420 protein-coding genes, 2 tRNA genes, 1 other RNA gene and 1 riboswitch (2 of these 424 cut by a window edge) are annotated in these 456968 nt (G+C 65.9%); of the genes, 154 read left to right on the forward strand and 269 right to left on the reverse strand.

Features of this window, described 5'->3' with window-relative positions:
• The 9 genes from ACNR9O_RS09340 to araD1 all read right to left on the reverse strand — a co-directional run.
• A protein-coding gene (locus tag ACNR9O_RS09340; protein ID WP_473700769.1) for an Ig-like domain-containing protein crosses the window boundary here: on the reverse strand, nt 1-4217 show its 5' portion. Its footprint begins 31 nt before the window's first position; 4217 of the gene's 4248 nt are visible here — the first part of the coding sequence; its start codon is at nt 4215-4217; its stop codon lies beyond the left edge, outside the window.
• A gap of 92 nt (nt 4218-4309) precedes the next feature.
• Nucleotides 4310-7081 carry a TonB-dependent receptor plug domain-containing protein gene (locus ACNR9O_RS09345; protein WP_473681244.1) on the reverse strand — a complete coding sequence of 924 codons (2772 nt, stop codon included), beginning with the start codon at nt 7079-7081 and terminating at the stop codon, nt 4310-4312.
• Between the two features lie 250 nt (nt 7082-7331).
• Nucleotides 7332-9296, reverse strand: a complete 1965-nt coding sequence (locus ACNR9O_RS09350) for a glycoside hydrolase family 127 protein (protein ID WP_473681242.1) — start codon at nt 9294-9296, stop codon at nt 7332-7334.
• On the reverse strand, nt 9293-10699 hold the full coding sequence (locus tag ACNR9O_RS09355; RefSeq protein WP_473681240.1) for an MFS transporter: 1407 nt from the start codon (nt 10697-10699) through the stop codon (nt 9293-9295). Before ACNR9O_RS09355 ends, ACNR9O_RS09350 begins: the two co-directional genes overlap by 4 nt.
• A gap of 49 nt (nt 10700-10748) precedes the next feature.
• Nucleotides 10749-11687 (reverse strand): galactofuranose ABC transporter, permease protein YjfF, encoded by a 939-nt coding sequence (yjfF, locus tag ACNR9O_RS09360; RefSeq protein ID WP_473681238.1) that lies wholly within the window; start codon nt 11685-11687, stop codon nt 10749-10751.
• Between the two features lie 68 nt (nt 11688-11755).
• Nucleotides 11756-12841, reverse strand: a complete 1086-nt coding sequence (locus ACNR9O_RS09365; protein WP_473681236.1) for an ABC transporter permease — start codon at nt 12839-12841, stop codon at nt 11756-11758.
• Between the two features lie 6 nt (nt 12842-12847).
• Complete coding sequence (locus tag ACNR9O_RS09370) at nt 12848-14353, reverse strand: sugar ABC transporter ATP-binding protein (RefSeq protein WP_473681234.1); 1506 nt, start codon at nt 14351-14353, stop codon at nt 12848-12850.
• Nucleotides 14353-15312, reverse strand: coding sequence for an ABC transporter substrate-binding protein (locus tag ACNR9O_RS09375; RefSeq protein WP_473681232.1), 960 nt, complete (start codon nt 15310-15312; stop codon nt 14353-14355). Before ACNR9O_RS09375 ends, ACNR9O_RS09370 begins: the two co-directional genes overlap by 1 nt.
• 38 nt (nt 15313-15350) lie before the next feature.
• Nucleotides 15351-16358 carry an AraD1 family protein gene (gene araD1, locus ACNR9O_RS09380; RefSeq protein ID WP_473681230.1) on the reverse strand — a complete coding sequence of 336 codons (1008 nt, stop codon included), beginning with the start codon at nt 16356-16358 and terminating at the stop codon, nt 15351-15353.
• A gap of 169 nt (nt 16359-16527) precedes the next feature.
• Between araD1 and ACNR9O_RS09385 the strand changes: the two genes are divergently transcribed.
• A complete protein-coding gene (locus tag ACNR9O_RS09385) occupies nt 16528-17466 on the forward strand; it encodes a LysR family transcriptional regulator (protein WP_473681228.1) in 939 nt (312 codons plus the stop codon).
• A 13-nt stretch (nt 17467-17479) separates the two neighbouring features.
• On the opposite strand, the gene ACNR9O_RS09390 is transcribed toward ACNR9O_RS09385, so the two are convergent.
• On the reverse strand, nt 17480-18244 hold the full coding sequence (locus ACNR9O_RS09390) for an SDR family NAD(P)-dependent oxidoreductase (protein WP_473700770.1): 765 nt from the start codon (nt 18242-18244) through the stop codon (nt 17480-17482).
• A 211-nt stretch (nt 18245-18455) separates the two neighbouring features.
• Here ACNR9O_RS09390 and ACNR9O_RS09395 point away from each other — a divergent pair, with 211 nt between their 5' ends.
• The 4 genes from ACNR9O_RS09395 (at nt 18456) to ACNR9O_RS09410 (ending at nt 23296) form a co-directional block, all read left to right on the forward strand.
• Complete coding sequence (locus tag ACNR9O_RS09395) at nt 18456-20180, forward strand: IlvD/Edd family dehydratase (RefSeq protein WP_473681224.1); 1725 nt, start codon at nt 18456-18458, stop codon at nt 20178-20180.
• 431 nt (nt 20181-20611) lie between these two features.
• Nucleotides 20612-21373, forward strand: coding sequence for a glucose 1-dehydrogenase (locus ACNR9O_RS09400; protein WP_473681222.1), 762 nt, complete (start codon nt 20612-20614; stop codon nt 21371-21373).
• Nucleotides 21374-21399: 26 nt separating this feature from the next.
• Complete coding sequence (locus ACNR9O_RS09405; RefSeq protein ID WP_473681220.1) at nt 21400-21837, forward strand: universal stress protein; 438 nt, start codon at nt 21400-21402, stop codon at nt 21835-21837.
• Nucleotides 21838-21892: 55 nt separating this feature from the next.
• Nucleotides 21893-23296, forward strand: coding sequence for an MBL fold metallo-hydrolase (locus ACNR9O_RS09410; protein ID WP_473681218.1), 1404 nt, complete (start codon nt 21893-21895; stop codon nt 23294-23296).
• A 4-nt stretch (nt 23297-23300) separates the two neighbouring features.
• Here the strand turns inward: ACNR9O_RS09410 and ACNR9O_RS09415 are convergent, their stop codons facing one another.
• Entirely contained in the window at nt 23301-24188 is an 888-nt protein-coding gene (locus ACNR9O_RS09415) for a universal stress protein (RefSeq protein WP_473681216.1), read from the reverse strand.
• A 12-nt stretch (nt 24189-24200) separates the two neighbouring features.
• Nucleotides 24201-24773 carry a GNAT family N-acetyltransferase gene (locus ACNR9O_RS09420; protein WP_473681214.1) on the reverse strand — a complete coding sequence of 191 codons (573 nt, stop codon included), beginning with the start codon at nt 24771-24773 and terminating at the stop codon, nt 24201-24203.
• A 239-nt stretch (nt 24774-25012) separates the two neighbouring features.
• On the opposite strand from ACNR9O_RS09420, the gene ACNR9O_RS09425 reads away from it, so the two are divergent.
• Both ACNR9O_RS09425 and ACNR9O_RS09430 read left to right on the forward strand, forming a co-directional pair.
• Complete coding sequence (locus tag ACNR9O_RS09425) at nt 25013-25444, forward strand: universal stress protein (protein ID WP_473681212.1); 432 nt, start codon at nt 25013-25015, stop codon at nt 25442-25444.
• A 6-nt stretch (nt 25445-25450) separates the two neighbouring features.
• Entirely contained in the window at nt 25451-26689 is a 1239-nt protein-coding gene (locus ACNR9O_RS09430) for an MgtC/SapB family protein (protein ID WP_473681210.1), read from the forward strand.
• Nucleotides 26690-26693: 4 nt separating this feature from the next.
• Here the strand turns inward: ACNR9O_RS09430 and ACNR9O_RS09435 are convergent, their stop codons facing one another.
• A complete protein-coding gene (locus ACNR9O_RS09435; RefSeq protein ID WP_473681208.1) occupies nt 26694-27980 on the reverse strand; it encodes an NRAMP family divalent metal transporter in 1287 nt (428 codons plus the stop codon).
• Nucleotides 27981-28151: 171 nt separating this feature from the next.
• Here ACNR9O_RS09435 and ACNR9O_RS09440 point away from each other — a divergent pair, with 171 nt between their 5' ends.
• Both ACNR9O_RS09440 and ACNR9O_RS09445 read left to right on the forward strand, forming a co-directional pair.
• The gene (locus ACNR9O_RS09440) at nt 28152-28898 is read left to right on the forward strand and encodes a response regulator (protein ID WP_473681205.1); all 747 of its coding nucleotides are present in this window, start codon (nt 28152-28154) and stop codon (nt 28896-28898) included.
• Nucleotides 28895-30931, forward strand: coding sequence for a PAS domain S-box protein (locus tag ACNR9O_RS09445; protein ID WP_473681203.1), 2037 nt, complete (start codon nt 28895-28897; stop codon nt 30929-30931). Before ACNR9O_RS09440 ends, ACNR9O_RS09445 begins: the two co-directional genes overlap by 4 nt.
• A 75-nt stretch (nt 30932-31006) precedes the next feature.
• Here the strand turns inward: ACNR9O_RS09445 and ACNR9O_RS09450 are convergent, their stop codons facing one another.
• The 29 genes from ACNR9O_RS09450 to ACNR9O_RS09590 all read right to left on the reverse strand — a co-directional run bounded on the left by ACNR9O_RS09450 (nt 31007) and on the right by ACNR9O_RS09590 (nt 69558).
• Entirely contained in the window at nt 31007-32596 is a 1590-nt protein-coding gene (locus ACNR9O_RS09450) for a DUF6519 domain-containing protein (RefSeq protein ID WP_473681201.1), read from the reverse strand.
• 10 nt (nt 32597-32606) lie between these two features.
• Nucleotides 32607-34841: a hypothetical protein gene (locus ACNR9O_RS09455; RefSeq protein WP_473681199.1), complete on the reverse strand. Its 2235-nt coding sequence runs from the start codon at nt 34839-34841 to the stop codon at nt 32607-32609.
• The gene (locus tag ACNR9O_RS09460; protein WP_473681197.1) at nt 34838-37990 is read right to left on the reverse strand and encodes a putative baseplate assembly protein; all 3153 of its coding nucleotides are present in this window, start codon (nt 37988-37990) and stop codon (nt 34838-34840) included. The genes ACNR9O_RS09455 and ACNR9O_RS09460 overlap by 4 nt, the downstream gene beginning before the upstream one ends.
• Nucleotides 37987-40749: a putative baseplate assembly protein gene (locus ACNR9O_RS09465; RefSeq protein WP_473681195.1), complete on the reverse strand. Its 2763-nt coding sequence runs from the start codon at nt 40747-40749 to the stop codon at nt 37987-37989. Before ACNR9O_RS09465 ends, ACNR9O_RS09460 begins: the two co-directional genes overlap by 4 nt.
• Nucleotides 40746-41117 carry a GPW/gp25 family protein gene (locus ACNR9O_RS09470; protein ID WP_473681193.1) on the reverse strand — a complete coding sequence of 124 codons (372 nt, stop codon included), beginning with the start codon at nt 41115-41117 and terminating at the stop codon, nt 40746-40748. The genes ACNR9O_RS09465 and ACNR9O_RS09470 overlap by 4 nt, the downstream gene beginning before the upstream one ends.
• A 7-nt stretch (nt 41118-41124) precedes the next feature.
• On the reverse strand, nt 41125-41448 hold the full coding sequence (locus ACNR9O_RS09475; RefSeq protein ID WP_473681191.1) for a hypothetical protein: 324 nt from the start codon (nt 41446-41448) through the stop codon (nt 41125-41127).
• 14 nt (nt 41449-41462) lie between these two features.
• Nucleotides 41463-41969, reverse strand: a complete 507-nt coding sequence (locus ACNR9O_RS09480; protein WP_473681189.1) for a phage baseplate assembly protein V — start codon at nt 41967-41969, stop codon at nt 41463-41465.
• On the reverse strand, nt 41966-43102 hold the full coding sequence (locus ACNR9O_RS09485) for a hypothetical protein (RefSeq protein WP_473681187.1): 1137 nt from the start codon (nt 43100-43102) through the stop codon (nt 41966-41968). The genes ACNR9O_RS09480 and ACNR9O_RS09485 overlap by 4 nt, the downstream gene beginning before the upstream one ends.
• Nucleotides 43095-43415, reverse strand: coding sequence for a LysM peptidoglycan-binding domain-containing protein (locus tag ACNR9O_RS09490; protein WP_473681185.1), 321 nt, complete (start codon nt 43413-43415; stop codon nt 43095-43097). The genes ACNR9O_RS09485 and ACNR9O_RS09490 overlap by 8 nt, the downstream gene beginning before the upstream one ends.
• The gene (locus ACNR9O_RS09495; RefSeq protein WP_473681184.1) at nt 43415-44074 is read right to left on the reverse strand and encodes a hypothetical protein; all 660 of its coding nucleotides are present in this window, start codon (nt 44072-44074) and stop codon (nt 43415-43417) included. Before ACNR9O_RS09495 ends, ACNR9O_RS09490 begins: the two co-directional genes overlap by 1 nt.
• Nucleotides 44071-44826, reverse strand: a complete 756-nt coding sequence (locus tag ACNR9O_RS09500; RefSeq protein ID WP_473681182.1) for a CHAP domain-containing protein — start codon at nt 44824-44826, stop codon at nt 44071-44073. Before ACNR9O_RS09500 ends, ACNR9O_RS09495 begins: the two co-directional genes overlap by 4 nt.
• An 84-nt stretch (nt 44827-44910) precedes the next feature.
• Nucleotides 44911-46719 (reverse strand): eCIS core domain-containing protein, encoded by a 1809-nt coding sequence (locus ACNR9O_RS09505; protein ID WP_473681180.1) that lies wholly within the window; start codon nt 46717-46719, stop codon nt 44911-44913.
• Nucleotides 46720-46721: 2 nt separating this feature from the next.
• Nucleotides 46722-48710, reverse strand: a complete 1989-nt coding sequence (locus ACNR9O_RS09510) for an eCIS core domain-containing protein (RefSeq protein WP_473681178.1) — start codon at nt 48708-48710, stop codon at nt 46722-46724.
• Between the two features lie 2 nt (nt 48711-48712).
• Nucleotides 48713-50530, reverse strand: a complete 1818-nt coding sequence (locus ACNR9O_RS09515) for an eCIS core domain-containing protein (RefSeq protein WP_473681176.1) — start codon at nt 50528-50530, stop codon at nt 48713-48715.
• Complete coding sequence (locus ACNR9O_RS09520; protein WP_473681174.1) at nt 50523-50804, reverse strand: hypothetical protein; 282 nt, start codon at nt 50802-50804, stop codon at nt 50523-50525. The genes ACNR9O_RS09515 and ACNR9O_RS09520 overlap by 8 nt, the downstream gene beginning before the upstream one ends.
• Nucleotides 50801-52960, reverse strand: coding sequence for an ATP-binding protein (locus ACNR9O_RS09525; protein ID WP_473681172.1), 2160 nt, complete (start codon nt 52958-52960; stop codon nt 50801-50803). Before ACNR9O_RS09525 ends, ACNR9O_RS09520 begins: the two co-directional genes overlap by 4 nt.
• Nucleotides 52957-54201: a Pvc16 family protein gene (locus ACNR9O_RS09530; RefSeq protein ID WP_473681170.1), complete on the reverse strand. Its 1245-nt coding sequence runs from the start codon at nt 54199-54201 to the stop codon at nt 52957-52959. Before ACNR9O_RS09530 ends, ACNR9O_RS09525 begins: the two co-directional genes overlap by 4 nt.
• The gene (locus ACNR9O_RS09535; protein WP_473681168.1) at nt 54198-54941 is read right to left on the reverse strand and encodes a hypothetical protein; all 744 of its coding nucleotides are present in this window, start codon (nt 54939-54941) and stop codon (nt 54198-54200) included. The genes ACNR9O_RS09530 and ACNR9O_RS09535 overlap by 4 nt, the downstream gene beginning before the upstream one ends.
• The gene (locus ACNR9O_RS09540) at nt 54938-55681 is read right to left on the reverse strand and encodes a T4 family baseplate hub assembly chaperone (RefSeq protein WP_473681166.1); all 744 of its coding nucleotides are present in this window, start codon (nt 55679-55681) and stop codon (nt 54938-54940) included. Before ACNR9O_RS09540 ends, ACNR9O_RS09535 begins: the two co-directional genes overlap by 4 nt.
• A 3-nt stretch (nt 55682-55684) precedes the next feature.
• Nucleotides 55685-56212, reverse strand: coding sequence for a phage tail protein (locus ACNR9O_RS09545; protein ID WP_473681164.1), 528 nt, complete (start codon nt 56210-56212; stop codon nt 55685-55687).
• A 10-nt stretch (nt 56213-56222) separates the two neighbouring features.
• On the reverse strand, nt 56223-57827 hold the full coding sequence (locus ACNR9O_RS09550; RefSeq protein WP_473681162.1) for a phage tail sheath family protein: 1605 nt from the start codon (nt 57825-57827) through the stop codon (nt 56223-56225).
• A gap of 33 nt (nt 57828-57860) precedes the next feature.
• The gene (locus ACNR9O_RS09555) at nt 57861-58130 is read right to left on the reverse strand and encodes a hypothetical protein (protein WP_473681160.1); all 270 of its coding nucleotides are present in this window, start codon (nt 58128-58130) and stop codon (nt 57861-57863) included.
• Nucleotides 58131-58880: 750 nt separating this feature from the next.
• A complete protein-coding gene (locus ACNR9O_RS09560; RefSeq protein ID WP_473681159.1) occupies nt 58881-59867 on the reverse strand; it encodes a sigma 54-interacting transcriptional regulator in 987 nt (328 codons plus the stop codon).
• A 417-nt stretch (nt 59868-60284) separates the two neighbouring features.
• Nucleotides 60285-61109 (reverse strand): uroporphyrinogen-III synthase, encoded by an 825-nt coding sequence (locus ACNR9O_RS09565; RefSeq protein ID WP_473681157.1) that lies wholly within the window; start codon nt 61107-61109, stop codon nt 60285-60287.
• Nucleotides 61109-62548, reverse strand: coding sequence for a siroheme synthase CysG (cysG, locus tag ACNR9O_RS09570; protein ID WP_473681155.1), 1440 nt, complete (start codon nt 62546-62548; stop codon nt 61109-61111). The genes ACNR9O_RS09565 and cysG (ACNR9O_RS09570) overlap by 1 nt, the downstream gene beginning before the upstream one ends.
• A 32-nt stretch (nt 62549-62580) precedes the next feature.
• Nucleotides 62581-65289 (reverse strand): molybdopterin-dependent oxidoreductase, encoded by a 2709-nt coding sequence (locus ACNR9O_RS09575; protein ID WP_473681153.1) that lies wholly within the window; start codon nt 65287-65289, stop codon nt 62581-62583.
• Complete coding sequence (nirD, locus tag ACNR9O_RS09580) at nt 65286-65630, reverse strand: nitrite reductase small subunit NirD (protein WP_473681151.1); 345 nt, start codon at nt 65628-65630, stop codon at nt 65286-65288. The genes ACNR9O_RS09575 and nirD overlap by 4 nt, the downstream gene beginning before the upstream one ends.
• A 4-nt stretch (nt 65631-65634) precedes the next feature.
• Complete coding sequence (gene nirB, locus ACNR9O_RS09585) at nt 65635-68205, reverse strand: nitrite reductase large subunit NirB (RefSeq protein WP_473681149.1); 2571 nt, start codon at nt 68203-68205, stop codon at nt 65635-65637.
• Between the two features lie 18 nt (nt 68206-68223).
• Nucleotides 68224-69558 carry an MFS transporter gene (locus tag ACNR9O_RS09590; protein ID WP_473681147.1) on the reverse strand — a complete coding sequence of 445 codons (1335 nt, stop codon included), beginning with the start codon at nt 69556-69558 and terminating at the stop codon, nt 68224-68226.
• Between the two features lie 558 nt (nt 69559-70116).
• Between ACNR9O_RS09590 and ACNR9O_RS09595 the strand changes: the two genes are divergently transcribed.
• Genes ACNR9O_RS09595 through fdhE form a run of 5 tightly spaced genes read left to right on the forward strand, consistent with a single transcriptional unit; the run spans nt 70117 to nt 75703 of the window.
• Nucleotides 70117-70710, forward strand: coding sequence for a hypothetical protein (locus tag ACNR9O_RS09595; RefSeq protein ID WP_473681145.1), 594 nt, complete (start codon nt 70117-70119; stop codon nt 70708-70710).
• 12 nt (nt 70711-70722) lie between these two features.
• Nucleotides 70723-73194, forward strand: coding sequence for a formate dehydrogenase-N subunit alpha (gene fdnG / locus ACNR9O_RS09600; protein ID WP_473681143.1), 2472 nt, complete (start codon nt 70723-70725; stop codon nt 73192-73194).
• A 12-nt stretch (nt 73195-73206) separates the two neighbouring features.
• Nucleotides 73207-74121 carry a formate dehydrogenase subunit beta gene (gene fdxH / locus ACNR9O_RS09605; RefSeq protein WP_473681141.1) on the forward strand — a complete coding sequence of 305 codons (915 nt, stop codon included), beginning with the start codon at nt 73207-73209 and terminating at the stop codon, nt 74119-74121.
• Nucleotides 74118-74777 carry a formate dehydrogenase subunit gamma gene (locus ACNR9O_RS09610; protein ID WP_473681139.1) on the forward strand — a complete coding sequence of 220 codons (660 nt, stop codon included), beginning with the start codon at nt 74118-74120 and terminating at the stop codon, nt 74775-74777. Before fdxH ends, ACNR9O_RS09610 begins: the two co-directional genes overlap by 4 nt.
• Nucleotides 74774-75703 (forward strand): formate dehydrogenase accessory protein FdhE, encoded by a 930-nt coding sequence (gene fdhE / locus ACNR9O_RS09615; protein WP_473681137.1) that lies wholly within the window; start codon nt 74774-74776, stop codon nt 75701-75703. The genes ACNR9O_RS09610 and fdhE overlap by 4 nt, the downstream gene beginning before the upstream one ends.
• A gap of 55 nt (nt 75704-75758) precedes the next feature.
• On the opposite strand, the gene ACNR9O_RS09620 is transcribed toward fdhE, so the two are convergent.
• Nucleotides 75759-76811: a permease gene (locus tag ACNR9O_RS09620; protein WP_473681135.1), complete on the reverse strand. Its 1053-nt coding sequence runs from the start codon at nt 76809-76811 to the stop codon at nt 75759-75761.
• 215 nt (nt 76812-77026) lie between these two features.
• Between ACNR9O_RS09620 and selA the strand changes: the two genes are divergently transcribed.
• The 3 genes from selA (at nt 77027) to ACNR9O_RS09635 (ending at nt 80491) form a co-directional block, all read left to right on the forward strand.
• Nucleotides 77027-78451, forward strand: a complete 1425-nt coding sequence (gene selA / locus ACNR9O_RS09625; protein ID WP_473681134.1) for an L-seryl-tRNA(Sec) selenium transferase — start codon at nt 77027-77029, stop codon at nt 78449-78451.
• A complete protein-coding gene (selB, locus tag ACNR9O_RS09630) occupies nt 78448-80442 on the forward strand; it encodes a selenocysteine-specific translation elongation factor (protein ID WP_473681132.1) in 1995 nt (664 codons plus the stop codon). Before selA ends, selB begins: the two co-directional genes overlap by 4 nt.
• Nucleotides 80395-80491, forward strand: a tRNA-Sec gene (locus ACNR9O_RS09635). The genes selB and ACNR9O_RS09635 overlap by 48 nt, the downstream gene beginning before the upstream one ends.
• 12 nt (nt 80492-80503) lie before the next feature.
• Here the strand turns inward: ACNR9O_RS09635 and selD are convergent.
• A complete protein-coding gene (selD, locus tag ACNR9O_RS09640) occupies nt 80504-81544 on the reverse strand; it encodes a selenide, water dikinase SelD (protein WP_473681130.1) in 1041 nt (346 codons plus the stop codon).
• Nucleotides 81545-81670: 126 nt separating this feature from the next.
• On the opposite strand from selD, the gene ACNR9O_RS09645 reads away from it, so the two are divergent.
• Nucleotides 81671-82501, forward strand: coding sequence for an endonuclease/exonuclease/phosphatase family protein (locus ACNR9O_RS09645; RefSeq protein ID WP_473681128.1), 831 nt, complete (start codon nt 81671-81673; stop codon nt 82499-82501).
• A gap of 42 nt (nt 82502-82543) precedes the next feature.
• Nucleotides 82544-83428, forward strand: a complete 885-nt coding sequence (locus ACNR9O_RS09650; RefSeq protein ID WP_473681126.1) for a class I SAM-dependent methyltransferase — start codon at nt 82544-82546, stop codon at nt 83426-83428.
• A 24-nt stretch (nt 83429-83452) separates the two neighbouring features.
• On the opposite strand, the gene ACNR9O_RS09655 is transcribed toward ACNR9O_RS09650, so the two are convergent.
• The gene (locus tag ACNR9O_RS09655) at nt 83453-83857 is read right to left on the reverse strand and encodes a DUF2628 domain-containing protein (protein WP_473681124.1); all 405 of its coding nucleotides are present in this window, start codon (nt 83855-83857) and stop codon (nt 83453-83455) included.
• Nucleotides 83858-84301: 444 nt separating this feature from the next.
• Here ACNR9O_RS09655 and ACNR9O_RS09660 point away from each other — a divergent pair, with 444 nt between their 5' ends.
• Both ACNR9O_RS09660 and ACNR9O_RS09665 read left to right on the forward strand, forming a co-directional pair.
• Nucleotides 84302-85498 carry an MFS transporter gene (locus ACNR9O_RS09660; RefSeq protein WP_473681122.1) on the forward strand — a complete coding sequence of 399 codons (1197 nt, stop codon included), beginning with the start codon at nt 84302-84304 and terminating at the stop codon, nt 85496-85498.
• Between the two features lie 11 nt (nt 85499-85509).
• Nucleotides 85510-86628, forward strand: coding sequence for an FAD binding domain-containing protein (locus ACNR9O_RS09665; protein WP_473681120.1), 1119 nt, complete (start codon nt 85510-85512; stop codon nt 86626-86628).
• Nucleotides 86629-86640: 12 nt separating this feature from the next.
• Here ACNR9O_RS09665 and ACNR9O_RS09670 read toward each other — a convergent pair whose 3' ends face one another.
• Nucleotides 86641-87555, reverse strand: a complete 915-nt coding sequence (locus ACNR9O_RS09670) for a LysR family transcriptional regulator (RefSeq protein WP_473681118.1) — start codon at nt 87553-87555, stop codon at nt 86641-86643.
• 243 nt (nt 87556-87798) lie between these two features.
• Between ACNR9O_RS09670 and ACNR9O_RS09675 the strand changes: the two genes are divergently transcribed.
• Nucleotides 87799-88248, forward strand: a complete 450-nt coding sequence (locus ACNR9O_RS09675; protein ID WP_473681116.1) for an H-NS histone family protein — start codon at nt 87799-87801, stop codon at nt 88246-88248.
• Nucleotides 88249-88503: 255 nt separating this feature from the next.
• Here ACNR9O_RS09675 and ACNR9O_RS09680 read toward each other — a convergent pair whose 3' ends face one another.
• Complete coding sequence (locus ACNR9O_RS09680) at nt 88504-88752, reverse strand: hypothetical protein (RefSeq protein WP_473681115.1); 249 nt, start codon at nt 88750-88752, stop codon at nt 88504-88506.
• A gap of 451 nt (nt 88753-89203) precedes the next feature.
• On the opposite strand from ACNR9O_RS09680, the gene ACNR9O_RS09685 reads away from it, so the two are divergent.
• Nucleotides 89204-90427 (forward strand): SGNH/GDSL hydrolase family protein, encoded by a 1224-nt coding sequence (locus tag ACNR9O_RS09685; protein ID WP_473681114.1) that lies wholly within the window; start codon nt 89204-89206, stop codon nt 90425-90427.
• A gap of 98 nt (nt 90428-90525) precedes the next feature.
• Here ACNR9O_RS09685 and ACNR9O_RS09690 read toward each other — a convergent pair whose 3' ends face one another.
• The 5 genes from ACNR9O_RS09690 to ACNR9O_RS09710 all read right to left on the reverse strand — a co-directional run bounded on the left by ACNR9O_RS09690 (nt 90526) and on the right by ACNR9O_RS09710 (nt 95549).
• On the reverse strand, nt 90526-92910 hold the full coding sequence (locus ACNR9O_RS09690) for an ATP-binding cassette domain-containing protein (protein ID WP_473681112.1): 2385 nt from the start codon (nt 92908-92910) through the stop codon (nt 90526-90528).
• Nucleotides 92911-92999: 89 nt separating this feature from the next.
• Nucleotides 93000-93410: a VOC family protein gene (locus ACNR9O_RS09695; RefSeq protein WP_473681110.1), complete on the reverse strand. Its 411-nt coding sequence runs from the start codon at nt 93408-93410 to the stop codon at nt 93000-93002.
• 40 nt (nt 93411-93450) lie between these two features.
• Nucleotides 93451-93903, reverse strand: a complete 453-nt coding sequence (locus tag ACNR9O_RS09700) for a helix-turn-helix transcriptional regulator (RefSeq protein ID WP_473681108.1) — start codon at nt 93901-93903, stop codon at nt 93451-93453.
• Nucleotides 93904-93915: 12 nt separating this feature from the next.
• A complete protein-coding gene (locus ACNR9O_RS09705) occupies nt 93916-94806 on the reverse strand; it encodes a hypothetical protein (protein ID WP_473681106.1) in 891 nt (296 codons plus the stop codon).
• Between the two features lie 68 nt (nt 94807-94874).
• Nucleotides 94875-95549, reverse strand: a complete 675-nt coding sequence (locus ACNR9O_RS09710) for a MarC family NAAT transporter (protein WP_473681104.1) — start codon at nt 95547-95549, stop codon at nt 94875-94877.
• Between the two features lie 113 nt (nt 95550-95662).
• Here ACNR9O_RS09710 and ACNR9O_RS09715 point away from each other — a divergent pair, with 113 nt between their 5' ends.
• Both ACNR9O_RS09715 and ACNR9O_RS09720 read left to right on the forward strand, forming a co-directional pair.
• Nucleotides 95663-96529 carry a hypothetical protein gene (locus ACNR9O_RS09715; RefSeq protein ID WP_473681102.1) on the forward strand — a complete coding sequence of 289 codons (867 nt, stop codon included), beginning with the start codon at nt 95663-95665 and terminating at the stop codon, nt 96527-96529.
• A gap of 8 nt (nt 96530-96537) precedes the next feature.
• Nucleotides 96538-96987: a GNAT family N-acetyltransferase gene (locus ACNR9O_RS09720; protein ID WP_473681100.1), complete on the forward strand. Its 450-nt coding sequence runs from the start codon at nt 96538-96540 to the stop codon at nt 96985-96987.
• Here ACNR9O_RS09720 and ampC read toward each other — a convergent pair.
• The 5 genes from ampC to ACNR9O_RS09745 form a co-directional block, all read right to left on the reverse strand.
• Entirely contained in the window at nt 96939-98114 is a 1176-nt protein-coding gene (ampC, locus tag ACNR9O_RS09725) for a class C beta-lactamase (RefSeq protein ID WP_473681098.1), read from the reverse strand. The genes ACNR9O_RS09720 and ampC overlap by 49 nt on opposite strands.
• Nucleotides 98115-98228: 114 nt before the next feature.
• Nucleotides 98229-99605, reverse strand: a complete 1377-nt coding sequence (locus ACNR9O_RS09730) for a serine hydrolase domain-containing protein (protein ID WP_473681096.1) — start codon at nt 99603-99605, stop codon at nt 98229-98231.
• Nucleotides 99606-99873: 268 nt separating this feature from the next.
• Complete coding sequence (locus ACNR9O_RS09735; RefSeq protein WP_473681094.1) at nt 99874-100629, reverse strand: LytR/AlgR family response regulator transcription factor; 756 nt, start codon at nt 100627-100629, stop codon at nt 99874-99876.
• Nucleotides 100626-101702: a sensor histidine kinase gene (locus ACNR9O_RS09740; protein ID WP_473681092.1), complete on the reverse strand. Its 1077-nt coding sequence runs from the start codon at nt 101700-101702 to the stop codon at nt 100626-100628. Before ACNR9O_RS09740 ends, ACNR9O_RS09735 begins: the two co-directional genes overlap by 4 nt.
• Nucleotides 101703-101708: 6 nt before the next feature.
• On the reverse strand, nt 101709-103691 hold the full coding sequence (locus tag ACNR9O_RS09745) for a CocE/NonD family hydrolase (RefSeq protein ID WP_473681090.1): 1983 nt from the start codon (nt 103689-103691) through the stop codon (nt 101709-101711).
• 256 nt (nt 103692-103947) lie between these two features.
• Between ACNR9O_RS09745 and ACNR9O_RS09750 the strand changes: the two genes are divergently transcribed.
• Nucleotides 103948-105270 carry a hypothetical protein gene (locus ACNR9O_RS09750; protein WP_473681088.1) on the forward strand — a complete coding sequence of 441 codons (1323 nt, stop codon included), beginning with the start codon at nt 103948-103950 and terminating at the stop codon, nt 105268-105270.
• A 70-nt stretch (nt 105271-105340) separates the two neighbouring features.
• Here ACNR9O_RS09750 and ACNR9O_RS09755 read toward each other — a convergent pair whose 3' ends face one another.
• From ACNR9O_RS09755 to ACNR9O_RS09835, 17 genes are all read right to left on the reverse strand, one after another.
• Nucleotides 105341-106237, reverse strand: coding sequence for a type II secretion system minor pseudopilin (locus ACNR9O_RS09755; protein ID WP_473681086.1), 897 nt, complete (start codon nt 106235-106237; stop codon nt 105341-105343).
• Nucleotides 106234-106926 carry a prepilin-type N-terminal cleavage/methylation domain-containing protein gene (locus tag ACNR9O_RS09760; RefSeq protein WP_473688387.1) on the reverse strand — a complete coding sequence of 231 codons (693 nt, stop codon included), beginning with the start codon at nt 106924-106926 and terminating at the stop codon, nt 106234-106236. The genes ACNR9O_RS09755 and ACNR9O_RS09760 overlap by 4 nt, the downstream gene beginning before the upstream one ends.
• Nucleotides 106926-107306, reverse strand: coding sequence for a prepilin-type N-terminal cleavage/methylation domain-containing protein (locus ACNR9O_RS09765; RefSeq protein WP_473681084.1), 381 nt, complete (start codon nt 107304-107306; stop codon nt 106926-106928). Before ACNR9O_RS09765 ends, ACNR9O_RS09760 begins: the two co-directional genes overlap by 1 nt.
• Before the next feature lie 156 nt (nt 107307-107462).
• On the reverse strand, nt 107463-108803 hold the full coding sequence (locus ACNR9O_RS09770; protein WP_473681082.1) for a substrate-binding domain-containing protein: 1341 nt from the start codon (nt 108801-108803) through the stop codon (nt 107463-107465).
• A 111-nt stretch (nt 108804-108914) separates the two neighbouring features.
• Nucleotides 108915-110192 carry a substrate-binding domain-containing protein gene (locus tag ACNR9O_RS09775; protein WP_473681081.1) on the reverse strand — a complete coding sequence of 426 codons (1278 nt, stop codon included), beginning with the start codon at nt 110190-110192 and terminating at the stop codon, nt 108915-108917.
• Nucleotides 110193-110418: 226 nt separating this feature from the next.
• On the reverse strand, nt 110419-110826 hold the full coding sequence (locus tag ACNR9O_RS09780; protein WP_473681079.1) for a hypothetical protein: 408 nt from the start codon (nt 110824-110826) through the stop codon (nt 110419-110421).
• Between the two features lie 102 nt (nt 110827-110928).
• Nucleotides 110929-124038: a filamentous haemagglutinin family protein gene (locus ACNR9O_RS09785; protein ID WP_473681077.1), complete on the reverse strand. Its 13110-nt coding sequence runs from the start codon at nt 124036-124038 to the stop codon at nt 110929-110931.
• Nucleotides 124039-124370: 332 nt separating this feature from the next.
• Nucleotides 124371-124727: a hypothetical protein gene (locus tag ACNR9O_RS09790; RefSeq protein ID WP_473681075.1), complete on the reverse strand. Its 357-nt coding sequence runs from the start codon at nt 124725-124727 to the stop codon at nt 124371-124373.
• Nucleotides 124724-125332: a hypothetical protein gene (locus ACNR9O_RS09795; RefSeq protein WP_473681073.1), complete on the reverse strand. Its 609-nt coding sequence runs from the start codon at nt 125330-125332 to the stop codon at nt 124724-124726. Before ACNR9O_RS09795 ends, ACNR9O_RS09790 begins: the two co-directional genes overlap by 4 nt.
• A gap of 11 nt (nt 125333-125343) precedes the next feature.
• Complete coding sequence (locus ACNR9O_RS09800; RefSeq protein WP_473681071.1) at nt 125344-127092, reverse strand: putative porin; 1749 nt, start codon at nt 127090-127092, stop codon at nt 125344-125346.
• A 29-nt stretch (nt 127093-127121) separates the two neighbouring features.
• Entirely contained in the window at nt 127122-127799 is a 678-nt protein-coding gene (locus tag ACNR9O_RS09805) for an energy transducer TonB family protein (RefSeq protein WP_473681069.1), read from the reverse strand.
• A gap of 10 nt (nt 127800-127809) precedes the next feature.
• Entirely contained in the window at nt 127810-128217 is a 408-nt protein-coding gene (locus ACNR9O_RS09810; RefSeq protein ID WP_473681067.1) for an ExbD/TolR family protein, read from the reverse strand.
• A 15-nt stretch (nt 128218-128232) separates the two neighbouring features.
• Entirely contained in the window at nt 128233-130023 is a 1791-nt protein-coding gene (locus ACNR9O_RS09815) for a DUF2341 domain-containing protein (RefSeq protein ID WP_473681065.1), read from the reverse strand.
• A 68-nt stretch (nt 130024-130091) separates the two neighbouring features.
• Entirely contained in the window at nt 130092-131684 is a 1593-nt protein-coding gene (locus tag ACNR9O_RS09820; protein ID WP_473681063.1) for a ShlB/FhaC/HecB family hemolysin secretion/activation protein, read from the reverse strand.
• A 1311-nt stretch (nt 131685-132995) separates the two neighbouring features.
• Entirely contained in the window at nt 132996-133967 is a 972-nt protein-coding gene (locus ACNR9O_RS09825) for a FecR family protein (protein ID WP_473681061.1), read from the reverse strand.
• 5 nt (nt 133968-133972) lie between these two features.
• Nucleotides 133973-134503, reverse strand: coding sequence for an RNA polymerase sigma factor (locus ACNR9O_RS09830; RefSeq protein WP_473681059.1), 531 nt, complete (start codon nt 134501-134503; stop codon nt 133973-133975).
• A 7-nt stretch (nt 134504-134510) separates the two neighbouring features.
• Nucleotides 134511-135140, reverse strand: a complete 630-nt coding sequence (locus ACNR9O_RS09835) for an STN domain-containing protein (protein WP_473681057.1) — start codon at nt 135138-135140, stop codon at nt 134511-134513.
• Nucleotides 135141-135571: 431 nt separating this feature from the next.
• Between ACNR9O_RS09835 and ACNR9O_RS09840 the strand changes: the two genes are divergently transcribed.
• The 3 genes from ACNR9O_RS09840 to ACNR9O_RS09850 all read left to right on the forward strand — a co-directional run bounded on the left by ACNR9O_RS09840 (nt 135572) and on the right by ACNR9O_RS09850 (nt 138503).
• Nucleotides 135572-137671 carry a TonB-dependent receptor gene (locus ACNR9O_RS09840; protein ID WP_473681056.1) on the forward strand — a complete coding sequence of 700 codons (2100 nt, stop codon included), beginning with the start codon at nt 135572-135574 and terminating at the stop codon, nt 137669-137671.
• 238 nt (nt 137672-137909) lie between these two features.
• Nucleotides 137910-138212, forward strand: coding sequence for a hypothetical protein (locus tag ACNR9O_RS09845; protein ID WP_473681054.1), 303 nt, complete (start codon nt 137910-137912; stop codon nt 138210-138212).
• A 96-nt stretch (nt 138213-138308) separates the two neighbouring features.
• Entirely contained in the window at nt 138309-138503 is a 195-nt protein-coding gene (locus tag ACNR9O_RS09850) for a hypothetical protein (RefSeq protein WP_473681052.1), read from the forward strand.
• 110 nt (nt 138504-138613) lie between these two features.
• Here the strand turns inward: ACNR9O_RS09850 and ACNR9O_RS09855 are convergent, their stop codons facing one another.
• Nucleotides 138614-139393 carry an SDR family NAD(P)-dependent oxidoreductase gene (locus ACNR9O_RS09855; protein ID WP_473681050.1) on the reverse strand — a complete coding sequence of 260 codons (780 nt, stop codon included), beginning with the start codon at nt 139391-139393 and terminating at the stop codon, nt 138614-138616.
• A gap of 142 nt (nt 139394-139535) precedes the next feature.
• Here ACNR9O_RS09855 and ACNR9O_RS09860 point away from each other — a divergent pair, with 142 nt between their 5' ends.
• Both ACNR9O_RS09860 and ACNR9O_RS09865 read left to right on the forward strand, forming a co-directional pair.
• Nucleotides 139536-140447 (forward strand): AraC family transcriptional regulator, encoded by a 912-nt coding sequence (locus tag ACNR9O_RS09860; RefSeq protein WP_473681048.1) that lies wholly within the window; start codon nt 139536-139538, stop codon nt 140445-140447.
• Nucleotides 140448-140669: 222 nt separating this feature from the next.
• Complete coding sequence (locus ACNR9O_RS09865) at nt 140670-141869, forward strand: hypothetical protein (RefSeq protein WP_473681046.1); 1200 nt, start codon at nt 140670-140672, stop codon at nt 141867-141869.
• 15 nt (nt 141870-141884) lie between these two features.
• Here ACNR9O_RS09865 and ACNR9O_RS09870 read toward each other — a convergent pair whose 3' ends face one another.
• Complete coding sequence (locus ACNR9O_RS09870; protein ID WP_473681044.1) at nt 141885-142469, reverse strand: hypothetical protein; 585 nt, start codon at nt 142467-142469, stop codon at nt 141885-141887.
• Nucleotides 142470-142586: 117 nt separating this feature from the next.
• On the opposite strand from ACNR9O_RS09870, the gene ACNR9O_RS09875 reads away from it, so the two are divergent.
• Nucleotides 142587-143018, forward strand: coding sequence for a GNAT family N-acetyltransferase (locus ACNR9O_RS09875; RefSeq protein WP_473681042.1), 432 nt, complete (start codon nt 142587-142589; stop codon nt 143016-143018).
• 11 nt (nt 143019-143029) lie between these two features.
• Here the strand turns inward: ACNR9O_RS09875 and ACNR9O_RS09880 are convergent, their stop codons facing one another.
• A complete protein-coding gene (locus tag ACNR9O_RS09880) occupies nt 143030-143230 on the reverse strand; it encodes a DUF1737 domain-containing protein (protein WP_473681040.1) in 201 nt (66 codons plus the stop codon).
• Between the two features lie 125 nt (nt 143231-143355).
• Between ACNR9O_RS09880 and ACNR9O_RS09885 the strand changes: the two genes are divergently transcribed.
• Both ACNR9O_RS09885 and ACNR9O_RS09890 read left to right on the forward strand, forming a co-directional pair.
• Nucleotides 143356-144024, forward strand: a complete 669-nt coding sequence (locus tag ACNR9O_RS09885; RefSeq protein WP_473681038.1) for a DoxX family protein — start codon at nt 143356-143358, stop codon at nt 144022-144024.
• 81 nt (nt 144025-144105) lie between these two features.
• Complete coding sequence (locus ACNR9O_RS09890) at nt 144106-144699, forward strand: GNAT family N-acetyltransferase (protein ID WP_473681036.1); 594 nt, start codon at nt 144106-144108, stop codon at nt 144697-144699.
• 97 nt (nt 144700-144796) lie between these two features.
• Here the strand turns inward: ACNR9O_RS09890 and ACNR9O_RS09895 are convergent, their stop codons facing one another.
• From ACNR9O_RS09895 to ACNR9O_RS09935, 9 genes are all read right to left on the reverse strand, one after another.
• A complete protein-coding gene (locus ACNR9O_RS09895) occupies nt 144797-145033 on the reverse strand; it encodes a putative hemolysin (protein WP_473681033.1) in 237 nt (78 codons plus the stop codon).
• The gene (locus ACNR9O_RS09900; protein ID WP_473681031.1) at nt 145030-146427 is read right to left on the reverse strand and encodes an amino acid permease; all 1398 of its coding nucleotides are present in this window, start codon (nt 146425-146427) and stop codon (nt 145030-145032) included. The genes ACNR9O_RS09895 and ACNR9O_RS09900 overlap by 4 nt, the downstream gene beginning before the upstream one ends.
• Nucleotides 146428-146601: 174 nt before the next feature.
• Nucleotides 146602-147981: an ATP-dependent RNA helicase DbpA gene (gene dbpA / locus ACNR9O_RS09905; RefSeq protein WP_473681029.1), complete on the reverse strand. Its 1380-nt coding sequence runs from the start codon at nt 147979-147981 to the stop codon at nt 146602-146604.
• A gap of 57 nt (nt 147982-148038) precedes the next feature.
• Entirely contained in the window at nt 148039-148389 is a 351-nt protein-coding gene (locus tag ACNR9O_RS09910; RefSeq protein ID WP_473681027.1) for a DUF2185 domain-containing protein, read from the reverse strand.
• Between the two features lie 47 nt (nt 148390-148436).
• Complete coding sequence (locus ACNR9O_RS09915) at nt 148437-150167, reverse strand: tetratricopeptide repeat protein (RefSeq protein WP_473681025.1); 1731 nt, start codon at nt 150165-150167, stop codon at nt 148437-148439.
• A gap of 90 nt (nt 150168-150257) precedes the next feature.
• Nucleotides 150258-150806: a DUF488 domain-containing protein gene (locus ACNR9O_RS09920; RefSeq protein ID WP_473681023.1), complete on the reverse strand. Its 549-nt coding sequence runs from the start codon at nt 150804-150806 to the stop codon at nt 150258-150260.
• Nucleotides 150803-151030 carry a hypervirulence associated TUDOR domain-containing protein gene (locus ACNR9O_RS09925; protein WP_473681021.1) on the reverse strand — a complete coding sequence of 76 codons (228 nt, stop codon included), beginning with the start codon at nt 151028-151030 and terminating at the stop codon, nt 150803-150805. Before ACNR9O_RS09925 ends, ACNR9O_RS09920 begins: the two co-directional genes overlap by 4 nt.
• Nucleotides 151031-151145: 115 nt before the next feature.
• Nucleotides 151146-151529 carry an immunity 22 family protein gene (locus ACNR9O_RS09930; protein WP_473681019.1) on the reverse strand — a complete coding sequence of 128 codons (384 nt, stop codon included), beginning with the start codon at nt 151527-151529 and terminating at the stop codon, nt 151146-151148.
• The gene (locus ACNR9O_RS09935; RefSeq protein WP_473681017.1) at nt 151516-151929 is read right to left on the reverse strand and encodes a hypothetical protein; all 414 of its coding nucleotides are present in this window, start codon (nt 151927-151929) and stop codon (nt 151516-151518) included. Before ACNR9O_RS09935 ends, ACNR9O_RS09930 begins: the two co-directional genes overlap by 14 nt.
• 688 nt (nt 151930-152617) lie before the next feature.
• Between ACNR9O_RS09935 and ACNR9O_RS09940 the strand changes: the two genes are divergently transcribed.
• On the forward strand, nt 152618-153778 hold the full coding sequence (locus ACNR9O_RS09940) for an IS30 family transposase (protein ID WP_473681015.1): 1161 nt from the start codon (nt 152618-152620) through the stop codon (nt 153776-153778).
• A 195-nt stretch (nt 153779-153973) separates the two neighbouring features.
• On the opposite strand, the gene ACNR9O_RS09945 is transcribed toward ACNR9O_RS09940, so the two are convergent.
• The 6 genes from ACNR9O_RS09945 to ACNR9O_RS09970 form a co-directional block, all read right to left on the reverse strand.
• Nucleotides 153974-154747, reverse strand: a complete 774-nt coding sequence (locus tag ACNR9O_RS09945) for a hypothetical protein (protein ID WP_473681013.1) — start codon at nt 154745-154747, stop codon at nt 153974-153976.
• 292 nt (nt 154748-155039) lie between these two features.
• Nucleotides 155040-155552 (reverse strand): hypothetical protein, encoded by a 513-nt coding sequence (locus ACNR9O_RS09950; RefSeq protein ID WP_473681011.1) that lies wholly within the window; start codon nt 155550-155552, stop codon nt 155040-155042.
• A gap of 324 nt (nt 155553-155876) precedes the next feature.
• Complete coding sequence (locus ACNR9O_RS09955; protein WP_473681009.1) at nt 155877-156143, reverse strand: hypothetical protein; 267 nt, start codon at nt 156141-156143, stop codon at nt 155877-155879.
• 48 nt (nt 156144-156191) lie between these two features.
• Nucleotides 156192-156479 (reverse strand): hypothetical protein, encoded by a 288-nt coding sequence (locus tag ACNR9O_RS09960; protein WP_473681007.1) that lies wholly within the window; start codon nt 156477-156479, stop codon nt 156192-156194.
• A gap of 95 nt (nt 156480-156574) precedes the next feature.
• Nucleotides 156575-156940, reverse strand: coding sequence for a DUF6966 domain-containing protein (locus tag ACNR9O_RS09965; RefSeq protein ID WP_473681005.1), 366 nt, complete (start codon nt 156938-156940; stop codon nt 156575-156577).
• A gap of 398 nt (nt 156941-157338) precedes the next feature.
• Entirely contained in the window at nt 157339-158502 is a 1164-nt protein-coding gene (locus ACNR9O_RS09970) for an AAA family ATPase (protein ID WP_473681003.1), read from the reverse strand.
• Between the two features lie 143 nt (nt 158503-158645).
• Between ACNR9O_RS09970 and ACNR9O_RS09975 the strand changes: the two genes are divergently transcribed.
• On the forward strand, nt 158646-158936 hold the full coding sequence (locus ACNR9O_RS09975; protein ID WP_473681001.1) for a hypothetical protein: 291 nt from the start codon (nt 158646-158648) through the stop codon (nt 158934-158936).
• A 1-nt stretch (nt 158937) separates the two neighbouring features.
• On the opposite strand, the gene ACNR9O_RS09980 is transcribed toward ACNR9O_RS09975, so the two are convergent.
• Complete coding sequence (locus ACNR9O_RS09980; protein ID WP_473680999.1) at nt 158938-159414, reverse strand: pepsin/retropepsin-like aspartic protease family protein; 477 nt, start codon at nt 159412-159414, stop codon at nt 158938-158940.
• A 283-nt stretch (nt 159415-159697) separates the two neighbouring features.
• Between ACNR9O_RS09980 and ACNR9O_RS09985 the strand changes: the two genes are divergently transcribed.
• Nucleotides 159698-161386 carry an FAD-dependent oxidoreductase gene (locus ACNR9O_RS09985; protein ID WP_473680997.1) on the forward strand — a complete coding sequence of 563 codons (1689 nt, stop codon included), beginning with the start codon at nt 159698-159700 and terminating at the stop codon, nt 161384-161386.
• A 244-nt stretch (nt 161387-161630) separates the two neighbouring features.
• Nucleotides 161631-162851, forward strand: a complete 1221-nt coding sequence (locus ACNR9O_RS09990; RefSeq protein ID WP_473680995.1) for a GGDEF domain-containing protein — start codon at nt 161631-161633, stop codon at nt 162849-162851.
• Here the strand turns inward: ACNR9O_RS09990 and ACNR9O_RS09995 are convergent.
• Complete coding sequence (locus ACNR9O_RS09995) at nt 162829-163554, reverse strand: TetR/AcrR family transcriptional regulator (protein WP_473680993.1); 726 nt, start codon at nt 163552-163554, stop codon at nt 162829-162831. The two genes, ACNR9O_RS09990 and ACNR9O_RS09995, sit on opposite strands and share 23 nt — an antisense overlap.
• Here ACNR9O_RS09995 and ACNR9O_RS10000 point away from each other — a divergent pair.
• The gene (locus ACNR9O_RS10000) at nt 163553-164209 is read left to right on the forward strand and encodes an O-methyltransferase (RefSeq protein ID WP_473680991.1); all 657 of its coding nucleotides are present in this window, start codon (nt 163553-163555) and stop codon (nt 164207-164209) included. The genes ACNR9O_RS09995 and ACNR9O_RS10000 overlap by 2 nt on opposite strands.
• Before the next feature lie 40 nt (nt 164210-164249).
• The gene (locus ACNR9O_RS10005) at nt 164250-164435 is read left to right on the forward strand and encodes a hypothetical protein (protein ID WP_473680989.1); all 186 of its coding nucleotides are present in this window, start codon (nt 164250-164252) and stop codon (nt 164433-164435) included.
• A gap of 74 nt (nt 164436-164509) precedes the next feature.
• On the opposite strand, the gene ACNR9O_RS10010 is transcribed toward ACNR9O_RS10005, so the two are convergent.
• Complete coding sequence (locus ACNR9O_RS10010) at nt 164510-165247, reverse strand: hypothetical protein (protein ID WP_473680987.1); 738 nt, start codon at nt 165245-165247, stop codon at nt 164510-164512.
• Between the two features lie 90 nt (nt 165248-165337).
• Here ACNR9O_RS10010 and ACNR9O_RS10015 point away from each other — a divergent pair, with 90 nt between their 5' ends.
• Together ACNR9O_RS10015 and ACNR9O_RS10020 are read left to right on the forward strand one after the other, a co-directional pair.
• The gene (locus ACNR9O_RS10015) at nt 165338-165676 is read left to right on the forward strand and encodes a hypothetical protein (RefSeq protein ID WP_473680985.1); all 339 of its coding nucleotides are present in this window, start codon (nt 165338-165340) and stop codon (nt 165674-165676) included.
• Nucleotides 165673-167139 (forward strand): FAD-dependent monooxygenase, encoded by a 1467-nt coding sequence (locus ACNR9O_RS10020; RefSeq protein WP_473680983.1) that lies wholly within the window; start codon nt 165673-165675, stop codon nt 167137-167139. Before ACNR9O_RS10015 ends, ACNR9O_RS10020 begins: the two co-directional genes overlap by 4 nt.
• Nucleotides 167140-167173: 34 nt before the next feature.
• On the opposite strand, the gene ACNR9O_RS10025 is transcribed toward ACNR9O_RS10020, so the two are convergent.
• Both ACNR9O_RS10025 and ACNR9O_RS10030 read right to left on the reverse strand, forming a co-directional pair.
• The gene (locus ACNR9O_RS10025; RefSeq protein ID WP_473680981.1) at nt 167174-169447 is read right to left on the reverse strand and encodes a CocE/NonD family hydrolase; all 2274 of its coding nucleotides are present in this window, start codon (nt 169445-169447) and stop codon (nt 167174-167176) included.
• Nucleotides 169448-169493: 46 nt separating this feature from the next.
• Nucleotides 169494-169979, reverse strand: coding sequence for a nuclear transport factor 2 family protein (locus ACNR9O_RS10030; protein ID WP_473680979.1), 486 nt, complete (start codon nt 169977-169979; stop codon nt 169494-169496).
• Nucleotides 169980-170206: 227 nt separating this feature from the next.
• Between ACNR9O_RS10030 and bla (ACNR9O_RS10035) the strand changes: the two genes are divergently transcribed.
• Nucleotides 170207-171112 carry a subclass B3 metallo-beta-lactamase gene (bla, locus tag ACNR9O_RS10035; RefSeq protein WP_473680977.1) on the forward strand — a complete coding sequence of 302 codons (906 nt, stop codon included), beginning with the start codon at nt 170207-170209 and terminating at the stop codon, nt 171110-171112.
• A gap of 22 nt (nt 171113-171134) precedes the next feature.
• Here the strand turns inward: bla (ACNR9O_RS10035) and ACNR9O_RS10040 are convergent, their stop codons facing one another.
• On the reverse strand, nt 171135-171998 hold the full coding sequence (locus ACNR9O_RS10040; RefSeq protein WP_473680975.1) for a ParB N-terminal domain-containing protein: 864 nt from the start codon (nt 171996-171998) through the stop codon (nt 171135-171137).
• Between the two features lie 210 nt (nt 171999-172208).
• On the opposite strand from ACNR9O_RS10040, the gene ACNR9O_RS10045 reads away from it, so the two are divergent.
• Nucleotides 172209-174176, forward strand: coding sequence for a ferritin-like domain-containing protein (locus ACNR9O_RS10045; protein WP_473680973.1), 1968 nt, complete (start codon nt 172209-172211; stop codon nt 174174-174176).
• 74 nt (nt 174177-174250) lie between these two features.
• Here the strand turns inward: ACNR9O_RS10045 and ACNR9O_RS10050 are convergent, their stop codons facing one another.
• On the reverse strand, nt 174251-175057 hold the full coding sequence (locus ACNR9O_RS10050; RefSeq protein ID WP_473680971.1) for an alpha/beta fold hydrolase: 807 nt from the start codon (nt 175055-175057) through the stop codon (nt 174251-174253).
• Between the two features lie 126 nt (nt 175058-175183).
• Nucleotides 175184-175366, reverse strand: coding sequence for a hypothetical protein (locus ACNR9O_RS10055; protein WP_473680969.1), 183 nt, complete (start codon nt 175364-175366; stop codon nt 175184-175186).
• 196 nt (nt 175367-175562) lie between these two features.
• Here ACNR9O_RS10055 and ACNR9O_RS10060 point away from each other — a divergent pair, with 196 nt between their 5' ends.
• On the forward strand, nt 175563-176495 hold the full coding sequence (locus ACNR9O_RS10060) for a DUF1266 domain-containing protein (protein ID WP_473680967.1): 933 nt from the start codon (nt 175563-175565) through the stop codon (nt 176493-176495).
• Between the two features lie 3 nt (nt 176496-176498).
• On the opposite strand, the gene ACNR9O_RS10065 is transcribed toward ACNR9O_RS10060, so the two are convergent.
• The 4 genes from ACNR9O_RS10065 to ACNR9O_RS10080 form a co-directional block, all read right to left on the reverse strand.
• Nucleotides 176499-177332, reverse strand: a complete 834-nt coding sequence (locus ACNR9O_RS10065) for a PhzF family phenazine biosynthesis protein (RefSeq protein WP_473680965.1) — start codon at nt 177330-177332, stop codon at nt 176499-176501.
• Between the two features lie 54 nt (nt 177333-177386).
• A complete protein-coding gene (locus tag ACNR9O_RS10070) occupies nt 177387-178568 on the reverse strand; it encodes a hypothetical protein (RefSeq protein ID WP_473680963.1) in 1182 nt (393 codons plus the stop codon).
• 543 nt (nt 178569-179111) lie between these two features.
• The gene (locus ACNR9O_RS10075) at nt 179112-181778 is read right to left on the reverse strand and encodes a TonB-dependent receptor (protein ID WP_473680961.1); all 2667 of its coding nucleotides are present in this window, start codon (nt 181776-181778) and stop codon (nt 179112-179114) included.
• 134 nt (nt 181779-181912) lie between these two features.
• Nucleotides 181913-183001, reverse strand: a complete 1089-nt coding sequence (locus ACNR9O_RS10080; protein ID WP_473680959.1) for a glucokinase — start codon at nt 182999-183001, stop codon at nt 181913-181915.
• 228 nt (nt 183002-183229) lie between these two features.
• Here ACNR9O_RS10080 and ACNR9O_RS10085 point away from each other — a divergent pair, with 228 nt between their 5' ends.
• Entirely contained in the window at nt 183230-184108 is an 879-nt protein-coding gene (locus ACNR9O_RS10085) for a class I SAM-dependent methyltransferase (protein ID WP_473680957.1), read from the forward strand.
• A gap of 16 nt (nt 184109-184124) precedes the next feature.
• On the opposite strand, the gene ACNR9O_RS10090 is transcribed toward ACNR9O_RS10085, so the two are convergent.
• The 8 genes from ACNR9O_RS10090 to ACNR9O_RS10125 form a co-directional block, all read right to left on the reverse strand.
• Nucleotides 184125-184703 (reverse strand): SCO family protein, encoded by a 579-nt coding sequence (locus tag ACNR9O_RS10090; RefSeq protein WP_473680955.1) that lies wholly within the window; start codon nt 184701-184703, stop codon nt 184125-184127.
• Nucleotides 184700-185167 carry a formylglycine-generating enzyme family protein gene (locus ACNR9O_RS10095; RefSeq protein ID WP_473680953.1) on the reverse strand — a complete coding sequence of 156 codons (468 nt, stop codon included), beginning with the start codon at nt 185165-185167 and terminating at the stop codon, nt 184700-184702. The genes ACNR9O_RS10090 and ACNR9O_RS10095 overlap by 4 nt, the downstream gene beginning before the upstream one ends.
• Nucleotides 185168-185179: 12 nt before the next feature.
• Nucleotides 185180-185485, reverse strand: coding sequence for a hypothetical protein (locus ACNR9O_RS10100; protein ID WP_473680951.1), 306 nt, complete (start codon nt 185483-185485; stop codon nt 185180-185182).
• A 1-nt stretch (nt 185486) separates the two neighbouring features.
• Complete coding sequence (nirK, locus tag ACNR9O_RS10105) at nt 185487-187007, reverse strand: copper-containing nitrite reductase (RefSeq protein ID WP_473680949.1); 1521 nt, start codon at nt 187005-187007, stop codon at nt 185487-185489.
• A gap of 72 nt (nt 187008-187079) precedes the next feature.
• On the reverse strand, nt 187080-190307 hold the full coding sequence (locus ACNR9O_RS10110; protein ID WP_473680947.1) for an efflux RND transporter permease subunit: 3228 nt from the start codon (nt 190305-190307) through the stop codon (nt 187080-187082).
• Nucleotides 190304-191365, reverse strand: a complete 1062-nt coding sequence (locus ACNR9O_RS10115; RefSeq protein WP_473680945.1) for an efflux RND transporter periplasmic adaptor subunit — start codon at nt 191363-191365, stop codon at nt 190304-190306. Before ACNR9O_RS10115 ends, ACNR9O_RS10110 begins: the two co-directional genes overlap by 4 nt.
• 7 nt (nt 191366-191372) lie before the next feature.
• Nucleotides 191373-191579 carry a YgaP family membrane protein gene (locus tag ACNR9O_RS10120; RefSeq protein ID WP_473680943.1) on the reverse strand — a complete coding sequence of 69 codons (207 nt, stop codon included), beginning with the start codon at nt 191577-191579 and terminating at the stop codon, nt 191373-191375.
• Between the two features lie 13 nt (nt 191580-191592).
• Complete coding sequence (locus tag ACNR9O_RS10125) at nt 191593-192885, reverse strand: NAD(P)/FAD-dependent oxidoreductase (RefSeq protein WP_473680941.1); 1293 nt, start codon at nt 192883-192885, stop codon at nt 191593-191595.
• A gap of 243 nt (nt 192886-193128) precedes the next feature.
• On the opposite strand from ACNR9O_RS10125, the gene ACNR9O_RS10130 reads away from it, so the two are divergent.
• The gene (locus tag ACNR9O_RS10130; protein WP_473680939.1) at nt 193129-193671 is read left to right on the forward strand and encodes a flavodoxin family protein; all 543 of its coding nucleotides are present in this window, start codon (nt 193129-193131) and stop codon (nt 193669-193671) included.
• 21 nt (nt 193672-193692) lie between these two features.
• Here the strand turns inward: ACNR9O_RS10130 and ACNR9O_RS10135 are convergent, their stop codons facing one another.
• On the reverse strand, nt 193693-194130 hold the full coding sequence (locus tag ACNR9O_RS10135; protein ID WP_473680937.1) for a hypothetical protein: 438 nt from the start codon (nt 194128-194130) through the stop codon (nt 193693-193695).
• A 124-nt stretch (nt 194131-194254) separates the two neighbouring features.
• On the opposite strand from ACNR9O_RS10135, the gene ftsH reads away from it, so the two are divergent.
• Nucleotides 194255-196129 (forward strand): ATP-dependent zinc metalloprotease FtsH, encoded by a 1875-nt coding sequence (gene ftsH / locus ACNR9O_RS10140; RefSeq protein WP_473680935.1) that lies wholly within the window; start codon nt 194255-194257, stop codon nt 196127-196129.
• Here the strand turns inward: ftsH and ACNR9O_RS10145 are convergent.
• Nucleotides 196126-196845: a CBS domain-containing protein gene (locus ACNR9O_RS10145; RefSeq protein ID WP_473680933.1), complete on the reverse strand. Its 720-nt coding sequence runs from the start codon at nt 196843-196845 to the stop codon at nt 196126-196128. The two genes, ftsH and ACNR9O_RS10145, sit on opposite strands and share 4 nt — an antisense overlap.
• A 121-nt stretch (nt 196846-196966) precedes the next feature.
• Here ACNR9O_RS10145 and ACNR9O_RS10150 point away from each other — a divergent pair, with 121 nt between their 5' ends.
• Both ACNR9O_RS10150 and ACNR9O_RS10155 read left to right on the forward strand, forming a co-directional pair.
• On the forward strand, nt 196967-197611 hold the full coding sequence (locus ACNR9O_RS10150) for a nitroreductase family protein (RefSeq protein WP_473680931.1): 645 nt from the start codon (nt 196967-196969) through the stop codon (nt 197609-197611).
• Between the two features lie 28 nt (nt 197612-197639).
• Entirely contained in the window at nt 197640-198104 is a 465-nt protein-coding gene (locus tag ACNR9O_RS10155) for a DUF3775 domain-containing protein (RefSeq protein ID WP_473680929.1), read from the forward strand.
• A gap of 15 nt (nt 198105-198119) precedes the next feature.
• Here ACNR9O_RS10155 and ACNR9O_RS10160 read toward each other — a convergent pair whose 3' ends face one another.
• Complete coding sequence (locus ACNR9O_RS10160) at nt 198120-198329, reverse strand: ChaB family protein (protein ID WP_473680927.1); 210 nt, start codon at nt 198327-198329, stop codon at nt 198120-198122.
• Between the two features lie 127 nt (nt 198330-198456).
• Between ACNR9O_RS10160 and ACNR9O_RS10165 the strand changes: the two genes are divergently transcribed.
• From ACNR9O_RS10165 to ACNR9O_RS10175, 3 genes are all read left to right on the forward strand, one after another.
• Nucleotides 198457-198783, forward strand: a complete 327-nt coding sequence (locus tag ACNR9O_RS10165; protein WP_473680925.1) for a hypothetical protein — start codon at nt 198457-198459, stop codon at nt 198781-198783.
• 190 nt (nt 198784-198973) lie between these two features.
• Complete coding sequence (locus ACNR9O_RS10170) at nt 198974-199180, forward strand: dodecin family protein (RefSeq protein ID WP_473680923.1); 207 nt, start codon at nt 198974-198976, stop codon at nt 199178-199180.
• 25 nt (nt 199181-199205) lie between these two features.
• Nucleotides 199206-200039 carry a universal stress protein gene (locus tag ACNR9O_RS10175; protein ID WP_473680921.1) on the forward strand — a complete coding sequence of 278 codons (834 nt, stop codon included), beginning with the start codon at nt 199206-199208 and terminating at the stop codon, nt 200037-200039.
• A gap of 57 nt (nt 200040-200096) precedes the next feature.
• On the opposite strand, the gene ACNR9O_RS10180 is transcribed toward ACNR9O_RS10175, so the two are convergent.
• From ACNR9O_RS10180 to ACNR9O_RS10190, 3 genes are all read right to left on the reverse strand, one after another.
• The gene (locus ACNR9O_RS10180; protein ID WP_473680919.1) at nt 200097-201374 is read right to left on the reverse strand and encodes an erythromycin esterase family protein; all 1278 of its coding nucleotides are present in this window, start codon (nt 201372-201374) and stop codon (nt 200097-200099) included.
• An 82-nt stretch (nt 201375-201456) separates the two neighbouring features.
• Nucleotides 201457-201903 carry an Hsp20/alpha crystallin family protein gene (locus ACNR9O_RS10185; RefSeq protein WP_473680917.1) on the reverse strand — a complete coding sequence of 149 codons (447 nt, stop codon included), beginning with the start codon at nt 201901-201903 and terminating at the stop codon, nt 201457-201459.
• Nucleotides 201904-202041: 138 nt separating this feature from the next.
• Nucleotides 202042-203337 carry an alpha/beta family hydrolase gene (locus tag ACNR9O_RS10190; protein WP_473680915.1) on the reverse strand — a complete coding sequence of 432 codons (1296 nt, stop codon included), beginning with the start codon at nt 203335-203337 and terminating at the stop codon, nt 202042-202044.
• A gap of 222 nt (nt 203338-203559) precedes the next feature.
• Between ACNR9O_RS10190 and phbB the strand changes: the two genes are divergently transcribed.
• On the forward strand, nt 203560-204282 hold the full coding sequence (gene phbB, locus ACNR9O_RS10195; RefSeq protein WP_473680913.1) for an acetoacetyl-CoA reductase: 723 nt from the start codon (nt 203560-203562) through the stop codon (nt 204280-204282).
• A gap of 4 nt (nt 204283-204286) precedes the next feature.
• Here the strand turns inward: phbB and ACNR9O_RS10200 are convergent, their stop codons facing one another.
• The 5 genes from ACNR9O_RS10200 to ACNR9O_RS10220 form a co-directional block, all read right to left on the reverse strand.
• Nucleotides 204287-205429 carry an ABC transporter permease gene (locus ACNR9O_RS10200; protein WP_473680911.1) on the reverse strand — a complete coding sequence of 381 codons (1143 nt, stop codon included), beginning with the start codon at nt 205427-205429 and terminating at the stop codon, nt 204287-204289.
• The gene (locus tag ACNR9O_RS10205) at nt 205426-206904 is read right to left on the reverse strand and encodes an efflux transporter outer membrane subunit (RefSeq protein WP_473680909.1); all 1479 of its coding nucleotides are present in this window, start codon (nt 206902-206904) and stop codon (nt 205426-205428) included. The genes ACNR9O_RS10200 and ACNR9O_RS10205 overlap by 4 nt, the downstream gene beginning before the upstream one ends.
• Nucleotides 206888-207976 carry an HlyD family secretion protein gene (locus ACNR9O_RS10210; protein ID WP_473680907.1) on the reverse strand — a complete coding sequence of 363 codons (1089 nt, stop codon included), beginning with the start codon at nt 207974-207976 and terminating at the stop codon, nt 206888-206890. The genes ACNR9O_RS10205 and ACNR9O_RS10210 overlap by 17 nt, the downstream gene beginning before the upstream one ends.
• A complete protein-coding gene (locus tag ACNR9O_RS10215; protein ID WP_473680905.1) occupies nt 207973-208668 on the reverse strand; it encodes an ABC transporter ATP-binding protein in 696 nt (231 codons plus the stop codon). Before ACNR9O_RS10215 ends, ACNR9O_RS10210 begins: the two co-directional genes overlap by 4 nt.
• Before the next feature lie 192 nt (nt 208669-208860).
• Nucleotides 208861-209577, reverse strand: a complete 717-nt coding sequence (locus ACNR9O_RS10220) for a Crp/Fnr family transcriptional regulator (RefSeq protein WP_473680903.1) — start codon at nt 209575-209577, stop codon at nt 208861-208863.
• A gap of 204 nt (nt 209578-209781) precedes the next feature.
• Between ACNR9O_RS10220 and ACNR9O_RS10225 the strand changes: the two genes are divergently transcribed.
• Nucleotides 209782-210813: a hypothetical protein gene (locus tag ACNR9O_RS10225; protein ID WP_473680901.1), complete on the forward strand. Its 1032-nt coding sequence runs from the start codon at nt 209782-209784 to the stop codon at nt 210811-210813.
• 16 nt (nt 210814-210829) lie between these two features.
• On the opposite strand, the gene ACNR9O_RS10230 is transcribed toward ACNR9O_RS10225, so the two are convergent.
• Nucleotides 210830-211117 (reverse strand): helix-hairpin-helix domain-containing protein, encoded by a 288-nt coding sequence (locus ACNR9O_RS10230; RefSeq protein WP_473680899.1) that lies wholly within the window; start codon nt 211115-211117, stop codon nt 210830-210832.
• A 564-nt stretch (nt 211118-211681) separates the two neighbouring features.
• Between ACNR9O_RS10230 and ACNR9O_RS10235 the strand changes: the two genes are divergently transcribed.
• The 4 genes from ACNR9O_RS10235 to polX all read left to right on the forward strand — a co-directional run bounded on the left by ACNR9O_RS10235 (nt 211682) and on the right by polX (nt 214999).
• Nucleotides 211682-212038 (forward strand): phasin family protein, encoded by a 357-nt coding sequence (locus tag ACNR9O_RS10235; RefSeq protein ID WP_473680897.1) that lies wholly within the window; start codon nt 211682-211684, stop codon nt 212036-212038.
• Between the two features lie 24 nt (nt 212039-212062).
• Nucleotides 212063-212611, forward strand: a complete 549-nt coding sequence (locus ACNR9O_RS10240; RefSeq protein WP_473680895.1) for a GNAT family N-acetyltransferase — start codon at nt 212063-212065, stop codon at nt 212609-212611.
• 38 nt (nt 212612-212649) lie between these two features.
• A complete protein-coding gene (locus tag ACNR9O_RS10245; RefSeq protein WP_473680893.1) occupies nt 212650-213114 on the forward strand; it encodes a host attachment protein in 465 nt (154 codons plus the stop codon).
• 157 nt (nt 213115-213271) lie between these two features.
• On the forward strand, nt 213272-214999 hold the full coding sequence (polX, locus tag ACNR9O_RS10250; RefSeq protein WP_473680891.1) for a DNA polymerase/3'-5' exonuclease PolX: 1728 nt from the start codon (nt 213272-213274) through the stop codon (nt 214997-214999).
• 6 nt (nt 215000-215005) lie between these two features.
• Here polX and ACNR9O_RS10255 read toward each other — a convergent pair whose 3' ends face one another.
• The 7 genes from ACNR9O_RS10255 to ACNR9O_RS10285 form a co-directional block, all read right to left on the reverse strand.
• Nucleotides 215006-215887 (reverse strand): ribose-phosphate diphosphokinase, encoded by an 882-nt coding sequence (locus ACNR9O_RS10255; RefSeq protein WP_473680889.1) that lies wholly within the window; start codon nt 215885-215887, stop codon nt 215006-215008.
• Nucleotides 215884-217476: a thymidine phosphorylase family protein gene (locus tag ACNR9O_RS10260; RefSeq protein ID WP_473680887.1), complete on the reverse strand. Its 1593-nt coding sequence runs from the start codon at nt 217474-217476 to the stop codon at nt 215884-215886. The genes ACNR9O_RS10255 and ACNR9O_RS10260 overlap by 4 nt, the downstream gene beginning before the upstream one ends.
• Complete coding sequence (locus tag ACNR9O_RS10265; RefSeq protein WP_473680884.1) at nt 217463-217909, reverse strand: CBS domain-containing protein; 447 nt, start codon at nt 217907-217909, stop codon at nt 217463-217465. Before ACNR9O_RS10265 ends, ACNR9O_RS10260 begins: the two co-directional genes overlap by 14 nt.
• A gap of 47 nt (nt 217910-217956) precedes the next feature.
• Entirely contained in the window at nt 217957-218607 is a 651-nt protein-coding gene (locus ACNR9O_RS10270) for a BON domain-containing protein (RefSeq protein ID WP_473680882.1), read from the reverse strand.
• A gap of 95 nt (nt 218608-218702) precedes the next feature.
• Nucleotides 218703-219809: a hypothetical protein gene (locus tag ACNR9O_RS10275; protein WP_473680880.1), complete on the reverse strand. Its 1107-nt coding sequence runs from the start codon at nt 219807-219809 to the stop codon at nt 218703-218705.
• Nucleotides 219806-220795 carry a zinc-binding alcohol dehydrogenase family protein gene (locus ACNR9O_RS10280; protein WP_473680878.1) on the reverse strand — a complete coding sequence of 330 codons (990 nt, stop codon included), beginning with the start codon at nt 220793-220795 and terminating at the stop codon, nt 219806-219808. The genes ACNR9O_RS10275 and ACNR9O_RS10280 overlap by 4 nt, the downstream gene beginning before the upstream one ends.
• A 16-nt stretch (nt 220796-220811) precedes the next feature.
• Entirely contained in the window at nt 220812-222032 is a 1221-nt protein-coding gene (locus ACNR9O_RS10285) for an MFS transporter (protein ID WP_473680876.1), read from the reverse strand.
• A 205-nt stretch (nt 222033-222237) separates the two neighbouring features.
• On the opposite strand from ACNR9O_RS10285, the gene ACNR9O_RS10290 reads away from it, so the two are divergent.
• The 7 genes from ACNR9O_RS10290 (at nt 222238) to ACNR9O_RS10320 (ending at nt 228408) form a co-directional block, all read left to right on the forward strand.
• Nucleotides 222238-222882: a cytochrome b/b6 domain-containing protein gene (locus ACNR9O_RS10290; RefSeq protein WP_473680874.1), complete on the forward strand. Its 645-nt coding sequence runs from the start codon at nt 222238-222240 to the stop codon at nt 222880-222882.
• A gap of 32 nt (nt 222883-222914) precedes the next feature.
• Nucleotides 222915-223721, forward strand: a complete 807-nt coding sequence (locus tag ACNR9O_RS10295; protein WP_473680872.1) for a universal stress protein — start codon at nt 222915-222917, stop codon at nt 223719-223721.
• Nucleotides 223718-226231 (forward strand): cation-translocating P-type ATPase, encoded by a 2514-nt coding sequence (locus ACNR9O_RS10300; RefSeq protein ID WP_473680870.1) that lies wholly within the window; start codon nt 223718-223720, stop codon nt 226229-226231. Before ACNR9O_RS10295 ends, ACNR9O_RS10300 begins: the two co-directional genes overlap by 4 nt.
• Before the next feature lie 87 nt (nt 226232-226318).
• Nucleotides 226319-226732 (forward strand): universal stress protein, encoded by a 414-nt coding sequence (locus ACNR9O_RS10305; RefSeq protein ID WP_473680868.1) that lies wholly within the window; start codon nt 226319-226321, stop codon nt 226730-226732.
• Between the two features lie 7 nt (nt 226733-226739).
• Entirely contained in the window at nt 226740-227177 is a 438-nt protein-coding gene (locus ACNR9O_RS10310) for a universal stress protein (RefSeq protein ID WP_473680866.1), read from the forward strand.
• Between the two features lie 4 nt (nt 227178-227181).
• The gene (locus ACNR9O_RS10315; RefSeq protein WP_473680864.1) at nt 227182-227835 is read left to right on the forward strand and encodes a DUF2238 domain-containing protein; all 654 of its coding nucleotides are present in this window, start codon (nt 227182-227184) and stop codon (nt 227833-227835) included.
• Nucleotides 227836-227898: 63 nt separating this feature from the next.
• Nucleotides 227899-228408 carry a DUF892 family protein gene (locus ACNR9O_RS10320; protein ID WP_473680862.1) on the forward strand — a complete coding sequence of 170 codons (510 nt, stop codon included), beginning with the start codon at nt 227899-227901 and terminating at the stop codon, nt 228406-228408.
• On the opposite strand, the gene ACNR9O_RS10325 is transcribed toward ACNR9O_RS10320, so the two are convergent.
• Nucleotides 228405-230144, reverse strand: a complete 1740-nt coding sequence (locus tag ACNR9O_RS10325; protein WP_473680860.1) for an ABC1 kinase family protein — start codon at nt 230142-230144, stop codon at nt 228405-228407. The genes ACNR9O_RS10320 and ACNR9O_RS10325 overlap by 4 nt on opposite strands.
• Before the next feature lie 202 nt (nt 230145-230346).
• Between ACNR9O_RS10325 and ACNR9O_RS10330 the strand changes: the two genes are divergently transcribed.
• From ACNR9O_RS10330 to ACNR9O_RS10345, 4 genes are all read left to right on the forward strand, one after another.
• Complete coding sequence (locus tag ACNR9O_RS10330; protein WP_473680858.1) at nt 230347-230844, forward strand: hemerythrin domain-containing protein; 498 nt, start codon at nt 230347-230349, stop codon at nt 230842-230844.
• Nucleotides 230845-230992: 148 nt separating this feature from the next.
• On the forward strand, nt 230993-231760 hold the full coding sequence (locus ACNR9O_RS10335) for an HAD family hydrolase (protein WP_473680856.1): 768 nt from the start codon (nt 230993-230995) through the stop codon (nt 231758-231760).
• A complete protein-coding gene (locus ACNR9O_RS10340) occupies nt 231757-232605 on the forward strand; it encodes an NAD-dependent protein deacetylase (protein WP_473680854.1) in 849 nt (282 codons plus the stop codon). Before ACNR9O_RS10335 ends, ACNR9O_RS10340 begins: the two co-directional genes overlap by 4 nt.
• 167 nt (nt 232606-232772) lie before the next feature.
• Nucleotides 232773-233684: a CHAD domain-containing protein gene (locus ACNR9O_RS10345; RefSeq protein WP_473680852.1), complete on the forward strand. Its 912-nt coding sequence runs from the start codon at nt 232773-232775 to the stop codon at nt 233682-233684.
• A 4-nt stretch (nt 233685-233688) separates the two neighbouring features.
• Here the strand turns inward: ACNR9O_RS10345 and tadA are convergent, their stop codons facing one another.
• The 4 genes from tadA to ACNR9O_RS10365 form a co-directional block, all read right to left on the reverse strand.
• Nucleotides 233689-234171, reverse strand: a complete 483-nt coding sequence (gene tadA, locus ACNR9O_RS10350) for a tRNA adenosine(34) deaminase TadA (protein WP_473680850.1) — start codon at nt 234169-234171, stop codon at nt 233689-233691.
• Between the two features lie 103 nt (nt 234172-234274).
• On the reverse strand, nt 234275-234733 hold the full coding sequence (locus tag ACNR9O_RS10355; protein ID WP_473680848.1) for a DUF4304 domain-containing protein: 459 nt from the start codon (nt 234731-234733) through the stop codon (nt 234275-234277).
• A 139-nt stretch (nt 234734-234872) separates the two neighbouring features.
• Complete coding sequence (locus ACNR9O_RS10360) at nt 234873-235490, reverse strand: FMN-dependent NADH-azoreductase (RefSeq protein WP_473680846.1); 618 nt, start codon at nt 235488-235490, stop codon at nt 234873-234875.
• Between the two features lie 29 nt (nt 235491-235519).
• Nucleotides 235520-236311, reverse strand: a complete 792-nt coding sequence (locus tag ACNR9O_RS10365) for a DODA-type extradiol aromatic ring-opening family dioxygenase (RefSeq protein ID WP_473680844.1) — start codon at nt 236309-236311, stop codon at nt 235520-235522.
• A 76-nt stretch (nt 236312-236387) separates the two neighbouring features.
• Between ACNR9O_RS10365 and ACNR9O_RS10370 the strand changes: the two genes are divergently transcribed.
• Entirely contained in the window at nt 236388-237287 is a 900-nt protein-coding gene (locus tag ACNR9O_RS10370; RefSeq protein WP_473680842.1) for a LysR family transcriptional regulator, read from the forward strand.
• A gap of 305 nt (nt 237288-237592) precedes the next feature.
• On the opposite strand, the gene ACNR9O_RS10375 is transcribed toward ACNR9O_RS10370, so the two are convergent.
• From ACNR9O_RS10375 to folD, 4 genes are all read right to left on the reverse strand, one after another.
• Nucleotides 237593-237709, reverse strand: a complete 117-nt coding sequence (locus ACNR9O_RS10375) for a DUF3363 domain-containing protein (RefSeq protein WP_473680840.1) — start codon at nt 237707-237709, stop codon at nt 237593-237595.
• 60 nt (nt 237710-237769) lie between these two features.
• Entirely contained in the window at nt 237770-239350 is a 1581-nt protein-coding gene (gene guaA / locus ACNR9O_RS10380) for a glutamine-hydrolyzing GMP synthase (protein WP_473680838.1), read from the reverse strand.
• A gap of 129 nt (nt 239351-239479) precedes the next feature.
• Nucleotides 239480-240937: an IMP dehydrogenase gene (gene guaB, locus ACNR9O_RS10385; RefSeq protein WP_473680836.1), complete on the reverse strand. Its 1458-nt coding sequence runs from the start codon at nt 240935-240937 to the stop codon at nt 239480-239482.
• A gap of 117 nt (nt 240938-241054) precedes the next feature.
• A complete protein-coding gene (gene folD, locus ACNR9O_RS10390) occupies nt 241055-241924 on the reverse strand; it encodes a bifunctional methylenetetrahydrofolate dehydrogenase/methenyltetrahydrofolate cyclohydrolase FolD (RefSeq protein WP_473680834.1) in 870 nt (289 codons plus the stop codon).
• Nucleotides 241925-241987: 63 nt separating this feature from the next.
• On the opposite strand from folD, the gene ACNR9O_RS10395 reads away from it, so the two are divergent.
• A complete protein-coding gene (locus ACNR9O_RS10395; RefSeq protein ID WP_473680832.1) occupies nt 241988-242557 on the forward strand; it encodes a GNAT family N-acetyltransferase in 570 nt (189 codons plus the stop codon).
• Here the strand turns inward: ACNR9O_RS10395 and moeB are convergent.
• From moeB to ndk, 8 genes are all read right to left on the reverse strand, one after another.
• On the reverse strand, nt 242554-243720 hold the full coding sequence (gene moeB / locus ACNR9O_RS10400) for a molybdopterin-synthase adenylyltransferase MoeB (protein WP_473680830.1): 1167 nt from the start codon (nt 243718-243720) through the stop codon (nt 242554-242556). The two genes, ACNR9O_RS10395 and moeB, sit on opposite strands and share 4 nt — an antisense overlap.
• Nucleotides 243721-243780: 60 nt before the next feature.
• Complete coding sequence (der, locus tag ACNR9O_RS10405) at nt 243781-245181, reverse strand: ribosome biogenesis GTPase Der (protein WP_473680828.1); 1401 nt, start codon at nt 245179-245181, stop codon at nt 243781-243783.
• Nucleotides 245182-245205: 24 nt separating this feature from the next.
• Nucleotides 245206-246417: an outer membrane protein assembly factor BamB gene (bamB, locus tag ACNR9O_RS10410; protein ID WP_473700724.1), complete on the reverse strand. Its 1212-nt coding sequence runs from the start codon at nt 246415-246417 to the stop codon at nt 245206-245208.
• Entirely contained in the window at nt 246414-247064 is a 651-nt protein-coding gene (locus ACNR9O_RS10415) for a YfgM family protein (RefSeq protein WP_473680824.1), read from the reverse strand. The genes bamB and ACNR9O_RS10415 overlap by 4 nt, the downstream gene beginning before the upstream one ends.
• Before the next feature lie 233 nt (nt 247065-247297).
• Nucleotides 247298-248284 carry a RodZ domain-containing protein gene (locus tag ACNR9O_RS10420; RefSeq protein WP_473680822.1) on the reverse strand — a complete coding sequence of 329 codons (987 nt, stop codon included), beginning with the start codon at nt 248282-248284 and terminating at the stop codon, nt 247298-247300.
• Nucleotides 248285-248289: 5 nt separating this feature from the next.
• Nucleotides 248290-249093: a type IV pilus biogenesis/stability protein PilW gene (gene pilW / locus ACNR9O_RS10425; protein WP_473680820.1), complete on the reverse strand. Its 804-nt coding sequence runs from the start codon at nt 249091-249093 to the stop codon at nt 248290-248292.
• Nucleotides 249083-250219 carry a dual-specificity RNA methyltransferase RlmN gene (gene rlmN / locus ACNR9O_RS10430; RefSeq protein WP_473680818.1) on the reverse strand — a complete coding sequence of 379 codons (1137 nt, stop codon included), beginning with the start codon at nt 250217-250219 and terminating at the stop codon, nt 249083-249085. The genes pilW and rlmN overlap by 11 nt, the downstream gene beginning before the upstream one ends.
• A 67-nt stretch (nt 250220-250286) precedes the next feature.
• Nucleotides 250287-250712 carry a nucleoside-diphosphate kinase gene (gene ndk, locus ACNR9O_RS10435; protein WP_473680816.1) on the reverse strand — a complete coding sequence of 142 codons (426 nt, stop codon included), beginning with the start codon at nt 250710-250712 and terminating at the stop codon, nt 250287-250289.
• 235 nt (nt 250713-250947) lie between these two features.
• On the opposite strand from ndk, the gene ACNR9O_RS10440 reads away from it, so the two are divergent.
• The 3 genes from ACNR9O_RS10440 (at nt 250948) to ACNR9O_RS10450 (ending at nt 255346) form a co-directional block, all read left to right on the forward strand.
• On the forward strand, nt 250948-251565 hold the full coding sequence (locus ACNR9O_RS10440; RefSeq protein ID WP_473680814.1) for a TetR/AcrR family transcriptional regulator: 618 nt from the start codon (nt 250948-250950) through the stop codon (nt 251563-251565).
• Nucleotides 251566-251673: 108 nt separating this feature from the next.
• On the forward strand, nt 251674-254061 hold the full coding sequence (locus tag ACNR9O_RS10445) for a 3-hydroxyacyl-CoA dehydrogenase/enoyl-CoA hydratase family protein (protein ID WP_473680813.1): 2388 nt from the start codon (nt 251674-251676) through the stop codon (nt 254059-254061).
• Nucleotides 254062-254140: 79 nt separating this feature from the next.
• Nucleotides 254141-255346, forward strand: a complete 1206-nt coding sequence (locus ACNR9O_RS10450; RefSeq protein ID WP_473680811.1) for an acetyl-CoA C-acyltransferase — start codon at nt 254141-254143, stop codon at nt 255344-255346.
• 67 nt (nt 255347-255413) lie between these two features.
• Here the strand turns inward: ACNR9O_RS10450 and ACNR9O_RS10455 are convergent, their stop codons facing one another.
• Both ACNR9O_RS10455 and ACNR9O_RS10460 read right to left on the reverse strand, forming a co-directional pair.
• Nucleotides 255414-256175 carry an ABC transporter permease gene (locus ACNR9O_RS10455; protein ID WP_473680809.1) on the reverse strand — a complete coding sequence of 254 codons (762 nt, stop codon included), beginning with the start codon at nt 256173-256175 and terminating at the stop codon, nt 255414-255416.
• Nucleotides 256172-257080: an ABC transporter ATP-binding protein gene (locus ACNR9O_RS10460; RefSeq protein WP_473680807.1), complete on the reverse strand. Its 909-nt coding sequence runs from the start codon at nt 257078-257080 to the stop codon at nt 256172-256174. Before ACNR9O_RS10460 ends, ACNR9O_RS10455 begins: the two co-directional genes overlap by 4 nt.
• Nucleotides 257081-257255: 175 nt before the next feature.
• Between ACNR9O_RS10460 and ACNR9O_RS10465 the strand changes: the two genes are divergently transcribed.
• Both ACNR9O_RS10465 and ACNR9O_RS10470 read left to right on the forward strand, forming a co-directional pair.
• Nucleotides 257256-258017, forward strand: a complete 762-nt coding sequence (locus tag ACNR9O_RS10465) for a methylated-DNA--[protein]-cysteine S-methyltransferase (RefSeq protein WP_473680805.1) — start codon at nt 257256-257258, stop codon at nt 258015-258017.
• Nucleotides 258014-258751: a 2OG-Fe(II) oxygenase gene (locus ACNR9O_RS10470; RefSeq protein WP_473680803.1), complete on the forward strand. Its 738-nt coding sequence runs from the start codon at nt 258014-258016 to the stop codon at nt 258749-258751. Before ACNR9O_RS10465 ends, ACNR9O_RS10470 begins: the two co-directional genes overlap by 4 nt.
• Nucleotides 258752-258757: 6 nt before the next feature.
• On the opposite strand, the gene ACNR9O_RS10475 is transcribed toward ACNR9O_RS10470, so the two are convergent.
• Nucleotides 258758-259387, reverse strand: a complete 630-nt coding sequence (locus ACNR9O_RS10475) for a trimeric intracellular cation channel family protein (protein ID WP_473680801.1) — start codon at nt 259385-259387, stop codon at nt 258758-258760.
• Nucleotides 259388-259496: 109 nt separating this feature from the next.
• On the opposite strand from ACNR9O_RS10475, the gene ACNR9O_RS10480 reads away from it, so the two are divergent.
• On the forward strand, nt 259497-260447 hold the full coding sequence (locus ACNR9O_RS10480) for an MBL fold metallo-hydrolase (RefSeq protein WP_473680799.1): 951 nt from the start codon (nt 259497-259499) through the stop codon (nt 260445-260447).
• Here the strand turns inward: ACNR9O_RS10480 and bla (ACNR9O_RS10485) are convergent.
• The 14 genes from bla (ACNR9O_RS10485) to cmk all read right to left on the reverse strand — a co-directional run bounded on the left by bla (ACNR9O_RS10485) (nt 260444) and on the right by cmk (nt 280598).
• Entirely contained in the window at nt 260444-261313 is an 870-nt protein-coding gene (gene bla / locus ACNR9O_RS10485; protein WP_473680797.1) for a subclass B3 metallo-beta-lactamase, read from the reverse strand. The two genes, ACNR9O_RS10480 and bla (ACNR9O_RS10485), sit on opposite strands and share 4 nt — an antisense overlap.
• Before the next feature lie 94 nt (nt 261314-261407).
• Nucleotides 261408-261845, reverse strand: a complete 438-nt coding sequence (locus tag ACNR9O_RS10490) for a GNAT family N-acetyltransferase (protein ID WP_473688385.1) — start codon at nt 261843-261845, stop codon at nt 261408-261410.
• A gap of 5 nt (nt 261846-261850) precedes the next feature.
• Entirely contained in the window at nt 261851-262201 is a 351-nt protein-coding gene (locus tag ACNR9O_RS10495) for a tRNA-binding protein (protein WP_473680795.1), read from the reverse strand.
• On the reverse strand, nt 262198-263487 hold the full coding sequence (locus ACNR9O_RS10500) for an NAD(P)/FAD-dependent oxidoreductase (RefSeq protein WP_473680793.1): 1290 nt from the start codon (nt 263485-263487) through the stop codon (nt 262198-262200). Before ACNR9O_RS10500 ends, ACNR9O_RS10495 begins: the two co-directional genes overlap by 4 nt.
• A gap of 97 nt (nt 263488-263584) precedes the next feature.
• Nucleotides 263585-265984 carry a penicillin-binding protein 1C gene (gene pbpC, locus ACNR9O_RS10505; RefSeq protein ID WP_473680791.1) on the reverse strand — a complete coding sequence of 800 codons (2400 nt, stop codon included), beginning with the start codon at nt 265982-265984 and terminating at the stop codon, nt 263585-263587.
• Between the two features lie 50 nt (nt 265985-266034).
• Nucleotides 266035-272043 (reverse strand): alpha-2-macroglobulin, encoded by a 6009-nt coding sequence (locus tag ACNR9O_RS10510; protein ID WP_473680789.1) that lies wholly within the window; start codon nt 272041-272043, stop codon nt 266035-266037.
• A gap of 272 nt (nt 272044-272315) precedes the next feature.
• Complete coding sequence (gene galU / locus ACNR9O_RS10515; RefSeq protein WP_473680787.1) at nt 272316-273191, reverse strand: UTP--glucose-1-phosphate uridylyltransferase GalU; 876 nt, start codon at nt 273189-273191, stop codon at nt 272316-272318.
• The gene (locus tag ACNR9O_RS10520; protein ID WP_473680785.1) at nt 273192-275087 is read right to left on the reverse strand and encodes a polysaccharide biosynthesis protein; all 1896 of its coding nucleotides are present in this window, start codon (nt 275085-275087) and stop codon (nt 273192-273194) included.
• Complete coding sequence (locus ACNR9O_RS10525) at nt 275074-276105, reverse strand: glycosyltransferase family 4 protein (RefSeq protein WP_473680783.1); 1032 nt, start codon at nt 276103-276105, stop codon at nt 275074-275076. The genes ACNR9O_RS10520 and ACNR9O_RS10525 overlap by 14 nt, the downstream gene beginning before the upstream one ends.
• A gap of 7 nt (nt 276106-276112) precedes the next feature.
• Nucleotides 276113-277285, reverse strand: a complete 1173-nt coding sequence (gene lapB / locus ACNR9O_RS10530) for a lipopolysaccharide assembly protein LapB (protein WP_473680781.1) — start codon at nt 277283-277285, stop codon at nt 276113-276115.
• Nucleotides 277282-277542 (reverse strand): lipopolysaccharide assembly protein LapA domain-containing protein, encoded by a 261-nt coding sequence (locus ACNR9O_RS10535; RefSeq protein WP_473680779.1) that lies wholly within the window; start codon nt 277540-277542, stop codon nt 277282-277284. The genes lapB and ACNR9O_RS10535 overlap by 4 nt, the downstream gene beginning before the upstream one ends.
• A 161-nt stretch (nt 277543-277703) precedes the next feature.
• Entirely contained in the window at nt 277704-278006 is a 303-nt protein-coding gene (locus ACNR9O_RS10540) for an integration host factor subunit beta (protein ID WP_473680777.1), read from the reverse strand.
• A 71-nt stretch (nt 278007-278077) separates the two neighbouring features.
• A complete protein-coding gene (gene rpsA, locus ACNR9O_RS10545) occupies nt 278078-279751 on the reverse strand; it encodes a 30S ribosomal protein S1 (RefSeq protein WP_473680775.1) in 1674 nt (557 codons plus the stop codon).
• A gap of 154 nt (nt 279752-279905) precedes the next feature.
• Nucleotides 279906-280598, reverse strand: coding sequence for a (d)CMP kinase (cmk, locus tag ACNR9O_RS10550; RefSeq protein WP_473680773.1), 693 nt, complete (start codon nt 280596-280598; stop codon nt 279906-279908).
• A 106-nt stretch (nt 280599-280704) separates the two neighbouring features.
• On the opposite strand from cmk, the gene ACNR9O_RS10555 reads away from it, so the two are divergent.
• The 4 genes from ACNR9O_RS10555 (at nt 280705) to ykgO (ending at nt 284401) form a co-directional block, all read left to right on the forward strand.
• Nucleotides 280705-280965 carry an acyl-CoA-binding protein gene (locus tag ACNR9O_RS10555; protein ID WP_473680771.1) on the forward strand — a complete coding sequence of 87 codons (261 nt, stop codon included), beginning with the start codon at nt 280705-280707 and terminating at the stop codon, nt 280963-280965.
• A gap of 63 nt (nt 280966-281028) precedes the next feature.
• Nucleotides 281029-283041 carry a 2,4-dienoyl-CoA reductase FMN-binding domain-containing protein gene (locus ACNR9O_RS10560; protein ID WP_473680769.1) on the forward strand — a complete coding sequence of 671 codons (2013 nt, stop codon included), beginning with the start codon at nt 281029-281031 and terminating at the stop codon, nt 283039-283041.
• 241 nt (nt 283042-283282) lie between these two features.
• The gene (locus ACNR9O_RS10565) at nt 283283-284197 is read left to right on the forward strand and encodes a LysR substrate-binding domain-containing protein (protein WP_473680767.1); all 915 of its coding nucleotides are present in this window, start codon (nt 283283-283285) and stop codon (nt 284195-284197) included.
• A gap of 78 nt (nt 284198-284275) precedes the next feature.
• Entirely contained in the window at nt 284276-284401 is a 126-nt protein-coding gene (gene ykgO / locus ACNR9O_RS10570; RefSeq protein ID WP_008215056.1) for a type B 50S ribosomal protein L36, read from the forward strand.
• Between the two features lie 108 nt (nt 284402-284509).
• On the opposite strand, the gene greA is transcribed toward ykgO, so the two are convergent.
• From greA to carA, 3 genes are read right to left on the reverse strand one after another with little or no spacing between them, the layout of a single operon-like run.
• Nucleotides 284510-284986 (reverse strand): transcription elongation factor GreA, encoded by a 477-nt coding sequence (gene greA / locus ACNR9O_RS10575; protein ID WP_473680765.1) that lies wholly within the window; start codon nt 284984-284986, stop codon nt 284510-284512.
• Nucleotides 284983-288210: a carbamoyl-phosphate synthase large subunit gene (gene carB, locus ACNR9O_RS10580; RefSeq protein ID WP_473680763.1), complete on the reverse strand. Its 3228-nt coding sequence runs from the start codon at nt 288208-288210 to the stop codon at nt 284983-284985. Before carB ends, greA begins: the two co-directional genes overlap by 4 nt.
• A gap of 1 nt (nt 288211) precedes the next feature.
• Entirely contained in the window at nt 288212-289342 is a 1131-nt protein-coding gene (carA, locus tag ACNR9O_RS10585; RefSeq protein WP_473680761.1) for a glutamine-hydrolyzing carbamoyl-phosphate synthase small subunit, read from the reverse strand.
• 212 nt (nt 289343-289554) lie between these two features.
• Here carA and ACNR9O_RS10590 point away from each other — a divergent pair, with 212 nt between their 5' ends.
• The 5 genes from ACNR9O_RS10590 (at nt 289555) to ACNR9O_RS10610 (ending at nt 293629) form a co-directional block, all read left to right on the forward strand.
• On the forward strand, nt 289555-290250 hold the full coding sequence (locus ACNR9O_RS10590) for a 2OG-Fe(II) oxygenase (RefSeq protein WP_473680759.1): 696 nt from the start codon (nt 289555-289557) through the stop codon (nt 290248-290250).
• Nucleotides 290251-290334: 84 nt separating this feature from the next.
• Nucleotides 290335-291087 (forward strand): tetratricopeptide repeat protein, encoded by a 753-nt coding sequence (locus tag ACNR9O_RS10595; RefSeq protein WP_473680757.1) that lies wholly within the window; start codon nt 290335-290337, stop codon nt 291085-291087.
• 18 nt (nt 291088-291105) lie between these two features.
• Nucleotides 291106-291858, forward strand: coding sequence for a prolipoprotein diacylglyceryl transferase (locus tag ACNR9O_RS10600; protein WP_473680755.1), 753 nt, complete (start codon nt 291106-291108; stop codon nt 291856-291858).
• The gene (locus ACNR9O_RS10605) at nt 291843-293279 is read left to right on the forward strand and encodes a radical SAM protein (protein WP_473680753.1); all 1437 of its coding nucleotides are present in this window, start codon (nt 291843-291845) and stop codon (nt 293277-293279) included. The genes ACNR9O_RS10600 and ACNR9O_RS10605 overlap by 16 nt, the downstream gene beginning before the upstream one ends.
• Nucleotides 293276-293629 carry a hypothetical protein gene (locus tag ACNR9O_RS10610; protein ID WP_473680751.1) on the forward strand — a complete coding sequence of 118 codons (354 nt, stop codon included), beginning with the start codon at nt 293276-293278 and terminating at the stop codon, nt 293627-293629. The genes ACNR9O_RS10605 and ACNR9O_RS10610 overlap by 4 nt, the downstream gene beginning before the upstream one ends.
• A gap of 13 nt (nt 293630-293642) precedes the next feature.
• Here the strand turns inward: ACNR9O_RS10610 and ACNR9O_RS10615 are convergent, their stop codons facing one another.
• From ACNR9O_RS10615 to hrcA, 6 genes are all read right to left on the reverse strand, one after another.
• Complete coding sequence (locus ACNR9O_RS10615) at nt 293643-294644, reverse strand: sodium:calcium antiporter (RefSeq protein ID WP_473680749.1); 1002 nt, start codon at nt 294642-294644, stop codon at nt 293643-293645.
• 67 nt (nt 294645-294711) lie between these two features.
• Nucleotides 294712-294878, reverse strand: a riboswitch (yybP-ykoY riboswitch).
• A 40-nt stretch (nt 294879-294918) separates the two neighbouring features.
• On the reverse strand, nt 294919-295716 hold the full coding sequence (gene dapB / locus ACNR9O_RS10620; protein ID WP_473680747.1) for a 4-hydroxy-tetrahydrodipicolinate reductase: 798 nt from the start codon (nt 295714-295716) through the stop codon (nt 294919-294921).
• A 64-nt stretch (nt 295717-295780) separates the two neighbouring features.
• Complete coding sequence (gene dnaJ / locus ACNR9O_RS10625; protein WP_473680745.1) at nt 295781-296908, reverse strand: molecular chaperone DnaJ; 1128 nt, start codon at nt 296906-296908, stop codon at nt 295781-295783.
• Between the two features lie 126 nt (nt 296909-297034).
• Nucleotides 297035-298966, reverse strand: a complete 1932-nt coding sequence (dnaK, locus tag ACNR9O_RS10630; RefSeq protein WP_473680743.1) for a molecular chaperone DnaK — start codon at nt 298964-298966, stop codon at nt 297035-297037.
• 156 nt (nt 298967-299122) lie between these two features.
• Nucleotides 299123-299656, reverse strand: coding sequence for a nucleotide exchange factor GrpE (gene grpE, locus ACNR9O_RS10635; RefSeq protein ID WP_473680741.1), 534 nt, complete (start codon nt 299654-299656; stop codon nt 299123-299125).
• Between the two features lie 81 nt (nt 299657-299737).
• On the reverse strand, nt 299738-300799 hold the full coding sequence (gene hrcA, locus ACNR9O_RS10640; protein ID WP_473680739.1) for a heat-inducible transcriptional repressor HrcA: 1062 nt from the start codon (nt 300797-300799) through the stop codon (nt 299738-299740).
• Between the two features lie 160 nt (nt 300800-300959).
• Here hrcA and recN point away from each other — a divergent pair, with 160 nt between their 5' ends.
• Complete coding sequence (gene recN, locus ACNR9O_RS10645) at nt 300960-302636, forward strand: DNA repair protein RecN (protein WP_473680737.1); 1677 nt, start codon at nt 300960-300962, stop codon at nt 302634-302636.
• Nucleotides 302637-302672: 36 nt separating this feature from the next.
• Here the strand turns inward: recN and ACNR9O_RS10650 are convergent, their stop codons facing one another.
• Nucleotides 302673-303314, reverse strand: a complete 642-nt coding sequence (locus ACNR9O_RS10650; protein ID WP_473680735.1) for a response regulator — start codon at nt 303312-303314, stop codon at nt 302673-302675.
• A gap of 86 nt (nt 303315-303400) precedes the next feature.
• Here ACNR9O_RS10650 and ACNR9O_RS10655 point away from each other — a divergent pair, with 86 nt between their 5' ends.
• Entirely contained in the window at nt 303401-304996 is a 1596-nt protein-coding gene (locus ACNR9O_RS10655) for an MASE1 domain-containing sensor histidine kinase (RefSeq protein WP_473680733.1), read from the forward strand.
• 426 nt (nt 304997-305422) lie between these two features.
• Here the strand turns inward: ACNR9O_RS10655 and fur are convergent, their stop codons facing one another.
• Entirely contained in the window at nt 305423-305839 is a 417-nt protein-coding gene (gene fur, locus ACNR9O_RS10660) for a ferric iron uptake transcriptional regulator (protein ID WP_473680731.1), read from the reverse strand.
• A 79-nt stretch (nt 305840-305918) separates the two neighbouring features.
• On the opposite strand from fur, the gene ACNR9O_RS10665 reads away from it, so the two are divergent.
• Entirely contained in the window at nt 305919-306356 is a 438-nt protein-coding gene (locus tag ACNR9O_RS10665; RefSeq protein WP_473680729.1) for an outer membrane protein assembly factor BamE, read from the forward strand.
• A 3-nt stretch (nt 306357-306359) separates the two neighbouring features.
• Here ACNR9O_RS10665 and ACNR9O_RS10670 read toward each other — a convergent pair whose 3' ends face one another.
• Nucleotides 306360-306641 carry an RnfH family protein gene (locus ACNR9O_RS10670; protein ID WP_473680727.1) on the reverse strand — a complete coding sequence of 94 codons (282 nt, stop codon included), beginning with the start codon at nt 306639-306641 and terminating at the stop codon, nt 306360-306362.
• Complete coding sequence (locus tag ACNR9O_RS10675; protein ID WP_473680725.1) at nt 306634-307065, reverse strand: type II toxin-antitoxin system RatA family toxin; 432 nt, start codon at nt 307063-307065, stop codon at nt 306634-306636. The genes ACNR9O_RS10670 and ACNR9O_RS10675 overlap by 8 nt, the downstream gene beginning before the upstream one ends.
• An 81-nt stretch (nt 307066-307146) precedes the next feature.
• Here ACNR9O_RS10675 and smpB point away from each other — a divergent pair, with 81 nt between their 5' ends.
• Nucleotides 307147-307635 (forward strand): SsrA-binding protein SmpB, encoded by a 489-nt coding sequence (smpB, locus tag ACNR9O_RS10680; protein ID WP_473680723.1) that lies wholly within the window; start codon nt 307147-307149, stop codon nt 307633-307635.
• A 9-nt stretch (nt 307636-307644) separates the two neighbouring features.
• Here smpB and ACNR9O_RS10685 read toward each other — a convergent pair whose 3' ends face one another.
• Nucleotides 307645-308097 (reverse strand): GNAT family N-acetyltransferase, encoded by a 453-nt coding sequence (locus tag ACNR9O_RS10685; RefSeq protein ID WP_473680721.1) that lies wholly within the window; start codon nt 308095-308097, stop codon nt 307645-307647.
• A gap of 150 nt (nt 308098-308247) precedes the next feature.
• On the opposite strand from ACNR9O_RS10685, the gene ssrA reads away from it, so the two are divergent.
• The 8 genes from ssrA to ACNR9O_RS10725 all read left to right on the forward strand — a co-directional run bounded on the left by ssrA (nt 308248) and on the right by ACNR9O_RS10725 (nt 313146).
• Nucleotides 308248-308599: a transfer-messenger RNA gene (gene ssrA / locus ACNR9O_RS10690) on the forward strand.
• Between the two features lie 355 nt (nt 308600-308954).
• Complete coding sequence (locus ACNR9O_RS10695; RefSeq protein WP_473680719.1) at nt 308955-309581, forward strand: hypothetical protein; 627 nt, start codon at nt 308955-308957, stop codon at nt 309579-309581.
• Nucleotides 309582-309690: 109 nt separating this feature from the next.
• Entirely contained in the window at nt 309691-309948 is a 258-nt protein-coding gene (locus tag ACNR9O_RS10700; protein ID WP_473680717.1) for a hypothetical protein, read from the forward strand.
• Between the two features lie 133 nt (nt 309949-310081).
• A complete protein-coding gene (locus ACNR9O_RS10705) occupies nt 310082-310660 on the forward strand; it encodes a hypothetical protein (RefSeq protein ID WP_473680715.1) in 579 nt (192 codons plus the stop codon).
• A gap of 791 nt (nt 310661-311451) precedes the next feature.
• Nucleotides 311452-311727 (forward strand): hypothetical protein, encoded by a 276-nt coding sequence (locus ACNR9O_RS10710; RefSeq protein WP_473680714.1) that lies wholly within the window; start codon nt 311452-311454, stop codon nt 311725-311727.
• 96 nt (nt 311728-311823) lie between these two features.
• Nucleotides 311824-312321 carry a hypothetical protein gene (locus ACNR9O_RS10715; protein WP_473680712.1) on the forward strand — a complete coding sequence of 166 codons (498 nt, stop codon included), beginning with the start codon at nt 311824-311826 and terminating at the stop codon, nt 312319-312321.
• Between the two features lie 77 nt (nt 312322-312398).
• Nucleotides 312399-312710 (forward strand): hypothetical protein, encoded by a 312-nt coding sequence (locus ACNR9O_RS10720; RefSeq protein ID WP_473680710.1) that lies wholly within the window; start codon nt 312399-312401, stop codon nt 312708-312710.
• Nucleotides 312711-312819: 109 nt separating this feature from the next.
• Nucleotides 312820-313146 carry a nucleotide pyrophosphohydrolase gene (locus tag ACNR9O_RS10725; RefSeq protein WP_473680708.1) on the forward strand — a complete coding sequence of 109 codons (327 nt, stop codon included), beginning with the start codon at nt 312820-312822 and terminating at the stop codon, nt 313144-313146.
• A 98-nt stretch (nt 313147-313244) separates the two neighbouring features.
• Here the strand turns inward: ACNR9O_RS10725 and ACNR9O_RS10730 are convergent, their stop codons facing one another.
• Complete coding sequence (locus tag ACNR9O_RS10730) at nt 313245-315122, reverse strand: sensor histidine kinase (protein ID WP_473680706.1); 1878 nt, start codon at nt 315120-315122, stop codon at nt 313245-313247.
• Nucleotides 315119-315811: a response regulator transcription factor gene (locus ACNR9O_RS10735; protein WP_473700725.1), complete on the reverse strand. Its 693-nt coding sequence runs from the start codon at nt 315809-315811 to the stop codon at nt 315119-315121. Before ACNR9O_RS10735 ends, ACNR9O_RS10730 begins: the two co-directional genes overlap by 4 nt.
• Before the next feature lie 253 nt (nt 315812-316064).
• On the opposite strand from ACNR9O_RS10735, the gene ACNR9O_RS10740 reads away from it, so the two are divergent.
• Nucleotides 316065-319679, forward strand: a complete 3615-nt coding sequence (locus ACNR9O_RS10740; protein WP_473680705.1) for an Ig-like domain-containing protein — start codon at nt 316065-316067, stop codon at nt 319677-319679.
• A 372-nt stretch (nt 319680-320051) separates the two neighbouring features.
• Entirely contained in the window at nt 320052-321176 is a 1125-nt protein-coding gene (locus ACNR9O_RS10745; RefSeq protein WP_473680702.1) for a glycoside hydrolase family 5 protein, read from the forward strand.
• 113 nt (nt 321177-321289) lie between these two features.
• Here ACNR9O_RS10745 and ACNR9O_RS10750 read toward each other — a convergent pair whose 3' ends face one another.
• A complete protein-coding gene (locus ACNR9O_RS10750) occupies nt 321290-321961 on the reverse strand; it encodes a methyltransferase family protein (protein WP_473680700.1) in 672 nt (223 codons plus the stop codon).
• A gap of 289 nt (nt 321962-322250) precedes the next feature.
• Here ACNR9O_RS10750 and ACNR9O_RS10755 point away from each other — a divergent pair, with 289 nt between their 5' ends.
• The 3 genes from ACNR9O_RS10755 to ACNR9O_RS10765 all read left to right on the forward strand — a co-directional run bounded on the left by ACNR9O_RS10755 (nt 322251) and on the right by ACNR9O_RS10765 (nt 324741).
• Complete coding sequence (locus ACNR9O_RS10755; protein WP_473680698.1) at nt 322251-322520, forward strand: acyl carrier protein; 270 nt, start codon at nt 322251-322253, stop codon at nt 322518-322520.
• Between the two features lie 99 nt (nt 322521-322619).
• Nucleotides 322620-323867, forward strand: a complete 1248-nt coding sequence (locus ACNR9O_RS10760) for a beta-ketoacyl [acyl carrier protein] synthase domain-containing protein (protein ID WP_473680696.1) — start codon at nt 322620-322622, stop codon at nt 323865-323867.
• 64 nt (nt 323868-323931) lie between these two features.
• A complete protein-coding gene (locus ACNR9O_RS10765; protein ID WP_473680694.1) occupies nt 323932-324741 on the forward strand; it encodes an alpha/beta fold hydrolase in 810 nt (269 codons plus the stop codon).
• 41 nt (nt 324742-324782) lie between these two features.
• Here ACNR9O_RS10765 and ACNR9O_RS10770 read toward each other — a convergent pair whose 3' ends face one another.
• Both ACNR9O_RS10770 and ACNR9O_RS10775 read right to left on the reverse strand, forming a co-directional pair.
• Complete coding sequence (locus tag ACNR9O_RS10770) at nt 324783-325589, reverse strand: hypothetical protein (RefSeq protein ID WP_473680692.1); 807 nt, start codon at nt 325587-325589, stop codon at nt 324783-324785.
• A gap of 189 nt (nt 325590-325778) precedes the next feature.
• Nucleotides 325779-327449 (reverse strand): S41 family peptidase, encoded by a 1671-nt coding sequence (locus ACNR9O_RS10775; RefSeq protein ID WP_473680690.1) that lies wholly within the window; start codon nt 327447-327449, stop codon nt 325779-325781.
• Nucleotides 327450-327709: 260 nt separating this feature from the next.
• Here ACNR9O_RS10775 and ACNR9O_RS10780 point away from each other — a divergent pair, with 260 nt between their 5' ends.
• Nucleotides 327710-328732, forward strand: a complete 1023-nt coding sequence (locus tag ACNR9O_RS10780) for an alpha/beta fold hydrolase (RefSeq protein ID WP_473688381.1) — start codon at nt 327710-327712, stop codon at nt 328730-328732.
• Between the two features lie 184 nt (nt 328733-328916).
• Here ACNR9O_RS10780 and ACNR9O_RS10785 read toward each other — a convergent pair whose 3' ends face one another.
• A complete protein-coding gene (locus tag ACNR9O_RS10785) occupies nt 328917-331634 on the reverse strand; it encodes a LysM peptidoglycan-binding domain-containing protein (RefSeq protein WP_473680688.1) in 2718 nt (905 codons plus the stop codon).
• Nucleotides 331635-331951: 317 nt separating this feature from the next.
• On the opposite strand from ACNR9O_RS10785, the gene ACNR9O_RS10790 reads away from it, so the two are divergent.
• From ACNR9O_RS10790 to ACNR9O_RS10825, 8 genes are all read left to right on the forward strand, one after another.
• Nucleotides 331952-332464 (forward strand): hypothetical protein, encoded by a 513-nt coding sequence (locus tag ACNR9O_RS10790; RefSeq protein ID WP_473680686.1) that lies wholly within the window; start codon nt 331952-331954, stop codon nt 332462-332464.
• Nucleotides 332465-332794: 330 nt separating this feature from the next.
• On the forward strand, nt 332795-333169 hold the full coding sequence (locus tag ACNR9O_RS10795; protein ID WP_473680684.1) for a hypothetical protein: 375 nt from the start codon (nt 332795-332797) through the stop codon (nt 333167-333169).
• A gap of 90 nt (nt 333170-333259) precedes the next feature.
• Nucleotides 333260-333574: a hypothetical protein gene (locus ACNR9O_RS10800; RefSeq protein ID WP_473680682.1), complete on the forward strand. Its 315-nt coding sequence runs from the start codon at nt 333260-333262 to the stop codon at nt 333572-333574.
• A 130-nt stretch (nt 333575-333704) separates the two neighbouring features.
• Nucleotides 333705-334001, forward strand: coding sequence for a hypothetical protein (locus tag ACNR9O_RS10805; RefSeq protein WP_473680680.1), 297 nt, complete (start codon nt 333705-333707; stop codon nt 333999-334001).
• An 84-nt stretch (nt 334002-334085) separates the two neighbouring features.
• Nucleotides 334086-334433 (forward strand): hypothetical protein, encoded by a 348-nt coding sequence (locus tag ACNR9O_RS10810; RefSeq protein WP_473680678.1) that lies wholly within the window; start codon nt 334086-334088, stop codon nt 334431-334433.
• A gap of 58 nt (nt 334434-334491) precedes the next feature.
• Complete coding sequence (locus tag ACNR9O_RS10815; protein ID WP_473680676.1) at nt 334492-334848, forward strand: hypothetical protein; 357 nt, start codon at nt 334492-334494, stop codon at nt 334846-334848.
• A 73-nt stretch (nt 334849-334921) separates the two neighbouring features.
• Nucleotides 334922-335419: a hypothetical protein gene (locus ACNR9O_RS10820; RefSeq protein WP_473680674.1), complete on the forward strand. Its 498-nt coding sequence runs from the start codon at nt 334922-334924 to the stop codon at nt 335417-335419.
• Between the two features lie 55 nt (nt 335420-335474).
• A complete protein-coding gene (locus ACNR9O_RS10825; RefSeq protein ID WP_473680672.1) occupies nt 335475-335741 on the forward strand; it encodes a hypothetical protein in 267 nt (88 codons plus the stop codon).
• A 178-nt stretch (nt 335742-335919) separates the two neighbouring features.
• Here the strand turns inward: ACNR9O_RS10825 and ACNR9O_RS10830 are convergent, their stop codons facing one another.
• The 3 genes from ACNR9O_RS10830 to ACNR9O_RS10840 form a co-directional block, all read right to left on the reverse strand.
• Nucleotides 335920-336186: a hypothetical protein gene (locus tag ACNR9O_RS10830; RefSeq protein ID WP_473680670.1), complete on the reverse strand. Its 267-nt coding sequence runs from the start codon at nt 336184-336186 to the stop codon at nt 335920-335922.
• A gap of 167 nt (nt 336187-336353) precedes the next feature.
• On the reverse strand, nt 336354-336923 hold the full coding sequence (locus tag ACNR9O_RS10835) for a YdeI/OmpD-associated family protein (RefSeq protein ID WP_473680668.1): 570 nt from the start codon (nt 336921-336923) through the stop codon (nt 336354-336356).
• Nucleotides 336924-337049: 126 nt separating this feature from the next.
• Nucleotides 337050-337703, reverse strand: a complete 654-nt coding sequence (locus ACNR9O_RS10840) for a class I SAM-dependent methyltransferase (protein ID WP_473680666.1) — start codon at nt 337701-337703, stop codon at nt 337050-337052.
• Nucleotides 337704-338243: 540 nt separating this feature from the next.
• Between ACNR9O_RS10840 and ACNR9O_RS10845 the strand changes: the two genes are divergently transcribed.
• The gene (locus tag ACNR9O_RS10845; RefSeq protein ID WP_473680664.1) at nt 338244-338729 is read left to right on the forward strand and encodes a hypothetical protein; all 486 of its coding nucleotides are present in this window, start codon (nt 338244-338246) and stop codon (nt 338727-338729) included.
• Between the two features lie 95 nt (nt 338730-338824).
• On the forward strand, nt 338825-340060 hold the full coding sequence (locus tag ACNR9O_RS10850) for a serine hydrolase domain-containing protein (RefSeq protein WP_473680662.1): 1236 nt from the start codon (nt 338825-338827) through the stop codon (nt 340058-340060).
• A gap of 96 nt (nt 340061-340156) precedes the next feature.
• Here ACNR9O_RS10850 and ACNR9O_RS10855 read toward each other — a convergent pair whose 3' ends face one another.
• Entirely contained in the window at nt 340157-340678 is a 522-nt protein-coding gene (locus ACNR9O_RS10855; protein ID WP_473680660.1) for an Lrp/AsnC family transcriptional regulator, read from the reverse strand.
• Nucleotides 340679-340720: 42 nt separating this feature from the next.
• On the opposite strand from ACNR9O_RS10855, the gene ACNR9O_RS10860 reads away from it, so the two are divergent.
• Nucleotides 340721-341665, forward strand: coding sequence for an EamA family transporter (locus ACNR9O_RS10860; RefSeq protein ID WP_473680658.1), 945 nt, complete (start codon nt 340721-340723; stop codon nt 341663-341665).
• Nucleotides 341632-342633, forward strand: a complete 1002-nt coding sequence (locus ACNR9O_RS10865; RefSeq protein WP_473680656.1) for an aldo/keto reductase — start codon at nt 341632-341634, stop codon at nt 342631-342633. Before ACNR9O_RS10860 ends, ACNR9O_RS10865 begins: the two co-directional genes overlap by 34 nt.
• A gap of 175 nt (nt 342634-342808) precedes the next feature.
• Here the strand turns inward: ACNR9O_RS10865 and ACNR9O_RS10870 are convergent, their stop codons facing one another.
• From ACNR9O_RS10870 to ACNR9O_RS10890, 5 genes are all read right to left on the reverse strand, one after another.
• On the reverse strand, nt 342809-343753 hold the full coding sequence (locus ACNR9O_RS10870; RefSeq protein WP_473680654.1) for a hypothetical protein: 945 nt from the start codon (nt 343751-343753) through the stop codon (nt 342809-342811).
• 160 nt (nt 343754-343913) lie between these two features.
• Complete coding sequence (locus tag ACNR9O_RS10875) at nt 343914-344471, reverse strand: hypothetical protein (RefSeq protein ID WP_473680652.1); 558 nt, start codon at nt 344469-344471, stop codon at nt 343914-343916.
• A 541-nt stretch (nt 344472-345012) separates the two neighbouring features.
• A complete protein-coding gene (locus ACNR9O_RS10880; RefSeq protein ID WP_473700726.1) occupies nt 345013-345354 on the reverse strand; it encodes a heavy metal-binding domain-containing protein in 342 nt (113 codons plus the stop codon).
• A 43-nt stretch (nt 345355-345397) separates the two neighbouring features.
• A complete protein-coding gene (locus ACNR9O_RS10885; protein WP_473680648.1) occupies nt 345398-345718 on the reverse strand; it encodes a high-potential iron-sulfur protein in 321 nt (106 codons plus the stop codon).
• 144 nt (nt 345719-345862) lie between these two features.
• Entirely contained in the window at nt 345863-346183 is a 321-nt protein-coding gene (locus tag ACNR9O_RS10890) for a DUF5676 family membrane protein (protein WP_473680646.1), read from the reverse strand.
• Here ACNR9O_RS10890 and ACNR9O_RS10895 point away from each other — a divergent pair.
• Nucleotides 346182-346589, forward strand: coding sequence for a hypothetical protein (locus ACNR9O_RS10895; protein WP_473680644.1), 408 nt, complete (start codon nt 346182-346184; stop codon nt 346587-346589). The two genes, ACNR9O_RS10890 and ACNR9O_RS10895, sit on opposite strands and share 2 nt — an antisense overlap.
• Before the next feature lie 171 nt (nt 346590-346760).
• Here ACNR9O_RS10895 and ACNR9O_RS10900 read toward each other — a convergent pair whose 3' ends face one another.
• Complete coding sequence (locus ACNR9O_RS10900; RefSeq protein ID WP_473680642.1) at nt 346761-347702, reverse strand: aromatic alcohol reductase; 942 nt, start codon at nt 347700-347702, stop codon at nt 346761-346763.
• 96 nt (nt 347703-347798) lie between these two features.
• On the opposite strand from ACNR9O_RS10900, the gene ACNR9O_RS10905 reads away from it, so the two are divergent.
• The gene (locus tag ACNR9O_RS10905) at nt 347799-348257 is read left to right on the forward strand and encodes a winged helix-turn-helix transcriptional regulator (protein WP_473680640.1); all 459 of its coding nucleotides are present in this window, start codon (nt 347799-347801) and stop codon (nt 348255-348257) included.
• 308 nt (nt 348258-348565) lie between these two features.
• On the opposite strand, the gene ACNR9O_RS10910 is transcribed toward ACNR9O_RS10905, so the two are convergent.
• Together ACNR9O_RS10910 and ACNR9O_RS10915 are read right to left on the reverse strand one after the other, a co-directional pair.
• The gene (locus tag ACNR9O_RS10910; protein WP_473680638.1) at nt 348566-348868 is read right to left on the reverse strand and encodes a hypothetical protein; all 303 of its coding nucleotides are present in this window, start codon (nt 348866-348868) and stop codon (nt 348566-348568) included.
• 603 nt (nt 348869-349471) lie between these two features.
• A complete protein-coding gene (locus ACNR9O_RS10915) occupies nt 349472-350554 on the reverse strand; it encodes a serine hydrolase domain-containing protein (RefSeq protein WP_473680636.1) in 1083 nt (360 codons plus the stop codon).
• 20 nt (nt 350555-350574) lie between these two features.
• Between ACNR9O_RS10915 and ACNR9O_RS10920 the strand changes: the two genes are divergently transcribed.
• Entirely contained in the window at nt 350575-351834 is a 1260-nt protein-coding gene (locus ACNR9O_RS10920) for a sensor histidine kinase (RefSeq protein ID WP_473680634.1), read from the forward strand.
• A complete protein-coding gene (locus tag ACNR9O_RS10925; RefSeq protein ID WP_473680632.1) occupies nt 351825-352475 on the forward strand; it encodes a response regulator in 651 nt (216 codons plus the stop codon). Before ACNR9O_RS10920 ends, ACNR9O_RS10925 begins: the two co-directional genes overlap by 10 nt.
• Nucleotides 352476-352501: 26 nt before the next feature.
• On the opposite strand, the gene ACNR9O_RS10930 is transcribed toward ACNR9O_RS10925, so the two are convergent.
• Entirely contained in the window at nt 352502-352897 is a 396-nt protein-coding gene (locus tag ACNR9O_RS10930) for a RidA family protein (protein ID WP_473700771.1), read from the reverse strand.
• Between the two features lie 112 nt (nt 352898-353009).
• Between ACNR9O_RS10930 and ACNR9O_RS10935 the strand changes: the two genes are divergently transcribed.
• Nucleotides 353010-353954 carry a LysR family transcriptional regulator gene (locus tag ACNR9O_RS10935; RefSeq protein ID WP_473700727.1) on the forward strand — a complete coding sequence of 315 codons (945 nt, stop codon included), beginning with the start codon at nt 353010-353012 and terminating at the stop codon, nt 353952-353954.
• Between the two features lie 25 nt (nt 353955-353979).
• Here ACNR9O_RS10935 and ACNR9O_RS10940 read toward each other — a convergent pair whose 3' ends face one another.
• Nucleotides 353980-354273: a hypothetical protein gene (locus ACNR9O_RS10940; protein WP_473680626.1), complete on the reverse strand. Its 294-nt coding sequence runs from the start codon at nt 354271-354273 to the stop codon at nt 353980-353982.
• Nucleotides 354274-354341: 68 nt separating this feature from the next.
• On the reverse strand, nt 354342-354986 hold the full coding sequence (maiA, locus tag ACNR9O_RS10945; RefSeq protein WP_473680624.1) for a maleylacetoacetate isomerase: 645 nt from the start codon (nt 354984-354986) through the stop codon (nt 354342-354344).
• 191 nt (nt 354987-355177) lie between these two features.
• On the opposite strand from maiA, the gene ACNR9O_RS10950 reads away from it, so the two are divergent.
• Nucleotides 355178-355624: a MarR family winged helix-turn-helix transcriptional regulator gene (locus tag ACNR9O_RS10950; protein WP_473680622.1), complete on the forward strand. Its 447-nt coding sequence runs from the start codon at nt 355178-355180 to the stop codon at nt 355622-355624.
• 116 nt (nt 355625-355740) lie between these two features.
• On the opposite strand, the gene ACNR9O_RS10955 is transcribed toward ACNR9O_RS10950, so the two are convergent.
• The 3 genes from ACNR9O_RS10955 to ACNR9O_RS10965 all read right to left on the reverse strand — a co-directional run bounded on the left by ACNR9O_RS10955 (nt 355741) and on the right by ACNR9O_RS10965 (nt 358323).
• Nucleotides 355741-356559 (reverse strand): tetratricopeptide repeat protein, encoded by an 819-nt coding sequence (locus tag ACNR9O_RS10955; RefSeq protein WP_473680620.1) that lies wholly within the window; start codon nt 356557-356559, stop codon nt 355741-355743.
• A gap of 98 nt (nt 356560-356657) precedes the next feature.
• Entirely contained in the window at nt 356658-357431 is a 774-nt protein-coding gene (locus tag ACNR9O_RS10960; protein WP_473680618.1) for a hypothetical protein, read from the reverse strand.
• Between the two features lie 10 nt (nt 357432-357441).
• Nucleotides 357442-358323, reverse strand: coding sequence for a LysR substrate-binding domain-containing protein (locus ACNR9O_RS10965; RefSeq protein WP_473680616.1), 882 nt, complete (start codon nt 358321-358323; stop codon nt 357442-357444).
• A gap of 161 nt (nt 358324-358484) precedes the next feature.
• Between ACNR9O_RS10965 and ACNR9O_RS10970 the strand changes: the two genes are divergently transcribed.
• Nucleotides 358485-358853 carry a nuclear transport factor 2 family protein gene (locus ACNR9O_RS10970; RefSeq protein WP_473680614.1) on the forward strand — a complete coding sequence of 123 codons (369 nt, stop codon included), beginning with the start codon at nt 358485-358487 and terminating at the stop codon, nt 358851-358853.
• Between the two features lie 44 nt (nt 358854-358897).
• Here ACNR9O_RS10970 and ACNR9O_RS10975 read toward each other — a convergent pair whose 3' ends face one another.
• The gene (locus tag ACNR9O_RS10975) at nt 358898-359836 is read right to left on the reverse strand and encodes an alpha/beta hydrolase (RefSeq protein ID WP_473680612.1); all 939 of its coding nucleotides are present in this window, start codon (nt 359834-359836) and stop codon (nt 358898-358900) included.
• Nucleotides 359837-360084: 248 nt separating this feature from the next.
• Between ACNR9O_RS10975 and ACNR9O_RS10980 the strand changes: the two genes are divergently transcribed.
• Nucleotides 360085-360792 (forward strand): SGNH/GDSL hydrolase family protein, encoded by a 708-nt coding sequence (locus ACNR9O_RS10980; protein WP_473680610.1) that lies wholly within the window; start codon nt 360085-360087, stop codon nt 360790-360792.
• A gap of 165 nt (nt 360793-360957) precedes the next feature.
• Here the strand turns inward: ACNR9O_RS10980 and ACNR9O_RS10985 are convergent, their stop codons facing one another.
• The 7 genes from ACNR9O_RS10985 to ACNR9O_RS11015 form a co-directional block, all read right to left on the reverse strand.
• The gene (locus ACNR9O_RS10985) at nt 360958-361683 is read right to left on the reverse strand and encodes a hypothetical protein (RefSeq protein WP_473680608.1); all 726 of its coding nucleotides are present in this window, start codon (nt 361681-361683) and stop codon (nt 360958-360960) included.
• 47 nt (nt 361684-361730) lie between these two features.
• The gene (locus tag ACNR9O_RS10990; protein WP_473680606.1) at nt 361731-362072 is read right to left on the reverse strand and encodes a hypothetical protein; all 342 of its coding nucleotides are present in this window, start codon (nt 362070-362072) and stop codon (nt 361731-361733) included.
• Nucleotides 362073-362082: 10 nt separating this feature from the next.
• Nucleotides 362083-362541: a hypothetical protein gene (locus tag ACNR9O_RS10995; RefSeq protein ID WP_473680604.1), complete on the reverse strand. Its 459-nt coding sequence runs from the start codon at nt 362539-362541 to the stop codon at nt 362083-362085.
• A gap of 33 nt (nt 362542-362574) precedes the next feature.
• Nucleotides 362575-363096, reverse strand: coding sequence for a hypothetical protein (locus tag ACNR9O_RS11000; protein WP_473680602.1), 522 nt, complete (start codon nt 363094-363096; stop codon nt 362575-362577).
• 355 nt (nt 363097-363451) lie between these two features.
• Nucleotides 363452-364060: a hypothetical protein gene (locus tag ACNR9O_RS11005; protein WP_473680600.1), complete on the reverse strand. Its 609-nt coding sequence runs from the start codon at nt 364058-364060 to the stop codon at nt 363452-363454.
• Nucleotides 364057-365175 carry a metallophosphoesterase gene (locus tag ACNR9O_RS11010; protein WP_473680598.1) on the reverse strand — a complete coding sequence of 373 codons (1119 nt, stop codon included), beginning with the start codon at nt 365173-365175 and terminating at the stop codon, nt 364057-364059. The genes ACNR9O_RS11005 and ACNR9O_RS11010 overlap by 4 nt, the downstream gene beginning before the upstream one ends.
• A 59-nt stretch (nt 365176-365234) precedes the next feature.
• Nucleotides 365235-366020, reverse strand: a complete 786-nt coding sequence (locus ACNR9O_RS11015) for an SDR family NAD(P)-dependent oxidoreductase (RefSeq protein WP_473680596.1) — start codon at nt 366018-366020, stop codon at nt 365235-365237.
• A gap of 311 nt (nt 366021-366331) precedes the next feature.
• On the opposite strand from ACNR9O_RS11015, the gene ACNR9O_RS11020 reads away from it, so the two are divergent.
• From ACNR9O_RS11020 to ACNR9O_RS11055, 8 genes are all read left to right on the forward strand, one after another.
• On the forward strand, nt 366332-366655 hold the full coding sequence (locus tag ACNR9O_RS11020; RefSeq protein WP_473680594.1) for a hypothetical protein: 324 nt from the start codon (nt 366332-366334) through the stop codon (nt 366653-366655).
• A gap of 4 nt (nt 366656-366659) precedes the next feature.
• Nucleotides 366660-367022, forward strand: a complete 363-nt coding sequence (locus tag ACNR9O_RS11025; protein WP_473680592.1) for a GntR family transcriptional regulator — start codon at nt 366660-366662, stop codon at nt 367020-367022.
• Complete coding sequence (locus tag ACNR9O_RS11030; RefSeq protein WP_473680590.1) at nt 367019-367876, forward strand: ABC transporter ATP-binding protein; 858 nt, start codon at nt 367019-367021, stop codon at nt 367874-367876. Before ACNR9O_RS11025 ends, ACNR9O_RS11030 begins: the two co-directional genes overlap by 4 nt.
• Nucleotides 367873-368841: a hypothetical protein gene (locus ACNR9O_RS11035; protein ID WP_473680588.1), complete on the forward strand. Its 969-nt coding sequence runs from the start codon at nt 367873-367875 to the stop codon at nt 368839-368841. Before ACNR9O_RS11030 ends, ACNR9O_RS11035 begins: the two co-directional genes overlap by 4 nt.
• 35 nt (nt 368842-368876) lie before the next feature.
• Nucleotides 368877-369845 carry a hypothetical protein gene (locus ACNR9O_RS11040; protein WP_473680586.1) on the forward strand — a complete coding sequence of 323 codons (969 nt, stop codon included), beginning with the start codon at nt 368877-368879 and terminating at the stop codon, nt 369843-369845.
• A 25-nt stretch (nt 369846-369870) separates the two neighbouring features.
• A complete protein-coding gene (locus ACNR9O_RS11045; protein WP_473680584.1) occupies nt 369871-370545 on the forward strand; it encodes a YggN family protein in 675 nt (224 codons plus the stop codon).
• 147 nt (nt 370546-370692) lie between these two features.
• Nucleotides 370693-371952, forward strand: coding sequence for a serine hydrolase domain-containing protein (locus ACNR9O_RS11050; RefSeq protein WP_473680582.1), 1260 nt, complete (start codon nt 370693-370695; stop codon nt 371950-371952).
• Nucleotides 371953-371982: 30 nt separating this feature from the next.
• A complete protein-coding gene (locus ACNR9O_RS11055) occupies nt 371983-372516 on the forward strand; it encodes a DUF2884 family protein (RefSeq protein WP_473680580.1) in 534 nt (177 codons plus the stop codon).
• 109 nt (nt 372517-372625) lie between these two features.
• Here the strand turns inward: ACNR9O_RS11055 and ACNR9O_RS11060 are convergent, their stop codons facing one another.
• Entirely contained in the window at nt 372626-374023 is a 1398-nt protein-coding gene (locus tag ACNR9O_RS11060; protein WP_473680578.1) for a class II fumarate hydratase, read from the reverse strand.
• Between the two features lie 136 nt (nt 374024-374159).
• Here ACNR9O_RS11060 and purB point away from each other — a divergent pair, with 136 nt between their 5' ends.
• Entirely contained in the window at nt 374160-375527 is a 1368-nt protein-coding gene (gene purB / locus ACNR9O_RS11065; protein WP_473680576.1) for an adenylosuccinate lyase, read from the forward strand.
• 55 nt (nt 375528-375582) lie between these two features.
• On the opposite strand, the gene gstA is transcribed toward purB, so the two are convergent.
• Nucleotides 375583-376203 (reverse strand): glutathione transferase GstA, encoded by a 621-nt coding sequence (gene gstA, locus ACNR9O_RS11070; RefSeq protein WP_473680574.1) that lies wholly within the window; start codon nt 376201-376203, stop codon nt 375583-375585.
• Nucleotides 376204-376356: 153 nt separating this feature from the next.
• Here gstA and ACNR9O_RS11075 point away from each other — a divergent pair, with 153 nt between their 5' ends.
• Nucleotides 376357-376725: a winged helix-turn-helix transcriptional regulator gene (locus ACNR9O_RS11075; protein WP_473680572.1), complete on the forward strand. Its 369-nt coding sequence runs from the start codon at nt 376357-376359 to the stop codon at nt 376723-376725.
• Between the two features lie 196 nt (nt 376726-376921).
• Here ACNR9O_RS11075 and cysK read toward each other — a convergent pair whose 3' ends face one another.
• Nucleotides 376922-377863, reverse strand: coding sequence for a cysteine synthase A (gene cysK / locus ACNR9O_RS11080; protein ID WP_473680570.1), 942 nt, complete (start codon nt 377861-377863; stop codon nt 376922-376924).
• 66 nt (nt 377864-377929) lie between these two features.
• Nucleotides 377930-379360 carry a siroheme synthase CysG gene (cysG, locus tag ACNR9O_RS11085; protein ID WP_473680568.1) on the reverse strand — a complete coding sequence of 477 codons (1431 nt, stop codon included), beginning with the start codon at nt 379358-379360 and terminating at the stop codon, nt 377930-377932.
• 343 nt (nt 379361-379703) lie between these two features.
• Here cysG (ACNR9O_RS11085) and ACNR9O_RS11090 point away from each other — a divergent pair, with 343 nt between their 5' ends.
• On the forward strand, nt 379704-380681 hold the full coding sequence (locus tag ACNR9O_RS11090) for a LysR substrate-binding domain-containing protein (protein WP_473680566.1): 978 nt from the start codon (nt 379704-379706) through the stop codon (nt 380679-380681).
• 180 nt (nt 380682-380861) lie between these two features.
• Here the strand turns inward: ACNR9O_RS11090 and ACNR9O_RS11095 are convergent, their stop codons facing one another.
• From ACNR9O_RS11095 to ACNR9O_RS11110, 4 genes are read right to left on the reverse strand one after another with little or no spacing between them, the layout of a single operon-like run.
• Entirely contained in the window at nt 380862-382619 is a 1758-nt protein-coding gene (locus ACNR9O_RS11095; protein ID WP_473680564.1) for a bifunctional sulfate adenylyltransferase/adenylylsulfate kinase, read from the reverse strand.
• 33 nt (nt 382620-382652) lie between these two features.
• Nucleotides 382653-383375 (reverse strand): phosphoadenylyl-sulfate reductase, encoded by a 723-nt coding sequence (locus tag ACNR9O_RS11100; protein ID WP_473680562.1) that lies wholly within the window; start codon nt 383373-383375, stop codon nt 382653-382655.
• Nucleotides 383372-385057, reverse strand: coding sequence for an assimilatory sulfite reductase (NADPH) hemoprotein subunit (cysI, locus tag ACNR9O_RS11105; RefSeq protein WP_473680560.1), 1686 nt, complete (start codon nt 385055-385057; stop codon nt 383372-383374). Before cysI ends, ACNR9O_RS11100 begins: the two co-directional genes overlap by 4 nt.
• Nucleotide 385058: 1 nt before the next feature.
• Entirely contained in the window at nt 385059-386855 is a 1797-nt protein-coding gene (locus ACNR9O_RS11110; protein ID WP_473680558.1) for an assimilatory sulfite reductase (NADPH) flavoprotein subunit, read from the reverse strand.
• Nucleotides 386856-387078: 223 nt separating this feature from the next.
• Here ACNR9O_RS11110 and ACNR9O_RS11115 point away from each other — a divergent pair, with 223 nt between their 5' ends.
• From ACNR9O_RS11115 to pilH, 8 genes are all read left to right on the forward strand, one after another.
• The gene (locus tag ACNR9O_RS11115) at nt 387079-388266 is read left to right on the forward strand and encodes a JmjC domain-containing protein (RefSeq protein WP_473680555.1); all 1188 of its coding nucleotides are present in this window, start codon (nt 387079-387081) and stop codon (nt 388264-388266) included.
• Nucleotides 388263-389210 carry a GNAT family N-acetyltransferase gene (locus ACNR9O_RS11120; RefSeq protein ID WP_473680553.1) on the forward strand — a complete coding sequence of 316 codons (948 nt, stop codon included), beginning with the start codon at nt 388263-388265 and terminating at the stop codon, nt 389208-389210. The genes ACNR9O_RS11115 and ACNR9O_RS11120 overlap by 4 nt, the downstream gene beginning before the upstream one ends.
• A 261-nt stretch (nt 389211-389471) precedes the next feature.
• A complete protein-coding gene (locus ACNR9O_RS11125; protein ID WP_473680551.1) occupies nt 389472-392306 on the forward strand; it encodes a 2-oxoglutarate dehydrogenase E1 component in 2835 nt (944 codons plus the stop codon).
• Between the two features lie 79 nt (nt 392307-392385).
• Nucleotides 392386-393591 carry a dihydrolipoyllysine-residue succinyltransferase gene (sucB, locus tag ACNR9O_RS11130; RefSeq protein WP_473680550.1) on the forward strand — a complete coding sequence of 402 codons (1206 nt, stop codon included), beginning with the start codon at nt 392386-392388 and terminating at the stop codon, nt 393589-393591.
• A gap of 136 nt (nt 393592-393727) precedes the next feature.
• The gene (gene lpdA / locus ACNR9O_RS11135; RefSeq protein ID WP_473680548.1) at nt 393728-395152 is read left to right on the forward strand and encodes a dihydrolipoyl dehydrogenase; all 1425 of its coding nucleotides are present in this window, start codon (nt 393728-393730) and stop codon (nt 395150-395152) included.
• Between the two features lie 142 nt (nt 395153-395294).
• Entirely contained in the window at nt 395295-395891 is a 597-nt protein-coding gene (locus ACNR9O_RS11140) for an LOG family protein (RefSeq protein WP_473680546.1), read from the forward strand.
• 32 nt (nt 395892-395923) lie between these two features.
• Nucleotides 395924-396922, forward strand: a complete 999-nt coding sequence (locus tag ACNR9O_RS11145; RefSeq protein ID WP_473680544.1) for an oxidoreductase — start codon at nt 395924-395926, stop codon at nt 396920-396922.
• 77 nt (nt 396923-396999) lie between these two features.
• Nucleotides 397000-397365, forward strand: a complete 366-nt coding sequence (pilH, locus tag ACNR9O_RS11150; protein WP_026634409.1) for a twitching motility response regulator PilH — start codon at nt 397000-397002, stop codon at nt 397363-397365.
• Between the two features lie 91 nt (nt 397366-397456).
• Here the strand turns inward: pilH and ACNR9O_RS11155 are convergent, their stop codons facing one another.
• Nucleotides 397457-398362: a DnaJ C-terminal domain-containing protein gene (locus ACNR9O_RS11155; protein ID WP_473680541.1), complete on the reverse strand. Its 906-nt coding sequence runs from the start codon at nt 398360-398362 to the stop codon at nt 397457-397459.
• 92 nt (nt 398363-398454) lie between these two features.
• Entirely contained in the window at nt 398455-398898 is a 444-nt protein-coding gene (locus ACNR9O_RS11160; RefSeq protein ID WP_473680539.1) for an Hsp20/alpha crystallin family protein, read from the reverse strand.
• Between the two features lie 137 nt (nt 398899-399035).
• Between ACNR9O_RS11160 and ACNR9O_RS11165 the strand changes: the two genes are divergently transcribed.
• The 4 genes from ACNR9O_RS11165 (at nt 399036) to ACNR9O_RS11180 (ending at nt 401713) form a co-directional block, all read left to right on the forward strand.
• Nucleotides 399036-399521, forward strand: a complete 486-nt coding sequence (locus tag ACNR9O_RS11165; protein ID WP_473680537.1) for a redoxin family protein — start codon at nt 399036-399038, stop codon at nt 399519-399521.
• A 109-nt stretch (nt 399522-399630) separates the two neighbouring features.
• Nucleotides 399631-400902: a M23 family metallopeptidase gene (locus tag ACNR9O_RS11170; RefSeq protein WP_473680535.1), complete on the forward strand. Its 1272-nt coding sequence runs from the start codon at nt 399631-399633 to the stop codon at nt 400900-400902.
• A 118-nt stretch (nt 400903-401020) separates the two neighbouring features.
• A complete protein-coding gene (locus ACNR9O_RS11175) occupies nt 401021-401329 on the forward strand; it encodes a hypothetical protein (protein WP_473680533.1) in 309 nt (102 codons plus the stop codon).
• Between the two features lie 93 nt (nt 401330-401422).
• Nucleotides 401423-401713: a hypothetical protein gene (locus ACNR9O_RS11180; protein ID WP_473680531.1), complete on the forward strand. Its 291-nt coding sequence runs from the start codon at nt 401423-401425 to the stop codon at nt 401711-401713.
• Nucleotides 401714-401808: 95 nt separating this feature from the next.
• On the opposite strand, the gene gyrA is transcribed toward ACNR9O_RS11180, so the two are convergent.
• The 44 genes from gyrA to ACNR9O_RS11400 form a co-directional block, all read right to left on the reverse strand.
• Nucleotides 401809-404445: a DNA gyrase subunit A gene (gene gyrA, locus ACNR9O_RS11185; protein WP_473680529.1), complete on the reverse strand. Its 2637-nt coding sequence runs from the start codon at nt 404443-404445 to the stop codon at nt 401809-401811.
• Between the two features lie 138 nt (nt 404446-404583).
• Nucleotides 404584-404994 (reverse strand): GtrA family protein, encoded by a 411-nt coding sequence (locus tag ACNR9O_RS11190; protein WP_473680527.1) that lies wholly within the window; start codon nt 404992-404994, stop codon nt 404584-404586.
• Complete coding sequence (gene mtnA, locus ACNR9O_RS11195; RefSeq protein ID WP_473680525.1) at nt 404991-406013, reverse strand: S-methyl-5-thioribose-1-phosphate isomerase; 1023 nt, start codon at nt 406011-406013, stop codon at nt 404991-404993. The genes ACNR9O_RS11190 and mtnA overlap by 4 nt, the downstream gene beginning before the upstream one ends.
• 72 nt (nt 406014-406085) lie before the next feature.
• Entirely contained in the window at nt 406086-406277 is a 192-nt protein-coding gene (locus tag ACNR9O_RS11200; RefSeq protein ID WP_473680523.1) for a PspC domain-containing protein, read from the reverse strand.
• A 20-nt stretch (nt 406278-406297) separates the two neighbouring features.
• Entirely contained in the window at nt 406298-407365 is a 1068-nt protein-coding gene (phaC, locus tag ACNR9O_RS11205) for a class III poly(R)-hydroxyalkanoic acid synthase subunit PhaC (protein WP_473680521.1), read from the reverse strand.
• Between the two features lie 9 nt (nt 407366-407374).
• Nucleotides 407375-408412, reverse strand: coding sequence for a class III poly(R)-hydroxyalkanoic acid synthase subunit PhaE (gene phaE, locus ACNR9O_RS11210; RefSeq protein WP_473680519.1), 1038 nt, complete (start codon nt 408410-408412; stop codon nt 407375-407377).
• A 136-nt stretch (nt 408413-408548) separates the two neighbouring features.
• Nucleotides 408549-410648 carry a polyribonucleotide nucleotidyltransferase gene (pnp, locus tag ACNR9O_RS11215; protein ID WP_473680517.1) on the reverse strand — a complete coding sequence of 700 codons (2100 nt, stop codon included), beginning with the start codon at nt 410646-410648 and terminating at the stop codon, nt 408549-408551.
• Nucleotides 410649-410666: 18 nt separating this feature from the next.
• Nucleotides 410667-410936: a 30S ribosomal protein S15 gene (gene rpsO, locus ACNR9O_RS11220; RefSeq protein WP_473680514.1), complete on the reverse strand. Its 270-nt coding sequence runs from the start codon at nt 410934-410936 to the stop codon at nt 410667-410669.
• Nucleotides 410937-411098: 162 nt separating this feature from the next.
• Nucleotides 411099-412028, reverse strand: a complete 930-nt coding sequence (gene truB, locus ACNR9O_RS11225; RefSeq protein ID WP_473680512.1) for a tRNA pseudouridine(55) synthase TruB — start codon at nt 412026-412028, stop codon at nt 411099-411101.
• Nucleotides 412028-412411 carry a 30S ribosome-binding factor RbfA gene (gene rbfA / locus ACNR9O_RS11230; protein ID WP_473680510.1) on the reverse strand — a complete coding sequence of 128 codons (384 nt, stop codon included), beginning with the start codon at nt 412409-412411 and terminating at the stop codon, nt 412028-412030. Before rbfA ends, truB begins: the two co-directional genes overlap by 1 nt.
• Nucleotides 412412-412553: 142 nt before the next feature.
• Nucleotides 412554-415370, reverse strand: coding sequence for a translation initiation factor IF-2 (infB, locus tag ACNR9O_RS11235; RefSeq protein ID WP_473680508.1), 2817 nt, complete (start codon nt 415368-415370; stop codon nt 412554-412556).
• A gap of 126 nt (nt 415371-415496) precedes the next feature.
• Complete coding sequence (gene nusA, locus ACNR9O_RS11240) at nt 415497-417002, reverse strand: transcription termination factor NusA (protein ID WP_473680506.1); 1506 nt, start codon at nt 417000-417002, stop codon at nt 415497-415499.
• A 50-nt stretch (nt 417003-417052) separates the two neighbouring features.
• On the reverse strand, nt 417053-417568 hold the full coding sequence (locus tag ACNR9O_RS11245) for a hypothetical protein (RefSeq protein WP_473680504.1): 516 nt from the start codon (nt 417566-417568) through the stop codon (nt 417053-417055).
• A gap of 616 nt (nt 417569-418184) precedes the next feature.
• A tRNA-Met gene (locus ACNR9O_RS11250) sits at nt 418185-418261 on the reverse strand.
• Between the two features lie 121 nt (nt 418262-418382).
• The gene (nuoN, locus tag ACNR9O_RS11255) at nt 418383-419822 is read right to left on the reverse strand and encodes an NADH-quinone oxidoreductase subunit NuoN (RefSeq protein ID WP_473700772.1); all 1440 of its coding nucleotides are present in this window, start codon (nt 419820-419822) and stop codon (nt 418383-418385) included.
• An 8-nt stretch (nt 419823-419830) separates the two neighbouring features.
• Nucleotides 419831-421339: an NADH-quinone oxidoreductase subunit M gene (locus ACNR9O_RS11260; protein ID WP_473680500.1), complete on the reverse strand. Its 1509-nt coding sequence runs from the start codon at nt 421337-421339 to the stop codon at nt 419831-419833.
• Nucleotides 421340-421353: 14 nt separating this feature from the next.
• Nucleotides 421354-423402, reverse strand: a complete 2049-nt coding sequence (gene nuoL, locus ACNR9O_RS11265) for an NADH-quinone oxidoreductase subunit L (protein ID WP_473680498.1) — start codon at nt 423400-423402, stop codon at nt 421354-421356.
• A 4-nt stretch (nt 423403-423406) separates the two neighbouring features.
• A complete protein-coding gene (gene nuoK / locus ACNR9O_RS11270; RefSeq protein ID WP_026634431.1) occupies nt 423407-423712 on the reverse strand; it encodes an NADH-quinone oxidoreductase subunit NuoK in 306 nt (101 codons plus the stop codon).
• Nucleotides 423709-424359, reverse strand: coding sequence for an NADH-quinone oxidoreductase subunit J (locus ACNR9O_RS11275; RefSeq protein WP_473700773.1), 651 nt, complete (start codon nt 424357-424359; stop codon nt 423709-423711). Before ACNR9O_RS11275 ends, nuoK begins: the two co-directional genes overlap by 4 nt.
• A 14-nt stretch (nt 424360-424373) precedes the next feature.
• Nucleotides 424374-424865, reverse strand: coding sequence for an NADH-quinone oxidoreductase subunit NuoI (nuoI, locus tag ACNR9O_RS11280; RefSeq protein WP_473680493.1), 492 nt, complete (start codon nt 424863-424865; stop codon nt 424374-424376).
• 8 nt (nt 424866-424873) lie between these two features.
• Nucleotides 424874-425902 (reverse strand): NADH-quinone oxidoreductase subunit NuoH, encoded by a 1029-nt coding sequence (gene nuoH / locus ACNR9O_RS11285; RefSeq protein ID WP_473680491.1) that lies wholly within the window; start codon nt 425900-425902, stop codon nt 424874-424876.
• A 5-nt stretch (nt 425903-425907) separates the two neighbouring features.
• On the reverse strand, nt 425908-428235 hold the full coding sequence (gene nuoG, locus ACNR9O_RS11290; RefSeq protein WP_473680489.1) for an NADH-quinone oxidoreductase subunit NuoG: 2328 nt from the start codon (nt 428233-428235) through the stop codon (nt 425908-425910).
• Nucleotides 428232-429542, reverse strand: a complete 1311-nt coding sequence (gene nuoF / locus ACNR9O_RS11295; RefSeq protein WP_473680487.1) for an NADH-quinone oxidoreductase subunit NuoF — start codon at nt 429540-429542, stop codon at nt 428232-428234. The genes nuoG and nuoF overlap by 4 nt, the downstream gene beginning before the upstream one ends.
• Before the next feature lie 13 nt (nt 429543-429555).
• On the reverse strand, nt 429556-430083 hold the full coding sequence (gene nuoE / locus ACNR9O_RS11300) for an NADH-quinone oxidoreductase subunit NuoE (protein WP_473680485.1): 528 nt from the start codon (nt 430081-430083) through the stop codon (nt 429556-429558).
• Between the two features lie 18 nt (nt 430084-430101).
• Nucleotides 430102-431355 (reverse strand): NADH-quinone oxidoreductase subunit D, encoded by a 1254-nt coding sequence (locus tag ACNR9O_RS11305; protein ID WP_473680483.1) that lies wholly within the window; start codon nt 431353-431355, stop codon nt 430102-430104.
• A 2-nt stretch (nt 431356-431357) separates the two neighbouring features.
• A complete protein-coding gene (locus ACNR9O_RS11310; RefSeq protein WP_473680481.1) occupies nt 431358-432086 on the reverse strand; it encodes an NADH-quinone oxidoreductase subunit C in 729 nt (242 codons plus the stop codon).
• 11 nt (nt 432087-432097) lie between these two features.
• Nucleotides 432098-432655 (reverse strand): NuoB/complex I 20 kDa subunit family protein, encoded by a 558-nt coding sequence (locus ACNR9O_RS11315; protein ID WP_473680479.1) that lies wholly within the window; start codon nt 432653-432655, stop codon nt 432098-432100.
• Complete coding sequence (locus ACNR9O_RS11320; RefSeq protein ID WP_311842376.1) at nt 432646-433002, reverse strand: NADH-quinone oxidoreductase subunit A; 357 nt, start codon at nt 433000-433002, stop codon at nt 432646-432648. The genes ACNR9O_RS11315 and ACNR9O_RS11320 overlap by 10 nt, the downstream gene beginning before the upstream one ends.
• Before the next feature lie 314 nt (nt 433003-433316).
• Nucleotides 433317-433673 carry a PilZ domain-containing protein gene (locus tag ACNR9O_RS11325; RefSeq protein WP_473680475.1) on the reverse strand — a complete coding sequence of 119 codons (357 nt, stop codon included), beginning with the start codon at nt 433671-433673 and terminating at the stop codon, nt 433317-433319.
• A 133-nt stretch (nt 433674-433806) separates the two neighbouring features.
• Nucleotides 433807-434721, reverse strand: coding sequence for a PIG-L deacetylase family protein (locus tag ACNR9O_RS11330; RefSeq protein ID WP_473680473.1), 915 nt, complete (start codon nt 434719-434721; stop codon nt 433807-433809).
• Nucleotides 434712-436364 carry an ArnT family glycosyltransferase gene (locus ACNR9O_RS11335; protein ID WP_473680471.1) on the reverse strand — a complete coding sequence of 551 codons (1653 nt, stop codon included), beginning with the start codon at nt 436362-436364 and terminating at the stop codon, nt 434712-434714. Before ACNR9O_RS11335 ends, ACNR9O_RS11330 begins: the two co-directional genes overlap by 10 nt.
• Nucleotides 436365-436417: 53 nt before the next feature.
• A complete protein-coding gene (gene holB / locus ACNR9O_RS11340; RefSeq protein WP_473680469.1) occupies nt 436418-437353 on the reverse strand; it encodes a DNA polymerase III subunit delta' in 936 nt (311 codons plus the stop codon).
• Nucleotides 437350-437988 carry a dTMP kinase gene (gene tmk, locus ACNR9O_RS11345; RefSeq protein ID WP_473680467.1) on the reverse strand — a complete coding sequence of 213 codons (639 nt, stop codon included), beginning with the start codon at nt 437986-437988 and terminating at the stop codon, nt 437350-437352. The genes holB and tmk overlap by 4 nt, the downstream gene beginning before the upstream one ends.
• A complete protein-coding gene (gene mltG / locus ACNR9O_RS11350) occupies nt 437985-439025 on the reverse strand; it encodes an endolytic transglycosylase MltG (RefSeq protein WP_473680465.1) in 1041 nt (346 codons plus the stop codon). Before mltG ends, tmk begins: the two co-directional genes overlap by 4 nt.
• A complete protein-coding gene (gene pabC, locus ACNR9O_RS11355; RefSeq protein WP_473680463.1) occupies nt 439022-439849 on the reverse strand; it encodes an aminodeoxychorismate lyase in 828 nt (275 codons plus the stop codon). Before pabC ends, mltG begins: the two co-directional genes overlap by 4 nt.
• Nucleotides 439849-441201: an aminodeoxychorismate synthase component I gene (locus tag ACNR9O_RS11360; protein ID WP_473680461.1), complete on the reverse strand. Its 1353-nt coding sequence runs from the start codon at nt 441199-441201 to the stop codon at nt 439849-439851. Before ACNR9O_RS11360 ends, pabC begins: the two co-directional genes overlap by 1 nt.
• Before the next feature lie 8 nt (nt 441202-441209).
• On the reverse strand, nt 441210-442448 hold the full coding sequence (gene fabF / locus ACNR9O_RS11365; protein WP_473680459.1) for a beta-ketoacyl-ACP synthase II: 1239 nt from the start codon (nt 442446-442448) through the stop codon (nt 441210-441212).
• Nucleotides 442449-442664: 216 nt separating this feature from the next.
• Nucleotides 442665-442901 carry an acyl carrier protein gene (gene acpP / locus ACNR9O_RS11370; protein WP_473680457.1) on the reverse strand — a complete coding sequence of 79 codons (237 nt, stop codon included), beginning with the start codon at nt 442899-442901 and terminating at the stop codon, nt 442665-442667.
• A gap of 163 nt (nt 442902-443064) precedes the next feature.
• Entirely contained in the window at nt 443065-444666 is a 1602-nt protein-coding gene (locus ACNR9O_RS11375) for an ArnT family glycosyltransferase (RefSeq protein WP_473680455.1), read from the reverse strand.
• Nucleotides 444667-444789: 123 nt separating this feature from the next.
• The gene (fabG, locus tag ACNR9O_RS11380; protein ID WP_473680453.1) at nt 444790-445533 is read right to left on the reverse strand and encodes a 3-oxoacyl-ACP reductase FabG; all 744 of its coding nucleotides are present in this window, start codon (nt 445531-445533) and stop codon (nt 444790-444792) included.
• A gap of 53 nt (nt 445534-445586) precedes the next feature.
• Nucleotides 445587-446534, reverse strand: coding sequence for an ACP S-malonyltransferase (gene fabD / locus ACNR9O_RS11385; RefSeq protein ID WP_473680451.1), 948 nt, complete (start codon nt 446532-446534; stop codon nt 445587-445589).
• A 140-nt stretch (nt 446535-446674) separates the two neighbouring features.
• On the reverse strand, nt 446675-447649 hold the full coding sequence (locus ACNR9O_RS11390) for a beta-ketoacyl-ACP synthase III (RefSeq protein ID WP_473680449.1): 975 nt from the start codon (nt 447647-447649) through the stop codon (nt 446675-446677).
• 155 nt (nt 447650-447804) lie between these two features.
• Nucleotides 447805-447999, reverse strand: a complete 195-nt coding sequence (gene rpmF / locus ACNR9O_RS11395) for a 50S ribosomal protein L32 (RefSeq protein WP_130620520.1) — start codon at nt 447997-447999, stop codon at nt 447805-447807.
• 21 nt (nt 448000-448020) lie between these two features.
• On the reverse strand, nt 448021-448536 hold the full coding sequence (locus ACNR9O_RS11400; RefSeq protein ID WP_473700728.1) for a YceD family protein: 516 nt from the start codon (nt 448534-448536) through the stop codon (nt 448021-448023).
• Between the two features lie 182 nt (nt 448537-448718).
• Here ACNR9O_RS11400 and ACNR9O_RS11405 point away from each other — a divergent pair, with 182 nt between their 5' ends.
• Nucleotides 448719-449174 (forward strand): hypothetical protein, encoded by a 456-nt coding sequence (locus ACNR9O_RS11405; protein ID WP_473680445.1) that lies wholly within the window; start codon nt 448719-448721, stop codon nt 449172-449174.
• A 5-nt stretch (nt 449175-449179) separates the two neighbouring features.
• Nucleotides 449180-449758 (forward strand): Maf family protein, encoded by a 579-nt coding sequence (locus ACNR9O_RS11410; protein WP_473680443.1) that lies wholly within the window; start codon nt 449180-449182, stop codon nt 449756-449758.
• 6 nt (nt 449759-449764) lie between these two features.
• Here the strand turns inward: ACNR9O_RS11410 and ACNR9O_RS11415 are convergent, their stop codons facing one another.
• Nucleotides 449765-451360 carry an ArnT family glycosyltransferase gene (locus ACNR9O_RS11415; protein ID WP_473680441.1) on the reverse strand — a complete coding sequence of 532 codons (1596 nt, stop codon included), beginning with the start codon at nt 451358-451360 and terminating at the stop codon, nt 449765-449767.
• Between the two features lie 40 nt (nt 451361-451400).
• Between ACNR9O_RS11415 and ACNR9O_RS11420 the strand changes: the two genes are divergently transcribed.
• From ACNR9O_RS11420 to ACNR9O_RS11435, 4 genes are read left to right on the forward strand one after another with little or no spacing between them, the layout of a single operon-like run.
• Nucleotides 451401-452342 (forward strand): AAA family ATPase, encoded by a 942-nt coding sequence (locus ACNR9O_RS11420; RefSeq protein WP_473680439.1) that lies wholly within the window; start codon nt 451401-451403, stop codon nt 452340-452342.
• Complete coding sequence (locus tag ACNR9O_RS11425; protein WP_473680437.1) at nt 452342-453310, forward strand: DUF58 domain-containing protein; 969 nt, start codon at nt 452342-452344, stop codon at nt 453308-453310. Before ACNR9O_RS11420 ends, ACNR9O_RS11425 begins: the two co-directional genes overlap by 1 nt.
• Entirely contained in the window at nt 453307-455280 is a 1974-nt protein-coding gene (locus ACNR9O_RS11430) for a transglutaminase TgpA family protein (RefSeq protein WP_473680435.1), read from the forward strand. The genes ACNR9O_RS11425 and ACNR9O_RS11430 overlap by 4 nt, the downstream gene beginning before the upstream one ends.
• Before the next feature lie 59 nt (nt 455281-455339).
• A complete protein-coding gene (locus tag ACNR9O_RS11435) occupies nt 455340-455924 on the forward strand; it encodes a Slp family lipoprotein (RefSeq protein ID WP_473680433.1) in 585 nt (194 codons plus the stop codon).
• A 61-nt stretch (nt 455925-455985) separates the two neighbouring features.
• Here the strand turns inward: ACNR9O_RS11435 and ACNR9O_RS11440 are convergent, their stop codons facing one another.
• The 3 genes in view from ACNR9O_RS11440 to recR are tightly spaced (at most 23 nt apart) and all read right to left on the reverse strand, a layout consistent with a single transcriptional unit that may run on beyond the window.
• Nucleotides 455986-456330 (reverse strand): histidine triad nucleotide-binding protein, encoded by a 345-nt coding sequence (locus ACNR9O_RS11440; protein ID WP_473680431.1) that lies wholly within the window; start codon nt 456328-456330, stop codon nt 455986-455988.
• 23 nt (nt 456331-456353) lie between these two features.
• Nucleotides 456354-456776, reverse strand: a complete 423-nt coding sequence (locus ACNR9O_RS11445; RefSeq protein WP_473680429.1) for a GNAT family N-acetyltransferase — start codon at nt 456774-456776, stop codon at nt 456354-456356.
• On the reverse strand, nt 456773-456968 hold the 3' end of the coding sequence (gene recR / locus ACNR9O_RS11450) for a recombination mediator RecR (RefSeq protein WP_473680428.1). Its footprint extends 398 nt past the window's final position; the window shows 196 of its 594 coding nt (coding positions 399-594); its start codon lies off the right edge, out of view; it ends in the stop codon at nt 456773-456775. The genes ACNR9O_RS11445 and recR overlap by 4 nt, the downstream gene beginning before the upstream one ends.

The following is a 456968-nucleotide window of genomic DNA, read 5'->3' on the forward strand; positions in this document are numbered from 1 at the left end:
ACCGGCAAGCGCCCGCTGCCACCGCGCCCGTTCACCTCGCCGCTCGCGACGAAGCGGCCGGCGTGCGCGTAGTCGGCTGGCGCGAATGGATGCCAATCGACCGGCCGGCGCTCGCGCGAGCCATCGTTGTATTGCACCGTAACGAACGCTGGCAGCACCGGCGTTTCGCCGGTCGCCACCACCACGTCCGCAAGCGCGTCGACCGTATTGACCTGACCCGGCTCGGTCGCCCTTACCCAGATCGTCGCCGCCACCGGCGCGCCGCCGTCGGTCATGCCGCGCAGGTCGACGCGACCTTCGCCGCTCAGGCGCGAAGGATCGACCGGCGGCCAGCGCACGCTGACCGGCATGCTGCGGCGATCCGCGTACCACGCAGTCACCGTCGCCGGCAGCGCCGGCGATTCGCCGACACCAGCGCGCACATCGACGGATGCCAACCGCTCGGGCACATCGGCGATGACCTGCCACTCATCCACGCCAAGCGCGGCGTGCCCATCGCCTTTCGCCGCCGTCGCCAGCACGGCGCGCAGCGCGTCCGTCGCCACCGGCGGGAAGCGCACCCGGCTCGCCTGCCCCTTGCCTGCCACCGGGTAGCCGGATGCCGGCTTGATATCCACCCACTGGCCGTTCCGGCGGTACTGCAATCGCCACGCCTGCGGCAGGGCCACGCCGCCCTCGGGCTGGTCGTCCCAGAAATACATCGCACTGGATGAAATCCGCACCGGCTGGCGCCAGGCGTACTGCAACCACACCGTCGCCGGCCGCTCGCGTCCCCAGCTGCCCCAACGGCGATCGGCGGCCGGCTCGCTGTCCGGCGCCGGCACGAAGCCGTCATTGAGCGCCTGCACGCGGTGGTGCCCGGCGGTCTGCTGGGCCGTGGCGATGGCATCGCCCTGCACCTCCATGCCGGCGCCGGCAACCTGCGCCGGCGCGGTCACGTGCACGTCGGCATGCCCTTGCAGCGCGCCATCGTCCGCCACCAGGCGAAGCGTGTAGTCGCCCGGCTCGGTGAAGCGAACGGTCGTATTCGCCGCCGCCGCATCCTCGAAGACGGCATCCCCGCCTTTCGGGCCGTTGAACATGGACCACCGCACATCCAGCTTGCCGCGCGGCAGCGCATCGTCGCCGACCCGCCCCGCCAGCCGGATCGCACCGGCACGCGTCGCGCCATCGTCCTGCCAGGCCTCGACCCGGGGCGCGAGATTGGGCGTGCCGCCGGAGACCTTCGCGCCGCTGGCAAAGACCTGTATTTCCTTGATGCCGGTTCGCTGCGTACCTGCGTGCGTCACCAGCACACGCAGCCGCTGTGCAGTGATCGCCGGGAAGCGCACGCGATTGTCGTTGCCTTGCGCGACGAGCGTATCGCGCCGCTGACCGGGCACATCTTTCCACTCGCGACCGTCGAAGTACTGCAACACGTACATCCACGGCGGCGCATAGCCGCCACGCGTACCCGAAGGAGCGCCGTGCTGCTCACCGGCCGGCGCGGAGCTTCGATAGAAATACACGCGCACATCGTCGAACGTCCGCGGCGCGCCGAAATCCAGGGCGATCCAGTCGCTGGCCGATGGCGAACCGGCCGTACCCCAGAACGGCTCGTTCGCCGTACTGCCATCGACCGCGGCCTCCGGCGCGAAACCGGTCGCCGAAAAGCTCGCCTCAGCCCTGGCGCCGAGCGCCAGATCCTTGGCACCGTCCGGCAACGACAGGTCGACGCCCGCCTTCACCAACACATCGGCCAGGCGCGCCTGCGGCGCGATCGCCACCTGCCCGGATGCCCCCAATACCGCACGACGGGCGATGACCACCCGCGCCGTCGCCGGATTGACCGCATCAGGCATCGCTTCGGCGCGACCGCTTGCCGGGTCGTACAGCACATGCGCCAGTCGATCGACGACCAGCACCCGCTTGCCGTCGATGAACACCGAATAGCCCTTGGGCACCTCGCCACCGTAATGCCCGCCATCCCTGTCCCAGAAGATCGACAGGTCGTGACCGTGGTAGCGGAGGTTGTCGGCGGCGAAATGGCTCCAGCCGATGTCGATCGGATACAGCTCGAGCTTGCCGTCCGCGCGCGGACGCAAGCCCATGGCGTCCTCGATCATGGTGAAGTTGGTCGCGCCCAGCTGGGTGTGGTGAATCCACGAGCGATAGCCGATGCTGCCGCCATCGGCGGCATCGCCCTTGGCCCAGAACTCGTTCTGATCCGGGTAGCGATTGTCGCCGTCGATATCGTGCGCCCAGGCGTTCCAGTACAGCAGCTTGCGGTACCACTGCGCATCCAGGTACGGGCTGGGATAGTCGCGCAGCGCCGAGGCCAGCAGGCGGAACATCACCGTGGCGTTGATCACCGAGAAGTTGTTGCTACCGCCCTCACCCCGCGCATGCTGATCGGCCTGGTTGGCCGTATAGAACGGAAACACCGGATACTGCGCCGCATCCGCGAACAGGCGCAACGCCTGGACGTATTTCGCGTCGTAGTCTGCATCGCCCGCCTTCGGCATCAGGCCGACGCTGAAGGGGTAGTAGTTATTGGTTTCCTTCCAGTCCACCGACAAGCCGGGCGCGGCGGATTGGCGATGCTTGAGCAGATTGCCCTTCAGGCCCATGCCGTCCGGCTGCTCGCTGGCATCCACCCACAAGGTATCGAGCACCGACCGGCGTATCCGGGCCGCCACAGCCTGCATCTTCCGCACGGTGACATCGTCGCCGGCGACCCGCGCCGCCTCCGCCGCGGCAAGCGCATTGGCGTAGACGTAAGCGCTCTCGGTGCGATCCATGCGCGGCTGGCCGTGGTGCCTGGCCCAATCGAACGACACCGCATCGGCGTCGTTGCCGGTCATCGCGGCCCAGTCGTATTCGATCAGGCCATTGCCGTTGCCGTCGTAAGCCTTGAGCAGCCCGAGCACATCGTCCCGGCCGTAGCGCGCAAGCTTGCCCGCCACGGCGGGCGGACCGCCGTGGACCTGGTAAGAACGCCACGCCGCCGCGGTGAGGTATTGCGCATACGAGCTGGACCAATGCTCCGGCGCGCCGGGGTTGTCGACATACTTGCCGCCGCCGGCCACCTCGCCCGCACCGATCCACGACCCGTACGCATAGACCGGATCGCGCAGGTATTTCAGGTCATCGATGAACATGCCGGTGGTCAGCACGATGGCGTTGTCGTAGCCGAGCACGCCCTCGATCGCTACCGGGAACTGGTAATCGTTGCCGGGCACGCCGGCATCCAGGAAGTTGAAGCGCAGCAGCCACCATCGATAGAACAGCGTCTTGTCGATGTTCTCCTCGGGCGTATTCAGATAGGGAATGTGGTCGGACCACCAGCGGTTGTACGTGGTGACATGGCGACGATACGCCTGCGCGGGCGATTCGCCGGCGACGCGTCGATACTCGGCCAGCGAGGACGGCAGTTCGCGCGTGATCAGGCCGAGCTGCAGCTTGACGGTCAGCGTCTCACCCGCGGCCGGCACCGGCAGGCGCCGCACCAGCGTGCCGCCATCGACGGCGAAGCCCTCGCCGGAGAAGCGCGGAAAGACGGTAGTGATGTCGTTGTGAAGCTGGAACGCGCCGACCAGCTCATCGCCCTCGGCATGCGAGGCCATCGGCGATATGGCCTTGAGCGTGACCGCATGCGCTTTCCCGTTGAGCGAGGACAGCGCCACCTCGGCTACCGCCACGTTCTCCTGGGTGATGAACTTCACCAGCCGCAGCCGCACGCCCGCCGCCGCGTCCTCGAATACCGTGCAGAAATAGCTCGGCGTCTGCCGCCGCGCGGCGCTCGTCTCTTTCAGCGAAAGCGGCTTGCCATCGAGTTCGACGCGCAGGCGGAACAACGCATCATGTCCGGTCTTGAAGCCATAGGCGGCATCGCCGACGAAACCGGGCTCGTCGGGCTTGTGCGTGTACATGTAGGCGGCGCGGCCGCGGGAGAACAGCCAGTTGTTGCTATCGCCGAAACCGCCGCCCGTGCCTTCGCGCGCCAGCATACGGTCGATCCAGAAATCCCTGCCAGGCTCGCTGCCGGCGCCTCGCGCCACATCGCCGGCAAAGATCTTCCCCAGATAGCCGCCCGGCGAGAACGCCACGCCTGTCGCCGGCATAGGATGCGGGTCGCCTTTGAAGCGCGGGTAGCCGATGTCGGCATTGCTGTGCGACACCGCATCTTCCGGGCGCGCCTGCGCCGTCGTGCCCGGCGGCACGACGACGCAGATCATGGCCAGCGACAGTGCCAGCACCCGCCGGCACCTCCCCGACGGGCGCTTCGGGTTCGAATCCCCACGGGGATTCGAACCCACGCGACCGCCCATCAGAACTCCCACCGTAGCCTCGCCCAGTAGTAACGCCCGACCGTGTCATAGGTAGAGGCGTCGGTATTGGAGGCGTTGGAGTAGTACCCGTAGTAGATCGGCGGCTTCTTGTCGAAGGCATTGTCCACGCCCATAGAGGCGGTCAGGTGCCAGGCCGGGAACTTGCGGTTCACCGAGATGTTGTGGATCACATAGTGCGGCACGTTGAAGTACACGCACTTGCCGTTGGCGTCGGTATTGAAGCAGTAGTTGTCATACGCGCTGCCGACCGTGCTGCCGCCGACATAGCGTGCGGTCCAGCCCGCATGCCAGTCGCGGTAATCCCAGCCGACATTGAGGTTCGCGCGCAGGCGCGGCAGGTTGCCCTGGCTCGACGTCTCGCCGACGTAGTTGTGGCTGGCGCCATCGACCAGGTAACGGGACATCAGCGTCGCATCCAGGCCGAACTGGAAGCGGCCCCAGCGCCCGGCATCGCGCTGATAGTTCAGCCCCATGTCGTAGCCGCGGATCTCGACCTTGTCGTAATTGATCGCGTAGGGAACGGTGACGCTGCGCAACTGGCCGTTGGTGTCGCGCGATACCAGCGAGCAGAAGGCTGCGCTGCCCTTGTAGCACTGGTCCAGCACGTAGGTGTAATCGGTGCCGGAGATCATATGGTTCATCTCGACCCGCCAGGCATCCACGCTGGCCGAGAAGCCAGGCAGCCAGTCCGGATCGTAGACCGCGCCGATGTCGTAGGAGTGGCCGGACTCCGGCTGCAAGTTGAAGTGCGCATTGGCGCTGCCGGTGACATAGACCGTCATCGCGCCCTTGTTGGTGAAACTGCCGTCGGTCGGCACGTTCTGGCAGCCGCCGGGCCCTGCCCCGCCGGTATAGCCCTCGCAGGGATCGCTATATGTACCCACATCGTTGATGCCCTGGTACGGCGAACCGTACAAGTCACCCAGCGCCGGCGCGCGGAACACCTGCGCAGCCGTGCCGCGCACGAGCAGGTCGGAGACCGGGCGCCACTCCAGCGCGAGCGAGCTGTTGGTGGTATTGCCCCACGCGCTGTACTTGGAATAGCGACTGCCGATGTTGAGGTTCAGCGAATGCGCCAGCGGCGCATCGCTCAGCAACGGCACCAGCAGCTCGCCATAGACCTCTTTGATGGACTCGCCATGCCCCTGCCGCAGGATGCAGCCGTCCATGTAGTCGCAGGCGCCGAAGGCATCGGCCGAAGCCACCGAACTGTGCGTACCCTGCTTGAAATCGTTGCGGCGGTAATCCAGGCCGAAGGCAGCTTTCACCTCGCCGGCAGGCAGCGTGAACAGCGTGCCGTTGGTGCCGAAGTTGACACTCTTGGTGGTGCTCTGGTCGGTCAGGTCGACGGGCAGCAGAGTCGAGCGCAGCGCGGCGATCGTCGCCGGATCGTTCGGATTGAACACATTGGCCGTCTCGAACACCTTGGCCAGCTGCGACGTCACCGCGAAGCCATAGCGCACCAGACTATCCTTGTAGCGCGCATAGCCGGCACTGACGTCCCAATGCCAGCTCGACTCGCCGAACGCGCCGCGCAGGCCGGCGACCGTATTGAGCTGCGTCATCGACGACACGTAGCGGCGGGTGAATACCGGCGAACGCAGGTAATAGTTGGACAGGTCCGCGCCGAACGGGTTGTACGGATTGACACTGATGTCAGCGCCGGTGCTGCCCGGGCTGATGCCGTACGGCTGCAGCTGCGAGGTGGTCTTGCTGCGCGTCCACAGCAAGTCCACATAGGCCTGCGTATCGGCAGTCACGTTGTACGTGCCGCGCAGCGAGAGGTTGCTGCGCTCGCCCGGCGTCATCATGTACTGGGTGGCGTAGTAGTTGTAGCGGTCGCCAGGGTTGCTGCCGAAAGCATGATAGTCGCCTGGTGTCAGCATGCCCGGACCCACGCCGCCGTTGGGCGCCACGACCGAACCGTTCGCCAGGATCGCCCGGGTGTTGCTGCCGGTCATGTAGCCGATCACGCCGTTGTTGTAGCTGAGCTGGTGCGCGGCGAAACTGCGGTCGCTGTTGTAGAAGGCGTTCTGGGAACTGCGTCCGGCCGCCACCATCAGGCTGCCCTTCTCCCAGGTCTTGCCCCATTCGGCGGCGTAGTTGCGGCGCATGTCATCGCCATGGCCACTGATGCCGTAGCCGGCTTCGAGCGCGCCGCCGTCATAGCCATCCTTGAGGATGATGTTGACCACGCCGGCGATGGCGTCCGAACCATAGATCGCCGAGGCGCCGGAGGTAAGGATCTCCACATGATCGACCATCGACGCCGGGATCGAGTTGATATCCACGCCCGGCGCGGCCGCGACACTGCTCGCCGGCCCGGTCATGCGATGGCCATTGAGCAATACCAGCGTGCGCTCCGGCCCCAGGCCGCGCATCGACACCAGCGCGCGCCCATGACTGAAACCGCTGTTGATCGACGTATTGGTCTGGAAGCCGGCCATCACCGGCATGTCCTGCAACAGGTCGCCGATGGTCGTCTTGCCGGTGTCCTCGATCCGCTGCCGGTCGATGGTGATCACCGGGCTCGCCGTTTCGATATCCACGCGCCGGATATGCGAACCGGTGACGACGACGCTCTCCAGCGTCTTGGCCTTCTTGTCCGCGCTCTTGTCGGTGTCCGGCGAGGCGTCCTGCGCCCACAAAGGGGCGGACGCCAGCACCAGGAGCACGGCCAGCGCCAGCGGACGCGGCCGGCCGGGCGGACATCGGGTGGAAACAGCGGCGCGAGCATGGCTCGGTGACATGGATGACTCCCCCTTTCGATTCGGCGACATGGATGACTCCCCTCTTGTGAATGGATGCAGCTCAACGCACCGCCGGAGCGATCTCGCCCCGGCCCGGCACGGCGAGGCCCCAACCCCTCGCCGCCCTGCCGCCACTTCGTGACGGCATGACCACCCCGGCGCCGTCCATGCTCGGCATGGACACGCTCCGTTTCGTTCGTTCAAATCCAGGCCTCACGATGCCTGTCGGCGCCGTCGCGGCCTCACTCGATCAACAGGTATCGACCCACACGCGCATTTCTCCTTCGCCACGGTTGGCCCAGCAGAAATACGGCACGAAGACCAACGGCTGGCGCTGCGGCACCGGCGCGCCGGCGTCGTAGCGATAAAGCGCATCGCCGCCGTCAGGCAGGCTGCGCATGCCCTCGGCATGAATCACCTGCTTGTCGCCGAGCACCCCCTCGCCTGGACGCACTTCGAACGTGGCGTTCGCAGGCAGGGCCAGCTGATGCAGATCGGCGCCGTTGTCGGCCTGCTCCAGGCAATACACCAGCGGCCCGCGTTGCAGCGCGACCTTGCCGGCAGCCTGTCGCAGCAACGGGTGCGCGCTCACGCGCCGCACCGGCATGGAAAGCTCCAGCACGATGCGATCGCCGGGATGCCACTGCCGCGCAAGATGCACGTAGCCTCGTTCGGCCACGACATCCATCGCCTCGCCATTGACATGCAGCTGCGCCTGCGCGGACCACTCCGGCAGACGCAACGCGAGCGTGGTGGCGAACGGCGCGCCGGCAAGAATTTCCAGCTCGACCCGCCCGCCCCACGGATAGTCGCCGCTCTGGCGCAAGGTGAAGCGCGCGCCATCGCGCTCGAACTCCGCCTCGCAGCCCAGGTAGAGGTTCACGTACAAGGCATCGTCGCGCTGCGTATAGATGTAGCTTCCGAGCGACGCCAGCAGCCGCGCGATGTTCGGCGGGCAGCAGGCGCAGGCGAACCAGCGCTGGCGTACGGGCTTGACGTGATCGTAGACATGGCTGCCCGGCATCGCCCGCGGCACCGTCTCCAGCGGATTGACGTAGAAGAAGCGCGTACCGTCCAGCGACATGCCCGCCAGCACGGTGTTGTACAGCGCGCGCTCCATCGCATCGGCGAAGCGCCCGTCGCCCTCCATCTCCAGCATGCGGCTGGCGAACATCATCAGGCCGATCGATGCGCAGCTCTCCGCATAGGCACTGTCGTTGGGCAGGTCGTAGGCGCTGGTGAACGATTCGCCCCAGCCCTGCGCACCGATGCCGCCGGTGACATACATCTGGCGCCGCGCCATGTCGTCCCACAAGCGCAGGCAGGCCTGGCGTTTCGCCTCGTCGCCGCTCAAGCGCGCCAGATGGGCCACGCCCGTCAGCAAATAGACGAAGCGAACCGCATGCCCGGTGGCGACCGTCTGCTCGACGATCGGCAGGTGCGCCTGGCTGTAGGCCTTGTCGCGCACCATCCAGTCGCGACCATGGTTATCCCAATACGAGGTGCGTCCGCGCTTTTCGTATTCGATGTCGTAGAAATGCGGGGAGGTGCCGCGCTGCTCGATGAAGTAGCGCGCCAGCGCCAGGTAGCGCGGCTCGCCGGTCGCCTCGTGCAGCCGGAGCAACGCCAGCTCCACTTCAGGATGTCCGGGGTAGCCATGCAATTGATCCGCGCCGGGGCCGAACACCGCATCGATGTGATCGGCGAAGCGGCAGCACACCTCCAGCAGCGCCCGCTTGCCGGTGGCCCGGAAGTACGCCACGCCCGCCTCGAACAGATGCCCGGCGCAATACAGTTCGTGGCATTCGGTCAGATTGGTCCAGCGCTCGCGCGGCGCCTTGGCGATGAAATAGGTATTGAGATAACCATCGGCCTGCTGCGCATCAGCGATCAGCGCGATCGCTTCGTCGGCGGTCTGTTCGAGCGCGGCGTCCGGCTGCCGGCTGAGCAGGTACGCGACCGCCTCCAGCCATTTGTAGAGATCGCTGTCCTGGAAGACCATGCCGCGAAATTCGCTCGCCGCCTGCCCCGCCGCGATGCGAAAGTTGGCGATCGCATGACTGGGCTCCGCGTCGTCGAGGCGATCGTTCAACGCCTCCCACTGGTAAGGCACCACCACCTCGCGCACCAGCGCCTGGTAGCGTGCCCAGAACGGCGAAGTCAGGCGGATGTGCTTCAGGTCGGGCGCCTGGGCGTGGGGTGTCGCAGTGGTCATGCAAGGGAGTCCGAGTGGCGTTGTTGCAGGTCGTGCCCGACGCGCCTCATCGTCGCGTCGTCCAGGCGGCAGAAGCCCAGGGTAAAAGCGAGCAGCAGGTGAATGGCCGCGGGAATCAGCGTCTGGATCGCGGTGATGCCGCTCAGCGCCGCGGCCGACTGCGCGGCACCGGCCTTGTATTGGACCAGGTACAGCACCAGCGCGATGATGCCGGCGCCGGAGGCCCAGGCCAGCTTGATGAAGACCAGGTTGAAGGCGAAATTCATGCCGGACGAGCGAACGCCGGTTTTCCACTGGCCGTAATCGTCGGCAAAAGCCATCACCGAGAAATGCAGCGGCAGGCAGAAACCCAGCACCACGCCGCTGACGAACATCGCCGCCAGCCAGGCCATCTGCCCGTCGGCACCGCCGGGGATGAACCACATCGACGCCGACACCACCGCCAGCACCAGGTTCACCCGGCGATAGAACCGCACCGTATCCATCCACCGCGACAACGGCCCGACCAGCAAGGCACCGGCGATCGCCGCCAGCGCCACGGCACCGAAGAACAGCGACGAATAACGTGCATCGCCCTTGAGCACGTAGGTGATGAAATACAGGTAGCCGCCGCCGCGCACATTGAGGATGGTGATCAGCAGGAACGACATCACCAGCATCAATTGCAGCTGGTCGTTGCGCCGCAGGGCATCGGCCAGCCGGCGCAGGGAGAACGGCTCGCTGCGCAGCGGCACCCGCTCGCGCACCCACAGAAAACAACACAGCAGCATGACGACGGCGAGCGCGCACATCGCCGCCGCGCCCAGCTGATAACCGCGCGCCGCGCCCTGCCCGCCACCCCATCGCTCCACCAGCCAGGGGAACGCGACCGAGACCAGCAGCGCCGCCGCGCCGCACAGCGCGAACCGCCAGGACTGGCACGACACCACTTCCTGCCGCGACACGGTGATCGCATTGATCATGGCGCAGTACGGCACATTGATCGCCGTGTAGCCGAGCGACAACAACAGATAGGTGACGCAGGCCCAGGCGATACGGGCCTGGCCTTGCAGCGGCGGCACGGTGAAGGCCAGCATCACCGCGATGCCCAGCGGCACGGCAACCCACAACTGCCACGGCCGGTAGCGCCCCCAGCGACTGCGAGTGCGATCCGCCAGCATGCCCATCACCGGGTCGGCGAACGCATCGAACACACGCACCGCCAGGAAGATCATCCCCACCGTCGCGGGGCTGATGCCGTAGACGTCGGTGTAAAAGAAATTCAGAAAATTCATGGTGAGCACGATAACGACGTTGCCGCCGGCATCGCCCAACCCGTAGCCCACCTTCTCGCGCAGGCTCAGCCGCGGCGCCGTGGCCGCCAGCGGCATCGACGACGCCTGTGCCGGCATGCTCACGGCCATGCCCGGACCTCCTTGCCGCGCACGACTGCAAAACACGAACGCCATGCCGTCATGGATTCACCCCCTTGGCCCGGAACACCCGCTGCAGCAGGCAGAACGCCAGCAGCAGCGCGCCGATGACGATGCGCGTCCACCAGGAACTGAGTTCGCCGTCGAACACGATCAGCGTCTGGATCAGGCCAAGCACCAGCACGCCCAGCAACGTACCCAGCACGTACCCGCTGCCGCCGGCCAGCAGCGTCCCGCCAATCACCACCGCGGCGATCGCGTCCAGCTCCAGGCCCAGCGCGTGCTGGCTGTAGCCCGACAGCATGTAGAGCATGTAAACCACGCCGGCCAGCGCCGCGCAGAAACCGCTCAGCGCATAGACACGCACCACGGTCGCATCCACCGGCAAGCCCATCAGGCGCGCCGACGACTCGCTGCCGCCGATCGCATATACCGCGCGACCGAACGGCGTGGCGCCCGCCACCAGCGCGCCCGCACTCACCACCCCCAGGGCCACCAGCGAACCGACCGACAGCATGCCGCCGGCCAGGGGAATGCGCAGGTTCGCGATCGAGGCCAGCCACGGATGCGTCACGTCGATCGAATCCACGCTGATCAGCGTCGCCGCGCCGCGCGCCAGGAACATGCCGGCCAGAGTCACCACGAACGGCTGCAGTCTGAAGCGCTGGATCAGGCACCCCATCGCCGCCCCGAACGCCGTGCCCGCGGCGAGCACCAGCCCGATGGCCGCCAGCGGATGCCAGCCGTGCCGCTGGATCAGGTCCGCCGCCAGCACGGTGCTGAAGGCCACCACCGCTCCCACCGAGAGATCGATGCCGCCAGCCAGGATCACGAAGGTCATGCCGACCGCGACGATGCACAGGAAGGCATTGTCGACCAGCAGATTGAGAAAGACCTGCGGCGTCAGAAAGCCGTGATAGAGCACGCCGCCGGCGCCCGCCATGGCCACGAACAAGGCCAGCGTCGCCAGCAGTGTCACTCGCGCCGGACGACGCCACCATGGACGACGGCTTGCAGCACCAGGCGCAACAGTGGATGCGACGGCATTCACGACGTCCGCCCCGCGCTCGTCCGCAGCAGTGCGCGCACCGAGGCGCGGCACACCGGCGATTGCAGCAGTATCACCGCGAAGACCAGTACGGCTTTGACGGCAAGATTGACCTGCGGCGGCACGCCGATCGCATAGATCGTGGTGGTGAGCGTCTGGATGATCAGCGCACCCAGCAGGCTGCCCGCCAGGCTGAAGCGACCGCCGCCCAGCAAGGTGCCGCCCAGCGCGACCGCGAGAATCGCATCCAGCTCCAGCAGCAAGCCGGCATTGTTGGCATCGGCGCTGTTGACGTTGGAACTGACCAGCAGCCCGGCCAGCGCCGCGGCGATGCCGCAGAACACATACGCGCCCAGCGTGATCGCCCGGGCCCGCACGCCGGCCACGTGCGCCGCCTGCGGGTTGTAACCGATGGCGCGCACGAACAAGCCCAGCGCCGTCCTGCCCAGGACAAGTTGCAGCAGCGCGAAGACCGCGGCGACCACGAACAGCGAGAACGGCAAGCCGAGCAGGAAGCCGTTGCCCAGGAAGGAGTACGGCGCGTAGTAAAGCGTGAGGATCTGCCCGCCGCTGATCGACTGGGCGATACCCCGCCCCGCCACCATCAGGATCAGGGTCGCCACGATCGGCTGCATGCCGGCCTTGACCACCAGCCAGCCGTTCCACAGGCCGCACAAAGCGCCTGTCGCCAACGCCGCAAGCACCGCCAGCACCAGCGGCAGCAGGCCTTCGGAGCCATTCGCGGTAGTCCGCCCCACGGTCCACGCGGCGACGGTCGCCGCGATCGCCAGCACCGCGCCGACGGAGATATCCACCCCGCGCAGCGCGACGACCAGGGTCATGCCCAGCGACACCAGCGCCAGCGGCGCGGCCCGATGGGCAATGTCGATCAGGTTGCCGTACAGATGCCCCTCCCGCCATTGCAGCGCGAGGAAACCCGGATTGAACACGCTGTTGCCGACCAGCAGCAGCGCCAGCGTCAGCACCGGCCACAGCAGCGGATGGGCCAGGCAAAGACGCAGGCCGCGACGCCAGCGCGACACTGGTTCCGGCCCATCGGTCACTGCCTGGGTCGCCTCGACCATGCCTGCTCAGCCCCCGGCGATCATCGCGAGCACCCGTGCCTCGGTGCTGCCGCCAGGCAGCTCGCCGGCCTTGCGTCGCTCGCGCATCACCGCGATGCGGTCGCACCAGCGGGTCAGCTCTTCCAGTTCGGCCGAGATGAACAGCACGGCCATGCCTTCGCGTGCGCGTCGCGCCACCTCGGCCATCAGCTCCTGCTTGGCGGCCACGTCGATGCCGCGCGTGGGCTCGTCCAGGATCAGCAGCCTCGGCTCGGTGACGAGCCAGCGCGCCAGCACCACTTTCTGCTGGTTGCCGCCGGACAACAGCCCCACCGGCGTCTCGATGTCGGCAGCCTTGATGCCCAGTGCCCGCACCAGGCGCTCGGCCAGTACTTCCTGCCGGGCGCGCGACATGCCGCGCCGCCATCCCTTGCGCGCCTGCAGCGCCAGCACGATGTTCTCGCGCACCGATAACTCGGCGACGATGCCTTCGCTCTTGCGCTCTTCCGGACACAAGCCCAGGCCACGACCCACCGCTTCGGCCGGATGACGCAGCTGCACGCTCTCCTCGCCGATGCGCAGCTCGCCCCGTTCGGCACGATCCAGGCCGAACAGCAGCCGCGCCAACTCCGTGCGCCCGGAGCCCAGCAGGCCACCCAGGCCAAGCACTTCGCCGCGCCGCACCTGCAGATCCACCGGATGCAGCTTGCCGCGACAGGCCAGCCCGTGCGCATCGATGGCCAGCGGGGCGTCGCCCGGGATGGCCCGATCCTCCGCACTACGTTCCGATACGGACAGCTCGCGCCCCACCATGGCGGTCACCAGGGCCGGCGCCGGCAGCTCGGCCACCGCGTATTCGCCGACACGTCGACCATCGCGCAGCACCGTGATGCGATCGCTCACGGCATAGACCTGATCGAGGAAGTGCGTGACGAACAGGATCGCCATGCCACGCTCGCGCAATTGCGCGATCACCCGGAACAGCTCTTTCACCTCGCCCTCGTCCAGGCTGGAGGTCGGCTCGTCGAGAATCAGCACGCGCGCCGACACACCCAGCGCGCGGGCGATGGCCACCATCTGGCGGATCGCCACCGGATAACTGCCCAGCGGCGCATCGACGTCGAGCTCCAGGTGCAGTTGGCGCAACAGCGCACGCGCGTCGGCACGCACCCGCGGCCAATCGATGGCGCGGAGCCAGCGCCGGCGCGGATAGCGCCCGGCGTACAGGTTCTCGGCCACCGACAGATTCGGGCACAGGTTCACTTCCTGATACACCGTGCCGATCCCTTCGCGTTGCGCCTGCGCCGGATCGGACAGTGCGATGACGCGACCATCGAGTTCGATGCTGCCGCGATCGGGGCATTCCACCCCGGTGAGCAGCTTGATCAAGGTCGACTTGCCGGCGCCGTTCTGCCCCATCAGGGCATGGACTTCGCCCGCGCGCAGGACCAGATCGACATCGTCCAGCGCCAGTGTCGCGCCGAAGCGCTTGCCCAGGCCGCGCGCCTGCAGCACGGGCGGCACCGCCGTCATCAGTATTTGCGTCCCGGCAATTCGGCTGCGGCCTGATCCTGGGTGAACACACCCTCCTCGACCACGATCCGGCGGGGCACCGGCTTGCCGGCGTGAACGTCGCCAATCAACTGCGCCAGCTGCGCACCGAACAGAGGATTGCACTCGACGGTGGCGTTGAGCTTGCCCGCCTTCATCGCCTCGAACGCCCCGCGCACGCCGTCGATAGAAACGATGCGGATGTCCTTGCCCGGTTTCAGCCCGGCCTCTTCGATCGCCTGGATCGCGCCGATCGCCATGTCGTCGTTGTGCGCGAACAGCACGTCGATATGACCACCCTCGGCCTTGAGAAAGGCCTCCATCACTTCCTTGCCCTTGGCGCGGGTGAAGTCGCCGCTCTGCGAACGCACCAGCTCGAAGCGCTTGTCGGTGTCGATGATCTCGTGGAAACCCTTCATGCGATCGATCGCCGGCGCCGATCCGACCGTGCCCTGGAGCTCGACCACGCGGATCGGACCGGGCTTGCCGTCGCTGTCCTTGAGCAGCCAGCGCCCGGCCTTGCGCCCTTCTTCGACGAAGTCCGAACCGATCAGCGTGGCGTACAGCGAGTCGTCAGACACTTTCACCGCGCGGTCGGTCAGCACCACCGGAATGCGGGCGGCCTTGGCTTCGCGCAGCACCGGCTCCCAGCCGGATTCGACCACCGGCGAGAAGGCGATCACGTCCACGCGCTGCGCGATGAACGAGCGCAACGCCTTGATCTGGTTTTCCTGCTTCTGCTGCGCATCGGAGAATTTCAGGTCGAAGCCCGGCGCAACCAGCGCCGCCTTCACCGATGCGGTATTGGCGGTGCGCCATTCGCTTTCGGCACCGACCTGGCTGAAGCCCACGGTGACCTGCCCGGCCTGCTTGCCCGCATCGCGCGAACAACCGGCGAGCGCGAGCAGCAGCGTGGCGCCGAGTACGCATGCGTTCTTCATCCATCCTCCCATCCGGTTGCCGCCACGGCCGACCGGCATCACAGCGGACGCACCCCGTGCAACGCGAAAGTGGTCGCCGCGCCGCGCAGCGGATTGCGCAGCGGCGCGCCGAGTTCGGGCAGCTCGATTTCGAAGACATCGCCAGGCTGCGCGCGCACGTCGTCGGCGAAGCTCAGCGTGGCGGTACCGAAGAAATGCAGATGGACATCGCCGGGCCGGCGATGCGCGGCGTACTTGAAGTGGTGGTATTCTAGGTTGGCCAGCGAGTGGCACATGTTGGCCTCGCCGGTCAGGAACGGCTTCTCCCACAGCACCGCATCGCCGCGGCGGATACGGCTGGAACCGCGCAGATCCGACGGCAGCTCGCCGGTGCGCAGCTCCGGCCCGACCGCGCAGGCGCGCAGCTTGGAATGCGCCAGGTACAGGTAGTTCTGGCGCTCGGTAACGTGATCGGAGAACTCATTGCCGATGGCGAAGCCCAGGCGATGCGGCGTGCCGTCCGGACCGATCAAGTACAGCCCGACCAGTTCCGGCTCCTCGCCGCCATCCAGGGCGAAGTCCGGCGACGACAGAGCGGCGCCCGGCGCCGCCACGATGCTGCCGTCGCCCTTGTAGAACCACTCGGGCTGCGCACCGGGCGCATCGCCCTTGGGTATGCCGCCTTCCACACCCCACTGGAACATCCGCATCGAGTCGGTCAGCGCGCCGGCCTCGGCCTTCTGCTTGAGGTTCTGATGCATGGCGTCGCGTGCCGCGGCGCTACCCAGGTGGGTCAGGCCGGTGCCGGTGACGCGGCAATGCGCCGGGTCCGGATGGTGCAGCGGCGTGAGCACACGGTCGCTCGCCAGCAGTGCTGCGTAGTCGAGTCGCGTCTCGCCGCCCTGCCGTTCGGCCTGCGCATCGAGGCTGCGCCCGCCCTGGATGGCGAGGGTCGCCAGGGCGTAGGTCGAATCCACGTCATCCAGCAGACGAACCTGCGAGCCCCACGTATCGACCACCCCCACTCGCGTGGCACCGGAATCGTCAAGCAGCTGGATCAAGCGCATCGTGTCGCATCCCCGCCGGCGGCAGCGCCAGCCCCAAAAAGTGAACCCCGGACCTGTGCGCACCCCAGCGCGGCAGGTCGGAAACATGTCGATCCTGCATGTGAAATCGATATACGACAAATAGATATTTCGTCGTAACCTATATGAAATCTATTATCGAAAGGCTGTCATGCGTCCCACGCCCTGGTTCGTCCGCGCGCGCCTGAAGACCCGCCAGCTGATGCTGCTGATCGCCATCGAGGAAGAGGGCAACATCCACCGCGCCGCCGAGGTGCTCAACATGTCCCAGCCGGCGGCGTCCAAGCTGCTCAAGGATCTGGAGGACATGCTCGGCGTATCACTGTTCGAACGGCTGCCGCGCGGCATGCGCCCGTCCTGGTACGGCGAAAGCATGATCCGCCACGCCAGGATCGCCCTCGCCGGCCTGAATGCCGCCGGCACCGAGATCGAATCACTGAAGGCCGGACGCGCCGGCGCGGTCGCCATCGGCGCCATCGCCGGCGCGGCAGTCAGCCTGCTGCCCACGGCGCTCGCGCGGATCTCCCAGGCCCACCCGGACCTGCGCGTGTCATTGCTGGTGGAAAGCAGCGACGTGCTGCTCGAGCGACTGGAGCAGAACCGCCTCGACCTGATGGTCGGGCGCCTGTTCGCCGGCCACGACAACCGCAACCTGCATTACCAGGCGCTGGCCGAAGAAGAGGTCTGCGCCATCGCGCGGCCGAAGCACCCCATCTTCGCCCTGCCCGCGCCCGACCTGGACGACCTGGCCGGCGCGGCCTGGATCGTGCCGCCGGAAGGCAGCGTGCTGCGCCACCGTTTCGAGCTGATGTTCCGCAGCGCCGGCCTGCAGGCACCGCAGCGCGTGATCGGCACCGCCGCACTGCTGTTCCTGACCAAGATGCTGCAGGAGAGCGACTACCTGGCCGTGGTGCCGCGGGACGTCGCCCTGCATTACGCCGAGCACGGCATGGTGCGGATCGTGCCGGTGGAGCTGTCCTGCCGGATGGATTCGTTCGGCATCATCACCCGCACCGACTGGCTGCTGTCGCCCGGCGCGAAGACCGTGCTGCAGGCGCTGAACGAGGTGGCGGCCGAGGTCTACGCCTGAGCGCGCGACGCGCTCACGACCACCCGGCATCGACCACGAACTCCTGCGCCGTGCATGCCCGCGCCTGATCCGACGCCAGGAACAGCACCATCGCCGCGATGTCCCGCGGGTACACCTTGTCGGGCAGGCACTGGCTGCGCTGAAGCTCGCGCTCGCCCGCGTCGTCCAGCCACAGCTGCACCTGGCGCTCGGTCATTACCCAGCCCGGCGTGACGATATTGATGCGGATGCGCCGGGCACCCAGCTCCCGCGCCAGCCCGCGGGTCAGGCCGTGCATGGCGGACTTGGCGGCGGCGTACACGGGATAGCCCGCCGTCTTGGTCTGCCACCCGGTGGAACCGAGATTGACGATGGCCCCGCCGCCCAGGCGCCGCATGCCCGGCACCACCGACTGGATGGCGAAGAACGCCGGCCGCTGGTTGATCGCGATCCGCCGATCCCAGTACGCGGGCGTGACCTCCTCCAGCGCATGCCGATCGTCGCTGCCGACGTTGTTGACCAGGACGTGGAAATCGCCAAGCTCCGCCGCCGCCTCGGCGATGGCCAGCTGCAAGGCTGCCACGTCGGCGACGTCGCAGCGCCGCCACCAGGGCCGGGCATGCCCCGCGGCGTCCACTCGCTCGGCCAGCGCGGCGGCCGGCGCCTCGGCCAGATCCACGAACGCGACCTGCGCCCCTTGCGCGGCAAAAGCTTCCACCAGCGCCGCGCCGATGCCGCTGCCGCCACCGGTAATAAAGACGCGCCGCCCCTGCAGATCGGGATAGCGGACCTCGGCCATGGACGAGGTGGTGATGGGTGTTGCCGTGACTTGTCGACCTTGCATGCCTGCCCTCCGTCGGGCGCTATCGATATACGTATGCATATCGAATTAGTGAAATTTGTTATTTTTACCGTATCACTATGCCCGCTAGGATTTTGGCCGTAAAGCCGTCCGGCCCGCGCCGAAGCGCGCCGTTTCCCGTCTACAGCCAAGGTCTTCCACGCCACCCATGGGTTCACCCAAGAAGCCGCTCAGGCGCAGTCAGGAATGGTTCGGCCGCGAAGGCAAACAGGGGTTCTATTACCGCAGCTGGCTCAAGGGCCTGGGCTTGCCCAACGACCTGTTCGACGGGCGCCCGGTGATCGGCATCTGCAATACCTGGTCGGAGCTGACGCCATGCAACAGCTCGTTCCGCGAGCTGGCCGAGCACGTCAAGCGCGGCGTCTACGAGGCCGGCGGCTTTCCGCTGGAATTCCCGGTGATGTCGCTGGGCGAGACCCAGATGCGCCCCACGGCCATGCTGTTCCGCAACCTGGCCAGCATGGACGTGGAAGAGTCCATCCGCGCCAATCCCATCGACGGCGTGGTGCTGCTGATGGGCTGCGACAAGACCACGCCCGCACTGATGATGGGCGCAGCCAGCGTGGACCTGCCGACCATCGGCCTGTCCGGCGGCCCCTCGCTGTCGGGCAACTGGCGCGGCCAGCCGATCGGCTCGGGCACCGGCGTGATCCGCATGTCGGAAATGGTGCGCGCCGGCGAGCTGGCGCAGGAGGAATTCGTCGAGGCCGAAGCCTGCATGCAGCGCTCCAAGGGCAGCTGCATGACCATGGGCACCGCCTCGACCATGGCCAGCATGGTCGAGGCCCTGGGACTGTCGCTGCCGGAAAACGCAGCGATCCCGGCCGTGGATTCGCGCCGCTTCCGCCTGGCACACCTGTCGGGCCGCCGCATCGTGGAAATGGTGCATGAGGATCTGCGCATGTCGAAGATCCTCACCCGCGCCGCCTTCGAGAACGCCATCCGCGCCAACGCCGCCATCGGCGGCTCGACCAATGCGGTGATCCATCTGCTGGCACTGGCCGGCCGCCTCGGCGTCGACCTGACGCTGGACGACTGGGACCGGCTCGGCTCCCACCTGCCCTGCCTGGTCAATCTCAAGCCATCGGGCGAATACCTGATGGAAGATTTCTACTACGCCGGCGGCCTGCCTGCGGTGCTGCGCGAAATCGCCTCGCACCTGGACCTCGGCGCCATGACCGCGAACGGCCGCACGGTGGGCGAGAACATCGCCAGCGCGCCGTGCTGGAACCGCGAAGTGATCCGCCCGATCGAAGCACCGCTCAAGCCCGAAGCCGGCATCGCCGTGCTGCGCGGCAACCTCGCGCCGCACGGCGCGGTGATCAAGCCCTCCGCAGCCTCCCCGCACCTGCTGCAACATCGCGGTCGCGCCGTGGTGTTCGAGAACATCGACGACTTCAAGGCGCGCATCGACGACGACGCACTGGATATCGACGAAACCTGCGTGATGGTGCTGAAGAACTGCGGCCCGCGCGGTTACCCAGGCATGGCCGAAGTCGGCAACATGCCGCTGCCGCCCAAGCTGCTGCGCCGCGGCATCACCGACATCGTGCGCATTTCCGATGCGCGCATGAGCGGCACCGCCTACGGCACCGTGGTACTGCACGTCTCGCCCGAAGCCGCCGCCGGCGGCAACCTGGCACTGGTGCGCGACGGCGACATCATCGAACTGGACGTGCCCGGCCGCCGCCTTCATCTGGACCTCGACGACGCCGAACTGGCACGCCGGCGCGCCGAATGGAAAGCACCGCCGGCGCCGGAACGCGGCTGGGCGAAGCTCTACGTCGACCACGTACAGCAGGCCCACCTCGGCGCCGACCTGGACATCCTGGTCGGCGGCAGCGGCTCGGATGTGGCGGGCGACTCGCACTGACGACGCGCCCGGTACAGGCCCGAGCGCGATGACCGGCTCGCGCCGATAACACCCACACCGCCGATCCCGCCCCGGCACTCCGCCCGAGCCATAGGCATGGCGTCGCCGCGCCACGCATGTCGATACGGCGCATCGAACGTTCATGCCGACCTCCCGGCGTCATGACCTTCACGACGCCCGGCCTGCGCACGCCAGCGTCGATTGACGCAAATCAACACGCTCCCGCGCCGCCTGCCTACAGTGCCTTGCAGACACGGATCACGTCTCTGCGGAGACCTGCCATGCGCGACATCCCGGCGCTCTCGAAACGCTTCTGAGGCCAGGACTGGCGACGCCATCGACCCGGCACGTCGATCGATCGCACGGATCGCGGGCCATGCCTGACCAGCATGGCGGCACAGACCGGCCGGGCAACTTTTGGGAGATCACCGATGAAAAGGCTCGAAGGCAAAGTCGCCCTGATTACTGGCGGCGCACTGGGCATCGGCGCCGCCTGCGTGCGGCGCATGGTCGAGGCCGGCGCGCGCGTGGCGATCGTTGACGTCCTGGACGAACCCGGACGCGCGCTCGCACAGGAACTCGGCGAGCGCACCTGCTACCTGCACGCCGACGTGGCGGTGGAAGACGATGTGCGCCGCGCCGTGGCCGATACCGTCGCGCACTTCGGACGCATGGACGTATTGATCAACAACGCCGGCATCTCCGGCGCCAATAAGCCCACGCACGAACTGACCGAGGCCGAATGGGACCGCGTGCAGGCGATCAACGTCAAAGGCGTGTTCTTCGGCACCAAGCACGCCATCGCGCCGATGCGCCAGGCCGGCGGCGGCAGCATCATCAATCTCTCATCGATCTATGGCCTGGTCGGCGCGCCGGACGTGCCGCCGTATCACGCCTCCAAGGGCGCGGTACGCCTGATGAGCAAGACCGATGCCCTGCTCTATGCGGCCGATCGCATCCGCGTGAACTCGATCCATCCGGGCTTCATCTGGACGCCCATGGTGGAACACCACCTCGCCACCCTCGACGGCGATGCGGCCACCAACCGGCAAGGCGTCGCCGCCCTGCATCCGCTGGGCCACATGGGAGAGGCCGACGACATCGCCTGGGGCGCGGTGTACCTGGCCTCGGACGAAGCGAAATTCATCACCGGCAGCGAACTGGTGATCGATGGCGGCTACAGCTGCCGCTGACCGCCGCGATGCGCAAGGAGACACCGATGTTCAAGCACATTCTCTTACCGACCGACGGCTCCGAAGTATCCCTGCGCGGCGTCAAGCTCGGCATCGAACTAGCCCGCTCGTGCGGGGCGCGCGTCCATGCCCTGCACGTGATTCCGCCATTCCACACTTTCACCTACGTGGCGGAGATGCTCGCGGCGACCGAAGCCACCTACATGCAAGGCGCCGTCGAACGCGCGGAAACCTATCTCGCCGAAGTGCGCAGCCTGGCCGAGAAAGCCGGCGTGCCTTACGACGGCGGCCACGTGGTCAGCGACCTGGCCGGCGACCGGATCGTGCAAGAGGCGCAGCGACTCCATTGCGACCTGATCGTGATGGCCTCGCACGGCTGGCGCGGCATCACCAAGCTGCTGTTGGGCAGCGAGACGCAGCGGGTGCTGCAGACCAGCGTGGTGCCGGTGCTGGTATGCCGCTGAGGCTCTCATCGAGTGCTGCTGGCGATATCTCGCCAGGATCGCGGAGGCGGCAGGCATGAGCGCAGGCATGAGCTACAGCGCCCACGGCGCGGCCAGGCAAGTCACCGGCTCCTGCCATCTGGTGCGCTGCGGAGAGCGGCGCATCCTGATCGATTGCGGCCTGTTTCAGGGCGGCAGCGACCAGCATGACCTGAACTACCAGCCATTCGGCTTCGACCCGGCGGATATCGATGCCCTGCTGCTCACCCACGCGCATCTCGATCACTGCGGCCGCATCCCGCGCCTGGTGCGGCAGGGCTTCCAGGGGCGAATCCTGACCACATCGGCGACGCGCGACCTCGCCCGCATCGTGTTGCTGGATGCCGCCGGCCTGCAGGAAGAAGATGCCGCCCGCGCCGAACGCAGCGGCCGGCGTCGCGGCGAGCACGCCGGGTTGCCTCTGTTCACGCTCGACGATGCGTTCCACAGCCTGGATTATTTCGATCAGCCGGTGGCTTACGACCACTCCATCACCGTGGCGCCCGGCATTACGGCGCGCTATCTGGATGCCGGCCACATTCTTGGCTCGGCCTCCATTCTGCTCACGCTGGAAGATCAGGGGCGCACGTGCACCGTGCTGTTCTCGGGCGACCTGGGCAATCCCGGGCGGCCGATCCTGCGCGATCCCACGCCCGCCCCGGCGGCCGATTACGTCGTGATGGAAACGACGTATGGCAATCGCCCGCATCGCGCCCTGCCCGACTCGGTGGAAGAGCTGTATCGCGCCATCAACGAAACCTTTGCGCGGGGCGGCAACGTGGTAATCCCGACCTTCGCACTGGAACGCGCCCAGGAAATCCTCTACTACCTGCACCTGGGCGCCGCCGGGGGCAAGCTGCCCGCGCGCATGCCAGTGTTCCTCGATTCGCCGATGGCGATCTCGGCCACCGAGATCTTCCGCCGCCACCCCGAATGCTTCGACCGGCCGTTTCTCGACCAGCTGCGCGACAGCGACCCCTTCGCCATGCCGGGGCTGCGCTTCATTCGCGACGTCGAACAGTCGATGGCGATCAACCGCATCGAGAACGGCGCAGTCATCCTGGCCGGCTCGGGCATGTGCACCGGCGGCCGGGTGCGGCATCACCTCAAGCACAATCTGTGGCGCGAGCGCAGCAGCGTGGTGTTCGTCGGCTATGCCGCGCAGGGCACGCTGGCGCGGCGCATCGTCGATGGCGCCAGGTCGGTGCGGCTGTTCGGCGAAGATATCCAGGTGCGCGCGCAGGTATGGACCATCAATGGTTTCTCCGCGCATGCCGACCAGGGCGCGCTGCTGGATTGGCTGGGCCACTCGGCGCGGCGCGAAGTCTTTCTGGTACATGGCGAATACGAGCGCGGCATGGCCGCGATGAGCGAGATGCTGCAGCAACGCGGCATCGCCAGCCGGATTCCCGACCTGCACGAGGTGATCGCGCTGGATTGAACGCTCAGTGCTGCATCAGCACCGGCAGGGACGCCTGTGCCAGCACCCGCCGCGTGGCGCCGCCGAGAATTCGCTCGCGCAGCCGCGAGCGCCCGTAAGCGCCCATCACCAGGAGATCCGCATTCATCCGTCCGGCCTCGTGCAGCAGCGCGTCGCCCGCCTCGTGCGCGGAGGTATGGATACGCCGCCGCGTGACGGCGATGCCATGGCGTGCCAGATGCTCGATCGGATGGAAGTACGGCATAACCTTGCCGTCGTCCTCCAGCACCGGGGCCGCGCCGTCGACCAGCACCACCTCGCGCGACAGCGCGAGGAACGGCAGCGAGGCATGAATCGCGCGCACCGCTTCGAGACTGCCATTCCACGCCAGGAGCACGCGCTCGAATGCCAGCTCCTTGTCCCAGCGCGGCGGCAATACCAGACAGGGCTTACGGCAGCCGAGCAAGGCCTCGCCGAGCAGCTCGAAGCCGCCATCGTCATTGCCGATATCGCGCTCCAGCACGATCAGGTCGTGCCAGGCGCCGAGCTGGTGCATCGAGCGCGCCAGCCCGGTTTGCGCACAGATCCAGGTCGCCCCCTCGACGCCGCAGCGGCGCGCCAGCGTCGCGAAGGCCTCGGCCTCGCCCTCCGTATCGCGCGGCAGCTCCAGCAGCAGCGACAGCACGCTGGGCTCGGCATCCACGCCATGCAAGGTGCGCAGCACCGGATCGACGAAGCATCCGGTGACGTGACTATCCCACGGCTTGGCCAGCGCGAAGGCCGCCATGACCGCGGGACTCCAGGGGCCGGCCGACGTCACCAAAGCGAGAATCTCCGTCGGGAAATGGCGAATCTCGCCGCGCGGGATGGCGGCGCGACTGGACGCGTCGAATCGATGCAGGCGCAAGGTCATGGGCGGCTCCGGTCACAGGTCCAGCGTGTGCATCACGCGAGCGGGATCGTCCGGCGACAACTCGCGGCGAAAACCGAGGAAGTCGGCCAGGCTGTGCATGCATTCGTTCGATGCCTCGTCGATCGAGAACATGCGCTTGAAACCATTGGCGCGCGCCACGTCGATCAGGTGGCGCATCAACAGCACGCCAAGCCCCCGGTTCTGCCAGTCATCGGCGACCGTCACCGCGCATTCGCACTGGTGCTCTTCGCTGGTGGCGGCGTAGCGACTCACGCCGATTTCGCGCAACTTGCCTTCGTCGTGCAGCAGCGCCACGAAGGCGACCTGGCGCGGAAAATCCACCTTCATCAGCTGGTCGACCAGCGCCTGGCTCGGCTGGCGGAAATCCCCCAGGAACCGATAGCGGCGCGCAGTGGGCGACAGTCGGCGGATGAAGTCCTCTTCGCGCTCGCGGTCTTCCGCGCGCAAAGGCCGGATGAGTACCGGCGTACCGTCGCGCAAATGCTCGATCCAGTGCGTGCCGGCGAGGAGGTGCGGGAAGTTTTCGAAGGAGCCCTTGGCGGGCTGCGGTGCGGTCGTGGTCATGGCATGGCCCTGGCTGTCGATGGATGGCGCCGTCCCCGGCGAGCGGAAATCGTCATGCCCTGTGTATGCCTCTCGCACCCGGCATGATTTGACGCCGATCAACTGCGCGCCACTGGCGGGCACGATCGGGACGGCCGGCCGCGCCCCGGCACCGGCGCTTGACCGGCATCAATAAGCCGCCGCCGCAGCCGCGCGAGGCTGATTCCATGCGCGGGCCACTGCCCGCGGAGGAGCCACTCATGTTCAAGCACATTCTCCTGGCGACCGACGATTCGCCGGCCGCGCGCCGCGCGGAGCGCGCCGGTGTCGAGCTGGCCGCGCGACTGGGTGCGCGGCTGCGCGTGCTGCGGGTGCTCGCGCCGGAACCGGCGGTGAGCCTGGTGGCCGACGTCATCCAGGGCGAGATGCCCGCATTGCGCGCGATCGTTCGCGCCAACGAGCATCTGGGCGGCGTACTGGCCGCCGCCACGGCCGCCGGCGTCACCTGCGAAACCGAACACGTGTTCGACAACCGCCCCTACGCCGCCATCGCCGGCGCAGCCACGAAATATGGCTGCGACCTGGTCGTGATGGGGGCGCATGCCGGCGGCGGGCTGAGCGAACTGCTGCAAGGCGACTCGACGCGCAAGGTGATACTCAACTGCGACGTGTCGGTGCTGGTCTGCCGGTAAGCGGCCGTGTCAGCGCCTGACCTGGCCGGCCTGACGGCGGCCCTGGGTATCGGGTTGCTGATCGGCTTGCAGCGCGAACGCGCCAAAGGCCGTTCGGACCGCCCGCGCGGCGAACCCGGCCTGCGCAGCTTCGTGCTGCTCACCCTGGCTGGCGCGGTGGCAGACCTGCTTGGCACGCCAGCCATCCTGGCGACCGGTTTCGCCGTGGCCGCACTGGTCGCCATGAGCCGCTGGCAACGCCGCGCCGATGGCGCCGGCCCGACCGCGGAAGTGGCCATGCTGGCTGCCTTCCTGCTGGGCATGCTGGCGCTGCACGAACGTGCCCTGGCCAGCGCCCTGGGCGTGATCGTCGCGGTCGTGCTGGCCAGCAAGGCCCGGTTGCATGCCCTGGCCAGGCATTGGCTGTCCGAGCGGGAGCTGCACGATCTGCTGATCCTGGTCGTAGCGGTGTTCGTGGTGCTGCCGCTGTTGCCTGACCGCGCCATCGACCCGTGGCAGGTGCTCAACCCGCGCAAGCTGTGGCGGCTGGCCGTGGCGATCATGGCGATCGCTTCGCTCGGCTACCTCGCACTGCGCGTGTTCGGCTCGCGCCTGGGGCTGGGACTGGCCGGCCTGGCCGGCGGTTTCGTATCCAGCACCGCCACCATCGCCGGCATGGGCGAGCGCGCCCGCCTGTCGCCGGCACTGGCCCCGGCGGCGGCCAGCGCAGGACTGATGTCCAACGTCGGCACAGTGGCGCAGCTGGCGGTCGTATTGGGAACGGTCTCGCCTTCGCTGCTGCGGCAACTGGCCGTGCCGCTCGTAGTCGCAGGCGCGACCGCGGTGCTCGCCGCGCTGATGTCCAGCCGCCACCTCCTGACCGACCGCGACCAGGTGCGCGCACTGGCCGGAACGCGTCCGTTCGAGCCGCTGGCGGCGGTCCGCTTCGTCGCCCTGCTCGCCGGCGTGATGGCGCTGGCCGCGATGGCGCGCGAGTGGCTCGGGCCTGGCAGCACGGCGGGCGTGATGGCGCTGTCCGGGCTGATCGACGTCCACGCCGCCGCGGCTTCGGCGGCGCAGCTGGACGCGATCGGCCGCATCGCCCGCGATGATGCGCTGCGCGGCATCTTCGCCGCGCTGGTGGCCAATTCGTCACTGAAGTGCGTGGTGGCCTTCGTCAAAGGCACGCGATCTTATGCATGGCGCATCGCGCCCGGCACATGCGCCGTGATGCTGGCGTTTGGCGCCGCCATGCTGGCCGGCTGACCCCTCAGAGCAGCATCCCCGCCACCACGACGGCCATCGCCAGCGTCGCCAGCCAGCCCAGCCAGCGCAGCGAGCCGGTGATGCGGAACGCGCCCATGACGGTTTCGCGCGTGGCGATCAGCATGATGCCGATCATCAACGGCACCGAGATCACGCCATTGATCACCGCCGCCCAGAACAGCATGCGGATCGGATCGATGCGCGACACACTGAGGATCGCGCCGAGCACGGTCGACCCGGCGATGATCAGATAGAACACGCGCGCATCCCCGGGCTTGTTGCCCAGCCCGGCCTTCACGTCGAACGCTTCGGCCACCGCATAGGCCGCCGAGCCCGCCAGCACCGGCACGGCCAGCAGGCCTGTACCGACAATACCCATGGCGAACAGCGTGGCGGCGAAGGGGCCGGCCAGCGGCTGCAACGCACCGGCCGCGTCGGCGGCGGTATCGATGTGGGTGACGCCATGCGCATGCAGCACGGCGCCGGCGGTGAGCATGATGAAGAACGCCACCACGTTGGAGTAGATCATGCCCACGTCGGTGTCGAAGCGGATACGCGCGAAGGCCTCATCGGCCTGCTCCGGCGCCGTCACCAGCGGCGACTGGGCGGCATCCGCCTCCTCCTCTTCCGCCTCTTCCGAGGCCTGCCAGAAGAACAGGTACGGGCTGATCGTGGTGCCGAACACCGCCACCACCGTCACCAGATAGTCGTGCCACGGCCAGCCGCGCGGCACCAGCGACCGCCACACCTCGCCCCACGGCACGTCGATCACGAAGACCGTCGCCACGTAGGCGAACAGGCTCAAGGTCATCAGCTTCAGCAGCGGCGCGTAGCGCGGGAAAGGAATCACCACCTCCAGCAGCAGCGACAGCGCTGCGAAGGCCAGTGCGTACAGCACCGGCGGCCCGCCCAGCAGCAGGCGCAGCGCCGCGCCCATGGCGCCGATGTCGGCGGCCAGGTTGACGATGTTCGCCGCCAGCAGCAGCGATACCAGCGCGATCAAGGCGGGCCGGGGGAAATGCCGCCGCATGTTCGCCGCCAGGCCACGGCCGGTGACGCGGCCGATGTGCGCGCTCACCGTCTGGATACCGATCATCAGCGGCAGCGTGAACAGCGTGGTCCATAGCGCGCCGTAGCCGAACTGGGCGCCGGCCTGCGAATAGGTGGCGATGCCGCTGGGGTCGTCGTCCGCGGCACCGGTAATCAGGCCGGCGCCGAGGCGGCGCAGCCAGTGGCGCGGCGGGGTGCGGGCCGTGGCGGTGTCGATGGGCGGATAGGTGTCGGATGGCATGGCATTGATCTACGCGAAGCCCGCATGGGCCATGTTGATGCCAATCAAGTGTGAATTCCTGCAGCCATGCGCGGGGTGGCGGCCGGGATTAACGCGCAAGTCCGGACAGATGTACTCTTTCGCCACGCCACGAGCCGTTCAGGCACGGAGCGCCCGTCCACCGAGGATCGCATGCGCACCAGTCCCTCCGCGGAGCCGCCGTCCGTTCGCCTGCTGGTCGTCGAGGACGACAGCGAGATCGCACTGCTGGTCAGCCGCTATTTTTCCAGCCAGGGCTTCCAGGTGGGTGTCGCCGCCAATGGCGCCATGCTCCGCCAGGCCCTGGCCGAAGGCCCGGTGGACCTGATCCTGCTGGACCTCGGCCTGCCCGGGGAAGATGGCTTCGCCCTCACCCGTTACCTGCACGAACACTGGCGCGGACCGGTCATCATCGTCTCGGGCCGCGGCGAGTCGGTCGATCGCGTGGTCGGCCTGGAGCTGGGCGCGGACGACTACATCACCAAGCCCTTCGACCTGCGCGAACTGCTGGCGCGCGTGCGCAGCGTGCTGCGGCGCTCGTCCGGAAAAGCAGCAGACGAACCACCCGCCGCACCGCCGTCCGGGATCCTGGAATTCGCCGGCTACCGGCTCGATCCGGCGGCCCGCGCGCTGTTCGACGCCGACGGCAGGGATGTCCCGCTGACCACCGGCGAGTACGACCTGCTGTGCCTGTTCCTCGACCACCCCAACCGGGTGCTGTCGCGCAACGACATCATGAGCCGCATCCATGGCCGCGACATCGGTCCGTTCGACCGCGCGATCGACGTGCAGCTGAGCCGGCTGCGCCGCAAGATCGATGCCTCTGCCGACCGCCCGCCTCTGTTCAAGGCGGTGCGGGGCGCCGGGTACATGTTCACCGGCCAGGTGCGCCGCCCATGAACGACTCGCGCGACAAGCCCGCCGGAGCGGATCTGTTCAAGGCACTGTTCGACACCGCGCCGGACGCCATGATCGTGGTCGGTCACGATGGCGTGATCGTGCTGGCCAACCCGCAGGCCGACCGCCTGTTCGGCTACGGCGAGGGCGAGCTGCGCGGCCTGCCGGTGGAAGCCCTGCTGCCCGAGCAGGTGCGCCAGATGCACACCCAGCACCGCGCCCGCTACATGTCCACCCCGCGCGTGCGGCCGATGGGCGCCGGTTATGAGCTGACCGGCGTTCGCCGCAACGGCCAGCCGTTCCCGGTGGAAATCGGCCTGAGCCCGATCCAGGACGGCCAGCACACGCTGTTCGCCGCCTCCATTCGCGACATCTCCGAAACGCAGCGCGCACGACAGGCGCTGGCGCGTGCGCGTTACGACGCCTTCCTCGCCCAGGCCAGCCGCCTCCTGCTCGAATCGCCGAACCTCGATGCGGCGGTGGATAGCATCGCGACGCTGGTCGCTACAGCGCTCCATACCGAGGCGGCACTGATTCTTTTCCGCGACGCGCACGACACGGACCTGCACGTGCGCGCAGCCATCGGCCTGCCCGACCGGCTGGCGCGCAGCCTGACCCGGCGCCTTTCCCGCGCCCCGTGGACGACGTCGCCGGCGCGCGCCGAGGAAGGCCCCACGGTGCTCTCGCGCTCCGCCGATGACGCCACCGCCCTGCTCAAGGGCACGGATTTCCGCGACGCCGCGATCGTCCCGCTGCCTGACCGCTACGGCCCGATGGGCCTGCTGGTCGTGCCCGCGCGCGAGGCGGACAGCTTCGGCCATGACCTGCTGCATTTCCTGCAGTCGGTCGCGAACATGCTGGCCGCGGCGGTCCAGCGCAGCCGCAGCGAAGAGCAGCTCTCGCATGCGCAGCGACTGGATGCGATCGGCCAGCTCACCGGCGGCATCGCGCACGATTTCAACAACATGCTGACGGTGATTTCCGGCAACCTGCAGCTGCTGACCATGTCGCTTCCACCCGCCTCGCCGGAGAGCGAAATCGTGGAAAGCGCGACGCGCGCAGCCGACCGCTGCGCCACCCTGACCAGCAAGCTGCTGTCTTTTGCCAGCCGTCGCCGCCTCTTGCCGCGCCCCGTGCATCCCGCGCAGGCGCTGGACGACCTGCGGGAGATGCTGGCGCGCACGCTCGGCGAGCGTATCCGCGTCATCACCGAATGCCCGCGCGATGCGCCATCGATCCACGTGGACCCGGCCGAATTCGACACCGCGCTGATCAATCTCGCGGTCAATGCGCGCGACGCCATGCCCCGCGGTGGCCAGCTGACGCTGTCGGTCCACCTGGATCACATCGACGAAGCCCAGGCCACCCCGAAGATGTCCGCCGGCACATATGTGGTCTTCCGCGTCGCGGACACCGGCATGGGCATGGCGCCCGAGGTTCAGGCGCGTGCGCTGGAGCCTTTCTTCACCACCAAGGAAGCCGGCAAGGGCAGCGGCCTGGGCCTGAGCATGGTGTATGGCTTCGTCAAGCAATCGGGCGGCCACCTGAGCATCGACAGCCAGCTCGGCTACGGCACGCGCGTAAGCCTGCATTTTCCGGCCTGGGAACACGCCGCCCCGCGCGAACCGTCCGCCGCCGCGACGCCGGTACGGCAAGGCCGGGAAACCATCCTGGTGGTGGAAGATGAACCGGAAGTGCGCGGCATCGCGCTCGCCTTCCTGCGCTCGCTGGGTTACGCCACGCGCGAATCCGGCAGCGCCGCGGAGGCACTCGCCCTGCTCGAAGCGCATCCGGATATCGACCTGCTGTTCTCGGATGTCGTCCTGGGCAACGGCATGACCGGCGCCGAACTGGCCAAGGCCGCGCGCGACATGCGCCCGGGCTTGCCGGTACTGCTGACCTCCGGCTACGAGCGCGGCTCGCTCGATGCGAGAGACCTCTCGTCGCAAGGCGTGGAACTGCTGCGCAAGCCGTACCGCATCGAACAACTGTCGGCCTCGCTGCGCCATGCCCTGAAGACGCCCGCGGACCCGTAAGCTCGTCGCGCAGCCCCGCATCGCCACCACGGGAGCAGCCGGAATGGCGCGCCACACCCAGCAACCGCCATCGACCTAGGGCTTCCCCTTGGCGGCTTGCGCGCCGCCCGCCTTCTTCGCCGCAGGCTTGAGCACCTTCGCCGGCTGAACGTCGAGATTATTGACGACTCCCCTGTCGGCATTTCTCATCAGCGAGCAGAGCGAATCGAAGCGACAGCAGCATTCGTTGTAATCACCCTGCGCACCGAAAACGCCAAGCGCCGTCTGGTGATGCATGCCGCTGGAGAGCACCGCCGCCGGCGTGCCGTCCGGAGCCTGCGGCCAGTCCAGCATGCCGTTGCCGGCCACGCGCGCAGGAATCACCCAGTAATCGCCATTGGCGTAGATGCCGCCCGGCTGGAAGGTGACCTGCACGCCGTCTTCCAGCTCGAAGGTCTGGCCTTCCACCAGCGGCACGCAACCCTGCGCATCGAGACTGCCGCTCTGATCCCAGCGACGCAGCAAGGGATGCCTGGCCGGATCGTTGCTGACCGCATAGGGCGTGACGTTCTTCGGCACGCTCAGCGTCACCACCCTCTGCGCCACGTCGATCGCCATCACTTGCAGCAATGACGCGGCGCGCTGCGCCAGGGTGTAGTCGTCGTCGACCAGCTCCACCCAGTCGTTCACCGCCAGCCCGAGGCGCTGGTCGTGTCCGAGTATGCCGACCGTTACCGCCAGCTGCGCACTGCCGTCGCTCTGCGGCGTGCTGTCGGCGCTGATGAGGGGGAAGATCACCGAGCCGTTCTCGCGCGACCATTTGAAGTTGGTCCCGGACGGCGCATCCAGCGCGCCCGCTGCGCCGCCCTGGTGGATCTCCACGCGATACAGCTGGTTTTCGCAGCCGCGATAGCGCGCGTCGGCGGCGATCACGCAAGGGTCGTTGTCGGACACCACCGGACCGAGCCGGGCCGTCAGCGCCGGCCATGCATAAGTTGCCCGGGAGCCAAGCACCTGGCGCAGCGTGGGACAGGGATTGCCATTGGCAGACAGATTGCCGGCGGCGATGCGGTCGTGCAGCTGAGCGACTTCGGCGATCTGCTGGTTGATGGCATCCTGATCGGCCTGTTTGACCGCCGCCTGCAGACGCAGCTTCAACGCGGCCGTCACCGCATCCAGCGTTGCCGTGAGCGTCGCGGGATCGAGATCCAGCAGGCGCACCTGCCACACGGTCTGCGCGCGCGACGCGGTGTCCACGCCATTCAAGGCCGGATCGGCGATCTCCGGCGCCTCGATCGCGGAAAGATGGCGCTCCCACACGTCCAGCCACAACGCAAAACTGGCCGGCGGATGCGTCCAGTCGCCGCCGGCATCCGCGGGCGCCGGCGCATAAGGCTGGCTTCCCAGCGTGCACACGTCCTCGTTCTGGCAAAGGATGCCATCCACGTAGAAGTGCCCGCGCGCCAGCTGCCAGTTGGCAACCTGTGACTGCGTGGTGATGGCGAAGCCCTGGCCTGGCGCCCAGCAAGGCCCCACCAGGTCCGCGATCATCGTGCGCAGCAGGAACAGCTGGATGCCGGCCTGCTCGTTCCAGTCCGCCTCCAGCGACACCCTTCCCTGCTGCTGCATCACCCGGCTGTAGTGTCGTGCCGGGTCGAAGGTGACCCGCGCAAAATCGCCTTTCATGGTCGATCTCCTAACTCGCGAAAAGAATGCCGGCATCGGTATCTGCGGGCGTGTATTCCTGCAGCCGCCATGCGAGGTTCGCCGCGCGCTGCGGTTCGTACAGATCGTGATACACGCCCATCGCCGACTGATCGGAAGCGCCCGTGCGGATCTCGACGCAGGCGTCGTCGTCCAGGCGGGCGTAGTCCGGCGTGCCATAGCGCAGGCTGAGGAACTGCGGTACCACGCGCAGCACTTCCTGCGGCCGCTGCGCCTCGAGCACGGCGGACAGCGCCAGATCGGGCTGGCAATGGAAGCGCTGCGGCGTGCGCGAGCCCGGCGGTACGTAGCAGAAGCGCACACAGCCGGACTGGCGGCGCAATACGCGCACCGCACTGGTGAAGATGCAATCCTCGGCCAGATGGATGCTGTGCGCCTGCACCTGGCCGATCACCGTGCAGCGCCTGAAGCTGGCCTCGACATAGGCCACCGCCTCGTCAGGTGCGCCGAGCGCCGTGCGCTCCGCACCGGTGGCATCGACGACGCTGTCGCAAATGTCCAGGGCCGGCGGCTCCCCGCGCCGCGCCGGACTGACCACTGAGATAGCACCGACGATGCTCTGTTCGATGCGCAGCGAGGCACGCGTGCCGTCCAGCGTCACGCTGGGTTCGCCGGGGCGCTTCGGATCGCAATCGCACTGCAGCGCCCAGCCGGGCACCAGCGTGCAATGCCGGATCACAAGTTCGCACAGGTCCGGCTGCGCTCCGCCATCCGTATCGTCCGCGCCGTGTATTTCCACGCCGCGCCCGACGATCATCAGCCCGTCGAGCAGCACGCGGCTGCCGGCACCGCCGCCGATGGTCAGCGCATCCGGCTGGCTGGCGCGCACGTCGAGCAGGCGCAGGATCGGCCGCGTCCGTTCGGCCGCACGGATCTGGATCGCCTCGCCCGCGTCCAGCTGCAGATCGACACTGCCTTCGTAGATACCGCTTTCCGCCAATTCGATGATCAGCGCGCGCAATGACGAATCGGCCGCCCTGGCTTGCGCCCATGCGCCGAGCGCATCGGCAATGCTGTTGAACTGCCCGGGCGGCAACGGTGCCGTGCCAGCTGACGGCAACGGCGCATGCACGATGTAGCGCGTGGCGTTTTCCAGCTCCGGCACCAGGCGTGCGTACTCGCCGCCACCCAGATTCGCCGCGAAGCCGTAGTTGTACGACACCCACACGCCACGCCTGGGCCGCTGGCTGGCAGGAAACAGCAGCCGCCCCGTCTCCGGATCGACCGCCACCCGGCCGCGCGGCACCTGGTAGCGCCAGGCCGACAGGTCGGCGGGAATCAGCGCATCGATCGGCACCGGCATGCCCTGCCCCTTGGCCGGCCAGTCGGGTGCGTAGATCAGCACGCTCTTGTCCTGCCCGTACAAAGCCGGCGACACCGTGGCGTAGTCGGCCTGTGGGCCGCGTTCGGCGAAGCGGTAGCGCCGCAGCGGCACTGGCAGGTTGTGCTCCTGCGCGATATGAGTCGGCCGCTGTTCCGCTTCCGGCCGCTGGAACAGCGGCGTGTCGTTGCCCAGCACGCTGAAGCTGAAGCACTGCGGGCCGCGCTCTTCCAGGCAATAGGCCGGTGTAACGGTGACCGGGTAGCTGCGCAGGCGAAAGCCGAACAGCCCCACATCCGGAATGCCGTAGCGCCCCGGCTGATGCCGGCTGCCGAGGCGGCGCACGTCGACGCTGTGCGCCAGCGGATCGAATGCGCCATCGGCCCAGGCGATGCGCTGCATCACCCCGGGATCGCGCAGATCGGCCGTGCCGCCGCGATGCGGGTGCTGGTGATCGAGATGCTGCGTCCAGCCCAGCCGGCGATAGAACTCCACGGCGCGCGCCGGCCAGCCGGCGGCATCGCGCGCCAGATCCTCCAGCAGCGACAGCGTGCCCTTGCGACGGCGGGCGTCGATGGTGTTCGCCACATCTGCGCGCGGCGCCAGCACGCGACCCAGGCGCGCGGCGCGCGCGCCCTCGTCACCCAGCGCCGCCGCCTCGGGCAACAGCGAATAGCCCAGCAGGTCGCCGATGTACGGCACCACCCAGTCGTCGCAGGTTTCGATGAACCAGTTGTCGTACAGGCGCGCGATATCCTGCTCCACCACGTCGACCTGGCGGGACAGCACGCGCAGAAAATCGCGCAGCGGATAGCCCTGGTCCGCATCCCGCATGCGGTACACCACGGGCATCAGTTCGTACAGGCGATCGGGACTGGCGCTCATGGCCTGGCCTCCTGCAGCAGCAGCGTGTCGGGCACGGTGGGCACGAAGCAGGCGATCTGCGCCGGCAGCGGCAGCCCGTCATCGTCATAGCGCGCCGGCAGCGCCTGCACGCGCTGGTTTACCGCCGTCTGTCCGCAGGCATGGCTCACCGTATTGATCCGCGCGACGCCAGCGAAAGACACGCTGCCATCACCCTTGTCGCCGTTTTCTTCGCCACCCATGCCGAAGCCAGCCAGGATGGTCGCCTCGTCCAGGTGACCGAACACGTCCGCATCCACCCAGGCCACGCCCCGCACCGACTGGATGCAGGCGACGATTTCGCTCAGATAGACGTTCTGCGCCAAGCCGCGTCGTTCGAAACCGAAACGCCCGAGCAGCGCCGCGCGCACCTGAGGCTCGACCGCCTCCCAGGTCACATCCGGCACCAGCCCGACCTTCGCGCTGAGCGTGAGCGCCAGCAGCTCGCGCACGTCCAGGCTTACCGGCAACGCCGGGTCGCCGTAGCGCTGCAACGCCTGCAACAGATTGCGGTACAGATCGGAGGTGGCGTCCACCGGGGCGTCCGCCGCGCCGGCGATGGTGACCCGCACCTGGTTGCCCAGCTTGATCGCCGCGGCCTTGCCCACGCCGCCGAAGGTGCGCGCGAAGTCGGCGTAGTCGGTGATCGATACCAGCCGATCCAGCGCCAGCACCGCCAGCGGCACATTGGCACGCGCCTGGTCGCGCGTCTCCGCGTCCGCGCCACCGGAAGCCCGCAGCGGATTGATCACGGTCTTCACGCCCAACGGCTTGGTCGTGAGCAGGCTGATCTGCCCGGCCTTTACATTGCCCGGCGTGCCGATGCCGTTGCGGTATACGGCCGCGACGTTCTCCACACCCGTGGGCAGACGCGCGCCATGCGTGCCGTCGCCGAAGGTCACGCTGGTCTTGCCGCTGTCGTCGGTGGCGGTGACGAAGCTGCGCTGATTGCCGTCGACGAAGGCGAGATTGCGCACCTCATGCCACTGCACGCCGTTGACCATCACGGCCAGCGTGCTCTGCACCCCATCGACGGTGGCGGCGGAAACATAGGTCAGCGGCGACTGTTTCAGCGAGAAGCGCTGCAACGGCGTGGCGCCGTTGCCGTAACCGAGCACCTCGTTGCGGGTCTCGCCGTTGGTCGCGCGAACCACGTTGGCGTAGACCTTCACGGTATCGCGCCGGTAGCTGTAGGCCAGGCCCTTGTTGGCGAACACCAGCGTACTGTGCACGGTGTCGCCGGACAGATTCGCGTCCGCGCCCTGCTCCACCGCGGCCAGCATCACCAGCTCGGCAGAGATCACCGGATTGTCCGCCGGCACGTCGGCGCGCTCGCCCTCCACGATCACCCATCGCCCCGGCTTGAGCCCGTCGACGGGCGCATCCAGGGTGAGCCGTGTCGGGCCATCGGTCGGGACGGCAGGGGCGACAACATCGCCGACATCATCGGTGATCGTTTGATCGGCCAGGGTCAGCGCATCGCTCTGCGCGAACACCTGCGTGTTGCGCAGCCTGCCGATATCCGTATCGCCGCTCACATCCCACAGCGGCTCGCTGCCCGGATTGACCAGGGCGACCTGCGTGGTCTTGCCACTGATGCCGTAGGCCGTGCGCGGATGGATTTTCACGCTCCGGGCCTGGGCGACGAACGGCAGCTGATCCTGACGCTGCGGCGCGATCATCAGATAACTCTCCGCGGCGATGCCGTCGTAGGCGTTGTCGAGCTGCACCACGTCGGGGGTCTCGCTCGGCGCCCAGTCGTTGCCGGGTACCGAGACATAAGGAATCGCGCCCTTGGTGGCGCTGTCCGTATTGACCGCCAGCCCCATCGGGATTACCGCGTTGTAGCCAAACATCGGCGCGGCCAGGCGCAGCGCGAACACCCCGCTGAGCTGCGGCGACGGCACGCCGTTGGGCACGCTGGTCCACGCACCGTAGAAGGTATCCCGCAGCCGCGCCTCGAAATTCAGCAGCAACTGCGGCCGCGCATCGCTGGCGATGCCCAGGGCCACCGCCGCATTGCGCGCGAGCAGGAAACTGTTCGCCGGCTGCACCGTCGGCGACAAGGTCAGGGCGTCGAACAAGGTGGAGAACGACGGCGGGAAACCGCCATTCCCATCCGACCCATTGCCGAAGGCCGCCTGTGCAGCCTTCGCGAAGGCATCGGCCGCCGGCGGCCCGGGCGACGGATCGTCGTTGCCGAAGGGCGGCTTCATCAAGGTGTCGTAGCTGTCGGTCTGATCGCCGCCGAACAGCAGCAGCTTGCGCACCCACGTCACCGCGCCGAGCCATTCGTCATGATTGGGCCCGACGCCGGAAGCATTCAGCGCATCGATCGCCACATTGGCGGCCTGCACCAGCGCCACGGCGATCGGATCCATGGGCCGCAGCACGATCCTGCTGCGATCCCCGGCCGCCTGCGGCTCCACCGACTGCACGATACGCATCGCCTGCACGCCAGTAGCCAAATCGCCGAACAGGAACAGCAGCCGGTCGCCCTGCTTGAGATTACTGCCGCTGCCGGCGATCCACAGTTCGCCCAGACCCGCGATGGTCTGCACCGTGATGTCCTGCGGGCGGCTCAGCCGCGGCTTCAATCCATTCCACGCACTGCGCGCTTCCAGCGGCTCGGCCGTCTCGAAGGTCTGCATCTGCTCGCCCGGCGCCGGCACCGACTGCGCCTTGGCACCAACCGGAATGGTCACCGTCGGCGAGTTGTCGTCGACGGTGTAGGCGAGGTAGACGCTGGCCGCCACGCCGGGACGCAGGCGGTAATCGACCAGGCGGCCGAGTTGCAGCACGGAGCAGCGCTCCGTGGCGGTGCGCAGGTAGCCCTCGTTGACGATGCGCTCCTGATAGAAGCTCAGCACATCTGCACCGATCGCCCAGGCATCCAGCAGAGCCATCGACGGATCGTCCAGCTCCCGCGTGCGCAGCCCCGCCAGCGCAGGCAGCGCCGCGTCGCTGAGATCGAGCTGCATGGTGGCGCGGAAGTCCGCATAGGTGCCGACGCGATAGATGAGGCTGTCCAGCCCGGGCCGGTTATAGAGAGAACGCGGCGTGCGCGTGCCCGCGCCGCATCCGCAGGCGCAGGCGCAGGCGTGCTTGCCGCAGGCGCTGCAGCAACTCATCGGCCACCTCCCATGCTGAAAGCGATACTGCCGCGATCGGGATGATCGGGGTCGTTGTCGACCTGGGCGACCTCGGTAGCCGCCAGGTGCAGCAGGCCGTCGTCCGGCACGCTGTCCACCGCGCTGCCGTCCAGGCGCACCAGCGCGCGCACCTCGACATGCGCCACGCCGGCTACCGACTGCGCCTGCGCCATCAAGGCACTAACACTGACAGGCGCGCCCAGGCGAAGCCGGTCGGGATGGAAGAAGCCCGGAGAACCATCGCCGCGCAGGCCGGCGCTGAATCGCTCGATCAAGGCCGCTTCCACGTGCGCCACCAGGAAATCCGGCAACACGCAAACGAACAGTTCGATGCGCAATGGCACGTAGCGCGCCGCCCGCACGGCGACGTCGTGCCCGATGCGCCGGTACCGCTGCAGATCACCCCGGATCCGCCGGGCAAGCGCCGGCGGCAAGGTATCGCGACCCAGCGGATCGACCACCACGTCGGCTTCGTACCAGCTGCCGTTCCACGCCATCGTGCAGGCAGCGCCCTGCACGCCGGGCTCGCCCGCGGCGAACATGGCGTAGTCGTCGCTGACGATGGCGCGCAGCGGATGGGCACGGAACGCGCCGGGCGCGAACAACTTCACTTCGGCCAGCGTCTCGGCCGCCTGCCCGCCGCCGGCCGGCATCGGATTGCGCGGCACTAGGCCATCGGGCGGCACGCCGTCGCGCAGCGCCAGCCATACAATGCTTTCGCGCCCCACATTGCCGGCGGTGCCATTGCCGATGCGCATGCGCGCCCGGAAGAAGTCGCCGGCCTGCGGCTGACGACCGAGCACGCCGTCGCCGAAGCGCAGATGCGCCGCGCCGTCATCGTCCATCTCGACCACGAAGTGGCGATCGTCCGGGCCGCTCTCCAGCAGATCCTGACGGGAGACCCAGCGCCACTGCGCACCCGGCATACCCGCAACGAGCACGTCGCCCAGCGCGCCACCATAGACATCGAGCTGCGGCAGCGCCGCGCGCGGATCGCGCGCCAGCAGTTCGCATACCGGCGCATTGGCGCGCCCGGGCAACGGCTCGGCCCAGGTCAGCGGCGTGCCCGGCAATACGTGACCGGTCGCCGCCGGCGGACGCAGCACATCCAGCACGGCACCTTCGCAACGGCAGCAGCCGTATTCGGTCGCGCCCGGCACCAGCCAGCAGTCTTCCGCGAGCGCCGCGCAGCGTTGGCAGGTGTCCGGCATCGCCGCCCTGGCGACCGCCAGCCCCGGGTAGTCGCCATCGCCCTGCCCCGGCGGCGCACACAGTGCCGAGCAGTCGCACTGCCCCGCCACATGATCGCCATGGTCGACCAGCAGGACATTGCCGCGCGCCAGGCTCACGTCGTGCAGCCAGGCGCAATCGGGCGACGGCTTGCGCACTGACAGGCAAAGGTCGAACGGCAATGCATCGCAGGGGTCCCAGCTCACTTGCAACAGCAGCGTGCCGTCGAGCGGATCGACGCCGGGCTGCACGGCGGTCAGCCGCACCGCATGGCGATGCTCCGGATTGGCATCCGCCGGATTGCCGGTCGCCGGCCCCAGCACCTCTTCGAAGATCAGCAGGTCGCCGACCTGCAGCTTGAGCGCTCGCTGCGCCGCGACGGCCGCACGCACCGCATCAACCGCGGGCGCCGTTCCGCCATCGCCCGTCGCGGGCGGCGCAGGCAGCGGCGCGTCGACCAGCACCGCCTGCGTACTGCCCCGCGGCAGGCAGCACAGCTCGTCGCCCCAGGTATGCAGGCGGATCGCGCTGTTGGCCGCGACGACCGTGATGGCAGCAGCGCCATCCAGCGCCATCGGCTCGAACACCAGTGCGCCCTGCGCGCGCGCCTTGGCCAGCTGATCGGCGTTCAACCCACCCGGCGTCACTTCGGACTCGCCCGCCGGCGGCACCAGCAACAGCAGCTGCCCGAGATCGAGCGTCACCTCGCCCGCCGGCAGCGACAGCGCCACCAGCGCGCGGGCATTGCAGCCCTCGTGCATGCGGTAGTCCACGAGCCGCGCATGGCGTCGCACCGATATGCGCCGGCGTGCAGTGGCGAGGTAAGCCTCGGTAGCGACGGCGTCCTGGTAATAGCTGAGGTAATCCGCGGTGTAGGCCAGCGTCTCCACCAGGGCGATGCCGATGTCCGGCACATGACGCTCCTGCCAGGCCGGGCAATCCAGCGCCATGCGGTCGAGGAACAGCTGGCGGAAGCTCGCGTAATCCTTCGCCAGATAATTGATTTCCGGCGGCGGCTCCGGCGCCTCCACGCAAGGCGCACCCGCCGCGCAGTCGATATCCTTGGGGCAGTCGAGGCGGAAGCGCAGCGCCACGCAGGCATAACGCGGATCGAAGCCGGGATAAGCGATCCATCCGGCCGGGTCGTTGCCGGAGGCGGCATCCACCAGGCACAGGCAATACGACGAGTGATCGCCCTCGCGATCCAGCACCACCCGCAGGCAGGCGTCGTCGTGCATCTCCGGCTCGACCTCCTGGCTGACCGCGATCACGCGCAGCCCGGTGATGCGATCGCCACCGCTCACGCGCACGTTGGCGATGCCGATGCCCTCCGGGATCGGCCCGAACAAGTGCACGCACAAGGTGACGCCATCGTCGCCGACTTCCACGAAGTCGATGCCATTGAGCTGGCCGCCCAGGCGCAGACGCTCGCGCCGTGCCGCCACGGCACAGGACGGCGGCAGGCCGCAGCCGATCGGCGCGACGACGGGCGTGGTCTCGATACTCATGTCGCGCTCCCGCTGATGCTGGCGGTGCGCACGTCGCCGGTGGCCAGCACCGTGTAGCTCAGGTCCACCTGCAAGGTCGAGTCGTTGCTGGTGACCTGTAGGGAGCCCACGTTGATCACATCGCCGAGATAGCGCTGCAGCGCCGCCTGCAAGGTGAAGTGCAGTGCCGCGGCGATCTCCGGGCTGTTCGGCGCGAACACCATCTGCAGCAGGCCGCTGCCGAAGTCCGGCCGGTTCACGCGCTCGCCGGGGCGCGTGAACAGCAATTGCTCGATCATGTCGCGCACGTGATCGTCCTCGCCGGCGAGCGCGGCGCGGCCGCGGCGGTCGAAAGCGAACGGGAAGTCGATATTGATCGCGGGGTCCATGACGTCCTCACATGGCGGTGACGCGCACTTGGCTGGCGACGATCAGCAGCGGCGTCCCCGTCGGCGCGCAGATGGCCTGACTGTCGAGACACAGCAGCGGCTGTCCGTTGGAAGTGACCCGCGTCGCGCTGCTGACGAACTGCGCGCTGACGCAAGGGCCGTTGGCCGCGGGCGGCGGCGGAAAGGCACAGCCGGCCACCACCCATGGCCCGGCCATGGCCACGGTCGGCTGCCCGCTGACCGTGACCCGCGGATTCGGCACGGTGGCTTGCGCCTGCCCGCCGTGCGAGCACAGGACCGTGGCGCCGACATGGATGAGGAAACCGGGCATCGCTCGCATCTCCCTCAGGTCACGACCAGCGCGCCGTTGTTGATGGTGACGGTGGGCCCGGCCAGCACGATGGTGGCGCCCTTGCCGTTGGAGATGGTGATGCCGATGTCGTTGACCATGATCATCGCGCCGGTGGTGCTCTTGAGCAGGATGCCGCCGGTCGGCCCGGGCAGATCGCTGATCGCGATGGTGTTCTGCAAGCCCGACTGCAACACCACGCTGGGGCTGGCCGGATTGCCCGCCAGCGCGAGCGCCGGCACCTCGGCCGCGATACCCCAGAAGCCGCCGGTCCAGATCGGATAATCCGGATCGCCCTGCTCGAACTCGACCCACACGCCGGCGCCGATCTGCGGCACCACGTATACGCCGCTCTGCTTGCCGGCAATCGGCACGCACGGCATCGCCCAGCTCGACGGCAGCAGGCCTGACACATCCGGCACCATCACCTGGATGCGCCCGAGCTGCTCCGGATCGACGTTCTGCAACACGGTGCCGCGGTACTTGCCGTAGTACTTGTTCATGACGGCACCCGCGGCACGGTGGAGATGAGGCCTTTGCGCGACAGGCTGAAGCTCTGCTTGTACTCGCCGCGCTTGATCGTGTGGCGCACCTCGCTCACGTAATGCAGGCCATCGAACGCCGGCCCCACGCCGCGCACGCCGACCAGCTGCCGCGCCTTCAGCACGCGGCCGTAGCGGGCCACGTCGAGGCTGCCCTTGCCGGTGACGGTGTCGGCGGACTTGGCCGCTTCGGCCATGCCCAGCAGCAAGGCACGCACCGGCGAATACTTGGCCGTCTCCGGCAGCGGATTGAGCTTCTGCGGCGGCGGATCGATCAGGCCCAGCGGCGGATTGAGCGGCCCGATATCGGGGATCGGGATAGGAATCGGAATCTTGGTCTGCGGATTCTGGATATAGACGATGGGCAGGCTGCGCGCGTTGCCGTTGTAGCTGAAGCTGAGGCTGTCGACATTGCTGGCCGCATCCATGTCCGCATTCAGCGCCGGCTGCGGCACGCCCACCTTGATCTTCGGCCCCCAGTACGCGGTGCTCATGCCCGGCGCGGGACCGGGCTCGATGTAGAACACGTAGCCCACGCGGCTGGCGAGCAGGCGGATGTACTCCAGGTCCGTGCCCTGCTGGGTGGGAATGCGATCGGTAGGAATCGGCACATCGATGGCGATGCTCGGGATCACCAGCGGCACCACGCCGAGAAAAGCGTACTTGGCCAGCAGCAGCGCCACGATCGCCTCGGCCGGCATCGCGGGGTACGGCAACCCGGGCAGCCCCGAGAACTCGAGCTTCTGCATCACCGTGGTCAGGTCGTCGCCGCTGACCTGCAAGGTCGTATGGCGCTGGTCAGCGCCCGGCGTGATGTCGGTCTTGGTCACCACGCCGTCGATCAGCACCTCCGGCGTGCCGTTCACCGTGGCGATCACGATCACCCGCAGCAACGGCACCACGCCGCCACCGCTCAACAGGAACAGGGTATGCAACGGCGATTGCACGCTCAGGGTGAATTGCAGCGTGAACGCGCCGGCCGCCTCGTCGGGCTGTACCACCTCGATCTGCGTCAGCGCATCGAGCACCGCTTGCGGCACCGGCACCGGCACCACGGGCCCGACCAGCAGCGTCAGGTGCACGCCCTTAAGCACGCGGCACCCCCGGTATCCCCTCGGGCAACGTAATGGCCAGCTTGCGGCCGATCGTCTCGGTGAGTTCTTCGGGACGCAACGCCCGGTTGGCATCGCACAGCCGCCAGAACTGCTCAGGGTCACCCAGATAATGCGCGGCGATGTTGTCCAGCCGCTCGCCCTGCACCACGCGATGCCATTGCAGCAGCGAGAAATTTTCCGGCGCAGGTACGAAGCGGCGCTTGAGATAGACCACCGGCGCACCGTCGGCGCGCACGAACGTGCCGGTCGGAGTCAACGCATAGCGACTGGTCGGCGGAAACACGACGCTCATCACGGCACCCCCGTTATGCCCAGCGCGGACAGCGGCATCGCCGGCGCCATGCCGGACAGCCGTTCCTTGTTCTGCAGGTAGCTCATGAACAGGCTCGCCGCCTTGTGCCCCGACGGCACGTCGTTCACCGACAGCACGCGCAGGCCGAGGCTGACCTTGGCGCGGATCGGATTGAGCGCGGTATCGAAAGCCTCTTCAGTGATGCTCAGCTCGGTGACGCGCACCGGCAGGATGCGTGTCTGGCTCCACACGAACAGCGCCAACGGCGTCTCCATCGGAATGATTTCCAGCGTGCCCGCCTGCGACATCGCATCGTTGGCGTTCAACTGCGCGCTGGTCGGATAGATCATCGTCTCCAGCGCGGCGAGCTGAGCGAACACGCCCGTCTGGGTGGCGACGCGATGCTGATCGGGAAACTCCAGCTGGTCGGTGGCGTCGATCTCCGCCTCCAGCTTGATGGTTTCCACCGGCGGGCCTTTCAGGCGCAGCACTTCCGAGCGATCGCCGCCGTCCGCGCTGATCGCCTGCACCTGGAGCGAGCGCGTGATGGAGTCCGGGTTGTATTGCAGCGCGATCACGCGCAGTACCGCCGAGGTGTCCGGGTCGATCAAGACCAGGCCACCCTTGAGGATGCGCGGAGAACCGGGGAAGCCGCTCATGGCACGTGTCCGTAGCCGAGCAGCTTGTCCATGCGGCTCAGCACATAGGAGAAGCCCTGCACCGAAGGACTGCGATTGCCTTCGATGGTGTAGAGCATGCCGTCCTGCACCGAGTGCACCAGGCCGACATGACCCAGCCAGCCGGCCAAGCTCACCCGCCACCACACCACGATGTCGCCCGGCTGCGGCGCGTAGCCGTCGCCCGGCATCGAGGCCCAGCCCTGCTGCTTGAACTCGGCCAGCATGGAGCGTGCGCTAGCCACGTAGGCGAACGGCATGGATGCCTGATCGCCGCCGGCGCCTTGCAGATAGCAGTAGCTCACGAAGGCCGCGCACCAGGGATTGCCCTCCGGCAGCCCGGCCGGCGCGAGGTACTTGCGCACGTAAGGACCGCGGTTATCGCCGCCTTGCTCGCCCGCGCCAGCCTTCAACTCGACGATGGCCGCCGCCAGCGCCGCCCTGCCGCGCGCGCTGCCGCCCGTGGCAGGCATCACGCGGTAATCGACGGCAGTCGGCGTGACGATCGACGGCTTCGGGTTCTGCAGGCTCCACCAGGTCAGCGGCCCGACGGTCCCGTCCACCACGAGCGGCTGGCCATGCTGATCCAGGTTCTGCGTCTGGAAGGCACGCACCGCCTGCCAGGTGCGCGTATCGAAGACGCCAGTCGTGGGCGCGGTATAGCCGCGCTGAGTCAGCAGCTGCTGCAGCTGGGTGACCTGCGCCCCCTGGTCGCCTTTACGCAGTGTGTCCATGCTCCGTGCTCCGCTGATGTGGTGCCACGCGCGAACCGCGCGCGACGGTACGGGATAGTCCTGCTGCTGCGAGCCGGTAGATGCTCATGGCGGCTTCCCATGACAGACGCCGTCATCCCACCAGATGTTGTTGACGCCCCAGGTGCGTCCGTAGCTGGGCACGGGCCCGTAGGTGCAGCCGGCCGGATGCCCGATGAGCGCCGCAATCTCGCGATAGAGGCGGCCCAGGTCGAAACACCGCGGATCGCAATGCCCCTGGATAAACGCGTCCTCGACGAAATGCGTCGTTACTGCGGGGAACCGCCCGGCAATGTGCGCGGCGCGCAGATAGAGACCGGCCACGCTGGCGTACTGGTTGTCGCTGTATGGCGGATTCGGCAGCGGCTTCAGGTTCGGATTCTTGGGATCGCAAGTGTTCTGGTTGCCCTTCTTGCTCTTCACGCCTTCCTGCACGATTTCCACACTGGCCGTGTAAGCGGTGCGCACTTCGCGCTGACCGAAGTAGGCGCGAAGACCATCGCAGGCGCCCTGCATCGCTTTTTCGGAGCCGGGCTGCGCCACACTCTTGCTGCCAGCGGAATCGTTCTTCTTGCACAACTCGCCGACGGACCAGCCGCCAGTGGTCATGATCTTGTCGGTGGAGCCGCTGTCGAGCTGCTCGGCCGCGCCCGGCACGTGCTTGGCTTTCTTGCCCTTGCCCTTCGTCGTGCCCTTCTCCTCGGCGGCGATTTCCGCCGGGGTGAGGTTCTTGCCGGCCAGCGCGCCGTCCATCGCGGCCTGCTGCGCCGCCGGCGTGGCGGCATTCCAGGCTTGCCGGAACAACAGGTCGCGGCGCTTGGTCCAGGCTTCGAGCTTCTCTTCCGGCTTCTTCAGTTTCGCGTCGGCGACGGGGTCGGCAAATACATCGAGCGCTTTCTCACGCTCCGTCGTGGTGGGACGCCTCGTCTCGAAGAAATCCGGCCGCGCAACGGTGGGTGCGCCGTCGCGCGGCGCATAGGCGCTCACGCCCTTGCCCAGCGGCCCGCGCCCTTCGGCCTGCTCCTTGGCGATGGACGCGGCACCGATCGGCGCGGAGGTATCGTGCAGCAGGAAGTTCGCGCCCTGGGCGTGCGCCAGCGGAGCGGCCGCCGGCAATTTGTCCTTGGCCAACAGCGCATCGATCGCCTTGTGTTCTTCCGGCGTCACCAACTTGCCGTCCATCGGCCCGACGATCTTCTTCGCGGCGGCGTCGGCGCGTGCATCGAGTTCAAGCTGGCGACCCTCCGCCTCGTGCACGTCGCCCATGCCCGCACGCTGCACGCCGCCCGCATCCGCACCGGCGGATGCCGCAGGCACGACATGCCCCGACAACGCCGCGTCCGCCGCCGCATCGGCCGCGCGCTCCAGCGGGCTGTCGGCCTGGCCGATGGTCAACCGCTGCAAGCCGGCGGACAAGCTCCTCTGCTGCGCCACGTGCGCCAACTCATGCGCCAGCAAGTGCCGGCCGGCACCGCTCTCGGGCGCATAGCGCCCCCGGCCGAAGACCACATCCTGACCCACGGTGTAGGCCTGGGCATCGATGGCATGCGCCGAGCGCTCCGCGACCGAGTCGGTGTGCACGCGCACCTGGCTGAAATCCTGTCCGAAACGCGACTCCATGAACGAACGCGTCGCGGGTGCCAACGGCTGTCCGGTCGACCGGATCGCCTCTCCGACGATGGGGGGCGCTTCGTGCGCCACTGCGCCATGCCCGCCCTTTCGCTGCACCAGTTCGCGCTTCTTGGCGCATTCGGTGCATTCGCCGCCGGTGCTGTGCGTACCGCAGCCGCATTTGCGCTGAACCAGGTTCGTCGCGCTTCGCCCCCGCGCGGGCTCCGTCGTCGTGCTGCGAATCGCCGGCCGTTGCGATGCCATGCTCAGATCTCCGCCACGCAACGGGTAAGACGCGCCCACGCCTGGGCATTGCTGGCGTTGCCGCATGCCTCGTCGCAGCCGGGCGTGGCGCATGCCGCATCCGTACCGGCGCTGCCGACGCCTGTGAGGTGAAACGCTTCGCGCAGCAGCGCATCCGCTTGCTGCTCTGGCCCGATCCGCAGAAACTCCGGACACAGGCGGATGCGCGGCCGCTCCTGCTGAGACACCGTCGGCGAACTGTCGCAGCCGTCGATCAGCGCGGACACCAGTTGCAGGTTCCACAGCGTCAGCTCCATCCGGGTCGCGCCGACCTGGTCTGCCAGCTTGCCGGTCGCCACCGGCGTGCCGAAGAGCTGTGTCGCCATGCTCGCCGCGCGGCGCCGGATCAGGTCCTCCATGGTCGGCTCGCCCTTCTTCTCCGAATGCGCCGGCTCCGGCGCCAACCCGGACAGGCGCTCGAAGGCCTTGAAGGCCCAGCGCGCGGCCATGCCCAGCGGCGGCCCGAGCACCTTGTTGCGCGCATCGGTGCGCTGCTTGACGCAGGCATCCAGATCCGTCTTCGACGACTTGCCCGCGACGCGGCACACATCGTCGTCCAGCGGCGAGTGCACGTTGTCGTTCATGATGGAATTGGGGTTGTTGTCGACCTTCTTGTGGAGCTCCATCAGGAACCAGTGGATACGGTCCTTGACGTGCATCTTCTCGTTGGTCGCGTGGGCCTCGATGTAGTTGTAGCGATCTTCTGAAAGACCCAGCCGGTGATGCAGCTCGTGGGCCATCGCCGCGTCGTCGCCGACCCAGTTGTTGGACACGGTCCACTGGCTGGTATCGACTTTTACGTCGAACACATCCGAACCGGACTTCTCGACGAAATCCAGATCCACGCTATAGCCCAGCGTGCTGGAGCGCTTCTCGATGGCATCCTGCATCGACTTGACGCGCTTCACGTCGTCATCCGTGCCCTTGCCGGCGCGGATCAGATGCACCTTCACCTTGACCGCGATGTCGGCGACGTCGCGCGCATCGATCAGGAAGGTCTCGCCGCCCGGCGCTTTCATCTTGCTGAAAACGCGGCCCGGCTGAGCGCTGACCGCCTCTTCGTCGCCTACGTGCGCCTGCCCCGTCGTGCTCGCGGCACGGGTCGTTTCGGCATCAGCAGCATCCTTGGTGTCCGCGGCGGTTTCCTTGGCCTGCTCTTCCTCGGACTGCTCTTTCGTTGCCAGCAGCTCTTCCATCTTGCCCGCGTAGTAAAGCGGATCGTCGCGCGTGCGCGCCTCGATGAGGATCTGATTCACTTCCTGCTGCGCCGTGAAGGGCTGTTTCAGCAGCACCTTGTCCTTCTTGATCTTGGCGGCGCGCTCGTCGAACTCTTTCAGCACCGCCGGATCGGGCGCCCGGCGCAGCACGCCCTCACCCTGCTGCAGCACATGGGTCAGCTCATGGGCCAGCAGATGGCGGCCAGCCTGCGTATGCGGCTGGAACTGCCCACGCCCGAACACCACGTGGTTGCCGACCGTGTAGGCGAGTGCGCCGACGGCCCGGGCGGACTCGCCAGCCTCGGTATCGGTATGTACTCGCACGCCACTGAAGTCCTGCCGGAAGCGCGGCTCCATGAAGGCGCGCGTGGCGGCATCCAGGGGATGACCGGCACCACTCAGCACCTGGCCGACCCGAGGCGGCGCGACACCTGCGCCCGAACCACCACCGTCCGGCGCACGCCGGATCGTCGCCACCTCATGCAATGCGCCCGCGGACCGGCTCGCCCCGCGCATGACGGCGTCGGCCACGCTGTCGGCCTGGCGCTCGTAGATGTCGTCCTGCGCACCCACGCGGAGCTTGGCCTGCGCCTCCTTGCGCTTCTTGCATTCGCCGCACTCGCCGGCACCACCGGGCGCGTGCGTGCCGCAGGCGCATTTGCGCTGCAACAGGCGACCGCCGATCGCGACGGGCGTGGCGACGGAATGCTGCTTGGCGTGCGTGGCGACAGTCATGGCTAGAAGACGTTGATGAACTCGATGCCCTGGGACTGGAGGTTCTTGGTCACGCCGCTCAGGATCGCGTCGTTCCTGGTGAGGTTGGCGTTGGTCACCACCTTCTTGAACCGGCCTGCCTCGATCGCGTCCACGGCGTGCTGGAGCACGCGGCGCTCGGATTCGGTGGGTGCCTTGCTCAAGGCCGCCTTGAGTTCGCTCAGGGCGGTCGCCTTGTTCTTGGAGAAGTTCGTCGTCAGCGCGGACACCGAGGAAACATTGCCGCCGCGCGTGAGCGCCTTGTTGTCGACGAAGTACACGAAGTCGCCCTTCATGGTCACCATGTCGATGCCGCCCTGATTGGTGCCCGCGATGCCCGGCTTGTAGTTCAGGATGGTGTGGCCATCGGCCGCGAGGGATTCGGTGGCGAGCTTCTCGCCGAGGTTGCCGCGCTTGAGCTGGTTGGTCGTTTCATGCGCGGCTTCGCCCTTGCCGCCCTTGAAGGTGTCGTCCAGGGCTTTGGCATCGGCCTTCTCCGAGGCTTCCAACGCCGACTTCTCCGCCGACTTGACCGCCTTGCCTTCGGCTTTGCTGGCGACCTTCAGGGCCTCGAGCTCCTTGGCCAGACCCTTCTCGCCGAGCTTGACGGCCGTCTTGGCCTCGACCTTGATGACGGTCTTGCCGGCCATCTTGGCGAGCAGAAGCCCGTCGCCCGCCACCGGCAGGGCCGCAGCGGCGGAAATCCCCGCGTTGACCCAATCGCCCTGGACCGCATAAATGCCCGCATTGATGCCGTCGGGAATCGCGCCCAGCGCGGGGATCAACCCCGCTATATCGAGCGCGCCATGCACGATATCCATCGTGGTCAATTCCTTGGCGCGCCGGCAGCCCTCGCCGTCGCCCTGCTGCGCTTCGTCGAACACCTCCAGATCGCCTTCCAGGCAACAGTTCGGGTTGTCGAACGTGCGCGAGAAGGTCAGGTAATAAGTGCCCGCGGGCAGCCCGGAGTACTGGAACGTACGGATGCCGCCGGTGCTCCCGGTACAGGTGCCGATCTCCTTGTCCGGCCACCAGTCGACCGATCGCGTCAGCGTGACGCTGAAGTCGAAGTTGTCGCAATCGGGTACCTCGGTATTCGGCCGCTGCGCGGCCAGCACGACGCGCAGGCCGCCGCTGCTGACCTCGAACTTGCGCGACTCGAGCACGCGATGACAGACCTGGACGGTACTCTCGAAACCCTTGCGCATGAGCGCAGGCGCTCCGCCGGACGAGGTCTGCTGCACGACATGCGCCAGCTCATGGGCGAGCAGCAAGCGACCGTCGTGGCTTCCCGGAGCGAACTTGCCCTCGCCGAACACCACGTCGTTCCCCACCGTATAGGCATGCGCGCTGACATCCCTGGCCGACTGCCCCGCCGCCCCATCGGCGTGCACCCGCACGCGCGAGAAGTCGTGACCGAAGCGCATCTCCATATCCTGCCGAAGCGCCGGCTCGAGCGGCCGCCCCGCATGACCGAGCACACTCGTCACGCTCGCGGGGGCGGACTCCAGGGACCCGTCCGCACGACTGGCCGCATGCAGGCCGTTTCGCACGACACCCTCACCCGTCGGCGAGGCCGCCCTGGAGGTGACTTGCTCGGCCACCCGGTCGGCCTCGCGTTCGAACGCATCGCTGGAATGGTCGGCATGCGACTTGCGCTGCATCCGCTTCTTCGCGCAGTTCGCGCACTCGCCGCCGCCGGGCGAATGCGCGCCGCAGGCGCACTTGCGTTGCAGCCGCACGCCCTGCGGCGGCGCGGACGCAGGCGGACTCAGCTGCAGGCTGGTGCTTCGCTCAGCCATGAGCCTTCGCTCCGCCACCGGCGTGGAAGTCCAGGCTTTGCTGCACGGCCGACGCGACACGCACGCCAAACGAGGCACGCGGCTGCGCGGGCGGCAGCACCGCTGAAGGCAACGCGGCAACCGAACCCATGCGGGACAGCGCCTCGGCGACGCCGGGCCGCCCCAGCTGCCGGCGCAGTTCGCGCTCGATCGCCTGGCGCAACGCGGCCGCACGCTCGCCGCCCAGCGCAGCCTCGTCGATCACCAGGCGCTCGATATGCAGCTCGATGCTCACGACTGCCCTCCTGCGCTTTCCAGCCAGCGGAAGTCCGCCTCGTTGACCGGCTTGTCGAGCTTGCGGAATTCGGCGCGCGCGGCATCGAGGATCAGCGGCATGTTGATCAGGCCACCGGCCTTGGCCGCCATGAAGGCCGCGTTCAAGGCGATGCCCTGGATACTGCCGCCGGTCAGCGCGAGCCGGGCCAGCCGCTCGATGTCGAGCGCCGCGGTGGCCGCCTTGAGCGGAAATACCGAGGACCAGATCGCCTTGCGCTCGGCCACGCCGGGGAACGGGAAGTTCACCACGAAGCGGATGCGGCGCAGGAAGGCGCTGTCCAGCGCGCTTTTCATGTTGGTGGCGAGAATCGCCAGGCCACGGAAGCTTTCCAGCCGTTGCAGCAGGTAATTCACTTCGATATTGGCATAGCGGTCGTGGCTGTCCTTCACCTCGCTGCGCTTGCCGAACAGGGCGTCCGCCTCGTCGAAGAACAGGATCGCGCCACCTTCCTCGGCCGCATCGAACAGCTTGCGCAGGTTCTTCTCGGTCTCGCCGATGTACTTGCTGACCACCGCCGACAAATCGATGCGGTACAGCGACAGCCCGAGCGCGTTGGCGATCACCTCGGCCGCCATGGTCTTGCCGGTGCCGCTCTCGCCCGCGAACAGCGCGCTGATCGACAGACCGCGATTCATTCGCTCGCGAAAGCCCCAGTCGTCGTAGACCACGCTGCGCTGCGCGACCTGGTCGGCGATCTGCCGCAACAGGTTCTTCTCGGTGTCGGGCAGCTTGAGGTCGTCCCAGGTCGCCTTCGGCTCGATGCGCTGCGCGAGCTGATCCAGCGCCGGGCGCGTGCGCGCCAGCGCACCTCGCCACAGCGCCTCGCCCAGCCCCTCGACCTCCTGCCCGGCGGCCGCCAGCGCGGTATGCGCGATGTCGCCGATCTTGCCGGGATTGAAATCGAAATGGCCGGCGAGCTGGCGCGAATGCGCGTCGGCATCTTCGCCCAGCAGGCGCTGCCACAGCGTGCGCTGCTCCAGCGCGGTGGGCTTGGTCACGTCCGCGCTCAGTGCATGCGTGGCGCCATCGTTCCACGGTTCGCGCGTATCCACGAACACCAGCCCGCCGACGCGTGCGAGGAAACGCCGCACCGGACCCGCCGCCGCATCCGCGCTATCGATGGCACTGGCGTCGACGTACAGCGCCACCGGCATCAGCTGGCTTTCGCGCCGCCACAGGCGAATCAGCATTTCCTGCTCGGCGATGCCCGGCGGCAGCAGCGGTGCCGGCAGGCGGAACGCCTGCGCGCCGAAAGCCGCCGCCACGGTCTGAGCGATGGCCTGCTTGCTCGTACCGTCGGCGCCGATCAGCTGCATGGTCGGCAAAGGCTCGCCAACCGGCAGGTGGCGCAGGCTGTCGAGCATGCGGTCGGCCACCGCCTGCTGCGACGGCGGCAGGCTGGCCGCGCGCAGCGGCGTCAGCAGCGGCATCAGCCGGTCGTCGACGTAATTGAGCCCTTTGGCGAAATTGACGATGCGCTCGTCCGCGCTCAGCGCGGCGCCGATCAACGGCTGCGGGCCCGGTTGATGGATATCCAGCAGGCGCCAGTAGCGCAGCGGACGCTCCGGCGACAGCGCATCCCAGCTGGGTTGATCCAGCACGGCGAACGCCAGCGCGAAGGTCGGCCACGGCTTGGCCGGGTCGTGCTGTGCCTGCGCGCACAGCGCCGGCATGCGCGTATCCAGCTCCATGCCGATGCACAGCAGCAGCACGTCGCGCTCGAAGTCGGACAAGCCCAGGCGCTGAGCCAGCAACTGCAGTGCCGGCACGAACGTCGCCTCGTCGCCCTGGGCCGGCGAGGCATCGAAGGCCATGGTCGTCTGTGGTGGTTCGTCCTCATGCGTCTGCGGCTCATCCGGCGCCGCGTCCTGCGCCGCTGATGGCGCGGGCGCCGCCGCATGCTCGCCGAACACGCGCGCGAGCCACGACTTGTGCCGCGCCTCGGCCGCCGCCACCGGCGCCACGGTCACCGGCACCAGCGGCATGCTGCGCGCGGCACTCGCCGACGCGGGGACATCCTGGCCTGCGGCACGCTGCAGACGCGCGCGCAGATCGGCCAGGGCGGCCGCCAGGTACTGATCGTTCGCGGCGAGCCACTGCGCGTAATCGCTCATGACACCACCACCTGCTGATTGCTGGCGAACACCGGCACCGGGCCGGTGAAATCGACCGGGATGCTGTCGGCGCCATCCACGCGCAGGCGCACCGTATACGTACCGACGCCCACGCCAGGCACGTCGAAGGTCAGCGCGGTAGGCTGCTGCGGATCTACCGGGTTGGTGATGCTGACGGGCGTCACCAGCTGGTCGCCGAACAGCAGGAAGACGCGCTGCCCGTCGCGAATACGCGGCAGGCAGGTCAGGCTCAGATGCTGCGTGCCGGGCGATCCGGTGAGCGGGCTGATGGTGATCGACGGCGCCAGCGCGAGCGGCAACTCGTTGCTGAGCAGCGCCGGCAGCCCCGGCGGCTGCGCCAGCAGCGACACCGTGTAGATGCCCGGCGCCCAGCGTGACGGCGCCTGCGCATCCTCGACGCTGTCGGCCAGATGCACCTTGAGCGTACCCGGCGCCGCGCCCTCCATCGGCGCGATATCGACCGGCGCATCGAGGCGCAGGCTGCTGAAGCGGGCCAGCATATTGGCGGCCGCCAGCTGATTGCCGCTGAGCACGAGATCGTCGCCCAGCCGGGCCGCCGCCTGTGCGTGCGGCAGCGCGACAGCGCTCAGCGATGGCGCCATCGAGGCCGAACTGATCACGCCGCGATCCTGCGCACCGCGCCGCAGTACGGGCAGGCTGGCACGCGACGGCGCCTGGCTGTCGATCAGCACCACCGTCGCCTCGTAGGCGGACGACACGCGGTAATTGGTCTGGAATGCCGTCCACAGCTTGGACAGCTCGTCCACGCTTTGCGGCAATGGCGTGAGGCGCACGCGCTCGATCTGATCGGCCAGATCATTGTCGGGCAACGCGTTGCGGATATCGTCGCCATCCAGCAGCGGGCGGTCGTGCAGCGTGCTCATCGCCGCCGCCAGCACCCGGTGGCTGACCGCGTCGTTGTCGCTGTCGCCACGCCCCCAGGCCGTGATCAGGTAATGCAGATTCAGCGCCAGCGCCGGTTGCGCCATTTCCCCGGGACGCACGCGCCCCGGCATGTCCATGTTGCGCCAGCCGGCGTTGTAGACGACCTGGTAGAGGAACAGATTGAGCTGCGCCTTGCTGATGCCCTTGCGCGCGATGTCCGGCGGCTGCAGCGTGACTTCCAGATCGCTCAGGTCGGCGTCCAGCAGCGGCATGCGATTCAGCAGCACATTGCGCAACGTGCGCGTGGCCGCGGCGATGGCGAGGACGTTGCTCATGAGGTGCCCCCGCCGCGCTGGCGCAGATAGTCGTCAAGCGCGCTCGGGCGCGGCGCTTCCTGGCGACGCGGCGCAGGTGCGCTCGCGGGCGCCGCGCGCACCTCGAGCCGGCCGATACTGACGTGCACCACGGGCTCCCGGGATTCCCGCGGCGCATCGGCCAGCGCACCTGCCTGCGTTTTTTGCGGAGCGGGATGCGTGGCGCGCGCCCCCGGCTCGTGCCGCGTGGCGAAGACCGGTTGCGCCGGAGGCAGCAGCGCACCGATGCGCTCGTCGCGCGGCTCGGCGGTCGCGAGTCGCTCGCGCAGGATGTGCGTTTCGCGCACCGGCTGCAGGTCCCCCGCCTGTATCCGATCGTTGCGTGGCTGAGCGCGTGACACCACTGGCTCGGCCGAAGGCTTGTGCGGAGACGGCGGAGGCGGAGCGGGCAGCCGCCCCTCGTCCACCACGACGACGCGTTCGCGCGGCGCGGCCTGGCCGGCGGTTTCTTTCGCCGGACGCAGCGCCAAGGCTGGCACCGGCACGTCGGCCCGCACCGTCTTGCGCTCCGACGGACGCGCGTCTGCCGGCTCCGGATCGAATGCGCGCTCCGCCGGCACGGCCGCCGGAACCTGGAGCGACTCTTCCACGACCGCCGGGCCACCACGCGCCGCAGGCTCGAACAACGACGGCAGGCGTGGCGACAGCATCGCTTCGCTGCCGATGGCGCGTGCAGCCACGCGGTCGAGAAAATCGCTCACGGCGCGCACTGCTCCAGGTAGGCCTGGCGGCGACGCGGCGTCATCGCGAGGATGTCCGCTTCGCTCCAGTGATAGTGACGGGCCAGGGTGTCCACGTCTCGCAGCAGGCGCAGCGCCCACGCGTGCAGCTCCTGCCACAGGAACCGCGCGATATCGAATGCAGGCTCCCAGTCGTGCTCGCAGTCGGGACAATGGAATGCCAGTTGCAGATCGGCCTGCGGATCGGCAGCGCCCATCGCCTGGGCCAGCTCGGCCTGCCAGGCGTCGGGCAGGTCCGCCGCTGGCTCACCGCTGCGGACATCGACCGCTTCGATCACGCAGCGCTCGATCAGCAGGCGCCGCGCATCCGCGGTGTCGACGCAATCCTGCAAGGCCAGCAGGTCGCTGCAATCCACCGCGCGGAAACGCGCACGCAGACCATATGCCGGCGAGTGCCATTCGAATTCCCCCGGCGTTGCCACCGCCCCCTCCTGCCCCAGCAGCAACGCATCGGCATCGAAGCCGGCCTCGACCATGCGCCCGCAAGCAGGGCACGCGGCGACGCCCTCGATACGACGCCCAAACAGGCGCGCGCGCAGCCGCAGCAGCAAGGCGTCGCGCTGTCCCAACGGCAGATGCAGCAGCGCGTCGTCGTCGAAGTCGTCACTGGCGCCGAGCAGGTACAGGCTGCGCGCCGCGGCGGAGGCGTCACCGCCGCGCTCCCAGGCCTGCAGCCACTCGGCGGCGGTCGGCGTACGCATGGCTCAGCCCGCCGGTATCGTGAAGCTGGGCTCGGTGGGCTCCTGCACGCCGACATCGCGCTCCCAGCCTTCGTTTTCCAGCTTCAGGTGCTGGATCGCCACGGCGTTGGCGTTGGCGTCCAGGTCCGGCAACGCCTGGTATTCCGACACCCAGCAGCGGTACAGCTTGTAGGACAACACCAGCTGACCGGCCTCGTTGTAGACCTCCAGGATCAGATCCTTGCGGAAGTCCTTGAGCGACACCTCGGCACCCAGACCGGCGCCGAAATGCCAGACCTTGTTCGCCCACTTCTCGAACTCCAGGTCATGGGTGACACCACGCTCGATGGTGATCGCCTCGTACTCGGTGCGCCCCGGCGACTTGCGGCTGCTGCTGGGATCGCCACCTTCGCGATGCTTGACCACCTCGGTGGTGCGCTTGAGACCGGAGACCTTGCTGACGCCGGCCACGTAGCGGCCGTCCCACTTCACGCGGAACTTGAAGTTCTTGTAGGGATCGAAGCGCTGGGCATTGACGCTGAATTGAGCCATGACATTGTCCTCAGGTCAGAATCTGGCCGGCCATCTGCTGCAGCTGGATGACCACGAATTCGGCGGGCTTGAGCGGCGCGAAGCCGACCACGATGTTGACGATGCCCAGGTTGATGTCGTTCTGCGTGGTGGTTTCACCGTCGCATTTGACGAAGTACGCGTCCGTCGGCGACTTGCCCTGGAAGGCGCCCTGGCGGAACAGGTTCTGCATGAAGGCGCCGACGTTGAGGCGGATCTGCGCCCACAGCGGCTCGTCGTTGGGTTCGAACACCACCCACTGCGTGCCTCGGAACAGGCTCTCTTCGATGTACAGCGCCAGGCGCCGCACCGGCACGTACTTGTAGTCGTCGGCGAGCAGGTCGGCGCCGCGCAAGGTGCGCGAACCCCACACCACCGGCCCGCTCAGCGGGAAGTTGCGCAGGCAGTTCACGCCCAGCGGATTGAGCATGCCGTTCTCGGCATCGGTGAGCACCGTGCTGAGCCCCTGCACGCCATTGAGCGCGGCATCCAGGCCCGCCGGGGCCTTCCATACGCCGCGCTGCGTATCGGTGCGCGCCATCACGCCCGCGACGATGCCGCAAGGCACGAAGGTATCGAGCTGGCCCTGTCGCGCCGGATCGGACTCGATCACCCGGGGGAAGAACAGCGCGGCATTGCGTGCCGCCGTTCCGGTCAGGCCCAGCGCGGTGAGCGCGGCGTTGTTCGACTGGGTGATCGCGCCCGCACTGGTCCACGCCGCCGGCGCATCCACGATCAGCAGCGCACGCCGTTCTACACAGAACGCCATGGCGGTCTGGTACACCGCGGCACTGGTGTCGCCGCCGCGCGTATCGGCCGGAATGCACAGCAGGTTGAACAGATCCACTTTCTTCAATGCATACATGCCGGTCTTGGCATTCGGATCGCCGTTATAAGTGGCGTCGTCCAATGCCGCGCTGTCCAGCGCCGAGGTGGACACGCCGCTGGAGGTGCCGTCCTGATCCCACACCGTCTTGCCCGCCGGCACCGTGTCCGACATCGCCGCAGGCGGTGTGGTCGCCGGCAGGCTGAGGCTGGCGGCGACGCGAATTAGCGCGGAGCTGGCCTTGAGCACGCGATCGACGCGGCGCGGGCTTTCCTTCACGCTGACATTGAGGAAGCTTTCCTGCGCGCCGCTGGTCATGTCGCGCACGGTCACGTTGAACAGGTCGGCGGCGGTCAAGCCGTACAAAGCTGCCACGTCAGCCGAAACATGATTGTCGATGCGCACCCGCAGCTGATTGCCCCAGGTGCCAGCCGATGCCGCCTGCAGCGGCAGATTGGTGATGGCCAGCTGCGCATAGGCCTTGCTGGCATCGCCCTTGTACAGCCGCACGATGATTGCCTGCGCGCCGCCGTTGAGGAAAAAATCGCGCACCGCGTAACCCATCGGATAGGCCGGATCCAGCGCGCCGAAGCTGCGCTCGTAATCGCCGTAGCTGTTGACGGTCACCGGGCCATCGGCGTCCGCATCGATCGGCCCTTTCGCAGCGCGGCCGACAAAGGCGGCGATCGACGTCGCCACGCCGGTGATGGTGCGGACGCCGCTGGGAATCTCCTCGATATAGACGCCTGGATAACTCAGGGTGGCTGGCATGACTGTTTCCTCAGTGATGGCGGAGTGCGTCGATCAGTGCAGCGGCGGAGGCTCGGCACGGCTCAGTGCGTACAGCACGGCGCCGCCAGGAAGGCGGTCGCAACGCAACTGCCCGCGCTCGACCAGATGACCCAGCGCCTTCTCGATGCGTCGGCGTTCGGTTTCGTAGCGCTGCTGCGGCAACCACCAGCTCACGATGCCGTCGAGCGTGTCAGCGGCATCCGGGTGCTGCGCCAGATAGGCCAGCACCGCACGCTCCACTTCACGCCAGTCGGTTTGCTCCGGGTTTTGCCGAGGGCCCATGCGTCACCTCCACGTCGACGGTGACTAAGGCAATCCGCGTGCCAGCGTCGGCGGCGCGCAAAACCGCTGAAAACAAGGCACTTCGCAAGGAGTCGCCGCAAAACCGGGTAAGACTTGACCCGCCTCGCGAGCGCAGGTGGGTCAACGAATACCCATAGACCACCCTTGAGCATCACGACCTTTTCACACCAATCACAAGGACACACGCAATTGCTCTTGGCGGCTGCTCTCAGCCTTTGATCTTGGCCTTTGATCTTGGCTTTTGATCTACCAGGGTCCCCTGTACGTCGGTGAGGGCTGGACGATCAGGCCACGAAGGGGGAGCCGGCATGGATGCCGGCTCCTTTTCGACACGACATGGATGTCGTGTCGAAAAGCCCGGCCAGCCCTCACGCACCCGGAGCAGCGCAGCTGCGCAGGGCGACGTGCCGGGGTGCCATTTCTCTTGGTTACTTCTCTCCAGGCCCCCTCGGGGGGTTGGGCAAACAAAGAGAAGTAACTCGGCCCGCGGCAGCGGGACGAAACCCTCGCCCGTGGGGCGAGACACGAATGCATCAAACGTATCGACGAGCGAGAAACAAGCGCCACCCGCCTACGCAGGAATAATGGCCAAAGGTAGGCATGCTCGTGGCGAGCACACGCCCCTCACCCCGCCCTCTCCCCGGAGGGAAGAGGGAGAAGTGTGGTGTCCTCGCAAAAAAAGCAGAGCGGCGCACAGAGCAACGCGCATGGCGAAAACCGCAAACCCCGCTACCGAAACTCCGCCGTCTCGATTCCATGTTTCTTGAGCAACTTCCCAAGCTGCCTGCGCTCCGTCCCCGAAAGGCGCGCCGCTGCCGTGATATTCCCTGCCGCCCGCTTCATCAGACTCAACAGGTACGAGCGCTCGAACGCACACACCGCATGCTGCTTGGCCGACACGTAATGCAACTGCGCATTGTCCTGAGGCTCATCCGTCGCCGCCAAAGACGAACCGCGAACCACGGGCGCGATCAGCCCATCGAGAATCGAAGCACCGATCACCGCAGTCTCCGTGCCAAGACATGCCCGCAGCACGACATTCTCCAGCTCGCGCACATTGCCCGGCCAACGGTGTGCCTCCAGCACCTGCAGCGCCTCGTGCGTCCAGCGCCGCGCCGGCCGATCCAGCCGCTGGGCGACTTGCCGCAGAAAATGTTCGGCCAGCATCGGAATATCGCCTTCGCGCTCGCGCAGCGGCGGCAGGCGTACATGCAGCGCATTGAGCCGGTATTGCAGGTCGCGCCGGAACCGGCCGGCCGCCACCTGCGCTTCCAGGCAGGCATTGGTCGCTGCAACCACGCGCGCATTCGACACGCGCGCCACACCGCCGCCGACAGGGCGGTACTCGTTGTTCTCAAGAAAACGCAGCAAGGTCACCTGCGCCTTGCTGGACAGCGAATCGACCTCGTCCAGAAACAACGTGCCGCCGCGCGCATGATCGATCAGACCCGGTTGCGCACTCTTGGCGTCGGTGTAGGCGCCGCGCTCGTGCCCGAAAAGTTCGTTTTCGATCAGGTTGTCCGGCAGCGCGCCGCAGTTCACCGGCACGAACGGCCGCTCGCTGCGTGCGCTGGCATAGTGGATTTCCCTGGCGGCGAGTTCTTTGCCGGTGCCGGTCTCGCCCTCGATCAACACCTGCACGTCGCATCCGGCATAGCGATGCAGCTGTGTGCGCATCTGCTCAAAAGCTTTGGATTGGCCCAGCATGGCCGGCATCGTCCCTTCTCCCTAGGAGCTCATCGAGCGCTCGACGCGTTCTGCCGCCCGATGACTTTTAGTCCCGAGATCAAAGGGTTGGGCGGCAACCTCGGCGAGTATGCGCGACGCTCCGCGCCAATCCCATCGGTAGAAAGTTATAGGAGTGTGCGCTGGTGTGCACTTGCTCCTAGGCCTTGTTTTCTAGTGCCTTGCGGCGATGTAACCCGTTTTGTGCACGTGGCGTCAAAACGACGCTGCGCTCGCGATCACACATGCGAAGAACGCAGTCGAGCGATCGAGTGCGTGCACGGTCACGATCGTGAAATGTTTGGCGCTTGATCGAGAAAAGCCTCTACCTGCGCCGTGCTGATGGGCGCGCACTTCGACATCAATGGCGTGGCGATCAGGCGCGCGAAGTAGCCGGATTCACGTTCATCACGAAAGCGCCTCCACCAGCGCCATCGCCAAGGGCTTCATGTAGTAGTTGCCGGCCGGCACCGCCTGAACGGCGATGCCGTGCCGCGCGAGCGCATCGACGACCAGAGGGCCGACGGCAGCCACCACCGTGCGCGACAGCACCTCCTTCAGCAGACCTGGCCGCCCGTGGGCCTCGGCCACGCGAACCAGCCGCTCCACTTGCTGCAGGCTGGTGAAAGCGATGGCGTCGACGCCGCCCTGCCCGATGTCCTCGAGCAAGGCCAGCACTTCGGCATCGTCGGCCGCATCCGTGTAGCGATAAGGCGCCACCGCGCGGGCCCGGGCACCCGCACTGGCGAGGAACGCAAACAGCGGAAGGTTGAGTTCGGTGCCATACAGCTGCACGCCGACACACCGTCCACGCAGGTCGAGCTGACTCAGGCAGGCGATCATGCCGGGCGTGGTGGCCGGCTCGGCGACCAGCGCCGGGCGCAGGCCAAGCTCGCGCAGCACCCGGCCTGGCTTGGGGCCACGCGCCACGATACGCACCTGCGCCAGCCGCTCGACGAAACGCTCGCGCTCGTCGGGCGCATGCCGGTCGAGCACACCCAGCAGGCGCCGCAAGCCTTCGCCAGTGAACAGCAACAGGTCGTCGCAACCGCCGGCGTGGAACATGCGCAGCCACTCCAGCACCGGCACCGGATCCGGCGCATCGCGGATATCCACCAGCGGGCAGCGCAACACCATCGCGCCGCGGCGCTCCAACAGCGCCGCGAAGAGGTCCAGCTCCCGCGATTCCGGCACCGCGATGCGGCGACCGGCCAGGGCCTTCCCTGCATCCATCAAGCGACCTCCATGACCATCGCCTCGCTTGCCGGCGTCGTGTCGCTTCCCGACACCAGCGTTCCGAACCAGGCATGTTCGCGCGCGAAAGCGGCGACCTCGCCGACGATCAGCAACGCGGGCGTGCGGACCGCGTGCTCCCGGGCGAGCGCCGGCAGGTCCCGCAAAATCCCGGCCACCACGCGCTGCTGCGGCAGCGTGCCGTTCTCGATGATCGCCACCGGCGTATGCGGGGCACGGCCGTGAGCCAGCAGGCGTGTGGTCAGCAAGCCAATCTTCTCCACGCCCATGTAGATCGCCAGCGTCTGGCGCGGATGGGCCAGACGCAGCCCGTCGAGCGTATCGCCTGCTTCCTTGCCGTGCGCCGTGACCAGACACAGCGACTGCGCATGATCGCGATGCGTCAGCGGAACGCCGGCGAAAGCCGCGCAGGCCACGGCAGCGGTGACGCCGGGCACGACCTCGCAATCGATGCCATGGCGGCGCAGGAACGCCAGCTCTTCGCCGCCGCGCCCGAACACGAACGGATCGCCGCCCTTCAGACGCACCACCCGGCGACCGGCTCGCGCATGCGCGAGCATGAGCTGATGGATCCGCTCCTGCGGCACGTGGCGGCCACCACAACGCTTGCCGACATCGATGTACTCGGCATCGCGCCGTGCCATCGCAAGAATGTCGGTACCGACGAGCTGGTCGTGCAGGATCACGTCGGCCCGACCGAGCGCACGCAGCGCGGACAATGTCAGCAGCCCGGGATGTCCGGGGCCGGCGCCGACCAGGGCGACGGAGCCGCGCACAGGCACGTCGCCCTCCGTCCGCAGTGCATCGAGCAAGGCCTGCTCCGCTGCCGCGGGCTTCGCTTGCCGAAGCAGCGACAGCACCGGACCTTCGTGCAGCCAGCCATAGAACCCGCGGCGGCGCGACAGATCGGGAAAGCGCCGCACGATGCGCGCGCGGTGACGCTGCGCGAGAGCGACCAGCGGACCGAGCGCGTGATCCAGTATCTGCTCAAGGCCCTCACGCAACCGACTCGCCAGCGCGGGCGCCGCGCCCGCCGTGGAAATGGCCACTTGCAACGGCGCGCGATCGATGACTGCCGGCACGTGGAAGCGCGACAGCGCGGCATCGTCCACGACGTTCGCCAGGATGCGGCGCTCGGCGGCATCGGCCGCGATCCGGGCATTGAGAGCTCGGTCCGCGGTGGCCGCGATCACCAGCCACACATCCTCTAGCCAGGCCGATGTGTACTCGCCGTCCAGCCAGGCCACCTGCCCGTCTTGCGCCCAAGCCGCCAGCTCGGCATCGAGCTGCGGTGCGCCGATGCGCACCCGCGCGCCGGCGTCGCGCAACGCGGCCGCCTTGCGCCTGGCAACGGCACCGCCGCCGACCACCAGCACCGGCAAGCCCGTCAGATCGGCGAACAACGGATACAGCTTCATCGTGTCTGGCCCTCCGGCCGCCTCCGTGCCGCTCATGCTTCGGATGTCGCGCGCGCTTCGGCGATCAGGCGCCGCAGCTCGGGAATGCAGGAACCGCAGTTGCCGCCCGCACGCAGCTCGGCGGTGATCTGCGCAGGCATGTCCAGGTCGTTCGCGCGGATGGCATCGCAGATGGTGTTGCGCCCCACGCCGAAGCAGGAGCACACCACCGGCCCGGGGTCGCTGCCAGCGCTCGGTGCCTCGCCCGACAACAGGCTGGCGCGATCGACCTCATCCAGCCGGTCGCGCGAAAACAGCGAAGCGAGCCAGTGGCGCGACGGCAGATGCGGTTGCGCGGCGAGGAACAGGCACGCTTCGATGCACCCATCGCGCACATGCGCGGCGCGATAGACACCGGTATCGCGATCTTCGAAAGCCAGCCAGCCGTCCGCGGCATCGCCCATGCCCAGCCAGGACTTCGCCCAGGCCTCGATATCACCCGGCCTCTCGCGATGCGCCAGTTCGTAGCGCAGGAAGCGATCGCCGCGGATCAGCGTCCAATAGCTCAGCGCCGATGCGGACAGCGGACGACGACTGAGCGCGAAACCGTACCAGCGCACGGCGAACGGCTCCACGCGCACGGGCGTGTGCTTGAACTCAGGCTCGCCGGAGACCGGATCCACCGCCGGATTGACCACGCCTCCGACCCGCGCATCGGAGGCGAATTGATCGCTCCAATGGATCGGCGCGAACGCGCTCCCCGCCAGGATTCCGCCACCGTGCCGCACGCGGGCGACCATGGCGCCCCAGCGCGAACTTACGCGCGCCAGCTCGCCTTCGCGCACGCCCGCGCGCAGCGCGTCGTGCGGATGCATATCGAGAAAGGGTTCGGCGATATGGCCGTTGAGACGCGGCGAGCGCGCGGTGCGCGTCATCGTATGCCATTGATCACGGATGCGGCCGGTGTTGAGCGCCAGGGGATAGTCGCGATCGACGGCATGCGCCGGCGGACGCGATGCCACGGCGACGAAGCGCGCACGGCCATCGGGGTGAGCGAAATCGCCGTCCGCGAACAACCGTGGCGTACTCAACCCCTCCCCCGGCATCGGCCACTGGACAGGCGCGAGCCCGTCATACGCCTGCCGATCGAGTCCCGCCAACGCGCCCAGGTGCAGCCGTCTGCGCGCCGCAGGAACGCCATCGGAGACCGGTTCGTGATTGCGAAAGGCTGTCAGCTGCGCATGTTCCACGAAAATCTCATGCGGACCAGCGAACGCGAAACCCTGCTCGAATCCCATCGCCCGCGCCACGTCACACACCACGCGCCAATCTGCCCGCGCCTCGCCCGGCGCCGGCAGAAAGGGACGCTGGCGCGAGATGCGACGTTCGGAATTGGTAACCGTGCCGTCTTTCTCGCCCCAGCCAAGCGCCGGCAGCAAGACATGGGCGAACGCGTTGGTGTCGGTCTGTTCGACGATGTCCGAACACACCACCAGCTCGCAGCCCGCCAGCGCCGCGCGCACGCGATCGGCATCAGGCAGGCTCACCGCGGGATTGGTCGCCATGATCCATACGGCCTTGACCCGGCCTTCGCCGATCGCATCGAACAACTCCACCGCTTTCAGACCCGGTTTGTCGGCAATGCGCGGCGACTGCCAGAACGACTGTACGATGGCGCGGTGCGCCGGTTCGTGCAGCTCCATGTGCGCCGCCAGCATGTTCGCCAGCCCGCCCACTTCGCGGCCACCCATCGCGTTGGGCTGCCCGGTGAGCGAGAACGGCCCCATGCCCGGCTTGCCGATGCGCGCGGTGGCGAGATGGCAGTTGAGGATGGCGTTGACTTTGTCGGTGCCGCTGGTGGACTGGTTCACGCCCTGCGAGAACAGCGTGACGGTCCTCTCGTGCCGGGCGAACAGGCGATAGAAGGCCAGCACATCGGCCGCCTGCAAGCCGCAGCGGCGCGCCACCTCGGCCGGATCGCCTGCCTCGGCCTCGGCAGCTGCCAGGGCTTGATCGAATCCGGTCGTGTGCGCGTCGATGAATGCGGGGTCGATGACGCCGTGCCGGAACAGGAACGACAGCAGTCCGTTGAACAGTCGCACGTCGGTACCGGGCCGGATCGGCAGATGCAGATCGGCGGCTTCGCAGGTCGCGGTGAAGCGCGGATCGATCACCACCACGCGCGGCCCATCGCGCCCCTCCCGCGCCTGCGTCGCACGCTGGAACAACACCGGATGGCACCACGCCGTATTGGAGCCGACCAGCACCACCAGCTCGGCCTGCTCCAGATCCTCGTAACAACCGGGCACGACGTCTTCGCCGAACGCGCGCTTGTGCCCCGCCACCGCGGAGGACATGCACAGGCGCGAATTGGTGTCGATATTGGCGGTGCCCAGATAACCCTTCGCCAGCTTGTTGACGGCGTAGTAATCCTCGGTCAGCAGCTGGCCGGACACATAGAACGCCACAGCATCCGGGCCATGCTCCGCGACGATGCGCGCGAAGCCGTCGGCGACGCGCCGGATCGCTTCGTCCCACCCCGCGCGCCGGAGCGCCCCATCCGTTCCGCGCAGCATGGGATGCAGCAGGCGTCCGTCCAGCCCGACGGTGTCGCCCAGGGCCGCGCCCTTGACGCACAGGCGTCCGCGATTGGAGGCATGCGCCGGATCGCCCGCCACCCGCGCGACGCCGTCACCCATGCCCGCCAGCACGCCGCAGCCGACGCCGCAGTAAGGACAGGTGGTGGCAATCGCTTCGCTCATGCGCCGCGCCTGACCTGTACGCCATCGCCCCGCCTGCGCACCTGCCAGGTGCGCACCGCGTGCTGCGGTGCCTCCAGGCATTCTCCGGAACGCAGGTCGAAATGCTGTTTGTAGATCGGGGACGCGACCACGACGCGCTCGCCGAGACTGCCGACCAGGCCGCGCGACAGCACGGCGGCGCCCGAGCAGGGATCGAGATTGTCGATGGCGTAGAGCGCGTCGCCGACGCGGAATACCGCAACCTGCTCGCCATCCACCAGCGCGCAGACGCCGGTCTCAGGAACGATATCGACCATCGCGCAGATGGACGTCCAACCGGCTTCTTCGAAAACCTGGCTCATGCCTTCACTCCGTCTCGACCACGACCGGGATGCCACGGAGCGTGCGTTTTTCCTGCACGGTCGCCGGTCGGATCTGTCCTCGCTCCGGCACGAACGCCACCTGGTCGTCGCCGACCTCGCTGTTGACGAAATGGCGGAAGCGGCGTCGCACCTGCGGATCGCTGACCGCGCGTTTCCATTCGCATTCATAGGCGCCGACGACCTGCGCCATCTCCGCCTCCAGTTCGGTGGCGATGCCGAGCTTGTCGTGGATGACGACCTCGCGCAGGTAGTCCAGGCCGCCCTCGAGTCCGTCGCGCCACACGCTGGTGCGCTGCAGGCGATCGGCGGTGCGGATGTAGAACATCAGGAAGCGGTCGATGTAGCGCACCAGCGTGGGCGTATCGAGATCACCGGCCAGAAGCTCAGCATGCCGGGGTTTCATGCCGCCATTGCCGCAGACGTAGAGATTCCAGCCTTTCTCGGTGGCGATCACGCCTACGTCCTTGCTCTGTGCCTCTGCACATTCGCGCGCGCAGCCGGATACCGCGAATTTCAGCTTGTGCGGCGAACGCAGCCCCTTGTAGCGGTTCTCCAGATCGATCGCCGTGCCCACCGAATCCTGCACGCCATAGCGGCACCAGGTGGAGCCGACGCAGGACTTCACCGTGCGCACCGACTTGCCGTAGGCATGACCGGACTCGAAGCCAGCCGCGATCAGCGCCTCCCAGATCGAGGGAAGCTGCTCCAGCCGCGCACCGAACAGATCCACGCGCTGACCGCCGGTGAGCTTGGTGTACAGGCCGTAGGTCTTGGCGATGTGGCCGATCGCGATCAGTCCGTCCGGCGTCACCTCGCCGCCAGGCATGCGCGGCACGACCGAGTAGGTGCCGTCCTTCTGGATGTTGGCCAGGAAATAGTCGTTGGTGTCCTGCAGCGCGGCGTGTTCCTGCTGCAGCACGAATTCGTTCCAGCACGAGGCCAGGATGCTGGCCGCCACGGGCTTGCAGATATCGCAGCCAAGCCCGCGGCCGTGACGCGCCAGCAGCTCATCGAAACGGCGGATGCGCCCCACGCGCACCAGGTGGTAGAGCTCCTGGCGCGAATGGGCGAAGTGCTCGCACAGGTGGTTGTTCACCGCCAGGCCCTGGCGCGCCATCTCGGCCTTCATGATCTGCGTGACCAGCGGCACGCAACCACCGCAGGTAGTACCCGCGCGGGTCGCTTCCTTGAGCGCGCCGATCGACGTGGCGCCCTCGCCCACCGCCTGGCACAGCTGGCCCTTGGACACGTTGTTGCACGAACAGATCTGCGCCGACGACGGCAGCGCATCGATGGCGAATGCCGCGCGCGGCTTGTCGCCGGGTGCGGGCAGGATCAGCGACTCGGGCGCGTCGGGCAGATCCATGCCGTTGAGCATCATCTGCAGCAGGGTGCCGTAGTCGGCGGCATCGCCCACCAGCACGCCGCCGAGCAGGCGCTTGCCGTCCTCGGACACCACCAGCTTCTTGTAGACCTGCCGCCGCTCGTCGCTGAACTGGTAGCTTCGACTGCCGGGCGTGGCACCGTGCGCGTCGCCGAGGCTGGCCACATCCACGCCCATCAACTTGAGCTTGGTCGACATGTCGGCGCCGCCGAACTCGGGCAGCTCGCGCGCCTCTTCGCGCGCCAGCAGCGCATGCAGATGATGGGCCACCACGCGAGCCATGTCGTAACCCGGGGCGACCAGGCCGAACACCTTGCCGCCCCATTGCGCGCATTCGCCGATGGCGTAGACATCGCGGTCGCGCGTGCGGCAGAAGTTGTCGACCATGATGCCGCCACGCTGCCCCACGCCCAGTTCGCATTGCCGCGCCAGCTCGTCGCGCGGGCGGATGCCGGCGGAAAACACGATGAGATCGGTTTCCAGCATGCTGCCGTCGGCGAACTTCATGGCATGGCGGGCGTGCTCGCCGTCGACGATCTCCTGCGTGTTCTTGCCGGTGTGCACCACCAGGCCGAGCTCCTCGATGGTCCGGTGCAGGATGCGCCCGCCGCCATCGTCCACCTGCACCGCCATCAGGCGCGGCGCGAACTCGACCACATGCGTCTCCAGCCCCATGTCGCGCAGTGCTTTGGCGCATTCCAGGCCGAGCAGCCCGCCGCCGACCACCACGCCACGTTTCGATTGCGCGCCCCATTCGGCCAGCGCGGCCAGGTCATCCAGCGTGCGATAGGTGAGGCAGCCCCGGCGATCGTTGCCGGGAATCGCCGGCACGAAGGGCGTGGAACCGGTGGCAATGACCAGTTTGTCGTAGGACAGCACCTCGCCGGCGGCTGTGGTCACGCGCTTGAAGGCGCGATCGATGCGGGCCGCGCGCGTGGCCAGCCGCAGCGTCATGCCGGCCTTTTCGAAGAAGCCCGCCGCCACCAGCGACAGATCGTCCGCGCTGCGTCCCGCGAAATAATCGGACAGGTGCACGCGGTCGTAGGCCGGTCGGCTTTCCTCGCACAGCACGGTGACCTCCAGCCCCGGCGGCCGCAGCGCGGCCAGCTCTTCCAGCAGCTTGTGGCCCACCATGCCGTTGCCGATCACGACCAGTCTTGTCGTCGCCATGCGCGAACCTCCGCCTCGTCAGTCGATGGCCAGTGCCGGAGCCGGCGCACCCGCCTCGCCCAGGCGCAACGCCCGTTCCTCGTCCACGTGCTCGCGGCTGAAGCGCACCGCCAGCGCGCATAGCGAACCGGCGATCACGAAACCGCCCAGGTAAAGAAAAGTGAGCTGCACCGAGCCCAGGGATTTCTGCAGAAAGCCCGCCGCCACCGCGCCCACGTTGCCGCCGGCACCGACGATCCCCGCCACGCCGCCCAGCGCCTTGCGGTCGACAAAGGGCACCAGCGCGTAGGTGGCGCCGCAGGCCATGTGGGTGAAGAGCCCGAAGACCAGCATCGCGGCGATCGCCACGCCCGCATCGTGCGCCGAGGCGAACCACAGCAAACCCAGCCCTTCGCACAGCATCAGCACCCCCAGCAGGCGCGCCCGCGCCGGCAAGCCGTGGCGACGCACCAGGCGATCGGAGGCGATGCCGCCGAGCGCGCGGGCGAACAGCGCCAGCAGGCCGAAGCCACCGACGGCGAAACCGGCCTCGCGCAAGCCCAGACCGAAGCGGTCCACGTAATAGGCCGAAGCCACGCCGTGCACGAACAGCTCGATGCCGAAGCAGCCGGCATAGGTCACGAACAGCAGCCACACGCGATAGTTGCGCGCCGCCGCGCGGAACGCCGCCCAGCCGCCGGCCTTGCCGCCGCCGACGGCGATGCCGCGCGCACGCAGCTCACGGTAATCGCCCTGCGGGCTGTCCTGCGTGCATGTCCAATAAAGGACACCGACGATCACCATCAGCACGCCGGGCACCAGCATGGCCCAGCGCCACGCCATGGCCTGCCCCATGCCCAGCGCCAGCAGTCCGGCGAGCACCCAGGGCATCGCCGCCTGGGCCGCGCCGCCGCCGGCATTGCCCCAGCCCGCCGCTGTCGCGTTGGCCGTGCCGACCACCTGCGGCGCGAACATCACCGAGGTGTGGTACTGCGTGATCACGAAACTGGCGCCGATCATGCCGATGGCCAGGCGCATGCACAGCAGCGAGGTGTAGTCGCGCACCAGCAGCATGCCGAACACCGGCAGCGAACCGAGCAGCAGCAGGCCCGTATAGACGCGACGCGGCCCGAAGGCGTCGCACAGCGGTCCGATCAGCAGGCGGCCGAACACCGTGGCGGCCACCGCGGCGATCCCGATATCGGCGACCTGCCCGGCATCCAGGTTCAGTTCGCCACGGATCAGCGGCATCAGCGGCGCCGCCGAGAACCAGGCGAAGAAACACACGAAGAAGGCCAGCCAGCTCAGGTGGAACGCCCGCATCTGCGGCGTTCGCCATTGCAGCAGTTCGATCCGAGTCGCCTTGCCCGACATGTCACGTCTCCCCGCAGAGAACGATCGGCCCCGCCGACATCGATGGCGGAGTTACGCCATGCTGCTAAGCAACACGCATGCCATGGAGAAAAAACGCTGGAAACGCGGGATTTGCGCGAAAACTAGGAATTTTTCGCAGAGCGAAGTGCACCAAGATCATTCGCGTGCGAAGGGCTTGCACCACCGCAGTGCACCAATTCGATGCACGCCACTCCGGGGAGAAGGCTGAAGTGAGGGGCCGGGTGGAGCGTGATGCACAGTCTTGCGGAAGCGATGCGCGTGCAGGCTTCCAAAGCTCGCTCCAGACACGCCTTCTCGAGCACCCGCCCCTCATCTGCCTGCCGGCATCTTCTCCCCGGAGGGGGAGAAGAAACTCATCGTTGCTGTGTTGCGGCGGACCGCCATTCGACGTTCGCCGCATGCCTTTCCGCAACCCACCTGTGCTAGGTTCCGCAAAGGCAACGGGCTTGTTTCCGGGGCCGCAGAAGCAGTCTCTCGAGCCACGTCGCCACCCGCTCAGGGATGGCGATCCAGCCAACCAGCGGGAGCAGCACAGCGATGGCACTCACTCGTCGCGAATTCATCAAGATCACGGGCCTCGGCCTGGCCGCGTCCGGCCTGGGCGTACTAGGCTTCGGCGCCGCGGGCGAGGCGCAGGCCGCCGCCGTGCGGCCCTTCAAGCTCGCCCACGCCACCGAGACGCGCAACACCTGCACGTACTGCTCGGTAGCCTGCGGCATCCTGATCTACAGCATGGGCGACCGCGCCAAGAACGCGCGCTCCAACATCATCCATATCGAGGGCGACCCGGATCATCCGGTGAACCGCGGCACGCTGTGCCCGAAGGGCTCGGCCTTGCTCGACGTGGTGCATGCGCCCACCCGCCTGAAGGCACCGCGCTACCGGCCTCCCGGCGGCACCGAGTTCAAGGAAGTCTCCTGGGACTTCGCGCTGGACCGCATCGCCCGGCTGATGAAGGACGACCGCGACAAACACTTCATCGCGAAGAACGCCGCCGGCACCACGGTCAACCGCTGGACCAGCACCGGCATGCTGGCCGCCTCGGCGTCCTCCAGCGAAACCGCCTACCTGACCTGGAAGGTGGCCCGCTCCCTCGGCATGGTGGTGTTCGACAACCAGGCGCGCGTCTGACACGGACCGACGGTGGCCAGTCTGGCCCCATCATTCGGTCGCGGTGCAATGACCAACACCTGGCAGGACATCAAGAACGCCAACGTCGTACTGGTGATGGGCGGCAATGCCGCCGAGGCGCACCCGTGCGGCTTCAAATGGGTGATCGAGGCGAAGATCGAGAACGGCGCCAAACTCGTCGTGGTCGATCCGCGCTTCACGCGCACGGCCGCCGTGGCCGACTACTACGCGCCGATCCGACCGGGCACCGACATCGCGTTCTTGAACGGCGTGATCCGCTATCTGTTGGAGAAGGACGCGATCCAGCACGAGTACGTACGTGCATACACCAACGCCGGCCTGATCGTGAAGGACGGCTTCACCTTCGAAGAGGGCCTGTTCAGCGGCTACGACGAAGAAAAACGCAGCTATGACAAGTCGAGCTGGGATTACGAGCTGGACAAGGACGGCTACGTCAAATCCGACGATACCTGGCAGGACCCGCGCTGCGTCATCAATCTGCTCAAGCAGCACGTGTCGCGCTACACGCCGGAGACGGTCTCGCGCATCTGCGGCACGCCGCAGGACAAGTTCCTGCATATATGCGAACTGTTCGCCAGCACCGCGGCGCCGGACAAGGCGCTGACCTCGCTGTTCGCGCTCGGCTGGACGCAGCACTCGGTGGGCTCGCAGAACATCCGCACGATGGCGATGGTGCAGCTGCTGCTGGGCAACATCGGCGTGGCCGGCGGTGGCATGAACGCGCTGCGCGGGCATTCCAACATCCAGGGCCTGACCGACGTCGGCCTGCTCTCCAACCTGATGCCGGGCTACCTCAACCTGCCCGTCGACAAGGAGACCAGCCTCGACGAATACATGCAGACCAAGCTGTACAAGCCCCTGCGCCCCGGCCAGACGAGCTACTGGCAGAACTACCGCAAGTTCTTCGTGAGCCTGCAGAAGGCGATCTATGGCGACGCGGCCACCAAGGACAACGACTGGGCGTACGACTGGCTACCCAAGCTGGATATCCCGCTGTACGACATCATCAAGGCCTTCGAGATGATGAATGCCGGACAGATGACCGGCTACATCTGTCAGGGTTTCAATCCGCTGCAGGCCTTCCCGGATCGCGGCAAGATCCGCCGCGGCCTGAGCAAGCTGAAGTTCCTGGTCACGATGGATCCATTGGACACCGAGACTTCGCGCTTCTGGCAGGACTTCGGCCCGCAGAATCCGGCCAAGTCCGCCGAGATCCAGACCGAGGTGTTCCAGCTGCCGACCACCTGCTTCGCCGAGGAAAACGGCTCGCTGGTCAACTCCGCGCGCTGGCTGCAATGGCACTGGAAAGCGGCCGATGCGCCGGGCGAAGCGAAGTCGGACATCTGGATCATGACCGGCCTCTTCCACCGCTTGCGCGAGCTTTATCGCAAGGAAGGCGGCGCCTTCCCCGATCCGGTGCTCGGCCTGACCTGGAAATACACCGACCCGCTCGAACCGGACCCGGAGGAGCTGGCCAAGGAAATGAACGGGCGCGCCCTCGCCGACCTGGTCGACCCGGCCACCAACGCGGTGACCACCAAGGCCGGCACCCTGCTCGACGGCTTCGCGCAACTGCGCGACGACGGCAGCACCGCCTCGGGCTGCTGGATCTTCTCCGGCTGCTTTACCGAGAAGGGCAACCAGATGGCCCGCCGCGATGCCACCGACCCGCGCGAGCAAGGCATCGCGCCGAACTGGGCGTGGGCGTGGCCAGCCAACCGGCGCATTCTGTACAACCGCGCCAGCGCGGACCCGGACGGCAAGCCCTGGAATCCGGCCAAGCCGGTCATCTCGTGGAACGGCAGCAAATGGGTGGGCATCGACGTGCCCGACTACGGCCCCACCGTGAAACCGTCCGATGGCGTCGGCCCCTTCATCATGAATGCCGAAGGCATGGGCCGCCTGTTCGCCCGCACGCTGATGGCCGACGGCCCCTTCCCCGAGCATTACGAGCCGCTGGAATCGCCGGTGGAAAACCTGCTGCATCCGAAGGTGAGCGCCAACCCGGTGGCGCGCGTGTTCGCCGACGACCGAGCCTCGTTCGGCAGCCCGAAGAACTTCCCGTACGTGGCCACCACCTATCGCCTCACCGAGCATTTCCACTACTGGACCAAGCACGCGCTGATCAACGCGATCCTGCAGCCGGAGGAATTCGTCGAGATCGGCGAGGCACTGGCCAAGGAGAAAGGCATCGAGCAAGGCGGCTGGGTGAAGGTGACCTCCAAGCGCGGCGAAGTGATCTGCAAGGCCTACGTGACCAAGCGCATCAAGCCGATGACGGTCGACGGCAAGCCCACGCATGTGATCGGCGTGCCGATCCACTGGGGCTTCACCGGCCAGGCCAGGAAGGGTTACGGCGCCAACACGCTGACGCCTTCGGTAGGCGACGCCAACACGCAGACGCCGGAGTTCAAGGCGTTCCTCGTCAACGTGGAAAAGACCACGGCACCGGTCACGGCCTGAGGACGAACAGTCATGTCAGATCTGCAATCGCAAGACTACGTCCGCCGCTCCGCCTCGACCATGACGCCGCCGTCGGCGCGCAGCCATGAAGATCAGGTCGCCAAGCTGATCGACGTCAGCCGCTGCATCGGCTGCAAGGCCTGCCAGGCGGCCTGCATGGAGTGGAACGACCTGCGGCCGGAGATCGGCCACTTCGAAGGCTCGTACGAAAACCCGGCGGATCTCGGCCCCAGCGTGTGGACGCTGATGAAGTTCGCCGAGCACGAGAACGAACAGGGCAACCTCGAATGGCTGATCCGCAAGGACGGCTGCATGCACTGCGAAGACCCGGGCTGCCTGAAGGCCTGCCCGGCGCCCGGCGCGATCGTGCAGTACGCCAACGGCATCGTCGACTTCATCAGCGACAAGTGCATCGGCTGCGGCTATTGCGTGAAGGGCTGCCCGTTCAACATCCCGCGCATCAGCAAGAAGGACCACAAGTCGTACAAGTGCACGCTGTGCTCGGACCGCGTCGCGGTGGGCCTGGAACCGGCCTGCGTGAAGGCCTGCCCCACCGGCGCGATCATGTTCGGGGCCAAGACGGACATGACGCACCAGGCGCAGGAGCGCATCGTCGAGCTGAAGTCGCGCGGCTTCGAGAACGCCGGCCTGTACGATCCGCAGGAAGTCGGCGGCACCCATGTGATGTACGTATTGCAGCACGCGGACAAGCCGTCGCTGTACTCGGGTCTGCCCGACAAGCCGCGGATCAGCCTCACGGTGGACGCATGGAAGGGCTTCATCAAGCCGCTGGGTCTGGCCGGCATCGCCCTGGCCGCACTCGCCGGCTTCTTCCACTGGATCACCGCCGGCCCGAATGAAGTCACCGAGGAAGACGAGGCCGAGGGTGAGCGCGTGTTGCGCCAAGGCGAGGAGAAAGTGTCATGACCCGCCCGAACAACACCATCCTCCGCTACACCACGGCCAACCGCGTCAACCATTGGATCACGGCGATCTGCTTCGTGCTGCTGGTGCTGTCGGGGTTGTCGATGTTCCACCCGATGCTGTTCTTCCTGTCCGGCCTGTTCGGCGGCGGGCAATGGGCGCGGGCGGCGCATCCGTGGATCGGCGTGGTGCTGCTGTTGAGCTATCTCGGTTTGATCGTGCAGTTCTGGCGCGAAAATCTCTGGAACCGCGACGACACGACCTGGATGAAATCCATCGGCCCGGTGATCGTCAACGACGAAGAGCGCACGCCGCCGGTCGGCCGCAACAACGCCGGCCAGAAGCTGGTGTTCTGGTCGATGACTTTGCTGGTTCCCGTGCTGTTCTTCAGCGGCCTGGCGATCTGGGAGGTGTACTTCGGCGCGGCCACCTCGATCCCCGTGCAGCGCGCCGCGGCGCTGATCCACAGCGTGGCGGCGCTGGCGGCGATCGTCATCTGGATCATCCATGTCTATGCCGCGATCTGGGTGCGCCACTCGGTGCGCGCGATGACGCGGGGCTACGTGACGCCGGGCTGGGCTTGGCGCCATCATCGCAAGTGGTTGCTGGATATCGCCTCCGGCGAGCACGAGAAGAACAGCCCAAGGAAGCATTCGTGAGACAAGCCGAAGCGCCGCCGAGCGGCAAGTGGAGCGGACCGTCGCATGCCGGCGTGAAGGCGCCCGAGCCGATCCTCCTGCCCGCCCCGGCCACACGTTTCGCGGCCACCGCACGGCGGCTCGAACAACTTGCCGCCAGGCATCCGATGGAGGCGTGGCTGCGCTTCATGGCGGAACTGGCGTGGGCACAGCATGGCGTGGCCACGGAGCGGTCGCCCGCCGCGCAACCTGACCCGGCGGCAATCGCGCAGGCGGTCGCCGCGCGCCTGCCGCCGCTGGCGGCTGATGGCCACGTTCGCGACACATCATGGCGCGAAGGCCTGGCGCTGCTGCTCGAGCGCATCGACCGTGCCGCGGCGCCGTCCGCCGCGCGCGAGGCCATCGCCCAGCTGCGACGCGGCGGCACCGCGATGCAGAACATCCTGGCCGATCAATTCCTGCGCGGCGGACTCGCCGAAGCCGATGCCGGCATGGCCGTCTATGTCGCCGCCGCTTTGCAGGTCTACTTCACCTGCTCGGCCGCACGGCTCGACGCCGCGGACCTGCGGCTGCTGGAGGAACGCGGACTGTGTCCGTGCTGCGGCTCACCCTCCGTCGCCGGCCTGATCGCGGCCGGCGGCACCACACCTGGCACGCGCTATCTGTACTGCTCGCTCTGCTCCACCGTTTGGAACCACGTGCGCGCCGTCTGCATCACCTGCGGCGGCACGCGGCAGCTGTCACTGCAAAACATCGAGGGCGACGAGGGCGTGGTGAAGGCCGAGACCTGCGGCGACTGCCACACCTACGCCAAGCTGCTCTACCAGCTGCGCGACATGCAGGCCGACCCCTACGCCGACGACCTCGCCTCGCTGGGCCTGGACATCCTCGTCGCCGAAGCCGGCTTCGCCCGGCACGCGCCGAATCCGCTGCTGCTGATCGCATAACCGCGCGCGAACGTGTCACCACGCAGGCCTGCGGCTCATCAGCCCAACCTGCGCCCTAGCGCAGCCCCAGCCACGAAGCGATCGCGCCGCCGAGCACTCCGAACCCGACCACCGCCGCGGCGACCATTGCCAGCACTTTGACGGGAAAGGAGCGCGCCAGCATCGCCAGCGACGGCAGGCTGACCGGCGGCAAGGTGATCAGCAGGGCGGCGGCCGGCCCGCCGCCGAGACCCAGCGCGAGCATGGCCTGCACGATTGGCACCTCGCCGGCGGTAGGGATCACGAACAGCATGCCGGCCAGCGCCAGGGCTGCGATCCAGAACCATTCGTTGCCGATCGCCGGACCGATATGCGGGAACATCCATGCGCGCACCGCGCCCAGCAGCAGCACGATCACCAGGTATTCGGGCAGCAGCCGCAGCGTCATGCGCGCGAAGATGTGCAGCCAGCGCCGCGCGACGTCGCTAGCGGAACGCGGCTCGGCTTCCTGCGGCGACCACGAAGCAAGCGCGGGCGCCGTCGCCCCCGTCATGCGATTGGCCAGCCAGCCCAGCCCGAACACCATCGGCACGCCCAGCGCCACGCGCAATAGAGTCCAGTGCCAGCCCAGCACGAAACCGGTGAACACCAGGGTCGCGGGATTGAGCACCGTATTGCCGAGCCAGAACGCGACCGCCGCGCCGGGCGCTGCCCGATGTTCGCGCAGCCCGATCACCACCGGCGCCGCGCAGCACGTACACATCATTCCGGGCAAGGCCAGCAGCCCGCCGGCCAGCACGCTGCCGAAACCCGGGGTGCCCAGCATGCGCGCGACCCAGTTCGCCGGCAGCAACGCCTGGAGACCGGAGCCGAGCAGCAGGCCCAGCAGCATGGCCTGCCAGATCGCCTTGCCGTAGGCCAGCGCATAGCCGAGTGCCGCACCCCAGGAGGGCGCCGGCGGACTCGCCGCGTCGCCCATCAGGATCGAGTGCCCGATGGCATGCTGTGCGGCGGCCACGAAAGCGCGGTCGTAGTACGGATGCCACTTCACGTAGAACAGGCCGGCGATCGCCAGCAACAGGAATACGGACAGGCGCGTGGTGCGCGCGGCATGCGAAACGGCGGGCATCGATCCCCCTGCGGGCAGTCGGGAGCTCAGGCCCTACAGGGCACGATGCTTGCCCGCCATGGACCGTACGCCAGCTGCGCTACGGAGGGGCAAGACGAACGGAGGCGGAAGCAACCGCGTGCGGCGCAGCATGCTACGGCCCTCGACCAAAGTCACTACGACACACGGGCCGACTGCCTTGACCGTGTCGTGTCCGCACAGCAGCATCGGCCCCTATGACCGGATCCAAGGCCACTTCCCTGCGCCGCCTTCCCGCGGTCGCCGCCGTGCTGGCGACGACCGAAGCATCGGCCCTGATCGAGCGGCATGGCCGCGTCGCCACGACCGAGGCCATCCGCCTGGTCATCGACGAAGCGCGCCAAGCCATGCGCACCACCGCCACCGCCGCGCCTGACGCCGCCGGACTGGCCCGCTCGGCGCGGCTGCGACTGGAAGCGCGCATGCCCAGCCTGCGCCCGCTGTTCAATCTCACCGGCACCGTGCTGCACACCAATCTCGGCCGCGCACTGCTGCCCGACGCCGCCGTCGATGCCGCCGCGGCGGCGATGCGCCATGCGGTGGCGCTCGAATACGACCTGGACGAAGGCGGGCGCGGCGAGCGCGACGACCACCTGCGCGACCTGCTGCGCGAACTGACCGGCGCTGAAGATGCCACGGTGGTGAACAACAACGCCGCCGCCGTGCTGCTGTGCCTCAACACGTTCGCACTCGGGCGCGAGGCCGTGGTGTCGCGTGGCGAGCTGATCGAGATCGGCGGCGCGTTCCGCCTGCCCGACATCATGGCGCGCGCCGGCGCGCGCATGGTCGAAGTCGGCACCACCAATCGCACCCACCCCTCCGACTATCGCGACGCGCTCGGCGCGGACACCGGCGTGCTGCTGAAGGTGCATACCTCGAACTACCGTATCCAGGGCTTCACCACGGACGTCGGCGCACCGGTGCTGGCGGCGCTCGCCAACGCGGCCGGCGTGCCCCTGCTGAACGATCTCGGCTCAGGCACGCTCATCGATCTGTCCCGCTACGGCCTGGCCAGGGAACCGACCGTGCGCGACGCCGTGGCCGAGGGTGCTTCGCTGGTCACCTTCTCCGGCGACAAGCTGCTGGGCGGGCCGCAGGCTGGGTTCATCGTCGGCGAGCACGCGCTGATCGAGCAGATCAACCGCAATCCGCTCAAACGCGCGCTGCGCGTGGACAAGATCCGCCTGGCCGCGATCGCGGCGACGCTTACGCTGTATCGCGATCCGGATCGCCTGGCCGAGCGACTGCCCACGCTGCGATATCTCGCGCGCGATGTGTCCGGCATCGAGGCGCAGGCGCAACGCCTGCGGCCGGCCGTGGCCGAACGCGTGGGCGATGCTTTCACGGTCGATATCGCCGCCTGCCTCAGCCAGGTCGGCTCCGGCGCCCTGCCGCTCGACACGCTCGTCAGCTCGGCCTTGGCCATCCGCCCGCAGGGCAGCCAGACAACGCTGGCACGACTGGCGGCCGCGCTGCGCGCCTTGCCCCGGCCAATCATCGGCCGCATTGCCGATGGCGCCCTGTGGCTGGACCTGCGCTGTCTGGATGAAGCGGACGAGGCATCGCTGCTGGAGAGCCTGGCCGCGCTCGATACCGACCGCGTGATCGCGCGCGCTTCATGATCATCGGCACCGCCGGCCATATCGATCACGGCAAGACGTCGCTGGTCAAAGCCCTGACCGGCATCGACACCGACCGCCTCAAGGAAGAAAAAGCCCGCGGCATCACCATCGACCTCGGCTTCGCCTACCTGCCGCTGGACGGTGGCGGCGTGCTCGGCTTTGTCGACGTGCCCGGCCACGAACGCTTCGTGCACACCATGGTGGCCGGTGCCAGCGGCATCGATTTCGCCCTGCTGGTGGTCGCCGCCGACGACGGCGTGATGCCGCAGACGCTCGAACACCTGGCGATCCTCGATCTGCTGGGCATCCGGCAAGGTCTCGTTGTGCTGACCAAGGCCGACCTCGCCACGCCCGAACGACTGGCCGAGGTGCGTGCACAGATTCGCGCGGCGACGGCGGGCACGACGCTGGAAAACACCGACGTGCTGGCCGCCTCCACCGTCACCGGCGACGGCATCGCGGCACTGCGCGAGCGGCTCGACGCCGAAGCGCGCGCATTGACCGCGCGCGCGGCCGATGGGCGTTTCCGTCTCGCCATCGACCGCGTTTTCACCCTGCCCGGTATTGGCGTGACGGTGACCGGCACCGTATTGACCGGCACGGTGCGCAACAAGGACCAGGTCGTACTGAGCCCGAGCGGTCTCGCCGCGCGCGTGCGCTCGCTGCACGCACAGAACCGGCCGGCCGAAACCGGGCGAGCCGGCGATCGCTGTGCCCTGAATCTTGCCGGCGAAGGCATCGCCAAAGACACGATTCATCGCGGCGACATGCTGCTCGACCCGAACCTGCATGCGCCGACCGACCGCATCGACGCGCGCCTGCGACTGCTGCCCGGAGAGCCCAGGCCGATCGGCCAATGGTTTCCCGCTCGTTTGCATCACGGCGCCACGGACGTCGGCGCGCGCATCGTCCTGCTCGAAGGAGAGCAGCTTCTGCCCGGCGATACGGCCGACGTGCAGCTGGTGCTGAGCAGGCCGATCGCCGCGGCGGCGCTGGATCGCTTCGTGCTGCGCGACGTCTCCGCCCAGCGCACCATCGGCGGCGGTCAATTCCTGGATCTGCGCGCACCGGCGCGCCAGCGCCGTACCGCCGAGCGGGTGGCGCAGCGCGCCGCGCTGGCGATCGACGATCCGCAGGCTGCCATCGCCGCCCTGCTCGATACGCCGCCGTTCGCCTGGGATCTGGCCATCCTCGCGCGGGACCGCGCCTTGTCCGCTGCGAGAATGGACGGCATCGTCGCCGCGCTAGCACCGGTACTGTTCATCGCCGATGGCGCATGCGTGGCGATCGGCCCGGTGCATTGGCGGCGCTTCGTCGCGGGACTGGTCGATTATCTGGACGGCTTCCACGCCGCCAACCCGGACGTGCAAGGCGTGGGCCGCGAGAAACTGCGCCTGGCGTTGCAGCCCAGGCTGCCGGCCGCCGCCTTCGCGCTCGCCTTGCAGCACCCGGACCTCGCCGGCCGCGTGGTGCGCGATGGCGCGTTCGTACGGCTGCCGGGCCATACGCCGCAATTGAGCCCGGAACGCGAAGCGGCCTGGCGCGCGGTCGCGCCGCTGCTGGGCGGCGACGTGCGCTTCCGCCCGCCGCGGGTACGTGACATCGCCGGGACGCTGGGGCGACCGGAGCCGGAGATCCGGCAGCTACTGAAGCTCGCCGCACGCATCGGCCTGGTCGACGAGGTGGCGCACGATCACTTCTTCCTGCGCGCGACGGTGCACGAGATGGCGCTGATCGCCGCCGACGTCGCGGCGCAGGCAGCGGACGGCCGCTTTACCGCGGCGCAGTTTCGCGACCGCCTCGACAATGGTCGTAAAGTCGCCATCCAGATCCTAGAATTCTTCGACCGGCAGGGCGTCACGCTCAATCGCGGCACCCTGCGCCGGATCCAGGCGCGCTATCTGGACCTGTTCGGGCCTGCGCCGCCCGCAAGCGTTTTGCACGGAAGAGAATCGTCTCCGGTGGGGCGTCCGGACTTCAAATCCGGGTGAGGCAGATAAGACTGTCTTGGGTGGGTTCGACTCCCACTCTCTTCCGCCACCCGCGCGGTGGCTAGATCACCTCGATGCCCGGCATCCCTTCCCGCACCGTTCCGATGATGCGCGCGTGCGGATAGCCCTCCGCTTCGATCATCGCCCGGATCGCCTCGGCCCGCTCCGCCTTGCACGCCACCAGCAGCCCGCCCGAGGTCTGCGGATCGGTGAGCAGTGCGCGGCGCCATTCCGGCAGGTCCGCGGGAAGCGTCACGCCCTCACCGTAGCTGGCCCAGTTGCGCTTCGACGCGCCCGTGACGTAACCCGCTTCGGCCAGGGCCTCGGCCTCGGCGAAGAACGGAAGGCGCGTCTGTTCGAGGTGCAGACGCAACCCGCTGCCACGAGCCATCTCCATGCCATGCCCCAGCAGGCCGAAGCCAGTGACGTCGGTGATCGCGTGCACATCGTCGTCCTGCGCCAGCGCGTGACCGACGCGATTGAGCAGCGTGGTCGAAGCGAGCATCTCCGCATAGGCCTCCAGCGACAGCGCCTGCTTCTTGAATGCCGCCGAATAGATGCCGACACCGAGACCCTTGGTGAGAATCAGCGCATCGCCCGCTCGCGCGCCCGAGTTGCGGCGCACGTTGGCCGGCGTGCACAGCCCGATCGCGGCGAGGCCGTAGATCGGCTCCGCCGAATCGATCGAATGACCGCCCGCCACCGGAATGCCCGCCTGCGCGCAGATCGCCTCGCCGCCGGCGAGGATCGCGCGCACGGTGTCGACATCCAGCTTGCCCAGCGGCATGCCCAGGATGGCCAGCGCCATGATCGGCTTGCCCCCCATCGCGTAGACATCGGACAGCGCATTGGTCGCGGCGATGCGGCCGAAGTCGTAAGGGTCGTCGACCACCGGCATGAAGAAATCGGTGGTGGCGATCACGCAGGTGCGCTGGTCCACCTGCCATACGGCGGCGTCGTCACTGGATTCGGTGCCCACCAGGAGTTGCGCGAACGGCATCGCGGCGGGCTTGCCGGCCAGCAGCTCCTGCAGCACGGAAGGCGCCAGCTTGCAGCCGCAGCCGCCGCCATGGGCGAGATCGGTCAGGCGTGGAGAGGCCATGCGGATCCTGCGTCGAGTCCGGGATAGCCGCAGCATAACGAAAAGCGCCGTGCGCGCACTGTCATACCCGATGCGCCACATGCCGCTATATTCGGGCGGTTGCCCGATGAAGGAAGCCGCTCCGCCATGACCCGCCTGTCCCGTTTCGCGCTCGCCCTTGCCGTTGCCCTCGCCGCGCTGCCCGCAGCCGCCGGCGAACTGAAGGTGATGTCGTTCAACGTCCGCACCCTTGCCGCCCAGGACGGCCCCAATGCCTGGGACAAGCGGCGCGATCTGTTCGCCGACACCATCCGCCGCGTCCATCCCGACGTGATCGGCACGCAGGAGTTGTTCAAGCAGCAAGGCGACGACACGGTGCAGCGCCTGCCCGAATACACCTGGTTCGGCCGCGACCGCTTCGGCGCGCATGCCGAGGAACACATGGGCATCTTCTATCGCAAGGATCGACTGAAGCTGGTGGAGTCCGGCGATTTCTGGCTGTCCGACACGCCGGACAAAGTGGCCAGCATCACCTGGGGCAACGTGTTTCCGCGCATGGTGAACTGGGCGCTGTTCGAGCGCCTGGACGACCACAAGCGCTTCTATCTGCTGGACACCCACTTCCCCTACCGCGACCAGGACGAGGACGCGCGCACCAAGGGCGCGCGCGAAATGGCCGCCTGGATCGCCAAGCTGCCGGCGGACGTGCCGGTGATCGTCACCGGCGACTTCAATACCGAGCCGAGCAGCGAGGCGCACAAGATCCTAACCGCTACGCTGAAAGATGCCTGGGAGACCGTGCCCAAGCGCGAAGGCCCCGCCAAGACCTTCCACGATTTCACCGGCAAGCCCACCGTGCAGATCGACTGGATTCTCTATCGCGGGGTGAAGGCCAACTGGATGGAGACGATCACCACCTCGAAGGACGGGCGCTATCCGTCCGACCACTTCCCGGTCGCCGCGGATTTCACGCTGTAAGCGACCACGCAACCATTCGGGGCGTCATGGCGACTCACGGAGATGACGCGACGCCCGCCCCAGAACGCCTGCGCCCTGACGGATAGCCCGACGAAGCCGGTCGACACCGGCCGTCTGGGCGATACCGTCGCGCGCGACTATGCGCGCAAGCTGCGGCAGTTCAATGCCTTCGCGGCACCGGAGCTGCGCCGGGCCATCGACTCGCTGCGGCTCCGTCCCGGCATGCGGGTCCTCGACGCCGGTTGCGGTACCGGCGAAGCGCTGGGGTGGTTCGACGCGGTAGTCGGCGCGCAGGGCACGGTCATCGGCTTCGATCTGGCGGCGGCGCACGTGGCAGCGGCGCGCCGGACCGCGCCGAAAGGCGCGCTGGTGCTTCAGGCCGACGCCATGGCGACGCCACTGGCGACGGGGAGCTTCGACCTGGCGTGGTCCGTCAATACCATCCATCACCTGCGCGATCCGCTGGCAGGCATCGGCGTCCTCGCCGCACTGCTGCGTCCCGGCGGGCGCATCGCGCTGGGCCAGAGTTCACTGTTGCCGGATATGTACTTCGCCTGGGATGCCCGCCTGGAACGGGTAACCAACGAAGCCGTCCGCCAGTACTACCGGGACCGTTACCGGGTCGACGAACGCGAACTCACGGCAGTGCGTGCCATCGCCGGCCTGCTTCGCGCGGCAGGGTTACGCGACGTGACCGTGCATACATACATGATCGAGCGGGTCTGGCCATTGAAGGCGGCGGACGAGGATTATCTCGTCGAGACGATTTTCCGCGACACCTGGGGCGAGCGGCTGCGACCGTATCTGTCCGCGGAGGATTATGCGGAACTGGAACGCCTGTGCGACCCGAATCATCCGGATTTCGCGCTGCGCCGTCCGGACTTCCACTTTCTGCAGAGCTTCACGCTGGCGGTCGGCACGGTGTAGCGCCCACCGCCAGCGCGTACGGACTTACATGCGCATGCCTTCGAAAGGGTTCCAGCTGTCCTGGCCCTTGACCCGCTTCAGGTAGAACGCGTAGTTCGTGATCAGCGCGTACAGCACGCTGAAACCGATGCCGATGCCGTTCAAGACCGGCCCCGGCAGATGCAGCACATACCCGATCACGTTGATCACCACCACGATGCCCAGCAGCACCAGCGCCTTCTTCCACAGGCCGATGATGGCCATGTAGATCGGGCCGAAGAAGAACGCCCAGATGTTGGCGTTGATCAGGACGCGCTGCTTCCATTCCAGCTTTTTCAGCTCTTCCTTGTAGGCCGGAGCATTCGGCGCGCCGAACTGCTCGAAGAAGGCGAAGCGCTTCTTCCACTTTTCGGGAAGCGAGGAGTCGTTGCGAAAATCTTGAGTTGCCATCGTGGCTTGATTCCATCCGGGAGAAAGACAGGGCACCGGCGGTTCCGCGGACTGCGACTTTCCTTTGTCGCATGCCGGCCAAGAGCTTGGGCCGGACAAAAAAAGGGCCCCATCCTTGGGGCCGGCGGTCGCGGACGACCAGTAGTTCCTTAAGGTCCGGGGCGTCGGCAAAGGAGCCTGACTGACCGGACGCAGATAGTTTCCTGCGGCGCAGCAGGGTGTGTCTGTAGGGGAACGCCTACAACTTCTGTCAGGTAACACGGAAAGACGAGAGGGCGTGCAGGAAACGTGATGAAACACACATCTCGACCCGGCCTGCTACAAGTCGCCGGCCGCCGCATGGCCGCCATTCCCGCATGGAATGACAGATGTTCCTCCGCCCCGCGTTCCGCGCACGGAGGCGGCCGCCTAGCCTGCGTATGTCTTCTCCTACGCGGACCCGTCATGCCAGCCCATCCCCAAACCTCGCCACACTTGTCCCGCACCACCCTGTTCGCCATGGCGGCGGCGGCCGGGCTGGCCGTGGCCAACATCTATTACAACCAGCCGATGCTAGGCGTGATCGGCGAGAGTCTGCGCGATGCGCGCGTCGGCGGCTGGATCCCCACCCTGACCCAGCTGGGCTACGCGGCGGGCCTGCTGTTCCTGCTGCCGCTGGGCGACATGCTCGAACGCCGGCGACTGATCGTCATCCAGTTCCTCGTCCTTGCCGCCGCCCTGGTGCTGGCAGCCGTGGCCCCGGGCCTGGCCGCACTGGCCGCGGCCTCGGTAGTGGTCGGCGCCGCGGCGACCGTGGCGCAGCAGATCGTGCCGTTCGCCGCCATCCTCTCGGCGCCGGACAAGCGCGGCGCCGCCATCGGCACGGTGATGAGCGGCCTGCTGACCGGCATCCTGCTCAGCCGCACGCTGGCCGGCGCGGTATCGAGCGTCGCCGGCTGGCGCGCGATGTTCTGGCTGGCGGTGCCGGTGGCCCTGGCCGGTGCGGCATTGATGGCGCGCGCCCTGCCCGCCCATCATCCGCGCGAACACCTGCGCTACCGCCACCTGCTGGCCTCGCTGGGCAAGCTGTGGACCGGCGAGCCGGCGCTGCGCCGCGCCGCGATCACGCAGGCGCTGCTGTTCGCCTCCTTCTCCGCGTTCTGGACCACGCTGTCGCTGCGTCTGGCGCAGCCGCCGCTGCACCTGGGCGCCGCGGCCGCGGGCCTGTTCGGCGTGGTCGGCGCGGTGGGCGTGGCGATGGCACCGCTGGCCGGCCGCGTGGCCGACCGCCGCGGCCCGGCGCCGGTGATCGCACTGGGTGCCGGCGCCACCATCCTGGCCTGGCTCGTGTTCGGCAGCTGGACCAGCCTGGCCGGACTGATCGTGGGCGTGATCGTGCTGGACTTCGGCGTGCAGATCGCGCTCGTCTCCCATCAGCACGTCATCTACGGCCTGCATCCGGAATACAAGAGCCGCCTCAACACCCTGTTCATGACCACCATGTTCGTCGGCGGCGCCCTGGGTTCGCTCGCCGCCGCCTCGGCCTGGGCGCGCTTCGGCTGGGCTGGCGTCACGATCCTGGGCGGCGCGCTGCCGGTGCTCGCGCTGGCGATGAGTCTGCTGCGCTGGCGTGCGCATCGCGCCGCCTCGGCGGCGCATTGAGGAGCGCCGCCATGAGTCTGCGCATCGGTATCGCAGGAGGTTCGGTCGGCGGCCTGTTCGCAGCGGTCCTGCTCGGCCGCCAGGGCCACGATGTCACGGTGATGGAGCGCGCGCGCCACGGTCTGGCGCGCCGCGGCGCCGGACTGCTGGTACAGGAACAGGTGCAGCGCATCCTGCGCCAGGTCGGCCTGCCGCAGCTGGCCGAGCAAGGGGTATGGGCGGACGAACGCATCGCTCTGAATCGCGCGGGCGACATCGCCTCGCGCGATGCCAGCCCGCAGATGCAGATGTCCTGGGATCTGCTTTACGACGGCTTCCGCCAGCTGGTATCGCCGGCGCGCTACCTCACTGGCGCGACGGTGAGCGAAGTCCGGCCACAAACCGAAGGCGCCCACATCGCGCTCGAGGATGGCCGCCGCTTCGATGTCGACCTGCTGATCGGCGCCGACGGCCAGGCCTCGATCGTGCGCGAGGCGGTCAATGGCGATGGCGCGCGCCCGGCCTATGCGGGCTATGCCGCCTGGCGCGGCCTGATCCCCGAAAGCGCCATGCCGCCTGACGCAGCCCGGACGCTATTTGGACGCATGGCCTTCCATATGGGACACGGCTCGCACGCACTGGGGTATCTCGTACCCGGTGCCGACGGACAGACGGCTGTCGGCGAGCGGCGCTACAACTGGGTGTGGTATCGCCGCATACCGGCGGACCGACTGCAGACCCTGCTCTCTTTCGCGCACCGGCCGGAGGCTTACTCGCTGGGACCGGGCGAACTTCCCGCTGAACTGCGCGACGCCCTGGTGGCCGATGCCCGCCACGAGTTGCCGCCGCCGTTCGCCGCCGCCGTGGCGGCCGAGGCGCAGCCGTTTTTGCAGCCGATCTACGACTATGAAACCGCGCACATGGTGAAGGGCCGCATCGCCCTGCTCGGCGACGCCGCCTTCATCGCGCGGCCGCACACCGCGATGGGCGTAGCGAAGGCTGCCGGCGATGCGATGGCGCTGGCCTCGGCGCTGGCGGCGCATCCGCTGCCCGAAGCACTGTCGGCCTACGAACAGGCGCGGTTGCCGCAAGGACGTGCCGTGGTCGATTACGGCCGGCGGCTGGGCCGTTCGCTGGCGATGTCGTCCTGAGCGAGCGAATCTTCACTCCGCATCCTCGTGTCGCACCGATCCACCGCCCTGAAGGACGCTCTCCACGTAGGCGGTGAACGCACGTGCCTTGGCCGAGGGCAGCCGTCCGGCCGGATATACCGCCCAGACATCCATCCGCGGTTGCGTCCAGTCCTTCAGGATCTCCACCACTTCGCCACGGGCCAGCTCATCCTGAAACACCCAGGTGGCGATGGTGGCCATGCCCAGACCCGCCAGCACCGCCTCGCGCAAGCCTTCGGCGGCGCTGACGGTGATGCGGCCGCCGATGGTCGTTTCGATGCTTTGTCCGTCTCGCTGCAGCATCAGCACTCGCGGTGCCTTGCGTCGCGTGTAGATCACGAACTCGTGCCGCGCCAGGTCAGCGGGCTCGCGCGGCTCGCCGTGGCGTTCGAGATAACGCGCGGAGGCCACCAGCACGCGCCGCGCACTGGCCAGCCGGCGCGCGGTCATCGACGAATCGTCCAGCGGGCCGACGCGCAGCGCCATGTCTGCGCCCTCGCGCAACAAATCCACATGCCGATCGTCCAGCACGATGTCCAGCGACAGCGCCGGATGCTCGGCCAGGAACGGCCCCAGATGCGGCATCACCTGCATGCGCATGAAGGTGACCGGCGCACTGACCCGCAGCGTGCCGGTCAACGCCGCACCCTCGCCGCGCGCAGCCAGCTCGGCCTCTTCCAGGTGATAGAGGGCCTGCCTTGCGTGCTCGTGGAAGATCCGCGCGGCCTCGGTCGGATGCAGGCCGCGCGTGCTGCGCACGAACAGGCGGGTATGCAGCCGTTGCTCCAGTTGCGCGATCGATTTCGATACGGCCGGCTGACCCAGGCCCAGGCGTTGCGCCGCCATGGAGAACGAACCGGATTCCATGACGGCGATGAACACCTGCAAGGTCGCCAGACGATCCATGAGCACTCCAGGAGCGACGAAACACCGCCGCGATACGGGTCATCTTACGTGGGCGCATCTCACCCGAGTGGGTAGATTTTCGTGCGGCAACCGAGGCACCAGACGCTGCCCTCGATCACCCGGCCGATCCGGCCAAACCATCGCAAGCCTTGTGCCGCAAGGGTTTGCGCGCGATGCAGGACACCCCGCAACGCATCATCCATGTGTTAAGGTCGGGCCCGATTTCCAGCCCAGGAGCTGCGCATGGCCATTAATCTGAAGACCCTTTCGCCCAATGAGCTGGAATCGCTGATCAGCAGCGCCCGCTCCCAGCTGGAGCAATCGCGAAGCCGTCAGGTCAGTGATGTGCGCGGCAAGATCGAAGCACTGCTTACCGCTTCCGGCCTGACCCTGGCCGAGGTGTTTCCGCGCCTCGCCGGCGGCAAGGGCCGCCGCGGCAAAGCCACTGTCGCGCCGAAGTACCGCCACCCGGAAGATCCGTCGCAGACCTGGAGCGGCCGCGGCAAGCGCCCGCTGTGGCTGGTCGCGCTGCTGAAGAAGCGCGGCGTGACGCTGGACGACCTGCTGATCGAGGGCGCCGCGCCGGCGCGCACCGCGAAGAAGAGCGCCACGAAGGTGGCAAAGAAGCGGACGCCGGGGCGCGTAGTGAAGAAAGCCACCAAGAAAGCCGCGCGCCGCAGCCGCAAGGGCTGATCGCCACTTCCATTCCGTCGTCCGGCCCGTTGCGATACGGGCCGGACGCCGCGATGGCCGCCGCCATCGCCGATGCATGTTCTTGCCGGCCTCCGCATGACGCGGCATCTCCCGCCCGGCCATCCCCGCATTTTTTCGTTCCGTCACGCCGCCTCACCGACGGCACCATTGCATGCGCGACACCCGATCTCACCACGCGAGACGGCTCGACGATGTCACGCAACTCGTTGGCCACTCCGTGGCCGCGTCATTGCATCACTTGCGTGACGTAACAGCGACGAGTGACTCCAGCTCGTGGCGCGCCATGCCGGCATCGCCCTGATCCAGATACCCCAGCACCTTTTGCAGGCGCTCGTGCAACTGCTGCGCCTGCGCCTGGCGGCGCGCGCGAAAACGCGCCTGGCGCTGCGCGCCGGTCAAGGGACTCTCTTTGCGGGGACGGCCGCGGCTGCGCTTGAACGCAAGAGGCAGCGGCAAGGTGCCGGGATCGCGTGCATCAACCATGTCGAGGCTCCTCGGTGAAATGATGCGCGAATTTTAAGTTACGTAACTTAAAATTGCAATAGGCAGAACGATATAAAAAGCGACGAAAAACCGCCGCTTGAGCAATTTTCCTGAAGTGATTTATGTTCTTGGCGACGAGGCGCACGCAGCCGCGGTTTTTGCCAGGTTCCCGCCATCAATCGTCGGCAGACGCCAAAGGCAGCAGAATAAGAAATCCCGTAAAAACAATTTGATACAAGGTTTTTATAAAGCGACTTATCTTGATTGCGTCAACTCGCCTCCGCGACGCATCGTCACGCAACCACCGGTGCATGGATGTCACGTAACACCCCAGGGCATCGCGCCCGCTCCTCCAGCGCCCTGCCGGATTTTGTAAACAGGCACGGCGGATAACCGAACCGCCTTTCTGCTAAGACAGGCTTTCCGTTACCGGACAACAAAGGATTCCGGCATGTCCCGTCAGTGGCTCAAGCTTTTCCTGACCGCCTCGTTATGCGGCGCCCTGCTCGCCCCGGCCTGGAGCGCACCCACAGAACCGTCGCTGCGCTGGGTGGCCGGCTGGGGTGCGGCCATGGATTCGACCGGACCGAAGCTCTCCGACCAGACGGTGCGGCAGGTCGTGCGCGTAAGCGTGGGCGGCACTTCGGTACGGGTGAAGCTGTCCAACCTGCTCGGCGCGGGGCCGGTCACGCTGGGACCGATCCATGTCGCCCTGCGCGCGGAAGGCTCGTCCATCACGCCGGGCAGCGATCGCGCACTGACGTTTGACGGCCATCCCACCGTGACCATCCCCAAGGGCGGCAGCGTGCTGAGCGACCCGGTATCGCTGGAAGTGAAGCCGCTGCAGGAACTGGCCATCAGCCTGTACGTTCCCGCCAACGTTGCACCGGCCCCGTCGACCCAGCACAACGCGGGCCTGGCCACGGCCTACCTCACCGAGAGCGGCGATGCCACGGCGTCGGCGCATTTTCCCGGCGCCGAAGTGCACGGCAGCCGTTTCTTCCTCAGCGGCGTGGAGCTTGGCGACAAAGCCGAGCGGCATGCGGTGGTCGCGTTCGGCGACTCCATCACCGATGGCGTAGGCGCCCGGCCGGACACTTACGAGCGCTGGCCGGATCATTTCGCTGCGCGGCTGCGCGCCGATGCGGCGCTGTCGTCGGTGGCGGTGGTCAACTCGGGCATCGGCGGCAACCGCGTGCTCAACGACGGTTTCGGCCCCAGCGCGCAGGCGCGCTTCGATCGCGATGCACTGGATCTGCCCGGCGTGCGCTGGATCGTGCTGCTGGAAGGCATCAACGACATCGGCGGCTCCGGCCAGCCGGCGACGCCGGCTGACAACGTCTCGGCCGAGCAGATCATCGACGGCATGAAAAAGCTGATCGCCCGCGCACACGCCAAGGGCGTGAAGATCTATGGCGCCACGCTCACCCCGTTCGGCGGCGCAGGCTGGCCCTATCACTCGTCGCGTAACGAAAAGAAGCGCGAAGCGGTGAATGCCTGGATCCGCGACGGCGGCGCCTTCGACGGCGTGGTGGATTTCGACAAGGCCATCCGGGACCCGGCCAAGCCCGATCGGATGCTGCCGGCCTACGACAGTGGCGATCACCTGCATCCGAACGGCGCGGGATTCGAAGCAATGGCGAAGGCCGTCGACCTGGGGTGGTTCAAGCGCTGAATTCCGAGTCGTCACGTAACGACATCGTCCGAAGCGCCATCCCGGCAGGAGCCGGAATGGCGTATTCGTCACTGCACGATAAAGCGCGGACGCCTCCGCTAGGCCGTGACGTAGGCCGCCAGGTGTTTTCCGGTCAGCGTCTTGCGCGCCGCCGCCAGATCCCTTGGCGTACCCTCGAACACGACCCGCCCGCCGTCGTGTCCCGCGCCGGGGCCGAGGTCGATGATCCAATCCGCGTGCGCCATCACTGCCGGATGATGCTCGATCACGATGACCGACTTGCCCGCGTCGACCAGCCGGTCGAGCAGCCCCAGCAGCTGCGCCACGTCGGCCAGGTGCAGGCCGCTGGTCGGTTCGTCCAGCACGTAGATGCCGCCCTTCTCGGCCATGTGCACGGCCAGCTTCAGCCGCTGCCGCTCGCCGCCGGACAGCGTGGTCAGCGGCTGGCCCAGGCCGAGATAGCCCAGCCCCACGTCCGCCAGCCGCTCGAGAATGGCGTGCGCGGCCGGAACCTGCGCCTTGCCTGCGCCGAAGAAAGCTCGCGCTTCGTCGACCGGCATCGCCAGCACCTCGCTGATGTCTTTGCCGCCGAACGTGTACTTGAGCACTGCCGCCTGGAAGCGCCGGCCCTCGCAGGCTTCGCAGACCGTGGCGACCCCAGCCATCATGGCCAGGTCCGTATAGATCACGCCCGCGCCGTTGCAGGCCGGACAGGCGCCTTCGGAGTTGGCGCTGAACAGCGCCGGCTTCACGCCGTTGGCCTTGGCGAACGCACTGCGGATCGGATCGAGTAGCCCGGTATATGTGGCCGGGTTGCTGCGCCGCGAGCCGCGGATCGGCGCCTGGTCCACCATCACAACGCCTTCCCTGCCCGCCACCGAACCCTGCACCAGCGAACTCTTGCCGGAACCGGCTACGCCCGTCACCACGGTCAGCACGCCCAGTGGGATATCGACATCGACCTTGCGCAGATTGTGGGTGTCGGCGCCGCGCACCTTTAGCGCATCCGACGGCTTGCGCAGCGAGCGCTTCAAGGCGGAACGGTCGTCCAGGTGGCGACCGGTCAGCGTGCCGCTGGCGCGCAACTCGTCCACCGTGCCGGCGAACACCACCTCGCCGCCGGCCGAGCCGGCGCCGGGACCGAGGTCCACCACGTGGTCGGCGATCGCGATGACCTGCGGCTTGTGCTCCACCACCAGCACGGTGTTGCCCTTGTCACGCAGCCGCAGCAGCAGCTCGTTCATGCGCCCGATGTCGTGCGGATGCAGCCCCGCGGTGGGCTCGTCGAAGACATAGGTGACGTCGGTCAGCGCCGAGCCGAGATGGCGCACCATCTTCACGCGCTGCGCTTCGCCGCCCGACAAGGTGCCCGCGGGCCGGTCCAGGCTCAGGTAGCCCAGCCCGATCTCCACGAACGAATCCAGCGCGAGCAGCAGCTTGGCCGTCAGCGGCGCCACCGATGGCTCGTCCAGCCCGCGCACCCACTCGGCCAGGTCGCTGATCTGCATGGCGCAGGCATCGGCGATGCTGATCTTCCTGATCCTGGAGGACCGCGCCGCCTCGCTGAGGCGGGTGCCGCCGCAATCGGGACAGGTAGTGAACGTCACTACCCGTTCCACGAACGCGCGCACGTGCGGCTGCATGGACTCGACGTCCTTGGACAACATCGATTTCTGGATCTTCGGAATCAGGCCTTCGTAGGTGAGGTTGATGCCGTCGACCTTGATTTTGGTCGGCTCCTTGTAGAGCAAATCCTGCAGCTCGCGCTTGCTGAACTTCCTGATCGGCTTGTCCGGATCGAAGAAGCCGCATCCGGTGAAGATGCGGCCATACCAGCCGTCCATGCTGTAGCCGGGAACGGTCAGCGCGCCCTGGTTGAGGGACTTGCTGTCGTCGTAGAGCTGGGTCAGGTCGAAGTCGGTGACCGCGCCCCGGCCCTCGCAGCGCGGACACATGCCGCCGAGGCGCTCGAAGGTCTGCTTCTGCGCCTTGGTTTTCGCCCCGCGCTCGACGGTGATCGCACCGACCGCCTTGACCGAGGCCACGTTGAAGGCGAACGCGCTCGGCGGCCCGATATGCGGCTTGCCCAGGCGACTGAACAGGATGCGCAGCAAGGCGTTGGCGTCGGTGGCGGTGCCGACGGTGGAGCGCGGATCGCCGCCCATGCGCTCCTGGTCCACGATGATCGCCGTGGTCAGGCCTTCGAGCACGTCCACGTCCGGGCGTGCCAGCGTCGGCATGAAACCCTGCACGAAGGCGCTGTAGGTTTCGTTTATCAGCCGCTGCGACTCCGCCGCGATGGTGCCGAACACCAGCGAACTCTTGCCCGAACCGGACACGCCGGTGAATACCGTCAGCCGGCGCTTGGGCAGATCGAGGCTGATGTTCTTGAGGTTGTTTTCGCGGGCGCCGTGGACGTGGATGATGTCGTGGCGATCGGCAGTGCTGGAGGGCTGGGGCTGGGCGGGCTTTTTGGTCGGCATCGCTTGTTGATCAGTCTATGGCATTGACGTTACGCAACGGCTCTACCCGCCGCACTCTTCGAGGCGAAGCCCCTGCCCGCTCCGGCAGCTCACCGCACCTCATTGATCCGCACATGATTCCCCGCCGGATCGCGGAACGCGCAATCCCTCACGCCATACGGCTGCGCGGTCGGCTCCTGGATCACCTCGGCACCGGTGGCCTGGATCTTCTCGAACGTGCGATCCAGATCCTTCGAGGCCAGGATGATCATGGCGTAGGTACCCTTGGCCATCATTTCGCCGATGCTGCGGCGCTCGTCGTCCGTCAGCCCGGGCGTGGCGCCCGGCGGATGCAGCACGATCGACACGGCCGGCTGGCCGGCCGGGCCGACCGTGATCCAGCGGTTGCCGCCATAGGCCACGTCGTTGCGGACCTCAAAGCCCAGGATGTCGCGGTAGAAAGCCAGCGACGCCTCCGGATCGGTATGCGGAAGGAAGGTGGAATGAATGGTGATGTCCATGGCGAAGCGGTCTCGTTGGTCACGGTGAAGCCCGTGGCGCTCAATCTACCTGCGGCTCGGCGACCGGCGCTTCTCGATTCCTGATCGGCCGGGTGACCTGCTTGGCCACGCACGAGGGGATGCCCGCGGCCGCCTGCGCCTCGCGGCGGCGATAGGCACCCGGCGACATGCCGACCAGCTCGCTGAAGCGCGTGCTGAACGTGCCCAGCGACGAACACCCGACCTCGAAGCACACGTCGGTGACGCTGAGATCGCCGCGGCGAAGCAGCGCCATCGCGCGCTCGATCCGGCGCGTCATCAGGTACGCATAAGGTGATTCGCCATAAGCCAGGCGGAACTGCCGGCTGAGATGGCCGCCCGACATGTTTTCTCCGCGTGCCAGCGCTTCGACATCCAGCGGCTGCGCATACTCGCGATCGATGCGGTCGCGGATGCGGCGCAGCTTCGCGAGCTCGCGCAGATGTTGCGTTGCGTCGTCGGATCGGCCGCTCATCGCCGGATCGTGTCACGGGCTCCCGGGCACGCTCAAGTGCGCGGACGTCGCCGGCGCGTGAATGGCCGCCTCCGCGCGCACCTCCGCCAGCGCACGCAGGCTCAGCCGCGCCGCGCCGATCGCCAGCCACGCCGGCGTCAGCAGATTCAGCACCGGCACGCAGGCGCTGGCGAGCGCGACCAGCCCGAACAGCGCGAAGGCCGTGCGTTCGCGCCGCAGCACCGCCTCGCACTCGGCGCGCGAGGCGACGCCGCGCAGCGCCCGTTCCGCGATCCAGGCCACCGGCAGATAGGCCAGCAGAGGAAACCACAGCAGCCCCAGGTGCGGCACGAACATCGCCGCCATGTAGATCAGCTGGCTGATCACCAGCGCCAGCAGCACCCGCCGCAGCATGCGCCACGCGCCGCCGTCCACCGGCGTCGCCGCCGGCGCCAGCTCCGGCTGACGGTCGCGGGCGCGACGCATCACCGCCGGCCACAGCCAGCGCGAGGAAAGCAGCAGCGTCAGCAGCAACCCGCACAGCAGCACGCCGCAGGCGACGGCCAGCGCCAGCGCGGCCGCGGCATGCGCCAGGCCCGACAACCCATGCAGCAGATCCATCGCGCCGCCGGCCAGATCGATACCGCCCGCGGTCGTGGCCGGCGCGCTGAAACGCGCGTGGCTGTCCTGCAGGCCGGTGAGGCCGAAACTCACCAGCAGCAAGGGCACGAAGGCCAGCACGAACCACTGCGCCACCTCCCAATGCCGGACGAACAGCCACAGCGCGACACTACCCGCGATCAGCGCGATGACCGCCGAGCGCCACAGCACCGCCGGCCGCCATGCGCCCTTGAAGCCCATGCCGGTGGCGTAGCCCGCATCCGTGAAGGCGCGGCCGATACGAGCGAAAAAACTGGAAGACATGCGGGCCATCCCTGGCGGAAGCGACGCGCGAGACTAGCGCATCGACCGCTGCGGCAGCGAGTCCCGGCCTAGGCCACCACGAACCCCCACGCCTGCAGCAGGTCGTGCACCCCGTTGATGGCGAACTGCACGCCGATGCATACCAGCAGGAACCCCATCAGTCGCGCCAGCGCGTCGACGCCGGTCTCGCCGAGGAAACGCATGATCTTGGTCGAGCCACGCATGCACAGCCAGAACACCAGCGCGAACAGCAGCGCCGTGGTGATCGCCACCAGATGCGTCATCGGCGTCAGGCGCCCGCCCGGCACGCTGGATGCGGCGCTGATGATGAAGGCGATCGTGCCCGGCCCGGTGGTACACGGCATGGTGAGCGGGATGAAGGCGATGTCCGGCAGCCTGGCGGTGGATTCCTCGTGCGACGCCATCTCCGCCTGCGCCTTGTCCTCGGCGACCTTGGCCGGCGGAAACAACATGCCGAAGCCGATGTAGGCCACGATCAGGCCACCGGCGATGCGCAGCCCCGGCAAGGAAATGCCGAAGCCGCTGATCACCGCATTGCCGGCGTAGAAGCACACCAGCAGGACAATCGTCACGTACAGCGTGGCGCGGTTGATCTGGCGGCGGCGCTCGGCCTCCGGATAGCGGCTGGTCAGCGCGAGAAACACCGTGGCGCTGGTCAGCGGATTGGAAATGGGCAGAAGGCCCAGCAGCCCCAACGTGACGTAGTTCAGGAAATCGGCCATGGCGTGCGACTCCTTGCGGCGGGCCTGCGCAGCCTAGCAGCGCCAACGTCGGCGTGGCCGGCGGACCGGGCTAGAATGCCAACTCCCAGGAGCTTTTCACTCAAGGATCGACCATGCGCAGACTCGCCCTCCCCCTCAGCTCCCTGCTGTTCCTCGCCGGCTGCGCCGGTGGCAGCGTGGACTTTTCCATCGACAATCCCACCGACGCGCCGCTCAAGCTTCAGATCGACGGCAACGCGTACGAGATCCCGGCCCACCAGGCCAAGGACGTCTCGCTGAAGGCCGGCGAGCATCAGCTGGATGCGGCAGCCACCGGCCCGGTCAAGTTCATCGTCTACGCCGGCCGCAAGGGTGGCCTGATCAACCCGACGCTGAGCGACTACGTGATCGTCAGCGAGGCCTACATCACCGACGCCTCGAAAGCGAAGAACTTCATGCCGGCCGGCGGCGGTCCGTTTCAGCTGGATGGCGTGCCCTTCAACGGGCCGTTCCGGCACGTCGATGGCCTGTTCATCGACCAGAGCTGGCGTTTCGGCGTGCGCGAGCCCTTCCCCGATTCGCTGGAAGGCTACGACGCCGGCAACGGCGGCAACATCTTCAACAAGATCTTCACCGCGCAGGACTTCGTCGCCTACTTCGAGAAGAGCACCGGCGAAGCGGGCTTCTTCGAAAAGAATCGTCTGCACGCACCCGCCGCGCCGCATCCGCTCGCGCCGCCCGCGCCCCTGCCCGAATTCGCCGATGCCACGACGCAAGCTGCCTCACTCCCGCTGCGCGAGCTGTACGACAAGTACCTGCACGCCACGGACCCGGCCGAGCAGAAGCGCCTGCAGGACCAGTACTACCCGCTGATCAGCGCCTTCACGACCGCCACCGCCTCGCTGGCCAGCAAGCGCCCGGTGGAAGAAAACAACAAGCAAAACGAATTCGTGCGGCGCACCGGCGAAATCTTCGGCTGGTCGGCGCACGTGGAGCGCTGAGCCGGCGCATGACAGTGCGTACCCGCCTCATGCAGGAAGACGACCGCCCCGCCCTGCGCGAGTTGTTCCTGCACGCGCGCAGGGCGACGTTCACCTGGCTGCCCGAGGCCACATTCCGGCTCGAGGATTTCGACGAACAGACGCGCGGCGAACGCGTGCTGGTGGCCGAGACCGGCGAGGCATGCCTCGCCGGCTTCATTGCGCTGTGGGAGCCGGATCGCTTCATCCATCATCTGTATGTCGCCGCGGCACAACAGCGACAAGGCATCGGCCGCCTGCTGCTCGAAGCTCTGGGTTGGCCCGAGGCACGCCTGCAATTGAAATGCCTCGAGCGCAACGCGGCGGCCCTGGCGTTCTACCGCGCCCACGGCTTCATCGAGATCGGCCGCGGCAGCGCCGCCGATGGCGACTACTTGTTGCTCGAATCGGTCACGCCCAGCACTTCCATCAACCGATAGGCGAAGCGCACCCGCTCCTCGGTGGGGTGGTTGTGGTTGGTCAGGATCACCAGGCCGACATGCTTCGCCGGCAAGAACGCGACATAGGCACCGAAACCGTTGGTGGCACCGGTCTTGTTGATCCATGACGCGTCCGGTGCAGGACGCGGCGGCGCGATCGCGGTGGCCGGCTGATCTTCCATGACCATGCGCGCGGCATTGCCCTTGAGCAGATCGTCCTCGGCCACCGGCCAGGGGTAGTACTCCCAGGCCAGCGCCTGAGTCATCGGGCCGCTGCGGTAATAGCCGACGTGCGTATCGGCGATGGCACGGCGCATCTGCGGGTCGACCCGGGCTTCACCCAGCTGCACCTGCAGGTAATGCACCAGATCGCGTGCGGTGGACTTCACGGCATAGGCCTCCGGACCGAGCAGGCCATCGCCCACGCGCACAGGCACGTCCTTGGCGTTATAGCCCTGTGCGTAGGTGTCCATCTTGTTCGCCGGCACCCGGATCCAGGTGTCGGCGAGGCCCAGACCGGGGAACAGGGTCTTCTCCGCGGCGTCGGCATAGGGCACGCCAAGCTGCCGCGCCGTGATCGCGCCGAGCATGCCGATGCTCGGGTTGGCATAGCTGCGCTTGGTGCCTTCCGCATAGCGCGGTTTCCAGGCCTTGAACCAGGCGGTCAGCTGTTCCTGGTCGGCGACCTCGTCGGGTACCTGCAGCGGAAAGCCCCCGGCGGTGTGCGTGCCCAGATCGAACAACGCGACCTGGCCGAACGACGTGCCCCGGAACTCCGGCGCATACGTCGCGACGTGCTCGTCCAGCGACAACTTGCCCTGGCCCTGCGCATACGTGGCGAGCGTCGCGAGAAAGGTCTTGCTGATCGAACCCAGCTCGAACAGCGTGTCGCTGGTGACCGGCTGCCTGGTCGCCTTCGATGCCACCCCGAAGTTGTAGAAACGCTCCTTGCCATCCACGGTGACGGCGATGGCGAGGCCCGGGATGTGCTGCTCGCGCATGAAGGATTCGGCGGCCTGGCGCACCTGGGCATCGACATCCTTGGCCGGCGCGGACGCGCCGATGGCCGGCGATACGAACATCGCGATCGGCACGCCCAAGGCGCAGAACTTCCCGAATACATACATCGTCATTTCTCCTTGGCTGTCGCGACGAGGTGCGCGAGCGTAGCAGCCGACGACGACCGCCCGGCCGGCGGGAACGAGGCGAAATCATGACAATCCCGGCGACGCGCGCTGTCGCTACCCATACGCGTCGATCGCCGCCTTGATCAGCGCCACATCATCCCTCATGCCGTAGTACGGCGGCGCGGAATAGCCGAAGCGCGTGATCACCAGATGCGCCGATGGCACCACATAGATGCGCTGCCCCATGGTGCCGCTGGCGAAGAAACCATCCTTGGGATAGCCACCGGCGATGCGCCATTGCGCCGGCTCGCTCGGGCCGTCGTTGGTCCAGAACCCTGCGCCGTAGGGCGCGCCCAGCGTGGACCGGCGCGACCAGTCCGCCCAGCCTTCCGGCAGCAGCCGCGTGCCATCCGGCGCGACGCCATCGCGCAGGTAGAGCCAGCCGAGGCGGGCGTAGTCGCGGGCGCTGGCATAGACGTAGGTAGAGCCGACGAACGTACCGGCACCGTCGAATTCCATCGTCACATCGCCCATCCCCAGCGGCGCGAACAATTCGCGCCGGGCAAACGCGCGCAGCCCTGCCGGACCGCCGCCCACCACGCTGCCGATCTTGCGCGCAAGCAGCACGGTGTCGGCCGAGGTGTATTCCCAGGTACGGCCTGGCGGTTCCTTCGCCGGCTGCGCGCCGGCAAAACCGGCCATGTCGCCATGCAGAAATTCCATCCGCGCCACCGGACTGAAAGCGGACTCCGCTTCCTCCACCGCGAGCCCGCTGCGCATGCGCATGAGATCTTCGAGCGTGATCGCGCGGCGCGGATCGTCGACGGCCGACCATTCGGGCGCGTTCAGCGGCTCATCGACACGCAACTTGCCTTCGCGCACGAGGATGCCCAGCAGCGCATTGGTGAACGACTTGGCGACGGAAAAGCTGATCAAGGGCGAATGCTCGTCCACACCCTCGGCGTAGCGCTCGGCTACTACGCGGCCATCTTTCACGATAACCACGGCCTTGACGCGCTTGATGGGCTCGCCGGGTTGCTCGGCGAAGACGCGCTCGATCGCGGCAGTCACTGCCGGCTTGTCCGAGGCGACCCGCCCGTCCGGCGCGAAACCATCCGGCGCCGGCGCGATGGGCGCCTCGGCGATCGCGGGCAACGGCTGGTCGCCGGGCAGCGCCAGCCGGCAACCATAGCCGGGGACGAATTGAGCACGGGCCAGCCGGCGCAGCGGGCCGGACGCGTCGACACTGTGCGTAGCACGCGACACCTGCACGGAGAGCAGATGCCCGCCAAGTTTGCCGATCATCGGCACAACCAGCTCGTCATAAGTGCGGCGGGGATCCTGGCCGCCGACAAAGGTCATCGAGCAGACGTGGTGGGCGGCCACGCCGGCAGCGACACGCAGCGCCTGATGGAGCTTGGCGATGCCATAGCCGCCACCGATCAGCGCGACGGCGAGGACGCTTCCGAGGATGAGTTTTTTTCTGCGCATGGCTGTCTCCGGTGAGTGGAGGCAGTCTGGACGCCCCGGTCGATCGAAAAGACGAGGGCTGGGACAAAAGTGGCCACGCCAGGGACGAAGCCCCCGCTCTGCACCCTCTCTCCGCTGGGCTGAGGGGTCGGGCGGAGCGCAGAAGCCGAAACGGAAAGCAAGCCTCGCCCTGTCGATCCGTTCCGGCGAGCCCCACCCCTCATCCGCCTGCTGGCCCCCTCTCCCCGAAAGGGAGAAGGGACGCCCGTCCAAACCTGCTGATTCACAGCTACAACGACATCCCGGGTGGCAAATCCTCCAGATACCGCTTCGTCCACGTCACCCGCGCCCCGTCCCGCAGCAACAGCCGCTTCTCACCATCCGGCCACGGCTGCACCTCGCGGATCGCATCCAGTTGCACGATGGTCGAACGATTCACGCGCAGGAAGCGCGAGGGATGCAGCCGCGCCAGCATCGCGTCCAGCGTCCCGCGCAGGCGCCGCGGTTCGCCATCGACGAATACCTCCAGATAATTGCGATCCGATTCGATGCGGTCGATGCGTTCCACCGCCACCAGCTCCGCCGCATCGCCCGACGGCAGCAACAGCCGCTCCAGGTAGCGCACGGGCGGCGGCGCGCTTTCCAGCAAGCCGTCCAAGCGCGCACCGATGCCCAGTGCCGGCGCCACCTTGTCGCGCAGCCTCCGCACCGCCGCCTGGAAGCGCTCCGGCCCGACCGGCTTCAGCAGATAGTCGAATGCATGCACCTCGAACGCGCGCACCGCCTGGTCGTCATGCGCCGTGACGAAGACGATCTCCGCCGGCAGCGGCTCGCCCAACGCCTGCAGCACGGCGAAGCCGTCCATGCCCGGCATGCTGATATCGAGGAACACCACGTCCGGCCGCTCGCGCTGGATCAGTCGGACCGCCTCACGTCCGTCACTCGCTTCGCCGATCCATTGCACGCCCTCAGCGTCGGCCAGATAACGGCGCAGCTTCGCCCGCGCCGGCGCTTCGTCGTCCACCACGACCGCACGCAACGTCATGCGGCCTCCCAGCGCCGCGCCGGCAGCCACACCGTCACCACGCCGCCGTCCGGCGAGGTATCGAGCCGCACGCCCGCCTCGTCGCCATACAGATGCCGCAGGCGCGCACCGACGTTGCCCAGGCCGATGCCGTGGCCGGCGCGCGCCACGCCACCGCCGCTATCGCGCACCCGCAGAATCAGGCGCTCCGCCTCGCGCACGGCCTCGACCCGAACCCGGCGCCGGTCGCCCACGCCGCCGTGCTCGATGGCGTTTTCCACCAGCGGTTGCAACAACAGGAACGGGAGGCGCAGCTCATCGAGCGCGGCATCGCCTTGTACCTGCGCATCCAGACCGTCGCCGAAGCGTGCCCGCTGGATGTCCATGTACAGCGCCAGCAGTTTCCACTCATCGGCGAGACGGTGCTCCTGCGCGCTGGCCGACAAGGTCGCGCGCAGCAGCGCGCCAATGCGCGACAGCATCTCGTCGGCAGCCGCCGGCCGGTCGTACATCAGCTCGGAGACCGCATTGAGCGTATTGAACAAAAAGTGCGGATTGAGCTGCAGGCGCAGGGCCTCCAGCCGCGCCTCCGACAGCGCCGACTCCAGCTGCGCCGCGCGCAGCTCGCGCGCTCGCCCTTCGCGATAACGGTCGAACAGCCACAGGCCCAACGCGATCATCGCGTAGAAGAACAGCTGCGTCGGCACTTCCATCAGGTAACGCCACGCCGTCGGCGGATAGGCGAACCCTGGCAGATCCGCCAAGCCGAACACCAGCTGGCGCAACCCGATCATCAGGCTGGTCTGCGCTACCGACAGGCCGGCGAACACCGCGCCATGCCATAACCAGCTGCGCCCTCGCAACCAGCGCAGCGCATGGAACACCGGCGGCAGGAACGCGCCGAAGCTGAGGCTTCCGGTCAGCTCCTCGATCAGCTTCGGCACGAACAGCGACGGATGACCGTTGGCCACGTCGACCAGGTAGCGATTGAGGGCGCGCAGCACGCCGATCGCCACCAGCAGCAGCACCCACAGGGCGAGCGCGTAGCGCCGCCATGCCGGTGGATCGGACGCGTCGCGGTGCTCCGTCGCCATGCGCCCTCAGTCCGTTCCGGTGCCCGTTTCCGGCACCACCGTGAGCACGATCCTGGAGGGGTAGGCGCTGCTGTGGTGGACTGCGTTGTGCGCGATCACACCTTCCGTCTCGTCGTAATTGTTGCCGCCGGTATTGAGATTGCGGTCGAAGCGCGGGAAGTTGCTGCTGGACACGGCGATGCGCAGCTTGTGGCCGGACTTGAAGTAGTAGCTGGTATCGATCGGCTGGAAGGTCACCGGCACCACCTCGCCGGGCTTCATCCACGTCAGCGGCTTGTCGTAGCCGTTGCGATAGCGCATGCGCTGGATGTTCTCGGTGACGTTGAAGGCCTGACCATCCGGATAGACGTCGATCACCTTGAAGGTGAAGTCGGTGTCCTTCGCGCTCGACGAGACGTTGAGCGTGACCGTGATCGGCCCGCTCACTTCGGTGCCCTTGGCGAACGGCTCGCTGTCGTACACCAGCACGTCGTTGCGGGCTTCCTCCTTGCGCTGATCGAAGGAGCCGAACTTCACCGCATTGCCCTGGCAGCAGCCGCCACCGCCGTAGGTGAGCACGGGATTGGCCGGATCGTAGACGAATTGGTCAGGATGATCCTCGGCCTCCGGCTGCGCGACCAGCTTGCCGTCGCCGTACATGGTGTTGGCCTTGCCGCCGCTGGCGAAGTAGAACTCCCGCGTGGTAGCGCCCGCGGGCGGCCAGGTCGGCGACTTCTTCCATTCGTTCTTGCCCATCAGGTAATACATCACCTTGGGCTGCTTCTTTACGACCTCGCTGTCCTCGCCCTTGAGGAAGCGATCGAACCAGCCGAACACCAGCTTGTCGTAGTCGAAGCGCGCGTCGCCCATGTCCATGTCGCCGACCATGGTGTGCTCGGTGGCGCGCGTATAGGCGCAATGAAGCACCGGCGCGATCACGGCGTACTGCTCGTCGGCGACGGCCTTCGGCGCGGTGCGGCGCACTTCGTTATAGGCGGCCAGGTTGGGCGATACCGACACGTCGAACCAGCTCATGAACCACAGGCCCGGCTTGGCGATCTTCATGTTGTCGTGCCACAGGCCGCCCTTGTACCAGGCCGGATCGTTCGGCGCGCGCGCGATCATGTTGCCGCCCGTGGCCACCGGCATGCGCGTCTCGAAGATGCCCGGCGGGCCGCCCACGGCCTTGATGATGTCCTTCTCCGGCAGGTGCCAGAACGCCTTGTCCCAGTCCACCGGCGGCATCTGCGTGGCCAGATCGTAGAAGCGCGAGGCGTTGACCAGTTCGGCCTGCGTGTAGCTCGGCGAGAACAGCGGCCGCACCTGGTTCTGGATGCCGTAGTCGTAGATCCAGGCGATGAACAGCATCTGCACCGCGCCGCCGCGGTACCAGTTGCCCTGCTCGTAGTACGGCCCCACGCGACCCACGCCCGCCCCAAAACCCTGCACATTGAAGGCGGCCAGCGCCGGCTCGTTCTGCGATACCACGGCCATCTGCCACTCGGCGGTGGACGAGCAGCCGGTCGTGCCTACCTTGCCGTTGGACCACGGCTGCGAGGAAATCCAGCGCACCGCATCCACGCCGTCGGTGACGGGCGCGCCGAGGATGTCGTAGTTGCCCTCGGAGAAGAAATGGCCGCGCTCGTTCATCTCGACATAGGCGTAGCCGTGCTTCACCGCCTCCAGCGGGCGCGTCATGTCGCGTGGCGCACCGAGCTTCACGTCCCAGTAGTTGAAGTTGTACGGCGTGCGCGAAAAGATCGTCGGCACCTTGCCCGCCGCGTCCTTGGGGCGGTAGATATCGGCCGCCATGCGCTTGCCGTCGCGCATCTTCACCATCACCTTGCGATCGACCACCGCCACATCTTCGAGCGCCTTCTCAGTGGCGTTGCGCTTGGCGATCTGCTCGGCCTGCGGATCCCTGGCCTGGGCGGCGGCTTCGAACGGAACGGCCAGGCAGGCGGTGACAGCCATGCTGACAGCGATGGTGGCCAGATGCTTGTGGCGCATACGAACTCCCCTGGTGACGATCCGGCGACTATACGAAGAACCGTCGCGCAGGCCTATGGTGCGCTGCGACAGCGGCCAGCTACACGGCATCGCCGCACCAAGGCCGCGCAGACACATGACGTGGTTATGTGCCGTAGATCACCGCGCCGAATGCCTACAACCAATGGCCGACGCGCGTTTCATGGGTCCTGCACGAATCCGTTGCTATACCGGCCGCCGCGCGAACCGGGGGGGTTCGCATCAGGGAGGGGGAATCATGAAGACCGTGATGCTCGCCGTCGTGGCGACGGCGTTTTGCGCGTGCACGTTTTCCGCGCTCGGTACGGCGCATGCCGACAATCAGCTGCCAGCCAGCGCTGCCGTGAGGAACATGGCCAACCTGCAGATCATCCGCCCGGGCGTCTTCCGGCCCGGCGTCGGCTGGCTCGGCGGCCAACCCGATCCGAATCCGGACATGAACGAGCCGGACATGAGCAACTGGGGGATTTTCATCAGCATCAACAAGGCCGCGCCATCGCAACACCAGGTAGGGCCGTCCCACGTCACTACCAACGACGCCACGTGGGAAACCTGGGCCGACGATGCGCTCACCTTCCCTGCCTCGCCCGACCCTGCGCATCCGCCGCAGTGGCCCAGCACCGGCACTTCGTTTCCGCTCAAGCGGCTCGTGCTGCCGTTCCAGAACGTCATCCGCCGCCAACTCGAATTGCGCAAACCGATACAGCTCAACCTGCTACGCAAACCCATCGAGGCAGCGCAACTGTTCAAGATCAATCCGCGCCAGCTTCCCCCGGGCATAACGCCGGAGATCCTTGAGATCCAGGCCGGCGGTGGCGAGGAAGTACGGCGCAACAGGGATGCCTTCCAGTTCATCATCAACAATCATCTGTTCTACACCCAAGGACTTCGCGACGCGTTCGCCGCGGGCACCCCGCTGAACTTCCCGATCTCCGCGATCGAAGTGAAGGCGCGCTGGGTGCCGATCACCGACGCACAGAAATCGCAGTACCACTGGAACTACGACTCCAACGGCAACCTCTACGGCCTGGTCGCGCTGCACATCATGACCAAGCGCCTGGGCAACTGGACCTGGGCGACCTGGGAATGGGTCGGCAACGCCGGCCGCTGCGACTACATCGGTTGTCACGACGAGTTCGGCGTCACGCCTTCCGATGTGGCGCCGCAGACCCCGCTCGGCGGAAGCTACCCGCCCGGCACGCTTACGCCGGCACTGCTGGCGAAGTTCACCGCCGCCGGCCTCTCCGCCGAATGGCAGAACTACCGGCTGAAGGGTTCGCAGACCCTGTTCACCGACACCACGGGCCGCGCCACGCTATTGGGCAACTCGGTCACCGAAGCAGGCTTCGTGCAATCGTCCTCGTGCATCACCTGCCACGACATCGCCTCGGTGGACAGCACCGGCAACATCAACAACACCTTCGGCTTCACGCCGACACACCAGAGCAACAACGGCCCGCTACTGCCGTCGATGTTCTGGAACGGCTCGACCTTGCGCTACATGCCGGTGGATTTCGTGTGGGCGTTCCTCAATGCACAGCCGGCGCCAGGTGTGCCTTGAGCGAACACATGGGGCGGCGGCGTTCCAGAAGGGACTCCGCCGCTGCATGGCTTGACCCATTTTGATGAAGTTACTCATCCACGCCGTCTTCCTGCCAGCGCAGCACGCTGTAGCCCATGCCGCCCTGTTCCGGGGTCAAACGGAACGTCACTGACACCTGCGCCTTCGTGCCCTCGCGATCCACCGCCGACGCAACGACGGTCCTCGCCGGCCCGCCGCGCCACGTGCCCGGCGCCTGTCCATTCGGCAGGACCGGCGGCGGTGTGTGTGTATCCGTGAGTATGCGCTGGGCCACGTACCGCTCCGCCCTGGCCATGTCCATATTCGACAAGCTGGCCAGCGCCAGTGGCGACGCCAAAGCGGGCGTCGGTTGTGGGCGGCTCGACCACACGGTGATCGCCGACGCCACCTTGCGGTAAAGGGCCGGGGTCAAGCCCGACACCATTTGCAATTGCTCCGGCGTTTCGAACTCGCGGTAGCGCGGACCGCTCGATAGTTCGGCGTCGCGTTTTCCGCCCTGCTCGCCGAAGGTGTTCGCGTCGGAGGGAGCGCGCCACTGGAGGATGTTCGCCGCCAGCTGCGCGGCCGATGCGTCGACCTCGCCCGCTGCCACGAACAAGCGCTGCAGCGACGCAGCATCGGCGGCATTGATGTCCACCTTGCCGAGTTCGTCTTGGAGGCGGATGTCCACCTCGTGACCGTCGATGCGCAAGGTGTAGGGCCGGCCATCGCCGACCCATCGCCCACCTTTGGCGCCCGTGCATTCGGCGAGCGCCCGCATCACGCCGGCCTCGGCCAGGTAGCGCAACTGCACGCGACTGGACAAGTAACGGGTCTGGATGGATTCCGTACGCGCGAGCGTGGCGAAGCCGCCGAGCAGGATCGCCAGCAAGGTGCACGCCCACAGCACCACCAGCAGGGCGATGCCTCGCTGACGGTATCGCATCGTGGCATTGATGCCGCTCATCGTTTCGGCGCTCCTGGCAGCGCCTTCGCCAACGCACCCACATTGATCGCATCGGGGTCCTGGCGAATCGGTGCCTGCAACCAAAGCCAGGCTGTCATGCCCTCCCCGTTTCGCTCCCCGCGATCGGCGCTATCGCGATCCAGCTCGATACTGACCAGCTCCGGCATGCGCTCGACGATGTCCCATCGATCGCGCCACCGCGCCTCCAAGCCCTCTCGTTCGCGGCCGTAGTAGCGGAACCGCCCTTCGGCGAGGCCCGCAATAAGCATCTCCGGCTCGACATTCACACCCGCTCCGCCCGCCGTCATCGGCGCGCTGCCCAGTTCAAGTTTCAGCCGCCCCTTGCCATCGTCCACCAGGGTCAGTGTCTGCAACTGCGGCCCGTTGCGATCGAGATAGCCCGGCAACGGCGCGACGAAACGCATGCGCCGAGGCTCGCCCTCGAACACGATGCCATTGTCTCGCGCGTCCTTCCGCCACGGTATCGCCCGTGCCTGCAACAAGTCACGACGCAGGAACTGCTGCAGCGAGCGCGCCTGATCGTTGCGCTCCATCGCGGCCGATCCGCTGTTGACCGAATGGGTCGCCGTGCGGATGCCATAGAAGACCCCAAGCAGAAGCAGGCTGAGCAACGCCAGCGCGCTGAGCACTTCGAGCAGGCTGAAACCCTTCGCTCGCCAGCGGCGCATCACGGTAGCTTCCGAGGCTGCGCCCGCAGCGTCACATATTTCATTTCGCGCGGGCGCCGCGTGTCGCCCCAGCTCACGTGAAGCTCCACGCGATACAGCGCCAGGCCACTGTCCTTTGGCAGGTCATCGTCTTGCCAAGGCGCAATGCGCAGATGCCAGCGATAGTCGCGATCGAACATCCCGTCGTACTCACCCGGACGTAGCGGTTCCGCGATGCCAAGGCCATCGAGCTTGCCTTGCGCAAGCATGTCCGCCCGCGTCGTCTGCCCGAGCTTGTCGGTGAGGTTGAGCGAAGCGCTGGCTACGCGCGTCAGAGCGGCGACGGCGATGGCGAGCAGCAGGATCGCGGCGATGGTTTCGAGCAGGCTGAAGCCTCGCACGGCCCTGGCGCCAGGACCGCGTTTCCGGCGTCCCAATCCGGCAACTCTGCTCGTCATGTGCTCAACGCTATCCCGCTTTCGTGACAGCCAGACACATCAAAACGCGGAAGAGGCGAGCCTCTCCCGCGCGTTCCAGATGGAAACCTTTGCGATGAATCAGTTGATGACGCAGCTGTCGATCTGTGACTGAGTGAACAGCGGAGACCCGTCCGGGAACACCAGGAACGCCGAGCCTTTGTAATTGCCGATGGTCTTGGTGGCGGCGACAATCGAAGCGTTGTACGGCGCGCCCAACAGGTTGCGCACGTCGACGGCGTCCGTACCGTTACCCTGGCTGTTGCCCAGCAGGTAGGACACGGCGACGATCGGGTAGCCAGACACCGCCGGGGACAGCGTGGCGTACGAATCCGGCTTTACCAGCGCGATGCAGCTGGTGCTCGGCGCGCCGGTGATCGGGCTGACGATCGGACGGCCCCTGCTGTCCACACCGGAGATGGCGCTGTTGTAGACCACGTCGGAGCTGTTGATGGTCAGCTTGTGCCTGGTCGCATCGCCCAGGTCGGTGGTCGGGCTCTTGCGATTCACTGTCGCCATATAGCCGGCCACAGCCAATCCGTTAGCTGCCTCGGCATAACCGATGAAGCCATCGGTCGTGCCGTTGACAATCGCCTCGGCAACGTTTGCGTTGCCGCTGTAGCCGATCCAATTTGTGCCAGGCATGCCATACTGCGACACGGCTATGGAAAAGTCCTGGTCCGTGATGAAGTGATGGCCGTACGCATCGGCCGGGCAGTTGAAAGACAGGAAGTTGCTGAGGCCGAAGCTGGTACCGCTGCCATCAGAGCGGTAGATCACTTGCAAAGCATCGACGCCTGAAGCCGGCAGCGGCTGGCCCAGCGCACTCCACGTGGTGATGGTGCCGTTGAAGATGCCGCAGACCTGAGCCGTGGTCAGGTCCAGCGTCACCGTCGAATTGTCATTGCGGTACAGGATAGCGATGCTGCCGGCGACCGCCGGGAACTGCAGCGGACGGCTGGCGCCGCGGTTGGCCACATAGTTGTTGTAGTCGATCGTCCGAAGCGGCGAATCGGAAGCCGCGAAGTTCGGCTGGGCCAGGGTGGTGCGGCCGACGGCGGTAGCGCCGAAACCGGTCGGCGCCGTGGAGCCATCCGGGCAACCGTTCTGCACATTGGTTCCGCTCACGCCGGCGAGGATGTTTTTGCCCATGCCGCTGCCGGTCTGGCAGTACGAAACACCGCTGTTGGCGAACACCGTCTTGTACGCACCGAACAGAGAGGTACTAGTCGGCGCGCTGTTCAATCGATGGTTTATATTGCCGTTCACATCGCCGTTCCTATTGCCAACATAACCGAGGGTAGGCAGCGTGGAGCCGCCACCGACCTGGATGGCGGCCTGAACCGCAGGGGCAACAAACCCTGCCAGCAGGGCGGCACCCAACATTATTGAACGACCATGTTTATTTGAATTGGCATTCATGCTCACCCTCCCCTTCTGGATGTTTGTAAGGGACAAATTGCCATCGCAAAAACGCGGGAGAGGCATGCCTCTCCCGCGCGTTCCACGGCAGGTGGAACCGATGGCGATGGATCAGTTGATGACGCAGCCGTTGATCTGGGTCTGCGAGATCGGCGAGCCGCTCAGGAACACCAGGCCCTTGTTGACGCCGATGGTCTTGGTGGCCGCGACGACCGAGGCGTTGTACGGAGCGCCCAGCAGGTTGCGCACGTCGGTGGCGTCCGTACCGTTGCCCTGGCTGTTGCCCAGCAGGTAGGACACGGCGACGATCGGATAGCCCGACACCGTCGAGGACAGCGTGGCGTACGAGTCCGGCTTCACCAGCGCGATGCAGCTGGTGCTCGGCGCACCGGAGATAGGGGAGACGATCGGACGGCCATTGCTGTCCACGCCGGAGATGGCATTGTTGTAGACCACGTCGCTGCTGCTGATCGCCAGCTGGTGGTTGGTCGCATCGCCCAGGTCGGCGGTCGGGCTCTTGCCGTTCACCGTCGCCATGTTGCCGGCCACGGCCAGCGCATTGGCGGCTTCGGCATAACCGATGAAACCGTCGGTGGTGCCGTTGACGATCGCGTTGACCACATTGGCGTTGCCGCTCTGGCCGCTCCAGGTGCTGCTCGGCAGGCCGTACTGCGACACGGCGTTGGAGAACGCCTGGTCGGTGATGAAGTGATGGCCGGCCGCATCGGCCGGGCAATTGGCCGAGAGGAAGTTGCTGAGGCCGAAGCTGGTGCCGCTGCCGTCCGAGCGATAGACCACCTGCAGCGTGTCGTTGCCGGAAGCCGGCAACGGCTGGCCCAGCGCGCTCCACGTGGTGATGGCGCCGCTGAAGATGCCGCAGACCTGCGCCGTGCTCAGGTTCAGCTTCGTGGTCGACTTATCGTTGCGATAAACGACGGCGATGCCGCCGGCGACCGCCGGGAACTGCAGCGGACGGCTGACGCCACGGTTGGCCACATAGTTGTTGTAATCGCTCGTCGACAGCGGCGAATCGGAAGCCGCGAAGTCAGGCTGGGTCAGGGTGGTGCGGCCCACGGTGGTGGCGCCGAAGCCGGTCGGCGTCGCGGAGCCGTCCGGGCAACCGTTCTGCACGTTGGTGCCGCTCACGCCGGCGAGGATGTTCTTGCCGGCGCCGCTGCCGGTCTGGCAGTACGAAGCGCCGCTGTTGGCGAACACGGTCTTGTACGCACCGAACAGGGAGGTGCTGGTCGGCGCGCTGTTCAGGCGATGCGTCACGTTGCCGACATAACCGAGGGCCGGCAGCGTCGCGCCGCCGCCGACCTGGATGGCGGCGTGGGCCGAGGAGGCGGCGACGAGGGTCAGCACGAGGGCGCCCGCGAGCTTGGTCATGCGGTTATTTCCATTGGTACCGAAGATCATGACTTACCCCTACTTTGGAAAATACCTCCGGAGCGGAGGCCGCCGTTTTTGTACAGGCCAGCAATGACGCATCGATTAAGAACAGATGTATTAGAAAATGTCTTATCGATGACTTGGATTTTCCAAATAATCCAAATGCAACATGACTATACATAATAGACATTGCCGTCACGCCATCCACACGACCCACACGCGCTCAAGCGCGCGACTCGAATTCGCTCAGCATCGACACCACCTCAGGGTCCAGCTCGCGCTCCTCGCGCAGCGCGCGCAAATCGGCACCACCGAGTTCGCGCAGCACACTGCGCACCGAGGCACGCCGCCCTTCACGGCACCAGACGTTGAAAACGCCCACCAGAAGCGGCGCTGCGCTATGCACGCCGCGATCGCCCGCGGACACACGCCGGCGCAGGCGTGCCTTCAACAGATAAGAGAGACGCACGCTAAGCGTCGCGATGGGCGATTCAATGATCTGCCGGACCAGCTCGGGGCTGCATTGATCGATCAATCGTTCGGCGAGCTTTTCCTGGCGCGCGTCCAATAATTGACGCAATGCCTCGGATAATGCCACCGCCCTGCCACGACCAGGCTGATGCACCGTCATTGCACTCCTTGTCGATTGGATTTTCCGTAAATTACGGACAAAACCGTCGATGGCACTTTCATTAAAGAAAGCGCCGATTATCGATGACGGTAGCGACCTGCCTTATTCGGTAAGCCGCTTGCGTTCGTCCGGCGTGAGCTGCTCCTGCGCCCGCGCACTCAACATGCCGCCGCCCAGCACCTGCACCGGGCTGCGCGGGTCGTAGCGGCGCGGCGTAGCACCGCCGTTGTCCAGGCTGGCGCTGCCGTCGCCGTTCAGCACCTGCACCGAAATGACCGAAGGCAGCTTGCTGCGCGCGTCGTCCTGCTGCTGACGCGCCATGTCTTCGGCTGCCTTGGTCACCGCGCTGGCGGCGGCGCTCGCCGCGTTGAGCGCGCCGACGTTGACCGACTGCGTCACCGGCACGCCGATCTTCTCGCCCTGCACCTGGATGTTGTCGGCATTGGCCACGCGTGCCGCCGCCACGATCAGGTTGCCCGATACGCGGATGCCCGCATCGCCCGCATCGACCGTGCCGCGCGGAGCGACCAGATACACGTTGCCTCTCGGCGCATCCGGCACGCTCTGCAGCGACGCGATGCCCGCGCCGCTGACCTGGCCGCGCGCATCGAGCCGGCACCAGGCGTCGATCGTGCACAGGTAGGTCGGCGGCGGGATCTCCGTGGTGGTCTTGGCGCCCTGGCCGGCATTGATGTCGCCATTGGAGCTCCACAGCACCAGATCGCCGCCCTGCTCGGTAAAGATGCGGCTCTGCGCCAGCAGCACGCTGCGATCGGTGAACATGCGGATGTCGCCCTGCTCCAGCGTGAGCACGCCCATGCTGTTGGGTCCGGCCAGTACTTTGCCCTGGCTATCCGTAATCACCGGCGGCGCCGATGCGCTGCCCAGCAACGCCTGGCCGCCGGGCGCGAGCATGGTGATGTTGCCACCCTGCTGAGTCTGGATGGTGGTGCCGCGCAGATCGAGATCGCCGGTGTCGACCGTGGCCTGCGCGCCATTCAGGCCACCCTGGCCCGAACCGTTGGCCGTGTAACCGAGACCGGCCGGGAATAGCGTATCGATCGCGGCGTAGCCCCGCGCATACTTGCCGAAGTACGGGCTGTTCTTGTCGTTGTAGTCGGCGCCTACCTGGGCCAGCACCTTGAACAACGCCTCGGAGACGAACTGCCGCTGCACGTAGTCCGGCTCCTGGTCGAACAGGCGGCGCGCTTCCGCTGCCGTCAGCTGGGCCGTGATCTTGTCCTGCGCGTATCCCGTATCGACCACGCGGCCGGCGACGCGGCGCTCCATGAAACTCACCAGATCGGGCATCAGGCTGTCGACGCCCGCGGCGGCGGCATCCACGTAATGCGCCATGAAATCGGCGGTGGCGATGCCGGGGCCGACGCCGTAGAGCAGATTGATATCCGCGCTGGCATGCGGAAGGTAAGGATTGACCTGGTTGCCGATCGTATCGATGCCGGTATTGCTACCTCCCAGAAAAATGGGGGTACTGGTGGTTTCGTTCTTGTTGGTCAGCGGTCCGATATTGCGGCCCGCTTCGATCAGGAAACTGCCGGGGCCGCCGAGCAGCAGGGCGGATGCGAGCTGATAGCCGCTGGGATCTGTCGGATCACTCACGCGGAAGGTTTTATTGAGCGGCAGATCGTAGATGTCGCGGCCAGCGGAAACCAACGTGACATCGGCATCGTGAGTGTGCTGACCGAGCAGCGAAAGATTGACGATGTCGCGGCCTGCGCGCACCAGCGCAGGCTTTGCGGGCGTCAGCTGCAGCGAACGATATTGGAAGCCGGCAGGCGACGAGATGCCGTCGATAATGTCGCCTTGCAGTGCATATATGCGCACCGGCGCCCCGTCATCGGCATGCAGCGGTGTCTTGGCGTGAACCAGGGCGTTAGCCCCATTGGTGTCGAGATACCCCCAAAGCCAAAGCCAGCTGTAGCTGGACGCCAACGACTCGTCTCCCTGCGGGTGCAACGCTGAGGGGAGCACGCTGGCGGGCGCATCGATAAGGCCGAAACCGTAGGTGCTCGTGCCGCTCTGCATGGTCAGTACCTGCTGGCTCAGCCGGACGTTCTGGCCGGCCAGCACCGTGAGATTCCCCTGGGCCGAGGGATACAGCGCGCCGGCGCCGCGGATATCCACATTGCCTGCCGAAGCCGTCAGGCTCAACGTGGCGGGCAGGATGGCGCCTGGGTTTTGGACATTGTCGGCATCGCCATAGTCGAATAGCGCGCCAGGCAGCCGCAGGCTGTCGAAGGTGAGATTTCCACCGGCCGTCGCCGCGGCGAACGCCGAAGAGGCACTGTAGCTCTGTGCGTCACCTCGCCCTGCCGGGAGGAAAAATGCGGTCGCAGCTCCCGCGAGCTGGTCGGCCAACAGATACGAAGGATTGTAGACACCGCCGACATCCACCCCAACGCGCGCCCGTACATCGAGCCGGGCATCCTGCAAGGCAAACAAGCTAGCGACAGCGGTGGACTGGCTTGGATTGTACTGACCCGTACCCGGCGCCGTGTAACGGAAATCCGCACCGATCGCACCGCCAGCCTGGATGTTTCCCTGCCCCTTGGCGACGAAGTAAGTGCCGCTGAGGATATCGCCGCCCGCACGCACGTCGAGGTTGCCGCCGCCGTACGTCGTCACGCTCTGGCCGTCGGCGTTCGCCCTCCACGTGGTCGGCAGCGAGACCGAAAGCTGGTGGATATCGCCGCCGGCGCTCACCGCCACATCGCCGCCGGCACTCATCACGCCCTGCCCGAAATTGGCGAAGTTGATCGACGAAGCCGAGCCGTCCGCCGCGTTGGCGGTCTGCATCCACGGCCACCAGTATTGCGAGATGTCGGTGCCCTTCGCCTTCGTGGCTGAGCCGTCGGCATCGATCACTTGCTGGATCGCATTGATATCGCCGTGCGCATTGAGCGTCAGGTCGCCGCCATGCTCGGGATTCACCTGGCCGGTGCTCAGCATGTACGGCGTATTGGGGGCGCTGGTGAGCCAGTTTGGCCGGATCACCGATACGTTCGTGTCGGTCGCGGTGCCCTGGACCGGCGTGCCCGCCGTATAGATCACCGCGGGCGCTGCCGCATCCAGCCAGTTCAGGTCGCCGCCGCTGGCGATATCGATGGAGCCGCTGCCGGTGCGCACCACGGTGGGCAGCAACACGGCCTTGCCGTTGGTCTTGCTCGACGGTCCCGTGAGCGTATCGACCACGGCGAAATGGTTTGACAGGTTCACGTCGCCCGTGCCGGCCATCGTCGCCAGCGGATCAGTAGCATCGGTGCGCGCGCCGGCCACCAACCGGTACGACGTGCTGGACCCGCCAAGCAAGGTCGCCGAAGCCAGCGAAGCAGGGCTGCCGAGCGAAGGCATATTGGACGGACTGTTGTTCGCCGCACTCGCGGGCACCGGCACCGTGGTCGGCGGGTTGGGGGTACCGGGATTACCGCCATCCGGCTGCGCCGGATCGCTCTTGGGAACGAACGGCGCATAGAACAGCTGGGAGCCGAAGAAGTTATTGCCTACCGAGCCGTAGACGTAGTTGGCGTATTGGTTGTGCTCGACGATATAGCGCGTGTAGTTGGCGGTGTATGCGCTGTAGTCCGCGTCGATCGGCAGCAGCACGGGTGGCGGTGTGTTGCCAAGCTTGGACAAATCGAAGTAGTAGTTCCGCTGCAGCCAGGCATCGTACGCGCTCACATAGTCCTTGTACGCCGCGAAGCCAGCCGGCTGGGGAGCCGGCTCCGCCACCGGCGTCGGGTTGTAGACCAGGAAACCGACATTGGTCTGGATATCCTGAAACCAGTTGACCCAGGTATCGGTCGTCCCGTTGCCGAATTCGTTGATGTATCCCTGGTAGTTGGCGTAGTAGTTCTTCGACTGCCCTGGCAACGGCGCCTGCAGCGGCTGGTAATAAGGATCGTGGCTGATGTCCGCGGTACCGCCGCCCGGCGTCTTGCCCAGTCTCGCCGGTCCATCCACCAGATTGATCGAGCCATTCCACAGCCCGTTCGCATCCAGGAATGCCTGCGAGGTCTGGTAGGCGCTAAGCGCCTGGCCATACAGTGGATCCATCGGATTCGCCTTCGGCGCGAAGGGAGCGTAGAACAGCTGTGTGCCGAAGAAGTTGTTGCCTACCGATCCGTACACGTAGTTGGCGTACTGGTTGTGCTCGCCGAGGTAGAGCGTGTAGTTGCCCGAATAGGCGCTGTAGTCCGCATCGATCGGCAACAGCACGGGTGGCGGCGTGTTGCCAAGCTTGGACATATCGAAGTAGTAGTTCCGCTGCAACCAGGCATCGTACGCACTCAGATAGTCCTTGTACGCCGCGAAGCCAGCCGGCTGGGGAGCCGGCTCCGCCACCGGCGTCGGGTTGTAGACCAGGAAACCGACATTGGTCTGGATATCCTGAAACCAGTTGACCCAGGTATCGGTCGTCCCGTTGCCGAACTCCCCGATGTAGCCCTGATAGTTTTTGTAGTAAGCGGCAGTCTGATCCTTCAGCGGCGCCTGCAGCGGCTGGTAATACGGATCATGGCTGATGTCCGCGGTGCCGCCGCCCGGCGTCTTGCCCTTCGACGCCGGGCCGTCCACCAGATTGATCGAGCCGTTCCACAGCCCGTTCGCATCCAGGAAGCTCTGTGAAACCGTATAGGCGGCGACCGCGTCGGCGTAGCCGTTGTCACTGGCCGGTGGGGCCGGCGGCGGCGGGGGCGGCGGCGGTGCCGGCGGATCGGCCAGGGCCGCGCCGCTGTTCTGCTGATAGAAGCCGTCGGTGATGCTTGCCTGGATCTCCAGGTTACCTGCCGCGCGCACGGTCAATATCGGCGCCATGCCCTGATAGCGATAAGCCAGCACGATGCTGCCGTCCGGCTGCGTGGTGCCGGCGCCGAGATTCCAGTTGGTCAGTACCGCGATATCGCCACCTCGCGTACCGCCGGTCGGATTGACCAGCTCGATGCCTGGCCGCAGCTGCAGGTTGGCGATGCCCGCGTAGCGCCCGCCGAAACTGTAGCCCGGCTGCTCCACGTAGCGCATCAGCGTGCCCGGCCCCTTGCTCACATCGCCGTCGATGTAGCCATAGAACCCGGCGTGGTCGGTGTTGATCTGCTTCGGGATGAAGTAGTTGTTCTGCAGGTACTGCTTGAGCTGTGTGGCGTCGGCCGGCGCCGCCAGGATATTGCCGCTGGCATCGGTCCACGTGCCATCGACCATCGTCGGCGTACCGCCGACGGTATTGGTGGCGCACCAGCCGGCCGGATCGATCAGACCGTCGAAACGCTTGGACGCATCGCTGGAACCGCCGTCCGTGCTCCAGCGCGCATACGGCTCGAGCGTGACCACGCGCGCGCCCTTGATGGTCGCACCGCCGCCGTCCAGCACGATGCGCACGTCGCCATCGGCGAGCAGCGGCGCGCGCAGGCTGACTGAACCACCGGAGAAGGCGTCGGTCGAGCCACCCGACACGTCGATGCGCGCCTGCGGGCCGAAGTGGATATAGCCGGAGTCGGCGTACTGCACGTTCTGGTAGCCGTAGTCGGCATTGAACGTGCCGTCGTTCTTGCCGCCGGTGCCGATCACCACGCTGCCGCCGCGCTGCATGGGGATGCTGCTGGTGGCGATCAGGCTGCCGGTCACATCGACACCGCGCTCGCCATACAGCTCGATGCGGCTGCCCGCGTTGGCCGACGCGTCGATGGTGCCGTCGATCGATACGACGCCTCCGCCCGTGCCGAGATAAACCCGCTGCGCACGCAGCGTGTTGCCGGCCGACAGGTGCAAATCGCCGGCGTCGGTGCTCAGCGAGAACAGGCCCGTCGCCCCGGCGGCGGCCGCGATCCCTGCGGCGGCATCCAGGTCCATGGAAGCGCCGCTACCCAGCGTGAGGTAACCGCCGCGGTAACCGCTCTTGGCCTGTCCGCGCAGCGTGCCCGCCAGCGCCAGCGCGTTGCCCGCCTCGAGGTCCAGGCTGCCCGCATCGCCGCCCGCCGCCGCGCCGGAGAAATCGAGCGTGGCGCCATTGGCAAGACTGACGTTGCCGTGATCAGCGGTCAGCGCCAGCGTGCCGCCCTGCGCATACGTCGTCGTGTCGAAGAAGGTCTTGTTGACGCCGCCGACCGTCAGCAGCGCACCGCCGGTCATCGCGATATCGCCGCTGGTGGCACGCACGTCGAGCTTGCCCGCGGGCGCCGCGATGGCGGTACCGATCGACACGCTGCCGCCCTGGAGGCTCAAGGCGCCGCCCATATGGCCCGCCGGCACCGCGCCGGCAGTACCGCCGATGGTGAGCGCGCCGGTAGTGGCCAGCTGCGTATCCGCGCCGTCGGCGGCGAGCAGCCACGGCGTGCTGAGGTTGACATCGAGACTGCCGAAGTCGAAGCGCCCCGTGCCCTGCCCCTGCATGCCCTGCGTCGCACTGGCCGAGAAACCGCCGAAGCCGCGCAGGCCGGTGGTGCCGGCGCCGAAATCCACTTCGTTCGCATGCGCCGCGAACTGCCCCGTGCCGGCGGCGAACGTGCTGTTCGCCGCGCCGAGATCGTTGGACAGGCCGAGCTTGCCGGCCTCGATATCCACCGAGCCGCCGTCGCTGGCGAACGTGCCGGCGCTGAGATTCAGGTCGTGCGCCAGGTCGAAGCGCACGTTGCCGAGGAAGTTCATGTCGCCGCGGCTGCGCAGCGTGACGCTTTGCGCGCCGCGCAGCAGATTCAGCGTGTCGCGGCCGATGACGAAACCATTCGCGCCGGCCGGCGCCGTGGCGCCATCGCCGAGGAAAGTGATGCGATTGCTGCTGGCGTCGATCGCCTGCGCGGAAAGTGCGCTCGACGCATCGACCGACGTACTGCCGGTCGCGTCCAGCGTCAACGCGCTGCCGCCATCGACGCGAGCGCCCGCCGCGATTGTCAGCACACCACCCGGATTGGCCGAAACGCTGTTGCGCGTGACGTTAGCCGCGCCGTTCTGCGATACGCGCAGCAGCGCGCCGTCACCGCTGACCGCGGCTATCGGCTGCCCATTGGCATCCGTACCGGCTGTCACGCCGAAGACCAGCGGCAGACTGCCCGCACCGCTGCCCTGCCCCGTCGCGCGCAGCACGCTGCCCTGTTGCAGCGACACGCCCTGCGCGCCGGTGCGCAGGCCGCCATTGGCGACCAGCAGGATTTCCGCGCCTTGCAGCGGATGTGCCGCATCGTTGGCGAGCACCACGCTATCGGCGACGGCGGTGACATAGTCGCCGGCATCGCCCGTCCGGCGCGTGCCGCCGAGCAGCAGGCTGCCCGCGCCCAGTGTGCTCAGGCCATCGGCCGACAGCGTGAGATAACCGTCGCGCGCAGCGGTATCGGCGCCGACCACCTGGATCGCCTGCGCCGCGATATCTACTTGCGAGCCGCGTCCGCCCTTGGCGGGCGCCGACGTCAGCGTGGCGCCGAGATCCAGCGTGCTGGTCGCGGCCAGCGTGAGGCGGCCGGCGTCGGCCGCCAGCGCCGGCGCGACCTTGCCGCCCTTCTGCGCGAGCTTGGCGAAAAACGTATCCGCGTCGCTCAGGGTGTACTGCGAGTACTGCTGCCACACCTTGCCCGATTGCACCAGGAAGGTCGTGTTGCGCGCATCGCGCGCACCGCTCAGTGCGTCGGCGAAATAACCGCCGATCGCCAGCGTGCCGTCCGGCTGCACGGTGTTGCTGCCGAGCACGCTGTCGCGCGCGTTGGTGTCCTGCACCACGCGGTACGCGCCCGGAAGCGTCCCGTAACGCGCGGGCAGCAACGTGTAATAGCCGGCCGCGAGGCCCGGTGCGCCCGACAGATAGACAGACTGTCCCACTGACGGACCGTCGCCGCCCTGCTTGGCGAACGCCGGATCGTACGCCGCCACCGGCGCGCTGTAGCCCGGCAGGATCGCGTAGATCGCGCGACCGTCGGCGTACTGCGGCACCTGGGTGCCGGTGGCGCCGTTCTGATAGCTGGTGCCGTACTGCGCCAGCACGTCGCGCGTGCCGCCGGTGCCGGCAACCCACTCGGCCGCCTGCAGGTGGCCGCCACCGGAAAGGTCGATGCCCGCGCCGGCATCGAGCGCCAAGTTGGCGCCGTTGAGTGCGATCTGCTTGGAGGGCGGTGCGGTGAGATCCGGCGAACCGACGAACGGATCGGCGTCGTAGCGCCATTGCACGCCGTCGATGGTGCTGCCGTAGGGCACGGTGATGTTGCCCAGCGACACGGAGGTCAGGCTACCGGACGCCAGGTGCACGGATTGGGTGATGGCCAACGGGAACAGCTTGGGATCGACGCCGAATGCCGCCGCCTGCGCGGCCGCATCGCTCACACCCAGTACCAGGCTGCCGGACGGCGCGCGCACCGTGCCCTGCTGCTCGATATGGTCAGCGCTCAACAGCAGCGTGCCGCCGGCCGACAGCGGCGTGGCGCTGCCGCCATTGGGCAGGATGCTGAGCGTCGTGCTCAGCGCATGGCCGTTGGCGTCGGTCAGGCCCGAACCGTTGGCGATGATGGCGAAGCGGTAGTCCGTGCCCGGATACAGCTGGGCGGCCTTGAACGTGAGATTGCCGGTGCTGAAAAGCATGCCAGGCTGCGGCTTGCCGTTGGCGTAGGCAAGCAGCACGGGCGCCTGGAAACGGATATCGGATGCGGACTCAAAATCCGCTTCTGCCCAGCGCTGCAGATTCAGCCAGCCGCCCATGTCGATGTAGTTAGCCTGCACCGACAACTTGCCGTCGCCGGCCATGGCGACCGGCGCCGCCGTCGGCGTCACTCCGCCGGTGAGGCTCACGTACGGCGCCTTGATGCTGATCTGGCCGTTACCGCTTGCGTAGGCGCCAGCGGACTTCGCCATGGTGGTGGCATCCGCGGGCAGGGCCTGGATCGCCGTCGTGTTGGCGATGAAGGCGCGGCCGAACGAGAGATTCACGTCGCCGGCGAAACCCAGCGGCACCACCGTGGCGTCATCCGTAGCGAGCGTTGATGGGGCGAGCCCGATCGCCAGTGTGCTAACGCCCGAGCCATTGAGCCGGTCCGCAGCGAAGTGCAGTACACCGGACGGCGTGCCGGCTTCCACCGCGCCATCGCTCTGCGCGCCCGCAGGTAACAGCAGGCCCGATTGCTGGATCAGCACGCCAGTGGGGCTCGGCGCAGTCAACAGGGTTGACCGGTTTCTCAAGCCAAGCAGATTAAGCGTGCCTCCATTCGCTTGCGCCGCACCGCCGGAGGCCTGCAATTGTCCATCGAAGTACAGGCCTGCCGACGCGCCGAGAGTGATACTGCCCGCATCGCTCCATACCGGCGTGCCGAGATAGGACGTGGCATTGCCCATACCCGCCGGCTGCTTCGTCGGCAACTGGAAGTTGTCCGCTGCACCGGAGACATCGACACGGCTGCCCTGCTCCGCCACGACGTAGCCGCCGCGTCCCTTCAACGAAACGGCGCCGCCATCCAGCACGATGCCCGTGCGCGGTATCTGCGGCGTGCCGTCCGCGCCGGCCACGGCAGCGGCCCAGGGATCGACCAACGCAATGCCGGAAGCGTCCAGCACGGACGACTCGCCCAGCCATACGCGCTGCGCCAGCGACGGCAGACCATCGGGACGCGTCAAGGCACGAGTCGAGACATCGACGGTACCGCCATGCGCCGTCAGCGTGCCCAACACCGTGGTCGCCTGCGTACCGGCAAGCGTGATGCTGCCGCCGGCATCGACGGCGATGTCGGCGCCATCACCGACGCGTAGCGAACCGCTTACGCCAGCGAACTGGGGCGCGCCCTTGGACGGATCCATCGGGTCGATCAACCAATCAAGGTACTGACCGGCACTGAGCGAGAAGCCGGAACCGTTGCCGGGCTCGCGGGTAACATAGCGATGGTAGGCATCCAGCGCGCCCACAGAAGCGTAAATGCCCTGCGGATGCGCGGCGTCGACGGCATAGAGATCCGTACCTGTCGGCGCAGTCAGCAGCGCTTGATAGTCGGGCAGGAAGTTGCTGCGTGCGACGCGCACCTGCGTATCCGGGGCTACGATGCCGTCGGTGATGGCCGTGAGCTTGTACTGGTCGAAGCCCTTGCCGGCGAAGAAGGAAGGATCCAGGTACAGGCCATTGGCCATCGGCATCGCTGTGCGATCGCCGCCGATCTGGATGTAGTTCGCCCGCAGGGAAAGCGTGCCGCCACCACTGAAACCGTAACCCAGCAAGCTGCCATCCAGTTGTAGCGAGCCGCTGTTCAGCGAGCTGACTTGCGGGAACTCGGATGTCACGTTGTCGTAGGTGGCGAGGCTGATATCGCCGCCGCGGCCGGTGGGAATGCCGTTCTTAGTCTGCACGTTGGCATCGGCACCGACATAGCCGCCGCCGGATACATCCAGCGTACTTCCCGCATTGAGCAGAACGGAGCCCGTGCTGTCCGAACTGTTCGGCCCGACAAGGGCATTTGCTGTCAATGTGATCTTGCCGCCGTCGATATAGCTGTCGCCTACACGCCGGTCCGCCGCCAGCCCGCTGTCGTTCACCCATAGGCCGCGCGTGCTGAGCGTCGCGCCAGCGCCGATGGTGATGTCGGAGCGCAGCATGCTGCCATCCTCTGACCGCATGACCGGCGTGTCGCTGCCTATGACAGTCGACGTGATGTTGATCGCTCCCGCGGGGGCGCGGATATCGCCAAGCACGGAGATGCGACTGGCATCCAGCGACACGCTGCCGCCAGGTCGCACCTCGAGAGTGCTGCCTGCCTGTTGCAGGATCCTCGAACCGCGATCGCTCGTGGACAACTTCACACTGGCGAAGCCAGCGTCGCTCAGCATCCCCGTCGAAATCGGCAGCCACCAGCGCAAATCGGCATCGCGACTGACATCTGCGGGCTGAGCCGAAACGACCGTGTCCCAGACCGTATCGGCATCGAAGTCCGGCACCAGCTTGTCCAGCACCAGCGTGGATTGCTGCAACAGGATGCCTGGCGCGTAGTTAATGCGCACATCGCCCGCAAGGACCGGTGGCAGGCTGAACAAGAAGTTGCCGCCATCGGGCTGCTTGCCTTGCTCCACCTGGTTGCGGCCGGCGAAAGCCTGTGCCGACACCTCGCCATCCATCACCAGCGCACGCGAGGCCTGTACCTGCAACGTGCCGGCATCGCCGCCTGCCACGAAACCCGGGTCCCACCGCGTCGAGCCGGCCAACATGCCGTTGTTATAGGTCTGGCTAATACCCCAGCGCGCATGGTCCTGCGTGTATCGGCCGGCGAAACCGACATAAGTCATGTCAGGATCGGCTGTGCCGATGTCGTACACGCGGCCGTTGGCGCCCAACAGATTGGGCGTCGTGATCCAGCCAGCTTGGTACGCGAGGAAACCACCGTCCAGGTTCAGTTGCGAACCGGAACGCAGGACTACCTCGCTGCCGTACAAGGACACATTGCCGCCCTTGGTCATCAGCTGCTCGACCCCGCGCGGCACGTTGTCCACGTAGCCGGCGACATTGAGGATGGGGCTACCTACCCAGTCGAGGCCGTCCGCACGCGTACCGCTCTGTGTGCTGTCCACAGCCACGTTCTTCTGGGTGTAGAGGAAGCCATTGCGCAGCAGCGGCGAATTGGCCAGTTCGTTCTGGCCGATGCGCGAGACATTGACCAGCAGCGCCGACATCGGCAGAGCGACATTGGCGAGGCCGGAGACGTCGATGACGGCGCCGTTGTCGACATAGACGCGGCCCGCGGTCGGCGAAGTGTCGCCCGCATAGGCATGGCCGGCGATGACCAGCGTGGCGGCCGGCGCCTCCAGCAGCGAATCGGATTGCAGGTTGACCGTCGCGCCTTGCAGCGACAGGGTGCTGCCCTTGAACGCCGCATCGGCCGCCGCGCTCGACGAGGTCGTGGTCCCGTCCTTTTCCGGCAGCACGGTTGTCACCGAACCCGGCGCGAGCACCAGCGCGCCGCCACGGGTGAAGCCCAGACTGCCACCGTTGCCGTTGGCCTGGTCGCGCGCATCGAGGGTGATGCTGCCCGGGAAAGCCACGCTGGTCGAAGCCAGCGCGACGCCGGCCTGTGTCACGTCGTGGCCGATCATCTGCACGCTGCCGCGGCGGGCCTGGACGAGTCCCGTGTTGACGACGTCGCCCTTGGCGCCGTCCATCTGCAGGCCGTCGTTCAAGCCGGCGACCTGCAGGGCGCCAGCATTTCCGTCCGCGCCAGCCGGATTGTAGAAACCGACGCCACCGGCCAGGATCCCCTGGCCGTCGTCCGCCACGATCGCGCCCGCGTTGGATACGTGAGGCGCCGCGACCAGCGCGAAGCCCTGCTTGCCGGTCGTGATGCTGGCGCCCTTCTCGATCACCACATCGTGGCGGCGCCCGTCCGCGAACACGCCATCGACCAGCAGGCCGGTCGTGGACGCCTTATCCGCGATACCCCCCTTGAGAAACCGCGCATTACTCGTCGCCACATCATTACTGAACAAACTCAACGAACTGGCCAGCAGCGAATGCGTATTCACCTGGCTGCCCGCACCGAACAGGATGCCGTTGCGGTTGATGAGATAGACCGAGCCCTCGGCCTTGATCTTGCCGAAGATCTGGCTGGGCGCGCCGCTGGGATCGTTGATGCGGTTGAGCGCGATCCAGTCGTTGCTGCCGCTGGACTGGTTGCCGCCGCTCTGGTTGAAGTACAGCGTGGTGTTGCGGCCGACGTTGAAGCTGTCCCAGGTGAGGATGGCCTTGGCTGCGGTCTGCTTCACCTCCACTGTGGTCTTGCCGGCGGCGGCGGTCTGTACCGGTGCGTTGGCGTTCTGCCACAGCGCGGGATTGCGCACCACGTCGGCGGCGACCTGCAGGCCGCCCGCGGCGATGCCGTCCGGCACGGGCGAGGTGAGTTGCTGCGCCGCCTGCTGCGCGGCCTGTTGCGCGCTCAGCTGCGCGGCGACGGCCTGCGCGGCCTGGTTGAGGTTGGCGATGGACTGCTGCACCACGCGCTGCTGCAGCAACTGTGGCGCGTTCTGCACCGCGAGGTTGTTCGGCACCGGCGTGGTGACGTTGCCCGCTGCCGAGGTGCCGGGCTGCCCGCGCTGCGCGGCGAGCCAGGCCTGGCTCATCACCGGCGCATTGCCTGCATGCGCCTGCATCGCTGCGCCCATCGCCAGCGCCGCGGCGATCCATTGCGCCAGCGGGCGGCGTCCGGGGACGCTGCGTCGGTTTGTGCCGGATGTCTTCGCCGAATCGACCGCCTTGATCACGCGTTTGCCTCGTTAGCTTTGTCGCGCGGCGCCGGGCCGCGGCTTCTTCCGGTTAGACCTTCAGGGAGCTGAAGGACTGAACTGGTGTCATGGAAAGTTCATGGGGATGGCGGCTTTTGCGAACCGGGTGAAATAAGAGCGTCACGAGCCACGCAACACAGCTCCCTCTCCCCTGCGGGGAGAGGGTTGGGGTGAGGGGCCGGGCGGAGCGTAGAAGCGGGAACGCCGAAGCACGCCTCGCTTCGTAGAGCTTCTTCCGCGAGCACCCGCCCCTCATCCGCCTGCCGGCACCTTCTCCCCGGAGGGGAGAAGGACTCCAATCTCCAACGCTTCTAATGGCCACCGACTGCCCCCGGCGGCAACAACTGCGGATACGTCGGCGCCGGCCGCTGCGGCTGCACGCTGCGCCCCAGATTGGAGCCCATCCGATGTTCCAGCGCCGCCGCGTTGTACTGCCCCACCTGTCGGTTGGACGGCTCGCCCACCACCGGATCCAGCAGGGGCGGCGGCGATCCTGCACGCTTGACGCCATCGTCGCCCAGCTGCCGGCTGAGGCAGTCGTACGCGAGCACCGCATGCTGATTGACGCTCACGTCCACGCAGCTTTGCGGCGGCGCCTGCTGCGCCCAGGCATCGACTGCGGCCAGGCAGCACCACGCGCCGAGCACGCGGGCCGCCGCGGCGTTCACGGCTGCTGTCCTGCCGGCGCCACGAAGCGCTGCTCGTACAACTTGTCGCCGTAGGCCTGCGCCGCGTTCTCCAGCTTCACCCGCGCGGCCGCGGCGAACGGCTGGCGCGCGCCAATGACCGTGCCCATGTCCACGTGCTCGTAGGCGCTCAGGATTTCCTGGCTCACCTCGTACAACCGCTGGTTGCGCGCGCTGCAGGTGCCGATGGCCTGGCGCGCCTCGTCGAGCTGGGTTTGCAGATTGCCGCCGAGCTTCTGCTGCTCCTGCAGCCTGGCCGTCGCCTCGGTGTTTTCATGGCGCGCCTGTTGCAGCGCGGCTTCTGCCTGCTGCCGGGCATTTTTTTCAGCGACTACGGCGCCGTTGGAACCCCGTGCGCGAGCAAGCTCCGCCTGTGCCTGCTCCAGCGCTTTGCGTGCCTGGTCGCGTTCGTTCTCCAGGCCGGCCTTCTGCGATTTCCACGCCGCCTGCTCGCCTTGCAGTTCCTGCACCTGGCTGCGCGCGTCGCGCAGCTGGGTGCGCAGCTGTTCTTCCAGGCTCTGCGCCGAGGCCGCCTGGGCCAGCACCAGCGCCGCCACGGCCACGCTCGCGCTCATCAAAGTCTTCATGCGCGACTCCCTCAGAACTTGCTGTTGATTTCCAGCTGCACGACGTCGATCGACAGCGGCGGGCCGAACACCTGCTTGGCATTGAAATAGCGCGCGGAGAACCAGGTGCGCTCGGCAATGCCGTAATCGGCGCTGACGATGAAGCCCTTGGCATTGGTGCCGCCCAGGTGGAAGTTCGGATCGGTCAGGCCGTCGAGCACGGCGTCGGGCTGCAGGTACTTGTACCCGAAGGTGACGTTCCAGTCGTTGGCCTTCATCGGGCTCGGATTGCCGATGATCCCGCGCACCAGCCAGCCCACCGGGCCGCTCTTGTAGGGGCCGTTCTCGTTCGCCGAGGTGGCCGCTTCGTAGTTGTTGACCGGCTGGCCGAGACCGTTCGGATAGCGAGTGAATGCGTCGCGTGCGTGGTACGCGGTGTTGCGCACGTAGTCCGCCTGCACGCGCATCGGCGTGCTGCCGACGGCGAAATCGAACTGACTGGTGAGATTCAGCAAATGGTAGTCGTAAGCCAGGCCCACCAGCTGCGGCTGCGCGTAGTTACCCGGCGACGACGGGTCCGGCACGATGTTGCGCAGCAGGAACACGGTGTTTCCCTTCTGCATGTACGCCGGCGCCATGTCGTCAGTGCTGCAGAAGTTGACGCCTGTATAGATCAAGCACGGCGCCGACAGCCGGCCACGCATGCCGTCGTAGTAGTAATAGGCCAGCGCCGCGCTCCAATGGGTGTCCTCGTCGATGTTCCAGCGCGCGCCCAGCTGCAACGCGGAAAGCCAGCGCTGGTTGCTGTGGTTCTTCTGATAGCCCAGAGCCTGCGAAGGCGTGTCGTTGCCAGTAAGCTGGATCGGAAACATGCCACCGTTGGCGAAACCCTCCAGGCTGTCAGCCAGCTTCCAGCGGCCCTGCGCGGCGATGCCGTCGAAGTTCAGTTCCGGCGAATAGATCAGATCCGTGACGAAAAACGGATTGGCCATGCGGCCGAACGTGAGCGAACCCCATGCGATCGGCTGCCAGCGCAGCCAAGCGCGATCCAGCCACAAATTCTTCTTAATCAGGCCACCGCCCAGTGCCTGCGTGGTGGAGACCGGGTTGTTGTCGTTGCCCGAACCGATACGCACGCCAGCGGTGACGGTATCGCCCAGCTTGGCGGTCAGCGCGAGGTGCGCCTGCATGTCCAGGATGTTCTGGCGATTCTGCTGCGAATTGAGGATGGGCGGATTCACGCCGCGCCCGATCTGGTTCACGTCGAACGGACCGGTGCGATTAAAGGCACCGTAATCGATGAAGTAAGGCGAGTTGCCGCGACTGTACAGCCATGATTCGTCGCGTACGCGCAGGTCGCCGGACCACGTGATGCGGTCCAGCCATTCCGGCAGCGCATCCGGCTGCGCCCAATGCTCGCTGCGTGCCTGCGCAATGACTTCCTGCTTGACCTGCTCGCGGATCTCGTTGCGCACACTCTGCGGCACGTAGGGCACGCGCACGTCGCCGGGCTGCGCACCATCGTTGGCGGCCACCGTCTGCGAGGCCTGCGCCTTCTGCGCCTGCGCGGCTTCGGCATTGGCCTGCGCGATCAAGCCATCGGCATCCGCCTGGGTGATCAGGCCCTTCTTCACCATCAGGCGAATCAGGTTGATGGTGGCGTTGGACGATGGCGCGGCGTTCTGCGCGAAGGCAGCCGGAACGCCACCGGCCAGCAGCAGTCCGATCGCCAGGCACAGGGCACGGCGGCGCTGCGGTTGCTTGGAAAACCTCGAATCCATGGTGTGCTCCGGAGAAAGAAAAGACGTGCTCATACGGGTCGCCTGCCGCGGATGGAGGCGCGGATCGGCATGCTCATGCGCGCCGGCGGGGGCGAGTCGATGCTCAAGCCGCGCAGCACCTCCAGCAGCGCCTCGTCGGTGGCCGGCGTACCGCTGGGTGTGAGCATTTCGGCGCGGGTGATGCGGCCGCCGGCGTCGATCCACAGGCTGACTTTCACCTCGAACACGAGACGGCGCGTGCGCTCGTCACGCTGAATCGCCTGCTGCAGCGCGTAGCCGAGGTACTGCTCGTACGACGAACCGCCCGCGCCGGTGCCGCCGCCGGCGCCGACCATGCCGCCACCGTCGCCCGCACCGATGTTGAAGCTGTCGTTGCCGGCCTGCGCCGGGCCGTTGATGGTCACCTGCCTGGCCACGTCGGGTGCCTTGGGCGCCTCCACCGGCTTGGCCGGCTCGTTCGGCTTGGGCAGCTCCTGCTTGACCTCTTCGACCTTCTTCGGCTCCGGCGGCTTTTCTTTCGGCGGCGGCGGTGGCGGCGGCAGCGGCGTGATGGTCGGCACGCGCGGCGCCTCGCGCCGCACACCCACCTGGTGCCCGGCGAAATGCCACACCAGCGCGCCGACGAGCAGCAGCGCGGCGATGCCGATCACACGGCCGCGCCACCGCTTCGGGCCCTGCTTGTAGGGGCTTTGCTCGGATGCGTTCATCGCGCTCTCGTCAGCCGCCCTGCGCCTTGCCGGTGACCAGGCCGACCTGCGACAGATCCAGCCGGCGCAGCAGGTCGAGGATGTCGACCACCTTCTGGTACTGCACGTTGGCGTCGCCCTTGACGATGATCGGGAAGTCCGGCGTCAGCGCCTTCTGCGTGCGCAGCCGCGCCTCCAGCTCGCCGAGGGTCACCGGGAACGCGTCGAGGAAAATCTGCCCGCTGTCGGACACGGTGATCGCCTTGGTCTGCGGCTTGGCGAGGCTGACCGAGGCGCTGGCCTTGGGCAGGTTCACCTTCACGCCCTGCACCGAAGCGGTGGTCATGATGATGAAGATCACCAGCAGCACGTACGCCAGGTCGAGCATCGGCGTGATGTTGATGTCGTCGTAGGGCTTGTCGTCGTCCTGCACCTGCATGGCGGCGCCCTCCCCTTAGACCGTGGTGCCGGTGTCGGCGTCGCGATGCAGCTCGGCCAGGCGCGTGACGAATTCGTCCACGAACACCTGCATGTTCGCGGTGACCGCCTTGTTGCGGGTGAGCAGGTAGTTGTAGCCAAACAGCGCGGGGATCGCGACGAACAGGCCCGCCACCGTCGCCAGCAGCGCGGCGGCGATACCCGGCGCGATCGCGTTGACGTTGACGTCGCCCGCGGCGGCGATCGCCGCGAAGGTGATCATCACGCCCACCACCGTGCCGAGCAGGCCGAGGAACGGGCCGCCGGAGATAGCGATGGTCAGCATCACCATCGAGCGCGACAGCTTCTGGTTCTCGCGCACCAGGGTGGAATCCATCACCGCGCGGATTGCCTCGATCGATTCGGTGGCGATCACCAGGCGGCCCTTGGCGTCCTTGCGGCGCCAGACCTCTTTCTTGCCGACCTCGTAGAGGCGATAGAGGGAAGAGTCGGCCAGGTCGCGCACGGCGCCTTCGTCGCCGAGGCCCAGCAGGTTGGTGCCCAGATCGCGGAAACGGGCCAGGAAGCGGTCATTGGCGTTGGTGACGCCGCTGACATAGCGCCCCTTGTTCCACATCACCACCCAGGAGATCGCCGCCATCACCAGCAGGATGCCGATCACCACCCAGGCGTCAAGCGTCACCGACTTGACGATGATGCCGAAGTAGCCGAAACCGGCGCCGGATTTCTTCTCGTCCTCGCCGTACTGCACCAGGCGCGACTCGGCGCCCTGGGACAGCGCATCCACGCCGATCGCGGCCGGCGCGCGGGCCACGCGCGACAGGCGCACTTCGTCCATCAGGCCGAGGAAGTTGGCCAGGCCATCGCCCTGCCCGGCGGCATCGCCGCCCAGCGTGGCCGCGGTACCGAGCGCCGGCATCGCGGCGGCAAGCGTCGAATACTTCTGGCCGTTGACGTACACGGTGGCCTGCTGTGCCTCGAAGGTCACTGCCACGTGCGTCCACTGGCCAGACTTGAGCGGCTCGCCCGCGGCGCTGCGCTGCGTCCCCTGCCCCTCATTCACGGCAACGTACGGCGCACCGCCATCGATGCCGATCACCAGCGAGCGGCCATCCTGGCGGCGCGCATACAGCGCGGTCGGCGTGGTCGGCAATGCGTCGAACTTGATCCAGGCGCTATAAGTGAAGGCGCCGCCAGCGGTCTCGTTGAGCGAGGCGCTGGACGGCAGCGTCAGCACCGTGTTGCCGTCGAAGCGCGCTGCCTTGCCCGCGATGCCGCCGTCCACCGGCTGCACGCTGCCGGACTGCGCGTGATTGGCGTACGCGGTGGCATCCTTCGGCGCACCCGCGGCGGCTTCCTCGAAGTGATAGACCAGGGTGTGGTCCGCATCGAAAGTGGCCGCGCCGCTGCTCTGCGCGGGCGCCTTGGCGTTGCCGTAGTACATCCAGATGGTCTGCTTGCCATTGGCTGGCAACTCGGTGACATCCACCCATACCTGGCCCACGCCCATCACCGGGTCGAAGCTGCCGATCTGGTAATTCAGCGGCGTCTTGCCGTCCGCGGCGATGAAGCGCAGGTCCGCGCCATCCTTCGCCACGCCGTCGAACTGGAAGTTGCCCGGATGCAGCCGGATCAGCACCGGCACGCGACCCGGCGACTGCGCCACCGGCGCGCCGGTGGCACCGGTATCGAGCGTGATGGGTTTGCGGTACGACCAGTCGTCGTTCCACCAGGCCGCTTCGGCCGCGTTCGCGAAGCGTGGCAGGCAGGCCAGACACAGCAGCCACGCAAGGATCAGGTAACGCATCGTCGTTGCACCCCTAGAAGACGTCGAGATCGAGAAAGAAAGAGGAAGTCGCGCCATGGCCATGTCCCCTACAGCCCGGCCTTGAGGCTGAATAGCCAGCGCCCGTCGTGAGCGCGCGTGCGCGAGCCGTCCTTGAGCGGGTAGCCGTATTCCAGCTCGCCGCTGACACTGTCGAACAACGTGAAGCGCGTACCGATGCCCGTGCTGAGCAAGGTGAAGCGACCGCGCTGCTCGGGCAGCGGGTCGATCAGCAAGATGCGCGAGCCGTCGAGAAACCAGTGGAAACGCCACTCGTTGACGTACTTGCCGAACCACGACGCCACCGACGGCGTGCGCACTTCCACCGAAGCGGAGCCGCCGTTGTCGCCGGTGTCTTCCGCCGACAGGAAACCGCGCACGCTGTTGGTGCCGCCGGCGGCGAACTGTTCGCTGGAGACCAGCGGCGAATCGGCCAGCTGGCCGCTCGCGCGCAAGGCCAGCGCGAAACCGCCACCGATGGCGCGCGTGTAATTGGCGTCCACGCGCAGATAGGCGAAGTTCTGCCGCGCGTTGTAGCGCTGGTTGTCGAAGGCGAAGCGGTCGCTGCCTGCGCCGCGCGTGCCGAAGTTGCCGGCGATCGACAGCCCCAGCGACGAGTTGTCGCGCGTGCGCTGGCCGGTATAGGCCACGGTCAGCGGGTAATAGGTGATCGGCACCGCCTGCTGCTGGTCGCCCAGGGTGAGACGCTGATCGAAATGCTTGCGCGACACGCTCACCGAGACCGACTGGCCGTAATCGCCCAGCGTGGGCAGATTGCGGATCGCCTGCAGCGTCACCGCATTGCCCTTGCCCAGCACCGTGGTGCCACCCAGCGTGTTGGCGTTGCTGTTGGATTTGTAGCCGGAGCCGAGCAGGCTCCATTGCTTATTCAGCGGCGCCAGGTACGACAGCGCGTACACCTCGGCCGCATGGCGATCCTGCGGTGCCACGATATAGGTCGCGGATATCGTATGGCCCAGCTGCCACAGGTTGTCGTAGCGCACGTTGCCGACGGTGCGCAGCGTGGGCGTGTCGGCGCTGTGGTCGTTGTTGACCTCGAGGCTGGCGTGCAGCGGATAGCTGTCTTCCACCTTCAGCGTGACGTCCATGGTCTGCGGCAGCGCGCCGGGCTTGAGAAGCGGCACCACCTGCTGGCCCGGCTGGCGGTTCACCTGGGAGAGCTGCTCCTGCGCCTGCGCGAAATTCGGCACGGCGCCTTCGGCCAGCGCGGGCACCGCATCGCGGATGGCCTGCGGCGAGTGGTAGCGCGCGCCTTCCACGCGCACGCGGCCGATGCTGTTCTCGGTGACCTTGAGGATCAGTATGCCGTTGCGCACCTGCTGCGGCGGCACTTCCACCGTGACCGACTGGTAGCCCTTGGCCTGGTAGATCTTCTGCAGAGCGTCGCGCGCGGCATGCACGTCGTCGAGGTTGCGATCCGGCCCCAGGAAGGGTTCCACCGCCTCTTCGATATCCACCGCCTGCAGCAGCGTGTTGCCGCGCACGAGGTATTCGTTGACGTCGAAGCGCGCGGGCGCCTCCTGTGCGGGTGCGGCGGCCTGCTCGGCGCAGGCACCATGCCAGGCCAGCGCGAGCGCGACGGCCAGGCCAAGTGGCCGCATGCGCGGTCGACGCTCCCTCATCGTGACGCTCCGGTCCATGCGGTCGTCCCCTGCCCTGTATTACGACAGCTAAGCGCAAGCTCGTAACCGGTTTGCGACAAAGGCGTTTCCGATCCGAGGCCGGTTCCACCGGCGGGCCATCCATACGGCCAAACCGCTTTGGCAATCACAAGCGCACTTCCCCCGGCGCGCGCCATTCGGCCACGCCCAAAGCCCGTTCCAGATTTCCGGCGCGCCACGCGGGCGCGCCGGGCGAAGAGTTCCGGTGGGCGTCCCAGCCCGTGCCGCGTTCCCTTGCCCGGTTAGACGGGAGGGTTGCGGGGGGACTGAACCTGCGTCACGAAAAATTCATGACGGGGGATGTTTCGGGTTGTTTGCGGTGGGGTTTGACACGGGAGTGTCATGTGGGTGGACACGTTCTACGTGGGTTTCACGTTTTTTGGGAGGCGGTGTTCGTTGTCTTTTATGGCGACTTGGCCGCTTACGCAGGGGGCGTTTCTGTGGGTCGCGCTGTTGTTTGGGCTATCGGGCCCTGGCCGCTTATGCAGCGGGCATTCCGGACGGCTGCCGCCGCCCGGGTCACTTTCTCTTTGCTGGCCCAAAGAGAAAGTAACCAAAGAGAAATGGCCTGAGAGCCAAGGCTTGTGGCTGGACTAAGCAGAGCAGTGGACGGTCATGGCAACGGATTAACCTGGGGCGATACGAGGCCGCACTGCGGTTTCGGAACGGGGACTTCGAGGCATCCGTGGTGGAGAGGACGCAGGGAGGTAGATGGGGGCTGGGTGGTTTTCCGCGCTTGGTTGCTTCGTGCGTTACGCGGATAGGTGAGCGTGTCGCCTGTGCTTTCGACTGAGGGGATGGGAGCGGTGCGCTTCGTAGGGCCCCTCACCCCGGCCCTCTCCCCGGCGGGGAGAGGGAGAAGTGCGGTATCGCCGCAACGTGGCTCGGAGAGCGTCATGCAGCAGCGTGACGAGACGCCAAGGCAACCGCTCCTTGTCTATCTCCCTGTGCCCTCTCCACTACGGATGCCTCGAAGTCACCGCTCCGAAACCGCAGTGCAGCCTCGCGTCGCCCCAGGTTAATCCGTTGCCATGACCTATCCCTGCTCTCCTTAGTCCAGCCACGAGCTCTGGCTCTGAGGCCATTTCTCTTTGGTTACTTTCTCTTTGGGCCAGCAAAGAGAAAGTGACCCGGGCGACGGCAGTCGTCCGGAATGCCCGCTGCATAAGCGGCCAGGTCGCGGCAACCCAAACAACAGCGCGACACACAACACCCACACAGACCAAGCGAAACCGCCCGGAATGCCAATCAAAGCTACCCAACGCAAAAAAATCAGCTCAGCAACACGATGCCGCCAGGCAACTCCGTCACCCTCGCCCCAAACGCCTCGCGAATCAGCGTCGCCGCATCCGCCAGTTGATTCAGCGAAAACCGCGCCCTCACCATCCGCGCCCCCAGCGCATCATTGGTAAGCACCAGTCGCCCCGGCCGATAGCGATTGATCTCCGCCACCACATAAGAAAGCGGACGGTTATCGAACACCAGCACGCGGCGGCGCCACGCCATCGCCTCTTCCACATCCGCCGCCACCGGCGGCGCCATGTCGTGTGCGCCGTACCTGGCCTGCTGCGCCGACGCCAGCGCCTCGCTGCGCCCGCGGTAAGCCACGCGCACCGAGCCATCCAGCGCCGTCACTTCCACATCCCCGCCAAGGCAACGCACATTGCACTGCGAACCCGGGCTTGCACGCAGGCTGCCTTTGGCCGCCCACACGGTGAAATCCCCCGCCCCTTCCGCCAGCTGCAACTGGATCTCGCCATCCACCAGTTCGATACCGGCGGGTCGGCCATCGATCTTGCGCACGTTGAAAGCGGTCTGCGTATTCATCTCCACCGTCACACCCGGTGCGACCTGCACCGAACGCTGTTCGCCGGTGGCGGTGCGGAAATCCGCGGCCATGTCGGAGATGCCTGGCCACAGCTGGAATGGCGGCTTCGCCAGCAGCAACGCGGCAGCGGAAGCGGCGACCGCGCCGCCGAGGAAAGCGCGACGGCTCATGCGCCGCGGCGTGGCGGTGCTAGCGCGCTCGCGCTGCGCGAGATGGGCCGCGGCGGTGCCAAGGCGCTCCCACATCAGGCGGGTTTCGGCGAAGGCGCGCGCGTGCGCCACGCTCTGCGCGCACCAGCGGCGGAAGCCCTGGGCGTCGGCGGTGGTGGCGCGGCCGGATTTGAGCAGCAGCAGCCAGTCGCGTGCCTCGCGATGCAGCGGCGAATCGTGAGCCAGGCTGGCAGACGTAGTTTCCATATCCTTCAAGACGCTTTTCCCGCCCCGGGACCGAACCGCTGCACCACGCGGCGGTCCAGGCGTTCGCCGCAGTGCTCCAGGGCTTTCTTCAATTCCTTGCCGACCATGCGCACCGAAATGCGGAAACGGTCGGCGATCTCCTGCTGCGGCAGGTCGTCCACCCGCGCCGCGATCAGGATCGCGCGCTGACGTTCGGTCAGTTCCTTGAGTGCGCTTTCCAGCGCCGCCACCTCGATGCGCGCGTGCGTCACCCGGGCCGGATCGAGCGCGTCGTCGCCCAGGTGCAGCAGCTCTTCCACTTCTTCGCCGGTGAGGTAGCGCGAGTCGGCCTGGCGCTGGTCGGCGGCGACGTTGAGCGCCATGCGGAAGAGATAACCGGCCGGGTTGTGCGACACGGCCGAGGCATCGCCCAGGCGCTCTACGCGCAGATAGGTTTCCTGCAGAACGTCGTTGACCAGGTCGTCCGAACCCAGGCGCCGGCGCAAACGCCGGCGCAGCTCTTGCTGGCGTTCGAGAAACAAGCCAAGCAGCGACATCGCCGGCTCAGCAGTGCGCGGGACGCGAAGCGTCCGCTGGCAGCAGCAGCAAGGTCAACGGCTGGGCCAGGCCCGCCGGCGGCGCATCCACGCGCAGGCCGGACAGCGCCGCCTGGATCGCCTCGTCGCGCGCGGCCAGCCCGGTACTGCCGAGAAGGCGCAGGCGCTGCAGTTCTCCCGAAGCGCCTACCCATACCTGCAAGGCAAGCCGGTAAGCGCCCGGCTTCGTCGCGGGCGAGCGGCACAACGCGGATTCCACCGCGGCCTGCAAGGCGGCGCCGTAGCCGGTGACGATCGCATCGGCCGCGTCTTCGGCCCATGTCGTCGTGGCCGCTGTCGCGGGCGCGGCGGTGCGCGCATCGCCGACCGGCGTCAGGGTGAAGGCCTTGTCCGAGGTATAGCGTTCGCGCAGGCCGGTGCCCGCCAGCAGGCGGCGCAAGGCGTCCTCGGCGGTGAATTCGCCGCGTGCCCCGGGCGACACGCGCCCCACCAGCAGGCGCTCGTCCACCAGCAGAGCCTGGCCGGTCACATCACTGAAAGCTCTCACCGCGCTACTCAAAGGTTGCGGACCGATATCGAAAGGCATGCGCTCGCGCGCCTCGCCGGCCAGCGGCCCATCCGTCGCTTGCAGTTCCACGGCATGGCCCGTCCCCCAACAAAGCCCACATGCGGCGATCAGCACCCACCCGGCATACCTCATGACCTGCCTCCGGCTCACCGGTCGGCCCGATCTCGCGCCGGGTGACGCTCACGCTTCACATACATTTGGGGAGGCTAGCAATGGGATGTGTCAGTTCTGTAACGACGCGGCGCAAGCTTGCGTGAAACTTGCAAGCCCTTGATGCGGCAAACGTACGCAGCTTCTCACGCTTGTCATGCGCCGCCATAATGAGAATAATTCCCATCCACTCGTTCGCCATTCCCGGTTGACGAGCGCTCTACCGCCTGCCGGGCCGACCAGCCGACGCCACGTCCCCGGCCGTCATCGCCACTGCATCTTTATCGCTCCGCGGACCGGCGGGGTGCGGTGACGTGCGGCCCACATTTCCAGGACTGAAGGCTGTTTCGATGCGTCATCTTCCGCTGTATGCCGCCTTGCTCGCGGTGCTTGCTGTTCCGGTGCATGCCGACGAGGTAGCCGATGCCGGCAAGGCCAAACTGCTGCCCGGCGTGACCGTGCAGGCCGCCGGCCCTTCCGATTACCGCGCGCCCGCCGCCACCACCGCGACCAAGATCGATGCGCCGCTGCGCGACGTGCCGCAGACCGTGAACGTGGTGCCGGCGGCAGTGCTGCGCGATCAGCGTGCCACCTCGATGCAGGATGCGCTGAAGAACGTACCGGGCGTGGGCTTCTCCACCGGCGACGGGCAGCGCGACCAGGTGTCGATCCGCGGCTTCACCGCCATTGCCGACCAATTCGTGGATGGCATCCGCGATGACGCGCTGTATTTCCGCGATCTCTCCAATATCGAGCGCATCGAGGTGATCAAGGGGCCGGCATCCGTGCTGTACGGGCGCGGTTCCTCGGGCGGGCTGATCAATCGCGTGACCAAACAGCCAGGCATCGACGGCGGCGAGGTGGCGTTGAGCTACGGGAGTTGGGCCGATCGCCGCGGCGAGCTGGACGTGGGCCGCCGCTTTGGCGATGCCGGCAGTGCGTGGCGCCTCACCGGCGCCGTCGAGGATGCCAACAGCTACCGCGACCAGCAGTTCCTCAAGCGCCGCGCGATCGCGCCGTCGCTGCTGCTGCATCCGGGCGAGAACACTACGCTGCTGCTGCAGGCCGACTACCTCAAGGACCGCCGCGTCACCGACTTCGGCGTGCCCGCCTATCATGGCCGCCCGGTGGATGTGCCTGCGCGCACCTATTACGGCGCAGCCAACGCACGCGACGTGGACTACAGCGAGTCGATCGTCAAATCGACCACCGCGACGCTCACTCACGCCTTCAATGACCAAGTCTCGTTGCGCAACGCGCTGCGCTGGTACGACTACACGCTGGACCGCAACAACACGCTGCCCGGCACGGTCAACGAGGCTGCTCGCACGGTCACGCTCAACCGTTCCAACGTCGCACGCCACGAGCACGGCTGGTTCAACCAGACGGAGCTGAGCCAGCGCGTGGAAGGCAACACGGTGAGCCATGAACTGCTGTACGGCGTGGAGCTGGGCCGCCAGGACAAAGCGCTGCTCAACCGCAGCATCAACGGCGTCGCCACGGTGGATCTGTTCCATCCCGTGCTGCCGGTGCTGCCGCTGGCGGTGAATCGCGCGCCGGGTTCGCACAACCTTGGCCGCTTCGATACCGCCGCGGTGTACGTGCAGGACCTGATCAGCCTCGGCAGCGAATGGAAGGCGCTGCTCGGTCTGCGCTACGACCGCTTCAAGCAGGAGACCGACAACTATCTGCCAGGCCAGATCGATCTCTCGCGCACCGACAAGGCGGTCAGCCCGCGCGCGGGTGTGGTGTGGCAGCCGTCGACGGCGCAGTCGTACTACGCGTCGTGGAGCCGCTCGTTCCAACCCTCTGGCGAAGCCTTCGCGCTGGCGGCAAACAATGCGGACATCGCGCCGGAGCGCACCCACAACACCGAGGTGGGCGCGAAGTACGATCTGTTCGACGGCCGCGCCACGTTCACCGCCGCGCTGTTCCAGCTGGAACGAAGCAACATCAAGACCACCGATCCCGTGACGCAGCGCGTACTGCCGATCGGCGAGCAGCGCACGCGCGGCGTGGAATTGAGCGGTGCGATGGATCTGACCGACGGCTGGCGGCTGCTCGCCGGCTACGCCTACCTCGATGCGAGCATCACGCATTCGGTAGCAATCGATGCGGGCCGCCCGGTGCAAGGCAAGCGCGCCACACTTACGCCACGGCATAGCGGCAATGTGTGGACGACGCGCGCCATCGCGCCACACTGGACGGTCGGCGGCGGCGTGAACCTGGTCGGCGCGCGCCTGGCCAATCCCGGCAACACCGTCACCTTGCCCGGCTATGTCACGGCCGATGCGATGGCGCGCTACGAGGACGGCCCGGTCAGCGTGCAGCTCAATCTCACTAATCTGTTCGACGCGAAGTACATCGTTTCCGCGCATGGCAGCAGCCCGAACCTCAATCTGCCTGGCGCGCCGCGCGGGGCGAACGTGACGCTGCGATACGCGTTCTGACCGGCGCAGGTCGGGGTGAGCCGCAGGCGAACTCCAACACCGCGCCATGCCGCAACCTGTGTTGGAGTTCGCTGCGCTCGCTCCAAGCTGCGGATATCACGCGAGCCGGTGCCGTGGTGGCGCTGGACGCTCATGGGTGTTGACTAAACATTAATGCCCCCTCCTCTACGGTGTGGCCGAGTCTGCATCGTCCCGCTGGGTGCCGGCCTGCCGAACGTCCTGCCGGGTGGAGGTGCCCATGAACAGCCAGCTCGTCGATTGGTGCCGCGGCACGGCCCTGCCCGTGCTGGAAGCGGCCGCCGCCGGGCAGCCGATCGGCCATGCGGCGGAACGGGCGATGCGCAGCCTGCTGGAACTGCTCGCCGTGCTTAGTGAGAGCAGCGACCGGCGCGATGCGGAGCGTTGGCATTCGCTGTGCTCCGCGCTGGATGCGGGCGAGGACTCCGCCGGTCTGCTCGCCAAAGCCATCGCGGGCGGCTCCGACGCATTGGAACGCCTGATCGACGCCATGCCGCTGGACCGCGTCGGCGCGTGCGCCTAGCTTCATCCTGTATCCGCGAATCACGCGCGAGCGTGGACTGTGTCCGGCCGCCGGCCATCCCGCCGGCGGTCACCGCCCCTCTGAACGGAGCCATCGATGAACCCTAATCCCAAACCTATTACGCTGGCCGAGATCCATTCCGCTTACGCGAGCAAGCCCTCCCCGAAGAAGCCGGTGCCGGCCGAAGCCAAGGCCAAGACCTATACCAAGTCCACCCACTTCGACCGCGACCCGAATCACTCCGGCAACGCGCCGGACAAGCCCGACGCCAAGCGCGGCGGCCGCCGGTAACACCCGGATCGCGAGCCGGGAAACCTGTCGATATCTTTCGCTTCAGCACAGGAGAGCGCCGGATGCATGCCGGCGCCCCGTGTTGTTCCGGCGCATAGGCCCGCCCCCCGTCAGATCAGCATGCCGCCGGCCACCTCGATGCGCTGCGCGTTGACCCAGCGGTTATCTTCCATCAGCAGCGCAGCGATCATCGGACCGATGTCGTCCGGCACACCGGGACGGCCGAGCGCGGTCATCTCCGCCACCTGCCGATTGACCTCCGGGTTGTCGCGTACCATGCCGCCGCTGAAATCGGTTTCGATCGCACCCGGCGCGACTGTGTTGACAGTAATGCGGCGCGATCCCAGCTCTTTGGCCAGGTAGCGGGTCAATACCTCGACCGCGCCCTTCATCGACGCATATGGCGCACTGCCGGGATACGCGAAGCGCGTCAGTCCGCTGGAAACGTTCACGATGCGCCCGCCGTCGTTGAGCAGCGGCAGCAGCTTCTGGGTGAGGAAGAACACGCCCTTGAAGTGCACGCGATAGAGACTGTCCACGGCCTCCTCGGTGGTTTCCATGATCGGCGCGTGATGCGACGTACCGGCGTTGTTGACCAGATAGTCGAAACGCTCCGCGCCAAGCTCGGCCAGCGCCTTGCGCACCTGCGCGACGAACACATCGAACTGACCGGTGTCGCCCGTATCGAGCGGCAGCGCGATCGCCTTCGCGCCCGCCTGCGAGACCAGCTTCGTCACCTCGGCGGCTTCCGCCTGGTTGGAGCGATAGGTAAAGATGCTGGCGACGCTTCGCCTGGCCAGGTTCAGCACCGTGTTGCGGCCCAGGCCACGGCTGCCTCCAGTAATGATGGCGATCTTCTTTGCGCTGTTCTCTGCGACGGACGTATTCATGACGATCTCCGGCAAGGGTGGGAAAACCGGCGGGCAGCTTAGGCGCCGCCGCTGCCGTGCCGAATGCCGGAACCGGCCCTGTTCTTGCCTGATCCTGCTCTGCCCTCCCCGCGCACGCGGAAAATGGCGATAGCATCACCGCATGCACGCCGAGGGCATTGCCATGCCGGACGACCTGATCGACATCATCAAGCGCTATACCGACACGCGCGGGACCGAAGGCTTTTTCGAGACGCCGATCGAGGGCTTCGCCTTCATCCGCGCCGACCGGCGCCAGCAGCATCCCACGCACCTGGTGTCCCGGCCGGTGCTGTGCGTCGTCGCGCAAGGCGCCAAGCGCAGCATGTTCGGCGGCCGGCGCTACGACTACCGCGCCGGCCAGGCGCTAGTGGTCAGCATGGAAATGCCGGGCCTGAGTCGCGTGACGCACGCCAGCCCCGATGAGCCCTACCTGTGCGTCGTCCTGGAATTCGATCCGGCCGCCATGCGCGAAATGATCGAAAGCATGCCGTCGCCGCCACCGCTGTCCGGCGGCATGGGCCGCGGCATCTTCGTCGCGGACTTCCCGCAGGCGGCGACCGACAGCCTGCTGCGCATGGCGCGCCTGCTCGACACGCCCGACGCGATCCCGGTGCTCGCGCCGATGATCCTGCGCGAGCTCTACTACTGGCTGCTGGCCGGCCCGCACGGCGGCGAGATCGCCAGCGTGGTGCTGGGCGGGCATACGCAAAGGATGATGAAGGCGCTGCACATGCTGCGCAATCAGTTCCGCAAACCGGTGCGTATCGAAGACCTCGCCGCCGTCGCGCAACTCAGTCCGTCGGCGTTCCATCGCCAGTTCAAGGCGCTCACCGCGATGACACCGCTGCAATACCAGAAGCAATTGCGGCTGCTGGAAGCACGCCACCTGATGATGAGCGGCACGGCCAATGCGGAATCGGCGGCGTACCGCGTGGGTTACGAGAGCCCGTCGCAATTCAGCCGCGAGTACGCGCGGATGTTCGGCGCGCCGCCGCGGCGGGATGTCGCCGCCTTGAGTACCGCGGCGGCCTGACCGGGCGCCCCTTTCCGGGCAAGTACGCTCCGGCTCGCCCGTATTCAAGCGCGCCGCGATACGCCATATTTCGTCCTTCGACAGGCCACGTCGCCGCGACACGATGCCGGCTATCGAACAGGGGCAAGCTGTTTGGCAACCTAGGGTTGGCGTCCAGCCGGGCGCCGCCGCAAGCCAGCCTCGCCCCCATCCTCCCTTCCCGACTGGATCACGGACGTCTACATGAAATCCCTGCCCGCCTTGCTCCTGGCCTGCCTCGCGATCATCCCCGTCTCGAACGCCATGGCCGATGCCTTCGAGGTGAGCCAGCGCACCCTGAGCTGGCATCCCACGCAGGACGACGGGGATTCATCCTGGCTGCGCTCGGAATGGGGAAAGGGATCCATCGTGATGCCCTTCGTCGTGTCGCCGCACGCGGAGATCGCCGCACGCATCAACGACACGCTGTACCTGGACCTGGTCGGCGTGCCCGCACCGGCCGAGCCGGGCAAGAGCTTCGCCCTGCCCAAGGGCTACCCGCCCGGGAACCTCGATGACTTCCCGCTGGAAGGTACCAGCAGCCTCGAGTTCACGGTGCTGCGCAACGACGGCCGCATTCTTTCGCTCTCGATCGACCGCGAAGGCTGTGGCGCGTACTGCGAGAGCTACGCCACGCCGTACAACTTCGATGCCACGAGCGGACGCAGCTTCACCGCAAGGGACGTCTTCACCCACGCCGGGCAGCTGCAGATCGCCAAGCTGGTGGCGCAGGAGCGCAAGCGGCAGTACGCCGCCATGATCAAGCAGCTCAAGGCGCAGCTCGCCGCGCTGGGCAACTCGGGCAAGGCCGACAAACGGCAGGGAGACCGGGACGACCTCAAGGAGCGTCTCGAACTCAACGAGGACTGCCTCGCACGCATCGACGGCGACAGCCCGGGCGATCCGCTCGAATACTTCGACTACCTCAAGTTCGCCATCCCGGACGACCACGGCGTGCAGTTCACCAGCGAGCGCTGCAGCAACCATGCCTCGCGCGCCCTGGACGATGTCGGCGACATCAGCCTTGGCCTTCCCGACGACAAGCTGCGCGGCATGCTGACCGCCTATGGTCAGTACCTGTTCTTCGGTGGCGACAAGCCCAAGCAAGCATCGTCCCCGTTCGGCGTGCCCCTGCATGGCAAGATCGGCCAGGCGCCGATGACGATACGCCTGCAACCCGACGCCCAGGGGCACGTCGCCGCCATGTACTACTACGACAAATACCGTTCTCCGATCGCGCTTACAGGCAGCATGGACGGTGACCACATCGTCTTGAATACGCCGCCCGGGAAGGACACGCAGGCCGCGGAACCGGAGACGTTCGAACTGGTGCGCCATGGCGGCGCGTTCTCCGGCCAGTGGCGCAAGCAGGACGCGCAGCGGCCGGTGAGCTTTGGCCTTTAGTGCCGGCGGGCCCGCTCAGCCGTTGGTGACATTGGCGCCCAGCGTCTCGCCTTTCTGGCCGATATAGATGTTCAGATACAGAGGGGCAAAGCGGATCCAGCGCTGTTCGATCAGCGACACGCAATCGGCGCGGAGCATGATGCGGTCGGTCGCCTTGAAACCCTTTCGCTGTCCGGCGAAGGTTTCGATGATGTGCCTCGCCGCCGGACTTTCGAGCTTTCGAGCCAACGGCACGCCAGCCGCCGGCAACGTGTCGACAGCGACGGGTTCGCGAGTCTGAGCCGAGAAGATCAGGACCTTGTCGATCTGTAGCGGTTGGCCGCGCGCACCCTCGCGGAACGTATATGCCGCGCCACCGATATGCCGCTCCGGCTGACTACGGATGGCCAGTACGTAAGGGGTGAGCTTTTTGACCAGTTCGTCCAGCAGGCGCTGATCGTCCTTGACGCGCTGATCGTGCCTTGCCGAGAAACGAAAACCCTGTTCATCGGAGAGGACGAACACCCACAGTAGCCGCAACAGGAACACGGCCAATCCGCCAAGACAAAGCAGCCCCAAGACCAGATTCGCATCCATTGCCAGCCCCATCGCTCCCGCCATCCGCATCGCTTCCTCCCTTGAAGCCGTCAGGCTCTCGTCTCCGCGTTCCCGCGCCGCCGCGAAGGCGCTTCGCCGGACGCAGCCCGCATATCCCGTGACCGCTTGGAACCACCGCGCATGAGCATCCGCATCGACCACGCCGACACCGATACCGACATCGCCGCCACCTTCGACGTCATGCACCAGCTGCGGCCCCATCTGGACCGCGCGGGCTACGTTCCGCTGGTGCGCGATCTGATGGCGAGCGACGGCCTGAAGCTGCTGGTTCTGACTGATGGCGGCACGGTCCGCGCAGTGGCGGGCTATCGTCTCATGAACACGCTCTATTGCGGCCGCCTGCTCTACGTGGATGACCTGGTCGCCGACCAGCACACCCGTTCTCGCGGCTATGGCGCGCAGCTGATCGCCCGGCTCAAGGACGAGGCGCGGGCGCAAGGGTGCAGCGAGATCCAGCTGATCTCACGCGTCGTCCGCGAGCAGGCGCACCGGTTCTATTTCCGCGAAGGCTTCGGCATCGAATGCTTCCACTTCCGCCATCGGTTCGAATGAATTTGCGATACTCAGGCAGCCTGCCCCGATCGCGCTGGCCACACCACCGCCTGCGCCACCACCACGTGATCGCCATTGAAGGTCGCGGCGGGCGATCCGTACAAGGCATAGCCGAGCGCCAAGGCTTCGGATACCCGATGGCAGAAGCTGGCGTCGTCCCTGCCGGTGAGCAGGCGATAGAGGGGCAGGCCGTCGGGCGGTGTGTCGGACATGGTTTCTTCCGGGCGGTGGAGAGTCCCGCAGCCTAACCCAGGAATGCCCGACCGCGGCATCCGGCACTGGCGCGCCTGCACCGGACGGATACAGTCGCCCGACTTTCCTCGTAGCGACGTTGGCGATGGCGGACACCCCGGTCTTCTTCATGCATGCGGCGATCGCGGCCATGCTCGCGGCGGGCATGTTGCTTCTGCCTCTGCGGAGGGTCCTGACAGGCATCGTCGTAGCGGCCTGCGTGGCGTTGTCGGCGGCCTGGCTGGCGGGTGTCGTGCTGGTGCCAATGGCACCGCCGCCGATCGCGGCGGTGTTGCGTCAACTGGTCGTTCTCACCTTCATGCTCGGTCCCTGGCTGGTGGGCGCCGCGACGGTCGCCACCCTCGATGCGGCACGGCAACGCCGCGACAGCGCGCGGGCCGCGCCACGGCTGGCCGCCGGTCTGTCGGTCTACGTCGCGCTGAACTTCTTCGGCTTCGAGATCGGCAAGGCGCTGCACGACGCGGAGATGCGCCAGTTTTTCCAGGCTTCCGGCCTGCCGCTGTGGTCGATGTATGCGGTGATGGCGGTGGAGACGGTCTGCGCCATCGCCCTGCTGTTTCCGCGCGTGCGCCACCTGGGAGCGGGCGTACTCGTGCTGATGATGTGCGGCGCTATCGGCACGCATGCGCACAACGGCGATCCGTTCTCCGACTCGCTGGATGCCTTGCGCATGCTGCTGATGTCGGCGTGCATCCTGGTTCTGTGGAAAGCCCGGCGCGCATCTGCCCTTCCGCCGCCACGCCCGCTGCGCTGAAAGGCCAGCCCGATGCTGTGCAATGCGCCGCTCCGCATGAGCGGCAATCACTACGACAGGTGCGCTTTGGCTACCCCCTGGTTGCAACATCCCCTGACTTTCAAAGGCCGGCTGGTCGAGCTGCGGCCCTTGGAAGACGACACGCTGGAAGCGCTGTTCGAGGTGGCTCAGGATCGCGAGATCTGGCGCCTCACCTCCATCGACTACTCTGACCCCGCCATTTTCTATCCCAACTTCACCGCCGCGCTGCGCGACCGCGAGCAAGGCAAGGCCTACCCCTTCCTGATCTGCTTGGCCGGCAGCGGACGCATCGTCGGGACCACGCGCCTGCTCGATATCCATCCGCAGGACCGCAAGCTCGAAATCGGCGTCACCTGGATCGCCAGCGCGTACTGGGGCAGCGGCGTCAACACCGAGTGCAAGCTGCTCCTGCTCGAACATGGCTTCGAGGTACTGGGCGCCAACCGGGTACAGTTTCGCGCCAAGGCCGACAATGCACGCTCGCGCCGCGCGCTGGAGAAGATCGGCGCGGTGTTCGAAGGCGTCATGCGCCAGGACAAGATCGAGCCTGACGGGAAGCCTCGGGACACGGCGTTCTATAGCATCGTGCGCGAAGAGTGGCCGCACGTGCGGGACCGGCTCACTGCTCAGCTTGACTCGCATGGACCGGCATGAACGCCTGCCGACCTATGGCGGGCTCCATTTCTGCGCCACCAGCCATTCGCTGCGCAACACGGCGGCATAGCTCTCGCCAGCCTTTGCCTGCCCGCGGTCAGGGATGATCCCGCCGGAACAGCGCCCACTCCTCGATCCGCTCGCCGCTCGGCAACGTGCAGTAGCCGACTTCGCCGTCTTTCTCCTTGACGATGTCCAGCTTGCCGCCGAGCTTAGTGCAATACACCGAGGCCGGGTTCGCCATGCCGACCTGCACCGGTTTCGCGGGCAGCTCGGTGTGGCTCGCGCAAGCGGCGAGCATCGTCGCCAGGGCCGCCGTGGTGAACGTCTTCATGGTTCCATGACTCCTGTCTGCAGCGCCTTCGCCGGGGCGCCCTTTCTCAACCCCAGCGCGTAATACAACACCGTCAGCAACACCAGCCACAGCGGCCCGACCACCAGCGCCACGCGCGTATCGGGGAAGTACGCCATCAAGCCGATCACCAGCACCAGGAAAGCCAGTGCCAGCCACGAGGCGTATGGAAAGAACGGCATGCGGAACGACAGCCTCCCGCGCTCGGCCTCGCTGAGGCTGCGACGGAACCTCATCTGCGTGACCAGCACGATGCCCCAGGTCCAGATCGCGCCGAACGTCGCCACCGACGTCACCCATACGAACACCTTGGCCGGCACCAGGTAATTGAGCAGCACGCCGAACAGCAAGGCGACCAGCGACACCACGATCGCCCGGTACGGAATGCCGCTGCGCGAGGTCACCGCGAAGGTGCGCGGCGCCTGCCCCTGCTGCGCCAGGTTGTAGAGCATGCGGCCGGTGCTATAGATACCGCCGTTGCACGAGGACAGCGCCGCGGTAAGCACCACGAAATTGATGATGCCCGCCGCCGACTTGATGCCCAACCGCTCGAAGGTCATCACGAACGGGCTGCCGCGCGTGCCCAGCTCGTTCCAGGGGTAGATCGACAGGATCACGAACAGCGCGCCCACGTAGAAGATCAGGATGCGCCAGAACACCGAGTTGATCGCATCGGGAATCGACTTCTCCGGCTTGTCCGCCTCGCCGGCGGTCAGGCCGATCATCTCCACGCCGAGGTAGGCGAACATCACCATCTGCAGTGCCATCAGCATGCCTTTGGCGCCGTTGGGCATGAAGCCGCCATGCGTCCACAGATTGCTGATGCCGGTGGCCACGCCCTGGTTGCCGAGGCCGAACAGGATCATCGCGCCGCCGCCGACGATCATCAGCACGATCGTCACCACCTTGATCATGGCGAACCAGAACTCGAACTCGCCGTAGGCCTTCACCGCCGCCAGGTTGACCGCGCCCATCGCCGCCAGCGCGGCCAGCGCCCATACCCACTGCGGCACGTCGGGGAACCACACGCCCATGTAGATGCCCACCGCGGTGATCTCCGCGATGCAGGTCACCAGCCACATGAACCAGTAGTTCCAGCCGGTGAGGAAGCCCGGCAGCGGGCCGAGATAATCCTGCGCGTAGCGGCTGAAGGAGCCTGCCACCGGGTTCTGCACGGCCATCTCGCCGAGTGCGCGCATGATGATGAAGATCGCCAACCCGCCCAGGACGTACGACAGCAGGATGGCCGGCCCGGCGAGCTTGATCGCGTTGGCCGAGCCAAGGAACAACCCCACGCCGATGGCCGAGCCCAGCGCCATCAGGCGGATATGACGTTCCTGCAGGCCGCGCTTGAGCGCTTGATCATTGGTATGCATGGATATCCCGGGGTGCGTGGCGCAGTGGCAGGGTCGCGCCGCGAAGGCGCATGAACGCTCAGCCCGGGATTGAAGCCCCTGGTCCGGACGACTGCAAGTGTCACCGGGCGGCGACGGGGCGGTTGTGCGCGGGTCGGCAAAGGCGACCCCATGCAGGGCCGCCGCCCGAGTTGCTCAGCCCAGCGATCGCACCCGAAAGTTGCGCCCCTTGATCTTGCCGGCCCGCAGGCGCTCCAGCGCCTTGCCGGCCAGCGCGCGGCTCACCGCCACATAGGCGCGGGTGGCGAAGACGTCGATCTTGCCCACATCGTCCGCCGTCAGTCCGGCATCGCCGGTCAGCGCACCGAGGATATCGCCCGGGCGCAGCTTGTCCTGGCGGCCGGCGTCGATGACCAGCGTCTTCATCGGCGCCAGGTTCAGGGTCTTGCCCCGCGGCGGCGCAAGTTTCAGCGGCTGCCAGGTCAGCGGCTCGCCCAGCACCTGCTCGATGTTGTCGGCCTTGGGTTTCTCGCGCGGTGTGCACAGCGTAATCGCCAGGCCGGTTTGCCCGGCGCGGCCGGTGCGGCCGATGCGATGGGTATGGGTGTCCGGGTCGTGGGCGATGTCGTAGCTGATCACCAGCGGCAAGGCGGTGATGTCCAGCCCGCGCGCCGCCACGTCGGTCGCCACCAGCACCGCGCAGCTGCGGTTGGCGAACTGCACCAGCACCTCGTCGCGGTCGCGCTGCTCCATGTCGCCGTGCAGGGCCAGCGCGGAGAAGCCGCGGCGGTCCAGTTCCTCCGCCACGGCATCGACGTCGCGGCGCATATTGCAGAACACCAGCGCATGCTGCCCGCGCTCGCCGGCGAGCAGCTGGGCGAGCGCATCGAACTTGCGCTCCGGCGCCACCTCGATGAAGCGCTGTTCGATCGCCGGCCGGGTCTCGGCCGGCGCTTCCACGGTGACCTCCACCGGATCGCGCTGCAGGCGGCGGCTCACCTCGCGGATGCCTTCCGGATAGGTGGCCGAGAACAAGAGCGTCTGGTGATGCTTGGCGATGCGCTTGACGATGTCGTCGATGGTGTCGCTGAAGCCCATGTCCAGCATGCGGTCGGCCTCGTCCAGCACCAGCACCTTGATGCCGCCGCCGTGCAGGCTCTCGCGCTTGAGGTGTTCCTGCACGCGGCCGGGCGTGCCCACCACGATGTGCGGATCGTGCGCCAGCGAGGCCAGCTGCGGGCCCAGCGGCATGCCGCCGCACAGGGTCAGCAGCTTGACGTTGGGGATATTGGCCGCCAGCTTGCGGATGGCCTTGCTCACCTGGTCGGCCAGCTCGCGCGTCGGGCACAGCACCAGCGCCTGCAGACGGATCGTCTCAACGCTCAGCGCCTGCAATAGGCCTAGCCCGAACGCCGCGGTCTTGCCGCTGCCGGTCTGCGCCTGGGCGATCACGTCGCGCCCTTCGAGTATGGCCGGCAGGCTGCGGGCCTGGATGGGGGTCATCTCGCTATAGCCGAGCGCTTCAACGCTGGCGAGCAAGGCGGGGTTGAGCGGGAGGGTGCTGAAGGCAGTCATGCGGCATTCTCGCATGGACGCGGGTTTGAGGCCCGGCGCGGCGATGAGTCGCGCCGCTCAATCCTCCGGCGGTGCCCAATCCTCCACCGGGACGAACCGGCCGGATGTGGGCGTTTTCTCGAAGGCGCTGCCGATCGGTGCATCCAGGTAAGGCAGGATGCCCGGATCGTAGTTGGCGATCGTATTCACGTCATAGATGCCGTGATTCGCCGCGTCGTCCATGTACTCGTCGCTCTCTGACCCGGACAGGAAACGCCAACCGCTGTCGATGTCGTTGTCGGGTGCTTCGCGATACATGAAGCGCACGGGGAAACCCTCCACCGTGATGCGGTCCGTCGCGAAGCAGGCGCCGTAGCCGGTCGCCAGTGGCTTGATCTGATCCTTGGACAGCTTGAACGACTTGGTCATGACGCATCCTCACGATACCGTCGACGCGGTGGCGATCGCGGTTTTCATCAAAGCCATTTCAGCGCGACATTCAGCGCTTCGCGGGCACCGGGGAGGTTTTCGTCGCGCGCGTACTCCAGCAGCGCGATGGCGCAGGCAGTGTCGCGCATGATCCCCGAGCCTTCCAGATACAACTGCGCCATCGCGATGCAGGCCGCGTCGCGGCCCTGGTCGATGGCACGGCGGTACCAGTAAGCGGCGAGCCGACTGTCGCGGCCCACGCCGATGCCCATGCTGTAGTACCAGCCCAATTGCTGCTGGGCCTCGGCGCAACCCTGCCTGGCCGACCGCTCCAGCAGGCGGGCCGCCTCTTCCAGATCGTGCTCGACACCCCTGCCAGCCTGCACCCGATACGCCAGCTTGCACTGACCGATCGGATTGCCTTCGGCGGCGAGGCGCTGCAGCAGCTCGAGGCGCGCGTCTTCCTGCGCATGGTCGATGAGGATCTGTGCCGCCTCCACGCTGCCGTGGCGATAGGCCGCTTCGGCAAGCTCACGGATCTTCTCGCGGTCGTAAGCCACGCCGAATTCCGCGCGGAGGTGTCGCGCCAACTGGTAAGCGGCATCCGGATGACCATGCTCGGCCGCGGCGGCGAGCCAGTGACAGGAACGCGCCGGATCGCGCGGGCGGCCGTCGCCCACATAGTGGATGAAGCCAAGCTGCGCCATGGCGTCGGCGTTGCCGGCGCCGGCAAGCCGCTCCAATGCGTCGATCGCCGGCTTATCGCCGGGGACGGCGGCGGCCTGCAGACGCGCGATGTCGACAAAGCGATAGTCGCCGCGCTTCACGCGCGTCGCCTTGATCATCCGATGGCGCCCGGCCGTGCGCACCACGGCATAGCGTGGCCTGCCACCCTCGCGCCGGAATGTGCCGAGCACATCGATCACCTCACCGTCGGCACCGCTTTTCAAGCGCACGCGGTCGCCGATGCGGATGTCATTGCCGTTCGCGTAACGGAACGGGGCTTGGGCGTCCGATTCGGCGCTGGCCAGAGCCAGCCGGGTGCCACCCGACACGGGTCGCCGAAACGTCAAGGTGACCGCGCCCACCAGAGGTACGGCTTCGCCATGCGTCAGATAGGCCTTCAGGCGACGCCATGCCTCGCCATGCGCGAGCCAATAGGTACTCAGGCCCTGACCGCCGAGGCGCTCGATCAGATCCAGGCCGGTTTTCGTTTCGTCCAGCTCGGGTTCGTGCCGGCCGGGCTCCGGTGGCGGACTGTCAGGAAACGAAACGCGGATCGCTGGCCACAGCTCGGCATCTTCATGGCCTTCGCCATGCTCGATGGCATGACCGCGCCAGCGAGGCACCACTTCCGCCGAAGGTGCATCGGCTTCGTAGTCGTAGAGCTGCCCGGCGATGCATTGCCGCCCATGGCCGTCGACGAGCAGGTTCACGGTACCTTGCGTGCCGATGAAGTCCTCCATGTACCAGGCCTCGCGCAGGAAGCCCGGTGCGCCCAGCGCACGACTCAAAGCAGCGAAGCGGATCGCGCCATCGGGCCCCGCTTCGCACAACCAGGCATCCGGCGTGGCAAGCAGGACATGCCAGCCGCCGCGCCCTGGGATCACGGCGATGCGCCATGCGCGGCCATCCTCGCTGGAGATCTCGCCGCCCCGCCCTTCGGCGCTGTCGACCAGCGCCATGCCTTCGGCTTCCAGCTGTTCGCGCAAGGCCTGCGCGATGTGTGCCGTGTCGCGACAGAAGAGGTAGCCGCTCAGTTCGTGGTGCGTGTCCATCGCGTTTCGTCCTTGAAGTCGCTGGAGCCCGGCCAGGGTCGCTTCGCCTGGCGATCCGGCCCGTGAGGCCGGCCAGGGATCATAGCGCCATCACCCGATCGCCGCTCCCGTGGCCGGATAGACTACCGCCCCGTCGGGGCGGATCGACGCCCCCGCCGTCAGTTGCGCCTGTTCCACGTGCCCTTCGCCCAGGATGTGGATCACGGTCTGGCCATGGGCGATCAGATAGTCGGTGATAATGCGACGGTGGCAGCGCCACCACACCGCTTCCGAACACATGATCGCGCAGCGCTGCGTCTGCCCCGCGACGATGAGATGGTCCAGACCAGCTTGAAAATCCGCCGACAGTGCGTGGTCGGCGTAGTTGTGGAAACTTCGGTTGGTCCAGAAGCCGTTGGTCTCGGCCGGTACGGGATCGGACCGTCCGCGGCGGCCGCCGAGCGAGGCCAGGTGTTCGTAGGCGATGCCCATGGACGCAAGCGCGTCAGGCAAGGTGTCGATGTTGAACTGCGGGTTGGTGCGTGAACGCGGGAAGGCACGCACGTCCACCAGGCGTTCGATCTGCGCATCGCGCAGCAACCTTGCGAACGCATCGAAGCTGCGATTGGAATGGCCGATGGTGAAGAAGGCCGACGTCACGAGCGGCCTTCGCGGCGCGAGTGACGCAACGCGCTGCCCTTGTGGGCAGCGACATGGTCGGTCCTGTCGCTCTTGATCTCGTACTGCGGATCGTCCTTCGACGCGCGGTGCGTGTGACCTTTGTAGTCGAAATCCTTGGTATGCACGGCGACAATCGTTCCCGATACCCAGCCGGCTTCGGAATTCCAGGTGACGTGATCACCTACGTTGAATGATTTGGTCATCGCGGCTCTTCCAGGACATCGGCTTTTCAGAAGCCGCGATCGACTGTGCTAGCCCTGGCGTTAAATCGGAGCATCCAGTGCATGGCGGCAGCGTGATGCCCGGCGAGCCGCGCGCTCAGATCGGATACGTAAATTCGCCCAGATAGACCAGCTCGAAGCCATCGCCTCGTACCGATCTGGGCGAGGCGATCTCGTCTTTCCGGATAAAGAGCAGCGCATTAGCGTCGTCCAGTCTCGCCGCACGTGCCGCCTCGCACACTGGCTCAAGCCAGTGCTCGGCGTATGAGTGCGGGGCAAAGAACGCTTCCAGCGATTGGCCCGGCTCGCGCGTACCGGTCTCCATGAAGTCGTGGTCGCAGAAAAACTCGCCTTGCGAGCCGTAGAAATCGGAACGTGGCTCGCCATCCTCCCGATCGTAATCCTCTTCGAGAAAGGCCTCGAAGCGGTCCTCGTCGGTGACGCGGCCGAGGTAGAAATGCGAAGTTTCAGTGCGGCGCACGATTCGCCCCCTCCATCGGGTTCGGCATGAAGGTGAAGATCAGCGTTCGCTGGAAGACGCTTTCGAAGCCTTTGTAAGGCAACGGTTGCGCTCGTTTGACGGCCGCGATCACGGACTTCCTTCCCAGCTCGCCGTAGGGACAAGCCGGATCGACAACGACTTCTTCGACGACGCCGCCAAGCGCCTGCGTAATGCGCACCTTGCAGGCGGCCTGCGGAAGGTCGGCGGGGGAAAGCCAGTTCGCGCGAATGGCGGATCGAATGGCCTGGACATACCGCGCGCGCAGGGCTTGCTTTGCGTTATCACCTTTCCCGGCCCCGCCAGCGCTTTGGCCGAACGCCGGGCCGGTCAGCGCGACGATACCCAGCAGCGCGCAGGCAACGATCCTTCTACCCGTCAAAGCGGACTCCTTGAATGTCGTGACCGAGTTTCCAGGTGCGCCCGCAAGTGCTTGCCATACGTAAGCCCAGGCATGGACATGGGCGACCCGACTCCGGGTGATCCTATAACCGACCCGCCTCGAATGACCTTTGCCAGCCTCCTGCACTCACCACGCGCCCCGCTTCAAACGTGAATTCCACTCGGGACACCCTCTTGCCCTGGCTATCGATGAAATCGACTTCCACCTTTTGCTTTGAACACGGGTCAGCCGGCATATCCATGTAGTCCCAGCCAAGGTAACGATAAGTATCCGCCTTCATCGTTTGCGCAAGCACGCGAGCGCCATCGACTCCCGCTCCCAAGGGCCTGCCAGGTCACCTGCGCCAAGGCCGAAACTCGCGGTCGGCGCGACCAGCGCCGCAAGCCCCTCATCCGAGCCTGCCGCCCGCTTGACGACATCAACAGCACGAAGGCTCAAGAACTGGTGCAATTCACTTGAACCCGATATGTCCGGCAGACCGCATTCAGAAGACCCAGCGGAAGCGGGGCCTACAGCCATGGCCGCCGATACAAGCGCACATATCGCAGAAATCCATGGGCTCACGTCACTCTCCCCTGCGGGTTCATTCAGTGTCTGCTTCGGGTTGCGGATTCAGCGGGTCGTTGCAACACACTGAAGACTGCGCGAGCAGCAGGAGTGTTGCAAGATGTCCCAACGACCTCCGACTCATTACACCGATAGCCAGATTGGGCTGATGTGGGACCGTTGGCAACGTGGCGAGTCCCTTCACCAGATTGCCAGGCTCTTTGATCGGCATCATTCCTCGGTCCGCCGGATCCTGGCCGAGACCGGCGGTATCCGGCCCGCTGTGCGCCATCGATCGGATCGGACGCTGTCACTGGCCGAGCGTGAGGAGATCTCAAGGGCGCTCATGGCGGGGCAATCGATTCGCTCCGTGGCGGTTCGGCTGAGCCGGGCGCCATCGACGATCAGCCGGGAGATCCGGCGCAATGGTGGACAGGAGCGCTATCGGGCCAGCTGTGCTGATCAATGCGCATGGGATCGGGCCCGTCGGCCCAAGCCCTGCAAATTAGTCCAGCACCGGACCCTGGCGCGCCTGGTAGCCGCTAAGCTCCAGCATCAATGGGCGCCAGACCAGATTGCCGGCTGGCTCAAACGGACGTACCCGGGGAATGAGGCACTTCAGGTGTCGCATGAAACGATCTATCGCAGCCTCTTCATCCAGGCGCGCGGAGCCCTGAAAAAAGAGCTCTTGGCGCACCTTCGGCGTACGCGAGCCATGCGCCGTTCGCGGCATCACACGCAAAAGACCGAAGGTCATGCGCAAATCACCGGCGCCATCTCGATCCGTGAACGTCCTGCCGATATCGAGGATCGCGCCGTGCCCGGTCATTGGGAGGGCGACCTGTTGTTGGGCGGCAGAAATAGCCAGATCGCCACGCTGGTCGAACGGTGGTCTCGCTATGTCGTGCTGATCAAGCTGGACGGTAGGGACAGTGAGACGGTGGTCAGCGCGTTAATCAAGCACGCAGGGAAGCTTCCGCGCGAGCTGTATCGATCGCTGACTTGGGATCGCGGGTCGGAGCTGGCCCAACATCAGCGCTTTACGCTGGCGACGGACATCAAGGTCTACTTCTGTGATCCGTACAACCCTTGGCAGCGTGGCTCGAACGAGAACACCAATGGCCTTCTGAGCCAGTATTTCCCCAAGGGAATGGATCTATCCGGGTTCTCGCAAGCGCAGCTCGATGCCGTGGCAAGGCGCTTGAATGGGCGGCCAAGGAAAACCTTAAACTACGAAACGCCGGCCGAACGATTTCATCAAACTGTTGCAACGACCGGCTGAATCCGCAGTCGGAAGCGGACAGCTTGTTTTTCAGCAGATATCAGACCCGACGCACCCTTGGATTCTGATTATCGCGAGCCACGCCTAAGCCCCCCCTCATCAGTGCGAATCTGTGCTTCACCACGCCAACGCGATGTCCGCTTCGGATGGAAAGCGAACTTCTCAAACCTGGTTGCCACAACCGCATTTCACGAATCAGTTCGGCGCCTGCAGGTGCAGGCGGTCAGGGCACCTGTCGAAGTTCAGGATTCCCGTCTTGGTGCAGCGCGCCTCGAGCGAGTTGGCGATGATGGCCCCTGCCGCCAATGGCGACTGCAGGTGATAGGTTATGCCGGGCACGACTGAGACTGCCGGCTGACCATTCATGCCGACCAACATTACGTTTTCGTTGAGGAGGAAGCGGCCAAGGTCGGGGCGCTTACCAGTGGCGGCATCCATTGGACCCAGGACTGACAGGAAACCCAGGATGTGGAGATTGTTTTCGAAGGAGACGCCTGTGTAGACAAGCGCGTATCGGTTCGCATTCTCCGGCGCACTGAGTTCGCGCTGCTGGAACTCCGTCTCCTTTGGGGAATAGTCAGCTGCGGCAATCCTTTCCGGCAGCAAAAATTCACGCAGCGCGACATTCACGCCACGCTGCTCCAGGTTGAAAGCAATGGCCTTGGGAAGCAGTCTGCACATGACGAACTGCGGGTTCTGCGTCAACGCGACGGGCTCCGGGCCAGGACGAGAAACCAGCCGAGATAGCACGTTACCGCTCAGGCTTTGGGAGCACACGCCAAATGAGTAGTTGGCCACGATGAGCACCGGCGCGATGGGTGTGCCGGGCTCGATCAGCGTGCTGTCGCGCGCGGAGGCTGCCCACGCCGTAACAAACAGGCCGGCGAACACCAAGAGCGCGCGTGCCCGTCGATGGCGACCATTTACCTTGCGGCGTTCGTGGATGAGTCGGGGATTCCTGGAAAACAAGGCATGTCCTTTTGGTCAGTTCGCCGGAGCCAGCCGGCTGATTGGATTTCCATTCCCGCGCAGTGTGGCGCGGAGATGCCGAGTATGCACCCGCCCGGCCACATGCGATTGACCGCAACGTTCGGTCTGGTCGAGAGCAACGAAGGCTAGCAATCGGCAAAGGGGCGAAAGCGGGCAGTTCAGTCTCGTTTGGAACTGGGATCGCCAATCCCAGGAACCTTCGAGACCCAGCGGGCAGTCGGCGCATGAGCGACGCCTGGGTTGCCACATGCAGGCCGACTTTGGCCCTATTTCATTGCCGAAGCGCACCGAGAAGGTTTGCCACAGCCTTAGACGCCTTGTCGGAACAGAATCTTGGGTTGTCGACTTTGACCGTAACGACCTGACCTTGCACAACCGCATCCAACAGGACTGATTCGCCATCCATGACACCGCACGACACGGCTTTGCCGTTGTAAGCCCTCAGGAACTCAATGAGCTTTTTCAGGCAAACCTCATCGGACCCCGACTTTTCGGTTCCTAAATTGGCCGGTTTAACGAGTAGCTTTCCCTGGTCATAAGTCGACATGCTTTCGAATGAGCGCAGCGTGCCGTTAGACACAACGAAGCCAGTGACCGCGCCGGACATGTAATCGCGTGTCCAAACGCGGAGCTCAAAATCGGTCGCCGACGTTAACGGTGCAAGTCCTGCGGCACGCGCGTATTCACTGGCCGCAGGTTTGAGATCTTCTGAATAGAAGCTGGAAGGCTCGCTCGCAATGCCAAAGGAAATGAACGCCAATAATAGAAACGCCAGACACCTCATTGACCAAGCTCCCTATAGTCCAGCCGGCGGTGCGCCGAACCACATTGCCGCCCACTCGGCCCGCTCATCTTCCGATGGGCTCCAAAAGAACGACCTTTCTTCATCGGTCAACTGAGAGGAAAACACTTCGTCGTCCAGCGTAGCCCCTTCCTGCTTCGCGGTTCGAATTTGTTCGAACAGCGCCCTTGTGCGGGTCAGCGTCGCGGTGTCGATTGGCACGAATTCGACCGAACAGCAGTCCATCCTCCCCCCTATTAGGTCCGCTACGGGTCGGGAGCGGACATTGTGCCTTTGCCGCTCAGGATCCATGTCACCTTGATTGATTCACCTGATCCGACCGTACATATCCTCGCCGGTCAGATCGTTTGCCTTATGGAGAAGGTCTTCGAGGGCAAAGTACTCCGGGCCACTGTCCTGCTTCTTGCTTGCCAAATCCATGCAAACTGATCTCAATTCAGCAGTGAGACCAAACATGGACTTCAGAACCTCTGGGTCATGGATACGGCCACCTGAGGCAGGGGTGCCGAGTCGAAGAGCATCGACATAGTCTCCAGCCTCGACCAATTTTCGAATTCGATCCGAAAGTTCCACGTTTAAACCCCTTCGGTAATGTCCGCTCCAGGTCGGAAGCGGACTTGGTCATTCTTCGCACTCGTGATCACCATTCATCGTCACGAACCCCTCCGTCCATTCGACCTGATCCAATGGGTGCCCCGAGATATAGAAGCCGTCTTCCTCGCCCGGAGCTTCTGGATCGATGATATTCGGATGCCTGGCGAACCCTGGCTGTGCCGACAGGCGATCAACTGCCGCCCTTGCGCCATCCAAAGTGCGAAAAACGCCAATCATCTTCCAGTCTTCGAATTCGTCTTGAAGAGTGTGTTTGTGCTGGACGACATGTACCCTTTCCATCTCGATCTGCTCCACTACGTTCCGCGCCTGCCATGTGTCTGCCCTGGGTCTGCGACTTCAGTCGGAAGCGGACATTCCATGATCATCAGTACCTAGCTAACTCGATCATCTCAATACCTGCTAACAACGACGAGCTTCAGCGCAGCGTCATACACCGATCCTGCCGCACGGTTGAAGCCTTCCATGCCCTCGATGGCTGCGTATTGACCGGTCAGGCTATTGAATCGGGCGGGCACGTAATCGTTGAAACTTCCCATTCCCCCGAACACGCTCCGAACCGAGGCAGATAACCCGTTCAGCGCCTCCTGGTCAAACCCAGCATCGAGTAAGAATTGAGCCCTGCTGAGACATTGAACGAAGTGGCCCTTCCACTGACAGTCAGGGTCCAGATCCAAGTTAGTAATGAGCCGCCCCAGCGCAACAATAAGCTCCTCAAGCTGGGATGCTCGATCAATTCCTTCGTCGTTAGTAGCCATCGACCTGCGTTCCTGGAATCCCTGGAAAATCTGCCCGCTTCGAATCTGAAGCGGATCTCCCTCTTCCTACTTCCGCGGGCGGCGATGACTCATCCACCGGAACACTACAGTGATCGAACCTGCGACCAACCAAGTCGCTTGCAGGAGAATCAAGCCGACTCGCAGGAGTTCTGACTTCGTCTGGATACCCCACCCAAGCACGATGCAAACAGCGAGGAAGCCTAGAAAGGCCACAGGACTGAAACTGGTCGTTCCCGGTGCTCCGCGATCCATACCCCCTCCTTTGGGTCGAAATGATTACTCCAAATCCGGCGGCATTCCAGTGCATATCGACGACGTCTGCGTCGGTTCGAAACCGGAAATCACGGCAGGTTTCAGGGGATTCAAGCCTGCGGCGCCTACCTCTCTGGCCAGTACCAAGCCGGCTCTTCCAACTCCCGCAATCCCACCACCCGCGTCTGGCTCAATACCTTTTCCAGCGCCACCACGTTGCACCCGGCCTCCTCCAGCGCCGCGATCAACCGCCCCGCGTGGGATACCACCCAGACCTGGCTGCGCTTCGAGGCCTGCACGATCAGCCTCGCCAGTGCGGGCAACAGATCCGGGTGCAGGCTGGTCTCCGGTTCGTTCAGCACCATCAGCGGCGGCGGGCGTGGCGTATGTAGCGCGGCGATCCAGAGCAGGTAGCGCAAGGTGCCGTCGGAGAGCTCGGCGGCGGCGAGGGGGCGCAGCAGGCCGTGCTGGGTGAAAAGCAAATGGAAGCGGCCGTCTTTCGCTTCGACGTGGACGGAAGCGCCGGGAAAGGCATCCTCCACTGCGGCGTGCAAGGCCCGCGCATCGCCGATTTCGACGATGGTCTGCCAGGCGGCGGCGAGGTCGCTGCCGTCGTGGCTGAGCACCGGCGTACGCGTGCCGAGTTGCGCGAGGCGTGCGGGGGCATCGCGGTCGGAACGGAAGTGGTCATAGAAGCGCCAGCTGCGGATCGACTCGCGTAGCACCATCGCCTCCGGCGTGCGCTCGGGATCGGCCAGTTGGGTGAACAGGCTCTCGAACAGGTTCAGGTGCTCGGCCACGACGCGCCAGCTGCGCCCTTCCTTGGCGCGCGCCATGGCGCCGCGACGGTCGATCAACACATTCGAGGAACGCAGGAAAGGGCCCGCCCAGATCGCCTCGCGCTTGATCTCCGGATCGAATTGAAAAGCCCCGGAGAGCGCGGGCGGTGGCGGCAAGCCGAGGTCGATGGCGTAGCCGAAATCGTCACCGGCGAAGCCCAGCTTGAGCGTCACCGGCTCCTGCCGTGGCCCGCCCTGCACCGGCACTTCGCCGGAGAGCATGCGCCGCGAGAATTTCTCCGGCCCCGCCCACAGGGTGGAGGGCAGACCGCCCTCGCGCGCCAAGGCGCTGACCACGCCGCCGTGCGCGGTCTCCGCGAGCAGGCGCAGGGCACGATAGAGGCTGGATTTGCCGCTGCCATTGGCACCGGTGATCAGGTTGAGCTGATCAAGCGGAATGGTGAGCGCGCGCAGGGAACGATAGTTGGCGATGGCCAGGGTCTTGAGCATGGGCGGATCCGCGCCAGAACGTGTCGGCACAGGTTCCGCCCTGGCCGCCTCAATGCCTGAGACAAGCACCGCTACGCTTTAAACCTTTACCGAGGTCCCGGCCCCCATCCCCACTATCGCCTTCATAAGGAACGACGGTGGCAATGAATCACTCGACGCGGAGGCGGTTCCTGCAAGGAACCCTGCTGGCCACGGCCGGCATAGGGCTGGCACCGGCGTTACGAGCCATGGCCGCCGATGCGGATGTCGGCCCGGCGGGTGTAGCCGATGCCTTCGTCAAGGCGAATGGCTTCAACGGCGTCATCCATCCATTGCGCGACGGAGTTGCCAGCCATGCGCTGGACGGGCGATCCACGCTGGTCGTGCTCAACAACACGGACCTGAGCCACAAGACGATCGATCTTTTTGGCGAGGCGATACTGCGCAAGATGTGATCTAGGGCTTGCGCTCATCATCCGCGCCCGCAGTGATCCGCACGGGCAGATTGATGGTCAGCGCGAGTCCTTCAGCGTCGCGCACGAGGTGGATAGGCACGGGCTTGGCGCGCTTCGACAGCGCTTCGACGCCCGCTTTGTCCAGCACCGTGAGCGTGCGGCTGGCGTACGAGAAACTGACGACCTTGCCGTCGAAGAGATCCAGCCCGAGCGTGCCATCGATCCGCTCGCTCGATCCGGTGGGCAGCAGCTTGTTCAAGTCGAACACGCCCAGCGTTTCCCTATGGACGCGGTGCGAGCCGATCTTGTCGCAGCGCTGCATGTCCAGGCGGTTGCCGCTCATCTGGAAGCCGGAGACCTGGCCCCAGGGCTTGCAGCCGATCTGCGCGGCGAGCTCGGGCGTGATGTTGCTGACCCCGCCGCCGCTGTCGAAGACGAACACGCCCGGATGGCCGGCCACGACCGCGTGCAGGGTCAACCGCCGCATCCCTCTGAGGATAGCGCGCACTGCGCTGTCCATAGATAACCATTGGGATGGCGTCACACAAGCATGACAGCGACTTCAGCTCCATCCGGTCAAGCGCCAACAGCAAAATAGTCTCTTTTATCCATGCCTGCCTCGCCCCACTGCCGAGATCACGTGGATGCATTTCGTCAGGCACGCGCAAGCATTTCAAAATTCACCGTCTATTTCGTCAGTGAAGCGCATGGCTCAGTAATCCACGCGTAAACATCCATAGACAGGATGGCCATCCTCTCGGATGACTTCATCCGCGGACCTAACTTCAATCAACACGAAAAACATGCTCGGGACACTTATTATCGCTCGCCGCAAATGGCTGGTCTTCAGCGTCATACCTATTCTCGCAGCTTGCAGCCGCGTAGACGCCGGATCCACGGACATTCCCCATAATGCCACGCCCGAAGCAGCCTCGCAGGAAAGTGCGGATGCCGTCGACGTACTTATCTATGGCGCGACGCCAGGGGGCATATCTGCAGCACTAGAAGCCGCGAAACTAGGCAAACGGATCCTCATCCTCACGCCCACGACCCACATCGGCGGCATGACCACAAGCGGAATCAGCGCGACGGATGCCTATCCTCAAGATCGCCTGTGGGCGATGGGTGGTTTTGCCCGTCGCTTTGTGGACGCAGTGAATACTCGTTATGGGACCACCTGGACCATGGGGGGAATTTTCGGCGAGCCCCATATCGCCGAAAATATCTTGCTGGACATGTTGAGCGGCACTCCATCCGTTTCCGTGGAATACGGTGCTGAGCTGGCAAGCGCGGTGACCGCCAATCATCAAATCAAATACGTGAAGATGCGAGATGGGCGTAAATACGCCGCGAAAATTTTCATCGATGCCAGCTACGAGGGTGACCTGCTTGCAAAGGCAGGGGTCGGCTACACACTCGGGCGAGAAGCACAGTCCCAATACGGCGAATCGCTCGCCGGTGTCGGTTCCATCACCATCAAGGAAGGGACGGGCGTAGATCCTTATGTCGTGCCGGGCGATCAGGAAAGCGGCCTGCTTCCCCATGTCTCTCATAATAAGCTTGGTGCCCATGGCACCGCAGACTCTGCCGTGCAGGCATACGGCTATCGACTCTGCCTTACGGCGGACAAGATGAATCAACTACCGATCGTCAAACCGGACAATTACGATCCCTGGGAATTCGAGTTACTGGGTCGCACCGCCCAGGCGCATCCGGAACTTATCAAGACCTCCGATTACATTGCCAACGTTCGAATCCCCAACAACAAATTCGATGTAAACAGTTTTGGCTTACTGTCTACTGACAAAGTCGGAGGGGGTTCAGGGTATGCCGAGGCCGATTCGGAAGGGCGCCGCATCATTGAGGCAGAGCATAAGCGCTATACGACGGCGGTCCTTACATTTCTCGCGACGGACCGACGAATCCCCGATAATGTACGAACTGAAGTAGCGTCATGGGGCTTATGCAAAGATGAGTACCAGGATAATGGTGGGTTTCCCTGGCTTCTTTATGTGAGGGAAAGTCGCCGAATGATCGGTGACTACGTAATGAAGCAATCAGATCTTTATACGGAAACCGTTATCTTTGACTCCATCGGCCTGGGTGCTTTTCCCATAGATCAGCATACGGTCCACCGCGTCGCCATTGATGGGCAAGTCGGCATTGAAGGTGAGATCTGGCAACCGCTACCCCGCCCATATCCGATCTCTTATAGGTCCATCACGCCGAAATCCAATGAGATCCGCAATCTACTCGTTCCAGTGGCGCTTTCAGCATCGCATGTTGCGTACTCATCAATGCGTGTCGAGCCGACATTTATGATTACCGGCCAAGCGGCGGGCGCTGCGGCGGCGCTCGCCATCGACACAGGAAGCAGCGTCCAGAACGTCGACTATGGAAAGTTATCGGCTGTCCTCCTCGCAGACGGTGCAGTGCTATCCAATAGGTAGCTCGCAGACGTCGTGCTATCTCAAAGGACACGATGGAGAAAAAACCCAGAGCCCCGCTCGGCTGCTGCCCGGCGCGGGGCCAGCCCCCTCCCCCGATAGGACAGGCCCTATCGTCCCCGCGCTTTCACGCCCGACCCTAAAATTACAAACGACCGGCCGCGTGAATCATCAGCCGATTAATGGCCGATAGAAAGCGGTACCTTTGGTGTCGAGGCCCATAAGAGGGGGGGCAATCGTGGAGTGGATGGGGAAGCTGGCCCATGCCGGCACGCTGCTGATCGTCAACGCCTTGTTGGCGGGTTTGTCGTCGGCGATTTTCCTGGCGCTCGACCTGACCCGGCGGAAAGCGCGGCGCATTCGCGGCGTGCTGCTGTGGGGGTTGAGCTATGCCGCCTTCGCGGTGGGCTTCGGGGTGCTGATTCTGCCGGCCTTCCATATCTACTTTGCTTACCTCGGTCTGGTCGGCAACTTGCTGATCGATGCCGGCACGGTGCTCGGCTTCCTCGCCGTGCACGCCTACCTGAAGCTTCCGCGCCGCCGGCTGTGGGTGTTGCTCCCCGCGGCGGCGCTCGCCCTCGTGGAGATCGCCAGCGTGCCGGCGCACGGCGAGAACTACCGGGTCATGGTCATGCTGGGCGGCTCGCTGCGCGGGCTGGTCACGGTGGCGACCGGCGTGGCGTTGTGGCGCGGTGTCGCCGATTCGCGCCGCATGGCGGCACGGCTCGCGGCCCTCTTCCATTTCCTGTGGGCCTTCATGCTGCTCAACCGAGTGGCCTGGTGGCTGCTGCACCCTGCCGCCGACATCGGCCAGGAGCCGACCTCCACCTTTGGCCTGCTGTCGCGGCTGATCCTTACCTGGGTGGTCACGCCGAGCTTCCTGTGGATGCTGACGCGGCAGCTCGACGAGGAACTGATCCGCCAGGCGCACGAAGATCCGCTCACCGGCATCGCCAACCGGCGCGTGATGTGGGAGCAAGGCGAGCGGCGCGTGGAGGATGCCGAAGGACGCGACACCCTCATGGGCGTGCTGATGATCGATACGGATCATTTCAAGGCGATCAACGATCGCTGGGGGCATGCCGGCGGCGACCAGGTGCTCGTCGCCGTGGCTGGCACACTGGCACGTCACGTGCGCAGCGAAGACCTGCTGGCGCGCGTGGGCGGCGAGGAATTCATGGTGCTGGTGAAGCAAGGCGATGCATCGATCGTCGGCGAGATTGCAGAACGTCTGCGAGCGGCGGTCGCGGCGCAGGCCATCGCCCTTCCCTCCGGCGATACCGTCCATTGCACGGTCAGCATCGGCTACTGCATGGCGACGCCGGGACAAGCCAGCTGGCGGGACATGGTGGTCACCGCGGATCGCGCGCTTTATGCGGCCAAGCGTGGCGGGCGCAATCGCGTCGTGGAAGGTGGGCCGTCCCCGTACATAACGGCCCCTTCGACTAGCCCGCCCCCTGCTCCCTGAGATACGCGCAGAACATATCCCCCATCGCCCCCGCGAACGCCTCGATCTCGGCCTCCGTGCGCGGACGCTCCGAAAATTCCTTGCCTACCGCGCTGAGCGTGGCCTTGACCAGGCCGGCGGCCGTGTCCCGCCGTGCCTTCGACGCTTTGGGCAGCACCTCCTTCATGAAGGCTTGCATGGCACGTTCGCCTTCCGCCTTCACTTCCTTGGCTTCCGGTGCGTCGCGATAAAGTGGCGCGGCGTCGCTCAGTGCCACGCGCATCGCGGCTTCCTCGCACTCGGAGCGGATGAAGGTATGCACCAGAGCGCGCAACCGATCGAGCGGCGGCTTGCCGGTATCGCGCAGGATGTCATGCAGCACGCCGGTGGTCTGTTGCCATTCGTCGCTCTGCAGGCGGAACAGGATCGCCGCCTTGTTGGGGAAGTACTGATAAAGCGAGCCGATGCTGACGCCCGCCTTCTCCGCCACGCGCGCGGTGGTGAAACGGTGCGCTCCCTCTTTCGCCAAAACCTGAGCAGCCGCCTCGAGAATGGCCGCGACCAGTTCGGTCGAGCGTGCCTGTTTGGGCTGTTTTCGCGAGGAAATCCCGGGGTTTCTAGGTTCGGTCATGGCGGTGCCGGCAATGCGAATAGGAAACGCGACGAATCCATCGCATTCTAATCCGGCACCGCAACCGACGCACATGTCCCGGAGAAATCGCATGACCACCCTCACCACTGCCCCGCTCGCTCCCCTGCTGGACCGCCTGTTCGAACAGGCCCAGGCAGCCACCGGCCCTGCCTGGTCCGACTTTCCGCGCGCGGAGCTGGACCGGTTGATGCACAGCAAGACCGAATACCGCGACTTCTACGGTCGCCTGAAAAATCTTTGGCTGCCGGTCTCGCGCGATACCGCCAAGCTGCTCTACATGCTGGCGCGAAGCTGCCGCGCCAGGACGATCGTCGAATTCGGCACCTCGTTCGGCATCTCCACTCTGCACCTGGCCGCGGCGTTGCGCGACAACGGCGGCGGGCGGCTGATCACCACCGAGTTCGAGCCGTCCAAAGTGGCGCAGGCGCGCGAGCACCTGAAAGCCGGCGGCGTGCTCGACCTGGTGGATATCCGCGAAGGCGATGCATTGCAGACGCTGCGCGTGGATCTTCCCGAGACGATCGACCTGCTGCTGCTCGACGGCGCGAAAGCGCTCTACCCGGAAGTACTCGGCCTGGTAGAAAGCCGCCTGCGGCCAGGGGCTCTGATCGTCGCGGACAACGCCGACTACAGCCCGGAGTACCTGGAGCGCGTACGCACACCGGCAAGCGGCTATCTATCCGTGCCATTCGCCGAAGACGTCGAACTATCCATGCGGCTTGGCTGAAGGCGAAGCCGTTCCATGCGCCATCGATAGGAGGACGATCATGAGCAACGCGCTCCTGCTGCGTATCCTCGCGCTGGCCGAGCGCATCGAGCCCGATCGCGAGGCGATATGGGAATGGTTCTTCCATACGCCCATCGAGCCTTATGGAAAGACGGCGTATGCACTCGGAACGGACGGCCAGGGTGACGTGGTGATCGCGTTCCTCGAGCGAGCGTTGCGCGGATAGGCCCGAATCGTCGGCAAAACTGCGGCGGCGGGATCGTGCGATGCGCACTCGCCGGGGGCATCGGTCCGCTCCGTCTAGGTCACTGGAACATCGATCTTGTCGATGAACTTCCGGCGCGGATAAAGCTTTTTTCCCGCATCGCGCAGCTTGGCCGCCAGCTTCGGCATCGCCTCCAGATGGGCCGGCACGCTGTCGTAGACATTGGTGACGGCGGTTTCCCAACGCGCGAAATGCATCTCGCCCAGTGCCTGGCGGAACTGCTCCATGCTGATGGGCTTGCCCATGATCCCTGCGCGGGCGGCGATGGGATGGACGATCTCGAACAGCAGGTCGTTGCGGATATTCAGATGCAGGAGGCAGTCGTCGTAGCGTCGCTGCGCAGCGTCCAGCTCCATGACCAGGCCGGCGCCGCCGCGCTCCACCAGAAACGCCAGTTCCTCGGGCCGCTGGCGCGCATGGCTGCTGGGCGGACTGGGAAAGGCGTGGAGATTGGCGATGCGCTGCCAGGCTTCCTTGTCGTTGACCAGTTCGGCCTGCACCGTCGACAGGTAGCGGGACTGCGAGGCGAGCACCAGGATGGCGCGATTGACGGCGCCGACGCGCAGCTCGTCGCGCTTCACCGCTTCGGCGATGCCCTGGTACTTGAAGGCGAGGATGGCGCCGAGCAGGGTGCCTGCGAAAGGGAAGATCCAGGTCGCCAGATCTTTGGGCGACACGGTCTCCGCGAAATACGCCGCGGCCCCGACCGAGCCTGCGAACAGCAAGGCGAGCAGCGTCAGCAGCCCTCCACCCACACTAGCGGACGTTCTCATGGGATCACCCTTCGGTCACCAGATCTGTCCCCCTGGTCGATCGACGATGCGCGGCACAGCATAGTGTGGCGGCGCCGATCGGCCTAGAGCATGAGCTTGCCGCTGCATGAATGCGGCGCCGCGCTTCGATGTGAAGAACGTCATCACGGCGGGCAAAAAAACGGCGGGGAACACTGGTTCCCCGCCGCCTCCAGAGTATATCGCACCGGGGGGCTTGCCGTAAGGCACGGGGTCTGGCGCAGCATCGCCCGCCGTTGCCGGGACACCGGCGTCAGCGGGAGTGAAAACATGCATGTCATGCTGCCGATAGGCGAAGCGTGCGGCGCGATCCCTTGGATCGTAATCGTGGCCATGCTGCCTTGCGCGCGCGATGCGGGATGGCCCGCGCTGGCCGCCGTGCTGCTGATCATCGCCGGAGCACGCCCATGAACGACCATGCGGTCGTGATCGCCGGCGCCGGACCGACGGGATTGATGCTCGCCGGCGAACTGGCGCTGGCGGGCATCGACGTCGCCATCGTCGAGCGCCGCGCCAACCAGGATGTGCCAGGTTCCCGCGCCAGCGGCCTGCACGCGCGCACGCTCGAAGTGCTCGATCAGCGCGGCATCGCCGAGCGTTTCGTCTCGCAAGGCCAGACGCACCCCAACGTGTACTTCCATGTCGCAGTGAACATCGGCGACTTCCCTACCCGCCATCCCTACGCGCTGGCGCTGTGGCAGCGACACATCGAGCGCATCCTTGCCGGCTGGGTCGAGGAGCTAGCCGTACCGATCTATCGCGAACGCCAAGTGATCGGCTTCGAACAGGATGGCGATAACGTCGATGTTGAGCTGTCCGACGGCAGCTCGCTGCGTTCGTCCTATCTGATCGGCTGCGACGGCGCGCGCAGCGCGGTGCGCAAGGCGGCAGGCATCGCGTTCACCGGATGGGATGCGGCCACGAGCTGGCTGATCGCCGAAGCGGCTACCGCGGAGGAGCCGGCCTGGGGCTTCCGGCACGATGCCACGGGCGCTCACGCGATCGGCAAGACCGAAGATGGCCGCGCGCGCATCGTGCTGACGGAAGCGTCGTTGAACACGTCCAGCGAGGCGAGCGCAGACGAAGTGAGCGCTGCGCTGAGGGCCATCTACGACACTGACTTCGGCATCCACGATGTCACTTGGGTCTCGCGCTTCAACGATGCGGCGCGCCAGGCCGCGAGCTATCGCCAGGGACGGGTTCTGCTTGCCGGCGATGCGGCGCACATGCACCCGCCGATGGGCGGGCAAGGCCTCAACCTCGGCGTGCAGGATGCGGTGAACCTGGGCTGGAAGCTGGCGCAGGTCCTGCACGGCAGCTCGCCGGACAGCCTGCTGGACACCTATCACGCCGAACGTCACGCGATCGCCGCGCGCGTGCTGCGCAATACCCTGGCGAGCAGCGCGCTGCGCCGCGTGGACGAACGCAGCAAGGCGGTGGGCGATTATCTGGCCGAGTTTCTCGGCATGGACGAACCACGCAAGCAGATGGCGGCTGAGATGTCAGGGTTGGGCATCCGCTACGACTTCGGCGAGGGCCACCCGCTGCTCGGACGTCGCATGCCCGATCTGGAGCTGACCGCCGGCCACGGTCCGCAACGCGTCTTCACGCTGCTGCATGAGGCCAGGCCATTGCTGCTCAACCTCGGCGCGCCCGGCGTGCTGGATATCGCACCCTGGGCCGACCGGGTTCGCCTGGTCGACGCCACCTGCACTGGCGTGTGGGAGTTACCGGCCCTGGGAATCGTCGATACACCGGCCGCCGTGCTGATCCGCCCCGACGGATACGTAGCCTGGGTGAGCACGGACAAGCCGGACACGGCAGGACTGGCGGACGCGCTGCGCACATGGTTCGGGCCGCCACGCCAAAGCTAGGCCTTCGAGGCGCGCGCCAGCATCCTGGCGCGCGCTATTGGCGCCGTACCGGCATGTCGAGATAACTGCTGTTGAGCCAGCGGATCGTCATCGGCTCGCCCGCGTCACGGATGGTCTCGTCACTGACGTCCTTGCCGCTGCCGTAGTTGATCTGCCGATCCGGCTGCTTGACGACACCGATCACCGCCACCAGCCGGCTGCCAGCCTGCAACAGGCGACTGGTGAGGCGGTGATTCTGGAAATCGATCCGCTGCGGCTTGCCAGGCACCAACAGCTGGCGATGGCTGCGGTCCTTGATGTAGCTGGCGCGCGCCAGATACCAGGACAGCTGGAAGTAGCGACCATCCGGCATCTGCTCGTACAGCGCGATGGCGATATCCGCATCTTTCTTGTTGATGGTGAAGTCGAGTCGCCCCGAGAACAGACCGCTGATTTCCGTCGCCTGCTGCAGCGGCTCGCTGGCGAAGACCAGCGCGTTGCGGCGGTCGATCGCCTTGTCGACGATCTGATCCGGCACCGGCGCATCGACGTCGCGGCGGTCGGCGAAATCCACCTTCAGCGTGACGCTGGCCGGTGACGTCGGTGGCTGCTCGCCGAGCCGGTAATCGTCACCCGAACGCACCGCATCGAGGTAGAAGCGCTGCTGGCCTCCGGTCATCGCGGCGAGCGACGGCGCATGCTTCCACACGTTCGCGCCCATCACCTGGTAATTGACGGTATCGGCCAGCAATGCCGGCTTCGGGCCGCCGCGGAAGACGTAGTCGAACCATTGGTAACGCAACACCTTGCTGATATTGATGCGCGCGACTGGATCGATCGCGTAGCCGTTGAGCGTGTTCCATGCGCTGCGCTGGGCGCCGATGTGGTTGTAAGGACCGATAAGCAGGTAATGCTCGGCCTTCGGGTTGTAGCGGTGATGCTCGGTGAAGTAATAGAGCGCGCCGATCTGCGCGCCGTCGTAATAGCCGGTGGTGGTCAGCACCGGTATATCGATCGCAGCGAAATCCTGCCGGTACGGAATCATCGCCTGCCAATATGCGTCGTAGGACGGATGGTCGAGCCAGCGCCGGAACACCGGGTTGGGCGTGCCGTCGATGCGATCCAGTTCGCGATAGGGCTTGCCGCTGACGTACCACTCGCGATTGAGCCGGTTCCAGTGGGCCTGATCGTCGTAGTACGCCTGGTCCAGGCGCTTGTCGCGCGTGATGTAAGGCACCCAGGCATAGACGAAGTTGAGGAAGACGTTGCCTTCCATCGGCACGTCGATGCCCGGCGCCGCGGTGACCGAGGTCATCAGCGCCTTGAGCGCCGCCGGACGACGCTTGGCGGCGGCCCATTGGGTAAAACCGTTGTAGCTGCCGCCGTACATGCCTACCCGGCCATCGCTCCACGGCTGGCGACTGATCCAGTCGATCAGTGCATCCGCATCGGCGCCATCGTGTTCGTAGGGGACCGCCTGATCCGGGCTGTTGCCCATGCCGCGGGTATAACCCACGACAGCCGCGTAATGGTGGGCTGCCGTCAGGCGTGCTTCGAGCATGCTCCAGATGGGATTGGCGTAGACGGTGAACCCCATCAGCGTGGGCAGCCGTTCCGTCGAGCGCGGACGCACGACGATCGCGTTGATGTGCGCACCGTCCGGCGTATCGACCATAACGTCGGCCATCTCGTAGCGCCGATGGTCGTCCTCGTCGATCAAGCTGGCGCTGGGTGCCTGCATGCGCTCGAGCGTCTCGGCATCGAGATAGGCGCGGAGCAGTTCCAGCGCATCCGCCATCTCGATATCGGTCTTGCCGCGAGCGTGCTCGAACGCCTGCATCACATCCTTCCTGGCACCATCGACCGAGGCGCCGTAGGGATCGTTGGTGTTGCCGAACGGACCCGCACCCAAAGCCGCACCGAGATCATCCAGCGACTTGAACACCTCGCGAAAGGCATCTGGAAAGGCCTGCTCGAAGGAAATATGCCGCGCATCCGCGAGCTGCACGGCACGCACATAGACGCGATAGAACACCACCATCCCCTCCCCGGAGGTGTCGCCCGCGCCGCGACTGTCCTTCTGCACCGCCAGCAGCGTCTGTTCGGCCTCGGCATGGCGGCCCGCCATCCACTGCAGGCGGAACAGCCGCAATCCCGGCTTGCCCGGGTCCACTGCCTGGCGATCGCCCAGCATGCGCTGGGCCAGGGCTTTCAGGGCCGGCCCGGTGGCGGGATCGGAGACCGATGCAGGAAGCCGGAAGGCATAGCCATCGGCGATGACGACGGGAGACGCGAGTAGGAGGACGACGAAGCCGAGCTTGCGCAGCATGCAGCAGTTCTCTGGAGAGGGATAAGCGATCCGTGACATCAAAGAGTTATTTGCCGTCGCCCTCGATGCTGTGATGGTCGTAGCTCACCACCCGCGTCATCTGCCACTTGCCATCCTGATAGCGCCAGATGTGCAGGAACTTTGCTTCACCCTGGCAGGTGTTCGTGTCGATCTGGCAGAAGCGATGCGTGCCCGTTTCGATCGCGCCGTAGTCTTTGATGGGATACACCTCGATCTTTCCCACCAGCTCGCGCCGCACTTTATGGCAGATGTATTTCCGCGTGGCGTCCACGACGGCGTCGCGCGAGTCCATCAGGCCGGCTTTGTCGTGGAAGAACTCCACGTTGGCGCTGAAGTAGTCGCCGAAAGTTTTCAGGTCGCAATGGTTGTAGGCATCGAACACCTTCGCGTCCAGATCCGTCACGGTGCGCACCAGGGCATCGCCCTCGGGTACGGCAACAGGCGTGTCGGCATGTGCGACGGAAAGGACCAGCAACGACAGCCATATGCACGAAAAGCGAAAACGTTTCATGGGAGTCCCCTCGTCGAGCCGCCGCCTGCGCTTTGACGACTGCCGCCCGTTCGTCGGCGAAGACTACCCGGTTGTCCCTGCCGGCGCAGCGCCCGTCATGGCTGTGACTGGCGTGCGGTCCCTGGCCGCAGACTGGTCGGTGCCGATCCACGCGAAGAGGAGCTTCGGCACTTTTCATCGCTGTGCCGGCTCCGCTAGCGTTGCCGCTTTCGTCCAGGGGGAGTGACATGAAGCGCAAGGCCATCCGCTCGCTTGCCGTGCTGTGCGGCATCGCCATTGCCGCCATCGCGTCCGCCGCGGACGATCCGCTCACGCGCCCCATCACCTCGCCGTATGCGGAGAAATGGCTGCGTCCGCAGGCGCCGGTACGCATCTACGGCGATACGTATTACGTGGGGTTCGCGGGGCTGAGCGAGGTGCTGATCAAGACCGATGCTGGCTTGATTCTGATCGACGGCGCACTGCCGCAGTCGGTCGCGATGACCGAGGCCCATATCCGCGAGCTCGGCTTCCGCGTCGAGGACATCAAGTACATCCTCAACACCGAGGCGCATTTCGATCATTCCGGCGGACTGGCCGCGCTGGCCCGCGATAGTGGCGCGACCGTGGTCACCAGCCCGCTGGGCGTTGCCGCACTGCGCGCCGGGCATGTCAGCAAGGACGATCCGCAGGCCGGCGAGATCGAAGCCTTTCCGCCGGTAGCCAGGCTGCGCGCCATCGGCGACGGCGAAACGCTGCACCTGGGCGGCACCACCGTGACGGCGCACTTCACGCCCGGCCACACCCCGGGCAGCACGAGCTGGTCGTGGTCGTCCTGCGAGGCGGGCCGATGCCTGTCGATGGTGTTCGCCGCCAGCCTCAACCCGGTGGCGGCCGATGGTTTCCGCTTCACCAGCAGCCGGCATGGCGACATCACGCCGGCCTATCGCGAAGGCATCCGCCGCTTCGCGGCGCTGCCTTGCGACATCCTGATCTCGGCGCATCCGGATCATTCGGGCTTCGACCAGAAGCTCGCCGTGCCGCGCGCGGACGGCGCGGCCAATCCGTTCGTGGATGCGCAGGCTTGCCGGGCCTATGCCGACAAGTATGCGAAGGTGCTCGACGTGCGCGTGAGCAAAGAGAAGGCGCAGTAACGGCGCCTCTCTCCAAAGAGATTTAGCCCTCCAGTTCCGCCACCCTCGCCCGCAGTGCCTCGTTCTCCGCCATCAACTCCGCCACGCGCAGGCGCAGGGCGGCGAGTTCTTCGCGCTCATCCGGCGCCAGCGCGTCCTTGACCTCGACTTCTTCGGCAGCCTTCTTGCCCTTGGCCTCGTCACGTGGCTTGCGCTTCGCTTCGCGCACGCGCCGGGCCGCCTGCTTGAGTTCGTCCTCGCCGGCTTCCGCCGCGGCGCGCTGCTCTTCGGCAGGCAGGCTCGCCACGGCCGCGGCCGCGTTGATGGAAAGCACGCCGGACTTCACGGCGGCCACCACTTCCTCGGTGGCCTGCTTGTGGATCTTCTCGATCAGGCCGACCTGGCTATGGCTGAGGCGCGCCTCGCGGGCCAGTTCCTCGCGGCTGGGCAAGGGTTCGGGAGCCGGCACGAAAGCGGCGGCTTCAGCGGCGACCGTTTCGACCGGCATGGCGTCCGCTTCCGCCTGTGCCACCGGCGGCTCCGCGCGGACTTCGTCTTCCACCGCCTTCGAGCGGGTGCGCCGCGCGGCGAGGATCTCGCGCTTGCGCAAGGCCAGCACGCCACGCTGGAACGGCGACACGCTGCGGCGCCCCAGATGCTGCTCGATCATCCACAGGTGCACGTCTTCCATCGACTGGAAGCGGGGGTTCTGGGTGGTCTGGAACGGCAGGCCATGCTTCTGGCACACGCTGTAGCGATGATGGCCATCGACCAGCACGTCGCCCCACAACACCAGCGCATCGCGGCAGCCTTCGGCCAGGATGCTGCGCTCCAGGGCCTCGTATTCGTCAGGCGTCATCGGGTCGATGTAGGCCTTCAGTTCTTCGTTGACGACAATCTCCGTCATCGTGGGCTCCGAGCGTGCAAAAGGCGCGCATTGTAAAGATCGGGCGGCCTTCGCGCTGCCTTGACTAACCCGGATGTTTTTGCGTCCGTCGCGCTACCCGATCGGGTGAACATGACGCACGGCGGCTTTCCGGCGGCGGCATCACGGCGCTATCGTGGCCGGCGCTGTACCGTCCGCCTCTTCGATCACGGCCCACTTGGGGAGCCAGCCATGGCCAGCCACCCGAACCTTCCCGCACCGACCCGCGAACAGGCGCTGCATGCGCTGTACGAGGCGGCGGAGCTCGAGCATTGCCTGATGTGCACCTACCTCTACGCGGCCTTCTCGCTGAAGACCTCGCTGGAGGAAGGCCTGACGGCCGCGCAGCTGGACGCGGTGTCGCGCTGGCGGCGCACCATCCTGGAAGTGGCGACGGAGGAGATGGGGCACCTGGTGGCGGTGTGGAACATCACCGTGGCGCTGGGCGGCTCGCCGCGCATCGGGCGTTTCAATTTCCCGCTGGACCCCGGCATTCTGCCGGCCGGCGTGGTGGTGAAACTGGCGCCGTTCAACATGGCGACGCTGCAGCACTTCATCTTCCTGGAGCGCCCCGCGGGCTCGGCCGAGCCGGACGGCGAAGGCTTCGCGCCGGAGCGCAGCTTCGTGCGCGGCGCCGATGGCCCGCGCCTCACGCCGATGGGCAAGGACTACGACACCGTCGGCGCGTTCTACCAGTGGCTCGGCGACGGCCTGCGCTACATGGTGGAGGCGTACGGCGAAACTGGCGCGCTGTGTGGCGAACCCGCTCTCCAGGTCACCGCAGCGGAAACCAACCTGCCCGGTGCCAAGCGCGTGATCTGCCTGAAGACCGCGCTGGCCGCGTTCGACGCGATCATTACGCAGGGCGAAGGCGCGCAGGAGAACGTCGCCGATTCGCACTACCAGAAGTTCGCGGCGATCCGCGCGGAGTACCAGGCGCTGCTGGCCGCCGATCCGGCCTTCGTGCCCGCCTTCCCCGCCGCCACCAACCCGGTGATGCGCCGGCCACCGCGTCCGGAAGGTCGCGTGTGGATCGAGGACGCCGATGCGATCGCCACGATCGACGTGGCCAACAGCGCCTACGGCCTGATGCTGCGCCTGCTCGCCTATGCCTATGCGGTGCCGGCGCCGGATCCGGACAAGGCGCTGGCGCTGGATCTGGCCGTGGGCCTGATGCGCGCGCTGGGACCGCTCGCCGAGCGCGCGGCACGCCTGCCGGCCGGGCCATCCAATCCGGGTTGCCATGCCGGCGTGTCGTTCATCGCATTGCGCGATTCGGCCGCGCTGCCGCCGGGACCTGGTGCGCACCGGCACTTCGTCGAACGCCTTGGACAACTGACCGAGGCCGCCACGCGCCTGAGCGAACGCGGCGACGAACGCACTGCACGAGCGGCCGCCGTGCTGGCGCGGCTGACGCAGGCGGCAACGCAGGGCTTCGACCTGGCGCGGCCCGCGGCAAGCGCGGCGGCACCCGCCGTGACCGCGCCGCCCGCGATGCCGGCCCCGCCGACCACGGTCGAAGACGGCATCGAGCGCGTGGAAGGTGTAAAGCTCACGCTTCGCTTTGAAGCCAAGCGTTGCATCCACGCGCGCTTCTGCGTCACCGGTGCGCCCAGCGTGTTCCTGGCCAACGTGCAAGGCCCGTGGATCCACCCGGACAGCATGGATACCGAACGCCTGGTCGACATCGCCCATGCCTGCCCGTCCGGCGCCATCCAGTACCAGCGACGCGACGGCCGCCCCGACGAGAGCGCACCGCCGGTCAACCTGGCCGCGACACGCGAGGCCGGCCCTTACGCTTTCCGCGGCGAGCTGTACTTGAACGGCGTACCCGCCGGCTTCCGCGCCACGCTATGCCGCTGCGGCACCTCGAAGAACAAGCCGTTCTGCGACGGATCGCACCACGACATCGGCTTCGCCGCCAGCGGCGAACCGCCGACCGGCAACGCCACCGACATGCCCGCCGTGCGCAACGGGCCGCTGCGCGTCGATCCGCAACCCAACGGCCCGCTGCAGGTGCGCGGCCAACTGGAAATCGTCAGCGGCACCGGGCGGATGGTGGCGCGGGTGAGCAGTGCCTATCTGTGCCGATGCGGCGGGAGCAAGAACAAGCCCTTCTGCGATGGGACGCACGCGAAGATCGGGTTCGTGGCGGACTAAGCGCGTGCGCCGTCGCTCCACACGCACGATGCGGCGGACGGCCTGCCGTTCCGGCCGCAGGCTCCTCGCTGGCGCTAGGCTTTGTTTTTCAGAAAGGCCAGCATCGCGCGGTTGAAAGCATCGGGCCGCTGCAGCAGCGCAAAGTGGCTTACGCCCGGCAGAAGCACCAGCGTTGCGCCGGGGATGACTCGAGCCAGGTGTTCGGTGTGCTCTCGCGCGATGAACTCGTCGCGCTCGCCTGAAACGATGGCGACGGGCGTGCGGATCGCGGCCAGTTCCGTGTCGCTATAGGTGGGCTGGGTCTGCGTCATCCGGTCCACGGCCTGGGCGATGGCGTCGAAGCGATCGGCCTCGGGCGAGTACTTTGCGTGGTCCAGCTTCACGCGCTCGAATACGCGCGGCAGCAACGGATCGTCCGGATCGAGCGGCTTGAGGCCACTCAAGTGCATCACCGTACCGAACGCGAATACACGGCTGACGCGCTGCGGATGTTTCATCGCCATGGTGAGCGCGATGATGGCGCCGTCGCTCCAGCCGACGATAGCGGCGTGCGGCAGGCCGATGGCATCCATCACCGCGAGCACTTCCTCGGCCAGCAGGCCGTAGCCCAAGGCTTCGCCGCCCAGCGTGCTGCGTCCGCGGCCGCGATTGTCGACGGCGATGGCGCAATAGCCGGCTTCGACCAGCGCCATGATCTGGTGGGCCCAGTCGCCGCCATGGTTGAACGCGCCATGCAGCAGCAGGACCGGCTCGCCGTCGCCGTAGATGCCGCACCAGATCCAGGCGCCCGCGTGCTCCACGCGCAGCTCGCGCTGAGGCGGCGGGAGCGCCGGCGCACCGAAGGCGGCGTAATGGCTCAGTTCGTCGTCGCGAAAAGTCATGTCAGGCGGCCGCCATGGGTATCAGCTGGTTCAAGGTCCGGTCCCGTGGCCGTCACGGTCGAGCTCGTCGAAGGCCAAGACGACCGGCATCCATCCGCGGCAGCGTATCAGGCCGGCCCGGCCTGTTCACTCCTCGTCGTCGCGGCTGCTCAGCAGCAACGCGATCACGACCTGCGGATCGCGTTCGTCGCGCGCGCCGCAGCGCAGGCACCACACACAGGGCCCATGATCTTCAGGCCGTTCCACTTTCAGTTCGCCCAGGCAGCCCTGGCAACGCGGCTTCACCATCGCGAGGCTTCTCTGCGACATCGGTACTGCATGACATAAAACGGCACCAGCGGCGGGCCGTGAACTCGCGCCCGACGCGCACCATGAGGGACTCATGCATACCCGGCGGCGTCAGCGATGCCGTGCGAGGCGAATCGCGATGCGGGTCCGCTTGGAGCGGCTCCTCGTTTCACTGACAATGCGCGGGCAGTTGACCCTCACAGGAAGCCTCATGCGTATGGATATGCAAACCGGCACGCCCTCGCCTCGCGATGCCCGCCCTTCCCGCCCCGCTCCCGCGCTAGCCATGCTGATGGTCGCCAGCGAGCCTGCCTGGTACATCAAGCTGCTCGCTATCGCGATTCTGGCGGTGTTCGTCTTCATGCTCGCCCGGGTGCTGGTCATCCTGGCCCTGGGGGCATGGCGGGCGCTGACGCAGCGCACCGCGTCGCCGGCGCCGCTGACGCTGCGCTGGTCGGCACCCAAGGACCGCTTTCAGCCCGATTCGCTGCTCTGGGCGCTGGCCAACGTCATGGTGTTCAGCGTCCGCAACGGCGATGCCTGGGATCGGCTGGTGCTGGACGAAGCCAAGGACGTGGCGCGCGACGGATTGCGCGCGTCGTGGCACATCCATGACCGGCAGAGCCTGATGATGCAGTTGCGCTGGCTGTCCGAGGAAGGCCATCGCGGAGAGCTGCAGCGGCTGGCTCGGCGCTTCGCGACGATGCCGCAGGAACAGTTCGACCAGGAGCGCGCCAAGGCCGAGCAGCTGCGGGACGGCGAAGACAAGAGCGACCTGCTGTGGCGTATGCAGGTCGCGCGCGAAGACCGCGACGGTATTCGCTACGTGGATTTTCTGGCGTGGGATCTGGTGCGCTTCATCTGGCTGTGCCGCCACGGCGTGCACCTGGGCTATCTGGACGAAGCCGAAGCACCCGCGATGCTGTTGCCCGTATCGCAGCGGCTGCAGCAAGCCTATGAAGGGTGGGAGGACTGCGCCGATCAGTTCCTGCGCGCCCGCGGCTTCTGGACCGGCGGCAATCCTGCCTATAACGAGAGCCAGGCCGCGATCCGCAAGACGATCCGATTGTTGCGGGAAGATGCGTACAGCCCGTGGAAGCGCATGGACTGGCGCATGCCGCTCTATGCCGTGCCGGCAGAGCGCGCTTGACGCTCAGGGAAACAGGCGGCCGTCCACGCGGGTGACGCAGGCGCCGCCGATCCATAGATCGCCATCCAGCACCTCGACGCGGATGCGTCCGGCTCGCTCCATCGCCGTGCCTTGCGCGATGACGAAGGGCGATGCGGGCGCCATGCCCTGCTCCACCAGCCAGCGTGCGATACCGGCATTGAGGCTGCCGGTAGCCGGATCTTCCGGCATGGCGTCGCCGCCGATGAACGCGCGTACTTCGTACGAGGCGCCATCGTGATCCGAGGGCGCCATCACGCCGATCGGGACGCCCGGCAGCGAAGACAGATCGGGGTTCAATGACAGCAGGCGCGCACGGTCGCCAAGCAACAGCATCAGCCAGCCCGCGCCGTTGTCCACCCACTCGGCGCGCAAGACTTCATCGCGGCGCAGCCCCAGCGCGGCCGCGATGCGTACCACCAGCACCTCTTCCACGGCCCCTGTGCGCAGCAGCGGCGGCGCCTGGAACGCCAGCGCTCCAGCGTCCGCGCGCACCGGCACCAGGCCGATGGCGCACTCCTGCATCGTCGAGCCGGCATGCGACACGCCACCGGCGGCAAGCCAGGCATGGCAGCTGCCCAGGGTGGGATGGCCGGCGAACGGCATTTCGCGCAGTGATGAAAAGATGCGCACACGGTAATCCGCGCGCGGATCGCGCGGCGCCAGCAGAAAGCAGGTTTCGCTGAGGTTGGTCCAGCGCGCCAGCGCGGCCATCTCCTGGTCGGACAGATTGTCCGCGTCGTGCACGACCGCGACGGGGTTGCCCTTGAAGGCTTCGGTGGAAAAGACGTCGACCTGGGTGAATCGTTTCGCGCGCATGCCAGTTCCATAAGAAAGCGGCCCCGCACGAGGCGGGGCCGCAACCGTCGGACTTTACAGGCTGCGCGGTCCCTGCTGCTGGGCAGGCCCCTGCCCTTGCTGCTGATCCAGCGCGGCGGCGCGCTGCAGCGTGTCCTGCAAGGCAGGGGCCGGCGTCTTGAGATCCACCGTGCCGAGCATGCCGGGAATGCGGCCAGCGACGTAGACCGTGTCGTTCTCCACCAGCACGGCGCGGATGTGACCGGCCTTGACGCCGCCCTCCCGTGCGGCCAGCGCGACCTGGGCGAGGCGCTCTTCGGACATGTCGGCGGGCAGGCGCTGCTTGAGTTCGTCGTAGAGCGCCGGTGCGACATCGCGCCCATGCAGCGTGGACGCCTCGGCCGGCGCCCGGGCCAGCGGGCTCTTCGCCAGTTCGCGGTAGGGGTCGGCGGGATGGATGTCCTGCGCCTTGTGCGCGCGCTCGAGACGCACGTGGCGCGCATCGTCCAGCTCGGCCACCTCCTTGGGATGCGTCACCGGCTCGCCGGGAACGTCATGGCCATTGCTGGCGGCGAGTTGCAGCCACTGGCCGGCGCGCGCGTCGAAGCGGTAGCGGTCGACGCCGCGCTGGATCAGGTCCGGATCCACCTGCGGGGCGCTGCCGGCCGCGGCGGCGTGGGCCACCCCCAGATCCTTGAGGTACTCGGCCTGGCCCAGCCGATCGCCGCCATGGTCGACGGCGAGGCGGGCCCATTCGTCGAAGCCGCGCCATGCGCCGAGGCGGCCATGGTCGAGCATGCCCTGCCACGCCTGGTCGGCCGCCTCGTCGCCGCCGCGGTGACGGGCGGCATCGAGCAGCTTGCCCGGGGCCCAGGCTTCGGCATCGATGCGCTTGCGGGCGAAAGCTTCGGCGTAGCTCTCCTGCACGTCGCGGGCCGGCAGGTTGAGCGCCGACGCCGGCGCGCCGGCGTTGAAATGCGCCGCGCGCCGCGCGTAGTCCACCTGCACCAGCGCCTGCCCGAACTCCTCCCAGCCGCGCTCGGTGAGGATGGTGTGGTTGCGGCTGTAGGCGTAGCTCTGCGCGTACTGATTGGCTACCGCGCCAGGCACGTCATCGTTGCGCGTCATGCCCAGCGCGAGCGTGCCGTAGCCGTCCGCGCCCGGATGCTGGGCAAGGTAGTTCCAGTAGCGCTCGCGGCTGCCCTGGCGGGCGTAGTGGCCGAGAATCTCGAGGTCCTTGGCGGACAAACCTTCCATAGGTGAAAACTCCTTGCGTATCGCGGATCTAGGCGGCAGCGCCCCGGCCTGGGCCGAAGCCCGCCGGCGCGCGGACACTCAGGTATCCGGCGCGCACGCGCCTGGCGGGCGGCCTGCAGGCGCCCGCGGGGATGGGGGAAGACAACGTCGGGAAATCCGGCATGGCCGGCGCTCCATGGCGGGAGCCAGCCGGCGGCGCGTCGATCGCTTTGCTTTGCATGCGCCCTCCCTTCCGTGGGTCGTCGGTGGGTCCGCGGCGACCGGATGGGGCGCGTCGCGGCATCACACTGCCGGCGCTTGGAGGCGGGACAGTTCGCGGATGATAGCGGCCGCTAGCCGGCACGGCCAATTGGCATGACGTGACGAGGATCACCCGAGGCGCGGTTTAAGGCCATTCCTAACCTTCCGCGAACGCACCTCTTCGCTGCCGGAAAAAGCAAGGCCGCCGGCGTCGAAGACGCACGGCGGCCTTGCAGGCATCGGCGACGACAACCGCCGGCCGCGAACGGAGGGGGAGGACTCCGCCGCGGCCGGCGTATCGCGTTACAGCTTGAAGTTGACGCCCACCGCGAAGGTGCGCCCGTTCTTGTACTGGCCGATCGGCGCGTACTTCACGCCGTTGTACCAGTAGTACGTGGAGTCCAGCAGATTGGTGGCGCTCATGGTCACGCCCATCCACTGGTTGACCTGGTAGCCGACGGTGAAATCCAGCTCCTTGTACTGGTCGGAGAACACGTCGGAGTTCAGGCGGCCGACCTGGGTGAAGTACGGCGAGCGCCAGCTGTACACCAGGCGCGCCGACCACGGGCCATGCTCGTAGTACGGGATGATGTTGCTGGTGTTCTTGGACAGGTACGGCATGTTCAGGCCATTGGACGTGCTCGCGTGCGCCCAGGTGTAGTTGGCCTGCAGACCGAAGCCGTAGCCGAAGTCCTGCTGATACATCAGCGACACGCCGGTGACCTTGGCGTTGGACGCATTGATCGGCGAACTCACCGAATACGTGTGCACGAGGCCGTCCGAGCCCAGCAGCTGCTGGTCGCTGGTGGTGGTCACCGCATACGAATCGATCTTGCGATAGAACACTTCGGTACCGAGCATGCTGCCGGGCTTGAAGTACCACTCGCCGGCCAGGTCGAAGTTGGTCGACTCGTACGGCTTGAGCTTGGGATTGCCGCCGCTGGCAGTGAAGCGCACGTCGTCGCGGGTGAAGGCGCCGGCCAGGTCGGCGTAGCGCGGACGCGCGATCACCTTGGCCATCGAGTAGCGCAGCACCTTGTCTTCGTCCAGGTCGTAGATCAGGTTGAAGCTCGGCAGCGGCTTCTTGTAATCCTGCTTGGCCGTGACCAGCTGCTGCGGGCCGTTGTTGACGCTCTGCCAGTAGGTGGACTTGTCGGTGGTATCGGCATAACGCACGCCGAAGTTGCCGCGCAGGCCATAGTCGGTCTGGTAGTTGAACTGGACGTAGGCGTCCTTGGTGATTTCCTTGACGCCGAACGACTGGCCATAGTCGATGTTGTACGGCCCCTGCGGCAGGCCGCGCAGATAGCTGAGCACCGCGCCCTTGCTGGCCGAAGTCCAGCGCGTGAGGTCGCCGCTGGCACCCAGGCCGTCCCACAGGCCGCTGGGCGTGCCGACCGTGTCGAACTGGGACAGCAGCACCGCGTCGGTGGTGTTGATGCGGTTGCCGAGCGAGTTCAGCCCGTTGAAGTGGTTGATGTACTTCACGCCCATCTGCACCTGGTGGATCGGACCCCACTCCAGGTCGCGACTGGCGTCGAACTGCGCGTAGCGCTCACGATCCTTGCTGACCGAGTAATAGATACCGCCGGCCTGCATGGCGCTGGGGTCGGTCGAACCGGCGGGAAGACCGCCCGGCGTGGCCTTCAGCCCCCAATTGTTCGGATTGTTGTTGTCGTAGGTGACGTTGGTGCTCTTGCCGTCGTACGAGAAGCCGTAGCCGCCGGAGTTCAGCAGGTACTTCATCAGGTATTCGGGATTCTTGCCGCCGCTGGCGCTGGTGTAGCCGACCTGGCTGGTCAGCACCCACTTGTCGCCGTTGTAGTCATGGCGCAGGTTGATGCTGCGGGTCTTGACCGTGCTCTCGCGGTAGTTGGTGTCCAGCTCGGCATAGGGCTGTCCGTTGCCAGTGGCGGCCGACACGGTGCCCTTGGTGATATAGCCGTTAGCCATGGTCACATTGGTGATCTTGTTCAGATCGCCACAGCCTGGGCAGACGTACTCGGACTGGCTGAAGTTGTTGTACTGACCCTTGACGTAGATGCCGGTGAGGTTGAACTCGTTCTTGTCATCCGGACGCCACTGCAGCGCGCTCTGGATGCCGTCGCGCTTGCGCGTCTGCTGGAAATAGGCGCTGTTGATGCCCACCGGCAGCTTGGCAGTGGCCAGGTCGCCGCTGCCGTTCACCGTCGGGTTGCCGGTGATGCCGGCGCCGGTGGTGTAGCCGAAGAACTCGATACCCGCGCGCGACAGATCTTCCTTGTCGTGCGTGAGCGAGGTGAGGAAGCCAAAGGTGTTGTCGCTGTTCTTCCAGCTCCACAGCACCGAGCCGCGCGGATTGCCTTCCTTCGAGCGATCGTTGTAGCTGTAGCCCAGCGAACCGCGCAGCGTGTTGGCCGGCAGGTCCAGCGGCTTGCGCGTGTTGACGATCACCGTGCCGCCGATGCTGCCTTCGTCGATGCGCGCTTCAGGCGACTTGTACACCTCCATGTTGGAGATGATTTCCGGCGACAGCAAGGTGTAGTTGAAGGTGCGGCCGCTGGTGTCGGTGGGGTTGCCGCCCCAGTCGCCGGAGGCAATGGTCTGGCCGTTCAGCAGCACGCGGTTGAGCGCCGGATCGGTGCCGTTGATGCTCACCTTCTCGCCTTCGCCGAACTGGCGGTCCACCGAAATGCCCGGCAGGTGCGAGAGCGATTCGGCGGCATTGGTGTCGGGGAACTTGCCGATGTCCTCGGCATTGATCGCATCGACGATGGCGTTGGCGTTGCGCTTGATCTCGATCGCCTTGGCCAGGCTCTCGCGATAGCCGGTGACGGTGACCTGCTGCAGGTTCTGCGCCTGCTTGTCCTGCGCGCGCTGCTGCGGGTTCTTGTTCTTGGCAGCGGCGGAGCCGCTGTCCTGCGCTACGGCGGCGCCGTTGTCCTGTGCGTTGGCCGCACCCGCGAGGCCAAGGCCGCACAGGATGCTCATACAGAGGAATTTCTTGCCGTGCTTGATCATCTGGTCCCACCCCTTTCGTTGGTTGACGCGGATCGCCCTCCCAGGCCGGCCCGCGCATTGACGCTCTGTCGTGGATGTCCGTCCGCAAGGACGGAGCCGGGTCGCTATCCAGGCGCCTCACTCGCGGTGCGGGTACTGAGGTGCCAGCTGGCGGCACCGACGACGCCGAGCTGACCGTGGTCCACCACGCGAATGGGGACCTTGTGCAGGAACGGGCGCATCACGCCCTTGTCGAGAAAGCGTTCGACCAGCGGGCCGCAGCGCAGCAGGTCGACGATGTGCGACAGGAAACCGCCAGCGAGATAGACGCCGCCGCTGGCGCCATACAGCAGGGCCAGATCGCCCGCGAAGGAGCCCATCCAGCCGCCGAACAGTTGCAGCGCTTCGTACGCCACGTCGTCGCCCGCCTGCGCGGCGGCGACCACGCCGGCCGGTTCGTCGCAAGCCGGGTAGCGGTCGTAGACCGCACACAGCGCGGCGTACAGCCGATGCAGGCCAGGGCCCGACAGCACCGCTTCGTACGGCGTGTGGCAATCGGCTGGCGCGATGCGGTCGAGCACGTCGCGCTCCAGCCCGCCGCGCGCGGCCAGCTGCATCTGCCCTGCCTCGGTGGCGAGCACGCGCGGCGGCGTGCCCGGAAACCACACCGCGGCACCCAGCCCGGTGCCCGGCCCGATTACGGCGATCGGTCCGGATGCGCCATCGGGCGCGAAAGCGGCCTTCAGCTCGGCCGTGGCGCCTTCGTCGACGTGCGCGGTGGCATGCGCGAGTGCTTCGAAGTCATTGAGGAACCGCACGCAATCCAGGCGCAGTTCGTGCTGCAGCGTAGCCGGCACCAGCGGCCAGGCGAGATTGCGGTTCACCACCACGCCGGCATGCAGATAGCCGGCGCTGGCCAGTATCAGCTCGCGCGGACGCGCGCCTAGCTCCGCGCAGAAGCTGCGCACGATGTCGTCCAGATGCGGATGATCGGCGCAGCGATAGACGCGATACGCCAGCACGCGCGGCGCGCCATCCACTGCCTGTGGCGCGATCAGGCCCAGGCGCGCGTGCGTGCCGCCGATGTCGGCGGCGAGGAACGGCTGCGGCGAATGCGCCTCGAAGGCAGCCTCCACCACCGTCGGCCGCGAACGCGCGGCGGGCGCGTCGGGAACGCCGGGGTCTCGAATGCTGGCACCGCTTGCATGAGTCATGACCGCCCAGCCCTCTCGTCCGCCTCCCCGGCGGCATGTTCACTGGCGAAACAGAATTTCATCTGTAATTTGAATCGTGGCAAGTTGCGCTGCAACATTCCGGCCTTCGGCGCGTCATTCGGAAGAAAAAGTCAGGAAAATGAAAGAGAAAGAAGACAGAAAGGCGTGCGATCATCGTTTTTCTGCCGCCAACCGAAAATTGGCCGCGCTCCCCACCGAGGACCGCTCATGCCAAATACCGCCGACCGTCTTGCCGCCGGACTCGCCGCCATCGCGAACGACCGCCGCGACGATGCGCGCCAAGCGTTGCGCGCGGCCGGCGACGATGGCGCGCTGCTCGCACGCGCCTTGCTCGAACAGCTCGATGTCCCCGACGCATCGACCGTCTATGACCGGCCCGCGGCGTTCGAAGCGTTCATCCGCGGCGGCGACAACGTGCCGCTGTATGCCGCCACCAGTGCCGCACTCGCACGGCTGTACGACGACGTCGACGCGCTGCTGGACATCGGCTGCGGCGACGGCACGGCGCTGATACCCGCGCTCGAACAGGCGCGCCGCCTGCCCCGGCGCATCGATCTGGTCGAACCCTCGCAGGCGCTGCTGGCCAGCGCCACGGCGCAGTTGCAGACCAGCCGCCTGTCGATCGCCACGCTCCATGCACACCACCAGTCCGCGCAGCGCTTCGCCAAAACGCTGCCGCCCGGCCAGCACTGGGATCTGGCCCAATCGACCTTCGCCCTGCAGGCGCTGCCGCCGGACGAACGCCAGGCAACGCTGCGCCGGCTGCGCCCGCACCTGCGCCGGTTCGCGCTGGTGGAATTCGACGTGCCGGTGCTCGCGCCCGGCAGCGCGGCCCACTACGCCTCTCTTGCCCGACGCTACCAACGCGCACTGGACGGCTATGGCGACGATGCGCCGCTGGTCGCCGGCGGTTTCCTCGCGCCGATGCTGCTGGGCCAGCTGCGAACGAACGCGCGGCCGTCCAACTGGGAGCAGCCGATGAGCGGATGGATCGAAGCCTTCGCCGCCGCCGGCTATGCCCTGGCGGCGCGAGAGGCGTTGTACGACTACAGCTGGTCGCCGGCGGTGCTGCTGGTATTCGAGTAAGTGCGCCCGCCACAGCTCAGGGCGCGGCAGCCTCCTTGCGCACGGCCTCCACGAATGCTGGATCGATCTTTCCGATCACGCTCGTGCGCGCCACGATCCGGCCCTCCCGGTCCAGCAGCAGCAATTCGCTGCTGTGGCTGAAATCGCCGTCCGGAAGCTGCCGGTACTGCACGCCCAGCAGTGCTGCCAGCAGGCGCGTATCGCCAGGCGTCGCACGTGCGAACGTCCAAAGCGGCGTTCTCAGCCGGCGCGCCTCGGCGAAGCGCCGCAGCGCCGCCACATCGTCATGTGCCGGATCGAACGTCACTACCAGCACGTCCAGACGTCCGCGCGCCGGCTCGTCAACGGCCTGGCGCGTTACCTTCAAGGTGTCGACGATCAACGGGCACACCATGGTGCATGAGGTATAGAACATGCTCACCAGCTGCGGCCTGCCGCGGCGCGCGGCCAGCGGCGCGGTGGTGCCGTCCTGCGCGGCAAGGTGCAGATCCAGCTGGTAAACCGAATCCCGCGGCAAGCGGGTTGCCGCGCTGGCGGGGCCTGTCATCAGCATCAGCGCCAGCACGAGAACGCAAACGCGAAGAACGCTATTCATGACCATCTTCCTGTCGATGGCTTCACCGGACGGGCACAGCGGAAGCCGAGATTGTTGGTCGTGTCCGCAGCCTTGAGCGAGGACAGCATCGCCACGCGCATGAGCGTGGCGTAGTTCTCGCGCAGTTCGAGGCCGACCGCGCCTGCACCGCAGAAGCGCAACGGATCGCGCTCGCCCTGCCCACGGTTGTCGCCGCCGACCATCAAAGCATTGAAGTCCTCGACCCATTCCCACACCAGGCCATTGAGGTCGCGCACGCCGAAAACGTCGGGAGCGCCCCCCACCACCGGGAGCGGCGCGTGTGAAGGACGCGCGTACCAGGCCAGCACCCGCGCGCGCCACCTTGCGTCGGCGCGCGCGTCCGACCGCGTTGCGTCGGCCGCGGCTGCGTACTCCCATTCGTACCAGGTCGGCAGGCGCGCGCCCTCATCCGCGCAGAACGCCTCGGCAGCGAACCAGCTCACCCGCGTCACCGGCTACCGCGCCAAGGCGGTGGCTCCCAGCATGTCGGCTGCGGCCCAATGCGAGAGGTAGCGTTCGTCGGCAAATACCGCAGGCACGCGATCGCGCCGCCACTCGGGATGACGTCGCACGAAAGCGAGGAATTGCGCATTGGTCACCGGCTCCGTACGCAGCGCGAACGGCTCGATGTGCGCGGGCGCAGCAACGCCGTCCACCGGCAGCACACTGACGAAAACCGGCCGACCCGGCAGCAAGGCGTAGTCGGCCGCGCGCGCGGCGCCAGTGGCCAGCATCAGCAGCACCAAAATGGCGTGGCGCATGTCAATGGCCGGCCGCCGACGCGTCGGCTGGCGTGGCGCGCACCTTCGCCACCTCTTCCTTGCTTACCTGTCCGCCCGGGTTGCCCCAGCTGTTGAGTACATAGGTGAGGATATTGGCCACTTCGTCGTCGGCCAGCTGCGTCATTGGCGGCATGACCGAGTCGTAGTCCCTGCCGTTGACGGTGACCTTGCCGTGCAGGCCATGCAGCGGAATCGCGATCAGGTGCTGCTTGTCCTGGGCGGCCAGGTAGCCGGATTTCGCCAACGGCGGGAATACGCCCGGCAGGCCCTCGCCATTGGCCTGATGACAGACCGAGCAGGTGCCGGTGAACAGCTGCCGGCCGGCCGCGATCTGGTCGGCCTTGCTCAGCGATCCTGCGGCAGCCGCTTTCGCCGCGGCACTCACCGCCTTGAGGTTGGGCTCGGCGCGTTCGCCCAGCATGACCGAGTCGACTTCCTTGCCCGAATAGATCGACTTGTTCTGCGGACCGTCCACTTTCAGGATGCCCATCGCGCCTTTGTTGAAGGCGCGGAAAATCGAATGGTCCACTAGCACGTAGCTGCCCGGCACATCCAGATGGAACTCCGCCATCATCGCGCCGCCGGCGGGTATCAAGGTGGTCTGCACGTTCTCCTGCGCGTGCGTGCCGCCTTCGTAGTAGACCTTGTCGAAGATCTCGCCGATCACATGAAAACTCGACACCAGATTGGGGCCGCCGTTGCCCACGTACAGGCGCACGTTGTCGCCCACGTTGGCGGTCAGCGCGTTGTCCCCGGTGATGGAACCCTCGTGCCCGTTGAACAGCACATAGGTGGGTTGCTCGGCGATGGCCTTCTGCATGTCGAACGGCTGGTGGCCTTTCTCGCGGTACTTGCCGGTCGTGTAGAAGTCGCCCTGCATCACGTAATACTCGTGATCGACCTTGGGCAGTCCCTCCGGCGGCTCGATCAGAATCAGCCCGTACATGCCGTTGGCGATGTGCATGCCGACCGGCGCGGTAGCGCAGTGGTAGACGAAAAGGCCGGCGTTGAGCGCCTTGAAGGTGAACTGGCTCTCGTGTCCCGGCGCCGTGAAGCTGGACGCCGCGCCGCCGCCCGGACCGGTCACGCCGTGCAGGTCGATGTTGTGCGGCATCTTGTTGTCCGGCGCGTTCTTCAGGTGGAACTCCACCGTGTCGCCCTGGCGCACGCGGATGAAGCTGCCCGGCACGGTGCCGCCAAACGTCCAATAGGTATAGGTGACGCCTTCGGACATGGGCATCTCCTTCTCGATCACTTCCAGTTCCACGATCACCTTGGCCGGATGGTTGCGGTTCACCGGCGGCGGAACGTGCGGCGGACTGGTCAGGATGGCCTTGATCGGCGGACCCTGCGGCGGTCCGAAATCACCATGGATGGCGGCCTGCTCGGCCGGTGACAGCGCGCTGGCCTGAGTGGTGCCGGCATCGTACCTGCCGGTGCAGGCGGTCAGCAGCGCGGCAGCGACGACGATGCCGAAAGTCGATCGAGGCGAATGACGCATGTGAATTTCCCCCTCAGGCGCATGGTCGGAACCCAGCCTAGGAAATCCACGCCGCCTCACCCTTGATCTATATCAGTGCTTCGCCACGGCGCGCGATTGAACGACCGGTGGCACGCGCCCGCGCATCCACCCGTAGTACAGCAGCGGAATCACCAGCAGCGTCAGCACGGTGGAGACCAGGATGCCGAAGATCAGCGACACCGCCAGCCCCTGGAAGATCGGATCGTCCAGGATGAAGAAACCGCCGACCATCGCAGCTACGCCGGTCAGGGCGATCGGCTTGGCGCGCACCGCGGCCGCCTCGATCACCGCCTCGCCAAGCGCGCTCCCGGCAGCCAGCGCGTGGTTGACGAAATCGATCAGCAGGATCGAATTGCGCACGATGATGCCGGCCAGCGCGATCATGCCGATCATGGACGTGGCGGTGAACTGCGTCCCCAGCAGCGCATGCCCCGGCATCACGCCGATCACCGTCAGCGGAATGGGCGCCATGATGATCAGCGGCGCCACGTAGCTGCGGAACTGCCCCACCACCAGCAGGTAGATCAGCAACAGGCCGACCGAATACGCCAGGCCCATGTCGCGGAACGTCTCGTAGGTGATCTGCCACTCACCGTCCCACTTCACCGCAAAAGCACTCGTGTCCTGCGGTTGCGCGATGAAGTGCTGTGCGACCGGCTGGCCGTCCAGGTGAGCCCGATCCAGATCAGAGACCAGCGCGAACATGCCGTACAAGGGGCTGTCTTCGCGCCCCGCGTCGTCGCCGGTGACATAGGCATAGGGCAGCAGGTCCTTGTGGTAGATCGCCTTCTCCCAGCCGATGCGCCGCACCTGCGCCACCTCCGACAGCGGCACCAGCGCGCCGCCTTGTGCACGCACGCGCAAGGCGAGCAACCGCTCCGGCGCGGACTGCTCGCCCAACGGCAGGCGCAGGCGCACCGGTACCGCATACTTGGCATGGCCGTCCATGACATACGTCGTGTCCTCGCCCGCGATAGCGGCACGCAGTGCCTGCACCGCATCGGACTGACGCACACCCAGCCGTGCCGCGCGCGACCGGTCCACCTCGATCACTTCGCGCGACGCATCAGCCTCTACGCTCGTATCGATGTCGACCAGCACCGGACGCGCGCGGAACATGCGCTCGATACCCAGCGCCGCGCGGCGCACGGCGGCGTAGTCCGGGCCGTACACCTCGGCCACGATGGGCGCGAGCACCGGCGGCCCGGGCGGAACCTCCACCACCTTTACCGATGCGCCGTAGCGCGCCCCGATGGCAGCCAGCCGCGGGCGGATCGCCAGCGCGATGGCGTGGCTCTTGCGCTCACGCTCCTGCTTGTCGACCAGTCCTACCTGCAGATCGCCCACGATGGGACCCTCGCGCAGGTAGTACTGGCGCACCAGGCCATTGAAGGTCATCGGCGAGGCGGTGCCGGCATAGCCCTGCCAGTCCTTCACCTCCGGCAGCGCCGACACCGCGACAGCCAGCTCCCGCAGCAGGCGATCGGTGTGTTCCAGCGTGTCGCCCTCCGGCATGTCCACCACCACTTGGAACTCCGATTTGTTGTCGAACGGCAACATCTTCAGCACCACCGCCTTGACCACCACCAGCCCGGCGGCGGCGAATACCAGCACGGCAGTGGCGGCGAACAACAACCTGCGCCGGCGCGTGGCTTGTGCACCTTGCACGAATGGCGACATCACCCGGCGGAACAGGCGATGCAACCGGCTGTCCCCTTCCACCGCGTGCGACGGCGCATGCCTGAGCATGCGCAGCGCCAGCCAGGGCGTGATCACCAGCGCCACCGCCAGGGACAGCAGCATCCCTGCCGACGCATTGATCGGGATCGGCCGCATGTACGGCCCCATCAATCCGGACACGAACGCCATCGGCAGCAACGCCGCGATCACCGTGAAGGTGGCCAGGATGGTCGGTCCGCCCACTTCGCTCACCGCCGGAGGAATCGCCTCGGCCAGTCCGCGCCCGCCCATCGCCATGTGGCGGTGGATGTTCTCCACCACCACGATGGCGTCGTCGACCAGGATGCCGATGGAGAAGATCAGCGCGAACAGCGAGACCCGGTTGATGGTGAAACCCATGGCCCACGACGCGAACAGCGTGAGCATCAGCGTGAGGATCACCGCGCTGCCCACCACCACGGCCTCGCGCCAGCCCAGCGCAAGCCACACCAGGAGCACGACCGAGCCGGTGGCGAAGATCAGCTTGTGGATCAGCTTGTCCGCCTTGTCGGTCGCGGTCTGGCCGTAATCGCGCGTGATCTGGACGTGCACGTCGGCGGGAATGACCACGTTGCGCAGCGCCTTCAGCCGCGTGGCGATGGCGCGCGTGATGTCCGCCGCGTTGGTGCCGGGTTGCTTGGCGATGGCAACGGTCACGGCCGGCGCGCTGCCGGCGGCCGGTCCCGGCCTGCCGGCCGGAGTGCCGTACCAGGCATAGCTGGCGGGCACGTCCGCGCCTCCGCGCACGCGCGCCACATCAGACAGGAATACCGGTTGCCCCTTGCGCAGCCCGATCACCAACCCCGCCACCTCGTCCGCATCGCCCAGCCAGGTGCCGGCGGTGACCGGCACGTCGCGATCGTCCGCCACGCGGTCGCCGGCTTGCACCGCCACGTTGGCGGCCTTCAATGCACCGGACAGATCGGCCACGGCCATGCCATAGGCGGCCATCTTCGCCGCATCCAGCTCCACCACCACCGCGCGCTGCGGCGCGCCGATGGTGTAGACGTCGCGCGTGCCGGAGATGCGTTTGAGCTCGGTTTCCAGCGCATGCGCGACCTCGCCCAGACGCGTTGGATCGGCGCCGGGCGCATCGCTCCACAGCGTCAGTGCCATCACCGGTACGTCGTCGATGCCGCGCGGACGGATCAGCGGCGGCCCGGCGCCCAGACCGGGTGGCACGAAATCCTGATTCTCGTAGATCTGGTTGTAGAGCCGCACGATCGCGGTCTGGCGCGGCACGCCGACGCGGAATTCCACGGTGAGGATCGCCATGCCGGGCCGGCTGACCGAATAGACGTGCCTGACGCCTTCGATCTCCGCCAGCTTCTGCTCCAGCGGGTAGGCCACCAGGTTCTCCACGTCGCGCACGCCCGCACCGGGAAACGGCACGGCGACGTTGGCCATGGTCACATCGATCTGCGGCTCCTCCTCGCGCGGCGTGATCAGGAGCGCACCAACTCCGAGCAGCAGGGCGGCCAGCGCAACGAGCGGCGTCAGCGGCGATGCCTGGAATGCCCGGGCGATGCGTCCGGAGATACCGAGCGGCGCTTCGCTCATGGCCGATGCACCTGACGCTCGCGCGCCAGCCAGCGCAGCGCGGCGGCCGGATCCACCGCAATGCGCTCGCCGTCGTCGAGCCCGGCCAGCACCTGGACGCGATCGCCGTCGCGCGCGCCGACGCGCACCTGGCGCAATGCCACCCCGTCGGCGCCAAGGACGTACACGCCACGCAGCTCGCCACGCTCGACCAGCGCAGACACCGGCACCATCAGGCGCCGCACCTCGCCGGTGGCGAAGGCTACCTTCACCGTCATGCCGGGATAGAGGCCCGCATCCTTGCCGGGAAAGGCCACGCGCACGCCGAAACTGTGCGTGTCCGGATCGGCATAGGGAAACACGCTGACTTTGTCCGCCGCGATGCGGCGCGTCCCGCCGTCGGCCAGCACATCCGCGCGCAAGTAGCGCCGGATCGCCGCTGCCGCGCTCTGCGGCACCTGCACGTTCACCCGCAGCTCGTCCAGCGATTCGATCGCGATGAGGGGCTGCGGCACCGGCGGGCCCGACTGAACCGACTCGCCCACCTGCACATAGCGGCGCGTGACGATCGCTGCGTAAGGCGCACGCACCACGGTGTAGTCGAACTGCTGGCCGACCTGCCGCCACTGCGCCTGCGCCGCCTCCAGCGCCGACCTGGCCGCATCGCGCTGGGCCAGCGCCATGTCGAGGTCGGCGCGGGCGATCAGGCCCTTCGCGTAGATCGCCGCGATACGCTGGTAATTGGCTTGCGCATTGACGTAAGCCGCCTTCGTCGCGGCTATCTGCGCCTGCGCCGCGCGCGCGGCCGAACTCTGCTCCACGTCGGTGAAGCGCACCAGCACGGCGCCGGCCGGCACGACGTCGTCGACGTCGTACGGCAGCTCCAGCACGCGCGCGTTGGTCTGCGCCGACAACGTGGCGGCGTTCACCGCCTCGACCACGCCGTCCCACACTTGCTCGCCCCGCGCCACCTCTCGGTGCACGACGATGGCGATCACCTCCTCGGGTCTGTCGGCGGCGCGCGCTCCGCCCACGCCCGCCGCGCATGCCAGCGCGACCAGCAGCCATCCCGATCGCATGGCACGCTCAGGACGGAAATGCGCTGCCCGGCTTCACGCCAAGCCGCGCTAGCAGCTTCGCCAGCGGGCAGAAGCCGGAAAAGGAGGCCTGCAGCAGGTTCGCGCCGACCAGCAGCGCGAGCAGCAGCCACCAGGGCGAGACGAAATAGCCGAGCACCACGCTCAGCAGCACCATGCTGCCGGCAAAGGCCATGACGAAACGATCGATGTTCATGACAACCCTCCGATCACGCGGCGTGATCCGTATCCTCGGCGCGCAGATGCCCGATGCCGAGCGCCTTGAGCACGTATTTCTCGTACACCGGCTCGGTCGACCCGGCGCGGACCTTGTGCAGGTAGTACTTCTCGAAAGCGATCTTGGCCAGGTGCACCCATTTCCCGGTCCTGGCCCAGGTGACGTTGCGCGGAGGAATCTGCGGCAGCGCCACGAACGCCGCGCCGGTGTCGCCCATGTCAGCCAGACATACCGCGTTCCAGGTGGCCTGCGCGGTGGCCGGCCTGCCGGCCAGTTCGGCGCGCAGGTTCTCGGCGATCGCGCGCACCATCGACTCGATCATGAAGCCGGTCTTCGGCGCGCCGGTAGGCACCGGCGTCGCCTCCACCGGCGGAATCGCCACGCAGACGCCGGCGGCGAAGATGTTCGGCCAGGTCGGATTGCGCTGGTGCCGATCGATCAGCACGAAACCGCGCGGATTGACCAGCCCCTCCACGCCGCGCACCGCCGCCACGCCGGTGAACGCCGGAATGAACATCGCGTATGCGCACGGCAGCTCGCGCGTGCGCACGAGCGCCGCTTTGTCGTCCCATTCCTCCACCCGGATCTTGTCAGCGGTGGCTTCGCTCACGCGGGCGTTGACGATCCACGGGATGTCCTTCTGGCGCAGCGCCGATTCCAGCAGCCCCCTGGAATCGCCTACGCCACCGAGCCCCAGATGGCCGATGTACGGCTCGGCCGTGACCAAGGTGATCGGCACACGATCGCGCAGCTTGCGCCGGCGCAGGTCGGCATCGAGGATCATGGCGAACTCATACGCCGGACCGAAGCAACTGGCCCCCTGCACCGCCCCCACCACGACCGGCCCGGGTTTCTGCAGCAGCGCCTGGTAGGCACGCCACGCTTCCTGCGCATGCGGGCCGGTGCAGATCGAATGCGTATGTCCCTCCGGCCCGAGCCCTGGCACTTCATCGAAAGCCAGGCGCGGTCCGGTGGCGATCACCAGATAGTCGTATTCCAGGCGCCGGCCGTCGCGCAGGCGCAAGCTGCGCTCGTTCGGCGATAGTGCATCGGCAGGTTCGGCGATGAATTCGATGCCGTGCTTGTGCAGCGGTTCGTCCACCGCCAGGCCGATCTCCTCCAGCGAGCGCCAGCCGACGGCCACCCAAGGGTTGGACGGCGTGAAGTTGAAGCGCGGCCCATCGCCGACCACGGTCACGCGGTGACCGGCGCCGAGCGCCGCGCGAATCTCATACGCGGCCGCCATGCCGCCCAGCCCGGCTCCGAGAATGACGATGCTTGCCATGACCCATGCCTCGCTCGCACTGGATGGATCCAGGCTAGGCCTGTGGTGGCCGGCCGCTGTTGATGCACGTCAACCGGGACCATCGCGCGGCCGGACGACCCATGCCGCGCGAAATTGATCCCGATCAAGCCGGCCGGCGTTCGGCGGGGCCAGCATGGCCCTGTGCGGGACACCTCATGCCCGCGCGGAATACGAACACCGGCTCATCCATTCCCATCCGCCATGCTGCAGGGGGCACGCGCCATGTCCAACATGCTGGTCGTCTACTACAGCCGCACCGGCGCAACGCGCCAGGTCGCCCGCCTGCTCGCCGATAAGCTCGGCGCCGACACGCTGGCGATCCAGGACGCGCGCCCCCGCCATGGCCTGTTCGGCTTCGTGCAATCGGCTTGGGAAGCCATGCGCGGCGCGCTGCCGGATATCAAGCCGTCCTGCATGCCGCTGTCGCAGTACGACCTGGTGGTGCTCGGCACGCCGGTATGGATGGGGCATATGGCCAGCCCGATGCGACGCTTCCTGCACGACAAGGCGCGCCACATCCGCCAGGCCGCCTTCTTCTGCACGATGGGCGGCGACGGCGCCGATACCGTGTTCGGCGAGATGGACAAGTTGCTTGGCCAGAACCCGTTCGCCGCGCTGGCGCTGCGCCACGACGACGTGATGCGCAACCGCTGCCAGGCGCAGATCGCCGATTTCGCTGCCGGTCTCGCGCGCATGCCACGTCGGCCCGCCCTCAGGCCGATGCGCGAAAACGACCATGGCGTGAGCCCCTGGGTACGGGCCTGAAAACAACGCCGCGCCGGTCCGTCAGGGGTCGGCGCGTTCGATGCGCAGGTCATCGATATCGTCGTCCGCCTCGAAGCCGACGCCACGACCGACCAGGGCCAGGTGCGGCCGCGCACTCTCGGGCGCATCGCCGCGGCCGTCCTTCACCAGGCGCGCGCCGTCCCGCGTGCGCACGTAATGCCCCAGCGCATCGTCCATGCTCGTGAGCTGGCTGTAGCGGCCGTTGGCGTGCTCGATCTTCCAGTGGTCGATGCTCAGGCCATGTCCCTGGGCGATGACGTGCACGCGCACGCTCCGCCCGTCGTGGCAGCGCACCGTGCCGTCGCCGGTGAAGCCACGGTAGAGCGGCCACCAGCTGCGCGAGGAAAAAGCCAGCTCGCAGCCGCGCGGCGCCGCCGGCATCTGTACCAGGGCGGCGCCGGCCAGGCAGAAGGCGAACAGCAGGATGGGCGTCTTCATGCTTCCTCCGCGCGATCCTCGCGCACAAGCATCCCGCGCGCGCGCCTTGCCGCGTTGACGTGCGTCAACTCGGCATCGCGCGCTCTTGCCACGATATCGATGACGATCGCTCGAGGATCACGGCATGGCCAAGCCGGCAAAACAGCAGCATCTGGCGCTCTGGTATGCATTCGTCGCCCTGCTGGGCGTGCTGGCGATGCAGAGCTATATCACCGCCGACATCGCGCGCGAGACCATTCCGTACAGCCAGTTCGTGACGGCGCTGCAGGCCGGCGACGTGGCCGAGGTGACGGTCACCGACCAGACCGTCGAAGGCACCTACCGCAAACCCGATGCCAAGGGCCGCACGCGCCATTTCACGGCGATACGGGTGCCCGACGAGCTGGCGCGCGCGCTGTCGGCCGCCAAGGTGACCTACAGCGGCGAGCCCGGCAACGGCCTGCTCCAGCGCATCGTGGGCTGGCTGTTTCCGCTGCTGCTGTTCGCCGGCGTGTGGATGTTCCTGGCGGGCCGCGCCCCGGCCGGACGCGGCGACGGGCTGATGGCCATCGGCAAGAGCAAGGCGAAGATCTTCATGGAACGCGCCATCAGCACCACGTTCGCGGACGTGGCCGGGGTCGATGAGGCCAAAGAAGAGCTCAAGGAGATCATCGCCTTCCTGCGTGACCCACAAGGCTACGGCCGCCTCGGCGCACATATCCCCAAGGGCGTGCTGCTGGTCGGCCCGCCCGGCACCGGCAAAACCCTGCTGGCCCGCGCTGTCGCCGGCGAAGCGGGCGTGCCGTTCCTGTCCATCAGCGGCTCGGAGTTCGTGGAGCTGTTTGTCGGCGTGGGCGCGGCGCGCGTGCGCGACCTGTTCGAACGCGCGCGGGAAAGCGCCCCGTGCATCATCTTCATCGACGAACTGGACGCGCTCGGCCGCGCACGCGGCGTATCGCCGGTCAGCGGCGGCCAGGACGAAAAGGAGCAGACGCTCAACCAGCTGCTCACCGAACTGGACGGTTTCGATCCGAGCGGCGGCGTCGTGCTGCTGGCGGCCACCAATCGCCCCGAAATCCTCGACCCCGCCCTGCTCCGCGCCGGCCGCTTCGATCGGCAGATCCTGGTGGACCGTCCTGACAAGCGCGGACGCGTGGCGATCCTGAGCGTGCATGCGCGCAAGGTGAAGCTCGACCCGGCCGTCTCGCTGGAAGACATCGCCGCGCTCACCACCGGCTTTACCGGCGCGGACCTGGCCAACCTGATCAACGAAGCGGCCCTGCTGGCAACGCGCCGCGGCGCCGAAACCGTACAGCAGGCCGACATCGCCGAAGCGATCGAGCGGGTGATCGCCGGCCTGGAGAAGAAGACGCGCATCCTCAACCCCGCCGAGCGCCGCATGGTGGCCTATCACGAACTCGGCCACGCGCTCGTCGCACTGGCGCTGCCCGGCGCCGACGCGGTGCAGAAGGTCTCGATCATTCCGCGCGGCATCGCTGCGCTGGGTTACACCATCCAGCGCCCCACCGAGGACCGGTTCCTGATGTCGCGCGTCGAACTGACCGACCGGATGACCGTGCTGCTGGGCGGCCGCGCCGCCGAATCGCTGATCTTCGGCGACATTTCCACCGGCGCGGCGGACGACCTGGCCAAGGCCACCGAGATCGCACGCAGCATGGTACTGAGCTATGGCATGGCGCCCGAACTGGGTCAGGTGAGCTACGAATCCGGCGCGACCACCATGCTCGACATCCGGCCGGCCGAACATGGCCCCAAGCCCTATAGCGAAGCGACCGCGGCCACCGTCGACAAGGCCGTGCGCGAACTCATCGACGATGCCTTCGTACGTGCACGCGCGATCCTTGCGGGCGAACGCGCGGCGCTGGAACGCGCGGCATTGCGGCTGCTGGCGAAGGAGACCCTCTCGGGCGACGAATTGCGCGCCGTGTTGCTGCCGCCGGCCGCGACCGCCGAAGGCACGCCGACGATCGCGACGCCCGCCGGCAAGACACCCGCCTAGCGGGCCGCGGCATCCGGCAGGCGAATCACCGTGCCGGTCAACGGTTCGACGGTGGCGAGCTGGTCGACCACGCGCGTCACGCCCGGCACGTTCTCGACCAGCACCTTCAGCGCATCGCGGGTGGCGTCGTTGAGCAACACGCCACGCAGCGTGACCACGCCTGCCTGCACATCGGCGCGTACCGTGTTGCGCGGAGCCCAGGACTGCACGTCGAACTCGATCGCGATGCGCCGGGCGATCGCCGCGTCCGACAAATCGTCGGACGCGATGCCCGGCGTCGCCGCGACGAAAGCGCGCATCAGGTCGGCCCGGCTCAGGATGCCTTCGAGCCAGCCGCGGTGCAGCACCGGCAGGCGTTTGATGCGGTGCTCCTCCATCAGATGCACGGCGTCGGCCAGCGACGCGCCGGCATCGATCGTGATCACCTCATGGGTCATCACCTCATACACGCGCCGGCCATGGCTGGCGGTGTAGTCCCGTGCCAGCATGCCGCCGCCGAGCACGAAGCTCAGCCAGCGCGGATGCGTGCGTTCGGTACCCAGCTCGGCACGCCGCATCAAGTCGCCCTCGGTCAGGATGCCGACGACCGTGCCGCCGGCGTCGAGCACCGGCAGCCCGCTGACGCGCTCGCGCAGCATCAGGCGCATGGCGTCGAGCAGGGGCGTATCCGGGCCGAGCGTCTGCACGTGCCGGGTCATGGCGTCGCGGACTTTCATCGATCATCTCCCGAGGGTCCGCGTCAGTATCGGGGCCGGCACGGGCGTGGCGTTGATCTGCATCAAGTTGCCGGATCGGCCGCAGCGTATGACTTGAACCTCGTTCCAGGCGAGATGTGCCATGTCCGCTCCTTCGCCCCAACAATCCGGCACGGCGACTGTCCATGCGTCCTATCGCGTCGCGCCGGGTTCCATCCGCGCGCTGCCGTCGCCCCGCGCCGCCGGCGGATTGCCGTTGTTCGACGCGCTGCGGCGACGCCGCTCGACGCGCGCCTATGCCGCCACGCCGCTGTCGGAACAGCAGCTGGCCGACCTGCTGTGGGTCGCCGCCGGCATCCATCGCGGCGACGGCGGCGAGCGCACCGCGCCGTACTGGCGCCACATCCAGGTCATCGATCTGTATGCGGCGATGGACGACGGCATCTGGCGCTACGCGCCCGAGCGCCACGAACTGGCGCTGCACCTGCCCGGGGATGTGCGCGCTTCGGCCGGCGTGCAGGATTTCGTGGGTGTCGCACCCATCGAGCTGATCTACGTGGCCCACGGCGAGCGCATGGGTGACATTGGTACGGAGGAACGCCGCCTCTACGCGTCGGTGGATGCCGCCTTCATGGGCCAGAACGTCTATCTGTACTGCGCCTCGGAGGGCCTGGGCACCGTGTTCCGCGGCGCCATCGACCACGCGCGCCTCGCCGACGCGCTGCGGCTCGCACCCGGTCAGTTCGTCACCTTCGCGCAGACCGTGGGTTACCCGGCCAGCCTCTAGCGCTGCCCCTCCGCCGATGAGCACCGACATGAACAACGCACCAGATACCAGGAGCGACGGCCGCATCGTCGCCCTCACCATCGCACCGGAGACCGTCTGCTTCCTGCTAGAACGATTGCGCGAGTACGACGCGCTGAGCATGGCACCCGATGCCGCCGACGGCGCCGTTCCCTCTCCCCTCGACGAAGAAGACATCGATGCGCTGCATGACCAGGAAAACAGCTTCAAGGAGAACCCGCTTTACCAGGAGCTGGCTTCTTTCATCGGCGACCTGAGCGTCGACGAGAAGGCGGATCTGGTGGCGTTGATGTGGCTGGGGCGCGATGGCCTGTCGGTGACGGATTGGCCGGAACTGCGCGCCGAAGCCGGGGACGCGTTGAACGCGCGGACGCTCAGCTACTTCCTGGGCACCCCGCTGGCCGCCGACTACCTGCGGGAAGGCCTGGCTGCGCTGGGCTTTTCCTGCGAGGACTCGGCGGAGGAACGGCTCTGAGTCGCCACCGCACCATCAGCCGATCGGCACCCAGCGATCCCCGCGCTTCTCGTAACTGCGCTTGACCGCCGCCCAGGCGATGCGATGCGCCGCCTCTTCCTGGCGCGGATCGTCCGTGTGCGCTTCGTAAGCGTGATTGAATGCTTCGCGATAGATGTCCTGGGCATGTTCCGGCAGATGCCCACGCACCGAAGGTGGAAGATCGTGGTTGTGGCGGTAAGGCATGCGCCCTCTCTCGCGGGAAGTTGCCGCGCATCACAGCATGCACCGCGCGAGCGTCGCGTGTTTTTCAGTATTTCTTGACGGGAGAAAGCGCAGGATGAGCGGGTTCCCAGGCCGATGGAGGCGAACCATGAAACGCGTTCCGCTGCGCCGCCGCTCCACCCCGCTCGTGCTGCTCGCCCTGCTTCTGGCCGCCGGCGGCCTGCAGGCCCAGGACACCATGCCCGCCCCCGCCCAAAGTGCCGGTGCGCCCATGCGTCATCACGGCGGCATGATGAAGAACATGCAGGGCATGCATGCCATGCCCGCCACCGTGACCGCTACCGATCCCAAGACCGGCACCGTGGATGTCACCGCCGGCGGCATGACGCTGAAAGTGCATTTCCCGCCCGCCGCCATGGCGTCCCTCAAGAGCGGCGATCAGATCACCCTGCACATGGGTTTCAGCAAGCCCTAGCAGACGACCGAAGGCATTGCACCGCCGGAGTGGACCTTCCACGCCGGCGGTGATGCATGCCCATGCGGAAAACCATCGGTTCGACGGGGCCCCTTGACGCAGATCAATAAGGGCCGGCGGCACGGTCCTACATTGGATGCATCTGTCGCGGCACGCACCGCGTGCGCCGCCTTTTCCGCGAGGGTGCGCCATGAGCAACATCGCCAAGACCATCGAGATCAATGCCGCCTCCGGCAAGAGCCTGGAAGACGCGATCCAGGGCGGCTTGCGCAAGGTCGCCGACACCATCGACGAGATCCAGGGCGCGTGGGTCAGCGACATCAAGGTACGCACCGCGCCTAACGGCGACATCACCGAATGGCGCGCCTGCCTGCGCGTCACCTTCATCGTCGATTGAGCGGCCTGCGCCGCGGACATATGCCATGCGCGACATCCTGGTCTTCTCCGAAAGCTTCAAGCACTGGTCGCCTGGCGTCGAATACGCCGCGCGGCTGGCCTGCGTCTTCGACGCCCATCTGACCGGCACCTGGATCTGCGCTTCGCCTGCCACGGCCATGCCATCCTACGAGGCACCCGAGCTGATGGCGGAGCTGTACGAAGCGACGCGCGAACTGGAGGAAGAGGCCTATGCGGCGGCCCCCGCCTTCGAGGAAGCCGTGCTCAAGCTCGGTTTGCGCAAGGCCTCATGGCTGGTGGCCGAGGGCTACGTGCCCGACGCGCTGGCCCTGGCGGGCAGCTGGCACGACATGCTCGTCGTCGAACGCACCGCGAACACGCCCTGGGGTTCGATCTCGGCCGTCGGCAATATCGTGCTCGGCGCCAACCTGCCCTGCCTGGTGGTGCCGCACGAAGCGCCTGCGCACGTACCCGCGCTGGATACCGTAACCGTCGCATGGAACGGCTCGGCCGAGGCCTTGCGCGCTGCGCACGCGGCCTTGCCGCTGCTCGCCCGCGCGCGCCGCATCGTGATCCTGCACGGCGAACAGCGCGAACCGTCCAGCATGCTGGCATGGAAGCCGCCGTTCGATCTCGCCGGCTACCTGCTGCGCCACGGCCTGCACGCCGAAAGCCAGATGCTCGCCGGCAACGGTGACGAGGAAGTGGGCGCGGCCCTGCTGCGCTTCGCCGCCGAAGCCGGCGCAGGCCTGCTGGTGATGGGCGCCTATGGCCACACGCGCTTCCGTGAATGGGTACTGGGTGGAGCCACGCGCCACGTGCTGGAGCACGCGAAACTGCCGGTGCTGTTCCGCCATTAGGGCATCAGGAAGACGACGGACGCCAGGATGCCGCGCCTGAGCCGCATCCTGGCGGAGTCATTCGTCCATCGGCTCCACCGCGCTGGTCTCGTCCAGGTGAAACACCGCATCGAACTGCTCCGGCAGCGATGCCATGAAATAGTGGCTCTGGTACTCCGTCTCCGGCCGATACAGCACACCGATCGCGCGCTCGAGCATGGGCACGCGCAAGGCATCGCCCGAGCGGCCGCCCAGCGGCAGGTAGAAACGCTCCAGCCGCGTGCGCTGGAACAACCCCTCGTAGCTTTCCGGCACGGCCGGGCGGATCTTGCGGCTCTCGGCCGCACCGCCCCAGTCGTGCGCCGCTGTCACCGTACCGGTACTGGTGGTGAAGCCGACCAGGAAACACCTCCGAGGACCGACCGCCTCGCGCACCAGCTGGCCGACGTTCCACTCGCCGCCGCGCGCCATCTCCGTCGCGCGCGCGTCGCCCAGATGCGAATTGTGCGCCCATATCACCACGCGCCCGGGCCGTCCTTGCCCGCGCAGATAGGCCTGCAGGGCGAACAGCGTGTCGACCATGTGCCGGTCGCGCAGATTCCAGCTTTCGGCGCGGCCAGCGAACATCGCGCGGTAATAAGCCTCGGCGCTCTTGACCACCTGCGCGTTGCGCTCGGCGAAGAAGAAAGCATCCGCCGCCGGGCGGCCGTCCAGGCCCAGGTAACCGGGCGCGCGACGGAGCAATTCGTTGAGCCGCTCTTGCACCGCTGCCCGCGCATCGGGGCGCAGGCCGTAGACCGCTTCGTAACCGTAGCGCTGCGGGTCGCGCACGTGGTCTAGCGTCGCGTACTGCTCGCGCGCCAGCGCCGCCTGCTCCTGATCCACACCTTCGAGGTAATCGATCACCGCCTCGGACGAGCGATACAGGCTATACATGTCCAGGCCGTAGAAGCCGACGTGGCCATCGGCCTGACGAGAGGCATTGAACTCGTGCAACTGGCGGATGAAGCGCAGCACTTCCTCGTTGCGCCACATCCACACCGGGAAGCGCTGAAAATCATCGAAAGCGGTTACGGCATCCGCGCTCCCACCCTCGCCGCGCACATAGCGATTGAGGCGATAAGCGTCCGGCCAATCGGCCTCCACGGCCACGGCGTCGAATGCTTTCTCGCGAATCAGGCGCAACGTGATCTCCGCCCGCATGCGGTAGAACTCGCTCGTGCCGTGCGTGGCTTCACCCAGCAGAACCAGCGGACGGTCGCCGACGGCTTCGAGCAGCGCATCGTAGTCATGCGCGTTCCCGCCAAGGCGGATCGCCGTGGACCGGATCAGTTCGAGCGGATTGAGCACGGTCATGCGGAGCCCTTGGTCGGATGGCGGCCCCGGCCCCATCGCCGCGCGCCGATGCCCACGGCGCGCGGGCGGTGGCCTGGCCGCGTCAGCTCACGGCGAGCTTGCGGGCGCTCCCGTTCTTTTTCTTGGGCAGCTCCAGGGTGAGCACGCCGTTCTCGTAATGCGCGGTGGCCTTGGTGTTGTCCACTTCGCCAGGCAGCGTGAACGAACGATAGACCTGGCCGTAACTGCGCTCGGTGAAGATCTCGCGGTGATCGTCCTTCTCCTTGGACTCGCGCTTGACCTCCGCGGTGATCGACACCTGGTCGCCGTTGATGGACACGTCGATGTCGTTCTTGTCGACGCCCGGAATCTCCGCTTCGACACGATACGTGGTGTCGTTCTCGGTCACATTGATGCGCACGTCCGGCGTGATGGCCATTTCGTTCCAGCGCGGACGCAGGCCAAAACCGCGGAAGAAATCATCCAAATCCGCCGCCGGGTCGATCCTTGCCAGGCTTTTGAAAGGATTCCAGCGAGTCATGCTTGTCATGGAACAGTTCCTCCGATCAAGGTCGATAGGGTCGCGCGTCCTCCGCCGGCCGCGCAGGGCCGCCACGGAGTCCATCATCAAGCGTAGTCCGGTGCAGGCTCGCGCCATTGACGCAAGTCAATGCCGGCGCACATCGCCTTAGGTCAGCCAGCGCATGAACCAGCCGCTGGCCAGTTCGGCGACGCGCTCCAGCGTGCCAGGCTCTTCGAACAGGTGCGTCGCACCCGGCACCAGCACGAGTTCCACGGTGCGCGACATGGAGGCGAGCGCGGATTTGTTGAGCGCGACCACGTCGGTATCCGCGCTGCCGACGATGAGCATCGTCGGCGCCCGCACCTCGTCGAGCACGGCATGCCCGGCCAGATCCGGTCGCCCTCCGCGCGACACCACCGCCTTCACCACGCGCGGCAGGCGCGCCGCCACGATGAGCGCCGCTGCGGCGCCGGTGCTGGCGCCAAACAACCCCAGTGGCAGGCGCGCGACGGGTGGCTGCCGTGTCGCCCAGTCCACCGCCGCCTCCAGGCGCGCGGCGAGGCGGCCGATGTCGAAGCGCGCGGCGATCGTCACGTCCTCTTCCTCGGCGAGCAGATCGAACAGCAGCGTGGCCAGGCCGTGACGTTGCAGGGCCTGCGCCACCTGCCGATTGCGCGGACTGAGCCGGCTGCTGCCGCTGCCGTGGGCGAATACCACCAGGCCGGTGGCGCCGGCCGGCACCTGCAAATCCCCCTGCAACTGCAGCCCCTCCACCGGGATGCGCACGGGCAAGGCCATGGCCGAACCGGCGGGCGGCCGCGCGCGGGACAACAACCCGACCACTTCGTCGTCCTCCACCGGCGGGAAGGCCCCGTAGTACTGGCTCACCGCCATGAATTCGTGCGGCGCGGCCAGGCACACGATGTCGTCGCACAGCGCACGCGTCTCGGCCAGGCTGCGCGGCGAAGCGACCGGCACCGCGCACACCAGATGCGCCGGCCGGCGCGTGCGCACCGAGGCCAGCGCGGCGCGCATGGTGAAACCTGTCGCCAGGCCGTCGTCCACCACGATCGTCACGCGTCCGGCCGGATCGACCGCCTGGCGGTGCGGGCTGTACAGCTCGCGCCGGCGCGCGATCAACGCACGCTGGCGCGTCGCCTCGCGCTCCACATAGGCGGCATCCGCGCCGACGCCGCCGGCATAGTCGGCCAATTGCACGTTACCCGCCTCGTCCACCGCACCGATGGCGAATTCCTCGTGGCCGGGCGCGCCGAGTTTCCGCACGAGTACGACATCCAGCTCCCCACCCAGCCGATCGGCCAGCAGGCGACCGATCGGCACGCCGCCGCGGGGAATGGCCAGGATCAACGGGTTCTGACCGCGATAGCCCATGAGTGCGTCCGCCAACCTTTCGGCGGCATGTTCACGGTCGTTGAAATAACCTTGGCGAGGCAGCGTCATCGATGGCCCTCCGCATGGCGGCACGGGTTATGCAGACGCCGGCACGGATGAAACGACCAGCGTCGCTGCGCACTGTGATCCTCCCGGTCGATAATGACTTGACTATCGTCAATCCGGCGCGATGGCCGCCTTCCCTGCCTCGCGCTTGATGCGGATCAATGACGCCGGCGGCGCGCTTTGGCGTCATGGACACGTTTCCCTTTGCACCAGGAGTGAACCGCCATGCCGCGCATCGCCGTCGTCACTGGAGGAACCCGCGGCCTGGGCCGCGCCATCGCCATCCGCCTGCGGGAAGAAGGTTGCGTGGTCGCCGCGGTGTACCGCGGCAACGAACAGGCGGCGCAGGCCTTCGTCGGCGACACCGGCATTCCGGTGTACGGCTGGGACGTCTCCGACCATGCCGCCTGCGCCGAGGGCCTCCTCCGCATCGAACGGGACCTCGGCCCGGTGGACATCCTGGTCAACAACGCCGGGATCACCCGCGATGCGATGCTGCATCGCATGAGCGAAGAACAATGGTGGGAAGTCATCCGCACCAACCTCGGCTCGATGTTCAACATGTGCCGGCATGTGGTCGGCGGCATGCGCGAGCGCGGCTTCGGCCGCATCGTCAACATCAGCTCGATCAACGGCGAGAAAGGCCAGCTCGGCCAGGCCAACTACGCCGCCTCCAAGGCGGGCGTGATCGGCTTCACCAAGGCGCTGGCGCTGGAGAGTGCGCGCAAGGGCATCACCGTGAACGCGGTGGCCCCCGGCTACTGCGAAACCGAGATGGTCGGCGCGGTGGCGCCGGACGTGCTCAAGCGCATCGTCCAGGACATTCCGGTAGCGCGCCTGGGCTTGCCGGAGGAGATCGCCAGCGTCGTGGCCATGCTGGTGCGCGACGATGCGGGCTTCATCACCGGCGCCACCATCGATATCAATGGCGGCCAGCACATGGGCTGACGCCTCAGCTGCGGAAGATGTCGAACGGCTCGATGCGCAGCACCCGGCGCACGCCGATATAGCTGGAGATCGCCGCGATCGCCAGCACCATGGCCAGACCAAGGGCGAGATTGGTGAAGGTGATCGTCGCGGCGTAGTCCGGAATGCGCAGGCGCGCCACCCCGATCAGCAGCGCGCACAACCCCACGCCAAGGCCGTAACCGGTCAGGCTGGTGAAGGCGACCTGGAAAAGGATCATGTAGACCAGTTCGCGCCCCTTGGCACCGATCGCCTTGAGTGCGCCGAACTTGTCCAGATTTTCCAGGATGAAGGTGTAGAACGTCTGCGCCGAAATCGACAGCCCGACGATGAAGCTGATGATGGTCATCAGCATGATGTTGGTGCCTACGCCGGTCTGGTACTTGTAGAAATCGGCGATGCGCTTGTCGAACTCGTCGGCGGTCAGGGCCAGGTAGCCCAGCTTCGCCACTTCCCGCTTGATGCCGGCCACCGCCTGCTCGCTCTTGGGCTCCACCAGGATGTAGGACACGGTGAAGCGCGTGCCCGGCACGTACTCGATCGCGCGGCTGTAGGTGGTGTACAGCGTCGGGATGCCGAACAGGCCATAGGAAGCGACTTTCGCCACGCCCACGATCACGCCGCGATGATCGTTGAGCTCGAACTCGGTGCCGACATCGGGCTTGCCGAGCTTGACGAACTCGGCATCGTCCACCGCGATGAAGGCATTGTCGGCGTAGATATCCTGGATGTTGCCCCGCTTCAACGCCGGGCGGCCGTACAGGCTGGTGTCATCCAGCCCGATCACGCTCACCGCCTGGTAGCCGCCGTTGCGCAGCTTGACCAGCGCGCCGCCGGTGTACAGCGGCACGGCATAGCGCACGCCGTCGACGCTGCGCACCGCGTCCAGCAGGTAGTCGGGCATGGGAATGGTATTGGCCACGGTGTTCACTGCCGGGTCCATTACCCACATCCTGGCTCCGATGTTGGCGACGGTGGAGGAAGAACGGATCAGGATGCCGGCGAACATCGACGTCATCTGCACCATCAGGAACGCGGCGAAGGTGATCCCCGTCAGCAAGGCGGAGAATTTGCCGCGGTCGTTGACCAGCAGCTTGTAGGCAAGCAGGAACAGCCCTCCGCGCTTCATCGCCGTCCCTCCGCCAGCGGCGCCACATCCGGCGCGTTCCACCAGCCGCCGCCCAGCGCGACATAGAGCGCCACGGTGTCCTGGTAGCGCAAAGCCTGGCCCTGCACGAAGGCGAGCCGTGCCTGGTGGTACTGCAGATCGGCGTTGAGCACGTCCAGGTAGCCGGCGACGCCTGCGCGGTAATTCGCCTGCACCAGCGCCAGCGATTCGCCCGCCGCATGCATCGCTTCCTGCTCGGCCTGCACTGCTTGCGCATCGTGCTCCAGGGCGGTGAGCGCATCGGCCACCTGGGCGAACGCCGCCAGCACCGCCTGGCGGTAGAGAGCCAGCGCGCGGCGCTGCCCTTCGAGCGCCGCCTTGCGGCCGAACCAGGCCGAACCGCCCTGGAAGACCGGCCAGTCGGCCTCCGCGCCGGCGCTCCAGAAGCGGTTCCTGGCCGCGTCCAGCGAGCCGAACGCGTTACTTCCGCCGCCATAGCTGCCGCTGAGCGAGAAGCGTGGAAATAGCGCCGCCGTCGCGACGCCTACCTGCGCTGTCGCGACGTGCAGCTGGGCTTCGGCGACAAGAACGTCCGGTCGCTGACGCACCAGCGCAGAAGGCAGGCTGAGCGGAAGCTCGTCGGGCAGGCGAAGTGAGGACAGGCGAAAGGCAGGCACGGGTCCGCGCGCCGGCGCGCGACCGAGCAGCGCCGCGAGCAAGTGGTCGGCCTGGTCCCGCCGTTGACGCAAGCCGGGCAGCGTCGCTTCGGTCGCGGCCAGTGCCGCGCGCACGGCCCACACCTGCGACTCCGGTGTGGTGCCGGCCTTGGCACGGGCCTGCGTGATCGCCAGCTGGTCGCGTTGCAGTCCAGCCAGCGCTTCGGTGACCTCGATCTGTTCGGCATAGGCGGCGCGAGCCAACGCGGTATTGGCGAGATTGCCGGCCAGCGCGAGTTCCGCCGCGAGCAGCGCATAGCGCTGGTAGTCGCGCTGTGCGGCGAGCCCTTCCACCGCGCGCCGCTGTCCACCGAACACGTCCAGCGCGTAATCGATGGTGGCGCCCAGCGTGAACAGGCTGAACACGCTGCCCGCGCCGCTCAGGCCGTTGCGCGCCGGCAGGCTGCGCTGGCGCGAAGCCGCCAGCCCGACGCCTGCCTGCGGAAAGAACACGCCATAGCCGGCGCGCAGTTCGTCCTGGCTCTGGCGCAGGGTCGCCTGCGCCGCATCGAGCCCGGGATTGGCCGCCAGGCCTTCGCGCACCCATGCATCGAGTTCGCGCGAACCGAACAATCGCCACCAATCGGAAGTGACTGGAGCACCCGGATCGATGTGCTGTGTCTGCCCTGCCCCATCCATCACGGCCGCCGCCATGCCGGCGGGAACGTATGCCGTCTCCGCGGGAGGCGACGGACGCACGAAGTCCGGCCCCACCTTGCATGCGGCCAATGCCAGGGAAGTGGCGATGACCAGCGCGCGCGGGCTATTTCTCGCCCACATAGACGTCCACCAGCTGACCCGGGTAGATGCGCAGCGCGCCCGGACGGCGAAAACGGAACACTACCGGCAGCACCCGCAGGTCCACGCGTTCCTGACGTTGATCGGCAAGCTGGATCTTCGGCGATACGTACGGCTGCACGCGCACGAATTCCAGCGGGATCTTCTGGCTGGTGCCGCGCACGGTCATTTCCGCGCGGATGCGCCCGGGCGGCGGCAGGCGGTCCACCAGGATCTCATCGATGTAACAGCGCACGGCGAGGTAGTCCTGCGGCGTGCCCATCACCAGCAGCGGCTTGAAGGCCTGCGTGTAGCTGTCGTAGGCGCCCTGGGTGGAGACGTAGCTGCCCTCCGCCGCGTTGACGGCCAGCACCACGCCGTCGGCCGTGGCGCGCAGGGTGTACTTGTCCAGCAGCGCGTGCGATGCCTCGTAAGCCTGACTGAGCGCCGCATACTGCAACTGCTGGTTGTCGATGTCGTAAGCCCAGGCGCCGGCGCGGGTCAGCTCGTACTGGCGTCGCGCGACCTGCAGCGACGCATCCGCCGCGTGCAGTGCATTGGCGGCGTTGTCCAGCGCATCCTGGCTGATCGAACGCGGCTCGGCTTCGTGCGAGCGCCGCAGCTTGTCGAACTGATCGCCCGCGGTCTTGCGCGCGGCTTCGGCCAGCGTCACCTGCGCCCGGACCACGGCGAGGGTTTCCGGCCGCGGCATCGCCTTGAGCTCGCGCAGCAGCGCTTCGGCCGCGTTGGCCTGCTGCTTCTGCTGCTCCGCCGCGGCGCGCTGCACCGAATCGTCGAGCTCGACCAGCGGCGCGCCGGCCTTCACCCGGTCGCCTTCGCGAACCCGCACGCGCACCACGCGACCGGGCACTTCGGGATAGATGTTGATGTTCTCGCCGCTGCCCAGGTCGCTCTCGACGATGCCATTGGCGAAGATGCCGTGTTCGTACGGGTTGGTCGCAGGCGTGAACTGCGGCGGCTGCGTCTTGTTGGGAAGCGCCGACCACACCGCGCTTGCCACGGCCACCAGCAGGCCGATGCACGAAAAGACGAAGATCAGGCGCGAACGGTTCATGCCGGCGCGCGCTCGTAGCCGCTGATGCGGCCGTCTTCCATGTGCATGATCCGGTCGGCGAATTCGAAAATGCGTGCGTCGTGGGTGACGATCAGGATGCAGCGATCCGCCGCCAATACCTGGCTGCGCACGAACTGCATGATGTTGCGGCCGGTATCGCCATCCAGCGAGGCGGTGGGTTCGTCCATGATCAGAAGCTTCGGCCGCCCCGCCAAGGCGCGCGCTATCGCCACACGCTGCTGCTCGCCGCCGCTCAGCCGCGGCGGCGGCAACGCGCCGCGATTGGCCAGCCCGACCACCGCCAGATCCTGCCGGCTTTCGGCGATGGCATCCTCCCAGCCGCGGTGCCGCAGGATGAGCGGAATGGCTACGTTCTCCTCGGTCGTGAGCCGGGGAAACAGGTGGTAATCCTGAAACACGAAGCCGATGGTGCCCAGGCGGAATTCGGCGAGGTCATCGGCATCCAGGCTCCACAGGTCGCGTCCCTCCACGGCGACCTGCCCGGCGCTGGGGCGCAGAATGCCGGAGATCATGCTCAGCAACGTGGTCTTGCCGCTGCCGGAAGGACCCACGATGAACAGCATTTCCCCGAAGCGGACTTCGAAGCTGACGCCATTGACCGCGACGGTCCTGGCGTCGCCTTCGCCGAACCACTTGCTCAGGTCGCGGGCGACGATCGCTGCAGTGCTCATGCCTGCACCCTAGTGATGTGCCGGAAAGCCGGATTTGACCGGCATCAATGGCCCGCCGGATGGCTCTTCGCGACGCCGTGCCGGCCTCTCCGCGCGGCGAAGAGCGAGCAGTGAGGGCGCAGAAGCCGGCACACCCAGGGAGAGGTGCCGACTTCCAACGCTACGCCCTCGCTGCTCGCCCTTCGCCCAACCTCACACGCGCATGCCCGCCAGCTGGCGCAGTCCCGCGTCGTCCAGCACGCGCACTTCGCGGCGCTCCACTTCGATCAGCCGCAGTTCGTCGAGGCGCGACATCACGCGGCTCACCGTCTCATGCTTGAGCGCGAGGAAGTTGGCCATGTCGGTGCGGCGCATGCGCAGGATGAAATGGCGCGCGCTATAGCCCATGCGCGCATAGCGCCTGGCCACGTCCACCAGGAAACTCGCCACGCGCTGCTCGGCGTTGAGCGTGCCGATGGCCAGCATCCAGGCGTGGTCGTTGCGGATCTCTTCGGCCAATGCGGCGGTGAGGCGCGCTTGCAATTCCGGCATCTCGCGGCAGGCGGCGAGCATGGCCGGGTATGGCAGTTCCCACACCTCGCCCGATTCCAGCGCCACCGCGCTGCAGGCGTGCTGTTTCAGTCCGATCGCTTCCACGCCGAGGAAATCGCCACGCATGCGGAAGCCGGTGACCTGGTCACGTCCATCGTCGGCAAGCTCCACTGTCTTCAGGCAACCGGATTGCACGAAATACACTGCCTGGAACGGCTGCCCGGCGTGGTACAGGTACTGACCCGTGGCCAGCTTGTGCCGCATCACCGGCACGTACCGGCGCAGTTGCTCGATATCCAGCCCGGCGAAAGCGGCTTCATGCGCAACCGATGGTGTATGCGCGGCCTGTGCGGCGATGGTTTCGGCTTGCATGCTCATGACGTTTCCCCTTGGCCTTGGTGGCATCTCCTGCCTTAGAAGAAATCGTAGGAGCGCTCTGTCACAGGGTGACGTCCGCATCGCAACGGTTTGTAACAGTGCGTAACGATGAGCGACACAAGCAGGGTTGACGTGGCTCAATGACACGAGGCGGCAGTTGCGCACACTGGCGTCGACTCCCCTCCCCGCCACCAGTCACCGAGCATGCGTCACTCCTCGCCTTTCCACGACATCGTCGCCGTCGAAGCCTGGGATGCCTGGTTTCGCTGGCGCGAGGAAGGACGGCTGCGCGATGTCTCCATCAACGACACCTGGCGGCGGGTAGCGCGCACCTTGTCGCGCGCCGAACCGGCCACACACCGGGCCGAGTTCGAGCAGCAGCTGCTCGACGCTCATCTCGGCTGGCGCCTGCTGCTGGACGAACGCATTGTGATCGGCGCCGGCACGACCGTGGCCATATGGCCGCAGGATGATCTGGTCGCCGTGCTGAATGCGGCGGTCTTCGTGCAATCGCCTTTCACGCCACGGGCCGGATTCCGGCACGAGGCCTTCGAACATGCCGCCGAGCTGGCGGTGCGCGCCTTGGACAATGCCGCGCAATTGGCAACGGTTCGCGACAACCTCGGCGGCGCACGCTTGCGCATCGGCCTGATCGGCCTGGCCGACGCCCTGGCCCAGCTGCGCCAGCCATACGGCAGCGCCGCCGGTCGCTGGACCGCCGGCACGATCGCACGCAGCCTGGCGCGCGGCTGCTTGCGTGGCAGCCTTCAACTGGCCACGGATCGCGGCTCGCCCTTCGCGCTGAAGGATGCTCCGGCGTTCGGCCATCGACTGCGCGAGCTGCTGCCGGAGCGGATCGATGACGCACAGCGCCATGGCCTGCGCCACCTCCAGCTGACGGCCATCTCGTCGCAGCGGCGCCTGGCCCTGCTCGCCAACAACGTCACCGATGCGATCGATCCGCTGCTGTCGCAAGGGTATGCCCACATCATCTCGGGGGCCGATGCCGTCCGCTCGGCCTGCTCGGCCGGCTATGCCCTGACGCTCGCGCAACGGCTGGGCGCGCGCCAGGACATGCACGATCTCATGGACGATCTGGTCTCGCTCGGCGTCGAAACGCAGATCAACATGCGCGCTGCCATCCAGCCGTCGATCGATGCGCCCATTCTCTATCCGCTGGTCGAGCATGCCTCGCCGGAAACCCTCAAGGCCGCCGTGGCGGCGGTCCACGGCTGAAGCGTCATTCGATGCCTCAGCGGTGCGGCGCGAGCATGGCCTTGCGTTGCGCGGTGTAGGCCCACCAGGGGCGCGCCTCGGCGCCATTCATGAAATCGTGCGCGGCGAGGAACACGTCCAGCACGCACGGGTCGTGCCGCTTGCCCATCGGCGTACGCAACTGCTCATAGGCCTGCAAAGGCCGCATGCGCTTGACGTCCAGCGGGGTGAGGATGCCCAGGCCGCGCAGGTCGCCGGCGAGGGACGGGCCGATATTGGGGATGTCTTCGAGCTTGCGGGCTTCGCCGGCGCAGGTGGCTTTCATGATCCGAAGGCTCCTTGAAGCTGTGGCGCACTGAAGCGCGCGCGGTCGAACGAAGAGCGTGAGCGTATGCCGGATCGGGGCCTGTCGCCACTGCCTTGCCGGATCGCTCACGCGCGATCCACGGCCTCTGGACAGCCGCGGCGCGAAAGTAAAGCCACTTCCTTGCTGGAGAACCCGAGCCATGGCCGAGAACGGTTTCAAATGCGGCCATGCGCCGTGCAAATGCATGGTCGCCTCCGAAGGCCTGTATTGCAGCGACCACTGCCACAAGGCGGCGTCCAGTCATGTCCCTGAAACCCTCTGCGGATGCGGGCACCCGCCCTGCGGCACCGGCCCGCAAGCCCGACCCGAAGAACAGTCGGACGGTTGACGGCTGGATCACGCTGGCGCGATTTCTGCGCCGCTACGACAGCATGCTCGGCCGCGCGTCGCGCAGCGCGCGGCATCGGCGGCAATGTGCGGCGAAAGGCCCAAGCGGGAGGACTTGATCAGCGTCAATACCGCGTGGGTGCGGCGCGCCTAGGGTGGGTGGCGTACCTCCATGCCTACCGCGGGACTTAAGCCATGACCAAGCCGCAAACCGTGCCGAACGAAAATCTCCAGGCCATGTCGGATCTGGCCACGCAATCGCTGACCGCCATGTCCGGGGCGCTGACCGCCTGGATGCGCGATACGGGCAAGGTGCACGCCGAAGCGGTGCGCTTCCTCAACGAGCGTTTCGAAAAGGACATGGAGCTGCTCACCCGCTTCGCCCAATGCCGCAAGCCGGAAGACATCGCGACGCTGCAGAGCAAGGCGCTGGCCGCGCTCGTAAGCGATTACGTGCAGGAGAGCCAGACCATGTTCGGCCTGCTCGGCGCCCTGTCCTCGCACGGCATGGAACAGGCACAGAAGATGGTATCTCGCTCCGCGCCACGCTGACCGGCCACCTGGCGGGAGGCCGCCATGATCCAGACACGCCCGAGCCACCCATCGCCTACGCCGCCGGCGTTGATGGAGCATCTGCGCGACGGCACCACGGTCCGTATCCGCCCGCTGCTTCCGGCCGATGTCTCGCGCGAACAGGCCTTCCTCTCGCGCCTCACCGCCGAAGCGCTTTCTTACCGTTTCCTTGGCCTGATCAAGGACCGCGGCGCGGACACCGCGCGCGAGCTGACCCAGGTGGATACCTCGCGCGAATTCGTCCTGGTGGCGCTGGTCGGCGACGAACCGCAGGCGCGCGAGATCGGCGCCGCCTGCTACCGCTTGCACGACGACGCCACCCGTTGCGATTGCGCCGTGACGGTCGACCCGGCCTGGCAGCACCAGGGGGTCGGCCGCCTGCTCATGCATCACTTGATCGGCGTGGCGCGCGCGCAGGGCGTGCGCTGGATGTATGCGGTGGACGCGGTCCGCTGCGCAGGCGCGCACGCGCTGGCCGAGCGGCTGGGATTCCGCAGCCGTCCGGATCCGGAGGATCCGGCGGTCGTGACGTTCGAACTCGAACTGACATGAACAAGGCGCCGCACGCCACGCGCGCCCGGAGAGCGCATATGAGCCACACTTGGGTATTGATCACCGATGCCGCCAGAGCGCGGTTGTTCCAGATCGACGGGCGCGACGCCATGGCCGAGGTAGCCTGCCTCAGCAATCCGGAACGACGCACGGTCACGCACGACCGCGACCTCAACGACCGTCTGCCGCGCACCATCGAGAGCGGCAGCGCCCATCGCTCGGCGATCGAGCCGCATACCACCCTGCGCGAGAAGAGCGAACAGCAGTTCGCGCGCGCGGTGGCCGAGCGGCTGGAACATGACGCCGCGCGCCAGCAGTACGAACACCTGATCCTGGTCGCGCCCCCGCGTTTCCTGGGGGTATTGCGCGAGCATCTTCCCGAGGCGCTGCACCGGCGCGTGGTGGGCGAGATCCGCCACGATCTCGTCTCGGCAAGCACGCAGGAACTGAAGGAACGCCTGCAGGAGGCCTTTCCGCGCGAATTCCAGCGCCACCCGTCCTGATGCCATCGCCTGATTCGCCGTCGCCTGCTCTGATCACGCACCGGAGGTCCCGGTAACGCGACCGGGGGCACGGCGGCGGCCCGGCCTTGGACACGAAGCGACCGCTCGAAAACCATCCATGGCGCCGCAAGACCAGACACGACCCGAGCCCCCGCGCATGCTCCCGCGCAACGCCACCATCGCCGCCGCCTTCGACGAGATGGCCGATCTGCTCGAACTGCAGCAGGCCAATCCTTTCCGCATCCGCGCCTACCGCAATGCCGCCCGCACGCTCGCCGTGTGGCCGGAGGAAATGAGCAAGCGCCGTCAGCGCCAGGCGCCGATCGACGACCTGCCCGGCATCGGCGACGACCTCGCCGGCAAGATCGAGGAAATGCTCGATACCGGCCACATGAGCGCGCTGGAACGCCTGCGCGAGGAATTCCCGCCCGGCATCACCGCGCTGCTGCAAGTGCCAGGCCTCGGTCCCAAGCGGGTGCAGACGCTCTATCACGAGCTAGGCACCTACCTGCCCGCGCAGCTGCTGGAAGCCGCACGCGCCGGACGCATCCAGAAAATCCCCGGCTTCGGCAAGGTCAGCGAGAAACGCATCGCCGAAGCCATCGCCGCCCACCTGGAGCGCTCCACGCGCTGGCCGCTGGCGCGCGTCGCTGCCGATGTCGAAAACCTGCTGGCCTACCTGCGGGCGATTCCCGGGGTCGCCACGGTGGTGGTGGCGGGCAGCTATCGCCGACGGCGCGACACGGTGGGCGATGTGGACCTGCTGGCCGTGGCCCGCTCGGGCCGGACCGCCATCGACGGGCTATGCAGCTTCGAAGCGGCCGCGCGCGTGCTGTCGCGTGGCACCACGCGTGCCGGCATCGTGCTGGCCAATGGCTTGCAGGTGGATCTGCGGGTGGTGCGCCCGGCCAGCTTTGGCGCGGCTTTGGTGTATTTCACCGGCTCCAAGGCGCACAACATCGTGCTGCGGCGGATGGGTCAGGAACGTGGGCTGAAGATCAACGAATACGGCGTGTACCGCGGCGCGCGGCGCGTGGCCGGGACGACCGAAGCGTCGGTATACGCGGCGCTGGACTTGCCATGCATCCCGCCGGAATTGCGCGAGAACCAGGGCGAGATCGAGGCGGCGCGAGCGCACCGCCTGCCGCATCTGATCGAGCGCACGGATCTGCAAGGCGACCTGCACGCCCACACCGACGCCAGCGATGGCCACGAATCGCTCGCGCGCATGGCCGAGGCGGCGCGCGCCGCCGGCTTGCGCTACCTGGCCATCACCGACCACTCGCGCAGCCTGCACGTCGCCCATGGCCTCGACGCCCGGCGCCTGCACCAGCAGATCGATGCGATCGACCGACTCAACGAGCGGCTGCGCGGCGTCGTGCTGCTCAAGGGGATCGAGGTGGACATCCTGCCGGACGGCAAACTCGATCTTTCCGACAGCGTGCTGGCGCGACTGGACCTGGTCGTCTGCGCGGTGCATTCGGCCTTCGAGCTGACGTCCGCGCGACAGACCGAACGGCTGTTGCGCGCGATGGATCATCGCTATTTCAGCATCCTCGCCCATCCGAACGGTCGCCTGCTCGGCACCCGCGGCCCATACGAATTCGACTTCGAGCGCGTGCTGGCGCATGCGCGCGAGCGCGGCTGCTTCCTGGAACTCAATGCGCAACCGGACCGTCTGGACCTGTTCGACACGCAATGCCGGCAGGCCAAGGGAGCCGGCGTGCCGGTGGTCATTTCCAGCGATGCGCATCGCGGCGAGGATCTGCGCTGGCTGGACGCCGGCATTGACCAGGCGCGCCGCGGCTGGCTGGAGGCCAGCGACGTGCTCAATACGCTGCCGTTGGCGCAGCTGCGCGTGAAACTCGCCGCCACCATGAGATGAGCTGCTTCAGGCTTCCGGCAACGCCGCCGCCAGATCCGCGCTCAGATCCACCATGGCGGTTTCGCCCGGCACGCTGTTGGTGGTGATCACGGCGGGCGCGCCGGCGTCGCGCAGGCGTGCCAGCGAGGTATCGGCGAACAGACCGTGCACGGCCACGCACAGGGGCGCGGGCCAGCCGGCGCCGCGCATGCCGGCGATACTCTCCAGCAACGTATGCCCGCTGGCGATGATGTCGTCCAGCAGCACGGGCTGGCGATCCCGCCACATCGAAAGATCCGGCAAGCTCACACGCACGTCGCGATCGCCGAAGCGCCGTTTGGCGGCCACCACCGCCGGCGCCTTGGCCAGCGCGGCGACGCGCTCCACCCATTGCGCGCTTTCCTCGTCGGGACCGATCAGCAACGGCCGTTGCACGTTGGCGCGCAACCATGCCGCCAGCGCGGGCGCAGCGGCGACCACACGGCCGCGCGGCAACCCCGCCTCGGCCAGGCTGTGATGGCGATGCAGGTGCGGATCCACCGTGACCAGCCAGTCGAAGCGTTCGTCCAGCAGGCGGCCGAAGATGCGCGAGGAAATCGCCTCGCCCGGATGGAAGCGTGCGTCCTGGCGCATATAGGCCAGGTAGGGCGCGACCAGGCCGACGCGCCCGGCACCGAGTTCGCGCAGCGTGGCGGCCGCCATCAACAGCGGCAGCAGCTTGTCGTCGGGATGGTCCAGCGTGCACACCATGATCGCCTCACCGCCGGCGGGCGGCGCGTCGACGCGCACCAGCGATTCGCCGTCGGGAAATCGATGGACCTCCAGCGCGTGGCGCGGCAACCCGCGCCAGCCCGCCAGCGCATCGGCCAGCGCCTGGTTGCCCGGCATGGCGTAGACCGCCCGGTTCATGAGCACGCCGCCACGGTGACGATGCACGGATGGCGCTGGACGTATTCCAGCGCGTAAGCCAGTTCGCCGCGGCTTTGCGCATGCACGGTGAACATCGGCTGCCCCACTTCGATCCGGTCGCCCAGATGCGCGTGCAGCTCCAGTCCGGCCAGGGGCGACATCGGCGCGCCGGCGAGCTTGGCCGCGCGCGACAACTGCCGATTGTCGATCGCGCGTACGCGTCCGGACAGCGGCGCTACTACCGGATACTGCTGCGGCGCGCGTCCGGGCGTGCGCAGGCCGCCCTGGGCCTCGGCGATCTTCTGGAACTGATCCCACGCGGCACCGCTGTCCAGCGCCTGGGTTGCCATGGCGCGCGCGCCAGCCTTGTTGCGTGTGACGCCGGCCAGCTGCAGCAGCGTGGTGGCCAGCAGCAGAGCGCGCTCACGCAAATCGGACGGCGCGTCCGCGTCGCGGCGCAGCACGGCCAGGACGTCGTGCGCTTCCAGCGCCGGACCCACGCCACGGCCGATCGGCTGGCTGCCGTCGGTGATCAGGCACTGCGCGCGCATGCCGAAATCGGCCGCCACGCGCAGCAAGCCATCGGCCAGCGAGTTGGCCTGGGCCAGATCGCGCACCTTGGCGGTGGGGCCGACGGGAATATCGATCAGCACATGGGTCGAACCGGCGGCGATCTTCTTGGACAGCACCGATGCCACCAGCTGGCCTTCGCTGTCGATGTCCAGCGCACGCTCGATATGGATCATCACGTCGTCCGCCGGGCTCAGACCGATCGAACCGCCCCAGGCGAGGCAGCCTCCGGTGCGCTCGACCGTACGGCGCAGCTGCTCCAGCGTCAGCTCCACCGGCGCCAGCATCGCCATGGTATCGGCCGTGCCGGCCGGCGAGGTGATCGCGCGCGAGGAGGTCTTGGGCATCACCAGGCCCAGCGAGGTGACGATGGCCACCACGATGGGCGTGGTGCGATTGCCCGCGAGGCCGCCGATGCAATGCTTGTCCACCACCACGTCGTAGGGCCAATGCAGGTGGCTGCCCGTGGCGACCATGGCGCCGGTGAGCGCGCTGACTTCCTGCGACGCGAGATGGCCGTTGGCGCAGGCGGTGACGAACGCGGCGAGCTCCAGCCCCGAATAGCGGCGGGCCGCCACGTCACGCATGATCGCCTGATACGACTGGGCGCTCAGCGCCTGGCCGTGGATCTTGGCGCGTACCAACGACAGCGATTCCACGCTGGCCGGATGCGCGAATGTCGCCGATTCGCCCGGCTGCGGATGCAGATGCAGCCACGCCGGCTCCGACAGCCCGGCCTCTTCGGCGGTCAGCATCGCGTCGCGCACCATGTTCAGGCGGGCCACCAGCTGGCGGCCGCCGATACTCACCTGCACGCGGCTGTGCGCGCCGAAACCCTCCGCGCGGCAGATCGGCGATCCTTCATGCAGGTACACCACGTACTCATCGCCGGTGTCGATGCCGATGCGGCGCAGGCGCTCGAAGGACAGCGACGGGCGCGGCACTTCCGGCGGATGCTCCGTCGGCATGGGGCATGCGGCGCCCTGCTCCGCCGGCGATGCCTGGTCAGCGCGGCTCATGATCGAACAGCGGATCGACGATGAGGGCGCGCGCAAGGCTCTCCATCAGTTCGGCCATGGCGGCAATGACATCGTCGGCGGTGACGATGCCGACCAGCGCGCCGGTGGCGTCCACCACCGGCAGGCGGCGCAGGCCGCTGCCGCGCATGATGGCGATCAATTCGGTAAAGGTGCTGTCGTCGCGGCAGATCACCGGCGGACGCGCCATCACGCTGGCGACCGGGGTGGTATCGGGATTGCGGCCGAACACGAGCGTGGCGGTCATCACGTCGCGCTCGGTGATCACGCCCAGCGGCGGACCGGGCGAACGCGCGTCATCGACCACCACCAGGCAGCTGACCTGATGACGGTGCATGATGTCCGCCGCCTCGCGCAGGCTCTGCGCCGATTCGGCCTGGATGACCCGCGCGGTGCCGATGTCTCTGGCCAGCATGGTGGCGCTCCTCGTCCGACTTCGCGTAACCCGGCACTCCGCTTGCATCAATGCACCGTGATGCGGTCGACCACGTTCTGCACGCCCGGCGCGCTCCACGCGGCCTGCTCGATCGCGTCGCGCTCGCTGAGCGAATCGACTTCTCCGCTGAGCGTGACGGTGCCGTGGTCGACGGCAACGTCGATGTGCCGTGTGTGGCGATGCGCCTGCCGCTGCAGCGCCGCTTCGATTTGGCCTTTGATGCCATGCACGGTGACCGACGGCTTGACCGCGATCAGATTGATCACATCCTTCACGCCGAGCAGGCCGGACACGCAGTCCCTGGCGACCTTGCGCGCATAGGCCCACGGCACGTCGCCGGTAAGGGTGACACGGCCGGCTTCGACCGCGACCTTCACGCTGCCCTGAGGAATGGAGGCATTCCATTCGATGGCACGGGTGGCCGCATCGGCGATGTCGGCGTCGGTGCGATGGTGGTTGCCGGACAGCTCCACCGCCAGCTCCACTGCCACGCCGCGCACGCCGGCCACGCGCTGGGCGGCCCGCTCTGCCGCGTACTTCTCCATGTAGCCGCCAACGGTACCGGCCAGGGTGACGATGCCGTTGTCCACCTCGACGCCGATGCGGCTGGCCTGCACGGCCGGCTCCCAGTTCAGTTCGTCTATGACGTCCTTCTGCAGTTGCCCGTCGGTGCGCATGGCCGGCCTCCGTCGTTCTGATGCGGCCTAGGTTGCGCAAAGCGCAGCGCCAGCGTGTTGACGCAGATCAAACGCGGAACGCCGCCTGCGGCAGGTCAGCGGCGAAATAGCGCCAGCACCAGCTCCACCGCGATCAGCACGATGATGGTCACCTCCAGCAAGCCGGCGCGGCTGACCGAGGCCTCGTCGTACAGCGCGGCGTAGGTGTCGCGCACGATCGCCAGCTTGCGGTCCACCGCCGCGCCGAGCGCAGGCACCCCGAACAGTTGCAGCGTGGTGGTGTAGACGCGAGCCAGGTAGGGGTGACCGGTAACCTGCAGGGCGTTGTCCACCTTCTCGGTCAGCTCGGTGACCTCGGCGACCAGCGTGTACAGGCGCCGCGCCAGGCGCGAGAGCTGGCCCGGCGCGAACAACGGCGAAAGCCCGCGGGTACGCGCCACCAGGCCGTACATGCGCGGCAGCTCGGCATCGAGCAGTGCGCTGTAGTAGCGCAGCTCCAGCAGCTGGGCGTTGGCCACTTCCAGCACGGCGGCCACGCCGGCATCGCCGTCGGGCTGGTAGAGAAAAGCACGGTCGCGGGTGATCACCACGCAGTCGTCGGCGCGGTAGGCGAAGGCATGGCGAAGCAATGCCTCGCGCGTATCGACCGACAGCGGGCGGGCATCGGCGGCGAGCAGCGGCACCAGATCCATCGCCTGGCGCAGATCGCCGTGCGGCGGCTCGGCGAAGGCATCGACAACGAGCAATTGGTAATCCTCCTGGATCACCGAACTGCCTGGCCGCACCAGTGCGCCCGCCAGGCGCGCTTTCACTCGCTCCAGCAGCGCGGCCCACGGTGCCGCGGGCTTGCCCAGCGCCGTGGCTTCCTCGATCTGCCGCGCGAACTCGACGAAGGCCGGCCAAGACATGTCCTGCGCGGCGAAGCTGATCGACAGGGTAATGGCGCCGAAGTCGTACAGATGCGCGGAAACGGCCCCGGCCAGGCGCTGCCCGGCCACCTCGATGTCCACCGGCTCCAGCGCCAACCGCAACGGCGGCACGCCGAAGGTCAGCGAACCGGGGCGCTCCTCCGTCGCGGACAGGTCCGCGCAGAGCGCGCGCGCCCGCTCCAGATCGATGGCATAGGCAAGGTCGAACAGGCGCTGCGCGACCACATGCGCGCGTCGCACCGCGGGCGGCTGCATGAGACCTTGTGCGTTCATGGCAGCAGCACCGCCGCACCTTGCAGGCGGCCGGCGCGCAGGTCGGCCAGCGCCAGGTTGGCGTCGGCGAGCGGATAGCGGTGCACGTGAGTCGACACCTTGGCGCGGGCCGCGGCGGCGAGAAACGCATGGCCGTCTTCGCGCGTGAGATTGGCCACCGAGAGCAGCCGGCGCTCTTCCCACAACAGGCGGTAGGGGAAGCTGGGAATGTCGCTCATGTGGATGCCGCCGCATACCACCGTGCCGCCTTTGCGCACGGCACGCAGCGCGGTGGGCACCAGCTCGCCGGCAGGCGCGAAGATGATCGCCGCGTCGAGCGGTTCCGGCGGCGCTTCGTCGGCAGCACCCGCCCACGCCGCGCCGAGCGAGCGCGCGTACGCCTGCGCTTGGCTATCGCCCGCACGAGTGAAGGCATACACCCGCCGGCCTTCGGCGCGCGCGACCTGCACCAGGATGTGCGCCGCCGCGCCGAAGCCGTACAGCCCAAGCGCCCTGCCCGCGCCGGCCAGGCGCAGCGCGCGGCCGCCGATCAGGCCCGCGCACAGCAACGGCGCGGCGAGCGCGGCGTCGGGATAGTCGCGCGCCGGCAGCGGCAGGCAGAACGCCGCATGGGCCAGCACGTGGGTGGCATAGCCGCCGTCGCGCGTGCAGCCCGTGAATTCCGGCGTATCGCACAGGTTCTCGCGGCCGTGCGCACAGTAGTCGCACACGCCACAGGCGCCGCCCAGCCAAGGCACGCCGACGCGGTCGCCGCACTTCCATGACGAAACGCCCGCGCCCACCGCCTCCACCACACCGACCACTTCGTGACCGGGCACCACCGGCAGGTGCGCCTGCGGCAGTTCGTCGTCGATCAGGTGCAGGTCGGTGCGGCACACGCCGCAGGCTTCCACGCGCAGGCGTACCTCGCCGGGGCCGGGTACGGGATCCGGCCGTTGCTCCGCTACCAGCGGCGTGCGCGGATGTCGCAGGACCATCGCGAGCATGTTCCCGGCGCTCCTCTCATCCGGCCTGGCGGTGGCCATCGCGCCGCAGCAGCGGCAACAGGATCGCGAGCGTCAGCGCCGCGAAGCCGGCACCGGCGAGAAACGTGGCACGCGAACCGTATGCGCTCCACAGCCCGCCGGCAATCACGCTGGCAGCCAGCACAGCCAACCCTGCGACCAGATTGAACACGCCGAACGCGGTGCCACGCAGGTTCGCCGGCGCCACGTCCGCCACCAGCGTGGACAGCAGGCCTTGCGTCACGCCCATGTGCAGCCCCCACAACACGATGCCGACGGCCAGGCCAGGCAATCCGCCGGCAAAGGCCAGGCACAGGTCGGCGGCGATCAGCAGCGCGAGACCCGGCGGCAGTAGCGCGGCGCGCCGCATGCGGTCGGCCAGGACGCCGACCGGATAGGCGGTCACGGCATAGGCGATGTTCATCGCCACCAGCACCGCCGGCACCCAGGCCAGTCCGAGACCCAGCTCCTTCGCGCGCAGCACCAGGAAGGCCTCGCTGAAGCGCGCCAGCGTGAATACCGCCGACACGCCCACGATCCACCAGTAGCGCGCCGGCAACCGTCCTAGTTCGCGTCGCCAATGCAGGCCTGCACCACGCAAGGCCGCGGGCCTTTCGGCCGGCTCGCGCACCACGAAAGCGATCAGCGCGAACGCGGCCAGGCCCGGCAGCACGGCGGCCCAGAACACGGCGCGGATATGGTTGGTCAGCCACATCAAGGCGATCGCCAGCGCCGGACCGATGAACGCACCGGCGGTATCCAGCGATTGGCGCAGCCCGAACGCGGCGCCGCGCAGGCCCGGCGGCGCGATATCGGCCACCAGCGCATCGCGCGGCGCGCCGCGGATGCCCTTGCCGATGCGATCGATGAAGCGCGCCGCGACCACCCAGCCGATGCTGGTGGCGAGCGGGAATACCGGCTTGGTGAAGGCCGCCAGGCCATAGCCGATCGCCGCGAGCAGCTTGCGCCGCCCCAGCCAGTCCGACAGCGCTCCGGAAAAGATCTTGGTGATGGACGCGGTGGCTTCGGCGACGCCCTCGATGAAACCCACGGTGAGCGTCGAGGCGCCGAGCACGGCCACCAGATAGACCGGCAGCAAGGCATGGATCATCTCCGAGGAGACATCCATCAGCAGCGACACGAAGCCCAGCTGCCACACGCCCGCAGGCAGGCGTCGCCAGGCGCGCTCGCCGCCCGCGGATGTCAGGGGTTCCGCCATGCCGCTTCTCCCGCTCCTGTTGTGCCGCTGCGGATCATCGTTTTTCCGCGTGGCGCGAAACCCGTCCAGTGTGAACGCTCCGCGGTGAAACCGCCGGCAAGAGCTTAGGCGCGCCATGGCTCCGGCCGACTTGATCCACATCAACCCATGCCTGTCGCTCCCGGCCTCTAATGCATGTCGCGCAACGATGATCGGAACGGCAGTCATGCATACGCGCAGCACCACGCGGACGCACGAAACACGGCAACGGATCCTGGTGTGGGATCTGCCCGTGCGCCTGTCGCACTGGTTGATGGTGCTGTGCTTCGCTGGCGCCTGGCTGACGGCCGAAGAGGACGGACTGCGGCGTCTGCACGCGGTGCTGGGCTACACCATGGCGCTGCTGGTCGGCTTTCGCCTGTTCTGGGGCGTCATCGGCACGCGGCATGCGAAGTTCCGCAGCTTCGTGCGCGGACCGCGCGCGACGCTGCGCTACCTCGGGCAGATGCTGCGCGGCCACCCGCCTCACTACACCGGCCACAACCCGGCCGGCGCGATGGCGATCCTCGCGCTGCTGGCCATGACCCTGGCGGTGACGTTCTTCGGCTGGCTGGCCTACGACACCGGGACGAAATGGCCGGGCGAAACGCATGAAGTGCTAGCCAACCTGATGATCGCGCTGGTCGCCGCCCACGTCGCCGGCGCGATCGCGGGCAGCTGGCTGCATCGCGAGAACCTGATCCGCGCGATGTTCACCGGCCGCAAGCTGGGCACGCCGGACGAAGCGATCGCGCGACCGATGCTGCCGGTCGCACTGATCATGCTGGCCTGCCTGGCCGAATTCTGGTGGCTGGAGTGGGCCACGCATTGAGCGCCCGGATGAGCGGCCCACAGGAGAAACCCATGCTGGAATTCATCGTCGACGTCGAAGCGGACGAACATGCCTCCGCCACACTGCGTTTCGCCTTCGGCCTGGCTCGACAGCACGGCGCGCGCCTCACCGGCCTGCAAGTGGTGCAGCTGAGCCCTACCGCCATGCTGGCCATGCCCGATGCCATGCTGGTGCTGGACGAACTGGAGCTGACGGCACGCGGGCGGCGCGACTGGTGGCGCGACCTGTGCCGCCAACACGCCGTGCAAGGCGGCTGGGAAGCGCATCGCGGGCTCTACGAATCGGTGATCTCGCGGCGCGCCAGCCTGGCCGATCTGGTGATCGGCCGGCTCGCGCGCGAAGCGGCGCGGCTGTCTTCCGGCTTCAATCCGCTCGGCCGCGTACTTTCCACCGACGCGGCACCGATGCTGCTGGTACCCGAGCACTGGTCGGGCGACGATGGCGTACGCCAGGTGACGATCGCCTGGAACGGCTCCACCGAGGCCGCGCGCGCGGTACGTGCCGCCGCGCCGCTGCTGGCGCGCGCTGAAGAGATCGTGGTGCTCAATGGCGCCGCACGCACTCCCGCCAGCGACAACCGCATCCCGCTGGCGCTGGACAACTGGCTGGAGCGCCAGGGTGTCACGGCGCAATGGGAAGTGCTGGACGAGGACGACGACCACGGCCAGGTCATCCATCAGCACGCGCTCGGCCGCCGCGCCGATCTGCTGGTGATGGGTGCCTGGGGCCATTCGCGCCTCAACGAATGGCTGCTCGGCGGCGTGACCCGTCACCTGCTCCGCCATAGCGACATCCCGCTGCTGGTCGTCGAGAGATGACCGCGCCCGAACCGCCGCCCGGCTTTGGCCTGAGCGAGGCCGAGGCGCGCGAGCGACTGCTCCGCGACGGCCCCAACGTGCTGCCCGCCCATCGCCCGAAGTCGCTGTGGGCGATCGCGCGCGGCGTTCTGCTCGAGCCGATGTTCCTGATGCTGCTGTTCGCCGGCGCCGTGTACCTCGCGCTGGGCGAGCGCAGCGATGCGCTGTTCCTGCTGCTGTCCGTGCTGGTGATCGTCGGCATCACGCTGGTACAGGAACGCAAGACGCAGCGCGCGCTTGAGGCCCTGCGCGATCTCTCGGCGCCGCAGGCGCACGTGATCCGGGACGGCCTCGAACGGCGCGTGCCCGCCGCCGAGGTGGTGAGAGACGATGTGCTGGTTCTGCGCGAAGGAGACCGCGTGGCGGCCGATGCGATACTCCTGGACGGCCATCTCGAAGCGGATGAATCGCTGCTCACCGGCGAATCCGCGCCGGTGGTGAAAAGCGCCTCCGTCGCGAGCCGTGCGATCTTCGCCGGCACCGTCGTGACGCGCGGCCGCGGTACCGCACGGGTGGTCGGCGTGGCCAGCGAAACGGCCATCGGCCGCATCGGCAAGGCGCTGGCCGATACGGTGGAAACCGTATCGCCGCTGCAAAAGGCGTCGCGCGGGCTCATCCGCAACTTTGCGCTGGCGGCCGTCGCCTGTGCGGTCGGGCTGACCTTGCTCGACTGGCTTTGGGACGGACATACCCTGCTCGACAGCCTGCTCGCGGGCGTGGCCCTGGCCATCGCGATCCTGCCGGAAGAGTTTCCGGTGATCCTCACCGTGTTCCTTGCGCTCGGCGCATGGCGCATCGCCAGGCACAAGGTGCTCGCACGGCGCATCGCCGCGGTCGAGACGCTCGGCGCGATCACCGTGCTGGCCGTGGACAAGACCGGCACGCTCACGCAGAACCGGATGACCGTCGCGGAGCTCCACGCAGGCGACGACCACATGGCGGCCGGCGATGCACCGCTTCCGGCGCCGTTCCGTGAGCTGGCCAGGCTGGCTTTGCTGGCCACGCCGGCAGGCTCGGCCGACCCGATGGAGCAGGCGATCCGCACGTTCGCCGCCAGTCATCTGGATGCACGCGATTTTGCGCTCGCCGACAACGCAGCGAAGGAATACGCGCTGACGCCGGATCTGCTCGCGATGAGTCGCATCGCACCACTCGATCAGGGCCGGTACGCGATCGGCACCAAGGGCGCCCCCGAAGCGGTCATGGAACTGTGCGGGTTGAACTCGGCCGAACAGGAAAGCTGGAACCGCCGCCTGCACGCGATGGCCGCCCGCGGCATGCGCGTCCTTGCGGTGGCCGGTGCCGATAGCCACCAAGCCTCCTGGCCCGACACGCAGCGCGGCTTGCATCTGCGCTTCGCAGGCCTGCTGGGCCTGATCGATCCGCCGCGCGCGGAAGCCGCGGCGGCCATGGCCGAATGCCGCGCCGCGGGCATCCGCGTGATGATGATGACCGGCGACCATGAAGTCACCGCGCGCGCCATCGCCATGCAAGTCGGCCTGAGCCAGGCGCCGCGGTTGATGTCGGGCAGCGAACTGGAGTCGCTCGACGACGAACGGCTGGCGGCAAGACTGGCCACCGTGGACGTATGCGCGCGCGTGCAGCCCACGCAAAAGCTGCGTCTGGTACGCGCGCTGCAGCGGCGCGGCGAGGTGGTCGGCATGACCGGCGATGGCGTGAACGACGCTCCCGCGCTGAAAGCGGCCGACGCCGGCGTGGCGATGGGCGGTCGCGGCACCGACGTGGCGCGCGCGGCGGCGGCGCTGATCCTGCTGGAAGACGATTTCGCCAGCCTGGTGGCCGCGATCCGCCAGGGACGGCGCATCTACGACAACATCGTCAAGGCGATCCGCTTCGTGGTGGCGGTTCACGTACCGGTCGTGGTGCTCGCGCTGCTGCCGAGCCTGCTGCATTGGCCGATCCTGCTGATGCCGCTGCAGATCGTGCTGCTGGAACTGCTGATCGATCCGGCCTGCTCAATCGTCTTCGAAGCGGCACCCGCGTCTCCCCGCATCATGTCTCGCCCGCCGCGGGCCATCGGCGACTCGCCATTTCGTCTGGCCAACCTCGGCTACGGCGCAGCGCAAGGCGCCGGCCTCGCCGCGATCCTGGCGGTGTGCTACGGCGCCGTGCTGACCGCGCGCGAATCCGCGGCGCTGGCGCGCGGCATCACATTTGTCGGGCTGACCATCGCGGTGCTGCTGCTCACCTTGGCCAACCACCAGCCGACGCTGCCGCTGTGGCGTGCCGCATGGCGCGAAAATCCCTGGCTGCCGCGATTGCTGGGCGCGGGCCTGCTCATGCTGGCGGCGATGGCCGCGATGCCGCCGTTGCGCACGATTCTCGGCCTGCAGCCATGGGATAGCGAAACCCTTCTTCTCGTTCCGACGCTCCTGTTGGCATCCGTCGTGTGGCTGGAGATCGTCCGGCGCGTCGTGCGCCGCTGGCGGCCGTCGCTTACCGAAAGCTGACGCGGGCCTTGATGCAGATCAACACGATCCAGGCCCTCCTCCGCTTTGATGACGGCAGGCGCGCGAAGGCGAGGAGGAGCAAGCCGCATGAAGATCCTGCTGCTCGTGGACGGAAGCGTCTACAGCACGCGCGCCGCCCGCTACCTGGTCAAGCATTGGCCCGCCGACGCCATGGTGACATTGCTCAATGTCGATGCACCGCTGCGCGAGTCGATCGCCGGCCGGCTGGACACCGACAGCGTGGCGCGCTTCCACCTGGACAACGGTATCGCCGCCCTCAAACCTGCCCGGCGCGTGCTGGCCAAGGCAGGACACGTGTTCGACGAACGCCTGCTGGTCGGCGACCCGGGCACCGAAATCCTGCGCCTGGCGCAACGCGGCCGCTATGACCTGGTCGTGATGGGTTCGCACGGCCGCGGTGTGCTGAAGAGCCTGTTTCTCGGCTCGGTGGTGGTGAAAGTGCTGTCCGGTTCGCGCGTACCGGTGCTGGTGGTGCGCTGAGGCGCCCATGTTCAGCCATCTGCTGGTGCCCATCGACGGCACGTCCGCGGGACTGGAGGCGGTGGATGCCGCCATCGCCATCGCACGCCTGTGCAAGGCGCGCATCCATCTGCTTCACGTGATCCCGTCGTTCCCCGCCATCGCCTATCTGGCCGAACGCGTGCACGCCACGCGCGAGCTGTACGAGCAGGAGGCCAGCGCCCGCGCCATCCTCTGGCTGGGCGAGGCCCGCGAACACGTGCTCAATGCGGGCGTGCCCTGCGAGGGCAGTTACACCTTCGCCCCGCATCTTCATGAGGCCATCGCCGATACTGCCCGCGACTATGGTTGCGATCTGATCGTGATGGCCTCGCCGCTGCGCGAAGGGCTCTCGCAGAGCTTGTTCACAAGGCAGGCGCAGGCCGTGATGCAGGCTGCCGACATTCCCGTGCTGGCCTGGCGCTGATCCTATGTCCGATGCCATGGAAGCGCACCCGAGCCCTCGCTTCCCGCTGCTACTGCTGGCGGCGTTCGTCGCGATCTGGATCGCGCTGGCGATCGCGCCGCTGTACCGCCAGGACTGGCTGCTGGAAAACATGCTGGTGCTGATCGCCGTGCCGTTGCTGGTCTACGGTTACCGGCGGCTGCGCCTGTCCAACATGGCCTATCTGGCACTGTTCGGGTTCTTCGTGTGCCATGAGGTCGGCGCGCATTACACCTACTCCAAGGTGCCCTATGAGCAATGGCTTTCGCACGTCGGCGTGTCGCTGGCGTGGCTCGGCCGCAACAGCTACGACCGCCTCGTGCATTTTCTGTATGGCTTGTGGGTCACGCCCGCCGCCGCCGAACTGTTTGCGGCAGTAGCGCCGCCGCGCGGGCTCTGGCGCTGGATCCTGCCGGTTAGTTTCATCATGTCCCATTCGCTGCTTTACGAGCTGATCGAATGGGCCGCCGCCATGGCGTTCGGCGGCGACCTGGGCGTGGCCTATCTGGGCACGCAGGGCGACCCGTGGGACGCGCAGCACGACATGCTGGCCGCCACGCTGGGGAGCATGGTCGCCATGACGGTGCTGCTCATCGCCCGACGCGGCGAACTGGCGCCGAGGCGTGGCCTGGCGAGCTGAAGCATGCCGGCGCGGCACGGCTCTTGCTCGCCTTGGAGCGTCCCTTCGCAAGCGAGGCCGTCCATGAACACCTCCCGCGCCCAACTGCTCGACTGGTTGCGCAACGCCCACGCGATGGAAGTGCAATCCGAAGAGATGCTCAAGACGCACGTGCGCCGCCTCCACCACTATCCGCGACTGCGCGACCGTGTGGTGGCCCATCTGGCCGAAACTTGCGAGCAGCAGGCGCGGCTGGAGCATTGCCTGCGCCAGCTCGGCGGCGAACCCTCGGGATTGCGCGAGTTCAGCGCGCGCTTCCTCGCCATGGGCCAGGGGCTGTTGCAGGTCGCCTCCACCGACGAAGTGGTCAAGAGTCTGGTGCTGACGTATTCCTTCGAATCGCTGGAGGCCATCGTGTACCGCACCCTGGAGACCACCGCCGAAGCCGCCGGCGAGGCGGAGATCGCCGGTGTGTGCGGCGAGATACTCGGCCAGGAAGAACGCATGGTCGAATGGCTGCACGAACACCAGCCGGATATCGTGCGGCAGTATCTCGTGCGACTGGAATTGCCCGGCATCCAGGCCAAGCGCTAGCGCTGGCCGCCATCGGTGTCGTCCGGTGGCGCGCGGTCGCGGCGCAGCGCGTTGACCACCAAGCCGAAGCCGATGATACCGGCCAGCGCGAACATCAGGCCCGCCACATAGCGATAACCCGAGCCGGGCGTCGCCTCGCGCACGATCAGCGCGCCGGCGATCAAAAGCGCCGCAGTGATCACGCCGGCGGCGATGCGGTTGGCGATCTTCTGCAGATTCTCGATCAGGTGCGATTCCTCGAGGCCATCGAGGCGCACCCGCAGGCGGTTCTCGGCGAGGATGCCGATGAAACGACCTAGCTGGCCCGGCGCACTGAGCGATACCTGCTGCGCCTCCAGCAGCAAGGCGCCACCGCGCGCCTGCGAGACGGGATGGAGCAGCTGCGAAGTCACCACGCCGAGCAGGCGCGCGCGCATCAGTTCACGCGTGGGCAGGTTGTCCGCCAGGCGCATCAGCGCCGGCTCCAGGTTGAGCAGCGCGCGCCCGAGCAGGCTCAGTTCGGCCGGCGGGCGCAAGCCGTTGTCGGCGCCGATGCGGGTAAGCGCCAGCAGCAGGCGGCCCTCTTCCAGACGGCTGCGATCGCTGGCGCCGGCGTAGCGCAGCACCGCATGGCCGACCGCGCGCCGGTAAGCGGCGCGATCCATGTCCGCCAGCACCACGCACAGACGCTCGCCGATATCGGCCACGCCATCGCCATCGCCATCCGCGGCTGCCAGCATCAGGCGCAGCAGTTCGTTGCGCATGGCCGGCGACAGGCTGGTGACCATGCCGAAATCCAGCAGGCCAAGGCGGCCGTCGTCCATCAGCACCAGGTTGCCCGGATGCGGATCGGCATGAATCAGGCCATGCACGAAGACCTGGTCGATGTAGGCCGAAAGCAGTTGCCCGGCCAGCTCCGCGCGCGGCAGCCGCAGGGCTTCGGGCACGGGTGACGCACCGAGCTTGTGGCCGTGCACGCGCGTCATGGCCAGTACGCGCGAAGTGGTGAACTCGGCATAGGGCGTGGGGATGTACAGCGTGCGATAGCTTTCCAGCTGGTGGCCGAAGGTATCGAGATGGTTCGCTTCGGTGACGAAGTCCAGCTCGTTGAGCAGGCTGCGGCGCAGTTCGGCGATCCATGGCACGAATCCGTAGCGGCGTCCGACTTCGGTATGGCGCTGCGCGGCGATGGCCAGGCGCTCCAGCGCGTCGAGGTCGGAGCGGATGCGCTGTGCGATGCCGGGACGCTGCACCTTGATCACCGCATCGGTGCCATCGGGCAGCGTGACCGCGTGCACCTGGGCCAGCGAGCCGGCGGCGAGCGGTACGGGGTCGAAGCGGCGGAACATCATCTCCGGCGGCTGGCCCAGTTCGCGCGCGACCACGGCGCGTACCGCGTCCACGCCGATCGGTTCGACGCGATCCTGGATGCGCGCCAGCGCGGCCAGATAGGGCTCGCGCACCAGGTCGGGCCGGCATGACAGCGCCTGGCCGAGCTTGATGAAAGCCGGCCCCAGGCGCTCCAGATCCCGCACCAGCCGCTGTGGCTGGCGTTCGCCGGCCAGGTCCGCCGCGCGGCGATGGCCCGGCAGCCCGCGCAGCACGCCGGCGCGGCGATAACGCATGACGAACAGCGCGATGCGCGAATAGCGCGACAGGTAGCTCATACGCACGGCGTCTTCGATGTCAGTGGCGGCGCGCCGGTGCGGCACACCCGCATCGTCGGCACGCGCGGCTGAAAGCGATGGCAGTGGCACATCAACGGACTCATCCACAAGCCGGCGATGAAACACTTTCATGCTTGTGGAAGAAATTGCAGACCCCGCCTGCACGGCGCGCATGCATGCATGAACGCGCGCTGCCGCATCGCCGTCCGGTTCACTCTCATCCGACGCGGCGTTCACCGCGATCGCGCGATCAATCGGCGCTCGTCCCCATCCTCAGCCAGGAGATCCGCCGATGAATGCCATCGACCTGCTCGTCGCCGACCACCGCACCATTCGCGGCCTGCTCGAAGAACTGTCCGAGACCACGCCGCGCGGGGTGAAGACCCGCCAGGAACTGGTCGAGAAGATCGGCGCCCTGCTCAAGGCACATACCACCATCGAAGAAGAAATCTTCTATCCGGCCTTCAAGGAGGCCGGCGGCAAGGACGAGGCCAAGATCTACTTCGAGGCGCTGGAAGAACACCGCGCCGCGGGCGAGCTGGTGCTGCCGGACCTGTTGGCCACGGATCCGGCCGGCGAGACGTTTTCCGGCCGCGCCAAGGTGCTGAAAGAGCTGGTGCTGCATCACGTCGATGAAGAGGAAAAAGACATGTTCAAGCACGCCAAGGCGCTGCTGGACCAGGATCAGCTGAAGGCACTGGGCGAACGCATGCATGAGCGCAAGCAGGAGCTGCTCAAGCACAAGGACGCGCTGCTGAAGGACGCCGTGCCGCTGCGCAAGCACGCCTGAGCCGCACGCCGGACCAGGCGGGTTGGGGGGAGCCGGGAGCGCATCCGCCACGGCGCACCGTGGAGCGCCCGCGACGGGGCGACGAGCGCTCCCCCCAACCCGGCTGGCCCGGCGCAGGAACGCCGAAGTCGGGAACCTACCCCCGGTCATGGCGACGCGCTATCGTTCGCAGCTCTTCCAGGCAGCGAGCGAAAGACACGTGATCGAATGGGCAGGCTTCGACGGCGACGACACCCTCTGGCATAGCGAAGGCTATTACCAGGAAGCGCATGCCGAGTTCGAACAGATCGTCAGCCGCTACGTCGACCAGGCCAAGCTGAGCCTGCACGACCGCCTGCTCGCCGTGGAACGGCGCAACATCAAGCTGTTCGGCTATGGCGCCAAGGGCATGACGCTGTCGCTGCTGGAAGCGGCGATCGAGGTCACCGGCTCGCGCATCAGCGCGGCCGACCTGCATCGCATCATCGGCATCGGCAAGGCGGTGCTCAGCCATCCGGTGCAGCTGCTGCCGGGCATCCGCGAGGCGGTCGAAGCGGTCGCGTCCACGCATCGCATCGTGCTCATCACCAAGGGCGACCTGTTCCACCAGGAACAGAAGGTGGCTGCCTGCGGGCTGGCCGATCTGTTCCATCGCATCGAGATCGTGTCGGAGAAGGACGAGCGCTCGTACGGCCGCCTGCTGGAGGAGTTCGGCGTGAAGGCGGAGCGTTTCGCCATGGTCGGCAATTCCCTGCGTTCGGATATCGCGCCGGTGGTGCAGCTGGGCGGCTGGGGTGTGTACATGCCCTACCACGTGACCTGGGCGCACGAGGCCGATACCGATTTCGCCGCGGCTTCGCCGCGCGTGGCGCAGGTGAAGGACGCCAGCGGCATTCCCGCCGCGTTGGCCGAACTGGGCCTGCGGACCGCGGCATGAACGCCGATGCCCTGCCCGATCGCGACGCCGGCCTGGCGCAGGATCAGGCCAGGCTGCGCGATTTCGTGGCGGCGCATCCGCGGCTGTTCGTGCTGACCGGCGCCGGCGTCAGCACGGATTCGGGCATCCCCGATTACCGCGACAACCAGGGCGACTGGAAACGGCCGCAGCCGGTGACCTACCAGGCCTTCATGGGCGACGACCAGACGCGCCGGCGCTACTGGGCGCGCAGCCTGGTCGGCTGGCGCCGCTTCTCGCGCGCCCATCCCAATGCGGCGCATGCCGCGCTGGCCCGGCTGGAAGCCGCCGGCCGCGTGGAAGTACTGCTGACCCAGAACGTCGACGGCCTGCACGAGGCCGCCGGCAGCCACAAGGTGATCGACTTGCACGGCCGGCTGGACCGGGTGCGCTGCATGGCGCAGGGGCATCTGGTGCAGCGTTCGGCCTTCCAGGCGGTGCTGGAAGAGCGCAACCCCGCGTGGGCATCGCTCGATGCCGGCGATGCCCCCGACGGCGACGCCGACCTGGAAGGCTACGATTTCTCGCGCTTCGAGGTGCCGGCCTGCCCCCTGTGCGGCGGCCTGCTGAAACCGGATGTGGTGTTTTTCGGCGAAGGGGTACCGCGCGAGCGGGTAAGCGCCGCCGTGCAGGCGCTGGAGGCGTCCGACGCGGTGCTGGTGGCCGGTTCCTCGCTGATGGTGTTTTCCGGCTTCCGCTTTGTGAACGCAGCGGCCAAGGCCGGCAAGCCGATCGCCGCCGTGAACATGGGACGCACCCGGGCCGATGGGCTGTTCAGCCTGAAGATCGAGCGTCCGGTGGCCGAGGTCCTGGCGGCGCTCGCCTGAATCCGGCTCGCGCATTGGCGAATTTTGTAGCAGAGTAGTCAGCTCCGGCGCGGCCTTTACCGCGTCCGGCTCGTTCATGTTGACCTGCATCAAGAGGCGCAGGCCGCGCCTCCGCTAGAAATGGCGGGTGAAACCCGCGTCCTTCTCCGCAGCGGTCGAGTCGAGCCATGAGTGCGATGCCCCACCCGCAAGGCCAGTCCGTTCCCGGTACCCGACCGCCCAAAGCCCCCCGTCCGCCCAGCGCCATCGCCTCGCTCTGCGCTACCTACGACGGCTACTTGACCAAGGCCGGCAAGGCCCGCGCCACCCTGCTGCGCGGCTACGAGTCCAAGGCCCTGCACGCCTGGCGCGTCAACCTGCGCCGCATCACCGCCACGCTGGACCGCGTCACCTCCGCCCTGCCCGGCGAAGCCCCGGATGGCCTGCTCGACCAGCTCAAGCAGTTCCGCAACGCCACCGGGGGGGCGCGCGACCTGGATATCCTGCTGGACGAGACGCTGCCTGCCTTCGTCAGTTGCGGTGAGCACGGCGACCGGGTGGACCAGGAGCTGCTGCACGCGCTGAACGCCAAGCGCGTGCAACTTCACCGCGAGACGGTCGATGGCCTGAAGAAGGCCCGCCTGACCATGCCCACGCACACGTTTCACGCCTGGGCCGATGCCCATCGCGGCGTGACCGACGATGCCCTGCGCGACGCCGCCGCCGACCTGATCGATACCCGCGTCCGGCAGCTGCGAAAACGCGCCGCCCGCATGCACGAGAGCCGCGAGCGGCTGCATCGCGCCCGCACCGCGACCAAGAAACTCCGCTACACCCTCGAGCTGTTCCAGCCCCTGTTTCCCCGCGAGGCCAGCCAGGCCTGGCTCGACCGCCTGGCCGAGGTGCAGACGCACCTGGGCGAAGCGCACGATCGGCTCACCGCGCGCGCCCTGTGCAAGGAGCTGCTGCCCGAAGCCAAGGGCAACGCGCAACTCAAGGCGCTCCGCCGCTGGGCCAGGCACACCGCCGCCGACGCCGCGGAGAAAGCGGAGAAGTCGCTGGACCACCTGTGGAAACTCGGGCACCACTGGCGCCCCTGAGCGCTTAGCGGCGCGAGCGGAAGAACTCGCGCAGCATCGCCGAAGATTCCTCGGCCAGCAGCCCGCCATCGACCTGGATGCGATGGTTGTGGCGCTCGGAGACCAGCGTATCGAACACGCTGCCGGCGGCACCGGTCTTCGGGTCCGTGGCGCCATACACCACCCGCCCCACCCGCGCGTGCACCAGCGCCATCGAACACATCGCGCAAGGCTCCAGCGTCACGTACAGCGTCGCCCCGGTCAGCCGGTAATTGCCCACCTTTTCGCCTGCCGCGCGCAACGCCTGGATCTCCGCGTGCGCGGTGGGGTCGTTGAGCGTGATGTTGCGATTCCAGCCCAGGCCGACGATCTCGTCGTTGAGCACCAGCACCGCGCCGACCGGCACTTCGTTCTCCGCATCGCGCGCGTGAGCAGCCAATTGCAGGGCGTGGCGCATGTAGCGCTCGTCCTGGTCGGTGAAGAGGGACTGGGGTGATGCGTCGGACATGAGCGGCGATGGTGGACGGGCGCGAAGGGGCAGCATTGTACGGCCTCGCAGCAGCCCTGCCTCTCTCGGGTCGCCCGGCATCAGCCCGTGGCGCGGCACGCCGCTATTTTCCGCCGGCGACGAGACGCTTGAACTCCAGCGCGGCGTTCACGCTGGTGAGACGGTCCAATGCGGGCATGACTTTGGCGGAAAGGTCGTTCATCAGCTCGGCGGCGAGGGCTGGCGCATTCCCCGCTTCCAGCGAATACCACTTGTCCCGGCCGTGGGTCAGCCGGCCGGTCCGCTCGACCATGAGAATGCCTTCGTCGGGATACCAGTCCTTGCGCCCTTCTTCGCTGGTGTTGGCCGGCGTCTGCGCCACCAGCATCAGGTTCATCGTGAAATCATAGCCGCGCGTATCGCTGCCGCGCCAAGCCTGGAACGACAGGTATTGGATGGTTTCTCCGACGAAGCGTCGAAAGGTCTGAACACCTTTCTGCTCGAAAGCGTTGGCCTTCATCCATGGAGCGACATGCTCCTTGATGAGCGCCTGAAAGGTTTGCTTGCCGTCGAAGGTTTCCATGATCCACTCGGTTGCCATGGCGCAGGGCATTGAAGCGTGTCGCTCGCGGGCCGGCAAGGCTCCCGCACCGGACTATCCCTGTATCGCCCCGGGTGGCTTCAGCAGCAAGCCGCCGGCCGAGCATGGCGGTACGAAGATGTCACGCGGCGGCGGCATCCTTGAGATCGGGATCGAGCTTCCCAACGAAGCCATCCATCGTCTCTTCGCCCAGATCGACGGCCTTGGCCCCGTCACCCGTGACAATCGTCAGGTCCGTGATACCGATTACGTTGAGGATCAGTTTCAGGTACTGGGTTGCGATGTCGCGATCGCGGATGGGCGAGCCTTCGGTGTACACGCCGCCCGACGCCAATAGCACCGTCGCCTTCTTGCCGGTAACCAATCCCTTTCCGTCGAACCCCAGTGTCACGCCCTTGCGCACGATGTGGTCGATCCACGCCTTCAGCGCCGCCGGGACGTTGTAGTTGTAGACCGGCGTGGCGATGACGATATCGTCGACGGCCAGCAGCTCGGCGACCAGTTCATCGGACAGGCGCAGCGCTTCCTTCATCGCCGGCGACTGCTGCGTGGGTGGCGTGAAGTAGGCCTGTAGCCACGGCGCCGTGACGAAGGTCAGTTCCGTTTTCGCGAGATCGCGCGCGACGATCTCGCCGCCGGGATGCGCGGCCTGCCATTGTGCGGCGAAACGGCGCGCCATGTTGCGCGAGATCGAGGCATCACCGCGCGGACTGGTTTCAACAACGAGCAATTTGGTCATGGGTTTCTCTTTGAGTGTCAGGGAAGAAGTCAGCCGAAGCGAAAGCCCGAAATAGGCTTTCCTAGTGCCTGGCCATGAAAGTCGATATGCCCTGGTTCACCGAACGCCGCCCCGGCGGCCACCATCAGCGGAAGCAAGTGGTCTTCGTGCGGCTGGGCATGGCGCGCACCCGGAGCTTGTTCCCAATGGATCAGTGCCTGATCGCGGGTTGCGCCATCCACCATCGCCGCGCGCAGCCAGGCATCGAAGGCTTCTGCGCCAGGGTCCAGGCGACCATGGCCGGAAAAGCCGCGCATGTTGTGGTAGCTCTGCCCGCTGCCGACGATGAGCACGCCCTCGCTGCGCAGCGGCTTCAAGGCGCGGCCCATGGCAATGTGCGCGGCGGGGTCCAGCCCGTGCTGCATCGAGAGCTGCAGGACGGGAATGTCCGCGGCGGGAAACATCACCTTCATCGGGACGAACACGCCGTGATCCCAGCCGCGCCGGTCGTCCACCGCGCTCGCCATCCCAGCGGCACCAAGCAGTTCGCGGACGCGGGTGGCAAGCTCAGGTGCGCCGGGCGCTGGCCAGGTCAGTCGATACGTGTAGTCGGGGAACCCGCTGTAGTCGAAAAGCAGCGACGGTGCGGCGCCTGCATTCACGGTCGGGCACGCTTTCTCCCAATGTCCCGAGACGATGAGGATGGAGGACGGGCGGTCCGCCAGGCAGCCGGCGAAATTCCTCAGATAGGTTTCCAGTGCGCTCCAGGCGGCGCGCATCGGGCCGGGCTCCAGAAAGAAGCACGGACCACCGCCGTGGTTGATGAAGTACGTGGGCTGCATGCCGCAGAGTCTGGGGGCGGCAAATCTTCATAGGAAGAGATATAATTTTTATACTTTCTATCGGTTTATATGATACATGGCGCTCGGCAGCCTCAGCCTGGATCACCTGCGCGTGCTGGTGACGATTGCGGACGTGGGCAGCTTTTCGGCTGCAGCCCGCAAGCTTCGTCGCGCGCAATCGGCCATCAGCCAGGCGGTGGCGACCCTCGAGGCATTGCAAGGCGTTCAGCTGTTCGACCGAAGCGGGCATCGGCCACGACTCACGGATGTAGGGCGAGTGTTGGTCGAGCAGGCGCGTCTGGTCCTGGCCAGCGCAACGCGTTTCGAGGCGGTGGCGGCCAGCAACCGGGCGGGACTGGAGGCCGAACTTGCGCTTGCGATTGATCCTCTGGTGCCGACCGCGCCGTTGATCGAAAGCGTGCACGCGCTGCGCAGTACCTATCCGGACCTTCCCGTCAGTTTTACGACCGAAGGACTTGGCGGTGCCTTGCGCCGCCTGCGCGATGACTCCGCCGCGCTCGCTATTTGTCTGCTGCTTCCCGCCGTGCCCGAGGACGTCGTCGCGCATCCGCTGCTACGCATCAACATGATCCCGGTCGTCGCGCCCGGACATCCCCTGGCCTCACTTGGGAGACCCGCTACGCGAAGCGATCTTGAGCCGCATACCCAACTCGTGCTCTCGGACCCGGTGGAACCCGAAGGTGCGTCCTATGGGCTAGCGAGCGCCAGGCTGTGGCGCTTCGTCGATTTGGGCAGGCGCCTGGATTTCGTTCTGGCAGGCTTTGGATGGTGCCGCATGCCAGGCCATCTCGTCAGCGAACCTATCGCCGCAGGACATCTGGTTCGCATCGAGATCGAGAACGACCCGACCCCTCGCGATGGATTGACGATCTATGCGGCCCACCGACGCGATCACGCGCCAGGCATCGCGGGGCGCTGGCTGCTGGACGAACTCAAGCGACGCCTGCGCCCCTGAAACCAAGGGTGGCTTGGACGCGGTTCTGCAATCGGTTCCGTTTTCCTGGAATTGCCGCCTCAGGCCCATCTGGAACACGAAGTCAGGGAAAAAGCGGCGCGCGAAGGCAAGCATATGAGCGTCGTTGCCGACCTTCGAGCGCATGGCGGCATGAGCATCGACTCGTTCAATCGCCTTCTTTTTTTTCTTATCGCGCAGGTCGGTTTTGATAAAACCTGTTCGCTCGGCACGCCCCTATCCCGAGTTACGCGCAGCACGGCGAACAACCGACAGGGCGATACCTATGGAGGGGGCGCGCCTTGCGACTATCCGACTGACAGCCCACGCTGCCGCCGAACCTCCCAAGACACACCACCGCTGCGCACCGCAGCAAGTTGCCGCCCCATTCGTGCTGGTTTCCAGGGCACTAGTGAGAACCCCATTCCGTCAATACGTTATGGCAGTTTTTCGATAGCTGGCGATAGTCCTCGAAGAACCTGGACTCACTCCCACTCGATCGTCGCCGGCGGCTTCCCACTGATGTCGTACACCACGCGCGAGACCCCGCGCAGTTCGTTGATGATCCGGTTCGACACTTTGCCGAGGAAGTCGTACGGCAGGTGCGCCCAATGCGCCGTCATGAAATCGATAGTCTCCACCGCGCGCAGGGCGATCACCCATTCGTAGGCACGGGCGTCGCCGACGACGCCGACGGATTTCACCGGGAGGAAGACGGCGAAGGCCTGGCTGGTCTTGTCGTAGAGGTCCCAGCGGCGCAGCTCTTCGATGAAGATGGCGTCGGCGCGGGCCAGCAGCTCGGCATATTCGGGCTTCACTTCGCCCAGGATGCGCACGCCCAGGCCGGGACCGGGGAACGGGTGGCGGTAGACCATTTCGCGCGGCAGGCCGAGTTCGACGCCGATGCGGCGCACTTCGTCCTTGAACAGTTCGCGCAGCGGTTCGACCAGCTTGAGCTTCATGTGCTCAGGCAGGCCGCCGACGTTGTGGTGACTCTTGATGACGTGGGCCTTGCCGGTCTTGCTGCCGGCCGACTCGATCACGTCGGGATAGATGGTGCCCTGGGCCAGCCACTTCACGTGACCATCGCCGGCGGCGGTGACCTTGGCCGATTCCTCGTCGAAGATCTCCACGAACAGGCGGCCGATGATCTTGCGCTTGGCTTCCGGATCGGCCACGCCTTCGAGCGCCTGGAAGTAGCGCTCCGCGGCGTTGACGCGGATGACCTTCACGCCCATATGCTCGGCCATGGTCGCCATCACCTGGTCGCCTTCCTTCCAGCGCAGCAGGCCGGTGTCGACGAACACGCAGGTGAGCTGCTTGCCGATGGCCCGGTGCAGGAGCGCCGCCACCACCGAGGAATCCACGCCGCCGGACAGGCCCAGCAGCACGTGGTCGTCGCCAACCTGGGCGCGCACACGCGCGATCTGGTCTTCGATGATGTGGGCCGCGGTCCACAGCGTCTGGCAGCCGCAGATCTCGGTGACGAAGCGCTTGAGCAGCGCAGTGCCCTGCTTGGTATGGGTCACTTCCGGATGGAACTGCACGCCGTACCAGCGCTTGTCTTCGTTCTCCATCACGGCGACCGGAATGCGGTCGGTGGTGCCGGTGATGGCGAAGCCCGGCGGCGCCTTGGCGACATGGTCGCCGTGGCTCATCCACACGTCCAGGCGATGCGCGTCGGCGTGATCGCTGAGTCCGGCGAACAGCCGGCTCGACGTGGCGATGTCCACTTCGGCGTGACCGAATTCGCGCGCATCCGCCGCTTCGGTAGCGCCGCCCAGCTGCGCGGCCAGCGTCTGCATGCCGTAGCAGATGCCGAGGATCGGCAGGCCCGCGTCGAACACTTCCTGCGGCGCCTTGGGCGCACCGGGCAGCGTGGTGGATTCGGGGCCGCCGGAAAGGATGATGCCCTTGGCGCCGAACGCGGCGATCTCCGCCGGGTCGTGGTCCCAGGCCCAGATTTCGCAATACACGCCGATCTCGCGCACGCGGCGGGCGATCAGCTGGGTGTACTGCGCGCCGAAATCGAGAATGAGGATCTTGTCGCTATGGATGTCGGTCACGGTCCGGCTCCGATGCGCGGCAGGCGGCCCTGCCCGCGCCTGTCTTCGAAAAACGCCGCCGGCTACGGAAACCCGGCGCCGGCGGCTGGAAACGAAGCGCCGGCCATGGGGCCGGCGCTGGAGATCACCTCAGGAGTTGAGCCGGTAGTTCGGCGCTTCCTTGGTGATCTGGATGTCGTGCGGGTGCGCCTCGGTCACGCCGGCGGAAGTCACTTTCACGAACTGCGCCTTCTGGCGCACGTCCTCGATGGAGGCCGCGCCGAGGTAGCCCATGGAGGCACGCAGGCCGCCGATCAGCTGGTGGATGATGTTGCGCAGCGGACCGCGGTACGGCACGCGGCCTTCGATGCCTTCCGGCACCAGCTTGTCCGCGTCGGCCTCGTCCTGGAAGTAGCGATCCTTGGAGCCGAGCGCCATCGCGCCGAGCGAACCCATGCCGCGGTAGCTCTTGTACGAACGGCCCTGGAACAGCTCCACCTCGCCGGGGGATTCCTCGGTGCCGGCGAACATCGAGCCGAGCATCACGCTGGACGCACCGGCGGCGAGCGCCTTGGGGATATCGCCGGAGTAGCGGATGCCGCCATCGGCGATCAGCGGGATCTCGTCCTTCAACGCGGTGGCGACGAGGTCGATCGCGGTGATCTGCGGCACGCCCACGCCAGCCACCACGCGGGTGGTGCAGATGGAGCCCGGGCCCACGCCGACCTTCACCGCATCGACGCCGGCATGCAGCAGTGCGCGCGCGGCTTCACCGGTAACGATATTGCCGGCGATGACCTGCACCTGCGGGTAGTGCTTCTTGACCCACGCGGCGCGCTCGATCACGCCCTGCGAATGGCCGTGCGCGGTGTCGACCACCAGCACGTCCACGCCGGCGTCCACCAGCGCGGCGACGCGCTGCTCGGTGTCGCCGCCCACGCCGACCGCTGCGCCGACCAGCAGGCGCTCGTGGCGATCCTTGGCGGCGTTGGGGTTGTCGCGGGCTTTCTGGATGTCCTTGACGGTGATCAGGCCGCGCAGCTGGAAGTCATCGTTGACCACCAGCACCTTTTCGATGCGGTTCTGATGCAGCAGCTGCAGGACGTCGTCCTGACTGGCGCCTTCCTTCACGGTGACCAGCTTGTCCTGGCGCGTCATGATGTTGCGCACCGGATCGTCGTGCTTGCGCTCGAAGCGCAGATCGCGGCTGGTGACGATGCCGACCAGCTTCTCGCCCTCCACCACCGGCACGCCGGAAATGTTGTTGGCGCGGGTCAGCTGCAGCACTTCGCGGATGGAGGTATTGGGGCCGACGGTAATCGGGCTGCGGATGACGCCGGCTTCGAACTTCTTGACCAGGCGCACTTCGGCGGCCTGCTGCTCGGCGGTCATGTTCTTGTGGATGATGCCGATGCCGCCCTGCTGAGCCATGGTGATGGCGAGGCGGGCTTCGGTAACGGTGTCCATGGCGGCGGACACGATCGGGATATTGAGGCGCAAGTCGCGTGTCAGCCGCGTGGAAGTGTCGACGTCGCGTGGGAGAACGGCCGAATGGGCCGGAACGAGATAGACGTCGTCGTAGGTGAGAGCCTCGGCGAGGATGCGCATGCGATTTTGTCCCGCTGCAAAGATGGAATTATACGCATCCGCCCGAGGCGCCGCCAGCGCCGCGGAGGGACGGAAGGTCGCATCCTTGGTGCGGACCGCGTCGCCGCAGCCCTGCGTTCAACGCACCTTGTGGGTGGCACCGCCGATTTCCGCCGCCTCCAGCGTGTTTTCCAGCAGCGTGGCCACGGTCATCGGGCCGACGCCGCCCGGTACGGGGGTGATCCAGCTGGCGCGTTCGGCAGCCGGGGCAAATTCCACGTCGCCGACCAGGCGGCCGTCGTCCAGGCGATTGATGCCCACGTCGATCACCACCGCGCCCGGCTTGATCCACTCGCCCTTGATCAGGCCTGGACGCCCCACCGCGACGATGACGATGTCGGCCTGGCGGATGTGGTTTTCCAGATCGCTGGTGAATTTGTGGCAGGCAGTAATCGTGCAGCCGGCGATCAGCAGTTCCAGCAGCAACGGTCGGCCGACATGGTTGGATACGCCCACCACCACCGCATGCTGTCCACGCACGGGGCGATCGGTGTGGCCCAGCAGCGTCATCACGCCGCGCGGCGTGCAAGGACGCAGGCCGAAGCGGCGCAGCGCGAGCCGGCCGATGTTGATGGCCTGGAAGCCGTCCACGTCCTTGGCCGGATCGATGCGATCGACCAGCGCATCCTCGTCGATGTGTTCTGGCAACGGCGACTGCACCAGGATGCCGTGCACCGCGGGGTCGGCGTTGAGCTGATCGATCAGCGCGAACAGCTCCTCCTGCGAGGTGCTGGCCGGAAGGTCGTAGCCGAAGGAGCGAAACCCTACTTGCTTGCAGGCGGCGCGCTTGTTGCGCACATAGACCGCGGAAGCCGCATCGTCGCCGACCAGCACCACCGCCAGACCCGGCTCGGGCAGGCCTTGCGCCCTGCGGTCGGCGACGCGCCGGCCGATGCGGTCGAGCAATTCCTTGGCGATGCGTTTGCCGTCGATGATCCGTGCGCTCATGGTCGTTGCCCGCCTGCAAAGAGGCCTATTATCCGGGCTCGCTCAGACACGCACAAACTGCCCATGTCTCAAGACGCGATGCCCTGGCCGTCCTTCCCGCTGGCAGCGAGTTCGCTGCTGGTGCGCCCGTGGCTGCCGGAGGATGCGGACGCGCTGTTCGCGGCGGCCGGCGAATCGGCCCAGAGCGTCGGCCGCTGGCTGCCCTGGTGCCGCGAAGGCTATCGCCGCGACGACAGCGTGGCCTGGATCGCGCATGCCCAGGCGAGCTGGCAGCTGGAGGAGATGTTCGCTTTCGCCATCGTCGACACCCTCGACGGCAGCGTGGCCGGCGGCGTGGGCCTGAACCAGTTCAGTCGCCAGCATCGCAGCGCCAACCTGGGCTACTGGATACGCCAGACGCGCCAGGGCCAGGGTATCGCGCCGCGCGCGGTGCCTTCGGTGGCCCGCTTCGGCTTCCAGTCGCTGGGCTTGGTGCGGGTGGAGATCGTTGCGGCCAAGGACAACCTGCCCAGCCGTCGCTGCGCGGAAAAAGCCGGCGCCCGCTTCGAAGGTGTCGGGCGCCAGAAACTGCTGATCGACGAGATGCCGCGGGACGCGGCGGTCTATGCGCTGATACCCGCCGACCTCGCTTAGGCCGCCGCGCAAAGTTGCGCGATGTCCTCGTAGCCGGTGAATACGGCGTCATCCCCACAACCCGGACAAGCCGGATCGCGATGCAGGCGTGTCTCGCGGAAACGCATGGCCAGCGCGTCGACATGCAGCAGGCGGCCGACCAGGGGCTCGCCCAGATCAAGGATCAGCTTGAGCGCCTCGGTGGCCTGCAGCAGACCGATCAGGCCGGGCAACACGCCGAGCACACCCGCTTCGCTGCAATTGGGGGCCTCCGCCGCCGAAGGCGGTTCCGGAAACAGGCAGCGATAACAGGGCCCCTCCTGGCGGCGTGGATCGAACACGCTCACCTGGCCCGTAAAGCGTTCGACGGCGCCGTACACCATGGCCAGCCCGAGGCGGCGGGAGGCGGCGGCGACGAGGTAACGCGCGGGGAAATTGTCCGCACCATCGATCACCAGATCGTGGCCCGCCAGCAGCCGCTCGACGTTGTCCGCGCGCAGGCGCTCGTCGCGGGTCTCGATGCGCACGCGCGGGTTGAGCGCGTTGAGCGTCAGCCGCGCGGATTCGGTCTTGGCTATCCCCACGCGCGCATCGGCATGGATCACCTGGCGATGCAGGTTGGAGCGCTCCACGCGATCGTCGTCGATCAGGGTGAGTTGCCCCACCCCGGCCGCCGCCAGATAAAGCGCCGCCGGCGCACCGAGGCCGCCGGCGCCGAGCAGCGCGATCTTCGCCGCGCCAAGCTTCGCCTGCCCCGCCTCGCCCACCTGCGGCAGGCGCAACTGGCGCGAGTAGCGCTCGGCCGCATCGGCGTCGAGCGCGCCTGTGACGGTGGGCAGGCCTTCCGCTTTCCAGCGGTTGAACCCGCCGGCCACCGATGACACGTCGCGATAACCCATGCGTTGCAATGCCTCGGCCGCGAGCAGCGAACGCTGGCCGCTGCCGCACAAGGCGAGGATGGGACGGCCGCGGTCGGCTTCGGCCTGTTCGATGCGCAGCTCCAGGAAACCGCGGGACAGCCCCAAGGCGCCGGCCGGCGTGCCGTCGGCGCGTTCGTGGTCTTCGCGGACGTCGATCAGGAGTGCGCCGGACGCCTGCCGGGCAAGGGCTTGCGCCGGGGAGATTTCCGGCACCTGCTGGCGCAACTGCGCGAGCCAGCTCTCGCGATTGAAGGATTCGGTCATGCGGGGAGTTTAGGACGATCCGGAACGGAGCGTGATAAGGAATCGCCCGGTCCGGACGACTCAGCGCTTGCGCTTCTTCATCTCGCGAATCATGCGCTGGCGTTTGCGCATCTGGCCTTCGGTGAGCACGTTCTTCTTGCCGGCATACGGATTCTCGCCATCGCGGAAATCGATGCGGATCGGCGTGCCTTCCAGACGGAAACGCTTGCGGAAGAAGTTTTCCAGATAGCGGCGATAGGCCGGTGCGATGTGCTTCGTGCGGCTGCCGTGAATGACGATGGTCGGCGGGTTGCTGCCGCCCGGATGGGCGAAGCGCAGCTTCGGCGCGTGGCCGCGCACCAGCGGCGGCTGGTAGCTCTCGTAGGCGCGCTCCAGCGTCTTGGTCAGCTCGGAGGAGCCCAGTTCCTTGGTGGCCGCCATATGCGCGCGCACGATGGCGCGCATCAGCTCGCGCAGGCCGGAGCCGTGCAGCGCGGAGATGAATACGGTCTTGGCCCAGTCGACGAACTGCAGGCGGCGCTCCAGCGCGCGCTGGCACTGTTCGCGCTGATAGGCGTCCATGCCATCCCACTTGTTGACGGCGATCACCAGTGCCCTGCCCTCATCCACGGCGTGACCGATCAGGGTGAGGTCCTGGTCGGCCAGGTTCTCGCGCGCGTCGACCATGACCACCACCACCTGGGCGGCGGCCATGGACTGCAGCGTCTTGATCACGCTGAACTTCTCGAGGGCTTCTTCGACGCGCGCCTTGCGGCGCACGCCGGCGGTATCGATCAGCACGTAGCGGCGTCCGTCCCGCTCCAGCGGCACGCGGATAGGATCGCGCGTGGTGCCGGCGACATTGGAGACGATCAGGCGATCTTCGCCGAGCAGGCGGTTGATCAGTGTGGACTTGCCGGCGTTGGGCCGGCCGACGATGGCCACGCGGATGGCGTCTTCGTCTTCCGGCGCGAGTTCTTCGTGCGCGTCTTCCGGCAACAGCGGCAGGACGTGGCGTACCAGTTCGTCGGTGCCGCGGTTGTGTGCGGCCGACAGCGGCAGCGTGGAGGCGAGGCCGAAGACGGCGAACTCGGCCAGGGCATTCTGCAGGTCCAGGCCGTCGGTCTTGTTGACCGCCGCGATGATCGGCTTGCCGCTGCGGCGCAGGTCATCGAGGATCGCGCGGTCCTGCGGCAGCAGGCCATCGCGCGCGTCGACCACGAATACCAGGACCTGCGCTTCGTCGATGGCGAGGCGCACCTGTTGCGCGGTGAGTGCGTCGAGCCCCTCTTCGACACCGGAAAGACCACCGGTGTCGACCACCACGAACGGGCGATCGCCGGTGCGGCACACGCCGTAATGGCGATCGCGCGTGACGCCCGGCATGTCGGCCACCAGGGCGTCGCGGCTGCGCGTCAGCGCGTTGAACAGGGTCGATTTACCGACGTTGGGGCGACCGACCAGAGCGACGACAGGCAGCATGGGAGCGCATGGTTCCTTGAGCGATCAGTGCGCGCCGAGACGGTAAGCGCCGACACGGCCCTTCACGTCTTCGACGTACACGGTATCGCCCACCACCAGCGGCTGGGCACGGATCGGCTTCTTGGACAGGCGCTCACGCGCGGCCAGCGCACCATCGCTGGTCTGCAGCCAATGCACGTAGCCTTCCACGTCGCCGACCACCGCGTAGTTGCCCTGCACCGCCGGGCCGGTAAGCCAGCGATACTTGAGCTTGTCGTTCTTCCACATGTCGGCGCCGCCGCTCTTGTCGAACGCCCACACCTGGGATTCGTCGTTCACGCCGTAGATGGCGTTGCCGGACACGTCCAGCGAGGTGAAGCTGGAGAACGGACGCGCCCACAGCGGGCGGCCGCTCGGACCGTCCACCGCGGCGAGGTTGCCGTGGTAGGCGGCGCCGTACAGCGTGGAGCCGTCGAGCAGAATGGCGCCGTCGGCATCGCTGAGGCGGTCGATCTCGGTACGACCTTCGCCGCTGGCGAGCGACTGCTCCCACAGCTTCTCGCCGTTATCCAGGCGCAGCGCCACCAGCTTGCCGTTGTCGCTGCCGAAGAAGATCACGCCGTTGGCGGCCAGCAGCGGGCCGTTGCCGCGCAGGCTGAGCAGCGGCACATTGCCCTGGTCGTAGGCCCAGCGACGCTCGCCGCTGGCGCTGTCCAGGCCGTACATGCGGCCGTCGCCGGTACGCACGATGACCAAGTTGCCCACCACGGCGGGCGCGGCCAGCACCTCGGAGCTGACGGTGGCTTCCCAGCGCGGCGAACCGTCCTTGGCATTAATGCCATAGACATGGCCGTCGAGCGTGCCGATGGCAAGCAGGTCGCCGGACACCGCCGGACCGCCGGCGTAAAAAGCGTCCTTGCGCTTCTTGTCGCCCCAGCCGAACCATCCCTTGGTGCTGGAGCTCTTGGACCACAGCGTCTTGCCGCTGGCAGCGTCGAGCGCGGCGATCTTGCCGTCGTTGCTGGCCACGTAGAGCACGCCGTCGGCGAACGCCGGGCGCAGGCGCAGGCCGGTCTTGCCGGCGCCGTCGCCGATGCTGCTGGTCCACAGGCGGGTGACCTGGGCCGTCGGCTTGAAATCCTTATCGAGCGGCGTCGGCGGCTGGACGTTTTCCTTCTTGAAGGAATGGCAGCCCGCCAGCACCAAAGTCGATGCCAACGCGATCAGCAAAGCTCGTTTCATCACACCAGCTTTCATGCACCCTGCTTCCCGGCCACAGCCAGATTGTCGAGTTTCAACTGCAAGGCGCCGCTCTGCGGCGCACCCTCGCCCAGCGCGGCCTTCGCAGCCTCGTAGGCCTTGCGCGCGTCATCCGGGCGACCAAGCTTGACCAGGGCATCGCCGCGTAGTTCCTGGCTCAGCCCTTCGTAGCTTTTCGCCGCCATCCGGTCGAGCGTCGCGACCGCGTCGGCGGCCTTGTCCTGCGCCAGCTGCACCTGCGCGACGCGCAGCTGCATCAAGGCCTTCAGTTCGGGATTGACCGCGTGGTTCTCCGCCCAGTTCAGCGACACCAGCGCCTTGTCCAGCTGCTTGGCATTGGCCTGACGCACCGCGCGGTCGCCGGCGGCGAAGACGGCGTAGGGGGATTCGGCGAAGTCCTTGAACAACTGCTCGGTCAACGCGTCAGCCTGGTCGTTCTTGCCACCGGCAACGGCATTCTGCACCTGCAGGTAAAGCTGCGACGCCTCGTTCTCACGGCCGGCCTTGTGGTTGTTCCACTGCTGCCAGCCGAAGATGCCGACCAGGCCGATCGCGATACCGACCACGATGGACACACCATTCTGGCGCAGCCATTTCTGTACGCGTTCGCCTTGCTCGTAGTCGTCGTAGACTTCAAATGCCATGCAATCACCCTTCAGGGGGGAACAATGCCGCCGGAGGCGCGGCGGCCTTCCTGGCGCGTAGAGAACCGGGACGACCCAGCCCGGCGCCAACACCGAGCGGGTAAAGAGCAAGCATAACCGATCGCACCGGCCGGCGGGATTGACGATGCCCCGCCGCACAGCCTTTCGGCAGCCGTCGGAGGCACCGCCTCAGGCCCCTCTAGAGGCGCACGGCAGCTGGTGCCGAGACCGAATCAGGCGCCGCTGGGCGTGGCCTTGCCTTCACGCACGTCGACTTTGAAGTGTGCGACGTTGGCGCGGCGGTAGCCGTCCAGAGCGATCGGCTGACCATCCACCGCGACCTGCGCGCCGGCGGCGTTGCCGATGCGCACCACCAGCGGCTTGTCGCTGTGGTAGGTCTTGTTGCTGCCGGCGGGCAACAGCCCGTACTCGAGGCGCGCACCGTCCTGAGTGGTCACTTCGACCCAGCTGGCGTTGGGCAGGCTGAGCGAGAGGCTGTGCGCGCCATCGCCCACGGCTTCCGGCTTGGCAGCCGGCGGCTGGACATTGTCCGCGCCGGTCAGCGCGGGAAATGGTGCCATCGAAGCGAGCAGCGGCTGCTGCTCCTGCTGCTGTCGTTCGGCGGCCGCGTCCGCCACCTGCGGCTGCGGAGAGGACACTGCCGCTGGTCCGGTAGCCGGCGCATTCGGCGCGCTGGTCGCCGGCTGCGGCAGGTCGGCCTGCGCGACCGGCTTGGCGTCCAGCGGCGCGAGGTGGCTGACGTCACGATCGAGCGTGCCGCGCACGCCCAGCCAGATGGTCGGCACCACGATCGCCGCGGTCAGCACCACGTAGGTGGCCGCGCGGGCGTAACGCTCGAGCAGGTAGCGCGAATGGGAAATGCCGCCGGTCGCGACCAGCGTCGGCTGGGCGGGCTTCAGGCGGCTCACTTCGGCCTGGATCGCAGCCTCGTCGACGCCGAGATGGCGACCGTACTTGCTGAGGTAGCCAGCCAGGTAAACCTGGTAGTCGATGCCCGCGTACTCGCCGCTTTCGAGCTGGCGCAGGACGCGCACCGGCAGGCGCAAGGCCTGTCCGCAGCTTTCAACGTCCAGGCCGCGTGCCTCGCGTGCGGCGCGCAGGCGCGCACCAAAATTCTCCGGCAGCGCGACGGCTTCCTGCACCTTCGCGTCGAGCAGGCCCTTCTCCCCGGTATCGTGACCGGCCGGCTGTGACTGCATGGATGTCATTGGCTTGCGGTTGAATCGATGGCGCGAGCCTGCTCCGAATCCGGGAACTGGCTCTGCAATCGCCTGCTGTAATTGCGGGCAGCATCCCTGTTGCCCAGGCGGAGTTCAATGTCGTGGCCGAGCTTCAGGCCGTCCGGCGAAGGCTGCCCCAGCGCGTCGTAGCGCTGCAGGAAAGCCCTCGCACGGAAAGCGTCGTTCTGTTTGTAGAGCAGTGTCGCAGTCTGCAGCAACGCGTCCACGTTCTGCGGATCGAGCGCGAGCGCCTTGCGGAAGTCGTCCTCCGCGCCGGCGAGATCGCCGCTGCCTTCAAGGCAGCGGCCGGCATTGGTCCAGGCCAGGGCCGGCGTCTGATAGAACGGATCGGCCACGGCTTTCTGGAAATACTGCACGGCCTCGGCTGAGCGTCCCGTCTTGCACAGGAACGCGCCAAGGTTGTTGTTTGCATCGCCCTTGGATGGATCCAGCGCCACCGCCTTGCGGTAGTGCTTTTCCGCCTCGCCGAGATTGTTGATGCGCTCGTAGAGCACCGCCATCACGGTATGCGCGGGAATGTAGTCCGGATCGAACTGCAGTGCCTTGTTGAGCTTGGTCAGCGCACCTTGCAGATCGCCGTTCTGCATGTACGACTGGGCCAGCTCGGTATGCACGCGGGCGCCTTCCTGGGCATTCTCGGCGCGGCTGACACGACGGTTCGGGCCCTGCTCCTGGTTGCCGGCGCCATTCCCCGTGCCGCCGGTGGTCACGCAGGCGGTCAGGGAGACGGCGAGGCATGCCGCCAGGAGAATCCGCTCAAGCCGCATGACTCGCACCCTCTTCCAGACGTTTGCGGAACTCGGCCTGGCGGCGCGTGCGATCCAGCACCTGCCCCTTGAGCTGACCGCACGCGGCATCGATGTCGTCACCGCGGGTGCGGCGCAGCATCGTCAGGATGTTCGCGTTGAGCAGCTGGGTCTGGAAGGCGCGAATCGTTTCCGCGTCGGAGCGCTCGAAGCGCGTGCCGGGGAATGGGTTGAAGGGGATCAGGTTGACCTTGCAATTGGGCAGCTTGCGCATGAGCTTGATCAGCTGGCGCGCGTGCTCGGGCTGGTCGTTGACGCCCTTCATCAAGGTGTATTCGAAGGTAATCGACGTGCGCGGCTTGCGCGCCAGCCAACGCTGGCAGGCGGCCACCAGCTCGGCGATCGGGTAGCGCTTGTTGAGCGGCACCAGCTCGGTGCGCAGCTCGTCATTGGCCGCATGCAGCGACACGGCCAGCGAGACGTCGATAGCCTCGGACAGCTTGTCGATCATCGGCACCATGCCAGCCGTGGACAGCGTCACGCGCTTGGAGGCCAGGCCGAAACCGAGGTCATCGCGCATCAGGCTCATGGCGGCGACGACATTGTCGAAGTTCAGCAGCGGCTCGCCCATGCCCATCATCACCACGTTGGTGATGCGGCGGTTCTGGTGCGTGACATTGCCGAGATATTTTGCCGCCACCCACATCTGGCCGATGATCTCGGAGGTGGACAGGTTGCGGTTGAAGCCCTGCGTCGCGGTGGAGCAGAACTGGCAATTGAGGCCGCAGCCCACCTGGGAGGATACGCACAGCGTGCCGCGCGTGGGCTCGGGGATGTACACCGCCTCCACCGCATTGCCGCCGTCCATGCCCAGCAGCCACTTGTGAGTACCGTCGGTGGCACCCTTGTCGAACAGGGTTTTCGGCGGACCGATGTAGCAAGACGCTTCGAGCTTGGTCCGAAGCGCCTTGCCCACGTCCGTCATGTTCTCGAAGTCGTCTTCCAGGCGGTGGTAGATCCACTTCATCACCTGCTCGGCGCGATACGGCTTCTCGCCCAGCTGCGCGAAGAAATCACGCAAGCCCTGGCGATCGAAATCGAGCAGGTTGACCTTCTCGGTGGATGGAGTGGAAACGGCCTGGTTCATCGTCTTCGAAAAAAGCGCGACCGGGTGGCCACGCGACGTGCCGCGCCCACGATGGGCGCGACGGGGATTACCTCGAGTGCACTTCCGTCGAGGCGAAGAAGTACGCGATCTCGACCTGCGCGGTTTCGGCAGCGTCGGAACCGTGCACGGCGTTCGCATCGATCGAGTCGGCGAAATCGGCGCGGATGGTGCCCGGCGCGGCGTCCTTCGGATTGGTGGCGCCCATCAGCTCGCGGTTCTTCAGGATGGCGTTGTCGCCTTCCAGCACCTGGATCATCACCGGGCCGGAAATCATGAAGTCGACCAGCGCCTTGAAGAACGGACGCTCCTTGTGCACGGCATAGAAGCCTTCGGCTTCCTGGCGCGACAGCTGCTTCTGCTTGGCGGCCACGATCTTGAGACCGGCCTTCTCGAAGCGGGCATAGATTTCACCGATCACGTTCTTGGCAACGGCGTCGGGCTTGATGATCGAAAGGGTGCGCTCCAGCGCCATGAGTAGTCTGCTCCGGAAAAACTGGTATTTGAGTGGGCTGCCTGGCGGCCTGCCAGTGAAAGTAGGCCAAATCCCGCCGTGTTTAGCGGATTTAGCTCACGAAAGTCTGACAGATTCTAACTGATTCGCAAGCCGGGCGCCGGGCGTTGCAAACGATCGTTTGACTCTGGGAATTTTCCCTCGTAGGCTCAAACGATCGTTTGACTCCTGTTCAAGTCCACCGGGAATCGCCCGCTTGCACAGCTCGCCGCATACCACGAAGGAACGCATCCTCGGTGCCGCCGAGGCATTGTTCGCCCGGCACGGCTTCGAAGGCGCGTCCCTGCGCCAGCTGACCGCCGCCGCCGGCGTCAACCTGGCCGCCGTGAACTACCACTTCGGCTCCAAGGATCGGTTGATCGAGGAAGTCTTCCGCCGCCGCCTGGACCAGCTCAACGGCCATCGCATGGCGGCCCTGTCGCGCATCGCCGGCCAGCCGGAGACGACCCTGGAAGATGTGCTGGAGGCCTTCATCAAGCCCGCTCTGGAACTGTCCCACGAAGGCAGCGGCTCGCTGTTCATGCGCGTGCTGGCGCGGGCCTTCGCCGAACACGACGACACGCTTCGCAAGTTTCTGTCGGAGAACTACGGCCATGTCATGCGCCAGTTCACCGCCGAGTTCGCTCGCCTGCTGCCGAACCTGAGCAAGGAAGAGCTGTACTGGCGCGTGGACCTGGTCACCGGCGCCCTGACCCATGCGATGTCGGGCTTCGGCATGATCCAGCGCAAAAGCGATGTCACCGAGCGGGTGCATCGTGAGCAGACCGCCGAGCACCTGATCCGCTTCGCGGCCGCCGGCCTCAACGCGCCCTGATCCCGCAGGAGACCGGCGCCGGCCTCGACCCAACGATTTCCCGGGAGTCCCGACGGCCTCCCCTTCGCCTTTCAACACCCCCCAAGTGTCCGCACTACGGAGAAGCCAATGACCGCTCCAGTCGCAACCAACCCCGCGCTGCGCATCCGCAAGGCCGCGGTGCTCGGCGCCGGCGTCATGGGCGCGCAGATCGCCGCGCACCTGACCAACGCCAACGTCGAAACCGTGCTGTTCGACCTGCCCGCCAAGGAAGGGCCCAAGAGCGGCATCGCCATCAAGGCGATCGACAACCTCAAGAAGCTCTCACCCGCCCCGCTGGCCGACAGTACCCGCGCCGCCGCGATCATCCCTGCCAACTACGACGACGACCTGGAGCACCTCAAGGACGTCGACCTGGTGATCGAAGCGATCGCCGAGCGGATGGACTGGAAGCTGGATCTCTACAAGAAGATCGCACCCTACGTCGCGCCGCATGCCGTGCTGGCGAGCAACACCTCGGGCCTGTCGATCAACGCCTTGGCCGAAGCGCTGCCGGAAGAAATGCGTCACCGTTTCACCGGCGTGCATTTCTTCAACCCGCCGCGCTACATGCACCTGGTCGAGCTGATTCCGACCAAGCTGACCCATGCCAGCGTGCTGGAGGGTCTTGAAGCCTTCCTCACCACGGTCGTCGGCAAGGGCGTGGTGTACGCGAAGGACACGCCGAACTTCATCGGCAACCGCATCGGCGTGTTCTCGATGCTGGCCACCATGCATCACACCGAGCAGTTCAAGCTCGGCTTCGACGTGGTGGACGCGCTCACCGGCCCGGCCGTCGGCCGTCCGAAGAGCGCCACCTACCGCACCGCCGACGTGGTGGGCCTGGACACCATGGCGCACGTGATCAAGACCATGGCCGACACGCTGGCCGACGATCCGTGGCACGAGTACTTCAAGGCGCCGGCATGGCTGCAGGGCCTGATCGACCAGGGCGCGCTGGGCCAGAAGACCGGCGCGGGCTTCTACCGCAAGGCCGGCAAGGACATCGTGGTGCTGGACGTGGCCAAGCGCGACTACCGCCCGTCGGAGCAGAAAGCCTCCGATGAAGTGGCCGCCATCCTCGCCATCAAGGATCCGGCCGAGAAGTTCGCCAAGCTGCGCGCGTCGAACGACCCGCAGGCGCAGTTCCTGTGGGCGACCTTCCGCGATCTGTTCCATTACACCGCCTATCACCTGGCGGATATCGCCGACACCGCGCGCGACGTCGACTTCGCCATCCGCTGGGGCTACGGCTGGAAGCTTGGCCCGTTCGAGACCTGGCAGGCGGCCGGCTGGCAGCAGGTGGCCAAATGGATCGAGGAAGACATCGCCGCCGGCAAGGCCATGAGCAAGGCACCGCTGCCTAAGTGGGTGACCGACGGGCGCAGCGGCGTGCACGGCAAGAATGGCTCTTACTCCGCCAGCGCCAACGCGGACAAGCCGCGCTCGCAGCATCCGGTGTACGCGCGCCAGCTGTTCCCCGATCCGATCCTGGGCGAGAGGTTCGACCAGGGCACCACGCTGTGGGAGAACGACGGCGTGCGCCTGTGGACGCTGGGCGACGACGGTGTGGGCATCATCTCGTTCAAGACCAAGATGAATACGGTCAATGATCACGTGCTCGACGGCATCCAGCAGGCGATCGACGTCGCCGAGCAGCAGCTGAAGGCGGTGGTGATCTGGCAGACCGGCGAACCGTTCTCCGCCGGCGCGGACCTCAAGGGCGCGCTGGGCCTGCTGCAGGCGGGCAAGCTCGCCGACTTCGAGGCGATGGTCGCGAACTTCCAGCGCACCAGCATGCGCATCAAGCACTCGCTGGTGCCGGTGGTCTCCGCTGTGCGCGGCCTGGCGCTGGGCGGCGGCTGCGAGTTCCAGATGCATTCGGCACGCACCGTGGCGGCGCTGGAAAGCTACATCGGCCTGGTCGAGGCAGGCGTGGGCCTGTTGCCCGCGGGCGGCGGTCTGCACGAGCTGGCAATTCGCGCGGCGCAGGCCAATCCGTCCGATCCGTTCGAAGCGCTGAAGAAAGTGTTCGAGACCGTGGCGATGGCCAAGGTCTCCGGCAGCGCGCTGGAAGCCAAGCAGCTGGGTCTGCTGCGCGACAGCGACGTGGTGGTGTTCAACGCCTATGAGCTGTTGTACGTCGCCAAGCAAGTGGCTCGCGCGCTGGCTGAGAGTGGCTATCGCCCACCGCTTCCGGCGCGCAGCATTCCGGTCGCCGGCGATGTCGGCACCGCCACCTTCCGCGCCTCGCTGGCCAACCTGCAGGCCGGCTACTTCGCCTCCGAGCATGACGTGGCGATTGCCACGCGCATCGCCGACACACTGTGCGGCGGCGCCATCGAGCGCGGCTCGCTGGTGGACGAGGAATGGCTGCTGGAACTGGAGCGCAAGCACTTCGTGGAACTGGCGCAGACGGAGAAGACCCAGGCGCGCATCGCCCACACGATGACCACCGGCAAACCGCTGCGCAACTGATGCCGGCGCTTTCCGTCACTGCCCTAACCCACCCCAAGCGGCGTCGCTGCGCATCGCGCGACGCCACGGAGCAAAGACCATGACCAAGCAAGTGCAAGACGCCTACATCGTCGCCGCTACCCGCACCCCGGTCGGCAAAGCGCCGCGCGGCGTATTCCGCCATACCCGTCCCGACGACATGCTCGCCCACGTGATCCGCGCCGTGATGGCGCAGGCGCCGGGCGTGGACCCCCACGAGATCGGCGACGCCATCATCGGCTGCGCCATGCCGGAGGCCGAGCAAGGCATGAACGTGGCGCGCATCGGCGTGCTGCTGGCCGGCCTGCCTGACACCGTGCCGGGCGTGACTATCAACCGCTTCTGCTCCTCCGGCGTGCAGGCAATCGCGATGGCCGCCGACCGTATCCGCCTCGGCGAGGCCGACCTGATGCTGGCCGGCGGCACCGAGAGCATGAGCATGGTGCCGATGATGGGCCACAAGGTGGCCATGAACCCGGGCATCTTCGACAACGAGCACATCGGCATCGCCTACGGCATGGGCATCACCGCCGAGAACGTGGCCAAGCAGTGGAAGGTGTCGCGCGAAGAGCAGGATGCCTTTTCCGCACAGAGCCATGAGCGCGCGCTGGCCGCGATCAAGGCCGGCGAGTTCAAGGACGAGATCACCCCGTTCAAGCTCGACGACCACTACCCTGATCTGGTCACGCGCGGCATCAAGACCGACAGCCGCCTCGTCGATACCGACGAAGGCCCACGCCCGGGGAGCACGGTGGAAGTGCTGGGCAAGCTCAAGCCGGTGTTCCGCAACGGCCAGTTCGGCGGCACTGTCACCGCGGGCAACTCCTCGCAGACCTCCGACGGCGCCGGCGCGCTGTTGCTGGCCAGTGAAAAGGCCATCAAGCAATACAACCTGCAGCCGCTGGCTCGCTTCGTCGGTTTCTCGGTTGCCGGCGTGCGCCCGGACATCATGGGCATCGGCCCGAAGGAAGCGATCCCGAAGGCGCTCAAGCAGGCCGGCATGACCCAGGACCAGCTGGACTGGATCGAACTCAACGAGGCTTTCGCTGCGCAGTCGCTGGCGGTGATCAAGGATCTTGGCCTCGATCCGTCCAAGGTCAACCCGCTCGGTGGCGCCATCGCGCTGGGCCACCCGCTCGGCGCGACCGGCGCCATCCGCGCCGCCACCCTGCTGCACGGCATGCGCCGCCGCAAGCAGAAGTACGGCATGGTGACCATGTGCATCGGCACCGGCATGGGCGCGGCGGGTATCTTCGAGTCGCTTTGACCCGGCTTCGCTGTAAAAAGAAAAACGGCGCCGCTCCATGCGGCGCCGTTTTTGTTTTGCGTGTCGCTCAAGCTTGCTCGCGCCGCGCGCAATCCCACAGGGCGAAGGCCGTCACGGCTGCGCCGGCGATCAGTCCCGCGATCACCACGAACCAAAGACGCTGGCCGTCGCGGGCGAAGACCTGCACCGCCATCGACCACGGGAACCAGTGCCCGAGCCGCTCCGACTGCCCGATCATGAACCCGGCCACCGTGCCGGCGATGCCCACCGATACCGCTACCGTGAAGCTTTGCCAGCGCAGCGCGATCCATCCCTGCAGCGCGATCAGCCCACCGGCCGCCACGATGGTGGCCAGCACATGCCCGGCCAGCCAGACCCAGGGCGGCGGTCCGGCCAGGCCGTAATCGGGCTGCACGTGCATCACCACCCAACCGGCCAGCGGCGTGCATACCCCCAGCAGCAGCGTGGATAGCCCCGCCATCGCAGCGAGCACGCACAACTTGGCCGCATAGTGCACGGCCCGCGGCGCGGGCAGCGCCAGCAGATGCTTCCATTGCTGGTTGCCATGCTCCAGCCCGGCCAGCAAGGCGGCCTGCAGCGTCACGAACAACGGCAGCATCATGAAATTCCACAGCACGAACATGCCCTGGCAGAAGTTCTTCCATACCGCCAGCGAATCGACCGCCTGTGGCCGGTGCACCTTGGCGAAGGAGAACTGCGCCAGCGCCAGCAGCACGATCACCATTGGCGCCAGCGGCACCAGCCACGCCGCCAGCGTGTGCCGCAGCTTCACCCGCTCGGCGCGCAGCGCCCGCATCAACGCGCTCATGCCCTTGCCTCCTGTCCGGTCAGCTCGAAGAACAGCGTTTCCAGCGAGTGCGGCCGGCGGCCGAAGGCGTGGATGGCGTGACCACGCTCGACCAGACGGCGGTTGATCTCATGATCGGCTTGGCGCGGCGCAGCCAAGCTCACCGTATCGTCGGCCAGCAGCTGCGGCTCCTCGCCCAGGCCGACCAGGCTGTCGCAGACCGCGCGCCCGTCGTCGCAGCGAATAGTGAGCGGATCACCATAGCGCCGACGCAGCGTTTCCTGCGTGCCCTGGAACATTAGCCGCCCCAGATGCAGCACACCGACGTGACTGGCGATCTGCTCCACTTCCGTGAGCAGATGGCTGCTGAGAAACACCGTGATACCGCGTTCGCCGGCCAGACGCTGAAGCATGGCGCGCAACTCCACGATACCGGCCGGATCCAAGCCGTTGGTCGGCTCGTCCAATACCAGCAGGCGCGGTCCGCGCATCAGGGCCAGTGCGATGCCGAGGCGCTGGCGCATGCCGAGCGAGTATTCGCGGACACCGCGATCGGCATCCGCAGCGAGTCCTACTAGCTCCAATGCTTCATCGACGTGCTTCGGCTCGCCATCGATCAGCAATCGAGTGACCTCCAGGTTTTCTCGTCCGGACAGGTGCGGATAAAGCGATGGTGTTTCCACCATCGAGCCCACCTCGCGCAGAGGCGAACGGTGCGCCCACGACAAGGGCTCGCCGAAGATCCGGATGTCCCCGGCCTCGCTGCGCAGCAGCGCGAGCAGAAGGCGGATGGTGGTCGTCTTCCCCGCACCGTTGGGTCCCAGGAAGCCATACACGCTGCCCGCCGGCACTTCCAGCGCCAGTTCCTCCACGCCATGGCGGCCACCAAAGCGGCGCGTCAGGCCTCGTGTCTGTATCGCAAGCATGCCCTGCTCCCCGGTTCTGCACGCGTCATGCGGCGTCCTTCATCAAGCCAAAGTCCGCGGGGAGAAACCATAGGCGCCAAGACACCCTGACCTTCGACACGTCCAGCGCAAGAAGCGGAGTGTCGGTGCGTCGCACGTTGCCTACCCTGGCCTCACCTCGAACCAGGAGCCAGCCATGACTTCCGCCATGCAACTGAAAGCACACATCGAAGACGTGCTGCGCGATCCGCGCTGGACGCAGATGCGCAACCGCGACAAGCACTCGGACGGCACGTTCTGGTACTCGGTGCGCACCACGGGCGTGTATTGCAAACCGTCGTGCGCGGCGCGTCCGGCCAGACCGGAGAATGTGGCCTTCCACGCCACCCGCGAAGACGCCGAACGCGCCGGCTTCCGTCCTTGCGCCCGCTGTCGACCGGATCGCGAGGACGCTGCACGCGAGGCGATTCGATTCAGCATCGGCATGTCTTCGCTCGGCATGCTGCTGGTAGCGAGCAGCGATCGCGGGATATGCGCATTGCTGTTCGGCGAAAGCGCGCATGCGCTCGAAGCGGATCTGCACCTACGATTTCCACAGGCGCAGCTGTCGCGCGACGACGAAGCGCTCACCGCCGCGCTCGCCCAGGCGGCGATACTGATCGAACACCCCGACGCGGCTCTCGATGCCGTGCTCGATCTGCGCGGCACGCCGTTCCAGCGCAAGGTATGGCAGGCTCTGCGCGCGATTCCCGCAGGCGGTACGGCCAGCTACAAGGACATCGCTACCCGAATCGGTCGGCCGGATGCCTCACGTGCCGTGGCGCAGGCCTGCGGTGCCAACGCACTGGCGGTGGCGGTGCCCTGCCACCGTGTCATCCGCGGCGATGGCGCGCTCTCCGGTTATCGCTGGGGCATCGAGCGCAAGCGCGCCCTGCTGGCGCGGGAGGCGCGCGCATGAGCGCTATTCTCCAACCCGTGACGATCGATGACACCGATGCGCGACTGGAGGCCTTCGACTGGCCGCAACGGCTCGAACAGCTCGACCGCCAGGGCCATGTCATGCTGCCCGGCCTGTTCGACCGGGAAACCTGTGAGCGGCTGGCCGCGCTGTACGACCAGCCGCTCCTGTTCCGCAGCAAAGTCGTGATGGCGCGCCATGGCTTCGGGCGCGGCGAGTACCAATATTTCGACTATCCCCTGCCGTCAGCGATCGGCCGGTTGCGCCATGCGCTTTATCCACGTCTGGTTCCGCTAGCCAACCGATGGAACGAGACGATGGGGATCGAAACGCGCTATCCCGAACGGCACGACGCCTTCCTGGAACGTTGCCACCAGGCCGGTCAGCGGCGCCCCACGCCATTGCTGCTGCGCTATGGCGTCGGCGACTACAACTGCCTGCACCAGGACCTCTATGGCGAGCACGTGTTTCCCTTGCAGATCGCCGTCCTGCTGTCGGAGCCCGGGCGCGATTTCACCGGCGGCGAATTCGTGCTGACCGAGCAACGGCCACGCATGCAGTCGCGCCCGCATGTCGTGCCGCTATGCCAGGGCGACGCAGTGGTCTTCGCCGTGCACCACCGCCCCGTGAGTGGCAGCCGCGGCAGCTACCGGGTGAATCTGCGGCATGGCGTCAGCGAGTTGCGTTCCGGGCGGCGGCACACACTCGGCATCATCTTTCATGACGCCAGCTGAGCGGATTCAGCGGCGCGCTTCCTCGCCACCCGCCGCGCGCGGCAGGTGCCAGCCATGGCGGATGGCCATGAAGCGCAGGCCGAAGCACACCGCGGCGCCGGCCAGCGTCGACACCGTCGGCGGCAGCTGCAACAGGCCGCCGATCACCACGATCGAGGCCCCGGCCAGCGCCGCCACGGCATACAGGTCGGCACGCAGCACGGCGGGCACCTCGCTCACCAGCACGTCGCGCAGCATGCCGCCGCCCACGCCGGTCAGCATGCCCAGCAAGGCCGCCATGACCGGGTTCAACCCGTGGCCGAGCGCCTTCTGCGCGCCCGCCACGGCGAACAGGGCAAGGCCGGCCGCATCGAGCATCCGCACCGGGTACTTGAGCCGATCGATCAGCGAATAGCGGTAGAAGGTGACCACGCCCGCCAGTACCGACACGCCCAGGTAGCGCCAATCGGCGATCGCCGCCGGCGGCGTGGCGCCGATCAGCACGTCACGGGTGATGCCGCCTGCATTGCCCGCGGCGAACGACAGCACCAGGACGCCGAACAGGTCCAATTGCCGTCGCACGCCAGTGACGGCACCGCTGAGGGCGAATACGAAGGTGCCCAGGAGGTCCAGCACCAGTAGCAGGAAGTGGGTCATGAAGGCAGGTCCGCGATAACTGTGCGCATCTCTAGCTTTTGCCGCGACGCGGCACAAGACCCGCGCCAGCCTTGCTACCCTCCCTGGCGGTTTCCCTGGCGAGGCGGACATGACTCCATCCCACGGCATTCACACCATCGACACGGACTTCGTACGGCCCCGCTTCGACGCCGCCTATCTGGTGGTCGAGAACGGGCGCGGCGCCTTCATCGATTGCGGTACCAACTTCGCGGTGCCGCGACTGCTCGGCGCGCTGGCCGACGCCGGCCTCGCGCCGGAACAGGTGGACTGGCTGATCCTCACCCACGTACACCTGGACCATGCCGGCGGTGCCGGCGAACTGATGGCCCGGCTGCCGAATGCCAGGGCGGTAGTGCATCCGCGCGGCGCCCGCCACCTGATCGATCCGACCCAGCTATGGGCGGGCGCCAGCGCGGTGTACGGCGACGACGTGATGGAGAAGACCTACGGACGCCTGCGTCCCATTCCCGCGGACCGCGTGGTGGAGGCGCCCGAGGGCCACGTGGTGGATCTGCAGGGACGGCCGCTGCGCTGCCTCGATACGCCCGGCCATGCCCGCCACCATCTATGCGTCTACGACGAACAGGCGAAGGCGTGCTTCTCCGGCGACACGTTCGGCCTGTCCTACCGCGAGTTCGATACGGCGCGCGGACCCTTCGCGCTGCCCACAAGCACGCCAGTGCAGTTCGAACCCGAGGCGCTGCACACTTCGATCCGCCGCCTGCTCGCGCTGAAGCCGCAGACCATCTACCTCACCCATTTCGGCGGCGTCGGCGACCTGGAGCGGCTGGCCGAAGGGCTGCACGCGCAGATCGACGCCATGGTCAGCCTCGCCCACGCGGTGCGCGGCGAACCGAAGGAAAAGCGCCACGAATGGCTGAAGTGGGCACTCACCGACCTCTACGCCGAGCGCCTGGCGGCGCACGGCTGGCAAGGCACGCGCGATCAGTTGCTGGAACTCCTGGGCATGGACATCGAGCTCAACGCCCAGGGTCTGGAGATATGGCTGGATCGCGTTGACACGCCCCGATCTTCCTAAGGCCTCGCCGCGCGTTCTTCCTTGAGCTTGGCCTCGAACTTCTCAGCCGACCTCCGCGCGAGCGACTTGCACGCGCTGGTGTCGAACAGCGGATCGGGTTGCTTTCCGGCCCGGTGCTGCGCCGCTCGTTCCAGGAAGTCGCTGGCGTCCGGATGCGTGGTGATCAGCACGTCGCAAGGCAACGCCGCCACCACGCCGAAGGTCTTGCGGAAACCGTCGACGCGTTCGGGATGGGCCGGGTCGCTGTAACGGTAGGTATCGTTCGTAAGCGCACTGATGCTGTCGGCATAGACCACGTTCACGCAGTGCTCCTTTTCGCACGAGCGCCAGGTCCAGGAGGTGGCTCCGGGCGTGTGGCCAGGCGTGTAGTGCGCGGTCACCACGATATCGCCGACTTTCACCGTGCTGCCATCGCCGATGACGTCGACCTTGGCGACTTTCGGGTAGCGCGGCGCTTCGCCGTTCTGCGGATCCTCTGCGTAGTCGCCGCCGGCCATGAGTTCTTCGGCGCCGTACTTGCTCGCATACACCGGCGCTCCGCTGGCCTTGGCCAGCGCCGCGATCGCGCCGGCGTGGTCGGCGTGCGCATGCGAGTTGAGGATCGCCTTGATGTCCTGCACGCGAAAGCCAAGCTGCTGGATATTCCGCTCCACCAAGGCGGCGTTCTGCGGCATCGTGGCGTCGATCAGCACATGCCCTTGGGGCGATGTGATCAGTAACGCGCTGAGCCCCATCGACCCGACGTACCAGGTGTTGCCATAGACACGGAATGGCGGTTCCGGCGTGGTCCAGTCGTTTTGGTCGGCGGCATGGAGCTGGGCTGCGGAAAAAACGAAAGCGGCAAGCGCGGCGAGCTGCGTTCTCATGGATACATGTCCTTGCTGAAAGACCGCCATGATGCCCATGACGCCACCGGCAGACATGGCGCGCTGCGGGCATCCTGCGGCATAGCGGGGGCAGTTAATCGCCGCGCAGGGACTTGGTGTAAACGTGCTGAGTCTTGCGCAGGCGATAACCGTGCCCGAGATAGAACGGATGCGACAGCTCGCGGGCCACATTGGAGCGCACGGCGAGCTCGGCCAGCCCGCGCTCGCTCACCCAACGCTCGGTCTCCGCCAGCAACAACGCGCCGATGCCTTGCCGGCGCGCGGCCGGATCGACGATCAGGCCGACGATTTCAGCGCGCATGCCGGACTCCAGCGTCATGCGGATTTCCGCTGCAATCCAGCCGAGCAGCCCCTGTCCGGCCTCCGCCACTACGATGCGCTGCGTTGTGCCGCGAAGCAGCGTATCCAGGCGTGCAGCCGCGGCTTCCGCACTCATGGGGTAACCCCATTCACCCGCAAGCCGCGCGATCTCGGCAGCGTCGTCAACGCGTGCCTCGCGCAATCGCGGCATGCCGGTCACGCCAGCCTGGTGCCGTTGGGCACCGGGCGTTCGATGGTGGTGATCACCACACCCTGCTCGGTGGGAAATCCGGTAAGCAGAAACTGGGAGCGGAACGGGCCCACCTGCTTCTCAGGGAAGTTGATCACGCCGACGATCTGACGGCCGACCAGGTCTTCCGGCGCGTATAGGGAAACGATCTGCGCACTGGTCTTCTTCTCACCGTAAGGACCGAAATCGACCCATACCTTCCACGCCGGCTTGCGTGCTTCGGGAAAGGCCTCCACACGCGTGACCGTGCCGGCCACCATCAGCACCTTTTCGAAGTCCGCCCAGCTGATCGGGGCGATGTCCTGCGTGTCGCTCATGCTTCCAGCCTCGTCTTGAACCAGTCCCGGCCCTGGTGCCACCAGTAGCTGACCTGCGCGGCGAGATAGCCGGCGGGCCGGTGTGCGCGGTCCAGGCCATAGTGGGAAAACAGCCTCCATCGCTGATCGCCTTCGGCGATAGCGGAAGCCAGCAGTTCGCCCGCCGCGCAGGTCGGCGCCAGGCCGTGGCCACCGAAGGCCTGGGCCCACCACAAGCCGTCATCGCCACCACCGATCTGCGGCATCTGGTGACGGGCGTAGCTCATCAGGCCCGACCACGCGTAATCGATGCGAGCGCCTTTCAACGCGGGAAACACGCGCAGCATGTCGCTTGTCAGCAGGCGGCGCACGGCCTGCGGCGAGCGATTGCGGATGGAGATGCGACCGCCCCACAACAGGCGCGTGTCCGGCAATGGCCGGTAATAGTCGAAGGCGAAGCGTGTGTCGTAGATCGCCGCGCGTGTGTCCAGGCATTCGCGCAGGCGGTCGCCCAGCGGCTCGGTGGCCATCACGTAGGTGGCGATCGGCAGGATGGCGCGATCGATCTGGCGCCGCAGTCCGGCCAGATACCCGCCGCAGGCAAGCACCACGTGCTCGGCCAGCACCGAGCCCTGATCGGTTTCGATACGCCAGCGCAGGCCGTCGCGGCGCAATTGCCAGGCATCGCTGTTCTCATGGATGCGCACACCCTGCTCCGCCGCCGCCGCGGCCAGACCGATCGCGAGATTCAGCGGATGCAGGTGAAACGCATTGCGTTCGTACAGACCGTCGAAGTAGCGCTCCGTGTGTATCCGCTCGCGCAACGTCTCGCGCGGCAACCATTCCCATGACACGCCGTAGTGCTGCGCCAGCAGTTCCTGGCGTTCGCGCAGCACCGCCGGATCGCGGAACCAGTTCGCCCAGATCACGCCTTCGTCGACCAGCTCGCAAGGAATGCGATAGCGGGCGACCTGGGCACGGATGCGCTCGACCGCGGCGGTCGTGAGCCCGAACAGCGCACGCGCGCGTTCATCGCCGAGCTGATCCAGCAGACTGCGCTCGCCCAGCGAATAGCCGGCGAACACAAAGCCGCCGTTGCGGCCTGAAGCGCCGAAGCCGACCTGCTCACGCTCCAGCAGTACCACGTCGCGCACACCGCGTTCGGCCAGGCCTAGTGCCGTATGCAGGCCGGCGAAGCCGCCACCGACGATCGCTACGCGCGCTTCCGTCTTGCCCCGCAGCGGTGCGTACGGCGCATAGGCATTGGCCGTCGCACGATAGAAGGAAGGGGCCGGTGACTGCTTCATCGACACGGACGCAGGCTGCACGGGATAGAGCTGCAAGCATAGCGCAGGCGTTCGTGCCGACAGGCGTGACCCTTGGCAGGGCTGCGGCACATGCGAGCTATTCCACCACGCTCACGCCGAGCGGACGCGTGTCGCTCATGCCGCGATCGTCCACTACGCGCACTTCGTAGTTACCGGCAGCCGGCGGCTGCCAGAACAGCGACTGGCCCGGCGCACTGCTGCCCACGAAGGCATCGTTGACGAACCAGTACAGCGTGCGCGCCGCCGCGTCGCCGTTGGCACTGAAAGCGATGCGGTCGTCGTCGCGCCGCTTCAGGCGCATGGCATAGATGCTGCCGCGCAGCGGCGAGGTAATACGCGGCGGCTCGCCTACCGCCTCGCCGCCGTTCACGCAGGCGGCGTTGCGCGGCGGCGTGCGGCGCGGAATGCCGGCCTGGATGAAGACCTGCTGCAACTCGGACGGCCAGAACTCGTACACCTCCAGATGCGTGCGCTTGCCGTCATAGGGCGGACAGGCTGGCTGGCCGGTGGCGTCGTCGATCACCACCGGGCGATGCACCTGGCTGACGCGGATCGGCGATTTGCCCGGAATGAACCACGTCGTGCCCTTCTGCGGACACCACTGGTTTGGCAGGTCGCCGCTGGCCAGGCAGATCGATACGCGCTTGAGATTGGCCGGCATCCGGTGGACCGGCTCGGCGAGACCGGGATGTTCGGCACGCAGCGCATCGACCATCTGGAAGAACAGTGGCGCCGCCGCCTCCACGCCGACAAAAGCGGGATTGCTGCTGCCATCGAAGTTCCCGACCCACACCACCAGCACGTAAGGGCCGAAGCTGCCGGCGGTCCAGGCATCGCGAAAACCCCATGACGTGCCGGTCTTCCAGTACACCGGCAGGCGGCTGGGCTGCGCGCCGGTGGCTTCGTCCGGCCGCGGGTTCTGGCGCAGCATGTCCATCACCATGAAGCTCGCTTCCTCGCTGAGCAGGCGCGTACCCTGCTTCGACGGCGCGTCCGTCGCGGCCAGGCGCAGCGGCTTCAGTTCGCCGCGGTTGGCGAGCATCGCGTAGAGACCGGCCAGTTCCTGCATGGTGACCTCGCCGCCACCGAGCACCAGCGCCAGCCCGTAGTGTTTCTCGCTCGCCATGCGGCCGATGCCGGCATCGCGCAGGAACTGGTAGAAGCTGGGCTGGCGCAGCTGCGAGGCGACCCACACCGCCGGGATGTTGCGGCTGCGCACCAGCGCCTCGGTAGCGGTGACCGGGCCGAGGAAATGCCCGTCGAAATTCTCCGGCGTGTAGGGACCGAAGGACGTAGGTACGTCCCTCAGTACGGTCTGCGGATGCAGTACGCCTCGATCGAAGCCCAGTGCATAGATGAAGGGCTTGAGCGTGGAGCCCGGCGAACGCTTCGCCAGCGTGCCATTGACCTGTCCATGGATGGAGGCATCGCCATAGCCGGCCGACCCGACCATGGCCTTGATCCCCATGTCGCGCGTATCGACCAGGATCGCCGCGGCATTGCGCACGCCGCGCGACTGATTGCGCTCGATGTAGCGCGACACCTGGCGCTCCAGGCTGTGCTGCAGGTCCAAGTCCAGCGTGGTAGCCACGCGGCTGTCGGTGGCGCCGGCATCCAGCCGCCGCGAAGCGAGCAACTGCTCGACCGCATGCGGGGCTTCGAACGGCAGCTGCGCCAGCGGCCGCAACGTGAGCGGCAAAGCGAACAGCGGCTTCAGCGCCGCATCTTTCGGGTGCTCGCCCAGCCAGCGCGCGTAGAGGCGGTTGCGCGAGGCGGCGAGGCGCTGATTGATCAGGTCCGGGGTATCGGCCTGCGACGTACGCAGGCGACGCGTGGGGTCCTGCGGCACGACCGCCAGGGTCAACGCTTCCGGCAAGGTCAGCGCCGCCGGCGGTTTGTCGAAATAGGCCAGGCTGGCCGCGCCGACGCCTTCCACGTTGCGCCCGTAAGGGGCGTCGTTGAGATAGGCCTCGAGAATCTCGTCTTTCGAATAGAACAGCTCCAGCTGAATCGCGCGCCCCACCTGCCGCAGCTTGCCCAGCGGCGTACGCGTGTTGAGCCGCCACAGCAGGCGCGCCAGCTGCATGGTGACGGTGGAGCCGCCCTGCGGATTGCCGTGCCGCGCATAGGTAACCCAAGCGCCGCGCGCCAGACCGTAGGGATTGAAGCCGGCATGCCAGCGAAACCAGCGATCCTCGTGCAGCAGCACGCCCTGCACCAGCTGGGGCGAGATGTCCTTCAGCGGGACCCACAGGCGATAACGGTCGTCGCTCGCCAGCGTCAGGCGCAGCAGCCGCCCCTTGGCGTCGTACACGGCGGTGGACGATGGCAGCCAGTCGCGCAGACGCGGATGCGGCCACAACCGGCAGCCGACCAGCACGGCGGCGATGAGGGCCGCTCCGACCAGCCAGTTCTGCCAGCGCAGAATCCAGCGGGCGACGGCCCGGACGATGGAATGGGCAGGTATGACTTTCATTGCCGGAGAGAAACGTCCCGCCCTTCAGGCAGAAGGGCGGGACGCCGAGGTTACGGCTTGCTCACGGTCAGCGTGGCGCCGCCGGGCGAGCGGGCCTGGACCGTGCGGTCGTACATCGATTCGCCATAGGCCGGCGGAACGATGAACTTGCCGGCGTTGGTCGCCTTGATGCGGTACACGAACTCGCGCACATCGGACGTGGCGGCGCCATAGATCACCACGCGATCCTCGCGGATGTCCGCGTATTCCGGCTGCCAGGTGGACGTGGACAGACCCACCGGCGAACGCCACGCCTCCGGCGCGACTTCGCTGTCGCCGCCCTGGTCGTTCTGCTCGCTGCCGTCTTCCTGATGATCGGTCACCTCCGGCGGCGGCTGGATCACCGGCTCGAAGCCGCCCGGCAGCAGGTCGACGATGGCCACGTTGGACACGCCATCGCTGCGCGTGGCGCGGATCTTCACGTGCACGTCGATCTCATCGCCCACGGTGATCGAACTGAGCGCCTTGCCATCGGTATCGGTGTACTCGCGGATCACCTCCAGGCCTTCCTTGATGGCCTTCGCCGGTGCGTCGCGATCGTAGCCACCCTGGCTGGCGACATACCAGGCCGGCACCGGCCCACCGTTGGTGAAGCGCAAGCGTGCTGCGGCACCGCTCCAGCTGCCGGCCTGCATGAGGTTGCCCTGCACGCTGGCGATGGCCTTCACGCTGCCATCGGCATGTACCTCATCGATGCCCAGCTTGGTCAGGTCGGCGCCGGTCTGCGTGGCATAGGCGTCCAGCGCGAGCAGCGTCATCGAGGACGACAACGTGTTGTACCAGCCATGGGCCAGCGGATAGCTGATGTTCTCCCATACGCGCGGCGACAGGTTCTTGGCCCGCTCAGGGAAATGCTTGCCCAGCACGTAGAGCACGCTGGCATCGCGGATCAGCGAGTCGTAGTAGTAGCCGTAGACGTAGCCCTTGTCCTTGTCGGCGCGTTCGAGCAGCTTCTGCGGGCCGGCGATCAGCTGCGCGGCCTGCTTGTCCTGCTTGAGCAATTGGTAGGAGGCGGCCAGCCAGGCGGCAGCCAGGTCGTTCTTCCACTGGTCTGGATAGGCCTCCTGCAGGCGCTTCTGCACCGCAGCCAGGTCATTGGTGGTGACGTTGCCCTGGCGAGTCAGCAGATAAACCGCGTAGGCGCGTTGACGCAACGTCTCCAGCGAATCCATGCCGTTGTCGCCAGCCAGCTTGCGCAGGTAGTTGTTGCCCGCATCGAACATGTCGGCCGGCACGCTCACGCCGCGGTCGCGCGCCTCGAGCAGGAAGTTCATCGCATAGACGGATACGAACGGCTCGGCATCCGGCGTCGCCACCCACAGGCCGAAGCCGCCCTGCCCATTCTGGCGCGAATGCAGCACGTCGAGGAAGTTGGACAGCGCTTCCTCATTGCTCAGCTTCTTCTCGCTGAGCGCCGGTTGCAGCGCGTGCGCGAATACCGGCACGACCGGCCACTTGGCCACCACCAGACGCGGCATGGCCGCGCTGATCAGCTGTTCGCTGCAGTAGTTCTGGTAATTCACCAGGTAACTGGTGATGCCTTGCGACAGCACCACCGGCAGCGGCGACATCGCGGTATCGCGCGTGGCGTATTCGTCGAACAGCTTGCGCAGGTCCGGCAGGTCCGCTTTGGCGCCTGCGTCCACGCGGCCGACATCGACCTGGGTGCGATAAGCCGAGGCCGGGCGCACCGACAGGTCCACGCTCTGCTTGGCGGATTTGCCGCTGTAGCCGGCGGTGAAGGTCAGGTTGCCCGAACCGAGCTTGTCGGTGGCCTTCACGCGGAACAGCGCCACGCCTTCGCGCATCTCGCCGAGGCTGAGGCTCTGCGTGGCATTGCCCAGCACCTGCAATTGCGGGCCGGTCTTCAGCGTGACCGACACCGGCACCTGCTTGCCGCCCAGGCCCGTGAGATTGTTGGCCACGCCCACGCTCACCTCGGCTTCGTCGCCGGGGGCCAGCATGGAAGGCACGTTGGGCGACAGCACGAAATCGCCGCGCACGGTGGTGGAGCCTTCGAAGGTGCCCACGCGGTCCGGCGACACGGTCACCGCCATCACGCGCAGCTTGCCGTTGAAGTAGTCCGGCACCTGGTAGGTCAGTTCCTTCTCGCCGTCCACGTCGACGATGCCGGACCAGAAGGCCACAGGCTTGTCGCGCTTGCGCTTGAACGGATTGAGCTGGCGCCCGATCGCCGCATCGGCGTCGCCGCCGGGCGCTGCCATGCTCATCAGCTTCTCGAACTCCGGCAGGATCAGGTCGAGGATCTGCGAGGTGCTCACTTCCAGCATGCGCTTGCGGAAGAAGAACTTCAGCGGATCGCCCAGCTTGTAGCGGGCCACCTGGAGGATGCCTTCGTCCACGGCGAACACCACGGCCTTGGTCGGCTGCGGCGAGCTCAGCTTGAAGGTCACCGTCTCGCCCGGTTTCACCAGCGCCGGCGCGTCCACCTTGATGGCGTTGCGTCGGGCGTCCAGATTCACCGAGAACGGCACCACGCCGTAGCTCAGCGGACTCATGAAGATCTCGTCCGAAGCCGGGTCGCGGATGTACTGCACGTTGATGTAGCCGTTGCCCTCGAAGTCCGCCGGCACGGTGATGTGCTGGACCGAACTGGTGGTATCGGCATGGAACCAGGCATGCGCGTAGACCTTGTCGCGCTCGATGGTGATCAGGCCGCTGCCCGCGTAGGGCGCGCGCACGGCGATCTCCACCGATTCGCCCGGCGCATAGTCCTGCTTGGCGAGGCTGAGCTGCAGTTCGGCGTTGCGGTCCAGCGAGCGCGAGACGTTGGCGTCGCCGGCTACCGAGAAGTCCACGCGGTTCACTTCGACGCGGTCAGTGCCGCGCAGGATCACCAGCGCGTAGTTGCCGGGCTTGTCGGTAGGCAGCGCGTAATCCAGTCCTGCGGCCGGGATCGTCAGCGCCTTGTCGTCGACCGGAATTTCCTTGAGCTTGGACTGGTACTTGTAGACGCCCGAGTCCTGTTTGGTCAGCACCGAGATGTAGCGGCGCTCGATCAGCTGCGCGCGCAGATCCTTCAGGTCGATCGCCTTGGCGTGGCTGTCGATGGCCACCAGATGCACGCTGCGCGGCGTGCCGCGGCTGACGTAATCCAGGCTGTCCGCGGCCTTGTAGCCGACCAGCCAATCGTTGGTCGAGACCAGCGTCTGCGCCGCGGCGGCGACGCTGCGCCCACCCTCGGCTTCATAGGCCTTGGCCAGGAAATACAGCTGGTAGGTGGCGTCGGCGTACTTCTTCAGGTCCAGGTCGAACTCGGCATGGCCCTTGTCGTCGGTCTCGCCGTCCTGCAGGGCTTCTTCGTAGCCCTCCTTGGCACGGCGCACGTCGTAGAAGTGATAGTCCGGCCAGCTGCGGAAGGCGGGCCAGGCCGGGCGCAGCGTGAGCGAGGCTTCGACGCGGCGGTTTTCCGCCGGCGTGCCGAACAGGTTCTGCGCGTCGACCAGACCCTTGAGCTGATCCGGCTTCACCCAGCCCTCCGGCACCTGCTGCGACAGCTTGGCTTCGACCTTCATGCGGTCGGGCAGGAACTCCTTCACCTGCACGGTGGTGCTGCCGATCTGTGCTCCGGTCTTGCCGTCCTTGACGATATGGAGGTTCACCGTCCAGGTGCCGGTGGGCGCTGTCTCGGCCGGCGCATAGGACAGCTCGCCGAAACCGCTGGCATCCATCGAGAGCGGCAGCTGCTTCACCGTCACGCCGCGCGGATCGACGATTTCCGCCTGCAGCGGCACGCCGGCCACGCTGCGCGTCCAGCTCGCGGCGCGCACGATCAAGCCGATGTGGAAGGTGTCGCCCGGACGGTAGATGCCGCGATCGGAGAACAGATAGCCGGACAGCTGCCCCTGGTTGGTAGCGTTGCGCTCGCCGCCGATATCGAAGCGCGAGTAATCGAGCTGGCGATCGTAGGTGCCGATGGGCAGGAAGGACAGATCCTCGCCCTTCTTCACCAGGTACATCACCGGGCGCTTGTCGCGCTCCAGGCCCTTGAGCGTCGGGAAGTGCACCGCGCCGTCGGCGCCGGTGATCTCGCTGTACAGCGTCTGCCCGTTTACCGCGAGCACGGACACGCTCGCGCCACCCACCGGCTCGCCGTTGTGGATGGACTGCACGAACACGTCCTGGCTGCCATCGACGGCACGCTTGACCAGCATGCCAAGGTCCGTGACCACGATCAGGCGGGTATCGGTGGGATCGGGCGTATCGCTGTCGCCCTCGTAGCCCTCACTCTCTCCCTCGCTCTCGTCACCTTCGGTTTGGTCGCTCGCGCGTGGGGCGGCTTGCGGCCCCTGCTCCGCCGTTGCCGCGGCGTCGGCCTGTTTCTTTTCCGCTTTGGCGTCATAGCTGGACAGATGCAGCAGGAACACGCCGCGCTTGCCGTCCTTGAGGTACTGCGCAAGGTCGACGCCCTCGTAGTGCGCCTTGCCCGGATCGCCCTTGGGGAAACTGCGCTTCTGTTCGAAGCGGTCGACGATGTGGTCTTCGCTGAAGGCATAGTTGAGCGAAGGCTGCGTGTAGGTCCCCTCGTTGAGGCTCACCAGGTGCTGCAGCTGATCTGGCAGCACGCGGCCGACTTCGACATGCATACCCGGCAGGTTGCGCGAAACCACGGAGATGCGCTTGCTGCCGCTCAGCGACAACAGCGAGCCGTCGGCCATGAAACGCAGCAGCTTGGGATAGTCCGGCACGGTGAACACTTCGATCCGAGGCCGGCCAAGGACGTAGCCGCCGAACGACTTGAGGCCCTTCTCCACGCGCACATAGACGCGCTGGCCGGGCTCGGCGTGGAACTTGAAGCTCTGCGCCGCCTCGTAGTCGGCTTCGGTGGGCACCAGCTCCAGCTTCAGCGGCTGCGACTTTCGCAGCAGTTCTTCGCTGACCTGCGAGGCATCCCACGGGTACGGCGAATCGTCGTCGTCCTGCTCGACCTGCGGATTGCGCGCCGGCAGGATCCACGCCTTCGTCAGGCCGGCCAGTTCGCTGTCGCGCACCGTCCCGCCGACGGTCATCACCATCACCTGCTCGGGTTCGTACTTGTCGTTGTCGACCAGGGTAGGCGTGATTTCGTCGATCTGCAGGCTGTACAGGCCCGGTACTTTCACGTCGGTGCTGAGCTTGTCCTGCGACCCGTCGCCGCCGCGCAGGCTGCGCACGCCCTTGTCGATGGCGTACTTCACCGCACCATCATCGCGCGGCAGCGCCAGTGGCTGGGAATGAATCCAGGCGTGCAGCTTGTACGGGTCGTAGGTGACCGTGTACTTGAGCGAGCTGTCCATGCTCCCTTTCTGCGTCAGCGTGAGCGCGATGCGCTTCTCGAACTGCGCGGTATCCACTGGATAGTTGAAGTCCACTGGCTGGATGGTCTTCTTGGCGGTGGCGTCCTGCGGATCCTGATAGAACTCGCCGCGGCCGAACTTCACCTCGAACGGCGCGATGTCGAAACTGAAATGGTCGTCGGCCATCAGCACATGCGGCGCAAAAGCCTTGGCGACGTCGAAACGCACCTCGATGTGCTTGCCGACCGGCCAATCCTCGGCAGGGGCGAAATGCAGCGTGTGGTCGTCCTGCCAGGTCCATTGGCCTTTCACTACCGGATTCATCACCACGCCCGTGGTGACGGGCTTGCCCACCAGTTCGAGCGGTGCGGCGGAGCGCGAGAACGCCACGGTCAGCGGATGGATCGTGATCGGCTGGGTGGTGTAGTCGGTGATCGACGGCTTGCCCACCTCGAAGGTGATGCGCGTCGGTTCCACCGGCTTGGGCCGGTTCTTGTACCACTCCCACCCGAACCAGCCGCCGGCGGCCAGCGCCACGACAGCCAGCACCATGCCAGCCGACTGCAGCGGCCTGCGCTTCACGAACCCGCCGGTAGCCGGCACCCAGCCGGGCGCGGACCAGGACACCTGGCCGATCAGCGGGCGCAGCAGCAGCGCGATCACATAAAGCAGGCCGCGTACCAGACGGACGGGCAACGAGAGCAGAAACCGCAGCAAATCCATGATGCTTCCTGACAGTTCATCCGATGAAAACTCAAGACGGCGCCTGGCCGGCCTGGGAATCGATTTCCGCATGCGACGACGCCGTCCCACGATGTGGAACAGCGTCGGCGAGCGGTTTTCCCCTCACGCATCCTGCCTGCGATTCATGGCCGGATGCGGTACGGATTGTGACATGCCGGCGCCAGCTTGGGGCGCCGCGCCGGATAGGCTTGCTGGGCGGTGGATCGGGAAAAGCTACGCCACGCCTTCCCCGACCCTCGCCCGGCGGGCGATCAGAGGCCGGCCAGCAGCTCGCGTACGACCGGAGCGAGCTTGGGATCCTGCAAGGCCATGTGCATGGTGGCGCGCACCAGGCCGGCCTTGTTGCCGCAGTCGAAACGGGTACCTTCGAAGCGGTAGGCGAGCACCTTGCCCTGCTCCTTCAGCAGCGCATCGATGGCGTCGGTCAGCTGGATCTCGCCGCCGGCGCCCGGGGTGGTCTTCTCCAGCAGTTCGAAGATACGGCCCGGCAGCACATAGCGGCCGACCACGGCGAGGTTGGACGGCGCGTCGGCCGGCTTGGGCTTCTCCACCATGTGGCGGATCTGCGCACTGCGCGAATCGATCGGCGTGGCGTCGACAATGCCGTACTTGTCGGTGTCGCTTTGCGGCACCTCCTCGACTGCGATGACGCCGGCGGCACCCTGTCCCTGTGCCAGTTCGGCCATCTGGCCCAGCGCACCCTTGCCCTTGTTCCAGATCAAGTCGTCCGGAAGGATCACACCGAACGGCTCGTCGCCGACCACCGGCTTGGCGCACAGCACGGCGTGGCCCAGGCCCAGCGCCTCGGGCTGGGTGACGAAGATTGCGCGCACATTGCGCGGCAGCGTGCCCTGCACCAGGGCGAGCAGTTCGTCCTTGCCCTTCTCCTGCAGCTTCGCTTCCAGCTCGTAGGCCTTGTCGAAGTAGTCGGCGATGGCATGCTTGTAGCGGTTGGTGACGAAAACCAGAGTGTCCGCACCCGCATCGACCGCCTCATCGACCGCATATTGGATCAGCGGCTTATCCAGAACCGGCAGCATTTCCTTGGCGACCACCTTGGTCGCCGGCAGGAAACGCGTACCCAGGCCGGCCACCGGGAAGACCACCTTGCGCAGAGGTTTGCTCACTCACTTCTCTCCTGACTCATTGCGACGTATCGACACCACATTGTCCGGCTGCGCCACGTCGCTCCAGCGGAACGATGGCAGCAGGCTAGACACGCAGCGCCGCAGGTTTTCCTCATCGTAGGCCACCGTGGCTTCGGCGGCCTTCACCAGCTGAGCCTGCAAGAGCTCCCAGGCGACCTGGCGGTACTGAGCAAGGAAGATCTTGGCGTGCGTCGTGGCCACATAGTTCTCGAGCGGATGGAACAGCTCCTCGAACAGTTTCTCGCCCGAACGCAGTCCGGTGTACACGATGGGAATCTCGGTGCCTGGCTTCTTGCCGGCCAGGCGGATCATCTGCTCGGCCAGATCGCGGATCTTCACCGGCTCGCCCATGTCGAGCGCGAAGATTTCGCCGCCCTTGCCCAGGCTGGCCGCCTGCAGGATCAGCTGGCAGGCCTCCGGAATCGTCATGAAATAGCGCGAGATTTCCGGATGCGTGATGGTGACCGGCCCGCCCGCGCGGATCTGCTTGCGGAACAGCGGGACGACCGACCCTGCCGAATCCAGCACATTGCCGAACCGCACCGTGATGTACCGCGTGGTGGAGCGCGCATCGAGGTTCTGGCACCAGATCTCGGCGATGCGCTTGCAGGCGCCCATCACGCTGGTGGGATTGACCGCCTTGTCGGTGGAGATGAGCACGAAGCACTCCACCTGGTGCTGATCGGCTAGGTCCGCCATGTTGCGCGAGGCAAGTACATTGTTGCGGAAGGCCGAGCGCAGCTGCCCCTGCAGCAGCGGCACGTGCTTGTAGGCGGCCGCATGGAACACCACCTGCGGCTTGACCTCCAGGAACAGCCGCTGCATGGCCGCCGTATCACCGCAGTCGGCGAGGATCGGCTCGAACAGAAGCTCGGGGTAGTCCTGCCGCAATTCCTGGGTGATCTGGTAGAGATTGAATTCGCCGTTGTCGACAACGCACAGTGACTGCGCGCCCAGCCGGGCGACCTGGCGGCACAGTTCCGAACCGATTGAACCGCCGCCACCCGTGACCAGCACGCGCTTGCCGGTAAGGGTTTCGCGAATAGCCGTCCAATCGAGCTCGACCGCATCGCGACCGAGCAGGTCCTCGATCGCGACTTCCTTGATTTCGTTGAACTGGGCACGTCCGGCGACGACGTCTTCCAGCTTGGGCACGGTGCGGTACGGCAGGCCGGTCTGGTCGCAGAGTTCGACGACGCGCCGCATTTCTTCCGTGGAAGCGCCGGGCATCGCGATCAGCAGCATCTGTGCGGCGACTTCGCGCGCCAGCTCCGGCAGCAGTTCGATATTTCCCAGGACCGGGCGGCCGTTGATGCTCGCGCCACGCAGACTGTCACGGTCGTCCACGAAACCCACGAGGGTATAGCGACTGTCGCGATGGAGGTCGCGGGCCAATGCCTCGCCCGCCCGGTCTGCGCCGACGATCAGCACGCGCTGTACCGGCTGCGACTGGAACATGTCGATGCGACTGTCCTTCCAGAAGCGATAGGTCAGGCGCGGCCCGCCCAGCAGCACCGACAGCACCACCGGATAGAGCAACAGCACCGAGCGGGGCACGTCCTCCAGGCGGTTGTACAGGAACAGGATCAGGCCGATGCCCAGTGCGCCGATCACCGTCGCACGCAGGATGTTCCATAGGTCCGGCAGGCTGGCGAAACGCCACAGGCCGCGGTAGAGGCCGGTCCAGTTGAGCACCAGTCCCTGAACGGCCAGCACAAGGGGGAACTCGAGCAGGTGAAAATGCAACGCCGCGTCATCGATCAGCGCATAACGCAACGATTTCGCTACCCACCAGGCGACAGCGGCCATCAGCAGGTCGTGCAGGACGACCGCTGCCCGCGGGTGAATCACTCCGATGAATTTACGTAGCGACATGACTGGCCTTGTGCTGGATACGCCACAAACAGTAGCGCCTGGCGCGCATCCAAGCTGCGCCCGCGATCAAATACGTGACGACGCAGATCGTCCACCCCCAACCTCGACAGAACCATGACAGCCATGCCATCGGTGCGGCGATCACAAGGTTCCAGCCCAGGTAGCACGCGCCCCCCGAAGCGTGCGACATGCCACTGCGAACCAGCCATTGGTACAGGTGTTCGCGGTGCGGAGTGTACCAGCGCCGTCCCTTGAGGAAACGGCTAAGCAGGGTAAGGCTAGCGTCCGTTATGAACGATGAACTCAGAATCAGGGCCGGCCACAGCAGGGCCGTATCCACCCGCCACAGCATGGCGGTGAAAGCGAATAGCAAGAACCCGAGGGTGCCGCTACCCACGTCCCCCATGAAAATCGAGGCCCGGGGGCGGTTGTAGCACCAGAATCCCAGGCTGGCCGCGGCCAGGCAGGCCATGGCTACGCCCAGCGCGACCTGCCCTGCCCCGAATGCCAGCAGGCTCAAGCCAATGGCCACGAACAGGCATTGCTGGGCCAGCAAGCCGTCGATGCCATCCATGAAATTGTGCAGATTGATGCTCCAGGCGCCGCCGAGAACCAGCAAAGGCAACCACAACCAGGAGATCGCCCCCGCCACCAGCGCCACACCGAACAGGCCGCACGCCGCCAATTGGACCCCCAGCCGGGGCAATACAGGCAATGAATGGTGGTCGTCCCACCAGCCGATCGCAGCCACCATCACGGTAGACAAGGCCAGCGCCAGCGCGGCTTGCCATGGCCAGACGGGGGGCAACAGCAGCAGGGCCCACGGCGATGTCGCCAGCACCGCAACGACCATGCCGATGCCGCCGCCGCGCGGCGTCGGTATCGAATGCGAGCGCCGCTGCCCTGGCTGGTCCAGCATGCCGCGACGATGGGCGTAGGCAATGGCTCCGCGCACCACGATCAGGGCGACCGCGAACGCTGCCAGCACCATCCCTGAGGCCAGCATGAAAGGCGTCATCGCTCCCTCACTCGTTGGCGACGCCGTGGATGGGGCGGATCGTGCTCCAGCTCTTGCAGCTTGGACACTGCCAATGATGAGCCTTCGCGCCGAAGCCGCAGCGGCTGCAGCGGTACATGGCCTGCCCCTCCAGCAGCTTCCTGGTGAGATCGCGCAGGATCAGGAAGTTCTCGCGCGCCTCGCCCTCCACCTTGTCCATGGTCGCATCGATCAGTGCCATCAGCCCACGCACAGAGGGGCGCTGGCGCAGTTGGGAGGTAAGGAAGTCGATCGCTGTGCGTTCGCCATCGCGCTGCTGGTACAGGCGCGTCAGCGCGAGCACCGGCGAGATGCCGTGATACCGCTCGAGGATGTCGCGCAGGAAACGCTCGGCCCGCTCCATCTGCTGCGAGCGCGCGTAGCTGTTGAGCAGCGGCGGCAGCACTTCCGGCACGAAGGCAATATCCGCTTCCACGGCTGCCTCGTAGGCTTCGACCGCCTTGCCGTGCTGTCCGTCTTCCGCATGCAGGCGGCCGGTAAGCATGAAGGCGCGCACGCAATCGGGCTGACAGGCGAAGGCCTGACGCAGGTATTCGCCCGCATCCTGGCGCGCCCCGTGCTGGCGCGCCTGTTCGGCAAGCTCGCAATAGAACTGCGCCACCATGCTGGCCTCGTCTTCGCCCGTCATGGCCTCGAGACGACGCGCGTGCTCGATGGCCTTGTGCCAGTCGCGTTCGTGCTGATAGATCGCGATGAGATGGCGCAGCGCAGACGGCGCATGCGCATCCATGGCCACCAGATCGGAGAACAGGGTTTCGGCTCGATCGAGCAGGCCCGCGCGCATGTAGTCCTCGCCCAGCTCGAGCAGGGCGACCGTCTTCATCGCATCGGACAGGCCAGGACGCGACACGAGATGCTGGTGCAGGCGAATCGCGCGATCGACCTCGCCGCGGCGGCGGAACAGATTGCCCAGCGCGAGGTGCGTTTCCACCGTGTCGCGGTTGTATTCGGCCAGGCGCAGAAAAACTTCGATCGCCTTGTCCTGCTCTTCGTTGAGCAGGTAGTTCAGGCCGCGGAAGTAATCGGACGACAGCTCGCTCACCTGGGCGCCGGAGCGCTTCGCGCCCGCACTTCGGGCGGTCCACCAGCCACTGGCGAAAGCGACCGGTATCAGCAGGGCCAGCACATAGAGAGCCATCATGCGTCTGCGGGCAACCTGGTGTCCGGGCCCCGAGTCGACTGACGACGCTGACGCCGGTGTCGCATGCTCACGCCCAGCCATGCGGTCAATCCGCCGAGCAACCAGCCGATCACCAGCGCAGTCAGCAGAGCCGCCCCCTTGGGCAGGTGAAAGCGGGCAAACGCGAAGTCGTAATCGACCAGATCGGCGTTGAGCGCCCCCAGCACGACGCCGGCGGCGATGAAAAGCAGCAGGATGAGCACGGCGATCAGTCGCATGGCCGCGACTTTAACCGATTGATGTCGACCGGCACAGGCACCCTTTCGCCAGCAATTCATCATGCGCGCGCTCCGCCCTGTTCGCAGCACGCAAATAAAAAAGAAGGCAGGGCCGGCCCGAAGCCGCCTGCCTTCCGTCAGACCCGTTGCCGGGGTGATGCTTACGCGGAGAGCGCCTGGTCCAGCGCCTGGTTCACCCGCTCGCGCAATTCCTTGCCCGGCTTGAAATGGGGAACATGCTTGCCCGGCAGGGCCACCGCCTCGCCGGTCTTGGGATTGCGGCCCATCCGCGGCGGCCGGTAGTGCAGCGCAAAGCTGCCGAACCCGCGCACTTCGATGCGCTCACCGTGGGAAAGCGCATTGCTCATCTGTTCGATGACGCTTTTTACGGCCAGCTCGACATCGCTGAAGGCCAGATGGGTCTGGCGCCGCGCCAGCGCTTCGATCAATTCGGATTTGGTCATGGGTCCCCAATGTCCGTGACGATGAAACCACGGGGCGGCGCATGCCGCCCCGTGTCTTACGAGGTAAGGCTTTAGTCGGCCTTGTTCAGCTGCTCTTTCAGCAGAGCGCCGAGCTTGGTGGTACCGCCGGAAGCCGACGAGTATTCCTGCATGGCGTCGTGCAGATCTTCTTCATCCTTGGCGCGGATGGAAAGCTGCAGCTGGCGACCCTTGCGGTCCATACCGGTGAACTTGGCCTCGACCTTGTCGCCCACCTTCAGATGCTGAGTAGCATCGTCGATGCGCTCCTTGGCGATGTCGTTGGCGCGGATGTAACCCTCCACACCCTCGCCCAGGTCGACCACGGCGCCCTTGGCGTCCACTTCCTTCACCGTACCGGTGACGACCGTGCCGCGCGGGTTGGTGGCCATGAACTGACCGAACGGATCCTGCTCCATCTGCTTGATGCCGAGGGAAATGCGCTCGCGCTCCGGATCCACCGCCAGCACCACGGCCTCGATCTCGTCGCCCTTCTTGAAGTTGCGCACGAGGTCTTCGCCGGTGCCCTGCCAGGAGATGTCGGACAGATGGACCAGACCATCGATGCCGCCGTCCAGGCCGATGAAGATGCCGAAGTCGGTGATCGACTTGATCTGACCGGACACCTTGTCGCCCTTCTTGTGCATGGCGGCGAAGGCTTCCCACGGGTTCGAGCGGGTCTGCTTGATACCCAGCGAGATGCGGCGACGCTCTTCATCCACGTCCAGCACCATCACTTCGGTCTCGTCGCCGACCTGCACGACCTTGGCCGGGTTGACGTTCTTGTTGGTCCAGTCCATCTCGGACACATGGACCAGGCCTTCCACGCCCGGCTCGATCTCGACGAAGCAGCCGTAATCGGTGACGTTGGAAACCTTGCCGAACAGGCGGCTGCCGACCGGGTAGCGGCGAGCGATGGCGACCCACGGATCGTCGCCCAGTTGCTTCAGGCCCAGCGACACGCGGTTGCGCTCGCGGTCGTACTTCAGCACGCGCACGTCCAGCTCGTCGCCGACGTTGACGACTTCGGACGGATGACGCACGCGCTTCCACGCCATGTCGGTGATGTGCAGCAGGCCGTCGATGCCGCCCAGGTCCACGAACGCGCCGTAGTCGGTGAGGTTCTTGACGGTACCCTTGACCACCGCGCCTTCGGTCAGGCGCTCAAGCAGCTTCTCGCGCTCCTCGGAGAACTCGGTCTCGACGACGGCGCGGCGGCTGACGACCACGTTGTTGCGCTTGCGGTCCAGCTTGATGATCTTGAACTCGAGGTCCTTGCCCTCGAGGTACACCGGGTCGCGGACCGGACGCACGTCGACCAGCGAGCCCGGCAGGAACGCGCGGACGTCCTTGATGTCGACGGTGAAACCGCCCTTGACCTTGCCGGAGATCTTGCCGGTGATGGTCTCTTCCTTCTCGAAGGCCGCCTCGAGGTCGTCCCACACCATGGAACGCTTGGCCTTCTCGCGGGAGAGCTTGGTCTCGCCGAAGCCGTCTTCCAGTGCGTCGAGAGCGACCTTCACTTCGTCGCCCACCTGCACCTCGAGCGTGCCGCTCTCGTCCTTGAACTGCTCGATCGGGACGATGCCTTCGCTCTTGAGGCCGGCGTTGATCACGACGACGTCATTGCGGATTTCCACAACGATGCCGCTGACGATGGCGCCCGGCTTCAGCTTGGAGATGGCCTGTTGGCTCTGTTCAAACAGCTCGGCAAAACTTTCAGTCATGTTGATTCCAGAAATGAGAAAAGGCCTGCTCCACGGCGCGCTTTCGAAGGTTGCGCACGAGTGGATCGGCCCACCGGTTGTGGGTGTCTAAAGGGAAAGGATCCCCATCGGCACCGTTGACCAAAACCCCGCCGCGGCGGGGCACCCTATGTCGTCAGGCACCGGTAGAAGGCTGCACGACGGCAAGTACTTTCGCGACGACGGCATCGATGCTCATGCCAGTGGTGTCCACCAGAACCGCATCCTTGGCCGGCTTGAGCGGCGCGACGGCCCGTGACGCATCGCGGGCATCGCGCGCTTCGATCTCGCGCTGAAGAGTCGCAAGTGTAACGCTGAGACCCTTTTCTTTCAACTGTTTATAGCGCCTTTTCGCCCTTTCCACGGCACTGGCCGTCAGGAAGACCTTATAGGGAGCGTCCGGGAAGATCACCGTGCCCATGTCCCGCCCGTCGGCCACCAGGCCAGGCGCCTTGCGGAAGCCCAGCTGCAGGTCGACCAGGGCGGTCCGGACCGACGGGATCGAAGCGATCGCCGATGCGGCGGCGCCGGCAGTCTCCGTACGCAGCTCATCGGTGGCGTCGTGGCCATTGACCAGGACCCGGGTATCGCTGCCGTCGGATGCGGCCTGGAAGCGGATCTTGACCTGCTGCGCGCAGCGGGTGACTGCCTCAGCGTCGGACAGGTCCAGCCCTTCCATGCCGGCCGCGTAACCCACCGCCCGGTACAGCGCGCCCGAATCGAGCAGACGCCAGCCCAGATGCTCGGCGACCAGCCGGCTGATCGTGCCCTTGCCCGACCCCGAAGGCCCGTCGATAGTCAATACGGGGGCGGGCGAAGAAGGACTCATGGACAGCTCCGGCGGCGGGCAAAGGGGCTATGTTAACGCGTTGACCCCACCTGGAGCGCGTGCTATCTAGCCCGCCCGCCTCTGCCAACACGACGCCAGCCCTCCCATGAGCGACGACCTTCAAAGCGAGTTCGAACAAGCCGCCGAGGACGTCCAGGGGCTGGGCGAGCGCCCCGACAACGACACCCTGCTGAAGCTCTATGCGCTCTTCAAGCAAGGCTCCGAAGGCGACAACCAGGCACCCGCGCCCGGCTTCTTCGATTTCGTCGGCACCGCCAAACACCAGGCCTGGGCAAAGCTGCAAGGAATGCCCCGCGACGAGGCCATGCGCCACTACATCGACTTGGTCCGTCAGCTGCTTGCCTGAAGCCTTGCTTTTGGGCTTGCCCCGCAGGCACATTCATACGCTCGTTTGAACATTTCGGGCTGTATGGACTATCCACACCTGTTTGCCCCGCTCGACCTCGGTCATACGACCCTGCCCAACCGCATCCTGATGGGCTCGATGCATACCGGCCTGGAAGACAAGGCTGCCGACTACGACAAGCTGGGCGCCTACTTCGCCGAACGCGCCCGTGGTGGCGTGGGACTGATGGTCACCGGCGGCATCGCGCCAAGCATCGAGGGCTGGCTCAAGCCGTTCGGCGGCCGCCTTTCGATGCCCTGGCACGTCGCGCGGCACCGCAAACTCACCCGCGCCGTGCACCAGGAAGGCGGCAAGCTGTGCATGCAGATACTGCATGCGGGACGCTACGGCTATCACCCGCTGTCGGTCGCACCATCGAAGGTCAAATCGCCGATCACGCCATTCACGCCACGCGCGCTGTCTTCCCGCGGCGTCGAACGGACCATTGGCGACTTTGTCCGCTGTGCGCAGCTGGCGCGTGAGGCGGGCTACGACGGCGTCGAGGTGATGGGCTCGGAGGGCTATCTGATCAACCAGTTCCTGGTGGAACGAACCAACCACCGCACCGACGCCTGGGGTGGCGACGCGACCGGGCGCATGCGTTTTGCGGTGGAAATCGTGCGGCGCATGCGCGAAGCGGTGGGTCGCGATTTCATCATCATCTATCGGCTGTCCATGCTCGACCTGGTGGAACAGGGCCAGGCATGGGACGAGATCGTCACGCTGGCCAAGGCCATCGAAGCCGCCGGCGCCAACATCATCAACACCGGTATCGGCTGGCACGAAGCACGCATCCCTACCATCGTCACGAGCGTGCCGCGCGGTGGCTTTGCCTGGGTCACGCGCAAGCTCAAGGGTGAAGTGGGCATTCCACTGATCACCACCAACCGCATCAACATGCCTGAAGTGGCGGAACGCATCCTTGCCGACGGCGATGCGGACATGGTGTCCATGGCCCGCCCGCTGCTTGCCGATCCGGCGTGGGCCGATAAGGCGCGCAACGGGCGAAGCGATCGCATCAACACTTGCATCGCCTGCAATCAGGCTTGCCTGGACCATGTGTTCCAGAACCAGCGCGCGAGCTGCCTGGTCAATCCTCGCGCCTGCCACGAGACCGAGCTGATCGTCGAGCCTGCGGCCGCCCGCAAGCGCATTGCGGTGGTTGGCGCGGGGCCGGCAGGCATGGCTTGCGCAGCCACGCTGGCAGAACGCGGCCACGCGGTCACGCTGATCGACCAGGCGGAGGACATCGGCGGCCAGTTCAACTACGCCAAGCGCATTCCTGGCAAAGAAGAGTTCCACGAGACCCTGCGCTATTTCCGTCATCGCCTCGCCGACGCCGGCGTCGCACTGCAATTGCGCACGAAGGCGGATGTGGCCGCGCTGGCCAGCTACGACGAAGTGGTCGTCGCCACGGGCATCGCGCCGCGCAAGGTCTCGTTTCCGGGTTCCGACGATCCGCGCGTACTGAGCTACCTGGATGTGCTCGCGCACGACAAGCCGGTCGGGCAGCGCGTGGCGATCATTGGCGCCGGCGGCATCGGTTTCGACGTGGCCGAGTTCCTGGTCGAGCACGCACCCTCGCCTAGCACAGACATCGCTCGCTGGACGCGCGAGTGGGGCGTTGACACTCATCTTGACGCCCGCGGCGGCCTGCAGCCGGCACAACCCGAGAAACCAGCCCGCCAAGTCTGGCTGATGCAACGTTCCGAAGGCCGCCCTGGCGCGCGTCTCAACAAAACTACCGGGTGGGTCCATCGCGCCACGCTCAAGAACAAGCAGGTGACAATGCTGGGCGGCGTCTCTTATGAACGCTTCGGCGAAGCCGGTCTGCACGTCATCGTGGATGGCAAGCCGCAAGTGCTGCCGGTGGACAACCTGGTGATCTGCGCTGGCCAGGAACCGCTACGCGAACTCGCCGACGCCCTGCTCGCGGCCGGCTTGAAAGCCCATGTCATCGGGGGCGCCGATGTGGCCGCCGAACTCGATGCCAAGCGCGCCATCGCGCAGGGAACGCAACTGGCCTGCTCTCTTTGAGAGCGGGCCGGTTTTTCCGGAGCGGTCTTTTCGGGGCGCAAAAAAGGAAAGCGCCCCGCGAAACGACGCGTCGATAGCGGGCCAGGGGGAGGGGCCGGGTATCGCGGGGGTAGCGTCGCTGCGGGGCGAGGGTCGCCGCCACCTGGGGGGAGGGGACGGTGGCGGGACGAAAGAAATCATAGGTTCGACAGATCACATAAACCAATATATATTTTTGCCGCAACTTATATGTAATCCCTATATGTTCGATTTCCGCCAGCTTCGCTATTTCGTCGCCGTGGCCGAGGAATTGAGTTTCACGCGCGCCGCCCAGCGACTGCATATCTCCCAGCCGCCGCTTTCCCAGCAGATTCAGGCCCTCGAGGCCGATCTGGGCGTGCGCCTGCTCGACCGCGACAAGCGCAACGTCGCCTTGACCGAGCCCGGCCGGGTATTTCTCGATCAGGCCCGCCAGATCCTGGCCAAGGCCGACGAGGCACGCAGCCAAGTCAGCCAGGCGGCGGCCGGCTTCAGCGGCCAGCTGCGCCTGGCCTACACCGTCTCGGTGACTTTCCACCCCGCCCTGCCCCAGACGCTGCTGCGCTACGGGCGCCATGCCCCGCACGTGCGGGTCATCCTGGGCGAGATGTACACCGAACCCCAGTTCGCCGCCCTCCTTGCCGGCGAACTGGACGTCGGTTTCGTGCGCGACGTCCCCAAGCACGAGGCCGATACCCGCGCCCTGCGCATCGACGAAATCGACCGCGAGCCGCTGCTGCTCGCCCTGCCCTCCGAGCATCGCCTCGCTGGCCGCAAGAAGATCTGGCTGAGGGAGGTGGCCGACGAGGCCTTCGTGGTGCAGCCGCGCGAGCTGGCTGCCACCCTGTACGACCGCCTGACCCATATCGCCGCGAAGGCCAATTTCCACCCCCTGATTCGCCAGCATGCCCAGCAGATCAATGGCTTGCTGATGCTGGTTGCCGCCGGCATGGGGCTCGCCCTGATCCCCGCCTCCATGTGCACGGTCAGCCTGGCCGGCGTCAGCTACGTCCAGCTCGAAGATCCAGACGCCTATATGCTGCTGGCCGTCGCCAGCCGGCGAGACGACGATTCCCCTGTCCTGGCTCAATTCCTGTCGGTGGTGGCCGATGCCCGCGCCACCCCCCACTTGTTGTGAAAAATAGACTTGTTCCAAGCCAATCAAGCAGCTACACTTTCGAGCTTGTCTTTTTCCGTTAAGTGTCAGGAGCTGGCCGTGAAGGTGCTTTCCTCTTTGAAGTCCGCCAAGCAGCGGCACCGTGACTGCAAGGTTGTGCGCCGTCGCGGCAAGGTGTTCGTGATCTGCAAGAGCAACCCGCGTTTCAAGGCCCGTCAGCGCTGAGTTCAGCTGCGATGAGTCGATGAAAAAGGGCCGCTTCCGCGGCCCTTTTTTATTGCCTTCGTTTTGGCCATTTCCCGTGATGGCCCAAGGCCACCACGGGAAATTCGGTCAGTTGTAGCGCACGCCGGTAATCACGTAGCGCTTCGTGCCGTTGGGAGCCTGGAACTCGAAGCTATCGTCGGCGCTCTTGCCGATCAGAGCGCGGGCGATCGGCGAGGACACCGCGAGCAGGCGCTGTTTGATGTCCGCCTCCAGGTCGCCGACGATCTGGTAGGTCACCGCCTCGCCACTGTCCTCGTCCTCCAGGTCGACGATGGCGCCGAACACCACGCGCGAACCAGGATTCAGTCGCGCCACGTCGATCACCTCGGCAGTCGACAGGGCCGCCTCGAGTTCAGCGATACGGCCTTCCGTGAAGCTTTGCTGCTCGCGCGCTGCGTGGTACTCGGCGTTTTCCTTCAGGTCGCCATGGGCACGTGCCTCGGCGATGGCCGCGATGATGCGCGGCCGGTCGACCGACTTCAGCCGCTCCAGTTCCGCCCGCAAACGCTCGGAACCGGCCTTGGTGATGGGTGGGCGACTCATGCTTTCAGCTCCTTGTGCAGCTCCTGCAAGCTGTGCACTTCACCGGCGCCGTGATAATCCAGCGAATGCACCAATGCACGGGCACCGGCGACGGTGGTTGAGTAGGTGACGCGATGCTGCAGGGCTTCGCGGCGGATCGAGAACGAGTCGGCGATGGCCTGCTTGCCCTCGGTGGTATTGACGATATAGACGATTTCGCCGTTCTTGATCAGGTCGACGATATGCGGGCGGCCCTCGGCCACCTTGTTGATACGCTCGCAGGCGACGCCGTGTTCGTCCAGGTACTTGGCCGTGCCTTCGGTGGCGACCAGGCTGAAACCACGCGACACCGCATCCTTTGCCACCGGCAGCAGGCGATCCTTGTCGGCATCACGCACCGACACGAACACCTTGCCCTTCGGCGGCGTCTTGATCCCAGCCGCATCGTGGCCGCGCGCGAAGGCGGCGCCGAAACTGCGGCCCACGCCCATCACCTCGCCGGTCGAGCGCATTTCGGGGCCTAGGATCGGGTCCACGTTCTGGAACTTCAGGAACGGGAAGATCGCTTCCTTCACCGAGTAGTACGACGGAATCACTTCACGCGTCGCATGCTGCGCCGGCAGCGAACGACCGGCCATCGCGCGCGCCGCGATCTTGGCCAGCGGCACGCCGGTGGCCTTGGAGACGAACGGCACGGTGCGCGAGGCACGCGGATTGACTTCAAGGATGAACACCGTGTCGCCCTGAATGGCGAACTGGGTGTTCATCAGGCCGACCACCTTCAGCTCCTTCGCCATCAGCGCGACCTGGCGGCGCAGTTCGTCCTGCACCTCCTTGGACAGCGAGTACGGCGGCAGCGAGCAGGACGAATCGCCGGAATGCACGCCGGCCTCTTCGATATGCTCCATGATGCCACCCACAAGCACATTGCCTTCGGCATCGGCGATGACGTCCACGTCCACCTCGACCGCGTGATCGAGGAAGCGGTCCAGCAACACCGGCGAATCGTTCGACACCTGCACTGCTTCACGGATGTAGCGCGACAGGTCGGCATCGCCGTAGACGATTTCCATCGCGCGGCCGCCCAGCACGTAGCTCGGGCGCACCACCAGCGGGTAGCCGATCTCGCGCGCCAGCGCCAGCGCTTCGTCGGCGTTGCGTGCGGTGCGGTTCGGCGGCTGCTTCAGGCCGATCTTCTCGATCATCTGCTGGAAGCGCTCGCGGTCTTCGGCCAGGTCGATCGAATCCGGCGTGGTGCCGATGATCGGCGCGCCGGCCGCCTCTAGCGCGCGCGCCAGCTTCAGCGGGGTCTGGCCGCCGTACTGCACGATCACGCCCTTGGGCTTTTCCAGATCCACGATTTCCAGCACGTCCTCGAGCGTCAGCGGCTCGAAGTAAAGACGGTCGGAGGTGTCGTAGTCGGTGGACACGGTTTCCGGGTTGCAATTGACCATGATGGTCTCGAACCCGTCTTCGCGCAGCGCCAGCGCCGCATGCACGCAGCAGTAGTCGAATTCGATGCCCTGACCGATGCGGTTCGGTCCGCCGCCCAGCACCATGATCTTGTCGCGGCTGGTCGGCGCGGCCTCGCACTCTTCCTCGTAGGTCGAATACATGTAGGCCGTGGTGGTGGCGAACTCGGCGGCGCAGGAGTCCACGCGCTTGTACACCGGGCGCACGCCCAGGGTGCGGCGCAGATGGCGTACGGCGGCTTCGTCGGTGCTGGTCAGCTCGGCGATGCGCGCGTCGGAGAAGCCCATGCGCTTGAGCTCGCGCAGACGCGGCGCGTCGAGGGCGGTAATGCCCTGCGCCTGCACGTCCTTCTCGGTCAGCACGACGTCTTCGAACGCGGCTAGGAACCACGGATCGACGCGGCTGAGGCCGTACACCTCTTCCAGCGAAAGACCGGCGCGGAACGCGTCGCCCAGATGGAAGACGCGATCCGGACGCGGCTCACGCAATTCACGCTTGAGCGCGGCAAGGCCTTCATCCGTGGTGAAATCCACGCCAGTCGGATTGAGGCCGGTCTTGCCGATCTCCAGGCCGCGCAGCGCCTTCTGCAGCGACTCGTGGAAGCTGCGGCCGATCGCCATCACCTCGCCCACCGACTTCATCTGCGTGGTCAGGCGCGCGTCGGCCGACGGGAACTTCTCGAACGCGAAGCGCGGAATCTTGGTGACCACGTAGTCGATGGTCGGCTCGAACGAGGCAGGCGTCAGGCCTCCGGTGATGTCGTTCTTGAGCTCGTCGAGCGTATAGCCCACGGCAAGCTTGGCCGCGATCTTGGCGATCGGGAAGCCGGTGGCCTTGGAGGCCAGCGCCGAGGAGCGCGACACGCGCGGATTCATCTCGATCACCACCACGCGGCCGTTCTCGGCATTGATGCCGAACTGCACGTTGGAGCCACCGGTGTCCACGCCGATCTTGCGCAGCACCGCGATCGAGGCATCGCGCAGACGCTGGTATTCCTTGTCGGTGAGCGTCTGCGCCGGCGCGACGGTGATCGAGTCGCCGGTATGCACGCCCATCGGATCGAGATTTTCGATCGAGCACACGATGATGCAGTTGTCCGCCTTGTCGCGGACCACTTCCATCTCGAATTCCTTCCAGCCGAGCACGGACTCCTCGACGAGGATCTCGTGCACCGGCGACAGTTCGAGGCCGCGTTTGGCGATCTCCTCGAACTCTTCCTTGTTGTAGGCGATGCCGCCGCCCGAGCCGCCCAGCGTGAAGCTCGGACGTATGATGGTCGGGAAACCCACCTTGGTCTGGATCTCCAGCGCCTGCTCGAAGTTCTTGGCGACCTCCGCCTTGGGGCACTCCAGGCCGATGTCGGCCATGGCCACGCGGAACAGCTCGCGGTCCTCGGCCATGCGGATGGCTTCTCGCGAAGCGCCGATCAGCTCGACGCCGTACTTCTCCAGCACGCCGTTGTCGGCCAGATCCAGCGCGCAATTGAGACCGGTCTGGCCGCCCATGGTGGGCAGCACCGCGTCCGGGCGCTCCTTGGCGATGATGCGTTCGACGGTCTGCCAGTTGATCGGCTCGATGTAGACCGCGTCGGCGGTCTCCGGGTCCGTCATGATCGTGGCGGGGTTGGAATTGACCAGGATGACCCGGTAGCCCTCTTCCTTCAGCGCCTTGCACGCCTGCGCGCCCGAGTAGTCGAACTCGCAGGCCTGGCCGATCACGATCGGGCCGGCGCCGATGATGAGGATGCTCTTGATGTCGGTACGCTTGGCCATCTCAGCGGGCCTCCTGCATCAGCTTGGCGAATCGTTCGAAGAGGTAACCGATGTCGTGCGGGCCGGGGCTCGCCTCCGGGTGACCCTGGAAGCAGAACGCCGGGCGGTCGGTGAGTGCGAAGCCCTGCAGCGAGCCATCGAACAGCGACGTATGGGTGACGCGCACGTTGGCCGGCAGCGTGCCCGGATCCACCGCGAAGCCGTGGTTCTGCGAGGTGATCAGCACGCGGCCATCGTCATGATCCTTCACCGGATGGTTCGCGCCATGGTGGCCGAACTTCATCTTCAGCGTCTTGGCACCCAGCGCCAGGCCCATGATCTGGTGGCCCAGGCAGATGCCGAACAGCGGGATCTTCGCGTCCAGGAATGCGCGCGTCGCGGCGACGGCGTAATCGCAGGCCGCCGGATCGCCGGGACCATTGGAGAGGAACACGCCATCGGGCTTCATCGCCAGCACCTCGGCGGCGGGCGTCTGCGCCGGCACCACCGTGATGTCGCAGCCCTGCTCGGCCAGCAGGCGCAGGATGTTGAACTTCACGCCGTAGTCGTAGGCCACCACCTTGAAGCGCATGGCCGGCTGGTTGAAGGCCGTGCGATCGAGATCGTAGGTGCCTTCCTTCCAGGCGTAGGGCTTGGTCACGCTGACCACCCTGGCCAGATCCATGCCGTTGAGACCCGGGAACGCGCGTGCCTTGGCCAGTGCGGCCTCGGCGTCCACCTGCTCGCCGGCGACGATGCAGCCGGCCAGTGCACCCTTGTCGCGCAGGATGCGGGTCAGGCGCCGGGTATCGATGCCGGCGATCGCCACGATGCCGTGACGCTTGAGGTAATCGGGCAGGCTTTCCGTGCTGCGCCAGTTGCTGGCCCGGCGTGGCACGTCGCGCACGATCAGGCCCGCCGCATGCACGGCCAGCGACTCGGCATCCTCGGCGTTGACGCCGGTGTTGCCGATGTGGGGGTACGTCAGGGTGACGATCTGACGCGAATACGAGGGATCGGTGAGGATCTCCTGGTAGCCGGTCATGGCAGTGTTGAACACCACCTCGCCGACGGTTTCACCAGTCGCGCCCACGGCGTCGCCGTGGAACACGCTGCCGTCTTCGAGGGCGAGCAGAGCAGGAAGATTAGGCATGAAGGCCGCCTTTTAGGTGCAGCAAAGCCCGCAAGCCGCTCAAAGCAGGCTTGTGGACCTTGGTCGAGGAAAGTCACAGGGCGGGTCGCAATGATAGGAGCGAGCGCCGTTTCTGTCCACCGAATTAGAACGTGAAAGCCATGTGTTTGTGTCCGCTTCATGACTGGACAGGCGCTACACTACCGCCCGTTCAAAAGGAGATGCACACGCCCATGAGCGCCGCCGTACTGCTCGATCCTGCCCGTCTCGACCGGCCGGATACGGAAATCAGGCTCGAGCCGTTCCCGTTCCTGATCGCCCATGGGCAGCTGCCAGATGAATCGCGCACTGATCTGGAACGCGATTTCCCGCGCTATGCCAGCGCCGGCTTCTTTCCCTATGACCCCAGCGACTGCGGTCCGTCGGTCAATGCGCTGGTCGAGCGGCTGACCACGCCGGAGTTCGCCGGGGCGATCGGCAAGCGGCTGGGCATAGAGAACCTCGGCCAGTACCCCACCCTGGTGACGCTCTGCCGCTCGCTCAACAAGCGCCACGGCACCATCCACACCGACAGCAAGTCCAAGGTCGCCACGGCCTTGCTCTATCTCAACACGCAGTGGCCGGACACCAGCGATGGCTGCCTGCGCTTCCTTGGCAGCATCGACAACATCGACGACATCGTGGCGCCGGAGCTCAAGCCGCTGTACGGCGAGTTCGCGGTGTTCAAGCGCTGCGACAACTCCTTCCACGGCCACCTGCCCTTCGAGGGCGAGCGCCGGGTGATCCAGGTGGCCTGGCTCACCAGCGAAGAGGAGAAGCTGCGCAAGACCAAGCGCGGCAAGTTCGCCCGCGCCTTCAAGAAATTGTTCGGCTCGCTGGACCGCAAGCTGGGCGCCGACCGCGACCGCAACGCCGCCCACCGCGACTGAGCGCCCGGGCGGGGACGGATTCCCGGCCCCGCGTCGCTGGCGTAGCATCGTCAGCTTCGACCGTACGCATCCTAAGGAGAGGGCATGCCCGTCGTCGTTCTTTTGTCCCTGGCTCTGCAGGTGGCCTGCGCCGTGCACGTGGTACGCAGCGGCCGCCCGATGTACTGGATCTGGCTGATCCTGATCGGCTCCTACTTCGGCGTGGTGATTTACGTGCTGGCGGCGGTCATCCCGGACCTCCGGCACGACCCGCAGGGACGCAAGGCCGCGAGCAAGGCCCTCCAGGTGATCGACCCGCAGCGCCGCCGCCGCGAGCTGCAGCGCAAGCTGGAACTGAGCAATACCATCGAGAACCGCCGCCGGCTGGCTGAGGAATGCCTGCAGTCAGGCGACTATGCCAATGCGCAGGAACTGTTCCAGGGCCTGCTGACCGGCATGTACACCACCGATCCGTACTTCATGCAGGGTCTGGCCGAAGCTCAGGCCGGGCTCGGCGATTATGCCGCCGCCCGGCGCACGCTCGAAGCGCTGATCGCAGCCAATCCCAACTACAAGTCCAGCGAAGGACACCTGCTCTACGCCCGCTGCCTGGAGGAACTCGGCGACACCTCGGCGGCGCTGGAGGAATACCGCGTACTGGCCGACAGCTACCCAGGCGAGGAAGGCCGCTACCGCTACGCCGCCCTGCTCGGCCGCAGCCAGCGCCAGGCCGAAGCGCGTGAGGTACTGGAGTCGCAACTGCGGCGCGCCAAGCTGATGCCTGGTTACTACCGGCGCAAGGAGCAGGTCTGGCTGAAGGCCGCCAAGCTGGAACTGTCCCGCCTCGGCACGGCCTGAGCGACGGCATCCTCGGTTGTGACTCCCGTCGCTCTGCACACCCTGTTCGAAGCGCTGGCCTACGCGGTCGGCTTCCGCACGTTTCTGTGGACCCGCAAGAAGCTGGCGCCGCATGCCTTCAGCCATGACGACCACGTCGCCTGGGTGGCGGTGGGCGCCATCGCTGGCGCGGCACTGGGCGCCAAGCTGGCGTTCTGGCTCGATGATCCGCTGGCGGCGTTTCGCGACTTCCCCAATCTCGCCAGCCTGGTCGCCGGCAAGTCGATCATCGGCGCTCTGCTCGGCGGCCTGGCCGGCGTGGAACTGGCCAAGAAGATCGCCGGCGTGCGCAGCTCCACCGGCGATGCGTTCGTACTGCCCTTGACGGTGGGCATGTGCATCGGCCGCATCGGCTGCTTTCTCGCCGGCCTCGACGACCACACCTACGGCAATCCCACCGCGCTGCCCTGGGGCATCGATTTCGGCGACGGCCAGCCGCGTCATCCGACCCAGCTCTATGAGATCACATTCCTGCTGGCCCAGTACGCGCTGATCCATGCGCGCCGGCGCGCGCTTGCCGAACCCGGCGACCGCTTCCGCGCCTTCATGATCGGCTACCTCGCGTTCCGCCTGCTGGTGGAATTCATCAAACCGCTGCCCTATGCCTACCTGCACGTGCTCTCTGGCCTGCAGTTGCTGTGCGTGGCAGGGCTGCTCTACTACCATCGCGACCTGCCCCGCATCTTGCGGGCGCTGTTCGCCAGGAGGCATGACGCATGGGAGCCAAGGTAAGGCCCTATCTGTTCTACGACAGCGCAGTGTCGGTGTGCGCCACCTGCCTGCGGCGGGTCGAAGCCAAGGTGTTGATCAAGGACGAGCGCGTCTACCTGGAGAAATGGTGTCCCCACCACGGCCGCGAGCGCGTGCTGCTGGCCGACGACGCCGCGTACTACCGGCAATGCCGCGAGATCTACATCAAGCCGCCGGAGCTGCCGCAGCGCTTCAACACGCCGCAGCATTTCGGCTGCCCCTACGATTGCGGCCTTTGCCCCGAGCACATGCAGCACTCCTGCCTGACCCTGGTCGAGATCACCGACCACTGCAACCTGCGCTGCCCCGTGTGCTATGCCGAGAGCGGACCGCATCGGCCGGGCTTCCGCGATCTGCCCACGATCGAACGCATGCTCGATGCCGTGGTGGCGAACGAGGGCGAGCCGGACGTGGTGCAGATTTCCGGTGGCGAACCGACCCTGCATCCGGACTTCTTCGCCGTGCTGGACGCAGCCCGGCGCCGCCCGATCCGCCACCTGATGGTGAACACCAACGGCCTGCGCATCGCGCGCGAGCCGGATTTCGCCGCGCGCCTCGCCGAATACCAACCAGGCTTCGAGCTGTATCTTCAGTTCGATTCGCTGCGCGACGAAGTGCACAAGGACCTGCGCGGTGCCAAGCTGCGCGACGTACGCCTGAAGGCGCTGGAACACCTCAACCGCCATGACATCTCCACCACGCTGGTGGTGACGGTGAAGAAGGGGCTCAACGACGGCGAGCTGGGCGAGATCATCGACTTTGCCCTCACCCAGCCCTGCGTACGCGGCGTGACCTTCCAGCCGATCCAGGCGGCCGGCCGCCTGGAAGGCTACGACCCCGAGCGCGACCGGCTGACGCTGAGCGAAGTGCGTCGGCGCATCCTGGAACAGAGCCCGATGTTCCAGCCCGACGACCTGATCCCGGTACCGTGCAATCCCGATTGCCTGGCGATGGCGTATGCGCTGAAGCTGGAAGGCCAGGTGCTGCCGCTGACCCGCTTCGTCTCGCCCGAGACGCTGGTGAGCAAGGGCCGCAACACCATCGTGGTAGAGCGCGACGAAGAACTGCGCGCGCACGTGTTCGAGCTGTTCGCCACCAATCACTCGCCGGAATCACAGGCCTGCTCGCTGTCCGATCTGCTGTGCTGCCTGCCGCAGGTGCAGGCGCCGGCCGAGCTCTCCTATCGCAACGTGTTCCGCGTGCTGATCATGCAGTTCATCGATGCCCACGGCTTCGACCTGCGCGCGGTGAAGAAATCCTGCGTGCATATCGCGCAGCCCGACGGACGCATCATTCCGTTCGATACGTTCAATCTGTTCTACCGCGACGACAAGGCCGCCAAGCTGCAAGCCTTGCGGCAGGAAATCGAGCAGGCCCGCCACTTCGAGAGGACGCCCGCATGAGCGAACAGCAGCCGCCGGCCGGACCGGCTCCCCTGCCTCCGGATCCGCCACCGCCCGGCCCTGCCGCCACGCCGCCGAAGCCCCGCGACGAACGGGGCTCGCTGCTCGGCGGCATCGGCATCGCATGGGCGGTCATGGTCGGCGGCAGCATCGCCATCGCGCAGATCAGCGTGATGCTGTGGCCAGTCCCGCCCGTGGCGCTGCTGGTCTGGGCCGTGGTGGCTTTCTCCCAAGGCAAGACGCGCACCGGCCAGGGCATGCTGCTGGGCCTGCTCTCGGTGATCGCGGTCGTCCTCCTGCTGGTAGCCGCCTGCTTCGGGCTGCTCTACAGCGGCAACGGCTTCCACTGAGTGCATCGATGGCCTAGCGTGCGAAGTGCCAGGCCACGAACAGGGCGAACACGCCGTACAAGGCGCCCACCGGCACGATCCAGCGCGCGTCGACGCGGCCGCGCCGGAACAGCCACCACAAGAAGATCACCGCCACGCCGGTCAGCACGCCCGCCACCATCAGCGGCGCGTCGAACAACCACGGCGTAGCGAAGATCGCCAGCGCGCTGGGAATGGTGGCCTGAATCATCATCGCGCCGGAGATATTCGCCAGCGCCAAGCGCTCTTTGCCCTGGCGCACCCAGATCAGCGCGTTCACCGTTTCCGGCAGTTCCGTCGCGACCGGGCTGAGCACCAGCGCGACCAGGTGCGGCGACAGCTGCAGCGCCAGACCGATGGCTTCGATCTGCTTGACGAAGGTGTGCGAGGCGAATGCGATCACCACCAGCGCCAGACCCGTCTGCAGCAGCACGCGCGAGAGCGCCGGATCGATCGCCTTCGGCTGGAACTTCAGCGGTTCCAGTTCTTCTTCTTCGGGCGCCGTATCGCTGTCCTGCAATTCACGCCAGACATAGATCGCATAGGCCACGAGGAACAGCACGCCTAGCCACGGCTTGAACGCGAACGCCACCAGGCCCAGGCCGCACTTCACAACGAAGATCGCCAGGAACCAGGCCTGGTCGCGCGCCAGGCGCCCGTGTTCGACGCGGACCAGGTTATCGGCGCGCCGCAGACGCCGCCGATTGGCCCATAAAGCCACTCCGACCACCGCGTAGGCGATGGTCGCCAGCACCAGCGGTCCACCCAGCGCAGCCCCCACGCCGATGTCTTTCTGCTCGGCCGTGCGACCGAATACGACAGCGACGAAGGTGACGGCGCTTTCCGGCAGCGCCGTGCCGAAGGCCGCCAGCACCGTACCCGTCGCGGTCGCTCCCAGGCTCAGCTTGCGCCCGAACCATTCGACGCCGTTGACGAAATACTCGCAGGCGAAATAAATCGCGCCGGCGGAAAGCAGGAACAGCAACGCAGTGAGCATGTGGTGATTCCATGGCCGGGCGAACGAGAAACCCAATGGCGCGACGACGCACGTCGCCCGGCCGGGTGAGCACGTCGTGGCCAAAGGTCTCGCCGGGCCTCCGCCACCGGGATCCGGCGCGGCGCCATTCGCGCCATGAGGCCGAGGCCTCAAGTCTGTTGACGCGAATTCCTCTGGAACGAAAGCCGCGAAGCTTTCAGGGGATGAGGATGGCTACTCCCCGATGACAACGGGCGGCATGGTAGCGGCCCCGCCCGACCGCGGCAAGCGCGGCTCAGCGCGCCACGCGCTCGGCCAGCATGGCATCCAGGTCGTAGCTGCCCGGTACACGGCCGGCCAGCCAATGCGCGGCCTCGATCGCGCCACGGGCGAAAATCGAACGATCGCTGGCGCGATGATTCAGTTCCACGCGTTCGCCCCGCCCCACGACCCAGACCTCGTGCTCACCCACGATGTCGCCGCCTCGTACGACGGCGAAGCCGATGCTACCGGCCTGGCGTGGGCCGGTGACGCCTTCGCGCGCATGCACCGCGGCATCCGCCAGGCGCACGCCGCGTCCGGCGGCGGCGGACTCGCCAAGCGCCAGCGCCGTGCCGGAAGGCGCGTCCACTTTGCGGTTGTGATGCGCCTCGAGGATGTCCAGGTCCCAATCCGGCAGTGCCGCAGCCGCCTCGCGCACAAGACGCCGAAGCACCGCTACGCCGAGGCTGAAGTTCGCGGCGCGCAGCAACGGGATATCGCGCGCGGCGGCCTCCAGTCGATCCTGCAGGTCGCGATCGAGACCGGTGGTGCCCGTCACCAGGGCGACGCCGCCTGCGCGGCAACGCTCCAGCGCGTCGCGCAGCCCGGCCGGGCCGCTGAAGTCGATGACTACATCCAGTGCGCCGGCGGCCGGCCACTCACTGGTGAAGCGCAGGCCATCGGTACCCGGATACACCGCTTCGCCGAGTCGCGAGCTGGAAGCGATCGCCGCGACGACCTCGAAGCGCGCGTCATCCTTCAGCAGATCCAACAAGGCCCGGCCCATGCGTCCGGTAGCGCCGACGATGGCGAGACGAAAGGGACGGCTCATGCGAAAAGCTCCTGCGGACGAAAGGCGACGATGCTAACGCCGGCGTCCGCCGGCGCGAAGCCCGTCAGGAGGTGACGCGCGACCAGAACTGCTTCACGCCATCCACCCAGCCCTTGGCGCGTGGCGTGTGCTTGTCGGCCTCGCCATCGCCGAAGGTGGATTCCAGCTGCTCCATCAAGTCGCGCTGCTGCTTGGTCAGCCGCACCGGCGTTTCCACCACCACATGGCAGATCAGGTCGCCCGCGCGCCCGCTGCGCACCGATTTGACGCCACGGCCGCGCAGGCGGAACTGCTGGCCGGTCTGCGTTTCCGGCGGAATCTGGATCGCGACCTCGCCTTCCAGCGTCGGCACCGCCAGCTCCGCGCCCAGCGCGGCCTGGCCGAAGCGGATCGGCACTTCGCAGTACAGGTCATTGCCCTGGCGCTGGAAGATGGCGTGCTCGCGCACCTGCATCTCCACGTACAAGTCGCCGGCCTCGGCACCCGGGCCGCCCGCCTCACCCTGTCCCGACAGGCGGATGCGATCGCCGGTATCGACGCCTGCCGGAATACGCACCGACAGCGTGCGCGTTTCTTCCAGCCGGCCTTCGCCGCGGCATTGCTTGCACGGCTTTTCGATGGCCTGGCCGTTGCCGCCGCAATGTGGGCAAGTCTGCTGGATCGAGAAGATGCCGTTCTGCATGCGCACGCGGCCGTGGCCGTGACAGGTGCGGCACTGCACGACCTTGCCGTCTTCGGAACCGCTGCCATTGCAGTGATGGCAATTGACCTGCGTCGGCACCTGGATCTGCTTCTCGATGCCGAACACGGCTTCTTCCAGGTCCAGCTCCATCAGGTAGCGCAGGTCGGCACCGCGGCGCACGCGCCCGCGACCGCCGCCGCCCATGCCGAAGATGTCGCCGAAGATGTCGCCGAAGATATCCCCCATGTCGCCGAAGCCGCCCGCGCCGCGACCGCCCATGCCTGCCTCGAAGGCGGCGTGGCCGTGCTGGTCGTACATGGCGCGCTTCTGCGGATCGGAGAGCACTTCGTAGGCTTCCTTCGCCTCCTTGAATTTCTCCTGCGCATGCGGATCGTCCGGGCAACGGTCCGGGTGGTACTTCATCGCCAGGCGGCGGAAGGACTTTTTCAGCTCGGCCTCTGTGATCGTGCGTTCGACCCCGAGGATTTCGTAGTAATCACGCTTGCTCATGTTCGTTTCCGACTCGGCTCGCCTTTCCTTGCAACGGAGGCGACCCATGTCCCCTCAAGAAACAGCCCGCGCCCAGGTTCATCCCCGGGCGCGGGCTGCGTCAGATCGGCTGCGCCGACCGCTCCATCACTTCTTGTCGTCGCCCTTCACTTCCGTGAATTCGGCATCGACCACGTCGTCGGCGTGGGCCGACCCGCCCTGCGGACCGGCATGGGCGCCATCGGCCGCACCGCCAGCCGCACCGCCGCCCTGGGCAGCCGCATACAGCGACTGCGCGGCCTGCTCGAGCTTCTGGATCTTCGACTCGATGGCGTCCTTGTCGTCGCCGTCCTTCGCCTTTTCCAGCTCCGACAGCGCGCCTTCGATCGTGCTCAGCTCCCCCGGCACCTTGCCGCCGTGCTCCTTCAGCGCGCTGCGCGTGGCGTGCACCAGCTGGTCGGCCTTGTTGCGGGTGTTGACCAGTTCCTGGAACTTCTTGTCCTCTTCCTTGTGGGCTTCAGCGTCCGCGACCATGCGGGCGACTTCTTCCTCGGACAGGCCCGAGTTGCCCTTGACCTCGATCTTCTGTTCCTTGCCGGTCTTCTTGTCCTTGGCCGACACGTGCAGGATGCCGTTGGCGTCGATGTCGAAGGTCACTTCGATCTGCGGCATGCCGCGCGGCGCGGCGTCGATGCCGGTGAGGTCGAACTTGCCCAGCGACTTGTTGGCGCTGGCACGCTCGCGCTCACCCTGCAGCACGTGCACGGTCACCGCGGTCTGGTTGTCGTCGGCGGTGGAGAACACCTGCGACGCCTTGGTCGGCACCGTCGTGTTCTTCTCGATCAGCTTGGTCATCACGCCGCCCATGGTCTCGATGCCCAGCGACAGCGGGGTCACGTCCAGCAGCAGCACGTCCTTCACCGAACCGCCCAGCACGCCGCCCTGGATCGCGGCGCCCACGGCCACGGCTTCGTCCGGGTTGACGTCCTTGCGCGGCTCCTTGCCGAAGAAGTCCTTCACCGACTCCTGCACCTTGGGCATGCGGGTCTGGCCGCCGACCAGGATCACCTCGTCGATGTCCGACACGCGCAGGCCGGCGTCATTGAGCGCGGTGCGGCACGGATCGATGGTGCGCTTGATCAGGTCTTCCACCAGCGCTTCGAGCTTGGCGCGGGTCAGCTTGATGTTCAGGTGCTTCGGACCGGACGCGTCGGCCGTGATGTACGGCAGGTTCACTTCGGTCTGGTGGCTGGAGGACAGCTCGATCTTGGCGCGCTCGGCCGCATCCTTCAGGCGTTGCAGGGCCAGCGGATCCTTGCGCAGATCCATGCCCTGGTCCTTCTTGAACTCCTCGACGAGGTAGTCGATGACGCGCAGGTCGAAGTCTTCGCCGCCCAGGAAGGTGTCGCCGTTGGTGGCCAGCACCTCGAACTGCTTCTCGCCGTCGACGTCGGCGATCTCGATGATCGACACGTCGAAGGTGCCGCCGCCGAGGTCGTACACCGCGATCTTGCGGTCGCCGCCCTTCTTGTCCAGGCCATAGGCGAGCGCGGCCGCGGTCGGCTCGTTGATGATGCGCTTGACCTCGAGGCCGGCGATGCGGCCGGCGTCCTTGGTCGCCTGGCGCTGGCTGTCATTGAAGTAGGCCGGCACGGTGATCACCGCTTCGGTGACCGGCTCGCCGAGATAGTCCTCGGCGGTCTTCTTCATCTTGGCCAGCACCTTCGCCGAGATCTCCTGCGGCGCCTTGGTCTTGCCGTCGGCCTCTGCCACCCAGGCGTCGCCGTTCTCATGCGCGACGATGCCGTAGGGCACGATGTGCAGGTCCTTCTGGACTTCGGCATCGGTGAACTTGCGGCCGATCAGGCGCTTCACCGCATAGAAGGTGTTCTTGGGATTGGTCACGCTCTGGCGCTTGGCCGGAGCGCCCACCAGCCACTCGTTGTCCTTGGTGAGCGCCACGATGGACGGCGTGGTGCGATCGCCCTCCGCGTTCTCAATCACCTTGGTAGACGTACCGTCCATGATGGCGACGCACGAGTTGGTGGTACCCAGGTCGATGCCGATGATCTTGCCCATAGTTTGTGCTCCGAATCTCGATGCGGCCCCGCGGCCGCGCTGTTTTGTCAAATGGGGCTCTGCCTTGCCGATTCAACGTGCCGGCGAACCCTCATTGTCCGTTCTTGAAGCCTTCGGCGCGCGGCGTTCAGGCGCCCGCGCCGGGTACAGCGTCGTTCAGTCCTTGGCGACCGCGACCAGCGCGGGACGCAACAGACGATCATTCAGCACGTAGCCCTTCTGCAGCACGCTGACCACCGTGTTCGGCGCCTTGCCCGGCGCATCGACCATGCTCACCGCATGATGGCGTTCAGGGTCCAGCGGCTGGTCGACCGGGTCGACCTGCACGAGACCGTTGTTCTCGGCGATCTTGAGCAGCGACTTGAGGGTCATGGCGATGCCCTCGCGCACGCTGGCGACATCGCCGCCTTCCACCGCCAGGCCCATCTCCAGTCCGTCGTAGACCGGCAGCAGCTCGTTGAGCAGCTTCTCGTTGGCGAAGCGGCGTGCCTGCTCCAGGTCGCGATGCAGGCGGCGGCGCTGGTTTTCGATCTCCGCCTTTTCGCGCAGCACGGTGTCGCGCAGCTCCGAGTTGGCGGCTTCGAGTTCGGCGACCCGGGCCTTCAAGGCCTCGAGTTCGGCATGGCCCTGCGCGTCCGGCGCGTTGGCCTCGGGCGCCCCGCTGGGCACCTGCTGGTCGTTGTTCTGCATGAAAGACTCCAAAACCCAAACTTGGCCGGCACGGCGTGCCGACCCCCAACATTGCGCGGGCAACCCCGCCTCCCGGGGCGGTTATAAGGCCGTAGCGGCGCGATTCAAGGCGTCACTGAGCACGCCGGCCGTGGCCTGCACCACGGGGATCACCCGCTCATAGGCCATGCGGGTGGGTCCGATCACCCCGACCGCCCCCAGCACGCGCCCCTGGGCGCCATAGGTGGCCGTGACCACGCTGCAGCCATCCAGCGCCGCGAAACCCGACTCCTCGCCGATGAACAGCCGCACGCCAGGAGCCCTGGCGCAGACTTCCATCAGCTGCAGCAGTTCGTTCTTCTTCTGGAACGCCTCGAACAGCTCACGCAGGCGCTCCAGATTGGCCAGCTCGGCATACCCCATGAGGTTGGTCTGGCCGCTCACCAGCACATCGTCGCTGTCGCTTTCCGGTACGAATGAGGCCGCCGCCAGCTCCACCGCGCTGGACATCAGGCGGTTGAGTTCGCTGCTGGCCTCGCGCAGTTCGCGCAGCAGATGCGCTCGGATGTCGTCCAGGCGCAGGCCCGCGAAATGCGCATTGAGATAGTTGGCCGCCTGCTCCAGCTCCGCCGGCTCCAGCGGCTTGGCCAGCTGGATCACCCGGTTCTGCACCTGGTTGTCCGAGAACACCAGGATCACCAGCACCCGGGCGTCGGGCAGCGCGACGAAGTCGATATGGCGCAGCGGGAAATCGACCTGGCGCGGCACCGTCACCACGCCGGCGAAATGGGTCATCGCCGAGAGCAGGCTGGACACATTGCCGAGCAGATCGCGGGTGTTGGTGGGGCCGGCCGGCAGCTCGCGCTGCAGGCGGGCCATTTCCTCGTGCGGCAACGGCTGCAGCTCAATCAGGCTGTCCACGAACAGGCGCAGGCCGCGCGGCGTGGGCACGCGGCCGGCCGAGGTATGCGGCGAGGCGACCAGGCCGGCGTCTTCCAGGTCGGCCATGATGTTGCGGATGGTGGCGGGGCTGACGTCCAGCCCGGAGGACCGCGACAAAGTGCGCGAACCCACCGGCTCGCCGTCGGCCAGATACTGCGCGATCAGCGTGCGCAGCAGCCGCCGGGCGCGGATATCCAGGTCGTGAGCGAGTGGTCGAGACATGCGCGCTGTGGCAATCCGTGAGACGGATAAGAAATAAGGTTTGGTCCGGTAGTTTGCAAGAAAACCGGACCGGCGGGGGCTGGTCCCGGGGGCATTCGGGCCCGCTCCTCCCCGCCGAGGTCTGCCCTTACAATCCCCCGACTCTCCGACGCGACACCCCATGCTTACCTCGCTCTACGTCCGCCATTTCGCAGTAGTGGAAGAAGCCGAGATCGCCTTCGGCCCGGGCCTCACCGTGGTCAGCGGCGAGACCGGCGCCGGCAAATCGCTGCTGGTCGATGCCTTGATGCTGCTCGCCGGCGGCCGCGCCGACAGCGGCATGGTGCGCGCCGGCAGCGACCGCGCCGAACTGGCCGCCGAGTTCGACCTGGCCGCCCTGCCCGAGGCCCGCGACTGGCTGCGCGGCGAGGAGCTGGACGAAGAAGACGGCAACTGCCGCCTGCGCCGGGTGATCCGCGCCGAAGGCAGCTCGCGCGCCTGGATCAACGGCCGCCCCGCCAGCGCCAGCCAGCTCGGCGAGCTGGCCACCCTGCTGGTGGAGATCCACGGCCAGCACGAGCACCAGGCCCTGCTGTCCCGCACCCACCAGATGGCCCTGCTCGATGCCTACGCCGGCCACGACGATCTGCTCGCCCAGGCGCGCGACAGCGCCCTGCAATGGCGCGAAGTCGGTGCACGCATCCGCAAGCTGAGCGGCGGTGACGACCGCGAGCAGCGCCTGGAGCTGCTGCGCCACGAATCGGCCGAGCTGGAACAGTGGGCCCTGGCGCCCGCCGATCTGACCGAACTGGAAGCCAGCCACAAACGCCTGGCCAATGCCGGCCGCCTGGCCGAAGGCGCCTCCGGTGTGGCGGAGCTGATCGACGGCGACAGCGAATTGACGCTGACGCGCGCTCTCGCCCGCGCCCACGCGGAGCTGGACAAGCTCGGCACGCTCGACGACCGCCTCGCGCCGTTGCTGGAACTGCTCGACAACGCCGCCATCCAGATCGGCGAGGCCGCCGACGGCCTCAATCGCTACGCTCAAGACATCGACCTCGATCCCGAGCGCTATACCGAGGTGGATACCCACCTCACTCGCCTGCACGAACTGTCGCGCAAGCACCGCACCCCCGTGTCCGACCTGCATGAAAAAGCCGTCGCGCTGCGCACCGAGCTGACCGAATTGGAAGGCGCCGGCGACGCCCTCGAAAAACTCGCCGTGCAACGCGACCAGCTGCGCCGCGACCACGATGCCGCCGCCGCCAAGCTGAGCAAGTCCCGTTCGACCGCCGCCGCGAAACTAGGCAAGGAAGTGAGCGCGCTGATGGCCGAGCTGGGCATGGCCGGCGGCCAGCTGAAGGTCGAACTGGAACCGGCTGGCACCGACGAACCCGACCCGCAGGGCCGCGAGCGCTGCGAACTATTGGTCAGCGCCAATCCCGGCCAGCCGCCGCGCCCGCTGCGCAAAGTGGCCTCCGGCGGCGAACTGGCACGCATCAGCCTGGCCATCGAAGTGGCCACGCTGGGCAAGGACACCGTCGGCAGCATGGTGTTCGACGAAGTGGACACCGGCATCGGCGGCGCCGTCGCCGAGGTGGTCGGTCAGAAGCTGCGCGCCCTCGGCGGCCAGCGCCAGGTGCTGTGCGTTACCCACCTGCCCCAGGTCGCCGCGCAAGGACATGCCCATCTGCGCGTCAGCAAACAGAGTGACGGCGCCTCCACGCAGACCCGCATCGAGAAGCTCGACGCCACCGGTCGTCGTGACGAATTGGCCCGCATGCTGGGCGGCGTGGAAATCACCCGCGAAACCCGGGCGCATGCCAAGCAGATGCTCGATCGGGCGCAGACCGCCTGATCGGATGCCGTCCGGCGCGCCGGACGGCACGCGGCATCAGCCCTTTTCGCGACGCGGCAGCAACCCGCGCTCGCTGGCCATGCGGTAGAGATCCAGTTCCGAACCCGCGCCCAGCTTGCCCATCAGGCTGGCGCGATGGATGTAGACCGTCTTCTGGCCAATCCCCAGCTCGCCCGCCACCTGCTTGGGCGCACGGCCTTCGGCCAGCAGCAGGAACACTTCGCGTTCGCGGCTGGTGAGGCGGTTGATCGGATCCAGCGCCTCGCTGGGGCGCTCCGCGCGCCGCTGGCGCAGGTCGGAGCTGAGGAAGCACTCGCCCTGCATCACCGCGCGCAGGCCGGCCACCAGTTCTTCCGGCGCAACACCCTTGGTGACGTAGCCGCTGGCGCCGCGGCGCAGCGCCTCGGATACGTAGGGTTCGCCGTCGTGCATGCTCAGCACCACGATGCGGGTCTGGTCGGCCACGCTGCGCAGATGCTCGATCAGCGGCAGGCCGCTGCCGTCCGGCAGGGAGAGATCCAGCGCCACGAGATCCGGCCGGCGCTGGCTTACCGCTTCCACCGCATCGTCGGCGCTGCGGCACTCGGCCACCACCTCCAGATCCGGTTCCATTTCGATGAGCCGCTTGAAGCCTTCGCGGACGATGGCGTGGTCGTCGACCAGAACGATGCTGTACATGGAGGCAGACTGTATAGCAGCCCCGCGCCTTTGCGCAGGGGCTGCCGGCGTCCGGAATTCCCGGCGCCGCATGTACCATCGCCGGCATGCTTCAGAGACCCCTGTTCCTGCCCTGGGCCGGCATCCTCGCCTGCGTCGGCTACTTCCTGCTGTGGCTGCTGTTGTGGCCTACCGAGCAGCCCTATTGGATGCTGCCCTACGGGCTGCGCTTCGGCGCCCTGCTGCTGGCCCCGACGCGCCTTTGGCCCTGGCTGTTGCTGGCCGAACTGGCCGCGACCGGCCTGCTAGGCATGGCCCAGGGCTTCCCCGTCGGCTGGGATGGCTTCGTGCTGGGCGAACTGCCCGAGCCCCTGGTCGTGGTGCTGTGCCTGTGGCTGATGCGCCGCGCGCAACTGCACGTGAGCATGCGCGATCCGGAAGACGTCTCGCGCCTGTTGCTCTCCGCCGCCTTCACCGTGGCGGCCACCACCGTGGTCGATGCGGCCATCCTCGCGCTGGTGCACCAGCCGGCGTCCTCGGATCTGCTGGTGCGCGCACTCGGCCAGGATCTCCTGGGCAATTACGTAGGCACCCTGCTGGTGGTGCCGCTGATGATCATGTTGTTTCGCGCGCACCTGGAGCACCGCGCGCTGGCCAACCTGACCATGGACGGCCTGCTGGTCATGCTGCCGGCGCTGGCCATCCTGCTGCTGCTTTCCTCGCACCCGTCACCGCAGCCGCAGTTCGCGCGCATCCTGTCGCTGGCACCGGTGCTGTTCTTCGCTTTCCGCCATGGTTGGCGCGGCGCCAGCTTGGCCATGGTGATCTCCAGCCTGGGCATGACTCTGGTCGATCATTTCGCCGGCCGCCCCGCGCCCGAAGCGCCGGCGCAGCTGTTCCTCGCCGTGGCCGGTACGGGCGCACTGATGCTCGGCGCCGCCACCGATGCCCTGCGCCGCAGCAGCGAGCGCGTGGCCGAGCAGAATGTCTACCTCGCCGCTGTGAACCGCCGCCTCGACCAGCTCGCACGCCAGCTGCGCGACGCCGCACGCGGCAACCTGCAGGCGGAAGAAAACCAGCGCCGCCACATGGCCGCCGAACTGCACGACGAACTGGGTCAGAACCTCACCGCGATCCAGACCCATCTCAAGCTCGCCCAGGCGCGGCTGTCCACGGCCGGCATGGAAGACATCAGCGCCTCCATCAACGGCATCCTCGGCCACATGCGCCGCGCGCTGCATCGCTTGCTGGACGACCTGCGACCGGCGGTGCTGGATGAGTTCGGCCTGATGCGCGCGCTGGACGAAGGCCCGATCCGCGACCTGCTCACCACCGCCGGCGTGGCCTATCACACCGAACTGCACGGCGACCCGCGCCGGCTGGACGAAGACACCCGCACCGCGATCTATCGCCTCGTGCAAGAAAGCGCCACCAACGCGGTGAAGCACGCGCAAGCCTCCACCTTCCGCCTGCGCCTGCGCATCGGCGAACGCCAGGGCGGCGCGCTGGCGCTGATGGACATCCGCGACGACGGCGTCGGCCTGCCTTCGCGCATGCCGCGCGGCGGCCGTGGTCTGCAGGGCATGCGCGACCGCGTGACCTCGCTCGGCGGCACCTTCCGGCTGCGTCCGGAGTCGCAAGGCGTACACCTGCGCATCCTGCTGCGAAGCAGCAATGCCAACGGCTTCACGCCGCGGTTGTGAGCCGGTCCGAAAAGTTCCCACTCCTAGGAAATTTTCCAATACCGCCCCTGTGAACAGCTCGTTAGCATCCTTTCCATCGATGTGGGGGAGCCACCATCGCAAGATGGTGAGCCATGCCAACCGTGGGGACGGTGGGCATGAAGAACGGCAGGAAGCCGTTCCGCCGCTACCGGTGGCAACGCCTGACACACTGGCGAGCAATTCGCCCCGTCAGGAAGCCGATCGGTAACGGATCAGCCGCGGGATGGACAGGAGTCCATCCGCGGCTTTTTTTATGGGCGCCGCCCGAGGATGAACCTCTTCCAGCGCTTCTCGGCACCACGATCCGCCCGGCCCCGAGCCCTCTCCCCCAGAGAGGCAGCAAAAAGCCCGCCAATAAAAAAGGCCGGCGGCAACGCCACCGACCTTCTCCGGAACCTGCCGAACTCAGCGCCCGCGCGGCTTCGGCCGCACGTACAGCACCAGGCTGTGGTCCTCGATCACGTAGCCGTGCCGGGCCGCGATTTCGTGCTGGAGGCGTTCGATCTCCTCGCTGACGAACTCGATAACCTTTCCGCTGTCCACATCGATCATGTGGTCATGGTGCTTGCCGCGATCCAGCTCGTAGACGGCCTGGCCGCCCTCGAAGTTGTGTTTCACCACGATGCCGGCCGCCTCGAACTGGGTCAGCACGCGGTAGACGGTGGCCAGCCCGATGTCTTCCTGATGGGCAAGCAGCTTCTTGTAGATGTCCTCGGCGGTGAGGTGGTGAACCTCCTCCTCCTCGAGGATCTGCAGGATGCGCATGCGGGGGTGGGTCACTTTCAGCCCGGCTTTGCGCAGTTCCTTGGTTTCCTGTTCCATCGCTCGACTCCCAAGGCACACGGTGCCGCCAATTCGTTAGTGTATCATCCGCCACCTTCACGATCCGGACGCAACACGCATGCACAAGCTGATCCGCACGCTGGGTTTCGCCTTGCTGGGCCTGTCTCTGGCCAGCTGCCGACTCGTCTATACCCCCGACGTGCAGCAGGGCAACCTGCTCGACAAGAAGAACGTCGATCAGCTCAAGCCCGGCATGACCAAGCGCCAGGTGCTGGTGCTGATGGGTTCGCCCTCGGTGGCCACGCCCTTCGACCAGAACCGCTGGGACTACGTCTCCACCCAGCAGCACCGCGGCGGCCCGATCAAGGTGCGTACGCTCAGTCTGACCTTCAACAATGACAGCCTGGTGCGCACCGACGGTGATTTCTTCGCCGAAGACGCCAAGAAGCTGGTCGAAGAGCAGAAGAAGTTCCGCGCCGGCTACCCGGTCGACGAGAACGCCGGCGACAAGACCAAGACGCCGGAAGAGCAGAAGAAGGACAGCGGCGGCCCGTAAGCCTCAGCTGCCTGTGGCGCGCCGCCGGCGCGCCTCTTTCGGATCGAGCGTGAGCGGCCGGTAGATTTCTACCCGGTCGCCCGCTTCCAGCACCTGGTCAGGCGACGCCTTGCGGGAGAACACGCCCAGCCGCGCCGGGTCGACGCTCAAGCCAGGCACCTGCGACATCAGCCCCGACGCCTCGATCGCCTGCATCACCGTGGCGCCGGCCGGCAGCTCCACCGGCACGATCCACTGCCGCCCCGCCTCGGCGTAAGCCACTTCCACGGCGATCCGCTCAGCCATAGGTGCGTTCCGCCTCGCGGCAGAAGTCCTCGACCATGCGGCTGGCCAGGCCCTGAAAGCCGAGCCGGAGCGCGGTACCGCCCAGCTTGCCGGCATAGTCGAAATCGAGCGCAAAGTTGACCTTGCAGCCGGAGTCACCCAGGGCGACGAAGTCCCACACACCCTCAAGACTGCGGAACGGCCCGTCCACCAGGCTCATCTGCAAGCGGTGCGGCGGATCGACGGTATTGCGGGTGGTGAAGCTCTGGCGGAAACCGGCAAACTTGAGATCCAGCCGTGCCACCAGCATGTTCTCCCCACGTTCCAGCACCTCGGCGCCGGCACACCAGGGGAAACGCTTTGGGTATGCTTCAACCTCATTGACCAGGTCGAACATCTGCGCCGGGGAGTACTTCACCAGCGCGCTGCGGCGGATTTCGATCACATCAGCCTCTTCTTCGAATCATACGGTGCGGCCATCCGGCCGCATCGCCAACGGGGCCGTCGGCCCCGAAGTTTAGCGGACATGGCCAAGGCTAAGGACAAAGACAACAAAGGTACCGGCACCATCGCGCTCAACAAGCGCGCCCGCCACGAGTACCACATCGACCAGCGCTACGAGGCCGGCATCGCCCTGCAAGGTTGGGAGCTGAAGGCCCTGCGCGCCGGCCGCATCAATTTCGGCGACAGCTACGCGGTGGTGCTCAAGGGCGAGATTTTCCTCGTCGGCACGTCCATTCCGCCGCTCATCAGCGCCTCGACGCATGTCGTCGCCGAGGATCGGCGCACGCGCAAGCTGCTGCTGCACAAGGCCGAGATCGATCAGCTGGTCGGCGCGGTCGAGCGCAAGGGCTACACCATGGTGCCCATCGCGATGTACTGGAAGGGCAACAAGGTCAAGGTCGAAATCGGCCTGGCGCGCGGCAAGCAGGCGCACGACAAGCGCGATGCCGAGAAAGAGCGCGACTGGCAACGCGAGAAGCAGCGCACCATGCGTGCGCACAACCGCGCCTGAGGTCACCCCTCAGGCCAGCCCCAGCCTCATCGCATCGCTCGACGGCCGGAAGCCATGGCGCTCGTACAACCCGCGCGCGCGCGCATTGGCGTGCAGAGTCAGCGCGTCGATGCCCTGCTCCCGTGCCGCCGACCCCACTGCCGCCAGCAGCGCCGTCCCCACGCCGCTCTGGCGCTGCGCCGGCTTCACGTAAACGTTGAGCAGGTACCAGCCCTGCCCCGTCGGGTAGTTCGCCGATGGCATGTGCGGATAGGGATTGACCGCCGCACTGCCGATCACCCGTCCCTCCTGCTCCGCCAGCCAGGCATGCAGCCGACCGGCCTGCAACGCGGTTTCGATCCAGTCGCGCAGGTGATCCGAAAAGCCATCCGGCAAGTGCTGCCCCATTTCCTCGAGAAAGGCACAGCGCAGCTCCGTCAGGATGCCCGCATCGCCCTGTACCGCCAGACGAACTCTGGTCATGCGCTTTCCCCTGTGCTTTTCGCGGTGAAGGTGGCGGAAGTCGAACCCGCGTCCGTGGGCCAACGATAACGGCAGAGTGCAGTTCATCCGCAAGCTTGAAGTGGCATGCCGCGGCTCCATATACTGTTGCGTTCCAGCAATCTTTTCCCCGGGGGTGTCCTGGCTTCGACGGGGGTAGTGAGATGGCTTGGTGCATGCCGAGGGGGCGACTTTCCTCGTAAATCCAGTTGCAAACTCATAGTTGCCAACGACGACAACTACGCTCTGGCCGCTTAAGGCCTAGCCCCGAACCCACTTGTGCCTGTGCTCGTGGATGTAGGGTCACTATCACAGGATCGCCCGAAGCTGCCGCCTGTCGGTCAGGGTTAAATCAAGCAGGCTGGTCCTTCGATGCGCTTCGCACACTGTGCTGTCGCGGGACGAGATTCAACGGTGAGCTAAGCATGTAGTACCGGGCGTCAAGCGCCTTCGGACGCGGGTTCGACTCCCGCCACCTCCACCAACAAAGCGTCCACGGACGTACCAAAAAGGCCGGAAACCCTAGCAATAGCGAAAGGTTCCGGCCTTTTTCTTGTCCGGTGAGGTCCCATAAGATTCCTTGAAAGCCGAGGGCAACTGGGAGCAGCACGGATGTCACTGCCACGGCCGGGCGCTTCAACATCGGCGTTGCTACGGTCTGCCGCATGCTGCAAGAACCAGCCTGAACTATATGAATCAATAATCGCGGAGTGTCCGCTTCCGACCCAGAGCGGACCTAAGCTCTCCAGGGAGCTGTGAGCAACGGTCCAATTGTGCATGCCGCGGCGTTGATCCGTGTTCGCAGCAAGCGGTGCAGATCATCCCGAGGGGAGATGGGCTTGAAAACACCGGACGAATTTGCGGAAGTGATGAATGGAAGGGGCGCACTTTCTTCTGGAGACATCAACGGCTCCCAAGCCACCCTTGGCACGGCGAGCAAACACTACTGCCCGCGCCCCCAATCGCGCCTGCTGAACACCCTGGCGCTCCTGGTCTGCGGTGGCGTGGCGCTGTGGGAGGCGTGGCGAGGTCTGAGCAACCACCATCCGCTGCTGGCTGGCATCTTCGCTTCAGGCGCCGCGGTCGCCATCACCGGGCTGGCGTATGTGGCCACGGTCCGGGTGATTATTGATGATCGAACGTTCGTACGCACTTGGCTCGTGGGTCGGCGGGTCATCGTATTGGAGGACATCGCCCAGCTTGGCCTCGTCCAATACAGGGGCACGGTGTCACTGCTCGTTCGGAGAAGTCGATGGCGCCAACTGTCGCTCAGCAGTGATACGTTCGACTGGCAAGATGTGCGCTGTATGCACCGCGACATTCTGCTAGCCCTGGGCTTGGACACCGAGCCTATGTGGCCGACGGCCCCACGCTGGCTTGGCATGCTCGACGTGGCCGCGGTGCTGAGCTACCGGCGCTTTCAGGCGGAGATGCAAGGAAGCGATGGCGGGCCGGCTCTGCAATAACGAAGCCCAAGAAGGGACACGGCCGCATTCGGATCGAAGACCCAAGCGTAAGGTCCGCATCCGACCCGTAGCGGACCTTACGGAACACATAAACTTGGCGAGGCTTTGGATGAATTCTGTCCGCGAACTGATGCTTGAGGGTGTAGCGCCAAGTGCAGCCCTGCGCTGCATCTATGGCGACGTGAATGCCTCCGACCTGATCACCAAGCTTGACGACGAATTCAACGGCATACCATCTGGGGTGGTCATGGCGATAGCAAACTGGAATCGCGGAAGGATCGCAGGTCGTGAAGGCATGGGCTTAACCGATTCTCAGTTTGACGAGGCCGTTACGCCGCTTCTATCCAGACTAATTGGATCTAAATAGCAAGTTAAAAGGGTTCGCTTCCGACCCGTAGCGGACATTAGTCATTCTGGCGTTTTGGCATATGGGGTGATCTTGGTTCGACTTGAGCCAGCCCAGTTTTGGAACTGAACCGACCACGGATGAGGATCGCTTGATGACTGCTCATAGAATTCTGCTGAGAACGGCCTGGGTATTTGTTGGGGCCGCCGTAAGCGTCTGCCTGACGACTGTTTCCGCGGCAGAGCCAACGGAAGCACAGCTGGTTGGCACATATCAGGTGATCATCTGCCGTGGCCCTTGCTCCTTTGCGAGCGTAAAGAACGCAGTGATCGAGGGAACCTTTGTTCTTCTTGCTGACAGGTTGGAGCGCTCGGAAGGAGAAAATCTCGACACCGGATTCCAACCGATCCTGTCGAGAGGGAACGCGAACGGCTGCTACCTCCTTCGGCGCTTGTCTGGCAGCGGCTATGTCGGCTACGCCAATACGCGCGGACCAGCGCTGACCGTATGGTCACAAAAGAGTGATGAGCTGCATTTATCTCTTTTTCGATCGACGGACGCCGGATACGAGGTGGTTTTGCGAGAGGACAAAGGAGCGCTTTCGGGGACAGGTCAATCATGGGGAGCCGGTGTGGCCGAACCTGAAGACAAAACTATGGATCAGGTGATTGCACGTCGAGTTGGTTCCGCTGAGATCGGGGCCTGCGGCTTCGGAGCAAAGCGGGATTTGTAGGTTGGCTAAGGTCCGCTTTCGACTGCGACTTCAGCCGGTCAACGCAACACACTATCGACGCGCAAGCGGAAGGAGTGTTGCATGCTTACCGCACGGTTGGTTGATCAAGTACAAGGAGGGGCCTGTGAAAGCACTGACTTCTTTTGGATCGTCGTTCCTTTGCGCACTAGCTACCGTAATCGCACTGATGCTCGTGTTCAGGTTTTTTGACTCTCATGCACTCAAGCCGTTGGTTGCTGTTGGCATTGCCACAGGTATCGGGCTATCCAATGCCGTCCGTGCTTGGAAAGGGTTGTCCTTGAATACCTTTGCTTTGCTAGTCGCTGTCCTGGTGTCGCTTGGGTCGGCAGTGGGTAATTGGTTCTCAAACGGATAGAAGTCGTTGAGCAAACGGGGGACGTCCGCTTCCGAGCCATTGCAGACATCAACGAAAGCCTTATCAGGGATGAGACATTGGAACTTTTGCCACAAGACCAAGAGCTCCTCCGCAGAATCGACGAAGTCCTCCACTATGTGTGGGATCCGATTGGCGTTGCTGGCGTACCACAAGCCAGGGACGAATATAGAAGCTATGTGCCCCACGTATTTCAGCTCCTAAAGGGCACCGTCGACGGAAGGGACGTCGCCGATTACTTGCTGTGGTTGAGCACAGAGCATATGGGAATGGGACCGAACCCAAGTCACGATACCGAGGTGGTTGACGTACTCTTGGCATGGCGCGAGCGCCTTAGAACGTGAGCTCAGAAGGTCCGCTTCCGACCCATTTCGGACCTAAGGAAAGAGGCCGACCGATGCAGCTACATGTCGTCTATACAAAGGAAGGCGTCTACCTTTCCAAGCGCGACTACCCTTCTTGGCGGGAGATTCAAGACGCCTTTGAGGGCTACATGGCTTCCGAGGGGCCATGGAATACGGAGGCCATGGTGGAGGCGCTCACGCTCGAATACTCGGGTCTCCAGCCGTCGGCGCAACACCAGGTGGAAGCCTTTCTCGAATCGCCAGATATGGTGCGGTTAGTGACGTTCGGGGACGAGGGGCCGAATCACCCTCCGAGCCACAAGAGCTGAAGCGGTAGCAAAATGCGGCGTCCGCTCCCGACCCATAGCGGGCCCAGTGCAAAGCTGCTATTTGTTCGACGCCTAGGCGCCGATTAGGAGTAAGGGATGAATTGGAAAGGATTGTCTTGGCTACCACTTCTTTTCTGCCTTCCAGCGTTCACCGCGGCGGCACCAAGCGATAGTGAAGTCATCAGAACGAATCATTCCTTCGCGCCAGTTACGTTCGCCATAGGTTGCAGCGCTACGACTCGGAGTGAAGATAGACGCGATTTGAAACGCTCCGCGCGTGCTGTGGGCTATATGCAACAAGTCGAATGCATTGACATAGGTAAGCAAGTAGAGGGCGCGAAGCTAATCGCGATAGCTATTGGCAAGAACGAGAAGCTCGACCTGTTCGATGTAATCCTGAAGCTCGATCCGGGCAGTGCTCTGAAGCTCGAAAAACTTACAGATCACGGAAATCCACAACCAATAGTACTGTCGGTAAAGCAAGAAGCTGTCGTAGCAAGCTTTATCCAGGTCCCCTTTCATGGGGACAAGTTCTGGATATCCGCAAATACGTTGGATGACGCTCGGAAGACGGCGGATTTGTTCGACAACTAGGATTTCGCGAGGTCCGCTTCCGACCCGAAGCGGACATTCCCATGCAAGCGAAAAACTCGGTGCGGTAGGAGGGGTGAATGCCGACATTTGTGCTGGTTTTTCTTTGGATAGGCGCGATCGTTTCGCTGATAGGTACGTGGGTAACCTGCTCGATGCTCATTTTACGGCTAAGGGAGGGCTTCCCGAACGTGTACGCCAAGATCGGCTCACCCAGCGCGCTCTCAAGAAAAGCTGAATTTCTTTGGCAACTGAAGGCTCATGAAAGTGAGCTCAACCCGGATACGGTCAGGCTCAAGAAGATGAGCGTGCGCTTCGTTCTAGCATTTACGGGATTTGTACTCGTCTTTGTCGGAAGCGTTATAGCTAGCGCCCTCACCGGTGGTCTATAACGCTTTCCTCCAAGAAATGCGCACGGTTCCGATGTCCGCTTTCGACCGGAAGCGGACGTGGAGATGATCATCCTCACTTCGCCGTACAACTCTGCCAGGGACCATAAGCATGAAGTTTGGTGATTTCGAAAAGTCGGCGCTGCAGCTAAACGAACTCTACGAACAGCTTGAAATCAAAAAGTGGGGGCGCGTCTGGACAACAGCAGAGCTTGCACTTGGTTTCGTAGGGGATGTTGGCGATCTCGCAAAACTGATCCAGGCAAACGCAGGTGTCCGGGATATCGATAACCTCAAAGCTAAGCTTGGGCACGAACTTTCGGACTGCTTATGGTCAATCATCGTTCTTGCAAACAAGTGTGGTATCGATCTGGAGGCGGAGTTCGTCAGAAACACCCAAGAATTAACCGAACACGTGTCTGGCCAGCTAAGCGCGTAGTCGAAGGTCATATGTCCGCTCTCGCCCCATAGCGAGCTCGGTGCGGGGCCGCCCCCCCCCTTTCCGACAAACGCAGCCAGGGTGATCTATCCGCGAAATCAGGGATGACCAGACTGCCGTTGCGCGGAACCGGAGGATGTCGGATCGAACACCAGAGTCAGAGCAACCCCTGACCCGAGCGCGGTATCCAGAGCCAGCTCGCTGCCGAGCCGAGCCGCGCGTTGGCGCAGACTGACGAGCCCGACGCCGCCTTCCCGGTCGAGGTGCGGGCGAGTGGGGTCGAAGCCACGGCCGTTGTCGCGCACATCGACATGCAGCGTCGCATCGACATATCGCACGGTGACGTCGACGCGGCTGGCGCCGCTGTGTTTGAGCACGTTGGTCAGTGATTCCTGCAACAGGCGCAGCAAGTCGAGGCTGCGCGCAGGACCGAGGCGCAGCCCCTCGAGGCTTTCCATCTGCCAGCGGCTATCGATGCCGGCCATCTCCAGGCGTTGGGTCCAGCGATGGCGTAGCGGAGCCAGTAGACCGGAAAGGTCGGTGTCCTGTGCATGAGTGGTGGTGTCGATCACCAGGCGCAGATCGTCGCGCAACTCCTTCAACGCGGCGACGGTGCGCACGGCATCGGGCGACGGTGGCGATTGCTCCAGCGTGGCGATGGCGCCGAGCAGGCTGCCGCCAAAACCGTCGTGTAAATCGCGCACCAGATTCAGGCGCTCGCCGATACGGGTATTGCTCAGGGCCAGATCGTGCTCTCGCGCCAGCGTCTGGGTGAGCTGGCGGGTGGCCGTCTCCACTTCAAGCTGCAGTTCGGCGTTGAAGCCCTCCACACGACGCATGGCCATGGCAAAGCGATACGCCAGGACGAAGCCCATGCCGATCAAGGTGAGTGGCGAGGTGAACGCGAGCAGATAGACACTGCTGCGTATCCATCCGTAGAACAGCAGAAAATCATGTATCGACGTCAGCACCTGCACCAGCATGCACGCGGCCAGCACCAATCGATCCGCGCGAGGGCGACGCAGGGCGTGCCAGAGGAAGGCTAGCGTGGCCGTGTAGTAAATGATGCCGCCGACGATCGTCCACCAGCTGCGATTCGACCCCATGGTCACCGGCATCCATAGCGCGGCGATGATGGAGAGCAGCGAAACGGCCAGCAGGATGCCTTCGAAGCGCGGCATGCGGCGTTCGCGATAACGCAGCAAGAACACCATGAAGGTGACGCTTGCGGAGAAATACAGGGCGATATTGAACGCTTGCCAGGCGTGCGTGCTGGCGAAGGGCCAGATGTCGGTGGCTAGGTAGTTCCAGTTGTAGCCGGCAGACAGCAAGGTGCTGAAAGCGAACCAGCCGAAGACCGTGTCCTTGCGGCGCAGCAGCCAAAGCATCAAAAACAGCGAGCCCAGCACCATCCCTACGGCCTGATCGAACACCTGCACGTTGTGCCGCCAGAACACACCCTGTTCAAAGCGCGCCTGCACCGCATACGGCGTACCCACCGCTACCGTTCCGAAGCCGGGTTGATAGGCGGCCAGACCGGAGACGCGCACCAGCAGCGTGTTTTCTCCGGGATGCAGCAGCGGTCGGTCGAGCAGAAAATACTGCGGCGAGGTCCAGCTGCGGGATAGCGGCTCGGTGAGATGCGCGTCGCGATGGATCAGGCTTCCGTTGATATAGACCGCGTCGGCCAGGCATACGTAGTCGACCAGCAGGCCCACGGGCATCTCGCCATCGGCCTGATTCCAGCGCACCCGATACCACACCACACCATCGTGATGCGGCCAGCGCGCATCCCAGAAGTCGATCAGTTTGACCGGTGTCCAGCCGGTGGTGGGCGGCGCCTTGCTGTCCCAGTCGGCGCGTACGGCTTCCGCCTGATCGATAACCTGGAGCGTGGCGGTGGTGGACGGCCGGTGCGAGCACGCGGCCAGCAATATCAACAGGCCGATGCCCAGCCAGAGACGAAAGCGGTTCAATGCAGCAGACCCAATACCTTGGCTTCGAACACGGCGGCGGTGCGGGAGCCGACGGCCAGTTTGCGGTAGATGCTCTTGGTGTAACTCTCGATGGTGAAGCGCGACAGGCCGGTCAGCTCGGCGATCTCTCGATTGCTGAAACCACGCGCGACCAGCCGAAGGACCTCGGACTCGCGTTCCGACAAGGTCTCGCCCGTGGCGGAGGCCGTAGGTGGTGCGGGCGCCGCCGGCTCATCCGCGGTGCCCAGCAGGGCCAGGATGCGCCGGGCAACAAAGGGGTCGATGGGTGCGCCACCGCGCTGGATGCTCTGCAACGCCATCGCCAGCTCGGCATCCTCGCGCTCTTTCAGCAGGTAACCGATAGCTCCCGCGCGCAGAGCGGTCAGCACGGTTTCCTCATCGCCCCATGCGGAGATAACCAAGGCGGGCACCTGCGGACGATGGGTGCGCAACCAGGCGATCAGCTCGATGCCGTTGCCGTCGGGCAGGCCGATGTCGACCAGGGCCATGCGGATGGCGTCGTTCTCCAGGCACGACTTCGCCTCGGCGAGGCTGCCAGCGAAGACGGGGGGCGCAACAGCACCCGGCTGCTCGGCGAGCAGCCGTGCCAGGCGCAACCGCATGGCTGGATCGTCTTCGACGACCAGCGCCGGGCTCAAAGCAATGGCTTCCCCTGTCGTCCCCATCATCGCGACTCGTACCCCTGTGGACGCAATTATGCGCCAACAGCGTGGCGACTTCGGGTCGCAGGCGAATTCTGCCCTTAGACGGCATCTGGCTGGGCTGCAAGGACGTATACCCCCGAAATCGGGGATACCCCCTCTGTTTGCCGCATGCCTAACTGATCGCACTTAAAAAATGCGGGACGGGGGAGATAACGCCATGTGCAGCACGAGGACACGGCGATTTTGGCGTGGGCTATCCAAGCTCGCGCTATTGGGCATGATCGGCTTGCCAGCCCTCGCGCAGGCCTCGCCCGGATGCCAGGCGCTCAACGGACTGAGTGGCACCATTCCCGGCCACGGATACATCCAGCTGCTGACCAACAGCCAGCAGGTCAACCAGGGGGATTACGTAACGCTGACCTCGTCCGGCACGGTTGCGTACGGCGGCTCCTTCCTGCAGCTGGTCACTAACGCCAATACCGTCTCCGGCGCGGAGACAGGCTCGGGGTCGGGTGCCGATAACCTCTCCAATCTGCTCAATAGCTCCGCGACGTACAGCATTACTTGCCAGTCCGCCGGCGCGACGATATCGAGCGTCAGCCCGGCTTCGGCAACGGTCGGCAGCGCGACGACCATTTCAGGCTCCGGTTTCTGGGGCGCCACGCAGGTCCTTTTCGGCGCGATGCCGGCCGCCTCATTTACGGTCACCTACGGTCCCGGCAATCCGATCATTAACGCGGTGGTGCCCAACGGCTCCGGTACGGTGACGATCACGGTGATCACCGATGCGGGCACGTATAGCGGCGGGTCGTTTACGTTTGCGCCACCCACGGCCGGCCCCTCAAGCGCCAGCGTGGCATTCAACAGCAGCAATAACGCCATTCCCTTGAATATCAGCGGCAATCCCGCCTCCGTCGCGGTGGCCAGCGCACCTGCCCATGGCGTGGCAACGGCCACCGGAACGACGATCACGTATTCGCCAGCCGCCAGCTACACGGGACCGGACAGCTTTACCTACACGGCCACCAATGCCGCCGGCACGTCTTCCCCAGCGACCGTAACGATCACCGTCAACCCGCCGGCGGTGCCCACGGTGGCGGCCGTTTCGGCGACGACGCCCTACAACACGGCCACCAACATCAACCTGGCGAGCGCCATCACCGGAACCAACATTGCAGCCGTGACTATCGCCAGTGCACCGGCGCACGGCACGGCGACCGTCTCGGGTGAAACGGTGACCTATACGCCATCGGCAACGTTCTACGGCGGCACGGACAGCTTCACCTACACCGCAACGAATCCGGGCGGAACCTCCACGCCGGCGACCGTCACCGTGACCGTCAACGCGGTGGGCGTCCCCACGGTTTCGGCCACCTCGGTCACGACGCCCTATAACACGCCAACCAGCATCAACCTGGCGAGCGCCATCACCGGAGTCGATATCACAGCGGTCAACATCGCCAGCGCACCGGCGCACGGCACGGCGACCGTCTCGGGTGAAACGGTGACCTACACGCCGTCGGCAACGTTCTACGGCGGCACGGACAGCTTCACCTACACCGCAACGAATCCGGGCGGAACCTCCGCGCCGGCCACCGTCACCGTGACCGTCAACGCGGTGGGCGCCCCTACGGTTTCGGCCACCTCGGTCACGACGCCTTACAACACGGCAACCCATATCAATCTGGCGAGCGCCGTCACCGGAACCGCCATCACAGCGATCACTATCGCCAGCGCACCAGCGCATGGCACGGCGACCGTCTCGGGTGAAACGGTGACCTACACACCGTCGGCGACCTACTACGGCGGCACAGACAGCTTCAGCTACACCGCCACCAACCCGGGCGGCACATCGGCACCGGCGGCCATTACGGTCACCGTGGGCGCGCTTCCCATACCCACCGCCGCCGCGAAGTCGGCGACGACGCCGTACAACACGGCAACAAACATTGACCTCACCAGCGCCATCTCGGGCACAGGCGTCACCGGCATCCTTATCGCGAGTTCGCCAGCGCACGGCACGGTGAGCACGTCGGGTCAGACCGTCACCTACACGCCCTCCTCCACCTTCTACGGCGGCACCGACACCTTCACCTATACCGCGGTCAACCCGGGCGGCCATTCGACGCCCGCCATCGTCACGATCACGGTTACGCCACTGAGCACGCCGGTCGCGGCGGCACTCTCCGTCGTCACCACGAAGGCAACGCCTGTACTCATCGAAGCCGCCGCAGTGGCAACTGGCCCCCAGCCCTTGACCGGCGCGACGGTGGCGACACAACCGATGCACGGCACGGCTACGGCTAATGGCGAACAGATCGTCTATACACCGGCCGCGGGTTTCGTGGGGACGGATACGTTCAACTATCAGCTGAGCAACCATTTCGGTACGTCAGCGCCGGGCACCATCACGGTCACGGTCACGGCTTCTGGCAGCGCCGCCGGCCTGAGCCAAACGGTTTCCACGCAACCCGGTAGTCCCGTGTCGTTGAACCTGGCCACGGCCGCGCCCGGCACCTATACGTCATCCACATTGCTCGGCATGTCGCCGGCCGGCGCAGGCACTGCGACGCTGAGCCAGCCGACGACACTGACGTTCACGCCCGCGTCGGCGTTCCACGGGTTGGTGCATATCACGGCCGTACTCACCGCAACCGCTGGGCAACCACAGGTGATCGACGTGCTTGTGCTGGTCAGCAGCCAGCCCGACCCCTCGCGCAATCCGGACGCGCTTGGCCTGATCCATGCCCAGACCATGCAAGCCGAGCGTTTCGCAGAGAGCCAGCTTCGCAACATCCAAAGCCGGCTGGACAGTTTGCATGACGGAAATGCAACGCCTTCCTTCAGCAACAACGTATCGATCAGTCTGGGCGGCAAGCCCATGCAGGCGCCGACAGGCGTGGCTGCAAATGGGAGGAGCCCAGCGGCATTCGGCACACCCTCGCCTGCCGGCCTGCGCCCTGGCATGGGAGCCGCCGAGAGCGGCGCCGGCACACCGGCTCCGGCAGATACGACGCCCCAAGGCAGCGCTCCCGTAACGCAGACACCCACGTCGTCAGGTCTTGGCGTATGGATCGACGGCGTGGCGAACTTCGGCTCCTTCGATGCGTACCGCCGCGCCGCCGGATTTGATTCCGACAACATCGCGGTGAATACCGGTGTGGACCAGCGCATCGGCGACCATGCCCTGATCGGCTTCAGTCTCGGCTATAACCACGACCGTAGCGAAGTCGGCAACAACGGCACGCGCAGCGTTGCGCAGGGCTACAGTGCCGCCATCTACGGCAGCTACCAACCGGCATCGCACCTGTACATCGACGGTGTCCTGGGCGGCGGTGGCCTGCGTTTTGATAGCCGGCGTTACGCCACCGACAGCGGCACCGCTCTCGCCGGCCATCGCAACGGCAGCCAGTGGTTTGCCTCGCTCACGGCAGGCTACGCATACGAAGCGGGCACATGGGCCGTGTCGCCCTACGGTCGACTGGCATGGTCGCTTTCATCATTCAACGGCTACGCCGAAAGCGGCGATGCGGCGGAAGCCTTGAACTACGGCACCCAGACGGTGCGCACCTCACAGGTGATCGTGGGAATACGTGCGAGCGGAAAAATGGCCTGGAACGACAACCTGTTCATGCCGCACGCACGCCTGGAAGTCGGCCACGATTTCCAGGGCACCAGCGACACCACCTTGGGCTACGCCTTCGTGCCGACAGCGGGTTCCTGGAATGTGTTGACGAACCCCTATTCCGCCAACGGCACCAGTGTGCAGGCGGGCGTTGGCGGTGACTGGCAGCTCCGGAACGATTTGTTGATAACCACGGAGTATCAATACCTGCTCATGCCGCATGCGCACGACCAGAGCATACGGGTCGGCGTGCACAAACAATTCTAGGCACCCGACATCCCCCGATTCTGAGTAGCGCTGAACACCGTCATCGCCGGGCTATTCATTGACCGGCGATTTCCTTATCCAGACAAACCAAGTTCCACGCGTCAATGCCATGTGAAAGTGGACACGCATGCGGCAACTGCAAACGAATAAACATCAAGCACACCCGCCGATTTCGTAATTGCGCCTCGTCCGCACGCCTTCTCAGTATGCGTAGCCGATCGACACATGATGACCATGCGTCGAGTGAACGCATCAGTTCACCAACCGAGAGGGTTTCCCCGTATGGATTTACGCCATTGGACCGTTGCCCGCGATCGCGCCCTTCAAGCTGCCCGCCACCTGTCGCCTGGAGGCCAGCCCAAGTTCCGGATATTGCCCGCGCTGCTCCTTGCCGCCAGCTTGTCGTTGCTACCGAGCAGCGGACAGGCGCAACTGGCGAACCCGACGTATGGCTGGAACCTCGGCAACACCCTGGAAGCCACCTGGTCGGGGGCCATCATGCCGACGCAACAGCTCATCAACAGCGTCGCGGCTGCCGGCTTCAACACCATCCGCATTCCCTGCGCCTGGGACCACAACGCCGACCCGAACACGCATGTGATCAATGCGTCCTACATGGCCACCGTCACGCAAGTCGTGCAATGGGCGCAGGCCGCCAATCTCACCGTCATCATCAATGATCACTGGGACGGCGGCTGGTTCGAGAACTCGAACTTCAACACCTACGACCCGAACATCAACGCCAAGCTGGTCTCCTATTGGACGCAGATCGCGAACAACTTCAAGAATTACAACTCGAAGTTGCTCTTCGCCGTCGCCAACGAGCCGGCCGTGTCCTCGCAGGCGCAGACCACGGTGCTGATGCAGTACTACCAGAACTTCGTCAACGCGGTCCGCGCCACCGGCGGCAACAACAGCACGCGCTGGCTCGTGCTGCAGGGGCCGGGCGGCAGCAACATCGACAACACCTATGACTGGGTGACGGCACTACCCTCCGATCCCGCCAAGCACCTGGCGTTCGAAGTGCATTACTACGCGCCCTATCAATACGCGCTCATGAGCGCCGACGCCTCATGGGGATCGATGTGGTACTTCTGGGGCAACAACTATCACTCGCCGACACTCACGACCCGCAACGCCACCGCCTCCACCGAGGAGTCGTACGTGACGTCGCAGCTGCAAAAAATGCAGTCCAAGTTCACCAGCCAGGGTATCCCCGTGCTACTGGGCGAATTCGGCGCCATCCGCCGCACTGGCACGGCAGGCCTGACGGGTACCGAGCTCAACCGGCATCTCGCCTCGCGCACGTATTTCGACAAGACCTTGGTCGGCCAAGCCAACAGCATGGGCATTCGACCCGTGTACTGGGACGACAGCGATAGCGGCAATGGCAACAATACGTTCGGGATCTTCAACCGCTCTACGGGAGCGCTGACCCGTCCCGACGACGCCCGCGCCTTGACGGGTGGCGCTGCGCTTCCGCCGCCTGGGGGCTAGCGACCGGCGTGGACGACTGGTGAAAAGGGATCAGGCTCACTTACGTGAAGTCCGGAAGTGAGCCTGATCCCGTCGCAGGTCACCTTCGCGTTGCGACTTCTACAGGCGCTGCTCTACCAAATCCCCGGTATCCATCGATATCTGACCCGCCCCTGGTACTCGCGATAGCCCGCCAGGCCATCGGCAAGCACGCGCTCCTCGAACAACGTGCGCGGAATCAGCGCGAGTACGAATACCAGCGCCGGGAGCACGCCCCACCATGAGCCGAGGCAGAGCGGGATGCATACCGCCAGCACGCTGCCCGAGATATACCCTGGATGTCGAACGACGGCATAAGGTCCCGTGTCGATCACCCTCTGCCCACGATCGGTTTGCAGGCGAACGCCCGGTTCGAAAAAACGATTCACCGCCTGCGCCCATGCAGCCCCCGCGAAACTCAGCGAAAGCGGCACATAGCTGGCCCAGCTCAACCACTCGGGTGTTTGCGCCAGCTGGTAGCGATAATCGAGCGCCGACACGGGGAAAATGGCCAAGAAGCCCGCAAAGGCCATCGCGATGAATACGTAATCCAGCTTCAAGGTACCCGGCTGTATGCGGGATCGAGCCGAGAAAATCGCCGGATTCACTCGCCACAGTACCGCCGTGGCGATGATCACCTCCGCGATGAAGACAGCGCAGAACACCCACGCGCGTGTCCATGCCAGCGTGCCGGCAGGTGCGAACAGCACCGCTCCGATGAGGAGCAAGCTGATAACCGACGCGACTAGGCTGCGGATCACAGGCATTCGATTCCATCACCGTGTCTTGATGAAAACCGCGATGGCGATGACACCGCATGCTATGACCTCGGCACAAAGCCCGCGTGAAAATGGTGGCATGCACTTCTACACGAATGGCAAGCCGGCGATGTTGCCCGTGCCTGAAGTGCGTAGCGGATCACATCGCCCGCCCCACCCTTTCACGTGGTCACCACGACAGCGCAACGATATATAGCGATAGCGCCGCATCGACGGCCATGGCGTCATTACCTTCGATGGACGGCGGGTCATCCAGACCCGCCGCAAGGAGAGTCGCATGAGCCGACCCATCACCAAGGACGACATTCGCGAGCGCATGATCGAGCTGGTGGCAAGCGCCCTGGCATCTTCGCCCCAAGCGATTCGAAGCGACACGCTCTTCTCGAAACTGGGCGTGGACTCGGTAGCTGTTGTCGACATAGCCCGACAGCTGGAAATGTGGTTGCAACTGGAAATCGACCCTACCGTTGCCTGGGACTATCCCACCATCGATGCGATGGCTCTCTATCTGGAAGAGCAATGCCGGGCTCAGGCTTCCACAGACTGATAGTCGCCGTTCTGTAGCACCTCGTTCGCCACGAAGTTCGTTTATCCGAAATCAATGGCCCATTACCGCGGCAAGGCGCTTAGGAAGGGAGTCGCAGTCATGGTCATCGCCGGCATGAGTTGTCATTTTCCGGGCGCCAATGGTCTCGATGCCTATTGGCAGTTGATCCGCGAGAATCGAACGGCGGTCGGCGATCCGCCGGCTCATCGCAACGAGCTCGTCGACCGGCTGAAGGCGTTGAACATACCGCTCCAGGGCGGATACATCGCGCATGAAGATACCTTCGACGCGGAACGGTTCCGTATTCCGGAGCACGAGGCGCTCTGGATGGACCCTCAGCAGAAGCTGGTACTCACCCACGCGTGCAAAGCCCTGGACGATGCCGGCCTGACGCTCGATGCGCTCAAAGGCAGCCGGACGGGCGTTTTCGTCGGCGCCATGGCCAACGACCTGGCCTATCTCCAATGGGGCGACGTGCCCAGCGTCGAAAGCGTGAATATCACGGGTAACGGCTTGTGCCTGATCGCCAACCGTCTTTCCTACGAACTGGATCTGCATGGCCCGAGCATGACCGTGGATACGGCATGCTCGTCGTCGCTGGTGGCCGTACATCAGGCCGTTCGCGCCCTTCGCGACGACGAATGCGACGTGGCACTGGTGGCTGGCGTCAATGTGATCCTTTCCGCGTTGCTGCAAAAGTTCTACCAGATGGCCGGCGTAGGGTCGCCCGACGGCTATTGCCGGTCGTTCAGTGCGCACGCCAACGGCATCGGGCGGTCGGAAGGCGTAGGCGCGCTGGTGCTTTGCCGCGAAAAGGACTGGCCGCCGGCGCGCCGCCGCAGCTATGCGGTCATCGGCGGCAGCCAGGTGAGCCATGGCGGCCAAAGCATTCGTTTCACCGCTCCCAATACACCGTCACAAATCGCGCTGCTGCAGCGTACCTATGCCCAGGCCGGCATCCACCCGCATGAGCTCGCCTATGTCGAGGGCCATGGCACCGGCACCCGGCAAGGCGACCTGATGGAGATCAAGGCGCTGCAAACAGTCTTTGAAGGCCGGACATCCGCCTGTCCACTGGGGGCGGTCAAGAGCCTGATCAGCCACACGGAGGCAGCCTCCGGCATGGCAGGACTGATCAAGGTGGCGCTGATGCTCCATCATCACCACATACCGGCAAGCGGCTACGCGGACGCGCCTGCCCCGCAGCTCAGCGCATCGTCGCCGGTGCAACTGGTGGCGGCTCCGAGCTCATTGGATCCAACGCATACCCATCACATGGGCGTCAGTGCGTTCGGCCTCGGCGGCACCAACGCGCATGTGGTGCTGACGTCGCACAACGCCGCTTGACGCCCGTTGTCTCGCACGGAGCGAATCGACCGATATGCCGAAGATCAAGCTAGCGGAAGGGACCATGTACTACATCGACCGCGGCAAAGGCCCCGCCGTCGTCCTGCTGCACAGTTATCTGGCCAATGCCTTCATGTGGACCCCGCAAGTGCAGGCCCTCGAAACGCGCTATCGCGTGATCGTGCCGGACCTGTGGGGGCACGGCAGTTCCGGCGCGCTGCCGGAACGCGCGAACGACCTGACCGCGCTGAGCGCGCACCTGCGACAGCTGCTCGATCGCCTGGACCTGGCAACGTTCGCCCTGGCAGGCCAATCCGTTGGCGGCATGCTGGCGGGGGAATTGGCACTCATACTCCCCGAGCGCGTGCAGGGCCTGGTGTTGATGGGCACCTACCTCGGCCCGGAACCGGCGGCACCCCAAGCCTATTTTCTGGACCTGCTGGACCGGGTCGAAGCGAGCGGCATATTTTCGCCGGCACTCCTCGAAGAAGTGACTGCCCTGTTCTTTCCGTCGGCGGCCTCGCCCGCAACATCATCCCTGAAAGCGTCGTTCCAGAAGCAGCTCACCCTGTGGCCGGCGCCAGCCATACGAGAAAGCGTCGTACCCATCGGTCGCATGATCTTTCAGCGGCGCGATCTACGCCCTCATCTTCAAGCGCTGCGGCCGACCGCTACGCTGGTGATGTGCGGCGAACACGACACCATTCGGCCGCCGACCGAGTCCCTGGCCATGGCGCGGACCATCGGCTGCCCGTATACGGAAGTTCCCGGCGCGGGCCACCTGGCTAATCTCGAACATCCCGAATTCGTCACGGGGACGCTGGTGAATTTCTTGAGCAGCCTGGAAGGTGCACCGCTCACTGCGCTCGCTTGAAACAGAAAAGGCGTCCGGTTCACTTCGAAACCGACCTGCACTTAGCCTCTCGCCGCACGCAACAGCACCACCACACCCAGCCCATACGGCATCAACCAGGGAATCGCCGGGATGCCCACGATCATCCCCGGCGTGGTGTACCAACGCTCCGAAAGATCCGGATACTGCAAACCCCGCGTCACCAGGCCGGCAACGGCGATCGCGGCGATCACCGTCATCGCCCACGCGACGCCGCGGGAGAGCCAGCCCTGCCGCATGAAAGACAACGCATAGAAAGCCGTCGCCATATAAGTCATCAGCCCGGCGAAGAAGAGCAGCACATCCGAAGCATTCGCCAACGGCGTGCCGTCCAACGAACGATAGGCCGCCAGGTCGCGCGCCGCCGACATGGTCCAGCCGATCACGAGGGCCGCCCAGACGAGCTGGCACCCTACGGCAAGCAAACCGCTGGCCTGCCCCAGCGGGGCGAGCAAGCGATCGCCGGTGTCGCCGCGTGCGAGCGGCTCCTTGAGCAACAGCAGCCCCGCGCCGAGGAAAGCGGTCGACACGAAGAGGATCACGAACCGCACGTGGTTCATCGCCAAAGTGGCGGTGAAAGGCGGGCCATAGCCCGGCATCAGCGTCAGCAACGCCCACGGCAGGATCAGCAGCACCCCGGCGATCGCCACGCTGCGCCGGTACTCATCGCCGGACCGCCAGGCCGGAAGGATCAGCGCGAGCGCGGCCCCGCCCATCAAGAGACATTGCGCAATGGTGAGCGCCGCGGACACCGCCAACGAGTAACGCGCCGGCGCACCGAATATCCCGATCGCGATCAATAAAGCGAGAAAAAGCAGCCCTGCCGCCACCCCATGCCGTCCATGCCGACTAGCCATCATCGCCCCCTGTGCCGGTAGCTGCCTGGTTTCCGTCGGGCGCCTACGCGTCCGTGCTCGCCAGAGCTTTCGCGACAAACCGCGCGGTCCGCAATCAGCCAGTCGTTATAGGGAGCGCCCCGTAATCAGCGGCTCGGGACCATGGGCGCCCTGCCCTGGCCTCTATCTGGCGGTCAGCAAAGCCCTCGCCGCGCGCTCCAGCGCAGGATCTCTTCCCTGCCGGATACTCTCCACGGTGGGTGAAACCGCGATATCCGGATGCAGCCCCACACCCTCGAATACCGTGCCATCGGGCGCACGATCGTCTCGCGTACCGACACGCGCGCTGCCGCCGCCGGGAAGCGGGAAGTACAGCGGCTGCCCAGTGCCGCCCGCCGTCCTTTCGCCCACCGTGATGCCCCGATGCATCGCACGGAACGACGCCACGAAGTCCTCCGCCGCGGAGAACGTATGCGCGCCGGTCAGCACCGCCACCGGCACGTCGACGTGATGGGCAGCGTCCGGGGATACCTCGAACGGCGGGACCTCGGCCCAGCCCGGCAGCACGCCACGTGCGCGGTCCGCGGCGCGATAGCTGCGGGTTCGGATCAGAGGGCCGTGGATCGTTTCTCGCGCCAGCATCTGCAACAGATCGATGGGGGTGCTGCCGCCGCCGTTGGCGCGGATGTCGATCACCAGCCCCTTGGCCGCCTTCACGCTTGGCAAGTTCGCCAGCAGCGTCTTGGTGCCTTCCGTATCCTCGAACTCGTTGATGGTAAGCACGGCGATACCGTCCGGCCGCAGCTTGAACGAAGCACGCTCTCGCTTGAATTTGCTTCGATCCGCCGTCGCCAACCGCGTCAGCACACGCGCCTCCTCCTTGCCGGCGGCCGTCTTCACGGTGACGTGGATCTGGCTGCCCTGGCGCCCGCCGAGCAGCCCGTAATCGAACGTGCGCACCTGCAAATCCTGCGGCGAGGAAGCGCTCTGGTAAGGCGCGATCTCGCGCTCCGCATAGCGCCGGATGTCTTCCCCATCGATCGTCAGCAGCACGTCGCCCACCCGCCACCGCTGCGCGAGCAACGCCGGATCATCCACCGCCGTCACCACGACCGCGTTTTCCACCAGCTGAGTCTGCAAGCCAGGCTTGCTCCAGAAGGCGTCCTGCAACGACTTGGGGGGAAATACGTTGGTGTGCCCGTCCTTGAGCAACGCGACGAAGCGCGTCAACACGCGGTAGTACTCCTCGGTGGAGGCGGTGGCCCGCACCTTGGGCAGAAAATCCAGATAGGTCTGGTTCCAGTCCAGATCCGGCTGCCGGTCGAAGAAGGCGAAGTTGAAACGCGCCTCCGACCACACCACGGACAAGCCCGCGACTTTGGCGTCATCGCTCAGGTTCGGCACCGGTGGCAGATCCTGCCCTGGCTCACGCGTCCACAGACGCTCCCGACTGCGTGCCGTCTCGACCAGCCGCGTAAAGCGCGGGTCATCGTGGAGCGAGACAAGATCCACATCCGTCGCCAGATGCTCCGCGGACACGCTACCGCCTTGGGAGGCCATCAGCGCCTCCATCGCCTTCTCCTTGCGCCCCGCCAACGCTTCGTTACAGGCCAAGTCGTACATGGCGGAATTCCAATGCCAATCCATGCCCCCCGGACCGGCCGCGAGGTAGGGCTCCAGCACGGCGGCCGCCTCGGCGTAGTGCTTGGCTTCGTAGAGTTTGAGGGCTTCGGTGTAGCGCGCAGGGAGATTGGCCGGAGTGGCGGGAGCCTGCTGAGCGGCAGCGGTATAGATGGCCGTGCAGATCGCGAGAAAGAGAGCCTGGCCGTACCTTCGTGTCTTTGCCTTGATCATGCCGTGAGTGTCCTTGATGCACTGCGCGATGATGTGGCGGGCCGGGGACTCATATCCTCTCGCCTCGTTTGCGACCGCCGATGGAATTGCCGGCTTCAAGGTATCGGAAAGCGGGTGCAAACTCATGGTTGCCAAAGGCTAACGACGGGCCGCCGGGAATGTAATGCACTGGCGAACTTCCTGCGCCGCCTCAAGTCAATGGAAGGGCCTGCCCGGCGCTCTGCCCGGGCCATCGAGGGGGGAGACACACCTTGAACAGGATGAACCTAAAAGCGGGCGGCGCCCTTATGCTGGCCATGATATTCGGCCAGGCCACAGCCACGGCCACCGATGCCAGCCACGCCTCCACGCCTCAGCGCATGCCGGACAGCTATGCGCAGGCGGCGAAGCTGATCGACCTTGGCCATGGCCGCTACCTCAATCTTCGCTGTTCGGGCAGCGGACCGCAGACCGTTATGCTGGAGGCCGGCGCGGTCGCCGATTCCTCCACGTGGTTCAAGGTGCAACCACTCTTGGTTGCCCATGCGCGCGTCTGCGCGTACGACCGGGCCGGGTTCGGTTTCAGCAGCGAGGGGCCATTGCCACGAAATCTCGACGCCGACGTGTCGGATCTGCACGCGCTGATCCAGCGCGCCGATCTTACGACCCCGCTGGTGATGGTTGGGCATTCGCTGGGCAGCAACATCGTTCGGCAGTACGCGGGCCGCTATCCGGCGGACGTGAGCGCGATGGTCCTGCTTGATCCGCCCGCGCAGGACATCGGCCGGTTTGCCCCCGGCTGGCAGAAGGATGAAGACACTCTCTCGGTACAGCGGCTTGCGTTTCTTCGCCGGTGTGAGGCTACCGCCGAAAAGCACGAATTGCCGTCCACCGATAAGGAATTGAGCCAGTGTCTCGGCGAGGCCGATCCGCTCGCCAGCGCCAAGCTCAACGCGGTGAACCTGGCTCTCATGTCGAAGCCAGCGTATTGGCACACCGTGCTGTCGGTACTCCAAAACAATGTCGAGGTGTTCAAGCAGCCTGTGTCAAAGCAGGAGGCGCACGGCTCGACGCCCCTGTTTGTACTGTCTGCTGCCAACACGTATGCCGATGCGCTGCCACGTGACCGCAAAGGGCTGGAAGAAGCCCGTGCCCACACGCAGGCGCAGATAGTCGCGACCTCCTCCCGCGGTACGCTGGTACACGTTCCGGATACGTCGCATGACATCCAGATCGATCAGCCGGACGCGGTGGCCAAGGCGGTCATGCAGGCTCTAGGGATGGTGCAACACACACCGAAGTAGGGAGCCATGCAACCACTGGCCTCAAATTCGGGTGTCAAGAACAACTCGCGAGCTCAGACATATAGAGAGGATCAAGCCGACTGGGACTCTTGGGATTCCAAGCAGAACGGGGGCAGGTTCACCTCCATTCTCTTGAAAGTGAACCTGTCCCCGTTCTCCACGCTCGCTCACCGATCCCGCGCCATCAGTGGCGCGGAGGGAGCCCGCTTGCACCTTCGGTGCGGAGGTAGGCATCGATCTGACCAACCGTAGTGGGCGGATCAGCCACTGCGTGTCCCGTTATGTCGATTCGCGTGGGCAGGTAGTCAAACGTATCGCTACTCAGCTTCGTGGGGTCGCCACCGAACTTATCCATCGTCATGCACAGTGATTCGCGAAAATTCATGAGTGCAAAGGAGTCCATGCCATTCAACCATTGGCTGAATTCCTTCTGCTGCTGAGGATCATCCAGGTCATATCCCTTGTCTTTAGCGTACTCGGCGAGCAACGGCACCGAACTATAGCCATTCCCCGATTGATCGCAGAGCGCTTTGGCCGTCGCCTCGTTCAATCCCGCATGCATCAGGAAGGGCACGGTGTTGCCGTCGTTTTCCGGCTCGTACTTGTTCGCCGCCTGCACATGCTGATACTGGCTGATTCCCAAGGTGGTCGCGATGGCGGTCACTGCCGCCGGTATGCCGATCACTGGGTCTTCACTAGCGAACAGGGCGAACGAAGAAAGTCCGCGTATAGCTGTCAGCGTTCCTTCGACAGGATTGCCATTCGCAAAGTTAACCCCGGAGGTCACGAAGTCACTGACCGATGCCGCCATGGAAAGGAAAACCGTGCCCGCCGTCCCCGCCATCATGCTGGTGTCGTCAAGCAGGGAAAGCGACTTGCCCAGGTCGACCCCGTACTTGGTAAGCCCGGCGGATGAAGAAAACAAGCTCAATGAGTTCTGCAGATTCGGATCGGACAGCTCCTTGTTGGCACTGTTGACGAAGCCGACCCCCGCTGCCGTCGCACCCGCAAAGCGGAAGAGCTGATTCGCCACGGTGTTCCCTGAAAGCACTTCGATGGAACCCAGCTTCTCATCCAATGTTGAAAGTTTGGCTTGCACAGCTTCCGCATCATCGCCGGCGGCCGGAACGGATTCCTCAACCGCATCGATGGCTTCATTGAACTCAGACTCCTTCCCCGCGGGTATCCCAAGCAAGGTCGCGAATTTCGAATCACGCAACCCTTCCAGCGAGGCAACGGCCTTGGCGCGATCGGCGGGATCGTTGAGGTTGTAGTTGGCCGGCAACGCTTTCAGTTTCGCCGTGACAAAGGCCTGCGCGACATGCCCTGCTGCCTCACGCGAAATATTTCCCTTTTCGACATTCTCGGCGATGACGTTGAGAAGTCCTTCGCCCTTTTCGCCCTCAAGATCTTCCGGATGCTTGTCGAGTTCGAGCTGCAGTCCTTCCTGGTATGAATCATCTTTCATGATCGCGCCAATGCGATCCTGCACGCTGCCCATGCCCATGTTGTCGGCTTGCTTGAGCGCAGGAGGCAAACCATTCATCTGAACCAGCATGTCATCCAGCGTCTTGGTATCCGTCTGCAACTTGGCCTTCGCATCGTTGACGTCGTTAGCCCAATCAGGGCCCTTTTGCTTGAGGTAATCCTTGACCGCCTGATTCTTCTGGTCCGGTGTCATGGCCGAGCCTTCGTTCTTCTGGAGCCAGGCAAGCTCACCGATCTTGTCGTTGTACTCCTTGGCGTCGGCATCGACCTGCGCCTGCATGGCCTCGACTCCGGACATCGCAGCGCCACTGACCCGGGTGCCGGCGACGGTCTGTCCATCTGCCTGCAATTGCTTGGCCACGTCGACCGATAGCGAGACGTCCGCGCCCTGGCTTCCGATCGCAAGTTTGATCATATTGGGATCGATGCCGTGCGCCTCGATAGCTTGCGTCACCATCGAGCTCAACGTGCCTGCGGCAGGTGTGCCCGACACGACGGAATAGATCTTCGACAGATCGGCGTACATGAGCGCGGAGCCCACCGGGTTGTTCTGCCCGATGATCTTCTGAAGCGTACCGGCACTTTGCTGGACGACCTGGGCGGCAAGATCCGGCGGAAGATCCTTAACGGTGTTGTAGAGAAGATCAGTGGCGGTGGACCGGTTCTCGGCATGGCCGCCCCACTTGGCATTCACTTCGTTTGCCGTCTGGGTGACCCAACCCTGCACTTCGGCATTGTTCTGAGCATAGGCAATCACCGAAGCCGGCTGCCCTTGCAATACAGAGCCCAGTTTGGACAGCGCGGCCTGTCCTGACGTGTCGGGCGAAGCGAGGGCTTTGGCCGAGCTGATGAGATCATTGGCGTGCGCCTGATCGCCGGCAGGCTTGACGGCCGCCTGCAGCGCGGACTGGATCGCGGGATCGTTCTGGTACGGCGCCGAGAGCTTCGTGCCGAGCTGCTGTGCCAGGTCCTGATCGGTCATCTGGTTCTGCATCATTCCGGGATAGCTGGCGCGCAAGCCGGGGATGCCGCCGACGAGCTGAGCCTGAGCCGCCGTCGTGATGGCCTGGTACGCGGCGTTGACCACGGTGCCGTTTTCGCCCTGATCGATCGCGGCCTGGTAGTTCTTGATCGCCTGATCCAGCGGAGTTTGAGGCTGCGTCGACGGCGTAGCGGTATCCGCGCCTTTGGCCGTCTGTTCCTGCGTGGCCGCGGGGATGGTAAGGCGCTGGCCCGGCGTCAGCGTCGCATCCGCGCTCAGGTAATTGGCCGATGCCAGCGCCTCGGGCGTAATCTGATGTTCGGCCGCAATAGACGCTATCGTTTCTCCCGCGACCACGGGGTGCGTCGTTGCCGGAAGAGGCGTAGCAGAACGCGCCGCCGGGTTCGAGATAGATCCATCGATATTGAACATGGCGACCTCGCACTAAGGGCTAGTGGCTTGGCCGCGAACGTACCCCGGGCTTTCACGACGTCGCTAGCTGGGATCGTCCCTAGGAAATTAAGAGGTCGCAGTGCTTTTAGTAATCCGCAAGAAAACGTGGGAGGCCTCATGGTTGCCGGAAGCTGACGGTGCTGTGGTCGCCTAAAACCAGGGCGCCGAAATAACTTGCGCCGTCGCGCGATGCAAATCTACTTAGCCATATGATGAAAGAGGCTGGCATGTTGGTCTGCATGAGCGAATGGTTATTCGGCCACGATGGAAATCCGGTGCGAAACAGGAGGATGCGTATGCTGCAACTCTCCATGCCTTCGACGTCCTTTCTTTATATGAGACCCAATCTACTTTCGAAGCTCGGGTTCGGCTTACTCGCTTTCTTCGACGTGATGTGGATCGTCAGCTCGCATGCGAACCCTCGTATGTCGCTCTTGGAGATCCTGGGGATACCCCTGCTCGCGTCCGGCATCGGTTATGCCGGCATCAAGACGCTTAAAAACGGGACATACGATGACGTCAATGAGGTCTGGCTGGATGGCGACGCCTTGATAGTCAAGAATCGCGGCATGGTCTCGCACATCGCGCTCAACGATGTCACCGACGCCGTCGATGCGACTATCCACAGCACGGTGGGGCGCCCTCTTCCGCGCATCCGACTGACGTTTCGCGGCGGATCCTCAAGCCCGGGTGAAAGCATCAGCTTCCTGGCGGGCGGCGCACATGGTCCATTCGGTCCGCTCGACTTGAAGTCGATTCTTGCGATATTGAAGCGTCGGATAGATGAAGTACGCCAGAGTTCCGCGTGAGCGCAACAAGAATCCCTGGCGCGCACGCGCCACGTCGCTATGCAGTGGATATCGGGGACGGTGGCTAAAGGCAATCAACCATGTTCGACCTCGGCGCGGATGCCTAGATGCTAGCTATGTCCACTAAATCCGGGTAACTCCAACCTGACCCCGTTCTCGGATCACTCCGGGCATGGCTAAGATGGGCGCCAGTAAGGTCCGCTTTCGACTGCAGCTTCAGCCGGTCAACGCAACACACTATAGACGCGCAAGCGGAAGGAGTGTTGCGTTGACCGGCTGAAGTCGCAACTCAAAGTGGACAGGCGTGGACCTAGAGAAGAGGCAGCGATTGTGGCTGAATTGAGTGACGTCCAAGGAAGTGAATTCGACTGGCTTTGCGCGGACCGGCACGGGCGGTGGGGAATCATTGCTACGGGTGGGCGTGGGCCTGTCCCACAGCAAGTTCTCGCGGCTGCCGAAGTTCATGACGCGTTGGCGGCTTCCATCGAAGTCGTGAACTGGGGAACGAAGGGCGTCTGGAAGAGCTACGCAGATGCTGGACTCTTCGTCTACGACTGGGACGATGCAAAAGTTGCGTATGCAAGGCTCTGCGCACCGGCAGCGCCGATAAGTAACGACTTCGCCTCTGCGATTCAGAATGCGGCGGACGCCATTCCACAGCTGGACGTTGATTTCGATGATGCAGAAGTAATTCACTTAGATTAGTTGGGATGTCGGCTTGCGACCCGAAGCGGACGTTACCTTTTCTACGCGCCTAGAGAAGAAGCTGGCTGAGCAACCCCAGGAATCCTTTTGATGCTTCCATTTTTTCTTGGTTTTCTTTTGCTGACCACGATGATCGTGGAGTTCTTTACGGTGAACGGGAGCCGGGCGGAAGTTGAGCAGAAGGCTCCTGATTTGGCGAGGCGGCTTTTCAATTCGGTTGGCGACCAACTTTTGCATAAAGCCGGGCCGGCTCGATTTCGCCCCCTGTTCTTCGAAGCAGTTCCTGATGCGATCAAGCCAACCATCATCATGCTTCGCTATGTTTGCGCGGCCAACCTCATAGCGATGTCTGCTTTCGGCATCTATGTCCTGGTTTTCATCCTGCGAGGCATCTTCAGTGGCTAGATGCATCCTGCAGGTCGCCTAGTCTGGGGTAGATGTCCAGTACTGAACAATGCGGCCACAGTCGTCGTATAGTCCGCTCGTGACCCGTAGCGGGCATCTTCAGTGCACCAAGACTAATCAGGGGAAAGCGATGCTTCAGCGTGCATTGTTTGCCGTCTGTACCGGTATTTTGGCTACGCTCTTGCTTCTCGGGGCGGCTTTTGTTGCCGATTCAGCCGGACTTGCATCCTTGGCAAAGGCACTATTTTGGCAAAACTCTCTGCTCCAATCGTTCGCGCCACTGGGCAACGTCGGCTCTGCGGTGCACCCTGTTTACGAGGGAGGGGCGCTTAATCTGATCGCTTTCGTAGCAAGCATTCCGCTCGGTGTGGCCGTCTATGGGGCTGCCGCATTCGCTCTGATGGCCAGGACATGGCGCCGCGCGTGAAGCCTTCCAACAGTCCGCTTCCGACCCACAGCGGACAGTTCCATATTTACCGTAGAGACAAGGCCACAACACTAAGGAAGGGCGATGACGTCCGATGAGTTCGTATCAGGTCTGAGCGCTGCGGTTGTTGATGAAAACAACGCGACCTACCGGACCCTTTTCCTGAACACCGAACCAGGGCAGGCAGCTGACCCTTATTGGCGGCGCGTTTTGATGCTGTTTGGCGACCTAACTACCGATCAGCGCGATATCCTTTTGGAACTTACTCGTCAGGTGACGATCGATGCCGTTGCAAACGTGCTTGGCATCATCGATGGGGGGTGTGGTTTGAGCAACGCGACCGGAAGGTTTCAATTGCTTTATGAGGGTCTGGATCTCGGCGGCGACCTTCAAAGCCTATTTCTTGAACGGGCGGAGCATGCGTCTTCCTAGGGTCCGCTTTCGACCCGGAGCGGACCTTTCGGCAAGGAAGAAAACCAGAGGGCTAGCGATGGAGTACGTAGAAGAAGAGTGGATTTCGCCGATTGGCGTTCTAAGGCTTCTGGAAGCCGGAGACGGGATTTCTGCCGCAAAAGGCGTTATCGGGCTGGCCCTGAACTCGTCCACCCTGGCACCGGCCCTCGAAGTTTCGCTAGCGGCGGTCCAAGCATCAGATCCGCTCGTCCGGGGAAACGCGTTGCTTAGTTTCGGGCACTTGGCTCGCCGATTTCGTCAGCTTCCACACGAGCCGGTATACGATCTTGTCGCCTACGGACTGATCGATGCTGATGAGCATGTTCGAGGGCAGGCAGACGCGGCCGCCGACGATCTTGAACAGTTCTTGGGCTGGCATATAGAAAGGCCATAAGGTCTGCTTCCGACCCGGAGCAGACATAATGGTGATGGCCTCGGGGGAGGCATAAAAGACAATGGGGAATCCAGTGGAACAGGAAGAGTTCGTTGCGACGTTGCTGTTTCCTGATGAGTACCGTCGACAACTAAATCAAGTCGCCGGTTTGACATCAAGGCGCATTGATTTTCTCAAGCGAAAGTTCGGCTCAATGTCGGGTGGAGAGCTGGTCCAGATCCCCATCGAACAATGTACTTCCATCGCCTATAGCGACCGTCGTCCGGTGCACATCATCGTAGCTGGAGCGCTCCTGAGCCTTGTCGCGCTAATCGCGCTCTACGTGATGGCAACAAACTGGGAAGCCATGGGTCCGGATGGACGTATTCCAGTAGGTGCACTCTTTGTTGCAACCCTTTTCGGTCTGAAGATGACGTTCGGCGCTCGGCGCCACGAATTGACCTTCGGCATGAAGGGGCGTTCGAACATCAAGTGGCGATCTCGACCTGGCGACTTCAAATACAAACAGCCGAGCGTGGACAAGGTCCTCGAATTCGCACGATCCAAGAGCTTGCTGCGAAAGGCGTCCTGACCTTTGGCCAAGGTCCGCTTCCGACCCGTAGCAGACATTACCGAGGGGTTCAAACGTGGAACTTTCGGATCGAATTCGAAAATTGGTCGAGGCTGGAGACTATGCCGAAGCTCTTCGACTCGGCACCCCTGCCTCAGGTAGCCGTATCTACGACCCGGAGGTTCTGAAGTCCATGTTTGGTCTCACTGCTGAATTGAGATCAATTTGCATGGACTTGGCGATCAGGAAGCAGGACAGTGGCCCGGAATACTTTGCCATCGAAGACCTTCTCCGTAAGGCAAACGACCTGACCGGCGGGGATGTGTACGGTCGGATCAGGTGAATCAATCAAGGCGATATGGATCCCGAACGGCGAAGGCACAATGTCCACTTCTGACTGCGCACATTGCCGATCAAGGAAGAGGAGGCTGAGTGAAGTGCAGATAGAAAACGAAGTCTTCAGCGGCCATTTGGCCGAATCAGCGAACTGGGAAGATGACGTCTTCCGGTTCTGTACATTTTCAGGCTTGGACGAAGAAGGCACTCACGTAACTGCCGGGTTTATTGACTGCACGTTCGAGGACTGCCGGTTCTACATGGCCTCGTTCAATTGCGCCACGCTCATTGCCGTGACATTCAAGAATTGCCTTTTCCTTGGCTGTGGGTTTCCCGGGAGCCGTCTTGCCGAGTGTGCATTCGACAATTGCAGCTTTGATGCCGATAACCTTGGTGGAGAGTGCAGATTTGAAGGGTCCCGCTGGTACGCCTGCGAGCAGAGAGGTACTCAAGGTTTGCGTAACGAACTGGCAATGGCCTAGTTGTCCGCTATGTCCGCTTCGCCCATAGCGGACTCTTCCTCCCCTATCGGCATTTGTAGAGCGAATGGATGGTCAGGAGATCGCGAACCCGAATCCGTTACTTGGTCATGCGGCCAGCCATCTCATGACAGCCGTCCCTAAGGATGAAAGGTTTCACCCCGGCTCAACATGCCAATGAACTCCTCGATCTTGCGCGCTCGCGTTTCGGGCTTCTTCGCATTCTGTATCCGAAACAGGATGGCGTAGCGGTTGCGGCTCTTCAGCGTGGAGAAGAACGCCCTGGCCTTGGGGTTGGCGTCCAAGGCGGCCTGCAGGTCTTCCGGTACGGTCGAGTTGCCGGGGGAGGCATAGGCTCGTTCCCAGCGACCATCGTTCTTGGCCTTCTCGATTTCCAGCATGCCGGGCGGACGCATTCTGCCGGCGGCGATCAGTGCTTCGGCCTTGTCGGTGTTGATCTTGGACCAGATGCTTTTCGCGGAGCGTCGCGTGAAGCGCTGTAGCCAGTATTCCTCGCTCTCGGCCTGCTTCTGACCATCGATCCAGCCATAGCAGAGTGCGCTCTCCAACGCTTGCGCATAGGTCAAGGTCGGTTGCTTGGCACCCTTCTTCGCCAGGCGCAGCCATGTCCCGGTCGACGTACTTCCGTTCTTCGCCAACCAGCTTTCCCATGCCTTCTGGCTTGCAAATGTGAGATGCGATTCCGTCATGGCGATGCCCCGTGTCATGGATATCACGATCGGTCTCGGCATATTCGCCGCAAGTTTCTCAAAACGAAACGAATTAATGGGGGCTAGACGCCCGCGCATACAACCCGACCTGGAGATTTACATACCTCATGCCCTGCTCGCCCGAACGCTCAGCCACCAATCATCGGGGCGCCCCATGCAGCGACGTATCTCACTGACTATCCAGCCGGCATCTGTGAGCGCGGATCGCAGGTCAGGCTCGCGCCAGTACGTCTCCGTGTAATACCGACGTGCCGCGCCGCTGCCGTGTGTGGACACACCCTCGCCATCGCCATCCCTGACCGAGGCGTGCAGTTGGCCACCGGCCCGGGTCGCACCTGCAAGTCGTCTCAGCACCGTGCCGAGATCCTCGCGCACGACGTGGATAAGGCACGCGCAGGCCCAGATCCCGTCGTACGGCGTACCGGGACGTTGTGGGTCGGCAAGGTCGTCGGTCAACGGATCCAGCAGGTCGGCCTCGAAGCCATGCTGGCGGAGCAGTTCGACGAAACCCTTCGAAACATCGGTGCGTCGAACGCTCATCCCTCGCTTCTCGAGCGCAAGCGCATCTCGTCCGCCGCCACTTCCGATCTCCAGCACGCGTCCCGAGCCACCCAGGGCGGCCACGAACGCATCCATCTCGATCGCCACCCATTCGGGCATGGCCGCAGCCTCGGCAGCGTACGCCGCCGCCGTCATGTCATACGATCTTATGGTGTCCCGGTCGGTACTCATCTTGGCGACCTCGGCGATAAGAGACAACGATGGTTTTAAAGGAGATGAACCTGACTCTCCGTTATTCCGACCGCTTGACCCTCCATCAAGACATATTCACCCTTGTCGCCCCGGCGCGGTACCTTCGGATCGAGCTTCACGCAGGACTTCCTCCGCATGAGGTCATGTCGACCTTGGCAAAAGCGACAGCCGTTTCCGCGCTGACGTTTGTCGCCGCGGTGCGCGCCCTCGCATCCCCTTAGGCTTGCCATTCCATCCACGGCACCACGCCGCCGCCTGCGATCAGCAACACCATGGCGCCGAGAATAGCGCAGTAGCCCAGAATGGTTTGTCGAGAAAGCGTCGCGCGTGCGCGGGCCAGTTGTTCTTCCGGCGCTGCTGTTGCCTGCGTATATGAGGTAGAGCTAGGGTTCGAACGGCCGGTCTAAGCAGACGCGATATACGCCCTGACCGGTGAACAGCCTCATCGACTCCCCGCACGCGAGACAAAAGCCATGCCCGTCGATCAGATGTATGACCGCCTTAACGGCGCACCGCAAGAAGAGCGGCCGATCCTGGTGCGCTGACATGAAATCTTTTGCCCGTGCCGCATCCATCGTTACGACTGTTTTGATGGCTGGAGTAAGCGCTTGCGCAACGCCCGTGAAAGATCCTTCCATGTTTCTGGATCAATTGCCCATCAGCATGGCTTTCCATCCTCAAACGCCCATCGATGCGAATACCTATCCGGAGGAGCAGGCGGTTTTCGTTCAAGGGGTCACGGCGCAAGTCCAGGCGAAGGGCTATCAGATCACCGGGCAGCGGGTGTTCGTGTTCGTTGGTTATGTTCCGGAGATTGGGCCGCAATGGGTTGTGCTCCATGCGGAACTCAACAATCGCCTCGACGCTGCCTACCACGCCAAAGAGATCGCGAAAGACGCCAGGGAGACCGAGCCCGTCGCGTCCTCGATTTGGAGGCTGTCCAATGGACAGTTGCTCGCGGTGGCCCAGTCCCATCCGCTGCCCGATGGGAAGGCCTTGGTGGGCTATTTCTCCCTCAAAAATAGCCCGTGAAAGCACGGCTGAAAGCATCGGCATGCATACGGGCACCGGACGACAGGCACTACCCCGGACCGCCATCCCCGGCTTAGGATCGGCGACGCTGCCGGATGATCATCGTGCTGGCGGCCAACCACAAGGGGAACAATGCATGCGAATGCAACGCCACCCACCTGGACACTCCGAAGTCTGAGTATTCGGCTCCAGTCTCCGACAATCAGCGCGCTCGACGACACGCAAAAAAGGAACGGAACATGGCAACAGGGGGATGTGGCAGACGGGATTTCATCCGGATTTCCGCTGCTGCGATAGCGGCCGCCTGGATGGCGCCGCCCCTTCGAGCGATGGCTTCCAGCGAAAGTGACGCTCTTCAAGAAGCGGTCAACGCCTTCGTCAAGGCCAACGGCTTCCATGGCGTCATTCATCTCGTGCGAGAAGGACGTGTGGCGTTTTCGCAAGCTTTCGGCATGGCCGATGTGGAAGCCGGACGGAAGGCGTCGCTGGACACGCTCTATCCCCTCGCATCCATTTCCAAATGGATCACCTCGATCACGGTGCTGAAACTGGTCGATCAAGGCAAATTGACGCTCGATGGCACCATCGCCGATTACCTCCCCACCTATCGGCGAGACACCGGCGCCAAGGTGAAGCTGAAACATCTGCTATCCAATGCCAGCGGCATCCCCAATGGCTTTAACCCGAAGGCCGATCCCGGCCTGTGGACCAAGTCCTTCTCCACTGGCGAAGCGATCAAAGCCTTCTGCTCCGGCGATCTCGCGTTCGAGCCGGGCAGTCGCTTTGCCTATGACTTCACCAACTGGATTATTGTCAAAGGCATTATCGAAACGGTCACCGGCAACGATTTTGTCGAAGTCGTCGATGCGCTCACCCTGGCGCCACTGCGCGCCACAGGCATCTCCCCGGGTTACGTTGAGCGCACACGCGCCCAGGTCGCCGCTGGTTACGCCACGATAGAGCCGCCTGTCAGAAAAATGTATCCGCCGCTGGCATACACGGTGGCCTCCGGCGGCTATTGCGGCACCGTCCCCGATCTTGTGCGCATGGCGCAGGGCGTCTACGGCACGGCGCATCTCAGTGCGGCGTCTCGCGAAGCACTCAGCACGGTTCTCGTGCCCGAGGAGTCTTATGCGCTTGGTGGACGCGTCAAGTCGTTCACGATCGCGGGCGAAACGAAACGGTTCGCCTGGGAAACGGGACGCGTAGACGGCTATCGTTCGCTCCTCGCACACCGGCTGGATGGCAAGGCCACGTTGGTGGTACTCAACAACACCGACTTGAGTCAGAAGGCGATAGACGGGTTTGGAGAGCAGGTCCTTCTTGGCTGATATGCGTTAAGTGCGTCGGCCGGTTGAACGGCATTGTTGCCTTAACTACCTCCGCCCCTTTATCGCGCCGTTTTTTGGCGCAAGAAAAACGCAGCCTCAACCCTTCCCCATCGGAAGCGGCGGCGCCCGCAGAGGCACCGGTGTGGATTGCACGATCGACGTCGTGGTCTGGCCGTACTGAAGGAACTGATCGAGTATCCGATCCAGATGCTCGAGCGCATCCAGGTGCACCTTGATGACAAAGCAGTCTTCGCCCGTGACGCGGTGACATTCGGCCACTTGTGGCATCGCGCGGGCGAGTTCGGCAATTTTTGCCAGCTGCCCTGGTGCAGGGCGTACGCGCACGTAAGCGGTAATCGGCCAACCAAGCGCAGCCGGGTCCAGCTCCAGCCGGCAGCCGCGTATCACGCCCGCATCTTCCAGCCGGTTGAGGCGCTCCTTCACTGCCGGCGCTGACATGCCGACGGTCACGGCGAGCCGCGTCACCGGCTGGCGAGGGTCCTCCAGCAGGGCCTCAAGCAGCTCGATGTTCCGCACGTCGGCGAGCAGATTTGAAATCTTAGGCATGACGTTCACTTCAGTTGGAAAAGGGTGGAAATCACCGGCATGGGCCTTCAAGGCGCCATGGATGATGCGCCTTCGCTTTGCAAAAGTGGAGGCATGAAAGCGGCCCTGCCCAAGCCCCTCACTACCGCACTTCCCGCGCCTGCCTGGTTCGTGGCGAGCGCCCTGTTCCATTACCTCGGCCCCGCCTTCGCCGTACTGCTGTTCGCCCGCGTCCCGCCCCTGGGCGTGGCCTGGCTGCGTATCGCGAGCGCGGCGCTGCTGCTTGCCGTATGGCGGCGTCCGTGGCGCTACCTGCAGCAACAGAACGCGCACACGCGTCGCACGATGGCCGGGCTCGGGCTAGCCATCGGAGGCATGAATGCCTGCTTCTACCTCGCCATCGACGGCTTGCCGCTAGGTACGGTCGGCGCGATCGAATTCATCGGGCCCATTGCCTTGGCAGCGGCCGGTCTGCGCACGCCGCGCAACCGGGTCGCGCTGGGGTTGGCCACCGCAGGTATCGCCCTGCTGACACGTGCACACCTGGGAGGCTCGCTGCCTGCCCTGCTCTTCGCCTTCGCGAATGCGGCGCTGTTTACGCTCTACGTCGTGCTCGGCCACCGACTGGCAGCGGCGACGCATGACGGCAGCGAGCCGGTCGACCGCCTAGCCGCCGCCATGCTGGTGGCCATGGTTCCGGCCACGTTGCTGGGCTTCGTTCCTGCCTGGCCGGCCATGACCAGTCCGGTGCTGCTGGCGGCCGGTGCCGGCGTCGGCCTCTGTTCCTCGGTGATCCCGTATGTGTGCGACCAGTTCGCGATGGCGCGCTTGCCGCGGGCGAGCTTCGCCCTGCTGCTGTCGTTGCTGCCGGCGATCGCCTGCCTGGTCGGTGCGTTGGTCTTGCGCCAGTTCCCCGGCCCGCGCGAGGCACTGGGCATTGCGCTGGTGATCGCCGCCGTCGCACTGCACCGCCCACACGCCGATGCTCCTTCTTCTTCTCCCACTGATCCACGCGAGGTACGTTCATGGAATACGTCCGACTCGGAGCCTCCGGACTGAAGGTCTCCCGCATCTGCCTGGGCTGCATGAGCTATGAGGTCACGCCCGCCGAGCGCCCGTGGCACCTGGATGAGGCGAGCAGTCGCCCATTCATTCGGCGCGCGCTCGAACTTGGCATCAACTACTTCGACACCGCCAACATGTATTCGCAAGGCGCGAGCGAGGAAGTACTCGGTCGCGCGCTGCGCGATGGCGCGCGCCGCGAGGAGGTGGTGATCGCGACCAAGCTGTTCTATCCCATGCACAACGGCGCCAACGCCCGCGGCCTGTCGCGCAAGGCGGTGATGGCCGAGATCGACGCCAGCCTGCGCCGGCTCGGCACGGATTACGTCGACCTTTACCAGATCCACCGCTGGGATCCGCACACGCCCATCGAGGAGACGCTCGAGGCGCTGCACGACGTGGTCAAGGCTGGCAAGGCACGCTACCTGGGTGCCTCCACGATGATGGCCTGGCAATTCGCCAAAGCCCTATTCACCGCCACGCTGCATGGCTGGACGCGTTTCGTATCAATGCAGCCGCACTACAACCTGCTGTATCGCGAAGAAGAGCGCGAGATGCTCGACCTGTGCCGTGACCAGGGCATCGGCGTGGTGCCCTGGAGCCCGCTGGCACGAGGCCGCCTCGCGCGCGCTTGGGAAGAAGCACCGAGCACCGTGCGCGGCGGCTCCGACCCATGGGGCGACGGCCTCTATGCAGATACGCGCGAAGCCGATCATCAGGTGATCGACCGCGTCGGCGAGGTGGCGGCACGTATCGGCGCCACCCGCGCCCAGGTCGCGCTCGCCTGGCTGCTGCAACAACCGGCGGTGACGGCGCCGATCGTAGGAGCCACCCGCATGCATCATCTGGAGGAAGCCGTGGGAGCGCTCGATCTGCAACTGCCCGCCGCGGAAAAGCGCGTATTGGAGGCGCCGTACCGACCCAAGGCCATCGCGGGCATAGCCGTGCCTGGCGTGGATGATTGAGCAGAAGGAATTGTGGATGTCTCGTGTTCTGTCGGCGGGGCTCGCCTCTCGCCGACAGCGAGCATACCTGGGGGGGCGGAGCTAGAGAGGGTGATCGTCGACTCGCGACCAGGCGCAGGATGGCATCGTTGCCTTAACTGCCTCCGGCCCCTTATCACCTGTAAAGCAGGATGACTCACTTTTTTGCCGCGTCCAATCGATTCACCCGGTATCCGCTATCGTCAATTATTGCCCCCCAGTGCTCCATCGCTGGTATCAAAGCAAGATCGATCGGGTTGGTGGCATAGGGGTTATAGACCATCGCAGACGGGTGCTCTTTACCCCAGATAACGGGCTCATAGAGGTCAATTCCAAGCAGCCCACTTATCGGGCCAGACTCGGGGTGCAGGAACAGGTCTGAAGGGACACTCTCGGCATCGGGCTTCGGAATGGCGCGCCGTTGCATATGCCCGGACCACTCGACTTCCATCGATGCGGGGTTTATTGCCACCGCCATCGGTCCGACTGCAAATACCATTTCCACCGGGAAAGGAGTTTGGCTTACCCCGTTAATCGTAAAATGGAAGGCGTCGAGCAGCTGAGAGTTGACTACGATGACATAGGATTCGTCGCTACGCACGATGCCTTTCTGTAGGTACCCTTTCTTGCAACGCTCCGCATGACCAAGAAGCTTGCGCGATTTCTCGACGATACCGGCAGTCCATCTGAGAGCCTGTTCAGCGTGAGGCACGTTGTGCGCTGGCCCAACCTCTCCCGGCACCGGTAGTTTCAGATAGTCCGGATCAATATCCTTCGGAGTCGGTGTTACGAGCTCCAACCAGACTGACTTCCCATTCTTCTGTGCTTTCAGGTCAGGGCCTTCCGCGGCGCTACTCAACGTAAATCCGGCTCGCCACAAATGATCGGCGAGCATCATTTCCGCCACGCGTTGGGCGTACCTCGATGGATCTCCGCTTGTTAGCTCTGTCTCGAAAATCGGATCCGCCAGACCCTCACTACAGAATCGATCATACAAAGTCGTGAAGTAGCTGACCGCCTCGAGACGGTATTTATCTTGCGCGTTCCTCCAGTGATCCTCGAAGGTAGAAATAACTTGAGTTCGGAGCAGACGGGAAGACATTTGCGTTACCTTAAGTGCGGATTCCCGTCGACCTGAACACCCATTCTGGCTGGATTTGAGCAGGGCGTTGGTACTGAACAACAGAACGCGTGTGATAAAGGGGACGGAGGTAGTTAAATCGACCCAACGGTCACCTCATCTACTCCGTCCCAGTTGCATTTTACTTCTGATCCGCCCCCAGCTTCGCACTAACCCCACCACTAAACGGCGAAGCGTCACTGCTCACCAGGCAGTTGAATTCCTTCCCCTCATTGAGCACCAGGATCGACGACTTGGCGCCCTTGAAGTTCGTCCCCATCGAGAACAGCACATACGTATCCGGCAGCTCGGTCGGCCGGAACACGCCGAAGGCGTACTCCCCGGCAATACCCAGGGGCGACAGCTTGATGGTGAGCATGATCGGCTTGGTGCCCTGCGGCGATGGCAGCTTCGAGAACGCGCTCATGATCATGGTCTGCGCATCGACCGAATAATGCGTGCTGACGGTGATGCCGAGGTAGCGGGAGTTGGGTGAAGACACCTGCTTCTTGCAGGCGGCGATGTCTTCCGGCTTGGTGTCGGGCTGGCCGTTCTGCAGGGTGGCGAAGACGTGAGTCAGTCTGGCCTTGGCCACGCCCGTGACCGGAGCCGCGGCAGCGGCGCTTGCATAAGCGAGAGCGGTGAACGACAGCGCGGTGCACGCCAGCGCATAACCGAAACGACGCGTTTGGGTATTCATATGGGTACCTTCCTTGTTGAGAGATGCGGCTATTGGCTTTAAGTCGATGGCATTCGATCAACCAAATGGCACGGCGCGAAGGCGCAACAGCTCGCCGCCCATCGGGCGGTACCCGATGGCGGATAAGCAAGCACGATGAAACACGCCAGCACGCAGCCAGAGAGTCAGGCCAGCCAGTAGAAACACCAAAAGGCGCCGGAAGACCCGACGGCCATGACGTGACGCAGCAAATGGGCCCATCCTGGCCGATTTGAGTTCCTGGGTTCCCCTATAGCTTGCTGACGCTATCACGCGACCTAGTGGAAATGACGTGAATAATCCCCGTGCACGGCTAAAGGGACCAAACGGTTAATACCGCCCTTCCCTCTTTGCCGCGCCGTGGCAAACACGCGGCGAGACTTCGGCATGCGCCACCGAAAACGGGCATGACAGGCCCGCCTCGAAAGAAACGCCCGGCGCGTTGCAGGCGAAGGCGAAGAAGAGTTCTGGCAAAGGCTCCGCATGGTCCGGTGCGACAAGGTCACCGCACTGGACAGGCCACTCAGGTTGGCCTTGAGCAAGGTGATGCCTGCCGACTGCATCGCGACGTCCGTGTCGGTCCCCATGGCGATGCCGACTTGCGCCCGCGCCAACGCCCGCGCAATTCGAGCGCACCACCCTGCTCTTCGATGCCGTCCACAGGCTCAAGCGTCATACCGCAGATCGGGCACTGGCCCGGCGCGAACAGCCGGATCTGAGGGTGCATGGGGCATGTATAGACGACGTTTACCGGCATGGCGGCACGGCTCCCTGCTGCGAAGCTGAAACGCGCGGAACGGTCCGACGTGCGATGGAGAACGACAGCGTGGCGCACCAAGGCGGCCCACCCCGATCCACGATCCATGGCGCCGCCGCCAACGGAGCGGTTATGCGAGCAAGAAACGACGTCACGGCTTGGGTGCCCAGGCCCGGCACCAGCCGCCCTGATTGACCGACCGGCCGGGAAAGATCGTGCATGGTGCGTAGCCACCGGCCGCCTGGGCGGCCTGGAAGAAGTTGCAATTCGCGCAGCGGCTGCCGCTCTTGAACTTGACCTCGGCCTTGGCGTCCACGGTGGCCGCCTGCTCCGTATAGGCCAGCGCTTTGGCGACGGGGTCGTCCGGATTCAGATGCGGCAGCTCTGCCGCCCTGGCGACGGGCAGACGCATCACACCCAGCACGGTCGCGCCCAACGCCAACCGGGTCAGGAAATGGCGGCGACTGAGCATGCGTGGCGAAACCTCAGACATCGGCACTGACCTCATCGCATCGACCCACTCACCGCCGTCAAAGGGCCGGACACAGGCACCGCCTGCCCGCCATTCGCCTGCAAGCCTTTGGCACGGATAAAGCCCACACGTTGGGATAGGTATTCACGTCATGCGTGCCGCGAAGAAGTTGTAGAGCGGCCCGAGGACCAGGGCCACATACCATCCCCATGCGACGCTCTCGACGAGCCCCAGAAGGAAGGTCGACCAACTCAGCAACTGGAAGCCTGGAAGGAAAATGGCCAAGGCCGCGTGATCTACCGGCAAGCTCGGGAAAGCGAGATAGCCGATGACGCACAGAATGTATGACGTCGTAAAAAACGCGCTCAGCGCCATGCCCAGTGCGATCACCGGAATGGTCCGCGCGACATTGGGGGCCCCGCGCTCACGCGTACGCGATGCGAACGATGTGGCATTAGCAGCCATGGCGGTGCCCCATGACGTGCGCGCCGCACCCGTAGCGCATCATCAAGAAAATGAGGGCGGCCCAGACCAGGAAATACGCGACGTTCCCGACTTGCATGGCCTTTCTCCAGGATCGATCTTCGATACTGTCGATGTCAGCGTAGATACCCGCCGGGGAGGCATATTGATATGGATCAATGATGGCCATGCATGCGCCGGCGATGGCATGCCGGGCGTCACCGCCCAGCAAGCGCTGTTCGAAAGCAAGCCGATGGAGCTGGGTATCCCACGCTTCGACGCCATCGCCTTACGCGGCGATACGAAGACAGCCATCGAAAGCGGACATGCTTCTCAGGAAGCATGTCGTCACATGCCGCGCCCTGGATATTCAACCAACGCGAATCCAATCGCTTCCTGGCCGTTTTGATCCTCGGCGTGTCCAAAACCAACGATCGTGCCTCGATGTCCCGAGCCTGCGCCGCATGGCCGCCCCAGAGCATCATCTTCGGCTCGAGGACGGCGCTCGATCGCGTCTTCTTAGGAGCTTCTGACCAGATATACGCCTGGCGCGGAAACGTTCGGTTACCTGCCTATGCGCTCAATGACTCGCAAGGTTTTCCCGAGCCCATTCTTCGGCGGTGGTGACTTGAATCGACTGCTGCTCGTTGAAAGTGACCGCTTTAGGCCACGCCACACCTCGACCTTGCGCGAACACGGCGCGGTACTTTTTGATGTGGTGCGTGGGGTCTTCCTCCAATGCCTTCATCAGATAAGGAACAGTCCACACGTTACGCGTGAACGGGCGCCCCAGCACTCGTTCAAGCATGCTCGCAACTTGCCCATACGACACAGTGTCGCCAGAGAGGTAGATGATTTGATTGCGGAAGCGGGGTTCGAAGAAAACGATCTCCGCCGTCAGAGCACCGATGTCGTCTGGTGTCGTGAGCGTCACGCTGTTCTCGAGACTGCCGAGCGCGTTCACGGTATCGTTTTCGAAATCCACCACCTCAAAGACCGGCTCGAAAAGGAAGCTGGTGAACATACCTGTCGAGATGATGACCCATTCGGTTTTATCTTGGGCGCGAAGCAGCTCGCGCACATCCAGCTGTGCATCGAAGAGATCCTGAGGACTGCCCCGACCGATCACTTCGAAGTCGACGCCAAACTGCCACGGGAAATAGCGCTTCACGCCGGCCCTGAGCGCTGCCGTAGCCAACTTCATGGGGGTTTCTCGACCCGCGACCATGCCGGCGCAACCGATGACGGTGTCGAACCGTGCGAATACCTCGGCAAGCTGATCGATTGAATCGTTCACCAGATCCGCGGCGACCATTTGGACGCCCAGGCCCCGAAGCTCATCGATTTCCGCCCTTTTCCCAGGCACCTGGGTGTTGATGGTCGAATCCCTGAGCAGGACGCTGATGGTGGATCCGGGCGCGCGCTTCGCCACCCGCGCAAGGTTGCGCAAAACCGGAAGCCCAAGCTCACCGGCGCCTAGAACGAGAATGGATTGGGGGGAATGCTGGGTTAGTTCGGTCATGATTTCTCCCGATAACTATTGCCTGTAGGATGCGCAAATGCTTGCACGATCCGGCAGCACTCGTAAGAAGGCACACGCGTGATACCAGGGGGCGACATGACCGATCATGAAACTCTTAGCCAGGCAGAAGCCATCTGCCGAACGCTCAGAGACGACGATGATGGCGTCAGGCGGGAAGTCCTCGCTCATGCAGGCAGCCGCTGGTCCTTGGGCATCCTGCATGCCTTGGGCGTGTACGGCAAAATGCGCCACGCCGAGCTGAAAAGGCAGATGGCTGGTGTGACTCAGCGAATGTTGACAAAGACGCTGCGCACCATGGAGCGGGATGGCCTGCTGATTCGACGGGAGTTCGATGAAATTCCGCCCCGTGTCGAGTACGAGCTGACGCCGCTGGGCAGGGAACTGTTGATCCGCATGTCCCCTGTCTGGACCTGGGTGGTTGAAAACGTTGAGGACTTCCGCAAGGCGCGCCGCCTTTTCGATAGTCAAGAGGGCAAAAAACCTTCCTGGCAAACACCCACGGCGATGCCTTCAGGTCCGAAAGCATCTAAGTAATCGTTAGCGTCACAGGTAACGTCTTTAGCCTGAATCGCGCCAAGCGTCCGCCCCACTTGCGACGCGCAAGTTGCGCCATGACCGCAGCTCGCCGCCATGCTCCAACGCCTGCGGCCCTCTATGCGCGATCACCTAGTCTCGTGGACATCACGTGACCATCGAACGCCGCCGGTCAAGCCGCGGCGGCCAGGAGCGATATCGAGAAGGCCGGGGTAGTCCATGCCGCGCAATACGTCGCTGCCCCCCGCCTCACCATCGTTACCCATCGGCATCAAGCGTCAGGCGGCATACCCGACGGGCATGCCTCGCTAAAGCGTGGTCATCCGGGGCTCCGCCCCTTCCTGCACCTGCCGCCACTGCATCCGCAGATGCGCCTGTGCCGCGCAGCGCGCGCCCATCTCGATAAACGCGGCGATGCCTTCGAGCATCACCGCCAGCCGGCGCGGGTCGGGGCTGCCGCACTCGTGAGTCAGTTCGGTCAGCAGTTGCACCTGATGGTGCGCGTATTGCAACCACTCGGTGGCGTCGTTCAACAGCGCCTCCGTGCCCGCGCCAGGATCGGAGAAGTAGTGGGCGTTACGCGTAATCCAGGGTTCGCCAAAGACATGCATATGCAGCTCCTTGCAGGGGTGCCGCGCCCTCGTGCCGTAAACGGCACGCCGCCAAAGGCTCGACGTGCCGCGATCACACGGATTCGAAGGGTCACCGATGGCCCATGCCTGGGCCCCGGGCGGCTTGATGGAGGAAGTGGGATGTGGCGTCAGGGTGTTTCGCCATCGCACAGGGAGACGTGCCACGCGAGGCGGCTCGAAAGACTTTCAGCGGAACGCGTGACGCCGCGGTGCCTCAATCGTGTCCGCGAGATCGTCGGACAGCTCGGATAGACGGTGAAGATGTCGCCGAGGGGATCGGCGGGCGGGCGGGTGCCGTATGATCTGGGGTAGCCATGATCAACTCCGTAGTCAGTTGGTGATGGTCAGCGGGTCGGAGGTGTTGCTGCACCTTCGGCCCGCGCTTCTCACAGCATTGCTGCCATGGTCACCCGCGTCGCGCGTTGCATCACTCCGCGGGTAACGCCAACGAAACTAGCAAACCGATAGAGGCATGTCTGTAAGCGCCTACGCGCATCACGCGTGCTTGCTGCGCTTTGCAGAGATATCCGATAGCGCCTACACGCGCCGTGCGGCGAACGCGAACACGACGGCAGCAACGCATCACGCCTCCCCCGCCGCCTCCACCATCAACGCATGCAACCGCTGCTGGTGACTGCGCCAGCCATCGCCGTCGAACAACACGAACCACGCCATCTGCAAAAGGCTGCGCCCGGTGTCGTTGCACGCCACCAGCACCTGGTGGCGCCTGGCATCGATCAGCATGAACTGGCCGCCCCAGCCGTCGGCCCACACGTTGCCGTCGCGATCGATCCACCACAGGTAGCCGTAGCTGGCGAAGGGGTCCATGTCCGCCACCGCCGAGTAGGCGCGCGTGCTTTCGGCCACCCACGGCGCAGGGATCACCTGCGTCGTTCCCCAGCGCCCGCCTTGTGCGTAAAGCATGCCGAAGCGCGCCAGGTCGGCGGCGGACAGGAAGATCACGAACTGACGGTGCTGCGTATAGCTGGGCTGCTCGTAGATCACGTGCTCGGGTTTGAAGCTGGTCATGCCGGTGGGCTTGGCGATCCATTCGTTGAAGGCCTGGCCGATGCTCATGCCGGTGCGTTGTTCGAAGATCACGCCCAGCACGTTGAAATCCCAGTTGTTGTAGTAGAAGAACTCGCCGGGCTTATGCGAGCCGCGGCGTGGCCGCCGGTCTTTCATGCCCTTCACTTCGCCGGCCGCCTCGATATAGATGCCCGAGCGCGACATCAGCAGGTCGCGCACGGTGGCGCTTTTCTCCATGGCAGTTAGCGGCACCACGTTGTCATCGATACCCAGCTCGCCCAGCGTCTGGTCCAGCCGCACATAGCCTTTCGCCACGGCGATACCGTACAGGCCGCTCAACAGGCTCTTGCGCACGGAGTGGGTGTTGATCGGCAGATCCGCCTCGCCCCAGCGGGCCAGCTCCTGGCCGTCCTGCAGGGCCACGAAGGCATCGAAGCGCGTCTTCTTGGCGAGGAAGCCGTAGGCCTCGCGAATCGCCTCGGGACGCGCCACGGGGGCGTTCGGCAAGGCGGTGGCGAAGGCGTTGCGGTCGCCGACGACGATGGCGGGTATGGCGGTGATGCCCAGCGCGATGGCGATCAGCAATGCCAGGGCGATCGCGATGCGTTTGATCAGGCGTTTGCCCGTGTGATTCATGACGTGTCTCCGGGAAGGCGATGGGCAGTATCCGAATCGCCTGGCCCGCCATGCAGACACCGGAAGTCACCCAGGCGGGTGACGAAAGTCACCACTTTGCCAATCGCCTTGCCTCGGCCCGGGCGCTGGGCGAAGCTCCGCGCATGAGCCGGCCCTCTTCCTTTCTGTCTGCCGCGATGGCCATGGCCGGGGGTGTGGCCTGGCTGGCTGTCGGCCTGGAGTTGTGGTTTGACCCGATCGTGCCGACGGCGGCGGCGAGCGCGTTGCCCGTGTACGCGCTGGTGCCGGGCTTGCACGCGCTGTTCGCGCTGGTCTTCCTGGGTTCGCTCGCAGGGCGGCCGCCACGTACCGCGCGCCTGCTGCTGGCGGCGGTGCTGCTGGGCATGGCGTTGGTGCTTGTCGCGCTGTATCGCTACAACTCGGCGGCGGCCCTGCTGATCATCCCGATGCTGGCTTTCGCCAGCTTGCTGCGCACGCGCTGGCTGATCGCCGTCTATGTCGTTGCCACCGCCCTGCTGCTGGCGGTGGTGCTGGCGTTTCGCCAGATGGATACGCCGTACACGTACGTCGGCCTGCACGCCAGCCTCCAGCTGCTCGCCATCCTGCTGGTCACTTCGATGCTGCGTACCGAGCAGGCGCGCACGCGGTTGGCCCAGGCGCACGCGGAACTGCTGGCCACGCGCGGCATGCTGGCGGAGATCGCACGCAGCCAGGAGCGCCTGCGCCTGTCGCGCGAGCTGCACGACGTGGCCGGCCACAAGCTCACCGCGCTGCGGCTCAACCTCAGCGCGCTCACGCACAACCCGCAGCTCGATCAGGCGCAGGTCATCGCTCTGTGCACCCGCCTCACCGAGGAGCTGCTGGACGACCTGCGCGCCGTGGTGCGCCAGTTGCGCGTGCACGATGGGCTGGACTTGCGCGCCGCGCTGGAAAGCATGGCCGCCCCGTTTCCACGCCCGCGCGTGCAACTGGAGATCGCCGACCACACACGCGTGCCGACGCTGGAACAGGCCGACGCGCTGCTGCGCGCCTTCCAGGAAGGGCTGACCAACGCGGCCCGCCACGGCGACGCCGAGCAGCTATGGGTGCGCCTGCACCGCGAGGGCGACGAGATCGTGCTGGACATGCGCGACGACGGCCAAGGCCGCGACGCGCCGCACGCCGGCCACGGCCTGACCGGCATGCGCGAGCGCATGCAAGCGCTGGGCGGCGACCTGGTATTCGGCCGCGCGGAGGATCATGGTTTCCACCTCCGTGCCTGGTTGCCGCTATGCCCGTGATCGAGCCGCGCCGACTGCGCATCGCCCTCGCCGATGACCAAGCGCTGGTGCTCGGCGGCCTCAAGGCTCTGCTCGGTGGCTTCGCCGCATTGCACGTCGTGGCCGAAGCGCCGGACGGACACGCGCTGCTGGACGCCTTGCAGCGCGTGGCGGTCGACGTCGTGCTGTGCGACATCCGCATGCCCGGCCTGGATGGCTTCGAGGTGTGTCGGCAGCTGCGCCACGTCGCCGCCGCGCCCCCGGTGATCCTGCTCACCACCTTCGACGACGCGGACTACGCCCTCAAAGCCATCGACGCCGGCGCGCGCGGTTTCCTGCTGAAGGACGCCTCGCCGCTCGAACTGGTCGACACCATCGAGCAGGTCGCCGCCGGACGCACGGTGATCGCCCCCATCGCCACCGACGCGGTACGCGCCCGCTATGCCTACGACGATCAGAGCGTGCCCACGAGCGGCTTCAGCAAACGCGAGACCGATATCCTCCGCCTGCTGGCCGGCGGCTACACCAACCGCGAAATCGGCCTGGCTATTCATGTGGCCGAGGGGACGGTGAAGAATTACCTGATGGATATCTTCGACAAGCTGGGGACGCGGGATCGCACGCGGGCCGTGCTGAAGGCGATTACGTTGCGGATTATCTAAGGGCGAAGGCGCCGGGCCATGCCGCCTCAACCTTCCGGCAACTTCGCGATCACCTTGATCTCGAACTGAAACCCGTAAAGCCAGGTCACGCCCACGGCCGTCAGCGTGGGATGCGGCGCGTTGCCCCAATAGGCCGGCACGACGCTCCAGACCTTCTCGAACGTCGATGCGGGATCGACCATGAAGACCGTCACGTCCACCACGTCCTCGAAGGTGCATCCGGCCGCCGCCAATACATCGCTCAAATGCTCGAAGGCGAGCGCGACTTGCCGCTCCAGATTCGGTTCGGGCGAACCGTCATCGCGGCTGCCGACCTGCCCGGACACGAACAGAAAGCCGTTGGATCGAATGGCCGGCGAATAGCGGTTGCGCTCGTAGAGCGCACGGCGGCCTGCAGGAAAAACGACGTCGCGTGTTGCCATGGGTCCAAACTCCATCGATGCCCAGAACGAGAGAGGCCAATCTAGGCGGCCTTGCAGCCGCGATAAACGGCCTTTTCCGGCAAGGACTGTTTGTAGAATCCAAACAATTTCCATGGCCTCTGGAGCAGCAATGGACCGGTTCGATGCAATGCAGGCCTTCGTCCGGGTGGTGGAAACCGGCAGCTTCACCAAGGCCGCGGAAACGCTGGGCATGAGCAAGACCAGCGTGACCCAGCTGATCCAGCAGCTCGAAGCCCGGCTGCGCGTCCGGTTGCTCCATCGCACCACGCGCAAGGTCAACCCTACCGCGGACGGGTCGATCTATTACGAGCGCACCACACGACTGCTGGCCGAGCTGGACGATGCCGAGAACAGCCTTTCCGAAGCCTCGGCTTCACCCAGAGGCCGCTTGCGCGTGGATGTCCCGAGCCCGTTGGCGCGCATGATTCTGATACCGGCCCTGCCTGCCTTCCATGCGCGCTATCCGGATATCCAGCTGGACTTGGGCGTCAGCGACCGCATGGTCGATCTCATCGGCGAGAACGTCGATTGCGTCGTGCGTGGTGGCGAGCTGACGTCGCTCTCCTTGAAGGCCCGTCACGTCGGCGATCTCCAACTTGGCGTGTACGCGGCGCCCAACTATCTGGCACGGGCAGGAACGCCCCTGCATCCCCGCGAGCTGGAAGACGCGCAGCATCGCATCGTCGGTTACGTCTGGTCGCGCACCGGCAAGCCCTTCCCTTATGCCATGCGCAAGGGCATCGAAACCGCACGGATCCAGGGGCGTTGCGTGCTCACGGTCGACGACGGCAATGCTTACCTTGAAGCGGGGCTCGCCGGCCTTGGCGTGCTCTGGCTACCTCATTACATGGCCAAGCGACACGTTGCCCAAGGTGAGCTGGTGCCGCTGTTCGAGGCCTGGCAATTGGATGCCATGCCGCTTTATCTGGCCTACCCGCCGAACCGGCATGTCAGCGCGAAGCTGCGCGTGTTCATGGACTGGATCGTCGAACTGATGGCGACGCATGCACCTGTCGGTCGCCGGGGCGGGCGGTAAACCGGCGTTCTGTGCGCCCTTGCGCTCAGTACTTCAAATTCAATTCCGGTATGCGCTTTCGGCTGGCCTCGAAGAGATCCTGGAACTCTTCTTCTGTCAGTTCATCGGGGGCATACACCGCGACCGGATCCCAGACATGATCCGTCGGCTGCGGTTGGCGCGGACCGGCGCGTAGCGAGAACGAACGCCCGTCGCGCTCAAGCAATTCGGGCGCCTCTTCAAGATGCTCGATTTTCGCGTCAGTGGGGGTCACAAGGAACACGGCAAAGATCATGGGCAGCGCCTCGCGAAGCATGGGCGGATGGATGGCGGGGAACACGAATCCTATCTCTGCTTGGAGAAGGATATGGATGTGGAAGCAAGCGATCGTGGACTATGCAGATGCTCTCAAGGCTTATAGCCGGGTTGCCGGAACGGATGGGCATCCGCGAAAGCGGGGAGTTCGAAGCAGTGCCGGGCTAATGCCGCCACCTTGGGAAAGGGCGCCATATCCAGCTGATAAAGACCCCCGATGATGACCTGCCCAGCGATGCAGATATCGGCGATGGTCGGCTCGCTCCCCAGCGCGAACGGCGCCGCCGGGCGGCGATCGAGCAACCGCTCGTAAGTCGCCACTCCTTCGGCCGCCCAATGCCGACACCAGGATTCGATCGCCGGCTGATCGGCGCCAAAGGCCTTCCCGAGATGCTTGCGAACGCGTGGCACGATCAAGGGATGAGTGTCGGCTACTGAAACGAGCGCTAGCGATCGGGCGTACGCGCGTTCTTTGGCATCCTCCGGCAGCAACCGCGGCGATGGTTCGATCTCATCGAGATACTCCATGATCGCCATCGACTGAGATATGCGATATCCGTCGTGAACAAGGGTGGGCACGGCGTGCTCCGCATTTACCTCATCGTAGTCGGCATCGAACTGGCGACCGGACAGGATGTCCACTTCGATCTCTTTGAAAGCAAGCTGCTTCAGCGCAAGCGCGACACGAACGCGAAAGGCTGCATTAGAGCGCCAGAAGCCATAGAGCAGGATGGTCACAGTGCGGATCCTTTCTGCAGGTTTCCAGGGGGGTCTCTCCCTGGGACGGCACTGGCCATGGCACGTCCATGGGGAGAGGACAAGAAGCGCTCAAGCCAGCCACCGACACACGATTGCAGTTGCAATCGACGTCATTCGATCATGCCGCGATATAATTGCGATTGCAACTCATCGGAAAGGAGGCATCGCCTGTGGCGAACAAGAAACCGGATCTCTGGTTCTCATTCGTGCGCTCGCATCGTGCATTGATTCGCGAGATCGAGCGTCGCCTGGCCGAGGCCGGCCTGCCCGCCTATGCCTGGTACGACACCCTGTGGGGCGTGGAAAGCGGCAAGGACGGCACGCGCCGCATGCACGAGCTGGCCGACGCGCTGGTGATCGAGCGCTACAACCTCACTCGCCTGGTGGATCGCCTGGAACAGGAAGGCCTGGTCACACGCGCGCGATCCGCCGAAGACGGACGCGCGGCTTACGTCACCATCACCGATGCGGGGCGATCACTACGTAAGCGGATGTGGAAGATCTACGAGGCCGCGGTGAATGAGCTTTTCCTCACGCAGTTCGATGCGACGGCGCAGCGTGAGATAGCGGAGGGGCTTGATCGTGCGGCGTTGGCGGCGCGCCTGTCGGCGCAGTGACACATGAGTGATAGCAAGTCTACGTGCGTCGTATCAGCCAGACCGTACGGCTCGCAAAGCCTTTCCTGCAGCGCCGGCCATGCTTACTCGCTGGGCCGGCGCCCCAGGTCAATGCCTTACGACGCCAGGGTGTGCAAAACCTGAAGCGCCTCTTCGGCCTCTTCAATCCGCGACGGATCATCGCTGTTGCGCGCCAGCGCCAATCGCCGCTGCATGAACGATTCCGCTTCGTCCAGCCGCCCTTGCTCATAAGCGAGCACGCCCAATTGAAACAGGGCTTCATCGATGTGGTGCGTCACGTCGTGCTTCAAGGCGATATCCAGCCGGCGCATCAGAAACGCTTTGGCCTTGTCCAGCTCACGCAGCTTGTGCGCGTTCTGGGCAAGGTTGGTGATCACCACCAGCAGCTTGTCGCTGTCCGGCCCGAACAATCGCTCGCCGCTCGCCAAAACACTCGCGTTGATCGAAAACGCCTTGGCGTACTCCTCGGCCTCGTGGAGACAGAACGCGAGGCTTTCGCGCGTCCCCAGCCGTTGATCTTCTGACAGCCCCGGGTCGGTATCGAACAAGGGAATGACTTGGGTATAGGCATCGATTGCGATATCCCAAGCCCCGACCTCCTCCGCCTGGTTGGCAAGGCTGTAGAGGAAGTGGGATCGCTCGCTTGCCGGCAGAAAAGGATGGCTCGCGTCGATGCGCAGGGCTTCCGAACTCGGCCCAAGCGCTTCTTCCGCCCTGCCCACCCGATAAAGCACAAAACCCCGGATGTAATTCAGCTCACCGCGCGCCTCGACAGGCATCGGCGACAGGCTGGCTTCGAGTTCGTCGAGTTCCTTGAGTGTCGCACTGGCGCTGAACGTCTTGCTCGGATCCATAATCATCCGATGAAGCTCTTTCAGCCGCTGGGTAACCCCATGCTCTCCTTGCGTGGTCATCGTGACTCCTTTCGTTGAGGTGGTGTTGGCTTTAGATGGCCATGTTAGGCGTCCGCGCATGTCGGGCGAAAGCGATTCTTGCATAGGCCGGTGCCGGCTTAAGAAGACCAATCGGGATATACCTCGGCCGCCTCGTCACAGAACTTGCGAATGGCCTCCATCTGAGCCGGTTCGAAGCTATCGCTCGACACCTGGAACCAGCGCTTGTCGCCAAAAACTGTCAGCGTCGTCGTCGTTCTGTAACCGCCGTATCTGGCCGACCTGATCTCCACCACTGGCATTGCCTTGGCGGAAAACCAGCTCCAATAGAGGAGCCCCTTTTCCAGAATCTCGACACGACAAGATATCGATTTGACTGCATCTACCAAGACGATGAACCCGAGGCAGAAGAAGTAAGCTGCACAAAGAGCCGATGGCATGGATGGCCTCATCAGGAAGTAGGCGAACCCAAGGGCGGGAAATACGGCACCAACCGCCATACCGAGAAGAGCGCGCAGGATCTTGGAGCCGGGTGGCTTCAACACCGTCGATTCGTGGGTTCGCCCCTTAGTCGGCTCGTTTCCTCCATTCCATCCCCGTCGAATCGATCGAGCGCGCCGGAACGAGACACTGACGCTCATGCCAGATATCACCAAAAGAACCATACCCACGCCAAAAAAAAGCCAATCTATCCCCGATATCGCAAGATAGGGGAGCGCATGAACAACTGCCTCGCCTCGCGCAGCAAACAAAATCACCGCACCGATAGAGAGCGCAGTGGCCCCAAGGCCTGCAAGCATGACGATCAACAGCGGTACGAGGGCAGCGGCAATCTTCATAGGATGTTCGACATTCATGGCAGCCAAAGTTGCAATCCCCAACTTCCCGGGCATCCAACTTCCGTCAGCGGATGCGCAGTACCTCGACCAGCGCCGACAGTGCTGAAGGCTGATGCCGACGGCTGGGGTAGTACATGAAGAAGCCGGGAATCGGCGGCGTCCAATCCTCCAGCACACGGATAAGCCGCCGCTTGGCGATGTCCTCGGCAACCTGCTCTTCATAGACGAAACCGAGACCCGCTCCGGAGAGGGCTGCCTGGATCACCAGATGCGTGTCGTCGATGATGAGCGGGCCGTTCACGCCGATCGTGACGGATGTTCGTCCGCGCTCGAACTCCCATCGATAGGGGCCGCTCGGAAGGCGCAGGGTGATGCACCGATGATCGCTGAGATCCTGCGGCTTTTTAGGCAAGCTTCGTGTCGAGAAATAACCAGGCGATCCCACGACAGCCAAGCGCAACTCTGGCGTGACGCGCACGGCGACCATGTCCTTCTGGATGTACTCGCCGAGCTGGATGCCCGCATCGAACTCGCCGGCGACGAGGTCTACCGGGCCCGTCACGGTGACGACGTCGAGCACGATGTCGGGATAGGCCTCGGCGAATGCCGTGAGCCGCGGCAGCAACACCATGACGGCCGCCGAGCGGGACATCACGATACGAAGGCGACCCGCCGGGCGGCGGCGGATACGCTGTGCCTTGTCCAGCGCTTGAGCGATTTGCTCGAGCGCGGGCGACAGATCTTTCAGTAGCGCGGCCCCCGCGGCCGTTGGCGCAACGCTCTTGGTTGTCCGGGCGAGCAGTTGCAATTCAAGCCGCTTCTCTAGCCCTCGAATGGTGTGGCTGAGTGCCGATTGGGATACGCCAAGCTTGGCGGCGGCTCGGGTAAAGCTGCGCTCACGGGCCACCATCGCAAAAGTGGCGAGCTCATTCAGTTCGCTTCTCATTATTCATGAATACTACTCATGACACCTTCCTTCGCAAGATGGCTAGCCTCATAAGACCCCCTGCCCTAGGCTTCGTCGCCACGTACCGCCAAACCTTTCCTCTGACGGACAGGCGCTTGGCGCCTCGCACCGAATGTCCCCGAAAATCCTTGAGGATCGCCATGAACTCCGATGTCGCCGCTTTGCGTTCGATCGCCCTGACCTATTTCGACGCCGCCTATGACATGGACGCCGATAAATTCGCCCCTCTGTTTCACCCGTCCAGCTCCGTGACGAGGATCGGCCAGGACAGCGACGTCAGCGTGACGCCGATCGCGACGTGGCTGGCCGTCGTACGCGGCACAACCTCGCCGAAACAACAGGGCTTCGATCGCGACGATCAGATCCTCTCCATCGATGTCGAGAAGGATCTCGCGGTCCTGAAGGTGAGATTGCAGGTTCCCCCACGCGTCTTCACGGACATGCTGTCCTGCTTGAAGGTCCAGGGGACTTGGAAGATCGTCCAGAAGGTGATGACGTCGAACGCGTAACCATGACCGTGTGATCCGCCACGTGTCGAAAGCGGGCATACCCCTCAGTCGTGGAGGATGCCTATCGTCCGTAACCACGCCTCGGCGAGCCGAGGCCAACCCGTGATGGGGTCTTGCGTCGGCCGCAAGCCGAAGGCGTGACCGCCATGCGCATACAGATGCATCTCTGCCGGCACACGCGCTTTTGCCAGCGCGGTGTAATAGACCAGCGACTGGTTGACCCCATCGACGTAGTCGTCCTCCGCCTGCACCAGAAAGGTGGGCGGCGTCTCGCTGGATACCGGCACGTCGCGATTCAACTTGCCATCCTCGCGAGCGAGATGCCCCGGGTAAATCGGCATCGCGAAATCCGGCCGCGCACTCTCTTTGTCCGCCGCGTCCACCGGTGCATAAAGATGCCGATTGAAGTTCGTGCTTATCTCGGCCACGAGGAATCCGCCGGCAGAAAAGCCCAGCACACCGATCTTGTGCGGATCGACATGCCACTGCGCCGCATGAAAGCGCACCAGCCGCATGGTTCGCTGCACGTCCTGCAGCGATGGCACCGAAAGCGCCAAGTTGTGCGGCCGGCAATCGCACTTCCATTCGTAGGGCTTGCTCGGCACTCGATACTTCAGCAACACGCAAGTAACGCCATGGGAGGTCAACCAGTCGCAGGCCTCGGTGCCTTCCAGGTCCATGGCCAATATATGGAACCCGCCTCCAGGGATCACGACAACCGCAGCCCCCGAATTCTTTCCGGTGGGCTCATACACCGTCATCGTCGGCTGCGTCACATTGGATACAGCGGTCACTGGCTTGCCGGCCAGCAACTTCTCGCTCGACTTCATGGTTTCCGGACCGGGCACGGATTGAAGATCCGGCGCCGTCCCAGGCCACAACGGTACTTGCGTGTGTCCGACGGCTGGCTGCCATGTAGGCGTTTCTGCCTTCACACCGGCACCGGCGAACAGCAGCATTAGAGCAACTGACCAAAGCTTCATGACAAACGTCCTTGTGGCGACGAGATGATTTGGGCTATCGAGAACCGGGCATTTGCCGAGACATGCGGCACGTCCTCGCCCTATATAGCGGCACCTTGTGCAGTGGCTGGGCCTGGAAAATGTCTTTAGAAAGGCCAGGACCGCAATGTCTTGCGCTGACTAAAGCCTCCTGCTGTAGTTACGCCGACCCGCCAGGCACATGGTCATGGCTGCCCTATTCGCTAGTATCCCTTCCCTGTCGTGCGGGCATGGCGCTTACCTACATGGGGATGTTTGCCTTGATAAATCGCTTTTCGGTCATTGCCTTCGTTGCGCTCTGGTTTGCGCAACCATTGCACGCGAATGCCGTACCGCCAAAGGTACTCATCATTGGCGATTCGATATCAAAGGGCTACGCGCCCCACGTAGCCACACTTCTTGACGATAAGGCTGAAGTTGTCCGCATTCCGGAGAACGGCGAGACGTCCGCGCATGGCCTTGAACGATTGGATGCCTGGCTGGGATCCACGAAGTGGGACGTGATCAGCTTCAATTTTGGTCTGTGGGACATTTGTTATCGCAACCCGGACCTTCCGGAGGGGAGCGATTACGACAAAGTTCACGGCTCGATCTCGATCAGTCTCGACCAGTACAAGAGAAATCTTGAGCGGATTGTCGAGCGGCTGGAGAAGACCAAAGCCCATATCGTATGGGAGAACACTACGGTTGTTCCCGACGGGGAAGCGGGCCGGAAGCCGGAGGACGTCGTCAAGTACAACCAGGCCGCCAAAGAGATCATGGAAAGGCACGGCATTCCGGTGATCGATCTATACGACCTCACCAAGCGTTTCGAGCCAAGATTCTTCAAGCGGCCGCAAAACGTCCACTATTCGGACGAGGGATATCAAAGAATCGCGATTGCCGTCGCGCAGGCCATTGAGGACTCGTTGCCGGTATCAGGGAGCCATCCACGCTGACATACGACGTCAGCAGGCTCCAAAGAGCCCGGAAAGGCGATCGATGCGCTGGAGCAGCATTTCCGCGACACAGTAGTGACACATTAGGCTATGTCGCCAATGCCAATCGATATTCGCCTCAACAGGAAGATTCCCGCTTCAGATATGAAAGACCATGAACCACCGTCAAGTGGTCCAGCATCCCCACATGTCTCTATATCTATAAGGCGTACCTGCAGCAAAGGCGGCCTCCTTCGCTAGAACGACCATTTTCTCGAAATCCTCCACCCCATCGCTGATCAGGCATGCTTTCCGTCCATCTTTATCGTAGAGCGCAAGGACATACCGGACGCCTCTACCCCCACTCTCCAGCAAAGCTATTTTGCCAAGCATGGAAAAGCGGAACTCTCTCTTTCGAAAGAGGCTTTTCACGGTAATGGCATCGCTAGCGATCGTGACCGAATAAGCCATATAGGATCGATAGCCTACGCAGAACGCCAAGGCGACGACGACCTCAACCGCGCACAAGCCGGCGAAATTGGCACTTTCCGACCGCGGAGACGCGAGAATGTAAATGGCAGGACCAACCAGGAGCGAAAGGACTGCGCCACAGTGAAGCGCCATCAGCTCGGCCTTCGAGTACTTAAAGGTCGTTGCCTCAAGATCGACATTGGTACCCCAATGTTCCGAGGGATCCGGCGGACCTCCTTTCAGGGCTCTCCTTTGTCGATACGACTGATACAAGAAGCCAAGGACAAATACTCCCATGGCGGCAAAGAAGAGATAACCGGCAGTCTTGTGCCCACCCAGCCAGGCGGCAATTCCCGTGCCTGCAAAAGGAACCATGCTCAAAGTGAAAACCCGCTTCTCGGATAGCACGCCTCTCTCCATCTTCTCGAACACGCGCAGCATGACCCGCCCCCTGCACGTAGAACATCGGAAGTGAGTCCGACGGCGCTCTAGCCTTCCTCATTCCCTTCGAGTTCTGGCTCGGGGTACATCCGAACCGCATATTTCAGTCGAAGCGTGGTGATGACATGTTCGACGTGAGCTCCGGCCTTGGCTGATTTCACCTGGTGCTTCATGGAAGAGAACGTGTCGATCGCCACTTTCTCTTCATCGTCGAAAATCCAGAACCAAGAGTCGGACTGCAAACCTGACTCGACGAGGGAAAAGTGACTGTAGACAAACGCCTTCAACTCCTCGTGGAAGTCCCAGTATTCACAGGCATATTCCAATTCCGCGAAGATCATTGGAGCAGCGTCCTTGCTGCCAGCCTGCACAGGCAGGACGAAAGACACCGCCAGACGATCATGCCAGCGACGCCAGCAACTTCTGGGCCCTTACCCGGGCTTGAACCACCGCATCGCCCGGATGCTTGCGCAGGTACGCTTCATCGCCCGACGTGAAGCCTTCGGCCATCGTGGTCACTCGACTTCTGATTTCCGGCGAGTCGTATCCTGCCTCTTGAATCGCCCACACGGCGTCGTAGCGCACCCACGGCTCCGGATCGCCCAGCTTCTCCGTCAGCGCATCCTGAAGCCCTTGGACATCAAATGTCTTTGCCCGCCGGCAGGCGCTTACCGCGATGCGACGAACATGCATGTTGTCGTTATTGAAAAGCTCGCGCATCAGCCGCTCTACCACGCGATGCGGATTCGGAAGCTCGACAAAAGCCGATACGAGCCGCAGCTCTTCGATAGGAAGGATCATGGTGCGCTGGCCCAACTCGATCGACGCGTTAACGAGTGTTTCAAAATCAGTACTCATCTGCCCCTTGACCCATGAATGCGGAGATCCCGATTATTTCTGCCCGCTTACGCGCACCTTAGGGTATTCAGTGCATAGCACGTTTACACACTCATAGTCTCCCGAAACCAGGTACTCCACGACGTCCCCATAGAATCCACATGGAACGTGTGACGTTTGTATTTCGTCGCTCTGCAACCACCCGCCCGAGACGACTTGAGTGACCAAACCATCGTATATGTCATCGGGCGGATCGAGATTCACTCGCCAGAACTGAGAAAAGTCCCGTTCGTCCAATATTTTCAGACCGACGACGCCGCCGAATTCGATCTCGATCTGCTGACCGGAAGGGTACGCCAGCAAATGAATCGTGCAGGATCTTGTGTCATGAATCACACGAACGATTGAACAATACTCCTTGATCGGAGCCGTATCAGGAAGATCGCGAAGTACGACTTTCATTGGCTTGACTTGTTCCTCGAAGACAAGACGGCCTCCGGCCAAGCAGCCACATCTAGTAAAGCCTCCATGTTCGATATCTCCAATGGACAATTGGCAAACGAGTGCCTTCTTCACGCTGAAAATCAATCACAACATGCCCTGCTATGTATGCGACTGATACCAAGTCGGCCCTGCGCCAACCCCATCCCAGAACACCGCTATCGCCGCGCAGGACACGCACCTGTAGAGCTTGCCTGAGTCGCGATAAAGATCACTGCTCTGCACAGTCTCGGGCAAGGCATCCCATTGCACGGCCGATATGAGAAGCCACTCCTGATGGTTGGGAATACCTCCGCTTGTGTGAGCAAAACCGCCGCAAAAAGGACATGGGCACTTAGCCATACGCAACTCGCAAGTTCGTTCCAGGCATGATCGGGCATCCGCTTATCGCCGGAAACAGGCCCGGGAAATCAGAAGAGACTGCGCGAATTCAATGCCCGGAGACCAGACCCGAATCCGCGCCACCCAGCTCACCGGTGGGCAAGACAAAACGGTAGGAAGGAGGAGTTCTGTCCTCATCCGCGACGTAGTTGGCAAGTGACGGCGACAAGGGATCGATCAAGCAGTCCACCTGAAGATCAACCTCATCGCAAGCCGGCTTCAGCCAACGCCGTAGTCTCTCGATCTGCCCGCAAGTAAGCGAAGGCACTTCGACGGTGGCGCACGGCAGAAACCGGATCGACAGGAGTTGTTCCAGCGCAGGGATCAGCCTGGGAAAATCATCCACATCAGTAATAGCCGGCCAGGCCGTCAGCCTCCGGTATCTGAACTGGTCCGATTCAACGGATAGACCTGACGACTCCCACTGCGCCTCGTAACGCTTGTCCCGCGTGAACACCCTGGCCGACCAACCCAGTACGCGGTGGATTCGAAAGCCAAGCCACACGGCATCCGGCGGAATGCGCGAGGTGCGCACGCTCCAATCCCATACGCGGTGCGTGGACATCTTGACGTTGAATCCCCAGTCGGGGTGTTCATTCTCTTGGGGCCAAAGTTGCTTTTTCTTGAACCACGCTTCGCTCACGGCATCCCAGTTCATGGCGACACCTCACACGATGCCTTCGGAGAAGATGAGGTCCCCAGCGTCATGGCCAGCTCCGCTCCATCATCGAAGGCCATCCGCATCTGCGGCCAGCGCAGCGCCGCCAGGCGCGTGCGGAATGGCATCCCGCGCTCGCGCTCCTGGAAGCGGCGCCCCACGGAGTAATCAACGCAATGCACGTTGCCGCTCGGCCCCAGCCCCTCGTGCGGCGGAATCCCGGCAAAGAGATCCGTACCGCCCTTGCCGTAGGCATCGCGATCGACCGGCACCGGCCAGCGCCAGTAATGTCCGACGACGACGGGCGTCGCATCTCGATAGTCGTCCCACCAGGCGGCACGCTCGACCATGCGCCACTTGCCGCCGCTGTAGAACGGCTGGCTAGCCTGGCGTTCGACGCCGGAGGTGAGGATACGTACGGGGTTGGACATCTGCTGAGCGACGTTTTTCCGGGCGAGGGCCGGCAGGAACGGCAGGGCGCTCATCGGATCGTCCAGCGCCTCCCGGTGGATCGAAAGCTCGCGCTCGGCCTGCGCCATGGTGCCGTCGCGCACGAGGTCCTCGGCGGTCGTTCGCACGAAGGCATCGTGAAGCTCGGCCACGTCGCGCAACGGGGAAGTCTCGACCTGGCGCACCGCCGCCTCGTCCCAGCACGCATGCACGATGCGCAGCTGATCGCTACGCAAGGCCAGTGGCAGCTGCGCCATGAAGTTCCGGATCCAAAGTCGCTGCGATGCATCGGCCTGCCGCGAGCGGGCGAACTTGCCCTCATGCACGTCGTGGTTGTCGTCGAAGAACCAGCCGTTGCCCTCCTTGCGCGCGGCGCGCAGGAGGTTGAGTTCGTGATTGCCGAGCACGCACTGCGCCAGCCCCTGGTCGACCAATTCGCCCACGCGTTCCATCACGGCGATGCTGTCGGGACCGCGGTCGCAGAGGTCGCCGACGAAGACCAGTCGGTGTCCTTGCGGATGACGACCGTGGCGGTCGTAGCCCAGGACCGCCAGCAAATCGTTCAGCGCGTCGATTTCGCCATGCACGTCGCCCACGATGTCCAGCGGGCCTTCCATCAGCCGGCCGATCAGCCGGGCGCCCTTGTCTTCCACCACTGCTTCCATTCCATCGCTCCGAATCCTTCTCCGCGCAAGCGTAGCAGGCGCGGCGCGACGCCTTGCCGCTAGATCACGCTGGTCTTGCCGCCATCCATGGGAATCACGGCGCCAGTGACATAACTGGCCAGCGGCGATGCCAGGAACAACGCCACATTGGCGATTTCTTCGGGCTCGGCCACGCGGCCCAGGGGAATACCGGCGGTCTGCGCGGCAAGCAGGTCTTCTTTCGATTGGCCCGTGGCGCGCGCCGAAGCTTCCAGCCCTTCCTGCATGCGCCCGGTGCGCGTCACGCCCGGGTTGATCGCGTTGACCCGCACGCCTTTGCCCGCATAGGCCGTGGCATAGCCGACCGAGGCCAGCATCAGCGCGGCATTGGCTGCGCCGCCGCCGATATGCACGGGATTGGCCTGACGGCCGCCCTGCCCGATCACGTTGACGATGGCGCCGCGGCCGTGGGCGGCCATGCGGCGGATCACCGGATCGATGGCATGCATATAGGTGAAGTACTTGGCCTGCATGGCGGCGTGCAGTGCGTGCGCGTCCAGCTCGGCCGGCGGGGTGCGACGGGCGGCGCCGGCGCAGTTGACCAGCACCTCGATCGGGCCGTGGTCGTCCTCGATGCGCTCCATCACCATCTGCGCAGCCACGCTGTCGGTGAGGTCGGCCGGCTCGATGTGCAGATGCAGGTCCTCGGCCAGCAATTGGTGGCGAGCCGCCTGCAGGTGCTCCACCGAGCGGGAGATGCCGACCACAGTCGCCCCCTCCCGCAGGAAGGCTGCGGCGCAGGCCAGGCCAATGCCCTTGCTGGCGCCGGTAACGACGACCACACGACCCGCGAGGCCGAGATCCATGCGACGACTCCTTAAGATTGAGGCCGGGCCTCATTGAAACAAAAGCCGCCGCCCTCGGGCTGTGATGGCGTGATGCCTGTCATGTGCGAAGGCTGATGTCCGCCCCTGCTCCGCACTAAACCCCAGCGCGAGTATGCGCATCCAAGGCAGGACCAGGCGCGGCGCGCACTCCGCACCCGGTCTAGCCGCTCCGCCCGCCCCATAGGCCATCAGTCATGTTGCGATTTTCGAGGTCGCCTATTGACGGGCTCAATCTTGGTGTTATAGTTCACTACAACACCGGTCCACGAGGTCACTAAAGGAGACCCGCCATGAAAGCGCCGAACCTGCTCGCCACGACCGCTGCCGTCCTGCTTACCGCCGCAGGCCTGGCCGCCCTGAACACCAACGTCAAGGTCGTGCCCGTTTCCGAAATCAATGGGGTCAAGGTCATCAACCTGGCTCCGGTCGATGTCCATCCGAGCGCCGAAGACCTGCGCGCCGCCGCCCTGCTGGCAGATGCCAGCGTGGCCACGGCCACGGTCGCCCCCATCGCCGCTCGTGCCGCCGAGAACGGCGCCGCCCTGCTCGGGGCCCAGCTGGCCATGCCCTACTATTCGTTTGGCACCACGCTCGGCCGTATCACCAAGGAATAACCGTATGTCCATCACCTGGAACGACAGCGTCCCGATCTACCGCCAGCTACGCGAACGCGTCGTGGCGATGATCCTGGACGGCGCCTTGAACGAGGGCGACCCGCTGCCGTCAGTGCGCCAGGTTGCGGCGGATTTCCAAATCAATCCGCTGACGGTTTCGAAGGCGTACCAGGAACTGGTCGATGACCAACTTGTGGAAAAAAGGAGGGGGTTGGGAATGTTCGTGATCGATGGAGCCCGCGAGGCATTGCTCAAGTCCGAGCGCGAGCGTTTCCTGCGCGAGGAATGGCCGACGCTGTACGCACGCCTGCAGCGCCTGGGCCTGGACCTTAAGACCCTCCTCAGCGCCGCGGAGGCCCAGTCATGAACGCCGTCGTCACCGCCAGTGGCTTGCGCAAGCGGTACAAGAACACGACGGCGCTGGACGATGTGAGTTTCCGCATCGAAGCCGGGCGCATCGTCGGCCTGATCGGCCCCAACGGCGCCGGCAAGACCACCGCCCTGAAGGCCATCCTCGGCCTCACCGATTTCGAGGGCGAACTGGACGTGCTGGGCTTTGACCCTCGCACCCAGCGCGACCGCCTGATGGAACAGGTCTGCTTCATCGCCGACGTGGCGGTGCTGCCGCGCTGGATCCGCGTGCGCGAAGCGATCGATTTCGTCGCCAACGTGCATCCGCGCTTCGACCGCGCCAAGTGCGAGGCTTTTCTCGCCCGCACCAAGCTCACGCCCAATCAGCGCGTGAAGCAGATGTCCAAGGGCATGATCGTGCAATTGCACCTGGCCCTGGTGATGGCGATCGACGCGCGCCTGCTGGTGCTGGACGAGCCCACGCTGGGCCTGGACATCCTCTATCGCAAGCAGTTCTACCAGAGCCTGCTGGAGGATTACTTCGACGAGAACAAGACGATCATCGTCACCACCCACCAGGTGGAAGAGATCGAGCACATCCTCACCGACCTGATGTTCATCCGCGACGGCAAGGTCGTGCTGGACACCGACATGGAAGCCATCGGCGAGCGTTTCGCCGAAGTGATGGTGAGCGCGGACAAGGCCGACACCGCACGCCGCATGAAGCCGCTGGACGAACGCCAGGTGTTCGGCAAGAGCATCTTCCTGTTCGACGGCGCCGACCGCGCCACTCTGGAAGCCATGGGCGAAGTGCGCCGGCCATCGATCAGCGACCTGTTCGTCGCCACGATGAAAGGGACCTACGCATGAACACGCTCTACTGGCTGGTCAAGCGCGAGATGTGGGAAAACCGTGGCGGCTTCCTGTGGGCGCCGCTGGTGGCCGCCGTCGTGTTCCTGATCACCCAGGCGGTCGTGCTCAGCACCGGCCATGCGATCAGCTACGGCGATCCGCGATTCGCTTTGAATGTCGGCTCGCTGGCGCATTCAGACCCTGCGGCTGCGTACCAGCTGAGCCTGCTCATGGACGTGACGCTGTTGTCGGGCGGCCTGTTCGCCCGGCTGGTGATGAGCATCGTGCTGTTCTTCTACCTGATCGGCTCGCTCTATGACGACCGGCGCGACCGCAGCGTGCTGTTCTGGAAATCGCTGCCCGTGTCGGACGCGCAGGTCGTCACCTCCAAGGTGCTCGCCGCCCTGCTGGTAGCGCCAGTGATCGTCTACGCGATCTCGATCGTGACCGGCCTCCTCGCGCTGGGCATCTTCTCGCTGTCGCTGGCAGCCCATGGCATCGCCGTGGGGCCACTGCTGGCGATGGCGCACCCGCTCAAGATCATGGCCTTCCTGACGGCGTTCGTCCCGATCTATCTGATCTGGGCTCTGCCTTCTGCCGGCTGGCTGATGCTCTGCTCTGCCTGGGCGCGCTCCAAGCCCTTCCTGTGGGCAGTGGTGCCGCCGGTAATCACTGCGGCCATTGTCGGCTGGCTGATGTCCGTATCCGATGTCGGTTCGCTTGGCGAGACCCTGCGGCTGTGGAAGATCGTGATGCGGTTCTTCAGCGTGCTGCCCAGCGGCTGGCCTAACGGCCTGGGCCTGCTCGGCGAGATCGGCGACGTAAACCAGGCCGCCCATCTCGGCCAGACCATCGCCAACGGGCCGTTCCTGGGCAACGACATGCCCAGCGCATGGAACCTCGGCATCGGCGCGGCGATCGGCATCGCTCTCCTGTTCGCCGCCACCCGCCTGCGCCGCTGGCGCACCGAAAGCTCGGATTGACCAGACCACACGGCTGGATCCAAGGGGATACACAAGTGAAAACCTTTTATTGGCTCATCAAGCGCGAATACTGGGAAAACCGCGGCGGCTTCCTGTGGGCGCCGATCGTGACGGGCGGCATCTTCCTGGCGCTCAACCTCATGGCGATCATCACCGCCGAAGTGATCGGCGCGCGACACGGCTTCTCGGTCGGCGGCAACAACCTGCAGGCGCTGATCGCCAAGGCCGATGCCGGCGACCTGCACAAGCTGGGTGCGGCGCTGGATGTCACGCTGATCTCGGTGATGGTGATCCTGAGCCTGGTGGTCGGCATCGTGATCCTGTTCTACTGCCTGGGCTCGCTGTACGACGACCGCCGTGACCGCAGCATCCTGTTCTGGAAGTCGCTGCCGGTGTCCAACACCAGCACGGTGCTGTCCAAGGTGGCGTGCGCCACGCTGCTGGTGCCGGCGATCGCGGTGGTGGCGGGCATCGTGTTCGGCATGCTGCAGCTGGCGATGCTGGCGCTGGTGCTGTCCTTCCACGGCGTCAACGTGTGGCAGGTGCTCACCCTGGCTCACCCGCTGCGGGCCGCCGCGTCGCTGATCTGCGCACTGCCGGTCTATGCGCTGTGGGCCATCCCCGCGGTCGGCTGGCTGATGCTCTGCTCGGCCTGGGCACGCTCCAAACCCTTCCTGTGGGCGGTGGCGGTGCCGCTGGTGGCCGGCCTGATGGTGACATGGTTCGGACTGATGGGACTGTTCAACCTGCCCGCCTCGTGGTTCTGGAGCAACATCGTGCAGCGCTCGCTGCTGAGCGTGTTCCCCGCCTCCAGCGTGATCTACAACGACAGCAAGCTGGAACTCTCCGCGGGCCTGGACGACGGCATCGATCCGCTGGCGCTGTTCTCGCCCGGCCATACTTACGGACTGCTCGCTTCGCCCAATCTGTGGATCGGCGTAGCTGCCGGCGTGGCGATGATCGCCGCCGCTACCTGGTTCCGCCGCGTTCGCGACGACAGCTGACCCCATACGAAAGGAGGCACGTTTCATGAAGCGCACCGCGATCGCCACCGGCCTGCTGGCCATGACCCTGAGCCTGTCGCTGGCCGCCTGCGGCCAGCCCGATCACACCGACACCGCCGACGCCGCCAAGAGCACTGCCGACGCGACGAAAGAAACCTCGCCACCGCCCTCGCCTTCGTTCATCGCCGCCGAGGTGCAGAAGGGTATCGACCAGGCCAAGCGCGAGCTGCCCACCAAGGACATCGACGTCGGCAGCGTGCACATCGGCAAGGGCAATCATCACGAAGACAGCCACCTGCCCAAGGCGGTGATCACGCCGCAGGGCGAGCTGGTGATCGCAGGCAAGCCGGTACCGGCGACGCCCGAACAACACACGCTGCTGGTGGATTACCGCCAAGGCATCATCCGCATCGCCGAAGCCGGCATGGACATCGGCGCGAGTGGCGCCGACCTGGGCGTGCACGCCGCCAAGGAAGCCATCTTCGGTGCGCTGACCGGCCAGAGCGACAAGCAGATCGAAGAGCGCATCAAGCCGCAGACCGCGCAGATCAAGGCCGCCGCCATGAAGCTGTGCCAGCGCATGCCCGACCTGCTCACCTCGCAGCAGAAGCTGGCTGCGGCGATGCCGGAGTTCCGTCCGTACGCCACGATGACGCAGAAGGACGTCGACGATTGCGGCAAGGACGACGACAAGGATTGACCGCCGATCCGCACCGCTTCGGTGCGCTCTTTCGGCTGTTCGGTTGTGCCAGCCGGCGTCTCCGCACGGAAGCGGGACGCCGGCCCGGCCTTGTTCTATAAGGGAGCGTCGTTTCGCTAGCCGTCCACCATGCGCCGAGGGGGTTTCATGGAAGGTTCGTCCGGCAGGTTTTCGTCCGCTTGCAGAGTGCTCCTGGGCAGTTGCCTGCTCGTCGCCGCCGCGCACGCCAAGGATGCCGGCCCCAACCGACTGCGCGGCGACGCGCTGGATCAGGAAGTCGCCCGCCTGATGCAGGCCGCGCACGTGCCGGGGCTGGCCCTGGCGGTGATCGAGGACGGCAAGATCGTCCATCTGCGCGCCTACGGTCGGCGCGACATCGACAAGCAACTGCCGCTCACCGTCGATACCGTGATGTACGCCGCCTCGATCACCAAGGCCGCCTTCACCTACGCCACGTTGAGCCTCGTCGATCAGGGCAAGCTGGACTTGGATGCACCGATCGCCACGCTGCTGCCCAAGCCCCTGCCCGACTACGACAAGTACGCCGATCTCGCCGACGACCCACGCTGGCGGAAGATCACGCCGCGCATGCTGCTCACCCACCGCGCCGGCTTTGCCAATTTCCGCTATTTCCCGCCGGACGGCAGCGGTTACGACCCGAACGGCAAGCTGAAGATCTATGCCGAGCCGGGCAGCCGCTATGCCTACTCCGGCGAAGGCATCAATCTGATGCAGTTCGTGCTCGAGCACGGCCAGGACATCGATGTGGGCAAGTTGATGGAGAAGCAGCTGTTCGACCGTTTCGACATGCGCCGCACATCGATGACCTGGCGTGCCGATTTCGCCGACAACCTCGCCATCGGTTACGACGAACAGGGCAAGCCCCTGGGCCACAAGCAGCGTGGCAGCGTGCGCGCGGCAGGTTCCATGGACACCACGCCGCGCGACTACGCGCAGCTGCTGGCCGGCATGGTGCGTGGCGACGGGCTCGGTCCGAAGGCGCGTGCCGAGTGGCTGAAGCCGGTGCAGCGCATTGCATCGGTACAGCAGTTCCCCACGCTGGATGCGGCCACCACGAACGACAACGACGGCATCCGCCTGTCCGCCGCGCTGGGCGTGACGGTGTTCCAGTCGCCGCAAGGGCCGGCCTGGTTCAAGACCGGCCACGACGACGGCACCAACAACCTCGCGCTGTGCCTGCAGGCTTCGCGCGACTGCGTGCTGATCATGAGCAACAGTTCCAACGGCGAAAGCATCTACCGTTATCTGATCGATGCCACGCTGGGTCCGACCTGCTACCCGTGGTTCTGGGAGAGCGACATCCCCTACGATCACCCCGAGTGGCGCACGCCTGAGGCGCGCAAGCTTCCGCATCCGCCCTGCGTGCCCGTGCGCCATGCCTCGTGAATACCGACGTCCAAGGAGCAAGACATCCTCATGCTTAAGTCACGCCTGATCCCGTTGCTCGCGTTGTGCGCCCTCGCCGCCGGCTGCGAAAGCGGCAGCTTCACCTCGACCGATCATGGCCGCATCGCGGTACGCGGCGGCGTGGTCGAGCTCAGCACCGATGGCGCGCCCAAGGCCACCATCGATCAGGCCGGCGCCCTGACCGTCGACGGCAAGACCATCGCGATCGACGACCACCAACGGGACCTGCTGCGCCACTACTACGCCAACGCCACGGCGATCCGCCAGCACGGCATCGATACCGGCAAGGCCGGTGCGGCGGTGGCTGGCGAAGCGCTCAAGGGCGTCGCCGAATCCGCCAAGGGCGATCCGGATAGCGTGAGTCGTCGGGTCGAGGCGCAGACCCAGCAGATCACCGCCAACGTGATGAAGATCTGCGACGACCTGGCCGGCATCAAGGCCGTGCAGGAAGATCTCGGCTCCGCCTTGCCCGCATTCAAGCCTTACGCCGCGATCATGGATGACAAAGAAATCAACGATTGCAGGAAGGGTGCGAAGGATTGACGCAAATGCAGGTCGGGGGTGAGCGCAGACGAACTCCAATATCGTCATACGCTTTGAGGCGTTGGGGTTCGCCTGCGGCTCACCCCAACCTACGCGACGGATAGCGCGCTTAGCCGCCGCCACCGCCGCTGCCGTGGATGCCGCCCTTGGTGAGCGCCATCGGATCGAGCAGCTTCTTCAGTTCGTCCTTCGACAAGCCGGTGGTCTCCAGTGCCACGTCCATGATCGGCCGCTTTTCCTTGTAGGCCTGCTTGGCCGTGGCCGCACCCTTCTCGTAGCCGATCACCGGGTTGAGCGCGGTGACCAGGATCGGGTTCTTGTCCAGCGCTTCCTTCACGCGCGCCGCGTTGACCTTGAAGCCGGCGATGGCCTTGTCCGCCAGCAGCACGCTGACGTTGGCGAGCAGGCCGATCGATTGAAACAGGTTGTGTGCGATCAGCGGCAGCATCACGTTGAGCTGGAAGTTGCCGGACTGGCCGCCGAGAGTGATCGCCGCGTCGTTGCCGATCACTTGCGCCGCCACCATCGCGGTGGCCTCGGGGATCACCGGATTGACCTTGCCCGGCATGATCGAAGAACCCGGCTGCAATGCCGGCAGCTCGATCTCGCCCAGGCCGGCCAGCGGGCCGGAATTCATCCAGCGCAGATCGTTGGCGATCTTCATCAACGCCACCGCCAGCGCTTTGAGCTGACCGGATAGCTCCACCGCCGCATCCTGGCCCGCCATGCCCTCGAAGTAATTCTCGGCCGAGTCGAAACGCACGCCAGTGAGCTTCTTCAGCTCGCGCGCCACCGCCGAGCCGAACTTGGGATCGGCATTGATGCCGGTGCCTACCGCCGTGCCGCCCTGCGGCAGGCGGCGCATGCGCTTGAGGCTGTCTTCGATGCGCTCGATCGCGGTGGCGATCTGCGCCGCCCAGCCGGACAGCTCCTGGCCGAAGGTCACCGGCATCGCGTCCATCAGATGCGTACGGCCGGTCTTGGGCGTGTTGCGCAGTTCGCGCGCGCGGCGCTCGATGGTCTTCTTCAGATGCTTGAGCGCCGGCAGCAACTGCTCGCTGACGGTGAGCGTGGCGCCGACGTGGATCGCCGTGGGGATCACGTCGTTGGAACTCTGCCCGTAATTGACGTGATCGTTAGGATGCACCTTGGTGCCGGCCTTGGCGGCGAGATGGGCGATCACCTCGTTGGCATTCATATTGGTGCTGGTGCCCGAGCCGGTCTGGAACACGTCGATCGGGAACTGGTCGTCGAACTGCCCGTCCGCCACCGCCAGCGCGGCTTTGCGGATCGCCGCCGCCTGGCCTTTGCGCAGGTGCCCCAGCTCCTGGTTGGCACCGGCCGCAGCGGCTTTGATCAGGCCCAGCGCGCGGATGAAAGCGCGCGGCAGGCGCAGGCCGGAGATGGGGAAGTTATCCACGGCGCGCTGGGTCTGCGCGCCGTACAGCGCATCGGCGGGGACCTTCAGCTCCCCCATGCTGTCGTGTTCGATGCGGTACTGGCTCATGCCTTGGTTTCCTTGACGCTGGAGTGATCGGGACACTATAGGCCGGCCGCCGTTAGGGCGGTGCCAAGTAGCGCCCCGGGGCGGGACGGGCCCGGCCCGTTGTAAAATGCCGTTTTTCCTCTGCCGGATCGCCTCGATGTCTGCCCATGCCCTGACCGCCCTGTCGCCGCTGGACGGCCGCTACGCCAGCAAGGCGCAAGCCCTGCGCCCGATCTTCAGCGAGTACGGCCTGATGCACCGGCGCGTCCACGTGGAGATCGAGTGGCTGCTCGCCCTGGCCGCCGATCCGGGCATCGCGGAACTGCCGCCCTTCTCGCCGGCGCAGGTCGCCCTGCTCAAGGACATCGCCGCCAAGTTCGGCGTGGAGGACGGCGAGCGGGTCAAGGCCATCGAAGCCACCACGAACCACGACGTGAAGGCGATCGAGTACTTCATCAAGGAGCGCATCGGCAACGATGCCGCTCTCGCCCAGGCCAAGGAGTTCGTGCACTTCGCCTGCACCAGCGAAGACATCAACAACCTCTCCTACGCCCTGATGCTGCGCGATGCCCAGCAGCAGGTGCTGCTGCCGGCCTTCGACGCCGTCATCGCCAGGCTGCGCGAGCTGGCCCATGCCAATGCCGCGTTGCCGATGCTCTCGCGCACGCATGGCCAGACCGCTTCGCCCAGCACGCTCGGCAAGGAACTGGCCAACGTGGTCGCCCGCCTGGAGCGCCAGCGCAAGCAGCTGGCCGCGGTGGAGATCCCCGGCAAGATCAACGGCGCGGTGGGCAACTACAACGCGCACGCCATCGCTTATCCGGAGCTGGACTGGCGCGCGTTCTCGCAGCGCTTCGTCGAAGGCCTGGGCCTGGACTACAACCCCTACACCACGCAGATCGAGCCGCACGACGGCGTAGCCGAGTACTGCGACGCGGTGCGCCGCGCCAACATCATCCTGATCGACCTGGCGCGCGACGTGTGGGGCTACATCTCGCTGGGCTACTTCAAGCAGGCGCTGAAGGCTGGCGAAGTCGGCTCCTCGACCATGCCGCACAAGGTCAACCCGATCGACTTCGAGAACGCCGAAGGCAACTTCGGCCTGGCCAACGCTCTGCTCGGTCACTTCGCCGAGAAGCTGCCGATCAGCCGCTGGCAGCGCGACCTGACCGACTCCACCGTGCTGCGCGCGCTCGGCACCGCCTTCGGCCACACGCTGGTGGCGCTGGAATCGCTGCAGAAGGGCCTGGGCAAGCTCAACGTCAACGCCGACCGCATCGCCGCCGACCTGGACGCGAGCTGGGAAGTGCTGGCCGAGGCCGTGCAGACGGTGATGCGCCGCTACGGCCTGCCGGAGCCGTACGAACAGCTCAAGGCGCTGACCCGCGGCCAGGGCATCACCAAGGATTCGATGCGCCAGTTCATCACGGGCCTGGATCTGCCGGCCGAGGCGAAGCAGCGCCTGCTGGACCTGACGCCCGGCGGCTATGTCGGCCTGGCGGAACCGCTGGCGCGCGAGATCTGACCGGTACATCCACGCAAGAAGAAAGGGGCGCGTCGAACGCGCCCCTTTTTCGTTGTCAGGCCGCGGCCTTCTTGACCAGTCCTTCCGCTTCCAGCGCCGCCTGCACCTTGGGACGCGCGGCGACGCGCTCCTGGAATGCCAGCAAGGCCGGGAACTCGCTGAGGTCGAAGCTGACGTGCCTGGCCCAGTTCGTCACCGTGAACAGGTAGGCATCGGCCACGGTGAAGTGCTCGCCCACCAGCCAGGTGTGCTTGGCCAGGTGCGCATCCAGCAGACGGTAGCGCTTGCGCAGGTATTCCTTGCGCTCCTCGCGCACGGCGTCCGGAGTTTCCGCGCGGAACAGGGGCGAATAGGTCTTGTGCAGCTCGGAGTTGATGTAGCCGAGCATCTCCTGCAAGCGATAGCGCGCCGGCGTGCCGTGCGCCGGGGCCAGGCCGCTTTCCGGCTTCAGGTCGGCCAGGTATTGCACGATGGCCGGGCCTTCGGTGAGCAGCTCGCCGTTGTCGAGCGCGAGCGCGGGCACGTAGCCCTTGGGGTTGATCTGCCAGTAGTCCTGGCCGCTGGCGGTGAGCTTGGCCTTGCCGTCGACCTTTTCCAGCTCGACCGGCAGACCGGCTTCCAGCGCGACGATGTGCGGCGAGAGCGAACAGGCGCCCGGTGCGTAGTAAAGCTTCATGCAGATCCTCCTTGTGGGTAGCAGACGCCCGAGTGGTGGGCGGGAGAGTGCGCATGCTAGCCATCCATGGTTACTCTTGGATACCACCTAACCTGTCGTAACCTCTAAAATCCAGTAACCGGTGAGTTACCGATCGTCGCGAGATCTTTCTCCATGGGCCTGCCCGTCCGCAAAAGCAAAGTCGCCCCTCCCCCCGCCTGCCCGCTCGTCGAAGTGCTCGGACTGCTACGCGGCGCCTGGGCGCCCAACGTGGTGTGGGCGCTCAGCGGCGATGCGCGCCGCTTCGGCGAACTGCGACACGACCTGCCGAAGATTTCCGCGCGCGTATTGAGCGCAAGATTGCGCGAGCTGGAAACGCGCGGGCTGGTGATGCGGCGCGTACTGCATACCTCGCCGCCATCCGCGGAGTACACGTTGACGCCGCTAGGCAGGGAGTTGCTGCCGGCGATCGACGCCCTGGCGAGCGTGGGGAGAAAGTTGATTGCGGAGTGGGAAGGGCCGCACAGCCGTCGATTGAGATGAGCTTCCTGCACGGGACTCTTCTCCCCTCCGGGGAGAAGATGCCGGCAGGCAGATGAGGGGTAGGTGCTCGCGGCAGCGCGTCTACGGAGCAGCGGTTTTTTTGAGTTTGAGGCGAGATGGAGCATTGCGCTCCGCCCGGCCCCTCACCCCAACCCTCTCCCCGGAGGGGAGAGGGAGTCAGCATGAGGGGAGCTGGCTACTCCACTTCGTCCGAGCCTTCGTTGACGCCCTCGAACAGGAACGTCGATAGATAGCGTTCGCCGGTATCAGGCAGCATCGCCAGCAGTACCGCGCCCTCCGCGGCGTCCTTTGCCACCTGCAGCGCCGCCGCCAGCGTGGCACCGGCGGAGATGCCGACGAAGATGCCCTCCTTCTTCGCCAGTTCGCGCGAGGTATCGCGCGCCACGACGTCGTCGATCGGCAGGATCTGCTGCGCCACGTCGCGGTTGAGCACCGCAGGCACGAAGTCCGGCGTCCAGCCCTGGATCTTGTGCGGCTGCCATTCCTTGCCCGACAGCAGCGCGGCGCCGGCCGGTTCGCTGGCGACCACCTTCACTTCCGGACGCGCCACCTTCAGCACCTCGCCCACGCCGGTAAGCGTGCCGCCGGTGCCCCAGCCGGTGACGAAATAATCCAGCCGACGTCCGGCGAAATCGCGCAGGATTTCCGCGGCCGTGGTGTTGCGGTGATAGGCCGGATTGGCCGGATTCTCGAACTGGCGCGCGAGAAACCAGCCGTGTTTCTCCGCCAGCTCCTTCGCCTTGCGCACCATGCCGCTGCCGCGCTCGGCCGCCGGCGTCAGCAGCACCTTGCCGCCGTAGGCGCGGATCAGCTTGCGCCGCTCGATCGAGAAGGTCTCGGTCATCACCGCCACGAACGGATAACCGCGCGCCGCACACACCGCGGCCAGCGCTACGCCGGTATTGCCGGAGGTCGCTTCCACCACCGTCTGGCCCGGCTTGAGCACCCCGCGCTGCTCGGCGTCGAGAATGATCGCCAGCGCGAGACGGTCCTTCACCGAACCGGCCGGGTTGAACGCTTCCACCTTTACATAGAGATCGACGTGCTTCGGCGCCACGCGGTGCAGTTTGACGACCGGGGTGTTGCCGATGGTGTCGAGGATGCTGTCGTAGATCATGTAAGGCTCCAGAAGGGAACGAAGCGAAGTCGGCGCATAGTGCGCCCAGGCAGGTGAAAATTTACGTCAGGCGCGCCGCGCCTCGACGGACGCATCGGTAGCGGCATCGCCCAGCGGCGGCGCGCCGAACCAGGCCAGCCGCCCGGCCAGCGCCGCGACCTCGCCCAGAATCAACAGCGCCGGCGAACGGACCTCGTGACTGGCCGCCAATGCCGCCAGCCGGTCCAGCGTGCCGGCCACTACCCGCTGCGTGACACGCGAACCGTTCTCCACCAACGCAAACGGCGTAGTGGCCGCCCGGCCGTGCGCCAGCAGGCGTTCCTGCAGCGTGCCCAGCTCGCTCACGCCCATGTATACGGCGAGCGTCTGACGCTCCTGCGCGAGCGCGGCCCAGTCCAAGGCATCATGCGAGCCGCGGCAATGTGCGGTCAGCAGGCGCACCGACTGCGCATGGTCGCGGTGGGTCAGCGGCACGCCGGCATAGGCCGCGCAGGCCAGCGCCGCGGTCACGCCCGGCACGACCTCGTAGGCGATGCCATGTCCGCGCAGAAACTCCAGTTCCTCGCCGCCGCGTCCGAACACGAAGGGATCGCCGCCTTTCAGGCGCACCACGCGGCGACCGGCCCGCGCGTGCTCCAGCATCAACGCATGGATGCGTTCTTGCGTGGTGTGGTGATTGCCCGCCTCCTTGCCCACCTCGATGCGCTGCGCATCGCGCCGCGCCAGCGCGAGCACCTCGGCACTGACCAGGCGGTCGTGCAAGATCACGTCGGCTTCGTTGAGTGCGCGCAGTCCGGCCAGGGTCAGCAGGCCCGGATCGCCAGGGCCCGCTCCAACCAGAACGACCGATCCCGGCGAGGCTGCCGTGGAGGTCGCCAGCGTGCGCTCCGCTTCGGCTTCGGCCAGTGCCGGTTGCGCACGTCGCAACAGCGGCAGCACCGGCCCGACGAACAGCTGCTCGTAGAATCGCCGGCGCGCGCTCGCCTCCGGCAGACGTTCGCGGATGCGGCCGCGCAGACGCGCCGCCAAGGCGGCGAGCGGGCCCAGCGCGGGTTCGAGCAGCGTCTCCAACCGCTCGCGCACCAGGCGGGCCAGCATGGGCGCGTCGCCGCCGCTGGAGATGGCAACGGTCAAAGGCGCGCGATCGACGACCGCAGGCACATGGAAACTGGACAGCGCCGCATCGTCGACCACGTTGGCGAAGATCCGCCGCTGCGCCGCCAGCGTGGCGATCCGACGATTGAGCAATGGCTGGCCGGTGGCGGCAATGACCAGCCAGCGTCCTTCCAGCCAGGCGGCCTCGAAGGCGCCTTCCAACGCCACGACGCGGCCACTGTCGATCCATGCCCGCAGTGCCGGCGTGAACGCCTGCGCGCCGACGGTGACCGCCGCGCCGGCGTCGAGCAAGGCCGCTGCCTTGCGCTCGCCGACCGCGCCGCCGCCCACCACCAGCACCGGGCGGCCGGTCAGATCGGCGAACAGCGGATAGAGCTTCATGGCACGAAACCTTAGGGCATGAGTCGGCAGACGAGGAAGCATCGACGCTAGGCGGCGCCAGAGGCGCACGCAAATGATTTGTTCGGGCACGCTCATGACCGGCGGTTATGTGATGAGCCGCATGCCCGGTCATGAGATGCCAACCCGGCGTTGACGAAATCATTAAACAGAGGTATAGACGTCTAAATGTTCAACGCACGAACCCTTCGCTATGCAAGCGCGCCGGCCGGCTTTGCCGCCATGGCCGGCGTAGCCACGTGCGTGCCGAACCCGCTCACGCGATGTCCCCCCGCGGCGCCCGCATGTCTGCCCCCCAGCCCTGCCCGCTCCAGGATGCCATCGCATGACCCTGACTCAATTGCGTTATCTCGTCGCCATCGCCGACGCCGGCCTCAACATCACGCTGGCCGCCGAGCGCGTGCACGCCACCCAGCCCGGACTCAGCAAGCTGCTCAAGCAGCTTGAGGACGAACTGGGTTTCCAGCTGTTCCACCGCAAGGGCCGCAGCCTCGATGCGATCACCCACGCCGGCAGCCACGTGCTGGAACGGGCGCGCACGATTCTGGCCGAGGCCACCAACATCCGCTCCATCGCAGCCAACTTGCGCAATGAATCGCGCGGCACGCTGCGCGTGGCCACCACGCATACCCAGGCCCGCTTCGCTCTGCCCGGCGCGGTCGCCGCGTTGAACCGGCAGTACCCGCAGGTCAGCGTGCATCTGCTGCCGTCCACCGATGCGGATGTGATCGGTCTGCTGGAAGGCGGCCACGTGGACCTGGCCATCGTCAGCACCGCCGACTCGGCGCCGCCGGGCAATGGCATCGCGTTGCCCGCTTACCGGTGGAATCGCGTCGCCCTCGTGCCCAGGACGCACACGCTGGCGCAGCTGGACCGTCCGCCCACCCTGGATGAGCTGGGCGTCTATCCGCTGGTGAGCTACGACTCGTCGCTGCGACCCACTTCGTCGCTGGCGCGTGCGTTCCACGCTGCCAACCTGCATCCGCGCATCGCCATGACGGCGAGCGACGCCGACCTGATCAAGACCTATGTGCGTGCCGGCCTGGGCATCGGCGTGCTGGCGGAGATGGCGGTGCTGAGCGGCGATGCGGCTGACTTGCGCGTGCTGCAGGCCGATCATCTGTTCGCGCCGTGCACGACCTGGATCGTGCTGCGGCGGGAAAGCGTGCTGCGCGAGTACGCGCTGGAGTTCATCGGGCTGTTCGCGCCGCATCTGGAACGGCGTACGGTGAGCCGGGCGTTGAGCGGCGGAGCGGCGCACTGGCCCGCGGTGCCGCACTGGCGTGAGCGATACGTGGAGTAGAAGGCGCTGCGTCTTGAGAACGCTTCTCCCCTCCGGGGAGAAGATGCCGGCAGGCAGATGAGGGGGCGGGGCTCGAGGGAGAAGATCGACAGGGCGCGGCTTGCTTGCTGCTACCTCTTCTACGCTTCGCCCGGCCCCTCACCCCAGCCCTCTCCCCGGAGGGGAGAGGGAGTAGGCGCATCAGGCACCGAGCAGGCCGCGATCCTTCAACAGGCCGAGGATATGGCCTGCCAGCACCGCCGGTGCCGCGCCGCCGCCATCGACGCGGACTTCCGGCTCCTCCGGCGCCTCGTACGGATCGCTGATCCCGGTGAAGTTCGCCAGCTTGCCGGCGCGCGCCTGCGCGTAGAGCCCTTTGCGGTCGCGCGCTTCGCAGACCTCCAGCGGCGTGGCCACATGGATCTCGATGAAATCGCCATGCGCCTCTACCAGGGCGCGCGCTTCGGCGCGCGCATCCGCGTAGGGCGCGATCGGCGCGCAGACAGCGATGCCGCCATGGCGCACGATCTCGCCGGCCACATAGCCGATGCGCGTCACGTTGGCAGCGCGGTCCTCACGCGAGAAACCCAGGCCGCGCGACAGGTGCTTGCGCACTTCGTCGCCGTCCAGCACGGTCACCGGACGGCTGGTGTGCTCCAGCAGCTGCGCCAGCACCGCCTGCGCGATGGTCGACTTGCCCGCACCGGACAGGCCGGTGAAGAACAGAGCGAAGCCGCGCGGCGCCTGCGCCGGATGCCGCTCGCGCAGGATGCGCACCACCTCGGGGAAGCTGAACCATGAGGGGATTTCCGTGCCTTCGTGCAGGTGCCGGCGCAACTGCGTGCCGGAGATGTCGCGCACGTCGTCTTCCTGACCCACTTCGGTCGTAGGTACGTACGCATCGCGATTGGCGGCATAGACCATCGCCGGGAACGCCACCACCTGGATGCCCAGTTCGTCCTGATAGCGCTCCAGCAGATGCTGCGCCTCGAACGGACCGTAGAACGGCTTGCCGTTCGCATCGCTGCCGGGACCGGCATGATCGCGACCGACGATGAAATGCGTGGCACCGTAGTTCTTGCGGATGATCGCGTGCCAGATGGCTTCGCGCGGACCGCCCATGCGCATCGCCAGCGGCAGCAGGGAGAGCTTGGCGCTGTCGCCGGGATACTGCGGCAGCAACGCGCGATAGCAGCGCACGCGCGTGTAGTGGTCCACGTCGCCGGGCTTGGTGCGGCCCACCGATGGCTGGATCAGCAGCTTGGCGCCGACCTTCTGCGCGGCGCGCAGGGTAAGTTCGCGATGGGCGCGATGCATCGGATTGCGCGTCTGGAAGGCCACGATGCGGCGCCAGCCGTTTGCCTCGAACCACGCGCGCAACGTGCGCGGTGAATCGCGCAGGTCAGTGAAATCGTAATGCGCGGGCGCCTGGATGCCGCGCAGGCGACCGCCCAGATAGACAGGTTGCGTGCGCTCCAGCAGCTCGGCGACACCCGGGTGCATGCGGTCGATCGTGCCGAACACCTGCCGCGCCTCATGCTCGCGATCCGGCCGGTAGATATCCGCCAGTTCAAGCACGGCCAGCGGCACGCCCTGCGTGTCGCGCAGGACGACTTCTGCCCCCGGCTCAAGCTGCGCCGCGAACGCTTCGCTCACGTCCAGGGTAATCGGGATCGGCCACAGCGTTCCATCGGCGAGGCGCAGCTCCTCTACCACACGGCGGTAATCGCGCTCACCGAGAAAACCCTCCAGCGGCGAGAAGGCGCCATTGAGCAGCAATTCCAGATCGCACAGCTGGCGCGTGTTGAGATCCAGCGCCGGCAGGCCGGTGCTGCGCTGCTTGAGCTCCTGCGCTTCGGCGTGCGGCAGATACAGATCCTTGAGGGTGCCCCCGTGCGGGGCGATCAACGACGCGAGTTCGACGTCGTCGGCGAGGGTGGCAAGTGCGCTCTGGCTCATGATGGCTTTCTTGGTATCGGAGTGGTGGAACGGTCAGGCGAGGTCGTGGATGCCGCACTCGCGCTTGAGACCGAAGAAACGCGTGTCTTCCGGATCCATGCCCGGCTCCCAGCGCCGAGTGGTATGGGTGTCGCCGATCGAGACGTAGCCCTGTTCCCACAGCGGGTGATACGGCAGGCCATGGCGCTGCAGGTAGAGGCCTACGTCGCGGTCGCTCCAGTCGGCGAGCGGATGGAACTTCCAGCGTCCGTGCCGGCGCTGCAGGAACGGAATCGCTTCGCGGCTGCGCGACTGGCTGCGGCGCAGGCCGGCGAACCAGCTGCCGATGCCCAGCTCCTGCAGCGCGCGCTGCATCGGCTCGACCTTGCGCAACCGGTTGTAGCGATCGATCCCTTCGACGCCCTGCTCCCACAGCCGGCCATGGCGCGATTCCATCCAGGCCGTGCCCAGCGGCGCGCGGTACACCTTGAGGTTGAGGGACAGGCGCTCGCTCAGCTCGTCGACGAAGCGATAGGTCTCGGGAAACAGATAACCGGTGTCGATCAGAATCACCGGCAGCTCCGGCCGCTGCTGCGTCAACAGATGCAGCGACACTGCCGCCTGCGCACCAAAACTGGACGACAGCGCGTGCGCGCCCGGCGCATGTTCGAGCGCCCAGGCCACGCGCTGTTCCGCGCTTCGCTCACCGAGCCACGCGTCGAGTTCGGCCAGGGCGCGATCATCGTGCAGGGCCGCCTCCAGCGTGGCGCCGTTCATGCCGTCAACTCCAGCGGAATGCGCCGCGAGCTTTCGACGATGCCCGCGCGCAGCAGAAAGTCGCCGAAGCCCTCGTTCTGCGCGCGCTCGATCGCATAGCGCGCGAACAACGGTTCCAGCGCGGCCAGGATGGCTGCCTCATCGGCATTCTCCAGATACGCGCGGTTGAGCCGCTGACCGCTGAAGTCGGCACCCAGCCGCAGGTCGTAGCGGCCCGGACCGCGCCCGACCAGCGCGATCTCGCCCAGGTACGGCCGCGAGCAGCCGTTGGGGCAGCCGGAGATGCGCAGCACGATCGGCGCATCGGCCAGGCCATGGCGCGCGAGCAGCGCTTCTACCTTGCCCAGCAGATCGGGCAGGTAGCGCTCCGCTTCGGCCATCGCCAACCCGCAGGTAGGCAAGGCCACGCAGGCGACGGCGTGGCGGCGGATCGCGCGGTGTCGCCGGTAACCGTCGAGGCCGTGCGCTTCGACGATGGCATCGACGCGGGCGCGCTCCGGCGCGGGAACGTTGGCGACGATCACGTTCTGGTTGCAGGTCAGGCGGAAATCGCCCTGATGGACCGCGGCCAGCTCGCGCAGCCCGGTGAGCCAACGCCGCTCACCGCGATCGGCGAGTCGACCCGATTCGATATGCAGGGTGAGATGCCAGCGGCCGTCATGCCCTTCGATCCAGCCGTAGCGATCGCCGTTATGGTCGAAATGGAACGGCCGCGCGGGCGCCAGCGCAAAGCCCAGGCGGCGTTCCAGCTCCGCCTTGAAGGCGTCCAGGCCACGATGATCGAGGGTGTATTTCAGTCGCGCGTGCTTGCGTTCGACGCGATTGCCCCAGTCGCGCTGCACCGCGACCACGGCCTCGGCGGTAGCGAACAGCCGCTCCGGCGGCACGAAGCCGATCACGCTGGCCAGCCGCGGATAGGTCGTGGGATCGCCGTGGGTGGCTCCCATGCCGCCGCCGACGGCGATGTTGAACCCACGCAGCTCGCCGCTCTGGACGATCGCGATCAGGCCCAGGTCCTGGGCGAACACGTCGACATCGTTCAACGGCGGGATGGCCAGGCCGATCTTGAATTTGCGCGGCAGATACGTGGTGCCGTACAGCGGCTCCGCCTCGGGCTCGCCGACCAGCGCGTGGCCGTCCAGCCAGATCTCGTGATAGGCGCGCGAGCGCGGCGCCAGGCCGTCGGAAAGCCTGGCCGCCCAGGCGTAGGCGTCGGCGTGCGCCTGCGTTTCGACGGGGTTGGCCGTGCTCACCACGTTGCGCACCACGTCGCCGCAGGCCGCGATGGTGCTGGCGAGGCTGGCATGGATGGCGGCGATGGTGGGCTTGAGCTTCCGCTTGATAATGCCGTGCCACTGGAAGGTCTGCCGCGTGGTGATGCGCAGCGTGCCGTTGGCGTGCTCGCGCGCGAGGCGGTCGAACGCCAGCCATTGCGCCGGCGTCACCACGCCGCCGGGCAAGCGCGCGCGCAGCATGAACGAATAGGCGGGCTCCAGCTTCTGCCGGCGGCGCTCCTCGCGCAGGTCGCGATCGTCTTGCTGGTAGCTGCCATGAAACTTGAGCAGCTTGCCGTCGTCGTCGCTGATCGCGCCGGTGACGGGATCGGCCAGCCCCTCGGCGATGGTGCCGCGCAAGAAGCGGCTGTCGGCCTTGATGCGTTCGAAATCGGAGAGTGCGCTCATATCAATACACGTCGCGGGCGTAGCGGCCCTGTTGCAGGAGGTCGGCGAGCCAGGCGGAGGCGTCCTCGGCGGAAAGGCCACCGTGTGCGACAGCGATGTCGAGCAGTGCCGCGTGGACGTCCTTGGCCATGTGGGTGGCGTCGCCGCACACATACAGATGCGCGCCCTCGCGCAGCCATGCGTACAGATCCCTGCCTTGTTCGCGCAGGCGGTGCTGCACGTAGACCTTTCGCGCCTCGTCGCGCGAGAAGGCCAGGTCCAGCCGGTGCAGCGCGCCGCGGCGCAGCGCCTCCTGCCACTCCACCTGATAGAGAAAATCGTCGGCGAAATGCCGGTTGCCGAAGAACAGCCAGTTGCGTCCACGCGCACCGGCTTCGCGGCGCTCCAGCACGAAGGCACGGAACGGTGCGACACCGGTGCCTGGGCCGATCATGATGATGTCGCGCGACGCATCGGCCGGCAGGCGGAAGCGCTCGTTCGGCTCGATAAAGACGGGGACGCGTGCGTCCTCCGCGCTATCGGCCAGGAATGCGGAAGCCGCGCCCCAGTGCCGTTCGCCGAAGGCCTGGTAATCCACGCTGGCTACGGTCAGATGCACCTCCTCGCCCACTACCGCAGCACTGGAAGCGATCGAGTACAGCCGCGGCGTCAGCGGCCGCAGCGCCGCGACCAGGGCGGAGGCGTCCCAGCGGCCGGGATAGCGACGCAACAGATCGATCGGCTGGTGCGTGTCCAGCAGCGTGGCGAGCGCGGCGGTGCGATCAGCGTCGAGCAGCCCGGCCAACGCGGGGTGCCCGCTCGTCTCGGCGTGGGCGAGCACGAAGCCGCGCGCGAGGCGGGTCAGTTCGCGCTCCGTACCGAGCCAGCGCGCCAGCGGCAGGCTGCGCCCGGCGTGTTCGACCGTCGTCTCGCCGTCCAGGCGCAGCTCCTGCAGCCACTGCTCCACCAGCGCGGCCGGGTTACGCGGCCAGACGCCCAAGGCGTCGCCGGGCTGATAGCTCAGGCCGGCGCCCTCCAGCGACAGCTCGATATGCCGCACCTCGCGCTCGCTCTGCCGCGACACGATGCGCTGGTTGGCCAGTACTTGCGCGCCGAACGGATGCTCGCGGTCATGAGTGGCATGACTCGGCACGGCCTGCAGCAAGGGGAGCCGCGATGCGGACGCCGGTGCGCGATCGACTTCGTCGCGCGCACGCTCCAGCACGGAGGCGCTCCAGGGTTCGGCGACCGCCTCGATGTCGACATCGGCTTCGCCCAGCGCGCTCAGGCGGGTGCCGCCCAACTCCGCCAGGCGCGCGTCGAGCAGGCGCCCGATCGCGCAGAACTGCGGATAGCTCGAATCGCCCAGCCCCAGCACCGCATAGCGCAGCGAAGGCAGGCGCGGCGCCCGGCGCCCGGCGATGAACTCGACCAGGCCGCGCGCGTCGTCCGGCGGCTCGCCCTCGCCCTGGGTGCTGATCACCAGGACCAGATGGCGCTCCTGGGCCAGCTCGCGCTGCACATAGGCGTCGGCGCGCACCAGGCGTGCCGGCAGTCCCGCGGCTTCCAGCTTTTTCGCCAGGTGCTCGGCCACGCGCCGGGCATTGCCGGTCTGGCTGCCGTAGAGCACGGTGATGCGCTCGCCCGCGGCAGGGGCGGGCTGTGCCGGCTGCGGACCACGGGCCGCCAGCGCCGCGCTGCGCGCCGCCACCCAGTACAGCTCATGCGGCGCCAATCCCTCCAGCAGCCGATGGAGCTGGGCGGCCTTGTCGGCGGCCAGCGGCGAGGCAAGGGATTCATGGGAAACGACGGCGTTCAAGGCACTACCTTCTTTGGACGTCTATACGTCTATTCCTCGAAGATAGCCGCCTCACCGCTTATGCCGGAAAGGATGTGTCGACATATGCACATGCCGTTTCCATTATTTCTGCGTTAAGGCCGGACACCCGGCCGCGCTCGCTCTCTCTCCTAAGCACTGGGCGATCGAGGCCCGTCGCCACGGCACAGAGGCCCGCCACGCCGGCTCCCCGTACAATCCCCCGATGACCAAGACCACCCTCCCCATCGAAGTCCGCGGCTCGGCCCGGCAGCCCCTGGGCATGAGCCCGGCCCAATTCCTGCGCGACTACTGGCAGAAGCGTCCCCTGCTGATCCGCAACGCTTTCCCCGATTTCACGCCTCCGCTGCAGCCGGACGACCTGGCCGGGCTGGCCTGCGAGGAAGAGGCGCTGTCGCGGCTGATCATCCATGACGCACGGCGCGACCGCTGGACGGTGAAGACCGGCCCGCTCAGCGAGGCGGACTTCGCCAAGACGCCCAGCGAAAACTGGACCTTGCTGGTGCAGGACGTGGACAAGTGGGACGCGGATGTGGCCGCGCTGCTGGAATCGTTCCGCTTCCTGCCGAGCTGGCGGGTGGACGACATCATGATTTCGTATGCCGAGCCCGGTGGCGGCGTGGGCGCGCACGTGGACCAGTACGACGTGTTCCTGCTGCAGGGGCTGGGTCAGCGCCACTGGGCGATCAGCGACGATCCCGCCGCGCCCACCGAGTTCCGCGACGACGTGGAACTGAAACAGCTCAAGCACTTCGAGCCCACCCACGAGTGGCTGCTGGAACCGGGCGACATGCTTTACCTGCCGCCCGGCGTGCCGCATGACGGCGTCGCCTTCGGCGGCCCCTGCATGACCATCTCGGTGGGCATGCGCGCGCCCTCGCGCGCCGAACTCACCGGCGACCTGGCCGATTACCTGGCCGAGCGCCTGCCGGACGAAGCGCGCTACGCCGATCCGGATCTCAAGCCCGCCCGCGCTACCGGCGAGATCGACCGCGACGCGCTGGCGCGGGTGCGTGAGGCCCTGCCCTTCGCGCAGTTGGACGATGCCACCCTCACCGACTGGTTCGGCCGTTTCATCACCCGCTACCGCGTGGCGCGTACGCCGGCGGTTCCGGCCAAGGAAACCACCGACGCCGCGCTGGCCAAGCTGCTTGGCGAGGGTGCGCAGCTGCTGCGCCATCCCTGGGCGCGTCTGGCCTGGGCCAAGGGCAAGGGCGGCGCCACGCTGTTCGCCAATGGGCAGGCCTATCCGGCGCCTGCCGAGCTGGCCGAGCTGCTGTGCGCCGAACGCGAGCTGGCCTTCGGCGGCAAGCTCGGCGCCGCCGACCGCGCGCTGTTGCTGGCACTGGTCAACGATGGCCACCTGATTCCCCACAAGGCGCGCCGCCGGTGAACCTGCAGGATTTCCACCTCGAGCCCGCCGACTGGGCGCGCGAGCGCGACCGCGAGGCGCTGCGCGAGATCCGGCTGGAAGTGTTCGTGCACGAACAGCAGGTGCCTGAAACCCTGGAATGGGACGAGCTGGACGAGCCTTCGATCCATGTCCTGGCGCGCGACGCGGCCGGTCAGCCGATCGCCTGCGGTCGCCTCACCCCTGCGCACAAGATCGGGCGCATGGCGGTACGGGCACCCTGGCGCGGCGCCGGCGTGGGCGCGGCGATCCTGCGCGAGCTGGTCGTCCGGGCGCGGGCCCTGGGCTGGCCGGAGGTGTCGCTGGACGCGCAGGTGCAGGCGATCCGCTTCTATGAGCGCGAGGGCTTCGTGGCGCATGGCGAGGTGTTCGACGATGCCGGCATCCCGCACCGGACCATGACGCTCGCGCTGGCCGGCGATGCCCGCCCGGCACCGGCAACCTTACCGGCGACCCTCGCCATCGGCGACCGCGACGCGCTGGACGAGGCGCGCCTGCAGCTCCTGCGCGGCGCCCGCTACCGCCTGGCGATCTACCAGCCGGCGCTGTCCGCCGATAGCTATGCCGGCGTTGCCGAGATGGACGAGCTGCGCCGCATCGCCACCTCCGGGCGCGGGGCGGAGATCCGCGTCCTGCTGCACGACGCGGCCGCGGCACTGCGCGACAGCCACCGGCTGATTGCGCTGGCACAGCGCCTGCCCAGCGCGGTGCTGATCCGCGTACCAACCGAAGAACTCGATCTGGCGTACACCTCGGCCTATCTGCTGACCGATGCCGGTGGCTATCTGTTCCAACCCGAGGCCGCCAGGCCGCGAGGGCGCGCATCCTTGGCCGACCGGGCCGGCCAGGCCCCGCTGCTGCAGCATTTCGACGAGGTGTGGGAGCGTTCGGCGCGCGCCACCGCACTGCTGCCGCTGGGCCTCTGACCTTTCCGGCTGAACGCCAACCGGCTCGTGGCATCGGGCCGTCAGCACGCGGCTCCGTGCCGGCGAGCCGCTGCAAACCGCATGGCTACGACGATGGTCGGTACCCCCGCCTCTCGAAAAGGCAACCGCCAACCCCACTTTTATCCCGTTTGCCGGGTTGCCGCTGTGCAGCACCCCGGGGCTATAATTAACAGGATTTTTCCCCGCCATCCGCCAGGCCGACGGATGGCTGCAGGCCTCCCTTCCCTCACCGGTGGTGACGTGAGCACAAATCTGATTCGCGAGTTCTTCGATTCGTCCCAACTCGCCGGCGGCAACGCCGATTATGTCGAGCAGTTGTATGAGTCCTGGCTGGCCGACGCCTCGTCGGTACCCGCCGAATGGAACCAGTACTTCCAGACTTTCAAAGGCCGCGAGTCCGGGGACGTGCCCCACTCCGCGGCCATTGCGCGTATTGAGGCCGCACAAAAGCAGCGCGCCGTCGCCGCCGCTCCGATGGACGACGAGCACGCGCGCAAGCAGGCAGCCGTGCTGCGCATCCTCACCGCCTATCGCTCGCGCGGCCACCTGGCCGCCGACCTCGATCCGCTGGGCCTGGCCGAGAAGCTGCCCGCCCCGGATCTGGGCCTGGCCTTCCACGGCCTGAGCGATGCCGATCTGGACACCGAATTCGACTGCGGCAACTTCGCCGGCGGCGGCCAGCGCATGAAGCTGCGCGACCTGCTGGCGCGCCTGAAGAAGGTGTACACCGGCACCATCGGCGCCGAGTTCATGCACATCAGCAACCATGAACAGCGCAACTGGATCTATACCCGCCTGGAGAAGGCCGGCGGCAGCGCCGGGCTGGACAAGACGAGCAAGCAGCGCCTGCTGGCCGAGCTGACCGCGGCCGAGGGCCTGGAGCGCTACCTGCACACCAAGTACGTCGGCCAGAAGCGCTTCTCGCTGGAAGGCGGCGACAGCCTGATCCCGATGGTGGACGACATCGTCCGCACCGCCGGCGACAACGGCATCAAGGAAGTGGTCATCGGCATGGCCCACCGCGGCCGCCTCAACGTGCTGGTCAACATCCTGGGCAAGCCGCCGAAGACGCTGTTCAACGAGTTCGAGGGCAAGTTCGAGCATCCGGACGACCCGGCGCACTCGGGCGACGTGAAGTACCACATGGGCTTCTCCGCCGACGTCAAGACGCCCAACGGCGGCGTGCACGTGGCGCTGGCGTTCAACCCGTCGCATCTGGAGATCGTCAATCCGGTGGTGGCCGGCTCGGTGCATTCGCGCCAGATCCGCCGTCGCGACGGCGATCGCCAGCAGTCGATGGCCGTGCTCATCCATGGCGACGCCGCGCTGGCGGGCCAGGGCGTGAACATGGAGCTGTTCAACATGTCGCAGGCCCGCGGTTTCAAGATCGGCGGCACCCTGCACATCGTGGTGAACAACCAGGTGGGCTTCACCACGTCCAACCCGCAGGACGCGCGCTCCACGCTGTACTGCACCGACCTGGCCAAGATGGTCAATGCGCCGGTGCTGCACGTGAACGGCGACGACCCGGAAGCGGTGATCCAGGCCACGCGCCTGGTCTACGACTTCCGCAAGCAGTTCCGCAAGGACGTGGTGATCGACCTAGTCTGCTATCGCCGCCACGGCCATAACGAGGCCGACGAGCCGGCCGCGACGCAGCCGGTGATGTACCAGATCATCCGCGCCCGCCCGACCACACGCGATCTGTACGCGCAGAGCCTGGTCAAGGAGGGCGTGATCGCCGACGGCGACGGCCAGAAGCTGGTCGAGGAATACCGTTCGCGCCTGGAAGCCGGCAACCCGATGACCGAGCTGACGCAGGCACTGGTCAAGGACATCGAGGTGGACTGGAACCAGTTCATCGGCGGCAAGCTGTCGACCCAGACCGACACCGGCGTGCCCAAGGGCAAGCTGGTGGAACTGGCCAGCAAGATCCTGGAGATGCCCGGCGACATCACGCTGCAGTCGCGCGTGGCCAAGATCTACGACGACCGCCGCAAGATGGCCGCGGGCGAACTGCCGGGCGACTGGGGCTTCGCCGAGAACCTGGCCTACGCCACCCTGATCGACCAGGGCTACAACCTGCGCCTGGTCGGCCAGGACGTCGGCCGCGGCACCTTCTTCCACCGCCACGCAGTGCTGCACGACCAGAAGGACGGGCACACCTTCATGCCCCTGGCCATGCTGCGCGACAACGCCAGCGTGGAGGTGATCGACTCGCTGCTCAGCGAAGAGGCGGTGATGGCCTTCGAATACGGCCACGCCACGACCGATCCTTACACGCTGCACATCTGGGAAGGCCAGTTCGGCGACTTCGCCAACGGCGCGCAGGTGGTGATCGACCAGTTCATCAGCTCGGGCGAGGCCAAGTGGAACCGCCTGTGCGGCCTGGCGCTGTTCCTGCCGCACGGCTACGAAGGCCAGGGTCCGGAGCATTCCTCCGCGCGCCTGGAGCGCTTCCTGCAGCTGTGCGCGCTGGACAACATGCAGGTCTGCGTGCCCACCACGCCGGCCCAGGCGTTCCACATGATTCGCCGCCAGATGGTGCGCCCGACGCGCAAGCCGCTGATCGTGATGACGCCCAAGTCGCTGCTGCGCCACAAGCTGGCGATCTCCACGCTGGACGAGCTGGCCAGCGGCGAGTTCAAGCTGGTGATCGGCGAGCACCGCGATCTGCCGGCCAAGAAGGTCAAGCGCGTGGTGCTGTGCTCGGGCAAGGTCTACTACGACCTGCTGGAAGATGCCGAGAAGCGCGGCCTGACCGACGTCGCCATCGTGCGCGTCGAGCAGCTGTATCCGTTCCCGCGCCCGGAAGTCACGGCCGAACTGGAAAAGTATCCTTCCGCCAAGGAAGTGATCTGGTGCCAGGAAGAGCCGATGAACCAGGGCGCCTGGTTCCAGATCCGCCATCACCTGCAGGCTTGCGTCGGCAGCAAGCAGAGCCTGTCCTACGCGGGACGCGCTCGCTCGCCGGCACCGGCCGCCGGACATCTCAACACGCACGTCGCCGAGCAGACGGCACTCGTCGAGCAGGCGCTGGTCGCGCCGATCGGCACCGACCACGCGGCAGAATAAGACTCCTGAATAGTGCGGCCATGGATGGCCGCTTTTGACGTTGGCGTTCACGGATGAACGCACTTACTAAGGAAACAACATGTCTATCGAAGTCAAAGTCCCCGTCCTGCCCGAGTCCGTCTCCGACGCCACCATCGCCACCTGGCACAAGAAGGTCGGCGACGCCGTCAAGCGCGACGAGAACCTGGTCGACCTCGAAACCGACAAGGTGGTGCTGGAAGTGCCTGCCCCGGTCGACGGCGTGATCAAGGAGCTCAAGTTCAACTCCGGCGACACCGTGACCAGCCAGCAGGTGATCGCGGTGATCGAGGAAGGCGCCGTGGCCGCCGCGCCGGCTCCGGCCGCTGCCGCCCCCGCCGCTGCACCGGTGCCCGCCGCCGCGCCTGCCGCCCCGAAGGCCGCCGCCGGCAACGCCGACCTGTCGCCGGCCGGCCTGCGCGTGGCCACCGAGCAGAACATCGACGCCTCCAAGGTCGCCGGCACCGGTCGCGATGGCCGCGTGACCAAGGAAGACCTGGTCAATTACGGCAAGGGCGCTGCCGCTCCGGCCGCCGCCGCGCCGGCGGTGAAGCCGACCCCTGGCGCGCGTCCGGAAGAGCGCGTGCCGATGACCCGCATCCGCGCGCGCATCGCCGAGCGTCTGATGCAGTCGAAGAATTCGATCGCCATGCTCACCTCGTTCAACGAAGTGAACCTGGCCGAAGTCGCCAAGATGCGTAAGACGCTGGGCGAGCAGTTCGAGAAGTCCAACGGCGTGAAGCTCGGCTTCATGAGCTTCTTCGTCAAGGCCGCCGCCGAAGCGCTGAAGCGCCATCCGATCGTCAATGCCTCGGTCGATGGCAACGACATCGTCTATCACGGCTACCAGGACATCTCGATCGCCGTGTCCACCGACAAGGGCCTGGTGACGCCGGTGTTGCGCGACGTGCAGAACATGAGCTTCGCCGACGTCGAGAAGGGCATCGTCGAGTACGCCCAGAAGGCGCGCGCTGGCAAGCTGGGCCTGGACGACCTGCAGGGCGGCACCTTCACCATCACCAACGGCGGCACCTTCGGTTCGCTGCTGTCGACCCCGATCGTGAACCCGCCGCAAAGCGCCATCCTGGGCATGCACACCATCAAGGAGCGCCCGATTGTCGAGAACGGCCAGGTGATCGCCGCGCCGATGATGTACCTGGCGCTGTCGTACGACCACCGGATCATCGACGGCAAGGACGCGGTGCTGTTCCTGGTGGACATCAAGAACCAGCTGGAGAATCCGCAGCGCATGCTGCTGGGTCTCTGAGCTTGCATGTGAGCGTTCGCGCTCCCATGTACGAAGCTGTGGCGGCGAGCAGATGCGAAAAGCCCCTGCTCGCCGCATCACCTCCCCCGCTTCATCCTGACGTGCGCCTGGCGACGTCACGCAGCAAGGAACAACCATGAGCGACAAATTCGACGTCATCGTCATCGGCGCCGGCCCGGCCGGCTACGTGGCCGCGATCCGCGCCGCGCAGCTGGGCCTGAAGACCGCCTGCATCGACGCCTTCACCGGCAAGGACGGCAAGCAGGCTCTCGGCGGCACCTGCCTCAACGTGGGCTGCATCCCGTCCAAGGCGCTGCTGGATTCCTCCAAGCAGTTCCACAACCTGACGCACAACTTCGCGGTGCATGGCATCAGCGCCGACAACGCGAAGATCGACGTGGCCACCTTCATTGGCCGCAAGGACAAGATCGTCAAGCAGTTCACCGGCGGCATCGGCCAGCTGTTCAAGGCCAACAAGGTCACGCCGTACTTCGGCACCGGCAAGCTGCTCAAGGGCAACAATGTCGAGATCACCGCGCCGGACGGCAGCAAGCAGACCATCAGCGCCACCAACGTGATCCTCGCCTCCGGCTCGGTGCCGATCGAGCTGCCGTTCGCCAAGTTCGACGGCAAGAACATCGTCGACAATGCCGGCGCGCTGGATTTCCCGGAAGTGCCCAAGCGCCTCGGCGTGATCGGTGCCGGCGTGATCGGCCTGGAGCTGGGCAGCGTGTGGAATCGCCTGGGTGCGGACGTGACCATCCTGGAAGCCCTGCCGGACTTCCTCTCGGTGGCCGACGCCGACGTGGCCAAGATCGCCGCCAAGGAATTCGCCAAGCAGGGGCTCAAGATCAAGCTGGGCGCCAAGCTGACCAAGGCCGAAGTGAAGGGCAACGAAGTGGCCCTCACCTATGAAGACAAGGACGGTTCGCACGAGCTGACGGTCGACAAGCTGCTAGTGGCCGTGGGCCGCCGCGCCTACACCGCCGGCCTGCTGGCCGACGACACCGGTGTGAAACTGGACGAGCGCGGCCGCATCGTGGTCGACGAGCACAACCACACCGGCGTGGACGGCGTGTGGGCCATCGGCGACGCCGTGCGCGGCCCGATGCTGGCGCACAAGGGTTCCGAGGAAGGCGTGGCAGTGGCGGAGTGGATCGCCGGCAAGGCCGGTCACATCAACTTCGACACGATTCCGTGGGTGATCTACACCGAGCCGGAAATCGCCTGGGCAGGCAAGACCGAGAAGGAACTGAAGGACGCCGGCATCCCGTACAAGGTCGGCACCTTCCCGTTCGCCGCCATCGGCCGCGCCGTGGCGATGAACGAGGCCATCGGCCAGGTGAAGATGCTCGCCCATGCCGAGACCGATCGCCTGCTGGGCGTGCACATGGTCGGCCCGGGCGTGTCCGAGCTGATCGCCGAGGCCGTGGTGACGATGGAGTTCAAGGGCTCCGCCGAAGATCTGGCCCGCATCGTCCATGCGCATCCGACGCTGTCGGAGGCCGTGCACGAGGCCGCCCTGTCGGTCGACAAGCGCGCCATCCACAAGGGCAACTAAACGCCCGCCGCAAGGCCATCCGCGGCCCGCTCGTGGCGACATGGGCGGGCCGCGCTGTTTTTCCGGCCCGACGGCGCGATCGCCGGGCTTCACGCCTTCGCCACCCACCCCTGGCTCTTATTTCCCTTTTCCGGAGACGCCTATGCCCCGCCCCACTGCTCTTTGCGTCTATTGCGGCTCCAGCCCGGGCGGCGATCCCGAATACGTCGAGAAGGCCCGTGCCTTCGGCACCGAGATGGCCAGGCGCGGCATCGCGCTGGTCTACGGCGGCGGCAAGGTCGGCCTGATGGGTACGGTCGCCGACGCAGTGCTCGCCGCCGGCGGCCAGGCCATCGGTGTGATTCCGCGCCAGCTGGTGGAGCGCGAAGTGGCGCACGCGGGACTGACCAAGCTCGAGGTGGTGGAAACCATGCACGAGCGCAAAACGCGCATGTTCGAACTGGCCGATGCTTTCGTCGCCCTGCCCGGCGGTTTCGGCACCATGGACGAGATGTTCGAAATGCTGACTTGGGCACAACTCGGGTTGCACAGCTACCCGTGCGCGTTCCTCGACGTGCGTGGCTACTACCGCCAGTTGCGCGGCATGCTCGATCACATGGTGGACGAGCGTTTCGTGCGCGCCGAGCAGCGCGACAGCGTATGGTTCGGCGATAGCATGGAGAAGTTGTTCCACTGGATGGAGCACTACGAGGGCCAGTACCTGCCCAAGTGGATCGACCGCAGCATCGTCGAAGCCTGAGCCGCCAGCCCGCGCCAACGGAGACACCCGCCATGACCGATCATCAGTTCCGCGCCTTCCGCATCCACAATGACGCCTCCGGCTACCGCGGCGGCATCGAGACGATGAGCACGCAGGCGCTGAGCGCGGGCGAAGTGCTGGTGAAGGTGGCCTACTCGTCGGTCAACTACAAAGACGCGCTGGCCGGCACCGGCGAAGGCAAGATCCTCCGCCAGTATCCGCTCAACGGCGGCATCGATGTCGCCGGCACCGTGGTGGCCTCCGCCGATCCGTCCTTCAAGGAAGGCGACGCGGTGCTGTGCACCGGCAGCGGCCTGTCCGAAACGCGCGACGGTGGTTATGGCGAATACGCCCGGCTGGATGCGCGCTGGACCATCCCTTTGCCGAAGGGCCTGAGCCTGCGCGAGAGCATGGTGATCGGCACGGCGGGTTTCACCGCCGCGCTGGCCCTGCTGCGCATGCAGGACAACCGCCAGACGCCCGCACTAGGCCCCATCGCCGTGAGCGGCGCGTCGGGCGGCGTGGGCATGCTGGCGATCGACATCTTCAGCCGCGCCGGCTACGAAGTGCACGCCATCAGCGGCAAGAAGGACCATTTCGATGTTCTGCGCGGCCTGGGCGCGACCGAATGCATCGACCGGCACCAGCTCGCCTTCAGCGGCAAGCCGATGGATTCGGCCCGCTTCGGCGGCGCGCTGGACAATGTCGGCGGCGCCATGCTCGCCGGCCTGCTGCCACTGGTGGCGCCCTACGGCAACGTGGCGATCTGCGGCAATGCGGGCGGCATCGACTTCCAGAGCACAGTGATGCCTTTCATCATCCGCGGCGCCAGCCTGCTCGGCATCGCTTCGGCCGGCACCCCGCGGGACATCCGCGATCGCGTATGGCAACACCTGTCCGACGACTGGAAGCCGCGGCACCTGGAGCGCATCGCCACCCGCGAGGTGACCCTGGAGCAATTGCCCGGCGTGTTCGGACACATGCTGGCGGGTGAGTCCTTCGGTCGCACCATCGTGCGATTGCAGGCTTGATTCCGAACCTGAACAGACTTGGAAGAGCCGCTAACGCGGCTTAGAATCCTCCGAAACAACAAGGGGACCCCCACCTTATGGCACGTATTCTGATCGTCGACGATTCGCCGTCGCAGTTGCTTGGCATCAAGCGCATCGTCGAGAAGCTGGGGCATGAGACCCTGACTGCGGAAGACGGTGCCGCCGGCGTCGAAGTCGCCAAGCGCGAGAAGCCCGACCTGATCCTGATGGACGTGGTCATGCCCAATCTCAACGGTTTCCAGGCGACGCGCACCATCAGCAAGGATCCGGAGACCCAGCACATCCCGGTGATCCTGGTGACCACCAAGGACCAGGAAACCGACAAGGTCTGGGGCTTGCGCCAGGGCGCCAAGGCTTACGTCACCAAGCCGATCAAGGAAGAAGAGCTGGTCGAGACGCTGAAGGGGTTGCTGCCGGCCTGAACCGCCAGCGAGTCATCAGCTAAAAAAAAACGGCGCCCAAGGGCGCCGTTTTTATGGCTCGCCGTCCCGGCCGAGGCCGGAACGGCTGAGGTCAACGCCGCGGATCGAATCCTTCGAATGCATCGCGCAAGGCCTCGTACGCCTCGCGCTGCGCCTCCGTCTCCGCCGGCGGCGTGCGGATGGACAGCTCCACCAGCTGATCGCCCGGCTGTGGACCCGGCATGCCACGCCCCTTCAGACGCAGCTTGCGACCGGACTGCGAACCGGCGGGAATGCGCAGGTCCACCGCGCCGGCCAGTGTCGGCACCGGCACCGTGGCGCCCAGCGCGGCTTCCCATGGCGCGATCGGCAGCACGTGCAGCACGTTGCGTCCCTCAAGGCGGAAGCGGGCGTCGTCGCGGATATGCACTTCCAGCAGCAGGTCGCCATTGGGGCCGCCGTTGCGGCCGGAATGCCCCTGTCCGGACAGGCGGATCACCTGCCCGGTCTGGATGCCGGCGGGGATCTTCACTTCCAGCACGCGTTCGTTGCCGCTGCCGTCGTGCAGCGCCACTCGCGTACGACCGCCATCGAACGCGGTCTGCAGTTCGATCTGCACCTGCGCCTGGATATCGTTGCCGCGCATCGCACGCGGCGCACCGCGTGCCGCGCCGGCGGCGCCGCGACCGAACAGGCTCTCGAAGAAGTCGCTGAAATCGCCGCCATGGCCCATGTCGCCGACATCGAAACCGTGGCCCTGTCCCCAGCCCGGCGGCGGGCGGAACTGCTCGCCGCCGCGGTAACCGCCGGCGCGCAGGTTGTCGTAGGCGCGACGCTTTTCCGGGTCGCGCAACACTTCGTTGGCCTCGTTGATGGCCTTGAACTTCTCTTCGGCGCCCGCTTCCTTGTTCTTGTCCGGATGATATTTGCGGGCGAGCTTGCGATAGGCCGACTTGATGTCGGCCTCGCTGGCGTCCGGCTTCACGCCCAGGATCTCGTAATAATCTTTGAATTCCACCGCCACTCCCCGGCAACTGGTTCAAGCAACGCGGACGGCCCGCTGCGGATCATGGTCCGCAGCGGGCCGCAGCCGCAACACTGGTCGACGACTCAGTGCGTGGTTTCGATGGTAATGCGCCGCGGCGCGGTCTCTGCCCGCTTGGGGATGGAAACCTCAAGCACGCCATGGCGGCCATACGCGGTGATGCCCTCGGCATCGGCGCCATCAGGCAGCGCGAAGCGGCGGAAGAAGGCGCCATGCGCGCGCTCCTGGCGGGTGACACGGCCGTTCTCGACCGTCTCCTGCTTGCGCTCGCCCTTGATGGTGAGCACACCCTTGTCCATGCTCACCTCGATCTGGGCCGGGTCGATGCCCGGAATGTCGGCGAGAATCACGTAGCGCTGCTCGTCTTCCTTGATGTCCACGCGCGGCGCCCAGTGCGCGGCCGCGCCACGGTTCGGATCGACTTCGTCGGGATTGAACAAGCGGTCGACGGCCTGGCGGAAATCGCCCAGGGCATGGTTGTTCCAGGAAAGATTGCGTCCCAGGTACATGGGGCTGTCCTCTCGAAATGGTTGCGGTGCCATCACCGCCTGCGTCCTAGATAGGTGCGGGCCGGATCGATTCAAGACGACAGCTGCGGCCGCCAGGCGCTAGCATCCGCGCATTCATTTGATGCTTGGGAATTCACATGACGATCCAGATCGGCCAGCCGCTACCCGACCTCGAACTGAAAGCGATCGTCGGCGGCGAGATCCAGTCCCGCCGGACGTCCGAATGCTTCGCGCATCGCAAGGTGGTGCTGTTCGCCGTGCCGGGCGCCTTCACCCCTACCTGCTCCAACAAGCACCTGCCCGGGTATGTGCAGCATTACGCCGAGTTCCAGCAGCGCGGCGTGGACGTGGCCTGTCTGGCGGTCAACGATGCCTATGTGATGCAGGCCTGGGCGCGCGACCAGCAGGTGCCACCCGGCATGCTGATGCTTGCCGACGGCAACGGCAGCTTCACCCTGGCTCTGGGACTGCAACTGGATGGCGCCGCCTACGGCATGGGACTGCGCGCGCGCCGCTTCGCGCTGTATGCGGAGGATGGCGTGGTCAGGCAGCTCCACCTTGAGGCGCCAGGAGAATTTCGCGTGTCCAGCGCAGAAGCGATGCTAACGGCGCTGGACGGATGAAACGCCCGGCATTCCCGTGGGCCGGCCGCGGGCGCACCGCTCGCGGCAAGGCACTGGTACGCAAACCGGTTCTTGCGCACCGTGCCGCACTGACGTTGGGGGGGACGGCATGAAGATCATCTCGGTCATCGGTAAGCCCCTGGCCATGCTGACCCTTACAGGCGCCGTATCGTGGTCGCCTTCCCTATTCGCAGAGCAACATCCGCAACAGTCCGGCACAGCCCCGCTCGCCACGGGGTTCGATGTGCAGGTGCCCTGGCAGCCGTCGCCGGCGCGCATCGGGCAGGCATGGCAGCTGGCCTACGAGCTGCATCTGACCAATTTCGCCAGCGCGCCGTTGCGCTTGCGCCGGCTCGCTATCGTGACGGCGGATACCGGCGAGGTTCTTCGCCAGTACGACGAGCGCGATTCCCTGCCCGCCTTGAGTTCCATGCTCGGCAGAACCGATCTGCCGCGCGGACATGGCGATCTCCTGACCATTCCTCCCGGCATTCGCACTGTGGTCTATATCAACCTTCCGATCGCGTCACCGCCGCCTGCGGGAATCCGCCTGACGCATCGACTGGAGGCCGAAGAAACAGAAGGCGAACACCGCGCCATCAGCATCGAGGGAGGATCGATAGCGCTCTCCTCATGGCCATCGCCGGTGGTACTCGCGCCGCCGCTTCGAGGAGGCTATTGGGCTGCCATCTACGACGCATCGTGGCCACGCGGCCACCGCCGCACGCTGTACGCGGTGGCGGGAGCGGTGCACATCCCCGGCCGCTTTGCGGTGGATTGGATCAAGGTCGATTCGGCGGGACGCTACACCACGGGCGATGCCACCATGGCGACTCACTGGATGGGCTATGGCGAAGATGTCCTGGCCGGCGCCGACGCCACGGTGGCCGCTGCGGTCGATGGCATGCCGGAACCGGACAGGGTCGATCCGGGCAAGCCGACACACGTGTCCTTGCAGGATGCCGCCGGTAATTATGTGAGCCTCGATCTGGGCCATGGCCAGTACGTGTTCTACGAACATCTGCAGACCGGAAGCATCGCCGTGAAGGCAGGCCAGAAAGTCCGGCGCGGCGACGTCATCGGCCGCCTGGGCTATAGCGGCGAAACGACCGGGCCTCATTTGCACATGCATGTGGCCGATCGCAACGACCCGTTGAACGCGGAAGGGCTTCCCTTCGTACTGGACCGCTTCGGCTGGTTCGGCGAGTACGACTCCATCGAACGATTCGCGCAGGAAAAGCCGTGGCGACCTTCCGCCATCGGCGTGAGGCAGGAAGCACTGCTTCCCAGGCCCTTGTCCGTCGTGACCTTTGAACCGCCGTATTTCCCCTTCAAACGTCAGGTCGAGCCGCGGGCAAGCCGTACCAGACCACAAGATTGATCGCGAATGGCTGGCTGCAAGAACCGATGTGCGAGCCTCTTGGGTAAGAAATGTCTAATTGAATATTCTTATTTCAACGCGTACATGTCTGGTCACCGTCATTGCTTTGGAGGCCGCCATGAACACGCGTTTCCGCAAGTCATTGCTGCTCGCTTCATTCGTCACCACTGCTGCGCTTTCCTTGGCCTCGCATGCCGACAACCGCAGCCTTGGCCAGATCCATTTCATAGGTTCGATCGTCGCCCCTACGCTTCCGGGACAACGATTCGTCGCAGGCTTGCTGCCGTCTTCGACGGAACCGCGCGTCGCCCATGTAGGCACCGAATCCGTTCGCCATGCCTTGACGCGATTACCCATCGATCTGCTCGATTACTTCGCGACCTACGCCAACGGGAGCGCAAAGCTCGTCACTGCCGTGTATCCGTGACATCGTCGGCAGGTTCGATGCACCGGAACGCCGCACTTTAGCTCCCGCCCCGGACGGTCGTCCTTCAAGGGCAAACACCATGGGAGCTCACGCTTGATCCATCCACACAAGGCCATCGCCACACTTATCGCGGCCGCGCTGGTGACAGCATCTACGACGGCATGCGCCGGTGAGCCAGGCGGGACCATCCATTTCCGCGGCGCCATCGTCGTGCCGACAGATTCCTTGCGCCGCCTGCACGGCTCTCACCCGGCGTCGGCGACAACGTCTTTGCATATCGGCAGGGAGTCGATCGGCGCTACCGAATGGCCATCTGATCTGCTGGAGTACTTCGCAGACTTCGCGCCTGAAGAAGCGGAAATCGTCACCGCCAGCTATCACTGAGTCCTGCCGGAAAATCCGCACGCTAAAAAAAACCGCCTGCCGCAAGGCAGGCGGTTGACGTATCAGGCAAGCCGGCCGCGACGACCGGCGAGGCCCTACTCCTCGGTCGGCGTCTCGGCGTCGCCCGGCGCTGCCGCGCCGTCCGTCGCTTCGCCCGGCGTGCCGGCGATGCCACCGTCCACGTCGTCGCCATTGCTTTCCGTTTCTTCCTCCGCGTCCAGGCGCACCACGCTGACCAGCGATTCCTCGGCCGGCAAGCGGATCAGGGTCACACCCTGCGTATTACGGCCGAGCTGCGAAACCTCTGCCACGCGGGTGCGCACCAGAGTGCCCTGATTGGAGATCAGCATCAGCTCGTGCGCATCGGTGACCTGGACGGCGGCGACCAGGCCACCGTTACGCTCGGAGCACTGAATGCCGATGACGCCCTGCGTACCGCGCCCCTTCTTGGGGAACTCGTCGAGCACAGTGCGCTTGCCGTAACCGCGTGCTGTGGCGGTGAGAATGTCGCCAGTGGGCTCGGCCACGATCAACGACACCACTTCGGCGCCATCGGCCAGCTTCATGCCGCGCACACCCGTGGCGGTACGGCCCATTGACCGCACTTCGCCTTCGTCGAAGCGCACTGTCTTGCCGTTGGAGGCAAACAGCAGCACGTCGCTGTTGCCGTCCGTCAGCGCGACATTAACCAGCGCATCGCCCTCGTCCAGGTTGATGGCGATCTTGCCCTTCTGCAGCTGGAAGGCGAACTCGTTGAGCGGCGTCTTCTTCACCGTGCCCTGCTTGGTGGCGAAGAACACGTAGCGGTCGTCGCTGTACTCACGTACCGGCAGCACGGCCTGCACCTTCTCGCCCTGAGCCAGCGGCAGCAGGTTCACCATCGGTTTGCCGCGCGCGTTCGGGCCGGATTCCGGCATCTGGTACACGTTGAGCCAGTACACGCGACCGGTGCTGGTGAAGGTCAGCAGCGTGTCATGGGTGTTGACCACCCACAGCTGCTCGACGAAATCCTCGTCCTTCAGCGCGGATGCCGAACGACCCTTGCCGCCGCGGCGCTGCGCCCGGTACGTGCTGGCCGGCTGGCGCTTGACGTAGCCGGTATGCGACAGCGTGACCACCACGTCTTCGGGCGCGATCAGGTCCAGGACGTTGAGATCTTCCTGCGAATGCTGGATCTCGGTGCGGCGCGCATCGCCGAACTCTTCCTTGATCACTTCGAGCTCGGAGCGGATCACCGCCAGCAGCTTTGCCGGATCTTCGAGGATCTCGATCAGGCCGCGGATGGTCTCGAGAATCTCGCGGTATTCGTCGGAGAGCTTTTCCTGCTCCAGGCCGGTCAGGCGGTGCAGGCGCATGGCCAGGATTTCCTGGGCCTGCGCGTCGGACAGCTGGTAGCCGTCGGCCTTCAGGCCGTCGCGCGGATCCATGTCTTCCGGACGCGACGACTCGGCGCCGGCCGCGGCCAGCAGCGTCGCCACCATGCCCGGCTGCCACTTGCGCGCCAGCATGCGCTCGCGCGCCTCCTGCGGCGAAGCGGAGCTGCGGATCAACTCGATCATCTCGTCGATATTGGCCAGCGCGACGGTGAGGCCTTCGAGGATGTGCGCACGGGCGCGCGCCTTGCGCAGTTCGAAAATGGTGCGGCGAGTGACCACCTCGCGGCGGTGGCGGATGAAGGCCTCGAGGATGTCCTTGAGGTTCAGCAGGCGCGGCTGGCCGTCCAACAGCGCGACCATGTTGATACCGAACGTCACCTGCAGCTGGGTCTGCTGGAACAGGTTGTTCAGGACCACGTCGGCCATCGCGTCGCGGCGGATCTCGATCACCACGCGCATGCCGTCCTTGTCGGACTCGTCGCGCAGCTCGCTGATGCCCTCGAGCTTCTTCTCCTTCACCAGCTCGGCGATCTTCTCGATCAGGCGAGCCTTGTTCACCTGGTACGGCAGCTCGGTGACGATGATCGTCTCGCGGCCGTTCGACTCGGTCTCGATCTCGGTCTTGGCGCGCACCAGGATGCGACCGCGGCCTGTCCGGTATGCCTCGACGATGCCGGAGGAGCCATTGATGATGCCCGCGGTCGGAAAATCCGGGCCGGGGATGTATTGCATGAGATCGTCGACCGACAGCGACGGATCGTCGATCAGGCCGATGGTCGCCGCGATCACCTCGTTGAGGTTGTGCGGCGGCACGTTGGTGGCCATGCCCACCGCGATGCCGGCGGAGCCGTTGACGAGCAGGTTCGGCACGCGGGTGGGCAACACCAGCGGCTCGCTCTCGCTCTCGTCATAGTTGGGACCGAAATCGACGGTCTCCTTGTCGATGTCGGCGAGCAGCTCGTGCGTGAGGCGCGCCATGCGCACCTCGGTGTAACGCATGGCTGCGGCGTTGTCGCCGTCGACCGAGCCGAAGTTACCCTGGCCGTCCACCAGCATGTAGCGCAGCGAGAACGGCTGCGCCATGCGCACGATGGCGTCGTAGACGGACGCATCGCCATGCGGATGGTATTTACCGATGACGTCACCGACTACGCGGGCGGACTTCTTGTAAGGCTTGTTCCAGACGTTGCTCAGTTCGTTCATCGCGAACAGTACGCGACGATGAACGGGCTTGAGGCCATCGCGGACGTCCGGAAGGGCGCGGCCCACGATCACGCTCATCGCGTAATCGAGGTAGCTCTGGCGCATCTCATCTTCGATGTTGACGCGGATGACTTCTTTGGCGAGTTCTGCCATCAATCGGCTTCCCTGATGAAGAAAAAGGGCCGCGCCGCGCGCGCTTCAGGCGCTCGCGCATCAGGCCCGGATGGAACCGTTGAAGTGTAACAGAAATACCGTCCGAAAGACAGTATTTTGACCAATGGAATCAAGGGTTTACGCGGAGCTTTTGGAGCCCTTGAAAAGCACCCCTCGCGCTGTCGAAAAATTGACCAGCGCCGCCACCACCGAACCGGCCGCCACGGCGACCGCAGGCCAGCGGTGAAGGCCGGGGAAACTGATCAGCATGGCGGCGAACGTGGCGTAATTGACCAGCGCGCCGGCCGTCATCAATCCCATCCAGTGCAGCCATTCCAGGTGCCACGGACGGCCGCTGGAACGATGGGCGAAGGTGTACTGGCGGTTCCACCACCATGTCGCCGTGGCCGCCAGGAGGAAGGACACCACGCGGGCCACGTAGGCATTCCAGTCGGCGAACGCCACCAGGCTCTGTACGACGCCGGCGTCCACGACGAAGCCGATCACGCCGCCGACGAAGAACAGCCCCGCTTCGCGGCGAAGCTTCATGAGCCGAACATCGCCTGCATGGCGAGCGCGCTCGGCCGCTCGATGACGCCGCGCTCGGTGACGATGGCATCGATCAGTTCCGCCGGCGTCACGTCGAACACCGGATTCCACGCCTCGGCACCCTCGACTACGGTGCGCTGCCCGGCCACCGCCAACAGCTCGGCCGGATCGCGCAGTTCAATCTCGATCGCCTCGCCGGACGGCGTGGCCATGTCCACGGTGGAGGACGGCGCCACTACCATGAACTTCACGCCGTGGTGGCGTGCGGCAATGGCCAGCTGATAGGTGCCGATCTTGTTGGCGGTATCGCCATTAGCGGCAATGCGGTCCGCGCCGACGATCACCCATTGCACCGCACCGGAGCGCATCAGATGCGAAGCCGCCGAATCGGCGATCAACCGGGCCGGAATGCCGTCGCGCACCAGCTCCCACATGGTCAGGCGCGCGCCCTGCTGCCAGGGCCGCGTTTCGCCGGCGTAGACCTGCTCGATGCGCCCTGCACTGACGCCCGCGCGGATCACACCGAGCGCGGTGCCGAAGCCCGCGGTCGCCAGCGAGCCGGTATTGCAATGCGTAAGCACGCCCGAATGCGGCGCGATCAGCGCGGCGCCCAGTTCGCCCATGTGGCGGTTGGCGGCCAGATCTTCGTCCTGGATGGCCTGCGCTTCGCGCTCGAGCGCCGCAGCATCTGCACCCGTGGTCGCAATGCAGGCCTTCATGCGATCCAGCGCCCACATCAGATTGACGGCGGTGGGGCGCGCAGCCCGCAGCTGCGCCAGTGCGGGCTCCAGCGGTGCGCCCTGCTTCGCCGCCAGTACCACGCCCCAGGCCGCGGCGATGCCGATGGCCGGCGCACCGCGCACGGCGAGGTCGCGGATGGCCTGCGTCACGTCCGCGGCATCGCGGCAGTCGATCCAGCGCTCTTCGCGCGGAAGCAGCCGCTGGTCCAGCAGGCGCAGATGATCGCCGCGCCACTGCACGGCGCGAATTCGGTCGTAACGGTCGTAATCGATGGTCATGAAAAACACTGGCTCATGCGGTGGCGAACGTGCGCCGGCGCGGCACGCCAAGCGCCCGCCCCGCGGGTGGACTCAGGTGTCCTGCGGCATCACCAGCCACAGGACCAAGTAGATAAGGATACCGGAGCCGCCGGCCATGGTCAGAACGATCCACAGCAGACGGACGATGGTGACGTCCCAGCCGAGGTATTCGGCGATACCGCCACATACGCCGGCCAGCATTTTCTGGCGACTGGAACGGCAAAGACGCTTTTCGCTGTTCATGCTCTCCCCCTCGATGACATTCAGTCCCTGGACCGCAACCACTGGTGGATCGCCGGCGGCACTTCGCGCTGGGCGCGACTGGATACATAGATGCCGATATGCCCGCCCTTGAAGGCCAGCTGCGTGTAATCGGTCGTACCCACGTGCTTGCCCAGCGCACGCGATGCATCCGGCGGCACCAGATGATCCTGCTCGGCGAAAATATTCAGCACGGGCTGCGTGATCATGCCCAGGTCCACCGGTTGCCCGCCGATGGTCAGCGTGCCCTTCACGAGCTTGTTGCCCTGGTAGAAGTCCTTGATGAACTCGCGGAAGGCTTCGCCGGCCTGGTCCGGCGAGTCGAAGATCCAGCGCTCCATGCGCAGGAAGTTCTCCATCTCTTTCCGGTTGTCCAGCAGCTCGACCATGCTCACGTACTTTTGCTGGTTCAGGCGCACCGGTTTCAGCGTGAGGTAGACCCAGTTCATCAGCTCGGCGGGGATGTTCCCCAGCGTATCGACGAACAGATCCGCATCAAGGTTCTGCACCCAGTGCGAGAGCATGTTGTCAGGCGTGTGGTAGTCCACCGGCGTGACCATCGTGATCAGGTTCTTGACCTTCTCCGGATGCATCGCGGTGTAGCACAGAGAGAAGGCGCCGCCCTGGCAGATGCCGAGCAAGTTGACCGCACCCAGCCCGTGCCGTGCGCGCACGGCATCGACGCAACGATCCAGATAGCCGTTGAGGTAGTCGTCCAGCGTGAGCCAGCGGTCGGCGCCGTCCGGATAACCCCAGTCGATCAGATAGACGTCCTCGCCCTGTTCCAGCAGGTTGCGCACCAGCGAACGGTCCGCCTGCAGGTCAGTCATCCACACGGTATTGACCAGAGCGTACACAATCAGCAGCGGTGTCTTCGAGGTCGGCGCGCCATGGCCTTTCATGTGCCAGACGGTGAGCTTGTCTTCGCGATAAATGGCTTCGCGCGGCGTGTTGGCGTAGTCGGGCTCAGACATGCCGCGCAGGCTTTCCATGCCGGCGGCCAGCTTGCGCTGGAAGGCGGCGACTTCGCCGAGGACCTTGGCCGGATCGATGCGTAGAGGAGTGAACATGCTTGATCCTTACTTGCGCTTGCGCTGGGTGCCGCGTGCGGAAACGGTCTTGGCCGAGCGGCGGGCCGGCGGCTTACGCTTGGTCTGGCCATCGCCGAGCGAGTCGGATACGACTTTCTTGGGAGCCGGCGGCGCCGCTTCGCCCTTGCTGGCCAGCTTGCGCTTGAGTGCGGCCACTTCGGCGCGCAGCGCGTCCAGTTCGCGATCATCAGCGGCCTTGGGTGCGCGGGCTCCCGTGGACGCGGCACGCATCTCGCGGCGAAGCTCCTGCACACGCTTGCCGAGCGAATCGACCTCGCTGCGCGTGGGCATGCCCAGCTCGCGGCAGACGGATTCGACCTGCTGCTGCTGCAACTGACGCACGTGCATCTGTGCGTTGACCATCGCGCCGTACGCTTCGCGGAATTCATCGGACAAGGCGATGTCGGCGTAAGCGTCTTCGACCGCATCGACCCAGAGGTCGTACAGCGCTTTCAGGGATTCCACCTGGCGCCCCGGCTCCGCATGGGTTCCGAGCTTCGCCTGCAGGCGCTCGAAACCCTCCGCGTTCGCGCGAAGGATCAGGGCCTGGTAGCGGGCGGAGGTGTCGAGGTAAGCGCGAATGGCGTCGGCCAGCGCCTGCTGCTGCAGCTGGCGTTCGCGCGTGTAGCCAAAAGCCGGCGCGTCGCTGAAACCGGCCCCCGGGGCACCGAAAGGCGATTGCGCGGCGGCTTGCAGCCAGGCTTGCCACTGTTGCGCGAAACCATGCGCCGCGGCGTTGTCGATCCCGGCGAAGGCTTGTGCGAACGGCTGGCTGGCGCCCGTGAAAAGCTGCCGCAGCGATTGCTGCCAGTCATCCTGGCCGACACCCGCCACGCCGCCGGTCGCGGCCGCCTGCAGCCAGTCCGAGTAGCTCTTCAAGCCGCCAAGGGCGCGCGAAAGCAGGTCGTCGGAAGCCGGTGGCGCGGCAGGGTGATGCGCCAGTTGCAGCGATCGCATCCATGCATCCCACGATTGCTGCGCCCATGCCTGATATTGCTTCATCACATCGTTGGCCTGATCGCTCATGCGCATCCTCCTGATCTACGCAGGCATCGTAGCAAAAGCGATCCACCGGCACTCCCGTGACGCATCGGCGAAAGCCCGAAAAAAAGAAGGCCCGGCATAGCCGGGCCTTCGGTTCCAACCTATGTCCGAGGAGGACTCAGGCGCCCTCTTCCTCGGTCACCGCCTTCATGGACAGGCGGATGCGGCCCTGCTTGTCCACTTCCAGCACCTTGACCTTGACGATGTCGCCTTCCTTCAGCTTGTCGGACACCTTTTCCACGCGCTCGTTGGAAATCTGCGAGACATGGACGAGACCGTCCTTGCCCGGCAGGATCGTCACGAAGGCGCCGAAGTCCATCAGCTTGGCGACCTTGCCCTCGTAGATGCGGCCCGGTTCGACGTCGGAAACGATCTGCTCGATGCGCTTCTTCGCTTCGTCCGCCGCTAGGCGGTTGACCGAGGCGATCACGACCGTGCCGTCGTCGCTGATATCGATGGTGGTGCCGGTCTCTTCGGTGATCGAGCGGATGGTGGCGCCGCCCTTGCCGATGACTTCGCGGATCTTGTCCGGATGGATCTTGATGGTGAGCAGGCGCGGGGCGTACTCGCTCATCTCCGAACGCGGCTCGCTGATCACCTTGGCCATCTCGCCGAGGATGTGCAGGCGACCACGCTTGGCCTGCTCCAGCGCCACCTTCATGATCTCTTCGGTGATGCCGTCGATCTTGATGTCCATCTGCAGCGCGGAGACGCCATCGGCGCTACCGGCCACCTTGAAGTCCATGTCGCCGAGGTGATCCTCGTCGCCCAGGATGTCGGACAGCACGACGAAGTCGTTGCCTTCCTTCACCAGGCCCATGGCGATGCCCGCCACCGGCGCCTTCAGCGGTACGCCGGCGTCCATCATGGCCAGCGAGGAGCCGCAGACCGAAGCCATCGAGGAGGAACCGTTCGACTCGGTGATCTCCGAGACCACGCGCAGCACGTACGGGAACTCTTCGATGCTCGGCTTGACCGCCTGCACGCCACGCTTGGCGAGACGGCCGTGGCCGATCTCGCGACGCTTCGGCGCGCCGAAGCGGCCGGCCTCGCCCACCGAGAACGGCGGGAAGTTGTAGTGGAACAGGAAGGGATCCTTCGACTCGCCTTCCGGCGCGTCGATGATCTGCGCGTCGCGGGTGGTGCCTAGCGTGGCCACGACCAGCGCCTGGGTCTCGCCGCGGGTGAACAGCGCCGAGCCGTGGGTACGCGGCAGCACGCCGACGCGCACCGTGATCGGGCGGACGTCGTCCAGCTGGCGGCCGTCGATGCGCACCTTGGTCTTCAGCACGCTATCGCGCATGGTGTGGTATTCGAGATCGCCGAATTCCTTCACCAGGTCGGCGACCGGCCAGGCATGCTGTTCGGCCTCGGACTTGAGCGACGCGAGCAGGTCGGCCTTGATCGCGGCGATGGCGTCGCGGCGCTGCAGCTTGTCGCGCACCTGGAAGGCTTCTTCCAGCTTGTTGCCGACGAAGCCGCGCACGGCGGCGGCCAGCGACTCGTTGCGCGCCGGCGGCTGCCAGTCCATCGACGGGCGAGCGGCCTCGGTGGCCAGCTCGGCGATCGCACGGATGGCGGCCTGCATCTGCTGGTGACCGAACACCACGGCACCCAGCATCACTTCTTCGCTGAGCAGCTTGGCTTCGGATTCGACCATCAGCACCGCATTGGAGGTGCCGGCCACGACCAGATCGAGGTCGGAGGTCTTCAGCTCGGCGGCGGTCGGGTTGAGCAGGTACTTGCCGTTGGCGTAACCGACGCGGGCGGCGCCGATCGGTCCCTTGAACGGAATGCCGGCGAGGCTCAGGGCGGCGGACGCACCGAGCATGGCCGGGATGTCGCCGTCGATCTCGGGGTTCAGCGAGAGCACCTGGGCGATGATCTGCACTTCGTTCTTGAACTCCTCCGGGAACAGAGGACGAACGGGGCGATCGATCAGGCGGGAGGTCAGCGTTTCCTTCTCGGTCGGACGGCCTTCGCGCTTGAAGAAGCCGCCCGGGATGCGACCGGCGGAATAGAACTTTTCCTGGTAGTCGACGGTGAGCGGGAAGAAATCCTGCCCCTCTTTCGCCTTGGCAGCCGCCACGGCGGTCACCAGGACCACCGTGCCGCCCATGCTGACCATGACGGCACCGGAAGCCTGGCGGGCGATTTCGCCCGTCTCCAGTGTGACTTCGTGATTACCGTACTGGAATGACTTGGTTACTTTCGCCACTTTGATGTCCTTGTCCGATTAACGGCGCAGGCCGAGGCGTTCGATGAGTGCCTGGTAGCGTCCCTGATCGTTTTTCTTCAGGTAGCCCAGCAGGCTCTTGCGCTGGTTGACCAGCTTGAGCAGACCGCGGCGGGAATGATGATCCTGCTTGTGGGTCTTGAAGTGGTCGGTCAGATGGTCGATGCGGGCCGACAGCAGGGCCACCTGGACTTCCGGCGAACCGGTGTCGTTCGGCGCGCGGCCGAAATCAGCAATGATCTTGCCGGTCTGTTCAGCAGTAAGGGACATGGGTTTCTCTTCCTCAAAAACGGGTGCGAAGCTTGCGCAACGCCACTGGATGACGTTGCGCAAGCTCCGCCTTGGATGAATAAAGCTCTAGGAACAAGCGGCATATTCTACCGAGCCGGCCGGTCGTACAACAAGACCATGACAATCACGCGATTAGCGTCGTCATGGCCCTGCGGATGCCTGAATGGGCAAATTGAAGCCGCGCTGGATGCGCAGCGTGCCGTCCGGGTCTACTTCGCACAAGGCCAACGGACGGTTATCCGGCGTGAACGCCGCATAGGCGCCGGCGGTCACTCCCTGGATCTGGATCCTGCGCCCCTTAGAGACGGCCAGGCTCTGCTCCTGATCCAGCCGGAGCGCCGGCCACCCGGCCAGACCGGCTGCCAGCGGCAGCACCAGCGTATCCATGATGGCGTCGCCCTGCGCGGCGACCTCCGCCAGCTGCTCCAGGGTGACCATGACGGGCTGCCGGAACGGCTCGACCCACAGCCGACGCAGCGCGGTCAGATGCGCGCCGCAGCCAAGGGTCTCGCCCAGATCCGCGGCCAGGCTGCGAATGTAGGTACCCGAGCCACACTCCACTTCGACGACCAGCGTATCCGCGCTCCGCGACAGCAGTTCGAGGCGATGCACCTCGACTTCGCGCGGCGTGGCCTGCACGGCCTCGCCCCGACGGGCCTTCAGATACAGCGGTTCGCCGCCCTGCTTGAGGGCGGAATAGACCGGCGGAACCTGAACGATCCGCCCGCGAAACCCCGCCAGCGCGGCTTCCACGGTGACATCGTCCATGGTGGGAACCGGCCGCCGCTCCAGCACATCGCCCTCGAGGTCACCGGTCGTGGTCGTCGCGCCGAGGCGTACTTCGGCACGGTAAGCCTTGCGCGCTCCCAGCAGGCTCCCGGCGATCTTGGTCGCCTCCCCCAGACACAGGGGCAAAAGGCCGGTCGCCAGCGGATCCAGCGCGCCAGTGTGCCCGCCCTTTTCGGCGCGCAGCAGGCGCCTGGCCTTCTGCAATGCCTGGTTGGAGCTCAGCCCCAGCGGCTTGTCCAGGAGCAGAATGCCGTGGAGATCACGGAAACGGATGCGGCCCATCAATCTTCGTCGTCTTTTCCGCCGTCCGTACCGAGATCGCGCGCCTCCTGGCGCAGCAGCGCTTCGATGCGCTCGCCCTTGTCGACGGAATCGTCGTACTTGAAGCGCAGCTCCGGTACGCGACGAATGCGCATGCTGCGCGACAGCGAACGGCGGAATTCCACGGCCAGTTCGTTCAAGGCCTTGACTGCCTCCTTGGACTGCTCCGGCAGAAGCGCGGTCACCCACACCGTCGCCCAATCCAGGTCGCGGGTCACCTCGACGTCCGACACGCTCACCGACGGCAGCCCGTGGTCGCGTACCGCGGCGTGGACCAGCAGGCCCAGTTCGCGGCGCAGTTCGGCACCGACACGGTCGGTGCGCTTGAAATCGCGTGAGGGCATGGAGCCTCCTTACCGCCACCATCCGCGGCGGACAATGCGCTGCCGGACCCGGCAGCGGGATTCGAAAAACGCGGAAGCCCGGACAAGCGTTGTCCGGGCTCCGATGTCACGGAACGAGGAGCTCGAACGCCCCTCACCCGGCTTACAGCGTGCGCGCCACTTCGATGCGCTCGAAGCACTCGATCTGGTCGCCCACCTTCACATCGTTGTACTGCTTCACGGCGATACCGCATTCCATGCCGTTGCGCACTTCGTCCACCAGATCCTTGAAGCGGCGCAGCGATTCCAGCTCGCCCTGGAAGATCACCGTGTTGTCGCGCAGCACGCGGATCGGCTTGCTGCGCTTGACCGTACCTTCGATGACCATGCAGCCGGCCACCGCGCCGAACTTGGAGCTGCGGAAGACCTCGCGCACCTGGGCGACACCGATGATCTCCTCGCGGACTTCCTTGCCCAGCAGACCGGAAGCTGCCTGCTTCACCTGGTCGATCACGTCATAGATGATCGAGAAGTAGCGTACGTCGAGGCCGGCGGTATCAATCACCTTACGCGCCGAAGCATCGGCACGGACGTTGAAGCCGATGACCAGCGCCTTCGAGGCCGCCGCCAGCGTGGCGTCGGATTCGGTAATGCCGCCCACACCGGCCGCGATCACGTTGACCTTCACGTTCTCGTTGCCGATCTGGCTCAGCGACTCGCGCAGCGCCTGCACCGAACCCTGCACGTCTGCCTTGACCAGGATGTTGAGCGTCTGCTGCTCGGCGCCCTGGCCCATCTGAGCCATGATGTCCTCGAGGCGGTTGGCCTTGCTGACCATACGCGTTTCGCGGCGCTTGAGCTGACGCTCGGCGGCGACTTCGCGCGCCAGGCGCTCATCGGCCACGACCACGAAGTCGTCGCCGGACTCCGGCACGCCGGACAGGCCCAACACCTGCACCGGAATCGACGGGCCGGCTTCCTGCACGGTCTTGCCGTTCTCGTCGATCAGCGCGCGCATGCGGCCATATTCGATGCCGCACACGACAAAGTCGCCACGCTTGAGCGTGCCTTGTTGCACCAGCACCGTCGCCACGGGGCCGCGACCACGATCCAGGCTGGACTCGATCACCACGCCGGACGCGGGACCGTCTTCGACCGCGGTCAGCTCCATCACTTCGGACTGCACCAGGATCGCGTCGAGCAGGTCGTCGATGCCCATGCCCGTCTTCGCGGACACCGGCACGAACGGCGTGTCGCCGCCCCACTCTTCCGGAATCACTTCCAGATTGCCGAGGCCTTGCTTGACGTGGTCCGGATTGGCGTCGGACTTGTCCATCTTGTTGAGCGCCACGATCAGCGGCACCTTCGCTGCGCGGGCATGCTGCACGGCTTCCGCCGTCTGCGGCATGACGCCATCGTCGGCCGCGACCACCAGCACCACGATATCCGTGGACTGGGCGCCGCGCGCACGCATCGAGGTGAACGCTGCATGGCCGGGCGTGTCGAGGAACGTGATGACGCCCTTGGGCGTTTCCACGTGGTACGCACCGATGTGCTGCGTGATGCCACCGGCCTCGCCGGAGGCGACCTTGGTGCGGCGGATGTAGTCCAGCAACGAGGTCTTGCCGTGATCGACGTGGCCCATGATGGTGACCACCGGCGGACGCGGCTTCTTCTCGCCTTCCAGCTCCGCATTCTGCGTGTGGGCGGCCAGCGCGGCCTCGGCGTTGTTCTCGCTCGCGGCCACGGCTTTGTGACCGAGCTCTTCGACCACCAGCACCGCCGTGTCGTGGTCGATGGTCTGGTTGATGGTAGCCATCACGCCCATCTTGAAGAGCGCCTTGACCACCTCCGAACCCTTGACCGCCATCTTCTGAGCGAGATCGGCGACCACATTGCTGTCACCCACCACCACCTCGCGCACCACCGGCGCGGTCGGACGGGAGAAGCCGTGCGCACCGGTGCCGGCGACGGAGGAGCCGCCACGTGCAGGCTCGTTGCGGCCGGGCCGGCCCGGCTTGCCACGCTTGTTGCGTCGCGCGCGATCGGCTTCGGACAGGTGCAGTTCGCCGGCGGCGAAACGCTTGCCGCCCGGGCCTTCGTCGCGGTCGCGGCCGAAGCGCGGCTTGTTGCGTGCGTCGGCGGCCGCGGCCGCTGCGGCAGGCGCCGGAGCGGGCGCTGGCGCCGGAGCGGGTGCGGCAGCGGCCGGAGCCACTGCCGGCTTTTCGCGGCGACGCGGCTCATGAATGCGCGGCAAGATCATGCCCAGCGCCTTCGGATCGATCTTCTGTACGGTCGACTGCACCGGTGCGTTCTTTTCCTTGGGAGCGATCACCTGCGGCTCCGGAGCGGACTCCGGCGGCTGCACCTGTTGCTGCTCGACGGGCGCATCCTCGCGCGCGGCGGCAGCGGCCTCTTCGGCCGCCCTGGCCATAGCCTCGGCTTCCGCCTGCAGGCGGCGCTGCTCGGCTTCGGCTTCCTGCTGGCGCTGCTGTTCGGCTTCCTCGCGCTGGCGCGCCTCTTCCTGGCGGCGGCGCTCGGTTTCGACGCGCTCGGTCTCTTCGTGCTCGCGTTGCTGCTGGGATTCCTGCAGCTTGCGCAGTGCGTCTTCGCGCTCGCCATCGGCACTCGCCTCTTCGGCGATGACGCTACGCTTGACGTAGGTGCGCTTGGCGCGCACTTCCACGTTCACCGTCTTGGCGCCGCCGGCGCCGCGGCCACCCGGCGTGGAAACCTTCAGCTCGCTGACCTTGCGGCGCTTGAGCGTGATCTGGCGCGGCGAGCTGTCTTCCGCCTCGACGGCTTCGTCGCTCTTGCCATGCGTACGGCGCAGGAAGCCGAGCAGCTTCACCTTTTCGGTGCTGCTGATGACCTGCTCCGGATCGGAGAATTTCATACCGGCCTCGGCCAGCTGCCCGAGCAGCCTGTCCACCGGCAAGCCAAGTACCTTGGCGAGTTGTTTGATCGTTACGTCCGACATCGTGTTCTTTCTCCGCCGTTCCCGCGCTTATCGCGTGCGGTGTGACCCGCACAGCCACCGCCGTCCCTGGTGGAAGCCCCCTTGGGACTCCCTCGGCGCGCCCATCCAGGACGCTGCCGCCCGCGGTTAGCCGCCCTTCTCCAGGCGCGCAATCATCGGCGCGCGAGCAGCCATGATCAGCGCGGAAGCACGCTCTTCGTTCATGCCATCGATATCGATGAGATCGTCGACGGCCTGATCCGCCAGATCGTCCATCGTCACCACGCCGCGCGCGGCCAGGGCGTAGGCGGTCGCCTCGTCCATGTCCGGCAACGAGAGAAGCTCTTCGGACGGCTGATGCTCATCAATGCCTTCTTCCACCGCCAGCGCCTCGGTCAGCAAGGCGTCGCGGGCGCGGGCGCGCAGTTCCTCGACGATGTCTTCGTCGAAGCCTTCCACCGCGAGCAGCTCGGCGCTGGGCACGTAGGCAATTTCTTCGATGCTGGAGAAGCCTTCCTGCACGAGGATGTTGGCGATCTCCTGATCCACCTCCAGCTTCTCCATGAACAGCTGGCGGGCGGACTCCTGCTCGGCCTCGCTCTTGGCGGCGACCTGATCCTGCGTCATCACGTTGAGCTGCCAGCCGGTGAGTTTGCTGGCCAGGCGCACGTTCTGGCCGCCGCGGCCGATGGCCTGGGACAGCTTGTCCTCCGCCACCGCGATGTCCATGGAGTGCTTTTCCTCGTCCATGATGATGGACTGCACTTCTGCCGGCGCCATCGCATTGATGACGTACTGGGCCTGGTTCTCGTGCCACAGGATGATGTCCACGCGCTCGCCGTTGAGCTCGTTGGACACCGCCTGCACGCGCGAACCGCGCATGCCGATGCAGGCGCCGATGGGATCGGTGCGGCTGTCGTGAGCCACTACGGCGATCTTGGCGCGGTCACCCGGATCGCGCGCGCAACCCTTGATTTCCACCAGACCCTGGCCGACTTCCGGCACTTCGAGCTTGAACAGTTCGATCATGAATTCCGGCGCCGCGCGCGATACGAACAGCTGCGGGCCGCGGATTTCCGAGCGCACCTCGAACAGGTAACCGCGCACGCGGTCGCCCACGCGATGCGATTCGCGCGGGATGGTCTTGTCGCGCGGGATGAAGGCCTCGGCATTGCCGCCCAGGTCCAGATAGATGTTGCCGCGCTCGACGCGCTTGACGATGCCGGTGATCAGCTCACCCACGCGATCCTTGTAGGCATCGACCACCTGCTGGCGCTCGGCTTCGCGCACACGCTGCACGATCACCTGCTTGGCGGCCTGCGCGGCGATGCGGCCGAATTCGGCGTTCTCGATCTGCTGCTCGATGTACTCACCGATCTGCGCGTCGTCGCGCTCGTCGACGGCGTCCATGAGGCGCAGCTGGCGGAAGGGCGATTCCATCTCACCGTCGTCGGCGATCACCTCCCAGCGGCGGAACGTCTCGTACTCGCCGTTCTGGCGGTCGATGGCCACGCGGATGTCCGGATCTTCGTCCGGGTAACGCTTCTTGGCGGCCGAGGCCAGCGCGGCCTCCATCGCCTGGAAGATGACCTCGCGTGGCACGCCCTTCTCGTTGGCGACCGCGTCGACGACCAGCAACAGTTCTTTGCTCATTGCAGCAACTCCATAGACGTCCTTTCCGACGCCCGATCGCTCTGATGGATTTATTTCTTGGCCTTCCCGGCCGGCTTCTTGCCCGGCTTGGGCTGCGGCACGTAACCGAGCGCTGCCCAATCCGGTACGACGCGCGCGCTTTCCACCGCGCCGTGCTCGAACTCGAATACTTTCCCCTCGGCTTCCAGCGAAATACGCTCGCCTTCCACCTCCGCCACCTTGCCGCGCAAGCGCCGGCGCCCTTCGATCGGCGCCTTCAGCACCACCTTCACCTCCTGCCCCGCCACCTTGGCGAACTGGGCGGCGGTGAACAGCGGGCGATCCATTCCCGGGGAGGACACTTCCAGCAAGTAATGCCCGGGAATCGGATCCTCCACGTCAAGCATGGCCGACAGCTCGCGACTGGCAGCCTCGCAATCATCGAGGGTGACCTCGCGACCTTCCACGTCCAGGTAGACGCGCAGAGTACTCTGCCCCTGCGACGGGGAAAATTCCACGCCAAGGCAGGCCAGACCAAGATCGGCCAGTACCTCGGTGAAGCGTTGTGCCAGTGCCTGCGTATCCATAACCGTTCTTCTTGCTGTCGCCAGAAACAAAAAATGGGCTCTGACGGCCCATTCCCTTATCTCGCCGATGTCCCGACCCTACCCAGGATCTTTCCGGGCGTTTCGCACAAACCGATATACATACCAAGTCGGATGTGACGATGACGCGACGCATCCTTGCGCCCAACAAAAAAGCCTCACAAGGAGGCTTTCTTGTTCAAAGAAAGATCCGATAGCGGGGAAACCATGCGCTCCGACTTGGGAGCCTCATCGTTCCGCTTAAGCCGCTGCAGAGTTGTTGGAGCATAGCCGTACAGGCACGGATTTGCAACATTCGGGCCAGCAATGGCGTGAGTCCCGCCGTTTCCGACCGATAGCCAGACTGCCCTTCCGGCTCGAAGGGATTGGGGCCGAAGAGAGCTGCTCATTTGTGTCGGCATACCTTGCTGTAGCGAGCAAGCCTGAAAGCCACCGTTACGCCGAACCGAACAAACGATTCAAGGCGTCCGCTATCGGAAGCGAAATGTTGGCCAGCCCGGCGGGGCCTAACCATGTCGCTCCTACATCCCAAAGCGGACGATGTCCGGCCACATAAAAAAACATCGGCGCCACGAGGGCGCCGATGTTCTTGAAAAGTTGGTAGCGGGGGCAGGATTCGAACCTGCGACCTTCGGGTTATGAGCCCGACGAGCTGCCAGACTGCTCCACCCCGCACCAGGAATTTGAAAGTTTAGCGATGTGGCCGAATTCTTGCAAGAGTTTTACCGGCTTCATCGAAAAAATTTCTTTCCGCTTCGCTTCCACGTGACGGATACGCAGTCGCATCCGTCATGCATCAGCCGGGAAACACGCTCCGGCACCAGCCAAACAGCGGCCCCCACGCGAGACCGAGCACCAGCAGGGTCAGCGCGTTCAACGACAGCATCAGGCGCAAAGCCGGATCCTGCTGCACCTTGATCTCCGTACCTTCCACCGGCTTGTCGAAGTACATCACCTTCACCACGCGCAGGTAGTAGTACAGGCCGATGATCGCGAACACGGCGCCCACAAGCGCCAGCCACAACATGCCGGCATGAATCGCGGCCTGCAGCACCAGCAGCTTCGCGAAGAAGCCGAACAATGGTGGCACGCCGGCCAGCGAAAACATCACCAGCATCATCAGGAACGCCATCCACGGCGAACGCTGATTCAGGCCCTTGAGATCGTCGATCTCCTCGCATTCGAAGCCCGCGCGCGCCAGCGCCAGGATCACGCCGAAGGCGGCAGTACCCATCAATGCGTAGCTGATCGCGTAGAACAACGCCGAGGCATAGCCTTCCGGACCGGCATTGACCAGGCCCAGCAGCAGATAGCCCATGTGCGAGATGGTCGAGTAGGCCAGCAGACGCTTCAGATTGGTCTGCACGATCGCCACGAGATTACCGATCGCCAGCGACAGCACCGCCAGCGCGGCCAGCATCTGCTGCCAATGCTGCGCAAGATCGCCCAGGCCCGAATCCAGCAGGCGATAGGCCATGCCGAATGCGGCCAGCTTGGGCGCGGAACCGATGAAGATCGTCACCGCGGTCGGCGAACCCTGGTAGACGTCCGGAATCCACATGTGGAACGGCGCGGCGCCCAGCTTGAAGCCGATGCCGACGATCATGAAGATCATGCCGAACAGCAGCAGGTTCGGTACGCCGGTATGGGTCGCCGCCGTATGCAGGGTCGCCAGATCCAGCGTAGCGGTGGCGCCGTAGACCATCGACATGCCGTACAACAACATGCCCGAGGCCAGCGCACCCAGCACGAAGTACTTCACCGCCGCCTCGGAAGACAGGCGGGAGTCGCGATTAAGCGCAACCAGGGCATACGAGGACAGCGTCAGCAGTTCCAGGCCAAGGTACACGGTGACCAGACTGCCGGCGGAAACCAGCAGCATCACACCGATCACCGCGAAAATCATGAGCGTGTAGAACTCGCCCACGAACAATTTGCGGTCGGCGAGATACGGACGCGCATACACGAAGATCAGCGCCACGCTCAGCAAGGCGAAAGCCTTGAGGATCTCGGCTACGCCGTCGCGGATGAACATACCGCCGAAAGCCTTCACCGGCTGCGCCGGCTGGCCGGAGATCACCAAGTAGATCGCCACCAGCACCACGGCGATGGACAGCCAGTGCAGCAGGCCGCGCTGCTCGGGCTTCATGAAGGCGTCCAGCAGCAGCAGGAGGCACGCCGCCGCCACCAGATACAGCTCCGGCAGCATGATCAGAATGTCATTGATGTTCGGCATGGTCATTCTCAGATCTTGTGGTTGCCAAGCTGCTGCACCAGCTGCGTCACGGAGCTGTCCATCAAGTGGATCAGCGGCTGGGGCCACACGCCCAGAGCCACCACCGCGGCAGCGAAGGCGATCAGCACGAAAGCCTCGCGGCCATTGATGTCCTTCATCTCGGCCACATGCGGATTGGTCACCTCGCCCCAGAGCACGCGCTTGACCATCCACAGCGTGTAGGCAGCGCCGATGATCAGGGTGAAGGCAGCGAACAGCGCGATCCACGGATTGGCCTGGAAGCTGGCCAGGATCACCTGGAACTCACCGACGAAGCCGCTGGTGCCCGGCAGGCCGCTGTTGGCCATGGCGAACAGCACGTAGAAGAAGCCGAACCACGGCATCACGTTGATGACGCCGCCGTAATCCTTGATCTGGCGGGTGTGCAGACGGTCGTACAGCACGCCGATGCAGGAGAACATCGCACCCGACACGAAGCCGTGCGAAATCATCTGCACCATCGCGCCCTGCATGCCCAGCTTGGCCGCATCGAGATTGCCGGCGCCGCGTACCAGCATGAAGGCGATGAAGATACCCAGCGTGACGAAGCCCATGTGCGCCACGGACGAGTACGCCACCAGCTTCTTCATGTCGTCCTGCACGAGCGCGACATAGCCGATGTAGACCACCGCGATCAGGCTCAGGCCGATCACCAGCCAGGCATAGGCTTCCGAGGCATCCGGCACGATCGGCAGCGAGAAACGCAGGAAACCGTATCCTCCAATCTTCAGCATCACCGCGGCCAGCACCACCGAACCGCCGGTCGGCGCCTCCACGTGGGCATCCGGCAACCACGTATGCACCGGTACCATCGGGACTTTCACCGCGAAGGCGGCCAAAAACGCGAAGAACAGCCAGGTCTGCTCCTGCATGCTCAGCGGCAGCGCCGCCAGCGTCTGCAGGTCGAACGAACCTGCCTTCAGGTACAGGTAGATCAGGCCCACCAGCATGAAGATGGAACCGAGGAACGTGTAGATGAAGAACTTCAGGGTCGCGTAGACGCGACGCGGGCCACCCCAGATACCGATGAGAATGAACATCGGGATCAGCATGGCCTCGAAGAACACGTAGAACAGCAGCGCGTCGGTGGCACAGAACACGCCGATCATCAGGCCTTCGAGCACCAGCATGGCGGCCATGTACTGGTGCGGCTTGTCCTGGATGACCTCCCAGGCGCCGACGATGACCAGGATGCCGACGAAGGTGGTCAGCAAGATCAGCGCCACCGATATGCCGTCGACCGCCAGGCCGTAATGCACGCCGAGCGAGGCGATCCACAGGTAGCTCTCTCCGAGCTGCTTGGTGCTGTCCGCCGCGTTGTATTGCGGCAGCAGGAACAAACTGAGCACGAAGGTGAGCACGGCCACCAGCAGCGAGAGCCATCGCGCGGTATTCGGACGGCCGGAGCCGGCCAGCAGCACGGGAATGGCACCGACGATCGGGAGCCAGATCAGCAGGCTGAGCAAATGATTGAACATGGAGCTGGGTTCCCTTATTGCCCGACCAGCCAATACCCGCCGAGCAGCAGGATCAGGCCGAGGATCATCGCGAAGGCATAGTGATAGAGGTAGCCGGACTGCAGGGCGCGTACGCCGCCGGCGATACGCTGGACCAGCGATGCCGAGCCGTTCACCAGCGCGCCGTCGATCACCGCGGCGTCGCCACCCTTCCACAGCGCACGGCCGAGCTTGACGCCACCCTTGGCGAATACCGCGAAGTAAATGTCGTCGATCCAGTACTTGCGATCGAGCACGGTCCACAGTGGCTTGAACGCACTCTTGATCTTGCCGGCCAGGGCCGGGTTGAACAGGTAGATGTAGGTCTGGATCGCGAACGCCGCGAGCACCAGGAAGAACGGCCACTGCGTAAAGCCGTGCAGCGCCATCGAGGCCCAGCCGTGGAACTCATGACCGACCTCGGCCAGTACGTCGTTGGCTTCGTTGACGTGGATGGCCTCGCCGAACCAGCCGCCGAACAGCATGGCCTTGACGCCGATCGCACCGATCACGATGGACGGGATCGCCAGCAGCACCAGCGGCAGCGTCACTACCCACGGCGATTCCTTAGGCGCATGGTGCAGCACGCCCGGCTCATGATGGCCATGGTCGTCGTGATGCTCATCGTGGTGATCGTCATGATGGCCATGGCCGTGTCCATGATCGGAGACGACGGTAAAGCGCTCCTTGCCATGGAAAGTCAGATACATCTGGCGGAACGTATACAGCGCGGTAACAAAGGCACCGATCAGCACACAGGCATAGGCATAGCCCGCGCCCCAGCGATGCGACTCGCCCACCGCTTCGATGATCGCGTCCTTCGAGTAGAAACCGGCGAAGAACGGCACGCCGCACAGCGCCAGCGAACCGATCCACATGGTGATCCAGGTGACCGGCATGTACTTGCGCAGCCCGCCCATGTAGCGCATATCCTGCTCATGGTGCATGGCGATGATCACCGAGCCCGCGCCCAGGAACAGCAGTGCCTTGAAGAAGGCGTGGGTCATCAGGTGGAACACCGCTCCGGAATACGCCGAGACGCCCAGCGCCACCGTCATGTACCCCAGCTGCGACAGCGTGGAGTACGCCACGACGCGCTTGATGTCGTTCTGCACGATGCCGATCAGGCCGGTGAACAGCGCGCCGGTGGCGCCGATCACCATGATGAAGCTCAGCGCACCTTCGGACAGCTCGAAGATCGGCGACATGCGCGCGACCATGAAGATGCCCGCGGTCACCATCGTCGCGGCATGGATAAGCGCGGAGATCGGGGTCGGGCCTTCCATCGAATCCGGAAGCCACACGTGCAGCGGCACCTGGGCGGACTTGCCCATCGCGCCGATGAACAGCAGCACGCCGATCACGGTAGCGGCGTCCCAGGCATGGTTCTGGGTGATCTGCAGGGTCTTGCCGACCAGGCTCGGCGCGTTGGCGAACGCGGCCGAGTAATCCAGCGTGCCCAGGAAGTACAGGATCGCGGCGATGCCCAGCAGGAAGCCGAAGTCACCCACACGGTTGACCAGGAATGCCTTGAGGTTCGCGAAGATCGCGGTCGGACGCTTGAACCAGAAGCCGATCAGCAGGTAGGAGACCAGACCCACCGCCTCCCAACCGAAGAACAGCTGCATGAAGTTGTTGCTCATCACGAGCATCAACATCGAGAAAGTGAACAGCGAGATATAGCTGAAGAAGCGCTGGTAGCCGTCATCCTCTGCCATGTAGCCGATGGTGTAAATGTGCACCAGCAGCGACACGAAGGTGACCACCACCATCATCATGGCGGACAGCTTATCGATCAGGAAACCGACCGTGGCGGTGTACTTGCCGATCTCGAACCAGGTGTAGATGTTCTGGTTGTAGACCGGCACCGCGCCGGTGCACAGCTGGTACAGCACGTAGATCGACAGGCCGCAGGAGATCGCCACGCCGAGAATGGTGGCGCTGTGCGCACCGGCGCGGCCGATGAACTTGCCGAGGAAACCAGCGAGCAAGCAGCCGAGCAGCGGCGCCAGCGCGATGATCAGCAGAATGGAGGTGGAGATCATCGGCTCAGCCCTTCATGCTGTCGATTTCGGCGATGTTGATCGTGCTGCGATTGCGGAACAGCAGCACCAGAATCGCCAGGCCGATAGCGGTCTCCGCCGCGGCCACGGTAAGGATGAAGAACACGAACACCTGGCCGGCCACATCGCCGAGGAAGCGCGAGAAGGCCACGAAGTTGATGTTCACCGCCAGCAGCATCAGCTCGATCGACATCAGCAGCACGATGACGTTCTTGCGGTTGATGAACAGGCTGGCCACCGCGATGCAGAACAGCACCGCGCCAAGCACGATGAAGTGCGACAGCGTGATCATGGCTTGGTCTCCGGGGTCGGGGCTGGCGCTTCGGGCGCGGGGCTCTCTGCCGCCATCTTGATGATGCGCACGCGCTCGGTAGCCTTGACTGCCACCTGCTGCGAGGCCGTCTGATGGCGCGTGCCGCCGCGGTGGCGCAGCGTCAGCGCGACGGCGGCGACCACGCCCACGGTCAGGATCAGCGCGGCGATCTCGAACGGCAGCAAGAACTGGGTATACAGCGCCTGGCCGAGCCACTGAGTATTGGACATGCCGGCCGCGGTGGCCGGATTAGCCCCCATCACGGCAGCATGCATGGCGCGCACGCCGATCAGCGCGAGCATTTCGCCCAGCATGACCAGGGCCACCACGATGCCCACCGGCAGGTAGCGGATGAAGCCTTCGCGAACTTGTTCCTGTTTGATGTCGAGCATCATCACCACGAACAGGAACAGCACCATTACTGCGCCCACGTAGACCACGATCAGCGCGATCGCAAGAAATTCGGCTTCGGCCAGCAGCCAGATGCAGGCGGTACTGAAGAAGGTCAGCACCAGCGACAGCACGGCGTGCACCGAATTGCGCAGGGTGATCACGCCCAATGCGGCCACTACGGTGACCGCCGCGAACGCGTAGAAACAGACGAGTTGGAACACAGACGGATCGATCACGGTTGTGTCCTTTAGCGATACGCGGCGTCTTGGGAGCGGGCGGCGGCGATGTCCTGCTCGAAGCGGTCACCGATGGCGAGCAGCTGCGGCTTGGTCACCACGTTCTCGCCGCGCTTCTCGAAGTGGTACTCGTGCACGTGCGTCTCGACGATCGAGTCCACCGGGCAGCTCTCCTCGCAGAAACCGCAGAAGATGCACTTGAACAGGTCGATGTCGTAGCGCGTGGTGCGGCGCTGACCATCGCTCTCGCGAGGGGCGGAGTCGATGGTGATCGCCAGCGCAGGGCACACCGCCTCGCACAGCTTGCAGGCAATGCAGCGCTCTTCGCCGTTCGCGTAGCGGCGCAGCGCATGCAATCCGCGGAAGCGGTTCGACTTGGGGATGTGCTCCATCGGGTAGCGCATCGTGTACTTGGGGCTGAACATGTAGCGCATGGTCAAGCCCATGCCCTTGAACAGCTCGATGAGCAGGAGGCTCTTGAAATAGTTGGTAACGCGGGACATGGTTTTCTTCAGCCTCCCGTGCCGATGCTGACCCAGCCGAAATACTTCATGCAGCCGGCCACGAGGACCCAGACGATGGTGATGGGAATGAACACCTTCCAGCCCAGCCGCATGATCTGGTCATAGCGGTAGCGCGGGAAGCTGGCGCGGAACCAGAGGAACAGGAAGGCGAACATGAAAGCCTTCGCGAACAGCCAGAAGAAGCTGGCCTGCCCCAGGAACGGCACGGACGAGGGGAACGGCGACAACCAGCCGCCCATGAACAAGATCGCGGCCAGGAAGCTGACCAGGATCATGTTGGCGTATTCGGCCAGGAAGAAGATCGCAAACGCCGAGCCGGAGTACTCCACATGGAAGCCCGCCACGATTTCCGATTCGCCTTCGGCCACGTCGAACGGCGCGCGGTTGGTCTCGGCCACGCCGGAGATGAAGTAGATGATGAACACCGGCAGCAGCGGCCACATAAACCACTCGAAGATGCCCTTGCTGCCTGCCTGGGCATGCACGATGTCGGTCAGGTTCAGACTGCCCGCGAGCACCAGCACGCACACCAGGCACAGGCCCATGGCCAACTCGTAGGAGATCACCTGCGCCGCCGAACGCATGGCGCCGAGCAGCGCATAGCGCGAGTTGGAGGCCCAGCCGGCGAGGATGATGCCGTACACGCCCAGCGAGGTCATCGCCAGCAGGTACAGCACGCCGGCGTTGACGTTGGCCAGCACCAGCTTGTCGTTGAACGGGATCACCGCCCACGCGGCCATCGCCGGTACCAGCGCAAGCAGCGGCGCCAGGTAGTACAGGAACTTGTTCGCGCTGGTCGGAAGGATCACTTCCTTGATCAGCAGCTTGACCACGTCCGCGAAGGCCTGCAGCAGGCCGAGGGGACCGATCTTGTTCGGCCCCATGCGCACGTGCATCCAGCCGATGACCTTGCGCTCCCAGTACACGAACATCGCCACCGCCAGGATCACCGGAACGGCGATACAGAGGATGTAGACGATCGGCAAGACGACCTGATTGAGGATCTGTTCGCCCATGTGCTTCAAGCCTTGCTCAGGGTGATGGCCGCGCCGTAAGGCGGCAAGGTGGCGGTGAGATCGTGCGCGGCTTCGATCCAGGCGGCACCGTCCGGAACGGCGGCATCGATGGCAAGCGGCAGCGTGACGCCCCCGACTTGCACCGGCGCGCCCTCGGCCAGCCCCAGACGCTGCGCTTCCGCGGCACTCACGCGCACGGCCGGCGCGCGGTTCAGCGGATGCGCATGCAGCGCGGCGGCGCGGCGTACCACGGCGTCGGAACGGTAGATCGGCCACGTAGCCAGGCGGCTCAGGCCACTGGTCGCGGCACGCGGACCCAGGCCTTCGCGCGCAGCCGTCGCGCGATCGGCGATGCCGTCGCGCAACCCTGCGATGTCATCGAACTCGAAGCCGGCCAGCTTCAGTGCGCCGCCCAGGGCACGCAGCACCTTCCAGCCCGGACGGGCGTCGCCGGGCGCGCGTGCGCCCTGCACCACGCTTTGCGCCAGACCATCGACATTGACCAGTGTGCCATCGATTTCCGGCAGCAGCGCGATCGGCAGGATCACGTCGGCGAGATCGCGCAGCGCCGGGCTGGCGTAGGCCGAAAAGGCCACCACGCTCTCGGCGCCGGTCAGCGCCCTCATGGCGGCCGCGCCATCGGCCACGTCGTGCGGCAGCTCCACGCCATACAGCACGTAGACCTTGCGCGGCTGAGCGAGCATGGCCTGCGCATCCAATCCGCCGTTGCCCGGTACCACGCCCACGCGAGCCAGACCCAGCGCATTGGCGCCGACCGGCAATTCGTCGTACCCGGCACCGGCAGCCTGGGCGATGAAGCGCGAGATCGCGCGCAACCAGGACGCCTGCGGATGCGTCACCGCGGCGTCGCCGAGGATCACGGCCGCGTGGCCAGCCTTGAGCGCGGCGAAGGCGTCGCGGTCACCCGCGTCGGCCTGCGCACCGTCGATGGCGGAAGCCAACGCTGTCGGCGCCGAAGCACCCGCTTCCACCGCCGCCTTGGCCAGCGCCAGCAGCGCATCGACCATGGCCTGCGGCGCGACGATCTCCTCGCCGGCCAGCGCATAGTTGAAATCGAAGCGCGCCGGATTGACGGCGTACACCTTGGCGCCCTTCTTCACTGCCTGATGCACGCGGTGATTCAGCAGCGGCATTTCATGGCGAAGGTCCGAGCCAACCAGCAGCACGGCCTTCGCCTTGTCCAGCTCCGCCACCGGCAGGCCGAAAGCCTGGGCGGTCGCGTTGTCGGCGAAATCCAGCTGGCGCAGGCGATGGTCGATATGAGCGCTGCCCAGGCCACGCGCCAGGCGCACCAGCAGATCGCCCTCTTCGTTCGTGGTGGACGGATGCACCAGGAAGCCGAGCTCGTTGCCGGCAGCCTTGGTGATCGCCTCGCCCGCGACGCCGAGCGCATCTTCCCAGGTGGTGGCCTGCCACTGGCCGTTGCGCTTGACCTGCGGCGCGGTGATGCGGTCAGCGGCGTACATGCCCTGATGGCTATAGCGGTCGCGGTCGGACAACCAGCATTCGTTGATCGACTCGTTGTCGCGCGGCACCGTGCGCAGCACCTCGCCACGGCGCGTATGCAGCCATAGATTGGAGCCCAACGCGTCGTGGTAACCGACCGACGGCTTGGCGACCAGCTCCCAGGCGCGCGCCTTGAACTGGAACGGCTTGTTGGTCAGCGCGCCGACCGGGCACACATCGATCACGTTGCCGGACAGCTCGGTTTCCAGGGCCTTGCCGATGTAGGTGCCGATCTGCAGGTTGTCGCCACGGCTCATGCCGCCGAGCTCGTACGTACCCGCGATCTCGCTGGTGAAGCGCACGCAGCGCGTGCACTGGATGCAGCGGGTCATCTCGGTGGCGACCAGCGGGCCGAGGTTCTCGTCGGCGATGGTGCGCTTGCGTTCGGTGTAGCGCGACACGCTGCGCCCATAACCCAGGGCCACGTCCTGCAGTTCGCACTCGCCGCCCTGATCGCAGATCGGGCAGTCCAGCGGATGGTTGATCAGCAGGAACTCCATCACGTCGCGCTGAAACTTCAGCGCACCGGCGGAGCGGGTGGTCACCTTCATGCCCTCGGCCACCGGGGTGGCGCAGGCCGGCTGGGGCTTGGGCATGGGCTTGCCGCCCATCTCCACTTCCACCAGGCACATGCGGCAATTGGCGGCGATGGGAAGCTTGCGGTGATAGCAGAAACGCGGAATCGCGACGCCGATGGCGTCGGCCGCTTCGATGATCATGGCGCCCTTGCGGATCTGCGTGGGCTTGCCGTCGATCTCGACATTCAGCAGATCGGGCGGCGTGTTGTTGGCGGGCTGCGCACTCATGCGGCGGCTCCAAGCTGATCGTCCACGATGGAACGGCCGTTGACGATGTAGTACTCGAATTCATGCCAGAACTGGCGCAGGAAGCCCTGCACCGGCCATGCCGCCGCTTCACCGAACGCGCAGATGGTGTGGCCTTCGATCTGGCCGGCGATGGCCTTCAGGCGATGCAGGTCTTCCATCGTGCCCTGCCCGTCCACGATGCGGGTCAGGACGCGATGCATCCAGCCGGTGCCTTCGCGGCACGGCGTGCACTGGCCGCAGGATTCCTTGTGGAAGAACTGCGAGATGCGGCGGGTGAAGCGCACCGTGCAGACGGTGTCGTCCAGCACCACGATGGCACCCGAACCCAGACCGGTCTTCAGATCACGCAGGGTGTCGTAGTCGAACGGCAGCCCCTTGAGCTGCTCGGCTGTCAGCACCGGCATGGACACGCCGCCCGGAATCGCACCCTTGAGCTTGCGGCCCGGACGCAGGCCGCCGGCCATTTCCAGCAGTTCGTCGAAGGTGGTGCCCAGCGGCACTTCGAAGTTGCCGCCTTTCTGCACGCAGCCGGAGACCGAGAAGATCTTCGGACCACCGTTCTTGGTCTTGCTCTGCGCCAGGAACCAGTCCGCGCCCTTGCGCAGGATCGCCGGTACCGAGGCGTAGGTTTCGGTGTTGTTGATGGTCGACGGCTTGCCGTACAGACCGAAATTGGCCGGGAACGGCGGCTTGAAGCGCGGCTGGCCCTTCTTGCCTTCCAGCGATTCCATCAGGGCGGTTTCTTCGCCGCAGATGTAGGCGCCGGCGCCCAGCGCGCCATAAATGTCCACGTCGATGCCGGTGCCCTGGATGTTCTTGCCCAGCAGGCCGGCGGCATAGGCTTCCTTGAGCGCCTCCTCGAAATGCTCGAAGGGCTCGTGATGGAATTCGCCGCGCAGGTAGTTGTAGGCCGCGGTGGAGCCGGTGCAGTAGCAGGCGATCGCCATGCCCTCGATCACCGCGTGCGGATTGAAGCGCAGGATGTCGCGGTCCTTGCAGGTGCCCGGCTCCGATTCGTCGGAGTTGCAGAGGATGTATTTCTGCATGTTGCCCTTGGGCATGAAGGACCACTTCAGGCCGGTCGGGAAGCCCGCGCCGCCGCGGCCGCGCAGGTTGCTCTTCTTGATCTCTTCGATCAGCGCGTTCGGATCGGGCTTCTCGGCGAGGATTTTCTTCCACGCTTCGTAACCGCCGACCTGGGTGTAGCTGTCCATCGCCCACGGCTTGTCGAAATGCAGCGTGGTGTAGACGACCTGGTGTTCCTTGGGTGCGGGACCGTATGCCATGACGCCGTGACCCTTACTTGAGACCGTCGAGAATCTCGTCGACCTTCTCGGCCGTGAGACGCTCGTGGTAATGCCCGTTGACGGTCATCGCCGGCGCGCACGCGCAGGCAGCGATGCATTCTTCTTCGCGCTTGAGGTAGACGCGGCCATCCGGAGTGCTTTCGCCCAGCTTGATGCCCAGCTTCTTCTCGCAGTGTTTGACCAGTTCCTCCGCGCCATTGAGCCAGCAGGAGATGTTGGTGCAGATGGCGACGTTGTTGCGGCCGACCGGCTTGGTCTCCAGCATCGAATAGAAGCTGGCCACTTCGTACGCCCACACGGCCGGCAGCTCGAGGTACTTCGCGACGGCGGTGATCAGCTCGTCGGTAAGGAAGCCCTGGTTCTGTTCCTGCGCGGCGAACAGCGCCTGGATCAGCGCCGAGCGCTTGCGGTCCGGCGGGAATTTGGCCACCCACTCATCGATGTGGTGGCGGGTATGCTCGTTGAGTTCGACGAGCGGGTCGACGTTCTTGACCTGCTCGTAATTTCCGGTGGCTTTCATGCGTATGCTCCCGTCGGCTCAGCGATCGACTTCGCCGAACACGAGGTCATAGGTGCCGATCATCGCCACGACGTCGGCCAGCATGTGGCCGCGCACGATGGGATCGATCGACGACAGATGGGCAAAGCCCGGCGCGCGCAGATGCACGCGGAACGGCTTGTTGGCGCCGTCGGAGACGAGATAGCAGCCGAACTCGCCCTTGGGCGCTTCGACCGCGCAGTAGGTCTCGCCGGCCGGCACGCCGTAGCCTTCGGTGAACAGCTTGAAGTGATGGATGAGGGCTTCCATGTCCTCCTTCATGGCCTCGCGCTTGGGCGGCGCGACCTTGAAGTTCTCCACCATCACCGGGCCCGGATTGGCCCGCAGCCACTTCACGCACTGCTGGATGATGCGGTTGGACTGGCGCATTTCTTCCACGCGCACCAGATAACGGTCGTAGCAGTCGCCGTTGACGCCTACCGGGATGTCGAAATCCATCTCGGCATATTTGGCGTACGGCTGCTTCTTGCGCAGATCCCAGGCCACGCCCGAACCGCGGATCATCGCGCCGGTCATACCCCACTGCTGGGCCATCTCGGGCGACACCACGCCGATACCGACGGTACGCTGCTTCCAGATGCGATTATTGGTCAGCAGTTCCTCGTACTCATCCACCTTCGACGGGAAATCCGCCGTGAAGGCATCGAGGAAGTCGAGCATGGAGCCCTCGCGCCAGGCATTCAGGCGATTGAGGTCCTTGCCCTTATGCCAAGGCGATTCGCGATACTGCGACATCTTGCCCGGCAGATCGCGATAGACGCCGCCAGGACGGTAATAAGTGGCGTGCATGCGCGCGCCCGACACCGCCTCGTACACGTCCATGAGCTCTTCGCGCTCGCGGAAGGCATACAGAAACACGGCCATCGCGCCCAGATCGAGCGCATTCGAACCGATCCACATCAGGTGATTCAGGATGCGGGTGATCTCGTCGAACATCGTGCGGATGTACTGCGCGCGCTCCGGCGCCTCGATGCCGAGCAGCGTCTCGATGGCGCGCACGTAGGCGTGCTCGTTGCACATCATCGACACGTAATCGAGGCGATCCATGTAGCCGATCGACTGATTGAACGGCTTGGCCTCGGCCAGCTTCTCGGTGCCGCGATGAAGCAGGCCCACGTGCGGATCGGCGCGGACGATCGTTTCGCCGTCCATCTCCAGCACCAGGCGCAGCACGCCGTGCGCAGCCGGATGCTGCGGGCCGAAGTTCATCGTGTAGTTGCGGATTTCCTGCATGCTCAATTCTCCCGCCAGTTGTCGGCGGCTTCGGCCTTGGCCTGCAACAAGTCGGCGTCGTCGCGGATCACGCGCGGCACCAGCACACGCGGCTCGATCGACACGGGTTCATAGACCACGCGCTTCTGCTCGGGGTCGTAGCGCACTTCGACGTTGCCGATCAGCGGGAAGTCCTTGCGGAACGGATGGCCCACGAAACCATAGTCCGTGAGAATGCGGCGCAGGTCCGGGTGGCCTTCGAAAATGATGCCGTACAAGTCGAACGCCTCGCGCTCGAACCAGTTGGAACCGGCCCACACGCCGGTGACCGACGGCACCACCGGCAGAGAGTCGTCCTCGCAGAAAACGCGCAGGCGCAGGCGCCGGTTGTTCTCGATCGACAGCAGATGGATCACGGCGGCGAAGCGGCGCGGCTGGCTCACGTCGCGCGGGCGATCGTCCCACTTGAAGCGCCCCATCGCCTCGCCTTCCACGCCACGCGAGAAGCCGGTGCCGGACACGGTCTCGGTGTCCCATTCGGTCTGACCGTAGCCGAGGTAGTCGATACCGCACAGGTCGACCAGCTCGCCGAAGCGGAAGGCCGATTCGTCGCGCAGCGCCGTGGCCACCGCGATCAGATCGGCGGCGGCCACTTCGGCGGTGACTTCGTTACGGGCGGCGCTGATCTTCAGCGTGTCGCCGAATCGCGCGGTCAGGCGCTCGGCCAGCGAGTTCGTTTGCGTTTCGCTCATGGCTTAAGGCCTCAGGACCGCGCGATGGTGCTGGTGCGACGGATCTTCTTCTGCAACTGCAGGATGCCGTGGATCAGCGCTTCGGCCGTCGGCGGGCAGCCCGGCACATAGATGTCCACCGGCACGATGCGGTCACAGCCGCGCACCACCGAATACGAGTAATGGTAATAACCGCCGCCGTTGGCGCAGCTGCCCATCGAGATCACCCACTTGGGGTCGGGCATCTGGTCGTAGACCTTGCGCAGCGCCGGGGCCATCTTGTTGACCAGAGTACCGGCCACGATCATCACGTCGGACTGGCGCGGACTCGGGCGAAAAATCACGCCGTAGCGGTCCAGGTCCAGGCGCGCGGCGCCGGCATGCATCATTTCGACCGCGCAGCAGGCGAGGCCGAAGGTCATCGGCCACATCGAGCCAGTGCGTGCCCAGTTCATCAGGGCGTCGACCGAGGTGGTGACGAAGCCGCGCTGGACGACGGGGTTGTCCCCGGCGGGACGCAGGATATCGTCCACCAGGTTCAACGGCTGCGGGTTGTGCATCACCCGGTCGATGGAGGAGATCACTCCCATTCCAGTGCTCCCTTCTTCCACACGTAAGCGAAACCGATGACCAGGAGCAGCAGGAACAAGGCCATTTCGACCAAGGCGACGATCCCGATCTTGTCGAACACCACCGCCCACGGAAACAGGAAGGCGATTTCCAGATCGAAAATGATGAAGAGGATCGCCAGCAGGTAATAGCGCACGTCGAAGCGCATGCGGGCATCCTCGAAAGCCTCGAAGCCGCACTCGTACGGCGAGAGCTTTTCGGACTCGGGACGGCGGGGACCCGCCAGCAGGCCGATGGCCAGCAGGACGAGGCCTAGGCCCGTCGCGACGCCGATGAACAGCAGGATGGGCCAGTATTCGGCAAGCACGATGTTACGTACCTCCGCGCCGTCGAGGCGCATCAGTGACCGTCGGGGAAACGGTCCGGCTACTGGGATCGGCAGGCCCCAACGGGGCCGTGGGCTATCCAGCCACGATCGCACGCGTTGAGGGCACGAGCGTCCGATTTTCCACGATCGAATTCGGGAATCGCGGCATTGTATCAGTGCGCTTAACAACAACAAGCCTTGACGGCTATTTCATCCAGCCCCGGCACTGAAATTGCAGCCTCGCGCCGGGCCGTTGTCGCGCATGTCGCGGCAAGCCGGCGTCAAAGCGTCCGGACGCGCTTCGCCCGGTGGGCTCACATGGTGTGGGTAGGGCGCTCGGAGCCGCTCATGCCGGCCAGGATGGCCTCGATGCGGGAACGCGCGGCCTCGCCATCGGCCGAGTCGTTGAACTGCACGCCGATCCCGGCCGTACGGTTGCCCTGGGCCCCCACCGGCGTCACCCAGACGACCTTGCCGGCCACGGACAGGCGCTCGCCTTCGTCGGCGAGGTTCACCAGCAGCACGACCTCGTCGCCCAGGGCATAACTCTGGGCGGTGGGGGCGAACAGTCCGCCATGCTTGAGGAACGGCATGTACGCGTTATAGAGCGCGGCCGTGTCCTTGATCTTCAGCGAAATGATGCCCTGTCGGGCCGCGATGGCCGGATTCATGACTGTCCCCTGCAGGCCGTCGACGGTGCCGGCCCGATGCGCGGGCATCGTAGCGAGCCGTGCCGCAAGGCGTAAAGCCGGAAATGCTCGCGCTGCGAGCCGGCGCACGCCGGTACTCGCACGAGGCTGGTGCTTACAGCTCGCACCAGCCCCAGCGGTCGAAGATCCATGGCGAAGGCACGTCCATGTGCAACTTGGCGAACCGGGGGCCAGCCGCCGGCTGCAGCGCCAGTCGCCAGCCGCCCTGGCCGTCGTGCTCGAGCGGCGCCCTCGGCCATGGCCAGGTCCGCACCCCTTCCCTGTCCGCCACCGTCAGCCTGAGCCAGGGCCGGAGGGCGGGACCTGGTCGCCAGGGCAATCGTCCTCCCGATGCCGCCGGCGCAACCATGCGAAAATGCTCAGCCCGGTCGGCAAGGCGGAACATCCGCTTGCCGCTGAGCGCCATCTGGCTGTGATGCTCGCCCAGTGCCGCGAGCTTGTTGGCATGCAGCGTATCGTCCGCGGCCAGCGCGACGGGCTCGCCACGAACCGGCTCCCATCCATGAACCAGGTAGCTGAGCATCAGCGGCTCGGGCACCGACCGTGCCGCCAACGCCAGCCGGGTCAACACATGCGCAGCGCTATGGTCAGGATGGCTGTCGCCCAGCGAGGGCAAGGCGATCAGATTGGGCCGGCTTTCCTCCAGCTGCGCCTGCCAGGCCTGCATGAGACCAGGCAGATCGTCGCGCAATCGCGCGGTGATGCCCATGTCCGGCAGGTCTAGCGGATGCAGTGCTTCGGCGGGAAGCCCCAGCTGCCCCAGCGCACGCGCCACCTCACCCCGGCGACGCGCCCCCCAACGCTGCCGGTCCGCCGGTCCAATGTGCAGGCGTCGTTCCAGCCAGCGCTGTGGCCACGGATTATTGTCGCCAGCGGTCAGCAGCAGAATGTCCACGGCGCCGCCTGCGGCGCGCACATGCTGGATCAGTTCGCCGGTCGCGATCGATTCGTCGTCAGGATGCGGCGCCACGACCAGCAGGCGGGTCCGGGCGTCGAACCTCAAAGGCATGCCCGGTTCCCCGCCTCGACCTGGCCGGGCGCCAAGGAGGAAGGCCTGAAGCCGCGCTCCCAGGCCTGTCGCCAGACCAGGTACAGCTTGCGGTCGGTGCCACTGTCGATACGGTGTCGTCCCACGCCCAAATCCCATTGCTTGCCGACGGCCGCGCCGTCCACCGACGCGGCCACCAAGGCCCCGCCGTCCGTCAATACATAATCGCCCGGCAAGGCGACGTCGACCGTACGCGCCTCCTGCACCGCCGGCAGGCTGAGTCCGGCTATCCATACCTCATCGCCGGCCGGCAGGTAGTTGCTCTCGACGAACGCATCGCCCGCCGCGGGCAAACGCCTGCGCAGCACGAACATCGTGCGATGACGCACCAATTGCTCGGCAATGGTATCGGCCATGCTGCCTTCACGCAGGCGAATCATGGCCATGCTCTCGATCACGGGGAAATAGGGACGCCTGCGGAAAATCGCATCGCCCTTCGCATCCATCACCGTATCGGCAGGATCGGTGTAGCGCAGGACCATGCCCAGCTCCGCCCGCTGCCGTGCCAGCCGGTCGACCCACGGTGGCATCGTCATCACCAAGGCGATGAGCTCGGCACCGATCACGATCTTGCCCAGCGCCCGCCGGCGTGCCGCGCTCTCGCGCAGCCAAGGCAGTCGCGCAGTGGCACCGCTCAATACCAGCACCAGCGGCGGAATCGCCGGCAGGAAATCCTGCGCCGTGATCAGCGGCCAGACGAACCACACCAGCAACAGGAACAGTCCAGCCTGCAACACGAGAAAGACGGGCCAGTCGAATGCCTCCCGCCCTATCCTGCGTATGTGCCGACAGGCCAGCCAGATGCCGAGCGCCGAGAGAACGAGAAAGACCGCCAGCTTCGGCAGGGCATATGCCTTCTGCGCTCCGCCCGTGTTGTAGGCCACCAGCGCATACCAGGCTGGACCGAGGTCACCTCGCCAGGCGAGCCAGGCGCCGAACACGCCGGGCACCAGCAGTAGGCCCGCAACGCCACAGGCAACGAAGCGCCACCGCGCTTTCGGCCGCGGCGAACGACGCGCCCATGCCACGATCACGCCGGCGAACCCCGCGAGGCACAGCAGTACCAGGGTCTTCTGTGACACCGACAATGCGGCGCCGGCAAGCACGCCCGCCACGAACCAGCGCCAACCGCGCGGCGGCGCAGCGACCACCACAGCCAGCGCCGCCAGCCACAGCGCCATCCACATGTCGTCCGTGCGGAACTGACCGCTCACCAGGAAGAAGCGCGGCACCAGCGCGGCAATGAACATCGCGTAGAAGGCGATGTTCGGAGTGTAGAGGCGCCGCCCCATGCGCCAGACCGCATACAGGGCCAGCGCATACCAGGCCTGCATGCACAGCCTGAGCCAGGTCATCACATCGGCGCGCTCGCCAATCACTCGCAGGGCCCACGAATGCACCCAGCTGAAGAGAGGACCGTGGTTATCGAACACGTCGCGATACAGCAGCAGCCCTCGCGTCCATGCCCAGGCCACATGCGCGTGCTGGGCCTCGTCGGAGTTGTGCGGGTAGGCGTTCAGCCACATCAGGCGCAGCACGGCCAGCAGCAACAGCGCCAGCCATGGCCACCTGACCGTGAGGATCTTTTCCTTGGCAGAACTCATGCAGATAGCGTAGGAACCAGCGCTGTCTGCCAGCTTTCCCATCGGCCTTGCGCTCAGCGCCAGCGCGAGATCAGCTCCAGCAGCAGCAGGTCGCCACGCAGCGGGCCGCGCAATGCATCACGGGTCTGGTTGGCCGCACGATACCAATCGTCGAGCGCCTCCGGATCGAGCTGGCTAGCCAATGGGCCAGCCGTCCCCGCAGTGCGCGCACGAGCCTCGTCGGCCGCAGCCTGCGCGGCGAACCAAAGCCGCTGTGCAGGCTCATTGTCGAGCCATCGGCGCACCACTTCCATCGCCTCGCCACGGCCAGCCGCAAGCGCCGCCAGGTCCTTGCGGACCTCCAGGCGCCGCGCGAGCGCACCCTCTTCCGCCCACGCCTTCGCCAAGCCGGGGTTGCCACCGGCGGCATCGAGCGCGGTAGCGGCATCCTTCACACCCTCCGCCTTAAGCCAGCCCAGTGCCGTCTCGCGCGCAGGCAGCTGGAACTCGATGCGCTGGCAGCGGCTGCGAATGGTCTGCGGCATGCGCCAAGGCGCATCCGCCACCAGCAGCAGCAACGTGTCGGGCGAGGGCTCTTCCAACGTCTTGAGCAGGGCATTGGCCGCAGCGGTGTTCATCGCATCGGCCGGATCGATGCAGGCCACCTGCCAGCCGCCGAACTGGCTGGCCATGGCCAACCGCGCCGACAAGTCGCGAATCTGGTCCACCACGATGTCGCCCCGCTGCACGCCGTCCTTGCGCAGGCCGAAGCTCAGCACGACCAGGTCCGGATGCGTACCGGCATCCATGAGCAGACAGCTGCGGCAGCGACCACAGGCTTCACCGTCGACCGCTTGTTCGCATAGCAGGCCGCGCACGAAGCGATGCATGAAGTCGCGCTTGCCCAACCCGGCAGGCCCGCACAGCAGCAACGCGTGCGGAAGCGCACCGCGATCCCGCCGCGCTTGCAGCCGTGCCCAGTGCTCGGCATGCCACGGCATCGTGCTCATGGGCCCGCCCCGAACAGCGGTTCGAGCGCGGCCTCGGCCGCACGCAGCACCTCGGCCGGCGTAAGGCTCGCGTCGATCATGCGGAAGCGCCCAGGCTGTGTCGCGGCACGAGTGCGATAGGCCTCTCGCACTCGCTCGAAGAAAGCGTCGGCTTCCACCTCGATGCGATCCGCCTCGCCACGCCCGGCCGCGCGCGCGCGCCCCGTGGCAACCGGAAGATCGAGCAGCAACGTGATATCCGGCGCGAGGCCGCCGGTTGCCCATTGCTCGAGCGCCGCGATGCGCTCGACGGGCTGCCCTCGTCCGCCGCCCTGATAGGCATAACTCGCATCGGTGAAGCGGTCGCACAGCACCCAGCGTCCGGCAGCGAGCGCCGGCTCGATCAGCTCATGCACGAGCTGCGCGCGCGAGGCGAACATCAGCAGCAGCTCAGTCTCGGCGGCCATGTTGCGCAAGGCCGGATCCAGCACGATGGCGCGCACCGCCTCGCCCAACTGAGTGCCGCCAGGCTCGCGGGTGAGCACCAGGTCCACGCCACGTCGTTCGATATGAGCGCGCAACCCGGCGAGCAGCGTGCTCTTGCCCGCTCCCTCGCCACCTTCCAGGCTGATGAATTTTCCGCGCTTCGGATTCATTGGCACCGCTTCAGCTGAAAACAAGCGACGTTGCGGTTGTGCTCCTCCAGCGTGCTTGAGAACACATGGCTGCCGTCGCCGCGTGACACGAAATACAGTTCGCTGCCGCTCGCCGGATGCAGCGCAGCCATCAGCGCCGGCTTGCCCGGGAGGGCGATCGGCGTCGGCGGCAGGCCCGGGCGCGTATAGGTGTTGTAGGGCGTATCGGTGGTCAGATCGCTCTTGTGGATATTGCCAGCGTAGCTCTCGCCCATGCCGTAGATCACCGTCGGGTCGGTCTGCAGCAGCATGTGGGTGCGCAGACGTCGTACGAACACCCCGGCGATGCGCGGACGCTCGTCGGCGCGCCCGGTTTCCTTCTCCACGATGGAGGCGAGGATCAGGGCCTCGTACGGCGAGGCCAGCGGCAGGTCCTTGTCGCGCTGCGCCCACAGCGTGTCCAGCGTCTTGCCCATCGCCGCGTGGGCGCGCTTGAGGATGTCCAGGTCGCTGTCGCCCTTGACGTAGGCATAGGTCTCAGGAAGAAAGCGGCCTTCCGGCTCCTCGCCACCAGCGCCGAGCTTTTCCATGAGCTGCGCATCGTCCAGTGCGGCCGCGTCCTGGCGAAGCTTGTCCGCCTTGGTCAGGGCCTGGCGCAGCTCCCGGAACGTCCAGCCGTCCACGATAGTGAAGTTGCGCTGCATCACTTTGCCTGCCGCCATGTTGGCGAGCAGGTCGCGCGGCGTCATGCCAGGGGTGAGCGCGTACTCGCCAGCGTGCAGGCGGCCGGCCACGCGCAGTTGCTCGGCCAGCGCGCGCCAGTAAAGAGGATGCGCATCGGTCACACCTTGCGCGCGCAGCTGCGCCACGATGTCTTTCAGGCTGCTGCCGCGACCGACGTCGATGCTGCTTCCCTGCCCCTGTACAACACGCATCGGTGCCTGGCTGAAATGCGAGAAATCACGCCAGGCAAACGCCAGCGCCCCCGCCGCGACCAGCAGGATCAGGAGAATCAGGCCGCGCCACACCGCGCGCCCGGACATCATGCGTCGACTCATGCGAGCTCCATGGAAAAACCCAGGCCACGCCAGTGCGCTTGCAAGGCGCGGGTGACCGGTCCGGCAACATACATGGTTCCGGCCAGGGCCTGTACCGGGAGGATGCCGCGAACGCTGGAACTGAGGAAGAGCTCACTGGCCCGCGCCAGCTCGCCGAACTCGACATCGCGCACGACAGCGCCACGCACTTCAAGCACCTCGGCCCGCGCCACGCCGGTGACGCCGCAGCGATGCAGCGCTGGCGTCACCAGTACGCCGTCGATGACCGCGAACAGATTGGCCATGGTCGTGGAGACCGCTCGACCCGCGGCGTCCAGCATCACGCTGTCGGCGATGGCCGGGTCATCCCATTCGGCGCGGGCCAGCACCTGCTCCAGCCGGTTGAGGTGTTTCATGCCCGCCAGCAACGGCTGCTCCGACCAGCGGATGCCGCACACGCGCAGGCACACGCCGTTACGGAAACTGTCCATCGATACCGCCGGCACGGCGGATGCCGCCACGATACGGCTGGGGCGCGGATGCGCCGGCAAGGCGTAACCACGCTCGCCGACACCACGCGTCAGCGTAAGGCGCACCACGGCATCCGCGGCACCGTCCGATACCTGCGCGGCTTCACTCGCCAATACGGCTTCGTCCGGATCGGGCAGGCGCAGACGCCGGCAGCCTTCGCGCAGGCGTGCCATGTGCCTGGCCCACAGTGGCGCCTGGCCGGCAATGAAGCGGATCGTCTCGAACAGGCCATCGCCATAGGCGAGCCCGCGGTCCAGCGGCGACAGCCACGCCTCCGCCTGGCCATTGACGAGCACCCGCACCGGCGCCGACATCAGTCCGCCACTCCCAGAGCCCGCAGCAGCCCGCGGGCCTTGGCGCGCGTCTCCTCTAGTTCCTTCTCCGCCACCGAATCGGCCACGATGCCGGCGCCGGCGCGCAGCCCCACTTCCTTGCCGGCCAGCGTCAAGGTGCGGATCAGGATATTGAGATCGAGGTCGCCATTGCGATCGAGATAGCCCAGCGCGCCCGTGTAGGCACCGCGCGGCGCATCCTCGAGCGCCGCGATGATTTCCATGCAGCGCACCTTGGGACAGCCGGTGATGGTACCGCCAGGGAATGTCGCGGCGATCACCTGCCCTGGCGTGACGCCAGGACGGAGCCGGCCGCGCACATTCGACACGATGTGATGCACGTGCGCGTAACTTTCCACCACCATCAGCTCATCCACCTGCACCGTTCCGGGGACACACACGCGGCCCAGATCGTTGCGCTCCAGGTCGATCAGCATGACATGCTCGGCGCGCTCTTTCGGATGCGTGCGCAGCTCGCGGATGCGCGCGAGCTCGTCGTCGGCCGGCGTGCGCGGCCGCGTACCCGCAATGGGCCGCGTCTGCGCCATGCCGCCGCGCACTTCGACCAGGCGCTCGGGCGACGAGCTGACCACGGCCCAGGCCGACTGCTGCAACAGGCCGGCGAACGGCGCGGGGTTGGCGTCGCGCAGCGACGCATACAGGGAGGCAGGCAATACCTCCTGCGCATATCGCGCATGCCACGCGCGCGACAGATTGACCTGAAAGATATCGCCCGCCTGCAAATGCTCGTGGACGCGCGCCACCCCGTCGAGGAACAGCCGCGGTTCGTCCTCGCCGTGCGAGGCCGGCGGCGGCAGCGGAGGAATCGCCGGCTCGGCGGCAAGATCGGCCTCCATCTGGTCGAGCAGGTGCGCATGCCCGGCTTCGGCGATCAGCACCGTGCGATCGCGTTCGTGATCGACGATGACGGCCGCCGGACAGCGCAAGGCCAGCGCCGCCGGCAACACCTCGTGCGCGCGCAGCCGCAGGCGCGGCTCGATTTCGCCGGCCAGCTCATAGGCCAGCAACAGCACCCAGCCGCCATGGAACGGCAGGTCGTCGTCCTCCGCGCCGCGATCCTGGCGCTCGTCCCGCCAGGCGCGATCCAGCGCGTCCAGAAAACCGCCCGTCTGCGGCGCGCCCTGCCCGTCGATCAGGCGGCCGTCGGCATGCAAGGTCAGGCTGTCCTGCGGGAAAGCGAACAGCAGGTCGAAACGAGCCTGCGGGGTACCGCGCACCACGCTCTGCAGCAGGCACGGATAGCGCTCCGAAAATGCAGCGGCCGGCGCGAGCAGATCGCGCCGGCCGTGCAAGGTACGGCTGAGGGTGGTCACGCTTGGCGTCAGGCGCGTCGGAACGCCAGCGTGCCGTTGGTGCCGCCGAAGCCGAAGGAGTTGGAGAGCACCACGTCGAGCTTCGCCTCGCGCGCGACGTGCGGCACGAAGTCCAGGTCGCAACCCTCGCCCGGCTCGTCCAGGTTCACCGTCGGCGGCAGCACCTGATCGCGCAGCGCGAGGATCGAGAAGATCGCCTCCACGCCGCCCGCGGCACCCAGCAGATGGCCGGTGACGGACTTGGTCGAACTCATCGCCAGCTTGTAGGCATGGTCGCCGAACACGCGCTTGACCGCCCGCACTTCGCTCAGATCGCCCGGCGGCGTGGAGGTGCCGTGCGCATTGATGTACTGCACTTCCGTCGGATTCAGGGCCGCGTCGCGCAATGCATTCTCCATGCAGCGCCCCGCACCCTCGCCGCCCTCGCTGGGCGCGGTGATGTGGTAAGCGTCGCCGCTCATGCCGAAGCCGACCAGCTCGGCGTAGATCTTCGCGCCGCGCGCCTTGGCATGCTCGTACTCTTCCAGCACCAGCACGCCGGCGCCGTCGGACAGCACGAAACCATCGCGGTCCTTGTCCCACGGGCGACTGGCCTTGGTCGGCTCGTCGTTGCGGGTGGACATCGCCTTGGCCGAGCAGAACCCGGCCATCGCCGTACCGGTGGTGGCGAACTCGGCGCCACCGGCGATCATCGCATCAGCGTCCCCGTACTGGATCATGCGCGCGGCCAGACCGATGTTGTGCGTGGCCGTGGTGCATGCGGTCACGCAGGCAATGTTCGGGCCCTTCAGGCCGTACATGATCGACAGGTGGCCGGAGACCATATTGATGATCGAGCTCGGCACGAAGAACGGCGACACGCGACGCGGCCCCTTCTCGTGCAATTCGATCGAAGTGCGCTCGATGGTATGCAGGCCGCCGATGCCGGCAGCGACGGCGACGCCGATGCGCGGTGCGTTGGCTTCCGTCACCTCCAGCCCGGAATCGCGCAGGGCTTGCGTGCCCGCGGCGATGCCGTAGTGGATGAAGGGATCCATCTTCTTGATGTCCTTCGGCGCGATCCACTGCGCGGGATCGAAGTCACGCACCTGGCCGGCGATGCGGGTCGCATAGTTCGTGGCGTCGAAATGACTAACCGGTCCGATGCCGCTCACGCCCTTGAGAACGTTGTCCCAGGCGGTAGCGATATCGTTGCCGACCGGCGAAATGATGCCGAGTCCGGTTACAACCACACGTCGTTTGCTCATGCTGATATTCCTTCATGGTTCCGTGTGCCTGCCGCAAGGGCAGCCATCCCGCGGAAACCGCGTGGATGCCGTCGTTGCCCGATGGTGAGCACGCAGCCCACCATACGGGTCAGGACGTTGCAAAATGCAGAAACGAAAACTGCGCCAATGTGGCGCAGCTTTCGGTGTCGCGAGAAGTGGGGCGCAGGCGGCGGCATGAGATCCGCGCCGGAACGATCACTTCGCGTGGGCAGTGATGTAGTCGATGGCCTGCTGCACGTTGGTGATCTTTTCCGCTTCCTCGTCCGGGATCTCGGTCTCGAACTCTTCCTCGAGCGCCATCACCAGCTCGACGGTGTCCAGCGAATCCGCGCCCAGATCGTCGACGAACGAGGAGGTGTTTTGGACTTCGTCCTCCTTCACGCCAAGCTGCTCAATGACGATTTTTTTGACGCGCTCTTCGATGGTGCTCATGTTTGCCAATACCTCCCAAGGACAAAATTGCTGGCGGATTGTAGTGGCTAAGCTCGAGTCCCGCCACGGTCTACCAGGCATCGGTAAGGCGCCTGCCAGACGACCGGCGCGAAGGAGCAATTGTCTCCTAAAAAAGGACCGATGGCGACAACCCCCCCTGGACCTACGGCGAGGAGGTTCCGGACGGCGGGGCTACCACCGGGCGATTCCAGGCCGCCGCGGGCCGCAAGCCCGCCCAGCCATTGGCAGCGCGTACGCGCGAGAACACATCCTCGGGCATGGTATGCGACGACCAGATCAGCACATACCCCTGCGGATGTTCCTGCGCCCATCGCGCGGGATCGTCCACGGTCGGCAGCGGCCCCGGCAGCCGTGCCAGATAGGTGATCAGCCCCGGCTCGTGCCCCGTGCGGACCACCGGCACGCCGTGCTGCCGCAGATCCGTCACCGCCGCCGCGAGGCCGCGCAGATCCATCGACGCCAGCGCCTGCAGACGGATCAGCGGCAACATCGCGACGCTGAGCAACAGCATGACGCACGCCGTGCGCCGCGGCAGTTCGGCCCCCTCCCTCTTCCAGGCCAGCACCGAAGCTGCCGCCAGAAAGACCGCCGATAACGCATAAAGCAATCCCAGCCATGCCGGTGCGATCGGCGTCGAGATATGGCCCGGACGCAACAGTGCCCACACCCAGACCGCGAGAAGCAGCAGGCAGAACAGCAGCATCCTGCGGCTGTCGAGCAGACGCATCTCAACTCGAAGCAAAGCAGCCAGCCCGATCGCCATGCCGGGAAGCAAGGGCATCAAGTAGTGCAATTGCTTTCCGCTCACCGCGCTGAAGGCAAGCAGGGCCGGCAACGAGGCGCACAATCCGAAACGCACCGCCACAGACGAGCGAGCAGCCGCCACCGCCGGGCGCAATCGGGGCCAGCGCAACACCAGCGGCCAGGGCAGCAAGAAAAGCACGATCCACTGCAGATACCACCACGCCGGGCGGTCGTGGGCGAAGCTTTCGACCACGCGGCCTGCGGTCTGGGTGACCAGCAACTCCCTGGCGTCGTTCAGCCCCCGATGCCTGACCGCAGCCCACGCCCACAGCAGCACCGGCAGGCCGCCGGCCACGCATGCCAGCGAGGCCGCCCCAATGCGGCGCCACGACGGCGGCGCGCTGCCGCTCGCGGCCCACCAGCGCGAAAGCAGCAACGGAGGAAGCACATGCAAGAGCAGGACCGGCCCTTTCGCCAGCATCCCCAGCGCGCTGGCGGCGAACAGCAGCCATGGCGCCCAGCGCGCGCCGTGACGCACCCATGCCACCACAGCATGAAAGGCCAGCAGCACGAAGAAGCACAGCATGATGTCGAACATCACCACGCCGGCGAACAATTCGAAATAAAGCACGCTCAGCAGCAGCCAGGCCGCGTGCGCGCCATCGTCCTCATCCAGGCTCGTGGCGAGTTTCCGCACCAGCGCGACGCATCCGGCGGCGAAGACCAGCGGCAGCAGACGCGATACCCAGAGCGATGTTCCGAACACGCTCCATACGAGATTCAGCAGCCAGAACAACAGCGGCGGCTTGTCGAAGTACGGAAAACCATTGAGATGGAGGGTGATGAAATCCGCCGACTGACGCATTTCCCAGGCAACGCTGAGATAGCGCGTCTCGTCGATCGGCACCGCCGGCAGAATCCACAGGAACGGCGCGAGCAGAAAGATGAAGAACCAGGGACGATCGTCCAGGCCATCGCGGGCGCGCTTCATGGCATTCATACGGATATTCTCCGTGCCTACGCTTAGAGCCATCTTAGACTTCGGTCACGGCCGCCCGCACGGTCCGCGACAAAAAAAGCCGCCCGGAGGCGGCTTTGTCTTGCGCCGGATGGCCTGCCACCCTCAGGGCATGTACATGCCGCCGTTGACGTGCAGCGTTTCGCCCGTGATGTAGGCTGCCGCAGGCGAGGCGAGGAAGGCTACCGCCTTGGCGATATCGGATGCCTCGCCCAGACGGCCCAGCGCGATCTGGCCCAGCAGCGCCTGCTTGGACTCTTCCGGCAGCGAGCGCGTCATGTCGGTGTCGATGAAACCCGGAGCGACCACATTCACCGTGATGCCGCGGCTGCCGATCTCGCGCGCGAGCGACTTGGAAAACGCAATGATGCCCGCCTTGGCGGCGGCATAGTTGGACTGCCCCGGATTGCCGGTGAGGCCGATCACCGAGGCGATGGAAATGATGCGGCCCTTGCGTGCCTTCATCATGCCGCGCATCACCGCCTTCGAAGCGCGGTAGACGGACGTGAGATTGGTATCCAGGATGGCCTGCCAATCCTCGTCGCGCATGCGCATCAGCAGCTGGTCGCGGGTGATGCCCGCGTTATTGACCAGGATGGAAAGCTGGCCCACGTCCTTGCCGATCGCATCCACCAGAGCCTCGATGGCGCCGGGCTCGACCACGTTCAGCACGCGACCCTGGCCGCCATACGGCGCCAGGCGCTCGCCGATCGCGGCCGCGCCGCTTTCGCTGGTCGCCGTGCCGATCACGGTGGCGCCCTGCGCCGCCAGTTCGTCGGCGATCGCCGCGCCGATGCCACGGCTGGCGCCGGTGACGAGGGCAATTTCACCTTGCAGAATCTTGCTCATCGGTATCGCTTCCTGATGCTCTACGGAAATATCGTTTGTCGCTGGACTGACAGTCAGGCCCACTCGGCGTGCGCGGCGTCGAGATCCGCGGGCGTACCGATGGCGCGCGCCTCCACGCTCTTGTCGATCCGCTTGATCAGGCCGGCAAGCACCTTGCCCGGGCCGCACTCGGCCATGCGCGCGGCGCCACCGGCAACCAGGGTCTGCACGCATTCAGTCCAGCGCACGGGCAGGTAGAGCTGGCGCTGCAGCGCGCCGCGGATATCGTCGATGCTTGTGTAGGCGCGCGCTTCGGCGTTCTGTACCACCGGGATCGACGGCAAGCGCCACCCCAGGCCGGCCATGCGCTCGCCGAGCTTGTCCGCAGCATCACGCATGAGCGCGCAATGCGACGGCACCGAGACGGCGAGCTTCACCGCCTTCTTCACGCCCAGCTCGGCGAGGCGCGCCAGCGCGCGATCCACCGCTGCCGCATGACCGGCGATGACCAGCTGGCCGGGCGAGTTGTAATTGGCCGGCGCCACCACCTGCCCTTGCGCCACTTCTTCGCACACCGCCGCGATCTGGGCATCGTCGCCGCCCAGGACAGCCGCCATCGCGCCGACGCCCGCCGGCACGGCCGCTTGCATCAGGCGACCGCGCTCGGCCACCAGCGCAGCCGCGTCATGCAGCGACAATGCATCGGCGCAGACCAGCGCGCTGTACTCGCCCAGGCTGTGACCGGCCAACTGCGCCGGCAGCACGCCGCCGACCTTTCGCCACACACGCCACACCGCCACGCTGGCGGCGAGCAGCGCCGGCTGCGTGTTGTCGGTGCGGTTGAGCTGTTCTTCCGGCCCCTGCTGGCTCAGCGCCCACAGATCGATGCCAGCGCCCTGCGACGCCTCCTCAAAGGTGGCCTGTACTTCCGCATGGACGGCAGCGAGTTCCGCCAGCATGCCCACGGATTGCGAGCCCTGGCCGGGGAAGACGAAAGCGAGCGACGCGGCGTTCTGACTCATGCGGGAAAACATTCCGTTGACGAAAAGCGGAATGGTGCCAGCAACGCAAGCCGTACGCAGCCGTATTCCTCGTCGGAACCGTCAAAACGACGATGCCGCCCCGGAGGACGGCATCGAACGACGCTGCGTTTGAAACGCGCTCAGTAGCGCAGCAGCGCCGAAGCCCAGGTGAAGCCGCCGCCGAAGGCTTCCAGCAGCAGGTTCTGGCCGCGCTGCACCTTGCCCGAGCGCACGGCGTAGTCCAGCGCCAGCGGTACCGAGCCGGCCGAGGTGTTGGCATGCTTGTCCACCGTGACGATGACCTTGTCCATCGGCATGGCCAGGCGCTTGGCCGTGGCTTCGATGATGCGCAGGTTCGCCTGATGCGGAATCAGCCAGTCCAGCTGGTCGGCGTGCATGCCCGCGGCAGTGAGGGTTTCCTCGACTAGTGCGTCCAGCGTCTTCACCGCGACCTTGAACACTTCGCGGCCGGCCATCATCACGCGCACGCCGTGATTCTTCTCGTCCTTGAAGCCGACCGACACGCCGACCGGGTTGTATAGCAGTTCCTTGTGGCCGCCGTCGGCGTGCAGGCAGGTGGCATAGATACCCGGTTCCGGCGACGCCTCCAGCACCACGGCACCCGCACCGTCGCCAAACAGCACGCAGGTGGTGCGGTCATCCCAGTCCAGCATGCGGGTCAGCGTCTCGGCGCCGATGACCAGCACCTTCTTGGACTGGCCGCTGCGGATGAACTTGTCGGCCACACCCAGCGCGTACACGAAACCGGAGCAGGCCGCATTGACGTCGAACGCGGCGCAGCCGTTGGCACCCAGGCGGTGCTGCACCAGGCAAGCGGTGGACGGGAAGATGATGTCGGGCGTGGTCGTGCCCATCACGATCAGGTCGAGCTCGGACGCCTTCACGCCCGCCGCCGCCAGCGCGCGCTGCGCGGCCAGGGTAGCCAGGTCGCCGGTGGTCTCGCCGTCGGCGGCGATGTGCCGCTGGCGGATGCCGGTGCGCTCGCGGATCCACTCGTCGCTGGTATCGACGAACTTCTCCAGGTCTGCATTGGTGACGACGCGCTCCGGCAGCGCGCTGCCGGTGGCGATGATGCGGGAATAGATCTGGGCCATGGACTGTCCGTCAGCGGGGTTGGCGCATACGGCGCCTCACCCATGCTGGGAGACCGCCCGCGCCAAGACCGCAAAGTTACGTTCGTAAACGCCTAAACGCAAAGCGGCGCGTCACCGCGCCGCCCTGGAAGGAAACGGAACCCTCGCGGGAACGCTCAGTCCTCTTCGACCACCGCGGTGTTGGTGTCGATGACCTTCTTGCCGCGGTAGTAGCCGTCCTTGGTGACGTGGTGGCGCAGATGCACCTCGCCGCTGGTCGGATCGGTGGCCAGCTGCACGGTCTTCAGCGCATCGTGCGAACGACGCATGCCGCGGGTGGACGGGGTCTTGCGGCTCTTGGCAACGGCCATGGTGAGTCTCCAGCTAAGCGTTTATTTCTTGAGTTCGCGAAGGATCGCGAACGGGTTGTCGGAACGCCCTTCACCGGCATGCTCCTCCGGCGGCGGGGCCACTACTTCGTCGGGCAACTTACTGTCCGGATTGACCGGGACCAGCGGCAGCGCCAACAGCAATTCGTCTTCGATCACGTCCGCCAGGGCCAGCTTGCCGTCCTCGGCGACGAGCAGCGGTTCGTTGCCGGGCGGCAAGGACGCTTCCTCGTGCTCGTGGCGGATCAGGCCGAGACGGCTGTCCACGGTCACCGGCAGGACGAACGGCTCCAGTGAGCGCTGGCACAGCAACGTGAGCGGAGCCTCGGCGCGTACATCGAGATACGCATTGCCGAACTCATCACGACCGAAATCCAGCTCGAACCGGGCCTCGCCCTCAGTGCCGGCCAGGGCCTCGCTCAGGCGCCGCATGTCGGCGATGGGCAATACCCCCTGGAACGAACGCCGCGCCGAGACCATGCGCCATGCGTCCACGGACTCTGGCAGTGTCACGGACATAATCGCGAAATCATAGGTTTGCGACGGATCGAAGTCAACTGTCGCCGACCCGGCAACGCGTACCCGCTAACCCGGCCGGCGCATCAGTTTACGTGATCCGGGGCCGCCCCACCCTTTTGCCTGAACGACCACCATGCGGCAGACTGCCACCCCTTCCACGTTTCCGAGTCAGCCGGTCCCACGTGAACGCCTATCTGACGTATGGCTCGGCCGCCATTTTTCTCCTGATCGCCCTCACGGCGGCCTGGGCGCTCCGGGCGCGCCAGCGCAGCGATCGGCGCGCACGGAGCCTGCACGACTTGCTGATCCTTGCCGACCGGCTGGAAGCCGACCTCAAGACCTGCCGCGCCGGCCTGCAGCAGGCGCACGCCGTGATGTCGCTCAACCCGGACAAGCCCGCCGCCAGCGAACAGGAGGCGCGCCAGGCCATCGAGGCAGGTCTGCGGTCACTGCTCCAGCAGCGCATCTGGATTCGCGACCAGGCGCCTGGCGCGACGCAGGAGCAGCTCAACCAGGCCGTCTCGGCGATGAGCGAGACCCGGAGCCGCCTGGCGCCATTGCTCGAGGCCCTGGATCAGGCCCAGCACGCGCTCGATGACGCCATGCGCGAACACATCCAGAGAGGGCCGGAGGCGTGACCGCCGTGCCTCGCCTCGTTCTGGGCTCGACCTCCCGCTACCGCGCCGAATTGCTGCGCCGTCTCGGGACTGCTTTCGAGCAGCGTGCACCGGGCACCGACGAAGCCGCCGTGCCCGGCGAAGCACCCTCAGACCGCGCTTTGCGCCTGGCGATAGCCAAGGCCGAGGCCGCTGCCGCGGGGCTCAACGATGCCGTGGTGATCGGCTCGGACCAGGTCGCCGAACTGGACGGCCAAGTGCTCGACAAACCCGGCACTCCAGCGCATGCCTGCGAGCAATTGGCTGCAAGCTCCGGACGCGCGGTGCATTTCCACACCGCCTTGTGCCTGCTCGATACACGCACCGGCGAGCGCCACGTCCATGTCGACCACACGCGCGTGCGCTTCCGTTCGCTTACCACCGAGGAAATTCATCGCTACGTGGAGCGCGAGCAACCCCTGGACTGCGCCGGCAGCTTCAAATGCGAAGGTCTGGGCATCAGCCTGTTCGAACGCATCGACAATGAAGATCCGACCGCCCTGGTCGGATTACCGCTTATCGGCCTCGCCCGACTGCTGCGCAAGACGGGCATCGAGTTGCCTTGAGTTCGCTCAACGGGTGAAAGCGGCAATGCCGCGTTGCCAGATCACGCATCCGGCTGGCGGCACCGAAAGCGAGCCGGACGCTGGCACGCTCCCCGAATAGAAGGCCAAACGCCGCCGCCCGTCGAACAGATCCAGGCGCTGGACGGGTTGTGGCGCATCAATGCGCCGGCACAGCGTGCCAAGCCAGTCCGAACGTTCGCGGATGCGCAAGGCAGTTTCGTCGACGGCCAGCAGCATCGGCGCACCGGCATGCATCCGATGTAGCGCGGCTTCGTCACGCGCCCATAGGGCGAGCTGCGGTGCGCGCCCATGCTTGGTATTGAGCGGATTGTCCAGCGCATAGACCGGCACCGCGCCGTCCAACTGAAAATCGATCTCCGCAGCGAGCATGAAGTTGTCAGCCACCAGTACGGCAGGCCGCCGTTCCACCAGCTCGCGTGCGGCGGCGCCGCTTTCTTTCCATCCTACGAAGCGGGCCGGGAAGGCTTTCATTCCCGCCAGCGCATTGGCACCGTTCGTGCTCGCTGCCATGCCCAGGTAAGTCAGCCCGCCCAGTTGGCCAAGCCCGGCGAGGGCAAAGGCGCCGATCGCCACGATGCGTGCGAGACGCCGCCCCTCATAAAGACGTAACAGCACGGGCAAGGCACCCAGCAACGGCAGGTAGCCCGGCAGTGGCCAGTGGGCGCGGAAACGGAGGTCGTCCGCGAACAGGCCGAGCGCGAAATAAAGCAGGATGAAACACAACGAAGTAACAGCAATCAGGTCCCACGGCGCCCCCTCCCCACGTCGACGCCAACTACGCCAGGCCGCCCATAGCAGCAGGATATAAAGCAATGGCGTGCAAGCCACCGCCTGCTCGAACGGCTGCACCAGCGCATCGGCGTGGAATCGCCAGGGATTGCGCTCCACCAGTTGGAACGCGACGCCCGCGCCACGTTGCTGCCAGTTGGAAATCGCCAGCGGAACAAGGCCGATCAATGACACCGCCAGTGCCAGCCAGAACCCTTTGCGCCGCCATTGCTGGCGTCCACGCGGCGTGAGCACGAACAGCACCATGCCAGCAAGCATCGGCATCACCGCGCGGTAATGCGTCAGCCAGCACAGCGCGAGCGCGATGCCCAGCAGGAGCCAATCGCCGCGGCGGTCGTCTCTCATCGCGCGCAGCAGCGCCAGCAAGGCCAGCATGCTTGCCACCGTGAGCGGCACGTCGGGCAAGGCCAGCACGCCCAGACTTCCGGCAAGCGGAAGCACCAGGCAGAGCAAACCGGCCTGCCAACTCGCGCGTGCGTCGAAAGCGTGGCGGGCGAACGCGACCACCAGCCACGGCAGCAAGCTGCCTACCAGCAGGAACGGCCAGCGCATGCCCAGCACGCCGTGACCCGCCAGCGCCTCGCCCAACCGGATCATCCACGCGGTCAACGGCGGAAGATCGCTGTAGCCCCAAGCAGGATGGCGGCTTTCCTGCCAGTAGAACGCCTCGTCACCGAACGGAGACAGACTGGCGGCGACCGCGATCTTGCCGATCAGCAGGACGGCGAAGGCAATGAGAAACGCGCCTCGCCAGCGCGCGAGGCCGGGGGCTACACTGCCTTGGTCATGCATGGCTCATGCCCTGCCCCGCTCCCATCTGCCGCCCGATTCCATGTCCGCGATCACTCCGCTGCACGATGACGCACTACGTACCCGCCTCGACGCCGCGATGGCGCAGGTCAATCAGGTACTGCTGGGCAAACCGCGCCAGGTGAAGCTGGCCTTCACCTGCCTGATCGCCGGCGGGCACCTGCTGCTCGAAGACGTGCCGGGCGTGGGCAAGACCACGCTGGCCCATGCACTCGCAGCGAGCTTCGCGCTCGACTTCCAGCGCGTGCAGTTCACCAGCGACCTGCTGCCGTCGGACATTATCGGGGTGAGCGTCTACGAGCGCGAGACCGGACAGTTCCGTTTCCATCCCGGCCCGATCTTCACCGGTTTGCTGCTGGCCGACGAAATCAACCGCGCCACGCCCAAGACGCAGAGCGCGCTGCTCGAAGCGATGGCCGAAGGCCAGGTGACGGTAGACGGCAGGACGCACGCCCTGCCGCAGCCGTTCTTCGTGGTCGCGACGCAGAACCCGCTGGACCTCGCCGGCACATTCCCGCTGCCGGATTCGCAGCTCGATCGTTTCATGCTGCGCCTGTCGCTCGACTATCCCGATGCCGCCGCGGAGCGGGCGCTGCTCACCGGCAGCGACCGGCGCGACCTGCTGGCCCAGCTCGGCCCGCAACTCGATGGCCCCGCTCTCGCCGCCCTGCATCGCCAGGCCCAGGCGATTACCGCCAGTCCTGCCCTGCTCGACTATCTGCAGGCATTGCTCGCCGCGAGCCGGCGACATGCGGACATCCGCGTCGGGCTGTCGCCTCGCGCGGGCCTGGCGCTGCTCAATGCCGCGCGCACCTGGGCCATGCTCAATGGGCGCGGGCATGTACTGCCGGAAGACGTCCAGGCGCTGTTCGTGCCGCTGGCGGGCCATCGCCTGGTGCCCGCGCGCGGCGCCAATGGCGACACTCTCGCGCGCCAGTTGCTCGCCGAGGTAGCGGTGGGCTGATGGCCATGGGCGTGGCCGCTTCCTTCCTGCGACTTCAGCAATGGGCCGAGCAGCGGCTCCCGGCATTGACACGCCACAAGCGGCCGGAAAGCCTGCCGATCGAGCTGCACCGCCGTCGCATTTACATCGTTCCCAGCGGTCTGGGCGCGGCGTTCGGGGTGCTGTTGCTGATCATGCTGGCGGGTGCGCTCAACTACGCCAACAACGCGGCCCTGCTGCTCACCTGCCTGCTGGCGGCCGCGTCCGCCGCGAGCATGCTGGTGGCATTCCGCGCCCTCGACGGGCTGCGCCTCAGCGCGATCCAGGCAGGCCACGCCATCGCCGGCGAGCCGATGACGCTGCAGCTGCATTTCGATGCGAACGGACGCACTCGGCAATCGATCCGCGTCGATATAGACGCACGTACGCAGGCCTTCGCCATTCCCGCACGCGGACAAGCGTCCGTGGAGATACCGTTGCAGACCGGGCGACGCGGCTGGCAACCGTTGCCAAGGATCCGGTTATGGAGCACCTGGCCACTGGGCCTGTTCCGCGCCTGGAGCTGGTTGTATCCGGAGCAATCGGTACTGGTATGGCCAAAACCGGAGGCCGCAGGGCCACCGCCACGCTCGCCCACGGACGACCCCACGCATCAACGCTTACATCAAGGCGACGATCTGGCCGCGCTGCGCGAATACCGCCCGGGTGATCCGCAGCGGCGCATTGCCTGGAAAGCCAGTGCCCGGCACGAAAGCCTGCTGGTCAAGGATTTCGAACAGCCGCGCCCCCGCCAGGAATGGCGTCTCGATTGGCGCGACCTGCCGCATCTGGACAACGAAACACGCATCGCCCGCCTCGCCCGCTGGCTTGGCGAAGCGGAGGCGAAAGGCCTGCCCTCCAGCCTGTGGCTGCCCGGCGAAGACATTGGCCACGGCGCCGGTCCGGCGCATTACGTTCGTTGCATGAACGCCTTGGCGCGCCTGCCGTGACCGGCCTGTTCCGTCGCTCGCGCAACGAAGCTCCGCTCGACATCCGCGCCTTCGACCTGCTGTGCCTTTCGGCCGCGGTCGTGCTTATCCTGCATGTCCCACATCTGCCGCCCTGGCTGGATGCCGCGCTTGCCATAGTGCTCGGCCTGCGCTGGTGGCAGCGCCGGCGCAAGAGTGGTCGCGCGCCGGCCTACCTGAAGCTGCCGCTGGTCGCTCTGCTGGCCGCCACGGTGATCTTCCATTACGGCAGCATCTTCGGGCGAGAGCCGGGTTCGGCACTGGCTGTAGGGCTGCTGGTGCTGAAGCTGCTGGAAACCGAAACCCCGCGGGACGCCAAAGTGGGCGTCGCCTTTGCCTGCTTCACGCTGATGGCTGCGCTGCTGTCCGACCAGGGCATGGTGGCCACTTTCATCGTCGCACTGGGCCTGCTGCCGGCATTGGCCACGCTGCGCGCACTGCAGCCCGCGCGTCTCCCCACCACGCTTCCGCGCGAGCTGCTTCCCGCCCTGGGATTGCTGGCGGCCGCCCTGCCGCTGTCGCTGTTCGCGTTCGTGCTGGTGCCACGGCTCGATTCGCCGTTATGGGGCGCGCCGCCGTCGGCGCAGGCGCGCACGGGCCTGAGCGACAACATGTCGCCCGGCGACTTCACCGAGCTGCTGACCGACGACCACCCGGCCATGCGCGCCAGCTTCGAACAGGCGCCGCCCGCGCCGGACCAGCGCTACTTCCGCGCCTATGTGATGTGGCAGTACGACGGCAGGCGCTGGAGCACGCTGCAGACCGGCTTGCGTCCCGCCCCCGTCCAATATGGCGACAGCGTCGCTTACCGCATCACGCTCGAGCCGAACAATCAACGCGTGCTGCCCGCGCTCGATGTCCCGCTGGTCGCGCCGCCCCAGGGCACTTTGCGCGCGGACCACGAGATCGTCAGCGCCAAGGCCGTACAGGATCCGCTGACCTATACGCTGCGCTCGGCGGTGCGCTACCGCCTCCAGCCTGACTTGGACGATGCCTCGCGCCGCCGCGCCCTCCAGCTGCCCGCCGGCTTTAATCCCCGCGCACGGGCACTAGCTGCGCAATGGCGGCAGCAGTACGGGGACCGCGACGAGGCCATCATGCAGGCGGCCCTGGCCATGTTCCACGATGGCGGCTTCAGCTACACGCTGGCACCTGCGCCGCTGGGACGCGATGCCATCGACGACTTCCTGTTCGCCACCCACGAAGGTTTCTGCGAGCACTACGCCTCGTCGTTCACCGTGCTGATGCGTGCCGCCGGCGTACCAGCGCGCGTAGTCACCGGCTATCAGGGCGGCTATTGGAACAAGCTCGGGCAATACCTTCTGGTGCGCCAATCCGACGCCCATGCCTGGAGCGAGGTCTGGCTGGCGGGGCGCGGATGGGTCCGGGTCGATCCGACAGCCGCGGTACGCCCGGAGCGCGTCAGCCTGGGCGCCGCGGCGGCGGCAGCGGCGGCCAGCCAGTCCGGATGGCAGGGGCTGGACTGGCTGCGCGAGCTGCGCAACCGCTGGGACGTCGTCAACCGTTGGTGGAGCGAGGGCGTTATAGGGTTCGATGCACTCAGGCAGCGCGGGCTCCTCACGCCATTCGGCGTCCGCCACACGGATACGATGACCCTGAGCATGCTGCTGGCGGCCAGCAGCGTCGCGTTCGCCATCCTTGGCCTGGCCTGGGCCATGTGGCGGCGGCGCGACGAAGACTCCCTGCGGGCCGCGATGCATGCACTGGAACGCAAGCTGGCCAGGGCCGGCGTGGCGCGCAGGAGCAGCGAGGGCCCGCAGCATTACCTGCAGCGCGCGGCGCGTGCCCTGCCCGGGCAGCGCACGCAACTGGACCAACTGATGAGGAGCTACCTCGACCTGCGCTACGCCCATGACGACCCACCGCATGCCCTCTTGCTACGGTTCCGCCGGGCGGTGCGGGATTTCCGACCGCGACACGTGGTCAAATGAACCGAACAATCGACTCTATGGGATAAAGGAATATCCGCCCGATGATGGAGAAAGCGGTCATGTCCATGCTCAAACCCCTGGCCGTCGCAGCCGTGACGGCTTCGCTGGCCGCCTGCGCGACGATCCCCCAGCCGTTGCAGGGCACCTATACCGACCTCACCACGGCCCAGGCGCAGCAGGGCGGCGCCGGCGGCACGAAGGTGCGCTGGGGCGGCGAGATCATCAAGACCGAGCCTGGCCCGCAGGAGACCTGCTTCTTCCTGCTGTCGCGCCCGCTGGACAGCGAAGCCCGGCCGAAGATGGACGGCAACAACGATAACCAGGGCCGCTTCGTCGCCTGCCGCGCCGGCTTCTACGATCCGGAAGTATTCGCCCGCGGCCGCGAGCTGACGGTGACTGGCACCCTGCACGGCACGGTGTCGCAGAAGGTGGGCGAATACGACTACGCCTACCCGCGCGTCGAAGCCGACGTGGTCTACCTGTGGCCCAAGCGCGTCGCCGTACGCTACCCGCCTGGCTTCTACGACCCGTTCTGGGGTCCGGGCTGGGGTCCTTACTGGGGCCCGTGGGGCGACCCGTTCTGGTACCAGCCGCGCGTGATCGTGGTGCCGCGTCCGGTCCCGCCGCCGCGCCCGTCCAAATAAGACGACCACAACGAAAACGCCGGCCTCGCGCCGGCGTTTTTTCATGGGCGTCTCGTACGATTCAGCCCGGTGGCCAGTGCATGCGGCGACCGGCCAGCAAATGCAGGTGCAGATGGAACACCGTCTGGCCACCGTGCTCGTTGCAGTTGACGACGACGCGGTAACCGTCCTTTGCCAGCCCTTGTTCTCGCGCATACGCCGCGGCCGCGAGCAGCAGCTTGCCCAGCAGTTCGGCATCGTCCGGCCGGGCCTCGTCGAGCGTGGCGATTGCCCGCTTGGGTACGAACAGCACATGCACCGGCGCCTGCGGATTGAGATCGCGAAAGGCCAGCACATCATCGTCCTCGTAGACGATGTCGGCCGGAATGTCGCGTCGGATGATCTTGCCGAAGATGGTGTCGCCCATGCCCTTGTCCCTCGTGTGCCGTTCTACAGGCGCAGCAGCATACCTTGCGACGCCGGCGCCGACATGGTGAAGCCGAAATGGGCGTAGAGGCGCCACGCTTCGCGATCGGCGAACAGGCCGACGATCGACGAGGCCGGCGCACGTGCGCGCAAGTCATCGACCAGGGCAGCCATGATCCGCTTGCCGATCCCCTGGCCCTGCCGGGAAGGACTCACGGCGATATCCACCACCAGGAAGAAGCAGCCGCCGTCGCCGACCACGCGCCCCATCCCGATCAGCTCGCCTTGCTCGCGCACGCACACGGCGCTCCAGCTAGCAGCCAGCCCGATGCGCGCGGCTTCTTCCGTTTTGTCGCTGAGGCCGGCGGCCACGCGCAAGGTGCGGTATTCGTCCAGGCCGGGAATTTCCATGCACAACGTGGCATCGCCGCAAGGCGCCGGCGTCATCGGATGGTCTGCCGGCTGCCGAACGCGTGCGCCAGTGTGCTGCGATCGACGAACTCCAGTTCGCCGCCCAGCGGCACGCCATGCGCGAGGCGGCTTGGCTTCACGCCGGCGGCGTGCGCGAGCCGCGCCAGGTAATGCGCGGTCGCCTCGCCTTCCACTGTGGGATTGGTGGCAATGATCATTTCCTCGATC

It is taken from the genome of Dyella sp. CR10 (assembly GCF_055814425.1).

Bases quoted from the DNA above. Each gene is read 5' to 3' on its own strand.
- ACNR9O_RS09345 (WP_473681244.1), bottom strand. From the start codon at position 7,081: ATGTCACCGAGCCATGCTCGCGCCGCTGTTTCCACCCGATGTCCGCCC.
- ACNR9O_RS09350 (WP_473681242.1), bottom strand. From the start codon at position 9,296: ATGACCACTGCGACACCCCACGCCCAGGCGCCCGACCTGAAGCACATC.
- ACNR9O_RS09355 (WP_473681240.1), bottom strand. From the start codon at position 10,699: ATGGCCGTGAGCATGCCGGCACAGGCGTCGTCGATGCCGCTGGCGGCC.
- ACNR9O_RS09365 (WP_473681236.1), bottom strand. From the start codon at position 12,841: ATGGTCGAGGCGACCCAGGCAGTGACCGATGGGCCGGAACCAGTGTCG.
- ACNR9O_RS09370 (WP_473681234.1), bottom strand. From the start codon at position 14,353: ATGACGGCGGTGCCGCCCGTGCTGCAGGCGCGCGGCCTGGGCAAGCGC.
- ACNR9O_RS09375 (WP_473681232.1), bottom strand. From the start codon at position 15,312: ATGAAGAACGCATGCGTACTCGGCGCCACGCTGCTGCTCGCGCTCGCC.
- araD1 (WP_473681230.1), bottom strand. From the start codon at position 16,358: ATGCGCTTGATCCAGCTGCTTGACGATTCCGGTGCCACGCGAGTGGGG.
- ACNR9O_RS09385 (WP_473681228.1), top strand. From the start codon at position 16,528: ATGCGTCCCACGCCCTGGTTCGTCCGCGCGCGCCTGAAGACCCGCCAG.
- ACNR9O_RS09390 (WP_473700770.1), bottom strand. From the start codon at position 18,244: ATGGCCGAGGTCCGCTATCCCGATCTGCAGGGGCGGCGCGTCTTTATT.
- ACNR9O_RS09395 (WP_473681224.1), top strand. From the start codon at position 18,456: ATGGGTTCACCCAAGAAGCCGCTCAGGCGCAGTCAGGAATGGTTCGGC.
- ACNR9O_RS09400 (WP_473681222.1), top strand. From the start codon at position 20,612: ATGAAAAGGCTCGAAGGCAAAGTCGCCCTGATTACTGGCGGCGCACTG.
- ACNR9O_RS09405 (WP_473681220.1), top strand. From the start codon at position 21,400: ATGTTCAAGCACATTCTCTTACCGACCGACGGCTCCGAAGTATCCCTG.
- ACNR9O_RS09410 (WP_473681218.1), top strand. From the start codon at position 21,893: ATGAGCGCAGGCATGAGCTACAGCGCCCACGGCGCGGCCAGGCAAGTC.
- ACNR9O_RS09415 (WP_473681216.1), bottom strand. From the start codon at position 24,188: ATGACCTTGCGCCTGCATCGATTCGACGCGTCCAGTCGCGCCGCCATC.
- ACNR9O_RS09420 (WP_473681214.1), bottom strand. From the start codon at position 24,773: ATGACCACGACCGCACCGCAGCCCGCCAAGGGCTCCTTCGAAAACTTC.
- ACNR9O_RS09425 (WP_473681212.1), top strand. From the start codon at position 25,013: ATGTTCAAGCACATTCTCCTGGCGACCGACGATTCGCCGGCCGCGCGC.
- ACNR9O_RS09435 (WP_473681208.1), bottom strand. From the start codon at position 27,980: ATGCCATCCGACACCTATCCGCCCATCGACACCGCCACGGCCCGCACC.
- ACNR9O_RS09440 (WP_473681205.1), top strand. From the start codon at position 28,152: ATGCGCACCAGTCCCTCCGCGGAGCCGCCGTCCGTTCGCCTGCTGGTC.
- ACNR9O_RS09445 (WP_473681203.1), top strand. From the start codon at position 28,895: ATGAACGACTCGCGCGACAAGCCCGCCGGAGCGGATCTGTTCAAGGCA.
- ACNR9O_RS09450 (WP_473681201.1), bottom strand. From the start codon at position 32,596: ATGAAAGGCGATTTTGCGCGGGTCACCTTCGACCCGGCACGACACTAC.
- ACNR9O_RS09455 (WP_473681199.1), bottom strand. From the start codon at position 34,841: ATGAGCGCCAGTCCCGATCGCCTGTACGAACTGATGCCCGTGGTGTAC.
- ACNR9O_RS09460 (WP_473681197.1), bottom strand. From the start codon at position 37,990: ATGAGTTGCTGCAGCGCCTGCGGCAAGCACGCCTGCGCCTGCGCCTGC.
- ACNR9O_RS09465 (WP_473681195.1), bottom strand. From the start codon at position 40,749: ATGAGTATCGAGACCACGCCCGTCGTCGCGCCGATCGGCTGCGGCCTG.
- ACNR9O_RS09470 (WP_473681193.1), bottom strand. From the start codon at position 41,117: ATGGACCCCGCGATCAATATCGACTTCCCGTTCGCTTTCGACCGCCGC.
- ACNR9O_RS09475 (WP_473681191.1), bottom strand. From the start codon at position 41,448: ATGCCCGGTTTCCTCATCCATGTCGGCGCCACGGTCCTGTGCTCGCAC.
- ACNR9O_RS09480 (WP_473681189.1), bottom strand. From the start codon at position 41,969: ATGAACAAGTACTACGGCAAGTACCGCGGCACCGTGTTGCAGAACGTC.
- ACNR9O_RS09490 (WP_473681185.1), bottom strand. From the start codon at position 43,415: ATGAGCGTCGTGTTTCCGCCGACCAGTCGCTATGCGTTGACTCCGACC.
- ACNR9O_RS09495 (WP_473681184.1), bottom strand. From the start codon at position 44,074: ATGAGCGGCTTCCCCGGTTCTCCGCGCATCCTCAAGGGTGGCCTGGTC.
- ACNR9O_RS09500 (WP_473681182.1), bottom strand. From the start codon at position 44,826: ATGGACACACTGCGTAAAGGCGACCAGGGGGCGCAGGTCACCCAGCTG.
- ACNR9O_RS09505 (WP_473681180.1), bottom strand. From the start codon at position 46,719: ATGGCATCGCAACGGCCGGCGATTCGCAGCACGACGACGGAGCCCGCG.
- ACNR9O_RS09510 (WP_473681178.1), bottom strand. From the start codon at position 48,710: ATGACTGTCGCCACGCACGCCAAGCAGCATTCCGTCGCCACGCCCGTC.
- ACNR9O_RS09515 (WP_473681176.1), bottom strand. From the start codon at position 50,530: ATGGCTGAGCGAAGCACCAGCCTGCAGCTGAGTCCGCCTGCGTCCGCG.
- ACNR9O_RS09525 (WP_473681172.1), bottom strand. From the start codon at position 52,960: ATGAGCGATTACGCGCAGTGGCTCGCCGCGAACGATCAGTACCTGGCG.
- ACNR9O_RS09530 (WP_473681170.1), bottom strand. From the start codon at position 54,201: ATGAGCAACGTCCTCGCCATCGCCGCGGCCACGCGCACGTTGCGCAAT.
- ACNR9O_RS09540 (WP_473681166.1), bottom strand. From the start codon at position 55,681: ATGCGTACGCCGACCGCCGCCGAGTGGCTGCAGGCCTGGGAGCGCGGC.
- ACNR9O_RS09545 (WP_473681164.1), bottom strand. From the start codon at position 56,212: ATGGCTCAATTCAGCGTCAATGCCCAGCGCTTCGATCCCTACAAGAAC.
- ACNR9O_RS09550 (WP_473681162.1), bottom strand. From the start codon at position 57,827: ATGCCAGCCACCCTGAGTTATCCAGGCGTCTATATCGAGGAGATTCCC.
- ACNR9O_RS09555 (WP_473681160.1), bottom strand. From the start codon at position 58,130: ATGGGCCCTCGGCAAAACCCGGAGCAAACCGACTGGCGTGAAGTGGAG.
- ACNR9O_RS09560 (WP_473681159.1), bottom strand. From the start codon at position 59,867: ATGCCGGCCATGCTGGGCCAATCCAAAGCTTTTGAGCAGATGCGCACA.
- ACNR9O_RS09565 (WP_473681157.1), bottom strand. From the start codon at position 61,109: ATGGATGCAGGGAAGGCCCTGGCCGGTCGCCGCATCGCGGTGCCGGAA.
- cysG (WP_473681155.1), bottom strand. From the start codon at position 62,548: ATGAAGCTGTATCCGTTGTTCGCCGATCTGACGGGCTTGCCGGTGCTG.
- ACNR9O_RS09575 (WP_473681153.1), bottom strand. From the start codon at position 65,289: ATGAGCGAAGCGATTGCCACCACCTGTCCTTACTGCGGCGTCGGCTGC.
- nirD (WP_473681151.1), bottom strand. From the start codon at position 65,630: ATGAGCCAGGTTTTCGAAGAAGCCGGTTGGACGTCCATCTGCGCGATG.
- nirB (WP_473681149.1), bottom strand. From the start codon at position 68,205: ATGGCGACGACAAGACTGGTCGTGATCGGCAACGGCATGGTGGGCCAC.
- ACNR9O_RS09590 (WP_473681147.1), bottom strand. From the start codon at position 69,558: ATGTCGGGCAAGGCGACTCGGATCGAACTGCTGCAATGGCGAACGCCG.
- ACNR9O_RS09595 (WP_473681145.1), top strand. From the start codon at position 70,117: ATGGCACTCACTCGTCGCGAATTCATCAAGATCACGGGCCTCGGCCTG.
- fdxH (WP_473681141.1), top strand. From the start codon at position 73,207: ATGTCAGATCTGCAATCGCAAGACTACGTCCGCCGCTCCGCCTCGACC.
- ACNR9O_RS09610 (WP_473681139.1), top strand. From the start codon at position 74,118: ATGACCCGCCCGAACAACACCATCCTCCGCTACACCACGGCCAACCGC.
- ACNR9O_RS09620 (WP_473681135.1), bottom strand. From the start codon at position 76,811: ATGCCCGCCGTTTCGCATGCCGCGCGCACCACGCGCCTGTCCGTATTC.
- selA (WP_473681134.1), top strand. From the start codon at position 77,027: ATGACCGGATCCAAGGCCACTTCCCTGCGCCGCCTTCCCGCGGTCGCC.
- selB (WP_473681132.1), top strand. From the start codon at position 78,448: ATGATCATCGGCACCGCCGGCCATATCGATCACGGCAAGACGTCGCTG.
- selD (WP_473681130.1), bottom strand. From the start codon at position 81,544: ATGGCCTCTCCACGCCTGACCGATCTCGCCCATGGCGGCGGCTGCGGC.
- ACNR9O_RS09645 (WP_473681128.1), top strand. From the start codon at position 81,671: ATGACCCGCCTGTCCCGTTTCGCGCTCGCCCTTGCCGTTGCCCTCGCC.
- ACNR9O_RS09650 (WP_473681126.1), top strand. From the start codon at position 82,544: ATGACGCGACGCCCGCCCCAGAACGCCTGCGCCCTGACGGATAGCCCG.
- ACNR9O_RS09655 (WP_473681124.1), bottom strand. From the start codon at position 83,857: ATGGCAACTCAAGATTTTCGCAACGACTCCTCGCTTCCCGAAAAGTGG.
- ACNR9O_RS09660 (WP_473681122.1), top strand. From the start codon at position 84,302: ATGCCAGCCCATCCCCAAACCTCGCCACACTTGTCCCGCACCACCCTG.
- ACNR9O_RS09665 (WP_473681120.1), top strand. From the start codon at position 85,510: ATGAGTCTGCGCATCGGTATCGCAGGAGGTTCGGTCGGCGGCCTGTTC.
- ACNR9O_RS09670 (WP_473681118.1), bottom strand. From the start codon at position 87,555: ATGGATCGTCTGGCGACCTTGCAGGTGTTCATCGCCGTCATGGAATCC.
- ACNR9O_RS09675 (WP_473681116.1), top strand. From the start codon at position 87,799: ATGGCCATTAATCTGAAGACCCTTTCGCCCAATGAGCTGGAATCGCTG.
- ACNR9O_RS09680 (WP_473681115.1), bottom strand. From the start codon at position 88,752: ATGGTTGATGCACGCGATCCCGGCACCTTGCCGCTGCCTCTTGCGTTC.
- ACNR9O_RS09685 (WP_473681114.1), top strand. From the start codon at position 89,204: ATGTCCCGTCAGTGGCTCAAGCTTTTCCTGACCGCCTCGTTATGCGGC.
- ACNR9O_RS09690 (WP_473681112.1), bottom strand. From the start codon at position 92,910: ATGCCGACCAAAAAGCCCGCCCAGCCCCAGCCCTCCAGCACTGCCGAT.
- ACNR9O_RS09695 (WP_473681110.1), bottom strand. From the start codon at position 93,410: ATGGACATCACCATTCATTCCACCTTCCTTCCGCATACCGATCCGGAG.
- ACNR9O_RS09700 (WP_473681108.1), bottom strand. From the start codon at position 93,903: ATGAGCGGCCGATCCGACGACGCAACGCAACATCTGCGCGAGCTCGCG.
- ACNR9O_RS09705 (WP_473681106.1), bottom strand. From the start codon at position 94,806: ATGTCTTCCAGTTTTTTCGCTCGTATCGGCCGCGCCTTCACGGATGCG.
- ACNR9O_RS09710 (WP_473681104.1), bottom strand. From the start codon at position 95,549: ATGGCCGATTTCCTGAACTACGTCACGTTGGGGCTGCTGGGCCTTCTG.
- ACNR9O_RS09715 (WP_473681102.1), top strand. From the start codon at position 95,663: ATGCGCAGACTCGCCCTCCCCCTCAGCTCCCTGCTGTTCCTCGCCGGC.
- ACNR9O_RS09720 (WP_473681100.1), top strand. From the start codon at position 96,538: ATGACAGTGCGTACCCGCCTCATGCAGGAAGACGACCGCCCCGCCCTG.
- ampC (WP_473681098.1), bottom strand. From the start codon at position 98,114: ATGTATGTATTCGGGAAGTTCTGCGCCTTGGGCGTGCCGATCGCGATG.
- ACNR9O_RS09730 (WP_473681096.1), bottom strand. From the start codon at position 99,605: ATGCGCAGAAAAAAACTCATCCTCGGAAGCGTCCTCGCCGTCGCGCTG.
- ACNR9O_RS09735 (WP_473681094.1), bottom strand. From the start codon at position 100,629: ATGACGTTGCGTGCGGTCGTGGTGGACGACGAAGCGCCGGCGCGGGCG.
- ACNR9O_RS09740 (WP_473681092.1), bottom strand. From the start codon at position 101,702: ATGGCGACGGAGCACCGCGACGCGTCCGATCCACCGGCATGGCGGCGC.
- ACNR9O_RS09745 (WP_473681090.1), bottom strand. From the start codon at position 103,691: ATGCGCCACAAGCATCTGGCCACCATCGCTGTCAGCATGGCTGTCACC.
- ACNR9O_RS09750 (WP_473681088.1), top strand. From the start codon at position 103,948: ATGAAGACCGTGATGCTCGCCGTCGTGGCGACGGCGTTTTGCGCGTGC.
- ACNR9O_RS09755 (WP_473681086.1), bottom strand. From the start codon at position 106,237: ATGAGCGGCATCAATGCCACGATGCGATACCGTCAGCGAGGCATCGCC.
- ACNR9O_RS09760 (WP_473688387.1), bottom strand. From the start codon at position 106,926: ATGCGCCGCTGGCGAGCGAAGGGTTTCAGCCTGCTCGAAGTGCTCAGC.
- ACNR9O_RS09770 (WP_473681082.1), bottom strand. From the start codon at position 108,803: ATGAATGCCAATTCAAATAAACATGGTCGTTCAATAATGTTGGGTGCC.
- ACNR9O_RS09775 (WP_473681081.1), bottom strand. From the start codon at position 110,192: ATGACCAAGCTCGCGGGCGCCCTCGTGCTGACCCTCGTCGCCGCCTCC.
- ACNR9O_RS09780 (WP_473681079.1), bottom strand. From the start codon at position 110,826: ATGACGGTGCATCAGCCTGGTCGTGGCAGGGCGGTGGCATTATCCGAG.
- ACNR9O_RS09795 (WP_473681073.1), bottom strand. From the start codon at position 125,332: ATGAAGACTTTGATGAGCGCGAGCGTGGCCGTGGCGGCGCTGGTGCTG.
- ACNR9O_RS09800 (WP_473681071.1), bottom strand. From the start codon at position 127,092: ATGGATTCGAGGTTTTCCAAGCAACCGCAGCGCCGCCGTGCCCTGTGC.
- ACNR9O_RS09805 (WP_473681069.1), bottom strand. From the start codon at position 127,799: ATGAACGCATCCGAGCAAAGCCCCTACAAGCAGGGCCCGAAGCGGTGG.
- ACNR9O_RS09810 (WP_473681067.1), bottom strand. From the start codon at position 128,217: ATGCAGGTGCAGGACGACGACAAGCCCTACGACGACATCAACATCACG.
- ACNR9O_RS09815 (WP_473681065.1), bottom strand. From the start codon at position 130,023: ATGCGTTACCTGATCCTTGCGTGGCTGCTGTGTCTGGCCTGCCTGCCA.
- ACNR9O_RS09820 (WP_473681063.1), bottom strand. From the start codon at position 131,684: ATGAGGGAGCGTCGACCGCGCATGCGGCCACTTGGCCTGGCCGTCGCG.
- ACNR9O_RS09825 (WP_473681061.1), bottom strand. From the start codon at position 133,967: ATGGAAACTACGTCTGCCAGCCTGGCTCACGATTCGCCGCTGCATCGC.
- ACNR9O_RS09830 (WP_473681059.1), bottom strand. From the start codon at position 134,503: ATGTCGCTGCTTGGCTTGTTTCTCGAACGCCAGCAAGAGCTGCGCCGG.
- ACNR9O_RS09840 (WP_473681056.1), top strand. From the start codon at position 135,572: ATGCGTCATCTTCCGCTGTATGCCGCCTTGCTCGCGGTGCTTGCTGTT.
- ACNR9O_RS09845 (WP_473681054.1), top strand. From the start codon at position 137,910: ATGAACAGCCAGCTCGTCGATTGGTGCCGCGGCACGGCCCTGCCCGTG.
- ACNR9O_RS09850 (WP_473681052.1), top strand. From the start codon at position 138,309: ATGAACCCTAATCCCAAACCTATTACGCTGGCCGAGATCCATTCCGCT.
- ACNR9O_RS09855 (WP_473681050.1), bottom strand. From the start codon at position 139,393: ATGAATACGTCCGTCGCAGAGAACAGCGCAAAGAAGATCGCCATCATT.
- ACNR9O_RS09860 (WP_473681048.1), top strand. From the start codon at position 139,536: ATGCACGCCGAGGGCATTGCCATGCCGGACGACCTGATCGACATCATC.
- ACNR9O_RS09865 (WP_473681046.1), top strand. From the start codon at position 140,670: ATGAAATCCCTGCCCGCCTTGCTCCTGGCCTGCCTCGCGATCATCCCC.
- ACNR9O_RS09870 (WP_473681044.1), bottom strand. From the start codon at position 142,469: ATGGCGGGAGCGATGGGGCTGGCAATGGATGCGAATCTGGTCTTGGGG.
- ACNR9O_RS09875 (WP_473681042.1), top strand. From the start codon at position 142,587: ATGAGCATCCGCATCGACCACGCCGACACCGATACCGACATCGCCGCC.
- ACNR9O_RS09880 (WP_473681040.1), bottom strand. From the start codon at position 143,230: ATGTCCGACACACCGCCCGACGGCCTGCCCCTCTATCGCCTGCTCACC.
- ACNR9O_RS09885 (WP_473681038.1), top strand. From the start codon at position 143,356: ATGGCGGACACCCCGGTCTTCTTCATGCATGCGGCGATCGCGGCCATG.
- ACNR9O_RS09895 (WP_473681033.1), bottom strand. From the start codon at position 145,033: ATGAAGACGTTCACCACGGCGGCCCTGGCGACGATGCTCGCCGCTTGC.
- ACNR9O_RS09900 (WP_473681031.1), bottom strand. From the start codon at position 146,427: ATGCATACCAATGATCAAGCGCTCAAGCGCGGCCTGCAGGAACGTCAT.
- dbpA (WP_473681029.1), bottom strand. From the start codon at position 147,981: ATGACTGCCTTCAGCACCCTCCCGCTCAACCCCGCCTTGCTCGCCAGC.
- ACNR9O_RS09910 (WP_473681027.1), bottom strand. From the start codon at position 148,389: ATGACCAAGTCGTTCAAGCTGTCCAAGGATCAGATCAAGCCACTGGCG.
- ACNR9O_RS09915 (WP_473681025.1), bottom strand. From the start codon at position 150,167: ATGGACACGCACCACGAACTGAGCGGCTACCTCTTCTGTCGCGACACG.
- ACNR9O_RS09925 (WP_473681021.1), bottom strand. From the start codon at position 151,030: ATGACCAAATCATTCAACGTAGGTGATCACGTCACCTGGAATTCCGAA.
- ACNR9O_RS09940 (WP_473681015.1), top strand. From the start codon at position 152,618: ATGTCCCAACGACCTCCGACTCATTACACCGATAGCCAGATTGGGCTG.
- ACNR9O_RS09950 (WP_473681011.1), bottom strand. From the start codon at position 155,552: ATGAGGTGTCTGGCGTTTCTATTATTGGCGTTCATTTCCTTTGGCATT.
- ACNR9O_RS09965 (WP_473681005.1), bottom strand. From the start codon at position 156,940: ATGGCTACTAACGACGAAGGAATTGATCGAGCATCCCAGCTTGAGGAG.
- ACNR9O_RS09970 (WP_473681003.1), bottom strand. From the start codon at position 158,502: ATGCTCAAGACCCTGGCCATCGCCAACTATCGTTCCCTGCGCGCGCTC.
- ACNR9O_RS09975 (WP_473681001.1), top strand. From the start codon at position 158,646: ATGAATCACTCGACGCGGAGGCGGTTCCTGCAAGGAACCCTGCTGGCC.
- ACNR9O_RS09985 (WP_473680997.1), top strand. From the start codon at position 159,698: ATGACTTCATCCGCGGACCTAACTTCAATCAACACGAAAAACATGCTC.
- ACNR9O_RS09990 (WP_473680995.1), top strand. From the start codon at position 161,631: ATGGGGAAGCTGGCCCATGCCGGCACGCTGCTGATCGTCAACGCCTTG.
- ACNR9O_RS10000 (WP_473680991.1), top strand. From the start codon at position 163,553: ATGACCACCCTCACCACTGCCCCGCTCGCTCCCCTGCTGGACCGCCTG.
- ACNR9O_RS09995 (WP_473680993.1), bottom strand. From the start codon at position 163,554: ATGCGATTTCTCCGGGACATGTGCGTCGGTTGCGGTGCCGGATTAGAA.
- ACNR9O_RS10005 (WP_473680989.1), top strand. From the start codon at position 164,250: ATGAGCAACGCGCTCCTGCTGCGTATCCTCGCGCTGGCCGAGCGCATC.
- ACNR9O_RS10010 (WP_473680987.1), bottom strand. From the start codon at position 165,247: ATGAGAACGTCCGCTAGTGTGGGTGGAGGGCTGCTGACGCTGCTCGCC.
- ACNR9O_RS10015 (WP_473680985.1), top strand. From the start codon at position 165,338: ATGAGCTTGCCGCTGCATGAATGCGGCGCCGCGCTTCGATGTGAAGAA.
- ACNR9O_RS10020 (WP_473680983.1), top strand. From the start codon at position 165,673: ATGAACGACCATGCGGTCGTGATCGCCGGCGCCGGACCGACGGGATTG.
- ACNR9O_RS10025 (WP_473680981.1), bottom strand. From the start codon at position 169,447: ATGCTGCGCAAGCTCGGCTTCGTCGTCCTCCTACTCGCGTCTCCCGTC.
- ACNR9O_RS10030 (WP_473680979.1), bottom strand. From the start codon at position 169,979: ATGAAACGTTTTCGCTTTTCGTGCATATGGCTGTCGTTGCTGGTCCTT.
- bla (WP_473680977.1), top strand. From the start codon at position 170,207: ATGAAGCGCAAGGCCATCCGCTCGCTTGCCGTGCTGTGCGGCATCGCC.
- ACNR9O_RS10040 (WP_473680975.1), bottom strand. From the start codon at position 171,998: ATGACGGAGATTGTCGTCAACGAAGAACTGAAGGCCTACATCGACCCG.
- ACNR9O_RS10045 (WP_473680973.1), top strand. From the start codon at position 172,209: ATGGCCAGCCACCCGAACCTTCCCGCACCGACCCGCGAACAGGCGCTG.
- ACNR9O_RS10050 (WP_473680971.1), bottom strand. From the start codon at position 175,057: ATGACTTTTCGCGACGACGAACTGAGCCATTACGCCGCCTTCGGTGCG.
- ACNR9O_RS10055 (WP_473680969.1), bottom strand. From the start codon at position 175,366: ATGTCGCAGAGAAGCCTCGCGATGGTGAAGCCGCGTTGCCAGGGCTGC.
- ACNR9O_RS10060 (WP_473680967.1), top strand. From the start codon at position 175,563: ATGGATATGCAAACCGGCACGCCCTCGCCTCGCGATGCCCGCCCTTCC.
- ACNR9O_RS10065 (WP_473680965.1), bottom strand. From the start codon at position 177,332: ATGCGCGCGAAACGATTCACCCAGGTCGACGTCTTTTCCACCGAAGCC.
- ACNR9O_RS10070 (WP_473680963.1), bottom strand. From the start codon at position 178,568: ATGGAAGGTTTGTCCGCCAAGGACCTCGAGATTCTCGGCCACTACGCC.
- ACNR9O_RS10075 (WP_473680961.1), bottom strand. From the start codon at position 181,778: ATGAGCATCCTGTGCGGCCTTGGCCTCGCGGGTGCGGCCAACGCACAG.
- ACNR9O_RS10080 (WP_473680959.1), bottom strand. From the start codon at position 183,001: ATGACTCATGCAAGCGGTGCCAGCATTCGAGACCCCGGCGTTCCCGAC.
- ACNR9O_RS10085 (WP_473680957.1), top strand. From the start codon at position 183,230: ATGCCAAATACCGCCGACCGTCTTGCCGCCGGACTCGCCGCCATCGCG.
- ACNR9O_RS10090 (WP_473680955.1), bottom strand. From the start codon at position 184,703: ATGAATAGCGTTCTTCGCGTTTGCGTTCTCGTGCTGGCGCTGATGCTG.
- ACNR9O_RS10100 (WP_473680951.1), bottom strand. From the start codon at position 185,485: ATGCGCCACGCCATTTTGGTGCTGCTGATGCTGGCCACTGGCGCCGCG.
- nirK (WP_473680949.1), bottom strand. From the start codon at position 187,007: ATGCGTCATTCGCCTCGATCGACTTTCGGCATCGTCGTCGCTGCCGCG.
- ACNR9O_RS10110 (WP_473680947.1), bottom strand. From the start codon at position 190,307: ATGAGCGAAGCGCCGCTCGGTATCTCCGGACGCATCGCCCGGGCATTC.
- ACNR9O_RS10115 (WP_473680945.1), bottom strand. From the start codon at position 191,365: ATGCGATCGGGATGGCTGCTGGTCGCGCTGGCATGCGCGGCGGGCGTG.
- ACNR9O_RS10120 (WP_473680943.1), bottom strand. From the start codon at position 191,579: ATGAACATCGATCGTTTCGTCATGGCCTTTGCCGGCAGCATGGTGCTG.
- ACNR9O_RS10125 (WP_473680941.1), bottom strand. From the start codon at position 192,885: ATGGCAAGCATCGTCATTCTCGGAGCCGGGCTGGGCGGCATGGCGGCC.
- ACNR9O_RS10130 (WP_473680939.1), top strand. From the start codon at position 193,129: ATGTCCAACATGCTGGTCGTCTACTACAGCCGCACCGGCGCAACGCGC.
- ACNR9O_RS10135 (WP_473680937.1), bottom strand. From the start codon at position 194,130: ATGAAGACGCCCATCCTGCTGTTCGCCTTCTGCCTGGCCGGCGCCGCC.
- ftsH (WP_473680935.1), top strand. From the start codon at position 194,255: ATGGCCAAGCCGGCAAAACAGCAGCATCTGGCGCTCTGGTATGCATTC.
- ACNR9O_RS10145 (WP_473680933.1), bottom strand. From the start codon at position 196,845: ATGAAAGTCCGCGACGCCATGACCCGGCACGTGCAGACGCTCGGCCCG.
- ACNR9O_RS10150 (WP_473680931.1), top strand. From the start codon at position 196,967: ATGTCCGCTCCTTCGCCCCAACAATCCGGCACGGCGACTGTCCATGCG.
- ACNR9O_RS10155 (WP_473680929.1), top strand. From the start codon at position 197,640: ATGAACAACGCACCAGATACCAGGAGCGACGGCCGCATCGTCGCCCTC.
- ACNR9O_RS10160 (WP_473680927.1), bottom strand. From the start codon at position 198,329: ATGCCTTACCGCCACAACCACGATCTTCCACCTTCGGTGCGTGGGCAT.
- ACNR9O_RS10165 (WP_473680925.1), top strand. From the start codon at position 198,457: ATGAAACGCGTTCCGCTGCGCCGCCGCTCCACCCCGCTCGTGCTGCTC.
- ACNR9O_RS10170 (WP_473680923.1), top strand. From the start codon at position 198,974: ATGAGCAACATCGCCAAGACCATCGAGATCAATGCCGCCTCCGGCAAG.
- ACNR9O_RS10175 (WP_473680921.1), top strand. From the start codon at position 199,206: ATGCGCGACATCCTGGTCTTCTCCGAAAGCTTCAAGCACTGGTCGCCT.
- ACNR9O_RS10180 (WP_473680919.1), bottom strand. From the start codon at position 201,374: ATGACCGTGCTCAATCCGCTCGAACTGATCCGGTCCACGGCGATCCGC.
- ACNR9O_RS10185 (WP_473680917.1), bottom strand. From the start codon at position 201,903: ATGACAAGCATGACTCGCTGGAATCCTTTCAAAAGCCTGGCAAGGATC.
- ACNR9O_RS10190 (WP_473680915.1), bottom strand. From the start codon at position 203,337: ATGACGCTGCCTCGCCAAGGTTATTTCAACGACCGTGAACATGCCGCC.
- phbB (WP_473680913.1), top strand. From the start codon at position 203,560: ATGCCGCGCATCGCCGTCGTCACTGGAGGAACCCGCGGCCTGGGCCGC.
- ACNR9O_RS10200 (WP_473680911.1), bottom strand. From the start codon at position 205,429: ATGAAGCGCGGAGGGCTGTTCCTGCTTGCCTACAAGCTGCTGGTCAAC.
- ACNR9O_RS10205 (WP_473680909.1), bottom strand. From the start codon at position 206,904: ATGTGGGCGAGAAATAGCCCGCGCGCGCTGGTCATCGCCACTTCCCTG.
- ACNR9O_RS10210 (WP_473680907.1), bottom strand. From the start codon at position 207,976: ATGAACCGTTCGCGCCTGATCTTCGTCTTTTCGTGCATCGGCCTGCTG.
- ACNR9O_RS10215 (WP_473680905.1), bottom strand. From the start codon at position 208,668: ATGAGCACTGCAGCGATCGTCGCCCGCGACCTGAGCAAGTGGTTCGGC.
- ACNR9O_RS10220 (WP_473680903.1), bottom strand. From the start codon at position 209,577: ATGAGCATGCAAGCCGAAACCATCGCCGCACAGGCCGCGCATACACCA.
- ACNR9O_RS10225 (WP_473680901.1), top strand. From the start codon at position 209,782: ATGCGTCACTCCTCGCCTTTCCACGACATCGTCGCCGTCGAAGCCTGG.
- ACNR9O_RS10230 (WP_473680899.1), bottom strand. From the start codon at position 211,117: ATGAAAGCCACCTGCGCCGGCGAAGCCCGCAAGCTCGAAGACATCCCC.
- ACNR9O_RS10235 (WP_473680897.1), top strand. From the start codon at position 211,682: ATGACCAAGCCGCAAACCGTGCCGAACGAAAATCTCCAGGCCATGTCG.
- ACNR9O_RS10240 (WP_473680895.1), top strand. From the start codon at position 212,063: ATGATCCAGACACGCCCGAGCCACCCATCGCCTACGCCGCCGGCGTTG.
- ACNR9O_RS10245 (WP_473680893.1), top strand. From the start codon at position 212,650: ATGAGCCACACTTGGGTATTGATCACCGATGCCGCCAGAGCGCGGTTG.
- polX (WP_473680891.1), top strand. From the start codon at position 213,272: ATGCTCCCGCGCAACGCCACCATCGCCGCCGCCTTCGACGAGATGGCC.
- ACNR9O_RS10255 (WP_473680889.1), bottom strand. From the start codon at position 215,887: ATGAACCGGGCGGTCTACGCCATGCCGGGCAACCAGGCGCTGGCCGAT.
- ACNR9O_RS10260 (WP_473680887.1), bottom strand. From the start codon at position 217,476: ATGAGCCGCGCTGACCAGGCATCGCCGGCGGAGCAGGGCGCCGCATGC.
- ACNR9O_RS10265 (WP_473680884.1), bottom strand. From the start codon at position 217,909: ATGCTGGCCAGAGACATCGGCACCGCGCGGGTCATCCAGGCCGAATCG.
- ACNR9O_RS10270 (WP_473680882.1), bottom strand. From the start codon at position 218,607: ATGCGCACCGACGGGCAACTGCAGAAGGACGTCATAGACGAACTGAAC.
- ACNR9O_RS10275 (WP_473680880.1), bottom strand. From the start codon at position 219,809: ATGAACGCACAAGGTCTCATGCAGCCGCCCGCGGTGCGACGCGCGCAT.
- ACNR9O_RS10280 (WP_473680878.1), bottom strand. From the start codon at position 220,795: ATGCTCGCGATGGTCCTGCGACATCCGCGCACGCCGCTGGTAGCGGAG.
- ACNR9O_RS10285 (WP_473680876.1), bottom strand. From the start codon at position 222,032: ATGGCGGAACCCCTGACATCCGCGGGCGGCGAGCGCGCCTGGCGACGC.
- ACNR9O_RS10290 (WP_473680874.1), top strand. From the start codon at position 222,238: ATGCATACGCGCAGCACCACGCGGACGCACGAAACACGGCAACGGATC.
- ACNR9O_RS10295 (WP_473680872.1), top strand. From the start codon at position 222,915: ATGCTGGAATTCATCGTCGACGTCGAAGCGGACGAACATGCCTCCGCC.
- ACNR9O_RS10300 (WP_473680870.1), top strand. From the start codon at position 223,718: ATGACCGCGCCCGAACCGCCGCCCGGCTTTGGCCTGAGCGAGGCCGAG.
- ACNR9O_RS10305 (WP_473680868.1), top strand. From the start codon at position 226,319: ATGAAGATCCTGCTGCTCGTGGACGGAAGCGTCTACAGCACGCGCGCC.
- ACNR9O_RS10310 (WP_473680866.1), top strand. From the start codon at position 226,740: ATGTTCAGCCATCTGCTGGTGCCCATCGACGGCACGTCCGCGGGACTG.
- ACNR9O_RS10315 (WP_473680864.1), top strand. From the start codon at position 227,182: ATGTCCGATGCCATGGAAGCGCACCCGAGCCCTCGCTTCCCGCTGCTA.
- ACNR9O_RS10320 (WP_473680862.1), top strand. From the start codon at position 227,899: ATGAACACCTCCCGCGCCCAACTGCTCGACTGGTTGCGCAACGCCCAC.
- ACNR9O_RS10330 (WP_473680858.1), top strand. From the start codon at position 230,347: ATGAATGCCATCGACCTGCTCGTCGCCGACCACCGCACCATTCGCGGC.
- ACNR9O_RS10335 (WP_473680856.1), top strand. From the start codon at position 230,993: ATGGCGACGCGCTATCGTTCGCAGCTCTTCCAGGCAGCGAGCGAAAGA.
- ACNR9O_RS10340 (WP_473680854.1), top strand. From the start codon at position 231,757: ATGAACGCCGATGCCCTGCCCGATCGCGACGCCGGCCTGGCGCAGGAT.
- ACNR9O_RS10345 (WP_473680852.1), top strand. From the start codon at position 232,773: ATGAGTGCGATGCCCCACCCGCAAGGCCAGTCCGTTCCCGGTACCCGA.
- tadA (WP_473680850.1), bottom strand. From the start codon at position 234,171: ATGTCCGACGCATCACCCCAGTCCCTCTTCACCGACCAGGACGAGCGC.
- ACNR9O_RS10355 (WP_473680848.1), bottom strand. From the start codon at position 234,733: ATGGAAACCTTCGACGGCAAGCAAACCTTTCAGGCGCTCATCAAGGAG.
- ACNR9O_RS10360 (WP_473680846.1), bottom strand. From the start codon at position 235,490: ATGACCAAATTGCTCGTTGTTGAAACCAGTCCGCGCGGTGATGCCTCG.
- ACNR9O_RS10365 (WP_473680844.1), bottom strand. From the start codon at position 236,311: ATGCAGCCCACGTACTTCATCAACCACGGCGGTGGTCCGTGCTTCTTT.
- ACNR9O_RS10370 (WP_473680842.1), top strand. From the start codon at position 236,388: ATGGCGCTCGGCAGCCTCAGCCTGGATCACCTGCGCGTGCTGGTGACG.
- ACNR9O_RS10375 (WP_473680840.1), bottom strand. From the start codon at position 237,709: ATGGGGTTCTCACTAGTGCCCTGGAAACCAGCACGAATGGGGCGGCAA.
- guaB (WP_473680836.1), bottom strand. From the start codon at position 240,937: ATGCGCATCCTCGCCGAGGCTCTCACCTACGACGACGTCTATCTCGTT.
- folD (WP_473680834.1), bottom strand. From the start codon at position 241,924: ATGAGCGCACGGATCATCGACGGCAAACGCATCGCCAAGGAATTGCTC.
- ACNR9O_RS10395 (WP_473680832.1), top strand. From the start codon at position 241,988: ATGTCTCAAGACGCGATGCCCTGGCCGTCCTTCCCGCTGGCAGCGAGT.
- moeB (WP_473680830.1), bottom strand. From the start codon at position 243,720: ATGACCGAATCCTTCAATCGCGAGAGCTGGCTCGCGCAGTTGCGCCAG.
- der (WP_473680828.1), bottom strand. From the start codon at position 245,181: ATGCTGCCTGTCGTCGCTCTGGTCGGTCGCCCCAACGTCGGTAAATCG.
- bamB (WP_473700724.1), bottom strand. From the start codon at position 246,417: ATGAAAGCTGGTGTGATGAAACGAGCTTTGCTGATCGCGTTGGCATCG.
- ACNR9O_RS10415 (WP_473680824.1), bottom strand. From the start codon at position 247,064: ATGGCATTTGAAGTCTACGACGACTACGAGCAAGGCGAACGCGTACAG.
- ACNR9O_RS10420 (WP_473680822.1), bottom strand. From the start codon at position 248,284: ATGCAGTCACAGCCGGCCGGTCACGATACCGGGGAGAAGGGCCTGCTC.
- pilW (WP_473680820.1), bottom strand. From the start codon at position 249,093: ATGCGGCTTGAGCGGATTCTCCTGGCGGCATGCCTCGCCGTCTCCCTG.
- rlmN (WP_473680818.1), bottom strand. From the start codon at position 250,219: ATGAACCAGGCCGTTTCCACTCCATCCACCGAGAAGGTCAACCTGCTC.
- ndk (WP_473680816.1), bottom strand. From the start codon at position 250,712: ATGGCGCTGGAGCGCACCCTTTCGATCATCAAGCCCGACGCCGTTGCC.
- ACNR9O_RS10445 (WP_473680813.1), top strand. From the start codon at position 251,674: ATGACCGCTCCAGTCGCAACCAACCCCGCGCTGCGCATCCGCAAGGCC.
- ACNR9O_RS10450 (WP_473680811.1), top strand. From the start codon at position 254,141: ATGACCAAGCAAGTGCAAGACGCCTACATCGTCGCCGCTACCCGCACC.
- ACNR9O_RS10455 (WP_473680809.1), bottom strand. From the start codon at position 256,175: ATGAGCGCGTTGATGCGGGCGCTGCGCGCCGAGCGGGTGAAGCTGCGG.
- ACNR9O_RS10460 (WP_473680807.1), bottom strand. From the start codon at position 257,080: ATGCTTGCGATACAGACACGAGGCCTGACGCGCCGCTTTGGTGGCCGC.
- ACNR9O_RS10465 (WP_473680805.1), top strand. From the start codon at position 257,256: ATGACTTCCGCCATGCAACTGAAAGCACACATCGAAGACGTGCTGCGC.
- ACNR9O_RS10470 (WP_473680803.1), top strand. From the start codon at position 258,014: ATGAGCGCTATTCTCCAACCCGTGACGATCGATGACACCGATGCGCGA.
- ACNR9O_RS10475 (WP_473680801.1), bottom strand. From the start codon at position 259,387: ATGACCCACTTCCTGCTACTGGTGCTGGACCTCCTGGGCACCTTCGTA.
- ACNR9O_RS10480 (WP_473680799.1), top strand. From the start codon at position 259,497: ATGACTCCATCCCACGGCATTCACACCATCGACACGGACTTCGTACGG.
- bla (WP_473680797.1), bottom strand. From the start codon at position 261,313: ATGAGAACGCAGCTCGCCGCGCTTGCCGCTTTCGTTTTTTCCGCAGCC.
- ACNR9O_RS10490 (WP_473688385.1), bottom strand. From the start codon at position 261,845: ATGCCGCGATTGCGCGAGGCACGCGTTGACGACGCTGCCGAGATCGCG.
- ACNR9O_RS10495 (WP_473680795.1), bottom strand. From the start codon at position 262,201: ATGAGCGACACGCAGGACATCGCCCCGATCAGCTGGGCGGACTTCGAA.
- ACNR9O_RS10500 (WP_473680793.1), bottom strand. From the start codon at position 263,487: ATGAAGCAGTCACCGGCCCCTTCCTTCTATCGTGCGACGGCCAATGCC.
- pbpC (WP_473680791.1), bottom strand. From the start codon at position 265,984: ATGAAAGTCATACCTGCCCATTCCATCGTCCGGGCCGTCGCCCGCTGG.
- ACNR9O_RS10510 (WP_473680789.1), bottom strand. From the start codon at position 272,043: ATGGATTTGCTGCGGTTTCTGCTCTCGTTGCCCGTCCGTCTGGTACGC.
- ACNR9O_RS10520 (WP_473680785.1), bottom strand. From the start codon at position 275,087: ATGTCGCTACGTAAATTCATCGGAGTGATTCACCCGCGGGCAGCGGTC.
- ACNR9O_RS10525 (WP_473680783.1), bottom strand. From the start codon at position 276,105: ATGACGCCTTTCATGCTGGCCTCAGGGATGGTGCTGGCAGCGTTCGCG.
- lapB (WP_473680781.1), bottom strand. From the start codon at position 277,285: ATGATGGCTCTCTATGTGCTGGCCCTGCTGATACCGGTCGCTTTCGCC.
- ACNR9O_RS10535 (WP_473680779.1), bottom strand. From the start codon at position 277,542: ATGCGACTGATCGCCGTGCTCATCCTGCTGCTTTTCATCGCCGCCGGC.
- ACNR9O_RS10540 (WP_473680777.1), bottom strand. From the start codon at position 278,006: ATGACCAAATCCGAATTGATCGAAGCGCTGGCGCGGCGCCAGACCCAT.
- rpsA (WP_473680775.1), bottom strand. From the start codon at position 279,751: ATGACTGAAAGTTTTGCCGAGCTGTTTGAACAGAGCCAACAGGCCATC.
- cmk (WP_473680773.1), bottom strand. From the start codon at position 280,598: ATGAGTCCTTCTTCGCCCGCCCCCGTATTGACTATCGACGGGCCTTCG.
- ACNR9O_RS10555 (WP_473680771.1), top strand. From the start codon at position 280,705: ATGAGCGACGACCTTCAAAGCGAGTTCGAACAAGCCGCCGAGGACGTC.
- ACNR9O_RS10560 (WP_473680769.1), top strand. From the start codon at position 281,029: ATGGACTATCCACACCTGTTTGCCCCGCTCGACCTCGGTCATACGACC.
- ACNR9O_RS10565 (WP_473680767.1), top strand. From the start codon at position 283,283: ATGTTCGATTTCCGCCAGCTTCGCTATTTCGTCGCCGTGGCCGAGGAA.
- greA (WP_473680765.1), bottom strand. From the start codon at position 284,986: ATGAGTCGCCCACCCATCACCAAGGCCGGTTCCGAGCGTTTGCGGGCG.
- carB (WP_473680763.1), bottom strand. From the start codon at position 288,210: ATGGCCAAGCGTACCGACATCAAGAGCATCCTCATCATCGGCGCCGGC.
- carA (WP_473680761.1), bottom strand. From the start codon at position 289,342: ATGCCTAATCTTCCTGCTCTGCTCGCCCTCGAAGACGGCAGCGTGTTC.
- ACNR9O_RS10590 (WP_473680759.1), top strand. From the start codon at position 289,555: ATGAGCGCCGCCGTACTGCTCGATCCTGCCCGTCTCGACCGGCCGGAT.
- ACNR9O_RS10595 (WP_473680757.1), top strand. From the start codon at position 290,335: ATGCCCGTCGTCGTTCTTTTGTCCCTGGCTCTGCAGGTGGCCTGCGCC.
- ACNR9O_RS10605 (WP_473680753.1), top strand. From the start codon at position 291,843: ATGGGAGCCAAGGTAAGGCCCTATCTGTTCTACGACAGCGCAGTGTCG.
- ACNR9O_RS10610 (WP_473680751.1), top strand. From the start codon at position 293,276: ATGAGCGAACAGCAGCCGCCGGCCGGACCGGCTCCCCTGCCTCCGGAT.
- ACNR9O_RS10615 (WP_473680749.1), bottom strand. From the start codon at position 294,644: ATGCTCACTGCGTTGCTGTTCCTGCTTTCCGCCGGCGCGATTTATTTC.
- dapB (WP_473680747.1), bottom strand. From the start codon at position 295,716: ATGAGCCGTCCCTTTCGTCTCGCCATCGTCGGCGCTACCGGACGCATG.
- dnaJ (WP_473680745.1), bottom strand. From the start codon at position 296,908: ATGAGCAAGCGTGATTACTACGAAATCCTCGGGGTCGAACGCACGATC.
- dnaK (WP_473680743.1), bottom strand. From the start codon at position 298,966: ATGGGCAAGATCATCGGCATCGACCTGGGTACCACCAACTCGTGCGTC.
- grpE (WP_473680741.1), bottom strand. From the start codon at position 299,656: ATGCAGAACAACGACCAGCAGGTGCCCAGCGGGGCGCCCGAGGCCAAC.
- hrcA (WP_473680739.1), bottom strand. From the start codon at position 300,799: ATGTCTCGACCACTCGCTCACGACCTGGATATCCGCGCCCGGCGGCTG.
- recN (WP_473680737.1), top strand. From the start codon at position 300,960: ATGCTTACCTCGCTCTACGTCCGCCATTTCGCAGTAGTGGAAGAAGCC.
- ACNR9O_RS10650 (WP_473680735.1), bottom strand. From the start codon at position 303,314: ATGTACAGCATCGTTCTGGTCGACGACCACGCCATCGTCCGCGAAGGC.
- ACNR9O_RS10655 (WP_473680733.1), top strand. From the start codon at position 303,401: ATGCTTCAGAGACCCCTGTTCCTGCCCTGGGCCGGCATCCTCGCCTGC.
- fur (WP_473680731.1), bottom strand. From the start codon at position 305,839: ATGGAACAGGAAACCAAGGAACTGCGCAAAGCCGGGCTGAAAGTGACC.
- ACNR9O_RS10665 (WP_473680729.1), top strand. From the start codon at position 305,919: ATGCACAAGCTGATCCGCACGCTGGGTTTCGCCTTGCTGGGCCTGTCT.
- ACNR9O_RS10670 (WP_473680727.1), bottom strand. From the start codon at position 306,641: ATGGCTGAGCGGATCGCCGTGGAAGTGGCTTACGCCGAGGCGGGGCGG.
- smpB (WP_473680723.1), top strand. From the start codon at position 307,147: ATGGCCAAGGCTAAGGACAAAGACAACAAAGGTACCGGCACCATCGCG.
- ACNR9O_RS10685 (WP_473680721.1), bottom strand. From the start codon at position 308,097: ATGACCAGAGTTCGTCTGGCGGTACAGGGCGATGCGGGCATCCTGACG.
- ACNR9O_RS10700 (WP_473680717.1), top strand. From the start codon at position 309,691: ATGAATTCTGTCCGCGAACTGATGCTTGAGGGTGTAGCGCCAAGTGCA.
- ACNR9O_RS10705 (WP_473680715.1), top strand. From the start codon at position 310,082: ATGACTGCTCATAGAATTCTGCTGAGAACGGCCTGGGTATTTGTTGGG.
- ACNR9O_RS10710 (WP_473680714.1), top strand. From the start codon at position 311,452: ATGCAGCTACATGTCGTCTATACAAAGGAAGGCGTCTACCTTTCCAAG.
- ACNR9O_RS10715 (WP_473680712.1), top strand. From the start codon at position 311,824: ATGAATTGGAAAGGATTGTCTTGGCTACCACTTCTTTTCTGCCTTCCA.
- ACNR9O_RS10720 (WP_473680710.1), top strand. From the start codon at position 312,399: ATGCCGACATTTGTGCTGGTTTTTCTTTGGATAGGCGCGATCGTTTCG.
- ACNR9O_RS10725 (WP_473680708.1), top strand. From the start codon at position 312,820: ATGAAGTTTGGTGATTTCGAAAAGTCGGCGCTGCAGCTAAACGAACTC.
- ACNR9O_RS10735 (WP_473700725.1), bottom strand. From the start codon at position 315,811: ATGATGGGGACGACAGGGGAAGCCATTGCTTTGAGCCCGGCGCTGGTC.
- ACNR9O_RS10740 (WP_473680705.1), top strand. From the start codon at position 316,065: ATGATCGGCTTGCCAGCCCTCGCGCAGGCCTCGCCCGGATGCCAGGCG.
- ACNR9O_RS10750 (WP_473680700.1), bottom strand. From the start codon at position 321,961: ATGCCTGTGATCCGCAGCCTAGTCGCGTCGGTTATCAGCTTGCTCCTC.
- ACNR9O_RS10755 (WP_473680698.1), top strand. From the start codon at position 322,251: ATGAGCCGACCCATCACCAAGGACGACATTCGCGAGCGCATGATCGAG.
- ACNR9O_RS10760 (WP_473680696.1), top strand. From the start codon at position 322,620: ATGGTCATCGCCGGCATGAGTTGTCATTTTCCGGGCGCCAATGGTCTC.
- ACNR9O_RS10765 (WP_473680694.1), top strand. From the start codon at position 323,932: ATGTACTACATCGACCGCGGCAAAGGCCCCGCCGTCGTCCTGCTGCAC.
- ACNR9O_RS10775 (WP_473680690.1), bottom strand. From the start codon at position 327,449: ATGATCAAGGCAAAGACACGAAGGTACGGCCAGGCTCTCTTTCTCGCG.
- ACNR9O_RS10780 (WP_473688381.1), top strand. From the start codon at position 327,710: ATGAACCTAAAAGCGGGCGGCGCCCTTATGCTGGCCATGATATTCGGC.
- ACNR9O_RS10785 (WP_473680688.1), bottom strand. From the start codon at position 331,634: ATGTTCAATATCGATGGATCTATCTCGAACCCGGCGGCGCGTTCTGCT.
- ACNR9O_RS10790 (WP_473680686.1), top strand. From the start codon at position 331,952: ATGCTGCAACTCTCCATGCCTTCGACGTCCTTTCTTTATATGAGACCC.
- ACNR9O_RS10800 (WP_473680682.1), top strand. From the start codon at position 333,260: ATGCTTCCATTTTTTCTTGGTTTTCTTTTGCTGACCACGATGATCGTG.
- ACNR9O_RS10805 (WP_473680680.1), top strand. From the start codon at position 333,705: ATGCTTCAGCGTGCATTGTTTGCCGTCTGTACCGGTATTTTGGCTACG.
- ACNR9O_RS10810 (WP_473680678.1), top strand. From the start codon at position 334,086: ATGACGTCCGATGAGTTCGTATCAGGTCTGAGCGCTGCGGTTGTTGAT.
- ACNR9O_RS10815 (WP_473680676.1), top strand. From the start codon at position 334,492: ATGGAGTACGTAGAAGAAGAGTGGATTTCGCCGATTGGCGTTCTAAGG.
- ACNR9O_RS10835 (WP_473680668.1), bottom strand. From the start codon at position 336,923: ATGACGGAATCGCATCTCACATTTGCAAGCCAGAAGGCATGGGAAAGC.
- ACNR9O_RS10845 (WP_473680664.1), top strand. From the start codon at position 338,244: ATGAAATCTTTTGCCCGTGCCGCATCCATCGTTACGACTGTTTTGATG.
- ACNR9O_RS10850 (WP_473680662.1), top strand. From the start codon at position 338,825: ATGATCATCGTGCTGGCGGCCAACCACAAGGGGAACAATGCATGCGAA.
- ACNR9O_RS10860 (WP_473680658.1), top strand. From the start codon at position 340,721: ATGAAAGCGGCCCTGCCCAAGCCCCTCACTACCGCACTTCCCGCGCCT.
- ACNR9O_RS10865 (WP_473680656.1), top strand. From the start codon at position 341,632: ATGGAATACGTCCGACTCGGAGCCTCCGGACTGAAGGTCTCCCGCATC.
- ACNR9O_RS10870 (WP_473680654.1), bottom strand. From the start codon at position 343,753: ATGTCTTCCCGTCTGCTCCGAACTCAAGTTATTTCTACCTTCGAGGAT.
- ACNR9O_RS10875 (WP_473680652.1), bottom strand. From the start codon at position 344,471: ATGAATACCCAAACGCGTCGTTTCGGTTATGCGCTGGCGTGCACCGCG.
- ACNR9O_RS10880 (WP_473700726.1), bottom strand. From the start codon at position 345,354: ATGGATCGTGGATCGGGGTGGGCCGCCTTGGTGCGCCACGCTGTCGTT.
- ACNR9O_RS10885 (WP_473680648.1), bottom strand. From the start codon at position 345,718: ATGCTCAGTCGCCGCCATTTCCTGACCCGGTTGGCGTTGGGCGCGACC.
- ACNR9O_RS10895 (WP_473680644.1), top strand. From the start codon at position 346,182: ATGGCGGTGCCCCATGACGTGCGCGCCGCACCCGTAGCGCATCATCAA.
- ACNR9O_RS10890 (WP_473680646.1), bottom strand. From the start codon at position 346,183: ATGGCTGCTAATGCCACATCGTTCGCATCGCGTACGCGTGAGCGCGGG.
- ACNR9O_RS10900 (WP_473680642.1), bottom strand. From the start codon at position 347,702: ATGACCGAACTAACCCAGCATTCCCCCCAATCCATTCTCGTTCTAGGC.
- ACNR9O_RS10905 (WP_473680640.1), top strand. From the start codon at position 347,799: ATGACCGATCATGAAACTCTTAGCCAGGCAGAAGCCATCTGCCGAACG.
- ACNR9O_RS10910 (WP_473680638.1), bottom strand. From the start codon at position 348,868: ATGCATGTCTTTGGCGAACCCTGGATTACGCGTAACGCCCACTACTTC.
- ACNR9O_RS10915 (WP_473680636.1), bottom strand. From the start codon at position 350,554: ATGAATCACACGGGCAAACGCCTGATCAAACGCATCGCGATCGCCCTG.
- ACNR9O_RS10920 (WP_473680634.1), top strand. From the start codon at position 350,575: ATGGGCAGTATCCGAATCGCCTGGCCCGCCATGCAGACACCGGAAGTC.
- ACNR9O_RS10925 (WP_473680632.1), top strand. From the start codon at position 351,825: ATGCCCGTGATCGAGCCGCGCCGACTGCGCATCGCCCTCGCCGATGAC.
- ACNR9O_RS10930 (WP_473700771.1), bottom strand. From the start codon at position 352,897: ATGGCAACACGCGACGTCGTTTTTCCTGCAGGCCGCCGTGCGCTCTAC.
- ACNR9O_RS10935 (WP_473700727.1), top strand. From the start codon at position 353,010: ATGGCCTCTGGAGCAGCAATGGACCGGTTCGATGCAATGCAGGCCTTC.
- ACNR9O_RS10955 (WP_473680620.1), bottom strand. From the start codon at position 356,559: ATGACCACGCAAGGAGAGCATGGGGTTACCCAGCGGCTGAAAGAGCTT.
- ACNR9O_RS10960 (WP_473680618.1), bottom strand. From the start codon at position 357,431: ATGCCCGGGAAGTTGGGGATTGCAACTTTGGCTGCCATGAATGTCGAA.
- ACNR9O_RS10965 (WP_473680616.1), bottom strand. From the start codon at position 358,323: ATGAGAAGCGAACTGAATGAGCTCGCCACTTTTGCGATGGTGGCCCGT.
- ACNR9O_RS10970 (WP_473680614.1), top strand. From the start codon at position 358,485: ATGAACTCCGATGTCGCCGCTTTGCGTTCGATCGCCCTGACCTATTTC.
- ACNR9O_RS10975 (WP_473680612.1), bottom strand. From the start codon at position 359,836: ATGAAGCTTTGGTCAGTTGCTCTAATGCTGCTGTTCGCCGGTGCCGGT.
- ACNR9O_RS10980 (WP_473680610.1), top strand. From the start codon at position 360,085: ATGGCGCTTACCTACATGGGGATGTTTGCCTTGATAAATCGCTTTTCG.
- ACNR9O_RS10985 (WP_473680608.1), bottom strand. From the start codon at position 361,683: ATGCTGCGCGTGTTCGAGAAGATGGAGAGAGGCGTGCTATCCGAGAAG.
- ACNR9O_RS10995 (WP_473680604.1), bottom strand. From the start codon at position 362,541: ATGAGTACTGATTTTGAAACACTCGTTAACGCGTCGATCGAGTTGGGC.
- ACNR9O_RS11005 (WP_473680600.1), bottom strand. From the start codon at position 364,060: ATGAACTGGGATGCCGTGAGCGAAGCGTGGTTCAAGAAAAAGCAACTT.
- ACNR9O_RS11010 (WP_473680598.1), bottom strand. From the start codon at position 365,175: ATGGAAGCAGTGGTGGAAGACAAGGGCGCCCGGCTGATCGGCCGGCTG.
- ACNR9O_RS11015 (WP_473680596.1), bottom strand. From the start codon at position 366,020: ATGGATCTCGGCCTCGCGGGTCGTGTGGTCGTCGTTACCGGCGCCAGC.
- ACNR9O_RS11020 (WP_473680594.1), top strand. From the start codon at position 366,332: ATGAAAGCGCCGAACCTGCTCGCCACGACCGCTGCCGTCCTGCTTACC.
- ACNR9O_RS11025 (WP_473680592.1), top strand. From the start codon at position 366,660: ATGTCCATCACCTGGAACGACAGCGTCCCGATCTACCGCCAGCTACGC.
- ACNR9O_RS11030 (WP_473680590.1), top strand. From the start codon at position 367,019: ATGAACGCCGTCGTCACCGCCAGTGGCTTGCGCAAGCGGTACAAGAAC.
- ACNR9O_RS11035 (WP_473680588.1), top strand. From the start codon at position 367,873: ATGAACACGCTCTACTGGCTGGTCAAGCGCGAGATGTGGGAAAACCGT.
- ACNR9O_RS11045 (WP_473680584.1), top strand. From the start codon at position 369,871: ATGAAGCGCACCGCGATCGCCACCGGCCTGCTGGCCATGACCCTGAGC.
- ACNR9O_RS11050 (WP_473680582.1), top strand. From the start codon at position 370,693: ATGGAAGGTTCGTCCGGCAGGTTTTCGTCCGCTTGCAGAGTGCTCCTG.
- ACNR9O_RS11055 (WP_473680580.1), top strand. From the start codon at position 371,983: ATGCTTAAGTCACGCCTGATCCCGTTGCTCGCGTTGTGCGCCCTCGCC.
- ACNR9O_RS11060 (WP_473680578.1), bottom strand. From the start codon at position 374,023: ATGAGCCAGTACCGCATCGAACACGACAGCATGGGGGAGCTGAAGGTC.
- purB (WP_473680576.1), top strand. From the start codon at position 374,160: ATGTCTGCCCATGCCCTGACCGCCCTGTCGCCGCTGGACGGCCGCTAC.
- gstA (WP_473680574.1), bottom strand. From the start codon at position 376,203: ATGAAGCTTTACTACGCACCGGGCGCCTGTTCGCTCTCGCCGCACATC.
- ACNR9O_RS11075 (WP_473680572.1), top strand. From the start codon at position 376,357: ATGGGCCTGCCCGTCCGCAAAAGCAAAGTCGCCCCTCCCCCCGCCTGC.
- cysK (WP_473680570.1), bottom strand. From the start codon at position 377,863: ATGATCTACGACAGCATCCTCGACACCATCGGCAACACCCCGGTCGTC.
- cysG (WP_473680568.1), bottom strand. From the start codon at position 379,360: ATGAAGCTCTATCCGCTGTTCGCCGATCTGACCGGCCGCCCGGTGCTG.
- ACNR9O_RS11090 (WP_473680566.1), top strand. From the start codon at position 379,704: ATGACCCTGACTCAATTGCGTTATCTCGTCGCCATCGCCGACGCCGGC.
- ACNR9O_RS11095 (WP_473680564.1), bottom strand. From the start codon at position 382,619: ATGAGCCAGAGCGCACTTGCCACCCTCGCCGACGACGTCGAACTCGCG.
- ACNR9O_RS11100 (WP_473680562.1), bottom strand. From the start codon at position 383,375: ATGAACGGCGCCACGCTGGAGGCGGCCCTGCACGATGATCGCGCCCTG.
- cysI (WP_473680560.1), bottom strand. From the start codon at position 385,057: ATGAGCGCACTCTCCGATTTCGAACGCATCAAGGCCGACAGCCGCTTC.
- ACNR9O_RS11115 (WP_473680555.1), top strand. From the start codon at position 387,079: ATGACCAAGACCACCCTCCCCATCGAAGTCCGCGGCTCGGCCCGGCAG.
- sucB (WP_473680550.1), top strand. From the start codon at position 392,386: ATGTCTATCGAAGTCAAAGTCCCCGTCCTGCCCGAGTCCGTCTCCGAC.
- lpdA (WP_473680548.1), top strand. From the start codon at position 393,728: ATGAGCGACAAATTCGACGTCATCGTCATCGGCGCCGGCCCGGCCGGC.
- ACNR9O_RS11140 (WP_473680546.1), top strand. From the start codon at position 395,295: ATGCCCCGCCCCACTGCTCTTTGCGTCTATTGCGGCTCCAGCCCGGGC.
- ACNR9O_RS11145 (WP_473680544.1), top strand. From the start codon at position 395,924: ATGACCGATCATCAGTTCCGCGCCTTCCGCATCCACAATGACGCCTCC.
- pilH (WP_026634409.1), top strand. From the start codon at position 397,000: ATGGCACGTATTCTGATCGTCGACGATTCGCCGTCGCAGTTGCTTGGC.
- ACNR9O_RS11160 (WP_473680539.1), bottom strand. From the start codon at position 398,898: ATGTACCTGGGACGCAATCTTTCCTGGAACAACCATGCCCTGGGCGAT.
- ACNR9O_RS11165 (WP_473680537.1), top strand. From the start codon at position 399,036: ATGACGATCCAGATCGGCCAGCCGCTACCCGACCTCGAACTGAAAGCG.
- ACNR9O_RS11170 (WP_473680535.1), top strand. From the start codon at position 399,631: ATGAAGATCATCTCGGTCATCGGTAAGCCCCTGGCCATGCTGACCCTT.
- ACNR9O_RS11175 (WP_473680533.1), top strand. From the start codon at position 401,021: ATGAACACGCGTTTCCGCAAGTCATTGCTGCTCGCTTCATTCGTCACC.
- gyrA (WP_473680529.1), bottom strand. From the start codon at position 404,445: ATGGCAGAACTCGCCAAAGAAGTCATCCGCGTCAACATCGAAGATGAG.
- ACNR9O_RS11190 (WP_473680527.1), bottom strand. From the start codon at position 404,994: ATGAAGCTTCGCCGCGAAGCGGGGCTGTTCTTCGTCGGCGGCGTGATC.
- mtnA (WP_473680525.1), bottom strand. From the start codon at position 406,013: ATGACCATCGATTACGACCGTTACGACCGAATTCGCGCCGTGCAGTGG.
- ACNR9O_RS11200 (WP_473680523.1), bottom strand. From the start codon at position 406,277: ATGAACAGCGAAAAGCGTCTTTGCCGTTCCAGTCGCCAGAAAATGCTG.
- phaC (WP_473680521.1), bottom strand. From the start codon at position 407,365: ATGTTCACTCCTCTACGCATCGATCCGGCCAAGGTCCTCGGCGAAGTC.
- phaE (WP_473680519.1), bottom strand. From the start codon at position 408,412: ATGAGCGATCAGGCCAACGATGTGATGAAGCAATATCAGGCATGGGCG.
- rpsO (WP_473680514.1), bottom strand. From the start codon at position 410,936: ATGTCCCTTACTGCTGAACAGACCGGCAAGATCATTGCTGATTTCGGC.
- truB (WP_473680512.1), bottom strand. From the start codon at position 412,028: ATGGGCCGCATCCGTTTCCGTGATCTCCACGGCATTCTGCTCCTGGAC.
- rbfA (WP_473680510.1), bottom strand. From the start codon at position 412,411: ATGCCCTCACGCGATTTCAAGCGCACCGACCGTGTCGGTGCCGAACTG.
- infB (WP_473680508.1), bottom strand. From the start codon at position 415,370: ATGTCGGACGTAACGATCAAACAACTCGCCAAGGTACTTGGCTTGCCG.
- nusA (WP_473680506.1), bottom strand. From the start codon at position 417,002: ATGAGCAAAGAACTGTTGCTGGTCGTCGACGCGGTCGCCAACGAGAAG.
- ACNR9O_RS11245 (WP_473680504.1), bottom strand. From the start codon at position 417,568: ATGGATACGCAGGCACTGGCACAACGCTTCACCGAGGTACTGGCCGAT.
- nuoN (WP_473700772.1), bottom strand. From the start codon at position 419,822: ATGCCGAACATCAATGACATTCTGATCATGCTGCCGGAGCTGTATCTG.
- ACNR9O_RS11260 (WP_473680500.1), bottom strand. From the start codon at position 421,339: ATGTTCAATCATTTGCTCAGCCTGCTGATCTGGCTCCCGATCGTCGGT.
- nuoL (WP_473680498.1), bottom strand. From the start codon at position 423,402: ATGATCTCCACCTCCATTCTGCTGATCATCGCGCTGGCGCCGCTGCTC.
- nuoK (WP_026634431.1), bottom strand. From the start codon at position 423,712: ATGATCACGCTGTCGCACTTCATCGTGCTTGGCGCGGTGCTGTTCTGC.
- nuoI (WP_473680493.1), bottom strand. From the start codon at position 424,865: ATGTCCCGCGTTACCAACTATTTCAAGAGCCTCCTGCTCATCGAGCTG.
- nuoH (WP_473680491.1), bottom strand. From the start codon at position 425,902: ATGGGCGAACAGATCCTCAATCAGGTCGTCTTGCCGATCGTCTACATC.
- nuoG (WP_473680489.1), bottom strand. From the start codon at position 428,235: ATGAGTGCGCAGCCCGCCAACAACACGCCGCCCGATCTGCTGAATGTC.
- nuoF (WP_473680487.1), bottom strand. From the start codon at position 429,542: ATGGCATACGGTCCCGCACCCAAGGAACACCAGGTCGTCTACACCACG.
- nuoE (WP_473680485.1), bottom strand. From the start codon at position 430,083: ATGAAAGCCACCGGAAATTACGAGCAGGTCAAGAACGTCGACCCGCTC.
- ACNR9O_RS11305 (WP_473680483.1), bottom strand. From the start codon at position 431,355: ATGCAGGAAATCCGCAACTACACGATGAACTTCGGCCCGCAGCATCCG.
- ACNR9O_RS11310 (WP_473680481.1), bottom strand. From the start codon at position 432,086: ATGAGCGAAACGCAAACGAACTCGCTGGCCGAGCGCCTGACCGCGCGA.
- ACNR9O_RS11315 (WP_473680479.1), bottom strand. From the start codon at position 432,655: ATGGGAGTGATCTCCTCCATCGACCGGGTGATGCACAACCCGCAGCCG.
- ACNR9O_RS11325 (WP_473680475.1), bottom strand. From the start codon at position 433,673: ATGAATCCGGCCATCGCGGCCCGACAGGGCATCATTTCGCTGAAGATC.
- ACNR9O_RS11330 (WP_473680473.1), bottom strand. From the start codon at position 434,721: ATGCCTTTGAGGTTCGACGCCCGGACCCGCCTGCTGGTCGTGGCGCCG.
- ACNR9O_RS11335 (WP_473680471.1), bottom strand. From the start codon at position 436,364: ATGAGTTCTGCCAAGGAAAAGATCCTCACGGTCAGGTGGCCATGGCTG.
- holB (WP_473680469.1), bottom strand. From the start codon at position 437,353: ATGAGCACGATGCCGTGGCATGCCGAGCACTGGGCACGGCTGCAAGCG.
- tmk (WP_473680467.1), bottom strand. From the start codon at position 437,988: ATGAATCCGAAGCGCGGAAAATTCATCAGCCTGGAAGGTGGCGAGGGA.
- mltG (WP_473680465.1), bottom strand. From the start codon at position 439,025: ATGAGTCGACGCATGATGTCCGGGCGCGCGGTGTGGCGCGGCCTGATT.
- pabC (WP_473680463.1), bottom strand. From the start codon at position 439,849: ATGTCGGCGCCGGTGCGGGTGCTCGTCAATGGCCAGGCGGAGGCGTGG.
- fabF (WP_473680459.1), bottom strand. From the start codon at position 442,448: ATGAGCAAACGACGTGTGGTTGTAACCGGACTCGGCATCATTTCGCCG.
- acpP (WP_473680457.1), bottom strand. From the start codon at position 442,901: ATGAGCACCATCGAAGAGCGCGTCAAAAAAATCGTCATTGAGCAGCTT.
- ACNR9O_RS11375 (WP_473680455.1), bottom strand. From the start codon at position 444,666: ATGAATGCCATGAAGCGCGCCCGCGATGGCCTGGACGATCGTCCCTGG.
- fabG (WP_473680453.1), bottom strand. From the start codon at position 445,533: ATGAGCAAGATTCTGCAAGGTGAAATTGCCCTCGTCACCGGCGCCAGC.
- fabD (WP_473680451.1), bottom strand. From the start codon at position 446,534: ATGAGTCAGAACGCCGCGTCGCTCGCTTTCGTCTTCCCCGGCCAGGGC.
- ACNR9O_RS11390 (WP_473680449.1), bottom strand. From the start codon at position 447,649: ATGGCCCAGATCTATTCCCGCATCATCGCCACCGGCAGCGCGCTGCCG.
- rpmF (WP_130620520.1), bottom strand. From the start codon at position 447,999: ATGGCCGTTGCCAAGAGCCGCAAGACCCCGTCCACCCGCGGCATGCGT.
- ACNR9O_RS11400 (WP_473700728.1), bottom strand. From the start codon at position 448,536: ATGTCCGTGACACTGCCAGAGTCCGTGGACGCATGGCGCATGGTCTCG.
- ACNR9O_RS11415 (WP_473680441.1), bottom strand. From the start codon at position 451,360: ATGCATGACCAAGGCAGTGTAGCCCCCGGCCTCGCGCGCTGGCGAGGC.
- ACNR9O_RS11420 (WP_473680439.1), top strand. From the start codon at position 451,401: ATGTCCGCGATCACTCCGCTGCACGATGACGCACTACGTACCCGCCTC.
- ACNR9O_RS11425 (WP_473680437.1), top strand. From the start codon at position 452,342: ATGGCCATGGGCGTGGCCGCTTCCTTCCTGCGACTTCAGCAATGGGCC.
- ACNR9O_RS11435 (WP_473680433.1), top strand. From the start codon at position 455,340: ATGTCCATGCTCAAACCCCTGGCCGTCGCAGCCGTGACGGCTTCGCTG.
- ACNR9O_RS11440 (WP_473680431.1), bottom strand. From the start codon at position 456,330: ATGGGCGACACCATCTTCGGCAAGATCATCCGACGCGACATTCCGGCC.
- ACNR9O_RS11445 (WP_473680429.1), bottom strand. From the start codon at position 456,776: ATGACGCCGGCGCCTTGCGGCGATGCCACGTTGTGCATGGAAATTCCC.